431 protein-coding genes, 9 tRNA genes, 1 other RNA gene, 2 pseudogenes and 1 riboswitch (2 of these 444 cut by a window edge) are annotated in these 448,993 nt (G+C 68.0%); of the genes and pseudogenes, 294 read left to right on the top strand and 149 right to left on the bottom strand.

The features are described 5' to 3' along the window. The 8 genes from ACZ0AA_RS09365 to ACZ0AA_RS09330 form a co-directional block, all read right to left on the bottom strand. Window positions 1–440 carry the beginning of an ABC transporter ATP-binding protein gene (locus tag ACZ0AA_RS09365; protein WP_463512744.1) on the bottom strand. 1,336 nt of this gene lie to the left of the window's left edge, so only the first 440 of its 1,776 coding nucleotides appear in the window; its start codon is at window positions 438–440; its stop codon lies off the left edge, out of view. Continuing rightward, on the bottom strand, window positions 433–2,082 hold the full coding sequence (locus ACZ0AA_RS09360) for an ABC transporter transmembrane domain-containing protein (RefSeq protein ID WP_463512743.1): 1,650 nt from the start codon (window positions 2,080–2,082) through the stop codon (window positions 433–435). The genes ACZ0AA_RS09365 and ACZ0AA_RS09360 overlap by 8 nt, the downstream gene beginning before the upstream one ends. After that, entirely contained in the window at window positions 2,079–2,867 is a 789-nt protein-coding gene (locus ACZ0AA_RS09355) for an ABC transporter ATP-binding protein (protein ID WP_463512742.1), read from the bottom strand. Before ACZ0AA_RS09355 ends, ACZ0AA_RS09360 begins: the two co-directional genes overlap by 4 nt. An 11-nt stretch (window positions 2,868–2,878) precedes the next feature. Next, window positions 2,879–3,976 (bottom strand): FecCD family ABC transporter permease, encoded by a 1,098-nt coding sequence (locus tag ACZ0AA_RS09350; RefSeq protein ID WP_463512741.1) that lies wholly within the window; start codon window positions 3,974–3,976, stop codon window positions 2,879–2,881. Next, window positions 3,973–5,046, bottom strand: a complete 1,074-nt coding sequence (locus ACZ0AA_RS09345; protein ID WP_463512740.1) for a FecCD family ABC transporter permease — start codon at window positions 5,044–5,046, stop codon at window positions 3,973–3,975. The genes ACZ0AA_RS09350 and ACZ0AA_RS09345 overlap by 4 nt, the downstream gene beginning before the upstream one ends. Window positions 5,047–5,054: 8 nt before the next feature. Then, the gene (locus ACZ0AA_RS09340) at window positions 5,055–6,116 is read right to left on the bottom strand and encodes an ABC transporter substrate-binding protein (protein WP_463512739.1); all 1,062 of its coding nucleotides are present in this window, start codon (window positions 6,114–6,116) and stop codon (window positions 5,055–5,057) included. Window positions 6,117–6,281: 165 nt separating this feature from the next. After that, window positions 6,282–7,124 (bottom strand): helix-turn-helix transcriptional regulator, encoded by an 843-nt coding sequence (locus ACZ0AA_RS09335; RefSeq protein ID WP_463512738.1) that lies wholly within the window; start codon window positions 7,122–7,124, stop codon window positions 6,282–6,284. 22 nt (window positions 7,125–7,146) lie between these two features. Then, the gene (locus ACZ0AA_RS09330) at window positions 7,147–7,764 is read right to left on the bottom strand and encodes a TetR/AcrR family transcriptional regulator (RefSeq protein ID WP_463512737.1); all 618 of its coding nucleotides are present in this window, start codon (window positions 7,762–7,764) and stop codon (window positions 7,147–7,149) included. A 70-nt stretch (window positions 7,765–7,834) separates the two neighbouring features. On the opposite strand from ACZ0AA_RS09330, the gene ACZ0AA_RS09325 reads away from it, so the two are divergent. Together ACZ0AA_RS09325 and arfB are read left to right on the top strand one after the other, a co-directional pair. Further along, window positions 7,835–9,133, top strand: coding sequence for an MFS transporter (locus ACZ0AA_RS09325; protein ID WP_400866219.1), 1,299 nt, complete (start codon window positions 7,835–7,837; stop codon window positions 9,131–9,133). A gap of 47 nt (window positions 9,134–9,180) precedes the next feature. Continuing rightward, window positions 9,181–9,621, top strand: a complete 441-nt coding sequence (gene arfB, locus ACZ0AA_RS09320; RefSeq protein WP_400866216.1) for an alternative ribosome rescue aminoacyl-tRNA hydrolase ArfB — start codon at window positions 9,181–9,183, stop codon at window positions 9,619–9,621. Window positions 9,622–9,630: 9 nt separating this feature from the next. Here the strand turns inward: arfB and ACZ0AA_RS09315 are convergent, their stop codons facing one another. Then, on the bottom strand, window positions 9,631–11,706 hold the full coding sequence (locus ACZ0AA_RS09315) for a bifunctional lysylphosphatidylglycerol flippase/synthetase MprF (RefSeq protein WP_463512736.1): 2,076 nt from the start codon (window positions 11,704–11,706) through the stop codon (window positions 9,631–9,633). 176 nt (window positions 11,707–11,882) lie between these two features. Between ACZ0AA_RS09315 and ACZ0AA_RS09310 the strand changes: the two genes are divergently transcribed. Then, window positions 11,883–12,950: a PQQ-dependent sugar dehydrogenase gene (locus ACZ0AA_RS09310; RefSeq protein WP_463512735.1), complete on the top strand. Its 1,068-nt coding sequence runs from the start codon at window positions 11,883–11,885 to the stop codon at window positions 12,948–12,950. Between the two features lie 13 nt (window positions 12,951–12,963). Here the strand turns inward: ACZ0AA_RS09310 and ACZ0AA_RS09305 are convergent, their stop codons facing one another. Beyond that, window positions 12,964–13,944, bottom strand: coding sequence for an oxidoreductase (locus ACZ0AA_RS09305; protein ID WP_463512734.1), 981 nt, complete (start codon window positions 13,942–13,944; stop codon window positions 12,964–12,966). A gap of 49 nt (window positions 13,945–13,993) precedes the next feature. Here ACZ0AA_RS09305 and ACZ0AA_RS09300 point away from each other — a divergent pair, with 49 nt between their 5' ends. Next, window positions 13,994–14,395 carry a MerR family transcriptional regulator gene (locus ACZ0AA_RS09300; RefSeq protein ID WP_463512733.1) on the top strand — a complete coding sequence of 134 codons (402 nt, stop codon included), beginning with the start codon at window positions 13,994–13,996 and terminating at the stop codon, window positions 14,393–14,395. Between the two features lies 1 nt (window position 14,396). Here the strand turns inward: ACZ0AA_RS09300 and ACZ0AA_RS09295 are convergent, their stop codons facing one another. Both ACZ0AA_RS09295 and ACZ0AA_RS09290 read right to left on the bottom strand, forming a co-directional pair. Next, a complete protein-coding gene (locus tag ACZ0AA_RS09295; protein ID WP_463512732.1) occupies window positions 14,397–15,050 on the bottom strand; it encodes a DsbA family protein in 654 nt (217 codons plus the stop codon). Between the two features lie 84 nt (window positions 15,051–15,134). Continuing rightward, on the bottom strand, window positions 15,135–15,548 hold the full coding sequence (locus ACZ0AA_RS09290) for a hypothetical protein (RefSeq protein ID WP_463512731.1): 414 nt from the start codon (window positions 15,546–15,548) through the stop codon (window positions 15,135–15,137). A 100-nt stretch (window positions 15,549–15,648) separates the two neighbouring features. Here ACZ0AA_RS09290 and ACZ0AA_RS09285 point away from each other — a divergent pair, with 100 nt between their 5' ends. The 3 genes from ACZ0AA_RS09285 to ACZ0AA_RS09275 are packed head-to-tail and all read left to right on the top strand — an operon-like array spanning window position 15,649 to window position 18,564. After that, complete coding sequence (locus ACZ0AA_RS09285) at window positions 15,649–16,017, top strand: PLD nuclease N-terminal domain-containing protein (protein WP_463512730.1); 369 nt, start codon at window positions 15,649–15,651, stop codon at window positions 16,015–16,017. After that, window positions 16,014–17,678: a 2-succinyl-5-enolpyruvyl-6-hydroxy-3-cyclohexene-1-carboxylic-acid synthase gene (gene menD / locus ACZ0AA_RS09280; RefSeq protein WP_463512729.1), complete on the top strand. Its 1,665-nt coding sequence runs from the start codon at window positions 16,014–16,016 to the stop codon at window positions 17,676–17,678. The genes ACZ0AA_RS09285 and menD overlap by 4 nt, the downstream gene beginning before the upstream one ends. Window positions 17,679–17,721: 43 nt before the next feature. Further along, window positions 17,722–18,564: a polyphosphate kinase 2 family protein gene (locus tag ACZ0AA_RS09275; RefSeq protein ID WP_463512728.1), complete on the top strand. Its 843-nt coding sequence runs from the start codon at window positions 17,722–17,724 to the stop codon at window positions 18,562–18,564. Between the two features lie 18 nt (window positions 18,565–18,582). Here ACZ0AA_RS09275 and ACZ0AA_RS09270 read toward each other — a convergent pair whose 3' ends face one another. Further along, window positions 18,583–19,860 (bottom strand): isochorismate synthase, encoded by a 1,278-nt coding sequence (locus ACZ0AA_RS09270; protein WP_463512727.1) that lies wholly within the window; start codon window positions 19,858–19,860, stop codon window positions 18,583–18,585. 61 nt (window positions 19,861–19,921) lie between these two features. On the opposite strand from ACZ0AA_RS09270, the gene ACZ0AA_RS09265 reads away from it, so the two are divergent. The 6 genes from ACZ0AA_RS09265 (at window position 19,922) to ACZ0AA_RS09240 (ending at window position 25,882) form a co-directional block, all read left to right on the top strand. Further along, window positions 19,922–20,485: a hypothetical protein gene (locus ACZ0AA_RS09265; RefSeq protein WP_463512726.1), complete on the top strand. Its 564-nt coding sequence runs from the start codon at window positions 19,922–19,924 to the stop codon at window positions 20,483–20,485. Then, window positions 20,482–21,201 (top strand): class I SAM-dependent methyltransferase, encoded by a 720-nt coding sequence (locus ACZ0AA_RS09260; protein ID WP_400866182.1) that lies wholly within the window; start codon window positions 20,482–20,484, stop codon window positions 21,199–21,201. Before ACZ0AA_RS09265 ends, ACZ0AA_RS09260 begins: the two co-directional genes overlap by 4 nt. Window positions 21,202–21,246: 45 nt before the next feature. Next, window positions 21,247–22,308, top strand: coding sequence for a polyprenyl synthetase family protein (locus ACZ0AA_RS09255; RefSeq protein WP_400866180.1), 1,062 nt, complete (start codon window positions 21,247–21,249; stop codon window positions 22,306–22,308). Between the two features lie 58 nt (window positions 22,309–22,366). Continuing rightward, complete coding sequence (locus ACZ0AA_RS09250) at window positions 22,367–23,740, top strand: FAD-dependent oxidoreductase (protein WP_463512725.1); 1,374 nt, start codon at window positions 22,367–22,369, stop codon at window positions 23,738–23,740. 62 nt (window positions 23,741–23,802) lie between these two features. After that, a complete protein-coding gene (locus ACZ0AA_RS09245; RefSeq protein WP_463512724.1) occupies window positions 23,803–24,846 on the top strand; it encodes a hypothetical protein in 1,044 nt (347 codons plus the stop codon). A 28-nt stretch (window positions 24,847–24,874) separates the two neighbouring features. Further along, on the top strand, window positions 24,875–25,882 hold the full coding sequence (locus ACZ0AA_RS09240) for an alpha/beta hydrolase (protein WP_463512723.1): 1,008 nt from the start codon (window positions 24,875–24,877) through the stop codon (window positions 25,880–25,882). A gap of 19 nt (window positions 25,883–25,901) precedes the next feature. Here the strand turns inward: ACZ0AA_RS09240 and ACZ0AA_RS09235 are convergent, their stop codons facing one another. Continuing rightward, window positions 25,902–26,537, bottom strand: coding sequence for a GntR family transcriptional regulator (locus tag ACZ0AA_RS09235; RefSeq protein WP_400866171.1), 636 nt, complete (start codon window positions 26,535–26,537; stop codon window positions 25,902–25,904). A 435-nt stretch (window positions 26,538–26,972) separates the two neighbouring features. Beyond that, the gene (locus ACZ0AA_RS09230) at window positions 26,973–27,461 is read right to left on the bottom strand and encodes a YajQ family cyclic di-GMP-binding protein (RefSeq protein ID WP_042538692.1); all 489 of its coding nucleotides are present in this window, start codon (window positions 27,459–27,461) and stop codon (window positions 26,973–26,975) included. Window positions 27,462–27,649: 188 nt separating this feature from the next. Between ACZ0AA_RS09230 and ACZ0AA_RS09225 the strand changes: the two genes are divergently transcribed. From ACZ0AA_RS09225 to ACZ0AA_RS09155, 15 genes are all read left to right on the top strand, one after another. After that, window positions 27,650–28,858 carry a sugar ABC transporter substrate-binding protein gene (locus tag ACZ0AA_RS09225; protein ID WP_463512722.1) on the top strand — a complete coding sequence of 403 codons (1,209 nt, stop codon included), beginning with the start codon at window positions 27,650–27,652 and terminating at the stop codon, window positions 28,856–28,858. Between the two features lie 67 nt (window positions 28,859–28,925). Beyond that, window positions 28,926–30,530: an ABC transporter permease subunit gene (locus ACZ0AA_RS09220; protein ID WP_400866116.1), complete on the top strand. Its 1,605-nt coding sequence runs from the start codon at window positions 28,926–28,928 to the stop codon at window positions 30,528–30,530. Between the two features lies 1 nt (window position 30,531). After that, on the top strand, window positions 30,532–31,455 hold the full coding sequence (locus tag ACZ0AA_RS09215; RefSeq protein ID WP_400866113.1) for a sugar ABC transporter permease: 924 nt from the start codon (window positions 30,532–30,534) through the stop codon (window positions 31,453–31,455). 73 nt (window positions 31,456–31,528) lie between these two features. Continuing rightward, a complete protein-coding gene (locus tag ACZ0AA_RS09210; RefSeq protein WP_400866110.1) occupies window positions 31,529–31,681 on the top strand; it encodes a hypothetical protein in 153 nt (50 codons plus the stop codon). Window positions 31,682–31,813: 132 nt separating this feature from the next. Then, on the top strand, window positions 31,814–32,824 hold the full coding sequence (locus tag ACZ0AA_RS09205; RefSeq protein ID WP_400866107.1) for an MFS transporter: 1,011 nt from the start codon (window positions 31,814–31,816) through the stop codon (window positions 32,822–32,824). A 68-nt stretch (window positions 32,825–32,892) separates the two neighbouring features. Continuing rightward, complete coding sequence (locus ACZ0AA_RS09200; RefSeq protein ID WP_463512721.1) at window positions 32,893–33,324, top strand: hypothetical protein; 432 nt, start codon at window positions 32,893–32,895, stop codon at window positions 33,322–33,324. Between the two features lie 60 nt (window positions 33,325–33,384). Beyond that, window positions 33,385–34,032, top strand: a complete 648-nt coding sequence (locus ACZ0AA_RS09195) for a spermidine/putrescine ABC transporter substrate-binding protein (RefSeq protein WP_400866103.1) — start codon at window positions 33,385–33,387, stop codon at window positions 34,030–34,032. Window positions 34,033–34,172: 140 nt separating this feature from the next. Continuing rightward, window positions 34,173–34,649 carry a DUF2975 domain-containing protein gene (locus ACZ0AA_RS09190; RefSeq protein ID WP_400866101.1) on the top strand — a complete coding sequence of 159 codons (477 nt, stop codon included), beginning with the start codon at window positions 34,173–34,175 and terminating at the stop codon, window positions 34,647–34,649. Beyond that, window positions 34,649–34,867 (top strand): helix-turn-helix domain-containing protein, encoded by a 219-nt coding sequence (locus ACZ0AA_RS09185; RefSeq protein ID WP_140037917.1) that lies wholly within the window; start codon window positions 34,649–34,651, stop codon window positions 34,865–34,867. Before ACZ0AA_RS09190 ends, ACZ0AA_RS09185 begins: the two co-directional genes overlap by 1 nt. Next, entirely contained in the window at window positions 34,867–38,589 is a 3,723-nt protein-coding gene (locus ACZ0AA_RS09180; RefSeq protein WP_463512720.1) for an SCO7613 C-terminal domain-containing membrane protein, read from the top strand. Before ACZ0AA_RS09185 ends, ACZ0AA_RS09180 begins: the two co-directional genes overlap by 1 nt. A 221-nt stretch (window positions 38,590–38,810) precedes the next feature. Further along, complete coding sequence (gene rpsL / locus ACZ0AA_RS09175; RefSeq protein ID WP_042538704.1) at window positions 38,811–39,179, top strand: 30S ribosomal protein S12; 369 nt, start codon at window positions 38,811–38,813, stop codon at window positions 39,177–39,179. A gap of 5 nt (window positions 39,180–39,184) precedes the next feature. Further along, window positions 39,185–39,655, top strand: coding sequence for a 30S ribosomal protein S7 (gene rpsG, locus ACZ0AA_RS09170; protein WP_042538706.1), 471 nt, complete (start codon window positions 39,185–39,187; stop codon window positions 39,653–39,655). An 84-nt stretch (window positions 39,656–39,739) separates the two neighbouring features. After that, on the top strand, window positions 39,740–41,857 hold the full coding sequence (fusA, locus tag ACZ0AA_RS09165; RefSeq protein ID WP_463512719.1) for an elongation factor G: 2,118 nt from the start codon (window positions 39,740–39,742) through the stop codon (window positions 41,855–41,857). A 148-nt stretch (window positions 41,858–42,005) separates the two neighbouring features. Beyond that, window positions 42,006–43,196 carry an elongation factor Tu gene (tuf, locus tag ACZ0AA_RS09160; RefSeq protein ID WP_116635678.1) on the top strand — a complete coding sequence of 397 codons (1,191 nt, stop codon included), beginning with the start codon at window positions 42,006–42,008 and terminating at the stop codon, window positions 43,194–43,196. Between the two features lie 190 nt (window positions 43,197–43,386). After that, entirely contained in the window at window positions 43,387–44,040 is a 654-nt protein-coding gene (locus ACZ0AA_RS09155; protein WP_463512718.1) for a VanZ family protein, read from the top strand. A 138-nt stretch (window positions 44,041–44,178) separates the two neighbouring features. Here the strand turns inward: ACZ0AA_RS09155 and ACZ0AA_RS09150 are convergent, their stop codons facing one another. Next, window positions 44,179–45,240, bottom strand: a complete 1,062-nt coding sequence (locus ACZ0AA_RS09150) for a glycosyltransferase family 61 protein (RefSeq protein ID WP_463512717.1) — start codon at window positions 45,238–45,240, stop codon at window positions 44,179–44,181. A 34-nt stretch (window positions 45,241–45,274) separates the two neighbouring features. Then, complete coding sequence (locus ACZ0AA_RS09145) at window positions 45,275–47,416, bottom strand: hypothetical protein (RefSeq protein ID WP_463512716.1); 2,142 nt, start codon at window positions 47,414–47,416, stop codon at window positions 45,275–45,277. A gap of 228 nt (window positions 47,417–47,644) precedes the next feature. Between ACZ0AA_RS09145 and ACZ0AA_RS09140 the strand changes: the two genes are divergently transcribed. Continuing rightward, on the top strand, window positions 47,645–51,745 hold the full coding sequence (locus ACZ0AA_RS09140; protein WP_463512715.1) for a glycosyltransferase: 4,101 nt from the start codon (window positions 47,645–47,647) through the stop codon (window positions 51,743–51,745). Window positions 51,746–51,828: 83 nt separating this feature from the next. Here the strand turns inward: ACZ0AA_RS09140 and ACZ0AA_RS09135 are convergent, their stop codons facing one another. The 5 genes from ACZ0AA_RS09135 to ACZ0AA_RS09115 all read right to left on the bottom strand — a co-directional run bounded on the left by ACZ0AA_RS09135 (window position 51,829) and on the right by ACZ0AA_RS09115 (window position 62,126). Continuing rightward, a complete protein-coding gene (locus ACZ0AA_RS09135) occupies window positions 51,829–52,947 on the bottom strand; it encodes a polysaccharide pyruvyl transferase family protein (RefSeq protein ID WP_463512714.1) in 1,119 nt (372 codons plus the stop codon). A 273-nt stretch (window positions 52,948–53,220) separates the two neighbouring features. Continuing rightward, window positions 53,221–56,286, bottom strand: coding sequence for a glycosyltransferase (locus ACZ0AA_RS09130; RefSeq protein WP_463512713.1), 3,066 nt, complete (start codon window positions 56,284–56,286; stop codon window positions 53,221–53,223). A gap of 57 nt (window positions 56,287–56,343) precedes the next feature. Further along, window positions 56,344–58,722 carry a glycosyltransferase gene (locus tag ACZ0AA_RS09125; protein WP_463512712.1) on the bottom strand — a complete coding sequence of 793 codons (2,379 nt, stop codon included), beginning with the start codon at window positions 58,720–58,722 and terminating at the stop codon, window positions 56,344–56,346. Between the two features lie 11 nt (window positions 58,723–58,733). Next, window positions 58,734–61,070, bottom strand: a complete 2,337-nt coding sequence (locus ACZ0AA_RS09120; RefSeq protein WP_463512711.1) for a glycosyltransferase family 4 protein — start codon at window positions 61,068–61,070, stop codon at window positions 58,734–58,736. Window positions 61,071–61,085: 15 nt separating this feature from the next. Next, entirely contained in the window at window positions 61,086–62,126 is a 1,041-nt protein-coding gene (locus ACZ0AA_RS09115) for a hypothetical protein (protein WP_463512710.1), read from the bottom strand. A 24-nt stretch (window positions 62,127–62,150) separates the two neighbouring features. Here ACZ0AA_RS09115 and ACZ0AA_RS09110 point away from each other — a divergent pair, with 24 nt between their 5' ends. Continuing rightward, on the top strand, window positions 62,151–63,200 hold the full coding sequence (locus ACZ0AA_RS09110; protein ID WP_463512709.1) for a hypothetical protein: 1,050 nt from the start codon (window positions 62,151–62,153) through the stop codon (window positions 63,198–63,200). A 16-nt stretch (window positions 63,201–63,216) separates the two neighbouring features. On the opposite strand, the gene ACZ0AA_RS09105 is transcribed toward ACZ0AA_RS09110, so the two are convergent. Beyond that, on the bottom strand, window positions 63,217–65,550 hold the full coding sequence (locus ACZ0AA_RS09105; protein WP_463512708.1) for a glycosyltransferase: 2,334 nt from the start codon (window positions 65,548–65,550) through the stop codon (window positions 63,217–63,219). A 40-nt stretch (window positions 65,551–65,590) separates the two neighbouring features. Here ACZ0AA_RS09105 and ACZ0AA_RS09100 point away from each other — a divergent pair, with 40 nt between their 5' ends. The 5 genes from ACZ0AA_RS09100 (at window position 65,591) to ACZ0AA_RS09080 (ending at window position 71,654) form a co-directional block, all read left to right on the top strand. Beyond that, window positions 65,591–66,757, top strand: a complete 1,167-nt coding sequence (locus ACZ0AA_RS09100; RefSeq protein ID WP_463512707.1) for a nucleotide sugar dehydrogenase — start codon at window positions 65,591–65,593, stop codon at window positions 66,755–66,757. Window positions 66,758–66,861: 104 nt separating this feature from the next. Next, window positions 66,862–67,713: an ABC transporter permease gene (locus ACZ0AA_RS09095; protein ID WP_053097495.1), complete on the top strand. Its 852-nt coding sequence runs from the start codon at window positions 66,862–66,864 to the stop codon at window positions 67,711–67,713. Then, window positions 67,706–69,382 (top strand): ABC transporter ATP-binding protein, encoded by a 1,677-nt coding sequence (locus ACZ0AA_RS09090; protein ID WP_463512706.1) that lies wholly within the window; start codon window positions 67,706–67,708, stop codon window positions 69,380–69,382. Before ACZ0AA_RS09095 ends, ACZ0AA_RS09090 begins: the two co-directional genes overlap by 8 nt. After that, window positions 69,379–70,551, top strand: coding sequence for a hypothetical protein (locus tag ACZ0AA_RS09085; RefSeq protein WP_463512705.1), 1,173 nt, complete (start codon window positions 69,379–69,381; stop codon window positions 70,549–70,551). The genes ACZ0AA_RS09090 and ACZ0AA_RS09085 overlap by 4 nt, the downstream gene beginning before the upstream one ends. Next, the gene (locus tag ACZ0AA_RS09080; RefSeq protein WP_463512704.1) at window positions 70,548–71,654 is read left to right on the top strand and encodes a glycosyltransferase family protein; all 1,107 of its coding nucleotides are present in this window, start codon (window positions 70,548–70,550) and stop codon (window positions 71,652–71,654) included. Before ACZ0AA_RS09085 ends, ACZ0AA_RS09080 begins: the two co-directional genes overlap by 4 nt. On the opposite strand, the gene ACZ0AA_RS09075 is transcribed toward ACZ0AA_RS09080, so the two are convergent. Both ACZ0AA_RS09075 and ACZ0AA_RS09070 read right to left on the bottom strand, forming a co-directional pair. Beyond that, window positions 71,655–72,620, bottom strand: a complete 966-nt coding sequence (locus ACZ0AA_RS09075) for a glycosyltransferase family 4 protein (protein WP_463512703.1) — start codon at window positions 72,618–72,620, stop codon at window positions 71,655–71,657. It abuts the gene before it with no gap. After that, complete coding sequence (locus tag ACZ0AA_RS09070) at window positions 72,617–73,783, bottom strand: glycosyltransferase (protein ID WP_295102461.1); 1,167 nt, start codon at window positions 73,781–73,783, stop codon at window positions 72,617–72,619. Before ACZ0AA_RS09070 ends, ACZ0AA_RS09075 begins: the two co-directional genes overlap by 4 nt. A gap of 127 nt (window positions 73,784–73,910) precedes the next feature. On the opposite strand from ACZ0AA_RS09070, the gene ACZ0AA_RS09065 reads away from it, so the two are divergent. From ACZ0AA_RS09065 to rplQ, 36 genes are all read left to right on the top strand, one after another. Then, window positions 73,911–75,983: a glycoside hydrolase 5 family protein gene (locus ACZ0AA_RS09065; protein WP_400866046.1), complete on the top strand. Its 2,073-nt coding sequence runs from the start codon at window positions 73,911–73,913 to the stop codon at window positions 75,981–75,983. Between the two features lie 73 nt (window positions 75,984–76,056). Further along, window positions 76,057–77,796, top strand: a complete 1,740-nt coding sequence (locus ACZ0AA_RS09060; RefSeq protein WP_463512702.1) for a DUF4012 domain-containing protein — start codon at window positions 76,057–76,059, stop codon at window positions 77,794–77,796. Window positions 77,797–77,865: 69 nt separating this feature from the next. After that, entirely contained in the window at window positions 77,866–79,377 is a 1,512-nt protein-coding gene (locus ACZ0AA_RS09055; protein WP_463512701.1) for a sugar transferase, read from the top strand. Between the two features lie 78 nt (window positions 79,378–79,455). Then, window positions 79,456–79,962: a hypothetical protein gene (locus ACZ0AA_RS09050; protein WP_463512700.1), complete on the top strand. Its 507-nt coding sequence runs from the start codon at window positions 79,456–79,458 to the stop codon at window positions 79,960–79,962. A gap of 68 nt (window positions 79,963–80,030) precedes the next feature. After that, complete coding sequence (locus ACZ0AA_RS09045) at window positions 80,031–80,981, top strand: M23 family metallopeptidase (RefSeq protein WP_400341766.1); 951 nt, start codon at window positions 80,031–80,033, stop codon at window positions 80,979–80,981. A 155-nt stretch (window positions 80,982–81,136) separates the two neighbouring features. Then, the gene (locus ACZ0AA_RS09040) at window positions 81,137–81,349 is read left to right on the top strand and encodes a hypothetical protein (protein ID WP_053099214.1); all 213 of its coding nucleotides are present in this window, start codon (window positions 81,137–81,139) and stop codon (window positions 81,347–81,349) included. Between the two features lie 861 nt (window positions 81,350–82,210). Further along, window positions 82,211–82,519: a 30S ribosomal protein S10 gene (gene rpsJ, locus ACZ0AA_RS09035; protein WP_017201594.1), complete on the top strand. Its 309-nt coding sequence runs from the start codon at window positions 82,211–82,213 to the stop codon at window positions 82,517–82,519. An 8-nt stretch (window positions 82,520–82,527) separates the two neighbouring features. Further along, complete coding sequence (rplC, locus tag ACZ0AA_RS09030; RefSeq protein ID WP_056312872.1) at window positions 82,528–83,187, top strand: 50S ribosomal protein L3; 660 nt, start codon at window positions 82,528–82,530, stop codon at window positions 83,185–83,187. A gap of 2 nt (window positions 83,188–83,189) precedes the next feature. Further along, the gene (gene rplD, locus ACZ0AA_RS09025; RefSeq protein WP_140037894.1) at window positions 83,190–83,852 is read left to right on the top strand and encodes a 50S ribosomal protein L4; all 663 of its coding nucleotides are present in this window, start codon (window positions 83,190–83,192) and stop codon (window positions 83,850–83,852) included. Next, entirely contained in the window at window positions 83,849–84,172 is a 324-nt protein-coding gene (gene rplW, locus ACZ0AA_RS09020; RefSeq protein ID WP_042538754.1) for a 50S ribosomal protein L23, read from the top strand. Before rplD ends, rplW begins: the two co-directional genes overlap by 4 nt. A 20-nt stretch (window positions 84,173–84,192) precedes the next feature. Further along, window positions 84,193–85,032 carry a 50S ribosomal protein L2 gene (gene rplB / locus ACZ0AA_RS09015; protein WP_042538755.1) on the top strand — a complete coding sequence of 280 codons (840 nt, stop codon included), beginning with the start codon at window positions 84,193–84,195 and terminating at the stop codon, window positions 85,030–85,032. 12 nt (window positions 85,033–85,044) lie between these two features. Further along, on the top strand, window positions 85,045–85,326 hold the full coding sequence (gene rpsS, locus ACZ0AA_RS09010; RefSeq protein WP_017829205.1) for a 30S ribosomal protein S19: 282 nt from the start codon (window positions 85,045–85,047) through the stop codon (window positions 85,324–85,326). Window positions 85,327–85,351: 25 nt separating this feature from the next. After that, complete coding sequence (gene rplV / locus ACZ0AA_RS09005; protein ID WP_042538756.1) at window positions 85,352–85,750, top strand: 50S ribosomal protein L22; 399 nt, start codon at window positions 85,352–85,354, stop codon at window positions 85,748–85,750. Beyond that, window positions 85,750–86,505 (top strand): 30S ribosomal protein S3, encoded by a 756-nt coding sequence (gene rpsC, locus ACZ0AA_RS09000; protein ID WP_042538759.1) that lies wholly within the window; start codon window positions 85,750–85,752, stop codon window positions 86,503–86,505. The genes rplV and rpsC overlap by 1 nt, the downstream gene beginning before the upstream one ends. Continuing rightward, entirely contained in the window at window positions 86,505–86,924 is a 420-nt protein-coding gene (rplP, locus tag ACZ0AA_RS08995) for a 50S ribosomal protein L16 (RefSeq protein ID WP_042538761.1), read from the top strand. Before rpsC ends, rplP begins: the two co-directional genes overlap by 1 nt. Further along, entirely contained in the window at window positions 86,924–87,241 is a 318-nt protein-coding gene (gene rpmC, locus ACZ0AA_RS08990; protein WP_017829202.1) for a 50S ribosomal protein L29, read from the top strand. Before rplP ends, rpmC begins: the two co-directional genes overlap by 1 nt. Then, a complete protein-coding gene (gene rpsQ / locus ACZ0AA_RS08985; RefSeq protein ID WP_045264643.1) occupies window positions 87,241–87,558 on the top strand; it encodes a 30S ribosomal protein S17 in 318 nt (105 codons plus the stop codon). Before rpmC ends, rpsQ begins: the two co-directional genes overlap by 1 nt. Then, the gene (gene rplN / locus ACZ0AA_RS08980) at window positions 87,555–87,923 is read left to right on the top strand and encodes a 50S ribosomal protein L14 (protein WP_042538766.1); all 369 of its coding nucleotides are present in this window, start codon (window positions 87,555–87,557) and stop codon (window positions 87,921–87,923) included. The genes rpsQ and rplN overlap by 4 nt, the downstream gene beginning before the upstream one ends. Window positions 87,924–87,926: 3 nt before the next feature. Next, window positions 87,927–88,286, top strand: coding sequence for a 50S ribosomal protein L24 (gene rplX, locus ACZ0AA_RS08975; RefSeq protein ID WP_140037892.1), 360 nt, complete (start codon window positions 87,927–87,929; stop codon window positions 88,284–88,286). Further along, a complete protein-coding gene (rplE, locus tag ACZ0AA_RS08970) occupies window positions 88,286–88,876 on the top strand; it encodes a 50S ribosomal protein L5 (protein ID WP_042538772.1) in 591 nt (196 codons plus the stop codon). The genes rplX and rplE overlap by 1 nt, the downstream gene beginning before the upstream one ends. 120 nt (window positions 88,877–88,996) lie before the next feature. Further along, window positions 88,997–89,395 carry a 30S ribosomal protein S8 gene (gene rpsH / locus ACZ0AA_RS08965; RefSeq protein WP_140037891.1) on the top strand — a complete coding sequence of 133 codons (399 nt, stop codon included), beginning with the start codon at window positions 88,997–88,999 and terminating at the stop codon, window positions 89,393–89,395. Between the two features lie 6 nt (window positions 89,396–89,401). Then, window positions 89,402–89,938 carry a 50S ribosomal protein L6 gene (gene rplF, locus ACZ0AA_RS08960; protein ID WP_042538776.1) on the top strand — a complete coding sequence of 179 codons (537 nt, stop codon included), beginning with the start codon at window positions 89,402–89,404 and terminating at the stop codon, window positions 89,936–89,938. A gap of 2 nt (window positions 89,939–89,940) precedes the next feature. Next, window positions 89,941–90,300: a 50S ribosomal protein L18 gene (gene rplR, locus ACZ0AA_RS08955; RefSeq protein WP_042538778.1), complete on the top strand. Its 360-nt coding sequence runs from the start codon at window positions 89,941–89,943 to the stop codon at window positions 90,298–90,300. Continuing rightward, window positions 90,297–90,992, top strand: a complete 696-nt coding sequence (gene rpsE / locus ACZ0AA_RS08950) for a 30S ribosomal protein S5 (RefSeq protein WP_072591671.1) — start codon at window positions 90,297–90,299, stop codon at window positions 90,990–90,992. The genes rplR and rpsE overlap by 4 nt, the downstream gene beginning before the upstream one ends. Then, window positions 90,992–91,177 (top strand): 50S ribosomal protein L30, encoded by a 186-nt coding sequence (gene rpmD / locus ACZ0AA_RS08945; RefSeq protein ID WP_042538783.1) that lies wholly within the window; start codon window positions 90,992–90,994, stop codon window positions 91,175–91,177. Before rpsE ends, rpmD begins: the two co-directional genes overlap by 1 nt. Next, window positions 91,177–91,803 carry a 50S ribosomal protein L15 gene (gene rplO, locus ACZ0AA_RS08940; protein WP_311259485.1) on the top strand — a complete coding sequence of 209 codons (627 nt, stop codon included), beginning with the start codon at window positions 91,177–91,179 and terminating at the stop codon, window positions 91,801–91,803. The genes rpmD and rplO overlap by 1 nt, the downstream gene beginning before the upstream one ends. A gap of 101 nt (window positions 91,804–91,904) precedes the next feature. Next, entirely contained in the window at window positions 91,905–93,227 is a 1,323-nt protein-coding gene (secY, locus tag ACZ0AA_RS08935; RefSeq protein WP_042538786.1) for a preprotein translocase subunit SecY, read from the top strand. Next, entirely contained in the window at window positions 93,224–93,820 is a 597-nt protein-coding gene (locus tag ACZ0AA_RS08930) for an adenylate kinase (protein WP_400866026.1), read from the top strand. Before secY ends, ACZ0AA_RS08930 begins: the two co-directional genes overlap by 4 nt. A 10-nt stretch (window positions 93,821–93,830) precedes the next feature. Further along, window positions 93,831–94,679: a type I methionyl aminopeptidase gene (map, locus tag ACZ0AA_RS08925; protein ID WP_463512699.1), complete on the top strand. Its 849-nt coding sequence runs from the start codon at window positions 93,831–93,833 to the stop codon at window positions 94,677–94,679. A 157-nt stretch (window positions 94,680–94,836) separates the two neighbouring features. Continuing rightward, a complete protein-coding gene (locus tag ACZ0AA_RS08920; protein ID WP_400866020.1) occupies window positions 94,837–95,496 on the top strand; it encodes a DsbA family protein in 660 nt (219 codons plus the stop codon). 181 nt (window positions 95,497–95,677) lie between these two features. Next, entirely contained in the window at window positions 95,678–95,899 is a 222-nt protein-coding gene (gene infA, locus ACZ0AA_RS08915) for a translation initiation factor IF-1 (RefSeq protein WP_017201569.1), read from the top strand. A 64-nt stretch (window positions 95,900–95,963) separates the two neighbouring features. Then, window positions 95,964–96,080 carry a 50S ribosomal protein L36 gene (gene rpmJ / locus ACZ0AA_RS08910; protein ID WP_033106073.1) on the top strand — a complete coding sequence of 39 codons (117 nt, stop codon included), beginning with the start codon at window positions 95,964–95,966 and terminating at the stop codon, window positions 96,078–96,080. A 155-nt stretch (window positions 96,081–96,235) separates the two neighbouring features. Next, window positions 96,236–96,610: a 30S ribosomal protein S13 gene (gene rpsM, locus ACZ0AA_RS08905; protein WP_042538794.1), complete on the top strand. Its 375-nt coding sequence runs from the start codon at window positions 96,236–96,238 to the stop codon at window positions 96,608–96,610. 32 nt (window positions 96,611–96,642) lie between these two features. Then, entirely contained in the window at window positions 96,643–97,041 is a 399-nt protein-coding gene (rpsK, locus tag ACZ0AA_RS08900) for a 30S ribosomal protein S11 (protein WP_042538796.1), read from the top strand. 135 nt (window positions 97,042–97,176) lie between these two features. Then, window positions 97,177–98,166 (top strand): DNA-directed RNA polymerase subunit alpha, encoded by a 990-nt coding sequence (locus ACZ0AA_RS08895; protein ID WP_042538798.1) that lies wholly within the window; start codon window positions 97,177–97,179, stop codon window positions 98,164–98,166. A 63-nt stretch (window positions 98,167–98,229) separates the two neighbouring features. Then, the gene (gene rplQ / locus ACZ0AA_RS08890) at window positions 98,230–98,760 is read left to right on the top strand and encodes a 50S ribosomal protein L17 (RefSeq protein ID WP_400866015.1); all 531 of its coding nucleotides are present in this window, start codon (window positions 98,230–98,232) and stop codon (window positions 98,758–98,760) included. A gap of 68 nt (window positions 98,761–98,828) precedes the next feature. Here rplQ and ACZ0AA_RS08885 read toward each other — a convergent pair whose 3' ends face one another. Both ACZ0AA_RS08885 and ACZ0AA_RS08880 read right to left on the bottom strand, forming a co-directional pair. Beyond that, window positions 98,829–100,400, bottom strand: coding sequence for an AMP-binding protein (locus tag ACZ0AA_RS08885; RefSeq protein ID WP_400866012.1), 1,572 nt, complete (start codon window positions 100,398–100,400; stop codon window positions 98,829–98,831). Window positions 100,401–100,512: 112 nt separating this feature from the next. Next, complete coding sequence (locus ACZ0AA_RS08880) at window positions 100,513–101,733, bottom strand: hypothetical protein (protein WP_400866009.1); 1,221 nt, start codon at window positions 101,731–101,733, stop codon at window positions 100,513–100,515. A 162-nt stretch (window positions 101,734–101,895) separates the two neighbouring features. Here ACZ0AA_RS08880 and ACZ0AA_RS08875 point away from each other — a divergent pair, with 162 nt between their 5' ends. From ACZ0AA_RS08875 to ACZ0AA_RS08815, 13 genes are all read left to right on the top strand, one after another. Beyond that, complete coding sequence (locus ACZ0AA_RS08875) at window positions 101,896–102,912, top strand: Bug family tripartite tricarboxylate transporter substrate binding protein (RefSeq protein ID WP_400866006.1); 1,017 nt, start codon at window positions 101,896–101,898, stop codon at window positions 102,910–102,912. 1 nt (window position 102,913) lies between these two features. Beyond that, on the top strand, window positions 102,914–103,471 hold the full coding sequence (locus ACZ0AA_RS08870) for a tripartite tricarboxylate transporter TctB family protein (protein ID WP_400866003.1): 558 nt from the start codon (window positions 102,914–102,916) through the stop codon (window positions 103,469–103,471). Beyond that, entirely contained in the window at window positions 103,471–105,018 is a 1,548-nt protein-coding gene (locus tag ACZ0AA_RS08865) for a tripartite tricarboxylate transporter permease (RefSeq protein WP_400866000.1), read from the top strand. The genes ACZ0AA_RS08870 and ACZ0AA_RS08865 overlap by 1 nt, the downstream gene beginning before the upstream one ends. 39 nt (window positions 105,019–105,057) lie before the next feature. After that, the gene (locus ACZ0AA_RS08860) at window positions 105,058–105,858 is read left to right on the top strand and encodes a sulfite exporter TauE/SafE family protein (RefSeq protein ID WP_400865997.1); all 801 of its coding nucleotides are present in this window, start codon (window positions 105,058–105,060) and stop codon (window positions 105,856–105,858) included. A gap of 80 nt (window positions 105,859–105,938) precedes the next feature. Beyond that, complete coding sequence (locus ACZ0AA_RS08855; RefSeq protein ID WP_400865994.1) at window positions 105,939–106,235, top strand: hypothetical protein; 297 nt, start codon at window positions 105,939–105,941, stop codon at window positions 106,233–106,235. Further along, a complete protein-coding gene (locus ACZ0AA_RS08850; protein ID WP_463512698.1) occupies window positions 106,228–107,820 on the top strand; it encodes a sensor histidine kinase in 1,593 nt (530 codons plus the stop codon). The genes ACZ0AA_RS08855 and ACZ0AA_RS08850 overlap by 8 nt, the downstream gene beginning before the upstream one ends. A gap of 1 nt (window position 107,821) precedes the next feature. Continuing rightward, window positions 107,822–108,481, top strand: coding sequence for a response regulator transcription factor (locus ACZ0AA_RS08845; RefSeq protein ID WP_400865988.1), 660 nt, complete (start codon window positions 107,822–107,824; stop codon window positions 108,479–108,481). After that, window positions 108,478–110,082 (top strand): SLC13 family permease, encoded by a 1,605-nt coding sequence (locus ACZ0AA_RS08840; RefSeq protein WP_400865985.1) that lies wholly within the window; start codon window positions 108,478–108,480, stop codon window positions 110,080–110,082. The genes ACZ0AA_RS08845 and ACZ0AA_RS08840 overlap by 4 nt, the downstream gene beginning before the upstream one ends. Before the next feature lie 111 nt (window positions 110,083–110,193). Next, the gene (locus ACZ0AA_RS08835) at window positions 110,194–111,396 is read left to right on the top strand and encodes a glycerate kinase family protein (RefSeq protein WP_400865982.1); all 1,203 of its coding nucleotides are present in this window, start codon (window positions 110,194–110,196) and stop codon (window positions 111,394–111,396) included. A 38-nt stretch (window positions 111,397–111,434) separates the two neighbouring features. Beyond that, window positions 111,435–111,890, top strand: coding sequence for an FAS1-like dehydratase domain-containing protein (locus ACZ0AA_RS08830; RefSeq protein WP_311259493.1), 456 nt, complete (start codon window positions 111,435–111,437; stop codon window positions 111,888–111,890). Then, a complete protein-coding gene (locus tag ACZ0AA_RS08825) occupies window positions 111,890–112,288 on the top strand; it encodes a MaoC/PaaZ C-terminal domain-containing protein (RefSeq protein ID WP_400865978.1) in 399 nt (132 codons plus the stop codon). The genes ACZ0AA_RS08830 and ACZ0AA_RS08825 overlap by 1 nt, the downstream gene beginning before the upstream one ends. Beyond that, complete coding sequence (locus tag ACZ0AA_RS08820) at window positions 112,288–113,433, top strand: UDP-N-acetylmuramate dehydrogenase (protein WP_400865975.1); 1,146 nt, start codon at window positions 112,288–112,290, stop codon at window positions 113,431–113,433. Before ACZ0AA_RS08825 ends, ACZ0AA_RS08820 begins: the two co-directional genes overlap by 1 nt. A 67-nt stretch (window positions 113,434–113,500) precedes the next feature. After that, window positions 113,501–113,902: a VOC family protein gene (locus ACZ0AA_RS08815; RefSeq protein ID WP_400865971.1), complete on the top strand. Its 402-nt coding sequence runs from the start codon at window positions 113,501–113,503 to the stop codon at window positions 113,900–113,902. Between the two features lie 101 nt (window positions 113,903–114,003). On the opposite strand, the gene ACZ0AA_RS08810 is transcribed toward ACZ0AA_RS08815, so the two are convergent. Together ACZ0AA_RS08810 and ACZ0AA_RS08805 are read right to left on the bottom strand one after the other, a co-directional pair. Beyond that, window positions 114,004–115,203, bottom strand: coding sequence for a pyridoxal phosphate-dependent aminotransferase (locus tag ACZ0AA_RS08810; RefSeq protein ID WP_400865968.1), 1,200 nt, complete (start codon window positions 115,201–115,203; stop codon window positions 114,004–114,006). Between the two features lie 56 nt (window positions 115,204–115,259). After that, a complete protein-coding gene (locus ACZ0AA_RS08805; protein WP_400865965.1) occupies window positions 115,260–116,678 on the bottom strand; it encodes an amino acid permease in 1,419 nt (472 codons plus the stop codon). A 176-nt stretch (window positions 116,679–116,854) separates the two neighbouring features. Here ACZ0AA_RS08805 and ACZ0AA_RS08800 point away from each other — a divergent pair, with 176 nt between their 5' ends. The 8 genes from ACZ0AA_RS08800 to ACZ0AA_RS08765 all read left to right on the top strand — a co-directional run bounded on the left by ACZ0AA_RS08800 (window position 116,855) and on the right by ACZ0AA_RS08765 (window position 124,969). Beyond that, window positions 116,855–117,313, top strand: coding sequence for an Lrp/AsnC family transcriptional regulator (locus ACZ0AA_RS08800; protein WP_400865962.1), 459 nt, complete (start codon window positions 116,855–116,857; stop codon window positions 117,311–117,313). Window positions 117,314–117,359: 46 nt separating this feature from the next. Next, window positions 117,360–118,187, top strand: a complete 828-nt coding sequence (locus ACZ0AA_RS08795; protein WP_400865959.1) for a PaaX family transcriptional regulator — start codon at window positions 117,360–117,362, stop codon at window positions 118,185–118,187. 78 nt (window positions 118,188–118,265) lie between these two features. Further along, a complete protein-coding gene (locus tag ACZ0AA_RS08790) occupies window positions 118,266–118,706 on the top strand; it encodes a cupin domain-containing protein (protein WP_400865956.1) in 441 nt (146 codons plus the stop codon). After that, window positions 118,703–119,569, top strand: a complete 867-nt coding sequence (locus ACZ0AA_RS08785; protein WP_400865953.1) for an acyl-CoA thioesterase — start codon at window positions 118,703–118,705, stop codon at window positions 119,567–119,569. The genes ACZ0AA_RS08790 and ACZ0AA_RS08785 overlap by 4 nt, the downstream gene beginning before the upstream one ends. Before the next feature lie 34 nt (window positions 119,570–119,603). Next, entirely contained in the window at window positions 119,604–121,265 is a 1,662-nt protein-coding gene (locus tag ACZ0AA_RS08780; protein WP_463512697.1) for an AMP-binding protein, read from the top strand. 1 nt (window position 121,266) lies between these two features. Next, window positions 121,267–123,657: a bifunctional salicylyl-CoA 5-hydroxylase/oxidoreductase gene (locus tag ACZ0AA_RS08775; RefSeq protein WP_400865947.1), complete on the top strand. Its 2,391-nt coding sequence runs from the start codon at window positions 121,267–121,269 to the stop codon at window positions 123,655–123,657. 68 nt (window positions 123,658–123,725) lie between these two features. Continuing rightward, window positions 123,726–124,133: a RidA family protein gene (locus ACZ0AA_RS08770; RefSeq protein WP_400865945.1), complete on the top strand. Its 408-nt coding sequence runs from the start codon at window positions 123,726–123,728 to the stop codon at window positions 124,131–124,133. Then, complete coding sequence (locus tag ACZ0AA_RS08765) at window positions 124,133–124,969, top strand: fumarylacetoacetate hydrolase family protein (protein WP_400865942.1); 837 nt, start codon at window positions 124,133–124,135, stop codon at window positions 124,967–124,969. Before ACZ0AA_RS08770 ends, ACZ0AA_RS08765 begins: the two co-directional genes overlap by 1 nt. 73 nt (window positions 124,970–125,042) lie before the next feature. On the opposite strand, the gene ald is transcribed toward ACZ0AA_RS08765, so the two are convergent. Then, complete coding sequence (ald, locus tag ACZ0AA_RS08760) at window positions 125,043–126,137, bottom strand: alanine dehydrogenase (protein WP_400865939.1); 1,095 nt, start codon at window positions 126,135–126,137, stop codon at window positions 125,043–125,045. A gap of 115 nt (window positions 126,138–126,252) precedes the next feature. Between ald and ACZ0AA_RS08755 the strand changes: the two genes are divergently transcribed. Further along, window positions 126,253–126,762, top strand: coding sequence for an Lrp/AsnC family transcriptional regulator (locus tag ACZ0AA_RS08755; protein ID WP_400865936.1), 510 nt, complete (start codon window positions 126,253–126,255; stop codon window positions 126,760–126,762). Between the two features lie 145 nt (window positions 126,763–126,907). Continuing rightward, window positions 126,908–127,978 carry a helix-turn-helix domain-containing protein gene (locus ACZ0AA_RS08750; RefSeq protein ID WP_463512696.1) on the top strand — a complete coding sequence of 357 codons (1,071 nt, stop codon included), beginning with the start codon at window positions 126,908–126,910 and terminating at the stop codon, window positions 127,976–127,978. Window positions 127,979–128,504: 526 nt separating this feature from the next. Here the strand turns inward: ACZ0AA_RS08750 and ACZ0AA_RS08745 are convergent. The 3 genes from ACZ0AA_RS08745 to aceA all read right to left on the bottom strand — a co-directional run bounded on the left by ACZ0AA_RS08745 (window position 128,505) and on the right by aceA (window position 132,085). Next, complete coding sequence (locus ACZ0AA_RS08745) at window positions 128,505–128,939, bottom strand: hypothetical protein (RefSeq protein ID WP_463512695.1); 435 nt, start codon at window positions 128,937–128,939, stop codon at window positions 128,505–128,507. 127 nt (window positions 128,940–129,066) lie between these two features. Beyond that, on the bottom strand, window positions 129,067–130,737 hold the full coding sequence (aceB, locus tag ACZ0AA_RS08740) for a malate synthase A (protein WP_463512694.1): 1,671 nt from the start codon (window positions 130,735–130,737) through the stop codon (window positions 129,067–129,069). 22 nt (window positions 130,738–130,759) lie between these two features. Further along, complete coding sequence (gene aceA, locus ACZ0AA_RS08735; RefSeq protein ID WP_463512693.1) at window positions 130,760–132,085, bottom strand: isocitrate lyase; 1,326 nt, start codon at window positions 132,083–132,085, stop codon at window positions 130,760–130,762. 136 nt (window positions 132,086–132,221) lie between these two features. Between aceA and ACZ0AA_RS08730 the strand changes: the two genes are divergently transcribed. Continuing rightward, a complete protein-coding gene (locus ACZ0AA_RS08730; protein WP_463512692.1) occupies window positions 132,222–133,673 on the top strand; it encodes a helix-turn-helix domain-containing protein in 1,452 nt (483 codons plus the stop codon). Between the two features lie 6 nt (window positions 133,674–133,679). Here the strand turns inward: ACZ0AA_RS08730 and ACZ0AA_RS08725 are convergent, their stop codons facing one another. Both ACZ0AA_RS08725 and ACZ0AA_RS08720 read right to left on the bottom strand, forming a co-directional pair. After that, window positions 133,680–135,002, bottom strand: a complete 1,323-nt coding sequence (locus tag ACZ0AA_RS08725) for an MFS transporter (RefSeq protein ID WP_463512691.1) — start codon at window positions 135,000–135,002, stop codon at window positions 133,680–133,682. A gap of 111 nt (window positions 135,003–135,113) precedes the next feature. Next, complete coding sequence (locus ACZ0AA_RS08720) at window positions 135,114–135,764, bottom strand: amino acid deaminase (protein ID WP_463512690.1); 651 nt, start codon at window positions 135,762–135,764, stop codon at window positions 135,114–135,116. Between the two features lie 135 nt (window positions 135,765–135,899). On the opposite strand from ACZ0AA_RS08720, the gene ACZ0AA_RS08715 reads away from it, so the two are divergent. From ACZ0AA_RS08715 to ACZ0AA_RS08690, 6 genes are read left to right on the top strand one after another with little or no spacing between them, the layout of a single operon-like run. Beyond that, window positions 135,900–136,544 carry an HAD family hydrolase gene (locus ACZ0AA_RS08715; RefSeq protein WP_463512689.1) on the top strand — a complete coding sequence of 215 codons (645 nt, stop codon included), beginning with the start codon at window positions 135,900–135,902 and terminating at the stop codon, window positions 136,542–136,544. Window positions 136,545–136,591: 47 nt separating this feature from the next. Then, on the top strand, window positions 136,592–137,581 hold the full coding sequence (phnD, locus tag ACZ0AA_RS08710) for a phosphate/phosphite/phosphonate ABC transporter substrate-binding protein (RefSeq protein ID WP_400865909.1): 990 nt from the start codon (window positions 136,592–136,594) through the stop codon (window positions 137,579–137,581). A 22-nt stretch (window positions 137,582–137,603) separates the two neighbouring features. Then, window positions 137,604–138,407, top strand: a complete 804-nt coding sequence (phnC, locus tag ACZ0AA_RS08705; protein ID WP_463512688.1) for a phosphonate ABC transporter ATP-binding protein — start codon at window positions 137,604–137,606, stop codon at window positions 138,405–138,407. Beyond that, complete coding sequence (gene phnE, locus ACZ0AA_RS08700; RefSeq protein ID WP_463512687.1) at window positions 138,404–139,213, top strand: phosphonate ABC transporter, permease protein PhnE; 810 nt, start codon at window positions 138,404–138,406, stop codon at window positions 139,211–139,213. The genes phnC and phnE (ACZ0AA_RS08700) overlap by 4 nt, the downstream gene beginning before the upstream one ends. Then, complete coding sequence (gene phnE / locus ACZ0AA_RS08695; protein ID WP_463512686.1) at window positions 139,210–140,043, top strand: phosphonate ABC transporter, permease protein PhnE; 834 nt, start codon at window positions 139,210–139,212, stop codon at window positions 140,041–140,043. The genes phnE (ACZ0AA_RS08700) and phnE (ACZ0AA_RS08695) overlap by 4 nt, the downstream gene beginning before the upstream one ends. Continuing rightward, the gene (locus tag ACZ0AA_RS08690) at window positions 140,030–140,920 is read left to right on the top strand and encodes a MurR/RpiR family transcriptional regulator (RefSeq protein ID WP_463512685.1); all 891 of its coding nucleotides are present in this window, start codon (window positions 140,030–140,032) and stop codon (window positions 140,918–140,920) included. Before phnE (ACZ0AA_RS08695) ends, ACZ0AA_RS08690 begins: the two co-directional genes overlap by 14 nt. On the opposite strand, the gene ACZ0AA_RS08685 is transcribed toward ACZ0AA_RS08690, so the two are convergent. Next, a complete protein-coding gene (locus ACZ0AA_RS08685) occupies window positions 140,917–142,443 on the bottom strand; it encodes a PucR family transcriptional regulator (protein ID WP_463512684.1) in 1,527 nt (508 codons plus the stop codon). The two genes, ACZ0AA_RS08690 and ACZ0AA_RS08685, sit on opposite strands and share 4 nt — an antisense overlap. Window positions 142,444–142,564: 121 nt before the next feature. Between ACZ0AA_RS08685 and gabT the strand changes: the two genes are divergently transcribed. From gabT to poxB, 7 genes are all read left to right on the top strand, one after another. Further along, window positions 142,565–143,932 (top strand): 4-aminobutyrate--2-oxoglutarate transaminase, encoded by a 1,368-nt coding sequence (gene gabT, locus ACZ0AA_RS08680; protein WP_463512683.1) that lies wholly within the window; start codon window positions 142,565–142,567, stop codon window positions 143,930–143,932. Between the two features lie 110 nt (window positions 143,933–144,042). Further along, window positions 144,043–145,425: a flavin monoamine oxidase family protein gene (locus tag ACZ0AA_RS08675; RefSeq protein ID WP_463512682.1), complete on the top strand. Its 1,383-nt coding sequence runs from the start codon at window positions 144,043–144,045 to the stop codon at window positions 145,423–145,425. Next, entirely contained in the window at window positions 145,425–146,309 is an 885-nt protein-coding gene (locus ACZ0AA_RS08670; RefSeq protein ID WP_400865886.1) for a universal stress protein, read from the top strand. Before ACZ0AA_RS08675 ends, ACZ0AA_RS08670 begins: the two co-directional genes overlap by 1 nt. Next, window positions 146,309–147,853 carry an APC family permease gene (locus tag ACZ0AA_RS08665; RefSeq protein WP_400865883.1) on the top strand — a complete coding sequence of 515 codons (1,545 nt, stop codon included), beginning with the start codon at window positions 146,309–146,311 and terminating at the stop codon, window positions 147,851–147,853. Before ACZ0AA_RS08670 ends, ACZ0AA_RS08665 begins: the two co-directional genes overlap by 1 nt. 44 nt (window positions 147,854–147,897) lie before the next feature. After that, window positions 147,898–149,364 (top strand): NAD-dependent succinate-semialdehyde dehydrogenase, encoded by a 1,467-nt coding sequence (locus ACZ0AA_RS08660; protein WP_463512681.1) that lies wholly within the window; start codon window positions 147,898–147,900, stop codon window positions 149,362–149,364. Window positions 149,365–149,438: 74 nt separating this feature from the next. Then, window positions 149,439–150,803, top strand: coding sequence for an NAD-dependent succinate-semialdehyde dehydrogenase (locus tag ACZ0AA_RS08655; RefSeq protein ID WP_463512680.1), 1,365 nt, complete (start codon window positions 149,439–149,441; stop codon window positions 150,801–150,803). 277 nt (window positions 150,804–151,080) lie between these two features. Continuing rightward, window positions 151,081–152,805, top strand: coding sequence for a ubiquinone-dependent pyruvate dehydrogenase (gene poxB, locus ACZ0AA_RS08650; protein ID WP_463512679.1), 1,725 nt, complete (start codon window positions 151,081–151,083; stop codon window positions 152,803–152,805). 162 nt (window positions 152,806–152,967) lie between these two features. On the opposite strand, the gene ACZ0AA_RS08645 is transcribed toward poxB, so the two are convergent. Continuing rightward, window positions 152,968–155,766: a tetratricopeptide repeat protein gene (locus ACZ0AA_RS08645; protein WP_400865871.1), complete on the bottom strand. Its 2,799-nt coding sequence runs from the start codon at window positions 155,764–155,766 to the stop codon at window positions 152,968–152,970. Between the two features lie 37 nt (window positions 155,767–155,803). After that, window positions 155,804–157,627, bottom strand: a complete 1,824-nt coding sequence (locus tag ACZ0AA_RS08640) for an HSP90 family protein (protein WP_463512678.1) — start codon at window positions 157,625–157,627, stop codon at window positions 155,804–155,806. Window positions 157,628–157,819: 192 nt separating this feature from the next. Between ACZ0AA_RS08640 and ACZ0AA_RS08635 the strand changes: the two genes are divergently transcribed. The 8 genes from ACZ0AA_RS08635 to ACZ0AA_RS08600 all read left to right on the top strand — a co-directional run bounded on the left by ACZ0AA_RS08635 (window position 157,820) and on the right by ACZ0AA_RS08600 (window position 163,077). After that, window positions 157,820–157,892, top strand: a tRNA-Trp gene (locus ACZ0AA_RS08635). Window positions 157,893–157,931: 39 nt separating this feature from the next. Continuing rightward, complete coding sequence (gene secE, locus ACZ0AA_RS08630; RefSeq protein WP_042539545.1) at window positions 157,932–158,204, top strand: preprotein translocase subunit SecE; 273 nt, start codon at window positions 157,932–157,934, stop codon at window positions 158,202–158,204. Between the two features lie 41 nt (window positions 158,205–158,245). Beyond that, window positions 158,246–159,298 (top strand): transcription termination/antitermination protein NusG, encoded by a 1,053-nt coding sequence (nusG, locus tag ACZ0AA_RS08625; RefSeq protein ID WP_400865864.1) that lies wholly within the window; start codon window positions 158,246–158,248, stop codon window positions 159,296–159,298. A gap of 190 nt (window positions 159,299–159,488) precedes the next feature. Continuing rightward, window positions 159,489–159,920, top strand: coding sequence for a 50S ribosomal protein L11 (rplK, locus tag ACZ0AA_RS08620; RefSeq protein ID WP_053097443.1), 432 nt, complete (start codon window positions 159,489–159,491; stop codon window positions 159,918–159,920). A gap of 11 nt (window positions 159,921–159,931) precedes the next feature. Next, window positions 159,932–160,621, top strand: a complete 690-nt coding sequence (gene rplA / locus ACZ0AA_RS08615; RefSeq protein ID WP_400865858.1) for a 50S ribosomal protein L1 — start codon at window positions 159,932–159,934, stop codon at window positions 160,619–160,621. A 163-nt stretch (window positions 160,622–160,784) separates the two neighbouring features. After that, window positions 160,785–161,597 carry a transporter substrate-binding domain-containing protein gene (locus tag ACZ0AA_RS08610; protein WP_463512677.1) on the top strand — a complete coding sequence of 271 codons (813 nt, stop codon included), beginning with the start codon at window positions 160,785–160,787 and terminating at the stop codon, window positions 161,595–161,597. Window positions 161,598–161,600: 3 nt separating this feature from the next. After that, window positions 161,601–162,266, top strand: coding sequence for an amino acid ABC transporter permease (locus tag ACZ0AA_RS08605; protein WP_400865852.1), 666 nt, complete (start codon window positions 161,601–161,603; stop codon window positions 162,264–162,266). Beyond that, a complete protein-coding gene (locus tag ACZ0AA_RS08600; protein ID WP_400865849.1) occupies window positions 162,253–163,077 on the top strand; it encodes an amino acid ABC transporter ATP-binding protein in 825 nt (274 codons plus the stop codon). Before ACZ0AA_RS08605 ends, ACZ0AA_RS08600 begins: the two co-directional genes overlap by 14 nt. A 30-nt stretch (window positions 163,078–163,107) precedes the next feature. Here the strand turns inward: ACZ0AA_RS08600 and lysE are convergent, their stop codons facing one another. Next, window positions 163,108–163,767 carry an L-lysine exporter gene (gene lysE, locus ACZ0AA_RS08595; RefSeq protein ID WP_463512676.1) on the bottom strand — a complete coding sequence of 220 codons (660 nt, stop codon included), beginning with the start codon at window positions 163,765–163,767 and terminating at the stop codon, window positions 163,108–163,110. Window positions 163,768–163,838: 71 nt separating this feature from the next. On the opposite strand from lysE, the gene ACZ0AA_RS08590 reads away from it, so the two are divergent. The 6 genes from ACZ0AA_RS08590 (at window position 163,839) to ACZ0AA_RS08565 (ending at window position 167,994) form a co-directional block, all read left to right on the top strand. Continuing rightward, on the top strand, window positions 163,839–164,714 hold the full coding sequence (locus ACZ0AA_RS08590; protein ID WP_463512675.1) for a LysR family transcriptional regulator ArgP: 876 nt from the start codon (window positions 163,839–163,841) through the stop codon (window positions 164,712–164,714). 223 nt (window positions 164,715–164,937) lie between these two features. Beyond that, complete coding sequence (locus ACZ0AA_RS08585) at window positions 164,938–165,561, top strand: SipW-dependent-type signal peptide-containing protein (protein WP_463512674.1); 624 nt, start codon at window positions 164,938–164,940, stop codon at window positions 165,559–165,561. A 2-nt stretch (window positions 165,562–165,563) separates the two neighbouring features. After that, on the top strand, window positions 165,564–166,181 hold the full coding sequence (locus tag ACZ0AA_RS08580) for a SipW-dependent-type signal peptide-containing protein (protein ID WP_463512673.1): 618 nt from the start codon (window positions 165,564–165,566) through the stop codon (window positions 166,179–166,181). Between the two features lie 39 nt (window positions 166,182–166,220). Then, window positions 166,221–166,850: a signal peptidase I gene (locus ACZ0AA_RS08575; RefSeq protein WP_400865834.1), complete on the top strand. Its 630-nt coding sequence runs from the start codon at window positions 166,221–166,223 to the stop codon at window positions 166,848–166,850. Beyond that, complete coding sequence (locus ACZ0AA_RS08570; RefSeq protein ID WP_463512672.1) at window positions 166,847–167,488, top strand: LAETG motif-containing sortase-dependent surface protein; 642 nt, start codon at window positions 166,847–166,849, stop codon at window positions 167,486–167,488. The genes ACZ0AA_RS08575 and ACZ0AA_RS08570 overlap by 4 nt, the downstream gene beginning before the upstream one ends. Next, complete coding sequence (locus ACZ0AA_RS08565) at window positions 167,485–167,994, top strand: hypothetical protein (protein ID WP_463512671.1); 510 nt, start codon at window positions 167,485–167,487, stop codon at window positions 167,992–167,994. The genes ACZ0AA_RS08570 and ACZ0AA_RS08565 overlap by 4 nt, the downstream gene beginning before the upstream one ends. 21 nt (window positions 167,995–168,015) lie before the next feature. Here ACZ0AA_RS08565 and ACZ0AA_RS08560 read toward each other — a convergent pair whose 3' ends face one another. After that, the gene (locus tag ACZ0AA_RS08560) at window positions 168,016–168,708 is read right to left on the bottom strand and encodes a YqaJ viral recombinase family protein (RefSeq protein ID WP_400865825.1); all 693 of its coding nucleotides are present in this window, start codon (window positions 168,706–168,708) and stop codon (window positions 168,016–168,018) included. Window positions 168,709–168,796: 88 nt separating this feature from the next. Next, window positions 168,797–170,161, bottom strand: coding sequence for a glucose-6-phosphate dehydrogenase (locus ACZ0AA_RS08555; protein ID WP_463512670.1), 1,365 nt, complete (start codon window positions 170,159–170,161; stop codon window positions 168,797–168,799). Between the two features lie 50 nt (window positions 170,162–170,211). Here ACZ0AA_RS08555 and ACZ0AA_RS08550 point away from each other — a divergent pair, with 50 nt between their 5' ends. From ACZ0AA_RS08550 to rplL, 3 genes are all read left to right on the top strand, one after another. Further along, entirely contained in the window at window positions 170,212–172,005 is a 1,794-nt protein-coding gene (locus tag ACZ0AA_RS08550) for a glycoside hydrolase family 15 protein (RefSeq protein WP_463512669.1), read from the top strand. Between the two features lie 232 nt (window positions 172,006–172,237). Next, window positions 172,238–172,726: a 50S ribosomal protein L10 gene (rplJ, locus tag ACZ0AA_RS08545; RefSeq protein WP_053097428.1), complete on the top strand. Its 489-nt coding sequence runs from the start codon at window positions 172,238–172,240 to the stop codon at window positions 172,724–172,726. A 48-nt stretch (window positions 172,727–172,774) separates the two neighbouring features. Next, entirely contained in the window at window positions 172,775–173,152 is a 378-nt protein-coding gene (gene rplL, locus ACZ0AA_RS08540; protein WP_042539579.1) for a 50S ribosomal protein L7/L12, read from the top strand. 109 nt (window positions 173,153–173,261) lie between these two features. On the opposite strand, the gene ACZ0AA_RS08535 is transcribed toward rplL, so the two are convergent. Then, window positions 173,262–174,266, bottom strand: coding sequence for a LacI family DNA-binding transcriptional regulator (locus ACZ0AA_RS08535; RefSeq protein WP_400865816.1), 1,005 nt, complete (start codon window positions 174,264–174,266; stop codon window positions 173,262–173,264). 279 nt (window positions 174,267–174,545) lie between these two features. Between ACZ0AA_RS08535 and ACZ0AA_RS08530 the strand changes: the two genes are divergently transcribed. From ACZ0AA_RS08530 to ACZ0AA_RS08495, 8 genes are all read left to right on the top strand, one after another. Further along, window positions 174,546–175,862, top strand: coding sequence for an ABC transporter substrate-binding protein (locus tag ACZ0AA_RS08530; protein WP_463512668.1), 1,317 nt, complete (start codon window positions 174,546–174,548; stop codon window positions 175,860–175,862). A gap of 101 nt (window positions 175,863–175,963) precedes the next feature. Next, complete coding sequence (locus ACZ0AA_RS08525; protein WP_463512667.1) at window positions 175,964–177,103, top strand: carbohydrate ABC transporter permease; 1,140 nt, start codon at window positions 175,964–175,966, stop codon at window positions 177,101–177,103. Then, window positions 177,100–178,059 carry a carbohydrate ABC transporter permease gene (locus ACZ0AA_RS08520; protein ID WP_400865808.1) on the top strand — a complete coding sequence of 320 codons (960 nt, stop codon included), beginning with the start codon at window positions 177,100–177,102 and terminating at the stop codon, window positions 178,057–178,059. Before ACZ0AA_RS08525 ends, ACZ0AA_RS08520 begins: the two co-directional genes overlap by 4 nt. Before the next feature lie 88 nt (window positions 178,060–178,147). Further along, the gene (locus ACZ0AA_RS08515; protein ID WP_463512666.1) at window positions 178,148–179,524 is read left to right on the top strand and encodes a cystathionine beta-synthase; all 1,377 of its coding nucleotides are present in this window, start codon (window positions 178,148–178,150) and stop codon (window positions 179,522–179,524) included. A gap of 55 nt (window positions 179,525–179,579) precedes the next feature. Then, window positions 179,580–180,731, top strand: coding sequence for a cystathionine gamma-synthase (locus tag ACZ0AA_RS08510; RefSeq protein WP_400865802.1), 1,152 nt, complete (start codon window positions 179,580–179,582; stop codon window positions 180,729–180,731). 248 nt (window positions 180,732–180,979) lie between these two features. Then, on the top strand, window positions 180,980–182,344 hold the full coding sequence (locus tag ACZ0AA_RS08505) for a multidrug effflux MFS transporter (protein ID WP_400865798.1): 1,365 nt from the start codon (window positions 180,980–180,982) through the stop codon (window positions 182,342–182,344). Window positions 182,345–182,374: 30 nt separating this feature from the next. Next, window positions 182,375–183,010 carry a phosphatase PAP2 family protein gene (locus ACZ0AA_RS08500; RefSeq protein ID WP_400865795.1) on the top strand — a complete coding sequence of 212 codons (636 nt, stop codon included), beginning with the start codon at window positions 182,375–182,377 and terminating at the stop codon, window positions 183,008–183,010. A 29-nt stretch (window positions 183,011–183,039) separates the two neighbouring features. Continuing rightward, complete coding sequence (locus ACZ0AA_RS08495; RefSeq protein WP_400865792.1) at window positions 183,040–183,639, top strand: GNAT family N-acetyltransferase; 600 nt, start codon at window positions 183,040–183,042, stop codon at window positions 183,637–183,639. A gap of 241 nt (window positions 183,640–183,880) precedes the next feature. Here ACZ0AA_RS08495 and ACZ0AA_RS08490 read toward each other — a convergent pair. Further along, window positions 183,881–183,968 (bottom strand) — tRNA-Ser (locus ACZ0AA_RS08490). Between the two features lie 224 nt (window positions 183,969–184,192). Between ACZ0AA_RS08490 and ACZ0AA_RS08485 the strand changes: the two genes are divergently transcribed. From ACZ0AA_RS08485 to trhO, 13 genes are all read left to right on the top strand, one after another. Further along, window positions 184,193–185,071 (top strand): hypothetical protein, encoded by an 879-nt coding sequence (locus ACZ0AA_RS08485; protein WP_400865788.1) that lies wholly within the window; start codon window positions 184,193–184,195, stop codon window positions 185,069–185,071. Window positions 185,072–185,396: 325 nt separating this feature from the next. Further along, the gene (mpaB, locus tag ACZ0AA_RS08480; protein ID WP_400866998.1) at window positions 185,397–186,449 is read left to right on the top strand and encodes a daptide biosynthesis RiPP recognition protein; all 1,053 of its coding nucleotides are present in this window, start codon (window positions 185,397–185,399) and stop codon (window positions 186,447–186,449) included. After that, entirely contained in the window at window positions 186,446–187,711 is a 1,266-nt protein-coding gene (mpaD, locus tag ACZ0AA_RS08475; protein WP_400865785.1) for a daptide-type RiPP biosynthesis aminotransferase, read from the top strand. Before mpaB ends, mpaD begins: the two co-directional genes overlap by 4 nt. Further along, entirely contained in the window at window positions 187,701–188,846 is a 1,146-nt protein-coding gene (gene mpaC / locus ACZ0AA_RS08470; protein ID WP_400865782.1) for a daptide-type RiPP biosynthesis dehydogenase, read from the top strand. Before mpaD ends, mpaC begins: the two co-directional genes overlap by 11 nt. Before the next feature lies 1 nt (window position 188,847). Beyond that, complete coding sequence (gene mpaA1, locus ACZ0AA_RS08465; protein WP_400865779.1) at window positions 188,848–188,979, top strand: MpaA1 family daptide-type RiPP; 132 nt, start codon at window positions 188,848–188,850, stop codon at window positions 188,977–188,979. Window positions 188,980–189,031: 52 nt separating this feature from the next. Then, window positions 189,032–189,145 carry an MpaA2 family daptide-type RiPP gene (gene mpaA2 / locus ACZ0AA_RS08460; protein WP_463512665.1) on the top strand — a complete coding sequence of 38 codons (114 nt, stop codon included), beginning with the start codon at window positions 189,032–189,034 and terminating at the stop codon, window positions 189,143–189,145. Window positions 189,146–189,180: 35 nt separating this feature from the next. Beyond that, complete coding sequence (gene mpaA3, locus ACZ0AA_RS08455) at window positions 189,181–189,300, top strand: MpaA3 family daptide-type RiPP (RefSeq protein WP_400865773.1); 120 nt, start codon at window positions 189,181–189,183, stop codon at window positions 189,298–189,300. A 63-nt stretch (window positions 189,301–189,363) separates the two neighbouring features. Next, on the top strand, window positions 189,364–190,191 hold the full coding sequence (gene mpaM, locus ACZ0AA_RS08450) for a daptide-type RiPP biosynthesis methyltransferase (RefSeq protein WP_400865770.1): 828 nt from the start codon (window positions 189,364–189,366) through the stop codon (window positions 190,189–190,191). Next, window positions 190,178–191,866: a daptide biosynthesis intramembrane metalloprotease gene (gene mpaP / locus ACZ0AA_RS08445; protein WP_463512664.1), complete on the top strand. Its 1,689-nt coding sequence runs from the start codon at window positions 190,178–190,180 to the stop codon at window positions 191,864–191,866. Before mpaM ends, mpaP begins: the two co-directional genes overlap by 14 nt. Before the next feature lie 2 nt (window positions 191,867–191,868). Continuing rightward, window positions 191,869–192,585: an ATP-binding cassette domain-containing protein gene (locus ACZ0AA_RS08440; protein ID WP_400865764.1), complete on the top strand. Its 717-nt coding sequence runs from the start codon at window positions 191,869–191,871 to the stop codon at window positions 192,583–192,585. After that, on the top strand, window positions 192,582–193,310 hold the full coding sequence (locus ACZ0AA_RS08435) for an ABC transporter permease (RefSeq protein WP_463512663.1): 729 nt from the start codon (window positions 192,582–192,584) through the stop codon (window positions 193,308–193,310). Before ACZ0AA_RS08440 ends, ACZ0AA_RS08435 begins: the two co-directional genes overlap by 4 nt. Then, window positions 193,307–194,041, top strand: coding sequence for a hypothetical protein (locus ACZ0AA_RS08430; RefSeq protein ID WP_463512662.1), 735 nt, complete (start codon window positions 193,307–193,309; stop codon window positions 194,039–194,041). The genes ACZ0AA_RS08435 and ACZ0AA_RS08430 overlap by 4 nt, the downstream gene beginning before the upstream one ends. Before the next feature lie 58 nt (window positions 194,042–194,099). Next, window positions 194,100–194,990, top strand: a complete 891-nt coding sequence (trhO, locus tag ACZ0AA_RS08425; RefSeq protein WP_463512661.1) for an oxygen-dependent tRNA uridine(34) hydroxylase TrhO — start codon at window positions 194,100–194,102, stop codon at window positions 194,988–194,990. Window positions 194,991–195,035: 45 nt separating this feature from the next. Here the strand turns inward: trhO and ACZ0AA_RS08420 are convergent, their stop codons facing one another. From ACZ0AA_RS08420 to ACZ0AA_RS08405, 4 genes are all read right to left on the bottom strand, one after another. Next, on the bottom strand, window positions 195,036–197,291 hold the full coding sequence (locus tag ACZ0AA_RS08420) for a transglutaminase TgpA family protein (RefSeq protein ID WP_463512660.1): 2,256 nt from the start codon (window positions 197,289–197,291) through the stop codon (window positions 195,036–195,038). Beyond that, window positions 197,278–198,489, bottom strand: a complete 1,212-nt coding sequence (locus ACZ0AA_RS08415) for a DUF58 domain-containing protein (protein ID WP_463512659.1) — start codon at window positions 198,487–198,489, stop codon at window positions 197,278–197,280. The genes ACZ0AA_RS08420 and ACZ0AA_RS08415 overlap by 14 nt, the downstream gene beginning before the upstream one ends. Window positions 198,490–198,502: 13 nt before the next feature. Further along, window positions 198,503–199,492 (bottom strand): AAA family ATPase, encoded by a 990-nt coding sequence (locus ACZ0AA_RS08410; protein ID WP_463512658.1) that lies wholly within the window; start codon window positions 199,490–199,492, stop codon window positions 198,503–198,505. Window positions 199,493–199,579: 87 nt separating this feature from the next. Then, complete coding sequence (locus ACZ0AA_RS08405) at window positions 199,580–202,489, bottom strand: hypothetical protein (RefSeq protein WP_463512657.1); 2,910 nt, start codon at window positions 202,487–202,489, stop codon at window positions 199,580–199,582. 50 nt (window positions 202,490–202,539) lie between these two features. On the opposite strand from ACZ0AA_RS08405, the gene ffs reads away from it, so the two are divergent. The 17 genes from ffs (at window position 202,540) to ACZ0AA_RS08320 (ending at window position 223,146) form a co-directional block, all read left to right on the top strand. Beyond that, an RNA gene (ffs, locus tag ACZ0AA_RS08400) (signal recognition particle sRNA small type) lies at window positions 202,540–202,636 on the top strand. 43 nt (window positions 202,637–202,679) lie between these two features. Next, window positions 202,680–203,297, top strand: a complete 618-nt coding sequence (locus ACZ0AA_RS08395; protein WP_463512656.1) for a rhomboid family intramembrane serine protease — start codon at window positions 202,680–202,682, stop codon at window positions 203,295–203,297. 163 nt (window positions 203,298–203,460) lie between these two features. Next, on the top strand, window positions 203,461–204,036 hold the full coding sequence (locus tag ACZ0AA_RS08390; protein WP_463512655.1) for a hypothetical protein: 576 nt from the start codon (window positions 203,461–203,463) through the stop codon (window positions 204,034–204,036). A gap of 61 nt (window positions 204,037–204,097) precedes the next feature. Further along, complete coding sequence (pta, locus tag ACZ0AA_RS08385; protein WP_463512654.1) at window positions 204,098–206,221, top strand: phosphate acetyltransferase; 2,124 nt, start codon at window positions 204,098–204,100, stop codon at window positions 206,219–206,221. Continuing rightward, on the top strand, window positions 206,218–207,438 hold the full coding sequence (locus ACZ0AA_RS08380) for an acetate/propionate family kinase (RefSeq protein ID WP_463512653.1): 1,221 nt from the start codon (window positions 206,218–206,220) through the stop codon (window positions 207,436–207,438). The genes pta and ACZ0AA_RS08380 overlap by 4 nt, the downstream gene beginning before the upstream one ends. Window positions 207,439–207,540: 102 nt before the next feature. Next, the gene (locus ACZ0AA_RS08375; RefSeq protein ID WP_463512652.1) at window positions 207,541–208,344 is read left to right on the top strand and encodes an HAD family hydrolase; all 804 of its coding nucleotides are present in this window, start codon (window positions 207,541–207,543) and stop codon (window positions 208,342–208,344) included. After that, complete coding sequence (locus tag ACZ0AA_RS08370; RefSeq protein WP_463512651.1) at window positions 208,341–210,845, top strand: glycoside hydrolase family 65 protein; 2,505 nt, start codon at window positions 208,341–208,343, stop codon at window positions 210,843–210,845. Before ACZ0AA_RS08375 ends, ACZ0AA_RS08370 begins: the two co-directional genes overlap by 4 nt. Window positions 210,846–210,847: 2 nt before the next feature. Continuing rightward, window positions 210,848–211,927, top strand: coding sequence for a DUF2207 family protein (locus tag ACZ0AA_RS08365; RefSeq protein WP_463512650.1), 1,080 nt, complete (start codon window positions 210,848–210,850; stop codon window positions 211,925–211,927). 104 nt (window positions 211,928–212,031) lie between these two features. Then, on the top strand, window positions 212,032–214,461 hold the full coding sequence (locus ACZ0AA_RS08360; protein ID WP_463512649.1) for a DNA polymerase III subunit gamma and tau: 2,430 nt from the start codon (window positions 212,032–212,034) through the stop codon (window positions 214,459–214,461). Continuing rightward, on the top strand, window positions 214,461–215,054 hold the full coding sequence (recR, locus tag ACZ0AA_RS08355; RefSeq protein ID WP_400865717.1) for a recombination mediator RecR: 594 nt from the start codon (window positions 214,461–214,463) through the stop codon (window positions 215,052–215,054). Before ACZ0AA_RS08360 ends, recR begins: the two co-directional genes overlap by 1 nt. Further along, complete coding sequence (locus ACZ0AA_RS08350) at window positions 215,051–215,989, top strand: DMT family transporter (RefSeq protein WP_400865714.1); 939 nt, start codon at window positions 215,051–215,053, stop codon at window positions 215,987–215,989. Before recR ends, ACZ0AA_RS08350 begins: the two co-directional genes overlap by 4 nt. A gap of 205 nt (window positions 215,990–216,194) precedes the next feature. After that, the gene (locus ACZ0AA_RS08345; RefSeq protein WP_400865711.1) at window positions 216,195–217,478 is read left to right on the top strand and encodes an aspartate kinase; all 1,284 of its coding nucleotides are present in this window, start codon (window positions 216,195–216,197) and stop codon (window positions 217,476–217,478) included. 249 nt (window positions 217,479–217,727) lie between these two features. Beyond that, window positions 217,728–218,798 (top strand): aspartate-semialdehyde dehydrogenase, encoded by a 1,071-nt coding sequence (locus ACZ0AA_RS08340; RefSeq protein ID WP_400865708.1) that lies wholly within the window; start codon window positions 217,728–217,730, stop codon window positions 218,796–218,798. 83 nt (window positions 218,799–218,881) lie between these two features. Next, window positions 218,882–220,354, top strand: a complete 1,473-nt coding sequence (locus tag ACZ0AA_RS08335; protein ID WP_400865705.1) for a malate:quinone oxidoreductase — start codon at window positions 218,882–218,884, stop codon at window positions 220,352–220,354. Window positions 220,355–220,361: 7 nt separating this feature from the next. Next, window positions 220,362–221,015 carry a thymidine kinase gene (locus tag ACZ0AA_RS08330; protein WP_463512648.1) on the top strand — a complete coding sequence of 218 codons (654 nt, stop codon included), beginning with the start codon at window positions 220,362–220,364 and terminating at the stop codon, window positions 221,013–221,015. A gap of 138 nt (window positions 221,016–221,153) precedes the next feature. Beyond that, complete coding sequence (locus tag ACZ0AA_RS08325) at window positions 221,154–221,876, top strand: FadR/GntR family transcriptional regulator (protein WP_400865700.1); 723 nt, start codon at window positions 221,154–221,156, stop codon at window positions 221,874–221,876. 10 nt (window positions 221,877–221,886) lie between these two features. Next, window positions 221,887–223,146, top strand: a complete 1,260-nt coding sequence (locus ACZ0AA_RS08320) for an alpha-hydroxy acid oxidase (protein ID WP_463512647.1) — start codon at window positions 221,887–221,889, stop codon at window positions 223,144–223,146. A gap of 12 nt (window positions 223,147–223,158) precedes the next feature. Here the strand turns inward: ACZ0AA_RS08320 and ACZ0AA_RS08315 are convergent, their stop codons facing one another. From ACZ0AA_RS08315 to ACZ0AA_RS08290, 6 genes are all read right to left on the bottom strand, one after another. Beyond that, on the bottom strand, window positions 223,159–224,004 hold the full coding sequence (locus ACZ0AA_RS08315; RefSeq protein ID WP_463512646.1) for a DUF1295 domain-containing protein: 846 nt from the start codon (window positions 224,002–224,004) through the stop codon (window positions 223,159–223,161). A gap of 52 nt (window positions 224,005–224,056) precedes the next feature. Beyond that, window positions 224,057–224,812 (bottom strand): HAD-IIB family hydrolase, encoded by a 756-nt coding sequence (locus ACZ0AA_RS08310; RefSeq protein WP_463512645.1) that lies wholly within the window; start codon window positions 224,810–224,812, stop codon window positions 224,057–224,059. Next, window positions 224,809–225,285 (bottom strand): VanZ family protein, encoded by a 477-nt coding sequence (locus ACZ0AA_RS08305; RefSeq protein ID WP_400865689.1) that lies wholly within the window; start codon window positions 225,283–225,285, stop codon window positions 224,809–224,811. Before ACZ0AA_RS08305 ends, ACZ0AA_RS08310 begins: the two co-directional genes overlap by 4 nt. 69 nt (window positions 225,286–225,354) lie before the next feature. Next, a tRNA-Pro gene (locus ACZ0AA_RS08300) sits at window positions 225,355–225,428 on the bottom strand. Window positions 225,429–225,481: 53 nt separating this feature from the next. Next, a complete protein-coding gene (locus ACZ0AA_RS08295) occupies window positions 225,482–226,417 on the bottom strand; it encodes a metallophosphoesterase (RefSeq protein ID WP_463512644.1) in 936 nt (311 codons plus the stop codon). Further along, window positions 226,414–229,002 carry a transglycosylase domain-containing protein gene (locus ACZ0AA_RS08290; RefSeq protein ID WP_463512643.1) on the bottom strand — a complete coding sequence of 863 codons (2,589 nt, stop codon included), beginning with the start codon at window positions 229,000–229,002 and terminating at the stop codon, window positions 226,414–226,416. Before ACZ0AA_RS08290 ends, ACZ0AA_RS08295 begins: the two co-directional genes overlap by 4 nt. Window positions 229,003–229,080: 78 nt before the next feature. Between ACZ0AA_RS08290 and ACZ0AA_RS08285 the strand changes: the two genes are divergently transcribed. Both ACZ0AA_RS08285 and ACZ0AA_RS08280 read left to right on the top strand, forming a co-directional pair. Further along, complete coding sequence (locus tag ACZ0AA_RS08285) at window positions 229,081–229,305, top strand: DUF4177 domain-containing protein (RefSeq protein ID WP_463512642.1); 225 nt, start codon at window positions 229,081–229,083, stop codon at window positions 229,303–229,305. Beyond that, complete coding sequence (locus tag ACZ0AA_RS08280; RefSeq protein ID WP_463512641.1) at window positions 229,302–229,760, top strand: RidA family protein; 459 nt, start codon at window positions 229,302–229,304, stop codon at window positions 229,758–229,760. Before ACZ0AA_RS08285 ends, ACZ0AA_RS08280 begins: the two co-directional genes overlap by 4 nt. Before the next feature lie 55 nt (window positions 229,761–229,815). Here ACZ0AA_RS08280 and acs read toward each other — a convergent pair whose 3' ends face one another. Then, window positions 229,816–231,783 carry an acetate--CoA ligase gene (gene acs, locus ACZ0AA_RS08275; protein ID WP_463512640.1) on the bottom strand — a complete coding sequence of 656 codons (1,968 nt, stop codon included), beginning with the start codon at window positions 231,781–231,783 and terminating at the stop codon, window positions 229,816–229,818. 412 nt (window positions 231,784–232,195) lie between these two features. Here acs and ACZ0AA_RS08270 point away from each other — a divergent pair, with 412 nt between their 5' ends. From ACZ0AA_RS08270 to ACZ0AA_RS08215, 12 genes are all read left to right on the top strand, one after another. Continuing rightward, window positions 232,196–233,209 carry a TadA family conjugal transfer-associated ATPase gene (locus ACZ0AA_RS08270; protein ID WP_463512639.1) on the top strand — a complete coding sequence of 338 codons (1,014 nt, stop codon included), beginning with the start codon at window positions 232,196–232,198 and terminating at the stop codon, window positions 233,207–233,209. Beyond that, window positions 233,209–234,099, top strand: coding sequence for a type II secretion system F family protein (locus ACZ0AA_RS08265; protein WP_463512638.1), 891 nt, complete (start codon window positions 233,209–233,211; stop codon window positions 234,097–234,099). The genes ACZ0AA_RS08270 and ACZ0AA_RS08265 overlap by 1 nt, the downstream gene beginning before the upstream one ends. A 51-nt stretch (window positions 234,100–234,150) precedes the next feature. Further along, on the top strand, window positions 234,151–234,348 hold the full coding sequence (locus tag ACZ0AA_RS08260; protein WP_463512637.1) for a DUF4244 domain-containing protein: 198 nt from the start codon (window positions 234,151–234,153) through the stop codon (window positions 234,346–234,348). Between the two features lie 32 nt (window positions 234,349–234,380). Continuing rightward, a complete protein-coding gene (locus ACZ0AA_RS08255) occupies window positions 234,381–234,692 on the top strand; it encodes a TadE family type IV pilus minor pilin (RefSeq protein WP_400865563.1) in 312 nt (103 codons plus the stop codon). A gap of 28 nt (window positions 234,693–234,720) precedes the next feature. Further along, window positions 234,721–235,050 carry a helicase gene (locus tag ACZ0AA_RS08250; protein WP_400865560.1) on the top strand — a complete coding sequence of 110 codons (330 nt, stop codon included), beginning with the start codon at window positions 234,721–234,723 and terminating at the stop codon, window positions 235,048–235,050. Window positions 235,051–235,148: 98 nt separating this feature from the next. Next, window positions 235,149–237,992: a type I DNA topoisomerase gene (gene topA / locus ACZ0AA_RS08245; RefSeq protein WP_400865557.1), complete on the top strand. Its 2,844-nt coding sequence runs from the start codon at window positions 235,149–235,151 to the stop codon at window positions 237,990–237,992. Continuing rightward, window positions 237,989–238,618 (top strand): dTMP kinase, encoded by a 630-nt coding sequence (tmk, locus tag ACZ0AA_RS08240; RefSeq protein ID WP_463512636.1) that lies wholly within the window; start codon window positions 237,989–237,991, stop codon window positions 238,616–238,618. Before topA ends, tmk begins: the two co-directional genes overlap by 4 nt. Before the next feature lie 216 nt (window positions 238,619–238,834). Then, window positions 238,835–239,992 carry a DNA polymerase III subunit delta' gene (locus ACZ0AA_RS08235; RefSeq protein ID WP_400865552.1) on the top strand — a complete coding sequence of 386 codons (1,158 nt, stop codon included), beginning with the start codon at window positions 238,835–238,837 and terminating at the stop codon, window positions 239,990–239,992. Then, window positions 239,989–241,545 (top strand): alpha/beta hydrolase, encoded by a 1,557-nt coding sequence (locus tag ACZ0AA_RS08230; protein WP_463512635.1) that lies wholly within the window; start codon window positions 239,989–239,991, stop codon window positions 241,543–241,545. Before ACZ0AA_RS08235 ends, ACZ0AA_RS08230 begins: the two co-directional genes overlap by 4 nt. Before the next feature lie 51 nt (window positions 241,546–241,596). Then, a tRNA-Thr gene (locus tag ACZ0AA_RS08225) sits at window positions 241,597–241,672 on the top strand. A gap of 85 nt (window positions 241,673–241,757) precedes the next feature. After that, window positions 241,758–242,339, top strand: coding sequence for an isochorismatase family protein (locus ACZ0AA_RS08220; protein ID WP_463512634.1), 582 nt, complete (start codon window positions 241,758–241,760; stop codon window positions 242,337–242,339). After that, window positions 242,336–242,863 (top strand): DUF1697 domain-containing protein, encoded by a 528-nt coding sequence (locus ACZ0AA_RS08215; protein ID WP_463512633.1) that lies wholly within the window; start codon window positions 242,336–242,338, stop codon window positions 242,861–242,863. The genes ACZ0AA_RS08220 and ACZ0AA_RS08215 overlap by 4 nt, the downstream gene beginning before the upstream one ends. Window positions 242,864–242,876: 13 nt before the next feature. Here the strand turns inward: ACZ0AA_RS08215 and ACZ0AA_RS08210 are convergent, their stop codons facing one another. Next, entirely contained in the window at window positions 242,877–243,068 is a 192-nt protein-coding gene (locus ACZ0AA_RS08210) for a hypothetical protein (protein ID WP_463512632.1), read from the bottom strand. Between the two features lie 25 nt (window positions 243,069–243,093). On the opposite strand from ACZ0AA_RS08210, the gene ACZ0AA_RS08205 reads away from it, so the two are divergent. After that, window positions 243,094–243,615 carry a CGNR zinc finger domain-containing protein gene (locus ACZ0AA_RS08205; protein WP_463512631.1) on the top strand — a complete coding sequence of 174 codons (522 nt, stop codon included), beginning with the start codon at window positions 243,094–243,096 and terminating at the stop codon, window positions 243,613–243,615. Window positions 243,616–243,638: 23 nt separating this feature from the next. On the opposite strand, the gene ACZ0AA_RS08200 is transcribed toward ACZ0AA_RS08205, so the two are convergent. From ACZ0AA_RS08200 to ACZ0AA_RS08190, 3 genes are all read right to left on the bottom strand, one after another. Then, window positions 243,639–244,187: a type 1 glutamine amidotransferase domain-containing protein gene (locus tag ACZ0AA_RS08200; RefSeq protein ID WP_463512630.1), complete on the bottom strand. Its 549-nt coding sequence runs from the start codon at window positions 244,185–244,187 to the stop codon at window positions 243,639–243,641. A gap of 110 nt (window positions 244,188–244,297) precedes the next feature. Next, window positions 244,298–244,370, bottom strand: a tRNA-Lys gene (locus ACZ0AA_RS08195). Between the two features lie 129 nt (window positions 244,371–244,499). Then, window positions 244,500–245,162, bottom strand: coding sequence for a fasciclin domain-containing protein (locus ACZ0AA_RS08190; protein WP_463512629.1), 663 nt, complete (start codon window positions 245,160–245,162; stop codon window positions 244,500–244,502). Between the two features lie 223 nt (window positions 245,163–245,385). Here ACZ0AA_RS08190 and sigK point away from each other — a divergent pair, with 223 nt between their 5' ends. The 4 genes from sigK to ACZ0AA_RS08170 all read left to right on the top strand — a co-directional run bounded on the left by sigK (window position 245,386) and on the right by ACZ0AA_RS08170 (window position 248,511). Next, window positions 245,386–245,985, top strand: coding sequence for an ECF RNA polymerase sigma factor SigK (gene sigK, locus ACZ0AA_RS08185; RefSeq protein ID WP_400865532.1), 600 nt, complete (start codon window positions 245,386–245,388; stop codon window positions 245,983–245,985). Next, a complete protein-coding gene (locus ACZ0AA_RS08180; protein WP_400865529.1) occupies window positions 245,982–246,785 on the top strand; it encodes an anti-sigma factor in 804 nt (267 codons plus the stop codon). Before sigK ends, ACZ0AA_RS08180 begins: the two co-directional genes overlap by 4 nt. A gap of 28 nt (window positions 246,786–246,813) precedes the next feature. Next, a complete protein-coding gene (locus ACZ0AA_RS08175) occupies window positions 246,814–247,443 on the top strand; it encodes a DNA-directed RNA polymerase subunit beta (RefSeq protein WP_463512628.1) in 630 nt (209 codons plus the stop codon). Window positions 247,444–247,626: 183 nt separating this feature from the next. Continuing rightward, the gene (locus tag ACZ0AA_RS08170) at window positions 247,627–248,511 is read left to right on the top strand and encodes an aminodeoxychorismate lyase (protein WP_463512627.1); all 885 of its coding nucleotides are present in this window, start codon (window positions 247,627–247,629) and stop codon (window positions 248,509–248,511) included. Between the two features lie 110 nt (window positions 248,512–248,621). On the opposite strand, the gene ACZ0AA_RS08165 is transcribed toward ACZ0AA_RS08170, so the two are convergent. After that, window positions 248,622–248,918, bottom strand: coding sequence for an endonuclease domain-containing protein (locus tag ACZ0AA_RS08165; RefSeq protein ID WP_463513835.1), 297 nt, complete (start codon window positions 248,916–248,918; stop codon window positions 248,622–248,624). Window positions 248,919–249,194: 276 nt separating this feature from the next. Here ACZ0AA_RS08165 and ACZ0AA_RS08160 point away from each other — a divergent pair, with 276 nt between their 5' ends. After that, window positions 249,195–249,350 (top strand): hypothetical protein, encoded by a 156-nt coding sequence (locus ACZ0AA_RS08160; protein ID WP_463513862.1) that lies wholly within the window; start codon window positions 249,195–249,197, stop codon window positions 249,348–249,350. Window positions 249,351–249,362: 12 nt separating this feature from the next. Here the strand turns inward: ACZ0AA_RS08160 and ACZ0AA_RS08155 are convergent. The 8 genes and pseudogenes from ACZ0AA_RS08155 to ACZ0AA_RS08120 all read right to left on the bottom strand — a co-directional run. Continuing rightward, a pseudogene (locus tag ACZ0AA_RS08155) lies at window positions 249,363–249,416 on the bottom strand (hypothetical protein); the annotation flags it as partial. Between the two features lie 264 nt (window positions 249,417–249,680). After that, window positions 249,681–250,460, bottom strand: coding sequence for a phosphate ABC transporter ATP-binding protein PstB (gene pstB, locus ACZ0AA_RS08150; RefSeq protein WP_400865521.1), 780 nt, complete (start codon window positions 250,458–250,460; stop codon window positions 249,681–249,683). Between the two features lie 34 nt (window positions 250,461–250,494). Continuing rightward, window positions 250,495–251,604, bottom strand: a complete 1,110-nt coding sequence (gene pstA / locus ACZ0AA_RS08145; RefSeq protein ID WP_400865519.1) for a phosphate ABC transporter permease PstA — start codon at window positions 251,602–251,604, stop codon at window positions 250,495–250,497. Between the two features lies 1 nt (window position 251,605). Next, entirely contained in the window at window positions 251,606–252,574 is a 969-nt protein-coding gene (gene pstC / locus ACZ0AA_RS08140) for a phosphate ABC transporter permease subunit PstC (RefSeq protein ID WP_400865517.1), read from the bottom strand. Between the two features lie 129 nt (window positions 252,575–252,703). After that, the gene (pstS, locus tag ACZ0AA_RS08135; RefSeq protein WP_400865514.1) at window positions 252,704–253,807 is read right to left on the bottom strand and encodes a phosphate ABC transporter substrate-binding protein PstS; all 1,104 of its coding nucleotides are present in this window, start codon (window positions 253,805–253,807) and stop codon (window positions 252,704–252,706) included. Window positions 253,808–253,988: 181 nt separating this feature from the next. Then, on the bottom strand, window positions 253,989–254,966 hold the full coding sequence (locus tag ACZ0AA_RS08130) for an NUDIX hydrolase (RefSeq protein ID WP_463512626.1): 978 nt from the start codon (window positions 254,964–254,966) through the stop codon (window positions 253,989–253,991). Further along, entirely contained in the window at window positions 254,963–257,128 is a 2,166-nt protein-coding gene (locus ACZ0AA_RS08125; RefSeq protein WP_463512625.1) for an RNA degradosome polyphosphate kinase, read from the bottom strand. Before ACZ0AA_RS08125 ends, ACZ0AA_RS08130 begins: the two co-directional genes overlap by 4 nt. 54 nt (window positions 257,129–257,182) lie before the next feature. Beyond that, window positions 257,183–257,866, bottom strand: coding sequence for a winged helix-turn-helix transcriptional regulator (locus ACZ0AA_RS08120; protein ID WP_042539745.1), 684 nt, complete (start codon window positions 257,864–257,866; stop codon window positions 257,183–257,185). A 72-nt stretch (window positions 257,867–257,938) separates the two neighbouring features. On the opposite strand from ACZ0AA_RS08120, the gene ACZ0AA_RS08115 reads away from it, so the two are divergent. The 3 genes from ACZ0AA_RS08115 (at window position 257,939) to ygfZ (ending at window position 260,116) form a co-directional block, all read left to right on the top strand. After that, window positions 257,939–258,226, top strand: coding sequence for a hypothetical protein (locus ACZ0AA_RS08115; RefSeq protein ID WP_463512624.1), 288 nt, complete (start codon window positions 257,939–257,941; stop codon window positions 258,224–258,226). A gap of 164 nt (window positions 258,227–258,390) precedes the next feature. Then, window positions 258,391–258,993, top strand: coding sequence for a nitrobindin family protein (locus ACZ0AA_RS08110; protein WP_463512623.1), 603 nt, complete (start codon window positions 258,391–258,393; stop codon window positions 258,991–258,993). A gap of 1 nt (window position 258,994) precedes the next feature. Further along, on the top strand, window positions 258,995–260,116 hold the full coding sequence (ygfZ, locus tag ACZ0AA_RS08105) for a CAF17-like 4Fe-4S cluster assembly/insertion protein YgfZ (RefSeq protein WP_463512622.1): 1,122 nt from the start codon (window positions 258,995–258,997) through the stop codon (window positions 260,114–260,116). Between the two features lie 24 nt (window positions 260,117–260,140). Here the strand turns inward: ygfZ and ACZ0AA_RS08100 are convergent, their stop codons facing one another. Beyond that, window positions 260,141–260,965 (bottom strand): class I SAM-dependent methyltransferase, encoded by an 825-nt coding sequence (locus ACZ0AA_RS08100; RefSeq protein WP_463512621.1) that lies wholly within the window; start codon window positions 260,963–260,965, stop codon window positions 260,141–260,143. 60 nt (window positions 260,966–261,025) lie between these two features. Between ACZ0AA_RS08100 and ACZ0AA_RS08095 the strand changes: the two genes are divergently transcribed. After that, window positions 261,026–261,775, top strand: a complete 750-nt coding sequence (locus ACZ0AA_RS08095; protein ID WP_400865498.1) for a phosphoglyceromutase — start codon at window positions 261,026–261,028, stop codon at window positions 261,773–261,775. Between the two features lie 63 nt (window positions 261,776–261,838). On the opposite strand, the gene phoU is transcribed toward ACZ0AA_RS08095, so the two are convergent. Continuing rightward, entirely contained in the window at window positions 261,839–262,537 is a 699-nt protein-coding gene (phoU, locus tag ACZ0AA_RS08090; RefSeq protein WP_042539758.1) for a phosphate signaling complex protein PhoU, read from the bottom strand. 221 nt (window positions 262,538–262,758) lie between these two features. Here phoU and ACZ0AA_RS08085 point away from each other — a divergent pair, with 221 nt between their 5' ends. Together ACZ0AA_RS08085 and ACZ0AA_RS08080 are read left to right on the top strand one after the other, a co-directional pair. Continuing rightward, complete coding sequence (locus tag ACZ0AA_RS08085) at window positions 262,759–263,973, top strand: sensor histidine kinase (protein ID WP_400865494.1); 1,215 nt, start codon at window positions 262,759–262,761, stop codon at window positions 263,971–263,973. After that, window positions 263,970–264,653 (top strand): response regulator, encoded by a 684-nt coding sequence (locus ACZ0AA_RS08080; protein ID WP_400865491.1) that lies wholly within the window; start codon window positions 263,970–263,972, stop codon window positions 264,651–264,653. The genes ACZ0AA_RS08085 and ACZ0AA_RS08080 overlap by 4 nt, the downstream gene beginning before the upstream one ends. A gap of 86 nt (window positions 264,654–264,739) precedes the next feature. On the opposite strand, the gene ACZ0AA_RS08075 is transcribed toward ACZ0AA_RS08080, so the two are convergent. Then, complete coding sequence (locus ACZ0AA_RS08075) at window positions 264,740–265,291, bottom strand: DNA modification methylase (protein ID WP_400865488.1); 552 nt, start codon at window positions 265,289–265,291, stop codon at window positions 264,740–264,742. 135 nt (window positions 265,292–265,426) lie between these two features. On the opposite strand from ACZ0AA_RS08075, the gene ACZ0AA_RS08070 reads away from it, so the two are divergent. The 6 genes from ACZ0AA_RS08070 to ACZ0AA_RS08045 all read left to right on the top strand — a co-directional run bounded on the left by ACZ0AA_RS08070 (window position 265,427) and on the right by ACZ0AA_RS08045 (window position 270,986). Then, window positions 265,427–265,909 carry a CarD family transcriptional regulator gene (locus tag ACZ0AA_RS08070; protein WP_042539766.1) on the top strand — a complete coding sequence of 161 codons (483 nt, stop codon included), beginning with the start codon at window positions 265,427–265,429 and terminating at the stop codon, window positions 265,907–265,909. Window positions 265,910–265,982: 73 nt separating this feature from the next. Further along, window positions 265,983–267,182 (top strand): 2-C-methyl-D-erythritol 4-phosphate cytidylyltransferase, encoded by a 1,200-nt coding sequence (gene ispD, locus ACZ0AA_RS08065; RefSeq protein WP_463513834.1) that lies wholly within the window; start codon window positions 265,983–265,985, stop codon window positions 267,180–267,182. A gap of 82 nt (window positions 267,183–267,264) precedes the next feature. Further along, complete coding sequence (locus tag ACZ0AA_RS08060; RefSeq protein WP_463512620.1) at window positions 267,265–267,855, top strand: short chain dehydrogenase; 591 nt, start codon at window positions 267,265–267,267, stop codon at window positions 267,853–267,855. A 74-nt stretch (window positions 267,856–267,929) separates the two neighbouring features. After that, window positions 267,930–269,333, top strand: a complete 1,404-nt coding sequence (gene cysS, locus ACZ0AA_RS08055) for a cysteine--tRNA ligase (RefSeq protein ID WP_463512619.1) — start codon at window positions 267,930–267,932, stop codon at window positions 269,331–269,333. After that, window positions 269,326–270,333, top strand: coding sequence for a 23S rRNA (guanosine(2251)-2'-O)-methyltransferase RlmB (gene rlmB, locus ACZ0AA_RS08050; protein ID WP_400865479.1), 1,008 nt, complete (start codon window positions 269,326–269,328; stop codon window positions 270,331–270,333). Before cysS ends, rlmB begins: the two co-directional genes overlap by 8 nt. An 11-nt stretch (window positions 270,334–270,344) precedes the next feature. Continuing rightward, entirely contained in the window at window positions 270,345–270,986 is a 642-nt protein-coding gene (locus tag ACZ0AA_RS08045; protein WP_463512618.1) for an NAD(P)-dependent oxidoreductase, read from the top strand. Window positions 270,987–270,988: 2 nt separating this feature from the next. On the opposite strand, the gene ACZ0AA_RS08040 is transcribed toward ACZ0AA_RS08045, so the two are convergent. After that, window positions 270,989–272,293, bottom strand: a complete 1,305-nt coding sequence (locus tag ACZ0AA_RS08040) for a DUF4032 domain-containing protein (protein WP_463512617.1) — start codon at window positions 272,291–272,293, stop codon at window positions 270,989–270,991. Between the two features lie 79 nt (window positions 272,294–272,372). Further along, window positions 272,373–273,476 carry an ABC transporter ATP-binding protein gene (locus ACZ0AA_RS08035; protein WP_311259627.1) on the bottom strand — a complete coding sequence of 368 codons (1,104 nt, stop codon included), beginning with the start codon at window positions 273,474–273,476 and terminating at the stop codon, window positions 272,373–272,375. A 229-nt stretch (window positions 273,477–273,705) separates the two neighbouring features. Here ACZ0AA_RS08035 and ACZ0AA_RS08030 point away from each other — a divergent pair, with 229 nt between their 5' ends. From ACZ0AA_RS08030 to ACZ0AA_RS08020, 3 genes are all read left to right on the top strand, one after another. Then, a complete protein-coding gene (locus ACZ0AA_RS08030) occupies window positions 273,706–274,686 on the top strand; it encodes a DsbA family protein (protein ID WP_463512616.1) in 981 nt (326 codons plus the stop codon). A 42-nt stretch (window positions 274,687–274,728) separates the two neighbouring features. Next, window positions 274,729–274,801 (top strand) — tRNA-Thr (locus tag ACZ0AA_RS08025). A 116-nt stretch (window positions 274,802–274,917) separates the two neighbouring features. Continuing rightward, complete coding sequence (locus ACZ0AA_RS08020) at window positions 274,918–275,871, top strand: aldo/keto reductase (protein ID WP_463512615.1); 954 nt, start codon at window positions 274,918–274,920, stop codon at window positions 275,869–275,871. Window positions 275,872–275,899: 28 nt separating this feature from the next. Here ACZ0AA_RS08020 and ACZ0AA_RS08015 read toward each other — a convergent pair whose 3' ends face one another. From ACZ0AA_RS08015 to ACZ0AA_RS07990, 6 genes are all read right to left on the bottom strand, one after another. Beyond that, window positions 275,900–276,595: a response regulator gene (locus ACZ0AA_RS08015; protein ID WP_400865468.1), complete on the bottom strand. Its 696-nt coding sequence runs from the start codon at window positions 276,593–276,595 to the stop codon at window positions 275,900–275,902. Next, the gene (locus tag ACZ0AA_RS08010) at window positions 276,592–277,857 is read right to left on the bottom strand and encodes a sensor histidine kinase (RefSeq protein WP_463512614.1); all 1,266 of its coding nucleotides are present in this window, start codon (window positions 277,855–277,857) and stop codon (window positions 276,592–276,594) included. Before ACZ0AA_RS08010 ends, ACZ0AA_RS08015 begins: the two co-directional genes overlap by 4 nt. 41 nt (window positions 277,858–277,898) lie before the next feature. After that, on the bottom strand, window positions 277,899–278,708 hold the full coding sequence (locus ACZ0AA_RS08005) for an ABC transporter permease (protein WP_400865463.1): 810 nt from the start codon (window positions 278,706–278,708) through the stop codon (window positions 277,899–277,901). Then, window positions 278,705–279,616 carry an ABC transporter ATP-binding protein gene (locus ACZ0AA_RS08000; protein ID WP_463512613.1) on the bottom strand — a complete coding sequence of 304 codons (912 nt, stop codon included), beginning with the start codon at window positions 279,614–279,616 and terminating at the stop codon, window positions 278,705–278,707. The genes ACZ0AA_RS08005 and ACZ0AA_RS08000 overlap by 4 nt, the downstream gene beginning before the upstream one ends. Window positions 279,617–279,719: 103 nt before the next feature. Beyond that, the gene (locus tag ACZ0AA_RS07995; RefSeq protein ID WP_463512612.1) at window positions 279,720–280,103 is read right to left on the bottom strand and encodes an MmcQ/YjbR family DNA-binding protein; all 384 of its coding nucleotides are present in this window, start codon (window positions 280,101–280,103) and stop codon (window positions 279,720–279,722) included. 2 nt (window positions 280,104–280,105) lie between these two features. Further along, the gene (locus ACZ0AA_RS07990; protein WP_463512611.1) at window positions 280,106–280,759 is read right to left on the bottom strand and encodes an SOS response-associated peptidase family protein; all 654 of its coding nucleotides are present in this window, start codon (window positions 280,757–280,759) and stop codon (window positions 280,106–280,108) included. A 75-nt stretch (window positions 280,760–280,834) separates the two neighbouring features. Here ACZ0AA_RS07990 and ACZ0AA_RS07985 point away from each other — a divergent pair, with 75 nt between their 5' ends. After that, window positions 280,835–281,776, top strand: a complete 942-nt coding sequence (locus ACZ0AA_RS07985) for a DMT family transporter (RefSeq protein WP_400865453.1) — start codon at window positions 280,835–280,837, stop codon at window positions 281,774–281,776. Window position 281,777: 1 nt separating this feature from the next. Here ACZ0AA_RS07985 and ACZ0AA_RS07980 read toward each other — a convergent pair whose 3' ends face one another. Both ACZ0AA_RS07980 and msrB read right to left on the bottom strand, forming a co-directional pair. After that, window positions 281,778–282,365, bottom strand: coding sequence for a nitroreductase family protein (locus ACZ0AA_RS07980; RefSeq protein WP_400865450.1), 588 nt, complete (start codon window positions 282,363–282,365; stop codon window positions 281,778–281,780). Next, on the bottom strand, window positions 282,362–282,766 hold the full coding sequence (gene msrB / locus ACZ0AA_RS07975; RefSeq protein WP_400865447.1) for a peptide-methionine (R)-S-oxide reductase MsrB: 405 nt from the start codon (window positions 282,764–282,766) through the stop codon (window positions 282,362–282,364). The genes ACZ0AA_RS07980 and msrB overlap by 4 nt, the downstream gene beginning before the upstream one ends. A gap of 68 nt (window positions 282,767–282,834) precedes the next feature. On the opposite strand from msrB, the gene ACZ0AA_RS07970 reads away from it, so the two are divergent. The 4 genes from ACZ0AA_RS07970 to groL all read left to right on the top strand — a co-directional run bounded on the left by ACZ0AA_RS07970 (window position 282,835) and on the right by groL (window position 286,483). Further along, a complete protein-coding gene (locus tag ACZ0AA_RS07970) occupies window positions 282,835–283,827 on the top strand; it encodes a DUF2332 family protein (protein WP_463512610.1) in 993 nt (330 codons plus the stop codon). Window positions 283,828–283,836: 9 nt separating this feature from the next. Continuing rightward, a complete protein-coding gene (locus ACZ0AA_RS07965) occupies window positions 283,837–284,094 on the top strand; it encodes a DUF3263 domain-containing protein (protein ID WP_400865443.1) in 258 nt (85 codons plus the stop codon). A gap of 68 nt (window positions 284,095–284,162) precedes the next feature. Further along, window positions 284,163–284,741 carry a LytR C-terminal domain-containing protein gene (locus ACZ0AA_RS07960; protein ID WP_400865440.1) on the top strand — a complete coding sequence of 193 codons (579 nt, stop codon included), beginning with the start codon at window positions 284,163–284,165 and terminating at the stop codon, window positions 284,739–284,741. A 122-nt stretch (window positions 284,742–284,863) separates the two neighbouring features. Then, window positions 284,864–286,483, top strand: coding sequence for a chaperonin GroEL (gene groL / locus ACZ0AA_RS07955; protein WP_042539806.1), 1,620 nt, complete (start codon window positions 284,864–284,866; stop codon window positions 286,481–286,483). Between the two features lie 74 nt (window positions 286,484–286,557). Here the strand turns inward: groL and ACZ0AA_RS07950 are convergent, their stop codons facing one another. From ACZ0AA_RS07950 to ACZ0AA_RS07925, 6 genes are all read right to left on the bottom strand, one after another. After that, window positions 286,558–286,845, bottom strand: coding sequence for a WXG100 family type VII secretion target (locus ACZ0AA_RS07950; protein WP_400865437.1), 288 nt, complete (start codon window positions 286,843–286,845; stop codon window positions 286,558–286,560). A gap of 151 nt (window positions 286,846–286,996) precedes the next feature. After that, window positions 286,997–288,694, bottom strand: a complete 1,698-nt coding sequence (locus ACZ0AA_RS07945; RefSeq protein WP_463512609.1) for a sensor histidine kinase — start codon at window positions 288,692–288,694, stop codon at window positions 286,997–286,999. Between the two features lie 56 nt (window positions 288,695–288,750). Continuing rightward, entirely contained in the window at window positions 288,751–289,437 is a 687-nt protein-coding gene (locus tag ACZ0AA_RS07940) for a response regulator transcription factor (RefSeq protein WP_042539813.1), read from the bottom strand. A gap of 100 nt (window positions 289,438–289,537) precedes the next feature. After that, window positions 289,538–291,178 carry a DNA repair helicase XPB gene (locus ACZ0AA_RS07935; RefSeq protein WP_400865431.1) on the bottom strand — a complete coding sequence of 547 codons (1,641 nt, stop codon included), beginning with the start codon at window positions 291,176–291,178 and terminating at the stop codon, window positions 289,538–289,540. Between the two features lie 11 nt (window positions 291,179–291,189). Further along, window positions 291,190–292,905 (bottom strand): helicase-associated domain-containing protein, encoded by a 1,716-nt coding sequence (locus ACZ0AA_RS07930; protein WP_400865428.1) that lies wholly within the window; start codon window positions 292,903–292,905, stop codon window positions 291,190–291,192. A 10-nt stretch (window positions 292,906–292,915) separates the two neighbouring features. After that, entirely contained in the window at window positions 292,916–293,191 is a 276-nt protein-coding gene (locus tag ACZ0AA_RS07925; protein ID WP_400865425.1) for a multidrug ABC transporter ATPase, read from the bottom strand. 139 nt (window positions 293,192–293,330) lie between these two features. Here ACZ0AA_RS07925 and ACZ0AA_RS07920 point away from each other — a divergent pair, with 139 nt between their 5' ends. Further along, window positions 293,331–293,711: a cold-shock protein gene (locus tag ACZ0AA_RS07920; protein WP_400865422.1), complete on the top strand. Its 381-nt coding sequence runs from the start codon at window positions 293,331–293,333 to the stop codon at window positions 293,709–293,711. Continuing rightward, a complete protein-coding gene (locus ACZ0AA_RS07915; protein WP_463512608.1) occupies window positions 293,695–294,402 on the top strand; it encodes a DUF3027 domain-containing protein in 708 nt (235 codons plus the stop codon). Before ACZ0AA_RS07920 ends, ACZ0AA_RS07915 begins: the two co-directional genes overlap by 17 nt. A gap of 70 nt (window positions 294,403–294,472) precedes the next feature. Here ACZ0AA_RS07915 and serC read toward each other — a convergent pair whose 3' ends face one another. After that, window positions 294,473–295,585, bottom strand: coding sequence for a phosphoserine transaminase (gene serC / locus ACZ0AA_RS07910; protein ID WP_400865416.1), 1,113 nt, complete (start codon window positions 295,583–295,585; stop codon window positions 294,473–294,475). A gap of 99 nt (window positions 295,586–295,684) precedes the next feature. Here serC and ACZ0AA_RS07905 point away from each other — a divergent pair, with 99 nt between their 5' ends. From ACZ0AA_RS07905 to ACZ0AA_RS07890, 4 genes are all read left to right on the top strand, one after another. Beyond that, window positions 295,685–296,386, top strand: a complete 702-nt coding sequence (locus ACZ0AA_RS07905) for a metal-dependent transcriptional regulator (RefSeq protein WP_290159458.1) — start codon at window positions 295,685–295,687, stop codon at window positions 296,384–296,386. A 289-nt stretch (window positions 296,387–296,675) separates the two neighbouring features. Next, window positions 296,676–297,470 carry a M23 family metallopeptidase gene (locus ACZ0AA_RS07900; protein ID WP_463512607.1) on the top strand — a complete coding sequence of 265 codons (795 nt, stop codon included), beginning with the start codon at window positions 296,676–296,678 and terminating at the stop codon, window positions 297,468–297,470. A gap of 330 nt (window positions 297,471–297,800) precedes the next feature. Then, the gene (locus tag ACZ0AA_RS07895) at window positions 297,801–298,298 is read left to right on the top strand and encodes an HNH endonuclease (protein ID WP_400865410.1); all 498 of its coding nucleotides are present in this window, start codon (window positions 297,801–297,803) and stop codon (window positions 298,296–298,298) included. 41 nt (window positions 298,299–298,339) lie between these two features. Continuing rightward, a tRNA-Arg gene (locus ACZ0AA_RS07890) sits at window positions 298,340–298,413 on the top strand. On the opposite strand, the gene ACZ0AA_RS07885 is transcribed toward ACZ0AA_RS07890, so the two are convergent. After that, window positions 298,375–300,087, bottom strand: coding sequence for a 2-isopropylmalate synthase (locus tag ACZ0AA_RS07885; RefSeq protein WP_463513833.1), 1,713 nt, complete (start codon window positions 300,085–300,087; stop codon window positions 298,375–298,377). The two genes, ACZ0AA_RS07890 and ACZ0AA_RS07885, sit on opposite strands and share 39 nt — an antisense overlap. 256 nt (window positions 300,088–300,343) lie before the next feature. Here ACZ0AA_RS07885 and ACZ0AA_RS07880 point away from each other — a divergent pair, with 256 nt between their 5' ends. Then, on the top strand, window positions 300,344–301,012 hold the full coding sequence (locus ACZ0AA_RS07880) for a FadR/GntR family transcriptional regulator (RefSeq protein ID WP_463512606.1): 669 nt from the start codon (window positions 300,344–300,346) through the stop codon (window positions 301,010–301,012). A 16-nt stretch (window positions 301,013–301,028) separates the two neighbouring features. On the opposite strand, the gene ACZ0AA_RS07875 is transcribed toward ACZ0AA_RS07880, so the two are convergent. Genes ACZ0AA_RS07875 through idi form a run of 8 tightly spaced genes read right to left on the bottom strand, consistent with a single transcriptional unit; the run spans window position 301,029 to window position 308,990 of the window. Further along, window positions 301,029–303,215 carry an MMPL family transporter gene (locus ACZ0AA_RS07875; protein ID WP_400865405.1) on the bottom strand — a complete coding sequence of 729 codons (2,187 nt, stop codon included), beginning with the start codon at window positions 303,213–303,215 and terminating at the stop codon, window positions 301,029–301,031. Window positions 303,216–303,263: 48 nt separating this feature from the next. After that, a complete protein-coding gene (locus tag ACZ0AA_RS07870) occupies window positions 303,264–304,151 on the bottom strand; it encodes a prenyltransferase (RefSeq protein WP_463512605.1) in 888 nt (295 codons plus the stop codon). Continuing rightward, entirely contained in the window at window positions 304,148–304,492 is a 345-nt protein-coding gene (locus tag ACZ0AA_RS07865) for a lycopene cyclase domain-containing protein (protein ID WP_463512604.1), read from the bottom strand. Before ACZ0AA_RS07865 ends, ACZ0AA_RS07870 begins: the two co-directional genes overlap by 4 nt. Continuing rightward, the gene (locus tag ACZ0AA_RS07860; protein ID WP_463512603.1) at window positions 304,489–304,830 is read right to left on the bottom strand and encodes a lycopene cyclase domain-containing protein; all 342 of its coding nucleotides are present in this window, start codon (window positions 304,828–304,830) and stop codon (window positions 304,489–304,491) included. Before ACZ0AA_RS07860 ends, ACZ0AA_RS07865 begins: the two co-directional genes overlap by 4 nt. Next, a complete protein-coding gene (crtI, locus tag ACZ0AA_RS07855) occupies window positions 304,830–306,431 on the bottom strand; it encodes a phytoene desaturase family protein (RefSeq protein ID WP_463512602.1) in 1,602 nt (533 codons plus the stop codon). The genes ACZ0AA_RS07860 and crtI overlap by 1 nt, the downstream gene beginning before the upstream one ends. Then, window positions 306,428–307,333: a phytoene/squalene synthase family protein gene (locus ACZ0AA_RS07850; RefSeq protein WP_463512601.1), complete on the bottom strand. Its 906-nt coding sequence runs from the start codon at window positions 307,331–307,333 to the stop codon at window positions 306,428–306,430. Before ACZ0AA_RS07850 ends, crtI begins: the two co-directional genes overlap by 4 nt. Then, window positions 307,330–308,421 carry a polyprenyl synthetase family protein gene (locus tag ACZ0AA_RS07845; RefSeq protein ID WP_400865390.1) on the bottom strand — a complete coding sequence of 364 codons (1,092 nt, stop codon included), beginning with the start codon at window positions 308,419–308,421 and terminating at the stop codon, window positions 307,330–307,332. The genes ACZ0AA_RS07850 and ACZ0AA_RS07845 overlap by 4 nt, the downstream gene beginning before the upstream one ends. 2 nt (window positions 308,422–308,423) lie before the next feature. After that, on the bottom strand, window positions 308,424–308,990 hold the full coding sequence (gene idi / locus ACZ0AA_RS07840; protein WP_463512600.1) for an isopentenyl-diphosphate Delta-isomerase: 567 nt from the start codon (window positions 308,988–308,990) through the stop codon (window positions 308,424–308,426). Window positions 308,991–309,021: 31 nt separating this feature from the next. Here idi and ACZ0AA_RS07835 point away from each other — a divergent pair, with 31 nt between their 5' ends. Further along, the gene (locus ACZ0AA_RS07835) at window positions 309,022–309,666 is read left to right on the top strand and encodes a MarR family winged helix-turn-helix transcriptional regulator (RefSeq protein WP_400865384.1); all 645 of its coding nucleotides are present in this window, start codon (window positions 309,022–309,024) and stop codon (window positions 309,664–309,666) included. 1 nt (window position 309,667) lies between these two features. Here ACZ0AA_RS07835 and ACZ0AA_RS07830 read toward each other — a convergent pair whose 3' ends face one another. The 3 genes from ACZ0AA_RS07830 to ACZ0AA_RS07820 form a co-directional block, all read right to left on the bottom strand. Beyond that, entirely contained in the window at window positions 309,668–310,012 is a 345-nt protein-coding gene (locus ACZ0AA_RS07830) for a histone-like nucleoid-structuring protein Lsr2 (RefSeq protein WP_463512599.1), read from the bottom strand. 38 nt (window positions 310,013–310,050) lie between these two features. After that, complete coding sequence (locus ACZ0AA_RS07825; RefSeq protein WP_400865379.1) at window positions 310,051–310,377, bottom strand: DMT family transporter; 327 nt, start codon at window positions 310,375–310,377, stop codon at window positions 310,051–310,053. Window positions 310,378–310,387: 10 nt separating this feature from the next. Then, a riboswitch (guanidine-III (ykkC-III) riboswitch) is annotated at window positions 310,388–310,455 on the bottom strand. Between the two features lie 72 nt (window positions 310,456–310,527). Then, a complete protein-coding gene (locus ACZ0AA_RS07820; RefSeq protein ID WP_463512598.1) occupies window positions 310,528–311,385 on the bottom strand; it encodes a LuxR C-terminal-related transcriptional regulator in 858 nt (285 codons plus the stop codon). A gap of 109 nt (window positions 311,386–311,494) precedes the next feature. Here ACZ0AA_RS07820 and ACZ0AA_RS07815 point away from each other — a divergent pair, with 109 nt between their 5' ends. Further along, the gene (locus ACZ0AA_RS07815) at window positions 311,495–311,842 is read left to right on the top strand and encodes a DUF485 domain-containing protein (protein WP_400865373.1); all 348 of its coding nucleotides are present in this window, start codon (window positions 311,495–311,497) and stop codon (window positions 311,840–311,842) included. Next, entirely contained in the window at window positions 311,839–313,476 is a 1,638-nt protein-coding gene (locus ACZ0AA_RS07810) for a solute symporter family protein (RefSeq protein WP_400865371.1), read from the top strand. The genes ACZ0AA_RS07815 and ACZ0AA_RS07810 overlap by 4 nt, the downstream gene beginning before the upstream one ends. A 62-nt stretch (window positions 313,477–313,538) precedes the next feature. On the opposite strand, the gene ACZ0AA_RS07805 is transcribed toward ACZ0AA_RS07810, so the two are convergent. Continuing rightward, window positions 313,539–314,054 (bottom strand): methylated-DNA--[protein]-cysteine S-methyltransferase, encoded by a 516-nt coding sequence (locus tag ACZ0AA_RS07805; RefSeq protein ID WP_463512597.1) that lies wholly within the window; start codon window positions 314,052–314,054, stop codon window positions 313,539–313,541. Window positions 314,055–314,243: 189 nt separating this feature from the next. Here ACZ0AA_RS07805 and ACZ0AA_RS07800 point away from each other — a divergent pair, with 189 nt between their 5' ends. Continuing rightward, window positions 314,244–317,963, top strand: a complete 3,720-nt coding sequence (locus tag ACZ0AA_RS07800; protein ID WP_463512596.1) for an AAA family ATPase — start codon at window positions 314,244–314,246, stop codon at window positions 317,961–317,963. Beyond that, window positions 317,956–318,150: a hypothetical protein gene (locus ACZ0AA_RS07795; protein WP_463512595.1), complete on the top strand. Its 195-nt coding sequence runs from the start codon at window positions 317,956–317,958 to the stop codon at window positions 318,148–318,150. Before ACZ0AA_RS07800 ends, ACZ0AA_RS07795 begins: the two co-directional genes overlap by 8 nt. Window positions 318,151–318,236: 86 nt before the next feature. On the opposite strand, the gene mscL is transcribed toward ACZ0AA_RS07795, so the two are convergent. The 3 genes from mscL to ACZ0AA_RS07780 are packed head-to-tail and all read right to left on the bottom strand — an operon-like array spanning window position 318,237 to window position 319,572. Continuing rightward, window positions 318,237–318,662 (bottom strand): large conductance mechanosensitive channel protein MscL, encoded by a 426-nt coding sequence (mscL, locus tag ACZ0AA_RS07790; protein WP_400865361.1) that lies wholly within the window; start codon window positions 318,660–318,662, stop codon window positions 318,237–318,239. Window positions 318,663–318,687: 25 nt separating this feature from the next. Beyond that, window positions 318,688–318,960, bottom strand: a complete 273-nt coding sequence (locus ACZ0AA_RS07785) for an FmdB family zinc ribbon protein (protein ID WP_400865358.1) — start codon at window positions 318,958–318,960, stop codon at window positions 318,688–318,690. Between the two features lie 15 nt (window positions 318,961–318,975). Beyond that, window positions 318,976–319,572: a 5-formyltetrahydrofolate cyclo-ligase gene (locus ACZ0AA_RS07780; protein WP_463512594.1), complete on the bottom strand. Its 597-nt coding sequence runs from the start codon at window positions 319,570–319,572 to the stop codon at window positions 318,976–318,978. Between the two features lie 40 nt (window positions 319,573–319,612). On the opposite strand from ACZ0AA_RS07780, the gene galU reads away from it, so the two are divergent. The 4 genes from galU to ACZ0AA_RS07760 all read left to right on the top strand — a co-directional run bounded on the left by galU (window position 319,613) and on the right by ACZ0AA_RS07760 (window position 322,217). Then, entirely contained in the window at window positions 319,613–320,500 is an 888-nt protein-coding gene (gene galU, locus ACZ0AA_RS07775; protein WP_042539866.1) for a UTP--glucose-1-phosphate uridylyltransferase GalU, read from the top strand. A 46-nt stretch (window positions 320,501–320,546) separates the two neighbouring features. Next, a complete protein-coding gene (locus ACZ0AA_RS07770; RefSeq protein ID WP_309694366.1) occupies window positions 320,547–321,158 on the top strand; it encodes a GNAT family N-acetyltransferase in 612 nt (203 codons plus the stop codon). Window positions 321,159–321,240: 82 nt separating this feature from the next. Further along, a complete protein-coding gene (locus tag ACZ0AA_RS07765; RefSeq protein ID WP_463512593.1) occupies window positions 321,241–322,095 on the top strand; it encodes a hypothetical protein in 855 nt (284 codons plus the stop codon). Between the two features lie 49 nt (window positions 322,096–322,144). Beyond that, window positions 322,145–322,217: transfer RNA gene (locus tag ACZ0AA_RS07760), tRNA-Ala, on the top strand. 49 nt (window positions 322,218–322,266) lie between these two features. Here the strand turns inward: ACZ0AA_RS07760 and ACZ0AA_RS07755 are convergent. Both ACZ0AA_RS07755 and pgi read right to left on the bottom strand, forming a co-directional pair. Next, window positions 322,267–322,680 (bottom strand): ribosomal maturation YjgA family protein, encoded by a 414-nt coding sequence (locus ACZ0AA_RS07755; RefSeq protein ID WP_463512592.1) that lies wholly within the window; start codon window positions 322,678–322,680, stop codon window positions 322,267–322,269. Between the two features lie 20 nt (window positions 322,681–322,700). After that, complete coding sequence (pgi, locus tag ACZ0AA_RS07750; RefSeq protein WP_463512591.1) at window positions 322,701–324,380, bottom strand: glucose-6-phosphate isomerase; 1,680 nt, start codon at window positions 324,378–324,380, stop codon at window positions 322,701–322,703. Window positions 324,381–324,452: 72 nt separating this feature from the next. Here pgi and ACZ0AA_RS07745 point away from each other — a divergent pair, with 72 nt between their 5' ends. Continuing rightward, entirely contained in the window at window positions 324,453–325,472 is a 1,020-nt protein-coding gene (locus ACZ0AA_RS07745; RefSeq protein WP_463512590.1) for a hypothetical protein, read from the top strand. Between the two features lie 50 nt (window positions 325,473–325,522). Beyond that, window positions 325,523–325,855, top strand: coding sequence for a DUF7882 family protein (locus ACZ0AA_RS07740; protein WP_400865339.1), 333 nt, complete (start codon window positions 325,523–325,525; stop codon window positions 325,853–325,855). Window position 325,856: 1 nt separating this feature from the next. Here ACZ0AA_RS07740 and ACZ0AA_RS07735 read toward each other — a convergent pair whose 3' ends face one another. Then, window positions 325,857–326,468: a flavodoxin family protein gene (locus tag ACZ0AA_RS07735; protein WP_463512589.1), complete on the bottom strand. Its 612-nt coding sequence runs from the start codon at window positions 326,466–326,468 to the stop codon at window positions 325,857–325,859. A gap of 106 nt (window positions 326,469–326,574) precedes the next feature. On the opposite strand from ACZ0AA_RS07735, the gene ACZ0AA_RS07730 reads away from it, so the two are divergent. Continuing rightward, window positions 326,575–326,778: a hypothetical protein gene (locus ACZ0AA_RS07730; protein ID WP_042537303.1), complete on the top strand. Its 204-nt coding sequence runs from the start codon at window positions 326,575–326,577 to the stop codon at window positions 326,776–326,778. Here the strand turns inward: ACZ0AA_RS07730 and ACZ0AA_RS07725 are convergent, their stop codons facing one another. From ACZ0AA_RS07725 to ACZ0AA_RS07715, 3 genes are read right to left on the bottom strand one after another with little or no spacing between them, the layout of a single operon-like run. Beyond that, complete coding sequence (locus tag ACZ0AA_RS07725) at window positions 326,779–327,381, bottom strand: GNAT family N-acetyltransferase (RefSeq protein WP_463512588.1); 603 nt, start codon at window positions 327,379–327,381, stop codon at window positions 326,779–326,781. A gap of 35 nt (window positions 327,382–327,416) precedes the next feature. After that, complete coding sequence (locus tag ACZ0AA_RS07720; RefSeq protein WP_463512587.1) at window positions 327,417–327,857, bottom strand: ImmA/IrrE family metallo-endopeptidase; 441 nt, start codon at window positions 327,855–327,857, stop codon at window positions 327,417–327,419. A gap of 22 nt (window positions 327,858–327,879) precedes the next feature. Continuing rightward, window positions 327,880–328,257 (bottom strand): helix-turn-helix domain-containing protein, encoded by a 378-nt coding sequence (locus tag ACZ0AA_RS07715; RefSeq protein ID WP_400865331.1) that lies wholly within the window; start codon window positions 328,255–328,257, stop codon window positions 327,880–327,882. Between the two features lie 94 nt (window positions 328,258–328,351). Here ACZ0AA_RS07715 and ACZ0AA_RS07710 point away from each other — a divergent pair, with 94 nt between their 5' ends. The 3 genes from ACZ0AA_RS07710 to ACZ0AA_RS07700 are packed head-to-tail and all read left to right on the top strand — an operon-like array spanning window position 328,352 to window position 329,943. Further along, window positions 328,352–328,570: a hypothetical protein gene (locus tag ACZ0AA_RS07710; RefSeq protein WP_463512586.1), complete on the top strand. Its 219-nt coding sequence runs from the start codon at window positions 328,352–328,354 to the stop codon at window positions 328,568–328,570. Window positions 328,571–328,579: 9 nt separating this feature from the next. After that, window positions 328,580–329,509 carry an aldo/keto reductase gene (locus ACZ0AA_RS07705; RefSeq protein ID WP_400865327.1) on the top strand — a complete coding sequence of 310 codons (930 nt, stop codon included), beginning with the start codon at window positions 328,580–328,582 and terminating at the stop codon, window positions 329,507–329,509. 38 nt (window positions 329,510–329,547) lie between these two features. Next, window positions 329,548–329,943 (top strand): PLD nuclease N-terminal domain-containing protein, encoded by a 396-nt coding sequence (locus ACZ0AA_RS07700; protein WP_463512585.1) that lies wholly within the window; start codon window positions 329,548–329,550, stop codon window positions 329,941–329,943. On the opposite strand, the gene ACZ0AA_RS07695 is transcribed toward ACZ0AA_RS07700, so the two are convergent. Genes ACZ0AA_RS07695 through ACZ0AA_RS07685 form a run of 3 tightly spaced genes read right to left on the bottom strand, consistent with a single transcriptional unit; the run spans window position 329,940 to window position 332,173 of the window. Beyond that, window positions 329,940–330,926, bottom strand: coding sequence for an epimerase (locus tag ACZ0AA_RS07695; protein ID WP_463512584.1), 987 nt, complete (start codon window positions 330,924–330,926; stop codon window positions 329,940–329,942). The genes ACZ0AA_RS07700 and ACZ0AA_RS07695 overlap by 4 nt on opposite strands. Continuing rightward, the gene (locus ACZ0AA_RS07690; protein WP_463512583.1) at window positions 330,923–331,552 is read right to left on the bottom strand and encodes a DUF4166 domain-containing protein; all 630 of its coding nucleotides are present in this window, start codon (window positions 331,550–331,552) and stop codon (window positions 330,923–330,925) included. The genes ACZ0AA_RS07695 and ACZ0AA_RS07690 overlap by 4 nt, the downstream gene beginning before the upstream one ends. A gap of 9 nt (window positions 331,553–331,561) precedes the next feature. Beyond that, on the bottom strand, window positions 331,562–332,173 hold the full coding sequence (locus tag ACZ0AA_RS07685) for a TetR/AcrR family transcriptional regulator (protein ID WP_463512582.1): 612 nt from the start codon (window positions 332,171–332,173) through the stop codon (window positions 331,562–331,564). A gap of 109 nt (window positions 332,174–332,282) precedes the next feature. Between ACZ0AA_RS07685 and ACZ0AA_RS07680 the strand changes: the two genes are divergently transcribed. Continuing rightward, a complete protein-coding gene (locus tag ACZ0AA_RS07680; RefSeq protein WP_463512581.1) occupies window positions 332,283–333,089 on the top strand; it encodes a sugar phosphate isomerase/epimerase family protein in 807 nt (268 codons plus the stop codon). Further along, window positions 333,089–334,228: a Gfo/Idh/MocA family protein gene (locus ACZ0AA_RS07675; RefSeq protein WP_463512580.1), complete on the top strand. Its 1,140-nt coding sequence runs from the start codon at window positions 333,089–333,091 to the stop codon at window positions 334,226–334,228. The genes ACZ0AA_RS07680 and ACZ0AA_RS07675 overlap by 1 nt, the downstream gene beginning before the upstream one ends. A 29-nt stretch (window positions 334,229–334,257) precedes the next feature. Here the strand turns inward: ACZ0AA_RS07675 and ACZ0AA_RS07670 are convergent, their stop codons facing one another. Continuing rightward, entirely contained in the window at window positions 334,258–335,454 is a 1,197-nt protein-coding gene (locus tag ACZ0AA_RS07670; RefSeq protein ID WP_400865312.1) for an ROK family transcriptional regulator, read from the bottom strand. Window positions 335,455–335,567: 113 nt separating this feature from the next. Here ACZ0AA_RS07670 and ACZ0AA_RS07665 point away from each other — a divergent pair, with 113 nt between their 5' ends. From ACZ0AA_RS07665 to ACZ0AA_RS07630, 8 genes are all read left to right on the top strand, one after another. Next, window positions 335,568–336,677: a Gfo/Idh/MocA family protein gene (locus ACZ0AA_RS07665; RefSeq protein WP_463512579.1), complete on the top strand. Its 1,110-nt coding sequence runs from the start codon at window positions 335,568–335,570 to the stop codon at window positions 336,675–336,677. Beyond that, entirely contained in the window at window positions 336,674–338,182 is a 1,509-nt protein-coding gene (locus ACZ0AA_RS07660; protein WP_463512578.1) for a sugar ABC transporter ATP-binding protein, read from the top strand. Before ACZ0AA_RS07665 ends, ACZ0AA_RS07660 begins: the two co-directional genes overlap by 4 nt. Beyond that, on the top strand, window positions 338,179–339,261 hold the full coding sequence (locus ACZ0AA_RS07655; RefSeq protein ID WP_463512577.1) for an ABC transporter permease: 1,083 nt from the start codon (window positions 338,179–338,181) through the stop codon (window positions 339,259–339,261). Before ACZ0AA_RS07660 ends, ACZ0AA_RS07655 begins: the two co-directional genes overlap by 4 nt. Then, a complete protein-coding gene (locus tag ACZ0AA_RS07650; protein WP_463512576.1) occupies window positions 339,258–340,298 on the top strand; it encodes an ABC transporter permease in 1,041 nt (346 codons plus the stop codon). Before ACZ0AA_RS07655 ends, ACZ0AA_RS07650 begins: the two co-directional genes overlap by 4 nt. 2 nt (window positions 340,299–340,300) lie before the next feature. Then, on the top strand, window positions 340,301–341,509 hold the full coding sequence (locus ACZ0AA_RS07645; RefSeq protein WP_463512575.1) for a substrate-binding domain-containing protein: 1,209 nt from the start codon (window positions 340,301–340,303) through the stop codon (window positions 341,507–341,509). An 82-nt stretch (window positions 341,510–341,591) separates the two neighbouring features. Next, window positions 341,592–342,443, top strand: a complete 852-nt coding sequence (locus tag ACZ0AA_RS07640; RefSeq protein WP_463512574.1) for a sugar phosphate isomerase/epimerase family protein — start codon at window positions 341,592–341,594, stop codon at window positions 342,441–342,443. Window positions 342,444–342,470: 27 nt separating this feature from the next. Beyond that, window positions 342,471–343,496 carry a sugar phosphate isomerase/epimerase family protein gene (locus ACZ0AA_RS07635; RefSeq protein WP_463512573.1) on the top strand — a complete coding sequence of 342 codons (1,026 nt, stop codon included), beginning with the start codon at window positions 342,471–342,473 and terminating at the stop codon, window positions 343,494–343,496. Continuing rightward, window positions 343,493–343,786, top strand: a complete 294-nt coding sequence (locus ACZ0AA_RS07630) for a Dabb family protein (RefSeq protein WP_463512572.1) — start codon at window positions 343,493–343,495, stop codon at window positions 343,784–343,786. Before ACZ0AA_RS07635 ends, ACZ0AA_RS07630 begins: the two co-directional genes overlap by 4 nt. 37 nt (window positions 343,787–343,823) lie before the next feature. Here ACZ0AA_RS07630 and ACZ0AA_RS07625 read toward each other — a convergent pair whose 3' ends face one another. The 5 genes from ACZ0AA_RS07625 to ACZ0AA_RS07605 are packed head-to-tail and all read right to left on the bottom strand — an operon-like array spanning window position 343,824 to window position 348,927. Continuing rightward, window positions 343,824–344,831, bottom strand: coding sequence for an NYN domain-containing protein (locus ACZ0AA_RS07625; RefSeq protein WP_463512571.1), 1,008 nt, complete (start codon window positions 344,829–344,831; stop codon window positions 343,824–343,826). Then, the gene (locus ACZ0AA_RS07620) at window positions 344,824–345,819 is read right to left on the bottom strand and encodes a Gfo/Idh/MocA family protein (RefSeq protein ID WP_463512570.1); all 996 of its coding nucleotides are present in this window, start codon (window positions 345,817–345,819) and stop codon (window positions 344,824–344,826) included. The genes ACZ0AA_RS07625 and ACZ0AA_RS07620 overlap by 8 nt, the downstream gene beginning before the upstream one ends. 38 nt (window positions 345,820–345,857) lie before the next feature. Next, a complete protein-coding gene (locus ACZ0AA_RS07615; RefSeq protein WP_400865286.1) occupies window positions 345,858–346,913 on the bottom strand; it encodes an LLM class flavin-dependent oxidoreductase in 1,056 nt (351 codons plus the stop codon). Between the two features lie 32 nt (window positions 346,914–346,945). Continuing rightward, the gene (locus ACZ0AA_RS07610; protein ID WP_400865283.1) at window positions 346,946–348,238 is read right to left on the bottom strand and encodes an O-acetylhomoserine aminocarboxypropyltransferase/cysteine synthase family protein; all 1,293 of its coding nucleotides are present in this window, start codon (window positions 348,236–348,238) and stop codon (window positions 346,946–346,948) included. Next, window positions 348,235–348,927, bottom strand: coding sequence for an alpha/beta hydrolase (locus ACZ0AA_RS07605; protein WP_400865280.1), 693 nt, complete (start codon window positions 348,925–348,927; stop codon window positions 348,235–348,237). Before ACZ0AA_RS07605 ends, ACZ0AA_RS07610 begins: the two co-directional genes overlap by 4 nt. Before the next feature lie 119 nt (window positions 348,928–349,046). Here ACZ0AA_RS07605 and ACZ0AA_RS07600 point away from each other — a divergent pair, with 119 nt between their 5' ends. The 5 genes from ACZ0AA_RS07600 to ACZ0AA_RS07580 are packed head-to-tail and all read left to right on the top strand — an operon-like array spanning window position 349,047 to window position 355,313. After that, window positions 349,047–350,567: an ABC transporter substrate-binding protein gene (locus ACZ0AA_RS07600; RefSeq protein WP_400865277.1), complete on the top strand. Its 1,521-nt coding sequence runs from the start codon at window positions 349,047–349,049 to the stop codon at window positions 350,565–350,567. 7 nt (window positions 350,568–350,574) lie between these two features. Next, window positions 350,575–351,597, top strand: a complete 1,023-nt coding sequence (locus tag ACZ0AA_RS07595) for an ABC transporter permease (protein WP_463512569.1) — start codon at window positions 350,575–350,577, stop codon at window positions 351,595–351,597. Continuing rightward, on the top strand, window positions 351,594–352,469 hold the full coding sequence (locus ACZ0AA_RS07590) for an ABC transporter permease (RefSeq protein WP_400865272.1): 876 nt from the start codon (window positions 351,594–351,596) through the stop codon (window positions 352,467–352,469). The genes ACZ0AA_RS07595 and ACZ0AA_RS07590 overlap by 4 nt, the downstream gene beginning before the upstream one ends. After that, entirely contained in the window at window positions 352,462–353,367 is a 906-nt protein-coding gene (locus tag ACZ0AA_RS07585) for an ATP-binding cassette domain-containing protein (RefSeq protein WP_463512568.1), read from the top strand. The genes ACZ0AA_RS07590 and ACZ0AA_RS07585 overlap by 8 nt, the downstream gene beginning before the upstream one ends. After that, the gene (locus tag ACZ0AA_RS07580) at window positions 353,364–355,313 is read left to right on the top strand and encodes an LLM class flavin-dependent oxidoreductase (protein ID WP_463512567.1); all 1,950 of its coding nucleotides are present in this window, start codon (window positions 353,364–353,366) and stop codon (window positions 355,311–355,313) included. Before ACZ0AA_RS07585 ends, ACZ0AA_RS07580 begins: the two co-directional genes overlap by 4 nt. Window positions 355,314–355,326: 13 nt before the next feature. Here ACZ0AA_RS07580 and ACZ0AA_RS07575 read toward each other — a convergent pair whose 3' ends face one another. After that, window positions 355,327–356,271: a quinone oxidoreductase family protein gene (locus ACZ0AA_RS07575; RefSeq protein ID WP_400865264.1), complete on the bottom strand. Its 945-nt coding sequence runs from the start codon at window positions 356,269–356,271 to the stop codon at window positions 355,327–355,329. A 9-nt stretch (window positions 356,272–356,280) separates the two neighbouring features. Next, window positions 356,281–360,159 (bottom strand): ATP-dependent RNA helicase HrpA, encoded by a 3,879-nt coding sequence (hrpA, locus tag ACZ0AA_RS07570; RefSeq protein ID WP_400865262.1) that lies wholly within the window; start codon window positions 360,157–360,159, stop codon window positions 356,281–356,283. 25 nt (window positions 360,160–360,184) lie between these two features. Here hrpA and ACZ0AA_RS07565 point away from each other — a divergent pair, with 25 nt between their 5' ends. The 7 genes from ACZ0AA_RS07565 to ACZ0AA_RS07535 all read left to right on the top strand — a co-directional run bounded on the left by ACZ0AA_RS07565 (window position 360,185) and on the right by ACZ0AA_RS07535 (window position 367,832). Continuing rightward, a complete protein-coding gene (locus tag ACZ0AA_RS07565; RefSeq protein WP_400865260.1) occupies window positions 360,185–361,372 on the top strand; it encodes a heparan-alpha-glucosaminide N-acetyltransferase domain-containing protein in 1,188 nt (395 codons plus the stop codon). Further along, window positions 361,369–362,205 carry an aldo/keto reductase gene (locus ACZ0AA_RS07560; RefSeq protein ID WP_400865257.1) on the top strand — a complete coding sequence of 279 codons (837 nt, stop codon included), beginning with the start codon at window positions 361,369–361,371 and terminating at the stop codon, window positions 362,203–362,205. Before ACZ0AA_RS07565 ends, ACZ0AA_RS07560 begins: the two co-directional genes overlap by 4 nt. Before the next feature lie 76 nt (window positions 362,206–362,281). Further along, window positions 362,282–362,851, top strand: coding sequence for an FMN reductase (msuE, locus tag ACZ0AA_RS07555; protein WP_400865254.1), 570 nt, complete (start codon window positions 362,282–362,284; stop codon window positions 362,849–362,851). A 37-nt stretch (window positions 362,852–362,888) separates the two neighbouring features. Continuing rightward, entirely contained in the window at window positions 362,889–364,688 is a 1,800-nt protein-coding gene (locus ACZ0AA_RS07550) for a thioredoxin domain-containing protein (RefSeq protein WP_400865251.1), read from the top strand. Between the two features lie 182 nt (window positions 364,689–364,870). Further along, window positions 364,871–365,944, top strand: coding sequence for a histidinol-phosphate transaminase (hisC, locus tag ACZ0AA_RS07545; RefSeq protein ID WP_400865249.1), 1,074 nt, complete (start codon window positions 364,871–364,873; stop codon window positions 365,942–365,944). Continuing rightward, window positions 365,941–367,350 (top strand): amino acid permease, encoded by a 1,410-nt coding sequence (locus ACZ0AA_RS07540; protein ID WP_400865247.1) that lies wholly within the window; start codon window positions 365,941–365,943, stop codon window positions 367,348–367,350. The genes hisC and ACZ0AA_RS07540 overlap by 4 nt, the downstream gene beginning before the upstream one ends. A 2-nt stretch (window positions 367,351–367,352) precedes the next feature. Continuing rightward, window positions 367,353–367,832 carry an Lrp/AsnC family transcriptional regulator gene (locus ACZ0AA_RS07535; RefSeq protein WP_400865245.1) on the top strand — a complete coding sequence of 160 codons (480 nt, stop codon included), beginning with the start codon at window positions 367,353–367,355 and terminating at the stop codon, window positions 367,830–367,832. A gap of 3 nt (window positions 367,833–367,835) precedes the next feature. On the opposite strand, the gene ACZ0AA_RS07530 is transcribed toward ACZ0AA_RS07535, so the two are convergent. Continuing rightward, window positions 367,836–369,389 (bottom strand): dolichyl-phosphate-mannose--protein mannosyltransferase, encoded by a 1,554-nt coding sequence (locus tag ACZ0AA_RS07530; protein ID WP_400865242.1) that lies wholly within the window; start codon window positions 369,387–369,389, stop codon window positions 367,836–367,838. Window positions 369,390–369,437: 48 nt separating this feature from the next. On the opposite strand from ACZ0AA_RS07530, the gene rsmI reads away from it, so the two are divergent. Both rsmI and ACZ0AA_RS07520 read left to right on the top strand, forming a co-directional pair. Beyond that, the gene (gene rsmI, locus ACZ0AA_RS07525) at window positions 369,438–370,256 is read left to right on the top strand and encodes a 16S rRNA (cytidine(1402)-2'-O)-methyltransferase (protein ID WP_400865239.1); all 819 of its coding nucleotides are present in this window, start codon (window positions 369,438–369,440) and stop codon (window positions 370,254–370,256) included. Continuing rightward, complete coding sequence (locus ACZ0AA_RS07520) at window positions 370,256–370,870, top strand: class I SAM-dependent methyltransferase (RefSeq protein WP_400865236.1); 615 nt, start codon at window positions 370,256–370,258, stop codon at window positions 370,868–370,870. Before rsmI ends, ACZ0AA_RS07520 begins: the two co-directional genes overlap by 1 nt. A gap of 6 nt (window positions 370,871–370,876) precedes the next feature. On the opposite strand, the gene ACZ0AA_RS07515 is transcribed toward ACZ0AA_RS07520, so the two are convergent. Continuing rightward, complete coding sequence (locus ACZ0AA_RS07515; protein ID WP_463512566.1) at window positions 370,877–371,329, bottom strand: nuclear transport factor 2 family protein; 453 nt, start codon at window positions 371,327–371,329, stop codon at window positions 370,877–370,879. A 32-nt stretch (window positions 371,330–371,361) separates the two neighbouring features. Between ACZ0AA_RS07515 and ACZ0AA_RS07510 the strand changes: the two genes are divergently transcribed. From ACZ0AA_RS07510 to ACZ0AA_RS07465, 10 genes are all read left to right on the top strand, one after another. After that, window positions 371,362–372,003, top strand: a complete 642-nt coding sequence (locus ACZ0AA_RS07510) for a TetR/AcrR family transcriptional regulator (protein ID WP_463512565.1) — start codon at window positions 371,362–371,364, stop codon at window positions 372,001–372,003. After that, a complete protein-coding gene (locus ACZ0AA_RS07505) occupies window positions 372,000–373,106 on the top strand; it encodes a LacI family DNA-binding transcriptional regulator (protein ID WP_400865227.1) in 1,107 nt (368 codons plus the stop codon). Before ACZ0AA_RS07510 ends, ACZ0AA_RS07505 begins: the two co-directional genes overlap by 4 nt. Before the next feature lie 178 nt (window positions 373,107–373,284). After that, the gene (locus tag ACZ0AA_RS07500; protein ID WP_463512564.1) at window positions 373,285–374,955 is read left to right on the top strand and encodes an ABC transporter substrate-binding protein; all 1,671 of its coding nucleotides are present in this window, start codon (window positions 373,285–373,287) and stop codon (window positions 374,953–374,955) included. After that, window positions 374,952–375,932 carry an ABC transporter permease gene (locus ACZ0AA_RS07495; RefSeq protein ID WP_053097107.1) on the top strand — a complete coding sequence of 327 codons (981 nt, stop codon included), beginning with the start codon at window positions 374,952–374,954 and terminating at the stop codon, window positions 375,930–375,932. The genes ACZ0AA_RS07500 and ACZ0AA_RS07495 overlap by 4 nt, the downstream gene beginning before the upstream one ends. Further along, window positions 375,929–376,843, top strand: a complete 915-nt coding sequence (locus tag ACZ0AA_RS07490) for an ABC transporter permease (RefSeq protein ID WP_463512563.1) — start codon at window positions 375,929–375,931, stop codon at window positions 376,841–376,843. Before ACZ0AA_RS07495 ends, ACZ0AA_RS07490 begins: the two co-directional genes overlap by 4 nt. Then, a complete protein-coding gene (locus ACZ0AA_RS07485; RefSeq protein ID WP_463512562.1) occupies window positions 376,840–378,564 on the top strand; it encodes an ABC transporter ATP-binding protein in 1,725 nt (574 codons plus the stop codon). Before ACZ0AA_RS07490 ends, ACZ0AA_RS07485 begins: the two co-directional genes overlap by 4 nt. A 12-nt stretch (window positions 378,565–378,576) precedes the next feature. Continuing rightward, complete coding sequence (locus tag ACZ0AA_RS07480; RefSeq protein WP_400865214.1) at window positions 378,577–379,746, top strand: glycoside hydrolase family 1 protein; 1,170 nt, start codon at window positions 378,577–378,579, stop codon at window positions 379,744–379,746. Between the two features lie 43 nt (window positions 379,747–379,789). Then, entirely contained in the window at window positions 379,790–381,331 is a 1,542-nt protein-coding gene (locus ACZ0AA_RS07475) for a molybdopterin-dependent oxidoreductase (RefSeq protein WP_463512561.1), read from the top strand. A gap of 38 nt (window positions 381,332–381,369) precedes the next feature. Beyond that, window positions 381,370–382,947 carry a methionine--tRNA ligase gene (metG, locus tag ACZ0AA_RS07470; protein ID WP_463512560.1) on the top strand — a complete coding sequence of 526 codons (1,578 nt, stop codon included), beginning with the start codon at window positions 381,370–381,372 and terminating at the stop codon, window positions 382,945–382,947. Between the two features lie 2 nt (window positions 382,948–382,949). Beyond that, window positions 382,950–383,819, top strand: a complete 870-nt coding sequence (locus tag ACZ0AA_RS07465; protein ID WP_463512559.1) for a TatD family hydrolase — start codon at window positions 382,950–382,952, stop codon at window positions 383,817–383,819. On the opposite strand, the pseudogene ACZ0AA_RS07460 reads toward ACZ0AA_RS07465, so the two are convergent. Continuing rightward, window positions 383,801–385,092: pseudogene (locus ACZ0AA_RS07460) on the bottom strand (MFS transporter). The gene ACZ0AA_RS07465 and the pseudogene ACZ0AA_RS07460 sit on opposite strands and share 19 nt — an antisense overlap. 73 nt (window positions 385,093–385,165) lie before the next feature. Between ACZ0AA_RS07460 and rsmA the strand changes: the two are divergent. The 7 genes from rsmA to ACZ0AA_RS07425 all read left to right on the top strand — a co-directional run bounded on the left by rsmA (window position 385,166) and on the right by ACZ0AA_RS07425 (window position 393,385). After that, a complete protein-coding gene (rsmA, locus tag ACZ0AA_RS07455; protein ID WP_400865199.1) occupies window positions 385,166–386,035 on the top strand; it encodes a 16S rRNA (adenine(1518)-N(6)/adenine(1519)-N(6))-dimethyltransferase RsmA in 870 nt (289 codons plus the stop codon). A 9-nt stretch (window positions 386,036–386,044) separates the two neighbouring features. After that, window positions 386,045–387,112 (top strand): L-glyceraldehyde 3-phosphate reductase, encoded by a 1,068-nt coding sequence (mgrA, locus tag ACZ0AA_RS07450; protein WP_400865196.1) that lies wholly within the window; start codon window positions 386,045–386,047, stop codon window positions 387,110–387,112. A 13-nt stretch (window positions 387,113–387,125) separates the two neighbouring features. Beyond that, on the top strand, window positions 387,126–388,058 hold the full coding sequence (locus ACZ0AA_RS07445) for a 4-(cytidine 5'-diphospho)-2-C-methyl-D-erythritol kinase (protein WP_463512558.1): 933 nt from the start codon (window positions 387,126–387,128) through the stop codon (window positions 388,056–388,058). A 100-nt stretch (window positions 388,059–388,158) separates the two neighbouring features. Then, window positions 388,159–389,172 (top strand): LacI family DNA-binding transcriptional regulator, encoded by a 1,014-nt coding sequence (locus ACZ0AA_RS07440; protein ID WP_400865190.1) that lies wholly within the window; start codon window positions 388,159–388,161, stop codon window positions 389,170–389,172. A gap of 155 nt (window positions 389,173–389,327) precedes the next feature. Continuing rightward, complete coding sequence (gene mmsA / locus ACZ0AA_RS07435) at window positions 389,328–390,848, top strand: multiple monosaccharide ABC transporter ATP-binding protein (protein WP_400866981.1); 1,521 nt, start codon at window positions 389,328–389,330, stop codon at window positions 390,846–390,848. Then, window positions 390,845–392,203 carry a multiple monosaccharide ABC transporter permease gene (gene mmsB / locus ACZ0AA_RS07430; RefSeq protein WP_400865187.1) on the top strand — a complete coding sequence of 453 codons (1,359 nt, stop codon included), beginning with the start codon at window positions 390,845–390,847 and terminating at the stop codon, window positions 392,201–392,203. The genes mmsA and mmsB overlap by 4 nt, the downstream gene beginning before the upstream one ends. Window positions 392,204–392,263: 60 nt before the next feature. Beyond that, window positions 392,264–393,385 (top strand): substrate-binding domain-containing protein, encoded by a 1,122-nt coding sequence (locus ACZ0AA_RS07425; protein ID WP_463512557.1) that lies wholly within the window; start codon window positions 392,264–392,266, stop codon window positions 393,383–393,385. A 154-nt stretch (window positions 393,386–393,539) separates the two neighbouring features. Here the strand turns inward: ACZ0AA_RS07425 and ACZ0AA_RS07420 are convergent, their stop codons facing one another. The 4 genes from ACZ0AA_RS07420 to ACZ0AA_RS07405 form a co-directional block, all read right to left on the bottom strand. Further along, complete coding sequence (locus ACZ0AA_RS07420; RefSeq protein WP_463512556.1) at window positions 393,540–394,370, bottom strand: polyamine aminopropyltransferase; 831 nt, start codon at window positions 394,368–394,370, stop codon at window positions 393,540–393,542. Window positions 394,371–394,721: 351 nt separating this feature from the next. Beyond that, a complete protein-coding gene (locus ACZ0AA_RS07415) occupies window positions 394,722–395,492 on the bottom strand; it encodes a hypothetical protein (RefSeq protein WP_463512555.1) in 771 nt (256 codons plus the stop codon). A 68-nt stretch (window positions 395,493–395,560) separates the two neighbouring features. Then, entirely contained in the window at window positions 395,561–396,058 is a 498-nt protein-coding gene (locus ACZ0AA_RS07410; RefSeq protein WP_463512554.1) for a hypothetical protein, read from the bottom strand. A 174-nt stretch (window positions 396,059–396,232) separates the two neighbouring features. Continuing rightward, window positions 396,233–397,567: an HNH endonuclease signature motif containing protein gene (locus tag ACZ0AA_RS07405; RefSeq protein WP_463512553.1), complete on the bottom strand. Its 1,335-nt coding sequence runs from the start codon at window positions 397,565–397,567 to the stop codon at window positions 396,233–396,235. Between the two features lie 102 nt (window positions 397,568–397,669). Between ACZ0AA_RS07405 and ACZ0AA_RS07400 the strand changes: the two genes are divergently transcribed. The 7 genes from ACZ0AA_RS07400 to ACZ0AA_RS07370 all read left to right on the top strand — a co-directional run bounded on the left by ACZ0AA_RS07400 (window position 397,670) and on the right by ACZ0AA_RS07370 (window position 405,814). Continuing rightward, the gene (locus ACZ0AA_RS07400; RefSeq protein WP_463512552.1) at window positions 397,670–398,407 is read left to right on the top strand and encodes an alpha/beta fold hydrolase; all 738 of its coding nucleotides are present in this window, start codon (window positions 397,670–397,672) and stop codon (window positions 398,405–398,407) included. 9 nt (window positions 398,408–398,416) lie between these two features. Beyond that, the gene (locus ACZ0AA_RS07395) at window positions 398,417–399,223 is read left to right on the top strand and encodes a hypothetical protein (protein WP_463512551.1); all 807 of its coding nucleotides are present in this window, start codon (window positions 398,417–398,419) and stop codon (window positions 399,221–399,223) included. A 39-nt stretch (window positions 399,224–399,262) separates the two neighbouring features. Then, complete coding sequence (locus ACZ0AA_RS07390) at window positions 399,263–401,074, top strand: ABC-F family ATP-binding cassette domain-containing protein (protein ID WP_463512550.1); 1,812 nt, start codon at window positions 399,263–399,265, stop codon at window positions 401,072–401,074. Window positions 401,075–401,197: 123 nt separating this feature from the next. Then, window positions 401,198–403,000, top strand: a complete 1,803-nt coding sequence (locus ACZ0AA_RS07385; protein ID WP_463512549.1) for a Na+/H+ antiporter — start codon at window positions 401,198–401,200, stop codon at window positions 402,998–403,000. 91 nt (window positions 403,001–403,091) lie between these two features. After that, window positions 403,092–404,012 (top strand): MetQ/NlpA family ABC transporter substrate-binding protein, encoded by a 921-nt coding sequence (locus tag ACZ0AA_RS07380; protein ID WP_463512548.1) that lies wholly within the window; start codon window positions 403,092–403,094, stop codon window positions 404,010–404,012. 99 nt (window positions 404,013–404,111) lie between these two features. Further along, window positions 404,112–405,155: a methionine ABC transporter ATP-binding protein gene (locus tag ACZ0AA_RS07375; RefSeq protein ID WP_463512547.1), complete on the top strand. Its 1,044-nt coding sequence runs from the start codon at window positions 404,112–404,114 to the stop codon at window positions 405,153–405,155. Then, the gene (locus tag ACZ0AA_RS07370; protein ID WP_400865151.1) at window positions 405,155–405,814 is read left to right on the top strand and encodes a methionine ABC transporter permease; all 660 of its coding nucleotides are present in this window, start codon (window positions 405,155–405,157) and stop codon (window positions 405,812–405,814) included. The genes ACZ0AA_RS07375 and ACZ0AA_RS07370 overlap by 1 nt, the downstream gene beginning before the upstream one ends. On the opposite strand, the gene ACZ0AA_RS07365 is transcribed toward ACZ0AA_RS07370, so the two are convergent. Genes ACZ0AA_RS07365 through ACZ0AA_RS07355 form a run of 3 tightly spaced genes read right to left on the bottom strand, consistent with a single transcriptional unit; the run spans window position 405,801 to window position 407,743 of the window. After that, window positions 405,801–406,724: a pseudouridine synthase gene (locus ACZ0AA_RS07365; protein WP_400866978.1), complete on the bottom strand. Its 924-nt coding sequence runs from the start codon at window positions 406,722–406,724 to the stop codon at window positions 405,801–405,803. The genes ACZ0AA_RS07370 and ACZ0AA_RS07365 overlap by 14 nt on opposite strands. Window positions 406,725–406,740: 16 nt before the next feature. Further along, the gene (locus ACZ0AA_RS07360; protein ID WP_042537429.1) at window positions 406,741–407,235 is read right to left on the bottom strand and encodes a MarR family winged helix-turn-helix transcriptional regulator; all 495 of its coding nucleotides are present in this window, start codon (window positions 407,233–407,235) and stop codon (window positions 406,741–406,743) included. Window positions 407,236–407,242: 7 nt separating this feature from the next. Further along, window positions 407,243–407,743 carry a GNAT family N-acetyltransferase gene (locus ACZ0AA_RS07355; protein WP_463512546.1) on the bottom strand — a complete coding sequence of 167 codons (501 nt, stop codon included), beginning with the start codon at window positions 407,741–407,743 and terminating at the stop codon, window positions 407,243–407,245. 81 nt (window positions 407,744–407,824) lie between these two features. Between ACZ0AA_RS07355 and ACZ0AA_RS07350 the strand changes: the two genes are divergently transcribed. The 6 genes from ACZ0AA_RS07350 to ACZ0AA_RS07325 all read left to right on the top strand — a co-directional run bounded on the left by ACZ0AA_RS07350 (window position 407,825) and on the right by ACZ0AA_RS07325 (window position 413,403). Further along, window positions 407,825–407,896, top strand: a tRNA-Gln gene (locus ACZ0AA_RS07350). Window position 407,897: 1 nt separating this feature from the next. Then, window positions 407,898–409,328 (top strand): bifunctional UDP-N-acetylglucosamine diphosphorylase/glucosamine-1-phosphate N-acetyltransferase GlmU, encoded by a 1,431-nt coding sequence (gene glmU / locus ACZ0AA_RS07345; protein WP_463512545.1) that lies wholly within the window; start codon window positions 407,898–407,900, stop codon window positions 409,326–409,328. Between the two features lie 8 nt (window positions 409,329–409,336). Beyond that, complete coding sequence (locus ACZ0AA_RS07340; RefSeq protein ID WP_400865140.1) at window positions 409,337–410,371, top strand: ribose-phosphate diphosphokinase; 1,035 nt, start codon at window positions 409,337–409,339, stop codon at window positions 410,369–410,371. Window positions 410,372–410,456: 85 nt separating this feature from the next. After that, the gene (locus ACZ0AA_RS07335) at window positions 410,457–410,927 is read left to right on the top strand and encodes an FMN-binding protein (protein ID WP_400865137.1); all 471 of its coding nucleotides are present in this window, start codon (window positions 410,457–410,459) and stop codon (window positions 410,925–410,927) included. A gap of 16 nt (window positions 410,928–410,943) precedes the next feature. After that, window positions 410,944–411,801, top strand: a complete 858-nt coding sequence (locus ACZ0AA_RS07330) for an FAD:protein FMN transferase (RefSeq protein ID WP_463512544.1) — start codon at window positions 410,944–410,946, stop codon at window positions 411,799–411,801. Between the two features lie 27 nt (window positions 411,802–411,828). After that, window positions 411,829–413,403 (top strand): FAD-dependent oxidoreductase, encoded by a 1,575-nt coding sequence (locus ACZ0AA_RS07325; RefSeq protein WP_463512543.1) that lies wholly within the window; start codon window positions 411,829–411,831, stop codon window positions 413,401–413,403. A 229-nt stretch (window positions 413,404–413,632) separates the two neighbouring features. Here the strand turns inward: ACZ0AA_RS07325 and ACZ0AA_RS07320 are convergent, their stop codons facing one another. The 3 genes from ACZ0AA_RS07320 to ACZ0AA_RS07310 all read right to left on the bottom strand — a co-directional run bounded on the left by ACZ0AA_RS07320 (window position 413,633) and on the right by ACZ0AA_RS07310 (window position 417,083). Continuing rightward, the gene (locus tag ACZ0AA_RS07320) at window positions 413,633–414,466 is read right to left on the bottom strand and encodes an endonuclease domain-containing protein (RefSeq protein ID WP_463512542.1); all 834 of its coding nucleotides are present in this window, start codon (window positions 414,464–414,466) and stop codon (window positions 413,633–413,635) included. A gap of 377 nt (window positions 414,467–414,843) precedes the next feature. After that, a complete protein-coding gene (locus tag ACZ0AA_RS07315; RefSeq protein WP_463512541.1) occupies window positions 414,844–416,328 on the bottom strand; it encodes a sensor histidine kinase in 1,485 nt (494 codons plus the stop codon). A 26-nt stretch (window positions 416,329–416,354) separates the two neighbouring features. After that, on the bottom strand, window positions 416,355–417,083 hold the full coding sequence (locus ACZ0AA_RS07310; RefSeq protein WP_042540306.1) for a response regulator transcription factor: 729 nt from the start codon (window positions 417,081–417,083) through the stop codon (window positions 416,355–416,357). 164 nt (window positions 417,084–417,247) lie between these two features. Here ACZ0AA_RS07310 and ACZ0AA_RS07305 point away from each other — a divergent pair, with 164 nt between their 5' ends. Both ACZ0AA_RS07305 and ACZ0AA_RS07300 read left to right on the top strand, forming a co-directional pair. Further along, window positions 417,248–418,711, top strand: a complete 1,464-nt coding sequence (locus ACZ0AA_RS07305) for an ABC transporter permease (RefSeq protein ID WP_463512540.1) — start codon at window positions 417,248–417,250, stop codon at window positions 418,709–418,711. A 39-nt stretch (window positions 418,712–418,750) separates the two neighbouring features. Further along, on the top strand, window positions 418,751–419,476 hold the full coding sequence (locus ACZ0AA_RS07300) for an ABC transporter ATP-binding protein (protein ID WP_463512539.1): 726 nt from the start codon (window positions 418,751–418,753) through the stop codon (window positions 419,474–419,476). A 58-nt stretch (window positions 419,477–419,534) separates the two neighbouring features. Here the strand turns inward: ACZ0AA_RS07300 and gndA are convergent, their stop codons facing one another. Both gndA and ACZ0AA_RS07290 read right to left on the bottom strand, forming a co-directional pair. Then, window positions 419,535–420,983: an NADP-dependent phosphogluconate dehydrogenase gene (gndA, locus tag ACZ0AA_RS07295; RefSeq protein ID WP_400865116.1), complete on the bottom strand. Its 1,449-nt coding sequence runs from the start codon at window positions 420,981–420,983 to the stop codon at window positions 419,535–419,537. 97 nt (window positions 420,984–421,080) lie between these two features. Next, a complete protein-coding gene (locus tag ACZ0AA_RS07290; protein WP_256381367.1) occupies window positions 421,081–421,206 on the bottom strand; it encodes a hypothetical protein in 126 nt (41 codons plus the stop codon). Window positions 421,207–421,427: 221 nt separating this feature from the next. On the opposite strand from ACZ0AA_RS07290, the gene ACZ0AA_RS07285 reads away from it, so the two are divergent. Together ACZ0AA_RS07285 and pth are read left to right on the top strand one after the other, a co-directional pair. Continuing rightward, a complete protein-coding gene (locus ACZ0AA_RS07285; RefSeq protein WP_400865112.1) occupies window positions 421,428–422,036 on the top strand; it encodes a 50S ribosomal protein L25/general stress protein Ctc in 609 nt (202 codons plus the stop codon). Window positions 422,037–422,157: 121 nt separating this feature from the next. After that, a complete protein-coding gene (pth, locus tag ACZ0AA_RS07280; RefSeq protein WP_400865109.1) occupies window positions 422,158–422,739 on the top strand; it encodes an aminoacyl-tRNA hydrolase in 582 nt (193 codons plus the stop codon). Window positions 422,740–422,771: 32 nt separating this feature from the next. Here the strand turns inward: pth and ACZ0AA_RS07275 are convergent, their stop codons facing one another. Further along, window positions 422,772–423,668: a hypothetical protein gene (locus tag ACZ0AA_RS07275; protein WP_463512538.1), complete on the bottom strand. Its 897-nt coding sequence runs from the start codon at window positions 423,666–423,668 to the stop codon at window positions 422,772–422,774. A 24-nt stretch (window positions 423,669–423,692) separates the two neighbouring features. After that, window positions 423,693–424,697, bottom strand: a complete 1,005-nt coding sequence (gene trpS / locus ACZ0AA_RS07270; RefSeq protein ID WP_400865103.1) for a tryptophan--tRNA ligase — start codon at window positions 424,695–424,697, stop codon at window positions 423,693–423,695. A gap of 57 nt (window positions 424,698–424,754) precedes the next feature. On the opposite strand from trpS, the gene ACZ0AA_RS07265 reads away from it, so the two are divergent. Beyond that, window positions 424,755–425,078 (top strand): hypothetical protein, encoded by a 324-nt coding sequence (locus tag ACZ0AA_RS07265; protein WP_463512537.1) that lies wholly within the window; start codon window positions 424,755–424,757, stop codon window positions 425,076–425,078. 51 nt (window positions 425,079–425,129) lie between these two features. Here the strand turns inward: ACZ0AA_RS07265 and ACZ0AA_RS07260 are convergent, their stop codons facing one another. The 6 genes from ACZ0AA_RS07260 to sdhC form a co-directional block, all read right to left on the bottom strand. Beyond that, window positions 425,130–425,972, bottom strand: a complete 843-nt coding sequence (locus tag ACZ0AA_RS07260; RefSeq protein ID WP_463512536.1) for an exodeoxyribonuclease III — start codon at window positions 425,970–425,972, stop codon at window positions 425,130–425,132. 10 nt (window positions 425,973–425,982) lie between these two features. Then, complete coding sequence (locus ACZ0AA_RS07255; RefSeq protein WP_463512535.1) at window positions 425,983–427,188, bottom strand: YihY/virulence factor BrkB family protein; 1,206 nt, start codon at window positions 427,186–427,188, stop codon at window positions 425,983–425,985. Window positions 427,189–427,264: 76 nt separating this feature from the next. Continuing rightward, entirely contained in the window at window positions 427,265–428,032 is a 768-nt protein-coding gene (locus tag ACZ0AA_RS07250; protein ID WP_400865091.1) for a succinate dehydrogenase iron-sulfur subunit, read from the bottom strand. A 2-nt stretch (window positions 428,033–428,034) separates the two neighbouring features. After that, window positions 428,035–429,861: a succinate dehydrogenase flavoprotein subunit gene (sdhA, locus tag ACZ0AA_RS07245; protein WP_400865088.1), complete on the bottom strand. Its 1,827-nt coding sequence runs from the start codon at window positions 429,859–429,861 to the stop codon at window positions 428,035–428,037. A gap of 19 nt (window positions 429,862–429,880) precedes the next feature. After that, window positions 429,881–430,324 (bottom strand): succinate dehydrogenase hydrophobic membrane anchor subunit, encoded by a 444-nt coding sequence (locus tag ACZ0AA_RS07240; RefSeq protein WP_400865084.1) that lies wholly within the window; start codon window positions 430,322–430,324, stop codon window positions 429,881–429,883. Continuing rightward, on the bottom strand, window positions 430,324–430,758 hold the full coding sequence (gene sdhC / locus ACZ0AA_RS07235) for a succinate dehydrogenase, cytochrome b556 subunit (RefSeq protein WP_072591539.1): 435 nt from the start codon (window positions 430,756–430,758) through the stop codon (window positions 430,324–430,326). The genes ACZ0AA_RS07240 and sdhC overlap by 1 nt, the downstream gene beginning before the upstream one ends. Before the next feature lie 179 nt (window positions 430,759–430,937). On the opposite strand from sdhC, the gene ACZ0AA_RS07230 reads away from it, so the two are divergent. The 10 genes from ACZ0AA_RS07230 to ACZ0AA_RS07185 all read left to right on the top strand — a co-directional run bounded on the left by ACZ0AA_RS07230 (window position 430,938) and on the right by ACZ0AA_RS07185 (window position 442,446). Beyond that, window positions 430,938–432,053, top strand: coding sequence for a mannose-1-phosphate guanylyltransferase (locus ACZ0AA_RS07230; RefSeq protein ID WP_400865081.1), 1,116 nt, complete (start codon window positions 430,938–430,940; stop codon window positions 432,051–432,053). 147 nt (window positions 432,054–432,200) lie between these two features. Next, on the top strand, window positions 432,201–433,313 hold the full coding sequence (locus ACZ0AA_RS07225) for a BMP family lipoprotein (protein ID WP_056373402.1): 1,113 nt from the start codon (window positions 432,201–432,203) through the stop codon (window positions 433,311–433,313). A 161-nt stretch (window positions 433,314–433,474) separates the two neighbouring features. After that, entirely contained in the window at window positions 433,475–434,989 is a 1,515-nt protein-coding gene (locus ACZ0AA_RS07220) for an ABC transporter ATP-binding protein (RefSeq protein ID WP_400865076.1), read from the top strand. Further along, entirely contained in the window at window positions 434,986–436,305 is a 1,320-nt protein-coding gene (locus ACZ0AA_RS07215) for an ABC transporter permease (protein ID WP_463512534.1), read from the top strand. The genes ACZ0AA_RS07220 and ACZ0AA_RS07215 overlap by 4 nt, the downstream gene beginning before the upstream one ends. Further along, window positions 436,302–437,588, top strand: coding sequence for an ABC transporter permease (locus tag ACZ0AA_RS07210; RefSeq protein WP_400865070.1), 1,287 nt, complete (start codon window positions 436,302–436,304; stop codon window positions 437,586–437,588). The genes ACZ0AA_RS07215 and ACZ0AA_RS07210 overlap by 4 nt, the downstream gene beginning before the upstream one ends. A gap of 7 nt (window positions 437,589–437,595) precedes the next feature. After that, on the top strand, window positions 437,596–437,994 hold the full coding sequence (locus tag ACZ0AA_RS07205; RefSeq protein WP_042536471.1) for a cytidine deaminase: 399 nt from the start codon (window positions 437,596–437,598) through the stop codon (window positions 437,992–437,994). Continuing rightward, a complete protein-coding gene (locus ACZ0AA_RS07200) occupies window positions 437,991–439,283 on the top strand; it encodes a thymidine phosphorylase (RefSeq protein WP_463512533.1) in 1,293 nt (430 codons plus the stop codon). Before ACZ0AA_RS07205 ends, ACZ0AA_RS07200 begins: the two co-directional genes overlap by 4 nt. 52 nt (window positions 439,284–439,335) lie before the next feature. Next, window positions 439,336–440,451, top strand: coding sequence for an adenosine deaminase (locus tag ACZ0AA_RS07195; protein ID WP_463512532.1), 1,116 nt, complete (start codon window positions 439,336–439,338; stop codon window positions 440,449–440,451). A 3-nt stretch (window positions 440,452–440,454) separates the two neighbouring features. Beyond that, a complete protein-coding gene (locus ACZ0AA_RS07190; protein ID WP_463512531.1) occupies window positions 440,455–441,558 on the top strand; it encodes a polysaccharide deacetylase family protein in 1,104 nt (367 codons plus the stop codon). A gap of 30 nt (window positions 441,559–441,588) precedes the next feature. Then, window positions 441,589–442,446: a carbohydrate kinase family protein gene (locus ACZ0AA_RS07185; RefSeq protein ID WP_463512530.1), complete on the top strand. Its 858-nt coding sequence runs from the start codon at window positions 441,589–441,591 to the stop codon at window positions 442,444–442,446. Window positions 442,447–442,481: 35 nt separating this feature from the next. Here the strand turns inward: ACZ0AA_RS07185 and ACZ0AA_RS07180 are convergent, their stop codons facing one another. The 6 genes from ACZ0AA_RS07180 to ptsP form a co-directional block, all read right to left on the bottom strand. Then, window positions 442,482–443,231 carry an alpha/beta hydrolase gene (locus ACZ0AA_RS07180; RefSeq protein WP_400865054.1) on the bottom strand — a complete coding sequence of 250 codons (750 nt, stop codon included), beginning with the start codon at window positions 443,229–443,231 and terminating at the stop codon, window positions 442,482–442,484. A gap of 48 nt (window positions 443,232–443,279) precedes the next feature. Beyond that, window positions 443,280–444,584: a flavin-containing monooxygenase gene (locus tag ACZ0AA_RS07175; protein ID WP_400865051.1), complete on the bottom strand. Its 1,305-nt coding sequence runs from the start codon at window positions 444,582–444,584 to the stop codon at window positions 443,280–443,282. A gap of 85 nt (window positions 444,585–444,669) precedes the next feature. Further along, window positions 444,670–445,827 (bottom strand): mannitol-1-phosphate 5-dehydrogenase, encoded by a 1,158-nt coding sequence (locus ACZ0AA_RS07170; RefSeq protein WP_463512529.1) that lies wholly within the window; start codon window positions 445,825–445,827, stop codon window positions 444,670–444,672. After that, complete coding sequence (locus ACZ0AA_RS07165) at window positions 445,827–446,258, bottom strand: PTS sugar transporter subunit IIA (RefSeq protein WP_463512528.1); 432 nt, start codon at window positions 446,256–446,258, stop codon at window positions 445,827–445,829. The genes ACZ0AA_RS07170 and ACZ0AA_RS07165 overlap by 1 nt, the downstream gene beginning before the upstream one ends. Window positions 446,259–446,325: 67 nt before the next feature. Beyond that, complete coding sequence (locus ACZ0AA_RS07160) at window positions 446,326–447,960, bottom strand: PTS mannitol transporter subunit IICB (protein WP_463512527.1); 1,635 nt, start codon at window positions 447,958–447,960, stop codon at window positions 446,326–446,328. Further along, window positions 447,957–448,993: the 3' portion of a phosphoenolpyruvate--protein phosphotransferase gene (ptsP, locus tag ACZ0AA_RS07155; protein ID WP_463512526.1), read on the bottom strand. 649 nt of this gene lie beyond the right edge of the window; only the last 1,037 of its 1,686 coding nucleotides appear in the window; the start codon falls outside the window, past its right edge; its stop codon occupies window positions 447,957–447,959. Before ptsP ends, ACZ0AA_RS07160 begins: the two co-directional genes overlap by 4 nt.

The following is a 448,993-nucleotide window of genomic DNA, read 5'->3' as shown; positions in this document are numbered from 1 at the left end:
ACGTTGCCCCCGGCCTCGGCCACCGCGTCGACGTCGCCGGTCACCCGGGAGAGCAGATCGGACGTCTCGCCGTCGTCGACCGTGCTCACGGGCAGGCGCATCGCCGAGGCGAACACGTCTTCGCGGAGCTCGGCCAGCATGTCCTGAACCAGCCCCGAGAGCACCCGTGCGGCCCACAGCATCACCAGCGCCGCACCGATGGCGCCGACGCCGGCGCCGCCGATCCAGCCTGCGATCACGGCGAGACCCGCATCGGTCGATACGGCGTCGACGATGCGACCGAGGCATGCGGGGAGTGCGATCCCCAGAGCGGATGCGATGAGGAACAGCGCAGCCGTGCCCACCGCCCGTCCGCGGTGGCGCCGCAGCAGCATCCCGATGACGATCCGCACGCGAGCGCCGGTCGCGATCGGCAGGAGGGGACTCGTGGTGTCAGTCATCGCGGGCATCCGATCTGTCGGCCGAGAGGTCCACGACCCGATCGCAGGCGGAGAGCAGCGCCGGAGAGGTGCTGATCACGATCGTCGTACGGTCGAGCCTGCGGAGAGCGTGGGCGATCTGCGCCTCGGTGATGGCGTCGACGGCCGAAGTGGGTTCGTCGAGCACGAGCACCTCGGCGTCGGTGTGCAGCGCGCGTGCGAGTCCGATGCGCTGCCGCTGACCGCCCGAGAGGCGTCTGCCGGCCTCGCCGACCTGGGCGTCCCAGCCGCCGACCTCGGTGACGGTGTCGTGCAGTGCGGCGGCCGTGATCAGCTCTGCTCGCGGACCACCGGCGGCGCCGTGACCGCGCACGGCCTCGCGCATGGTGCCGCTCACGATCGTGTGGCGGTGGGGCAGGGCGACGACGCGTCGGCGGTAGTCAGCAGCATCCAGATCGCTCAGGTCCTGCAGAGCGCCCTCTTCGGCGATCTTGATCCGGCCACGATCGGGCGGCGTCCGCATGCCCAGGAGACGTGAGAGCGCGCGGGCCTCGTCGCTGTCTGACGGACGGATGCCGAGCAGTTCACCGCGGCGCACTTCGATGTGCGCCGTGCCCTCGGGGCCGGGACGGAACGTGAGAACGACGCCCTCGGGAGCTCGGTGGGTGCGGTCGAGCGGCGCGGTCGTGCCGGGGGCGTCGAGCAGGTCGTCGGTGTCGATCATCTCTGCAAGCCGCTTGGCTGAGGCGAGCTTGTGGATCCAGTTCGAGGGGAACGACCCGGCGTACGCGAGTGATCCGCTGAGGAACTGTGCGAGGCCGAGCACGGTCACGAGATCGCCGATGCTGATCTGACCCTCGGCGGCGAACCACGCCGACAGGCCGGCGAGCGCCGTCGTCGCGAGCGCGGCGAGCACCGAGCTCACCGCCTCGTACCCGGCGAGCGATCGCCCGGCGGTCGTCGCCGCGATGCGGCTCGCATCGCTCGCCGCGACGTAGCGCCGCACCGCCTCTTCGCGCGCGCCGATGCCGACGAGCACCCGGAATCCCGACATGAAGTCGGCGGCGACGGCGCCCGCCTCCGTCGCGGCGTGCTGCTCCGCGGCGCCTCGGCGTTCGAGCGGTCGCGAGACGATCCGCATCGTGACCATCATGGCGACGGTCGAGGCGAACACGACGAGCGTCGCGATCGGCGAGATCACGAGCATGGCGAACGCTGCACCCGCGATCGCCGCGATCGTGGCGCACTGCTGGGCGATCGACCATGCGACGCCCGCGACGCGATAGGTGTCGGAGGTCACGAAGGTCAGCGCTTCGCCGGGGGTCATCGCCCGACGAGAGAGGCGAGGGCGCAGCATCCGCGACAGGGCGAGGTGCCGCAGTGCCTGCTCGCCGTAGCCGTACACGCCGACCATCAGTCGGGAGGCACCCTGGTAGCTCGCGCTCAGCACGAGGAAGATGCCCACGAGCACACCGAGCCACAACGCGAGTGCCGCCGGGTCCGACGGCAGCACCGCGCGGTCGATCGTGGCGCCGATGATCACCGGGATCGCCGCCTCGGTGAGCGAATGCACGATGAGCAGCGTCGTCGCCGCGGTCAGGGTGAACCCCCGACCCTGCGAGGCGAGCGCGATCGCGAAGAGCCGGCGGGGCGTGGTCGTCATCGCGTCCGCCTGCCGAGCGGCAGCACCAGCGGCGTTCCCGAGACCGGGTCGGTGATCACCCTGCAGGGCAGGTCGTACACGGCCTCGACGAGCTCGGCCGTGATGATCTCGCGCGGGTCGCCCTGCGCCACGATCTCCCCGTCTCGCATCGCCACGAGATGGGTCGCATAGCGCGCGGCATGATTGAGGTCGTGCAGCACCGCGACCAGGGTCGTGCCGCTGCGGTGCAGGTCGGCGAACAGCTCCATGAGGTCGATCTGGTGGGCGATGTCGAGGAACGTCGTCGGCTCGTCGAGCAGCAGGTGCTGGGTCTGCTGGGCGAGAGCCATCGCGACCCAGACCCGCTGGCGCTGACCACCGGAGAGCTCGTCGACGAGGCGCCGAGACAGGTCGGTGACACCGGTGGCGGCCATCGCCTCGGACACTGCTCGCTCGTCGGCGCTGCTCCAGGTGCGCATCGCGCTCTGATGCGGAAAGCGGCCGCGGCCCACGAGGTCGGCGACCGTGATGCCGTCGGGCGCGATCGAGGACTGCGGGAGCAGCCCGAGCTTCTTCGCGGCATCCTTCGGTTTCAGGGAGCGCAGCTCGGCGCCGTCGAGCAGCACGGTGCCGGTGCTCGGGCGCAGCAGACGGGCGAAGCCGCGCAGCAGAGTCGACTTGCCGCACGCATTGGGCCCGATGATGATCGTGAACGAGTCATCCGGAACCTCCAACGACAGCCCCGAGACGATCGGGGTGTCTCCGTAGCTCAACGTGATGTCGCGGGCCAATAGCGAGGTGGTCATCGGTGTTCCTTTCAGGCGCGGCGCGCGTACTGGGCGGCGAGCAGCCAGGCGAGATAGATTCCGCCGACAGAGACGGTCACGACTCCCACAGGCACGGCGACGAGCTGAGCGACAGTGTCCGACACGACGACGAGCGCTGCACCCGTGAGCATCACGGGCACGGTGCCCATCGGCGTGTTCGATCGGGTGAGCCGCTGCGAGATCTGCGGGGCGGCGAGGGCGATGAACGAGATCGGACCGGCGGCGGCGGTGACGAGGGCGACCAGCGCCACCCCGAACACCATCGCGGTGATCCTCGTGCGTCCGGGGCTGACGCCGAGCGCGGTCGCCGCGTCATCCCCCATCTCGAGCACCGGCAGGGTGCGGTTCAGGGGCAGCGAGGCGAGGGTCACGACTGCGAAGACAATCGCGGCGGGAATCAGCTGGTCGAACCCGAGGGAGGCGAGTGAGCCCGCACCCCAGGTCGCCGCCATCATCGCCTTCTCGACGCTGACCGAGATCAGGATCCACGAGGTGAGCGAACCGAGTCCTGCCGAGACGCCGATGCCCACGATGATCAGTCGGAACGACGACAGCGTGTTCTTGTGTGCGAGCACGTACACGAGCAGGGCGGTGAACAGGCCGCCGATGAGAGCGCCGACCGCTTTGAACATGTAGGTGTTCAGCTCGAGCACGACCATCATCAGGGTCACGCCGAACTGGGCGCCGACGCCGAAGCCGATGATGTCGGGGGAGCCGAGCGGGTTGCGGGTGAGGGACTGGAAGATGCCGCCGGCGAGAGCGAGCGCCGCCCCGCACAGCACAGCGAACAGCACCCGCGGCAGCCGCCATTCGAAGACCACCTGGCGGATGTCGGGATCGGATGCCGGGTCGAAGATCGCGCGGAGGACCGAGGGGAAGTCGACCTCGTAGGCGCCGATCGTCATCGAGGCGAGACCGGCGGCGATGATGACGATGACGAGCACCGCGCTGACCACGACCGAGCGCACCGGGAGGAGTGCGGCGATGCGGGCGGTCTCGATGCGGAACAGGCGTCGACCATGGTCGACGGGAATGAAGTCGGGCGCCTGCTGGTCGTGAGAGGGCCGCTGGCGCTGGTCGATGGTCACAGTCCGCTCACCCGCTTGCGACGAACGAGGATGATCAGGATCGGTGCCCCGAGGAGCGCTGTGACGATGCCGACACGCAGTTCGCCGCTGGGCAGCACGATGCGGCCGAGGATGTCGGCGGCCAGCAGGAAGGCGGGGCCGATGATCATCGAGTACGTGAGGACCCAGCGCTGATCGGGCCCGGTGAACCAGCGCACGACGTGCGGGATCATGAGGCCGACGAAGGCGATGGGGCCGGCGGCGGCGACGCTCGTGCCGGCGAGGACGGTGACCGCGATGATGACGAGCACACGCGTGACGCGCACGCGTGCGCCGAGGGACTGCGCCAGGTCGTCGCCCAGGGCCAGGGCGTTCAGCGAGCGAGCGCACAGCAGTCCGATGATGAGGCCGATCGCGATGAGTGGTGCGGCCCAGGTGAGCTGGTCGAGGGTGCGCCCGCCGATGGATCCGACTCCCCAGAAGCGCATGACCTGCAGGGTGCCGAGGTCGCGCAGCACGATGGCCGTCGTGAACCCGGTGAACGCGGCGCCGAGCGCGACCCCCGCGAGAGTGAGCTTCATCGGTGTGGCGCCCGCGCGTCCGAACGAACCCAGTGCGTAGACGAGCATCGTCAGCACGAACGCGCCGAGCAGAGCGAAGGGAACGTAGGCGCCGGGGGCGGTGAGACCGAGGATGCCGACGGCGAAGGTGACGGCGAACGACGCGCCCGCGTTCACTCCGAGGATGCCGGGGTCGGCCAGGGGGTTGCGGGTGAAGGCCTGGATCAGACCGCCGCAGACGGCGAGAGCGGCGCCGACGACGATGCCGAGCAGGGTGCGGGGCACGCGCAGCTCCATGACCATCAGGTGCAGCGGGTTGTCGTCGTCGTAGGCGAAGAGGGCGTGCAGAACCGTCACCGGGTCGATCGCACGGTTGCCGATCGCGAGCGAGGCGATGGTGGCGGCGGCCAGCACGAGCGTCGCCGCGACCAGACCCGCCACCAGCGCCCCGTTGCGACGCGGGGAGTCGTCTGCCCGACTCCCCGCGTCTGTGTTCGAGACGTCCGTGCCGTCTTCCGTCGCCAGGGACATCTCTCGGATCACTCGCCTGCGATCGTCGGCTCGCCCTGAAGCGCGGCTGCGAGGTCGTCGACGTACTTCGGCAGGATGTACTTCAGCGAGAGCACGGTCGGTGCGCTGATCGCGGATGCTTCGGCGTCGTCGGCGTAGATCACGTAGGAGCCCGCCTCGATCGGCTCCCAGCGGGAGACGACCTTGTTCTCGACGGTGTACTCGCCCTCGTCGACGCTGCCGCCCCACGCGGCGAACAGGTCGGCCTGCACGTCGTAGAGCTTCTCGAGGCTGACGCCGGTGTACCAGTTGTCGCCCTCGGCGCTGGCGAGGAAGCTGTCCATGGCCGAGGTCGAGGTGAAGCCGAGAGCCTCGGTGATGCGCACGCGCGGGTCGTACTCGAGGTAGACGCCGAGGTCGGTTCCGCCCTCGTTCAGGGTCAGGCCCCACACGAATGTCTTGTCGTCGAACTCGGGGTGCTCGTCGGCGAGCGTGGTGATCATGTCCTCGGTCTCGGAGATCAGCTCCTCAGCCTTCTCGTCCTCCGACATGGCCTTGCCGATCGTGCGGGTCATGTCCTCCCACGTGCTCGGGTCCCAGGCGCGCTCGATGTAGGGCACGGTGGGGGCGATCTCTGTCAGGCGCTCGTACTCGACGTCGGTCACGCCCGAGTAGAGGCTCAGGATCAGGTCGGGCTTGAGGGCCTTGATCGCCTCGTAGTTGGGGCCGTCCTCCGTGAAGGGGATGATCTCGGGCGTCTCGCCGTACTCCTCGGTGACGAAGTCCTCGAACCAGGGCTGGTAGCCGCTCTCGTCCGCTCCCCAGACCTCTTCCATGCCGATCGGGTTGGTGCCGAGGGCGGCGACGATGTCGGGGGTCATCCAGCCGAGGGTGACGATGCGCTGTGGCTTCTCGGGGATGACGGTCTCGCCGTGGGCGTGCTCGATGACCACGCCGTCGGCCGATACGGCGGCGGTCTCGTCGGTGTCGGCTGAGGCCGAGCACCCCGCGAGGGCGAGCGTGGCGGCGATGGCGGCTGCGACGAGGGCGGCACCTCGGCGGGTCTTCGGGCGCGCAGAAGCGTGCGTCATGATTCTCCTTCAGAGAAAGGGGGAGGGGTATGCCGCGTCCGCGCGGCGAGAAGTTAGGTAAGCATGCCCTAACACTTCGATGCTAGAACGCAGATCGAGCCGCGAGTGTCGACAGGCAGACGACTTGTGTCGTAGAAACGACAGCCGGTGGTCATCCCGGGAGCGTCATCGCCAATACAGCTGGTGGGCGGGGTCTGCCTGCACGCGTGCCACGTGCTGCCGCGGAGTCAGTCCGAACCTCTCTTTGAATGCTGCAGAGAACGCGCTCGTCGTGGAGTACCCGCACCGGTGCGCGACTGCTCCGATGGGGGTGTTGTCGACGATGAGGCGGGCGGCCAGCGTCATCCGCACGCCCGTGCGCCACCGGCCGAACGTCATGCCGACATCGTTCTGGAAGATCCTCAGCACGGTGCGCTCGTGAAGTCCGTGAGCGAGGACCAGGTCGCGCGCGCTCCGCGGGTCGCCCGGGTCTGCGAGCACCGCCTGCACGAGCGGTCGCACGCGCTCGTCGGCCGGCATCGGCACCTCGCCCCAGCCGTCGGCTGCGCCGGTGGACGGCTGCTGGAGCATCTCGATGAGCACCGATTGGATGCGCACGCGCAGGTCGGTGGGCATGTCGTTGATGCCGAGGTGCAGCAGCATCTCCTGCACGGCTCGCGGCACCAGCACCTGCGTGACCTCGTCGATCGGAGCGATCAGCGAGGTGTCCGAGACGTAGGTGTAGCAGCCGGTCGAGTCGCGCTCGTGCCGCGCGGTGTGGGGAGTGTGTGCCGGGATCCAGATTCCCTGCCCCGGCGCGAGGCGCCACAGGGCATCCCGCAGTTGCACCCAGACGGTGCCTCGGTAACACCACGCGAGCATCGCGTCCGGATGGCTGTGCGGAGGCGAGAGCGGGCGGGTTCCGGTGTCTTCGCCGGTGACGACGCCGGTTCCCATCACGTACGGCGCGCGGATCGTCGATGGATGCTCCGTGCTCGCATCCCAGTCGTCGGGTCGGTAGGAGTTCACGTGGTGCTCCGAGCCGCGGGGGTTATCGACCGCTGCTCTCGGCGATCCGCGCCTCGACCGGGGCCCATCCGTTCTCGAGCACGCTGAACCCCGCGTCGAGGATCCCGAGCTGGTCCTCGTTCTCGTTGACGAGCAGCTGCATCTGCAGGACGAAACGCGAGTACACGCGGATTTCCGCCGTCGGCTCGGGGAGCTCGAGCTCTTCGGCGATCGCATCCGCCAGAGCGTCCTCGTGCCGCAGCCACATCTTCGCGGCGTACTCGCTCAGCGCCGGCGTCTCGTTGAGGAACGTCAGGAAGATCCGCGTGACGTCGTTGCCGTGCTCGTCGATGTTGGCGCCGACCTCCGTGGTGTAGAAGTCGTGGATCGCCCGATTGATCGTGACGCCCTCAGCGCGGTCGCGTACGGCGGAGACGAGGCGATCGCGCTGCTCGTCATCCTCGTCGAACACGAGCGCCTCCTTCTGGGGGAAGTGCGCGAACACGGTGGTGGGAGAGACATCGGCCGCATCAGCGACCTCGCGGATGCTGACGTTGTCGAAGCCGCGCTCGAGAAACATCATCGTCGCCACGTCGGAGATGTTCTTGCGTGTCGCCGCCTTCTTGCGTTCACGGCGGCCGAGCGGCTCAGAATTCGTCATGCCTCCACGATATCGCGAACTCGGTTCAGAACTGGCTTGACAACAAAACTGGTATTGATACAGTTTCGGAGTGACTTCACTAACGAACCCGCCCGCGCGCAGCGAAAAGCGCGCCTGGATCATGCTCATCGTGCTGACGATGCTCACCGTCATCGGCATGACCGTCGTCCTCCCCGTCCTGCCCTTCGTCGTGCTGCAGTATGTGTCGCACGAAGGCGATCTCGCGATCTGGGTCGGCGTACTCGAAGCGATCAACGGCCTGTGCGCCTTCCTGGTCGCCCCCTTCCTCGGTCGTCTCTCCGACCGCTTCGGCCGCCGGCCCGTCATCATCGGCGCTGCGTTCGGTGCGGCGTTCGCGATGACCCTGTTCGGCATCGGCGGAGCGATCTGGGTGCTCGTCCTCGCCCGTGTCATCCAAGGCCTCACCGCCGGCGACATCCCCGCACTCTTCGCCTATCTCGCCGACATCACCCCTCCTGAGAAACGCGCGCAGCGGTTCGGACTGCTCGGCGCCCTGTCGGGTATTGGCATGATGATCGGCCCGGCGATCGGCGGCCTCCTCGCCGCCGTGAGCCTGCAGCTCCCGGTCTTCCTCACCGCGGCAGTCGGGCTCGTCATCGCGATCCTCAGCATCTTCCTGCTCCCCGAGAGCCTCAAGCCCGAGAACCGCATCGAGCGCATCTCGATCCGCGAGATCCAGCCGTTCGGCGTCTTCAAGGAGGCCTTCGGGCGCAAGGAGCTGCGGGGCCTCATGATCGGATTCGGCCTCCTCGCGCTTCCGTTCGGCTTCTTCGTCAACAACTTCAGCGTGCTGGCGCTCGATTCGATCAGCTGGGGGCCGACCCAGATCGGTCTCCTCACGGCGGGTGTCGGCATCATCGACATCCTCATCCAGGGCGTGCTGCTCGGCATCCTGCTGCCTCGCATCGGCGAGCGCGGTGTGATCATCAGCGGCATCGTGGCGCAGACGATCGGACTCGCCGGTCTCGCGGTCGTGGCCTCGGTCTTCGCCCAGCCGTGGGTGTTCATCGTCGGTGCGCTGATGCTCGCCGCAGGCCAGGGAGCGTCGACGGCCGCGTTGGACGGTGCCATGTCGAACGCGGTCGGTGACGACGAGCAAGGCTGGCTCGGAGGAGCGACCCAGTCGCTCAATGCCGCGATGAACACCGCCGCACCGCTGATCGCCGGTGCGCTGTACGTCACCGTCAGCCACGCGGCGCCGTATTGGCTGGGGGTCGCGCTGATGGTCGTCGCCGCGATCGTGGTCGCCCGCGCGCACATCGCGAACACCGCGAAGACGGATGCCGTGCCGCATTCCGAGGGCACCGCGAACGGCATCCCCCTCGAGGCGGCCGACGCACTCGGCTGACGCAGTCGACTGACGCGCGCACCCCGCGCCGGGGGGATGATGGATGCATGCCCACCCCTCATCGCCCCGGTCTGCGGGTCTCGGCGGGTCTCACGATCCCCGAGGCCGAGCTGTCATGGCGCTTCTCGCGCTCGTCAGGGCCGGGCGGTCAGGGTGTGAACACCGCGGATTCCCGAGTCGAGCTGGTCTGGGATGCCGGCGCGAGCGCGTCGCTCACTCCGCATCAGCGTGAGCGTCTCCTCGACCGGCTGAGCGGTCGGCTGGTGAACGGAGTGCTGACGATCGCCGCCTCCGAGCACCGCGCCCAGCTGCGCAACCGCGACGCCGCACGCGAACGACTCGTGGCCCTGGTCTCCGACGCTCTGCGCCCGCCGGCTCCCCAGCGGCGGGCGACCAAGCCGAGCCGCGGCTCGAAAGAGCGACGGCTGACCGCGAAGAAGCAGCGCACCGACGTCAAGAGGCTGCGCAAGCCGCCCCGCGACGGCTGACGAAAGGAATCAGTCCTTGCTGCCTCGGACCAGTTCGAGACCGGCACCCGCGAACTGCCGCAGAGTCGCATCCGGCAGGAATGCCCGGGTGAGAGCCGTGCCGATCGCTGCGAGGTCGGCCTCGTCGCGGAACAGCAGGTACATCGTCTCGTAGCGCGGGTGGAACTTCTGCTTGAACCGGTGCAGGGATCCGAAGCCGTAGACGGGCTCGAGCGCCTCGGCGAGTCGATCGCTCAGCGCGGCGATCATCCCGGCGTCCGGCGGGTAGTCGTGGGCGAGGGGAGCGCCCGAGAGCGACATGATCTCCGCACCCTCCTCCGAGAACTGCCGCGCGGATGATCCGATCAGATACTCCATCACCGGGGCGAAGCCGCCCTCCCGCCGCCGCATCAGGTCGAGCGTCCAGCCGCGAACCGTGCCGCCTTCCGCATAGACCGGCAGCCACGACAGGAACCCGTCGACGTCGCCGTTCGGGGCGATCGCCAGGGCGAGTCGCACCTCCCGATCCTCCGCCTCGTCGAGCGTGCCGAGCGTGAACCGCATCTCGGGAAGATCCTTGTCGCCGACCCACGCCTCCGAGATCGCCCGCAGCTGCTGTCGCACGCCCCACGACTCGTCGGCCAGACGGGTCAGTCGGAAGGTCATGTCCTCCCTCCCCGCCCGATTGAGCGAGCTGCGCACCGAGTTCCACCGCTTGCCGGTGAACTCCAGACCGGGCAGATCGACGATCGTGTCGTCAGCGACCACGATGCTGCGCCAGGTGGGCGGCACGGCCTGGCGGGTGGCGTCGTCGGCGCTGAAGAAGCACGGCACGAGTCCTGCGTTCTCGGCGGTGCGGATGAAATCCGCCACGGCCTCCGCACGAGACGCCGACGGTCCGATCGGGTCGGCCAGTGCGAGCGCGACTCCGCTCCGCCGCTGATACGCCACGATCCCCGCGGCGCTGCGCGCGTAGCTGTTGCCCTCCCAGGTCGTCATCCACGACAGCGTGCCCCCGCCGTGGGCGCGCAGCTCGGTCTTCACATCGTCGACGGTCGGGGCGGGCTGGATGCCGAGGAGCGACTTGCGCTTGGCCCGGAACGCCCGACGCACGGCGACCAGGTAGACGAGCAGGATCAGCCAGAGGAAGCCGTTGGCGAGGTCGAGCTCTGTCTCGCCGTCCCAACGGAAATCGACCTGGGCCTGCGAGAACACCGTGATCAGGATGAGCACGAGCGCCGCCGTCAGGACGTTGAAGAGTCCGAGCAGGATCACGAGCACCCACGACCAGCGGCGGCCGCGCAGCAGCCCGTTCACGAGCACGACGATCACCACGAGATCGAAAGCGAGGCCGAGGAATCCGCCCGATGCGGGTTCCGTCGGACCGAACGGGCCATCGGTCGCCACCAGAGTCGTGATGATCTCGACCGCGCCCAGCACGAGCAGTGCGATCACCGCGATGAGGCGCTGCTCGCGCACCGTGGTCCGCTGCACGCGCAGAGTGCGGTCGGCGAACAGGATCAGCAGCACCGCGAGCAGGTGCTCGAGATCCGCGACCGCACCCCAGAACAGCATCGCGATGAACACGAACCCGAGCAGTATGAGCCAGCCGCGCACCCGCCATGGCGGGCGGAACAGCCCGACGGCGGCGGCGATGCAGGCCATGGTGCCGCCTGAGGCTCCGACATCGAGTGCCTGGGCCTGAGCCTCGGCCCACGCCCACGGCAGCTGCGAGGCGAAGGCCAGCACCAGCGCGGTCGCGAACATCGCGAAGAGCTGGCCCACCCAGTAGTAGGCGAGGGCGACTCGGGATCCCCGACGGAACTCGAGGTAGGCCATGCCCCAGAAACCCGAGATCGTGAAGAGGTAGACCCAGGGGGCGTTGACGAAGAAGGTACCGGTGAGGGGCGTCCACCACTTGCCGTCGAGGAAGTTCGGCAGCCCGTAGGCCACGGTCGCGAAGAGCGGGGTGTCTTCGAACGGACGCCACAGTCCCTGCCAGACCACTCCGACGACGACTATCACCGCGATCATCGTGAGCGTCGCGGGGATTCGCCGGACGACGGCGAGAACAGGATGCGATGTGGGGGTTCGCGCCTCGGTCATGCGCTCAGCGTAGCGAGGGAGTCGCTCCTTCCGGAGCGAAACGTTCCTGTCGCAGTTCGTGCCGTCTGCTGACCTTCCGGTCGCACTTCCTGCCGTCCGCGCGCGGTTCCGGCGGCATGGAGTGCGACCCGAGGGCGACGGTGGCGGTTCGACCGGACATCACTTTGAATGGAGTCATGCCCGCGCATCGATCCAACCGTTCTTCGAGTGCACGACGGCGCGCATCGATGGTGCTGGCCGCGGCATCCGTCGCTCTGCTCGCGGCCTGCACGTCGCAGCCGACCTCGATGCCGGTGTCGGGCGCGCACTCCGTCGTCGAGGATCTCGACGCCCCGTGGTCCATCGCCTTCCACGACGACGTGGCCCTGGTGAGCGAACGTGACAGCGCGCGCGTACTCGAGGTCGTCGATGACGGCGAGGTGCACGAGGTCGGGGTGATCGACGGCGTCTCACCCGGTGGCGAGGGTGGCCTGCTCGGTCTCGCGGTGCACGACGGGGAGCTGTTCACGTACTTCACCGCGCAGGGGGAGAACCGCGTCGAGCGGCGGACGATCGCCGGGGATGCCGGTGCGCTGTCGCTCGGCCCCGCGACCACCGTGCTCGACGGCATTCCGGCCGCAGGCAATCACAACGGCGGGCGCATCGCATTCGGCCCGGACGGGATGCTGTACGTCACGACGGGCGACGCAGGCGACCGCGACAGTGCTCAGGACCTCGAGGCGCTGTCGGGCAAGATCCTGCGCCTCACGCCCGACGGCGGTGTGCCGGCCGACAATCCGTTCGACGAATCGCCCGTCTACAGCTACGGGCACCGCAACCCGCAGGGCATCGCCTGGGATGCCGCGGGCACGATGTACGCGAGCGAGTTCGGGCAGGACACGTGGGACGAGCTCAACGTGATCGAGGCTGGCGGCAATTACGGCTGGCCCGAGGTCGAAGGGATCGCCGACGACGCCGGCTACATCGACCCGGTGCAGCAGTGGCGGCCCGACCAGGCGAGCCCGAGCGGGATCGCCGTCACGGCATCCGCCATCCTGATCGCGAACCTGCGGGGCGAGCGTCTGCGATCAGTGCCACTCGACGACCTGTCGTCCAGCACCGAGCGGTTCACGGGCGAGCTCGGCCGCCTGCGCGATGTCGTGGTCGGGCCGGGTGAAGAGGTCTGGGTTCTCACGAACGACACCGACGGTCGCGGCACCCCCTCCGACGGCGACGACCGCATCCTGCGTCTCGACGGCGATTGACCTCAGGCACCGCTCAGGCGAAGGCGTCCACGCCCGTCCTGCTCACCGAGAGGGCCCACAGCCGCTCGGCTGCCTCGGGATCGATCGCCCATTCCTTCACCCCGCCGGTGGTCATGTCACTGTGATCGGCGGCCACGATCCCCTTGATCGAGCAGTCCTCGCAGTACGCGCCGCTGCGTTCGACCAGCTCCGTGGCCGTCGCGGCCCAGAGGCCGGTGGACGCGCCTTCAGCCGGCGTCTTGAAACGCGGGTTCGGGGTGCCGTCCTCGTCGATCCAGCCGCGGGAGAGCAGCTCCTCGCGGGGAACGTGCCGCTGCAGCTCGGTCATGATCCCGCCGGGGTGCACCGAGAAGGCGAGGATGCCGCGCTCGGCGCCACGTCGTGCCAGGCCCACCGCGAACAGCGCGTTCGCCGTCTTCGACTGCCCGTACGCGACCCACGGGTCATAGGGCGTCGTCTCGAAGTCGATGTCGTCGAATCGCACGGGGGAGCGGAAGTGACCTCCGGATGAGTACGAGACGACGCGCGCGCGGTCCGACAAGAGGTCGGCCACCCCGCCGACCAGCGCGAAATGACCCAGGTGGTTGGTGCCGAACTGCGACTCGAAGCCCTGCGCCGTGTGACCGAACGGGGTGGCCATGATGCCGGCGACGTTCAGCACGAGGTCGATCGGCTGACCGTCGCGGCGCACGGACTGCGTGAAGGCCGCCACGGACTCGAGGTCGCTGAGATCGGCGCCCCGCACCTCCGCCTCCGCGATCCCGTCGAGCGCCTTCTGCGCCGCGTCCACACGCCGTGCAGGAACGATCACGCGCACACCGGCATCCGCGAGCGCGCGCACCGTCTCGAGTCCGAGTCCGGAGTACCCGCCGGTGACGATCGCGGTCCGGCCGGCGAGGTCCGTGTCGGCGATCACCTCGGCCGCGGTCGAGCGGTAGCCGAACTCCGACGAGAGCGGCTGCTGGCGGGCGATCATGTCGAGAGGAGCTGTCATGGTTCGACCGTACGATCTAGAGTGCACTCGAAGTCAAGGAGGAGTCCTCGTGGTTGATGTGGTCGACACGACGCGCACGTTCAGCATCGGCGAGCTCGCGCGCCTGGCGGGCGTGAGCGTGCACACCCTGCGCTGGTACGAAGCCGAGGGACTGTTCCCACGCGACGTTCCGCGCACCTCCGGCGGACGGCGGGTGTACGCCCACGATTCGCTCGCGTGGCTCGCCCTGCTGGGGCGGCTCCGCGAGTCCGGGGCGCCGATCGCGCTCCTGCGCGAGTATGCCGCCCTCGTGCGCGCCGGCAGCGGCAATGAGGCCGAGCGACTCGCCCTGCTGCGTGCCCACGAGCGCTCCCTCGATGCGCAGATCGAATCGCTGATCGCCTGTCGACAGGTGATCCACGACAAGGCCAGGGGCTATCAGGAGGCGCTCGTCGCACGAGGGCTCCTCTGACTCAGCCGTTCAGGGCCTTCTCGATCGCCGTCTCGAGGTCGTCCCACGTCTCCAGCACCACGGGCTCGCCGTCGATGAAGAAGCTGGGCGTGCTGCGCACTCCGAGCTGCTCGCCGTCGCTCTTGTCGGCCTGCACGCGTTCGAGCGTCTCCGGGTCGGCGACTGCGGCGTCGTAGGCGGCCATGTCGAGTCCGAGCTCGACGGCGAGCGCCCGGAACACCTCCGGGGTCTCCGCCGACTGCTCGCCCCACTGGGCCTGCGTCTCGAACAGCCGGTGGTACATGTCCTCGAACCGGTCCTGCTCCGCCGCCGCCTCTGCCGCGAGAGCGGCCTGTGTCGAATTGATGTGCCCCGGCAACGGGAAGTAGCGGACCACATAGGTGATCTCGCCGGAATACTGCTCACGCAGGTCTTCGACGATCGGATAGAACGCGCCGCACGCCTCGCACTCGAAGTCGAGGAACTCGACGACAGTGACGGCATCGGCCCCTCCGTCGTCGAGCACGTGCGAGTCGGTGCGGACGGTCTGCCGCTTCTCGCCTTCGGGCGGCGCGGGGTCGGCGGCTCGCTGCGACATGGCATAGACGATGCCGACGATCGCGAGGACGATCGCTGCGGCGATGGTGATCAGGGCCACCTTGACAGGGGTCTTCATAGGGTTCTCCAACGGTTCGGATCAGGCAGGGTGAGTGAGCCGCGACGAGCGCGGCCGGGGTCGCCGGCGAACGGCGTGCCTGATTCAGGTGCGGGAGAGCGAGAGCTGAGTGAGCGTCAGCGCGGGCACGTGGCGTCGCGGGCCTGCGCGGCTGGGCGCAGAGGCGCGCACCGCGACTGCGCGGCTGACCGAGGCCACGCCCCTGGCTGACCTCGACGAGAGCAGCACCAGCACGACGCAGCAGAGCGCCGCGATGACGACGACCGCGGCATCCGGCGGCGCGGTCTCGACCGCGCTCGTGTCATCGTGGTGTCCCGAGACCGACGAGACGCTCGCACCCGGCGCAAGGCACAGTGCGGTGTGCGCATCCGCCTTGCCGTGCGACGTCGACCACGCGCCGATCACGAGCAGCAGGGCGAGGCCGAGAGCCAGACCGACCCGGAGGATCAGCATCCGCTCGACGCCCTGGTGTCGCGGTCGCGTCGACGGGGCATGCATGGTGCGCGCAGTCTAACAATCCGGCATCGGTGCGAGCCGATCGAGCCCGTCCTCGGGCCCCGGCCGAGCCGCCGCTCCCCGACGCGCCTACACTGAAGGGGTGGCGAGACTGTTGATCGTGGGCGGCTTCCTGGCCGCCATCTTCTGGGTGTACAGCATCGTCGACTGCGCAGTGCAGCCGCCGACGCGGCACCGGGGCGTGCCCAAAGCCGCCTGGATCGCCATCGTCGTCTTCATCCCGGTCATCGGCGGGATCCTCTGGTTCACGCTCGGCCGTCGCCGCGCGAACGACAACGGCGGAGCGATCACGATCCTCGCGCCCGACGATGACCCGCAGTTCCTCCGCAGCATCAGCAAGAGCGAGCAGGATGCCCGCATCCGCCGCCTCGAAGAGGAGCTCGCCCGTCTCGAGGACGAGACCGACGACGGCACCGCAACGGACGGCACGGCACCGGACACTCGCCCGTGACCGCATCGCCGGCGACGGATGCCGCGGCATCCCTGATCGCCGACCTCATCGGTCACGGCGTGCGCGATCTCGTGCTCTCGCCGGGTTCTCGGTCTCAGGCGCTCGCGCTCGCCGCAGTGCACGCCGCGAACCAGGGGCACCTGCGCCTGCACGTGCGCATCGACGAGCGCGTCGCGGGGTTCACGGCGCTGGGCCTCTCTCGTGAGACCGGCGTCCCCGCAGCGGTCGTCTGCACCTCGGGAACCGCCGCCGCCAACCTCCTTCCCGCGGCGATGGAGGCCTTCCATTCCGGAGTGCCGCTCCTGCTGCTGACCGCGGATCGCCCGCCCGAGCTCCGGGGAATCGGAGCCAACCAGGCGACGATCCAACCGGGCATGTTCGCCTCGTGGGCGCGCGAGCAGATCGACGCACCTGTTCCGGGCGACGGCGACTGGTCAGGGCTCGCGAAGCGAGCGATCGCCGCCGCGATGGGAGCGGATGCCGCGCACGGCCTCCCCGGGGTCTCCGGCCCCGTGCACCTCAATCTGCCGTCGCGAGAGCCGCTGTCAGGCGATGTGCCGGCCGTCGACATCGCACCGGGCGAGGTTCCGCGGCCGGTCGCCGGAGACGTGCTCGTGCTCGAGCGCGGGCCGCGCACCGTCGTCATCGCGGGCGCCGATGCCGGCCCGGATGCAGAAGAGGTCGCGCACGCCGGGTCCTGGCCGCTGATCGCCGAGATCGTCAGCGGTGCGCGCTTCGGACGCCAGGTCGTGCACGGCTATCGGGCTCTGTTGAGCGACGACGGGCTGGGGGGCCGCATCGAGCGAGCCGTCGTGCTCGGGCATCCGACTCTCAGCCGCGAGGTGGCGCGTCTGCTGTCGAGTGCCGACGTCGAGGTGATCGCCGTCCGCCGCGGGGGAGAGGACCTCGACCTCAACGGGCGCACCAGGCCCGCGGCATCCGTCGCGGTCGCCGCCGGCCCCGCCGACCGCGAGTGGCTCGGAGCCTGGCTCACGGCATCCACCGCCCACGCCGTCGACCTCAGCGAGCGCGCTCCCGATCAGGACGGGCTCACCTCCGCCGATCCCTCCGCGCGACGTGATGCGGTGAAGGCCGAGCTGGCAGCCGTGCGCCGCCCGCTCGATCGCGAGCTCCTCGCCGACGCCGTCTGGCGGGCGACCTGGCCGCACGATCGGCTCGTCTTCGGGTCCTCGCGCCTCGTGAGAGTGGCCGACGCGGTGCTCGGCGGCAAGAAGGTCCCCGTGCACGCCAACCGCGGACTCGCGGGGATCGACGGCACGATCGCGACCGCCACCGGCATCGCGCTCGCGAGTCAGGCCGCAGGAGCGCCGGGGGTCACGCGTGTGCTGCTCGGCGACCTGGCCTTCCTGCACGACGTCGGAGCGCTGCTTCTGCCGCCGGACGAGCACGAACCCCGTATCCAGGTCATCGTCGGCAACGACGGCGGCGGCACGATCTTCGACGGCCTCGAGGTCGCGGGAACGGCGGCTCGCGCCGATCTCGACAGGGCGTTCTACACCCCGCACACGGTGCGTCTCGAGCAGCTGGCGCTCGCCTACGGGTGGGAGTATCAGCGGGTCACGACCCGCACCGCGCTCGATCAGGTGCTCACCGCTCCGGCGGGCGGTCGTCAGCTGATCGAAGTGCCGCTCGCGCGCTGATCTCGTTCGCCGCAGCGGGCGTCCGCAGTGGCAGGATGATCGCATGACAGCGCACGAGTGGGCCAAGACCCTCCAGGCCGGCGACGGATTCCGTCTCGCCGACGTCGATCCGCAGAGCACTCCCGGGTACAGCGGCGGGAAGGCCGACGGCAAGCGCGATCTCGCGGCCGGTCTCGACGAGCTCAATCAGCTGCAGGAGCGGCTGTTCGCGGAGAGTCGAGTCGGCGTCGCGAAGGACTCGGTGCTGCTGATCCTGCAGGCCATGGATTCTGCGGGCAAGGGAGGCATCGTGCGGCACGTCGTCGGCGGAGTCGACCCGCAGGGTGTCGCGCTCACCGCGTTCAAGGCGCCGACCGACGAGGAGCTCGAGCACGACTTCCTGTGGCGTGTCGCCAAGCGGCTGCCGGAGCCCGGATTCATCGGCGTCTTCGACCGCTCGCACTATGAGGATGTGCTCATCGGCAGGGTGCGCTCGCTGGCTCCGGCCGATGAGATCGAACGCCGCTACGACGCGATCAACGAGTTCGAGGCCGAGGTCGCGGCGTCCGGCACCCGCATCATCAAGGTGATGCTGCACATCTCACCCGACGAGCAGAAGTCGAGACTGATGGAGCGGCTCGAGCGGGCCGACAAGCACTGGAAGTACAACCCGGGCGATGTCGACGAGCGTCTGCTCTGGGACGACTACATGGCGGCCTATCAGACGGTGTTCGACCGCACCTCGACTGCGGACGCCCCGTGGCATGTGATCCCGGCCGACCACAAGTGGTTCGCCCGCCTCGCCGTGCAGGAGCTGCTGCTCGACGCGCTGCAGCAGATCGATCCGCAGTGGCCGGCGGCCGACTTCGACGTGGAGGCCGAGAAGAAGCGCCTGGCCGCGAGCTGAGCGGCTGAGGGGTGTCGCTCAGGCGAGCGCGTCGACCAGCGGACGGAACTTGACGCGGGTCTCCAGCAGCTCCGACTCGGGGTCTGAGCCCGCGACGATCCCCGCGCCCGCGTAGGCGGTGACGGTGATGTCGGCCTCGGCGGGGGAGAACTGCGCGCACCGCAGCGCGATGGCCCATTCGCCGTTGCCGGCCGCGTCGACCCATCCGACCGGACCGGCATAGCGTCCTCGGTCGAAAGGCTCGAGCTCGCGGATGGCCGCGATCGCGGCGGACGTCGGAGTGCCTGCGACTGCGGCCGTCGGATGCAGTGCGCCGACGAGATCGAGCGACGACCCGCCGTCGGCGAGCTCGCCCTCGACGTCGGTCGCCAGGTGGAAGAGGTTCGGCAGCTTGAGCAGGAACGGCTGCTCGCTCGCCGCCAGCACGCGGGTGTGCGGGCGCAGCGAAGCGAGCACGCTCTGCGCCGCGTACTCGTGCTCGTCGAGGTCCTTCGTGCTCGAGGCCAGATGGGCGGATGCCGCGGTGTCGGCATCCGCGTCGGCTCCGCGTCCGATGGTCCCGGCCAGCACGCGGGCCGTGACGGTGCGCTGCTGCACGGTGACGAGCGTCTCGGGGCTCGCGCCGATGAGCCCGTCGACCGCGAAGGCCCAGGTGTCGGGGTACCCGGTCGACAGTGCGCGCACGAGACGGCGCAGGTCGGATCCGGCGGGAACGCTGCCGGTGAGGTCGCGAGCGAGCACGACCTTGCTGAGCTCGCCGTTCGCGATGCGGCCCAGTGCTTGACGAACGGAGTCTTGATATCCCTGCGGGCTCTGCGCCCCGGGGCCCACGGTGCCCGCCCAATGCGGGCCGTAGGCGATGGTCGACGCCTCGGGCTGCGCTTCGAGAGCGGAGTGCGCCGTCGATGCCGATGTCGACGTCGAGCGGATGCGGGTGAGCCACGTGCGCCCGTGGTGTCGGCCGACCACGAGTGCCGGCACCACGAGGATGCTGTCGGCGGCGGAGTCCTCGTCGAAGGTCAGCGCTCCGAAGGCGACGAGCCCCGAGCCGGGCAGTCCGAGGTCGTCGTCGATCTCGGCATCCTGCGCCAGGTCTCGCCAGGCGGCGGCGATGGCGGCCGAACGCATGGACGCCGCGCCTGCGGGGATGCGGATCGTCTCGACGACGCCGTCGCCCACGGCGACGATGCCGTCACCGCGACGCAGCCACGCGAGGGGACGCGCCGGGTCGGCGTAGGCCAGGAGATCCTCGACCGGATCGATCTCTCGGGTCTCCACGACCAGCCTGCTGCTCACCCCTCCAGCCTAGTTCGTCGCTCGTCGACGGAATGTGTGCGGCCCCGCTTACGCTGAGTGCATGAGCGACGCCCGCCCCGCACCCGGCACAGAGATGATCTTCCAGTGGCGCAAATGGGATGGCTCTCCGCATTGGCGGCACGAGTGCGTCTATCTCGGCGCCGACGAGTGGGGCGACTGGCTGGGCCAGCCGGTCGGCTGGCCCAGCGCTCGACCGGGTGCTGCCTACATCGCAGAGACCCCCAACGTCACCCTGGTGCCACGTCGGCCCGACTTCGCGCTGACGGTGAACCGCGATCACCCCAAGGGCATGCGGGTCTACATCGACATCGGCTGGGATGTGCGCTGGTCCGATGACCCGCTGCTGGCGGTCGGCATCGACATGGATCTCGACGTCGTACGGGTCGAAGGACCGCGTGGCATCTGGGTCGACGACCGCGACGAGTGGGCCGACCACAGTGTGAGATACGGATACCCCGCCGAGATCATCATCCGGCTCGAGGCACTCGCACTCGACCTCGAGCAGCGCGTGCGCGATCAGACCGCTCCGTTCGACGATGAGACAGCAGATCTCTGGCTCGATCGCCTCGACGCGCTGCACCTCGCGCCTAGACTGGGCACGTGACCTCGAACGAAGCAAACCGCGCCGATCTCGGCAAGGACCCCGCCCGCGTCAGCGGCATGTTCGACCAGGTCGCCGCGGGCTACGACCGCACGAACACGGCGATGACGGTCGGCAACGACGCGCTCTGGCGCGCAGCCACGACCAGGGCCGTCGCCCCGAAGCCGGGGGAGAAGATCCTCGACCTCGGTGCAGGCACCGCGTCGTCGTCGGCGTCCCTCGCCCGCAGCGGAGCGCAGGTCGTCGCTGCCGACTTCTCGCCGGGAATGCTCGCAGAGGGCAAGCGTCGCCACGGCAGCATCCGCAATCTCTCGTTCGTGCAGGCGGACGCCACCGACCTCCCCTTCGAAGACGGCGAGTTCGACGCGGTCACCATGTCCTACGCCCTGCGCAACGTCAACGATCCCCAGAAGGCGCTGCGTGAGCTGCTCCGGGTGACGAAGCCGGGCGGTCGCCTGGTGATCAACGAATTCTCGACCCCGCCGGGCACTCTGTTCCGCGCCGGCTACCGCTTCTACAACTCGCAGGTGCTGCCGCGGGTGGCTCGCATCGCCGGAACCAACGGCGACGCCTACGACTACCTGAACGAGTCGATCCGCGACTGGCCCGACCAGAAGAAGCTCGCCGCGTGGATCCGCGAGGCCGGGTGGACCGAGGTCGAGTACCGCAACCTCTCGTTCGGGATCGTCGCGCTGCACCGGGCGTTCAAGGCCGCGTGAGTACGACGCGCGAACCCCCACGGCTGACGACGGTAGGCTGAGACCGTGACTTCGAGCCGCGTAGCCCCGGGTTCGCGACTGGCGAGCCGTCTCGGTTTCAGCGACCGTGTCTTCATCGGCACCGCAGGTCGACGCATCGCTCAGGCGATCGAAGACGGCCTCGAGCGCGTCGAGACCGGTCTCGCCGACGACGTGCGCGTCGCCGACCCGCTGGCCGATGCCGCGAGCCGCTATCTCTACGAGGCGGGGGGCAAGCGCATCCGCCCCGTGCTCACCCTGCTGGCGGCCCAGCTCGGCGACGGCAACACCGAACAGGTGATCGACGTCGCGAAGGCGTTGGAGATCACCCACCTCGGCTCGCTCTACCACGACGACGTCATGGACGGTGCCGACCGCCGCCGTGGGGTCCCTGCAGCGCACGCGGTGTGGGGCAACAACATCGCCATCCTCACCGGCGACATCCTCTTCTCGCGCGCCAGCCAGCTGATGTCCCGACTGGGAGAGCGCGCCATCCGCCTGCAGGCCGATACGTTCGAGCGGCTCGTCCTCGGCCAGATGCACGAGACGCTCGGTGCGCAGCCCGGCGACGACCCCATCGAGTTCTACCTCCAGGTGCTCGCCGACAAGACCGGTTCCCTGATCGCCGCGGCGACGCAGGGCGGTGTGATCTTCTCGAACGCGCCCTCTCAGTACGAAGAGCCGCTGCGGGTGTACGGCGAGAAGATCGGCGTCGCCTTCCAACTGCTCGACGACGTGATCGACCTGTCGGCCAAGCCGGAGGACACGGGCAAGGTGCCGGGCACCGACCTGCGCGCCGGTGTTCCGACGATGCCGTACCTGCTGCTGAAGGCCGAGTCCGACGACGCCTCGATCGACCTCGCGGCCCGCATCGACGACGGAGTGACGCGCATCGCCGAAGGCGAGGATCCCGCGATCCTCGACGGGCCGCTCACCGAGCTCCGCGACCACGTCGGAACCCAGAAGACCCTCGCGCTCGCGCATTCCTGGACTCAGGATGCGATCGACGCGCTGACCGCGCTTCCGCGCGGCACCGTGCGCGATGCGCTCACCCGTTTCGCAGAGACCCTCGTCGAACGCTCCAGCTGACCGCGTAGCGGCCCTCGGCCGCGTGCGTCGGGCGTGACGGCATACGAAAGGACCCCTTATGACCAAGCTCAGACTGGCCATCGTCGGAGCGGGCCCCGCCGGCATATACGCCGCCGACATCCTGCTGAAGGCCGAGCGCAAGTTCGACGTCTCCATCGATCTCTTCGAGCAGCTTCCGGCTCCCTACGGCCTGGTCCGCTATGGCGTCGCCCCCGACCACCCCCGCATCAAGGGCATCATCAACGCGCTCCGCGACGTGCTCGATCGCGGTGACATCCGTCTCTTCGGCAACGTCCGCTTCGGTGAGGACATCACCCTCGACGATCTGAAGAAGCACTACAACGCGGTGATCTTCGCCACCGGCGCGATCCGCGACACCACCCTCGACATCCCCGGCATCGACGCGGTCGGCGCCTACGGCGCGGCCGACTACGTGAGCTGGTTCGACGGGCACCCCGACGTGCCGCGGGAGTGGCCGCTCGATGCAGCGTCCGTCGGTGTGCTGGGCAACGGCAACGTCGCTCTCGACGTCGCCCGCATGCTGGCCAAGCACGCAGAGGATCTGATGGTGACCGAGGTTCCCGAGAACGTCTACGAGGGGCTCAAGGAGAGCGCGGTCACCGACGTCCACGTCTTCGGCCGTCGCGGCCCGGCGCAGGTCAAGTTCACCCCGCTCGAGCTGCGCGAGCTCGGCGAGCTGCGCGACGTCGACATGGTCGTGTACGACGAGGACTTCGACTACGACGAGGCGTCGAAGGACGCTGTGGCCAGCAACAAGCAGGTCATGGTCATCGACCGCATCCTGCAGTCGTGGCGCAAGCGCGACTCGGTCAACAACGCCGGGGGCACCGCATCGCGTCGTCTGCACCTGCACTTCTGGGCCCGCCCGGTCGAGGTCCGCAAGGACGACGCCGGCCGTGTCGCAGCTCTCGTCTACGAGCGCACGAAGCCCGACGGACAGGGTGGCGCAGTGGGCACGGGGGAGATGCGCGAGGTTCCGCTGCAGGCGCTCTACCGTGCGATCGGATACTTCGGCTCGCCGCTCCCTGGCGTGCCGTTCGACAAGAAGCACGGCGTGATCCCCAACCGCGAGGGCCAGGTGCTCGCCAAGGATTCGAACCAGCAGATGACCGGTATCTACGCGACCGGCTGGATCAAGCGCGGACCGGTCGGCCTCATCGGCCACACGAAGTCGGATGCCATGGAGACCGTGCGGCACATCATCAACGACCAGGGCTCGTGGTGGCACCCGGAAGACCCTTCCGAAGAGGCGATTCCGGCGCTGCTGCAGGAGCGCGGCGTCAAGTGGACCGACCTCGAAGGCTGGCACCGACTCGACGAGCACGAGGTCGCCCTCGGTGCGCCGCAGGAGCGTGCCCGCGTCAAGGTCGTGCCGCGCGACGAGATGGTGCGCGTCTCTCGCGGAGAGTGACCGACGCCGGATCGTTGTCGACGCGTCATGTGTCGAAGGGGCGGCATCCCTAGGCTGAACGGATGCGACTGCGCTCTCTCATCGTCCTCGGCACCGCCGCCGTGCTGCTGCTCTCCGGGTGCACGGGCGAGCCGACACCCGAGGTGAAGCCGTCGGCGTCGCCGTCTGAGTCGTCGTCTCAGACGCCGACGCCCACTCCGGAGCCCATCGTCGCGCCGGAGACGGCGTTCGCCGTGTCATGCGACGATGTCGCCGAGACGATGGCGGAGCTCGTAGGCGAGCCGTCGACGCCGGTCGAGCCGGTGCTCTCCGTGGTGTCTGCGATGGGCTGGCTCCCCGGTCCGGCGCAGCACATGTTCCAGCGAGCCGGCGGAATCGCCTGCTCTGCCGGCGACGCGGAGCGCAGTTGGGAGGTCACGATCGTGCCCGACGCGCAGGCTGTGATCGCAGGTGCGACCGAGCGCCAGGGCTACTGGGGCGAGACGGCGAGTTGTGAGGGCGGACGCTGCGCGTTCGAGCTGCCTGACGGAGACGTGCTGCTGTCGGCCACCGTCGTCGACCCCGATCTCGCCGCTGACGACAGCGCGCCGATCGAAGAGGCGCTGCGGGGGGTCGCCGCGGCGGCGGCGGCGAGCGCGCGCGAGGTCGAGTACGTCGACAGCGACATCGTGGGTGCTCCGTGCGAGCGCTTCGTCACGCCCGAGCAGGTGAACGCGGCCTTCGGAGTGTCAGACGCGTCCCTCTTCACGGATTTCGGCGGCTGGGGGATCCCTGCTGAGGTGTATGAGGTCGTCAACGGCTCCCGCATCTGCTATTTCAAGTCGGCCGGAAGCGAATACGAAGGATCGAGCTATCTGATGCTCACGACGCTTCCCGCCGGAGCATGGGCGTTCGAGACGCTCGATGGCGACCCCGTCGAGGTCGAGGGAGCCGATGATGCCAGGGCGTCCACGGGCGAGCACGGAGAGGGCATCCTCGACGTGCGGGTCGGAATCGACTGGATTCGGTTCATGACCTATGACAACGGATCCGGCGCCGCCGACCCGGCTCCCGTGGCGGAGACTGTCGTGCGCAACCTCACGGTCGGACACACCGCTCCCGAGTAGCCCGCACCCCGTCGGCTAGCCTGGCGGCATGCCTGAGTGGATACCGGACGTTCTCGGCGACGAGTTCGAGCAGCTCACGCTCGAACTCGGTGAGGACGACGAGGGCCCCCTGGTCGCGACGCTCGTGAGAGCCCTGCCCCGGGAGCAGCCCTGGTGGGATCGGGTGAGCGGGCGCAGGCGTCCGCTCGACGATGTCGATGTGCTCTACGTGCACGGGTGGTCAGACTACTTCTTCCAGAAGCGGCTCGCTCGCTTCTGGACCGCACGCGGTGCGCGCTTCTTCGCCCTCGATCTGCGCAAATACGGACGCAGCCTGCGCGACGGTCAGACGCCGGGCTACATCACGGATCTCGTCGCGTACGACGAGGACATCTCCGCCGCGCTGCACGCGATGGGCCGCGGTCCCGAGGGCACTGCGTCCACGCGCCGTCTGGTGCTTCTCGGGCACTCCACGGGAGGCCTCATCCTGAGTCTGTGGGCGTCGCGGCACCCCGAGACGGCGGAGGCGGTGATCCTGAACAGTCCGTGGCTGGAGTTCCAGGTCGCCTCAGCCCGACCGCTGATCGCCCCCGTCGCAGAGCTGCAGGCACGGTGGGCTCCCCGGGAGGTCGCGCCGCAGGTCGATCTCGGGTTCTACACCCGCGCCCAGCATGAGGTCGCCGACCCAGACGATCCCGTCGAGGTGAACCCGATCTGGCGCCCCGCGCAGACGATGGCCGTGCACGCAGGATGGTTCCACGCGATCCTCACGGGGCACGCCCGGGTGTCTGCGGGGCTGGCGATCGACGCAGCCGTCTGCGTGCTGCTGTCTGCGCGCTCTGTGACGCCCACGCGATGGTCCGAGGACCTCACCCGAGCAGACTCGGTCCTGGTCGTCGACGACATCGCGCGGGCGGCGCTGAAGCTCGGTCCGTCCGTCACCGTCGAGCGCATCGACGGCGCCCTGCACGACGTCTTCCTCTCTCGTCATGAGGCGAGAGAGGAAGCGTATCGTCGCCTCGACCGGTGGGTCAGAGGTTGGACGGCCGTGCGCTGACGTCGATCAGACGCAGAGGTCAGACGTAGTGCATCAGGCGTGCCTGGCGCTCGGCGTCGTCGGCATCGCCGCGAAGCACCGCGTCATGGAAGTCCCGATAGACCTGGAGCATGCGCTCCCGATCGTTCTCGGGAACGCTCCAGCCGCGGAGGTTGCGGAACAGCGCCATGCTCGCGTCGTTGATCAGCACCTGATGTTGTGCGTTCCGACTGCGCGTGCTGAGAAACGAGAACACCGCCCACCGCGTGTTGGAGATGTGCACGTCGTCATCGAGCGCCGTGTACATCTCTTCCACGAGTGCGGCGAGAGTCTCGCGTTCCTCCTGGCTCATCCGCGCGACGCCCATTCGTGCCGCCATCCCTGCCTGATACCCCGCGAACTCGAGCGTCTGCTCGACGGTCTCCGCGGTGACCGCGGTGACCTCGGTGTATCTGCTCGGGTACATCGTCACGAGCCCCAGACGCTCGAGGCGCTGTAACGCCTCTCGCACCGGAGTCCGCGACACATGCAGCTCTTCAGCGACATCGACATCGCGAATGCGATATCCCGGCTCCAGCACACCGTCCACGATCTGCGCGCCGATGTGCTGAAAAACCTCCTCCGCTAAGAGCTGCTTGCTTTCTCGAATACTCGTCATCGAGCTGTTGTTGTTCATGGACTGCCCCCAGTTGCTTTCCAGATCCGGGCTCCCCATGATGTGCCCGGACGGCCACTACATCACGAAGTGGATCGCGATGCCAATAATCCACAGACGAGTTTTCGGACGAGCACGTCGGTGCTCGCCCTCGGCGCGTCGTCGCAGGATTGAGTACGGGTGATTTCTGTGGCCGGCGGGTGTTGGGACACCCGCCGGCCACAGACGATGGCGTGCACGGAGCTGAACTGCGCCCAGTCCCCACAAGGCGGGAACCGCGATCCGCGAAGCGCGGAACCGTGGTTCGGCAGCGCGTCATGCATCGCCGCATCGTCTGTCGCATTCGGGACGCGACTGCATCCAGTCTCGGGCACCCAGGCCCATATATCGGAATGGGATCTGGGTACAGAAAGGGGGACGGACGCCTCGGCATCCGTCCCCCTGAGATCCGAGAGGTCAGCGGTAGTTGATGAACTGCAGGTCGAGATCGAGGTCCGAGCCCTTGAGGAGGGAGATCACGGACTGCAGGTCGTCGCGGCTCTTGGACTGCACGCGCAGCTCGTCGCCCTGGATCTGACTCTTGACTCCCTTGGGGCCCTCATCGCGGATGATCTTGTTGATCTTCTTCGCGTTCTCCGACGAGATGCCGTCCTTGAGCGTCGAGACGATGCGGAACTCCTTGCCGCTTGCGAAGGGGTCGCCCGACTCGAGGCTCTTGAGCGAGATGCCTCGCTTGATGAGCTTGGACTGGAAGACGTCGAGAACGGCCTTCGCGCGCTCCTCGGTGCCGGCGATGATCAGGATCTGCTCACCGCTCCATGCGATGGAGGAGCCGGTGCCCTTGAAGTCGTAGCGCTGCTCGATCTCCTTGCGCGCCTGGTTCAGAGCGTTCTCGGCCTCCTGGTGATCCACTTTCGAGACGATGTCAAAGGAACTGTCAGCCATGAGGAAAGTGTATCGATACCGCCGTTTTCATGCTTGCTTGGAAGCGCTTCCACCACACCTCACCCTACATTCCGCGATCACAGCTTGATATCGAAGGCAAGTTGCATTGCGATTCCCGTTGATCTCGTTGCATACTGTAAGCGCTTGCAGTCCTGCAGGCCACCAGCACTTCAGAGAGGCACACACCAATGAAGGTGAACAAGAGGGGCATCGTCGCCGCCGGCGTCATCGCGATCGTTTCGACTCTTACGCTTGCCGGTTGCTCGACCGCGACCGATGGCGGCGACTCGGCCGAGGGCGAGAGCAGCGGAACGCTGACCGTCTGGGTCGACGCCGAGCGCGTGGACGCGCTCCAGAGCGCCGCTGACTCCTATGAGGAGAAGACCGGAGTCAAGGTCGAACTCGTGGGCAAGTCCGTCGACGACATGAAGGACGACTTCATCCAGCAGGTGCCGACCGGCAAGGGCCCCGACGTCGTCATGGGCGCGCACGACTGGCTTGGCGAGCTGTCGAGCAACGGCGTCGTCGCACCGCTCGAGCTCGGCGACTCGTCGGCCGACTACCTGCCTGTCGCACTCCAGGCCGCGACCTACGACGGCACCGTCTACATGCTTCCCTACGCGGTCGAGAACATCGCCGTGCTGCGCAACGCCGACCTGGTCCCCGCTGCGGCGACGAGCTTCGACGACATGGTCTCGAAGGGCACCTTCGTCGTCGAACAGGGCACCGAGGGCAACCCGTACCACCTGTACCCCTTCCAGACGGCGTTCGGTGCTCCGGTCTTCGGCACCGACGACTCGGGCAGCTACGACTCGACCGACCTGCAGCTCGGCAGCGAGGGCGGCTTCGCCTTCGCCGACTGGCTCGCCGCTCAGGGCGCAGCGGGCACGCTGAACACCGACATCGACGGCGAGATCGCCAAGCAGCAGTTCCTCGACGGCACCGCGGCCTTCTGGCTGACCGGCCCGTGGAACGTCGGAGCCGCGACCGAGGCGGGCATCAACGTCGCGATCGACCCGATCCCGAGCCCCACGGGCGAGACCGCGTCGCCGTTCGCCGGCGTCAAGGGCTTCTTCGTGAGCTCCGAGTCGAAGAACAAGGTCGCCGCGAACGACTTCCTCGTGAACTACATCGGCACCGAAGAGGTGCAGCTCGAGCTGTTCAAGGCGGGCAACGTCCTCCCCGCGCTGACGGCCGCTGCCGACTCCGCAGCCTCCGACCCGATCATCGCCGGCTTCCAGGCCGTCGGTGCGGACGCCGTCCCGATGCCCGCGATCCCCGCGATGGGCTCGGTCTGGGAGTTCTGGGGTGTGGCCGAGGCCGCGATCATCAACGGCTCCGACCCGACGACGACGTGGCAGAAGCTCGTCGACGACGTGACCGCAGCAATCAAGTAAAGACACCCAGCACCATCCCTGCCGGGGCGGACCTCGTCCGCCCCGGCAGCTCGACGACGGGGACGAGATGACAGAACTCGCTGAGCCCACGGCTCCACTGAACAAGCGCCAGCGCCAGGCGGCGAAGATCGCCGAAGCCGCGTCAGGCCCCATCGGCTGGATGCTGCTGAAGATCCTGCTGCTGGCGATCGTCGACGCCATCGCGCTGTACGCGGCGTTCGTCCTCTTCGGCCAGCAGGAGTGGCTGGTGCTCGGCCTGGTCGTGGCCGTCACCGTCCTGGTCAACTACATCTACTTCTCGCGCAAGCGAATTCCCGCGAAGTACCTGACCCCCGGGATCATCTTCCTGATCATCTTCCAGGTGTTCACGCTGCTCTACACGGGGTACATCGGCTTCACCAACTACGGCACCGGGCACAACGGCACCAAGGATCAGGCGATCTCGTCGCTCCTCGCGTCCGCGCAGGAGCGCGTCGAGGACTCGGCGACCTATCCGGTCACGGTCGTCGAGCAGTTCGGCACCTACGGCCTGCTCGTGACCGACCCCGAGTCGGGTGACGCGCTGCTCGGCACCGCTGAGCAGCCCCTGCAAGAGGTCGACGCCGAGTTCGAAGGCGATCAGGCCGTGGCCGTCGAGGGCTGGACCACGCTCCCGCTCGCCAAGGTGTTCACCCTGTCGGAGGAGCTCGAGAAGCTCTCGGTGCCGTTCAGTGAAGACCCCAACGACGGCAGCCTCCGCGCTCCCGACGGACAGAAGGGCTACCTCTACGTCTCGACGCTCGAGTACGACGCCGAGGCCGACACCATCACCGACACGACGTCGGGCGCGGTGTACTCCGACACCGGACAGGGGTCGTTCATCGCCGAGGACGGCGCCGAGCTGCTGCCCGGCTGGCAGACCACAGTCGGGTTCGACAACTTCGTCCGAGCGGTGACCGATGAGAACATCCGCGGTCCGCTCATCTCGGTGACCATCTGGACCTTCGTGTTCGCCCTGCTCTCCGTCGCGACCACGTTCTTCCTCGGACTGCTGCTCGCGCTGGTCTTCAACAACACGCGGATGCGGTTCCGCAACGGCTACCGGATCATCCTGATCCTTCCCTACGCGTTCCCGGCGTTCCTGTCGGCCCTCGTCTGGGCGGGCATGATGAACGAGAGCTTCGGATTCATCAACCAGGTGATCTTCGGGGGAGCGGACATCCCCTGGCTCACCGACCCGAACCTCGCGAAGGTGTCGGTGCTCCTGGTCAACCTGTGGCTGGGCTTCCCCTACATGTTCCTCGTCTGCATGGGGGCCCTTCAGGGCATCCCGGAGGACGTCAACGAGGCGGCGGTGATGGACGGCGCGAACCCGTGGCAGGTCTTCCGCCGCATCAAGCTGCCGCTGCTGCTGGTGACGGTCGCGCCGCTGCTGATCTCGTCCTTCGCGTTCAACTTCAACAACTTCAACCTGATCTACATGCTGACCAAGGGCGGACCGCGGTTCGAAGACGTCAGCATCCCCGTCGGGCACACCGACATCTTGATCTCGATGGTCTACAAGGTGGCGTTCACAGGTCAGTCCCGCGACTACGGCCTCGCCTCCGCGTTCACGATCCTGATCTTCATCGTGGTCGCGACGATCTCGATCATCAGCTTCCGCAAGACCAAGGCCCTCGAGGAGCTGAACTGACATGAGCACCACGGATACCGGCACCGCCCGCCCCGTCGCCGTCGCGCAGGACCTCGCGCCTCGTCGCCGCAGCTTCGGCGCGTGGTTCGCAGACACCGGATGGCGCCATGTGGTCGCCATCGTCGTGAGCGCCTTCGCGCTCTTCCCGCTGCTGTACGTCGTCTCGGCGTCGCTCAACCCGAAAGGCACGCTGACCGGCTCGAACCAGCTGTTCTCCGCGTTCGGCTTCGACAGCTACGTGCGCATCCTCAGCGATCCGCAGAACCCCTATGGGCTGTGGTTCCTGAACACGCTGGTCATCGCGGTGGTCACCGGTGCGGTCACCGTCTTCATCGGCGCCCTGGCGGCATATGCCTTCTCGCGCATGCGTTTCGCGGGTCGTCGCATCGGCCTCGTCACGATCGTGGTCGTGCAGATGTTCCCGCAGCTGCTCGCCGTGGTGGCGATCTTCCTGCTGATGTCGACGCTGGGGGACTGGTTCCCCGCCATCGGCCTGAACACGCACACGGGTCTGATCCTCGTGTACCTGGGCGGCGCGCTGGGCGTGAACACCTACCTGATGTACGGGTTCTTCAACACCCTCCCGATGGAGCTCGACGAGGCCGCCCGCATCGACGGGGCCGGTCACGCCCGCATCTTCTTCACGATGATCCTGCCTCTGGTCGCGCCGATCCTCGCGGTGGTCGCGCTGCTGTCGTTCATCGGCACGGTCAACGAATACGTGATCGCGAGCGTCATGCTCGTCGACGTCGACCAGCAGACCCTGGTCGTCGGGCTGACGAAGCTCGTCGCGAACCCGCGCTACGCCGACTGGTCGGCGTTCTCGGCCGGCGCCGTGATGGCTGCGATCCCGGTGATGATCCTCTTCCTGTTCCTGCAGCGGTACATCGTCGGCGGGCTGACGGCCGGCGCGACGAAGGGCTGATCGTCCGTCATGGTCGCATCGTTCCCGGCGTTGCGATCACCGGCGATCCGCCGGCGGGTCGTAGCGTGATGGCATGACGCGTGTCGGAGGGCGGAACGTGGTGATCAGCTGGATCGCCGCAGTGCTGTGCATCGGCGTGGTGGGGGCTCTGATCTGGTTCTCGATGCCGATAGTGCCGGTCGTGGCCTCGTTCGTCGGCGACACCCTCCGCTCCACCCTTCCGTAGCGGTGCCGTCGGGCCCCGTCCGGCGGCCGAGGCGCGCGATCACGGGCTCGGCGACACGTCGGCACGCCTCCGCCGAGGCGCGGGCGGGCGGCGGTAATCTCGCAGAGCACACATCCGATGAGAGGCGCACCCATGAGTGACCCCGAGGTTCCCCAGCCCGAGCGGCCGAAAGACGTCAACGACGTCGTCGACAGCGCGAACGCTGGACTCGACGACGCCGCCGCAGCGAGTGCAGGCGTGCACGGCACGCCCGCGGACCCCACGCACGAGACGTCGGCTCCGGCACCGACCCAGCCCGTCGTCGACCCCGATGTCGCAGCCTTCGAGGCTGCCGAGAACGACCACCCCGGCACCTTCTCCACGCCGGAGCTCAACGACCCGAAGTACCTCGACGACGCAGACGACACGACGAAGTCGTGGAACACGGATGTCGACGCAACCGCCGCGTACACGCCGCCTGCGGCGCACGAGCAGTCGGCACTGGCCGGAGCCGCCTACGCGTCGGCCGACCACACCGAGACCCGGATCGTCCCCTCGGAGCCCGCAGCCGCCGAGCCGGTCGTCGTGCCGGTCCAGCAGCAGCCGATCTTCGTCCAGGCTCCTGAGCCGCCCCGCGAACGCGGCAACCGCGGCACCGCAGGCGCGATCGGTCTGCTGGCGACCATCGCCTTCGCGATCCTCTACCTGGGCGCGACGCTCGGCCTCCGCGCCGTCGCAGGCGACATCACCGGCGAGAACATCGGCGAAGCCGCCCTCGCTCCTCTGACGACCTGGGGCTTCTGGGTTCCTGTGGTGGTGTTCTTCCTCGGATTCTGGCTGCTGGGTGCGTTCATCAACCGCGGGCGCTGGGGACTCTGGGTGGTCTTCGGCATCATCGTCGGTCTCATCGCCTATGGCGGCCACATCCTCGGCGCTCTCTTCGAGGCGCCCTTCTGGCTGCTCACTGCTCGGGAGGGCAGCGAGCTCATCGGCGCGCAGCTCTTCCACCCGCTCGCCATCGCGGCATTCGTGTTCGCCCGTGAGCTGACCATCTGGTTCGGCGCGTGGGTCGCCCGCAGCGGGGCGCGCAAGACCGAGCTCAACGCCGAAGCGCAGCGCGAGTACGAGCGCACGCTCGAGGCCGGCCCGACGCTGGCGAGGTAGTCACGAACATGTCATCACCGAACCCCCGTGGACCCGAGTCCCCGGGGGTTTCGGTCATTCTGGCGCTGGTGCTCGCCACGATCAGCTTCTTCGCCCTCGCCGTGTTCGGTCTCGGCGCGGTGAGCATCGCGACCGACAGCGACATCATCGCGGTGCCTGGCCTCGGTCCGCTGCCCGGTGCGATCGCGATGCTGGGGGCGGTGGTGGCGTTCGCACTGTCGCTCTGGTCTTCGCTGCGGCGGACGCGACCGTCGTTCGTATCGGCACCGGGGGTCGCACTGGCCGCAGCGCTCGCGCACCTCGTCGTCGTGTGGATCGGCGTCGCCGCCGCCAGTGGCGACCTCGTCGTAGCGACGGCCGTCGCGGGCGACCTGGTCCGCGGGGGTGCGAGCGCAGTTCTCCTCGCCGCCGCCGCGATCGCGGCCTGGGGTGGCATCGCCTTGCGCCGCACGCGCGCACAGCATCCGCAGTGGCCCTGGGAGCACGACGAGGACGAGTGACGCCCCGCCGTGATGCGGGAAATCTCCGCGTCCGCCGCGCCCGCGCCGTACGCTCTATGTGTGGAGCGCTCATTGGAGACGCAGGTCGACCAGGCCGTAGAAGCCTGGTTGCGCTGGGTGCCGCGCTGGGAGCCGGCGACCCATCGCGGTCGGGTCGCGCCCTGTCGACGTTGCCTAGGGTCTCCGATCCTGTCTGCGGCGGGTATCGGCGCGAACACGCCGCACGGTGTGCAGCACGGCCTGTCCACGCGGATCAAGACGATCGTCGATCACGCGGTGGCCGAGTACACCGCCAGGAACCTGCCGATGCTGCAGCGCGAGCTCGACCAGCAGGCGGCGCGCAATCGGGCGCGCAGCTACCGTCCGGCTGACGGCCTTGATCCCGAGTTCGACGGGCTGCCGCTCGACCCGGAGCCGGTTCCGGGCGCACCGTTCCTCTTCACGATCGCCGGGATGGCCGACGAGGCCGTGGCGGATCTGCCGCCGCTGCCCCCGTTGAGCGACGAGGCGAAGGTCGCTCTGCGGCAAGAGGTCGCCCTCGCCGACGAGTACGCGAACATGGTGGGCCGTGAGATCTGCGGCATCCTGCTGCGTCATCGCCTCTACATCCAGGCGGCGATCTCGCAGCACGTCGAGCCCCAGATCGAGGCGCTGCTGGCCGAACTCACCGACTCTCTCGACTCGCCGTTCGACGCAGATCAGTCGTAGCGCCCGCATGCGCCGCGCCCCCGTGCGTCAGGGGCGCTGCCTGCGGATCCGCTGAGAGCCGTGCTTGTCGCTGGCGCTGTCGCGCGTCCGCTGGGTATCGTTTTTCGATAGATACCCATTGGCGATCGATAGGGCAACCCATGCATCCTCGTGTCACTCGCGTTCTCAAGGCGCTGATCATCGTTCTTCTCGCACTCCTGCTGGCGAGCCAGACCCTGGTCATCCCCGAGGTGGCCCGGATCACGGCCCAGCGCAATCCGGACGTCGCGTGGCTCGAGGTCCCCGGCGTCATCGGTGCCGTGCTCTTCCTCGCCCTGATCCAGGTGACGCTCGTATGCATCTGGTTCCTGCTCTCGCTGGTGCAGGACGATCGCATCTTCCGTGTCGAGGCGTTCCGCTACGTCGACATCATCCTCGGTGCTCTCATCGCGGCCGGAGCCGTCATCCTCGCGTCATATCTGGTCATCGTCGCCAGCCGTGCCGTGTCGCTGTCGCTGACACTGCTCGCGGTGCTGGGCATCGTGGTGAGTGCGGCGCTCGCGCTGCTGGTCGTCGTGCTGCGAGGTCTGCTCCGCAAGGCTCTCGAACTCGAGCAGGACATGTCGGAGGTCGTCTGATGCCGATCGTCATCGACCTCGACGTCCAGCTCGCGATCAAGAAGATGAGCGTGCAGGACTTCGCCGATGCGATCGGCATCACCCCGGCCAACGTCGCCGTGCTCAAGAACGGTCGAGCCAAGGCCGTGCGCTTCACGACCCTCGAGGCGATCTGCCGCGTGCTCGAATGCCAGCCCGGGGACATTCTGCGCTGGGTTCCCGATTCCGAGGAGCAGTGATGACCACCATGTCGGCCCCGGGCGCAGAGGCGCCGTCGATCACCTGGGGTGAAGCGGTCGCCCGGCATCTGCTCGACGGGGGGACCTGTCCGGTGTGCCAGTGGACGCTGGACGGCGGATGCTGTGCGCGATGCGGTTCCGACCTTCGTGGCCCGATCGGCATCGAGATCTGGAAGGCGTCGCTCGCGGCTGCCGTCGCGATCCGCGCTCGGGACGAGACCCTCCGTCGCGTCCCTGTCGTTCAGACGGCCATCGCCACGACGCGGGTGACCGTCCCCATGGCAGAGGCGCCGACTCCCGCGACGGCCAAGGCGGCCGGGCCGCCACCGCCCCCGCCTGGCAGAGACGCGCGGAGCGCAGAGGCATCCCCGCAGAGCAGCGCGACTCTGCAGTCCGTCCTGGCGACGGCCGGGGCCGGGCTGTTCGCCGTCGCAGCGATCGTCTTCACCTATTTCAACCCCGATCTCGCGGATCGCGCTCTGCGCAGCGTGATCGTGGGGTTGATCACTCTGCTGTTCCTCGGCGGTGCCTGGCTGCTGTCCCGCCGCGGCCTGCGCTTCTCCGCCGAAGCGGTCGGCGGCCTCGGCCTCGTGTTCGCCGGCCTCGACGTGCACGCGGTCGCCCAACTCGCCGCGCCGGAGATCGACCCCTGGGGCACCGCGTCGGTCGCCACTGCCGTCGCCGCGCTCGCGGTGCTCGGAGTCGGCAGGCGCTTCGGCATCCGGATCTGGCAGTGGACCGCGGTGGTGGCGCTGTCGGTCGCGCCGGCGATGCTCGGCGCCGCCGGCGGCACCCCGCTCTCGGGCGCCGTCGGCGCGATCGGCGTCGCGTTCGCGGGTGCCGCGATCGTCGAGTGGATCAGGCTGCCGCTGGTCGAGCGCACCACTCTCGTCGCCGTGCAGCTGCTCGCCGTCGCCAGCGCACTCCTCCTGCTGGTGAGCCTCGACGGCGATATGACGACGACGCTGTTCACCGCGAGCGGACTGCTCCTCCTCATCGCAGCACACGCCGTGATCGCCGCAAGACGCATGCTCCGACCGCTGTGGGCGTACGCCGCGGGAGCGACTGGGTCCACGGCGCTGGTGCTCGCCGTCTGGGGAGTCCCCGGCATCCGCGAGCTCGACATGACGTGGCACTTCGCCATCGTCCCGGCGGTGGCATCCGTCGCGCTGGTGCTGGTCGGGGTGCTGGCGCCGCTGCCATCTCGCGTGCCACGCGCGTACACCGTCGCGGGGGCCTTGACCGTGTTCGCCGTGCCGTCAGCCGTGCTGCTGATGCTCGCCGGAATCACCGGCGCGACGACCGTGATCGCCTTCCTCCGACAGGGCCCGGTGCTGACCGGCGGGGGCGTCGCGGGGTGGGGAGGCCCGATCGGGCTCGTCGCGGTCAGCGGTGGTCTGGCCGCTTACAGTGCGCTCGCCCGCGGACGCGACGGCGTGCGGTTCTTCGCCGCGACCGCGTCGCGACTCGCGGTCGCCTTCGCCGTCGTCGCGGTGCTCGTGCTCGGCTGCGGCGGTCTGCTCGTGCTGCCGGCGTCCGTCGCCGTGCTGATCGGGATGGTCCTGGCGATCTCGGCGATGCTGCGGTGGATGCCTCACCGGATTGCAGGCAGGGGCATCCGTCCGATCCTGCTCCTCGCCGCTCATCTCGCTCTCGCCGCGGCGGCGATGGTGGCCTGGCGTGAGCCGTCGATCGTCCCGCCGGCCGGGGTGGCGACCCTCCTCGCTGTGGCCGCGCTCGCAGCCGTGCGTCCTGCCCGGTGGCGATTCCTCTACGTCGGCGCCGGCTTCGCCTACGGTCTGGTCCTGGTGGCGACGGCGCTCGCAGAGAGCGGCGTCGACGGCATCGCCCAGCTGTGCCTCACTGCGTCGTCCGGCCTGCTGGTCGCCATAGCGGCCACCCATCTCACGGCGATCGGCGCTCGCTCATGGCAGGCGATCCTCGTCGTCTCGGCGGTGCCGTTCGGAATCGGAGTGCTTCAAGTCCTGATCGAGCGCAGCGGCTGGACCGCGCTCTCGACCGGGCTCATGTCCGTGCTGGCGATGACGTTGCTGCTCACCCGGCGACCGGGGCTCACACTGCTGGTCCGCTCGATGGCGGCCGCGATGCTCGTGCCGACGCTCGCCGTGGTCGTCGTCTGCCTCGGTGCGCAGCTCCTGGCATCGAGCGGATCTCCGATCGTCCTGCCGATCGTGGCTGTCATCGTCGCGCTCGCCCTCGCATCCTCCTCGCTCGTGAGTGATCTGCTCGTCGCCAGAGGCCATCCCGCGCGCACGGTGAGCGCCGCTCGCGCCGCCATCGAGGCCTCGGCGCTGCTCACCGGAGCGATCGCGACGGCGCTGTCTCTCGAACGCGAGGCAGCCGGCCTCGGTACGGCTCTCGTGGTGCTGCTGATCATCGGTCTCGGAGCGGTCGCCGCCGCACTCTTCGCCGCTCGTCGCTATGCGTGGCTGGTCGCCGGGGCCGCATTCACGGGCGCCCTCTGGTGCACCTGGGGCATCGCCGGCGTCGACGTGCTCGAGGCCTACCTCCTGCCGCCCACTCTCGGGGCCGCTCTCGTCGGTCTGCTCCTCACGCTTCGCGGTCGCCGGTCGACGGCGCTGTTCTCCGCAGGGGTCCTCACCGCCGTCGCCCCGCTGCTCGCGGCCGTCGCGTTCGCCGGATCGTCTGCCGATCAGCCTGCTGTCGCGTGGCGGGTCGGCGGGCTTCTCGCCGCGTCGTGGGCACTGCTGGTCTCCGAGATGCTTCTGGGCAGGGTTCGGGCAGGGTCCCGCCTGCACCGACTGGGCGCTCTGCGCGTTCCGATCCTCGCGGCCGCGGCACTCGCGGCGATCGTCGGGCCGCTGCAGGGCGTCCGCCTCGGTCTGGGCTGGGATCTGGCCTCGGTCCACGGGCTGGCCCTCTTCCTGTGCTGCTTCGGGGTGAGCGCCGCCGGAGCCTCGGCTCTGCTGCTCGCCGGCCGCGGGATCAGACGTGCATCGGCCGAGAACTCGGTGCTGCGCACCACGAGGTGGCTCGGCGCACCCGCTGCATTCGCCCTCGCGGTCGGCACCTGGTTCGCGATCGAGCGCGACTGGTTCTCGATCTGGCCGATGTGGATGCTGATGCTCGGCTACCTCGTGGCGACCGTCGTCATCGCACACCGCGTGAGCCGACGCGAGACCACGGCCCCGCCGGTGTGGTTCCTCTTCGCCATCGCATTCGTGACCGCCGTCGTGGCGTGGAGTCCTCGGGATCTGCGCGTCGAATGGTTCTCCCTGCCACTGGGGGCGTTCCTCCTGCTCGCCGGAGCACTCGCCCTGCGACGGCAGCCGTCGGAGTTCGGCGGCGCGCGCCCCACGCTCGACAGCTGGCCGGGCCGCTGGACCGGGTCCTGGGCGCTGCTCGCGCCAGGCATCGTCACGATGATGATCGCGTCGATCGTCTCGACCTTCACCGACCCCCTGACCTGGCGAGCGATCCTCGTGATGGTGCTCGCCCTGATCGCGATCCTCGTGGGCTCTCGCGAACGGCTCGCCGCGCCGTTCCTCCTCGGCCTCGTCGTGCTGCCGGTCGAGAACGTGTTCGTGTTCTCGGTGCAGATCGGGCGGGGAGTGGAGTCGATGCCCTGGTGGATCACTCTCGCGGTGATGGGTGCCGTGCTGCTGATCATCGCGGTCACCGCCGAACGTCGAACGGGGGAGGGGAGCGGCGTGGCCGCGCGCGTCCGGGATCTGCGGTGAGCGCGGCAGGACCGCGGCCGCCATTTGACCACCAGGTTACGTGGCATTACACTTGATCAGGTGTGTGCACGTCTCGACGTGCACGCTGGGCGTCGGCACCATGCCGGTCCGCCCCCACGGCATACCCACCACCACAAAAGGCACGTCGATTCCGGCGTGCCGGTGGGTCACTGATGTGAAACCCATCACGCTGTCACCGTGCAGCATTATGAGGAGAGAACGTGCCAACCATTCAGCAGTTGGTTCGCAAGGGTCGCTCGCCCAAGGTCACCAAGACCAAGGCGCCCGCACTCAAGTCGAACCCGCAGCAGGCCGGGGTCTGCACCCGCGTCTACACCACCACCCCGAAGAAGCCGAACTCGGCGATGCGCAAGGTCGCTCGTGTGAAGCTCCGCAACGGCACCGAGGTGACCGCCTACATCCCGGGTGAGGGTCACAACCTCCAGGAGCACTCCCTGGTGCTCGTCCGCGGTGGTCGTGTCAAGGACCTCCCCGGTGTTCGCTACAAGATCGTCCGTGGCGCCCTGGACACCCAGGCCGTCAAGAACCGTAAGCAGGCTCGCAGCCTCTACGGCGCAAAGAAGGGCTGAGTCCAATGCCTCGTAAGGGTCCCGCCCCCAAGCGTCCCGTCGTCAACGACCCGGTATACGGCGCTCCGATCGTCAGCCAGCTGGTCAACAAGATCCTGGTCGACGGCAAGAAGTCGCTCGCCGAGTCGATCGTCTACAACGCCCTCAAGGGCGTCGAGGCGAAGAACGGTCAGGATGCCGTCGCCACTCTGAAGAAGGCGCTCGACAACGTGCGCCCGACTCTCGAGGTCAAGAGCCGCCGCGTCGGTGGCTCGACCTACCAGGTTCCGGTCGAGGTCAAGCCGCACCGCGCGAACACCCTCGCGCTGCGCTGGCTCGTCAGCTACGCCAAGGGTCGTCGTGAGAAGACGATGACCGAGCGTCTCCAGAACGAGATCCTCGACGCGTCGAACGGTCTCGGCGCAGCGGTCAAGCGCCGCGAGGACACGCACAAGATGGCCGAGTCGAACCGCGCGTTCGCTCACTACCGCTGGTAAACAGCTTCGCCTGCCCCCGGCCACACGCCGGGGGCAGGCACCCCCTCTTCGCAGCAAGACTGCCAAAAAGATAAGGACACTCCTGTGGCACAAGACGTGCTCACCGACCTGAGCAAGGTTCGGAACATCGGCATCATGGCTCACATCGATGCCGGCAAGACCACCACCACCGAGCGCATCCTGTTCTACACGGGCGTCAACCACAAGCTCGGCGAGACCCACGACGGTGCCTCGACCACCGACTGGATGGAGCAGGAGAAGGAGCGCGGCATCACGATCACGTCTGCCGCCGTGACCTGCTACTGGAACAAGAACCAGATCAACATCATCGACACCCCCGGTCACGTGGACTTCACGGTCGAGGTGGAGCGCTCGCTCCGCGTCCTCGACGGTGCCGTCGCAGTGTTCGACGGCAAGGAGGGCGTCGAGCCCCAGTCCGAGACCGTGTGGCGTCAGGCCGACAAGTACAACGTCCCCCGCATCTGCTTCGTCAACAAGATGGACAAGCTCGGGGCGGACTTCTACTTCACCGTCGACACCATCATCAACCGCCTCGGCGCCAAGCCGCTGGTCATCCAGCTGCCCATCGGTGCAGAGAACGACTTCGTCGGCGTCATCGACCTCGTCGAGATGCGTGCCCTCGTCTGGGCCGGCGACTCGAAGGGTGACGTCACCATGGGCGCCTCCTACGAGGTCCAGGAGATCCCGGCCGACCTCAAGGACAAGGCGGACGAGTACCGTCAGCAGCTCCTCGAGACCGTCGCCGAGACCGACGACGCTCTGCTCGAGAAGTTCTTCGGTGGCGAAGAGCTGACCGTCGCCGAGATCAAGGGCGCGATCCGCAAGCTCACCGTGGCTTCCGAGATCTACCCGGTCCTGTGTGGCTCGGCGTTCAAGAACCGTGGCGTGCAGCCGATGCTGGATGCCGTCGTCGACTACCTCCCGAACCCGCTCGACGTGGGCTCGATCGAGGCGCACGACCCCAAGGACTACGACACGATCATCGAGCGTCACCCCGACGCGAAGGACCCGTTCGCGGCTCTCGCGTTCAAGGTCGCGGTGCACCCGTTCTTCGGTCGTCTGACCTACGTGCGCGTCTACTCGGGCCAGCTCGACTCCGGCGCCGCGGTCATCAACTCGACCAAGGGCAAGAAGGAGCGCATCGGGAAGATCTTCCAGATGCACGCCAACAAGGAGATCCCTGTTCCCTCGGTCACCGCGGGCAACATCTACGCCGTCATCGGTCTGAAGGACACCACCACCGGTGACACCCTCACCGACCCGGCAGCGCCCGTCGTGCTCGAGTCGATGACGTTCCCCGAGCCCGTCATCGAGGTCGCGATCGAGCCGAAGACCAAGGCCGACCAGGAGAAGCTGGGTGTCGCCATCCAGAAGCTCGCTGAAGAGGACCCGACCTTCCGCACGGAGCTCAACCCCGAGACCGGTCAGACGACCATCAAGGGCATGGGCGAGCTGCACCTCGACATCCTCGTCGACCGCATGAAGCGCGAGTTCAACGTCGAGGCCAACGTCGGCAAGCCGCAGGTGGCGTACCGCGAGACGATCCGCAAGGGCGTCGAGAAGTACGACTACACGCACAAGAAGCAGACCGGTGGATCGGGTCAGTTCGCGAAGATCCAGTTCAACATCGAGCCGCTCGACCTCGACGACGACAAGACGTACGAATTCGTCAACTCGGTCACGGGTGGTCGCATCCCGCGTGAGTACATCGGCTCGATCGATGCCGGCTTCCAGGACGCGATGAACGTCGGCGTGCTCGCCGGCTACCCGATCGTCGGCGTCAAGGCGACGATCGTCGATGGTGCGGCCCACGACGTCGACTCCTCGGAGATGGCGTTCAAGATCGCAGGATCGATGGGTATGAAGGAAGCTCTTCGTCGGGCGAGCCCGGCGCTCCTCGAGCCGCTGATGGCGGTCGAGGTGCGTACTCCTGAGGAGTACATGGGCGACGTCATCGGCGACCTGAACTCGCGTCGTGGCCAGATCCAGTCGATGGAAGACGCCGCAGGCGTCAAGGTCGTCCGTGCACACGTCCCGCTGTCCGAGATGTTCGGCTACATCGGCGACCTGCGCTCGAAGACCTCGGGCCGCGCGGTCTACTCGATGGAGTTCAACAGCTACGCTGAGGTTCCCCGCGCTGTGGCCGACGAGATCGTCCAGAAGCACCAGGGCGGCGAGTAACACTTTCCTGGGAGCCGGGTTCAGGCTCGGCTCCCAGGTCACCTACAACTTCACATTCCCTCTCTACTAAACTGAGATTCACACCCGTAGAGAACCGGTCGCAAACCAGTGCCCGGCACCCTCTACATGACGTCCTGAGGAGGACCCAGTGGCTAAGGCCAAGTTCGAGCGGACCAAGCCGCACGTCAACATCGGAACCATCGGTCACGTTGACCACGGCAAGACCACGCTCTCCGCAGCGATCTCGAAGGTGCTTGCTGACAAGTTCCCGTCTGACACCAACGTGCAGCGCGACTTCGCTTCCATCGACTCGGCGCCGGAAGAGCGCCAGCGTGGAATCACCATCAACATCTCGCACATCGAGTACGAGACCCCGAAGCGCCACTACGCGCACGTTGACGCCCCCGGCCACGCCGACTACGTCAAGAACATGATCACCGGTGCTGCTCAGATGGACGGCGCGATCCTCGTGGTCGCCGCCACCGACGGCCCGATGGCTCAGACGCGTGAGCACGTGCTGCTCGCCAAGCAGGTCGGCGTGCCGTACCTGCTCGTCGCGCTGAACAAGTCCGACATGGTCGACGACGAGGAGATCCTGGAGCTCGTCGAGCTCGAGGTCTCCGAGCTGCTCGCCTCGCAGGGCTTCGCCGAGGACGCTCCTGTCGTCCGCGTCTCCGCTCTGAAGGCCCTCGAGGGTGACGAGAAGTGGACCCAGTCCATCCTCGACCTCATGGAGGCCGTCGACGAGCACGTTCCGGACCCGGTGCGCGACAAGGACAAGCCGTTCCTGATGCCCGTCGAGGACGTCTTCACGATCACCGGTCGTGGAACCGTCGTCACCGGCCGCGCCGAGCGTGGCACGCTGGCCATCAACTCCGAGGTCGAGATCGTCGGACTCCGTCCGACCGTCAAGACCACGGTCACGGGTATCGAGATGTTCCACAAGCAGCTCGACGAGGCATGGGCCGGCGAGAACTGTGGTCTCCTGCTCCGTGGCACGAAGCGTGAGGACGTCGAGCGCGGTCAGGTCATCGTCAAGCCGGGTTCGGTCACGCCGCACACCGACTTCGCCGGTACCGCGTACATCCTGTCGAAGGATGAGGGTGGGCGTCACAACCCGTTCTACACGAACTACCGCCCGCAGTTCTACTTCCGCACCACCGACGTCACCGGCGTCATCACGCTGCCCGAGGGCACCGAGATGGTCATGCCCGGCGACACCACTGACGTGACGGTCGAGCTGATCCAGCCGATCGCCATGGAAGAGGGCCTCGGCTTCGCCATCCGTGAGGGTGGACGCACCGTCGGCGCCGGTACGGTCACGAAGATCATCAAGTAAGCATCTGCTTTCTCGCACAGGGGTCGGACCTTCGGGTCCGGCCCCTTTGTCGTACCCGGGCGGTCCGTCCGCGCGCGTGGCGTTCTCGGCTACTTCGCGGCGAGACACGATTCCTGATGGATAGCATGGCCGGAGCGTGCCTGCGGGCATCGCCGTCGCCCGGCCTCGGGCAGGAGAGAGGAACGCGACCATGACCCAGATCCAGGTGGGACCCCCGCCGCCGCGGAGCCATGCGCGGCTGTGGATCTCGACGCTGCTGCTGATCGTGTACTCCGCGTTCGTGCTGCTGGTCACGATGTGGCCGCAGCCTGAGCAGCTCGAGTTCGACAGCATCGCCGGCCGTGTGCTCCGCGCACTGCACAACCTCGGCGTGCCCGAGCGGTTCGACTACAACGAACTGGAGTTCGTGGCGAACATCGGCATGTTCGTGCCGCTCGGTTTCCTGCTGGGCCTGGCACTCGCACGCAAGGCGTGGTGGGTCGCGATCTTCCTCCTCCCGGCCTTCTCGGGTGCGATCGAGTTCACGCAGGGCATCGCCCTCGACGAGCGCGTCTCGACCGATCTCGACGTGCTCGCCAACACGGTCGGCGGATACCTGGGTCTGCTGCTCGCGATGATCCTGAGGGCGATGATCCACGCCAGGGATCGCACGATGATCGAACGCGAGCTGTGGGAGCGTCGCGCCGCCGCGGCCGAACTGCAACGGCAGAATGCCGCGCGTGCGGCGGCTCGTTCGTCGCAGCCCGCCTACGTCCGGGCGGAGGAGCCCGACCCGGTGACCCGTGTGCTGGACGCGGACTTCTGGGAGACGGGGGACGCGCCCACGGTGCGGATCCCGGTCTAGGTTCCCGAAGAGGCTGCCGCATGGCTCGTCGATCGGTGGAGAATGAGATGCACGCGCCCTCGGCTGGGCAGAATAACGACGGCGATCTTCAGCGCGGGCGCTGGGACTCCGTGAACCCACTCCCAGCTGGGGATTCGCTCATGACATCAGACGATCCAGCAGTCCACTACTGACGCGGATATCCACTTCTCCCTCCGCGCCGGCGACATAAGGGATCTTGGCAGTGGGCTGCCTTTTCACTGAGGAAATTGCCTTCTGCGTAGCAACCAAGGACGAACCTGTTCGGGCGTCGCCGACCTCAATAACGCGCGCGCCAGGCCGCGCAAAGACACTCAGATGCAGAGCCGATCCTGACGGTCCTGCAAGAACTGAGGCGGATCTGGCCAATCGGACCTGCTCTGTCGCCGACAGCGTCTCCGGGAAGACGACGAGAAAGCCTGCGCTCTCGAACAGTGCATCAACCTCTTCGGCGTTGCGGAATTCGCGACCCGTCACGACTCCGCGCGATGCTTGATCGCGCTGAAACCTTGTGCGACTGAGGTAAACGGGGCGGTCGTGCGACACGGGAGCGCCGATCGTCGCGCGCTCCGCGACGAGGTCCCACACCGTCTGCGCGATCGGATCGATCGCTACCTGATAGTGGTACGCCCGAGTAGGGACTGTCAGCTGTTCAACGGTCGCGGGGCGATCATCGATCACCTCCACTTGGCCACTCGCGCTCAGCAAGCCCGCAAGTTCAAACTGCCAATCGTGGGTTTGGAGCGAGTTGAAGCGATGGGCACAGATGCCATCAAAGTTCGCGTCGGCATTGGCCAGCGGCCAGAGAGTAGGCAAGGTTTCAACGAGAAAATGACCGAACCCATGCATCCAGCTCCCAGCGTAGAGCCAGTGCCCTGCGATGGCATGGGCCTGAGCCTCGCGCTTCTCCCGTGGCGAGAGCACGGGAGGGTTCACGGATAGCACCATGTCGGCGTTCATCCCACCCTTGCGTTGGGACATATGAACGATTCGACCCCGTTCATCGTAGACAGCGCCTCTGACAAAACTCCGTCTTGGATTTGGCGCATCCCAATATACTGAACCGCTCTCGGCCCGAGAGAGGACGGCTTCCGTTACTACCTGCGACGTGAGCTGGCCGTCCGCCATACGCGGGAAGGGATAGACCTTCCACATTTCGTCGATTGAGTCATCAGTGTTCATGAGATCCTCACCTCGTGATCGATCAGACGCTTGATCACACAGCGTGGGAATCGCGCTTGCGCAAAGAATCCAATTCGCGCCGTACGGCGCGCAGCTCAGTTTCGAGTTTGCGTCTCTCGTTCGCGACCTGTCGCAGCTCGAGATGGAGATCGTAGACGTCCGTGTCCCTCGCAAAAGCTGCGTCGTTACCGGACGCGGCATCGATGACGAGGTCGGGCGCGTCCGCTACGGGAATGCCGTCGAGCGCCTCGGAAGCGGTGAGATCGACAGGTGTCCCTTTCTGACGCCCGTCGAACAGCACGGCTGTGCCCGACTTCGCGCGCAAGACCGTTCGCGCTTCGAGCGTCTCCGTTCCCGCCTCGGCGTTGAACTTGAGCGGGAGCTCATAGCCGTGCGCGTAGCACAGAGATGTCAGGAGTGAGTAGAGCCGGGTCATCTTGATCGACGGGATGTCCGCGCGAGCGTCCGTGATGGCGGACCTCGCCTTCTCCTTGTCGAAGTAGTCCCAGAGCGGGCTCGATCCGCATTCGTCGATGATCTGAAGGAAGCGCCGCTGCAAGGGGGACTTGAAGAACAGAGCAGATTGCCAGCCGGACGCCGACACGAGCTGGCGGGTGTTCCGCACGGGAGGCACGTGGACGGCGCTGCACCCCGCATTCAGTTCCAATCCGCCGTGCCAACCGTGCTCGGCGAACGGCAGGTCGACCAGATCGAAACGACTCCGCTTCACGATCTCGTAATGGATGCGCTCGTCGTTTCGCCATTCCGGCGGAGCCAGGAAAGAGAGATCGATCAGGTCCGGGTCATAGAGAGGATGCACGGGGTGGCTCGCCCACAATGCTCCTTGGGAGAACTGTGCGCTCTCCCATGACTGCATGCCCTCGATGCGGAAGACGCCTCCGAGCTGGGCCACGCTGGCACCGCTGTCGACGTAATAGCGTGCGCGCTCAACGAGTTGTTCCTTGAGGTCTGCGGCAGCGTCCGCCCTCAGGAGATCATTCGGATCGACGTTGGCTCCCGCGAACATCCTCTGAGCGAAATCTTCGGGAGATGCATACGGAGTGCTGAACCACTTGTCCCGATACACCTCACCCACGTGGCCCTGGAGCAGTACCGCGGGCGAGATGCCCGCGCTCCCTCCGCCATCCCAGATCGGCAGCATTCCGTCGTAGCGGAAGACCGCGCCGAGCCGCTGCCTGAATATGTCTCCCGAGGAGAAGCTCGCCGGCTTGGGAATGTTGTTGGTGAACTCAGCGCCGATCGCCTCGGCGACGCTACGGCCCACGACGACATCGGGGTGATCCGGGACACCGTTGGAGAACGCCGCCAGAGTGCCCGGGAGCGGCCCGGTCATGGTCGCCAAGGCCGCGATGGCGCGAGAATCACGGCCACCGGTGAGCGCCAGGTTCACCCTCGCTCCCGTGTCGAACACAGCTCGAAGCGAGCCTGCCATCTCGCCGACCACCCGGTCCAATACCGCTTCGGGATCTCTCGCGAGTTCCGCGCGCATCTCGCCGCCGTCTTGACGGTTGAGATAAGAGAGAGGACGCTCATGGACCAGAACGCCGCTGTCCTTGATTCCGAGCCAGCCACCCTGGGGCACGCGACGAATGCCGCTGACCAGGGTGTCCTCTCCCAAGGGCCAGAATGCGATCGCCTGCCAGGCGAGGCTTCGGTAGTCGAAGTCCAAGTGCGGCATCAGGGCCTGAATCAAACGCGGTCGCGTGGTGACGATGCATGTCCCGTCCCCGGCCTCGTGGTAGAAGAGCGGGACCATCGACAGGGGGTCACTCACGAAGGTCGCGTCACCTCCACCGAAGTGACAGATGCCGTAGTCGCCGACGAGGCGTTCGCGCAGAGTCGGCGAGCCTCCGCCCGTGATCTCGCGGGCGATCGCCTCGGCGGTCAGGAGATGGGCATCGTCCCGGCCACGCCTGATCGCATGGCCCTTGAGCAGGGTCACCGCGCCGTCTAGATCCGTGTGCCTCTGATCGCTCGCGCGATAGAGGTGCGTGGAGCGTGAGAAGTGCATGGCTGCCATGCGTCGGTTCGCTGAGACCAGGAGCTCCGCGCCTTCCGAGCGGTATCCGAGCGCCGCGATCAAGGAAGAGGACCGGTTGTTGAGGATCTGTGCAGCCTGGCCAGTCCGGTCACTGATGAACACATAGTCGCTCATTGTCCAGCCACTCCCAATCCTCTTCGCGCAGGCGCGTCTGCCTTCAGTAGCGTACATGCGCGCGTTCGCGCTGAACTTCTCGGTCTGAGCTGCCAGATGAGACGGCGTGGCGACGGGGCGTGCGTGGACCGAGGCCGCGCGGGGCGTTGCGATATCCTGGCATCGGCTCGTGATCCGCAAAGACAGGTTCTTTCTGCGCGCCGTACTAGGAGGGGTGGGGCTGCCAACATGACAGCACTGGTCGGAGTGATCGACGGGTTCAATGGACGGGGTGTGTTCGGGTGGGCTCGTCGCGACGACGATGACTCGACTCTTCACATCGATATCGAGCTCGACGGCGTGCTCGTCGCGACGAACGTCCCCGCCGACAGGTTCCGGAAGGATCTCGTCTCCGCCGGTGACGCTCACGGCAGGCACGGTTACGTATGGGAACTCCCCGCCTCCGCGACGTTCGGGGAGCGTGTGAAGGTCGCAGTCTTGGCGAACGGATCGGGCGAACTGATCGCAGAGCGAGAGTTCGCAGCGCCTTTCAGCGGCACGCCCTGGCGCGGTGCCATCCGCGAGCCCAAGAACCGGGCGCTGAACGGTTGGGTGAAGCTGAACGGCAAGAACGACCCTGTCGTCGCTGACATCTATCTCGACGAACATCGCGTCGTCGCAGGTCACAGGTGCGACCTCGCAGTTCCGGAACTCGCCACGGGAGCGGGAACAGGATCGTGGGGATTCAGTGTTCCCACCGGCAAGTTCCGCCCCTCGGCGGATTCCGTCGTGGTGTCGCTCCGTGATCCCGCAGACGGGTCGATCATGCTCGAGAGAGAGGTGAGCACTGCCGCCCTCAAAGACTCGTACCGTGGCCGCCTCGAAGTCACCGACGCCGCTGACGTGCGCGGATGGGCCATCAATGAGAACTGGCCGGACGACGTCTTCGATGTCGAAGTGCTTCTCGACGGCCATCCATATCTGACGGTCAAGAACTCGCTGCCGCGAAATGACTTGCGCAAAGCTGGCCTCGCCAACGGCCAGGGCGGAGTGAGATTCATCAATCCGCTGCACCGATGGATCTCCGACGGTGCTGAGCACGCACTCTCGCTGCGGTTCCCCGACCAGACGACGAGCAGCGAGTATCGCTTCAGCGCACGCCCGCGCCAGTCGCAGGGGGGAAGCGTCCGCTTCGAAGAGCCCTCGCGCCGTGGCGTGACCATCATCGTCCCGATCTACAACGCGCCGGACGATGTGGCGATATGCATAGAGCGTCTCCTGGCTCACACCCCTGAATCCGCACGCATCCTGCTGATCGACGACTGCTCACCCGATGCACGGGTGAGGGAAGTGCTTGCTCGCCACCGCGGCGAGACGAGGCTCAGGATCCTCGCAAACGAGACGAACATGGGGTTCACGAGGACCGTGAACCGAGGGATCGTCGAAGCAGGGGACGACGACGTCGTGCTCCTGAACTCGGACGCCCGGGTGACGCCCGGATGGCTCGACGGCATGCTCGCGGCCGCCGCCAACTCGCCTCGGACCGCGACAGTGACCGCCATGTCCGACCGGGCCGGCGCGTTCTCGGCCCCGCGAATCGGGAACGATAATCCGCTGCCTGCCGGCGTCGACGAGATCGAGTATGCGCGTGCGTTCCGCCGGGAATCGGTGCGGGTGTATCCGAGGGTCCCCACCGGCAACGGCTTCTGCATGTGGATCAGCCGACTCTGCATCGAGGAGATCGGGCCGCTCGATTCAGAGGCTTTTCCGCGTGGTTATGGCGAAGAGAACGACTTCTGCATGCGCGCGGGCCGCGCCGGTTGGATCCACGTCATCGATGACAGCACCTATGTCTTCCACGATCGATCGAAGAGCTTCGGCGATACCAAGACCGAACTGCTCGCCGCAGGCCGGGCCGTCGTAGACGCTCGATACCCCGAATACAAGCACGCGATCCGCGTTTTCCGAGAGAGCCCGGAGATCGCGATCGCGCGAAATCGTGCGCACGTCGCGCTGACCGTGGCGTCCAGGAGCGCTGTCGCGCTTCCTCGTGTTCTCTACGTCATCTCGACGACGACGGGTGGGACGCCCCAGACGAATGCGGACCTCATGAACGCGCTCGACGACGCCGTGGAGCCTTGGGTGTTGCGCTGCGATTCGCGGGAGATGACTCTGAGCCGGGTCGTCGACGGCGAGCTTCACGAAGTGTACCGACACGAACTGCATCACGAGCTCGAGCCGATCGGTCACATCTCGCCCGAGTACGACAGCGTGGTCGGGTCGTGGCTCAGACAGTGCGATTTCGACATCGTCCACATCAGGCATCTGCTGTGGCACTCGCTGTCGCTGCCGGGCATCGCGAGCCAGCTCGGGATGAAGGTCGTCGTCTCCTTCCACGACTACTACGCCTTGTCTCCCAACCTGAAGTTGATCGACGATCGGGGCACCTACCTGGGTGACGAGTACGTCGGGTCAGGTTCGGTGTACCGCGACTCCGGCTGGCCGGTGCAGCAATACCCGACACCGACAGGCGAATGGCTGCAATGGTGGCAGGACCGTTTCTGGCGGGCGATCCGGATGTGCGACGCATTCGTCACCACGTCGGACAGCGCCCGCGACCTGATCCTCTACCACTTTCCCGAGATGGATCCCGAGCGGTTCAGTGTCATCGAACACGGTCGGGACTTCGAAGTCCTCCGCTTCGTCGCCGCTCGGCCGGTATATGGCGAGCCCATCAGAATTCTGGTGCCAGGGGGGATCAACGCGGCGAAGGGCGCGGAGATACTGCGATCGATGGCGGACGCCGATGCCCAGGGGCAGATCGAGTGGCACATTCTCGGACCGATAAAAGAGAAGTTCGAATCCAAGGGGTCACGCGTCGTCTACCACGGCGCCTACAAGCGTGAGAACTTCGGCAAACTCGTCGAGAAGATCGCGCCCCACGCGGGAGCGGTGCTCTCGATCTGGGACGAAACCTACTGTCATACCGTCACGGAGATGTGGAGCGTCGGCATCCCCGTCTTCGTTCTCGACTTCCCCAACGTCGCGCAGCGCGTGAGACGCTTCAATGCCGGCTGGGTTCTCGACGGCCTGGACGCCCCCTCCCTGCTCACGCAGATGACGGAGGCGCTCTACGATCGTGAGGCACGCGTGGCGGCTCTGCGCGGTGTCCACGATTGGCAGAACGGTTGGGGCATCGCGTGGACGACGAAGCAGATGGCACTGCGGTACCTCGACGTCTACCGCCGGATCCTCGCCGGATCGGAAGGCGATTCGTCTGACACGCTCCGAGTCGGCGTCCTTTCCCGTTCTTCCCGCGACCTCACGCGAGCCCCCGCGTCGACCTATATCCGACTGTGGGAACGCACGCGGAACTCTGTGGCCCGCGATGTGGACTTCGTGCGGGTCACACCGGACGGCGCGATCGCATCCGTGCGGCAGGGCTTGATCGATGGACTGATCGTGCAGCGCGACGCGGTACCCGCCGCAGCCGTCACTGACCTGATCGCGGCACTCAGCGCGGCCGGTGCGGCGCTCGTGATCGAGGAGGACGGCGATCTGATGCCGGCCGACTCCGAAAGCGACGCGCGCCTGAAGGATGTCGCGGATGCACCTGCATCGACGACGCTGCTGCGCGGCGCGACGGCCTTCTCTGTGTCGACCGAGGCGCGCCGTGACCGATTGGCGGATCTGGATGTTCCGGTTGACGTCTTCCCTGCCGCGCTGAGTGATCGGCTGTGGAGCGTGCCGGTCAGTCCGCGGGTACGAGACGGGAAGGTCCGCGCGCTGTACCTCGGAGACCGGACGCACCGCGCGGATCTCGACGTGGTGCTCCCGGCGCTCGATGCGTTCGCGGCCACCCGCCCCGACTTCGAACTCGTGTTGATCGGGATCACCGCTGAAGATGAGCTGGAAGAGCTGCGAGACGGCCGGCCCTGGCTGCAGGGCTTCGAGGCGCCGGAGAGCGTTCGGCAGTTCCCGCAGTCCGTCGAATGGCTGCATGAGTGCGCCGAACGAGTCGACTTCGCGATCGCACCGCTGGCGGGCACGGAGCTCGACGCGTCCCGGTCTGACCTCCAGCTCCTCGAACATCTCGCCCTGGGGATGCGTACTGTCGCCAGCGCCGTGGGCCCGTACCGGGAGACCTCGATCCCCGGGGTGACAGCCGTCGCGAACTCGGTCGACACCTGGGTCGATGCGCTCCGTCGCACGACCACCGAGATCGAGGCGGAAGGATCGCGTATCGAGGGCCGCGCCTGGCTGGTCGAGAACGGCATGCTCGCGGGTCAGCAGCCCCGGTTCGATCGGTTCCTGAGATCAGCGGTGGATACCGCGAGAACCCCGCACTAGGACGCAATGATCGCGGTGTGATTCCGTCGGCCCCGCTGCGCGGGGCCGACGGCGAGCGTGTCCGCCTCCTGGCCGACGCGCTGCTAGTGGGCAGCGACCGTCCGGGCAGCGCCCTGCAGCGCCCCTCGAAGCTCAGCCCAGTGATCGTCGATTCTCCGGAGGGCCGGCTCGATATCGACGGGGGTCAGTGCGGTCTGCCGGCCGCCGGCGCTGAGGACCTTCAGGGCTTCGTCCCAGCTCGAGACCAGGCGTTCCTCGGCGTCGAGGTGCGCAAGCAGCCCGCGGAACTTGTGCTGGGCGGCGTGGCTGGCGACGATGAGTCCGGGGACTCCGAACGACGCGGCAGTGATGAACCCGTGCATGGATGAGCCGATGTACGCGCACGAGCGAGAGATCACGTGGGCGATGTCCTCTACGGCCTTCGGCGCTCCGAACACGACCGGGTCAGAGTGCATCTGTGCAGCCACCGTCTCGGCGAAATCGTCGTCGCCGTGACAAGGACCGATGGCGATGAGGACGATCGTCGCTTGGAGCGTCGCGGAAAGCTCATCGAGACGTCGGGCGAGCGACGCGACGTCGCCGCCCTTGTAGCGGGCATTGATGTGCACTGCTGCGAACCGGGAGTCCAACGTCTCCGTCAGCCGGGTCGGCACGTCCAGGTTCGCAGGCGCGCTCGTGGTGAACATGTCGCTGAGTTCCAGTGCGGAATCGGGGACCACGGTGGCTCCCGGGACGCCGATAGACCGCAGTACCTCTTGGCTGTAGGTGTCGCGGACGGAGAGGTAATCGGCTCGGGAGGCGAAGCGACGCATCAGAGGTGCGGCCGTCCTGCCCGGCACCTTGGGAACTCCCGGGGCGTTCACCACCAGAGGGATCCGCTGTCTCGTTGCGAGTTGCGTGGCACCGAGCCACAATCGCGGGTACGCCACGCTTTTCACACTCTTGTAGGTGGCGAGGTTGGTCCCGTTGTCATGGATGATGTTCCCGCCACCGACAACGACGGCGTCGAATTCGGTTCCTGCTCGCTGCACGTCGGCCAGAGAACGGCTGACGGGAACATCCCGATAGATCCGTATCCCGCCTACCGGCGATATATGAACGATCTCATCTGAGATGTCTGCGAGTCGCCATTCCAGAAGACGGGGGAACAGGAGATCGCCGTAGTTGGCGACGTCGAATGTGCCGAAGTGAGCAATTCGCACTAGGTCTCCCAGTCTTCGTGCACGATGCGGGTATTCAGGTCAGAGCAGGCCGAGGCGCCGGAGCCGCTCGTCGAAGCGGGCGGGTTCTCGACGGGCGCGGAACCTTCGGGTGGTCTTCTGACCGGCGACGCTGTCACGAACTATACAAGCGAATCGAGAGAGAAGGCGAGTAGTCGTGGACTCGCCTCGCCGGGGTGTCGGGAGGCGCGCCGGCATCCGATGATCGATCCCATTTGATACCGGGGCTGTGGAGGCGTGGCACGTGCTCTCCCGTCAGCTACGCCGCGACAGCGCCGCGTCGAGAAGCGTACGGGCCCGCGAATCGAAGGAGTGATCCGCGCGGATTCTCGAGGCGATCTCGGCCATCTGCTCGGCCGACGGCATCCAGCTACGATCGGTGACGAGCTCGCGCATACGCTCCACCGAGTCCGCGATGACCACGGCGCCTTCGAAGATCTCCAGGCCGTCGATCGCGTCGCTGATGAGCGGTGTTCCGCAGGCCAGGGCATCGAACGTGCGGTTGTTGATGAAGCCCCACTCCGCCATGTCGGCGAAGTGGTCGTTGAGAACGATGTTCGCCGACCTGTAGGCGTGCGGCAGACGATCGGCGTCAAGGTAGCCGTCGCGCACATAGCGCTCGGGCGCGAACTTGTGCCAGCCGGGGCCCCAGAGGCCGACCGGAGCTTCGGCCTGCACGGCCATTCCCACGATGGCGCGTCCGAATTCGTGCCCGTGACTTCCTCCGACGAAGATCAGATCATCGGGCTCACTGACCGGGTCCAGGTCGGGCCGGAAGCGTTCAGGCGACGTCGCCTGCAGAAGCGGCTCGATGGTTCGACCGGAGCGTGCCGACATCCAAGCGGCCCACTTCTCCGAGGCGGCGTACACGAGGTCGTATCCGCGAACCTCGTCGACAGTCACCAGCTCCGGTCGGCTGATCACCCAGAGGATGTTGACAGCCCCGGGCTGCGGAGGGATCGCATGGCGTCCTCGCAGTGTCAGCACGACGTCGTCGAGGTACGAGGTCGACCGGGTCCAGGCCTCATGCCGATCCGTGACCACCTGCTGCCCCTGAGACCTGAGAGCGCGTGCGAGATCGGACGCGAACGGGATGTCACCCCAGTGATCGCCGCCCCGCGTGCACGGAACGCCGGTCTTGATGGCCCAGCGCAACTGCGTGGGTGAGGTCGCGGATGCGGTCTCCAGACGACGCGACTCTCTCAGCAGCACTGGATTGGCCGACGGCTGCCCGGGGCTGAAGGTGGGCGCGAAGCCGGCGACCGTCATACCCAGAGCGCCGTAGCGGTCTCGGTCGTCGGGTGCGCTCTGTCCGTGCCAACGCTCGAGATAGGTGCGGCGATTCTGCACATGTCGGCGTTCGCGATAGGCACTGGTGCCCGGCTGATGAACGACGATCGCCTGCGGTTCGCATTCGAATCGAGCCGTGGGCATCTCGCGCTTCGCGCGACGGCAGAAGTCCACATCTTCGAGGCCGTTCGCATACATCGGGTCGAACCCTGAGAGCTCGGCGAAGGTCGCGGCGTCGAAAAGACTGGCGCTGGCGCTGATGGCGGTCAGGTCATCAGTCCGTACGACTGCGGCGTCGTCGATAGTGAGATTCGCGAGCAGCCCGCTCGGCAGGGGCAGCTGGTCGTAGAAGGCATAGCCGGCGTGCTGCACTGTGTAGTCCCTGTTCAACAGGAGGGCTTGAACACCCGCTGCCCCGCGCTCCCGCCGCCTCGTTGACAGGGCCTCGAGCCAACCGTCTCGGGCATCCGCATCAGGGTCGAGGAACGCGACCTGAGCGCCCGTGGTGAGGGAGAATCCGTAGTTGGCCGCGAGGGCGAAGTTGTTGTTCGCCGGGAGGCGGACGTACCGGACTCGCGGTTCGCTCATATAGCGGAGCGTCAGGTGCCGACCGACCGCAGCACGTGAGCCGTTGTCGATGATGACGACCTCGAGATCGTCATCGAAGGAGTGCAGGAGACGGTCGATGGAGCGAGCGGCGTGCCCTGTCGTTCCAGCGACGACAGTCACGAGGCTCGTGCGATCTGCGACGCGGTCCTCGACGGACCGGCGCGTGGCCTCCCAGTCGATGAGGTTGCGCTCAGTGACGACCCACTGCCAGTGCTGTGACTCATTCTGAGTGATGCGCCCGTCGGCACTCTTGTTGTCGTATTCGCAGCCGACGAACGGGAGGTATTCGAGTCGTCCCAGCTTCGCCAGTCGAAGGACGAGGTCGTAATCCACCCAGCGGCGCAGCGTGACGTCGAAGACGCCGGTCTCCTGCAGGGCCTGCGCCCGAACCACCAGCACGTTCAAGTCGATGGAATTTGCGAGCTGAAGGTCGATGAGCTGTGCATCGCCGCCGCGATAGGCCACATCGTCGTCGCCGTGCAATCGCAGTCCCGCATGGGACGCGACGACGTCGGGAGCCGCGTCGAGGGCAGCCAACGACAGCTCGAGGAATCTGCGGGTCCAACTGTTGTCACTGTCGAGGAACGCGATGAACTCGCCCCGCGCCTGCTCCAGCCCGGTGTTGCGGCTGGCGCCGACGCCCGCGTGGGGACCTGCGAGAAGGCGCACCCGAGGGTCGGTGCGCACGTACTCTGCGACGACGTCACGCGTGGTGTCGGTCGACCCGTCATCGACGACGATCAATTCGAACTGGTCATGGGTCTGCGCGAGCACGGATTCGATCGCCACCCCCACGAGATCGGCTCGATTCAGAACCGGCATGATCACGGAGACGAGCGCGCGCGAGGGAGCGTTCGCCGAAGTGACGCCCGTGATCCACTGCTGAGTCTCTTTGTGATCCCATGTCTTGCGACGAGGCGGCAGCGCGGCGGCCATCTGGTCCCGGTGGGTCTCTGCGAACTCGATGGCCGCCCTGCGCGCCTCGCCGAAGGTCGGGACGGCGCCCGCGAACCCCTCGGGGACAGGGAGAACCTGGTCGGGGCGGAGACGGGAGAGCAGGTCCAGGGGATCTTCGTCTGTGAGGCGAGGATCGAACAACGGTCCCCAGGCGTGTGTCCGCGCGTGGGGGCTGCGCAGGTAGCTGAGCAACGTCGCCACGCCGTCTCGCGCGCGGGTCGCATTGCGGACGCTCGAGGGGAAGAACTCGATCTCGATCAGCGGGTGCGGAGAAAGCCCCGATCCGATGCCGTGAGCGAGATAGTGCTGCATCGCCTGTCGGGGTGTCTGCCCCTTCAGCTGGACGATCTCGGAGTAGTAGGAATGGTCGAATATCCCGCTCCTGAGCAAGGCGCCCGTGGCGTACACACGGCGTGCCTCGATGTACTGAGCCCGCGCCGTCTTCTTCAATCCTGCTACCGACACTCGCGATTCCCCCTGATATATGGCGTTTTGTCTGATGCTATTCGATGTCGACCGCGCTCAGGCGGAGGTGATCGCACGCCGCACACGCTCGGCGGCCGGTCTCAGCCACGGCGCGCGCGCGAGCACAGCCCGCGCCGCCGGGATCATCTTGCGCGAGAGGCGTCGTGCGAGCGTGCGCCGGCTGCTCGTCGTGGAGTCCTCGCCGCCACTGCGCACATTCGTGCTGCGCGAAGGAGAGCGCGTTGCCGCATGCTGCTCGGCGAACATGATGGACAGGTCCACGATCTGCCGGACATCGGCGAGAGTCGGTTCGGGCGACAGCTCGGACGGCAGCGTGCCGGAGACGAGTCCGCGATACCAGGACGCAAAGTCGTGGGACAGTTCGCGCTCGGCCGCGACCAGCGATGCGTCCGACATGCGTGCGTAGCGGGTCGGATCAGCCACGATCTCGGCGACACGTCGGGCAAGCGCCTCGGCATCCCCCCACCTCGTCGTCGCGACGCCGCCGTTCTCGCGGGTCACGGCCAACCACGGCAGGTCGTACATCGCGACAGGGAGACCTCGCGACTGTGCCTCGGGGATGGTGAGCGGGTAGCCCTCGATGATGCTGGTGTTCACAAAGAGATCGGCGGAGTCGATCGCCGCGAGGAGCGCGTCGCCACGAAGCGGTCCTACGGCCGTGACTCGGTTGCCCAGTCCTCGTTCCTTGGCCGTTCTGTTCAGCTGCGCGGCAGTCATGTCTCGCCAGTCGGGACCGATGATCCGAAGGCGGAAGTCGACACCCATGCGATCGAGATGCTCGGCCATGTCGATCAGTTCGCTCACCCGTTTGGTGCGTTCCTGCAGTCGCCCCCACCAGACGAGTTCGGCCCGACGGCCCGCAGGTGTGCGCCTAGGCGCGGCGACGATGCCCGCGGCGAGCAGGTTCGAGGACGGCGGATTGGGCAGGTAGGACACGCGCGGCATCCCCCGCAGCTTCCAGAATGCGACGTCGAGCGGCGAGAGCACGACGAGATGCGAGAGCAAGGGAAAGTAGCGCGGGGCGGATTCGAGCCGTGCGAGACCGAGCAGCAGCGATCGACCGGCGAAGTTGTGCGACCAGCCGATGGTGCCGACGCCCTCTGCGCGCGCCGCGAGGGCGAAGGCCTGCCATGACGTCGAGTACTGCCACTGGTGATCGATCACGAGATCCACTTCGTGGAGCGCGCATACCTCGGCCCATTGCGCGAGCGCGCCGCCGAGAGTGTCAGTCGACACCTCGGCGAACCCCACCCCTGCCGGAAGGTTGGAGAGGTCGCTCCCCGGCTCACGCGCGACGACCGTGACCCGGAACCCGGACTCCTGCAGCACTCGCGCCTGAGAGATCACGACGCCCGAGATCCCGCCGGTGCGCAGATGGTTCGTTGCGAGCATGATGCTGCGCACCGGCCGAGCTGCGAGGTCGATCGCGTCACCGTGCGCGGCGAGCGTGTCCATCGCCTGGGGCCAGTGCAGCGCGGTGGACTGCACGATGTCGCTGGCGGAGGCCCGCGTGTACAGGTCGGCGAACATCGCACTCCGCAGATCCGAGCGCGTGTGCTCCGCGAGATAGCGCGTGGTGTAGCCGATGATGGCGCGTCGGACGGACGCGTAGCTCGTGAGGACGAGATCGGAGTCCGTGCTGGTGCTGGCGATCTGTCGAACCGCCGGCTCTATCGAATCGATGGATCGGATGGCGCCCGCGTAGAACGATGCTGTGCGGAGATCGCGCACCTTCTGACCGCTCCCACCGCGCCCGAAGTGATAGCGGTACAGACGGTCCGGGATCGACTCGAGGCGCGTGGCCAGCGCTGCGGCGAGGAAGGTGATCGGCAGGTCGTTGACCCTCGGCAGCACGAGATCTGCGGGCATGAGCGCGTAGGCATCGACGAGCAGGCGGGTACGGAACAGGTACCGCCACAGCTGCCCCTGGGCGGGACGATCGAGTGGGAACAGGTTGCGGAGCACATCGCTTCCGGCGAGCGACGAGTGCTTCGGCTGCAGGCGCGACTCAAACCGCCCGCCGGTGCGCCCGTCGAGCTGCACGACCTCGACGCCGAACTGCACGAGGTCCGCGCCGGTCGCCGTCGCCTTCTCGACCGCTGCCTCGGCTGCGGTGCCGGCGAGTTCGTCGTCGCCGTCGAGGAACAGCAGGTGGTCCGCCTTCGCCGCGAGGATCCCGGTGCGACGTGCGTGGTACGCCGACGCGTTCTTCTCGTGACGGATCAGCCGAACACGAGGGTCTCTCGCGATGTAGCGTTCGACGATCGCGGCGGTGTCATCTGTCGACGCGTCATCGACGACGATGATCTCGATGGCTGCAAGAGTCTGTCGAACGCAACTGTCGAGTGCGCCGGCGATCACGTCCGCGTCGTTGAAGACGGGGACGACGATGGAGACGAGGGGAGTCGCGGTCATGTGATCTCTCGTTATCGGCGCCGCAGTATGCGTGTGGCCTTTGTCGCCGCCGGTCGCAGCCAGGGGGCCGCATCGATGACGCGACGGCCGATCGGGGTCAGTGCGCGTTCGATGCGGATTCCGACAGCCGGCCGCGATGAAGCGGGGAGCGCGGGTGCCCTCGTCGTGGACCGGGCCGGTGCGGGACGCGGGGGCGGCGTGCTTCGCTCGGCGAAGAAGACGAGCAGCTCGAGCACCTTGCGTCCGTCCTCGAGCGTCGGCTCGGGGGAGAGCTCCGGCGCGAGCTCGCCGCGCAGCAGCTGCTGGTAGAGCTGGGAGAAATCATGCGAGGTCGCCCCGACAGCAGCTGCCACAGAGGCGCGGGACATCGACTCGTACCGCACCGGATCCACGGCGAGGTCGGCGATCGCCCCTGCGAGAGCCTCGGGATCCTGCTGGGGGGTGGAGATGACTCCGTCGTTGCCCTGGATGAGCGAGAGCCACGGCAGGTCGTACATCGCGATCGGAAGACCGCGCGACTGCGCCTCAGGCAGCGTCAGAGGGTATCCCTCGATGATGCTCGTGTTGACGAAGACATCAGACGAGTCGATCACTTCGAGCAGATCGGCACCGTGCCGGGGGCCGATGGGTTCGACACGCTCCGCGACGCCGCGGGCCTCGGCGAGAGCCAGCAGACGATCGGCACTCATATCGGCCCAATCAGGACCGACGATCCGCAGGCGGAAGTCGACTCCGAGCCGCTGCAATGCCGCGGCGACCTCGACGAGCTGCGTGACCTTCTTGGTGTGCTCCTCGAGTCGGCCCCACCAGACGAGCTCCAGTCGCCGGTCGAGCGGCGCCGGCTTCGGGCCGCGAACTTCGCCGGCGGCGAGGAGGAACGGCGACGGTGGGTTCGGGAGGTAGCTGACATGACGGATGCCCCGCAGCTTCCAGAACGCCACATCCAGCGGCGAGAGCACCACCAGATGTGCGAGAGCCCGGAGGTGGGTGTGCAACAGCGTCTGCAGGTCGTTTCCGTTGTAGGTGGGTCGCCCGGCGAAGTTGTGCATCCACCCGACGGTCGCCGACCCCGCGGTGCGGGCAGCCAGTGCGAACGACGGCCAATCTCGGGAGTACAGGATGCGGTGGTCGACCACCACATCGACGTCGAAGCGGCGGCAGAGCTGCGCCCACTGCATCACGCGCTGACGTCGGCTGGTGCCGGTCAGCTGCACGAGCGTCGCGCCCTCGGGCACGAGCGACTCGGCGCTTCCCACGCGGTGTGTGACGATCGTCACCCGATATCCGGCTCCGATCAGGATCCGCGCCTGCGCGAGCAGCACACCGGAGACTCCGCCCGTGGTCAGGACGTTGGTCGTCAACAGCACGCTGTGCACCGGAGCGCGCCCGAGTTCGAGGCGTTCCCCCTGAGCGACGAGCGCGGGGATGGCGTCGGGAGCGAACGTCACGGCGGCCGAGATGAGGTCGAGGTCGGTGACGCAGGCACGCAGTGCCTCGTACCCGTGGGCGCGCATCTCCGGCGGCAGCGTGGTGAAGGCGTCAAGCGCTTCCCCGATGGCAGTGAGGTAGCCCGCGGTGTGGCCGTCGAGCAGCGGCTCGGGGTCGGAGCTGTGACGGGCCTGCTCCCGGATGATCGCCTCGATGGCCTGGAACGACGCGATGCGATGCAGCGCTCGATCGAGGCGGTGCTCCGGCTCGGTCTCGACGTTGCGACGGGACGGCCGGTGCAGATACTCGACCGTGCTGACCGCTGCGTACGATGTGGCCGATGCATAGGCGAGCAGCACGGTCGCGCGTTCATCGAGCGGGTGATCAGGGGTGGTCGCGGCGTATGCCTGTCTGAGCAGCCTCGTCTCGAACAGGTGACGTGAGATGTCCAGTTCCGCCACTGTGTCTCGCGGAACGAGGCTGCGCAGGATGTCGACTCCGTGGAGGGGGCCGGCCGCAACGGTGCGCTTCACACGGTCGCGGGCGCCCTTCGTCGCCGGGAGGGGGAACCCGACGAGCTGCGCACGCGACTCCACGGCGCGGCGATGAAGGCGCATCGCCGTGCCACGCTGCACTGCGTCTCCAGGTTCGAGCACGAGCACATACGGTGCGTGCGCAGCCTCGATGCCGGCCCGACGCAGCTGCGCGTGAGCGGAATCCGAAGGCTCGGTGATGATGACCACGCGTTCGTCGGAGGAGTGGGTCATCGCGCCGGAGCCGGCACCGCCAGCGCGGACGCACACGACCTCGATCCGGGTGAGTGACTGCGCGAGACAGGAGCGGATGCTGCGGTCGACGGCGTCTGAGTCTGCGTCCGCAGCGATGATGAAGGAGACGAGGGGAGTCGAGGGCGTCGTCATGGGATCGGGTGCGGGTCAGCGCGCTGCCGCCGCGGCGCGATACACGGCGCGATACTGCGCGCTGATCAGGTTGGGTGCCCGCGATTCGAGGTTGGGTCGGCCGGTGGGGGGATCCGCTCGGAACGAAGCGAGCGTCTTCTCGAGCTCGTCGGCCGTCAACGGGCCGCTGTGACGCCGCACCCAGGAGGGGCCGACCTCTTCGGCCAGCGACCGCGTCTGCTCGGTGTCTTCGACGAGCACCGGCCGGTCCAGGGACAGGGCGAGCATGAGGATGCTCTGGGACTCGTAGGCCTCGACTGCTCCGACGATCACGATCTCGGCCTGACTCACCTCGGAGACGCAACTGGCATCGGAGAGGAGTTCGTCACGGAGTGACATCGACTCGGGGTGGTCCGCGAGGGTTCGCATGTACGCTGCCTCGTGTTCGACTGGCACCTTGCCTGCGACGCGCAGCGTCCACGCGGGAAGGTCTGCGAGGCCGAACACTGTGAGAGCGGCTCGGCATGTCGGATGCAGTGTGGTGACCGCCGTGATCAGCACGCGCCCTGGCACGGACTCCTGCCGAGGAAAGCCGAGGAACCGGTCCCGCATGTGGCTGTGGGCGACGACCTGCGCCGATCGGCCATCCGCCGCAGTCGTGGGGTGCAGAGCGAGCACCGCAGCCGCGGCGCCGTCCACGATGACTTCTGCTCGAGAGTCGGGGCCGTTCGCCTCCTCGCTGCAGAGTGTGCGCACGAGTGCGATGCGTCGGCGCCGCAGAAGCCGGACGAAGCGCTTCGCACGCCTCGTGCGGTCGCGAGCACTGCGGTCTCCGAGGACGCTCGAGATGTCGGTGAGATGGATCACATCCGCCCCACGCGCGCGAAACGGGTCGGTGCGGAACTCCAGCACGACATCCTTCGGCGCCCGCCCCTCCGAGTCGTCGCCGATGAGCTGGTCGACGTAGTCGACCCGATATCGCGGGGGACGCGAGGTGACGAGCACCGTCGGAACGGAAGCCTCGGTCGCGCCCTGTTCAGTCGCTGCCCCGGTCCTGGGAACGGGCACGGAGAACACAGAGCCACCATATAGTGGGGTGCAGTGATTGTGAAACCGACTCAGCATGTCTTCGCCCATCTCAGCGGGCAGGACGACAACCTCGGCGACTCTGCCCTGCGGCTGGCGTATCTCGCCGCACTGCGAGGCCCGGGGCGGCATGTGCACCTGCACCTCGGGGAAGCGACGAGCGACTTCATGGCGGGGTTCGCACCTGCGCCCGATCTCACCATCTACAGCGCGAGAGCGCAGTGGTCAGCTGCCGAAGCCGCGACGGCTCGCCCGGTGCTGGCGTTCAACGCCGGTGAGATCAATCCGCGTACCGGCCACTTTCCCGTTCCGACACGTGCGGCCGAGTGTGCGCGCGCTCTCGACGCGGGCGGGACGGTGATCTTCGCCGGCCTCGGCATCAAGAACGTCGACAAGCTGCAGGGTGTCGCCTTCGACCCGGTCATGCGCGAGGCCCCGGTGATGTCGTGGCGGGACCGGGGGTCTCGCGACGGCGCCGGCTTCGGTGACTTCGCGCCGGATTGGGCGTACTCGGAGGGTGCGGCCGTCGACGAGTGGGAGCCGGCAGCCCGGCGGCCGCTCATCGCGGTGACGATGCGCTTCGACCGGGCGTGGCCGGGGGAGGAGTGGCTCGCATCCGTCCGCGCGTTCGCAGCTGCGACGCAGACCCGAATCGTCACCGTGGCGCAGGTGGCGCGTGACGCGCCACGAGCCGTTCACCTCGCGCGCGCTCTCGGCGGCGAGTACGTGATGCCCTCGAGCATGCGGCACGACGTGCTCGACGAATACGTGCGCGCCGTGTACCGGCAGTCGCTCGCCGTCATCAGCGACCGGGCACACGGCCTCATCATCGGCGCGACTGAAGGCGCTCATCCGATCGGCTCGGGAAGCGACCCGAACAAGATCTCCCGCCTGCTGACGGCGGTGGGGCTCGGCGACCTCGTAGGTCGGTACGACCAGTTCGACGACTTCGCCCGTCGATTCGAGACTCACCTTCCGACGCTCGCACCCGCGGTGGACGCCGCTCGCGTCGATATCGCGGGCCTGACCGCGCGCATCCACGCGGCGATGGATGCTGTGGCGTAACGCCGGACAACACAGGTCAGCGCGCGCCGAGCCATCTCTTCGCGCGGTGCGCGAGCGGCTGCAGGCCGGGCACCCGTCGCAGCGTCGCGCGCCCGAGCGGTGCTGCCGACTGCCAGAGGCGCGTGCCCCACGCCGATGAACCTGCGGATGCGACGGTGCGGCCCTCGGCGCGCTGGGCGAAGAACACCAGCAGACCGAGCAGTTGCCTGGCATCGTCGAGCGTCGGCTGCGGTGAGAACCTCGGCGGGAGCGCACCGGTGACCACCTCGCGGTACAGCTGTGCGAAGTCGTGCTCACGCGACCGTGACGCAGCGTCCGACGAGGCGAGCGACAGCTGCACATAGCGCTCCGGATCCTCGAACGTCTCCGCGAGTCGGGAGGCGAGCCCGCGCCTATCGCCCTGCGGCACGGCGACGACGCCCCGGTTCTCCTGCACGAGCGTGAGCCAGGGCAGCTCGTACATGAACACCGGCAGGCCTCGAGCCTGTGCCTCGGCGATCGTGAGCTGGTACCCCTCGATGATGCTCGTCGAGATGAAGGCATCCGCCGAGTCGATCGCGGCGACCAGGGCAGCCCCTCGCAGCGGCCCGACGGCCGCGACCGCGTCGCCGACTCCTCGCCGCCGTGCGAGCGCGTTGAGCTTCTTCGCGGTGACGTCGTCCCAGTCGGGGCCGATGATGGTGAGCTCGAACGGCACACCCAGAGCACGCAGCTGGACGCCCACCTCGACGAGTTCGCGCACCTGCTTGGTCCGCTGCTCGAGCCGCCCCCACCACACCAGTCTCAGCCGGTCGGACGGAGCGGGCTTCGCGCTCCTGCGTTCTGCCGACTCGAGCATCAGCGGCGACGGCGGATTGGGCAGGTAGGCCACGTGCTCGATGCCGCGCAGCCGGAAGTAGGCGACGTCGAGCGGCGACAGCGTCACGAGCTGGGCGAGCGTCGGGCTGCACCGCTCGATGAGTGTCAGCCGGTCGTTCCCGTCGTACACCGGCCGTGCGACGAAGTTGTGCAGCCAGCCGATGGTCGCAGCACCTTCGGCGCGGGCGACGAGCGCGAACTCCGGCCACGTGTCCATGTAGAGCACCTGGTGGTCGATGATGACGTCGACCTCGTGCGCTCGGCAGATCTCGGCCCACTGCGCGAGCTGGGCTGGCAGCGTGCGGGAGGCCAGTTCGATGAACGGGATGCCGGTGGGCAGCGCGCTCGCGTCGCTCCCGCCGTTGCGCGCCACGACGGTCACGCGGTATCCCGCTTCGTGCAGGTAGCGCGCCTGCGAGGTGAGCACCGCCGAGACGCCGCCGGTGCGTATGGTCGACGTGACGAGCAGGATGCTGCGTGCGGGCCGCTCTGGCAGACCCTGCCACGTCGTGTGGAACTTCAGCGCCGTGAGCGTGCCGGGGTAGAACCGCGCGGCGGCGTGCACGATGTCCTGACCGGCGGCGACGGTGTGCAGGTGCGCGAGGGCGCTGTCGAGTACCGCATCGTCGCTGTGCTCGACGAGCTGGAAGCACACGTATCCGATGATCGACAGCCGCACCGACTCGTAGGTGTCGCGGACGAGGCCAGGGTCGGCATGAGACGCGGAGAGGGTCTCGACGGCCGGTCCGATCGCATCGACCGAGTCGATCGCCCCGGTGTAGAACCGCGCCCGTTCGACGGAGTCGACGCGGTGCCCGCTGCCGCCGCGTCCGAAGTGATAGCGGTAGAGCTTGTCGGGAACAGCGGTGTAGCTCGTCGCGAGCGCCGCCGCGAGGAAGAGCAGCGGAAGATCGTTGACGCGAGCCAGCGCGAGGTCTTCCGGGACCAGGGAGTAGGCCTCGCGCAGAATGCGCGTGCGGAAGAGGAATCGCCAGAGCTGGCCCTGAGCCGGCTTGCCGACCGGGAAGAGCCCGCTCAGCACGGCGTGGCCGGTCAACGGACGCTGCGGAGGCTGCAGCCGCACCTCGTAGGGACTGCCGGTGCGGCCGTCCCGCTCGACCACGGTGACGCCGAAACCGACGATGTCGGCATCCGTCGCCTCGGCCTGCGCGACCGCGATCGCCGCGGCATCCGGCGTCAGCTCGTCGTCGCCGTCGAGGAACAGCACACGATCGGCGCTCGCCGCGAGGACGCCGGTGCGGCGCGCCTGGAACGCCGAGAGATTGCGTTCATGGCGCACGACCCGCACGCGCGGGTCGCGTCGCCGGAATCGCTCGAGCACGGCGGCGGTGCCGTCGGTCGACGCGTCGTCGACGCAGACGATCTCGATGTCGACGAGGCTCTGCGCGAGCGCGCTCTCGAGAGCCGTCGCGACAGTCGCGTCGTCACCCGAGACCGGCATGACGATGGTGAGCTGAGGGCGCGGTGTCATCGCGCACGAGTCTATCCGTGGGCCGGGATAGCCTGAGGGCATGAAGATCGCCATCGCAGGGACCGGATATGTCGGCCTGTCCAACGCCGTCATCCTCGCCCAGCACCATGAGGTGTTCGCCGTCGACATCGACCCTGCGAAGGTCGAGATGCTCAGCCGCAGAGTCTCGCCCATCGCCGATGTCGAGCTCGAGGACTACCTCGCCACGCACGAGCTCGACCTCACGGCGACGGTCGATGCCGACTCCGCCTACCGGGATGCCGAGTTCGTCGTCGTCGCGACGCCGACGAACTACGACGAGGTCACCAACTACTTCGACACCTCGTCGGTCGAGAACGTCATCGACACCGTGCTCGCGGTGAATCCCGACGCCGCGATCGTGATCAAGTCGACCGTGCCGGTCGGGTTCACCGCGCGTATGAAGGCGGAGCATCCGCAGTCGAAGATCGTGTTCTCCCCGGAGTTCCTGCGAGAGGGGCGCGCGCTGCACGACAACCTCTATCCCTCGCGCATCGTCGTCGGCGACCGAGGCCCCGTCGGGGAGCGCTTCGCCGCCCTTCTGCTCGAGGGCGCGATCGCCACCGACGTGCCGGTGCTGCTCACCGGGTCGACCGAGGCCGAGGCGATCAAGCTCTTCGCCAACACCTACCTGGCGTTGCGAGTCGCGTACTTCAACGAGCTCGACACCTACGCGGTCGTGCACGGGCTCGACACGAAGCAGATCATCGAGGGTGTCGGGCTCGACCCGCGCATCGGGTCGCACTACAACAACCCCTCGTTCGGCTACGGCGGATACTGCCTGCCGAAAGACACCAAGCAGCTGCTGGCAAACTACTCCGAGGTCCCGCAGAATCTCATCGCGGCGATCGTCGACGCCAACAGCACCCGCAAGGACTTCGTCGCCACGGACATCCTCGCGCGAGAGCCGCGGACCGTCGGTGTCTACCGCCTCGTCATGAAGTCGGGGTCCGACAACTTCCGCGCGTCGTCGATCCAGGGCATCATGAAGCGCATCAAGGCCAAGGGCGTCGAAGTGGTCGTGTACGAGCCGTCGCTCGACGAAGACGAGTTCTTCCACTCGGAGGTCGTGCGCGACCTCGACGAGTTCAAGTCCAGGGCCGATGTCATCATCGCCAATCGCTCGACCGATGCGCTCGACGACGTCGCCCATAAGATCTACACGCGCGACATCTACGGCCGCGACTGAACCGGCGCTCAGACGACGGATAGTCGCTGGGGTAGCATGTTCCGATATGCCGCCCTGGCTCTTGGACGTCTCGCGTCAGGGTGGAGAGAGGTAGAGGAATCCGAATGGGAGCGATCGCTGCGCCCGCGGTTGCCGGTCTGACCGAGGTGGGAACCCGCCCTCGGCTCGGCGGCTATCTGGCAGAGTCATGGCGACTTCGCGCGTTCGCAGTGCGGCTGGCAGGCAGCCGCCTGATCTCGGGTCTGTTGCCGAATCGCCTCGGTGTGCTCTGGATCGTCCTCAAACCGCTCTCGCTCGCGATCACGTACGGCGTGATCTTCCACTTCATCCTCTCGGGCGCCGCCCGGCCCGAGAACTTCGTCCAGTTCCTCATCGTCGGCGTCTTCGTCTTCGAGTTCTTCACCGGCTGCTTCGGCAACGGCTCGAAGGCGATCACCAGCAACAGCAAGCTCGTGCAGAGCTTCGGCTTCCCGCGCGTCCTGCTCCCGCTCTCGGTGATCGTCGAGCAGGCGATGCGGATGATTCCCGTCGTTCTGCTCCTCGGAATCCTTCTGCTCATCCTGGGCGAGCCGATCTCCTGGTCGTGGTTGCTCATCGTCCCGGTCCTCGCGGTCATGGGCGTGTTCAACTTCGGGGTGGCTCTCATCGTCGCTCGGATCTCTGTGCGCACGAGAGATGTGCAGCAGCTGATCCCGATCGTGACCCGTGTGCTGTTCTACGCCAGCGGCATCTTCTTCGACGTCGACGGAGCGCTCGCCGACTATCCGACGCTGCTGACCATCGTGCACCTCAACCCCATCTACGAGTTCATCGCCATCGCACGTGACGTGCTGCTCGATGGGTACACGGCTCCGTTGCTCGTATGGGTCGCTGCTCCGATCTGGGCACTGGTGGTGCTCGTCGGCGGCATCATCTACTTCTGGCAAGCCGAACCGAAGTATGGCCTCAGTGACTGATCTTCTTCTCCCCGGCCAGAAGCCGGCCATCGACGATCACGCGCCCCGAGCGATGATCGTGGCCGACGATGTGCACATCAACTATCGCGTCTACGCATCGGGCAAGCGGATGACCACCCGCGAATCGATGTTCAGCCTGCGCTCGCTCAGAGGGGGACGAGACCTTCAGACCGTCCCCGCGCTGCGAGGCGTGAGCTTCACGGCCTCTGAGGGCGAGTCGATCGGCGTCGTCGGACACAACGGCTCTGGCAAGTCGACGCTCTTCCGGGCGATGACCGGGCTGATTCCGCCTTCGGACGGGCGCATCTTCGCCCGAGAGCGTCCTGTGCTCCTCGGTGTGAACGCGGCTCTCGTACCCGAGCTCTCGGGTGAGAACAACATCCGCCTCGGGCTGTTGGCGATGGGCTTCACACCTGAGGAAGCTGCCGAGCACGTCGACGAGATCGCCGACTTCGCCGAGCTCAACGACTTCATCTACCACCCCATGCGCACGTACTCCTCCGGCATGGCGGCACGGTTGCGATTCGCGATCGCATCGGCGAAAGCGCACTCGATCCTCCTCATCGACGAGGCCCTCGCGGTGGGAGACCGGCGATTCCGGACCAAGAGCGAGAAGCGCATCAACGAGCTGCGTGCCAGCGCCGGTCTCGTGATGATCGTCAGCCACTCCACGAGCTCGCTGAAGGAGACCTGCGAGCGGGTGCTGTGGGTGCATAAGGGCGAGCTCATCGCCGACGGCCCCACCGACGACGTCATCGCCGAATACATCGACTGGACGAAGAACCCGGGGTCCAGCGCCGTGGGTGCGGCCTCCGCGCCCAGGCCCTCGACGAAGAACGCCCCCGTGGCCGTCGGTTTCGATGCCAGTGACGTTGATGACCCGCAGGGTGCTCGGTCGACGAGCGGCGCGCCCGTGGCGGCCGCGATCTCGTCCGATGCCGGAGAGCCGCGCGCTCTCGCCCGGCGCGACAGGCACCGTCGGGCCGAAAGGCGCACGAGGAAGCGCAGCGCACTGCTGATGGTGCTCTCCGGCGTCGCCGTGCTGCTGGCGGTCGCCGCCGGCGCGATCATCGGCACGCTCAGCAGCGTCGCGGCACCGGCCGGAGCCGAACCGTCCACGCGACCGACGCCTCAGCAGTCCACTCCTGCGGCGGACCCCGTGATCAAGAGCTTCACCGCGAATACGGCAACCGTCGAATGTGCCTCCGAGGAGGCCGAAGACGCACAGGTGCTGCTGAGCTGGCAGATCGATGACGCGAAGAGTGTCGCGATCGCAGTGGCCGAGACGCAGGTCGATGCGCTCGAGCTCCCGCTCGCTGCAGCCTTGCCGGCGAATCTCACCGACCGAGCCGTTCCCTTCTCCTGCGCGACCGAGGCCGTCGTCTACACGGTGACCGCCGAGAACGAGGATGGCGTGAGAGTAAGCGCCCCCGTAACGGTCACGCGCGTGCTCCCGGTCGAGACCGAAGAACCCGACTACGAGGAGCCCCGGCCCAACCCGCGGCCCTCGCAGCCGAGCGAACCCGAGCCGGTCGCCCCGCCCGCCCCTGAGGTGCCTGTCGAGCCTGAGCCGACCACGCCGCCCACGGAGCCGACGCCCGAGCCCACGACGCCGCCGATCACCGAGCCTCCCGTCTTCGACCCGGGAACCGGCACTACCATCCCGTGAGCGTGCGGGGCGGCCGCACCGCATCCGAGAACAGCTCCCCTCGGGGAAGCGAGGAGATGTACCTCATGCGCCGCCGGGATTCACGATCGTCCAAGGCGTCCCGAGCGACCCGAACCTTCGTGTCGCTGACGGGCCCCGCCGGCAACATCGGTGACGCGCTGATCCGCCGCGAGACCCTCGAGTGGTCGATGGGCACGAGCGACGAGCTGGTCGCATACATGGGGGATGCGCCCGATGTGTGGCTGAGGCAACTGGGCCTGCCTGCTGAGGCCATCGTGCTTCGGAACAAGAAATCCGTGCCGCGCTGGCTCCGGCTGCTGCTTCTCGCCCCTCGTCGCCCCGTGCTGGTGTTCGAAGCCGGTGAGATCCCGCTCGACCGAGGCAACGGTCTGCGAGAGCTGGTCTTCCTCGTCGAGACCCTCGTCGTCCGTCTCAAGGGAGGGATCGTCGTCCGTCCGCCGCGCGGTATCCGAGCGCCGTCGCAGCCCGCTCTCGCCATCCACCGACTGGCAGCCCGCCTCTCGCAGGTGACGCTGTGGCGCGACGAGGCGACGCTGGCGACCGCGCGATGCGGCAGGCTCGCACCGGACATCGGATTCTCCGCCGGCTCGCGCCGCGGACTCCCGTGGGGCGAGCGCCCCGAGCTGCTGGTGAGTCTGCGCGGCGCGCGTCCTCTGCCGGATGCAGACTGGCTCACTGCGGTGCGTGAGGCCGCTGTGCGCGCCGGCCTCTCCATCCGTACCGTCGTCCAGGTGCGGGAGGACGAGAGCCGAGCGCGAGAGCTCGCACAGCTGCTCGGTGGTGAGTTCGAGGCCTGGGGCGACACCGATCCGCTGGCTCAGGAGGAGCGCCTCCGGCAACGCTACGACGCGGCGCAGGTCGTCATCAGCGACCGCATGCATGTGCTCGTGCTCGCCGCTCTGAGCGGGGCGGTTCCGCTCGAACTGGTTCCCGGCCCCACGATGAAGATCACGGAAGCCTTCGCCGCCATCGGACTGCACGGCGTCTCCGTCGACTCGTCTGCGAGCGATCCGACTCGTATGCTCGCTGCGCTTCTGCCGACGCCGGAGCGCGCATCGGAGGTCTCCGAACGCGTGCGTCACGCGGCGGCGACTCTCGAGGGCATCCAGCACGAGATCCGTGACGCCGTGCGCAGGGCGCGAGCATGACCGATGCCACCGGGCGAGCCGGCGCCTCGCCCGCGCGCATCCTGTTCCTCTCGCACAGCCATCCGTTCGGCGCCTTCCGGGTCGGCAGTCACCACTACGCCCGTGTGCTCTCCCAGCGTGGAGCGGACGTCGTGCATCTGAGCACTCCGATCTCCCTCGTGCATCGGCTGACCGGACGAGTGGACAGACAGCAGCTGGCACGCGTGCCGCGTCGCGCTCGGCGAGACGACGACGGGGTCCTCCAGGTCGTCCCGCGCACGATCCTGCCGGCGCCGGTCGGAGCCCCCAGTGTGGCTCGGATGCTGCAGCGTGAGGGCATCTCCGCAGGATTCGACGCCGTGCTCATCGATCAGCCACTGCTCTGGGACCGCTCCGTGCGATCGCTCTCGGAACGCGTGATCTATCGACCCACCGATCTGTACCCCGGTGGGCTGAAGAACGCGCTGCAGCGGCGCATACTCGCCGAGGTCGACGGTGTCGTCGCCACCTCCGACGAGGTCCTGCGAGGGCTCGGAGCGCTGCACGTCCCCTCGCTCGTGCTGGGCAACGGGGCTGAGGTCGCGCGCTTCGCACAGTCAGCTGCCGAGGCTCGTCCCCGTCCGGCGCGGTGCGTCTACGTCGGGGCGCTCGACGATCGCTTCGATTGGGAGCGCGTCGAGGCCTGGGCCCGAGCGCTGCCAGAGGTCGAGTTCGTCGTCGCCGGCCCCGACGGCCGACCGCCGCGGCCCGTGCCGTCGAACGTCGACGTCGTCGGCCCCGTCCCCTACGCCGACGTTCCGGCGTTGCTGCACACGGCGCGCGTCGGCCTCCTGCCGTTGTCCGACAGTCCCCTCAACGCCGGTCGAAGCCCGATGAAGCTCTACGAGTATCTCGCGGCAGGTCTCGCCGTCGTGGCGCGTGAGACGCCCGGCATCCGCGCCTCACCCGATCTCGGCATCGAGGTGTACACCGACGTCAGCGACGCGGAGGCCGCGCTGGAGCGCGCCCTGGGGCACCCGTCACCGAATCGTGCCGGTGGACAGGCCGCGTCCTCCGCCTCGTGGGAGCACAAGACCGATTCGCTGGAGGAGTTTCTCCGGTCGGTCCGGCGACGCAGAGCGTAGTCAGTCGAGCAGTCTGGTGATCGTGTCCGAGATGATCGCCGCGGTGCGGTTCCAGTCATAGCCGTCGGGCGGAACGACCCGTCGCTCGGTGGCCACCGCCTCGGTCAGCGCGCTCGCCCACTCCTGCGCATCGTCAGGGGAGGTCACCGCGTGACCGCGATCTTCGACGATCTCCGCGACCGATTCGCACCCGGCCCAGTACACGACGGGCGTTCCGCAGCGAATCGACTCCAATGCGGGAAGACCGAACCCTTCCAGGGTCGAGGGCATCACCGTGGCCGCGGCGCCCCGGTACAGGTCCGCCAGCTTCTCGTCGTCGACGCCACTCACCCAGCGCACTCGGGTGTCGACGCGCCGGTGCGCCGCCCTGGCGTCGAGGTCGGCGATCTCGCGCTCGGGCACGACGGCGACCAGGCGAACGTCGCGCGCCGAGGCCAGAGCGTCGAGCACGACGTCGAGGTTCTTGTGGGCACGGCCGTTGCCGACGAACAGGACGTAGGGGTCGGACTGCTCCGACGTGCCTGCGCGCGGGTGGAACGCATCCGAGCATCCGTTGCCCGCGTTCACGATCTCGACGTCGTCGTCGTCCACCCATGAACGGAGCGCTCGAGCCGATGTCTCGGAGACCGTCAGCACGACGCCGGCTCTGCGCACGACGTTCCTGACCGGACCGGAGTAGTAGGCGGCGAACTTCCACCGTCCGAGCCCCGGGCTGCTCAATTGGATGAGATCGTGCAGTGTGAGCAGCTGCTTTCGAGCGCGCAGGAGCGCGCCATAGCCGGGCGAGTAGACGAGGGCGTCGGGAGCGGTGGCGGCACCCACCGAGCGGAACGCATCGACCGCGGAGAACGGGGTGCCAGCGAGGTGCAGGGGCTTCCAGGGCAGGCTCAGCCGGGGGAGGACCTCTGCGGCGTATCGGCCGATGCCGTGTGCGCCGCGGTATCGGTCGTCCACGAGAACGGTCATGCGCTCCTCGCTTCCGACGAGTGTGCGCCGTCGACCGACTCCGCCACCCATTCCCTGATGCGATCCGCGAACACCGCTTCGGAGAACTTCATCGCCTGCGCGCGGCACGCGTCGGGTGAGACACCGGCGGCCACCTCGACGGCTCGGCGCAGCTCGTCGCGCGTCCAGCTCTCGACGAAGGCGCCGGTGGTGCCTTCGACGATGGTCTCGGTCGTGCCGCCCACGGGTGCGGCGATCACCGGTCGACCTGCAGCCATGGCCTCGACCGGGACGATGCCGAAATCCTCGACCGCAGGGAAGACGAGCGCGATGCAGCGCTGCAGCAGCGCGCGGTAGAGCTCCGCTCCCGGCGACCTCACGAAGAAGACCCGACCCGGCGCGCGCTCCTCGGCGAACGAGCGCAGACGATCCTCATCCGGTCCCGCACCCGCGAGCACGACCGGCATGTCGGCGGCGATGCCGGCCTCGATCACGAGATCCAGTCGCTTGTAGGGGATGAACCGCGAGAAGCCGAGGAGGAAGGTCTCGGGCAACTGCGCGAGCGCGTCCTGATCCCGTTCGTCCGGTTGCGGTGCGCGGAGGAAGCCGGTCACATCGACGGGAGGGTGGATCACCGTGCTCTCGCGATGCCATGCCTCGGCGATGCGCTTCTGCACGAACACGCTGTTCGCGGCGATCGCGACGGGCTCCTGGGCCCTCCGGCGATCCAGCCCCTTCAGCAGCGTCGCAGCGGCCCTCGCGGCGAACGTGTTGCCGCGCACATCGAGCTCGGGGTTCCAGATGTAGCGTGCCGGGGTGTGTGCGTATACGAGCTTCGGAGCGCTGCGCCCGGCACCCGCGAATCTCGCGTGGTGCGCGAAGAGGTGCGAGCTCGTGAGGATCCACTCCGCATCGACGCGGGGGAGAGTCCGCCAAGCGAGCGGCATCAGCCCGACCGCCGCGGCCTTGCGTCCGCGCAGCGGTGTGCGAGCCAGCCAGGTCTCGCCGTCGACGACGAAGCGGCCCTCGCTGTCGTTCCACAGGCAATAGCGCGCGGCGTCGGGGAACACCTCGCTCAGAGCCTCGAAGACGTTCTCGGAGCCGCCTCTCGGAGCGAGCCATTCGTGCACCAGCACACCGCTCACAGCGTCGACCTCGCACCAGAGGGCACGCGGGCGCGCCATGTCGGTGGAGCCTCTGCACGCATGCGTCGAGTCTAGGGAAGTTCTCGGAGCGCGAGCCGCCGCGGGCTGTCAGCTTCGTCTCGACTTCGACCCGATATGTTGTAAACCGAACATTCGGGGGAAGAGCATGATGGCGCTGCGCGCGACGAAGAAGACGATCATCATCGCGAGCGCGGTCACCGTGCTCCTTGTCGGAGGAGGTGCCGCTGCTGCGATGGTCATCTCCGGGCAGCAGGCGCAGCCTCGGGCCGACGCCTCTCCTGAGGCTTCTCCCGAGCCGGTCGTGACCGAGTCGCCGGCCGTGGTTCCGGTGACGAATGTGGCACGCGCATCGGTCGACGGATGGACACTCGCAGACCGCAGAGTGGTCGGCACGGTTCTGCCCGAAGTCGGCGACGCCGCCCAGGGCGCTGTGTCTCTGCGGGTGGATGCCCCGGCTGATGATGCGGACATCGTCGCCGCGACCGCTCCCGTCGCACTCGCGCCGGACACGGAATACACGCTCACCGCCTCGGTGCGGGTGCTCGCCGAGGAGAAGACCGAGACCGGTGTTCGCCTGACCGCGGGAGGCCAGACCTTCACGCTTCCCGAGCTGGATGCGGAATGGGAGACGATCGAGTTCCCGTTCACCTCGACGGCCGATCAGCCCGCCGCATCGACGTTGGATGTCGTGCTCTCCGGTGCCGTGCGCGGGTTCGGGATCGACGACGTGTCGATCACCGCGGCCGGCACCGACAACCTCGTGCCCAACGGCTCCTTCGAAGCCGTGCAGACTCCGGCGGGCATCGTCAACGACTCACTCGTCATGACGGATGAATCCGCGGTGCTCGCCGTCTCCCTCGCTGAGGGGCCCGTGCAGTGGAGCGCCACATCGACGGCCGGCGGTGAGCCGATCACCGGCGAGTTCGGATCCGCAGGCCCTCTCTCGGCCCTGCCGTTGACCGGCGTGACTCAGGGGCACTACACCGTCGCCGTCAACGACTCCTCCGGGCGGCAGATCCAGACGGACGTCGCAGTGATCGACACCGACGGCTTCTCCGTGAGCCAGGACGGGCGCTTCGGCGTGGGAGCGCACGTCGAGAAGGAGGCCTTCATCGGCACCGGATCTCTGGCGGCCGCGATCGGCTTCGCCGAGGTGCGCAACGACATCTCGTGGGAGCGGAACGAGAAGGTCGCCGGCCAGTACGTGTGGGACGAGAACTATGTGCGCGAGTTCGAGCGCATGCACGCGAACGACGTGAAGCTGCTGGGCCTCGTCGTGTACGGCAACAGGCTCTACGGTGCCAGGAAGGCGCCGGGCAACGAGGCGGCGATCCAGGCATACGGCGCCTATGCGAAGGCCGTCGCCGACCGGTTCGATCTCGTCGGTCTCGAAGTCCTGAACGAGTTCAACCATCGCGAGAACGACACGGCCTGCGGGCCGGCGCCCGCCTGCTACGTGCCGATCGCGCAGGCCGTCCGCGACCACGTCAGCACGGCGTATCCGGACCTCCCCATAGTCACGGGCTCCACCGCCCTCTACGACAGCGAGTGGTTCACCGGGTTCTGGCAGGCCGGCGGCATGGCCGTGACCGACGCGGCGAGCTACCACCCCTACGAGTCGTGGATCAATCGCGACGCCGATCTGATCGCCGGCACGGTGCAGCAGTCCTACGCCGACATGCAGGAGTTCGCGGGGGAGACGCGGCCTGTGTGGGTCACCGAGATGGGATTCCCCACGCATTACGACGGGGTCTCCGTGCTCGAGCAGGGGCAGATGATGGTGCGCAACCAGGCCCTTGCCTTTGCAAACGGCGTGGAGAAGTACTTCTGGTACGACCTCGTCAACGACGCTGCCGACCCCGCCGCGGGGGAGTCGAACTTCGGACTCTACGAGAACTCGCCGCGAGCGGACGTCGTCGCTCTGGCTCCGAAGCCCGGGGCCTTCGCTCAGGCGCTGATGATCACACAGCTGCGCGACAAGGCCTTCGCCTCGGATGAATCCGACGACACGACCACGGTGGAGGTGTTCGGGTCGGAAGGCGACGAGACGCGCATCGCGTGGGCGAAGCAGGGCGAGGTGCAGCGCACCTTCGCCTCCGATGTCCCGCTGACGGTCACCGACATGTCCGGGCAGACGCAGTCGATCGTCCCCGAGGGCGGCGAGGTCACTCTGACCCTCGGCGCGTCTCCGATCTTCATCTCATCGGTAGCGGAGTGAGCGCCGCGAAGACGGTCTCAGGTGTCGCCAGTACAATTCACCAGATCACTCCAGCACGAAAGGCAAGTCGACCATGAGCGCAGGTAGTCAGGATGCGCAGAGCATCGACGAGCAGAAGTCGGGCCGTCAGCGTCGACGACGTCGTGTCTGGGTGATTCTCGCTCTCGTCGTCATAGCGTTCCTCCTCGCGGTGTGCTGGGTCGGGCTCCGCGCCATCACCGTGAAGGACGGGCTGATCCAGAGCCAAGAGCTCATCGGTCAGATCCAGGACGGAGGCGCCGAGGTCGACGAGGTCCTCCCCGAGCTGTCCGAGAGCGCTGCGAGCGCCGGTGCCGCGGCATCCGATCCGGTGTGGTGGGTCATGGAGTGGGTCCCCGTCGTGGGCGACAACCTCAAGGGCGTGCGCCTCGCGGCACAGTCGCTCGACGCGCTCGTCAACGGTGTCGCACTGCCCGTGATGGGCGATGAGGATTCGACGGGATCGATCACGGAGCGGCTGCTCGAGGCCACCGACGATCAGGCGACGCACATCACCGAGCTCGCGGACGGGCTGGAGTCCGTCTCGCAGTCTCCCTTCCTCGTGTCGGTCGTGCGCGAGGGCGTCGACCAGGTCGACGAGGTGATGTCGGCGGCCGCCCCCATGATCGGAGTGCTCCCGACGCTGCTCGGAGGCGAAGGCGCGCGCAACTATCTGCTCGTCTTCCAGAACAACGCCGAGACACTCGCCCTCGGAGGCAGTGCTGCCGCGCAGACCCTCGTGCGGGTCGAGAACGGCACGATCTCGATCGGGGCGCAGGGCGACAGCGGCAACTACCAGAACGGCGTCGCGGTCGACGTCGACGTCCCGCCGAGCGCCATCCAGCTGTACACGAGCTACCTCGTCGACCACATCAACACGAGCATGAGTCGCCCCGACTTCCCCACCGCGGCGAAGATCATGCGCGCCTGGTGGCAGCGAGACATCGCTGACGACGAGATCGCCGGGGTGGTCTCGATCGATCCGATGGCGCTGTCGCGCATCCTCAAGGCCACTGGTCCGATCGAGCTCGCGTCGGGCGAGGTCCTCTCCGAAGAGAACGCGGTCTCGCTGCTGCTGAGCGAGGTCTACGGACGCTGGGATTCCTACAAGGAACCCGAACTCGTCGATGGATTCTTCGCCGACACCGCCGCGGCAGTGTTCGACCAGATCGCCTCCGGGGACTTCGATCTGAAGGACATGATGTGGGCGATCACGGAGAGCGCGTCGCAGGGCAGCGTGCTCGCCTGGAGTGATGACGCTCAGGTCGCCGCCGCGATCGAAGGCGAAAGGATCAGCGGCGTTCTTCCGACGGACAACTCCGATGCGACGACGGTCGGCATCTATTTCAACAACAGCAACGGCTCGAAGATCGACTACTTCACGGAGACCGCGACGACGGCCACGGCGATCTGCGAGGCGGGCAACACGACGTTCACAGCCACGGGTTCGCTCACGCTGCCGCTGACCCAACGTCAGGCCGAGGCGCTGCCCCGTTATGTGCAGAGCATGACCTTCGGCGCCCGGTTCCGTGACTGGATCTTCATCTACGGTCCTCCGGGAACGACGCTGAGCGACGCCACCTTCAACGGCGACGAGGTGTCGGTCATGCACCGCGACATCGATGACCTCGGCCGACCGGTCGTCGCGTTCGAGGCGTGGTTCGACCCAGGGGACTCGATCGACGTGACGGCGACGTTCGTCGGATCAGACGGCGATTACGGACCGCTCGCGGTGCAGACGAACCCGATGGTGCGGGGAGAGAAGCCCGTCGTCACCGACGACTGCGCCGGCTGAGGTCTATCCCCGGCTCGGCGGCAGCCCGATATACTTGCACGCGTTCTGACGTCAGCGCAGTCAAGGGGGGTGAGTGTCGTCGTCGTTCAACTCGAGCACGGTGGCTCCAGCGCCGCGCGTGAGCCGAGGAACACCGCCCCGGTGCAGATGAAGAAAGCCCGGCGAGTCGCATGGACTCGGCTCTACGCGAGTCGTCTCTTCTACAACGACGTCGTCGTCGTCCTGCTCGCACTCATCATCGCGGCGATCATCGTGCTTCCGGGGCTGCTGACCGGTGTCTCCTGGCCCGGCGGGCCCCGAGTGTCGTATCTCCTGGTGCTCGCGCTGATCGGCATCCTGTGGTTGATAGCTCTCGACGTGACGGATTCCCGCGACCGTCACACGGTGGGGCACGGGGCTGATGAGTACCGCCGCATCGTCAACGCGTCGGTCGCCGTGTTCGCGGTCACCGTCGCCATCGCGTTCTTCCTCGGCATGGAGCTCTCGCGCGCGCTCGTCGCGGTCGTCTTCCCCCTCGGACTCGTGCTGCTCCTCCTGTCGCGGTGGATGTGCAGGCAGTGGCTGCGTGGGCGGCAGAAGACGGGGCGGTATCTGCACAGGGCGGTGGTGATCGGCGAGCCGTCGAAGGTCGCCCTCGTGGGGCGCGAGATCCGGCGTGCCAAGAGCAGCGGGTACGAGATCCTCGGAGTGATCACCGAGACCACCTCCGCTGCGGACATCTCGGGCTTCGAGGTGCTCGGCGACATCGCGAACGTCGAGAGAGTGCTCGACGAGGTGCGCTTCGATGCGCTGATCATCGTCGGGTCCGATGATCTCGACCCACTGACGATGCGCCGCCTGGGGTATTCGGTGTCCGACCGCGACATCCAGCTCATCATGGCCCCGGTGCTCACGGACATCGCCGGACCTCGCATGCATGCGACGCCCGTCGCCGGTCTGCCTCTCGTGCACGTCGACTTCCCGCGGATGGAAGGTGCCAAGCGCTTCCTCAAGCGGGCCTTCGACATCGTCGGCTCCTCGCTGCTGCTCGTCCTCATGTCGCCGGTCTTCCTGATCGCCGCCATCGCGATCCGTATCGACGGACCCGGGGGCATCTTCTTCCGTCAGGAACGGATCGGCCGCGGAGGGCGCACCTTCGGCATGCTGAAGTTCCGATCGATGGTGGCGGATGCCGACGACCAGCTGGCGACCCTCCTCGATCTGCAGGGCGATGCAGGAACGCCGCTGTTCAAGATCAACGACGATCCGCGCATCACCAGAGTCGGACGCTTCTTCCGCAGGCACTCCATCGACGAGCTGCCTCAGCTGGTCAACGTGTTCCTCGGGCACATGAGCCTGGTGGGTCCACGGCCTCAGCGCGCCACGGAAGTCGCGCTGTACGACGACTTCGCGCATCGCCGCCTGCTGGTGAAGCCCGGCATGAGCGGGTTGTGGCAGGTGAGTGGACGCTCTTCGCTGTCGTGGGAGGAGACCATCCGCCTCGACCTGTACTACGTCGAGAACTGGTCGCTCATGCAGGACCTCATCATCCTGTTCCGCACCGTCCGCACGGTGGTCGCCCCCGGTGTCACGGCGCACTGAGCGATAGTCGCGAAGATTCCCCGCGACTGTCCGCGTCGCATCCACGGCTGAGGCCAGGCGCTGGGTACATTCAAAATCATGAGATCCCCCCTTGCTCGGTGTGTCGCCGCGAGTGCTCTGGTCGTCTTCCTCGTCGGTGGTGCCTCGGGTTGCGCTGCGCTGCCGAGCGCGTCGAGCCCGGTGCCGACCTCGACGGCCTCGACTCCCGATCCCAGCCCGTCGGCCGCAGACCCCACTCCCGACCCCTCGGTCAGCCCGGAGCCCACGGAGACTCCGTCCGACGGCTTCGGTGGTTTCGAGAGTGGAGAGCTGGCGCAGATCTGCATCGACGCGACGCTCTCGGCATTCCCCGCCGACGTCGCCTTCACCATCGAAGACACCCGCATCGAGAAGCGGTCGGTCACTCCAGAATGGCTCGTGCTGGTTCCGGCGCAGGCCTCCGGGCTCGAGGCGCAGGCCCAGTGCACGATCGGAGGCTCGCCCTCCGCGCCTGAGCTCGGCATGTCGTCGGCATCACTCGAGCCACTCCCGGAGGAGCAGATCGAGAACCTGATCCGCGGCGAGAACGAAGGCGGCGACCGCTAGTGTGCGACGCGGGGGACGCTGAGCCCTCGGCCAGCCGCTCACCACAGCCGCTCCTCTCTCGGCGCGCGATGCTGATCGCCGCCGGCGGGGTCGTCGGGGCTTCCGCCGTGGGGTGGGACCTGTTCTCGCCGGGTCTCAGCGCGACCGCGGCGGGGACCTACCTTCGGCCGTGTGGAGACGTCCGCATCTCGAGCTCCTGGCAAGGGCACAAGAACCGGAATCCGCCCTCGGGCGAGCCGGGCACCGATTATGCGGTGATCACCGGCACGCAGATCCGGGCGGCCGCGAACGGAGTGATCGTCGATCGGAAGGATTCGACGACGACCGCGACCGGACGCTACCTCGCGCTTCGGGCCGACGACGGCAACTACATCCGTTATCTGCACCTGCAGTCGAGCACGGTTCCCCTGGGTGCACGTGTCGCTCGCGGACAGGTGATCGCCTACTCGGGCGCGTCCGGTTTCGGCAGCGATGCCGGTTACGGCCCCCATGTCCACGTCTCCCTCTGGATCGGCGGCACGCCGCTCCAGCTGGGATTCACCAACTCGGTCGACTTCGAGAACTACGTCGAAACCGGTCCCTACCAGCCCCCAGCGGAGGATCCTGTGCCCACCCATAAGTCATCGACACTGTCGTGGAACGCTGTCTTGCCGGAGGGGGCGTGGGCTCGCATACCGGTTGCCCCCGGTGCCTTCTGGCTGGCTGAGAGCAGCGCGACCATCAAGGAGACGGGCGAGCTCTCGCTCTATCTCACGGCGACCGGGGTCACCAAGGGATTCCAGGTCCGCGTCGTGGCACAGACCCTCAATGGCAGCGGAGGGGTTGTGAGCACATCCCCGCAACCGATGCTCGAGGTCCCGGCGACTAAGGCAACCGCAGCGAACTCTCCGACATACGGCCTTTACACGCTGCCGTACTTCCTGTCGGGTCCGCTGCGCCTGTATGCCGATATCCGTGCTCTCAATCCGGGTATCAGGGTGCAGCAGGTCGTGTTCAAGAAGAACTACTGGCAGTCGTAGCCGCACATCCTCCGCTCGAGTGTCGGTGTCGCAGCAGCGGGGGTCGTGTTCGGAGGACGTTCCCGTCCGAACGTCTTCCGCCCGCGACCGGTTGCGTGCAGAATGAACGTGCGTCGGGGATCCGCCGCATCAGAACGGATACAAGGGGGCCCGCAATGGGTATCGATGAGACTGTCAACAAGGGCAAAGATCTGTACGAGCAGAACAAGGACAAGATCGCCGAGGCAGTGAAGAGCGAGCAGGCCGAGGACATCAGCGACAAGGTGCTCGACGGTGTCGCCGACTTCGCCAAGAAGATCGCGCCCGGGGCCGCCGACAAGATCGACGAGATCCGCGACAGCGCCGACAAGGCCGTCGGCAACGAGTAGGACTCTCGCCTGACACCGAGAGCGGCGGCTCCTCCATCGGAGGAGTCGCCGCTCTTCTGCATCCGGCACCAAGTATTCCGCCCCGCGGTATCGCGTTTCACCGCAGCGTCCCCTTAGAATGGATGACGATCGCCTGGGGAACTTGCGATCAGGGATGTCGAAGGGGTTCGACGTCCTGAATTCACGCGGTTCGCCGCGTCAAACTGGGGATAACGATTTTGGGGATCATCGTGCGACGCGCGCACTCTGTGCGCTCAGACGTCATCCCGCCCGCGCGGCGGTCTCTTCGCCGCGCCCTCGGTCGAGGATCCCGGCGTCCCTTCACGCCGGAATCCTCGCGTTCGGTGTGCCCCCTCGCACTGAACGCCCTCCCCAAGCGGGGCGAGGCATGGGGATGCCTCGCCCCGCTCTCACCCTCTCTCTGACGGTCGATCGGGGCGTCGCGACGGCGTCGATCGGACCGCTGACGGATGCGTTCAGGGGATGCACAGCGAATGCGACACGCCCGGGTTTGCGCAAGTGAAATCGGCCGTGGCAGAATAGACAGGTTCGACATTCCGGCGCGCTCAGCGTGGCTGGATCACCATCACGACAGTGCATAGGCGGCGCAGGCGCGCAGGGACCTAGGCCGCGGGTGGCAGAACGATCCCGACATCTTCATCACGAGGGCTTCGCCGTGCGCGGCGGAGGTCGGACACCCGCTCGATGCGAAGCGTGCGGGATGACAGCAGAACAGTGGTGCAGCAGATCGACTCGCGAGAGCCGTCTGAGTGCCGAGGCGCGAACAGCGCCGACGTGCGTCCAATGCCCCTGGGTCACCCGGCCCAGGTCGGTAAGACGCTTAAAGAGAGAGAGCAGACAATGGCGGGACAGAAGATCCGCATTCGCCTGAAGTCGTATGACCACGAGGTCATCGACACGTCCGCACGCAAGATCGTCGACACAGTGACCCGCGCGGGCGCAACGGTCGTCGGCCCCGTGCCCCTGCCGACCGAGAAGAACGTCGTGTGCGTCATCCGGTCGCCCCACAAGTACAAGGACAGCCGCGAGCACTTCGAGATGCGCACCCACAAGCGTCTGATCGACATCGTCGACCCGACGCCCAAGGCTGTCGACTCGCTGATGCGTCTCGACCTGCCTGCCGATGTCAACATCGAGATCAAGCTCTGAGGTCGGACATGGTTGACATCAACTCCAAGATTTCCAAGGGCATGCTGGGCACCAAGCTCGGTATGACCCAGGTCTGGAACGAGAGCGGCAAGCTCGTTCCCGTCACCGTCATCGAGCTCGCCTCGAACGTGGTCACGCAGATCCGTACCCCCGAGAAGGACGGCTACAACGCCGTTCAGATCGCCTACGGCCAGATCGACCCGCGCAAGGTGAACAAGCCCCTGACCGCTCACTTCGAGGCCGCTGGCGTCACGCCGCGTCGTCACGTCACCGAGATCCGCACCGCGGATGCCGGCGACTACTCGCTGGGCCAGGAGCTCACGGTCGACGGCACCTTCGAAGCCGGCCAGCTCGTCGACGTCGTCGGCACGAGCAAGGGCAAGGGCTTCGCCGGTGTCATGAAGCGTCACAACTTCAAGGGCGTCTCGGCTTCGCACGGTTCGCACCGCAACCACCGCAAGCCCGGCTCCATCGGCGCATCGTCGACCCCGAGCCGCGTCTTCAAGGGCATGCGCATGGCCGGCCGTATGGGTGGCGAGCGCGTGACCGTCCTCAACCTCACGGTGCACGCCGTCGACATCGAGAAGGGTCTGCTGCTCGTCAAGGGCGCCGTCCCCGGTGCTCGTGGCCGTATCGTCTACGTCCGCAACGCAGTGAAGGGTGCCTGATCATGGCTGACTCCACTCTCGCGCTTGACGTCCTCAACGCAGACGGCAAGAAGGCTGGCTCGATCGAGCTTCCCGCCGCGCTGTTCGACGCCAAGACGAACATCCCGCTCATCCACCAGGTCGTCGTCGCGCAGCTCGCGGCGGCTCGCCAGGGAACCCACTCGACCAAGCGTCGCGGTGAGGTCTCGGGTGCAGGCCGCAAGCCCTTCAAGCAGAAGGGCACGGGTAACGCCCGTCAGGGCTCGATCCGCGCGCCGCACATGACCGGCGGTGGAATCGTGCACGGCCCCAAGCCGCGCGACTACTCGCAGCGCACCCCCAAGAAGATGATCGCCGCCGCCCTCCTGGGCGCGCTCAGCGACCGCTTCCGCGGTGACCGCATCCACGCCATCGAGTCCTTCGGGATCAACGGCACGCCTTCGACCAAGACCGCGGTGAACTTCCTCACCAACGTCGTCTCGTCGAAGAACGTGCTCGTCGTCATCGAGCGCAACGACGATGTGACGCTGAAGAGCATCCGCAACCTGTCGAACCTGCACGTGCTGACGTTCGACCAGCTCAACGCCTACGACGTGCTCGTCTCCGACGACATCGTCTTCACCCAGGCCGCGCTCGAGGGCTTCATCGCCTCCAAGTCCGGCGCCAACCAGGAGGTCTCCGCATGAGCGAGCAGGCAGCTGTTCTCCAGACGGCCCTGAACAAGGACCCGCGCGACATCATCCTGAAGCCGGTCGTGTCCGAGAAGAGCTACGGTCTCATCGATGAAGGCAAGTACACCTTCCTCGTCGACCCGCGCGCTTCGAAGACCGAGATCAAGCTCGCCATCGAGAAGATCTTCGGCGTCAAGGTCGCTGGGGTCAACACCCTCAACCGCGTCGGCAAGGCTCGTCGCACCCGCTTCGGCGCAGGCAAGCGCAAGGACACCAAGCGTGCCATCGTGACCCTGAAGTCGGGCACCATCGACATCTTCACGGCAATCGGCTGATCCGGGGGATAAGGACAATAATGGCTATTCGCAAGTACAAGCCCACGACCCCGGGCCGTCGCGGCTCGTCGGTGGCTGACTTCGCCGAGATCACCCGATCGACGCCGGAGAAGTCGCTGCTGCGCCCGCTCTCGAAGACCGGTGGTCGCAACAACCAGGGCCGCATCACGACCCGCCACATCGGTGGTGGCCACAAGCGCCAGTACCGTGTCATCGACTTCCGTCGCAATGACAAGGACGGCGTCGACGCCCGTGTCGCTCACATCGAGTACGACCCCAACCGCACGGCGCGCATCGCGCTGCTGCACTACTTCGACGGTGAGAAGCGCTACATCCTCGCCCCGGCGAAGCTGAAGCAGGGCGACGTCATCGAGTCGGGTGCTGGTGCCGACATCAAGCCGGGCAACAACCTCCCGCTGAAGAACATCCCGACGGGTACCGTCATCCACGCGATCGAGCTCCGTCCCGGTGGCGGCGCGAAGATGGCACGTTCGGCCGGTGCATCCGTCCGTCTCGTCGCCAAGGATGGCAACTTCGCCCAGCTGCGTCTGCCCTCGGGCGAGATCCGCAACGTCGACTCGCGCTGCCGCGCGACCATCGGCGAGGTCGGCAACGCCGAGCAGTCGAACATCAACTGGGGCAAGGCCGGCCGCATGCGCTGGAAGGGCGTCCGCCCGACCGTCCGTGGTGTCGCGATGAACCCGGTCGACCACCCGCACGGTGGTGGTGAGGGCAAGACGTCCGGTGGACGTCACCCCGTCTCCCCGTGGGGCCAGGCTGAGGGTCGTACCCGTCACGCCAACAAGGAAAGCGACAAGTACATCGTGCGTCGTCGTAACGCCGGCAAGAAGCGTAAGTAGGAGTAAGAGAAGATGCCTCGCAGTCTTAAGAAGGGCCCCTTCGTCGACGATCACCTGCTTCGCAAGGTGGTCGTGCAGAACGAAGCCGGCACCAAGAACGTCATCAAGACCTGGTCTCGCCGGTCCATGATCATCCCGGCCATGCTGGGTCACACGATCGCGGTCCACGACGGTCGCAAGCACATTCCTGTGTTTGTCTCCGAGACCATGGTCGGTCACAAACTGGGCGAGTTCGCGCCCACCCGCACCTTCCGCGGCCACGAGAAGGACGACAAGAAGGGCCGCCGCCGCTGACGCGGTGGCGATAGAGGAGAGAGAAATGGTGGAGTCCATCGCACGCGTGCGACACATCCGCGTGACCCCTCAGAAGGCTCGTCGTGTCGTCGCGCTCATCAAGGGCAAGCAGGCCCAGGAGGCTCTGGCGATCCTGAAGTTCGCACAGCAGAGCGCCAGTGAGCCGATCTACAAGCTTGTCGCGTCGGCCATGGCCAACGCGCAGGTCAAGGCGGATCGTGACGGCGAGTACCTCGACGAGCAGGACCTGTACGTGGCTAACGCCTACGTAGACGAGGGCACGACGCTCAAGCGTTTCCGCCCCCGTGCACAGGGTCGCGCTTTCCAGATCAAGAAGCGCACGAGCCACATCACGGTCGTGCTCTCGACGCCTGAGGCGGCTCCGGCCGCTGCAAGCGACAGCAACAAGAAGGCGAGCAAGTAATGGGACAGAAAGTAAACCCGTACGGCTTCCGCCTCGGCATCACCACGGACCACGTGTCGCGTTGGTTCTCGGACTCGACGAAGCCCGGTCAGCGTTACGCCGACTACGTCGCCGAGGACATCAAGATCCGCAACCTGCTGAAGACGCAGCTCGACCGCGCCGGTGTCTCGAACATCGAGATCGAGCGCACCCGTGACCGCGTCCGCGTCGACATCCACACCGCCCGTCCGGGCATCGTGATCGGTCGTCGTGGCGCCGAGGCCGAGCGCATCCGCGGCGACCTCGAGAAGCTCTCGGGCAAGCAGATCCAGCTGAACATCCTCGAGGTCAAGAACCCCGAGGCTGACGCTCAGCTCGTCGCACAGGGCATCGCCGAGCAGCTCTCTGCTCGCGTGGCGTTCCGTCGTGCGATGCGCAAGGGTCTCCAGGGCGCGCAGCGCGCTGGCGCCAAGGGCATCCGCATCCAGGTCTCCGGCCGCCTCGGCGGCGCCGAGATGAGCCGCTCGGAGTTCTACCGCGAGGGTCGTGTGCCGCTGCACACGCTGCGCGCGAACATCGACTACGGCTTCTACGAGGCGAAGACCACCTTCGGCCGCATCGGCGTGAAGGTCTGGATCTACAAGGGTGACCTGACCAACAAGGAGCTTGCTCGCGAGCAGGCCAACGCACCGAAGTCCCGTCGTGACGACCGTGGCGGCGACCGTCGCCGCGCGCCGCGCAACGAGGCCCCTGTCGCAGAAGGAGCGTCTGCCTGATGCTTATTCCCCGCAAGGTCAAGTTCCGTAAGCAGCACCACCCCGGTCGCAGCGGCCAGGCGACTGGTGGCACGAAGGTCTCCTTCGGCGACTACGGGATCCAGGCTCTTACGCCTGCCTACGTGACGAACCGTCAGATCGAGTCCGCTCGTATCGCGGTCACGCGTCACATCAAGCGTGGCGGCAAGGTGTGGATCAACATCTACCCTGACCGTCCCCTCACGAAGAAGCCTGCCGAGACCCGCATGGGTTCCGGTAAGGGTTCCCCCGAGTGGTGGGTCGCCAACGTCAAGCCGGGTCGCGTCCTCTTCGAGGTCTCAGGCGTGAGCGAGGAACTCGCTCGCGAGGCACTGACCCGTGCCATTCACAAGCTGCCTCTCAAGGCACGCATCATCAAGCGCGAGGAGGGCGACGCGTAATGGCGATCGGCACCAAGGAGCTCGCTCCGGCAGAGCTCGACACGTTCGAAGACCAGCGCCTCGTTGAGGAGCTGCGTAAGGCCAAGGAGGAGCTGTTCAACCTCCGTTTCCAGTCGGCCACCGGCCAGCTGGAGAGCCACGGCCGCATCCGCGCCGTCAAGCGCGACATCGCGCGCCTGTACACCGTGATCCGCGAACGTGAGCTGGGCATCCGCGCGACGCCCGCTCCCGTCGAGGCTCCGGCCAAGAAGGCGACCAAGTCGAAGGCGAAGAAGGCGGACTCCGCTGACGACGCCGTGAAGGAAGAGGCTGAGTGATGGCCACCAAGAAGGAAGCTGCCGTCGAGGCTGAGCACGCAGCACACGATGTTCGCGATGCGGATGCCCGTGGGTACCGCAAGTCGCGTCGTGGCTACGTCGTCAGCGACAAGATGGACAAGACCATCGTGGTCGAGGTCGAGGACCGCGTGAAGCACCCGCTTTACGGCAAGGTCATCCGCCGCACCTCGAAGGTCAAGGCGCACGATGAGGCGAACTCCGCCGGCATCGGCGACCTCGTCCTGATCAACGAGACCCGCCCGCTCAGCGCCACGAAGCGCTGGCGTCTGGTTGAGATTCTGGAGAAGGCCAAGTGATCCAGCAGGAATCCCGCCTCAAGGTCGCCGACAACACCGGCGCGAAGGAACTGCTCACCATCCGTGTGCTCGGCGGCTCGCGCCGTCGTTACGCCGGTCTGGGTGACACCATCATCGCGACCGTCAAGGACGCGATCCCGGGCGGAAACGTCAAGAAGGGCGATGTGGTCAAGGCCGTCATCGTCCGTACGGTCAAGTCCACGCGTCGTCCCGACGGCTCGTACATCAAGTTCGACGAGAACGCCGCCGTGATCCTGAAGAACGACGGGGAGCCCCGCGGCACCCGTATCTTCGGACCGGTCGGTCGCGAGCTTCGTGACAAGAAGTTCATGAAGATCGTCTCGCTGGCGCCGGAGGTTATTTAAGTCATGGCGAAGATCAAGAAGGGTGACCTGGTTCAGGTCATCACCGGAGCGACGCAGGAGCGTGGCGGAGATCGCGGCAAGCAGGGCAAGGTCCTCGAGATCCTGGCCGAGAAGAACCGCATCATCGTCGAAGGCGTGAACTACGTCACCAAGCACACGCGCGTCGGTCAGACGCAGCGTGGCACCAAGACGGGCGGCCTCGAGACTGTCGAGGCCTCCATCCACATCTCGAACGTCGCACTCGTCGACCCCTCGACCAAGAAGCCGACCAAGGTCGGCCACCGGGTCGAGGAGCAGACCAAGGACGGCGTCAAGCGCACCGTTCGTGTGCGGTACGCGAAGAAGTCAGGTAAGGACCTCTGATGGCAACCACCGACGCTGCGGTGGCTGGCAAGATCCAGCCCCGCCTGAAGGCGAAGTACAAGGCCGAGATCCAGCAGAAGCTGCAGGATGAGTTCGGCTACACCAACGTGATGCAGATCCCTGGTCTGGTCAAGGTCGTCGTGAACACCGGTGTCGGTGAAGCGGCCCGCGACAGCAAGGTGATCGACGGCGCGATCGACGATCTCACCAAGATCACCGGTCAGAAGCCGCTCGTCACGAAGGCTCGCAAGTCGATCGCGCAGTTCAAGCTGCGCGAGGGCCAGGCCATCGGCGCACACGTCACCCTCCGTGGCGACCGTGCGTGGGAGTTCCTGGACCGTCTCGTCTCGCTCGCTCTGCCCCGCATCCGCGACTTCCGCGGCCTGTCGGGCAAGCAGTTCGACGGGAACGGCAACTACACCTTCGGTCTCCAGGAGCAGAGCGTGTTCCACGAGATCGATCAGGACAAGATCGACCGGGTCCGCGGTTTCGACATCACTGTCGTCACGACCGCGAAGACGGACGATGAAGGTCGCGCACTTCTGCGTCACCTCGGCTTCCCCTTCCGTACGGAAGACGCCAAGGCGTAAGCGGTTTCGGGCGGGGCGCACAGCGCCCCGCCCGATCCCGTACAATTGAAGATTGCGTGTCATCGCAGGCCGTCTGTCGTGTAACGGCAGCCGGAACCTCATGAACAAAGGAAAACAACAATGACAATGACAGACCCGGTCGCAGATCTGCTGACCCGTCTGCGCAACGCGAACTCGGCGCATCACGATTCCGTGACCCTGCCGTCGAGCAAGCTCAAGACGCACATCGCAGAGATCCTCCAGCAGGAGGGCTACATCGCCGGATGGGAGACGTCTGACGCTCGCGTCGGCACGAACCTCACCCTGCAGCTCAAGTACGGTCCCAACCGTGAGCGTTCGATCGCGGGCATCAAGCGCGTGTCGAAGCCCGGCCTCCGCGTGTACGCGAAGTCCACCGAGCTGCCCAGGGTCCTCGGCGGACTCGGCGTGGCCATCCTGTCCACCTCCTCCGGTCTTCTCACCGACCGTCAGGCAGAGCAGAAGGGCGTGGGCGGAGAAGTTCTCGCCTACGTGTGGTAATCGAAAATGTCGCGTATTGGACGACTTCCCATCGACGTTCCCGCGGGCGTGACCATCTCGGTCGACGGCCGTGAGGTCGCGGTGAAGGGCCCCAAGGGTGAGCTCACCCTGACGGTCGCCAAGCCCATCGAGGTCGCGGTCGAGGAGAACCAGGTTCTCGTCACCCGCCCCGACGACGAGCGCGAGTCCCGGTCGCTTCACGGCCTGACCCGCACGCTCATCAACAACAACATCATCGGCGTGACCCAGGGCTACACCAAGGGTCTCGAGGTCGTCGGAACCGGTTACCGCGTGGCGCAGAAGGGCAGCTCGGTCGAGTTCGCCCTCGGCTTCTCGCACCCGGTCCTCATCGACCCGCCCGCCGGTATCACGCTCACGGTCGAGGGCACCAACAAGCTCACGGTCAGTGGTATCGACAAGCAGGCTGTCGGCGAGGCAGCTGCGAACATCCGCAAGATCCGCAAGCCCGAGCCGTACAAGGGCAAGGGTGTGCGTTACGCCGGCGAGATCGTGCGTCGCAAGGCCGGAAAGAGTGGTAAGTAACCATGGCTCTCAAGTCAAAGTCTGACGCCCGCGCGCGTCGTCATGCCCGCCTTCGCAAGAAGGTCGTCGGCACCGAGTCGCGTCCGCGTCTCGTCGTCAACCGTTCGGCTCGCCACGTCTTCGTGCAGCTTGTCGACGACAGCAAGGGTCACACCGTGGCGTCGGCATCGACGCTCGAGACCGACCTGCGTTCGCTCGAGGGTGACAAGACCGCCAAGGCCCGCAAGGTCGGCGAGCTTCTCGCCGAGCGTGCGAAGTCTGCCGGCGTTTCCGAGGCAGTGTTCGACCGTGGCGGCAACCGCTACGCCGGTCGTGTCGCCGCCATCGCCGACGGCGCCCGCGAAGGGGGTCTGGCACTGTGAGTGACAACAAGGAGAACGAAGTGACCGAAGCGGCAGCTGCCACTTCCGAGACTGCCACCGGCACCACGCAGGCAGAGCCGTCTCAGCGCGACAACCGCCGCGGCGGCCGTAGCGACCGCAACCAGGGTGGCCGTGACCGCAACTCCCGCGACCGTGGGGACAACCAGTTCCTCGAGCGCGTGGTCACCATCAACCGCGTCTCGAAGGTCGTGAAGGGTGGTCGTCGCTTCAGCTTCACCGCTCTCGTGGTCGTCGGTGACGGCAACGGTCTGGTGGGCGTCGGCTACGGCAAGGCCCGCGAGGTCCCTCTGGCGATCTCGAAGGGTGTCGAAGAGGCGAAGCGCAACTTCTTCCGCGTTCCGCGCGTCGGCAGCACCATCCCGCACCCCGTGCAGGGTGAGGCCGCAGCAGGCGTCGTCCTGCTCCGTCCGGCCGCTGCCGGTACCGGTGTCATCGCCGGTGGTCCGGTTCGCGCCGTGCTCGAGTGCGCCGGCATCCACGACGTGCTGTCGAAGTCGCTCGGCTCGTCGAACACGATCAACATCGTGCACGCCACGGTGACGGCCCTGAAGATGCTCGAGGAGCCCCGTGCGGTCGCCGCACGTCGTGGCCTCGAGTTCGACCAGGTCGCACCCGCGCGTCTCGTCCGTGCGGAGGCTGACGCCATCGCCGCACAGAAGGTAGGTGCCTGATGGCTGCGCGCCTGAAGGTCACGCAGGTCAAATCCAAGGTGAGCGAGAAGCAGAACCAGCGTGACACGCTGCGCAGCCTCGGTCTGAAGCGCATCGGTGACAGCACCGTTCGCCCCGACGACGCGCAGACGCGCGGTTACGTCAAGACCGTCGCCCACCTCGTCAAGGTTGAGGAGATCGACTAATGGCTGAGAAGAACGAAGCCGTCGAGGCCGAGAAGGCCCCGAAGAAGGCTGCCGCTCCCAAGGCCGCAGCCGACAAGAAGCCCGCCGCCAAGAAGGCTCCTGCGAAGGCGTCTTCGGCCAAGGCCGACGCCGTCAAGAAGCCCGCTGCGAAGAAGGCTGCGCCGAAGAAGGATGCTCCGGCATCCCGTCCCGGCGTGCTGAAGGTGCACCACCTGCGTCCGGTCCCCGGATCCAACACCGCGAAGACCCGTGTCGGTCGCGGTGAGGGTTCCAAGGGTAAGACCGCGGGTCGCGGCACCAAGGGCACGAGGGCTCGCAACACCGTTCGCGTCGGGTTCGAGGGTGGGCAGATGCCTCTGCACATGCGCACCCCGAAGCTGCGCGGGTTCAAGAACCCGTTCCGCGTCGAGTACCAGGTCGTGAACCTGGAGAAGCTCGCGGAGCTGTACCCCAAGGGTGGCGATGTCACCATCGGCGACCTGGTCGCCAAGGGTGCCGTTCGCAAGAACGAGAAGGTCAAGGTTCTCGGAAACGGCGACATCGCCGTGAAGCTCACCGTAGCGGTCGACAAGGTCTCGGGTTCTGCCGAGCAGAAGATCGTGGCGGCCGGCGGATCCGTCAAGTAACCACTTCATGAGAGGGGTCGGAGATTCTCCGGCCCCTCTTATGGGTTAGCCTGTTCTTTCAGCCGTCCTTCAGGGATCGGCAACCTTTCAGGAGGACGTCCTTGTTTAGCGCCATCGCGCGGATCTTCCGCACGCCCGACCTGCGTCGGAAGATCGGTTTCACCCTCGCCATCGTCGCCATCTACCGGCTCGGCTCGAATGTGCCTGCTCCGTTCGTGAATTTCCCGAACGTCGAGGAGTGCCTCGCGCTGAACTCCGGGACAGAGGGACTCCTCGGGCTCGTCAACCTGTTCTCGGGTGGCGCGCTCCTCCAGCTTTCGATCTTCGCGCTCGGTGTCATGCCATACATCACCGCGACGATCATCACGCAGCTCCTCCGTGTGGTCATCCCGCACTTCGAGGCCCTGCACAAGGAAGGCCAGGCCGGCCAGGCCCGTCTGACCCAGTACACGCGCTACCTGACGATCGCGCTGGCGCTGCTGCAGTCGACCACGCTCGTCACGGTGGCCCGCAGCGGTCAGCTCTTCGGCACGACCGACATCGCCGCGTGCCAGAACCTCCTCACCAACGACGTGTGGTGGGCGCAGCTGCTCATGATCATGACGATGACCGCGGGCACCGGCCTGATCATGTGGTTCGCAGAGCTCGTCACCGAGCGCGGCATCGGCAACGGCATGTCGCTCCTCATCTTCACCTCGATCGCCGCCACCTTCCCCGGCGCCATGTGGCTCATCTGGGAGAGCAAGGGCTTCGAGGTCTTCCTCCTGGTGCTCCTCGTCGGAATCATCGTGATGGCGCTCGTCGTCTTCGTAGAGCAGTCGCAGCGGCGCATCCCTGTGCAGTATGCGAAGCGCATGGTCGGTCGCCGCACCTATGGCGGCACGAACACCTATATCCCGATCAAGGTCAACATGGCGGGCGTGATCCCCGTGATCTTCGCCTCGTCGCTGCTGTACATCCCTGCGCTCATCGCGCAGTTCAACACCCCGCAGGACGGCTCGGAGCCGGCCGCATGGGTCACCTGGATCAGCGCGAACTTCACGACCGGCAACAGCCCCATCTACATGGCGGTGTACTTCCTGCTGATCATCGGCTTCACGTACTTCTACGTCGCGATCACCTTCAACCCGGTCGAGGTCGCAGACAACATGAAGAAGTACGGCGGGTTCATCCCCGGCATCCGTGCCGGTCGTCCCACCGCCGAGTACCTCGACTACGTGCTCACCCGCATCACGCTGCCAGGGTCGATCTACCTCGGCCTCATCGCGCTGATCCCGCTGATTGCTCTCGCCACCGTCGGCGCCAACCAGAACTTCCCGTTCGGAGGCGCGTCGATCCTCATCATCGTGGGTGTCGGTCTCGAGACGGTCAAGCAGATCGACGCGCAACTGCAGCAGCGTCACTACGAAGGGCTCCTCCGATGACTCGATCAGCTCGTCTCCTCATCGTCGGTCCGCAGGGCTCCGGCAAGGGCACCCAGGGTGTCCGCATCGCCGAGTCGTACGGCATCCCGGTCGTCTCGACCGGGGACATCTTCCGCGCGAACATCAAAGAGGGCACGCCGCTCGGCCAGCAGGTCACGGCCGTCCTCGACAAGGGCGACCTCGTTCCCGACGAACTGACCAGCGAGATCGTGCGCGATCGTCTGTCGCAGGACGACGCGGCGAACGGCTTCCTCCTCGACGGCTACCCGCGCAACGCCGCTCAGGTGAAGCACCTCGACGCGTTCCTCGCCGGACGTGGCGAATCGCTGGACGCCGTCATCCTTCTCGACGTTCCGCGCGAGGAGAGCATCGAGCGTCTGAAGCTCCGTGCGGCCGAGCAGGGCCGTTCTGATGACACCGACGAGGCCATCGCGCACCGCCTGGACATCTACGAGCACGAGACGGCCCCGATCCTCGAGGTCTACGGCCCCCGTGGCATCGTCGATCGCATCGACGGCGTCGGCTCGCTCGACGAGATCACCGAGCGCGTCTTCGCGGCTCTCGTGGCTCGCGGCCTGCGCCTCGCGGCCTGAACATCGCACGATGTTCCGCAAGTCGATCTACAAGAACCCCGCTCAGCTGCGGGCGATGGTCGAGCCCGGCCTCATCACGGCCGCGGCGCTGGACGCCGTCCGGCCGCTGATCCGCCCCGGTGTCACGACCCTCGAGCTCGACGCCGAGGCGAATCGCGTGATCCTGGCGCGCGGCGCGGAATCGAACTTCCAGCTCGTTCGCGGCTACCGCCACACCACGTGCATCTCGGTCAACGAAGAGGTCGTGCACGGCATCCCCGGTGAGCGGATCCTGCAGGCAGGCGACATCGTGTCGATCGACTGCGGTGCGCAGTTCCAGGGATGGAACGGTGACAGCGCGATCACCGTTGTCGTCCCCGACGACACGCGCCCCGAGCTCGTCGCGCAGCGGCAGGAGCTCTCGCGCGTGACAGAGGGCTCGATGTGGGCCGGTATCGCCGCAATGGCGTCCGCTTCCCATCTCGGTGACATCGGCGCCGCCATCCAGGGTTACATCGAGGCTCAGGGCCCGTCAGCGGTCTCGGGCGAGACCTACGGAATCCTTCGCGAGTACGTGGGCCACGGCATCGGTCGCAAGATGCACGAGGCGCCGAGCGTCTTCAACTACCGCACCCCCGATCCCGGCGCAGAGGTCAAGCCCGGTCTCGTGCTGGCGATCGAGCCGATGGTGACCGCCGGAAGCGATGAGACCTTCGTCGAGGACGACGACTGGACCGTCTCGACGGTCGACGGCACCGACGGCTCGCACTGGGAGCACAGCGTCGCCGTGCACTCTGACGGCATCTGGGTTCTCACCGCACCCGACGGGGGAGCAGCGGGCCTCGCGCCATTCGGCGTGACGCCTGTGCCGATCGCCTGATCTCAGCGCGCAGCCAACTGCACAGGATCTGCGATCCTGCGCGCGATCACAACGCGCACATAGGTTTCTCCGGGCACAATGGGTGTATGGGTGCGCATGCACCCGAAGACTTCAGGCCGGGCCCGCCGCGGGCGGGCCTCGACAGAAACGGAAAGCAATGGCAGCCGCGAAGAGCAACACCAACTGGTTCGTTATCGGCGTCTCGGCGGCAGTGGTGGTCGTGCTCGCCGTGCTCGCCTTCGTCGTCGTGTTCCTGAACAACCAGGCCACCGCGCCGGGCACGGCACCGCAGAGCTCCATCGTCAACGAGGAGACGGGCGCCATCTCATTCGGAACGGGTGAGGACGAGATCGACACCTACGTCGACTTCATGTGCCCCGTGTGCGGTCAGTTCGAGGACGCCTACGGCGAGCAGCTGCAGGCCGCCGCGGCTGACAACCAGATCACCCTGAACATCCACCCGGTGTCGATCCTCAACCGTCTCTCCACGACAGGGGAGTTCTCGTCGCTGTCGGCGGGCTCGATGTACTGCGTCGCGTCGGAGGCCCCCGACTCGACCCTCGACTACTTCAACCTGCTCTTCGCGAACCAGCCGGAGGAGAACTCCGCCGGGCTCAGCGCCGACGAGCTGAGTGCTCTCGCCGAGCAGGCCGGTGCCGGAGCTGCCGCAGACTGCATCGCGGACGGGACGTACAACAAGTTCGCGGAGTCGCAGACGAAGGCCCACGAGATCTCGGGAACGCCGACCGTGGAGATCAACGGCACCCGCATCGAGAACAGCGAGATCCAGACGGAGTTCGCCAAGATCTTCGGCTGATCTCCTCCATTCGCCTCACGAGAGTTCCGGCATCCTGCTCAGGTTGCCGGAACTCCCGTTGTCGGATAACATAGATCCTTGGTGCCTTGCGCCTTGATTCGGCGTGTCTGAATCGGCAGAAAGCACCGCAATCCAATCACCCACCGCAGATCGACCGGTCTGCAGAAGCGTCAGCGAGGCTATGGCTAAGAAAGACGGTGTCATCGAGATCGAGGGCGTGATCTCCGAGGCTCTGCCCAACGCGATGTTCCGCGTTGAGCTCTCCAACGGACACAAGGTCCTTGCAACGATCTCAGGCAAGATGCGGCAGAACTACATCCGCATCATCCCCGAAGACCGCGTGGTCGTGGAGCTCAGCCCCTACGACCTCACCCGTGGACGAATCGTCTACCGCTACCGCTGATCGGTCGAGAAGTAACACCCCAGGCACTCTGCCTGCCCGGTGAAGACAGCGAATAGGAAACATCATGAAGGTCAACCCCAGCGTCAAGCCCATGTGCGATCACTGCAAGGTGATCCGCCGTCACGGCCGCGTCATGGTCATCTGCAAGAGCAACCCGCGCCACAAGCAGCGCCAGGGCTGAGCGCCCGTCGGCGCTGCCGGCGGACTCTTCGGATCTGACTCACAACTCAATACACACAACGGCAGGATCAGATCCCACGCGAGTGGGGGACACCTCGGGGCGGAGGCCCGAGCACCGATCCTGCTCCACACCTCCACAACACCCAGGAGAACCGCATGGCACGTCTTGCCGGCGTTGACATCCCGCGCGATAAGCGCGTGGTGATCGCCCTTACCTACATCTACGGCGTCGGCCGTACCCGCTCGGTCGAGATCCTCAAGGCTACGGAGATCGACGAGAGCATCCGCGTGAAGGACCTCAGCGATGACCAGCTGATCGCCCTCCGCGACTACATCGAAGGCACCTACAAGGTGGAGGGTGACCTGCGCCGCGAGGTCGCCGCAGACATCCGCCGCAAGGTCGAGATCGGCTCCTACGAGGGCGTCCGCCACCGTCGTGGCCTCCCGGTCCGTGGTCAGCGCACCAAGACCAACGCCCGTACCCGCAAGGGCCCGAAGCGCACCGTCGCAGGCAAGAAGAAGGCCCGCTAAGCGCGGCCCCCAGGGACTAGGAGAACACTTTCATGGCTGCACCCAAGGCCGCCGCGCGCAAGCCGCGCCGCAAGGAAAAGAAGAACATCGCGCTGGGCCATGCCCACATCAAGTCGACGTTCAACAACACCATCGTTTCGATCACCGACCCGTCCGGCGCTGTCATCAGCTGGGCATCGTCGGGTGGTGTGGGCTTCAAGGGCTCGCGCAAGTCGACCCCCTACGCCGCTGGTCTGGCCGCCGAGTCGGCTGCCCGTCAGGCGCAGGAGCACGGCGTCAAGAAGGTCGACGTCTTCGTCAAGGGACCGGGCTCTGGTCGCGAGACCGCGATCCGTTCGCTGACGGCCGCCGGCCTCGAGGTCGGCTCGATCCAGGACGTCACCCCGCAGGCGCACAACGGCTGCCGCCCGCCGAAGCGCCGCCGCGTCTGATCCGGCTTGTTGAGCCGCTCGGTCCTTCGGGGCCGAGCGGCTCGACGCCCGCCAGCGCGGGCATCGACTTCCAAAACTCAAAACCTCACCCCACCACATGTCATATAGCGGGCATGTGATCGAAAGGAACACAGAGTGCTTATTGCACAGCGTCCCACACTGACCGAGGAAAAGATCGTCGAGAACCGTAGCCGGTTCATCATCGAGCCTCTGGAGCCCGGCTTCGGATACACGATCGGCAATGCGCTTCGCCGCAGCCTGCTGTCGTCGATCCCCGGCGCCGCGGTCACCAGCGTTCGCATCGACGGCGTGCTGCACGAGTTCAGCACCATCCCCGGCGTGAAGGAGGATGTCACCGAGATCATCCTCAACATCAAGCAGCTCGTGGTCTCGTCGGAGCGCGACGAGCCCATCACGGCTTACCTGCGCAAGACCGGTTCGGGCGAAGTGACCGCCGCTGACATCTCGGCTCCGGCCGGTGTCGAGGTCCAGAACCCCGAGCTCGTCATCGCGACGCTCAACGAGACCGCGAAGTTCGAGCTCGAGCTCACGATCGAGCGTGGCCGCGGCTACGTCTCGGCGACGCAGAACCGCAACGAGTACGCCGAGGCCGGTCAGATCCCGATCGACTCGATCTACTCGCCGGTGCTCAAGGTCAGCTACCGCGTCGACGCCACCCGTGCGGGTGAGCGCACCGACTTCGACAAGCTCGTCCTCGACGTCGAGACCAAGTCCGCCATCAGCCCCCGCGACGCCGTCGCTTCGGCTGCGAAGACGCTCACCGAGCTGTTCGGTCTCGCTCGCGAGCTGAACGTCGAGGCTGAGGGCATCGAGATCGGCCCGGCACCGGTGGAGGCAGTGAACTCCAGCGAGCTGTCGATGCCGATCGAGGACCTCGACCTTTCGGTCCGCTCGTACAACTGCCTGAAGCGTGAGGGCATCAACACTGTTTCCGAGCTCGTCGCCCTGTCGGAGACGCAGCTCATGAACATCCGCAATTTCGGCCAGAAGTCGGTCGACGAGGTGCGCGACAAGCTCATCTCGCTCGGTCTGTCGCTCAAGGATTCGGTGCCCGGTTTCGACGGCGCCCACTTCTACGGCGGCAGCGAAGACGAGTCCTTCTGACCCACCCGGATTGTCATCTGGCAGAGGCCAGCTGACCCGACCTTTCCTGACCAGGAGTGAGATATGCCCAAGCCCACTAAGGGTCCCCGCCTCGGAGGCGGCCCCGCACACGAGCGTCTGCTGCTTGCCAACCTCGCGGCGCAGCTCTTCATCCACAAGTCGATCAAGACGACCGAGACCAAGGCCAAGCGCCTGCGTCCGCTCGCGGAGCGTCTCATCACGCTCGGCAAGCGCGGCGACCTGCACTCGCGTCGTCGTGCGATGACCGTGCTGCGTTCCAACAAGGACGCCGGACACGTGCTCTTCACCGAGATCGCTCCGCTGGTCGCAGACCGTGAGGGTGGCTACACCCGCATCACGAAGGTCGGCAACCGCAAGGGTGACAACGCCCCCATGGCCGTGATCGAGCTCGTTCTCGAGCCCGTCACCCCCAAGGCGAAGTCCACCAAGAAGGCTGCCAAGGCTGAGAAGCCCGCCGAGGTCGTCGAGGAGGCTCCGGCAGAAGAGACCACCGACGCCGGTGCCGAGTCGCAGGCCGAGGGAGAGGCAGCCGAGGCTGCCGCCGAGGACGCCGTCGAGAACAAGTCCGAGTAAGCAGCTCGCTCGTTCGAAGAAGCCCGCCGCCCCGAAAGGGACGGCGGGCTTCTTCATTTCGGAGAGGCTCAGCGTGTGCGCAGATCCTTGCGCAGGATCTTTCCGGATGCCGACTTCGGGATGGCGTCGATGAACTCGACCTGCCGCACCTTCTCGTGAGGGGCGACATGCGCCGCCACGTGGGCCATCACGGCATCCGCATCGAGCTCCGCTCCCTGCTGCACCACGACGAACGCCTTCGGGACCTCTTGCCCGTCGGCGTCGGGCGCGCCGATGACCGCCGCATCGGCGATGGACGGGTGCTCGAGCAGCACCGCCTCGAGGACGGCCGGCGCCACCTGGTAGCCCTTGTACTTGATGAGCTCCTTGAGCCTGTCGACGATGCGGAAGATGCCGTCGTGCGTCACGGTCGCGACGTCGCCGGTGTGCAGCCAGCCGTCGGTGTCGAGCATCTCGGCCGTGGCATCCGGCCTGTTGAGGTAGCCGGCCATGACCTGGGGGCCGCGGATGAGCAGCTCACCCGGAGCGCTGACGCCCTCGGTCGGCGCATCGACGTCGCTGCCGTCCTCCGCGACGAGCCGCGCCTCGGTGCCGGCGAGCAGCAGGCCGACCGAGGAGCGGTCGATGTCCGGGCGGTCGTAGGGGATCGCATGGGTGACCGGGCTCGTCTCCGTCATGCCGTACCCCTGGCACACCGTGCATCCGAGGCGGGTCGCCACCGCTGATGCCAGCGTCCCGTCGAGCGGAGCGGCCCCTGAGAAGATGACCTTGATCGCCGAGGTGTCGTACTGGTCGACGAGCGGATGCTTCGCGAGCGCGACGGCGATGGGCGGTGCGATGAAGACCCAGCTGGTGCGGTGCTCCTGGACGACGCGGAGGAAGTCCGTGAGATCGAACCTGGGCATGGTGACGAGAGCCGCACGCTGGCGCAGCGCGAAGTTCAGCAGCACTGTCATGCCGTAGATGTGGAAGAACGGCAGGACGGCGAGCACGCGGTCGTCGTCGCCGAGCGAGATCGTGGAGCGGCACTGGCTGACGTTGGCTATCAGGTTGCGGTGCGTGAGCATGACGCCCTTGGGCCTGCCGGTCGTGCCCGAGGAATAGGGGAGCACGGCGAGATGCGTCGCCGGGTCGAAGCTCACCTCGGGGGCGGTACGGCCCTCGCCGAGCAGGGCGGGCAGCGACGGATGCCCGTCTGCGCCGTCGAGGACGATCACGTGGTCGTCGTCGAGTCCGACGGCCGCGGCCGCCGCCTTCGCCCCGGCGAGCAGCGGTGAGACGGTGATGAGCCACGTCGCCTCGGCATCCGTCAGCTGATTCGCGATCTCCTCGGGCGTGTAGAGGGAGTTGATCGTGGTCGCCGTCGCCCCCGCGCGAAGGATGCCGTGGAAGACCGTCGCGAACGCGGGGATGTTGGGGCACAGCACGCCCACCTTCGTCCCGACGCCCACTCCGCGTGCAGCGAGTGCGCCGGCGAACAGGTCGATCTGTGCGATCAGCTGGCGATAGGTCGTCGTCGCACCGCTGACGCCGTCGACGATCGCAATCGCGTCGAGGCGGTCCTCCTCGACGTCGCCGAACAGGAAGTCGTGGATCGAGACCTCAGGGATCTCGACATCGGGATAGGAACTGCGCACCATGAGATCTCCTTCGATCCGGGTCATCGACGACGTCGTCTGATGCGATCCAGTGTCGCACAGGAGGAGACCCGGTCCCAGGGGCTTTCGCAGCCGATGAGCACGCAGGCAGCGGTCATGACGGTCCGGTGGCCCGATACCGCGTGCCGGGCCGACCCTTCGTCGAGTAGTCGAGGGTGCGGATCGCGCGCCCTGTGCTCGCGAGGTGTTCGAGGTAGCGCCTGGCGCTGACACGCGAGATGGTCAGATCGTCGCCGATCTCGGTGGCGGAGGCATCGGGGCGAGCTGCGAGGGCCGATGAGATCCGATCGAGGGTCTCGGGGCTCAGCCCCTTGGGGAGCCCGAATCGCTGACGGAAGGCGATGATCGCGTCTGCTGCCTCGACTCGCTGCACCACGTCGTGCAGCTCGGTGTGATCGCGCAGCAGCAGAGTGGCCTCGACATCGGCGCCGTCGACGCGGCTTCCGGTGCTGCGAGCCACCAGGACGTGCGATCCGACGATCACAGGTCGCCCCTCGTTCTCGCCGATCCTGAGCACGTCGAGCAGCTCGTCGTCGAGGACGTCGGCCACGGCGGCGTCATCGAGCTCGCTCGAGTCCTTCTCGAGCAGGCGTGCGGCGGCGTCGTTCGCGAGGGTGATCCGACCGGCGCCGTTGACCGTGATGACGCCCTCGCTGAGCCGATGCAGGGTCGTCTCCTGGTTCTTCACCAGGGCGGCGATCTGATGGGGCTCCAGCCGATAGATGCGTCGTCTGATCACCGAGGTGACCCACGCCGAGCCGAAGACGCCGAGCACGGCGGCCGCGAGCATCGCCGAGATCAGCCAGGTGAGATTGGCGGTGAACTCCTCGTTGAGCTCCGACTCGAGGATGCCGACGGATGCCGTGCCGATGACCACGCCGCCGTCCTCGCGGATCGGCACCTTGACGCGCCAGGACGTGCCCAGCGTGCCGGTCTGGGTGCCCACGTAGATCTCACCGGCGAGCGGCACGGACGGATCCGTCGACACCCTCTCTCCGATGCGGTCGGGATTCGGATGGGAGTAGCGGATGCCGTCGGCATTCGCGACCACCACGTACGCGAGATCCGAGGCCTCGCGGATCACTTCGGCGATCGGCTGGATCGCTGCGGCGGGTTCGAGGTCGTCGAAGGCCTCGAGCACGGGAGGAAGCGCCGCGATCGACTGGGCGACGGCCTGCATCCGATCCTTGTAGGCCTCCCGGAGCGCCTGCTCCTGCAGGGCACCGGCGACGATCCCGGTCGCGAGGGTCACCAAGAACACGATCAGCGCCTGCAGAGCCAGGAGCTGCACCCGGAGCGTCATCCTTGAGGCCACTCGACCATTGTCCTCGCTGCGCGCGTGCGCCGCGACGCGGGGCGACGGGCGATCGCGACCAATACTTTCGGAACGCGACCAATGGTTTCCGAAGCTTGAGCGGCGGCATCCGTCCTCCCAGGGTGGACGAACAGCAACACGAACGCTCAAGGAGGAGCGCACATGAAGAAGTCACGTATCGGCACGGCGGTGGCAGTGGCAGCGGCAACCGCACTCGCACTGACCTCGTGCTCGGGCAGCACCGAACCCGCTGGCGACGACGCTGCGGATGAGGCCGTCACGATCAGCGACGTGAACATCGTCGTCCCCGCAGATCCGGGTGGGGGATGGGACCAGACCGGACGCGCGCTCTCGCAGCTCCTCACGGAGGAGAAGATCGTGGGCTCCGCGCCGGTCACCAACGTCGGCGGCGCCGGCGGCACCGTCGGGCTCGCCCAGCTTGCGAACGAGCAGAACCCGGCCACCCTGATGGTGATGGGCCTCGTGATGGTCGGCGCGGTCGAGACCAACGCCTCGGCCGTCCGCATCGAGGACACGACCGCCATCGCCCGACTGACAGACGAACCGCTGGTCGTGGTCGTCCCGGCGGACTCGGAGTACGACACGCTCGAGGATCTCGTGGAGGACGTCGTCGACAAGGGGCAGGAGGTGACCATCACCGGCGGCTCCGCCGGCGGCGCGGACCACATCCTGGCCGGGCTCATGCTCGAGGAGGCCGGGCTCGACGGCGCCGAGATCGCCGAGAAGCTCAACTACACCCCGAACTCGGGTGGCGGTGAGGCGACCTCTCTGATCCTGGGCGGCAAGGTGGACGCCGGCATCTCGGGCGTCGGCGAGTTCTTGCAGCACATCGACGCGGGCACGATGAAGGCTCTCGCGGTGTCATCGGATGAATCGGTCGAGCAGCTCCCCGAGGTCCCCACGATCACGGATTCCGGTTATGACGTCGTCCTGACGAACTGGCGCGGGGTGATCGCACCCGGAGAGATCGACGATGCGAACCGCGAGGAGCTGACGCGGATCGTCACGGAGCTGCACGATTCGGAGGCCTGGACGGCCGAGCTCGAGACGCGAGGGTGGGCTGATGCGTTCCTCACGGGCGAGGAGTTCGACGAGTTCCTCGACGAGAACATCGAAGAGGTCACCGCGACCCTGCAGAACATCGGTCTGGTCGGCTGACATGATCACCGGGTCCTCCGGGCCCGACGGTGTGCGGATCGGCGAACGCCGATCCGCACGCATCGTCGGCCCCGTGCCAGTGGGTGAACTCGTCTTCGCCCTGCTGATGGTCGCGCTGGGCGTCTTCGCCCTGATCGGCGTCTTCTCCATCCATGTTCCGGTCGGCGCGCAGGTCGGTCCGACCGTGTTCCCGATCTTCGTCGCGATTCTGCTCCTGGGATCCGCGGTAGCCGTGCTCATCGGCATCCTGCGCGGGCAGAGGGGAGTCCCTGAAGACGGGGAGGACGTCGATCAGTCGCTCCCCACCGACTGGGTCACTCTCGTGAAGATCGCCGCATTCCTCGTGGCGCACCTCTTCCTGATCGCACCTCTCGGCTGGGCACCGGCCGCAGCGATCCTGTTCGGCGGTGTCGCCTGGTCGCTCGGCGCGAAGCGCTGGTGGGTGGCTCTCAGCGTCGGGATCGCCCTCGCTCTCGTGGTTCAGGTCGTGTTCGGCGGTCTGCTCGGACTGTCTCTGCCCTGGGGGCCTGCTCTGGCCTGGCTCGGGAGGATGTTCTGATGGACAGCTGGTCTCTGCTCCTCGAGGGGTTCGCGACTGCGCTGCAGCCGCAGTACCTCGTCTTCGCGTTCATCGGCGTGCTCATCGGCACTGCGGTGGGCGTGCTCCCGGGAATCGGCCCCGCCATGACGGTGGCGCTGCTGCTGCCGCTCACCTACACGCTCGAGCCGGCTGCCGCTCTGATCACCTTCGCGGGGATCTACTACGGCGGGATGTACGGCGGCTCGACCACGAGCATCCTGTTGAACACCCCGGGGGAGTCGGCTTCGATCGTCACCGCGATCGAAGGCAACAAGATGGCCAAGATGGGCCGTGGCGCGGCAGCGCTCGCGACCGCCGCCCTCGGGTCGTTCGTCGCCGGCACTCTCGCGACCATCGGCCTCACCCTCCTGGCTCCCGTGCTCGCGCAGTTCGCCGTCAACCTCGGTCCGGCCGACTACGTCGCACTCATCGTCGTCGCCTTCATCACCGTCGGAGCGCTCATGGGCTCGTCGGTTCCTCGCGGCCTCCTCTCGCTCGGGGTGGGGCTGTTCCTGGGTCTCGTCGGAACCGACCGGCTCTCCGGGCAGCAGCGGTACACGCTCGGGCTGCTGCCACTCGCCGACGGCATCGACATCGTGCTGGTGGCGGTCGGACTGTTCGCCGTCGGAGAGACGCTGTACATCGCCGCGCGGCTGCGGCACGGGGCGATCGACGTGATCCCGGTGACGCGCGGATGGCGCAACTGGATGAAGAAGGACGACTGGCGTCGTTCGTGGAAGCCCTGGCTGCGCGGCACTGCGATCGGCTTCCCCATCGGAACGATCCCCGCGGGCGGCGCCGACGTGGCGACCTTCCTCTCGTATGCGACCGAGCGCAAGCTCTCGAAGCACAAGTCCGAGTTCGGACGCGGGGCGATCGAGGGCGTCGCCGGACCGGAGTCCGCGAACAACGCGGCCGCCGCCGGAGTGCTCGTTCCGCTGCTGACGCTCGGACTGCCGACCACAGCGACCGCCGCGATCATCCTCACGGCCTTCCAGTCGTACGGGCTGCAGCCGGGACCGATGCTGTTCACGAGCCAGTCGAACCTGGTGTGGGCGCTGGTGGCGAGCCTCTACATCGGCAACGTCATCCTGCTCGTGCTGAATCTTCCGCTCGTGGGCATGTGGGTGAAGCTCCTGCAGATCCCGCGGCCGTACCTCTACGCGGGGATCCTCGTGTTCGCGGCGTTCGGCGCCTATGCGCTGAACTACTCGGTGGTCGACATCCTCATCCTGACGATCATCGGGGTGCTCGGGTTCTTCATGAGACGGTACGGGTTCCCGGTCGCTCCGCTCGTGGTCGGCATGATCCTCGGACCGATGGGTGAGGCGCAGCTGAGGCGCGCCCTCCAGCTCAGCCAGGGAGACCTGACGACGCTCGTCGCGCAGCCGTTCGCGGCGACCGCCTACGCGCTGCTGGCACTCCTGATCGTCGGCGGCCTGTGGCTGCGTCGTCGTCAGCGCCGCTACGAGCAGGCGCTGACCGAATCGATCTCGGTGCCGATCAAGGCCGACTCCGAGGTCTGAGGGAAGAACGGAGGGGGAGCCTGAGAGTAGGCTGATCCGGTGAGTGATGCAGAGACCCTGAGCAGAGGGCCTCGCGCCTACACGGCATTCGTCGGCATCGGCCTGATCGCAGGACTCCTCTCCGGCCTCTTCGGCGTCGGCGGCGGCACGGTGATCGTTCCGCTGCTCGTGCTCTTCCTGCACTTCAACCAGCGGCTCGGCGCCGGCACATCGCTCGCGGCGATCGTGCCGACCGCGACGGTCGGCGTCGTCTCCTACGCGATCAACGGGTCGGTCGCCTGGATCCCCGCGCTGATCCTCGCAGCGGGCTCCGTGGTCGGCGCGCAGATCGGCACTCGGATGCTGCCGAAGATCTCGCAGACGGTGCTGCGCTGGTTCTTCGTCGGCTTCCTCGTGGTCGTCATCGTGAGCCTGTTCCTGGTCGTCCCCTCGCGCGACGCGGAGTTCGAGCTGCAGCTGCTCAACGGACTCGCTCTCCTGGTCGTGGGCGTCGCCACGGGCATCCTCGCAGGGCTCATCGGGGTGGGCGGCGGAGTGATCGTCGTGCCGATCCTGATGCTCGCATTCGGCACGAGCGACCTCGTGGCCAAGGGCACATCGCTGCTCATGATGATCCCGACCGCGATCTCAGGCACGATCGGCAACCTGCGCAACCACAACGTCGATCTCCTCGCAGCGGCGATCGTCGGAGTGTCCGCCTGCACGACCACCGCGCTCGGCGCATGGCTGGCCACGCTGATCGACCCGCAGGTGGGGAACATGCTGTTCGCGGCATACCTCGTGGTCATCGCGGTGCAGATGGCGATGAAGGCGATCAAGGGGCGCAAGAAGAAGGACTGACGGTTGCCGTGCGCCCGCAGATGAAGCGATCTTCATCTGCGGCTCATCGTGGCATCATCATCGACCGGCATCATGGTGGCATGACCGACCTACGACGCCTCCTGATACCGGGTGCCTTGATCGCCGTGCCGGTGATCTTCGCGGCAGGCAGCATCGCCCTCGCGCAGATGCCCCCGGCGCCGCAGATCCCCACGAAGCCCGTCGTGGTGCAGCTGGCGCCCACTGCCGAGCCGAGCGTCCCTGCCGCACCGCAGCCGACGACACCCGTCGTCCCTGACCCGGCACCCGCCCCTGCCCCCGTGCCGGAGCCCGCTCCGGCACCCGCTCCGCAGGTCGGCGATGACGATGACGATGACGGCGGCGACGATGATGACTGACGCGCCCACCCTGCCGATCGACATCGTCGCCCAGCCGGAGCCGCAGCCGGCCCGACCGGACGAGACCTCCTCCCACGTGTCTCGCGGCGGTGCGCCTCTGCGCACGCTGCGTCCGCGCACGCTGCCGGCACGGTGGCGGATCACGCTGTGGATCGTCCTCAGCACCCTGATCACGCTCATCGCAGTAGGGGTCATGGGGCGGAGCATCTTCCTCGCGAGCGTCGAGCAGGCAGCCAACTCCGAGATCGAGCAGGAGGCCGCCGAATTCTCGCGTTTCGCCGAGGACACGGCGGCCGGGGCCCATTCCTCTGCCGAGGCGATGCTCACGGAGTACCTGGCCCGCCAGTCGGCGCACGAGGACGAGGTGGTGATCGCGGCCGTCGACGGACAGGTGATCGCGATCGCGAACGGCCGTGCGGATGCCGCGGATGCCGCGGACGCCACCGACGCCCCGGAGGCCATCGACCTGTCAACGGTCGCAGGTGGCGAGATGCTCGTGAGTCGTCTGCTCAACACGGAGGCATCCTCGGGCGCGCTGGAGTCGTCCGACACGGGACCCCTTCGGTGGGGGCGGCTGGACTTCACGGCCGGCGAGCAGCAGGGAGCAGTCCTGATCCTTCAGTACACGCAGGATTCTCGCGCGCAGGTCGATGACGCCTTCGTGACGATCGCCTGGGTGGCGTTGATCGGTGTGCTGCTCAGCTCCGGCGTCGCATGGCTCGTGGCCGGTCAGATCCTGGCTCCGGTCCGTGAGGTGTATCGGGTGGCGCGAGACATCGGAGAGCACGATCTCACTGCCCGCGTGCCGGTGGACGGCACCGACGACATCGCTGCGGTGGCGACGACCTTCAACCAGATGCTCGACCGGCTCGAGTCGGTGCACGCCACGCAGCAGCGCTTCGTCGATGACGCGGGGCACGAGCTGCGCACACCGATCACGATCGTCCGCGGCCAGCTCGAGCTGCTCAGCGAGGACCCCGAGGAGCGTGCGGAGACGCTGCGGCTGGTGAGCGGAGAGCTCGATCGGATGAGCCGGATCGTCACCGACCTTCTCGTGCTGGCTCGGGCCGAGCAGCACGACTTCGTGCGGGTGGCGCAGTGCGAGGTCTCGATGCTGACTCTCGACATCGAGGCGAAGGCCCAGGCTCTGGGCGATCGTCGCTGGCAGCTCATGGAGATCGCGGAAGGCTCTGCGGAGCTCGATCCGCAGCGGATCACGCAGGCGGTGCTGCAGTTGACCGCGAACGCGGTGCAGGTGACCTCCGACGGGGACCGGATCGAGCTCGGCTCCCGGTTCGACGGCGAGGGTGCGGAGCGGCGCCTGCGCCTGTGGGTGCGCGACAGCGGTCCCGGTGTCGCGGCAGTCGACGCGGAGCGCATCTTCGAGCGATTCGCCAGAGGAGACACCACCGGTGTTCGCCGCGGCTCGGGTCTCGGACTCGCGATCGTGCGGGCGATCGCCGACGGCCACGGCGGCTCAGCCTGGGTCGACAGCGTGCTGGGAGAAGGGGCGATGTTCGGCATCGACGTACCCGCGCCCGTGACGGCCGGCGTTGCGGACCCGTCGGATGAGAGGAAGCACTGACATGCGGAACATCCTGATCGCCGAGGACGACCCTCACATCACCTCGTTCGTACGCCGAGGACTCCGTGCCGCGGGATACGACACCGCGGAAGCCGCGGACGGCCACACCGCGCTTCTGATGGCGCGCAGCGGCACGTTCGACCTCGTGCTGCTCGACATCGGCCTCGGCGGCATGGACGGGTTCGACGTGCTCGCCAATCTTCGGGGTGAAGGGGTCACGACGCCGGTGATCATTCTCACGGCACGGGATTCCGTCATCGACACCGTGCGCGGACTCGAGAGCGGCGCGAACGACTACGTGACGAAGCCGTTCCAGTTCGCCGAGCTCGCCGCCCGGGTGCGGTTGCGCATCGGCGATGGCGAGGGGCGTGCGACGGGCCCTGTGCTCGCGCACGGCGACGTCCGCGTCGACGTGCGAGCGCGCAGCGTCACGGTCGCCGGGGCGATGCGCGAGCTCACCTCCCGCGAGTTCTCGCTGCTCGAGGTATTCCTGCAGAACGCGGGGCAGGTGCTGTCGCGCGACCAGCTGATCGGGCACGTATGGGGCATGGACTTCGACCCCGCCTCGAACGTGGTCGACGTCTACGTCCGCGCCCTGCGCAGCAAGATCGGCTCGGAGCGCATCGAGACGGTTCGCGGGGCGGGGTACCGATTCCGATGAGCACTCCCGCCGACGGCATCCCCCCGATCGCCGAGCACGCACGCTTCGCCACCGTGCCCCCGCACCGCACAGGCGTGCTTCCGCCCGCGCACCGGAGCGCGTCCCCCTTCTCCGCCGGACGTGCGACCCGCCCACGGGCGGCAACGGTCGGACGCCGGCTCGTGCTGCGTCTCGTGGTCGCGGCCGCGATCGTCGTGGCAGGCATCGTGATGGCACTCGCTTCGGCTGCCCCCGCATCTTCAGGCGGCCCGACCCTGCCGATCGCGGTGACCATCACGGTCTTCCTGCTCGCCGTGTGGGCCTGGGCGGCCACCCCTCTCGACGACACGCTCGTCGCGTTCCTCGCCGCGGTCGCGCTCATCGTCACCGGCATCCTCCCGGCGAGCACGTTCTTCGCGTCACTCGGAGACGAGACGATCTGGCTGCTGATCGGGGCGTTCGTGATCGCCGCAGGAGTATCGTCTTCGGGGCTCGCCCTGCGCGGTGCCGCGCACCTGCTCCGCTTCGCCCGCGGGCCCCGCAGCCTCTTCCACCTGACGACCGTGGCGCTCACGCTCACCGCATTCGCCGTGCCCGCGACCTCGGGGCGCGCCGCGCTCGCCGTTCCGGTGTTCACCGCGGTATCCGATGTCCTGCCCGGCCGTGAACGCGTCGTCAGGGCGCTTGCGCTGCTGATGCCGACGGTGGTGCTGCTGTCCGCCGTCGGCTCCCTGCTCGGTGCCGGAGCGCACATCATCACCGACCAGCTGCTTCGCGCCGCGGGCGAGCCGGGGTTCACCTTTCTCGGGTGGCTGTGGCTCGGCCTCCCGCTCGCCATCGTGTCGTCGCACCTCGCGTGCGAGATCATCCTGTGGCGCTTCACCCGCCGCACCGACCGAGCCGGCACGCCGTTGCGTCTGAGCCCCGCCGACCTGGCCCGTTCCGCCTCGACCGCTGTGACCGGTCCCCTCAGCGCGGTCGAGCGCAGGGCGGCGATCCTGCTCGGAGCGGTCGTAACCCTCTGGGCGACCGAGCCGTTGCACCAGCTCTCCCCGGCCCTCGTCGCGCTGCTCGGTGCGGTCGCGGCCGTCTCCCCGGGGATCGGCTGCACGACCTTCCCGGCCGCCGTCAAGCGCGTGCCCTGGTCGCTGCTCCTCTTCCTCGCGGCGACCCTCGCGCTGGCGTCCGCGCTCACCGGCACCGGCGCCGCGACCTGGCTGAGCACCACCGCACTCGCCCCGATGAGCGGCCTCGGCTCCGCGAGCGCGGTGGTGTTCGTGCTCGTCGTGATCGCTGTGTCGACCGCCGCGCACCTGCTGATCCCGTCACGGTCGGCGAGGTCGGCCGCGATCATCCCGGTCGTGATCTCCGTGGCCCCCGCGCTGGGCGTCGATCCGATGGCGGCGGCGTTCGCGTCGACTGCCGCAGCGGGCTTCTGCCACACTCTCCCCAGCTCGGCCAAACCGGTCGCGATGTTCGCCGATCCCGAGGTCGTGCCGCACAGCTTCACCCCGCGCGACCTGCGACGTCTCTCGGTGATCCTCGCACCGGCGATGTTCGTGCTCGTCGCCGTCTTCGCACTGTGGATCTGGCCGTCGATGGGTCTGCCGCTGCTGCGCTGACCCTCGCCGCACTCCCCAGCCATCCCCCCTTCCGCGTGCACCGCCGGTGCACCGGTGATCGTCGTGCCCACACGGGCAGAACTCGCCCCGAGGGGCGCAGAAGGAGAAGACATGTCCATTCACATTCCGCAGCGCATCCTGATCGCACCGAGCGGCTTCAAGGAGAGTCTGAGCGCCGAGGCGGTCGCACAGGCGATCGCATCCGGTGTGCGCCGGGTCATACCCGGTGTGCAGGTCGACGAGTTCCCGGTGCCCGACGGCGGAGAGGGAACGGCCGCGGCGCTCGCCGCGGCCACCGGCGGCGACCTCGTGCCGCGCGTCGTGACGGGGCCGGTCGGCTCACCGGTGCACGCGCACTGGGCCCGGCTCGGCGGCCACGCGGCGGGAACCGCCGTCGTCGAGATGGCTTCCGCGGCGGGGCTGCGGCTGGTGCCGCGCGACCGTCGAGACCCTGGCGAGACCACGACCCGCGGGGTCGGCGAGCTGATCGCCGCCGCCCTCGACGACGGTGCCGAGCGGATCATCGTCGGCTGTGGCGACTCCGGAACGAGCGACGGAGGCGCGGGGGCGCTCGAGGCCCTGGGTGCGCGGATCCTCCGTTCCGACGGCGCAACGATCCTGGCCGGAGGGCGGCACCTCGGTGAGGCGGTCGAGCTGGATCTCTCCGGGCTGCACCCGCGCATCGGCGAGGTCGAGATCGTCCTCGCCTGCAACATCCACAACGTGCTGTGCGGGCCGCGCGGCGTTGCGCGAGTCTTCGGGCCGCAGAAGGGCGCGACCCCCGCACAGGTCGAGCACCTCGCGGCGGCGCTCGACACCTGGGCGGGACTGCTCGAGGAGCAGAGCCCGTTCGGTGCCGGGATGGACGTCCGCACGGGCGGTGGCACCGGCGCGTCCGGCGGTCTGGGCGCAGGGCTCGCGGCCGTGCTCGGAGCTCGTCTCGCACCGCGCTTCGAGGTGCTGCTCGACAGCGGCCTGCTGCCGAACGCGGTCGACGAGCTGATGGCGGTCGCCGATCTCGTCATCACCGCAGAAGGTGCCATCGACTTCCAGACGCCGCGAGGAAAGGTGCCGGCGGAGATCGCGATGCGTGCCCGTGTCGCCGGAGTGCCGGTCCTCGGAATCGCCGGCTCTCTGGGGGAGGGGGCGCCCTCCGTGCACGACATCGGCATCGATGCGATCGCGTCGATCATCACCGTGCCCATGCCGCTGGCGCAGGCAGTGGAGCAGGGCGAGGCGCTGCTGCGCGATGCAGCCGAGCGGAGCATGCGGATGGTGCTTCTCGGGTCGGCCATGTCGGCGAGAGGCGCCTGAACGCCGACCGCAGTGCCACCCCTCGGTAGGATCGAGGGGTGGCAGTGAACCAAGATCTGGTCGGCCGGGAGTTCCCGCCGACGTCCCCCTACCTCGTCGGCCGCGAGAAGGTGCGCGAGTTCGCGCGCGCGGTCTTCGCCGACGCCCCGCAGCACACCGATGTCGAGGCTGCGCGTGCGGCCGGTTTCGCCGATGTCGTGGCGCCGCCGACCTTCGCGATGGTCATCCAAGACCTCACGCTGCAGCAGCTGCTGGCCGAACCCGACTCGGGCATCGTGCTGGCGCGCACGATCCACGCCGAGCAGAAGTTCGCCTACTCCCGCCCGATCGTGGCGGGGGACGAGCTCACCGGCCGGTTGCGCGTGACCGCGATCCGCATGATGGGCGGCAACGCCATGATCACCAGCGCGGCCGAGATCACGGATGCCGCCGGCGAGCACGTCGTCACCGCCACCAGCGTGCTGCTGGTCGGCGCCGAAGAAGGAGCAGAGTGATGCCGTTCGCTGTCGGAGACGTCGTCGCAGAGCGCACGGTGCACATCACCCGCGAGTCGCTGGTGCGATACGCCGGAGCGTCCGGTGACTTCAACCCGATCCACTACCGTGACGACGTCGCCGCCGAGGTGGGCCTGCCGGGCGTCCTCGCACACGGAATGCTCACGATGGGCATCGCATCGTCGGTGGTGGTCGCAGCTCTCGAACCGGGCACGCGCATCCTCGACTACGGCGTGCGGTTCACCAAGCCCGTCGTGGTCGACCCCGCTGACGGAGCCGACCTGCACGTCGTCGCCACCGTCGGCGCCGCCGACGAGGAATCGACTCGCATCGATCTCAAGGTCACCTTCGGCGAGACGACTGTCCTCGTCAAGGCGCAGCTGCGCGTCGCCGCCTGATGGGCGACGACGTGGTGCACGAGGTCGAGCCGCTCAGGCTCGCGAATCTCACGACCCTCCGAACGGGTGGTGCGCCCGAGCGGATGCTCGAGGCGTCGACGACCGACGAATTGATCGGTGCGCTCACCGACGTGTGGTCACGCGGTGACGAGTGGTTCGTCCTCGGTGGCGGCTCCAACCTGTTCATCGGGGACGACTCGTTCGAGGGAACCGTCATCCGCATCCTCACCCGCGGAATCGAAGAGCTTCCGTCGCCGCATGCCGGACGCATCCGGCTTCGCGCGCAGGCCGGGCACGGCTGGGACGATCTCGTCGCCTACGCCGTCGAGCGCGGGTATGCCGGACTCGAGGCGATGAGCGGCATCCCGGGCACCGTCGGCGCCTCGCCGGTGCAGAACATCGGCGCATACGGTCAGGAGATCCAGGAGACCCTGGTCGAGGTCGAGCTGATCGACGAGGCGACGGGCGAGGTGTCGGTCGTCCCGGCATCAGAGCTCGGTCTCGGGTTCCGCACCTCGGTGCTCAAGCATCACTACGGCAGCGTGCCGCAGCGCCGCGCCGTCATCCTGTCGGTCACCGTCGATCTTCTCGTCGCCGAAGAGCGCGTCGTGCGCGGTGAGCAGCTGCGCAGGGCGCTGGGCCTCGATTCGGACGCCCCTGTGCCGCTCAGCTGGGTGCGCGAGAGGATCCTCGCGACGCGTGCCTCGAAGGGGATGCTGCTCGACGAGAACGACCCTGACACGCACGGCGTCGGCTCGTTCTTCCAGAATGCGATCGTGCCCGAGGTCGTCGCCCGTGCCCTGCCGCCCGAGTGCCCGCGGTGGCCCGTGACCCCCGACCTCGATACCGTCACCGTGATTCCGCTCGCCTCCTACGACGGGTATGTGCCTGCCGCGAAGCCGGAGGCGCCCGATGTGAAGGTGAGCGCCGCCTGGCTGATCGAGCAGGCCGGAATCCGCAAGGGGTTCAAGCTGCCGAGGTCGCGTGCATCGGTCTCGACCAAGCACGCCCTCGCCCTCACCAACCGTGGCGGCGCGACGGCAGCCGAGGTGTCGGAGCTCGCCCGCTTCATCCAGAGCCGTGTGCACGCCGAGTTCGGTCTCGTGCTGCAGCCGGAGCCCGTGCTGCTCGGCGTCGAACTCTGACATCGCCGGGCTCCGCCGAGCATCACGCCCGACTGACAACGTGGCCCGTTCGCCGTACACTCGCGGCATGAGCGGACTGATCCCCTACCTGCTGTTCCCGGGCAACGCGGCCGAGGCATTGGAGCACTACCGTTCCGTCTTCGGGGGGACGCTCGAGCTCCTCGACTACGCCGGAGCAGGACGCCATGACGGGCCGGCGGATGCGATCGCGCACGGACAGCTCAGTGGGCCGGTCGAGCTGGCGGGAGCAGACGCCGGCGCCGATGACGATGCGGTGCAGATGAGTGGGATGTTCCTCTCCCTGCTCGGCACCGCGGATGCGACGACGCTGACGAGCTGGTTCGATCAGCTGGTCGCGGACGGACGTGTGATCGATGCCCTGCAGAAGCGCCCGTGGGGGGACTATGACGGAACGGTCATCGATCGCTACGGCATCCGCTGGCTGATCGGATTCCACGACGAGGCGTGACGCCGGCCGGGCATGCTCACGCCCCCCTGCGCGACGACGCCCCACCCCGTTGCCGTCTGACCGATCGGGTGGACGGCGGGGTGAGGCGTCGGCGATGAAGGTCAGGCGAACAGGCGCTGCAGCCGCTGGACGCCCTCGAGGAGCTGGTCGTCGCCGAGCGCGTACGACATGCGGATGTAGCCCGAAGGGCCGAAGGCCTCGCCGGGAACCACTGCGACCTCCGCCTTCTCGAGGATGAAGTCCGCGAGTTCGAGCGAGGTGGTCGGTGTGACTCCGCCCCAGGTGCGACCGAGCAGGCCTTGCACGTCGGGGTAGACGTAGAAGGCGCCGAGCGGGTTGGGCACGACGAGCCCGTCGATCTTCGACAGCTCCGACACGATCAGTCGGCGACGACGGTCGAACGCCTCGCGGAACTGCTCGGCCTCGGTCTGCGGGCCGTTGAGGGCGGCGATGGCGGCCCGCTGCGCGATGTTGTTCACGTTGCTCGACAGGTGCGACTGGAGGTTGGCGGCGACCTTGATGGCATCCACCGGTCCGACCATCCAGCCCACACGCCAGCCGGTCATCGCATAGGTCTTCGCGACGCCGTTGACCAGGATGGTCTGGCCGGCCACCTCGGGGACGGCCTCGACGATCGAGGTCGCCTTGATGCCCTCGTAGGTGAGGTTCTGATAGATCTCGTCGGAGATCACCCAGATGCCGTGCTCGAGCGCCCATTCGCCGATGGCCTCGGTCTCCTCGGCCGTGTACACGGAGCCTGTGGGGTTCGAGGGCGAGACGAACACGAGCGCGGTCGTGCGCTCGGTGCGGGCGGCCTCGAGCTGTTCGACCGTGACCTTGTAATCCTGGTCGGCGCCGGCGAACACCTCGACCGGGGTGCCGTCGGCGAGGCGGATCGCCTCGGGGTACGTGGTCCAGTACGGGGCGGGGAGCAGCACCTCGTCGCCCGGGTTGACCACGGCCTGGAACGCCTGGTACACCGACTGCTTGCCGCCGTTGGTGACGATCACCTGGCTCGGCGAGACCTCGAGTCCCGAGTCCCGCAGCGTCTTCGCCGCGATCGCCTCACGCAGCGCCGGGAGTCCGGGAGCCGGGGTGTATCGGTAGCTCGCCGGGTCGGCGAGCGCCTCGGCCGCTGCGTCCACGATGAACTGCGGAGTCGCGAAGTCGGGCTCGCCCGCGGCATACGAGATGACGGGCTTGCCTTCGGCCTTGAGGGCCTTCGCCTTCGCGTCGACCTTGAGGGTCGCGGATTCGGCGATGGCTGAGAGCTTGCGAGAGAGAGGAGCGCGTTCGGTCACGACTACGAGCGTACCCGGGTGGGGCGCGTCGATGACGGGTCGGATGCCATCAAGATTCACGGTTCTTTCGGGCTGGTCGCAGGTTCTGCAGACGCCCCGGTTGCCGCGGTGGTGCGCCGCCGTCGCTGCACGAGGAAGAACGCGACGATCGCGACAGCGAGACACGGGACGCCGAACGGCAGGGTGGCGCGGAACTCCTCGGTCAGTGCGGTCGAGATCGCGATCGCGAGCATGAGGACGGCGCCGACGACCGCCCCGGGGCGGGCGCCCCAGACGGAGTACTTCGGCTTCTCGCCGCGAGCGGCGAGAGCACGGCGGAAGGCCACGTGCGTCACGAAGATCATGAACCAGGTGAAGAGGGCTCCGAACATCGAGATGGCGAACATCATCGTGAACGCGTCTGCCGGGTTGAGCACGTAGATCACGGTGGCGACGGCGATGCCGCCGGTCGAGAGGAGGAGCGCGTTCAACGGTGCCCCGTTCTTGGCGACCGTGCCGAACATCCGGGGGGCTTCGCCGGCGCGTGACAGCGAGAACATCATCCGGGTCGAGATGTACAGCTGGCTGTTCATGGCCGACAGTGCGGCGATGATCACCACGAAGTTCAGCACGGAGTCGGCGAAGGGTATGCCGATGACCTGCATGACCGTCACGAACGGGCTCGATCCGGAAAGGATCTCGGAGACCGGTGCGATGGAGACGATCAGGGAGAGCGTGAGGATGTAGAAGATCAGCAGGCGGAACGCCGTGACCTTGAAAGCCTTCTTGACCGCCTTCTCGGGTTCGGCGGCCTCGCCGGCCGCGACGGCGATCATCTCGATGCTGAGGTAGCTGAAGATCGAGACGATCACGGCGAACCACATGCCGCTCAGGCCGTTCGGCATGAAGCCGCCTTCGGCACCCCAGTTGTGCACGCCGCGCCGCTGGTCGCCCGAGAAGAAGACCAGCCAGCCCGCGACCAAGATGAATGCGAGGATCGCGAACACCTTGATCGCGGAGAACCAGTACTCGAGCGTGCCGAAGCTCTTGACGTTCATCGCATTCACGAGGATCAGCGCACCGCCGAACAGCACCACCCAGATCCACGGGGGGATGCCGGGGAACCAGAGCTGCATGTACTCGCCCACCGCCGTCACCTCGGTGCCGACCGCGAGCACGATGCACCCCCAGTACATGTATCTGACCAGAAACCCGGCCAGCGGTCCGATGTAGTGCTCGGCGTAGGCGCCGAAGGAGCCGGAGGTCGGGTGCTGCACTGTCATCTCGGCGAGGCCGCCCATGAGCAGCAGCGCGATCATGCCACCGATCAGGTAGCTCAGGATCACACTGGGCCCGGCGAAGCCGATCGCGAATCTGCTCCCCAGGAACAGGCCGGTGCCGATCGCCCCGCCGAGTGCGATCATTCCCAGCTGCCGTGCGGTGAGCGACTTCTGCAGACCGATCTCTCGGGTCTGGATGTCGGAGAATTCAGCCATGGTCGTCCTTCAGCGTCGTTGCATGCGGATCAGGATGCGCGGTGGAGGCGATGTTCGGCCAGAGCGCGTCGAGAGTATTGCAAGGATTCGATCTCGATGGCACAGTCGTGAAGATGATTCGAGATGAGTTGAGATTCTCGAACAGGATTCGACTACAGCGGCAAAGGCAGGAAACGATGACTCTCGCGCTCACTGACGCCGACCGGAGGATCCTTCGGGAGCTCGCGCAGGATGGACGACTGTCGAACAAGGAGCTCGCGGCCCGAGCCGGGATCGCTCCGTCGACCTGTCACGGGCGGGTGCGCATGCTGGAGGAGGCGGGAGTGATCCGCGGCTACCGCGCGGACGTCGATCCGCAGGCCGCGGGGGCAGCGATCAGCGCGCTGATCTCGGTGGCCGTGCTCAACCATGCGCGGAGCCAGGTCACCGAGATCGTACCCGTCATGCGGGCGATCCCCGGGGTGCAGCAGGTGTTCCTTCTCGGCGGCGAGCGCGACATCGTGATCCACGTGGCGATGGCCGACGTGCCGGCCCTGCGCGAGTTCATCAGGGTGCACATCGGCTCGCATCCCGATCTCGGCCAATCGCAGACGCAGCTCATCTTCGAGCATGCGATCGGCGCGGTGCCGGCGTGATCAGCCTCGGCTCGGAGGTGCCCGGTGCCCGGTACGCTGAGGTCACATGACGGCGGACGAGGATGCGGTGGACACAGACGACCTGATTCCCGAGGCCGTCGTCCGGCCGCAGCATCTCATCGTGACGGTGTTCGGGCGCTATGTCCGTGCTCACGGAGGCGAGATCCGCATCGCGGCGCTGATCGAGATGATGTCGGCGCTGGGCGTCGAGGCGGGTGTCGTGCGCTCATCCGTCTCGCGGTTGAAACAGCGCGGCATCCTCGTGAGCGAAGGCGGAGGCGCCTACCGACTTTCGTCATCGCTGGAGGATGTGTTCGCGGCCGGCGACCGTCGCATCTTCGAGTCGCGTCGCGCGGAGTCGGGTGATCGGTGGCTGCTCGCCTCGTTCAGCGTGCCCGAGAGCGAGCGTCCGCTGCGGCATCAACTGCGCAAGCTCCTGCAGCGGCTGGGTTTCGGACAGGTGACCGGTGGTCTCTGGATCGCGCCTGGGCTGATCGCGGAGGAAGCCGAGACCGCGCTCGCCGGCTCGGGCCTGGACGGCTTCGTCGAACTGTTCCTCGGTTCACGTCTCTCGAGAGATCCGCTCGAGGGGGCAGTGCGCGAGTGGTGGGATCTCGAGGCGATGGAGCCGCTGTATCGCGGGTTCATCGAGACGTTCAGCGGCCTGAGCGGGGAGACCGACGAGCGACTCGCCTTCGCGGGGCACGTCCGGGCGATCACCCAGTGGCGACGCCTCGTGTACCTCGACCCCGGGTTGCCGCTGAGTCTCCTTCCGGAGGGGTGGGTGGGTGTCGAGGCGGCGAGTGTCTTCGACGAGCTGCATGCCGCCCTCGAGCCTGCCGCCGAGCGCTTCGTCAGCTCCGTGATGGACTGACGCTTCATATCGCTGTCGCACTTGCGTGACGGTCGTCACATATGTGACACTTCTTCGACACGGAGCGAAGGAGCTTGCATGACCGAGCAGGAACTGCACTGGGAGCGCATCCCTCAGGTGACCCGCAGCGGCGAAGAAGACACGCAGACGATGTCGTCGGGCGGCTGCATCCGGGTCTCCGGTGTCGGGCCCCAGCACACCGAGGCCACGAAGATCTGGTTCGGTCAGGTGTCGAACGACCCGGGGTACCGATCGCTGCCGCACCATCACGGCGAAGCCGAGACTGGCGGATACGTCCTGCGTGGTCGGGCGCGCATCTACTTCGGCGAGGGATACCGTGAGCACCTCGACATGGCGGCGGGCGACTGGGTCTTCGTGCCGCCGTTCATGCCGCACGTCGAAGCCAACATGTCGGTGACCGACGAGCTGGTGTGGCTCACGACGCGCACACCCGACAACATCGTCGTGAATCTCGACGACGTCGATGATTCGACGCTCGACGGCTTCCGTCGCTTATGAGCACGTCAGACGCCTTCCACCGGGCGATCGGCCTGATCGAGGTCGAGACCGCTCACGCCGAGCGGGCATTCGAGGCCCAGCCGCAGCCGGTGCCCTGGCCCAAGGCCTACGGCGGAGACATGGTTGCACAGAGCGTCGCGGCGGCTCTCCGCACGGTCGACGGGGACCGGTCTCTTCAGTCGGTGCACAGCACGTTCATCCGCGGTGTCGACGTCACGGAGCCGGTGCACTACGAAGTCGAGATCATCCGCGACGGCCGAGGGTTCTCGACGCGGCATGTGCGCGGGCACCAGCACGGCCGGCTCGCCTTCATGGGAACCATGTCGTTTCACGTCCCCGAGGCGTTTCCGGAGCACGGCCCTCTCATGCCGGATGCGCCGATGCCGGAGCTGCTGCGCTCTTCCGCCGAGGTGCTCTCCGGTCTTTCGGGCGGCGACGTCGAGTACTGGTCTCACGGACGCAGTTTCGATATGCGTCACGTTCCCGGTGCCGTGTATGTCGAGGTGGAGGGCGAGCGCACCGCACACCAGGCGGTCTGGGTGCGCGCGTTCGATCGGCTCGATGACGACCCGCGCACGCACCAGCTGGCGATCGCCTATGTCTGCGACTACACGATCCTCGAACCCGTGCTGCGCGTGCTCGGTCTGCCGTGGCGCGCTGAGGGACTGGTGACAGCGAGCCTCGATCACGCGATGTGGTTCCACGCTGCTGCTCGCGCCGACGAATGGCTGCTCTATGCGCAGGAGAGCGCAGCGATCTCCGACGGCCGCGGCCTCGGGCTCGGACGCTTCTTCACCCGCGATGGACGGCTCGTCGCCACCGTCGCGCAGGAGGGGATGATCCGCCCGGGTCGTCCGCTCTGACTCCTACACAACCTCGCCCCCGAAGGGACCAGCAATGACGCTTTCCCCCACTGCGCACGTCGACACGTTCACACGTGACGCGCTGCCGCCGACCGACCTGTGGCCGACCCTGGAGTTCACCATCCCGGACGTCCGGTACCCCGAACGGCTGAACGCCGCAGTCGAGCTCCTCGACCGCACGATCGACCGTTTCGGGCCCGATCGGGCGGCGATCCTGCTCGCAGACAGATCGTCGTGGAGCTATGGCGAACTCCGACGGCGGGCCGATCAGTTCGCTCAGGTCCTCGTCGAAGACCACGGCCTCGTGCCCGGCAACCGGGTGCTGCTGCGCATGCTCAACGGCCCGTGGACGGTCGCATGCTGGCTCGGGGCGCTCAAGGCAGGAATGGTCGTCGTCACGACCATGGTGGCGTGGCGTGCCCGAGAGCTGCGCCCGATTGCGGAGCGCGTACGACCGGGTGTCGCGGTGGTCGACCATCGCGGCCTGGGCGATGCCGAGACGGCGTTCGCAGGCCTGGGCGAGAGACCCGCCGTGATCGTGGCCGGCGGAGATCCGGACTCGTTGGTGATCGCATGCGATGCGAAGCCCGGGGGCTTCGTCGCCGTCGACACGGCGGCCGACGACGTCGCGCTCCTCGGCGCGACCAGCGGCACAACCGGTGTGCCGAAGATCACCATGCACTTCCACCGTGACATCCTCGCGAACGCCGACACGTTCGGCCGACATGTGCTGCACCTCGCATCCGACGATGTGAGCGCCAGCACGGCGCCGCTGGCGTTCACCTTCGGGCTCGGCGGGAACGTGGTGTTCCCCCTGCGGACCGGCGGTGCGATGGTGCTGGTCGAGCGGGCGACTCCTGTCGAGTTGGCGAAGCTCATCGAGCCGCTCGGCATCACCGTGCTCTACACCGCACCCACGGGTTACCGCAGCATCATCAAAGAAGGGCTGGCCGGCGAGCTGAAGCGGCTGCGCATCGGCATCGCCGCGGGAGAGCACCTCACGATCTCCACCTTCGACGCGGTCGAGGCCGCCAGCGGACTCCGACTGATCAATGGCATCGGAGCGACCGAGATGCTGCACGTGTTCATCTCGGCATCCGGAGACGACATCCGGCCAGGCGCGACGGGCCGGGTCGTTCCCGGCTACCGTGCGGCCATCCTCGACGAGGACGGCCGAGAGCTCGGAGCGGGCGAGCCGGGTCGACTCGGGGTGATCGGGCCCACCGGATGCCGCTACCTCGACGACGAGCGTCAGAGCGTCTATGTGCACGACGGGTGGAACATCACGGGCGACACGTTCGTGCGGGACGAAGACGGATACTTCACCTTCCAGGCACGAAACGACTCGATGATCGTGACCGCCGGGTACAACGTCGGGGCACCGGAGGTCGAGGAGGTCATCCTCGGCCACGAGGATGTGCTCGAATGCGCGGTCGTCGGCTGCGAGGATCCCGAACGGGGGATGATCGTCGCCGCGTTCGTCGTGCCCCGTGAGGGGGTCGCCGGGTCGGACGCGCTCACGGCGAGCATTCTCGATCACGTCAAGGCCCGTCTTGCGGTGTACAAGTGCCCCCGACGCGTCGACTACCTCACCGCGCTTCCCCGTAATCCCAGCGGCAAGGTGCAGCACTTCATCCTTCGCGAACGGGCGGCCGCTTCGGCCGACGTCGCCGTCACAGAAACCCGAGGAGCCTGACATGCGCGCAGCCGTCATCGGCGGAGGCCCCGCGGGGCTCTACTTCGCCGCTCTCATGAAGCAGCTCGATCCCACCCACGAGATCACGGTCTGGGAGCGCAACGCCCCAGACGACACGTTCGGATTCGGGGTGGTGTTCAGCGATGAGACCCTCGGTGGGATCGAGAACGCCGACCCGGTGATCGCACAGCGGATGAGCGAGCAGTTCGCGCGCTGGACCGACATCGACGTCGTATTCGGAGGCGAGACCCACACCATCGGCGGCCAGGGGTTCGCTGCGATGGGGCGGAAAGAGCTGCTGCAGCTGCTGCAGCAGCGCTGCCTCGAGCTGGGGGTCACGATCCTCTTCCGCACTCCGGCGCCCGGCGCCGCGGAACTCATGGAGGAGTACGACCTCGTGCTCGGCGCCGACGGCATCAACTCCTTCGTGCGAGGACAGTTCGCGTCCGAGTTCGGTCCCGACCTCGATCGCCGTGTCTCGAAGTACATGTGGCTCGGCACCGATCGGGTGTTCGAGGCGTTCACATTCGCCGTGCTGAACACGCCACACGGTGCCATGCAGCTGCACGGATACCCGTACTCGGATGAACGAAGCACCTTCCTCATCGAGATGCACGAGGATGTGTGGCGAGCGGCGGGGCTCGACGCGACTGAGCACGAGGTCTTCCCTCCCGGCGTCAGCGACGAGCGTTCGGTCGCGAAGCTCCGCGAGCTCTTCGCCGAGGTGCTCGACGGCCACGAGGTGCTCACCAACAACTCGAAGTGGCTGAACTTCACGACGGTCCGCAATGAGCACTGGCACCACGAGAACCTGGTGATCCTCGGGGACGCGGCGCACACAGCGCACTTCTCGATCGGATCCGGCACGAAGCTCGCCATGGAGGACGCCCTCGCGCTCGCCGCATGCGTGCACGAGCATGCCTCACTCGACGCGGCGCTCGACGCCTACGAGACCGAGCGCCGCCCGGTCGTCGCGTCGACCCAGCGCGCAGCGCAGGCATCGCTCGAATGGTTCGAGCAGATCGGTCAGTACGCCGGTCAGGAGCCCCTGCAGTTCGCTTTCAACCTGCTGACGCGCAGTCGAAGGATCACACTCGAGAACCTGGCGATGCGCGATCCCGAGTTCGCCGCGGAGATCGTCCGCGGCGCACCGCTGCCCAGCCGCGTCGACGCAGAACCGGCGATGTTCCGGCCGCATCGCATCGGTCGACTCGAGCTGAAGAACCGCATCGTCGTGTCGCCGATGGACATGTACTCGTCGGTCGAGGGGGTTCCGGGGGACTTCCACCTCGTGCACCTCGGCTCAAAGGCGATGGGCGGGGCGGGACTCGTCATGACCGAGATGGTGTGCGTGTCGTCGGAGGGGCGGATCACACCGGGATGCGCGGGGCTCTACTCCGATGAGCAGAGCCGCGCGTGGCAGCACATCGTTCGATACGTGCACGGCAACTCTTCGGCGATGATCGGGGTGCAGATCGGTCACTCCGGCCGCAAGGGCTCCACCAGGCGCATGTGGGACGGGATCGACAAGCCCCTCGAGCAGGGCAACTGGGACCTGGTCGCACCGTCTGCGTTGCCCTATGGGGCGGAGAATCAGGTCCCGCAGGAGATCGATCGCGAGACCATGACGGCGATTCGCGAAGAGTTCGTCGCTGCGACCCGTCGCGCCGCCGCTGCGGGATTCGATCTCGCCGAGCTGCACGCCGCACACGGATACCTCATCTCCTCGTTCCTGTCGCCGGTCTCGAATCAGCGGGCCGACGAATACGGCGGTCCGCTCGAGAATCGGCTGAGATACCCGCTCGAGGTCTTCGATGCGATGCGCGCCGTGTGGCCGGAGGAGCTGCCCCTGACGGTTCGGCTGTCGGCCGAGGACTGGATCGACGGGGGGAACACGGTCGATGACGCCGTCGAGATCGCACGTGCCTTCATCGCCCACGGCGCTGCGGCGATCGACGTGTCCTCCGGGCAGATCGCGAGGCACGAGACGCCGCGGTACGGTCGCAGCTATCAGACACCCTTCGCCGACGCGATCCGCAACCGGGTTGCGGCGGCGGCGGGCGTCAGCGTGATCGCGGTCGGCGCCATCTCGAGCTACGACGACGTCAATTCGATCCTGCTCGCGGGCCGCGCCGACCTCGTCGCCCTCGGTCGAACCCATCTGTGGGATCCGCAGTGGACCCTGCATGCGGCTGCGGATCAGGGTTACCGCGGGGCGGGAGCGGAGTGGGTGGCGCAGTTCCGCGCCGGCTCGCGCAAGCCGCCGTCGTCGCGCACCGATGCGGTGCGACCCCGCCTCGCGCTCGTCAGAGATGCGAAGCGAGACGTCGCGGAGTCGAACCACCGTCGTTGGGTGCCGGCACCCACGTCGGTCGACGCTCTCTCGCGCTGACACAGCGTCGACCGACGCGCACATCGACAGACACATCGACAGACACACAGACACTAAGGAGACCGCACATGTCGCGGCAGATCATCAATCCCGAGTCGCTCGTGAAGCCGAGCGGATTCGCCCACGGCGTCCGGGCCGGAGAGTTCGTCTATCTCGGCGGCCAGACCGCGATGGACGCCGACGGGCACATCGTCGACGGAGGCATCGTGGAGCAGTTCGTCCAGGCGTTCTCCAACGTGCTCACCACACTCGCCGCGGCCGGAGGCGCACCGCGAGATCTGGTCGACGTCACCATCTACCTCACCGATGTCGACGACTATCAGCGCAACGGTCGCGAGATCGGGCGCCGTTGGCGGGAGCTGGCCGGCACAGAGTACCCGGCGATGGCGGGCATCGGGGTCACGCGGCTGTGGCAGCCCGAGGCGCTCATCGAGATCCAGGGCGTGGCACACCTGTCGGCATCGCAGGAGAGCTGATGAGACTCGCCACGGTGCGTCTGCCCGACGGCACGCGCGCCGCAGTCGGAGACGACGCCGGATGGGTGGTGCTCGACGAGGCCGATGCGCAGGACCTGATCAGCATGCCAGCCTGGCGGACGCGCGCAGAGGCAGCGCTGCGGCACCCGGCCAGAGTCGAGGTCCAGGCGCACGAGTTCGCGAACCCGGTGCCGCGCCCCTCGAAGGTGTTCTGCTGCGGATTGAACTACCGTGATCACATCGTCGAGACCGGGCGCCCTGTGCCCGAGTTCCCAACCCTGTTCGCCAAGTTCGCGGACACCTTGACGGGCGCTGAGGACGACATCGTCGTGCGCAACACCGACAAGCTCGACTGGGAGGCGGAGCTCGCCGTCGTCATCGGCGCCGAAGTGCATCGGGGCGACCGTGAGCAGGCCAGGGCCGCGATCCTCGGATATGCGGTGTCGAACGACATCTCGATGCGCGACTGGCAGCAGCGCACGCTGCAATGGCTGCAGGGCAAGGCGTTCGATGCGACGACGCCGGTGGGCCCGTGGGTGGTCACCGCGGACGAAGTGGACCCTCGCGACGGGCTGCGCATCACCTGCGCGGTGAACGGCGAGCTGGTGCAGGACGCGGACACATCCGAGCTCGTGTTCGATGCCGCCGACCTGGTCGCCTATGTGTCGCAGATCACGGTGCTGCGGCCGGGGGACATCGTGCTCACCGGCACGCCCGGAGGAGTCGCGCTGGGGATGCCGGAGCCGCGGTGGCTTCGCGACGGCGATGTGGTCACGACCGAGATCGAGGGGATCGGCGCGCTGCGCAACACCATCCGGTTCGACGACGAGCCGTAGCGGAGCGCAACCGACACACAGAGAAGGCCGGGGAGTCGATCCCCGGCCTTTTCTGCGCTGTATGCGGTGTCGGTCAGGCGGTCGGGATGCCGTGAGCCTTCGCCACGGCGTCCAGCGTGATGCGCCCCCCCTCGACGTTGAGGCCCTTCGCGAGCGCGGCGTCGTCTGCCGCCGCGCGCTCCCAGCCCTTGCCCGCGATGGCGGAGACGTAGGGGAGGGTGGCGTTGGTCAGCGCCCGTGTGGCCGTCTCCGGCACAGCGCCGGGCATGTTCGCGACGCAGTAGTAGATCGAGTCGTGCACGGCGAAGGTGGGGTCGTCGTGCGTCGTGGGACGCGAGCCCTCGAAGCATCCGCCCTGGTCGATCGCGATGTCGACGAGCACCGAGCCGGTCTTCATGCCGGCGACCATGTCGTCGGTGACGAGCTTCGGTGCTGCGGCACCGGGGATCAACACGGATCCGATCACCAGATCGGCCGTAGCGAGCTCCTCGGCGATGTCGTAGCGACTCGACGCGCGGGTCTGGAGAGCGCCGCCGTAGCGGTGCTCGAGCTCGCGAAGCCGTGGCAGGGAGATGTCGATCACGGTCACCTGGGATCCGAGTCCTAGCGCGTTCGCAGCCGCGTGCTCGCCGGCGACACCGCCGCCGATCACGACCGTCTTCGCTCGCGGTGCTCCGGCGATGCCGCCCATCAGCACGCCGCGTCCCCCCGCGGATCGCATGAGGGAGTATGAACCCATCGTCACCGAAAGGCGACCTGCGATCTCGCTCATGGGCACCAGGAGAGGCAGGCTGCGGTCGGGCAGCTGCACCGTCTCATAGGCGACGGCGGTGGTTCCCGCGTCGACGAGCGCAGTCGTCAGCGCCCGGTCTGCGGCGAGGTGCAGATACGTGAAGAGGGTGAGGTCGGATCGCAGGAAGCCGTACTCCTGAGCGATCGGCTCCTTCACCTTGATGAGAAGCTCTGCCTCGCCCCACGTCTCCTCGGCCGTCTCGACGATCTCGGCGCCGGCGATCCGGTAGGCCTCATCGGAGATGCCCGAACCGACGCCGGCTCCGGACTGCACGAGCACGCGGTGGCCCTCGTGGACCAGACGGTCGGCGCCCGCGGGGGTGAGCGCGGTGCGGTTCTCGTTGTTCTTGACCTCGGTCGGCACGCCGATCTTCATTGATCCTCCAAATGACGGTTGCGTGAGTGCATCTCAGAATCGCAGAAACGTCGATCATTCGACAGAAAGACTGAACAACATTCGTCCATCGAGTGAATCCTGCATAATCGTTCGCATGGAGACGTCACCCGAAGCCCCTCAGTCGAACACCCTTCGGGCGCCGGCCCTCGATGCGATCGATGCGAGGATCGTACAGCTGCTGAGCGCCGACGGGCGGATGACGAACGCCGAGCTCGCAGGCCATCTCGGAGTGGCACCCTCGACGGCACACGCGCGCCTGCGCGCGCTCGTCGATCGGGGAGTCATCAGCGGCTTCCACGCGAGCGTCGACGAGCGGAAGCTGGGTGCGGGCCTGCAAGCCGTCATCGGTGTGACCCTGCGCCCGAGCGGGCGCCGGGAGAGCATCGTCGAGTTCGCCGATCGGGTGCGGGCGCTGCCGCAGGTGATCCAGGTCTTCTTCCTCGGCGGAGACGACGACTTCCTGCTGCACATCGCCGTCGCGGACTCCTCCGAGATGCGGGAGTTCGTGCTCGAGCACCTGTCGGCGCAGAGCAGCGTGGCGTCGACGAGGACCAGCATCGTGTTCGACTACCACCGCAATTCGGTCGCCGCGTCGTTCCGCTGACGCGCGTGACGGCTGGTGGCGCGCCGCTGTCGAGGCCGCTCGCAACGTATATTGCATGGCTCCTGGCGCGAACCTAGGGTGAGGGCGGGGACGGAGCAGCCGATGCGCACGCGGCGGGCTTCCGCTGGGGGTTGCGATGGGGCGAATGATCGACGACGCGGAGTTGGCCGGCTGGCTCGCCCGGCTCTCGGGCGGACTGTGGTCGTCATCGATCGGAGGCGCCGAGGCGTTCGCATTTCCCTCGTGGTTCTCCGAGCAGATCATTCGCCTCGACGGTCGAATCGGCATGCTGCAGCTGTCGAACTTCGGCGCGATGAAGGCCGACGATCCGGATGCGTTCGAGGCGGCGCTGCTTCGCAGATCCATCGGCTCGACCATGCTCTACAGCACCCTCGAGACGGCGCACACCGTGAGCTACGAGCGAGCGATCGCCGAGGGTGAGGACATCATCATCGTCGGGATGGTGCAGCAAGGCAGGCAGCGCCTGAACACCGCGGCGGGGGTACAGGCCATGGGCATCGGCCGCGTCGGCTTCATGTCGAGCCTGGGCCCATCGGCCGTCGAGCAGTTCGGGGTCACCAACTCGACCGGGGTCGTCGTTCCCGTGGCCGCCCTCCCCGGCTATCGGCACGTCCTCGCTCGAGGGGCCGACATGTTCCCGGACACCCCCCTCACCCGGGCAGCGGGAGCCTCACTCGCGCGGATGCTGTTCGAGTGGGCGCAGGATCCGGATCAGGGTCAGGGGGCGCTCGCCGGCACCGAGGCGGCGCTGATCGCGCTCGTGCGAGGGCTCTTCCGACAGTTCCCCGGCGACGGCGAGACCAGCCGGACGAGTGAATTCCGCGCGGAAGCGGGGCGCATCATCGAGCGGCGGCATCGTGATCCGGCATTCGGCATCGCAGAGCTCGCCGCCGAACTGCACGTCAGCCGTCGCCAGCTCTTCCGCATGTATGAAGGCGCCGACGAGAGCCCGGCGAACCGCTTGCTGCGTCGGCGTCTCGTGACGGCGCGTGAAGAGCTGCTGTCGACACCCCCGCAGGACCTTGCGGCGGTCGCAGCTCGATCCGGTTTCGCCGACGCGTCCGCACTTCGGGCCCAGTTCTCCCGACACGTGGGGCACAGTCCCAGTGCCTTCCGCCTCGCCGCTCGTACGCAGCCGCCGCGTCTCGCCGAGGCGATGCTGCTCAGCGACGAGCAGTCCGCCCCGACCGTCTGACAGAGGTCGGCCCATCGGGCCGACCCGGTCGGGGCTGTCCGTCGTGGACCGACGCACGCGCCCGCGTGGGGCTGCCGTGTGCTGTCCGGCTGCTTCGGCGACCCCCGCCAGAAGAAGCCGGCCCAGGGGTCGACCCGCGTGGGGCTGGCGTGTGCGGCCCGGGTGGTTCGCCGACCCCGCCAGAAAGTGACACATGATCGCGAATCCGGTGCCAACTCGGGTTCTGCGTGCCGGGCCGAGCGCACGGGGTGACGCAACGTCCTGCGGCGGTTCCGGATCGTCGGAGCCGCTCCTAACCTGAACCTGCCCGTGTCCCCAGGCGGGCCATGACGGCAGATCGCGACGGAGCTCCGCTCCTGGCGCATCGGCCGTCACGGCTTCCGGACGCGGCGGGATCGCCCGTCCGGAAGTTCGGGGGACAGGCGCGAAAGCGTCGGGCATGACGGACCACCTGCGCGAGGGCGCGGGTGGACGTGCGGGTGCTTCGGTCAGGGGAGACCGGGGCACCCGCGAATCCCCCTCGGTGTCACGCGCCGAACGAGGAAGGCAGCGCGCAGTAGTCGGCGAAACGACGTGTCGGCGCCGCTGGATCGGTGAGATCGACGATCGCACTGGCGACCGAATGAGGCGCCTCGTCGCCGGCGAGCTGCCAGACGGTGAAGTTCCACAGTCCCCTCGCGGTCGCGCTCAGCAGCACGGCCGGGCCGGAGACCACCAGAACCGTCGCCGTCTCTGAGCCGGCGCGGAACGGCGCGACCGCATCAGCGCGCAACGTCGATTCGGCGCCATCGTCGCTGTGCCAGCGCTCGACCCGCTGCCCCGACGCCCTCAACGCCGAGGCGAGGTCATCGGCCCCGCGACGGGAGCGCTCGGCATCCGCTCCGGCGACGGCGACCAGGCGGCTTCCTCGGGGATAGAGATGCAGGAACTCGGAGGAGATGTCTGACCACACGTCGCTCATGTTCTCAGGCTACGCCCGACTGTCGCGGCGGGCTCCGACAGTCAGCGCATCGAACGCGACGGAGCCCCTCGGACGCCGATCGACGGCTTCCGAGGGGCCCTGCTCCGAAGGCCGAAGGCCGAAGGCCTCAGGCCTCCTCGACGAGGAAGCGGCTGTAGGCGCCGAGCGTCAGGAAGGCCGGGAACTCCTCCTGAAGTGCGACGTCGCGGAAGACCTCCGCCGCATCGTCGAAACGGTCACCGGCAGATCGTGTCGCCTGAGCGAGCACATCGCGGATCAGGCCCTCGATGTACTCGGCCGTGATCGGCGTGCCGTCCTCGGTGGTGCGGTCCTGATGGATCCACTGCCACACCTGCGAACGGCTGATCTCCGCGGTGGCGGCATCCTCCATCAGGTTGTCGATCGCGACCGCGCCGAGCCCTCGCAGCCACGCCTCGAGGTAGCGGATCGCCACGGAGACGTTGTCGCGCACGCCCTGAGCCGTGATCGGGCGTCCGATGTGCACATCGAGCAGCTGTGCCGCGGTCACTGCGACCTCGGGCCGCTGACGACCGACCTGGTTCGGTCGCTCGCCGAGCACGGCGTCGAACTCCGCCTGCGCCGTGGGGATCAGATCGGGGTGCGCCACCCAGGTGCCGTCGAAGCCGTCGCCGGCTTCGCGCTTCTTGTCGGCCGAGACCTTCTCGAACGCCCGTGCGGTGACCTCGGGGTCGCGACGGTTCGGGATGAACGCGCTCATGCCGCCGATCGCGTACGCGCCCCGCTTGTGGCAGGTCTGCACGAGCAGCTCGGTGTAGGCCCGCATGAACGGCACTGTCATCGTGACCTCGCTGCGATCGGGGAGCACGAAGCGGGCGCCGCGACCGCGGTAGTTCTTGATGATCGAGAAGATGTAGTCCCAGCGTCCGGCGTTGAGGCCCGCGCAGTGGTTGCGCAGCTCGTAGAGGATCTCGTCCATCTCGAACGCCGCAGGCAGCGTCTCGATGAGCACCGTGGCGCGGATCGTGCCGTGCGGGATTCCGATGTACTCCTCGCTGAACGAGAACACGTCGTCCCACAGCTTCGCCTCTTCGCTCGACTCGATCTTCGCGATGTAGAAGTAGGGCCCGCGGCCGTTCGCGATGAGCTCCTTCGCGTTGTGCAGGAAGTACAGGCCGAAGTCCACGAGCGAGCCGGATGCCGCGGTGCGGCGCCCCGCCCGATCGGTGAACTGCAGGTGCTTCTCCGGCAGATGCCATCCGCGGGGGCGCATCACGATCGTGGGAGTGCGCTCCGCGGTGACGCGGTATTCCTTGCCCGGCCCCGATTCGGTCGACGGGCCGGTGAAGGAGAGCTCGCCGCGGATCGCGTCGCGGAGGGACAGCTGACCCTCGATGACGTTCTTCCACGTGGGGCTGGTCGCATCCTCCTGGTCGGCGAGCCAGACGCGAGCGCCCGAGTTCAGGGCATTGATCGTCATCTTCGGGTCGGTCGGACCGGTGATCTCGACGCGACGGTCCTCGAGACCGGGGCCTGCGCCGGCGACGCGCCACTCGGCATCCTGACGGATGTGCGCGGTGTCGTCGCGGAATCGGGGGTCGTGGCCGTTGCCGATCTCGAACCGCCGGCGCATCCGGTCGGCCAGTCGATCGTGTCGGCGGGAGGCGAAGCGGTGGTGCAGCTCGGTGAGGAACGCGATCGCCTCGGGGGTGAGGATCTCGTCGTAGCGGTCGCGCAGGGGGCCGGTGACGGTGATCGCCGGTCCCTGCTGCGTGGTCTGGATCGGAGCGGTGGTCGGGGGGGCGGTGGGAGTGGTCATGATCTGAGTCCTTGGGAATGGCTTAGTGGAACTGCGCGGCTTCGGTGGAGCCGGCGAGGGCGAGGGTCGCGCTGTCGGGGTTGAGCGCAGTGGAGATGACGTCGAAGTAGCCGGTGCCCGCCTCGCGCTGGTGCTTGGTGGCGGTGTAGCCGTTCGCCTCGGCGGCGAACTCGGCCTCCTGCAGCTCGACGTACGCGCTCATGGCGCGCTCGGCGTAGCCGCGGGCGAGGTCAAACATCGAGTGGTTCAGGGCGTGGAAGCCGGCGAGCGTGATGAACTGGAACTTGTAGCCCAGGTCAGCCAGCTCCTGCTGGAACGTCGCGATCTCGGCGTCCGACAGGTGGCGCTTCCAGTTGAAGCTCGGCGAGCAGTTGTACGCGAGCAGCTTGCCCGGGAACTCGGCATGGATCGCCGCGGCGAACTCTCGGGCCAGCTCGATGTCGGGCTCACCTGTCTCGACCCACAGCAGATCGGCGTACGGCGCGAACGCGAGGCCGCGGCTGATGACCGAGTCGATGCCGGGGCGGATGCGGTAGAAGCCCTCGGCCGTGCGCTCGCCGGTGGTGAACTGCTGGTCGCGCTCGTCGACATCGCTGGTGAGCAGGTCGGCTGCGAGAGCATCCGTCCTGGCGATGATCACCGTCGGGACGCCGGCCACGTCGGCGGCGAGACGTGCGGCGTTCAGGGTGCGGATGTGCTGCTGCGTGGGCACCAGCACCTTGCCGCCGAGATGGCCGCACTTCTTCTCGCTCGCGAGCTGGTCCTCCCAGTGGATCGCCGCGGCGCCCGCCTGGATCAGCGACTGCGCGAGCTCGTAGGCGTTGAGCGGGCCGCCGAACCCGGCCTCGGCATCGGCCACGATCGGCGCGAGCCAGTCCTGGGTGACATCGCCCTCGGCGTGCTCGAGCTGGTCCTGACGGATCAGCGCGTTGTTGATGCGACGCACGACCGCCGGCACCGAGTTCGCCGGGTAGAGCGACTGGTCGGGGTAGGTCTGGCCGGCGAGGTTGCCGTCGGCCGCGACCTGCCAGCCCGAGAGGTAGATCGCCTTGAGGCCCGCACGCACCTGCTGCACGGCCTGGCCGCCGGTGTAGGCGCCGAGCGCCCGCACGTAGTCCTCGGTGTGCAGCAGGTTCCAGAGGTTCTCCGCTCCGCGATGGGCGAGGGTGGAGTCCTCGCGGACCGACCCGCGGATGCGGATGACGTCGTCGGCCGAGTACGTGCGCTCGACGCCGTCCCAACGGGGATCGGTCTCCCAGATCTCCCGGAGCTCGGCGGCCGTCTGAACCTGGTCGCCGGCACGCAGACCTGCGGGGCGGGGTGTGTGGTTCTGAGCGGTGTTCGTCATGGTGTCTCCTCCGTTGGATGCCCGGACCGTGAAGCCGGGTGGCGTGTTTCCACTGTGGGTGAAGAAGCCGCGCCCAACCGGACGATCTGCGTGTGAAGATCGACCGAAATTCTGTTTCTGTGACAGAATCGGCCGCATGAACACCTCAGCGGTCGAAGAAGACGCCGACGCCCTCACGATCGGGCGACGCATCCGTCAGCTGCGCACCGCGCGGGGGATGACCCTCGACGACCTCGCAGCGGCCGTGGATCGGGCCCCGAGCCAGATGTCGATGATCGAGACGGGCAAGCGCGAACCAAAACTCACCCAGCTGCAGGCGATCGCGAGGGCACTCGGTGTCACGATCGATGCGCTGCTCGAAGGCGAGCCGCTCGACGAGCGCAGCGCGATCGAGATCGCACTCGAGCGAGCCATGAAGGGGCAGACGTTCCAGGCGCTCGGGATCGAGCCGTTCCGCATCGCGAAGAGCATGCCCACGGATGCGCTGAAGGCGCTGCTCGCCCTGCACGGTGAGATCGACCGGCTCAGGGACGAGCGGGCAGCGACGCCTGAGGAGGCCAGGCGTGCGAACGTCGAGCTGCGTCACCTGATGCGACGGCAGGACAATCATTTCGCCGACCTCGAGACGAAGGCGGCGGAGATCCTCGCGGCGGTCGGACACCCGGGCGGCCCTCTCACACAGCGCACCGCATCCGAGATCGCCGCCTACCTCGGCTTCAGCCTGCACTACGCACCCGATCTGCCGCAGACCACGCGCAGCGTCGCCGACCTCGCGAACGGGCGGCTCTACCTGTCGAGCAGCGTGCCGGCCAAGGGCGATGCGCGAACGGCCGTGCTGCAGGCGCTGTCCAGCCGCATCCTCGGTCATGCCGAACCGCGCAGCTATGCGGAGTTCCTGCGCCAGCGCGTCGAGACGAATTACCTCACCGGGGCGCTGCTCGTGCCCGAGGCGCACGTCGTTCCCGCGCTGAAGGACGCGAAAGCACGCAGGGCGATCTCGATAGAGGACCTGCGCGACGCCTACTCCGTCTCGTACGAGACGGCGGCGCATCGGTTCACGAACCTCGCGACGCGCCACCTCGACATCCCCGTGCACTTCCTCAAAGTGCACGAGTCGGGCACCATCACGAAGGCCTACGAGAACGACGACGTGAACTTCCCGACCGATCGGCTCGGATCGATCGAGGGGCAGATGTGCTGTCGGCGATGGACGAGTCGTGTCGTGTTCGACGAGGACGACCGGTTCAACCCGTACTACCAGTACACCGACACGGGCAACGGCACCTACTGGTGCACGGCCCGCGTCGAGGCGTCGAGCGAGGGGCTGCACTCGGTCAGCGTGGGCGTGCGCTTCGATGACACGAAATGGTTCGTGGGTCGTGACACCCCGCACCGGGGGGTCTCGAAGCACTCGGTCGAAGTGTGCTGCCGCAGGGCGCCGGCCGACCTCGAGGGACGCTGGCGTGAGAACTCCTGGCCGAACGTCAGGACTCCTCGCACGCTGCTCGCCACGCTCCCGACCGGAGCCTTCCCCGGGGTCGACACGACCGACGTCTACGAGTTCCTCGAGGCGCACGCGCCCCGCTGAAGCCGGTCAGCCGATGGAGGCCGGCTTCTTCGGCACCAGGGACACGGCCACAGCCGCCACGATCGCCACGAGGGCGAAGGCGACGAAGTTCCATTCGACGCCGATCGCGAGGGATGCCAGCCAGCCGCCCATGATCGGCCCGAGGATCGCGCCGATGCGGGCGAAGCTCAACGCCCAACCCGCCGCCGTCGCCCGGACCGATGCGGGGTAGTAGTCGGTGATGTAGGCCGTGAGCACGAGGGACGTGGAGATCGACCCGATGCCCGAGAGGGCGACGAGCACGAGGTTCACGAACATCCCGTTGGGGAACATGAGCAACAGGCAGGCGACTCCGCCCAGCGCATAGAAGATGACGAGCACCGGCTTCGCCCCGAAGCGATCGGCGAGATAGCCGAGCCCCAGGCCGCCGACCGCGGAGGCGAGACTGAAAACCAGCAGGAAGGTCAGGGCGGGGCCGAGGTCGTAGCCGGAGGCACGCATGATCGACGGCAGCCAGGAGTTCAGCCCGTAGACGAGTAGCAGGCCGGCGAAGAGCGAGATCCAGAGGAATGCGGTCGAGCGGAGGTAGCGCCGGGAGAAGAGCTGGTGCAGGATGCTGTGCCACGGCCGGCGCTCGCCTTCCGGTAGAGAGGGGCGGTCGGTCGGGATGTAGGGCTGGATGCCGAGGCGTCGTGCGAGGTCGACTGCGTGACCGTGGCGACCGCGGTTCTCCAGGGACTCGAGCGACTCCGGTAGGACCTTCGCGATGACGGGGATGAGCAGGATCGGGAACGCGCCGACCGCGATCACCCAGCGCCACCCGAGGTGCGGGAGCAGCAGGATGGCGACCAGTGCCGATACGACGATGCCCAGCGAATAGCCGGAATACATGATCCCGTAGTTCAAAGCGCGCCGCCGAGGCGCGGAGAACTCGATCGTCAGCGCTGCGGCTACCGGGATTATGCCGCCCATGCCGAGCCCGCCCAGGAAGCGGAAGAGTCCGAAGATCTCGGGGGTGGGGGCGAGAGCCGCGCCGAGCTGCATCAGTGTGAAGATCGACATCGACACCAGCAGCATCCGCTTGCGGCCGACGCGATCGCTCAGTGTGCCGATGAAGAGCGCGCCGATCAGCATTCCGACGAGAGCCCAGGATGCGAGCCCTCCGAGCTCGACAGGGGAGAGTGTCCACGCGGCGTCTTCGGCAAGGGCCGGCAGTACTGCGCCGATCACTCCGATGTCGTAGCCGTCGGCGAGGATCGCCATCCAGCAGCTGAACAGGACGATCCCGGTGACGGATCGAGGCACCGGCCAGGCGGCCTCGCTATTCGTCTTGGTGGAGGTGGTGGACATCATCGTCTCCTTCGCAGTGACGCGACAGTGCGCCGAGCGTATGCGGCCATTCGACCGCGATTGCAAAACTATGACGATCGTCACAAGAATGCAATACGCAATGCGCGGGCGTCAGATCGCGTTCCATCTGAGGCCGGGTCTGGTGCGGAACTCGATGAGCGGCGGCGACGTGTCGGCGACCGGAAAGAGAGTGATCAGCAGAGGCGTGCCTCCGAGCGGTGCTGCGGCATAGGCGAGTGCGGCGGGGCCGTTCGATGCGCTGAACGCCACGCGCGTGTCACGTCCGGCCACGTTTCTTTGCGCGCCGGCGCGCGGCGCTCGCAGGATGGCGGCGGCCGCGGTCGTCGCGCGGGCGAGCAGGGTCGAGCCGGTCACCCAGGGGAGGAAGGCTCCTGGGTGCAGCTCGCACGCGCGAGCGAGTTCATCTTCCAGCCATCGGTCGCGCTTGAGCCCGTAGGGGGTCGCTTCGAGGGACAGCAGGTACCCGTAGCAGTGCAGCAGCCCGGCGTTGCCGACGGGCCAGGTGGCCTCGAGCCCGGCGCGGCGATGCAGCTCGTCGAACAGTGCCCGGGGAATGACCGCGGTGTCGGTGTTCTCGTCGATCGCCCTCGAATACCCCCAGGCGTCGAATCGCCGCGCGGTCCTGTCCTCGTCGATGGCTCCAGCGAGCCACGGGACAGCGTCGAGGGCATCACGTGAGGCAGCCGGTGAGTCATCGAGGGCGAGGGCGGCGGCGCGCGTGAGCAGGTCGAGTTCGGACACGGCGCTCACGATACGCGATGGCGGTGGACGGAATGTTCACACGGTGTTTACGCAAAGTGGTCGTTCTGTCCACAATCGTTCCTAAGAATGGACGGAGCGTCCGCAGGGTCAGAATGCGGAGGCGGAAAGACAACCGTGAACTCCATTCTCCTCCTCGACTTCGACGGCACGATCGCGCTCGGCGACGGTCCCGTTCTCGCCTACGCCACGCAGGTGGCGACAGCACTCGGTGACGACGGCGGCTTCGTCGAGTCGATCCGCAGCGCGCTCGCCGCATCCGATGACGGAGCGCTCGACGGCTACGACGCCGTGCGGCGGGCCGCCACGCCGCGAGGAGCCGACTCGCGACTCCTCAGCGCCGCCTACCGCGCCAGCCGTGAGCAGCTCGCCACGCCCGCCGCGCCGATCACCGCGCCCGCCGGGCTCGCCGACTTCCTGACCGAGGCGGCTGCGGATGCCGAACGGATTCTCGTCACCAACGCTCCGGCCACCCGGATCGACGCCGCGCTCGATGCCCTGGGGCTCGCGGGGCTCTTCGATCGCATCGTCACCGGAGCCGGCAAGCCTGCCGGACTCGAGGCCCTTCTCGCGACGCTTCCCGACGACTCCCGGGTGCTGAGCATCGGCGACATCTGGCACAACGACCTCGCCCCCGCTCACGCGCGTGGCCACGCGACCGCGCTGATCGGCGGATTCGCAGACCCCGACGCGACCCCCACCTACCGCGCTGCCGACTTCGCGACGCTGATCCCTCAGCTCACGGCGTGGCTGCGTTCCTGAACCCGCACCTCTCCACCCTCCCTCACCCCACCCATCGAAGGATGACAATGCGTACCTCCCCCTTCCGCCGGACCGCCGCCGGGCTCGTCGCCGCAGGCGCCCTGCTCGCCGTCGTGCTCACCGGCTGCTCGACCGACACGGCCGCACCCGACGGGTCCGCCGCTCCTGCGGCCGACCCTGAGTCGCTCGTGCTCGCGCTCGTCCCCTCGCAGGACCAGGACGGCCTCGTCGACACCGCGGCCCCGCTGACGGACTACCTCACCGAGGAGCTCGGCATCGAGGTCACCGGCGTGGTCTCGAAGGACTACCAGGCCGCGGTCGAGGCGATGGGGGCCGGTCAGGCGCAGATCGGATTCCTGCCGTCGCTGCAGCTGTGGCAGGCCAACGACATGTACGACGCGTCGGTCGTGCTGCAGACCGAGCGCAACGGCAACATCACCTACCCCGCGCAGTTCATGACGAACAACCCCGACAAGTACTGCGACGACGAGCCGGTCGAGCGCGACGGGATGCTGTTCTGCAACGGCGCGGACGCCATGGCGGGTCCGGCCGGCCTCGACAGCATCGAGAAGGTCAAGGGTGCGAAGGTCGCGCTGCTCGGGCCGGGATCGCCCGCCGGCTACATCTACCCGGTCCTCGCGCTGCAGGAGGCGGGTCTCGACACGGATGCCGACATCCAGCAGATCCCGGTCACCGCGAACGACGCCTCGGTGCTGGCGGTCTACAACGGCGACGCCGAGGTCGGCTTCAGCTTCTGGGACGCCCGCACCATCGTGCAGAAGGACACCCCCGACGTGGGCCAGAAGGTCGTGGTCTTCGCCCTGACCGAGGAGATCCCGAACGACGGTGTCGCCCTGTCGTCCGACCTCTCGCCCGAGCTCCAGGACCGCATCTCCACCGCGCTCGAGGACTTCTCGAACACCGAGGAGGGCTCCGAGATCCTCACGAGCATCTACTCGATCACGAAGCTCGCACCCGCCGACCCCGACTCGCTCGACGTCGTCGCTCGCGCCGCCCAGGCCCTGGGGCTCCAGTAAATTGTCCGATCAGATCCAGCACGTGGACGCCGCAGCTCAGGTTGCGGCGTCCACGCCGTGGTCCATCCGTCTCGATGACGTCACGGTGCGATACCCCAACGGGACGATCGGCCTCGACCGGGTCTCCCTCGACATCGACGCCGGAGAGATGGTCGCCGTCGTCGGACTCTCCGGCTCGGGCAAGTCCACGCTCATCCGCACGATCAACGGCCTCGTCCCCGTGACGGGCGGAACGCTCGATGTCGGCGAGCACCGCGTCAGCGGTGCCTCCCCACGCACCCTGCGGCGCCTGCGCGGCGACATCGGAATGGTGTTCCAGGGGTTCAACCTCGCCGGCCGCGCGAGCGTCCTGCAGAACGTGCTCGTCGGACGCCTCGCTCATACGCCGCTGTGGCGAACGCTGCTCGGGGCCTACCCCGAGGCCGACAGGCAGCTCGCCTATCAGGCGCTCGACCGGGTCGGCATCCTGGCGAAGCTCCACTCGCGCGCATCCGATCTCTCGGGTGGACAGCAGCAGCGCGTGGCCATCGCACGGGCTCTCGCGCAGGAGCCCCGCATCGTCCTGGCCGACGAGCCGGTCGCCAGCCTCGACCCGCCGACCGCGCATGGCGTCATGAACGACCTCCGCCGGATCAACCGCGACCTCGGCATCACCGTGCTGGTCAACCTGCACCTCCTCGACCTCGCTCGTGAATACGGAGCGCGGATGATCGGCATGCGTGCGGGGAAGATCGTCTACGACGGTCCGGCGTCGAGTGCGACGGATGCCGATTTCGAGAGCATCTACGGTCGGTCCCTCACCGCGGACGATCGGCTCGACACATGACCGAGACGGCACCGGCACCGCTCGAGATACCCGGGCGGCCACGCGGCGCGTGGCGCGGCCCCGTGATCCTGCTGGCGGTCGTCGCCGTCACCGTCGTCATGTGCCTGCCCGGCATCGGCATAGGTGTCGACCTCTCGGCGATCGCGCGCAACTGGCAGAACGGCGCCGACAAGATCATCAAGCTGCTGATGCCCGACTGGAGCTTCTTCCCGCGCACGCTGCCGCCGCTCATCGAGACGCTGCAGATGGCCGTCATCGCGACCGCGATCGGCGCGGTGATCTCGCTGCCGCTGAGCTTCTGGGCGGCTCGCGCCACCAACCCGAACGCTCCGGCGCGCATCATCGTGCGGGGCATCCTGAACATCATCCGCAGCGTCCCCGACCTGCTCTACGCGGCGATCCTCGTCGCGATGGTCGGTGTCGGCGCGCTCCCCGGCATCCTCGCGCTGCTGCTTTTCAACGTCGGAATCATCGTCAAGCTCGTCTCGGAGGCGATCGACACCAACGACAGGGGTCCGCTCGAGGCGGGCCGCGCGGTCGGGGCCACCCAGACGAAGATCAACCGCACGCTCGCGCTCCCGGACGCCTGGCCGGCGTTCGCGAACCAGACCCTCTACGTCTTCGAGCTCAATGTCCGCGCCTCCACTGTGCTCGGTCTGGTCGGAGCCGGCGGAATGGGTCTGCTCATCGACGCCGTGCGCACCTTCTACCGCTACGACCAGCTCTCGCTCATCATCCTGGAGATCCTCATCGTCGTCATCGTGATCGACCTCGTCTCCGACGCCATCCGACGGAGACTCGTATGACCGCGGCGCTCGCCTCGGCGACCACCCTCACCGTGATCCCCGACAAGCCGCGTCGACCCTGGCTCATCGCCTCGTGGATCATCGTCACGGGCATCGTCGTGCTCGCCTTCTGGTCGATCGACATCAACTGGGCGCGTCTCGCCGATCTGCCGTCGGAGATCGTCCGCTACACGGTCCTGATGTTCGGCAGCCCGAACTGGGAGAAGCTGCCCGAGGCCCTCTGGCAGACGTGGCGCAGCATCGAGATGGCGTGGGTCGGCACGATCCTCGGCATCCTGCTCGCGACCCCGCTCAGCCTCCTCGCGGCTCGCGGATTCGGCCCCGCCTGGCTACGGGCGCTGCTGCGCGGGCTGTTCTCCCTCATCCGTGCCGTTCCGGAGATCATCATCGCGATCGTGATCCTGTCGGTCACCGGACTCACCCCGTTCACCGGCGCGCTCGCGCTGGCGATCAACGGCGTCGGCACGCTGGGCAAGTGGGGATACGAAGCGGTCGAGGCCGTGCCGCGAGGGCCGATCGAGGCCGCGCGTGCGGCCGGCGGCGGAACCCTGCAGGTGCTGCGCTGGGGCGTCTGGCCCCAAGCCGAGCCGGCGTTCTGGTCGTTCTGGCTGTATCGCTTCGAGATCAACGTGCGCTCGTCGGCCGTGCTCGGCTTGATCGGCGTCGGCGGAATCGGTGACATGCTCACCTCGTATACCCAGTACCGTGAGTGGTCGACGGTGGGTGTCCTGCTCATCGTGGTCGTCGCTGTGACGATGCTGATCGATGCCGTCTCCGGTGCGATCCGCCGCCGGATCATGGAGGGAGCCCGCACCCGTGTTCTCGCCTAGCGCCCCGCCCACCGCACGCATCGCCGCAGTGCTCAACACCCTGCAGCCCGCCGAGCGAAGAGTGGCCGAACTGATCGTCGAGTCGGCGGAAGCGGTGGTCGAATGGACGGCCCAGGAACTCGCCGACCGGGCCGGCGTCGGCCGTGCCACGGTCGTGCGCGCGTGTCAGAGCTTCGGCTACCGCGGATACCCCCAGCTGCGCGTGGCGCTCGCCGCAGAGCTCGGCAGCGGGCCGACGGAGGCGGGCACCGATCACGGGCCCGGCGCGCTCGGGCGGATGCGGGGCGAGATCGATCGCGTCGCGGCATCGCTTCCGGCGCTCGCCAGCCTGCTCGACGCGCAGACCGTGACCGAGGCGGTGCGGCTCGCAGCATCCGCTCGTCGTCTGCTCGTGCTCGCGAACGGCCTGTCCTCGCCCATCGCGAGCGACCTGGCGATGCGGCTGACCGCGTCGGGTCGCGCGGCGGAGTTCATCGCGGATGCCATCGCGCAGCAGATCGCGGCACGCCATCTCACGCCGGACGACGTGTGCCTCATCGTGAGCGCGTCCGGCGCGAACGAGGCGAGCCTGCGTGTCGCGACCGCGGCGGCCAGGGGCGGTGCGACGGTCATCGCCCTGACATCGTTCGCGTCATCGGCGCTCACGGAGGCCGCCACGCTGTCGCTCGTGATCGCCCCGACCGGGGTGAGCTTCCGGGACGAGCTCGAGCACACCTCGCGCGTCGCTTACCTCGTGTTCGCCGAGGTGTTCGCCGCGGCCGTCATGACGGAACGGGGCGCGGATGCCGTGCAGGCGCGGGCGCATGCTCTGGAGGTCGTCTCCGACAACCTCGGCGAGGGCGAGGGTGAGGACGCAGGCGAGCAGCAGCCCCGCTAGTCGCGTGCAGTCTGCAGCAACGTCCACAGCTCGGCGCGTGCCGGGAACGACGACAGATCGCTGCCGAGCAGGGCGCCGGCCTGAGTGATCCGTGACCGCAGGGTGTGACGGTGCACGCCGAGGGCAGCGGCCGCCGGCTCGGCCTTCGCGTCGTGCTCGAGCCAGGTGCGCAGCGAGCGTTCGAGGTCGCCGCCTGATCGTGCGTCGTGGTCACGAAGGGGAGCGAGCCGCGACTCGGCGACCAGACGCGCCTCGTCGGTCGCGAGCGCGCTGAGGATGCTGGATCCTGCGGCGTCGGCGAAGTGGAAGACCCCTGTGCCGGACTGCTGGCGCAGCGCTGCGAGCGCCTGCGCGTGTGCACGCGAGAACGCGTCGTAAGACTCTGAGCCCGAGGCGCCGATGCGGATGCCGAAACGTGCGGCGGCCTCGTCGAGCAGCGCGTCGTCGGTCATCGACAGGCAGAGCACGACGCCCTCCGGCGACTCGGCGAGGAAGCTGGCGGTGCCGTGCTCGGAGCGGCGGCGGTCCCACCAATCGGCGAACGGTCCGGTGGGTGCGTCTGCGGCGATCGCGACCACGACGGGCGCCGACGGCATGCCTCCGAGCACCTTCCGGGCGAGGGAGGGGTCGTCGTCGAGCAGAGAGCTCAGCAGCTGCGAGTTCAGCCGACGCTTGCTGCGCGCGAGCTGGTCGCTCTGCTCGAGCGCGAGCCCGGCCATCGCGATCACCGACGTCACGACCGCGCGGGCCTCGGCGTCGAGAGCATCGACGGCCAAGGCGATCACACCCCGCAGGTGCCCGCCGCGGCCGACCGTGAAGAGCGTGAACGTCTGATCGTCGATCGTGAGCGACTGCCCGGCTTCGAGCCCACGGGTGAGGATCTCGGTGGCGCGTTCGCCGAGTCCGGTCAGGCGGCTCGCCGACACGGCCGATCGGGGGTGCGACAGCTGGAGGGCGCCGGCTGCGTCGTACATGCCGACCCAGACGTCGAGGCGTCGGCCGAGTTCGGCGACGGTCGCGTCGAGTCCCTGTGGGCGGAGCGCTGCCAGAGCGAGCGCGCGCTGGGTGTCGAGCGCCCACGATCTGCGGGCGTACGCCTGCGCCGCGATGGCCTCCGAGTGCGCGCGGGCGACCGCGATGAACGGCGTGCGGTAGGGCACCTCGAAGAGGGGGATCCCGCGGCGGGCGCACTCGAGGATCAGCTCCTCGGGGATTCCCGCACGGTGCACGTCCGTGCCGAATCCGAGGCCGAGCACCCCGCGATCCGCGAGCCTCCCCACGTACACCTCGAATCCGGTCCCGGTGTCGAACCGGGTGCCCGCGTCGAACTGGGTGCCCGTGGTCAGCAGCACGAGGTCCTCGGCGAGGAACGGCGTCGGGTCGGCGAGGTCGGAGCTGTGCACCCAGCGCAGGGGGCGATCGAGGGCACCGGCCGGAAGCGCGTCCTCGGCCGAGACCAGGCCGAGTCCGAGGTCACGGCGTCGGAACAGGGCGCGCAGCGTGGGCTGCTCGGTGTCGTCCATGCCAACGCTCCTCTTCCGAGTTCGCCCTCGACCATGGATTATACGATCGGGCGATGATCTCTTCGAGATTGTACAGTCAGGCGAATGCGGCGATGCCGGAACCGGTCGTACGCTCACGAACATGGCTCTCCTCGACACCGCAGCTGTTGCAGTCCCCCTCGGCGGACCCGACCTCCCTCAGGAGCGTCGCCTCGTCACCGACCTTCCCGGCCCCCGCTCGGCCGAGATCCTCGCACGCAAGGCGGATGCCGTCGCCGCAGGCGTCGGGCACACGGTTCCCGTCGCGGCCGTCGCGGCCGGCGGGGGAGTGGTCGTCGACGCCGACGGCAACTCCCTCATCGACCTGGGATCCGGCATCGCCGTGACCACGGTCGGCAACGCGCACCCGAAGGTCGCGGCCGCCGTCGCCGCGCAGGCGGCGCAGTTCACCCACACCTGCTTCATGATCTCGCCGTACGAGTCGTACATCGAGGTGGCCGAGGCGCTGAACCGTCTGACACCCGGTGACTTCGCCAAGAAGAGCGCCCTGTTCAACTCGGGCGCCGAGGCCGTCGAGAACGCGATCAAGATCGCCCGCAGGCACACCGGCCGCCAGGCGGTCGTCGCCTTCGACCACGGCTACCACGGCCGCACCAACCTGACGATGGCGCTGACCGCCAAGTCGATGCCCTACAAGAGCGGGTTCGGCCCGTTCGCCCCCGAGGTCTACCGCGCGCCGATGTCGTACCCGTTCCGGGACGGGCTCGAGGGCGGCGAGGCCGCGGCCCGCGTGATCCTGCAGCTCGAGAAGCAGATCGGTGCAGACAACCTCGCCGCCGTGATCATCGAGCCCATCCAGGGTGAGGGCGGCTTCATCGTCCCGGCCGACGGCTTCCTTCCGGCGATCGCCGACTGGTGCCGCGCCAACGGCGTCGTCTTCATCGCCGACGAGGTGCAGACGGGCTTCGCCCGCACCGGCCACATGTTCGCGAGCGAGATCTTCGGCATCGAGCCCGACCTCATCACGACCGCCAAGGGCATCGCCGGCGGCCTGCCTCTCGCCGCCGTCACCGGGCGCGCCGAGATCATGGACGCCTCCCACGCGGGCGGACTCGGCGGCACCTACGGCGGCAACCCGATCGCCTGCGCCGCGGCACTCGCCGCGATCGACGTCTTCGAGAACGACGGAGTGATCGAGCGGGCCCGTGAGATCGGCGAGATCCTCACGGCGCGCCTTGGAGCGATGCAGGAGAAGGATGCGCGCATCGGCGACATCCGCGGCCACGGCGCGATGATCGCGGCCGAGTTCGTCGATCCCGAGACCAACGCGCCGGATGCCGCGCTCACCGCCGCCGTCGCCAAGGCCTGCGTCGCCCAGGGCGTCATCGTCCTCACCTGCGGCACCTACGGCAACGTCATCCGCTTCCTCCCTCCGCTCTCGATCGGCGACGACCTCCTGAACGAGGGTCTCGACGTCGTCGCGGCAGCGCTCGCGGCGAACGCGGCCTGACAGACCAGCGGACGCGGCTCGCCGCGACCGCCACCACACGTCCGGCCGCGACGAGGATCGGGGGATTTCGAGTCGCGGCCGGCACAACATTTCCAATGAAGGAGAAGCAGATGGCTGAGATCACTCGCGACGTGCTGATCGTCGGAGCCGGAGCCGCAGGGCTCACGGCCGCGAACGACCTGCGCAAGGCCGGCCTGTCGGTCGCCGTCCTCGAAGCACGCGACCGCGTCGGCGGCCGCCTGTGGACCGATGTCATCGACGGCGCCATGCTCGAGATCGGCGGCCAGTGGGTCTCGCCCGATCAGGATGCGCTGAAGGACACGATCGAGGAGCTCGGGCTCGAGACCTACAGCCGGTATCGCGAGGGCGACAGCGTGTATGTGGGCCCGGACGGGCAGACGCACCGCTTCACGGGCGAGATGTTCCCGGTGTCGGCCGAGACCGAGGCGGTCATCGCCGAGATCACCGAGCGCCTCGACGCGATGGTCGCCGAGATCGATCCCGATCGTCCGTGGGAGCACGCGAACGCCGCGGAGTGGGACTCGGTCACGTGGGACGCCTGGCTGCGGGCGCAGACCGACGATGACGAAGCCGTGCGCAACCTCGCCTTCGCCACCGGATCCGCGATGCTCACGAAGCCCACGCATTCGTTCTCGCTGCTGCAGTCGCTGCTGATGGCGGCATCCGCCGGTTCGTATTCGAACCTCGTCGACGCCGACTTCATCCTCGACAAGCGCGTCGTCGGCGGCCTGCAGAAGGTGCCGCTGCTGCTCGCCGAGCGCCTGGGCGACGACGTCCTCCTGAACCAGCCGGTGCGCTCGCTCGAGTGGGGCGTCGACGGCGTGACCGCCACGACCGATGACACCACGGTGCGCGCCCGCTTCGCGATCCTCGCGCATGCTCCCGTCCTCTACAGCCGGATCGCGTTCGTGCCGCCGCTGCCGCGTCGACAGCACCAGATGCACCAGCACATCTCGATGGGCTTCGTGATCAAGGTGCACGCCGTCTACGACCGCCCGTTCTGGCGCGAGCACGGCCTCAGCGGCACCGCATTCAGCCCGTATGAACTCGCGCACGAGGCGTACGACAACACGAACCACGGCGACGAGCGCGGCACGCTGGTCGGCTTCGTCAGCGATCAGAACGCCGACGACCTGTTCACGCTCTCGGCCGAGGAGCGCAAGGAGCGCATCCTCGAGTCGCTCTCGCACTACTACGGCGACGAGGCGAAGAGCCCGGTCGTCTACTACGAGAGCGACTGGGGCACGGAGGAGTGGACCCGCGGCGCGTACGCGGCGAGCTTCGACATGGGCGGACTGCACCGCTACGGCGCCGACCTGCGCTCAGCCGTCGGACCGATCCACTTCGCGTGCAGCGACCTGGCCGGAGCCGGATACCAGCACGTCGACGGCGCGATCCGCATGGGGCACCTCGTCGCCTCGAACATCGTCGAAGCCACCCGCGCCGCAGGCGACACCGCCGAGGTCGGCTGATGACCGGTGCGGTCGTCGTCGGCTACACGGCGACGGATGCGGGCGCGGATGCCGCTGCGCTCGGTGCGCGGCTCGCGCGCAGCCTCGGCGCGGTTCTGCATCTCGTGATCGTGCTGCCCTCCGAGGGCACCCGCAACGCGGCCGTCCCGCCCGAGCGGGCCTATGAGGACCACATCCGGCGACAGGCCAAGGAGTGGCTCGAGGACGCCGTCGTCCGGCTGCCGCAGGAGCTCACCCGCACGGGCCACGTGCGCTTCGGCGAGTCCTTCGCCGAGGGGCTCATCGCCGCGGGTGAGGAGTTCGATGCCCGCCTGATCGTCATCGGAACAGCCGGCGGCAGCATCTTCGGCCGCCACCGTCTCGGCAGCGTGGCCTCCGAGCTGCTGCACTCGTCGACCATCCCCGTCGCGCTCGCCCCGGCGGGCACCGCGGAGGAGGACGACCACGTGCTCCCACGGGTCACGGCGGCGATCGGCAACCGCGCCGGGGCGGAGAATCTCCTCGACGAGGCCGCGGCGATCGCGACCGAGTCGCGGGTCGGTCTGCGCCTCGTCTCGCTCGTGCCGTTCGACGTGCCGCCCGGTCTCGACACCGGCGCGATCCGCCTTGTCGGCGACGAGCACGCGAACGACGTGCTCGAAGTGGCCAAGGGGCTGCTGCCCGAAGAGCTGAAGGCCGAGGTCGAACAGGCCCCCGGCGACACGGTCGAGGACGCCGTCGCGAATCTCTCGTGGCTGCCCGGCGAGGTCGTCCTCGTGGGCTCCAGCCGCCTGGCGCAGCCGCGCCGCCTGTTCCTGGGCTCGACCGCAGCGAAGATGCTGCACGAACTGCCCGTGCCCATGATCGTCGTCCCGCGCACCCGCGCCGAAGCAGGAGTCCGCTGATGAGCAGCTCGAACCGGGCGACGGAGCCCGCATCCGGTGTGACGACCGGCATCTCGCAGAAGGGTCTGCGCGCGGGGGCCGTCGGCGTCCTCGGAGCCGTGGTCATCGGCGTCTCCACGATCGCCCCGGCCTACACGCTCACCGCATCGCTCGGTCCGACGGTCGCCGTCGTCGGCACCCAGGTGCCGGCGATCATGCTCGTCGGGTTCATCCCGATGCTGCTGACCGCGTTCGGCTACCGCGAGCTCAACCGCATGATGCCCGACTCCGGCACCTCGTTCACCTGGGGCGTGCGCGCCTTCGGCCCGTGGATCGGCTGGATGACGGGGTGGGGCCTCATCGCCGCGACGGTCATCGTGCTGTCGAACCTCGCCGGCATCGCGGTCGAGTTCCTGTTCCTCCTGATCGCACAGCTCAGCGGAAACCCGGGGATCGCCGATCTGGCGTTCAACCCGATCATCAACGTCGTCGTCTGCCTGCTCTTCATGCTCGGTGCGACCCTCGTGTCGTATCGCGACATGCAGACGACGCAGAAGTTCCAGTACGTCCTCGTCGGCTTCCAGGTGCTCGTGCTCGTGGTCTTCGCGACCGTCGCGATCGTGAAGGCCGTCAACGGAGACGCTCCCGAGCCGACCGCATTCTCGTGGTCGTGGTTCAACCCGTTCGAGGTGCCGTCGTTCAGTGCCTTCGCCGCGGGCCTCTCGCTGTCGATCTTCATCTTCTGGGGCTGGGACGTGGTCCTGACCATGAACGAGGAGACGAAGGATCCCGAGAAGACGCCGGGCCGCGCAGCGATGGTCACCGTCGTGGTCGTCGTCGCCCTGTACCTCCTGCTCGCCATCGGCCTCATCATGTTCGCGGGCGTCGGCTCGGGCGACTACGGGCTGGCGAACGAGGACATCTCGGCGAACGTGTTCTTCGCGCTGTCCGACCCGATCCTGGGCCCGCTCGCATTCCTCGTCTCGCTCGCAGTGCTCTCGAGCTCGGCGGCATCGCTGCAGTCCACCGCTGTCGGTCCTGCCCGCACGCTGCTCGCGATGGGACACTACGGCGCCCTGCCGAAGAAGTTCGCACGGGTCAGCCCGCGCTTCTTCACCCCCGGCTACTCGACGATCGTCTCGGCCGTGGTCGCATCCGTCTTCTACGCCGTGATGCGACTGGTGAGCGAGAACGTGCTCACCGACACGATCCTGTCGCTCGGCATGATGATCTGCTTCTACTACGGTCTCACCGCGTTCGCGTGCGTCTGGTACTTCCGCAAGCAGTGGTTCGACTCGGCCAGGAGCTTCTTCTTCACGTTCCTGTTCCCGCTGGTCGGCGGTGCGATCCTCGCGGTGCTGTTCGTGACGACGCTCATCGACTCGATGGACCCCGCCTACGGCAGCGGTTCGAGCATCGGCGGGGTCGGCCTCGTGTTCGTCCTCGGTGTCGGCATCATCGGCATCGGGATCGTCATCATGATCTGGCAGTCGATCAAACGACCGGCGTTCTTCCGCGGTGAGACGCTCAGCATGGATGCTCCCGCGAGCGTCCGCAGACGCTGACCGGTTCCACGGCCCGTTCCTTCCTCCCCACAGAAAGAGATTCCATGAGCACTCAGACTGAGCAGGCGCTGCTCGACAGCATCCCCACCGGCCTCTTCATCGGGGGAGAGTGGATCGACGGCGAGACCGGCGGCACCTTCGACGTCCAGGACCCGGCGACGGGCGCGGTCATCCGCACTATCGCGGATGCGACGCCCGCCGACGGCATCCGCGCCCTGGACGCCGCAGTCGCTGCGCAGGATTCCTGGGCGGCGACCGCGCCCCGCACCCGCAGCGAGATCCTGCGCCGAGCATTCGATCTCGTGCAGGAGCACAAGGAGGACCTGGCGCTGCTGATGACGCTCGAGATGGGCAAGCCGCTCGCCGAGGCCCGCGGGGAGGTCGCCTACGGTGGCGAGTTCCTGCGGTGGTTCAGCGAGGAGGCGGTGCGCATCAGCGGTCGCTACGGCATCAACCCCGAGGGCACCGGCCACATGGTCGTCTCGCAGCGGCCCGTCGGGCCGTCGTTCTTCGTGACGCCGTGGAACTTCCCGTTCGCGATGGCGACGCGCAAGATCGCCCCCGCCCTCGCGGCCGGCTGCACCGTGGTCATCAAGCCCCCGGCACTCACACCGCTGACGACGATGTTCTTCACCTCGCTGCTCGAGAAGGCCGGCCTCCCGGCCGGTGTCGTCAACGTGGTGCAGACGTCGAAGTCGTCGGCGCTGTCGGCCCCGATCATCGCCGACCCTCGTCTGCGCAAGCTGTCGTTCACCGGATCGACCGAGGTGGGCCGCAAGCTCATCGCTCAGGCCGCCGAAGGCGTGCTGCGCGTGTCGATGGAGCTCGGCGGCAACGCCCCGTTCGTCGTCTTCGACGATGCCGACCTCGACAAGGCGGTCGACGGCGCCCTTGCCGCGAAGTTCCGCAACATCGGCCAGGCCTGCACCGCCGCCAACCGCTTCATCGTGCACAAGGATGTCGCCGACGAGTTCGCCCGCAAGGTCACCGACCGCGTCAAGGCGATGAAGATCGGCCGCGGCACCGAAGACGGCGTTGCCATCGGACCGCTCATCGACGAGGGTGCGGTCGCCAAGGCCGGAGAGCTCGTCGACGACGCTGTCGAGCGCGGCGCGACGCTGCTCGCCGGCGGCAAGGCGCTCGAGGGCACCGGCACCTTCTACGAGCCCACCGTGCTCACCGACGTGGTCGCAGGCTCGGCGATCCTCCGCGAGGAGATCTTCGGCCCGGTGCTCGCGATCGCGACCTTCGAGACCGAGGACGACGCCGTGCGTCTCGCGAACGACACCGAGTACGGTCTCGTCTCCTACGTGTTCACCGAGAACCTGCAGCGCGGCCAGCGGATGATCGACAGGCTCGAGACGGGCATGATGGGTCTCAACGTGGGTGTGGTGTCGAACGCGGCGGCACCCTTCGGCGGCGTCAAGCAGTCCGGCGTCGGCCGCGAGGGCGGTCTCGAGGGCATCCACGAGTACCTGTCCACCAAGTACACGCTGATCCCGATCTCCTGATCCCTCCGGTCGTCGGGTGGGCGAAGCTCCGCTCCTCGCTCGACGACCGGACACCGAACGAGAGGAAGAAGAACATGACCGACTACGCCGTCATCAACCCCGCCACCGGAGAGACGCTGGCGTCCTTCGACACGTTCACGGATGCCCAGATCGAGGAGGCGATCGCCGCCGCCGACGAGGCACACCGCACCTGGTCGCGTTCCTCGACCGTGGCTGAGCGCGCAGCATTGCTGCGCCGTGCAGCCGAGCTGCACCGCGAGCGTCGCGAGCAGCTCGCGGACGTGTTCGTGCGCGAGATGGGCAAGCCCCGCGAAGCGGCCCTCGGGGAGGTCGACTTCGCCGCCGACATCGCCGAGTACTACGCCGACCAGGCAGAGGCGATCATGGCCGACCAGCCGATCGCCATCCTCGGAGAAGGATCGGCGATCGTGCGCCGCTCCTCGCTCGGACCGCTCGTGGGCATCATGCCGTGGAACTTCCCGGCGTATCAGATCGTGCGTTTCGCGGCTCCGAACCTGATCGTCGGCAACACGATCCTCCTCAAGCCCGCACCCCAGTGCCCCGAGTCGTCGACCGCGATCGAGGCGATCTACCACGACGCCGGGTTCCCGAAGGGCGCGTACCAGAACGTGCTCGCGACGAACGACCAGATCGCGGACATGATCGCCGACCCCCGTGTGCAGGGAGTCTCGCTCACGGGCTCGGAGCGTGCGGGCGCCGCAGTGGCCGAGATCGCCGGGCGCAACCTCAAGAAGGTCGCCCTCGAGCTGGGCGGATCCGACCCGTTCATCGTGCTCTCAACCGACGACCTCGACGCCACGGTGCAGGCCGGCGTCGACGCCCGTCTCGACAACAACGGACAGGCGTGCAACGGCGCGAAGCGATTCATCATCGTCGATGGCCTCTACGACGAATTCGTCGAGAAGTTCACGGCGGCGATGGCATCGGTGACGGCGACCGACCCGACGCTCGACGACACCGTGCTCGGCCCGGTCTCGTCCGAGACGGCGGCGGAGAATCTGCAGAAGCAGATCGACCAGGCCGTCGAACAGGGTGCGACGCTGCTGACCGGAGGCACCCGTGACGGGGCGTTCTTCGCGCCGACCGTGCTGGCCGACGTGACTCCCGAGATGAACGTCTACCGCGAGGAGCTCTTCGGCCCCGCCGCCGTCGTCTACCGGGTCGCCGACGAGGACGCCGCCGTCGCCCTCGCGAACGACACCACCTTCGGCCTCGGCTCGTACGTCTTCACGACGGATGCCGAGCAGGCCGAGCGGGTCGCCGACAACATCGAGGCGGGCATGGTCTACGTCAACCTCGTGCTCGCCGACAGCCCCGAGCTGCCCTTCGGCGGCATCAAGCGCAGCGGCACCTCGCGCGAGCTCGGCCACCTCGCCGCCGACGAGTTCGTCAACAAGAAGCTCATCCGCATCGGCTGAGCGACTGCGACAAGAAGGGGCGGATGCTGCGGCATCCGTCCCTTTCTCGTGCCAGGCCCTTTCTTGTCGTGCCGCCCCCTCCTGCTGTGCCGCCCCCTCTTGCTGTGCCCGAGTCCTGTGACCGTCTGCAGGACTGCGGCACGTCTGCAGGACCGTAAGCCGGTTCCCGACCCCGCAGACGTGCCAGAGTCCTGCAGCCGGACGTGGGTACCGAACGTCGAGTCGAGGTCCGACGGATGCCGGAGCCCGCACAGGAACCCGGGCGTAGGTTGGAAGCATGGCAACCGTCGCAGCGAACATCGTCAAGACCCTCCGCGCCAACGGGATCGACCGTGTCTACGGCCTTCCGGGTGACTCCCTCAACGGGTTCACCGACGCCCTCCGAAAGGACGGCGGCATCCGATGGGTGCATGTGCGGCACGAGGAGTCCGCGGCCTTCGCGGCGGCGGCGGATGCGGCGCTCACGGGAGATCTCGCGGTGGTCGCCGGTTCGTGCGGCCCCGGCAACCTCCACCTGATCAACGGCCTCTACGACGCCAACCGCTCGCGGGTGCCGGTGCTGGCGATCGCGGCCCACATCCCGACCACCGAGATCGGCACCGGATACTTCCAGGAGACCCACCCGCAGGAGCTGTTCCGCGAGTGCAGCGTCTACGTCGAGTACGTCGCGGACCCCAAGCAGATGCCGCGCCTGCTCGAGATCGCGATGCGCGCGGCGATCGAGCAGCGCGGTGTCGCCGTGCTCGTCATCCCCGGTGATGTCGCGCTGGCCGAGATCTCCGACGACCGTGCCGTCGTCATCGAGCGCGCCCGCCCGGTGATCGTGCCGAGCGGTGACGAGCTCGAGCGCGCCGCGACGCTGCTCAACGCGTCGAAGAAGACCACGATCCTCGCGGGTGCGGGCGTCGAAGGCTCGCATGACGAGGTCATCGCCCTGGCCGACAGGCTCGGTGCGCCGATCGTGCACGCCCTCCGCGGCAAGGAGTTCATCGAGTACGACAACCCGTTCGACGTCGGAATGACCGGACTGCTCGGCTTCGCCTCCGGATACCGGGCCATGGAGGCGGCCGACACGCTGCTGGTGCTGGGCAGCGACTTCCCGTACGAGCAGTTCTACCCCGAGCACGCCACGACCATCCAGGTCGACATCCGCGGTTCGCAGCTGGGCAAGCGGCATCCGCTCGATCTCGGTCTCGTCGGCGACGTCGGAGCGACCGCCGCGGCGCTCCTGCCTCGACTCGCGGCGAAGAGCGACCGCGACCACCTCGACGACTCGACCGCGCACTACCGCAAGACCAGGGCGAAGCTCGACGACCTCGCGACGCCGACGAAGGCCGGTCGTCCGATCCACCCGCAGTACCTCGCGCGGCTGCTCGACGAGCAGGCGGCGGATGACGCGGTGTTCACCGCCGACGTCGGCTCGCCGACCGTGTGGGCTGCCCGGTATCTGTCGATGACCGAGAACCGCCGCCTGATCGGCTCGTTCACGCACGGCTCGATGGCCAACGCGCTGCTTCACGGCATCGGCGCACAGGTCTCGCATCCCGATCGCCAGGTGATCGCACTCGCCGGTGATGGGGGGCTCGCCATGATGCTGGGGGAGCTGCTGACCCTCACGCAGAACAGGCTGCCGGTGAAGACGATCGTCGTGAACAACTCGTCACTGAACTTCGTCGAACTCGAGATGAAGGCCGCCGGCTTCGTGAACTACGGCACGTCGCTCGACAACCCGAGCTTCGCGGCGATCGCGGAGGCCATGGGAATCTTCGCGCGCCGCGTCGAGAACAGCGAGGATCTGCCGGATGCCGTCCGCGAGGTGCTCGCCCACGACGGCCCCGCGCTGCTCGACGTCGTCACGGAGCGCCAGGAGCTGTCGATGCCGCCGGCGATCGAGGCCGCGCAGGTCAAGGGCTTCGCGCTGTACGCGATCCGCACGGTGATGTCGGGGAAGGGAGACGAGCTGCTCGACCTCGCACGGGCCAACTGGCGCCAGTTCCTCTGAGCAGCGGGCTCCGGGAGACGACGCATCCTGGGGAGGAGAACACCTCCTGGGGAGGATGAATCTGCCCGATTTCTCCTCCCGACGGGGAGATCTCCTCCCGACGAGGCGCTGCCTCGAACCCGAACCCGAACCCGAACCCGACCCCCCAGCTCCGACACGCGCCTAGCTGTCGATGAGCGCGCGCACCTCGGCCGCCTCGACCTGGCGACCGAGCGCCTCGAGCAGATTGCCGAGTTCGAGCGCCGACACCTGACGCAACGGGGCGTGGTCCACGGCGTGCTCGAGCGCGCTGCGGTAGATCGGCACGGCGTCGGCGGCGCGGTCGTCGGCGGCGAGCAGGCGCGCGGCGAACAGCTCCGAGCCACCAGCCGAGCCCGCATCCCCGATCGCGGCGAATCCATCGGCCGCCGTGAGCGCCGCGGCCACGGCCTCGTCGATGCGGCCGAACTGAGCGAGCACCCGACCTCGCGAATCGGTGACGTCGGCGAGCAGCCATCCCGCCTCATGCTCCTGAGCCAGAGCAGCGACCTCGTCGAACAGAGCGAAGGCACGGGCGTCCTGCTTCGCGCCATAGGCCTGGCCGAGGTTGTGCAGCACGTCGGCGAGGGCGCCGACAGCCTCGGGCGCCTTGCGTGCGATCTCGGACGCTGATTCGAGCGATTCGATCGCTTCGTCGTGCTCGTCGAATCGGGCGAGGATCTTCGCGCGCTCGGTCAACGACATGGCCTGATCCGCGTGCTCCTCCGCCTCGCCGAAGAGATCCGCCGCATAACCGAACGCGCCGACCGCCTGGCCGAACTCGCCGGCCGAGCCGAGGGCTCGCGCGAGCAGCGACGCCGTCATCGCTCGAGAAGCTGCAGGCACCTCGGCCTGCTCCTCCCGCTCGAGGACCTGACCGAACAGCTCGGCGGCCACCTCGGCGTCACCCGCGGCGAGCATCGCCCGTGCGAGGCGGAAGTCCGCCCCGGCCTGGTCGCCGCCCTCCTGCGCGACGAGACGCGAGGTGACCCGGTACCGAGCGACGGCCTTCTCCGGGTCGCCCGCATCCTCCCAGAGCGCCCCGGCGAGCAGATGCGCCGTAGCCAGAGCCGTGGTCGCGCCGAGCCCGGCGAGCAGCCGAGACGCCTCATCGGCATCCGCCGCGCCTTCCGCGTAGTCTTCGCTGCCACCGCGTACTCTGGCGCGGGTCTGCAGTGCCTGCGCGCGGTGACCTGCGCTGAGGTCGTCCTGGGCCAGGAAGCGATCGAGCAGAGCGGACGCCGCCTCGATGTCGCCCTTCTGCAGCACGGCCGCGATGGCGACCAGCGTGGTCGTGTTCGAGAGCCGCACGTCGTCTGCGTCGGCGAACGCCCGAGCGGCGATCTCCGCCATGTCGAGCGCCGCATCGGCTTCGTCGGCCCGCATGTGCAGCGAGGCCCGGCTGATCGCGAGATCGCCGAGAGACCAGGCCGGGAGCGACGCGGCGTTCGCGAGTTCATCCTCGAGCGCGGCGGCGGCGTCGGCGGTGTTCAGGCCGAAGGTCGCGAGCCCCAGGCGCTGCTCGAGGTCGGCCTGCGCGTCGAGCCCGGCGGCGCGCAGGGCGTCGATCCGCGCCGGCAGCAGCTCGGCCGCCTCCTCGCTGCGGTCGAGGGCGATGAGGATGCCGAGGCGCATCGACATGAGCTGAGCGATCTTCGAGGGGTCCTCGACTCCCAGAGCATGCGGCAGAGCCTGCAGCGTCTCGTGCTCCGCCCCGAACTGGGCGAGGTTCATCACCCGCTCGAACCAGGCGTCCGGATCGCTCGGCGTGGCCGAGTCCGTGGCCGTGACGAACGCATCCGACCTGATCGGCACGTCGTAGCGCTCGTCAGCGAGAGCCCGCAGGCGGGCGAGGCTTCGCGCGTGGCCCTCGGTGCCGTCGCGGCGATCGAACTCGGACCCGATGCGCTCGGCGGCGGCCCAGGAGACGGCGGCGAGTTCGGCCGCGCCCCACGTTCCGTCGTGCTCGCCGAAGAAGTCGGTGAGCGCGGGGGAGTCGGCTCCGCGCACCGGAGCGTCGCCGTGGCCCGCTGCGGTGACGCGGTCGAGGGCGAAGGCGAAGGCGGCCAGTGCTGCGAAGTGCGCGTCGACGTTGAGTCCGTCGTGCGCGAGCCACGGGATGTGTCGCTCGACCTGGGCGAGCGCCCTGGCCTCGTTGCCGGTGAGGGCGGCGAACACGATGTTGTTGGCGACGATCCGCAGGTTGTCCGGGTTGTCCTTCGCGAGGCGATAGCTGCGCAGGTGCGCGCTCTTCGCCTCGTCCAGGCGCCCGGCGCGCAGGTACGGCACGAGCACGCGCGACAGAGCGTGCTCCGGCTCCTCGCCGCACGAGAATCCACCCTCGAGCATCTCCTCGACGAGCCGGATGGCCTCGGCATCTCGATCGGTCTCCGCGAAGAACCCGGCGAACTGGCTGCGCCCGCACGCGTCGCAGTGGCTGTGGTCGTCGCGAGGCGTGGCCTCCAGCTGCACGCGCAGCGCCTCGGCGTCGTCGATGCGTCCGGAGTCCCAGGCGTCTTCGAATCGGGCCGTGAGCACCCCGCTCATGCCGAGCCCGGCCGTGCGGTAGTGGGTTTCCATGTCATCGAGCACCGCCGCGATCTGCTCGACCGAGAAGGCGGGGGACGAGCGCAGAGACGATGCCATCCACTTGAACTGCCACATCAGATCGGCGCCGCCGTATTCGAGGTCGGCGGGGAACCGCTGCGGGTCGGCGTCGTGCCGGGCGAGACACCACGCGAAGGAGTTCAGCATCACGTCGGTGGCGCCGTTCATGTTCGCGGATGCGGTCTGACGCATCCGCGCTTCGTATTCGAGCCTCTCATCACCGAGTTCGACGGCGAGTGAGACGGCATCCGCCACCAGCGCCTGCTCGGCCGGGCCCCACGGAGTGCGGTCGATCTCCTCGATCAGCTGCGTGAAGCGCTTCTTCGGACGTGTCATGGGGATCCTTCGAACGGAGCGGGTGTGCAGAGCGTGGTCAGACTGCGTCGCCGAAGGGGATCGAGTCCTCTTCGATGCCGGCCGACAGTGAGACGAGGTCGGAGAGCGCCGTCGTCATGAGCGCACGATCCGAGTCGGAGAGCGGATGGTGACCGGCCAGCAGAGCCTGGATGTAGAGCAGCTGCACGGTGCGGGCGAACACCGCGTCGTCCTGCACGCGCACGAGCGCTCGCACGACGCGGTTCGACCAGTTCAGGCACAGGCGCGCGCTCAGATCGTCGTCGCGGGAGGCGGAGACGGTCGCGTCGATGCGGTCGAGCACGCCACCCCACAGCGACCCGGTGATGCCCTTGGTGCGTCCGCGGTCGATCCGGCGCAGCACCTCCGGATCGGCGACGTAGAGCGCTGCGAGCTCAGGCTGGTCGATCGAGCGCACGGTGACGGAGCATCCGGATGCCGTCAGCACCCCGCCCGCTCGTTCCTCCAGCGCCATCGCGGCATCGCGGTCGTCGAGGGGCGGAGGGTCGAGGCGGTCGAGCTCACCCGCGACGTCGACGAGCTCGATCGTGACGTGAGGGTAGAGCTCTGGAAGCATCCGCACGAGGTCCGCGTCATACAGGTAGCCGCCGTTGACCAGCACCTCGGAGCCGGGCGAGATGCCGGCGACCTGGCGGAACTCGTCGACCGACTGCGCGAAGCGCACGTGCGGGTACCGTTCGACGAGATCGCCGATGCGCATCGTGCCGTGCGTGGTCTCGAGGGTCAGCCAGCGCGTGATGAACGTCGCCAGCTCCTCGTCGTGACGCACGAGCGACTTCAGGCCCACCTCGTGGATCGCCACGAACTGGGCCAGTCTGTGCGGCTCGCGCAGTCCCAGTTCGAGCACCCAGCGACGGATGCCGGCACCCAGCTGTTCGCGGACACGCTCGAGCGCCGCATCGTCGACGAGAGACTCGCGGCTGGCCGTCGGAGCGAGGCCGGTCGAATCGACGACCGCCCGCACGAAGAACGCCCACTCGGGCAGCACGTCGTCGACGCGTTCGCCCAACAGCATCCGCCCGAGGTACATGCGGGTGGCCTGGCGGGCGCCGGGCGGGGGAGCGTAGGGCAGCACATAGGCGAGCCCTCGGGTGCCCGTGGCGGATTCGCTGAGCTCGATCGCGTCGAGCGGGGTGGCGCCGAGCAGATCGCGTCCGTACTGGAGCGCACCCTCGATGTCGTCGACGGCATCGAGGAAGGGCGCCCGCCGCGTGATGTCGATGTCGCCGTTCGAGGACTCGAGCGTCACCCGTACGGGCAGGAATTCGGCGAAGGCCGTCGCCAGCTCGCGCACGGCGGCAGGGCGCAGCAGCTCGTCGGCGTCGAAGCGCGGCTTCAGGTGCACACTCGTGCCGATGGGAAGGTCGTCATCGATCTCGACGACGCGGAAGGTGCCGTCGGCGCTGCCCGTCCACTCGACGGCAGAACCGCCCCGGGCGCTGCGCGAGCGGATCACGATCGAATCGGCGACCATGAAGCAGCTGAGCAGGCCGATTCCGAACTGACCCAGGTAGTCGCTGCGGGGAAGGTCGAAGATGTCGCGTTTCGAGCTGCGTCCGACGGTGGCGAGGAGATCGCCCACCTCCGCCGCGTTCAGACCGACCCCGTCATCCCGCAGCACGAACTCGCCGGAGCCGTCGGTCAGCGCGGTGATGCGGATGCGTCCGCCCCCGCCGTCGACCTCGCGGCGTGCCGTGATGGCGTCGCGTGCGTTCTGCAGCAGCTCTCGCAGGTACACGCGCGGACTGGAATAGATATGGCGGCTCAGAAGGTCGACGACACCGCGCAGGTCCACCTGGAACTGCTGCACGTCAGCGCTCACTGCGCCCCCTCCCGTTTCTTCCGCTCGCCGAGCCTAACAACAACGGCGAGAGCGGGCCCGGTTCGGCACCGACCGGCGGATGCCGTATGCTTGACCAGCAGTTGTTGTCTGCATTCTTTCGCCGTGCCCCGGTCCTTCCGGTCCGGTAGCGGTGGCAGGATGGAGATGACACCCCGAGACCTCCCGGTCTCTAGGGCGGTAGCTCAATTGGCAGAGCAGCGGTCTCCAAAACCGCAGGTTGCAGGTTCGATTCCTGTCCGCCCTGCGCGTCAGCACACGCTGACACACGAAAGGTACATTCAGGATGGATCAGGACGAACCGCGCGGCGAGGTCGTCGCGGCCGGCGCCACCCGCGAGAAGAAGCGTGGCATCGCGGGCTTCTTCGCAGGGATCGCCCTGTTCTTCCGTCAGGTCATCGCCGAGCTGCGCAAGGTCGTCACGCCGACCCGCAAGGAACTGGTCAAGTTCACCGCAGTGGTGCTCGTCTTCGTTCTCATCGTCATGGGCATCGTCTACGGACTGGACACCCTGTTCGCCTGGGTGACGCACATCGTCTTCGGGGTCCCGGGCGCCTGACGCCCTCGCGGCCCTGGCCGCAGTGATTGGAAAGAAACAACGTGTCTGAACGATATTCCGACGACGCCGACTGGGCGACGGCTGCTGAGCAGTCCAGCGAAGAGGACGAGGCCCAGGAGGGCAACGTGCTCGCTGCGGAAGAGCAGTCGGTCACCTCGGCCGAACATGTCGCCCTTCACATCGAGGACGTCGACGGAGACGACGACGCCGTCGCGCAGGACGACGACACCGACATCGACATCAACGACCCGGAGGCGGACGCGATCGTGAACGACGCTCTCAACCTGGACGAAGCGGCTGAGACGGAAGCTGCCGCTGAGGTCCTCAACGAATCCGTGGCGGAAGAGACCGCCGAGCTCGAGGCCGCTGAGGCCGAAGAGGTCACCCCGTACGACGGACCCGACATCAACGGCGACGATGACGCCGCGACCGAGTCCGACGACGAGTCCGAAGAGGACGACGACGCCGAGGAAGACCCGTACGAGGCCTTCCGCCTCGACCTGCGGATGCTTCCGGGCAAGTGGTACGTCATCCACTCGTACGCCGGATTCGAGCGCAAGGTCAAGGCCAACATCGAGCAGCGCAAGTCGACGCTCGAGGTCGAGGACGAGATCTACCAGATCGAGGTCCCGATGGAAGACGTGGTCGAGATCAAGAACGGCCAGCGCAAGATGGTCACCCGCGTGCGCATCCCGGGCTACGTGCTCGTGCGCATGGAGCTCACGGAAGACACCTGGTCGGTCGTCCGCCACACCCCCGGCGTCACCGGCTTCGTGGGCAACGCCCACAACCCGACGCCGCTGCGCTTCGAAGAGGCCTTCAACATGCTGAAGTCGCTCGTCGAGGTCAAGGACGTCCCGACCGCCAAGAACATCGCGTCGAAGGGCGGCCTCGCCGTCGCTCGTCCGCTTCCGGCCGAGGTCGACTTCGAGGTCGGCGAGACCATCACGATCAAGGAGGGCTCGTTCGCGGGTCTTCCCGGTTCGATCAGCGAGATCAAGCCGGAGAGCGGCAAGCTCACCGTGCTCGTGTCGCTCTTCGAGCGCGAGACCCCGGTCGAGCTGTCGTTCGACCAGGTCACCAAGATGGTCTGACACACGCTTTCACGAGAACGGCCGTCCCGTCCGGGGCGGCCGTTCTCGCGTTAGGGACATGGTCTCGCATCAGGTAGACTTGTGTGGTTTGCGTGTCGCTTCGGCGTGCGCGCAGACGACCGCAGCCCGGAGATGCCGGGTTCGCGGGAGAGCAGATGCATCCGCATCCGTTCGATGAAAGGAAGAGGATATGGCACCGAAGAAGAAGGTGACCGGCCTGATCAAGCTTCAGATCAACGCCGGTGCAGCCAACCCGGCGCCGCCGATCGGCCCCGCGCTCGGTCAGCATGGCGTCAACATCATGGAGTTCTGCAAGGCGTACAACGCCGCGACCGAGTCGCAGCGCGGCAACGTCATCCCCGTCGAGATCACCGTCTACGAGGACCGCAGCTTCACGTTCATCCTGAAGACCCCGCCGGCCGCGGAGCTCATCAAGAAGGCCGCCGGCGTGCCCAAGGGCTCGTCGACGCCTCACACGGTCAAGGTCGCGAAGATCACCAAGGACCAGGTCCGTCAGATCGCCGAGACCAAGCAGGCCGACCTGAACGCGAACGACATCGAGGCTGCCTCGAAGATCATCGCCGGCACCGCCCGTTCCATGGGCATCACGGTCGAGGGCTGAGGAGAATAATCATGGCTACGAAGTCCAAGGCTTACAAGGCTGCCGCCGAGAAGATCGAGGCAGACCGTTTCTACACTCCCACCGAGGCAGTCGCCCTCGCCAAGGAGACCGGCTCGTCGAAGTTCGACTCGACCGTCGAGGTCGCGCTGAAGCTCGCCGTCGACCCCCGCAAGGCAGACCAGATGGTGCGCGGCACCGTCATCCTGCCCCACGGCACCGGTAAGACCGCCCGCGTCATCGTCTTCGCCACCGGCCCCGCGGCCGAGGCAGCGATCGCCGCAGGTGCAGATGAGGTCGGCGGCGCCGAGCTCATCGAGAAGGTCGCCGCAGGCTGGACCGCGTTCGACGCGGCCGTCTCGACCCCGGAGCTCATGGGCCAGGTCGGTCGTCTCGGAAAGGTCCTGGGTCCGCGTGGACTCATGCCGAACCCGAAGACCGGCACCGTGACCCCCAACACGGCCAAGGCCGTCGAGGAGATCAAGGGCGGAAAGATCGAGTTCCGCGTCGACAAGCACGCCAACGTGCACTTCGTCGTCGGCAAGTCGTCGTTCTCCGCTGAGCAGCTCGACGAGAACATCGGCGCAGCGCTCGAGGAGATCGTCCGCCTCAAGCCGTCGAGCTCGAAGGGCCGTTACATCCAGAAGGGCGCCGTGTCGACCACGTTCGGCCCCGGCATCCCGCTGGACGTCAACTCCATCTGAGTGTGATTCCTGAAAGGCCCCCGCATCGTGCGGGGGCCTTTCTGCATCCCCTCGGGGCGACATCCGACGTCATCCGATGTGGGATGCTGAACCGAAGCCCCGTACTGTAAACGAGTCCGCGCCACAGCACTCGCGCCTCACCGCACCCCAGGAGGGTACTCACATGTCCCGTCGCATCATCGCCGTCACCGCACTGGTCGTCGCCGCAGCAGCGCTCACCGCCTGCAGCGGCAGCACCGCCCCCGCCGAGAGCAGCTCCAGCGAAGGCGGCGCCGACTTCGGTCTCGTCAAGGACGGCACCCTCACCGTCGCCACGGAGGGCACGTACCGTCCGTTCAGCTTCCACGGTGACGGCGGCACGGGTGACCTGACCGGCTTCGACGTCGAGATCATCCAGGCGGTCGCCGACAAGCTCGACCTCGAGGTCGAGTTCCAGGAGACGCAGTGGGATGCGATCTTCGCGGGCCTCGATGCGGGCCGTTTCGACGTGATCGCGAACCAGGTCAGCATCAACGAGGAGCGCCAGGAGAAGTACCTGTTCAGCACTCCGTACACCGTCTCGCCCGGCGTGATCGTGGTCGCGGAGGACGACGACTCGATCTCGTCGTTCGACGACCTCGAGGGCAAGACCACCGCGCAGTCCCTCACGAGCAACTGGTATGAGCTGGCCACCGAGTCGGGCGCCACGGTCGAAGGCGTCGAGGGCTGGGCGCAGGCCGTCGAGCTGCTGCGACAGGGTCGCGTCGATGCGACCGTCAACGACAAGCTGACCTTCCTCGACTACGAGACGACGAACAGCCCGTCGGGGCTGAAGATCGCCGCCGAGACCGATGAGGCCGGTGAGCAGGCGTTCGTGTTCACCAAGGACAAGACCGACCTGGTCGAGGCGATCGACGGCGCACTCGAAGAGCTGCGTGCCGACGGCACACTGGCCGAGATCAGCGACAAGTACTTCGGCGAAGACGTGACCCAGTAGCCCATGGAGAACCCCTGGCAGCTGTTCTTCGACTCGCTCGGCCCGATCGCCCTCGCGGGGGTGACGGTGACGGTTCCGCTCGCGCTGATCTCGTTCGCGCTGGGTCTCGTGCTCGCCATCGGCGCGGCACTCATGCGGATCTCGGTCAATCCTCTGTTGTCGGGCATCGCCAGGTTCTACATCTCGGTCATCCGGGGCACGCCGATGATCGTGCAGTTGTTCGTGATCTTCTACGGGCTCGGGTCGATCGGGCTCAAGCTGGATCCGTGGACCAGCGCGATCATCGCGCTGTCCCTGAACGTCGGCGGCTACGGAGCCGAAGTGGTGCGCGCAGCCATCCTCTCCGTTCCGAAGGGGCAGTGGGAGGCGGCATACACGGTAGGCATGAATCGCACGCGCACTCTCACGCGCGTGATCCTGCCGCAGGCTGCGCGGGTCTCGGTGCCTCCGCTGTCGAACACGTTCATCTCGCTGGTGAAGGACACCTCGCTCGCCTCGCTGATCCTCGTGACCGAGCTCTTCAAGGTGGCGCAGCAGATCGCAGCGGCGACCCTGGAGTTCATGGTCGTCTATCTGGCTGCCGCGCTGGTCTACTGGGTGATCTGCCTGGTGCTCTCGTTCGGCCAGAGCGCACTCGAGAGGAGACTCGATCGCAATGTCGCTCACTGATCCGACCCACCCGGCGCACACGTCCACGGCCGACGCGCTGCTCACCGCCCGCGGACTGCACAAGCGCTTCGGTGACAACGAGGTGCTTCGCGGCATCGATCTGACGCTGCATCGCGGAGAGGTCGTCGTGCTGATCGGTCCGAGCGGATCCGGTAAGACGACGGTGCTCCGCGCGCTCAACGGCCTCGAGACGCCGGATGCCGGCACGATCGTCGTCGCAGGCGGACCCGACATCGACTTCGCCCCGTCGGATCCGGTGTCGAAGCGCACGCGGGCGCAGAAGCGTCTCGCGCTGCGCGACCGCTCGGCGATGGTCTTCCAGCATCACAACCTCTTCCCCCACCTCTCGGTGCTCGAGAACGTGATCGAGGGCCCGTGGCGGGTGCAGGGGCGGCCGAAGGCCGAGGTGGTCGCCGAGGCGCAGGTGCTGCTCGCGAGGGTCGGACTCGCCGACAAGGAGAATGCTCGCCCGCACGAGCTGTCCGGCGGGCAGCAGCAGCGGGTCGGCATCGTTCGCGCTCTCGCCCTGCGCCCCGACCTGCTGCTCTTCGACGAGCCGACGAGCGCACTCGATCCCGAACTCGTCGGAGAGGTGCTCTTGGTGATCAAAGAGCTCGCCGACGAGGGGTGGAGCATGGTCGTCGTCACGCACGAGCTGAGTTTCGCGCGCGAGGCGGCAGACCATGTGCTGTTCATGGATTCGGGCGTGGTCATCGAAGAGGGGGCACCGGCCGACATCTTCGGCGCGCCGCAGCACGAACGCACGAAGAGGTTCCTCACCCGCATCCTGCGGCCGCTCGACGGCGACTGACGGGCATCCGCCCACTTCTGCGACGCAGGGTCAGCCGCCGAGCACCGGCAGCACCAGGCTGACAGCCAGGGTGATCATGACGACGGCGATCAGCGCGTCGAGGATGCGCCACGCTCGTTCCGTGCGCAGCCAGCGGCCGAGATAGCGGGCGCCGAACCCCAGCGCGGTGAACCACAGGATGCTGGCAGCGATCGCTCCGGCGGCGAACAGCCAGCGCTCGTCGCCGTGCGTCGCGGCGATCGACCCGAGCATCAGGACCGTGTCGAGGTAGACGTGCGGGTTCAACCAGGTCAGGGCGAGAACCGTCGCGATCACGGGAGCGAGCGCGGTGCGGGTCGCAGTCGTGGTTCCGCCGCCCGACCCGGGCGCCGAGCCCTCCGCACCGGTCCGGTCGACTCGCAGCTCCTCGCCGCCCCTCCAGGCGCGGCGAGCGGCGAGGATGCCATAGGCCAGAAGGAACAGGGCCCCCGCCCAGCGCGCGACGACCACGAGCCACGGGGCTGCGGAGATGACGAAGCCGAGTCCCGCGACGCCGGCGGCGATGAGCAGGGCGTCCGACACGGCGCAGATGATGACGACGGGCAGGACGTGCTCTCTGCGGATGCCCTGACGGAGGACGAACACGTTCTGCGCGCCGATGGCGACGATCAGGGAGAGGCCGAGTCCGAGACCCGAGAAGACGGAGAGCATGAGTCCACGGTACGGATACCACAGACATGAGCACCACCGATGATTCCTTGTGCGGCATTAGCATGACTAATGTGAAGATCGATCCGGAGCTTGCCGCCACTGTCGCCGCCGTGGCCGACGAAGGAACCCTCGACGCAGCGTCGCGGGTGTTGCGTGTGACTCCTTCCGCCGTGAGCCAGCGGCTCAAGACGCTCGAGGAGCAACTCGGACGGGTCCTCGTCGTGCGCACCAAGCCTGCCCGTCTCACTGAGGCGGGCGAGGCTGTCGTGCGGCTCGCACGACAGCTGGCACTGCTCGAGCACGATGCCCTCGCAGAACTCGGCCTCGAGGGCGACGAGGCGCCCCGCACCCGCATACCGCTCGCCGTGAACGCGGACTCGATGGCCACGTGGTTCCTGCCTCCGCTCGCACGGCTCTCGGCAGCCCACGACCTCGACTTCGACCTGCACCGCGACGACCAGAACTTCACGGCCCGGCTGCTCGAGTCCGGCACGGTGATGGCGGCGGTCACGAGTGAGGCGACACCTGTCGCCGGGTGCTCCGTCGCGCCGCTCGGTGTGCTGGAGTATCACGCGATGGCAGAACCGGCGTTCGCTGATCGCTGGTTCTCCTCCGGTGTCACCAGGGAGGCGCTGGGCGCCGCGCCCTTCGTCGACTTCGACAGGCGAGACACGCTTCAGCACGAATGGCTCGAGCGGATGGGTGTCGCGCACCACGGTGCTCCTCGGCACTACGTGCCCGCGTCGCACGACTACGCGCTCGCCGTGCGGCTGGGCCTCGGATGGGGGATGCTGCCGCTCCTGCAGAAGGAGCGCGAGCTCGTGCCGCTCGGCGGGCCGCCGCTGCGAGTCAGGCTTTACTGGCAGCAGTGGAACCTGCGCTCCGCGTTGCTCGACACCATCGCGGCCGAAGTCTCCGTCGAGGCGAAGCGCGTTCTCGCGACCTGACCCTCAGTTCTGGACGAACTGCAACCATCCGATCGGTCGCAGAAACCGATAGACGTTTCTGCGCAATTCACGAGCCGGAATGCGCAATCGTGACCCCAAAGGCCTTGAACGGGCGCAGAAAGTGGACGAAGCTGTCGGGAACGACACGAGTACCGGATGCAGGCCGCGAAGGGCGGCCATCCCCAGCCATCTGCGTCTCGTGAAATTCCTGAGGGGGAATGTCATGGTTGAGAAGGATACGCAGCGCAAGGTCCTGGCAGTGCTGGCCGGCGGGCTGGTGCTCGGAGTCGGGATCGGGGTGACGCTCGCAGCCTGGAACGATTCGGAGTTCGCGACCGGAACCTTCACCGCAGGGTCGTTCAACCTGGAGGGCTCGACGACGAGCGCCACTGCCGGCTACGCCGACCACAACGTCGACGACGAGGATGCTCCGGCATCGCTCATCTTCCAGCTGCCGGCCGTCGCGTCGTCGATGTCACCGGGTGACGTGGTCTACGCGCCTTTCTGGGTGCGTCTCGACAGCACGACGACCAACGGAGCCACGCTGGTCCCCTCGGGGATCACTGCGGGCACCGGTGGGAACGAGGCCAATCTCGCGTACACGGTCACGGCCATCGCCGACGAGGACACGTGCGGGGCCGCGGCGACCGGGACGGTCGTCGCGACAGGAGCGACGCTCAGCGCCCAGACGGGTGCGACGTCGGTCGATCTCGCTGAGGGCGCACCGGCAGGCACTGCGGGAACACCGGTCCAGTTGTGCTTCGCGGTGACCGCCGGCGCCGGACTGACCCAGGGTGCCGCCGCGACCGCGACATGGGAGTTCACGGCCACCTCGACTGCGGACTGATCATGGCCGAGACCCGCAGAGGCATGCGGGAGGGGAAGCGACTGCTCTCCCGTCGGATACGTGCCGTGCTCGCGGGCGGTCTGGTGTTCGGCGTCGGTGCGACGATGACCCTCGCCGCCTGGAACGATTCCGAGTACGGCAACGCGACCTTCACCGCAGGACGGTTCGACATCGTGGGTGCGACCGACGGAGCGACGTTCTCGAGCCACCCTGTCGGCACCCCGGCAGCCTTGTCGTTCAGTGCACCGTTCTCGGCGATGGCGCCAGGCAACACGGCCTACGCCCTGTTCAGCGTGCGCACCGCGAACCCATCCGTGGCGGGAGCGCTGCAGCTCAGCGTGACCTCGACGGCAGGAACCGGGCTCGGCACATATCTGCGATACGGAGTACGGGCGATCACGGGGACGACATGCAACGGCACGACCTACATGGCGGGCACCGCGGTCGTTCCCGACAACTCCGTGATGTCGATCGGCGGAACCGGCACCCAGGCGGTCGCGGCCAACGGTGGGACGACCGTCAACTACTGCTTCGCGGTGACGCTGCCGGCGGCGACCGACAACGGGGCCCAGGGCCTGACGGCGATTCAGACGTGGCAGGTCGTCGGGACTTCGAGCTGACGCACGCGTCGAAACACCGATGACGTCCGAGGAGGATTGATGAATGCACCGACGAGGCGGAGCCTGCGGGAGCATGCGGCGAGCATCGATGCGTCGCCCTCCGTCCTCGCAGCGTCGTCGGCCGTCCCGTCGCGGCCGACTCGACGCACTCTCGGCCGCCTGTTCGCCGATGTCCTGCTCTGGCTCGCGGCCCTCGCCGGGCTCGCCTGCATCGTGCTGGTGGTCATCGCGTTCACGGCGAACATCACTCTCATCATGTTCCGCACCGGATCCATGGCGCCCACCATCCCGGCAGGCTCGGTCGCGGTCGTCCAGAGCGTCGCGGCATCGGACGTGCGGGTCGGTGACGTCGTCACCGTCGATCGCGACGGTGATCTGCCGGTCACCCACCGCATCACCTCGGTCGCCCCCGGTGCGAACGAGGGCGAGCGCGTGATCACGATGCGAGGAGACGCGAACGCCGCGGATGATCCCTACCCGTACACCGTGCAGACGGTTCGAGTCGTGCTGTTCTCGATCCCGGGGATCGCCGCCGTGATCGTCGCGATGGGCAGCCCCTCTGTGCTCGGCGGGCTCACGCTCGGCGCGACGGCCCTGGTCGTCTGGGCATTCTGGCCGCGCTCGAAGGGTCCCCGTGCACGGCACGAGACTGCGGAGCCCGACCGATGAATCGGCGGACGGCATGCGCGGCGGGCGCTTCGGCGGTGGTCCTCGGACTGCTCGCGGCAGGCCCGGCGTGGGCTGCGCCGTCGACGCAGGTCGTGCAGGGCGAGGTCCTGCGGCTGGTCTCGGTCGCCGACTGGGACGTCGCATCGAGCCTGCGGCCGGGGCAGCCGGTGCAGTGGGACGTCACGGTGAGCGCGGAGGCGCCCGATCCGGGGACCGTCGCCGTGGGGATCAGCGCGAGCGGCGGTGCGCAGCTCGTGATCGATGTGCTCCGCTGCCCACAGGAATGGGACGGCGGCGGATGCCCCTCGGGGTCGACCACACTCGAGTCCGGCTGGTCGATACCGCGAGACGGCATCGAGGTGCCGCTCGTCGAGATGGCGGATACGGAGGTCGCGCACCTCAGACTCATCATCGCGCTCGCCGGTGAGTCCTCCGGCAGCACGCAGGTGCGCGTGCATGCGCGTGGCGCGGGAGAGTCGGCGGCGATCGGGCCGGGAGACGGCGATCTCGCGACGACGGGTATGACACCGTTCACTCCCTGGATCACGGGCGGCGCTCTGGCCCTCGTCGCCGCGGGCGCTGCGCTCAGCACGACTCTCCGGCGTCGAGCCTCCGGACGGAACGGCGGTGAGACATGACCGACAGGAGACGGCATCGCACCCTGGCCGGATTCGCCGGCGTGGCGCTGCTGATCGGTGTGGGGTTGGCTCCGACCGCCCAGACGACGGATGCCGCGTTCACCGACCCCGACTACGCGCGAACCACCATCACCGCGTTCCGTGTCCCGGCGCCCACGATCATCGCCTGCGGGGTCACCAACAACGGGCTCGGAATCTTCCAGAGCGTCAGGCTCGACTGGACATCGCCCTACCCCGTGACCGGGACCAGACTCACCCTCACCCAGGGTGCGACGACAGCAGTGGTGCCCGCTTCGAACATCACCACGAGCGGACCGGCCGGTGGTCTCTACACGCACTCGGCGGTGCTCACACAGGCCCTGTTGACCAGCCTCATCTCCAACCTGCTCGGCAGCACGACGACGTTGACGGCCACGAACCTTCTGGCCGGAACGACGTGGGTGTCGGCGGGAGCATCGCGTCAGCTGTCCATCGCGTTGCTCGGACTCAACGCGTCCTGCACGTGAGAGCGGACGAGGAGTGCAGGTTCAGTCGGCGAGAGCGAGCGCACGGAAGGCGTCGCGCTCGCGGAGGTGCTCACGGCGGCTGGCGGCGGCCGCAGCCGCGGCATCCGCTATGCGCGTCGGCACCTGCATGCCGGTGGTCCGCCGGTACAGCTCGTCGATGAGGTCGGTGGCGAGGCCGACGAGCTTCGCGATCTCGCGGTCGTCGCGGTCGATCCAGACGCAGCGGGGCTCGTCATGGATGGGGGAGAAGTCGACGTGCTCCTCCCAGACGAACAGGGTGCGCTCGGCGCCGAGCACGTGCTGCTGCCACCAGATCTGGCGGAGGTAGGTGCGGGGGATGCCGCGGAACGCCTTGTTGGTGGTCTTGATCTCCGCGAGCTTCACGCGGCCGTCTGCATCGACGGCGATGCCGTCCGGCGTGGCGAGGTGACGGTGTTCGACCTCTGCACGGAACAGGGCGGAGGAAGGCAGGATGCCGTGCGTCGCCGCCACCCAGGCGGCGATCTCGGGCTCGCGGCGGCGCCCGTGATCGGTGTACGCGTTCCCTCCGAAGCGGGGGCCACCGCCGAGCTTCGAATCGGCCGCGCGCGCGATGGACCTCTCGCTGGTGAGTCCGGCGACGTCCGTGGCGGTGATCCCGCGCGACCGTGCTCTCATCCAGGCCACGCGGTCGCGGGAGTCCGCGACGATGCGAGCTTGGAGTTCCGGGGTCACCTATCGAGGGTAACCCCGGTCGCCGACTCTCCCGCCCGCACACGCCGCCCCGAAGCATCCCTCGGGGGCTCGCGATGGCGGTGGCGGGTCAGCCGTGCGTCGGCCACCCCTCGGGCCCGGAGGAACCGGCGACGTAGTCGTCGAGCGGCACATCGCCCCGTCGCCACGCCTCGAGGATCGGGGCCACGATGCGCCAGGACTGTTCGGCGGCGTCTCCGCGCACCGCCAGCATCGGATCGCCGTCGAGCACGCCGGACAGGACCTCGGCGTACGCCTTGAGTGCGCCTTCGCCGAGCTCGGCCGACAATGTCGCCCGTTCCAGCTCGAACGGGTCGTCGGATGCGTTGAGGTTGAGCTCGAGCGACATCAGGTCCGGCCCCAACGAGAACCGCAGGACTGCGCCGTCCGATGTGCCGGTGAGTCCGCGCGGCAGGTGCCGGACGGGTCGGAAGCGTACGACGATCTCCCTGGCAGGCGTGCCGAGGGCCTTGCCGGAGCGGAGCCGGAACGGGATTCCCGCCCAGCGGGAGTTGCGCACCTCGAACGTCGCCTCGGCGAGCGTCTCGGTCTGACGTGCCGCGTCGACTCCCGGCTCGTCGACGTACGACGGCTTCGCCGTGCCGTCGATCTCTCCCGCCGTGTAGCGGGCTCGACGCGACGACGCGCCGGGGTCATCGCCCCACACTGCGGTCGCGCGCAGCACCGCGCCCGTCGCCGCGCGGAAATCGATCTCGTCGAGGGTGGCAGGTTCTTCCATCGCGAGGACGGCGAGCACCTGGAGGAGATGGCTCTGGATCATGTCGACGAGTGCGCCGGCCTTGTCGTAATAGCCCGCGCGGCCCTCCAGTGCCAAGGACTCGTCGTAGACGATGTCGACCGACTCGATGCTCTCGGCAGACCAGAGCGGCTCGAGGATGCGGTTCGCGAACCGCGCTCCCAGCAGATTCAGGGTGGTCGAGCGGCCCAGGAAGTGGTCGACGCGGAACACCCGGCTCTCCGGCACGAGCGCGGTCAGCGTGCGGTTCAGCTCTCGGGCGCTCTCCTCGTCGGTGCCGAACGGCTTCTCCATGACGAGCATCGCGCCCGCGGGCAGCATGTCGGGAGTGAGGGTCGCGATGCATGCTGCGGCGACCGATGGAGGTACAGCGAAGTAGACGGCGACCTGACCGGTGAGCCCGCCCAGCAGCGAGCGGAGGTCATCGGCGCGGGTGATGTCGGTGCGCACATACGTGACTTCCACGCGGACTGCCTCGTCCTCGGCGCCCATGGAAGCGAAGGCCGTCCGGACGACGGTCTGCAGCTCGGCATCCGTCCATTCCTCGCGGTCGGCACCGATGATCCGCACTGCGCGCGCGGGCTCCCTCGCCAGCAACTGTCCCAGGGCGGGAAGGAGCAGCCGCGAGGTGAGGTCGCCACCTGCTCCGAGGATCACCAGCGTCGTCGCATCGGTCATGTTCTCACCGTAACGGCTCTCACCGAGCACGAACATGCCAGACTCGGTCGATGCCTGCTCCGATCGAGGACTACGCCCTTCTCAGTGACTGCCGCACCGGCGCGCTCGTGTCGAAAGAGGGCAGCATCGACTGGCTCTGCCTCCCGCGCTTCGATGCACCGTCGCTGTTCGGTGCGCTGCTGGGAGAGGAGAGCAACGGATGCTGGAGCCTGCGACCGCTCGATGCGACGGCGACCTCGAGCCGTCACTATGTGTCGGACACGTTCATCCTCGTCACGCGATGGGAGACCGCCGACGGCGTCGCAGAGGTGCAGGAGTTCATGCCGCTGCACACGTCACGCAGCGATGTCGTGCGCCGGATCGTCGGCATCGAGGGTCGCGTCGAGTTCGTGACCGAGCTGCGGCTGCACTTCGACTACTCCCGCAGGCTCCCCTGGGTGCGGCAGGTGGGCACGAGCGACGAGCCGGTGCTGAGAGCGACGGCCGGACCCGAGGCGGTGACCGTGCGAGGAGTGCGGCTCGTCGCGGAGGACCACCGGCACCGGGCGACCTTCACCGTGTCGGCGGAGGAGGTCCGCGACCTGACGCTCAGCTGGTTCCCCTCGCACGAGCATGCGCCGTCGGCGCTCGATGTCGACGATGCGATCGCCGGGACGCGATCGTGGTGGCAGGGATGGGCGAGCGGGATCCAGCACGACGGAGAGCATCGCGCGGAGGTCGTGCGCTCGCTGCTGGTGCTGCGAGCGCTCACGAACAGAGACACCGGGGGCATCGTGGCGGCGGCCACGACCTCTCTTCCCGAGCAGTTCGGCGGATCCCGGAACTGGGACTACCGCTTCGTCTGGCTGCGCGACGCCGCGCTGACCCTCGAGGCCCTCATCGCCCACGGGTTCCTCTCCGAGGCGCACCATTGGCGGCGATGGCTGCTCCGTGCCGTCGCGGGCGAGCCGGCGGAGGTGCAGATCATGTACGGGATCGCGGGGGAGCGTGATCTCATCGAGCGTGAACTCACGAGTCTTCCCGGCTACGGCGGCGCCGCGCCGGTGCGAATCGGCAACGGCGCGGTCGACCAGTACCAGGGCGACGTGATCGGCGAGGTTCTGGTCGCTCTGGAATCGGCACGGATCGCCGGCCTCGAGGAGGGCGACTTCTCGTGGCCTCTGCAGCGCGCGCTCATCGAACAGGTGATCGCCTCGATGGATCGTCCCGACAACGGCATCTGGGAGATCCGGGGCGAGCCGCAGTGGTTCACGCATTCGCGAGTCATGATGTGGGCTGCGCTCGACCGGGGCGTCCGCGCCGTTCAGGAGCAGGGCCTCCCGGGCGATGCCGCTCGATGGGCGGTCGTTCGCGACGCGCTGCGGCGCGAGATCGACGAGCGCGGAGTGGACGCCGAGCACGGGCACTTCATCCAGCACTACGGGTCGACCGAGGTCGACGCCTCGCTGCTCGTTCTTCCGCAGGTCGGCTACTGCGCCCCCGATGATCCTCGGATGCTGCGCACCGTGGACCAGATCGAGCGCACGCTGCTCACGGGCGGGTTCCTTCGGCGCTACCGCACGGAGTCCGGCGTCGACGGGCTCGAAGGAGCAGAGCATCCCTTCATCGCGTGCAGCTTCTGGCTGGTCGAGCAGTACGCGACGAGCGGCCGGATCGATGAGGCCCGCGACCTGATGTCGCGGCTGATCGCGATGTCGAACGATCTGGGCCTGCTGTCGGAGGAGTACGACGTCGCGAATGCGCGCCAGGCGGGCAACACCCCGCAGGCGCTCTCGCACCTCAGTCTCATCCGCGCCGCCGACGCGCTCGCCGGCCATGGAGGACGCGCAGCCCACCGGCGGTGACCCGCCGGATTTGAGCGGCAGGAGGCGGTGGGGTACAGTAAGAGCAACCGAAGACCGCTGGTCATCGTCGTGCGTGTGAACGCGAGGCGATCGAAGCTCTGCTCAGCAGGGGCCCGCGCAGGACACGAACTTTCACAGCTCCGTGCGCTTGCGCCGGAGCTTTTCTGTTGCATGCGGTCAGGAGTTGGTGCCTCACCGCCGTGAGGCGCCTCGTACACACCAAGGAGTGACCATGGCGCAGAAGGACGCATCGGTCGCCGAGCTCACGAAGTCATTCGAGAACTCGACTGCCGTTCTGCTGACCGAGTACCGCGGTCTGACGGTTGCCCAGCTCAAGGAGCTGCGCAACAGCATCCGTCAGGACGCTGAGTACGCCGTGGTGAAGAACACGCTGACCAAGATCGCCGCCAACAAGGCTGGCATCACCGCGCTGGACGACGACCTCAAGGGTCCGTCGGCCGTCGCGTTCGTGCACGGTGACTTCGTCGCCACTGCCAAGGCTCTTCGTGACTTCGCCAAGGCCAACCCGCTTCTCGTGATCAAGTCGGGCATCTTCGAGGGCAACGCCCTCTCCGCCGACGAGGTCAACAAGTACGCCGCGCTCGAGAGCCGTGAGGTTCTGCTGGCGAAGGCTGCGGGCATGATGAAGGCCACGATGGGCAAGGCTGCCGCCACCATCGATGCTCTTCGCGAAAAGCTGGAGACCGCTGAGGCCGCGTGAGCGACCTGCGATCTCGTTCAACAAACCCATCTATCTAGGAGATACATCATGGCTAAGCTCACCACTGAGGAGCTGCTCGAGCAGTTCGCAGGCCTGACCCTCGTCGAGCTCAACGACTTCGTCAAGGCGTTCGAGGAGAAGTTCGAGGTCACCGCTGCTGCCCCCGTCGCCGTTGCAGGCGCAGGCGGCGGCGCTGCTGAAGAGGTTGAGGAGAAGGACTCCTTCGACGTCATCCTCGAGGCTGCCGGCGACAAGAAGATCCAGGTCATCAAGACCGTCCGCGAGCTCACCTCGCTCGGTCTCGGCGAGGCCAAGGCTGTCGTCGACGGCGCTCCCAAGGCCGTGCTCGAGGGCGCGAACAAGGAAGCCGCCGAGAAGGCCAAGGCTGCTCTCGAAGAGGCAGGCGCCACGGTTACCCTCAAGTAATCCGTTCCAGGTCGCGGCGCGTGTGCCTCGCCCTGGATGCGTCTGAACGCTTCATGAAAGCCCCGGGTTCGCCCGGGGCTTTCGTGCGTCCAGGCCGATGGGCTGAGGCTCAGCGACGCCCGGCGGTGGAGCTGCGCACGACGAGCGAGGATGCCGTGACGGTGCGCTGTAGCGGAGCATCCGGTCTGTCGATCTGCTGCTGCAGCAGTCGCACGGCCTCGTGCCCCTGTTCTCGCGGCGACTGCCTGATCGTCGTGAGCGCGAACATCTCGGCGTGCACGTGGTCGTCGACTCCGACGATGCTGAGTTCAGTGGGGACGGCGATTCCCAGGCGTCGGGCCCCGATCATCGCTCCGATCGCCGTTTCGTCGCAGACGCCCACGATCGCGGTCGGACGCCCTCGGCGGTCGCCGAGCAGCTCGACGGCGGCGGCGTACCCGCCCGGCATGGTCGGCGGGGAATCGGCGATCCGCGCGACCGCCTCGAGTCCGGCGGCGGCCAGGGCTTCCAGATAGCCCTCGACGCGCTGGGCGTCGCCGTAGCTGAGCTCGTCGGGGTCTGCCGACCCTCCGACGAAGGCGATGTCGGTGTGACCGAGCTCGATGAGATGCTCGGTGGCGATGCGAGCGGCGGCGACGTCATCGATCGAGACCGCACTGGACCCCTCACTGTACGGACCGACGCTGACGAGCGGCCGTTCCGAACGATGCAGGCGCTCGAGCTCCTGGGCGCTGGGTTGGATGCCGACGGCGATGATCCCGTCGAACCGCCGACCGGGCAGAACCGTGTCGAACAGGCGCTCTCGGGTCTCGGTGCCTTCTCGCACCCCGTAGAGCGCCAGCTCGTAGTCGAGACCGAACAGCGATTCCTGGATGCCGGCCAGCAGCTCGGAGAAGAACCAGCGGTCGACCGGCGGCATGATGACGCCGACGGTCTGGGTGCGCCCCGTGGCGAGGCTGGTCGCCGAGGAATGCGCGACGTAGGCCAACTCGGTCGCCGCCGTCGTGACCCTGTCGCGCGTGCCCTCTGAGACGTAGCCGCGGCCGCTGAGTGCCCGGCTCGCAGTCGCCTTCGACACGCCGGCGCGCGCCGCGACGTCGGCGATCGTGCTCATCGGTCCTCCTCGACCATGCCCTCGGCGCGTCGTCTCCCCCCACGCGCCGATGACAGCGTACCCGGTGCGGAGAGGGAAAGGAACCGGTTCCAGGCGGAAAGCGAGGGAGCGCTCCCATCGCTCCGGAGAGAACCGTCGAAAAGGTTGCGAGCTTGTGATCCTGGCGTGTTGTGTCGCGCTGCCGGACCCCGGTAGGTTGTCCTGGAATCGGTTCCCGATTCCGTGTCCAGGGGCGGCGCGGAACGAGGGGAGCCGCAAAACTCGAAGAGGAGAATTCACATGGGTCTGTCACAGCGTTCCCGGCGTTACGCGCCAATCGCTCTGCTGGGAGTCGCGGGTATCGCGCTCGCCGGTTGTGGTGCTCCCGGCGGCACGGACGGCGGGGGAGAAGGCGGCGGCGGCGACAACACCGTCACGATCTACGGCACGATCGTCGAGGGAGAGGCCGACCTTCTCGCGGAGTCCTGGGCGGACTTCGAGAAGGAGAACGACATCGAGATCAAGTACGAGGGCAGCCAGGACTTCGAGACGCAGCTCGGCACCCGCGCTCAGGGCGGCAACCCGCCCGACATCGCGATCTTCCCGCAGCCGGGTCTGTTCGCGGACTACGCGGCACGCGACTTCCTGAAGCCGGCCCCCGACGCGGTCGAGGCGAACGCCAAAGAGTACTGGACGCAGGGCTGGGTCGACTTCGGCACGTACGAAGACGAGTTCTACGGCGCACCGCTGATGGCGAGCGTCAAGGGCTGGGTCTGGTACTCGCCGAAGAAGTTCGCCGAGTGGGGCGTCGAAGAGCCCACCAGCTGGGACGAGCTGCTCACGCTGACGCAGAAGATCCAGGAGACGAGCGGCAAGGCTCCCTGGTGCGCCGGCTTCGAGTCGGGCGTCGCGACCGGCTGGCCCGGAACGGACTGGATCGAGGACCTCGTGCTCCGCAACGCCGGAGCCGATGTCTACGACCAGTGGGTGAAGAACGAGGTCCCGTTCACCGACCCGCAGATCAAGGAGGCGTTCGACGCCACGGGTGAGCTCCTGCTCAACCCGGCATACGTCAACGCCGGCTTCGGCGACGTGCGCTCGATCAACTCGACGGCATTCGGAGATGTGGCACCGGCGGTCGCCAGCGGCGAGTGCGCGCTGACCCACCAGGCATCCTTCCTCTCGGGCTTCTTCCCCGAGGGCACCGACATCTCCGAGGACGGCGACGTCTGGGCCTTCCTGCTCCCGAGCCAGAGCGAGGACGAGACCTTCATCACCGGCGGTGGCGAGATCGTGGGAGCGTTCAGCGACGACGAGGCGACCCAGAAGGTGCTGGAGTACCTGTCGAGCCCCGAGTGGGCTGACAAGCGTCTGGCCCTCGGCGGCGTGACCTCTGCCAACAAGGGCGTCGACATCGAGGCCGTGGAGAACCCGATCCTCCAGGAGTCGATCAAGCTCCTGCAGGACGACTCGGTCACGTTCCGCTTCGACGGATCCGACCAGATGCCCGGCGCTGTCGGCTCCGGAACCTTCTGGAAGGGCATGGTCGCCTGGATCAACGGGACCTCTACCGACGAGGTCCTGACCCAGATCGAGACCGGCTGGCCTTCCAGCTGATCGGATGAGGTGGGCCGCCCTCGGGCGGCCCACCTTCTCCCTCTCGGTCCGAGCGTCTTCGCCCGGACCGCTGATCAGCTCCGTCTCATGAAGGGGAATCCATGAACGCGACTGTGTTCTTCCAATGGATCGGGACTCTGCCCCCGATCGCCCAGGCTCTCGCCGTCGTCATCGCCTTCGCGGTGGTCGTCGTCGTCATCCTGCTTCTCGTCGACATCGCGCCTCGCAAGGGCGCGCTCTACACCGGCATCCGCCTCGCGATGTGCCTGCTCATCCCGTTCGCGGTGATGTGGTTCTTCAACTCCTATTACTGGGCGATGGGAGTCGCGGTCGCCGTCGGCGCACTGTTCTTCTTCCTCGACTACCGGTCGCGTGACGGAGCCGGGTACCTTATCCAGCTCGTCGCATTCATGGCTCCCGCCATGCTGCTGCTGCTCGCGGGTCTGATCCTGCCGTCGATCCAGACGGTGTACGCATCGTTCTGGAACTCCACCGGCAGTGACTTCGTCGGATTCTCGAACTACCTGTGGATCTTCACGCAGTCGGACGGCGTCACCTCGGTCGTGAACACGATCGTCTGGGTGCTGCTGGTTCCGACGCTCTCGACGATCGTCGGTCTGGCCTACGCGGTGTTCATCGACAAGACCCGCGGCGAGAAGATCTACAAGCTGCTTGTCTTCATGCCGATGGCGATCTCATTCGTCGGCGCGAGCATCATCTGGCGCTTCGTGTACTCCTACCGTGGCCCCGAGTTCGAGCAGATCGGTCTGCTCAACCAGATCCTGGTCTGGTTCGGCGGAGAGCCGCAGCAGTTCCTGCTGAACGGCCCGTGGAACAACCTGGCGCTCATCGTCGTGCTGATCTGGGTGCAGACCGGTTTCGCGATGGTCGTGCTCTCGGCATCCATCAAGGGTGTTCCCACGGAACTCCTCGAAGCGGCCGAGCTCGATGGCGCGAACGCCTGGGAGCGTTTCCGTTCGGTCACGATCCCCTCGATCCGACCGGCTCTGATCGTCGTTCTGACCACGATCTCGATCGCCTCGCTGAAGGTGTTCGACATCGTGCGCACGATGACCGGCGGCAACTACGGCACGTCGGTGCTCGCGAACGAGATGTACACGCAGTTCTCCAAGTTCGAGGCGGGACGCAGTGCTGCGCTCTCCGTCATCCTGTTCATCCTGGTGCTCCCGATCGTGATCTACAACGCGCGCCAGATCAAGAAGCAGCGGGAGATCCGATGACCGACACCGTGAACTCAGACACCGGGCAGAGCACGAGGGCGATCACGACCGCCGGACGCTTCGAAGCCTCGGCCGGCCGTGCGCGAAAGCGGCTCAGTCGCCCGTGGGCGACGGTCGCCTCGATCGTCATCGCAGTCCTGTGGACCATCCCGACGCTCGGACTCTTCATCTCGTCGTTCCGCGAGCGGGATGCGATCGAGACCACGGGGTGGTGGACGTTCTTCACCAACCCGCAGTTCACCCTCGACAACTACGTGGCCGTGCTGCAGTCCGGCACCACGCAGCTGACGATCCTGGAGTCCTTCTTCAACTCGATCGTGATCACGATCCCGGCCACCCTCATCCCGCTGATGATCGCGGCGATGGCGGCATACGCCTTCTCGTGGATCGACTTCAAGGGACGCAACGCGCTGTTCATCTTCGTGTTCGCACTGCAGATCGTGCCGATCCAGATGGCGCTCGTCCCGCTGCTGTCGTCGTTCTCGCGGGGTATCAACCTGTTCGGCGTGCAGGTGACGCAGGGACTCGATGCCTCGGGCGGCTACGCGCAGGTGTGGATCGCCCACACCATGTTCGCGCTGCCGCTGGCCATCTACCTGCTGCACAACTTCATGTCGGAGATCCCCGGCGAGATCATCGAGGCCGCGCGCGTCGATGGCGCATCGCGTGGTCAGATCTTCTTCCGGATCGTGCTGCCGCTGACGATGCCGGCGATCGCCTCGGTCGCGATCTTCCAGTTCCTGTGGGTCTGGAACGACCTGCTCGTGGCCCTGGTGTTCGCCGACGGCGCTGCGTCTCCGATCACGAAGGTTCTCGCCGAGATCACCGGTCGAGGCGAAGGATGGTACCTGCTCACCGCAGGTGCGTTCGTGTCGATCATCGTTCCGCTGATCGTCTTCTTCTCGCTCCAGCGGTACTTCGTGCGAGGGCTCCTGGCGGGTTCCACGAAGGGCTGATCGCTTCTTCGGCACATCTGATGACATGATGCCGCGATCGGGTGCAACACAGACCCGGTCGCGGCATCGTCGCACGTACGCTGTGAACATGAAGTACGCAGACTCCATCGTCGACCTCATCGGCGACACGCCCCTCGTGAAGCTCCAGCACGTCACCGAGGGCGTGGAGTGCACGGTGCTCGTGAAGCTCGAGTACCTCAACCCCGGCGGGTCGGCGAAGGATCGCATAGCCGCGCGGATCATCGACGCGGCCGAGGCCTCGGGCGACCTGCAGCCGGGTGGGACCATCGTCGAGCCCACGAGCGGCAACACCGGTGTCGGCCTCGCTCTGGTCGCCCAGCAGCGCGGATACAAGTGCGTCTTCGTGCTTCCCGACAAGGTCGGCGAGGACAAGATCGACGTGCTCCGCGCCTACGGCGCCGAGGTGGTCGTCACTCCGACCTCGGTCGCGGCGGACAGCCCCGAGTCGTACTACAGCGTCAGCGATCGGCTCGCCCGCGAGATCCCCGGAGCGTTCAAGCCCAACCAGTACGAGAACCCGAACGGCCCTCGCAGCCACTACGAGACCACAGGTCCCGAGATCTGGCGCGACACCGACGGGCTGATCACCCACTTCGTCGCCGGTGTCGGCACGGGCGGCACCATCACGGGCACCGGCCGCTATCTGCGCGAGGTGTCGGAAGACCGCGTCCGCATCGTCGGGATCGACCCGGAGGGCAGCGTCTACAGCGGTGGCACCGGACGCCCGTATCTGGTCGAGGGGGTCGGCGAGGACATCTGGCCCGGAGCCTACGACCCGACGATTCCGCATGAGATCGTCGCGGTCGGCGACGCCGAGTCCTTCGCGATGACCCGGCGGCTCGCACGTGAAGAGGGAATCCTCGTCGGAGGCTCCAGCGGCATGGCCGTGGTCGGCGCCCTGCGGGTCGCGCGCGAACTGCCGGCGGATGCCGTGATGGTGGTGCTGCTGCCGGACGGCGGACGCGGCTACCTCAGCAAGATCTTCAACGACGGCTGGATGCGCTCCTACGGCTTCAGCGAGGTCGAGGAGGGCGAGACGGTGGCCGACGTGCTGGCCGCCCGCACCGACCGCCTGGGGGAGGGGATCCCCGATCTCGTGCACGCGCACCCGACCGACACGGTGCTCGAGGCGATCGGCATGATGACCGAGTACGACGTCTCGCAGCTGGTGGTGCTGAGCGCGGAGCCTCCGGTGATGATGGGCGAGGTGGTCGGCACGGTCGACGAGAAGGGCCTGCTCGACCTGCTGTTCCGCGGAGACGCCAAGGCGGCAGACGCCGTGGGAGAGCACGTCGGGGAGAGGCTGCCGCTCATCGGCATCCATGCTCCTCTCGCGCAGGCCAGAGCCGCTCTCGCCGACGCCGACGCGCTGCTCGTGACGCTCGACGGCAAGCCGCACACGGTGCTCACGCGACAGGACCTGCTGTCGTACCTCTCGCGCTGACGCTCGGCGTAACAGGGGCGGCCGCCCTCCCCGGCGCGGACGTAGGCTGAGGGGCATGTCCGAGCATGCTTTCGCCACCCGAGCCATCCACGCAGGTCAGGCGCCTGACCCGACCACAGGGTCGATCATCCCGCCGATCTATCAGGCATCCACCCATGTGCAGGACGGCATCGGCGGGTTCCGCGACGGCTACGAGTACAACCGCGCGGGCAACCCGACGCGCTCGTCGCTCGAGACGCAGCTCGCGGCGCTCGAGGGCGGGGCGAACGCCCTGTCGTTCGCGTCCGGGCTCTCGGCAGAGGACGCGCTGCTGCGCGGCATCCTGAAGCCGGGCGACCATATCGTGCTCGGCAACGACGTCTACGGCGGCACGTACCGCCTGCTCACCAAGGTGCTCGCCCCGTGGGGCATCGAGACGACCACGGTCGAGCTGTCGGACGTCGACGAGCTGCGCGCGGCGATCCGCCCGGAGACGAAGATCGTCTGGGTCGAGACGCCCAGCAATCCGCTGCTGAAGATCGTCGACATCGCGCTCGTCGCCGAGATCGCGCACGCCGCCGGTGCCATCGCGGTCGTCGACAACACCTTCGCCTCGCCGGCGCTGCAGCAGCCGCTCTCGCTCGGTGCGGACCTCGTCGTGCATTCCACCACCAAGTACCTCGGCGGGCACTCCGACGTCCTCGGCGGTGCGGTGGTCTTCGGCGACGATCGCTTCTACGAGCAGATCAAGTTCCAGCAGTTCGCGGTCGGCGCGGTCTCGGCCCCGCTCGACGCCTGGCTCACGACTCGCGGCATCAAGACGCTCGCGGTGCGTGTGCGTCAGCACTCCGAGAACGCGCAGGCCATCGCCGAATGGGCCACGTCGCGCCCGGAGTTCGCGACCGTGTACTACCCGGGGCTCGTCTCGCACCCCGGGCACGAGGTCGCCGCACGCCAGATGAGCGGCTTCGGGGGGATGCTGTCACTCGGCCTTGCAGCGGGTGCGGATGCCGCGAAGGCGTTCGCCGAGTCGACCGAGCTCTTCCAGCTCGCCGAGTCGCTCGGCGGCGTCGAGTCGCTGATCGGCTATCCGCCGGACATGACCCACGCCTCGGTGCGGGGCACCGCGCTCGCCGTGCCCGAGAACGTCGTGCGCCTGTCGGTGGGCATCGAGGGTGTCGATGACCTCATCGCCGACCTCGAACAGGGGCTCGCGCGCCTCGGCTGAGTGCTCGACCGACGTCCGCGGCGAGAGACCGCACGGATGCATGCTCAGAAGACGGATGGATGCCGAGACCGCGTGTTTCGGCATCCATCCGTCTTCTCGGCATGCAGGTGTGTTCGTCGCGGACTGCGTCGGTGTCCGGCGGGGCTGTAGCATGGAGACTTCGCCCAGATCGAATCGATTCGACCTCGCTCGCCGATCCGACTGCCTCAGCGACTCGCCTGATCCCCTCGAACTCCGGAAGGACCGTCGTGCCCGACGCTCCACGCACTGACTCCATCTCGACGACACCCGCCCCCGAGCGGACGGCCACCGGCAGCATCCGCATCCCGTCGGCGACGGGCGCGATCCGCACCCTCGGGTCGAACCCCGCCACGGCGCCGATCATGCTGCACCCCGGCGACTCGATCTCGAACGGCCGCCGCGCGCTGTACATCGTGCTGCTCGGGGCCCTCACCGCCCTCGGACCGTTCACGATCGACCTGTACCTGCCGGCTTTCCCCGTGCTGGAGCAGGACTTCGAGACGACGGCGGCGGCGATCCAGCTGACCCTGACCGGCACGATGATCGGATTCGCGCTGGGGCAGCTCGTGGTGGGGCCGCTCAGCGACAAGGTGGGTCGACGCATTCCGCTGATCGTCGTCACCGCACTGCATGTGCTGGCCAGTGTCGCCGCAGCCTACGCCCCGACCCTTCCCCTGCTCAGCGGTGCTCGTGTGCTCATGGGCGTGGGAGCCGCGGCCGGTGGCGTCGTCGCGATGGCCATCGTGCGCGACCTGTTCGGCGGTCGACGGCTGGTCGTCATGCTGTCGAGGCTCGCGCTGGTCTCCGGAGTCGCACCGGTGATCGCCCCGCTGATCGGCTCGTGGCTGCTCACGCTCATGCCATGGCGCGGCATCTTCGTCGTGCTCGCCCTCTACGGCGTGCTGATGCTCGTCTCGACCGTGGTGTTCATCCCCGAGACGCTCCCGATCGCGCGCCGCCAGGAGAAGGGCGGTGCCACCGTCATGCAGCGCTATCGGTCGGTGTTCTCCGACCGTGTGTTCATCGGCGTGCTGATCATCGGCGGCATGACGTTCTCAGGCCTGTTCTCCTACCTGTCGGCGTCGCCCTTCCTGTTCCAGCAGACCCACGGGCTGGACGCGCAGCAGTACGGCCTGCTCTTCGCCGTCAACTCCCTCGGCGTCGTGGCCGGCGTCCAGACGGCTTCGCGACTCGCCGCACGATTCGGCCCCCAGTGGGTCATGGCGTACTCCACGGCGGTGCTGCTGCTCGCCGGCGTCGCGATCATCGTGACCGACCAGCTCGGCCTCGGGCTCTGGGGCACGGTCATCCCGCTGTTCTTCTTCATGACGGCCTGCGGCTTCACCTTCCCGAACGTGCAGGTGCTCGCCCTCGACCGCCACGGCAAGGCCGCGGGCACAGCGGCCTCCGTCATCGGCGCCACGAACTTCGGTGTCGCAGGACTCATCTCGCCGGTCGTGGGATGGATCTCTCACGGCACCGGAATCACCGCCACGAGCATGGCATCGGTCATGGTCGGGTGCGCGGCGATCGGCATCCTTTCGCTGTGGCTGATCGTGCGTCCCCGGACTGTCGGCATGCTCGCTCCCTGATATTCAGCTCCCGACCGGCAGAATGGTTCGATGAGATCACGAACGCTGCTGTGGTGGGGAATAGGGATGCTCGTCGCGGCGACGCTCCTCGGGGCGGCGATCGTGTTCGGGTACACCGAGCCGCCGGGGTTCGACACCTGGTGGAATGACACGGTCAGCGCATCGCGCTCGGACTGGATGCTGTCGTTCGCGCTGCTGCTCGATCACATCGGCGGGGGCTGGGTCGCGATCCTCCTCGTGCCGCTGCTCGTGATCGTCGGTCTGCTGATCGCGCGGCGATGGCAGGCGGCCGTGTTCGCCGCGGTGGCTTTCCTCGTGAGCGCCGGAGCGGTGCAGCTGCTCAAGCACCTGTTCGGCCGTGCACGCCCGGAGGACATGATCGTGGCGAGCGATTTCGGTTCATTCCCGTCGGGGCATGCGGCCAACGCGGCGACGATCGCGATGGTGCTGTGGCTCGTGTTCCCCCGGGTATGGACGGCGATTCTCGGAGTGGCCTGGGTCGTCGCAATGGCGATCTCGCGCACTCTGCTCTCGGTGCATTGGGCCACCGACACGCTCGGAGGGGCGCTGGTCGGGGCAGGCGTGGTGCTCGTGCTCGGGGCGTGGCTGCTGCCGTGGGTGACAACGTCTCGGCGAGACGATCCGGCGGTCACCTCGGTAGGCTGACAGCTCACCCCACTCATCGAGGAGCAGCTGTGTCGCGCATCCGTCCGTATCGACCGTCCGATCGTGATGCCCTCTACGAGATCTGCGTCCGGACAGCGGATGCCGGTGCAGACGCGACCGGGCTGTTCTCCGATGACTCGCTCTGGGGAGACCTGTTCGCGGTGCCGTATGTCGAACGGCATCCCGATCTCGCATGGGTCGTCGAGACCGATGACGAGCGCGTGATCGGCTACATCGTGGCGACCGACGACACCGACGCCTTCGCGACCTGGTTCCGAGACGAATGGTGGCCGACGCTGCAGGATCGGTATCCGCAGGCCGCCGAGCCGACGAGCCGCGAAGAGCGGATGATCGAGCACGGCTATGCGCAGGCTCCGGGGCGCAATGCCAACGCCGCAGAGTACCCGGCGCACCTGCACATCGACCTGCTGCCCGAGACGCAAGGTCAGGGGCTCGGACGTGCGCTCATCGAGACGCTGTTCGACGAGCTCACCCGCCGCGGAGTTCGCGGGTTGCACCTCGGCATGGACCCGAACAACACGGGAGCAGCCGCGTTCTACGAGCGTCTCGGTATGACGCCCCTGCCTGCAGAGCCGGGCGGGCAGAGCTTCGGCGTGAAGTTCGCCTGAGTCGCAGACCGTCCGTTGTGCTCCGTCGTGCTCCGTCGGGCTCCGTCGGGCGGAGTTCACCGTGAGGGGAGGACGGATGCCGTCCGCACCTCCGCCCTACCGGGAGAACTCCGCCTGACGGGGTGCGGATGCCGGTGACGGCGGGACTCCGATCCTCGCTTCGCTCGGTTCTCCCCGAATCCCCAGTGCTCGATAAAAAGCATGAAGGGCCCCCGCTGGCGCGGAGACCCTTCATGCTTTTTGGCGGTGACGGCGGGATTCGAACCCGCGGTTGCTTGCACAACACACGCTTTCCAAGCGTGCTCCTTCGGCCGCTCGGACACGTCACCAGGAACAACCTGAACAGTCTATCCGATCGCACGGGCGACCTAGACCAGGCATCTCCGACGCTCCCCATCGGCGCCCACCGAGCGGGATGCCGTTGCACCGATATGCGATGCGTCCTTGCCTTGCGCTCGCACCGACGTACTTCTTAGCCTCGGGAGCAGACGCAAAGTCGTCATACGAATGCACTCCTGCGTCGATCGGACGCTCTCGTCCCAGAAGGATCTTGATGACGACTGTCGAAACCACAGCCACGACCAGCACGGCCTTGCGTGTGGCACTGCGCACTGCTCACTCCCGTTCGCTCGCTGATCTCGGGCTCAACGCGATCGGCCGCGCCCGATTCGGATGGCGTGATCGGTCGATCGGCTCGGTGGTCGAACGCGCGGGTGGGCGGTACTGGCTGCGCGTCGTCTGGTCTGCGAGAGGCCGGGCGCGTGGCGCCTGGTGGACCGGCAATCAGGACGCCTCGCAGATCGACGGAGTGGCGAAGCCGCGTCTGCTCGACGCGCGGGCCTGGGAGGAAGGGCCGCTCGTCTACCGCGCCGAACTGATGACCCTGCTGCCTGGGCGGGTCTGCGCGCCGGACGCCGTGCTCACCGGCACGCCCGGTCTCGACGAATCGTGGTGGGGAGAGCTGGAAAGCAGCCTCGACACCCTGTCGGCCGCGAGAACGGATCGGATGGTGCTCGACCCCGAGATCATCCGACGGCGGATCAGCGTCTTCTTCGGGATCGAGATGGACGTCGACCGAGACGACTGGGTGGCCAGCCACGGCGACCTGCACTGGAACAACATCCACCGAGATCCGTTCGCGATCGCCGACTGGGAGGCGTGGGGGCTCGCCCCCCGCGGATACGATGCCGCGTTCCTGCTCGGACACTCCTTGGCCGTGCCTCACGTCGCCGAGCAGATAGCCCGACGCTTCCGGCGAGACCTGGAATCAGAGGGTGGCATCGTGTCGCAGCTGTACGTGATGACGAAGCTGCTGACCCGCGCCGACGCAGGCGAGCACGAGCATCTGGTGCCAGCGCTCCACCGCCATGTGGGGCGCCTTCTCGGCACCAGGGTTCCGCTCGTTCGCGCGTCGCGCACTGTCACCGCCTGAGTGTCGCCGGCGACTGCCGGCGTCGAGAAGTCGTCGACGAGGTGCCGAATCTCGCAGATTCGAAAGCGATCGGAATGACGATATCGGCTCGAAAAGAATATATTGCAGCACATTCGACACATATATAGCCTCATATGAGTACGCACATTCACTCGAACGCAATTCGATATCTCTGGGGAGAAATGCACACCAGCTCGACGCAGGCATCGCGTGAAAGTCAGCGCCTCCGGAAAGCGACTGCTTTCACGCCGAATGCGAGCGCGGCATATCTTCGCGCATTCGCGGCGCCGGGTGTCTGCACCGCGGGTCGGTGGGTCGGCGCATGATGCCCGACAGCGGCGCGATCGCCGAACCGGAGCTCGTCGGAGCCCGGGCGCTCCGTGAATGGATCACCGGCGAGCAGGAGGAATACTCGCGCGTGTTCTTCGTCGAGAACGGTGCGTCGGTCGAGAGCGTCGTCGCCGCCGCCGGCGAAGGCGACCTGGTCCTTCTGCACGCGCAGAGCGGAGCCTATGACGGGCCAGCCCACGCCGTTCGCTACACCGGCGCTCTGCGCGAGATCGGAGACGAGCTGTTCTTCGGCGAGCGAGGCGTCGAGCTCCAGGACTATGTCGCTGCGGCGTTCGTTCAGATCGTCCGTCCGACTGCGGTGGGATTCTTCGACCGGAACAGCTGGCAGGCGTTTCTCGACGACGCGGAACTCGCTCGTCGTACGGGTGTCTTTCCTTCGGCATTGATCGATGCGCGGGTGCTCCTCGCGAACCGCACCGCTCTGGGAGCACCGGATGAACTCGCGGCTCCGACCGCGATCAGGGTGGGCTCGGACGGCCGGGTCAGCGTCGGTGTGTGGGGCGAGGTGATCGGCCACGTCGTCGAGCTGAAGACGGTGATCGAGTCCCCTCTGCCCCGTGCCGCGGTGTGGGGAGAATCGGAACTGAGACAGGCCGCCGCCGCGGACCTGACCAGCCGCGGATGGATCGGTCGCTACGTGAACGCGACGGATCTCATCAAGATGCTCGGCTTGGAGAACGGCATCGCGAAGATCTCAGGATTCGGCTGGTGGCTCATCGACGATGACCGCGCGGACGCCGAACCGCTGGCGTCGGATCCCTTCCTGCTCGAGACCCCGGACGGCTTCGTGCTCGCCGACACCACCACGTTGCGACGCCAGCTGCTGTCGCCGCTGACGGCGAAGGTCGTCGCCGCCACACAGACCTCGAGCACGCTGGAGGTGGCGGTGGATCGCTTGGCTCTCGAATGCGGCTTGTCTGCGTCTGATGCGAGCGCCCTGTGTCGGGAAGCTGCCGCGGTGCTCGACATCCACTTCGGCACAACAGCTGACGGGGCGCGCCGGATGGCGTCGGGAAGCGCTCGATGAACGTTCCGCATGCGTTATGGACGTCGATGCTGCCCGCAGACGCCACGTTCACGCGCGACGAGGTCGCCGTCGGCGCCGCCGGAAATCGCATCGAATTCGCGGACGGATCGACACGCCTCAGTGCGACGAGCGGACTCTGGAACGTCCCTCTCGGTTTCGGAAACAAGGCGGTCGCTGATGCTGTGAGCAGAGCGACGCATGATGCGTCGTATCTGACTCTGTTCCGGGCGCCGCATCGGTACGCTGAGGCCGCGGCCGAAGCGCTCATCGAACTCGCCCACCCGATCCGGTACAGCCGGGTCATCTTCTGCACGTCGGGAGGGGCAGCGAACGACTCGGCGATGAAGCTCGCGAGACAGTACTGGGCACAACAGGGAGCCGGATCCCGCTCGCTGGTCGTGGGTCTCAACGGCAGCTATCACGGCACGATGTACGGCAGCCACGCGCTCAGCGGCGACGACCTCCTTCAATCGGTCTACTCCGTCGACCGCAGGTCGGTGCGTCATGTGTCTCACAGCGATGACGGGGAGGAACTGGAGACGCTGCTGAAGCGCGAAGGCTCCAGAGTCGCGTCGGTGGTTGTGGAGCCCGTCCTGGGCAGCGGCGCGCATGCGCTGTCCGATGGGTTCATATCGCGACTCCTCGAGCTGCGCGAGGAGTACGGATTCCTGATCGTCGCCGACGAGGTCGCGACGGGCTTCGGACGCACCGGAACGATGTTCGCCACGGACGAATGGGGTGCGCCACCAGACATCCTCGTTCTGTCGAAAGCGTTGACGAACGGCGCAGCGGGCGCTGCCGTGCTGCTCGTGGGGGCACGCGTCGCGTCAGAGTTCGCACGTGGGGGCTGGACGTTCGTCCACGGGGAGACCCAGGCGGGGACGCCGGCCTGCGCGGCGGCCGTCGTCGCGGTGATCGAAGAGTTGCACCGCATCGACGTGGAATCGACGACGCGAGCGTTGGCGACCGACTTGTGGCGTCTCGCGAGTCGGCTGAAGTCCGATGGCGTGGTCGCCGAGGTGACGGGGCGAGGCTGTTTCGTGGGGCTCGCCCTTCGAAACCTGGACGCGAGTCGGCTCTCCGGGGCTGAGGTTCTCCGAGTGGTGGCCGCCATCGCAGAGAACGGCGTGCTGGTGCAGCCCGGCCCCAGTGCGATCCAGCTGATTCCGGCGTATGGGTTCGACGCGAGTGAGCTTCTCGAGATGGATTCTGCTGTGCGCGCTGGCGTGGCGCAGGTGCGGGAGCGTCAGCATGAGATCTGACTTCGCTGCACGGGTTCCCACGCTCTGGCACGGCCGCGGCATCGCGCGGCAGACGATCGCGCGGCTCGCTGCCGATCGAGAGCCCCTCGTGATCGCGGATTCGTCGCTCGCCGCATCGATGCTCGCCGGCCGCTCGGCCAGAACCATAGAGGTGGACGCTCGCTCGGTCGACGTCGCGGCTCTCGTCGGCATCGCGGAGGAGATCGCTCGACGGCCCCCGAGCGTGATCGTCGCGGTAGGCGGCGGAACTGTTCTCGACGCCACCAAGATCGCATCGCTTGCGCTCGCTCCGGGGCGGTTGTTCGACTTCGCCATCGAACGTGCATCGAAGTCGGCGCTGACCTTCTTGCCCGATGCGCCACCACCCGTGGAGATCGTCGCGGTGCCGACGACGCTCGGCACCTCATCGGAGACGAACAGCGTCGGCATCCTCAAGAACGAAACCGGCTATCGGCTCATCGTCGGCCGCGCGTTGAGACCCCGGCACGCCATCATCGATCCCGGCAACCTGGTGACCCTCACGCCGGCATCCGTCAGAGAGGGAGCACTCGAGGCCTTCCTCCGGCTCGCAGGCGCGGCGACGAGCCCGCGGCGAAGCTCGAGGGGGAGACGCGACGCCGTCGCTCTCGGGGGTGCACTTCTCGAGACGGCCTCCGGCGACGCAGCCGCTGCCGCCGTGCGCCTGCGTCTCGCTCGCCTCAGCGCGGCGACGCAGCGCAGTGCGGCGCTGAGGGGGCAGGATCCCTACAGCGCCCGCCACTGGTATGTGGCCAACGAAGTGGCCTTCGCGCTGGACGTCCGCAAGATGGTGGCCACAGTGGCGGTCATCGCTGCGGTCTGGCGCCGAGTGTGCTCGGGGGACCAACGATGGGGCGATCGCGAGAGCCTCGAAGAGTTCTGGATGAGCGTGGCCGGCGGCGTCGCACTGCCGCTCGACCCGCCGACCGGCATCGCTGCCCTCATCGAGCGCTGGGGGATCCCACGTCCGTCGCGGCCGACGGCTCAGAACCTGCGCCGTATTGCCGGTGCCACGGAAACAGCGTGGGGAAACCGCTACCCGATGCTCGCGGGTCTTTTCGCAGAGGACTTCTGCGATGTGCTCCGCGACTCCTACTGGAACGAAGGAGGTGAATGACATGAACGAAAGTGTGGAACGAATCCAGTTCCAAGAACTGGAGGGGATGGATGCCCCCAGTTGGGAGAGCTTCTATCAGGGCGCGATCAGCGCCCTGGTGCTCATAGGAATCGGCGCTGCTGCTGCGACGTGACCTCGTCGAGCAGACACAGATGAATCGGAGAGAGGTAAGCATGCACGCAACAATGCCGACCCTTGAGTTCACCGAACTCGAGGCAATGGAAGCGCCGGATGACGCCCTTGATTGGACCCGCGGATTCGCCGTCGGCGTGATCATCGGAATTCTCGCGCTGACATAGGAGCACCTTCGCAAGGCGTACCTAGGAGGTATGAAATGCAGACACAGTCGCTCGAGTTCCTGGAGCTCGAACACATCGATGCACCACTCGAATGGTGGGAGCACGCGAGCTACATCATCGCCATCATCGGCGGTGCGGCCGCGATCGCGACCTGACCGAAGGGGTGCGGGCCTGACACGCCCGCACCCCACTGATCCCCGCTGAGAGGTGATGCGTGAATGTCCAGTTCTCTAACTGAGGCCGTGGTGGCGAGACTCGCCGTGGTCGGAGCACTGCCGAAGGAGCAGGATCTGTACGCGGGTGCGGGCACCGATTTCTACGACAGGCTGGTCGGGTCCGACCGCGCGGAGATCAGAGAAGTGCTGGCGCTCGCGAGAGGCACCGTGGGGCCGATCCTCGATGTGGCGGCAGGGAGCGGGCGGTTGACCATCCCTTTGGTGCGATCGGGCAAGCGGGTGACGGCGATAGATCTCTCCGACGACATGCTCTCCCGCCTCCGTCGAGCGCTGCCCGACCACACGATGCTGGAGTGCATCGTCGCGGACGTGCGGGACTTCTCACTGCGGCAGCAGTTCGGTCTTGTGATCATGGGCGCGACGTCGATCACGCTGCTCGACGGTGTCGGCAGGTCCCAGCTCTACGCGAACGTGCGACGTCACCTCGCTCCGCACGGTGTGTTCGCCCTGACCGTGGCCGGAGGAGCCTCAGCGGAGAGCCTCTCGGTGTCGAGAGATCGAGAGATCGCTGTCCCAGGACCGGGCGGAGACGAGACCTATCTGTTCTCGCAGCAAGTGGAAGAGGGCGGCGCGGCACGTGTGGTCAACTGGGTTCGTGTCGCCGACCTGGCAGAGGGCGGCGACGTGACAGTTCTCACGAGCCGTCTGCGAGTTCTCGACCACGAGGTCCTCTCGAGAGAGCTCATCAACGCGGGGTTCACCGCTCCCGCCGTCTCGCCTGTTCGGACGCTCGGCGGTGAGGACATCGTTCTTCTCACCACGACGTCTGCGGCAGACCCGGAAGCGATGGATGACGATGCTTCGCGGTAGTTTCCCTCGACGCCGAGCGACTCGGTCTGCGGAAGACGCGCTCGCTGCTGACGCGTGCCCTGTCCTCTCGTCCGGCGTCGACTTCGAACAGGTGGCCGAGGACGGGACGTGGATCGCGATGCTCCACGGTGTGCCGTCATCGAGAGTGTCTCTGGCGGTCGTCGATCTGCTGCGCGCGATGAACGGCGAAACCGCACTTCATGATCTGCACCGGCGCTTCGCTGCGTCCGAGCCATTGGAGCAGTTTCTGATGCTGGCCCAGCGCTTCCGCGCCTGTGGACTGCTCGAGGGCGACGAGAAGCTCCCTCCCGGTCGAGTGGTCTATCGGCCCCCTTTCACTCTTCAGCTCGCGACGCTGCGCGCACCTGCGATCTTCGGTCGTCTGGACCGACTGACCGTTCCTCTCCCGCACCGAGCGGTTCTCGTGTCGGTGGCGGTTCTGGTCTGCCTCGGCGTTCTCGCCGCATCCGTTCAGGCGGATGAGCTGCGGGAAGCCCTCACCACGCCGGTGCCGCTCTCGGCCCTCGTGTCTCTCGTGGCAGCGCTTTCGCTCATGACCCTGCTGCACGAGAGCGCCCATGGCCTCGCGCTGACCAGATTCGGCGGCAGCCCCCGCCGAGCGGGCTTCATGCTCTTCTACCTCAGCCCCGCATTCTTCGTGGACGTGACAGACGGGTGGCGGCTCCCGGAACGCCGGCACCGCGTCGCGATCGCGCTGGCGGGCCCTGCGGTGCACGCTGTCATCGGCGCGATCGCGCTCCTCGCAGCGCTCCTGCTTCCGCATCCCGTGGTGCACCAGACGATGTTGCTCCTCGCCGTCTCCTGCGGGGCCATCGTTCTCATCAATCTGATCCCCTTCGTGCGGTTCGACGGGTACATCGCGCTCATGAGCGCTCTGGATGAGCCGAACCTCAGGGGTCGTACGATCCGCGACGGCTCGGAGTTCCTGGCCCGTCTGCTGTTCGGCGGTCAACGGTCGGCCAAGAGCCTGAACACGTGGTGGAGCGTGCCGTTCGGTCTCGCGAGCCTCCTCACCCCGGTAGTGCTGGTGGTGTTCGCCGTCACCCGCGTGGCTCGAGCGCTCGCCGGGGGCGGACCGGTGCTCGGTGTGCTCATCGTCGCTCTGGAAGGCGCCGTGGTCCTGACCGGCGCCGTGCTGCTCATCACAGCTCTGCGCCGCGTGCATCGTTCCGGAGTCGCGCGGCTCCGATTCTGGTCGGTCGTCGCCGCTCTGGTCGCAAGCATCGTGATCGCCGGTGCTGTGATTCCCGTGCCCGCGACAACCACCTTCGGTTTCGCCGTGCACGGCGAGCGCGTGATCCTCCTGCACGCCGGCGAGACCGCCGAGGCGGACGTGCCCGAGGGGGCGTCGGTGGCTCTGATGAGCAACGGCATCCTCGTGAATGAGCAGGTCGCCGACGGCGCGGTCAGGCGGCAGCGTCCCGAGCCGACGACGGTGCCGCTCGACGCGCTGTTCCCGATCACCGCCGACGGTGTGACGGTCCCGGCGGTGATCGTCGCCGTGGTGGATGTGTCAGAGCGGAGCGGGCCCCTCCCTTCGACGGGGCAGGCGCGAGTCGAAAACGGCGTGAGAAGTCTGTGGCAGACGCTCTGGGTGACCGGCGTGGCAATGCCACTGTCGTCGGTCCACAGCGGAGAAGTGGGAAAGGAATGAAGATGAACGACCACGCAATCGAGGTTCGAGGACTCACGAAGAGGTACGGGGACAGGGTCGCAGTGGAAGGGCTGTCGTTCGCGGTGCCGCACGGGTCGATCGTCGGCCTCCTGGGTCCCAACGGGGCGGGCAAGTCGACGACTCTGCGAACCATCGTCGGGCTGCTGAAGCCGACGAGCGGTGACAGCCTCATCGACGGGCTGTCGTTCTCCGCGCTCGACAACCCGGCCTCTCACGTCGGTGTCCACATGGACGGATTCGGCTTCGAGGGTGGCATCACCGCCAGGCGGCACCTGGAGATCTGCCGGCTCGCGGCAGGGGCGCCTCGTGGTCGGGTCGACGAGGTGCTCGAGGAGGTCGGCCTCGAGACAGATGCCCGTCGCCGGGTGAAGACCTTCTCGACGGGGATGGCCCAACGACTCGGGCTGGCCGCTGCTCTCATCGGCTCGCCGCGGACGCTCATCCTCGACGAGCCGGCCAATGGGCTGGACCCCGACGGCATCCGCTGGCTTCGCAGGTTCCTGCGGGGCTTCTCGGAACGCGGCGGCACCGTCCTGATCGCCAGTCACCAGCTCGCCGAGCTGGAACAGGTCGTCGATGAGGTGGTCGTCATCAAACGGCGTGCTCTCTTCGCCGGAAGGTTGGGCGACCTCGTCTCGAGCGAAGCCGACTCGCTCGAGAGCAAGTACTTCGATCTCGTCGAAGGGGCATCCGCATGAGGCAGACAATCCGCAGCGAAGCCCTGCGAGCAGTGAGCGGGTCGTCCATCCTGGCGGTCTACCTGGTCGCGGTCCTCATGCCCGTCTTCGTGCTGGTCTCGGACGGTTCACGGTTCGACCTCGCCGGCCTCGATTCTGCCGCGGCTACGTCCCTTCTTCTGGAGCCGCTGGCCTGGTCCGCCATCTCAGCGGCGTTCGTCGGGGCCTATGGTGTCACCCGCGAGTGCTACTACGGCTCGATGGACAGGACGCTCACGGGGGTCGGCTTCCCGCGCGCCTTCGCCGCCAAACTCGTCGCCGGCGCCCTCGTCGCGGTCGCGTTGTCGGTGTGCATCTTCGTGATCTGGACGGTCGGAGTCTCCGTCTTCCTCGCTCAGGAAGGTCTGACGCTCGCGCTCGCCGGAGGGACGTGGCGCATCTACGCCGGCGCACTGCTCGGCGTGGTTCTCGGTGCGTTCATCGGTGGAGCAATCGGCTGGATCACCAGAAACTACTACGTGACCGCAGCGATCGTTCTTGTCCTTCCGATGGCCGTGGAGTTCGCGCTGTTGCGCACGGCACCGGAGCTGGCGAGATTCTCGCCGGGTTTGGCGCTGGCCGCTCTGGGTGTTCCCCGATACCAGGACAAGCTGCTCGAGTTCGCGCCCGCCCTGTGCATCGCGCTCGCGTGGGCCGTCGCGCTGGTCGCCGTCGCATGGGGCATGGGACGGAAGAGGGCCGCGTGATCGGCCGAGCGTTCCGTGCTCAAGCCCGCAGCTTCGCCGGCGATGCCGTGCTGTTCTGGGTGGCGGTGGCGGGATTCGTGTTGTCGCTTTCCGTGGCGACGAACATCCCGCCGGAGATGGCGGATGCACCCGCCGACGTCCGAGCCGCTTTCGCCGCACCGTACCGGGCGGTGCTCGCGACCTATGGAGCGGTTCTCGCGGCAGCCTACGGTTCCTTCCGATACACCGTCGACCGGCGAGACGGTGTCATCGCTCAGCGTCTGATGCTGCAGCCTCGATGGGCGACTCTTCTCGTGAGGGTGCCCGCCTCCGCTCTAGGGGGAGCGATCGTCGCCCTCGCCGGCGCCGTCGGCGGACACGTGGCGCTGACCGTCGCAATGGGCGGTCTCCCTCTGGAATGGTCATCGGTCGGACCCACCGTGGGGCTCGGCGCGGTGACGGGGCTGTGGGGGCTGGGCGTGGGAGTTGTCGTGCAGGCTCATCTCGTCGCCCTCTTCATCGCCCCGATGTCGATGAGCCTGGCAGTTCTCGTGGCGATCTTCTGGAGATCCGGAGCCGTCTACCTCCCTCTCCTCACGATGCTCGAAGCCTTGCGGTTCGACGTCTCCGCCCTGGGAATCCCGCCGCACGAGAGCATCGACTCCACGACGGCGGTGCTCATGACGGCTGCCTGGGTGCTCGGAGCCCTCCTCGCCGCGGGGCTGTCGTTCATGAACCGCGATGTGAAGTAGCAGCCTCGAGTCACCACCGCGAGGGCGCGCAGTCAGGTGGCCGACGTAAAATCGCTGAGTGGCAACACCCAAGATCGTTCTCTTCTACGTGTTCACCCCGCTCGCCGATCCGGACGCGATCCGGGTGTGGCAGCGCGACCTCGGCGAAGCGCTCGGGCTGCGTGGCCGGCTCCTGATCTCGAAGGACGGAGTCAACGGCACCCTCGGCGGCGACCTGCCGGCGCTCAAGAAGTGGGCGCGCTCGTTCCGGTCCTACGCCCCTTTCTCGCACGCCGACATCAAGTGGAGTGAGGGCACCGGAGTCGACGCCGACGGTCGCAGCGTCGACTTTCCGAAGCTCAGCGTCAAAGTGCGCGACGAGATCGTGTCGTTCGGAGCGCCGGATGAGCTGCGCGTCGACGAGCAGGGCGTCGTCGGAGGCGGCACCCGGCTGACCCCCGAGGAATTGCACGAGCTGATGGGGGAACGGGGTGACGACGTCGTCTTCTTCGACGGCCGCAACGCGCTCGAAGCGCAGATCGGCCGGTTCCGGGGAGCCGTCGTTCCCGACACCGAGACCACGCGCGACTTCGTGCAGCTGCTCGACTCCGGGGCATACGACGACCTCAAGGGCAAGCCGGTCGTCACCTACTGCACGGGCGGCATCCGCTGCGAGGTGCTCTCGAGCCTGATGACCGCGCGCGGGTTCGGCGAGGTCTACCAACTCGAGGGCGGCATCGTCCGCTACGGCGAGCAGTACGGCGACGACGGCCTCTGGGAGGGCTCTCTCTACGTGTTCGACAAGCGCGGGTCCGTCGAGTTCTCGGATCATGCAGCGGTCATCGGCCAGTGCGCGGGGTGCGGCACGGCGACCAAGCGCACGGCGAACTGCCCCGACCTCGCGTGCCGCACTCAGTTCGTGGTCTGCGAATCCTGCGACTCCGTGCGCTGCGCCCTGCACGCGGCCTGATCGCGTCGGCGCGAACTCTCGGGCAGCCCGTGGCGCAGGTGGAGCTCAGGTGAGCAGTGGCACGTCGGTGCGTCGGCTCGCGAAGAGCGATCGCGGAAGCAGGAACGCGTGCAGCCTCGTCCACCCGTCGACGCTGCGGCGGAGCTGCGCCGTCACCTCGACGAGCGCGACGTCGAGATCTCGCACGGCACCGGCCGAGGGGCGAGCGTAACTGGCCTGCTCGACCGCGGCGACGAGCACCCGCATCGCCTCGGCATCCGCCCGGCTGTCTCTGACCAGATCGTCGCCGCGCATGCGGGGTGATTCGGCATCCGACAGGGGCACGCGGAGATCCTGCATCGTCGCGCGCAGCTCGGTCCAGGCCGCCCCGGCGTCACCGCGCCTCGCGCGCCCGCGTCGGACGATGCGCAACGCGAGACGGGCGAACGCGGGCAGCAGCACCACCATCAGCACGCCGAGCGTCGTCAGCACGACGGGAGTGGGGTCCAAGCGCCGAAGCTCGCCGGTCGCGCCCGCGTTGTCGCCCGCGTCTTCACGCTCGAGCTCCGGTCCTGAGCTCTGCTCGGTGCTCGGGGCAGCGGTCGGAGCCGGGGTGGCTGAGCCGCCCGCACCGCCGCCGGCGGTCGCCGCAGCGCTGAATGCCGTCGGAACCCCCAGAGACGCCGTCGGCTCGAAGGGCACCCAGCCCACGCCGGGGAAGAGGACCTCGGGCCACGAGTGCAGCTGGTCGCTGGAGACGGAGTACACCGCTTCATCGCCGCGCGTGGTCTCGGTCAGGGCGCCGGGAAGATAGCCGACGACGATGCGCACCTCCATGTCGAGGCTCTCCGCCATGAGAGCGAACGCTCCGGCGAAGTGGATGCAGTAGCCGGACCTCACATCGAGGAACCGCGCCACCGCATCCGCGCCTGTGCCGTCGAAACCCTCATCGACAGGGGTCTCCAGCGAGTAGGCGAACTGACTCCGGAACCACGATTGCAGTGCGATGAGCCGGTCGTAGTCGTTCGTGGCGTCAGCGGTGACCTCGGCGGCCGTGTCGCCGATGATCTCAGGCAGCTCGACGGGCTGCGTATCGGGGTCGACGATGGGCGAAGCGGCGGGGACCGCGCGGATCTGCTCGAGAGTCGGCGACACCTCCAGCGATCGCACCGTGTAGTCGTTGCCGACGGCTTCGGCGCTGCGAGACGCGAGCGTGCGGTTCTCGGGACTCACCCTCCAGGTCGAGGGAAGCCCCTGCACGCTCGTTGCCGGGTAAGGAACCGGGAGCCACGAACTCGACATCCGGATCACCCGGATGGAGGTGTTCTGGTCGGTGGTCTCGATGTCGTCGGCCCATTCGGCCGGGCCGAAACCTTCGCTCTGCGCCTGCAGGCCGCCGCGATCCGGCTCCCACACGTTGCCGTCGAACGCCGACAGCGTCGTGAGTCGCAGATAGGGCGCGGTGTCCGCCGTCGTCGCCACCGTGAGCACCTCGACCGGGTTCGGCTGCCGCAGGTCGTCACCGAGCCGCAGCGACGCATCGACGGTGACGCCGGTACCCGTGCCTGTGAGGCTCGCCGACACGGGGAGGATCGGTGCGACGATCACGGTCGCCGCCAGCGCCGCGACTCCGACGCCCGCGGCGACCGCCACCGAGGTGCGCCGCGGCGACTCGGGGTTCTGCGCCGCCGTGAATCGGAGCAGGACGAGGATCAGGATGCCGAGCATCACGAACCATACGACGTTGACTCCGCCGAGGGTGACGATCATCGGCACGGATCCCACGACTGCCGTGAGGAGGCTGGCCAGAATGGCTCCGCGCTGTGCGACCAGCTGGTCGAGCAGGACGGCGACGACGCCGAAGCCGATGCCCATCACGGCTTCGAGTCCGGGGGAGGCCGCGATCGGTGCCGCGCCGAACGTGATCTCCTCCCACGCGGAGGCTGCGAGCGCCTGGAAGGTGAAGAAGGTCGCATCGGTGGGGATCACGCCGAACACCGCGGTGTCGCCCGCGACGAGCAGGACCACGGTGCCCATCACCGCCAGGATCTGGACGACGATGGTGACGAGGTCGCGTGCCCAGGCCGCACGACCGCGCATCAGCGTGCGCGACGACATGCCCGCGAGCGCGGTGACGACGATCACCGCGAGGACGGCGAACGACCAGGGGCCGGGTTCGATCACCGAGGTGAAGGGCCACATCGCGACGAGACCGGCTGCGGCGGCGAGCACCGACGGCACGACCGTGCCGGCGGGAAGCTCGTGCTCGCGGTGCCACGACAGGCCGGGTCCGCGTTCGGCCCGTCGCTCAGCTCGCGACATCGGTCGCTCCCCGCTGCTCCGTCGGGCCGCCCACGCGGTCGGGGAGCACGTCTTCCCACGCCTCCGCGACGTCGTCGCCCAGTCGTGCGAAGCGCCACCCGTGCTGCTCGGCTGCCGCTGCGGCACCGCGATGCGGCGCCGTCGCGAACAGCATCGGGGCCGCGGCACCGGAGGGCCGCAGCAGGGCGGCGTCCTCTTCGTCGATCTCGCCGGTGATGTAGACGAGCGGCCCGGGAGGAGTGCCGCCCACCAGGGTCATGATGTCGCGGGCATCGCCGCGGGGTCCGACCAGCGCGAGGGCGACGAGCAGACCGTCGCGGTCGTCCTCGTGGCCGCGCAGAGTGCCCAGCAGCGTGCCGCTGCTGTCGATCACGTCGACGCCGTATCCCTCCTGCACGAGGTGCACGGCGACGGAGGCGCACATCGACACAGCGGTCTCGAACGCGTGATCCTCGTCGTCGCCGGGGCGTTCCCACCGCGCGGCGCTGCGGTCGAGGATCACGAGAGCGTCGGGGCTGGACTCCTCTTCTTCCTGCCGCACCATCAGCTGACCGCGGTGCGCGGTCGCCCGCCAATGGATGCGACGCATCGAGTCGCCGGGGATGTAACGTCGCGGCGACAGGTTGTCGCTGCCCTGCCCGAGGCGGCTCGACGAGGTGTGCGCGGTGCCGCCGGCCGCGCCGACCTTGACGGTCAGCGGCGCGAGGGTGAACACCTCGGGCACGACTGTCACGGAGCGGGTCTCGCCGAACGCCTGCTCGCGTTGGGCGAGGCCGAACGGATCGACCGTTCGGAGCACCAGGGGGCCGATCGGCCAGACGCCGCGCCGCACACCGGTGATCAGGTAGCTCAGCTGGCCGGTCTCCGAGGGGTACTCGCCGGCCGAATCGCCGGTGACCGCAGGTGGGAGCACATCGCGCCAGAGTCCTCGAGGAACCCGCAGGGCACGCAGGGTGAAGCGCAGCGTGACGCGAGAGGTCTCCGACACCGTCAGCAGGTCGGTCGAGACCTGCCGCGTGACCGACCCGGCACGGCGGGGCAGCCGCACGGCGAGCACCGAGAAAGTCGTCAGTGCGAGGAGGAGGACGCCGATGTAGAGGAGGATCGGCGCGCCGATCATGTTGGCCGCTATCAGGCAGCCGAGACCGGAGAGGAGCGCACCCGTGCCCCGGAGGGTGAGGGATCGACGGCGAGGCATGGGGAGCGAAGGATCAGGAGCGCGCAGTCACGGGCACCCGCACGCGCTCGACGATCTGTCGGAGGGCCGCCTCGACGGGCTGGGCTCCGGCGCGATGCGCCCCGCGGGCAGGAAGAAGACGGTGTGCGAGAACGGGGATGATCAGCGCAGTCACGTCGTCGGGGATCACGAAGTCGCGACCGTCGAGCGCCGCCCACACCTTCGCGGCGCGGATCAGCTGCAGGGTCGCCCTCGGACTCGCGCCGAGGTGCAGGTTGGGGTCTGCGCGGGTCGCCTGGGCCAGAGCGACCGTGTATTCCTCGAGCGCCGGGGCGACATGCACAGAACGGGCCCAGGCGATCAACCCGGAGATCGACGCGGCGTTCGCGACGGCTCGCACTGCGGCGAGCGGATTCACCGTGTCGCGCTGACGCAGCATCAGGGCCTCCGCGGCCGCATCCGGATAGCCCATCGAGATGCGCATCATGAAGCGGTCGCGCTGCGCTTCGGGCAACGCGTAGGTGCCCTCCATCTCGAGAGGATTCTGGGTCGCCACGACGAGGAAGGGGTCGGGCAGCATATGCGTCGATCCATCGACCGTCACCTGCCCCTCTTCCATGGCCTCGAGCAGCGCCGACTGCGTCTTGGGGGACGAGCGGTTGATCTCGTCGGCGATGACGATGTGCGCGAACACCGCGCCGCGCTTGAACTCGAACTCACGATCGACGGGGTTGTAGACGCTCACGCCCGTCACATCTCCCGGGAGCAGATCGGGGGTGAACTGGATGCGCCGGACCGTGGCGTCCACGCTCGCTGCCAGGGCGCGCGCCAGCACTGTCTTGCCCACTCCGGGCACATCCTCGATCAGCAGATGCCCCTCGGCGAGGAGGCACACCAGCGCGCTCCGCACGGCATCCGGCTTTCCGTCGATCACCCGTCCGACAGACTCGACGATCGCCGACGTCTGCGCGGCGAACTGCTCGGCGTTGACGACGGACGGGGTCAGGGGCGGGTTCTCTGGCATGCGTTCCCTCTCACGTGGGCGCTGCGGTGCGCGTGATCTGATCGTAACCCGGCTGTCTACGGATGGGGTGGGAACCGACGTCGGGCATCAGCCCCAGACGCGAGCCCGGGGTTCCGCCGGGTCCACGCGGCTGTCGGCGCTGCGCGCGACGCGCAGCAGGGCGAGTCCCTGCACCCCGCTCAGCTCGTGCAGTGAGCACGTGCCGATCAGGGCCTGCCAATGGTCGCGGAAGCGCTCGGCGTCTCCGCGCCGCCGGGCGATCAGTCGAGGCACCGCGAGAAGCGTGCGTCCGGGGGAGAGGTGGTCGGCGAGGCGTTCGAGCACCGGGACCCGCGGCAGCCCGGCCGCGTCGATGCGCAGCAGGAATCGGGGTGTGCGCACCGGTGCGAAGAGCTCCTCGACGGCATCGGCGATCACGCGTGCGTCGGTGGAGGAGCCGCCGAGCTCGAGGCGGATACGGGTGGGATCGGCGTCGTCCGGCCGCGCGGTGATCGTCGACTCGTCGATCCGCCCGACGCGTCCTGCTTCTTCCAGCGTGCGGGCGACGGCGACCGCCGCGGCCCGGTAGATCTCCGCCGGCCTCGAGCGATCGCGCAGAGAGCGGAAGAGCATGCGCACAGCGGATGCTGCCGCGGCGACAGCACCCCCGATCAGTGCGAGCGCGACTCCGAGGGCAGGAGCGAAGGAGACCCCGGAGAACGCGAGCACGGTGACGAGGGCGCCTGTCGTCGCGGTGCCGGCGAGGAAGCCGCCGACCGCTCCTGCGCTCGCCGTCTGTGCGGCACGAAGCAGTGGGGCTCGAGCGGTGCGGCGGATCGCCACCGTCTCCCGCTCGTGGGCGCGGTACGGCTCGCCGATCCGCCATTCCTCCCTCGTCCGACTCCGAGAGGGCCACCGCGCGCGCACGAGGGCGTCGACATCCGCGATCGACGTCGACGGGTCCTTGCCGAGCACACGCGTCCAGGCCTCGACGGCGGGTGCGGTGAGTGCATGGCCCAGTCCGCTGACGATACGGCCGTCGCGCTCTGCGCTCAGCCCCCACAGATGCGAATGCCGACGACGGAGTCGCAGGGACTCGGACACGTCGTCGAGGTCGACATGCGAGGGGATCAGGCAGAGGACCGACCAGTTGTGTGCGACCTTCTCGGGCCACGCCGGATCGAGCCTCAGGGTGCGCCCCCGCAGCTGCTGGGTGCCCGACGACGTGGCCACGGTCGTGAGATCGACGAGGGTGTTCACCGACGGGCAGTCCCAGCCTTCGCCGAGAAGCCCCCGGGTGCCGACGAGCAGGCGCACATCCCCTAGGCGGATCAGCTCGGACACGGCCCCGACCACTCGTCCGCTTCCGGCGGCGCGCACCTGAAGGTCGCGCACGGGGCCGACGCCCTCCGCGATGCCGATCCGCTCGCCGAGCAGATCGCCGAGCGCGACCGCGATGTCGGCCGCATCGTCCGCTCGGACGCGCAGGTGCTGCGAGGTGAGCAGCACGGGGCGCAGTCGGGAGGTGACGGCATCGACGGCGAGGAGGCCGAACGTGCGGAGCGCCCCGGCGGGTGTGTCACCGGCCAGACCGCGGTTGTTTCCATGCTCGACGAAATCGGTCACGACGACCGCCCGGATCCGATCGCCGTCGGCACCTTCAAGTTCTCGGCGGAGGATCTCGACCGCCGCATGGTCCTTGGCGGCGGAGAACGCCAGAGTGGTCTCGATCGGGTTCCGACCGCGTCGGATACCCCGGTCGGTCAGCGCGTACCCGAAGTCCGCGAGCGAGCGCCGCACGTACTCCCACTGGCGCACGGCAGCGGGATCCGAGAGCAGCCGCGTCTGGGCGAACCGTGACAGGACCGTCAGCAGGTCGTCGGTCGTGCACCGGTCGAGCAGGGCCGGCGGGATCGAGGTGATCAGCGGATGCTGCGGCGAGACCTCGCGCAGCACGAGAGCGCACGATCGAGTGAGGGCGAAGTCCGTCGCGAAGGCCCGGTCGAGGCGTGCGAGGGGAGTCTCGGCGACAGAGCCGTCCTGCGGGTCTGCGGGTTGGAGGTGCTGTTCGAGGTACGACAGCGCGTCGGGGGTCGACAGCACCTGCGTGATCAGGTCGTGCAGCAGCGATTCGTGCCGTCGGATGAACGCGGCCTCTGCGGGCAGGGGCTCGGTGAACATCACGTGATCGCGATACGGAGCCAGATGGCCTTCCTTGACCACGGCGGGAGTCGGCACCTCGTAGTCGACCTCGCCGAGCAGGTGGCTGTAGTTCTCGAACTCGGTCTCGTCGTCGGGCGACGGCAGGGTCGCGGTGAGGCCGATCAGCGTCGGCTCCGCGCCGCTCTCTCGGATGCGGGCGACCAGATAGGCCACCACGATCGCCCAGTGGTCGAGAAGGTGATGGCATTCGTCGAGCACGACCGTGCGCACCCCCGCCTCGACGAGTCGATCGATGAGGGCGACGGCGTTCGGGTGGAGCACGCGCGCGAGCTCCGACGGGCGCTGACGGGTGAAGCGCGAACGCAGTCGGCCCGCACGACTGCGGATGCCGGAGCGGTGACGGGCGGGGTTGTCGACCGCCAGCTCGGCGAGCCACGTCGCGGCATCCGCCTCGGTGCGGCCGCTCGCGACGAGTTCCTCCGTCCAGATCGCCCGGGCGAGGTCGTCGAAGGGCGAGCCGTCTCCCGTCACGCTGAGCAGCTGATAGGTGAGCACCGTCAGGTCCCCGAGACGCTCGGGATCATCCGAGACGGCCTCCGCGTGCGGCGCCAGCTCCGAGGCGGTGCGCACCCACTGATGGCGGATGGTCACCGTCGGCGACAGCACGAGAGTGCGATGGCCTTCGCGGGCGGCGAGCAGCAAGCCCAGCAGCGTCTTCCCGGAGCCCGGCGGAGCGACGATGTGCAGCGGGGCCGCTCCTCCCGGAGGGATCCGGTCGAGGACCTCGGCCTGGTAGGTGCGCAGCGTGCCCGGAAAGTGCCACGTCGACAGAGGAGGGGCGGCGACGGGATCCATGACCTGCCCAGTCTGTCAAAGAGCAGGGGCAGACATCGGCTAGACTTATCGACGGCTCTCCGCGTGGCGGCATCCAGGCCAATTCCCCCAGGGCGGAAACGCAGCAAGGGTAACCGGGCTCTGCTGGGTGCGCGGAGAGTCACTTTCTTTTTGTCAGCGTCCTCCGGGTCAGTCCTGACAGGATCGTGACGTGACAAGGCCAGACGTGATCAGCACCGCCGATTCCCCGCGCTCCGGTGCTCTCGGCCGTTTCGCGGCGCCTCTCGTGCTGGTCACCCTGATGTGGGTCGTGCAGATCGTCGATGCGATCCTTCCCGGATCCTTCACGGGCTTCGGGCTCCGCTCGTGGGATCTCTCGGGCCTCGGGGGCATCGTGCTCGGTCCTCTCCTGCATGCGGATTGGGCCCATCTGATCGGCAACACCGTGCCGCTCCTCGTGCTCGGCTGCCTGGTCGCGGTCGACGGCGCGCGTCGGTTCTGGACCGTCACCGCGTTCGCCGCGGTGATCGGCGGCCTCGGCACATGGCTCGTGAACGCGCCAGGGGCATTGACCGTCGGAGCGTCCGGGCTCGTCTTCGGGTACTTCGGATACACGGTGATGCGGGTCTTCGCGCCTGGTCGGGTGACGCACCGAGTGCTCTATGCGATCGTCGCTCTCCTCGTGATCGGCCTCTACGGCGGCTCCATGCTGGCCGGCGTCGTCGGCGTGCGCGAGGGCATCTCGTGGCAGGCGCACCTGTTCGGCGCGATCGGCGGCGGTCTCGCCGCGTTCGTCGGCAGAGGCAGCACCAAGACCAGGGGCGCATGAGCACGACCAGGAGCACCCGCGCTTCCGCGAGCCGCAAGGAGCCCGCAGGCAGGAAGCCGGCAGGGAAGAAGCCCGCAAAAAAGAAGCCGACCGGAAAAGGCAGCCGAGCCGTCAGCGGTCCCGCACGCGGCGCGCTTCGCCCCGTCGACGAGCGCAGCGGCGGATGCAGCGCGTGAAGCTGCTGCGTCGCATCGCGCTGTCCGCAGCAGCAGTGATCGTCGTCGCGCTCGCCGCGGTGCTGATTCCGCTCGGGCTCGCTCACGAGAAGCCGCCGGCGATCTGCATCACCGACCCGACCACGTTCCCCGACTCGGGGGTCGAGGGCTGGCGGGGGGAGCAGCTCGAGAACGCCGCGACCATCATGCAGACGGCCACCGCGCTCGGCTTCGGTCGCGACGGCCAGATTCTCGGCGTCATGACGGCGATGGGCGAGAGCAGCCTGAACAACATCGACTACGGGGACTGGGAGACGAGCGGATTCACCAACCCGGACGGCACCCGGACGACGAGCATCGGGCTCTTCCAGCAGCAGCACTGGTGGGGCTCGGCCGAGCAGCGCATGGACCCGGCGACCGCCGCGACGCTGTTCTACGAGCGTCTCGCGAGAGTGCAGGACTGGCAGTCGATGGACCCGTCGCTCGCGATCCACAGGGTGCAGATCAACCTCGACCCCACCTACTACACGCGCTACGCACCGGATGCCACGGCCGTGGTCGATGCGCTCTCCCGACCCTGCTGAGCGCATTTCGCACGGCTGTCAACCCAGCGAGATCATGGGGTCGTGCACCTAGGGTGGGACTGTGGCGCAGAGCATCTACATCACCTCGGCCGAAGGCCATACCGGTAAGTCGACCATCGCACTCGGCGTGCTCGATGCGCTCATGCGCGTCACGCCCAGGGTCGGCGTCTTCCGGCCGATAGCGCGGTCGGTCACCGAGCGCGACGACGTGCTCGAACTGCTGCTCGCGCACGACGGCGTGCACCTCGACTACGAGGACTGCATCGGCGTGACCTACGACGACGTGCGCGACGATCCCGACCGGGCGCTGTCTACGATCGTCGCCCGGTTCAAGGCCGTCGAGGCCCAGTGCGACGCCGTGGTCATCATCGGCAGCGATTACACCGATGTCGCCAGCCCGGCAGAGCTGGGGTACAACGCTCGGATCGCCGCCAATCTGGCAGCACCGGTGCTCCTCGTGCTGAGCGGTCGCGACCAGCAGCGTCAGGCCGAGCAGCTGGGCACCACCACCGCCCGCACTCCCGCGGCAGTCGGGCAGATCGGGGCGCTCGCGCTCTCCGAACTCGACGTCGAGCGCGCCGAGCTGTTCGCGGTGATCGTGAACCGGGCCGACCCCGAGCACCTCGCCGACATCGAGGAGGCGGTCGCAGCGGTTCGTCCGCAGAAGAACACACCGGTATGGGCGATCCCGGAGGACCGCACCCTGGTGGCACCGTCGATCGACGGCATCCTCGCCGCCGTCGACGGCCGACTCATCAAGGGCGACCCCGACCGTCTCGCCCGCGAGGCACTGACCATCGTCGTCGCGGGCATGTCGATGGTGAATGTGCTTCCCCGGCTCACGGAAGAGTCGGTCGTGGTGATCCCCGCCGACCGCACCGAGGTGCTGCTGGCGACGCTGCTCGCCGATGCGTCCGGCACGTTCCCCCGTGTCGCCGGCATCATCCTGAACGGCCCGTTCCCGCTTCCCGAGCCGATCGTGCAGCTGCTCGACGGCTTCACCTCGACGGTGCCGATCATCGCGACGGACCTGGGCACCTACGACACCGCGGTGCGCGTGATGGGAGCGCGGGGTCGCATCTCGCCCGAGTCCCGTGGTCGCTACGACCGTGCGCTGGGGCTGTTCCAGACACATGTCGACATCGCCGAGCTCACCACCCAGCTGGGTCTCGCCGAGTCGCGCGTCGTGACGCCGCTGATGTTCGAATACGGACTCATCGAGCGCGCGCGCTCCGACCGTCGACGCATCGTGCTGCCCGAGGGCGATGACGATCGCATCCTCCGCGCGGCCGCCACGCTGCTGGCGCGCGAGGTCGCAGACCTCACGATCCTCGGCGACGAGTCGGCGATCCGGTCCCGAGCGGTCGAGCTGGGAGTCGACATCACGGCCGCGCAGGTCATCAGCCCGACCGATCCCGAGATGGTCGAGCGCTTCGCGGCGGAGTATGCGCGACTGCGGGCACACAAGGGCACCACGCTGGCGCAGGCGGCCGACACCGTCACCGACGTCTCGTACTTCGGAACGATGATGGTGCACCTCGGCCTCGCCGACGGCATGGTCTCGGGTGCCGCGCACACGACGGCGCACACCATCCGCCCGTCCTTCGAGATCATCAAGACCAAGCCGGGCGTGAATGTCGTCTCGAGCGTGTTCCTCATGGCGCTCGCCGATCGAGTGCTCGTCTACGGCGACTGCGCGGTGATCCCGGATCCGACGAGCGAGCAGCTGGCCGACATCGCGATCTCCTCGGCGGCGACCGCGCAGCAGTTCGGCATCGAACCCCGCATCGCGATGCTCTCGTACTCGACGGGAGAGTCGGGATCCGGCGCCGACGTCGACAAGGTCCGAGCAGCGACTGCCCTCGTGCACGAGCGCGCACCGGAGCTGCTCGTCGAGGGACCCATCCAGTACGACGCCGCCGCTGACGCCGCGGTGGCCAAGGCGAAGCTGCCCGACTCCGCGGTGGCCGGCCGGGCCACCGTCTTCGTGTTCCCGGATCTCAACACCGGCAACAACACCTACAAGGCCGTGCAGCGCTCGGCGGGTGCGGTCGCGATCGGTCCGGTGCTGCAGGGACTCAACAAGCCGATCAACGACCTGTCACGCGGCGCGCTGGTCGACGACATCGTCAACACCGTGGCGATCACGGCCATCCAGGCGCAGTCCGAAGGAGCGACCGCATGAGCGCCATCCTCGTCATCAACAGCGGATCCTCGTCGCTCAAATACAGCCTGATCGACATCGAGAACGAGAACGAGCTCGCCGCGGGGCTCATCGAACGGATCGGGCAGGAACTCAGCGCGATCCGGCACACGGTCCGTCCTGACACCACCGCGGATGCCGTCGTGACGATGCTCGATGCCTCCTACGACTCCGAGCGCCCCGTCGCCGACCACGGCGCCGCCTTCACGGTGATGCTCGAGCAGTTCGCCGAGCACGGCCCGCTTCTCGACGAGCATCCTCCCGTCGCCGTCGGCCACCGCGTGGTGCACGGAGGCGCACGGTTCTATGCGCCGACCCTCGTCACTCAGAACGTCGAGGAGCAGATCGAGGAGCTCGCGGTCCTCGCCCCGCTGCACAACCCCGCGAACCTGGCCGGGATCGTCGCGGCGAAGGCGGTGTTCTCGGGCGTCCCGCACGTGGCGGTGTTCGACACGGCATTCCATCAGACCCTGCCTCCGGCCGCCTACACCTACGCGATCGACGCCGAGCTCGCCGCCGAGCACCGGGTGCGCCGGTACGGATTCCACGGCACGAGCCATCAGTTCGTGAGCGAGTCGGCGGCCGCGTTCCTCGGACGCGACCTCGGCACGCTGCGGCAGCTCGTCTTCCACCTCGGCAACGGTGCATCGGTGACCGCGATCGAGGGTGGCCGGTCGGTCGAGACCTCGATGGGACTGACGCCGCTGGAAGGGCTCGTGATGGGAACCCGTTCGGGTGACCTCGACCCGGCGGCGCTGGTGCATCTGTCGCGGAGGGCCGGATACTCGATCGACGATCTCGACGCGCTCCTGAACACGCGCAGCGGTCTGAAGGGACTCGCCGGGCGCAGCGACATGCGCGACATCCTGGCAGGCAGAGACGCCGGAGATGCGGCGGCGACGCTGGCGTTCGACGTCTACATCCACAGGCTGCGCGCCTACGCGGGGTCATACATCGCGCAGCTCGGCGGGGTCGACGTGATCTCCTTCACCGCAGGGGTCGGCGAGAACGCCGTGGCGGTGCGCGCAGAGGCGATGGCCACGCTCGGCTTCGCCGGGGTCGAGATCGATCACGGGCGCAATGTCGAGCGGCAGCGCGGCATCCGACGCATCTCCACCGACGCCTCGCGAGTCGCGGTGCTCGTCGTGCCGACGAACGAAGAGCTCGAGATCGCCAGACAGACCTCCCGTCTGCTCTGATCGACACACCTCGGGGGTTACCGCCCGGTGCCGAGCCGCACTACGCTTGCACAGTGGCACGGAGAGGTGCCGGAACCCCTCGTCCTTCTCCTGGAGGCTCCTGTGCCCGAAGCCCTGCCCGATCCGCTCCGCGCCGAAGGCGTCCTGTTCGACCTCGACGGGGTGCTGACGCCGACCGCCGAGGTGCACATGCGCGCCTGGAAGGTCGTGTTCGACGACGTGTTCGAACGCTGGGGCATCACGCCTCCGTATTCGGATGCCGACTACTTCGACTATGTCGACGGCAAGAAGCGCTATGACGGCGTGGCGAGCCTGCTGCGCAGCCGCAACGTCGAGATCCCGTGGGGAGCGGTCGATGACCCGCCCGAGGCCGAGACCATCTGCGGCATCGGCAATCGCAAGAACGCCGCTTTCGCCGAGTCGCTGCGGGGCGAGGGCATCGCCCCGTTCCCCGGCTCGCTCGCGCTCGTCGAGAAGCTGTCCGCCGCCGGCATCCCGATCGGTGTCGTCTCGAGTTCCAAGAACGCGGAGGAGGTGCTCGCCGCGGCCGGCCTCCGCTCGTTCTTCCGCGTCGTGGTCGACGGCGTCGTCGCAGAACGCGACGACCTCGCCTCCAAGCCCGCCGCCGACATGTTCGCCGCCGGTGCCGTGGCGCTGGGCGTCGATCCCGCCCGCAGCATCGCGGTCGAGGATGCCACCTCGGGCGCGGCCTCCGCCGCCGCCGCAGGGTTCGCGGTCGTCGTCGGCGTCGATCGAGGCACCGGAGCGGATGCGCTGCGCGCTGCCGGTGCGACCGTCGTCGTCAGCGACCTCGACGTGTTCGTTCACGCCGCTGACGAGGTCACTAACACCGATTCAGACTCCGCCGACCAGGACACCCGCTCAGACGACGAGGAGACCGCATGATCGACCGCGACCGCTTCCCCGTGGACCCCTGGCGACTCATCGAGACGCGATACTCCGAAGACGGAGTGGCCGAGACGCTCTTCGCCGTCGGCAACGGCTACCTCGGACTCCGGGGCAACCACATCGAGGGCCGAGGCGCCCACGAGCACGGCACCTTCATCAACGGTCTGCACGAGACGTGGCCGATCAGGCACGCCGAGCAGGCGTACGGCTTCGCCGAGGTCGGGCAGACGATCGTCAACGCCCCGGATGCCAAGGTCATGCGGGTGTACGTCGACGACGAGCCGATCTCGTTCGACGAGGCCGACGTGCGCGAGTACCGACGCACCCTCGACATGCGCACCGGCGTGCTCGAGCGCACCGTGGTGTGGGAGACGCCGTCGGGCAAGCGCGTGCGGATGCGCGACGAGCGGATCGTCAGCTTCGAGGAGCGCCACCTCGCAGTGCTCCGTCTCGAGGTCGTCGTGGAGAACGCCGACGCCCCGGTCACCGTCAGCTGCCAGATGATCAACCGCCAGGACGGCGCCGGCGTGTACGCCGGCACCCCCAACCAGGCGAAGGGCGGATTCGATCCGCGCAAGGCGGAGAAGATCGCCGAGCGCGTGCTCGAGCCGGGGGAGTACTGGCAGGACGGATTGCGCTCCGCGCTGTCGTACAGCGTCGCCGATTCCGGCATGACGGTCGCCGTCGTCGCCGACCACATCATCGAGACCGAGAACGACTACACGTCGCGCACGCTGATCGAGGCCGACATCTCGAAGAACGTGTTCCGAGTGCAGGCGAAGGCCGGGGTGCCCATCACGGTCACCAAGCTCGTCAGCTACCACACCTCCCGAGGCGTGCCGGCCCGCGAGCTGGTCGACCGGTGCCGTCGGTCCCTCGACCGTGTCGCGTTCGAGGGCGTCCAGGCGCAGTTCGACCGACAGGCCGAATGGCTCGCCGCGTTCTGGGGCCGCAGCGACGTGCAGATCGGCGGGCACGACGACATCCAGCAGGCGACCCGCTGGTGCCTGCTGCAGCTCGCTCAGGCCTCGGCGCGCGCCGACGGCACGGGAGTGCCCGCGAAGGGCGTCTCGGGGTCCGGGTACAGCGGCCATTACTTCTGGGACACCGAGATCTATGTGCTCCCGTTCCTCACGTACACGTCGCCGCAGTGGGCGCGCAACGCGCTTCGCGCGCGAGCTCTCATGCTCCCGGCGGCTCGTCGCCGGGCCGCGCAGCTCAATGAAGCGGGCGCACTGTTCCCCTGGCGCACGATCAACGGTGAAGAGGCGTCGGCCTATTACGCGGCCGGCACCGCTCAGTACCACATCAACGCCGACGTCAGCTTCGCGCTCGGCAAGTACGTGCGGGCGACCGGTGACGACGACTTCCTGCGACGTGAGGGAATCGACATCGCCATCGAGACGGCTCGCCTGTGGGCCACGCTCGGCTTCTGGCGCACCTCGCGGCTCGTCGCCGACACGAGGGACGACGACGGCGTCGAGACCTTCCACATCCACGGCGTGACCGGGCCAGACGAGTACACGACCGTCGTCAACGACAACCTGTACACGAACGTCATGGCGCGCTACAACCTCCGCTACGCGGCGAGGGTCGTGCGGGAGGCGCAGGAGGCCAACGGCGAGGAGTTCGCCAGGGTCGTCGAGCGCACCGGCCTCGCCGAGGGCGAAGCCGAGGGATGGGAGCGCGCCGCCGACGCGATGTTCATCCCGTTCAGCGAGAGCCTGGGCATCCATCCGCAGGATTCGCTGTTCCTCGAGCGCGAGGTCTGGGATCTGGCCCACACGCCGAAGGAGCAGCGGCCGCTGCTGCTGCACTTCCACCCGCTCGTCATCTACCGGTTCCAGGTGCTCAAGCAGGCGGATGTCGTGCTCGCGCTGTTCCTGCAGGGAAACCACTTCACGCCGGAGGAGAAGAAGGCGGACTTCGACTACTACGACCCGCTGACGACAGGCGACTCGACGCTGTCGGCCGTGGTGCAGTCGATCCTCGCCGCCGAGGTCGGGTACCAGGATCTGGCTCTGCAGTACTTCCGGCAGTCGCTGTTCGTCGACCTGCACGACCTGCACCACAACGCTGCCGACGGCGTGCACGTCGCGTCCGCCGGCGGCGTGTGGACGGCTCTGGTGTGCGGCTTCGGCGGCATGCGCGACTACGCCGGCGAGCTCAGCTTCGATCCTCGGCTGCCCGCCGACTGGCCGTCGCTGTCGTACCCGCTGCAGTGGCAGGGGTCTGAGCTGCAGATCACACTCACGACGGGCGAGCTGCGTGTCCGCGTGCTCACCGGAGACCCGGTGGCGTTCACTGTGCGCGATGCCGCATACATCGCCACGGCCGAGCAGGAGGTCGTCGTGCCGCTCGCCGAACAGGGACCGCTGATCCCGGGGCGCCCGTCGCTGCGGCAGTTCGCGGACGCTCTTCGCGAAGACGGCACGCGCCTGTCGGCATCCGTTCCCGTGATCACGACCGCGATCCCCATCATCGAAACGATCGACTGAGTGTGCTGATCACCGCAGCGCTGTTCGGGCTCGCGCCCGCGCTGCTCCTTCTCGCGCTCGCCGTCGTGGAGCGGGCGCGATCGGTGCAGCGTGTCGCCTCCCCCGGGGCACGGTTCGCCCCGGCTGAGGGCGCGACCGTGCTGTACGACGCCCTGCTGCTGAACGCGGATCGAAAGGCGGTCGCCGCCGCGCTGATCGACCTGGCCGTGCGTCGCAAGGTGCGGCTGCTGGTCGATGCCGACGCGGCGAGGCAGGGCGGGTCGCGCAAGCGAGCGCCGATCGGCTTGGAGATCGTCGAGGGAGCGACGTTCACCCCCGAGGAGCTCAGCGTCCTCGAGGCGCTCTTCGGCCCGGATCACACGCCGGGGCGCGTGCGGCGATTCAGCTCGGATGCTCGGGCGCTGCACCGCCGAGTGCACGGCGTCATCGATGAGGCCGAGAAGCGGCTCGCGTCGGCGGGCCTCATCGGTCGAGGGCGACGCGGATGGGCCACGTTCCTGATCCGCGTCGCCGCGGTGCTGGTGATCGGCGTCTGTCTCCTCCTGCTGGTCGCCGCCTGGTCGGTGAGCGAACCGGGCGCTGCGCTCTATGTGGTGCTGGTCGCCGGCCTGGTCGTCGCGATCGCCGCCATCGTGGTCGCACCGAGGCCCTGGCGCCGATTCCATTCGGCCGCGCAGCCGATGCGCGCCCACCTCGCCGGCATGCGCGAGTACATCGCCCTCGCCGAGGCGGAGCCGCTGCGGTTCTCGCAATCCACCGAGGGAGCGGATCTGAGGGCGGACGTATCGCCTGAGGCGTCGAACGCACGACTGCAGAGATTCCTGCTGAACGAACGGCTGCTGCCCTACGCCGTGCTCTTCGGTCTCGAGCGATCATGGACAGCTGTCCTGCAGACCGAGTCGCGCGAGCTGCGCGTCGCCGAGGGGATCGACGGCGCCATGGAGGTGGCGGGGGCCGTGATCGAGGTGATCGAGCTGGTGGGCGGCGTCGTGCATCTCGTGACCGCGGTCGGCGAGCTCGTCGATGCGACCGGTGGGGTCGTCGAGGTCGTGGGCGGCGTCTTCGAGGCCGTGTCGTCGTGATTTCTCCGCACCCCTCGACGGTCAGGACGGCGCGTCGGGGATCACCCGCCCGATCGACGGCGCCCGTCTGCCGGAACGTCCGTGGCACGCCGTAGGCTGTTCTGGTGACCACAGCCCTCTACCGCCGCTACCGCCCCGAGTCGTTCGGCGAGATGATCGGGCAGTCCCAGGTGACCGAACCCCTGATGACAGCTCTCCGAGGCGACCGTGTCGGCCACGCGTATCTGTTCTCCGGGCCCCGCGGGTGCGGAAAGACGACGTCTGCCCGCATCCTCGCCCGCTGCCTCAACTGCGCGGAGGGTCCGACCGACGTGCCCTGCGGCACGTGCCCGAGCTGCGTCGAGCTGTCGCGCGCCGGCGGCGGTTCGCTCGACGTCGTCGAGATCGATGCAGCCAGTCACAACGGCGTGGACGACGCCCGAGACCTGCGCGAGCGGGCGACGTTCGCCCCCAGCCGCGATCGCTACAAGATCTTCATCCTCGACGAGGCGCACATGGTGACGCCGCAGGGGTTCAACGCCCTCCTCAAACTCGTCGAAGAGCCGCCCGAGCACGTCAAGTTCATCTTCGCGACGACCGAGCCCGAGAAGGTGCTCGGCACGATCCGCTCGCGCACGCATCACTACCCGTTCCGTCTGGTCCCGCCGGCCGCGATGCTCGAGTACGTCGAGAAGCTCTGCGTCGAGGAGGGCGTGGTCGCCGAGCGCGGCGTCCTGCCGCTCGTCGTCCGTGCCGGAGGCGGGTCGCCGCGTGACACCCTCTCGCTTCTCGACCAGCTGATCGCCGGTTCGGATTCTCCCGCAGGATCGGAGACCGTGACCGTCGCGTACGAGCGTGCGGTCGCGCTGCTCGGCTACACGCACGCGGCGCTGCTCGATGAGATCGTCGATGCGCTCGCCGCCGCCGACGCCGCTTCGGCGTTCCCCGCCATCGACCGGGTCGTGCAGACCGGCCAGGATCCGCGCCGGTTCGTCGACGACCTGCTCGAACGCCTGCGCGACCTCATCGTGATCGCTGCCGTCGGAGCCGGGGCGTCCTCCGTGCTCCGCGGCATCGCGGCCGACGAGCTCGCTCGCATGCGCACTCAGGCAGAGTCCTTCGGTTCCGCTCGGCTGTCGCGCACAGCCGACATCGTGAGCGCCGCTCTCGACGACATGTCGGGCGCGACGTCTCCCCGACTGCACCTCGAGCTGATGGTCGCTCGAGTGCTCGCAGCGGGAGCGGACGCTGTCGCCCCATCGGCGCAGGTCGGGTCCGCAGCGCCCGCTCGCGCGACGGGTCCTGCGTCGGCTGCGCCTCAGCCCTCTGGCGCTCCGCCCGCTGCGGCCACTCAACCCGCTGCGGCTGTTCCGGCCGCCGCTGCCACCCAAGCCGCTGCCACCCAGCCCGCTGCGGCAGCTGCGCCCGTCGCCGCGGCCGAGAACGTCGACGCCGAGACGGCTCATGCCGGGTCGGTCGAGGTCGAAGCCCCCGCGGCGTCGGTTGCCGCGCCCGAGGCACCCGACGATGCGACGTCGAGCACGCCGCCCACCGCGCCGGCCTCCGACGGCGCCGCGCCCTCGGGTCCGGTCGCGTTCGAGCAGATCACGGCGGCTTGGCCGGCCGTGCTCAAGCGGCTCGAGAGCGTCAGCCGCACGTCCTGGCTGCTGGCCACCGCCGTGCAGCCGCTCGCGTTCGTCACCGAGACGGAGGTGCTGACCCTCGGGTTCGCCAGCCAGCACGACGTGGCGAAGTTCAAGGGGACGACGCCGGGCTCCGGTCCGTCCGATCATCTTCGCGGAGCGATCGAGCAGGAACTCGGCGTGCGGGTCAAGTATCTGCCTGCCCCGATGCCCGCGGGCGGCGCGCCTCGCCAGCCCTCGTCGCCCTCTGCGGTGCGCCCGTCAGACGACGCGCCCGCATCGGAGCCTGCGTCAGCGGGTTCACAGCGCGCTCAGTCATCAGGTGCTCAGACGTCGCGCGCTGAGACGCCGACTCCTCGGACCACGCCTCCTCAGACGGGTGGCGCCCCCGCGGCACCGGTGACGGAGTGGGCGGTGGCATCGATTCCGGCATCCGAGGTCGCGGCGCCCGCCCCGGTGACTGTCGCGGTGCCGGCCCCGGTGTCGATCGCGGTGCCGGCCGCAGTGACGAGCCTGCCGACGACGGCCCCTGCCGACGCGCCGATGCAGATGTCCTCGACTCCGAGAGACGATCGGCCCGACGGGGGAGACGAGCCGCCTCCTCCTCTCGACGACGAGCCGCCGTATTTCGACGACGAGCCGCCCTACGACCCGTCCTACGAGCCTGCACCGACGTCGCAGGCCGCACCGACGGCCGCTCGCGCACAGGCAGCCCCCTCCGCTTCCGCGCGGTCGACGCCCGTGCAGGCAGCCCCGGCGCGCAAGGTGGCTTCTGCCGCAGCAGCCCCGGTCATCACCGAGCGCGCCCCCGCAGGGGGAGTCCAGCGCTATGGCGAGGCCGTGATCCGCCAGGTGCTCGGCGCGACGTTCGTTCGCGAAGAGCCCTACGAGCCCCCGACGAGGTTCTCCTGATGTATGACGGAATCGTTCAGGAGCTGATCGACGAGTTCGGCCGGCTTCCCGGAATCGGCCCCAAGTCCGCGCAGCGCATCGCATTCCACATCCTGCAGACACCGACGTTCGACGTCGCACGGCTCGCCGAGCTGCTCGTCGAGGTTCGGGTGCGGGTGCGCTTCTGCGAGATCTGCGGCAACGTGTCAGAGCAGGAGCGCTGCGCGATCTGCCGCGACCCCAGACGCAATCCTGCTCTCATCTGCGTCGTCGAAGACGCGAAGGACGTCGCCGCGATCGAACGCACCCGGGAGTTCCGTGGTCTCTACCATGTGCTCGGCGGGGCGATCAGCCCGATCGCCGGCATCGGTCCAGACGACCTGCGCATCGCGCAGCTGATGACCCGTCTCGCCGACGCCACGGTGCAGGAGGTCATCCTCGCGACGAACCCCAACCTCGAGGGCGAGGCGACGGCCAGCTATCTCAGCCGTCTGCTCACCACCATGCAGATCACCGTGTCCCGCCTCGCCTCCGGCCTTCCGGTCGGCGGCGACCTCGAATACGCCGACGAGGTCACCCTCGGGCGCGCGTTCGAGGGCCGACGAGTGCTGTGAACACACAGGGCGGCTTCACGCGACGCGGCTGGCTGCTCTTCGGGGCCATGGCGCTGCTGTGGGGCGTGCCCTACCTGTTCATCAGCATCGCGGTCGAGTCGCTCTCACCACCGGCCATCGTCGCGGGGCGCACCCTCATCGCGGCTCTCCTGCTCCTGCCGTTCGCACTCCGAGGCGGCGCGCTGAGAGCGGCGTGGAAGCACTGGCCCTGGGTCCTCGCCTTCGGGCTCGTCGAGATGGCCGGCCCGTTCGTGCTGCTGGGCCACGCCGAGATGACCCTGCCCTCAGGCATGACCGGCCTGCTCGTCGCCACCGTGCCGCTGTTCGCCGCCCTCATAGCCCTGGGCGGAGGAGACCGGAGCGTCCTGCGTCCGACGCGCGGGATCGGACTTCTCATAGGCTTCATCGGTGTCGCGATCGTCGTCGCCGGCCCAGGACTCTTCGGAGGCGAGGTCAGTCTGCTCGCCGCCGGCGAGGTGCTGCTGGTCGCCATCCTCTATGCGATCGCCCCCTTCATCGTCGCTCGCAAGCTGAACGATGTCCCGTCGCTCGGCACCATCACGCTGTCGCTGCTCATGATCGGCGTGATCTATCTGCCCATCGGCCTGCTCACACAGCACCAGATGCCGACACTTCCCTCGATCTTCGCGCTTCTGGCGCTGGCCGTCATCTGCACCGCCGTCGCGTTCCTGGCGTTCTTCGCGCTCATCCGCGAGGTCGGCCCGGTGCGCGCGCCGCTGTTCACCTACGTCAACCCGGTCGTGGCGATCATCCTCGGCGCGCTCGTGCTCGCCGAGCCCCTGACGCCAGGGCTGCTCATCGGGTTCCCTCTCATCATCGCCGGGTGCTGGTTCGCCGCCACCGGCGGGCGCCTGCGCCCACCGGCATCGACTGCCTCCGACCTGGTCCCCGCACCGCTCCCGCCTGCTCCCTGACACCCCCTTCCCGGCCGAGCACGACTTCGGATGCCGTGGGCGCCGCGCCCCGGAGTGGCACCGGTGACCGGCGCGTCCGTCACCGGGTCCGAGTCGTCCCGCCCGGAGGCGACCTCCCCGGGAGAGCGTCACATGCGAAGAAGCGCATATGCGCCGCTCGTAGAATGAGGGTGGGCGGATCCGCCCGACATCCCAGGGAGTGAACGTGGCCCTCATCGTGCAGAAGTACGGCGGCTCTTCCGTCGCCGACGCAGAGAGCATCAAGCGCGTCGCCAAGCGCATCGTCGACACGCGTCGCGCAGGGCACGACGTCGTCGTCGCCGTGAGCGCGATGGGCGACACGACCGACGAGCTGCTCGACCTCGCCAACGAGGTCGCGCCGATCCCCGCTCCACGCGAGCTCGACATGCTCCTCTCCAGCGGTGAGCGCATCTCGATGGCGCTGCTCGCCATGGCGATCCACTCGATGGGGTTCGAGGCGCGTTCGTTCACCGGCAGCCAGGCCGGAATGATCACCGACTCTCAGCACGGAGCGGCGCGCATCGTCGACGTCACGCCCGTGCGTCTGCGCGAGGCCCTCGACGAGGGTGCGATCGTCATCGTCGCCGGGTTCCAGGGTTTCAACCGCGACACCCGCGACATCACCACGCTCGGTCGTGGCGGCTCCGACACGACGGCCGTCGCGTTGGCTGCGGCGCTCGATGCCGATGTCTGCGAGATCTACAGCGACGTCGACGGCATCTTCACGGCTGATCCCCGCGTCATCCCGAAGGCGCAGAAGCTCGACCACATCGGCAGCGAGGAGATGCTCGAGCTCGCCGCCAACGGCGCCAAGGTGCTCTACATCCGCGCCGTCGAGTACGCACGCCGTCACGGCGTCCTGATCCACGCCCGTTCGACGTTCTCGTCGTCCGAAGGCACATACGTTCTGGGCGAGGGCATGAAGAACCCTCGCGAAGCCGAGGGAGCAGAAGCCATGGAAGAACCGATCGTCGCCGGTGTCGCCACCGATTTCGGCCAGGCCAAGATCACTGTCGCCGGTGTGCCCGACGTTCCGGGCAAGGCCGCGGAGATCTTCAAGATCGTCGCCAGGTCCGGCGCGAACGTCGACATGATCGTGCAGAACGTGTCGGCCACCGGTCGCACCGACATCTCCTTCACGGTTCCCAAGGCCGACTCCGCTGCGGCGCTCAAGGCACTCGCGGGAGAGCAGACCGAGGTCGGCTTCCAGAACCTCGTGCACGACGACCAGATCGGCAAGCTCTCGGTCGTGGGCGCCGGAATGCGCACGCACTCCGGGGTCTCGGCGGTGCTGTTCGAGGCGCTGTCGGCCGGCGGCATCAACATCGAGATGATCTCGACGTCCGAGATCCGCATCTCGGTCGTGCTCCGCGACACCGACCTCGCTGAGGCCGCCCGCACCGTGCACACCGCGTATGGACTCGACGGCGACGCCGAGGCGACAGTGCACGCCGGCACCGGCCGCTGACCTCGACACGAACGGCTGGGGTCTCCCCGCCCGGCTGAGGATCTCACCGGATCCTGACCGCCGGGCGGGAATCCTCCAGCCAGACGGACGGCCTCCCCTCGATCGGGTCGGCGTCGACGCCCGGTCCTCGAGCATCGGCCGACACGATAGACTCACCGAAACCCTGACATCGGCGCCAGGCGCGGCATCCGCACCCCGACGTCGCGCCCGAAGCCTCGCATGCAGCACTGCACGACGCCAAGGAACATCATGACCCGCATCTCCGACTCAGGACTCTCCGTCGCCATCGTTGGCGCCACCGGCCAGGTGGGCACCGTGATGCGCGAGATTCTCATCGAGCGATCCTTCCCGATCCGCGAGCTGCGCCTGTTCTCGTCTTCGCGCTCCGCAGGCACGGCGATCGAGTTCGGCGGGGCGACGGTCATCGTCGAGGACGTCGAGACCGCGGATGCCGGGGGCATCGACATCGCCCTCTTCTCGGCCGGCGCGACCGCCAGCCGCGCCTACGCTCCTCGTTTCGCCGAGGCCGGTGCCGTCGTGGTCGACAACTCCAGTGCGTGGCGCAACGACCCCGAGGTGCCGCTCGTCGTCAGCGAGGTCAACCCGCATGCGATCGATGACCGCCCGCGCGGCATCATCGCGAACCCGAACTGCACGACGATGGCCGCGATGCCGGCGCTGAAGGCGCTGGATGCCGAAGCGGGCCTCGAGCGCCTCATCGTCTCGACCTACCAGGCCGTCTCGGGTTCCGGCCTCGCCGGAGCGCAGGAACTGCTCGGCCAGGTCGAAGGCGTGCTCGCCCAGGGAGACACGCTGCGTCTCGTTCACGACGGGTCATCGATCGACTTCCCCGAGCCCGAGAAGTACGTCGCCCCGATCGCCTTCGATGTCATCCCGTTCGCGGGCAACCTCGTCGACGACGGCCAGAACGAGACCGACGAAGAGAAGAAGCTGCGCAACGAGAGCCGCAAGATCCTCGAGCTTCCCGATCTGCGCGTCGCGGGCACCTGCGTGCGTGTGCCGGTCTTCACGGGGCACTCACTCTCGATCAACGTCGAGTTCGCCAGGGACATCACTCCTGAGCGCGCCGCCGAGGTGCTCTCCGCGGCGCCGGGCGTCGTGCTCGACGAGGTGCCCACCCCGCTGCAGGCCGCGGGCAAGGACCCGAGTTTCGTCGGCCGCATCCGCGCCGACCAGTCCGCCCCCGAGAACAAGGGCCTCGTGCTGTTCATCAGCAACGACAACCTGCGCAAGGGAGCGGCGCTCAACGCCGTGCAGATCGCCGAGATCCTCGCCGAGCGCCTGGTCGCCATAGCCTGACGGCATCCCCGCCATGCGGATCCGGTCTGACGAGACCGGCCCCGTTGGTCAGTCGTGCTGTGCCCGCGAACTAGACTGTCCTGGTGACCGAAACCGTCGATGTCGTCTTGATCGGTGGTGGCATCATGAGCGCCACCCTGGGTACCCTGCTGCACGAATTGCAGCCGGATTGGAAGATCGTCGCCTTCGAGCGACTCTCCGATGTGGCTCAGGAGTCGTCGAACCCCTGGAACAATGCGGGCACCGGGCACGCTGCGCTCTGCGAGCTGAACTACATGCCGCAGCAGAAGGGCGCCCCGCTCGACCCGGCGAAGGCCGTCTCGATCAACGAGCAGTTCCAGCAGAGCCGCCAGTTCTGGTCGTCGCTGGTCGACAGGGGAGTGCTCGATGCTCCGTCGACCTTCATCAACGCGACCCCGCACATGACGTTCGTCCGCGGTGAGAAGGACGTCAAGTACCTCAAGGACCGCTACGAGGTGCTGAAGAAGCAGCCCCTGTTCGACGGCATCGAGTACAGCGAGGACTCGCGCGTCATCAACAAGTGGGCGCCGCTGCTCATGCAGCAGCGACGCAAGGGAGAGCCGTTCGCCGCCACCCGTGTGCCGGCGGGCACCGACGTCGACTTCGGTGCGCTCACGCATCAGCTCTTCGACCACCTCACCGCGTCGGGCGTCGAGCTGCGCACCAACCACGAGGTCAAGAGCCTGAAGAAGCAGAAGGACGGCACCTGGCTCATCACCTACCGCACGACCATCGGGCGCACCCCGAACCAGGTCAAGGCGCGCTTCGTGTTCGTGGGCGCCGGCGGCTGGGCGCTGAAGCTGCTGCAGCGCTCTGGCATCCCCGAGATCAAGGGCTACGGCGTCTTCCCGATCGGCGGCCAGTTCCTCAAGACCTCGAACCCGAAGATCGTCTCGCAGCACAAGGCCAAGGTGTACTCGCAGGCCTCTGTGGGCGCTCCGCCCATGTCCGTGCCGCACCTCGACACGCGTGTGGTCGACGGCGAGGCCTCGCTGATGTTCGGCCCGTTCGCGACGTTCAGCCCCAAGTTCCTCAAGAACGGCTCGATGCTCGACATCGTGTCGCAGGTGCGCACGCACAACCTGTGGCCGATGCTGCGCGTCGCCTTCGCGAACCCCGACCTCATCACGTACCTCGTCGGCGAACTGCTGAAGAACCACGCCAAGAAGGTCGACAGCCTGCGCACGTTCATGCCGACCGCGAAGGACGAGGACTGGACCCTCATTGATGCAGGTCAGCGCGCCCAGGTCATGAAGAAGGATCCCAAGAAGGGCGGCATCCTGCAGTTCGGCACCGAGGTGGTGTCTGCGGCCGACGGCTCGATCGCCGGTCTGCTCGGGGCGTCGCCCGGTGCCTCCACGGCCGTGCCGATCATGCTCGATCTGCTCAAGAAGTGCTTCCCCGACGAGTACCCAGGGTGGGAGTCCGAGCTGCGTGAGCTCATCCCCACGTTCGGCGAGCAGCTGAACAAGGACCCCGAGCTGGCGGCGAAGTCCACCGCGGCGACGGCGGCCGTACTCGGCATCAACGAGTAGCGCGCCGGTGGCGAAGCTCTATTTCCGCTACGGGGCGATGAACTCGGGCAAGTCCACCTCGCTGCTCCAGGCCGCGTACAACTACGAGGAGCGCGGTCAGCATGTGCTGCTCGCGAAGCCGGCGATCGACACCAAAGGGGCGTCTGAGATCGCGAGCCGTCTCGGGGTCACCCGAGAGGTCGATTTCCTCATCGCCCCGGATGCCGACGCTCGTGTGCTGTTCGGAGAGCAGCGAGAGGCCGTGCGCAGCGCGGCTGCGGGGGAGCACATCGCCGGCGGAGCGCTCGACGTCGCGTGCCTTCTGATCGATGAGGCGCAGTTCCTGACCGCTGAGCAGGTCGACGACCTCTTCCGCATCGCGATCGAAGACGGCATCCCCGTGATCGCCTACGGGATCCGCAACGACTTCCTCACACATGCGTTCCCCGGTTCCGCACGGCTGCTCGCCATCGCGCATTCGCTCGAAGAGCTGAAGACCATCTGCCGGTGCGGACGAAAGGCCGTCTTCAACGGCCGGGTGATCGGCGGGCGCTTCGTCTTCGACGGCGATCAGGTGGCCATCGACGAGGGCGCAGACGGATCGGCGGCACCCGAGATCACCACGTACGAGTCGCTGTGCGGTGCGTGCTACCTCGAAGAATCCGGCGGTCGCCTGGGCTGAGAGCCCCGCATCCTGCTTTCGCCTTCGGGCGGTGTCTCGGCGTGCACGGATTGCGTGGTCTGACCACACGCGCTACTGTGGTCAGACCACACGCGGCGCGCCGATGACGCAGCCGAACGCGAACGACGAGGAGAGCGGATGCCGGAGCAGCCTGCGCGCGCTTGGCGCCTCGTGCTCGAGCACGTCGAGCGAGACCTTCTCGACGGTCGGATCGGCCCTGGCGACCGCCTCGCCTCCGAACGGGATCTCGCCGCAGACCTCGGCGTCGGCCGCTCCAGCGTCCGCGAGGCTCTGCGCGTGCTCGAGGTGATGGGTCTGATCCGCACATCAGCCGGCTCAGGGCCCCAGTCGGGAGCGATCGTGATCGCCACGCCGACCGGCGGCATGTCGACGTTGCTGCGTCTCCAGGTGGCGGCCCAGGGGTTCCCGCTCGCGGACGTGGTGCAGACGCGACTGCTGCTCGAAGATGCCGTAGCCGCAGCGCTGGCCGGTCAGGTCGCCCCCGATCTCTCTGCGGCGCACCGAGTGCTCGAGGCGATGGACGCCGACTCTCTCACGCCCGCCGAGTTTCTCGCCCTCGACGCTCAGCTGCACCTCGCACTCGCGGAGTCGAGCGGCAACACCGTCGTCGCAGCGATCATGGCAGGGCTGCGCACAGCGATCGAGTCGTATGTGCAGCAGGGTGCGGCCGCGATCGACGACTGGGATGCGATGGCAGACCTGCTCCGCGCAGAGCACCGAGCAATCGTCGAGGCCATCGCCGCAGGCGACGCCGCGACGGCCCAGGCGCTCGTCCGAGCGCACATCACCGGCTATTACACCGCGGCGGGGCTGACCCGCAGCGCCCGACCCACCGACTGAGAGGAATGACATGGTCCAGCGCCAGGTCCCCAACCCCGCAGAGCTTCTCGATCTGATGAAGTTCAAGAAGCCCGAGTTCAACGGCAAGAAGCGTCGTCTCGATTCGGCGCTCACGATCGACGACCTGCGCACGATCGCGAAGCGCCGCACGCCGAAGGCCGCCTTCGACTACACCGACGGCGCGGCCGAGGGCGAGGTGTCGCTCACGCGTGCCCGGCAGGCGTTCCAGGATGTGGAGTTCCACCCCGGCATCCTCCGACCGGCCCCTTCGGTCGACACCTCGGTCGACATCCTCGGCGGCCCGTCGGCGCTGCCGTTCGGCATCGCCCCGACCGGGTTCACCCGCCTCATGCAGACCGAGGGCGAGGTCGCCGGTGCGGGCGCCGCCGCCGCCGCCGGCATCCCGTTCACGCTGTCGACCCTCGGCACGACGTCGATCGAGGGCGTGACGGCCGCCAACCCGCAGGGGCGCAACTGGTTCCAGCTCTACGTCATGCGCGATCGCGAGATCTCCTACGAGCTCACCCGACGTGCGGCGGCAGCGGGCTTCGACACCCTGCAGTTCACGGTCGACACACCGGTGGCGGGCGCGCGCCTGCGAGACAAACGCAACGGCTTCAGCATCCCGCCGCAGCTCACTCTCGGCACCATCATCAACGCGATCCCTCGTCCGTGGTGGTGGTACGACTTCCTCACGACGCCCAAGCTCGAGTTCGCGTCGCTGAGCACCACCGGAGGCACCGTCGGCGAGCTGCTCGACGCCGCCATGGACCCGACGATCAGCTATGACGATCTCGCCGTGATCCGCGACATCTGGCCCGGGAAGATCGTGATCAAGGGAGTGCAGAACGTCGAGGACTCGCTGCGGCTGCGCGACGCCGGCGTCGACGGCATCGTGCTGTCCAACCACGGTGGGCGTCAGCTCGACCGCGCGCCAATCCCGTTCCACCTTCTCCCCGAGGTCCGCAGGGCCGTGGGCGACGACTTCACGGTCATGGTCGACACCGGGATCATGAACGGGGCGGACATCGTGGCGGCCGTGGCGCTCGGCGCGGACTTCACCCTCATCGGCCGCGCCTACCTCTACGGCCTCATGGCGGGTGGACGTGCTGGCGTCGACCGCACGATCGAGATCCTTCGCACCGAGATCGAGCGCACCATGCGGCTCCTCGGTGTCGCCTCGCTCGCCGAGCTCGAACCGTCGCACGTCACCCAGCTCACGCGCCTCGTGCCGGTCTCCCGCCCCGCGACGGAGGCAGTGGTCCTCTGACGCGGCCTTCGGTCACGCCGCGGGCGCTGCGACAGGCCGCGCCCGCGGCGGCCAGGGGATGAGCATCGACGTCCTACGGCGGTACTCGGCGTAGGCAGGGTACTTCTGTGCGGTGATCGACTCGGTGAAGATCGTCGACCCGACGAACAGGATGCTGAGCAGGATCGGTCCGATGATCGTCCAGTTGATCGCGCCGCCGAGCAACCCGGCTCCCGACGCCACGGCGGCGCTCGCCCCGATCGCGTAGAGGACCCACCACTGGCTCTGCTCGAAGAAGAAGTTGGGGTGTCGGCTGTAGCGGAACAGCCCCTCCGTGGCGAAGCCCGGAGGCAACGAGCCGCCGGCCTGCTTCTTTCGCCGGTGGAACTCCCACTGCTCGCGGTCGGCGAGCGTCTCCCCGACGAGCAGCACGAGGAAGAGGGCGGCGAAGACGAGGTCCCACGCGTTCAGCGGGGCGGGGTTCTGCAGTGCGATCTCGGCGGGGAGGGTGATCAGCACGAGCAGCGTCATCTGGTACCCGACGATGAACAGCAGATTGAAGAGCTGGAACTGCCAGGGCTTCATCCGGCCTCGAAGGATCGCCCACCGGTAGTCCTCCATGCCGGTGTATCCGCCTTTGCGAGCGAAGTTGAAGGTCAGCCGCACACCCCATGCGGTCACGAGAGATGCCATGAGCACCAGGCGGCCGGCATCCCCGCCGCTCGCGATCATCGATCCGGCGAAGATCCAGAGGTACACGACGGGCACGATCGACCATGCGCGGTCGACCCAGGAGGTATCGCGGGTCGCGAGCGAGAGCAGCCAGCATGCCGCGCTCGCGACGGCCGCGGTCAGGACGACGATCAGCAGCGGTTCCATACCGACATGCTAGAACTCCGCCGCGTCGGGGCGCGGAGGCCGCAGCCGAGCGTCAGAGAGTCAGGAGGAGTGCGTCGAGCTTGTCGGCGGTGTCTTCCCAACCCTCCACGGCCACGGAGGGCACACCGATCGCGAGGACGGGGTAGTCATTGCCGCCCTCATCGAGCCGGTCGCCGTAGAAGAGCATGGAGGTGAGCGGGATGCTCGTGTGCTCGGCGAGCTGCTTCATCCCGAAGGCCTTGTCGATGCCGGCCAGGGTGATGTCGATCGAGGTCGAGCCTCCGGATCGCACCTCGAGGTCGGGCAGTCGCACGGCCACGGCGTCTCGCAGAGCCTCGCGCTTCGCACCGGACGGGTCCCAGTCGTGCTTCGCGTCTCGTGGGGCCTTCTGCCCGAGCGCCGAGAAGGTGATCTGAGATCCGCGGTCCTCGAGGATCTCGCCCCAGGGCTGCGCCTCCCAGAGCCCCAGGCGCTCCGCCTCTTCGCGCAGGGCGGCGAAGGCATCCGACTTCTGCTCCGCGCTGAGGTCGTGCGCGTAGAGCGGCGAGAAGTCGGTGCCGTCGTGCCGCAGGTACCGGGTGCCGCAGGTCGGGAGCAGGTGCAGTCGCGCGGCCGACTCGTCGTCGATGCTTCCGAGCCGGGCGATCACCTGTGCGCGGAACTGGGTCTCGTTGCCACCCGAGATGATCGCGACATCGACCTTCTGCAGCAGCGCGAGCAGCAGCGCGGCCATGCGAGCATCGATGGGCTCCTTCGACGGGGCGAGGGTGTCGTCGAGATCGAAGGCGACGAGTGCAGGCGAGGTCATGATGCCTCCAGGGTAGACGGGCGTTGCTGAGAGAAGCGCGGTGCGAAGAGCAGCGTGCCCGCGATCGCGAGGGCGACTCCGATCAGTGCGCCGCCGGAGTTCGCGACCACGTCGGTGAGAGTGGCTGCCCGATGGGGCAGCACGAGGCGCTGGACCACCTCGATCGAGAGTGACAGAGCCGGTCCGAGCACGATCGCCAGCGGCCACATGCGGCGCGGCACGAGGAGGAACGCGAGGATGCCGATGGGCACGAACACGAGCACGTTGGCGATGACCTCCAGGCGGGTGAAGTCGAGAGACTCCCACCCCAGGCGGTGCGCCGCCGACAGCACGAGGTCGAGCAGGTTCGGCAGCGACCGCTCGACGCGCTCCGGCGTGAGTGTGAGCAGCGCCAGGCCGACGAAGAACGGGATGCCGAGAGCGAGTGCGATACCGCGGGTGAGTCGGCGCGGGGGAGGGAGTAGGCGGCTCACAGGGTGCCTTTCACCTCGGGGCGGATACAGAGAAGGCCGCCCGTGAGGACGGCCTTCCGGTGTTACTTGTCGGGGTGACAGGATTTGAACCTGCGACCTCTTCGTCCCGAACGAAGCGCGCTACCAAGCTGCGCCACACCCCGTTTTGCAACCCTCCGAGTCTACAGCGAAATGCTCTCAGCACCGAATCGAGGAGTCAGCCGCGCGCCGTCAGCGTGAGCAGCGTCGCCTCGGGACGGCACGCGAAGCGCACCGGTGCGTATATCGAGTGTCCACACCCGGCGCTGACGTTGAGGGGGACCGTACGGTCTCCCTGAGTCCACGTGCTGAGGCCCTTCGCCTGCTTCAGAGGGATGTCGCAGTTCGCGACGAGAGCGCCGAAGCCTGGCAGACAGACCTGACCGCCGTGCGTATGGCCTCCGAAGACCGCATCGGCGCCGAGGTCGACGAAGCCGTTCAGCACACGCTGATACGGGGCGTGGGTGACGCCGAGCACGGTCGTGTCGGCGTTCCGTGCTCCGAGGGCCTCGATGGCGCCTGGCAGATCTTCGAGGCGATCCCAGTCGCAGTGCGCGTCGCTCACCCCGAAGAGGTCGAGCGGGTTGCCGGCGACCGTGAGTCGCGCGGCGGCGTTGTTCAGGCTCGTCCATCCGAGTTCGTCGGTGAAGTAGGCGTCCATCGCGTCCGTGTCGAGGAAGTTCAGCTCTCGGGGTCGCTGCGACGGGCCGGCGAAGTACCGGATCGGATTGCGCGGCGACGGGCCGATCACGTCGTTCGAGCCGTGCACGAAGACACCCGGGATTCCTGCAAGAGGCTCGAAGGCTCGGCGGATGCCCGCGAGGCCGTCCCGATGCCCGAGGTTGTCGCCCGTGTTGATGATGAGATCGGGTTTCAGCTGCGCGAGCGATGCGAGCCAGTCCTGTTTGCGGTGCTGCCACGGAGCCATGTGCGCGTCCGAGATGTGCAGCACGCGCAGCGGGGCTGAGCCGGGCGCGAGAGCGGATGCCGTCGCCTCCCGCACGGTGAACAGGTAGCGCTCGATGCCGATGCCCCAGACGGCGGCCGCAGCACCAGCGGCCCCCACCGCGCCGAGCGCGATGAGGGCCGGATGCGCCGCATGGCGAGACGTCACTTGCAGGTGACCTTGATGGACGTGCTCTTGGTGGTCGCCGTGTTCGCTGCCGGGTCGGTCGACGTCACTGTGGCGTTCTGCCCGTTGCACGATCCGTCGAAGGCGATCGACGAGAACCCTGCACCGAACAGGGCACTCTGCGCTTCGGACTTCGACTGCCCGGTGATGTCCGGCACGGTCGCCCCCTGGCCGTTGCTCGGAGAGATCGTGATGGTCGCACCGCTCGGGGCCTGCCCGGACGGATCCTGAGCCATGACGATGTCACCGGCGGGGCCGTCGACGGCCGGGCCGACGGCCGCGGTGAAGCCTGCTGCGTCGATGAGGGAGCTTGCCTCTCCGACCGACTTGCCCACGACATCGGGAACGTCCGTCAGCACCTGGCGGACCAGTTTGTCGTCGGGCCGGGGGAAGTCGCCAGCGGGGTACGCGGCGTTCGCGGCTCCCTGGATGGCCCGGGCGAGACCATAGCGGATGTCGCCCAGTCGAGTCCCCTCGCCGTTGCGGAAGTCGTTCAGCGGCACGCGGCCGTCGATGTTTCCCACCCACACAGCGGTCGTGACCCTGGTGCTCGATTCGACGAGCATCGTGTGTTCCTTCTCGGCGGTACCGGTCTTGCCGATGAGCTGGGTGCCATCGCTCGGGTTCGCCCGTGTTCCCGTGCCGTTGCCCTCCATCACGCCGCGCAGTGCGAATGCGGCGGTGGCGGCCACCTCGGGGGTGAGCTGCTGCGAGCAGTTCTGCGCGGGAGGCGTGATCTCCTCGCCGTTCTCACCGACGACCCGGTCGATCACCCGCGGCTCGCAGTAGACGCCGCCGTTGGCGACTGTGGCGTAGGCACCGGCCATCTGCAGCGGGGCCACGCTCTTCGAGCCGAGAACTGTGGGGAACGGATCGTTCGGGGCGGTGTTCGCGACGGTGCCGCCGACCGTGATGTCATCGCCGTTGCCGTAGTGGACGCCGAGTCTCTTGGCGACCTCGTTGATGTCGCAGAGGTCGAGCTGCTGGGCCATGGCGAGGAAACCGGTGTTCAGCGACTGCGCGGTGAACTGCCGCACACTGCCCACCGAACCGCCGGAGTTGCCGAAGTTGTTGATCTTGGCGCTGTTCGTCACGCGGTCCCCGCACTTCGTGAAGGGACTGAATGTCTTGAGGCGGCCGTCGAGCACCTGGTTGACCGAGTGGCCAGACTCCAGCCAGCTCAGAAGCGTGAACAGCTTGTACGTCGATCCGGTCTCGAACCCGTAGGTCGAGCCGCCGTGAGCCTTGTCGGCGGCGAAGACCTGCGAGGTCTCACCGGCGGCCAGGTTGGCTTCGGTCGTCTCGTTGAAGACGGTGTTCTGCGCCATGGCGAGGATGCGGCCGGTGGACGCCTCGACCGACACCCCGGCGCCGCCGACGAGGATCCCGGGCATCGCCTGCGGAACCTGCGACCTCACCGCGTCGATCGCGGTCTGCTGCACTCGCAGGTCGAGCGAGGTGTAGATCTCCATGCCGCCGCGGCGGAGGTTCGAGCGACGTTCCTCTTCGGTGGCGCCGAAGGCCTCGTCGTTCTCGATGACGGCCTTCACGTACTGGCAGAAGTAGGCGTTGTCGCCTGCGGCGCCGCAACCCTGCTGGGGCTCGCTCAGCACAGGAGTGATCGGCGTGGCCACGGCCTCATCATGCGCAGCCTGCGTGATCTTGGCGTCGAGCAGCATGCGGTCGAGGACGTAGTCCCTGCGGTCCTTCGTGTCCTTGTAGCCGTCGGCGTCTCCGTTGTGCGCCACTCCGGCGTCATCGGTCCAGATCCCGCCCGGGCGGTCGATGCGGAACCTGTTGGGCTCCTGGACCATGCCGGCGATCGTGGCTGCCTGAGCGAGGCTGAGGTTCGCCGCGGTGGTCGAGAAGTAGCGGTTCGCCGCGGCCTCGATGCCGTAGATGGTGCCACCGAAGTTGGCGATGTTGAGGTAGCCGAGAAGGATCTCGTTCTTCGAGTACTCCTTCTCGATCTTCAACGCGTAGCGCATCTCCTGCAGCTTGCGCTCGACGCCCTCGCCGCCCTTCGCGACTGCCGCATCGAGGAAGCACTGTTCGATCTGCTTCGAGTAGTCCTCGGCCCCAGGATCGACGTCCTGTTCGCATTCCTGCACCTGGACGTTCTTCACGTACTGCTGGGTGATCGTGGAGGCGCCTCGATCGGTCGTGCCGGCGACGTTCCCGACTGCGGCCTTGATCGTCGCGCCGAGGTTGATTCCGCCGTGAGTGTAGAAGTTCTTGTCCTCGCTCGAGAGGATCGCGTCGTACATCACGGGCGCGACCTGGTCGTAGGCGACCGGGATGCGCTTCTGCTCGTAGAACGACGCCATTGCGACGGGGTTGCCGTCGAGACCTGTCACGTAGATCGTCGACTGCTGCATCGGAGCGCCGACCTGGAGGTTCTCGGGGAGGTCCTCGAAGATGGTGAGGGCCTGCGACCCGGCGATACCGGTCATGGCGAGCACCGGGGTGACGCTGGCCGCGACGAGGAGACCGGCGACGGTGCTCAGCCCGACGAGTCCGAGGACTCCGCCGAGCGCACCTTTCACCGTGCGATTCTTTTGAGGCATACGCTAGATCGTAGGGGAGTTCCCTGAATACCGCCTTTGACGCAGCCGCCATCGCGGATGCCGCCAGACAGGAGAGCCATGACCACCTGGGAGTACCTCACCACCCCGCTGCTGATCCACAACACCGCCGCGATCCTCAACAACTGGGGTAAGCAGGGCTGGGAGCTCGTGCAGGTCATCCAGGGACCTGAAGGCGGTCTCGTGGCCTACTTCAAGCGTCCGGTGTCGGCGGATGCCGCGGGCAACGCCGGCCTCGCGGCCGCAGCCGAGGCGTCGCGCCACTTCGAAGGGGGAGCGGCATGAGCGTCTCCCAGCGTCTGACCGAGCTCGGCATCGAGCTTCCTGCGGTGGCGGCGCCCGTCGCCGCTTACGTTCCGGCTGTCGTCCACGCCGGGCTCGTCTACACCTCCGGTCAGCTGCCGTTCACCGGAGGCGCACTGCCCGCGACGGGCAAGGTCGGCGCCGACGTCGCCCCTGAGGACGCGAACGACTACGCCCGCACCTGCGCTCTGAACGCCCTCGCAGCGGCCGCGGATGCCGCCGGCGGAGTGGACAGGATCGCAGGAGTGCTGCGACTCGGTGGCTTCGTGGCATCCACCCCTGATTTCACCGGCCAGCCCGGCGTCATCAACGGAGCCAGCGTCGTGCTCGGCGAGATCTTCGGAGACGCCGGTCGCCATGCGCGCGCGGCGGTCGGAGTGCCGGTGCTTCCGCTCGACAGCCCCGTCGAGGTCGAGGTCACCTTCATCCTCGCGTGATCCTCGCGTGACGAACGCCCCCTCCCGGATCGGGAGGGGGCGTTCGTCATGCGGGCTACTTGACCTGAGCCGAGATGATGCTCATCACGGCGGTGTCTGCCAGCGTCGTGGTGTCGCCGACCTCGCGGCCTTCGGCCACGTCGCGCAGAAGGCGTCGCATGATCTTGCCCGAGCGGGTCTTCGGCAGCTCGCCGACGATGTACACGTCGCGGGGGCGTGCGATCGCACCGATCTGCTCGCCGACCCAGAGTCGCAGCTGCTGAGCGAGCCCGGCAGGGTCGTGGGCCGAGAGGTAGCTCTCCTTGATGATCACGAACGCGACGACCGCCTGACCGGTGGTCTCGTCGGCGGCCCCGACGACGGCGGCCTCCGCCGTCGCCTCGTGAGCGACGAGCGAGGACTCGATCTCGGCGGTCGAGAGGCGGTGGCCCGAGACGTTCATCACATCGTCCACTCGTCCGAGCAGCCAGAGGTCGCCGTCGTCGTCGAGGCGCGCGCCGTCGCCGGCGAAGTAGTACCCCTGCTTCTCGAACTTGTCCCAGTACGTCTCCTTGAAGCGCTCGGGGTCGCCCCAGATGCCGCGCAGCATGCTCGGCCACGGCTCGGTGACCACCAGGAGGCCTCCGTTGCCGTGGCCCACCTCGGCGCCGGTCTCGTCGACGACGTCGATCGAGATGCCCGGCAGAGGCACCTGAGCTGAACCCGGCTTGGTCGCGGTCACGCCGGGCAATGCCGAGACCATGATCGCGCCCGTCTCGGTCTGCCACCAGGTGTCGACGATAGGGGTCTTGCCCGCACCGATCACGTCTCGATACCAGATCCAGGCCTCGGGGTTGATGGGTTCGCCGACCGAGCCGAGCAGTCGCAGCGAAGACAGGTCGAACTTCGCGGGCACGCTGCGGCCGATCTTCATGAACGAGCGGATCGCGGTCGGCGCCGTGTAGAAGATCGAGACCTTGTACTTCTCGATGATCTCCCACCAGCGGCCCGGATGCGGGGCGTCGGGGGTGCCCTCGTAGATCACCTGGGTCGCACCGTTCGCGAGCGGTCCGTAGGTGACGTAGCTGTGCCCGGTGATCCATCCGATGTCGGCCGTGCACCAGTAGACGTCGGTCTCGGGGTGCAGGTCGAACACGTACTTGTGCGAGTATGCGGCCTGGGTGAGGTATCCGCCCGAGGTGTGCAGGATGCCCTTGGGCTTTCCCGTCGTTCCCGAGGTGTAGAGGATGAAGAGCGGGTTCTCCGCAGGGAAGGCCTCGGCCGCGTGCTCGGGCGATGCGGCCGGAACCACCTCATGCCACCAGAGGTCGCGGCCATCCTGCCAGTCGACGTCGTTCTCGCCGCGCCTGACGACGAGCACGTGCTCGACGGTCTGCTGCTCGCCCTCGCCGCGGTCCGCGAGCGCCTGGTCGACAGCCGGCTTCAGCGCCGAGACGCGGCCCTTGCGGTATCCGCCGTCAGCGGTGATGACGAGCTTGGCGCCCGCATCGTCTATGCGGGAGCGCAGACTGTCGGCACTGAAACCCCCGAACACGACCGAGTGGATGGCCCCCACGCGGGCGACGGCGAGCATCGACGCGACCGCCTCGGGGATCATCGGCAGGTAAATCGCGACGCGGTCGCCGTGACCGACGCCGAGGCCCTCGAGCACATTGGCGACGCGCTTGACCTCGTCGGTGAGCTCGGCGTAGGTGATGGTGCGCGAGTCGCCCGGTTCGCCTTCCCAGTGCAGGGCGACGCGATCACCGTTCCCCGCTTCGACATGGCGGTCGAGGCAGTTGTAGGCCACGTTCAGCTCGCCGTCGTCGAACCACTTCGCGAACGGCGGCGTCGACCAGTCCAGCACGCGGGTGAACGGCTTGTGCCATTCGAGCAGCTCGGTGGCCTGCGTGGCCCAGAAGGCCTCGCGGTCGGCCGCCGCACTCTCGTACAACTCGGGGGAGGAGACCGACTGGGCGACGAACTCCTCGGACGGCGGGAACTGGCGGGTCTCATCGAGAAGATGATCGATCTGGCTGCTCATCGGCAGGCGCTCCTTTGCGGCATGGCAGGTCGTGCGGGCATGAACGCGTCTCGACGCGATCAGGTCAGGGCGAATCTAGTCTCGGCCACAGACATCGCATACTGCCGAAAGTAGGTAGTCGCGCGGGTTTTGTCAGGACGGTCGCCTTGCGTACACTCGACGTCAGCCGAATTATCATTCTGGCCTTGGCGTGCCCGATTCCCCCATGAGGGACGCCGTGGGCGGCATCTCATTCCCCCCGTGAGGTGCCGCCCTCTCTTTTTCGGGAGCGCTCCCACCGTGGATCCGATCCTCGTCCCCGTCTGCGCGACCTCCTCTGCACGCGTGACCTCCCGATGCGGTTGCCCACAGGCCTCGTCGGAGTCTCCTCATGCGGAGGACGTGCGTCGCGTGCAGAGCCTAGCTTCGGGTGATGCCCGATCCTTTCGTCATCCAGCCGCGCGGCACCTCGCTGCTCGCCCACGGCGCTCGCCCAGAAGGTCGCGCGCCGCTGCAGGTCGACCCCGTCTTCGGTCCGCTCGCCGAGCACTGTGCCGACGAGGAGGTCACCGACATCTTCGTCAACGGCGCCGCCGGGCTGTTCGTCGACCGAGGGCGGGGCACCGAACCCGTGCGAGGGTGGAGCGCATCCGAGCGAGAGGTCCGCGATCTCGCGGTCGCGCTCGTCGGACTCGGCGGCCGACATCTCGACGACCAGGCGCCGTGCGTCGACGTGAGGCTTGATTCCGGAATCCGAGTGCATGCCATACTCGCGCCGATCTCGACGTCGGGGACGGCCCTCTCGATCCGGGTGCCCAGAGTGCGCGCCGCCGACCTCGATGCGCTGGCGGCGCTCGGCGCCTTCGACGCCAGGCAGCACAGCTGGCTCCTCGGTCTCGTGGCTGATCGGGCCAACATCCTCATCACCGGCGGCACCGGCACAGGCAAGACGACTCTGTTGTCGGCGCTGCTGTCTGCTGCGCCGACCACCGAGCGCATCGTCTCGATCGAGGACGTCGCCGAACTGCGCCCGCAGCACCCGCACCATGTCGCTCTCGAGGCGCGGCAGTCGAACCTCGAAGGCGCCGGCGGCATCAATCTCGCGCGATTGGTCCGCGAGTCGCTGCGCATGCGCCCCGACCGTCTCGTGGTCGGCGAATGCCGAGGCGAAGAAGTGAGAGAACTGCTGACGGCGCTGAACACCGGACACGACGGAGGCGCAGGAACTCTCCATGCGAGTGGGCTGAGCGATGTGCCTGCCCGACTCGAAGCACTCGGAGCGCTGGCATCGATGGACGCCACCGCGCTCGCACGCCAGGCGGTGAGCGCGTTCACGATCGTCCTGCATCTCGACAGGGCGCCAGGTGGGCAGCGACGCATCGCGCAGGCGGGGGTGCTTGCGCTGGTCGGAGACCGGCTGGGCATCGAGGAAGTGACACCGTGGTGATGCGGTGGCGACGAGGCGCCGTCGACTCGGGAGCAGACGCGGCGACCTCCGTGCAGACTCTCGCAGTGCTGCTGCAGGCTGGAGCCGTGCCGTTGGTCGCCTGGCGTCACCTCGCCTCGATCGGCGACGCGCACGCGGCATCGGTCGCGGATCGAGTGGACGGTGGCGTCCCTCTCCTCGCCGCGATCGAGGCCGAGGGCGGGCCCTGGCAGGATCTCGCTGCCGCGTGGGAGGTGGCCACCACTGTCGGGGCGCCACTGGCCGAGGTGCTGCGCATGATCGCCGAGACCCTTCGAGACGCTGCATCCGCGGCCGACGATGTGCGAATCGCCCTGGCCGAACCGGCTGGCACCGCGCGGCTGCTGCTGTGGATGCCGTTCGCCGGTCTGCTGCTCGGCTTCGCCCTCGGCTTCGACACGCTCGGCGTCATCTTCGGGACGCCTGCCGGCGCCGCCTGCGTCGTGGCCGGGCTCCTGCTCGTCCTCGCTGCGCGGGGCTGGACGAACCGACTGCTTCGGGGCGCCCGGCCAGAGCCGGGCACGCCAGGGATGCAGGCGGAGCTCCTGGCGGTCGCCCTCTCCGGGGGCGCGTCCATAGATCGCGCGCTGCGCCTCGTCGCGGAGAGCCCGGCATCCCGTCGCGGAGACGACGCCCGCATCCGTGCGGTGCTCGAGCTGTCCCACGCCGCGGGAGTGCCGGCCGGGGAGCTGCTTCGCGCTTCCGCAGGCCAGGAACGACACGCGTCCCGTGTCGACGGACGGATGCGCGCGGCGAAGCTCTCGACCAAGCTGCTGATTCCGCTCGGCGTATGCACGCTGCCGGCCTTTCTCCTGCTGGGAGTCGCTCCGCTGCTCCTGAGCGTGCTCCTCTCGACCCCGCTGCCGCTGTGACGGCCGCCGACCACGGATGCACACGCATCCGTACACAGAAAGAAGGAACCCATGAACACCCTCCCTCCACTCACCCGGCGCCGTTCAGCGACGCTGTTCGGAGACGACAACGGCGCGGCCACCGCCGAGTACGCCATCACGACGATGGCCGCCGTGGCGTTCGCCGGGCTGCTCGTCGTCATCATGAGGTCTGATGAAGTGCGCGGCATCCTCACCGACCTCGTGCGCCGGGCTCTCACGGTCTCGTGACGAGCGCCGAACGCGACGGCGAGCGGGGGTCCGTGGCAGCCGAGCTCGCCCTCGCGCTGCCCGCCGTGGTCCTCACGCTTCTGCTCGGGGCCGGTGCGCTGGGCGCGGCCTCTCGTCAGGTCGCACTCCAGGACGCGTCGGCTGACGCTGCTCGCCTCCTCGGCCGAGGCGAGGATGCGGGCAGGGCATCGCATGCGGTGACGACCGCGGTCCCCGGTGCCGGAATGTCGAGCAGCTCGTCGGGAGACCTCGTCTGTGTGCACGCGCACTCCGACGTCGCGATCGGCGGCTTCATCCGGATCCCGTTGCAGGCGTCGAGTTGCGCGCTCGCCGGAGGGCTCTGATGTCGGTTCCCGCAGGGGAGGGTGGCTGATGGCGGGCTCGGCTCTCGCAGCCGGTGTCCTGTCGGTCGCGGCGGCGCTCTCGTTGGGGCTCGCCGCAGTCGGGGGAGCAGCGGTGACGGCGCAGCGGGCGGCCGGAGCCGCCGACGCCGCGGCCCTCGCCGCGGCCGACGCAGCCAGCGGTTCGATCGTGACGGCCGACGACCCGTGCGCGCTCGCTGCGCGGGTCGCGGCGGCCTCCGGTGCGACTCTCACCGATTGTGCCGTCGAGGGCTTCGTGGCGACCGTGCAGGTGAACGCGGCGTACGCTGGACTCGCTGCCGTCTCCCGAGCCCGTGCTGGGCCACCCGAGGGATCCTGACGGCGGCACGAGGCACTTTCCGGCGAAAATGCAGGCGACCACCGTGACCAACCCATCACGGCGGTGTGTATGGTGTGCTTCGAAGAAAGGACGCTCCCTTGGCTGAAGGCAAGAAGCTCGTCATCGTCGAGTCCCCGACGAAGATGCGGTCGATTCAGGGATATCTCGGCGATGGCTATGAGGTGCTCAGCTCCGTCGGGCATATCCGCGACCTCGCAGACAAGAAGGACATCCCCGCCGCCGACAAGCAGGCGTATGGCAAGTATTCGATCGACGTCGACAACGACTTCGACCCGTACTACGTCGTCTCCGATCGCAAGACGAAGACCGTCGCCGAGCTCAAGCGCGCGCTCAAGACCGCCGACGAGCTCCTGCTCGCCACTGATGAGGACCGCGAAGGCGAGGCCATCGCCTGGCACCTGCTCGAGACTCTGAAGCCGAAGGTCCCTGTCAAGCGCATGGTCTTCCACGAGATCACGAAGGACGCGATCCAGGCGGCGATCGGAAACACCCGTGAGCTCGACACCGACCTCGTCGACGCGCAGGAGACCCGCCGCATCCTCGACCGGCTGTACGGCTGGGACGTCTCGCCCGTGCTCTGGTACAAGGTCAAGACCGGGCTGTCCGCCGGACGCGTGCAGTCCGCCGCCACCCGCATGATCGTCGAGCGCGAACGCGAGCGCATGGCGTTCGTCTCCGCCGAGTACTGGGACGTCGAGGCGCTCGCTTCGTCGTCGTCCGGCTTCAAGGTGCGCCTGGTCCGCGTCGACGGCGGCCAGCTCGCCCGAGGCACCGACTTCGACGACAACGGAAAACTCAAGAAGGCCGTCGTCATCCTCGACGAGAAGCAGGCCGCAGAGCTCGCACTCGCCGTCGACGCCACCGGCGCGGGATCCGTCACCAAGGTCGAGGCGAAGCCCGGCACCCGCAGCCCCTACGCGCCGTTCACCACCTCCACCATGCAGCAGGAGGCGGGCCGCAAGCTCTCGATGAGCGCCAAGCAGGCGATGAGCGTCGCGCAGCGGCTGTACGAAAAGGGCTACATCACCTATATGCGAACCGACTCGGTCGCGCTGAGCACTCAGGCCGTGCAAGCCGCTCGCAGCCAGGCCGTCGCGCTCTACGGCGACACCGCGGTGCCGCTCAAGCCGCGTGCCTACAAGTCGAAGAGCAAGAACGCGCAGGAGGCGCACGAGGCGATCCGCCCCTCGGGAGAGACCTTCCGCACCCCGAAATCCGTCTCCTCGGAACTCGACCGCGAGGAGCACCGTCTCTACGACCTGATCTGGAAGCGCACCGTGGCCAGTCAGATGGCCGATGCGAAGTACGAGACCACGACCGTCACCATCGCTGTCGACGCCGCAGGGCGCAACGCCGAGTTCACCGCCTCCGGCACCGTGTACACCTTCAAGGGGTTCCTCGAGGCATACGAGGAGGGGCGCGACGAGAAGCGCAACGACAAGGACGCCGACGAGAACCAGTCGCTGCCGATCGTCGCGGTCGGTGACGAGCTGCGCATGTCGGAGTCCGAGGCCAAGGGCCACCGTACGACGCCGAAGCCCCGCTTCACAGAAGCCTCGCTCGTCAAGGCACTCGAGGAGCACGGCATCGGCCGACCGTCGACGTTCGCCAGCATCATCGGCACGGTGATCGACCGAGGCTACGCGACCAAGCGCGGCCAGGCGCTCGTTCCCACGTGGCTCGCCTTCAGTGTCGTGCGTCTCCTCGAGGAGCACTTCGCCGATCTCATCGACTACGACTTCACGGCCGCGCTCGAAGACGACCTCGACGCGATCGCGCGGGGCGAGCAGAAGCGCGTCGAGTGGCTCCGTTCCTTCTATTACGGCTCTGATTCGCATGTCGGCCTTCGCCAGACCGTCGACAACCTCGGCGAGATCGATGCGCGGGCGCTCAACTCCACGCCCATCACCGACAACGCGACGCTCCGGTTCGGCAAGTACGGCCCGTACCTCGAGGTCGCGAATCCCGATGCACCGGATGAGAAACCGCGCATCGTGAACGTGCCAGAAGATCTGGCGCCGGACGAGCTGACCGCTGCCAAGGCGCAGGAGCTCATCGACGCGCCGGTCGCCGGCGACCGGGTGCTGGGAACCAACCCGGACAACGGCAAGATCGTCGTCGTCAAGGACGGACGCTTCGGGCCCTACGTGCAGGAGAACGACCCGGTGTCCGAGGACGCCGCCGTCGATGAGGCGACCGGCGAGGTCGTCGAGGCTCCCAAGCCCAAGCGGGGAGCCAAGAAGGCTGCCGCGCCCAAGCAGCGCACCGCCTCGCTGTTCCGTTCGATGTCGGTCGACACGATCGACCTCGATACCGCTCTGCAGCTGCTCAGCCTGCCGCGCGTCGTCGGAGCCGACCCGGAGAGCGGCGAGGAGATCACCGCACAGAACGGCCGGTTCGGTCCGTACCTGAAGAAGGGGGCGGACTCCCGCTCGCTCGAGAGCGAGTCCGAGATCTTCGACGTGACTCTCGAGAAGGCGTTGGAGATCTACGCGCAGCCGAAGTACGGAGCGGGATCCCGCCGTGCGTCGAGTGCGCTCGCCGAGTTCGAGGCAGACCCGGTCAGCAACAAGCCGATCCGCATCCGCGACGGGCGCTTCGGTGCATATGTCACCGACGGCGAGACGAACGTGACGATCCCTCGCGGCCAGAAGGTCGAAGACATCACCTTCGAGATCGCCGTGCAGATGCTCGCCGACAAGCGCGCCAAGGGTCCGGCTCCCAAGCGTGGCGCAGCCGCGAAGAAGCCCGCAGCCAAGAAGCCCGCAGCCAAGAAGCCCGCGGCCAAGAAGACTGCGGCGAAGAAGGCCCCGGCCAAGGCGACTGCGACGGATGCCGAGAAGGCCGCCGCGCGGTCTGCAGCAGCCAAGAAGGCCGCGGCGACACGTGCCGCGAACGCCGCGAAGAAGGCCGGTTCGTGACATCAGGCCCGGGAATCTGGATCACCCTCGAGGGGGGAGACGGATCGGGGAAGACCACCCAGTCCAACCTCCTCGCCCAGTGGATGACGGATGAAGGAAGAACAGTCGTACGCACCCGCGAGCCGGGCGGATCCGAGGTCGGTCAGCTGATCCGCGACATCGTGCTTCACCACCGCGGGGACATCGCACCGCGCGCAGAGGCATTGCTGTACGCCGCCGACCGCGCGCACCACGTCGCGACGGTGGTGCGGCCCGCTCTCGCCCGCGGCGAGGTCGTGCTGCAGGACCGCTATCTCGACTCCTCCGTCGCCTACCAGGGCGCAGGGCGGGTGCTCGACGGGAACGAGATCCGCAACCTGTCACTGTGGGCCGCCGAGGGAGCGCTGCCGGATCTCACCGTGCTGCTCGACCTCGACCCCGAGTCGGCGCGCGTGCGACTCGACTCCGCTGACAAACCCTTCGACCGTCTCGAGGCCGAGAAGACCGAGTTCCACGCGCGGGTCCGCGATGCGTACCTCGCCCTGGCGCGGTCGGAGCCGCAGCGGTTCCTGGTTCTCGATGCCGCAGCGACCCCCGAGACCATCGCCGAGCAGATCCGTGAGCGGGTCGCCCCACTGATCGGCTGAGCCGCTCGCGCAGCTCATCGCAGGCATCCGGCGCTCCGGCATCCGGCACCCGGCACCCGGCACCCGGCGCCCTGGCATCCGGCACCCGCACCCAGGCGCCCCGGCATCCGCCGGCCCTCAGCCATCGCGTTCCTCCGGCGCCCGCCGAGCTGCTGCAGACCGCGGCGCCCCAGGACGGTTGCCGCTCACGTCGGTGCTCCCGATTAGGCTGAGGGCATGCCCCAGACTGTCGCCGCCCCTTTTCCGTGGGCCGATGTGTGGGGGCAGGATGCCGCGGTCGAGACGCTGCGCAACGCCGCCTCCGATCCTTCCGCGCTGTCGCACGCCTGGCTCATCACCGGTCCGCCCGGTTCGGGGCGCTCAACGCTCGCGCACGCCTTCGCCGCCGCGCTCGTAGCCGATCACCCCGATGATGAGGCGGCGATGCGTCAGGTCCTCGCGGGAACGCATCCTGATGTGACGGCATTGCGCACGGACAAGGTGATCATCACGATCGCGGAGGCCCGTGCGCTCGTCGAGCGCTCGTACTTCGCGCCGTCGGCCGGACGCTATCGAGTGATCGTGGTCGAGGACGCCGACCGGATGGTCGAGCGCACCTCGAACGTGCTGCTCAAGGCGCTCGAAGAGCCGCCGGAGCAGACTGTCTGGATACTCTGCGCCCCGAGCGAAGCAGACCTGCTGCCGACGATCCGCTCGCGGGTGCGCTCGTTGCGGCTGCGCGAGCCCGACGTCGCAGACGTGGCACGTCTGATCACCCTCCGCACCGGGGTCGATGAGGGCATCGCCGAGCAGGCCGCACGTCATGCGCAACGGCACATCGGAATGGCCCAGCGCCTCGCCACCGACGAGGCGGCTCGTCGCCGCCGCGACGAGACCCTGCGCTCGGTGCTGGGGGTTCGCGGTGTCAGCGACGCCGTCGAGGTCGCCGGCCGCATCATCCAGGCCGCGACCGATGACGCCAAGGCGCTCACGGCCGAGCGGGACGCGGCCGAACGCGCATCCCTGCTCCGGATGGTCGGCATCGCCGAGGGGCAAGCCGTCCCGCCAGCCCTCCGCACGCAGATCTCCGCCCTGGAGGACGACCAGAAGAAGCGCGCGACCCGAAGCCTGCGCGACGGGATCGACAGAGTGCTCACCGATCTGCAGTCGCTGTTCCGCGACGTCGTCATGCTGCAGTTCGGCCGAGAAGACGAGCTGATCAATCGCGAGCTCCGTGAAGATCTGGCCGCGCTGGCGGCGGCGTGGCCGCAGACCCGTACTCTTGTCGTACTCGACCATCTTGCCGACACACGCCAGTCGCTGGAGCGCAACGTCGCACCGCTGCTCGCCCTCGAGAGCTTGCTCGTGACTGTCACGAGCGGGAGGACACCGTGAACAATCGACCGACTTCCCGCATCCGACGCGCCGTCGCTGTGATCGCCGGCCTCGCCGCAGCCTCGGTCGCACTCTCCGGGTGTCTGTACTCCATGATCCCCGAGCAGGCCGAGCCGAAGCCGTCCACGACGAACGCGCCGGACACCGAAGGCGTGGCAGACGACCTGCTTCCGTTCTACGGGCAGACGCTCACCTGGAGCGAGTGCGGCACGGGCTTCGACTGCACCGAGGTGACCGCTCCACTGGACTGGGAGAACCCCGACGCCGGCGAGATCACCCTCTCCGTCGTGCGCCACCAGGCGACGGGAACAGCTCGGGGCTCGCTGCTGACGAACCCGGGTGGTCCCGGAGCCAGCGGTGTCGAGCTCATCCGCGACAGTCTCGACTTCGCGGTCGGCGCCGATCTGATCGAGAACTACGACGTGATCGGATTCGACCCTCGCGGCGTCGGAGAGTCGACCGCGGTGACGTGCTTCGATGCGGCCGGCATGGACGACTACCTCTACACGATCCCCGCAGGGAAGAGGGGGAGCGCGGAATGGGAGGCCGAGCTGCTGGAGGCGCACAAGGAGTTCGCCGATGCCTGCGAGGCGAACAGCGGCGGAATCCTGCCCTACATCACCACGATCAACGCCGCACGCGACATGGATCTGATCCGCGCGGTTCTCGGAGACGAGCAGCTGAACTACCTCGGCTATTCGTACGGCACATTCCTCGGCGCGACCTACGCCGACCTGTACCCCGAGAAGGCGGGGCGCCTCGTTCTCGACGGTGCGATCGACCCGGCAGTCTCGGGTCTCGATGTCGGCGCGACCCAGGCGCTCGGGTTCGAATCGGCCCTCCGTGCGTACATGCAGGACTGCCTCGACTCCGGCGAGTGCCCGTTCAACGGCACGGTCGATGAGGCGATGGCCGACCTCGGGGCGCTTCTCGCGAGCGTCGACGCCGCCCCGCTCGAGAACGGCGACGGACGCATGCTCGGCGCGGACTCGCTGATGACGGGCATCATCGCGGCCCTGTACTCGGCAGACAGCTGGCAGTACCTTACGCAGGCGCTCGACGAGGCTCTGCAGGGCGACCCGACCACGGCATTCTTCCTCGCCGACTTCTACAACGGGCGCGAGAACGGCAGCTACCTCGACAACTCGAGCGAAGCCTTCCGCGCCTACAACTGCATGGACTATCCGGTCGAGGACGACCCTGCGGCCGAGGCGGCGACCGAGAAGAAGATCGCTGACGGAGCGCCGACCATCGCCGCGTACTGGAACGGCCCCGACTCCTGCTCGGTGTGGCCCTACCCGCCGACCGGCACGCGCGGCGAGATCAACGCCGAGGGTGCAGGCCCGATCCTCGTAGTCGGCACCACGAACGACCCTGCGACCCCGTACGAGTGGTCGGAGTCGCTCGCGGAGCAGCTCGAAGAGGGCGTCCTGATCACCCGCGTGGGCGAAGGTCACACCGGATACAACAAGGGCAACACGTGCGTCGACAGCGCCGTCGAGGCGTTCCTCCTCGACGATGTCGTGCCCGAGAGTGACGTCCGCTGCGGGTGATCCCGGCTCGATTCGCGGTGTGGCTCCGGAACGGGTAATATCGTTGATCGCGCCGCTTTAGCTCAGTCGGCAGAGCATTTCACTCGTAATGAAAAGGTCGTCAGTTCGATTCTGACAAGCGGCTCCACCAGGCCCCGTGATGTGAACAACATCCCGGGGCCTTCTGGTTTCCTGCCTTGGGGTGACCGGTGGGGGCGGCGTACGCTCAGATCATGAGCAGAGCGCTTCTGATCGTCGATGTGCAGAACGACTTCACCGAGGGCGGTGCGTTGGCCGTCGTCGGAGGGGATGCCGTGGCCTCCGCCGTCTCCGCCTTCCTCGCCGCACACGCGGCAGACTACGACGTCATCGTCGCATCGCGCGATTGGCATGACGCCGAGGGCGACAACGGTGGGCACTTCGGTGAGACGCCGGACTTCGTCGACACGTGGCCTGTGCACTGCGTCGCGGGCACACCCGGAGCCGAGTACGACCCGCTGCTGGTGACCGATGCCGTCACGCACCACGTGCACAAGGGGCAGGGACGCCCCGCGTATTCGATGTTCGAGGGTGCCACCGAATCGAGTGAGACCGTCGGCGCGATCCTCACGGCAGCGGGCGTTCTGACGGCCGATGTGGTCGGCATCGCCACTGACCACTGCGTGCGTGCCTCTGCGCTCGATGCGGTCGCGCACGGAGTGCGGGTGCGGGTCTTCACCGACCTGATCGCAGGCGTCGCGCACGAGCCGAGTGCGGCGGCTCTCGCAGTACTCGCTCATGCGGGTGCCGAGCTCGTCGAGAGCGATGCTGCGTGACCCGCAGCGTCCTGCTGCTGCGAGCGGTCAACGTCTCGGGGCGCAATCGAGTGCCGATGGCTCAGCTGCGCGAGGCGCTCGCTCCGGTTCTCGGCGAGGTGTCGACGTACATCGCGAGCGGGAACATCCTGTGCGAGCATCCGGACGATCCGGCGTGGGCGTGCGCTCGGGTCCGCGCGGTGATCGCCGGCGAGTTCGACGTCGACACCCCGGTGATCCTGCGGACGCACGATGCGCTCGTACGAGCCCTGGATGCGCACCCGTTCGGCGGCTCGTCGGAGAAGCTGCTGCACGCGATGTTCCTCGAGGCGCCGGCCGCGTCCGGGGCCGTCGAGGCGCTGCAGGAGAGGCTCGTACCGGGTGAGCGGATCGCGCTCGTCGGCGACGAGCTGTGGATCGACTACGCCGAGGGCGGTGTGCACAGCACCAGACTCACCAAGGGCGTCCTCGACCGCGCGCTCGGCGCCGTGGGCACGGCGCGCAACCTCCGCACCATCCGGAAGCTCGCCGAGTTGACGGCCTGAACGGCTTCACGGTTCACGTCTCGCGGCTGATCGCGGCGGGAGGCGTCAGCGGGTGTGCCTGCAGGTCGACGCGATGAGTGCCGCAACCGGCGCAGCGGACGTACACGACGATGCCCTCACTGGTCGGATGCCGTGAGCTGGCGACCCAGGCGTGCTCGTGCGCGGCGGTCTGGCGGGGGATCGGCAGGGTGTGCAACGTGGTCATGCATCCAGCGTGATGTAATGGCCTTATGCATCTCAACCCTTACGGTGAGTATGCGGTTCTCCTTGCCGCATCCCTCGCCGATGACTTCCCCGTCGATCGTGCGCGCATCGAGGAGCGCACCCTCGAGAGGGGGATGACGATGACATTCCCGCCAGCCCCCGACGACCACGAAAGAGTCCGCGAGGTCGTCGACGACTGGTTGGAGATCGTCGACGCGGCGGATCCGGAGGCTCGGGCGGAGATCCTCAACGCCCAGATGGCTCACGCGGCCGCCTACCCGCGCCTCACGAACCACGACGGCGAGGGGTGGCATCTCCACTACCGTGACGACGTGAGATCGCTGCCCTACGTGCTGCGGGCCGTCTTCGCCGTCGGTACATCGCTGCACCTCGTCACCCGCGGGATGGATCGGCTGGGTCGCTGCGAGGCCTCGCCCTGCACGAACGTGGTCGTCGACGTGACCCGCAACGGACGACAGCGGTTCTGCTCCGTGCGCTGTGCGAACAGAGCGGCGGTCCGGCGTCACAGGGCGCGCGCTGGCTCCTGACACCGGACCGCCGGATGCTCAGATCACGCGGTCTGCTCGGCGTGCTTCCCCTCGGCGACCTCTTCGATCAGCTTCGCGTTGAAGGCGGGGAGGTCGTCGGGCGTGCGGCTCGAGACGAGCCCTGCGTCGACCACCACTTCCTCGTCGACCCAGGTCGCTCCGGCGTTGCGGAGGTCGGTCGCGAGGCTCGGGTAGCTGGTCAGCGTTCGTCCGTCGACCACGCCGGCTTCGATCAGGATCCAGGCGCCGTGGCAGATGACCGCGACGGGCTTGTGCTGCTCGAAGAATGAGCGAGCGAGGTCGATCGATGCCTTGTCGAGCCGCAGATGGTCGGCGTTCACGACGCCACCCGGAAGCACGAGAGCGTCGAACTCGTCGGCCTTCGCCGTCTCGGAGGTGAGGTCGACGTGCTGCACGTGACCGTTCTTTCCGGTGATCTGCTGTCCCTCCGGTGCGATGAGCGTGGCGCTCGCGCCCTCGCCCTGCACCGCTTCCCACGGACTGGTCAGCTCGCTGTCCTCGAATCCGTCTGTCGCCAGGAATGCCACTCGGCTGTCGGTGAGAGTCGCCATGATGCGTCCTTTCGTGGGGGTGAATGTCCCGGATGGGGACGCCACGACTCTCTCGCAGGGTGCAGATGCGGTGAAGGGGGTGGCCGGATCCGGCCTGTGGTGATAAGCGGTGGGCCCCGTGGGGCTCGAACCCACGACCCGCGGATTAAAAGTCCGATGCTCTGCCAACTGAGCTAGAGGCCCGCCCCTCCAGTCTAGGGCGCAAAGAAGGAGCCGCTGACGACGTGTCGTCAGCGGCTCCTTCTCCGTCCCACCGACCTCCCCCGAGAGGTGAGACGGCTTACCGAGTGTCCGTCTCGGCGTTCCCGGGCCTTACTCGGCCGGGGGCATCAGAACCGTGTCGATGAGGTACACGGTCGCGTTGGCGGTCTGGACTCCACCGCAGATCACGGTGGCGTCGTTGACCATCAGGTCGTCTCCGCTGCCGGTGACCTCGAGGTCAGCACCCTGGACCGTGGCGTGCGTGCCGGCGATCTCGTCAGGCGTGATCTGGCCGGGGACGACGTGGTAGGTCAGGATCGAGCTCAGCGTGGCGCTGTCGGTCTTGAGTGCCTCGATGGTGGCCGGGTCGATCTTCGCGAATGCGTCGTCGACCGGAGCGAAGACGGTGAACTCGTCGCCGTTCAGCGTGTCGACGAGGTTGACGTCGGGGTTGAGCTGGCCGCTGACTGCTGCGACGAGCGTGGTGAGCAGCGGGTTGTTGGATGCTGCGGTGGCGACCGGGTCAAGAGCCATGCCCTCGACCGAACCGGCACCATCCGGCACTGCCTCTGCGTATGCGGCGCAACCGGCACCGACCAGGTTCGCGGCCGGGTCCATCGTCTCGGTCTCGGGAGCCATCGTCTCGGACGACTCGGGAGCTGTCGACTCTGCCGGCTCTTCGGTGGTGCCGCCCATGGAACATGCGGAGAGCAGGAATGCGCTCGCAAGGCCGAGGGTGATCGCTGCGGTGACCTTCTTCTTGGTGCTGAACATCTCAAGCTCCTTCAGAACAATGCCACGGCCTCTCCGTGGCGTTGACAGTCGTTCGGAGCCCCGCCGGGATCGGATGGGAGAAACCTCAAAGTTTTTTTCGCAGGCCCGAGTTCAATCCGTTTCGGGTCTCTGTGACGAACAGCTTTCGACGAAGAGCACTTAAGAGGACTCGTTTAGGTCACTTTCGGGTGGCGGCTGCACGGGAAAGCGAGGTGGATGCGGCATGCTGTTAGAGATGGTCATCGACGGAATGGACGTACCGGAAGACGGTGCGGCTCGGGATGCTGTCGCTGACCTGCTCGTTCGCATCGGCGACGGCGATCAGCGCGCGTTCGCAGAGCTCTACGACACTCTTTCCTCCCGCGTCTTCGGCCTCATCCTCAGAGTCCTCGTGAATCGCTCACAGAGCGAAGAGGTGCTCCAGGAGGTCTTCTTGGAGATCTGGCAATCCGCTACGAAGTTCGCTCCGAACAAGGGCCAGGGAAGAACCTGGGTGATGACGATCGCGCACCGCCGTGCGGTCGACCGGGTTCGGGCGTCCCAGTCCAGCGCGGACCGTGACGTACGAGCCGGGTTCAGGGACATCGGAGTCGCGCACGACAGTGTCGCGGAGACGGTGGAGCTGGGCATCGAGAGCGAGAAGGTGGTTCACGCACTCTCGGGCCTTCCTGAGGTGCAGCGAGAAGCTCTCGTTCTGGCCTATTACGGCGGTTACAGTCAAAACGAAGTGGCAGCGCTCGTAGGGGCACCACTGGGGACGATCAAGACACGGATGCGAGATGGACTCTCGCGTTTGCGGACAGCTATGGGGGTGACAGCATGAACGAAAAGGACTTCGCAGATCTGGCGGCAGGAGCAGCGCTCGACGCGCTGTCGCCCGACGACCAGCAGCGGTACCACGCCGCACTCGCAGCGCACCCGGAATGGCAGCGCATCGTGGATGCAGACACCGACAGTGCAGGGTTCCTCGCCGACGGTGTCACGCAGGTCGCCCCGTCGGCGGACATCCGTGCCGCCCTGCTCGCCCGAATCGCCGTCACGCCGCAGAACGGCGACGCCGTTCTCTCGGACTCGGTTCCCGGCGGTCCGACGGAAGAGTCGTCGGACGCTGAGGCGCCGGCCTCGTCGTCGACTGCGCTCGGCGACGAGACCCCCAAGGCTCCGGCACACCGGCTCCGCTTCCTCTTCGCACTCGCGGCATGCCTCGCATTGCTCGTGGGAGTAGGAGCAGGTGCCGTCGCGATCAACACCTACATCAATCGACCGGCGAGTGTCGTCGCTCTCGAGGACATCCAGTCGGCCGGCGACGCGCAGCAGGCCAGCGTGTCGCTCGAGAGCGGTGGCACTGCCACCGCGCACTGGTCGGCATCGCTCGGCAAGTCCGTGCTCGTGACCGACGGCATCCCTTCGCTCGCCGAGGGCGAGACCTACGAGCTCTGGTACGTCCGGGGCGACACTCCGGTATCGGCCGGCGTGTTCGCGGCCGACGGCGGCGAAGCGACAGCGGTGCTCGCCGGCGAGATGCATGCGGGTGACGTGATCGCGGTCACGGTGGAGCAGGACGGAGGCTCGCCCTCGGGGCTGCCGACATCCGATCCCGTCGTCGTGATCCCGACAGCCTGAACCATCGGATCGCGCGTACCCTGGACTGATGCCTGAGCAGTTCTCCCGTCCGGTGCGCCGGCCCACCAGCGCCTTCGACAACATCGTGGGCAGCCACGATCCCGCCGAGGAGACGCGCGTCGCGCATGCGACAGCGTCCGCTCTGCTGACCCGTGTGCGCGCCGATGAGAGCGGTGTGAGCGCGGATCGGCTGGTCGCCTTCACCGACGAGCACGGCATCGACGAGATCGCCGAGCTCTGGTCGAAGGCGCCGTCTCGCACGCTGCCCGGCGCGCTCTGGCGGTTGTACATCCTGCAGCTGGCGATTCACGGCGACCCTCAGACCGCGGCCCTGCTGTACGAGCGGGGCAGGATGGAGCTCGCATCCGTCGATGCCGTGATCGCCGGAGCGCCGGTGCCGGCGAATCCCGACGAGCTCGTCGCTCTGATCGACACGATCCTCCGCGGCGCGTTCCGTGGTGACTTCGCGGTCGCGCTCGACCGGGCTGCGGCGTTCTGCCGGGTCCAGGCCTCCGGAGCCACCCATACGGCGGACGACTACGAGCCGACCGAACCGTCGCGCGCCAGCGAGCTCACCACCCGCGCCCTGCGACTGAGCAGCTATGCGCAGGACCTGTCGGCCTCGGCCGTCCTGTGGCGTTCGGGAGCGCTGGCCTGAGGCGACGGAGCGGCGGCCTTCGGGTCAGTCGGTGCCTGGGCATGAGAAGACCGGGCCGCAAAAACGCCTCTCGGCGGAAGGCCGCTCGCAGCGGCAAAAATTGGAGCCCGGGGTTATGCGGCCCGGCCACTCCAGTGTAACAAGATCACGCTGAAGCTATTCCCGTGGCTCTAGGCTCGGATCATGACACGGCGCTTTGCTCTGATGATCGATCCTGCGGCGGCTGACATCGACCGCTCCGACTTCGCAGACACGTTCACCCTCGTCGATGCCGCAGCTCCCGCGCTGAGCGTGGGGGAGCTGAGCACCCAACGAGGCGACGGGGTGTTCGAGTCGATCGGCGTGATCGACGGGCATGCGCAGGAGGTCGTTCCGCACCTCGAGAGGCTCGCGCACTCGGCGCAGCTGTGCGACCTGCCCCTCCCCAACCAGGCGCAGTGGCATCAGGCCATAGAGCGCGCCGCCGCTCACTGCGAGCAGGGCGAGTACGTCATCAAGCTCATCCTCAGCCGTGGGGTCGAACACGGCCCCACGCCGACCGCCTGGGTGACGGCTGCCCCGGCATCCGACTTCACAGCGGTGCGCGAGCAGGGAATCCGTGTGGTCACCCTCGACCGCGGCTACGACCTCGACGTGGCCGAGAAGGCACCGTGGCTGCTGCTCGGGGCGAAGACGCTCTCATATGCGGTGAACATGGCGGCGCTTCGCGAAGCGCACCGACGCGGAGCGGATGACGCGATCTTCCTGTCGCGCGACGGCTTCGTGCTCGAGGCGCCGACAGCCTCACTGATCCTGCGATTCGGCGAGCGTTTCGTGACACCGGCGCCGAACGGCGGCATCCTGCACGGCACGACGCAGCTCAGCGTCTACGAGCACCTCACCGCACGGGGGCTCCTCGCGGAGTACGCCCAGGTGCCGGCATCCGACCTGCCGCAGGCCGATGCTGCCTGGCTCGTCTCGAGCGTCCGCCTCGCCGCCCCGATCACCGCCGTCGACGGCGTCGAGCTGCCCGTCGACCATGCGCTCACGGCCGAGCTCAACGAGTACCTCCTCTCGCCCCGCGACTGAGGCGCGCCTTCGTCCCCTGCGCATCTGGAAAACACCGACGGTCCGTTTCATCAGCGGCGCGTCCCTCCAACGGCACACTGCATAAGGCAGATCGGTCTGGGATTCCCCACTCATTGCCGAGTATCCCGACGGAGTGCACCCTCGATCGCGGCTGCCACCGCCTGCCAGTCGTGCACGATCATCGCGTAGGTGAAACGCAAGGTCTGGTAGCCGAGCGCTGCAGCAGCAGCGTCGCGGTGGAGGTCCTTCGCCCGCAGTCCGTCGCCCTCGTGATTGGCACGCCCGTCCGCTTCGACGATCAGGCGCTCTCCGACGACGAAGTCGACCTCGCCGACGCCTGTGATCCACACCTGCGTCCTCGCATCGATACCGAGTCTGTGCAGGCGGAGACGGATCAGCGACTCCAAGCCGCTATCCGCGTCAGACCTCGCGAAACCCACCAGCCAGCGCATCTGGACCGGAAGATGGTGCCACAGCCACGCAGTGTCTCGTGGTCCGATGAGTGTCTTACGCAGAGCTGATTCCAGTGCCGCGAAGAACGTGTCCTCCGCCGCGCACTGTGCGATTTGGAGCAGAACGTTCTTGACGGGAGGCAGCAAGCCGACAGCGACCTTTCCCTCATCCCAGTGGATCCTGCAGTCCTCACAGCAGACACGGGATGTTCCGGCCGTCCCCATCCAGACATGACGCTCTGGCGGTATCTCGAGCACCCACAGGTCATGCAGGACGCCGGCGGCGCAGCATCCGATGGTGCCACCGTGTTCAGCCGCGTGGACGAGATCGTACGACTCGTCGGGAAGTGCGTACACCCCTCGGCGTGGACGCAGAACTTCGCCTGAACGCAGGGCCCTGGTGAGCTCGGCCTCTGTCACGCCGTGGCGTTTCAGCTCTGCTGTTCTGGCCATACGACCGAGCGTGCGCAGCGTGGCATCCGCTCGTGTGAAAGACATCCGAGAATGATCGACGCTTCGATCATCGGTGGACTCGCGAGAGACTGGGCATCGCCGAGATCTGTGCGCAACCCGACTGAGACGCGCGAAGTGCAGCCGTAGTCAGGAACCGGAAAACCCAGACCATCGGTGCCTGGCGCCGCGCGTCGAGTGATCGACACGCGGCGAGACGCCAGATGATCTGGGTTTTCCAGATAAGGAGAGGGAGTAACCGGATGCTTATCCGAAGCGCCCCGAGACGTAGTCCTCGGTGGCCTGCACCGACGGGGTGGTGAACATGGTGCGGGTGTCGTCGTACTCGATGAGCTTGCCGGGCTTGCCGGTGCCGGCGATGTTGAAGAACGCGGTCCGGTCGGACACGCGGCTCGCCTGCTGCATGTTGTGCGTCACGATGACGACGGTGTACTCCGACTTGATCTCGGCGATGAGCTCCTCGATCGCGAAGGTCGAGATGGGGTCGAGCGCCGAGCAGGGCTCGTCCATGAGGATCACGTCGGGGGAGACGGCGATGGCGCGCGCGATGCACAGACGCTGCTGCTGGCCGCCCGAGAGGCCGGAGCCGGGACGGTCGAGGCGGTCCTTGACCTCGTTCCAGAGGTTGGCGCCGCGCAGCGACTTCTCGACGAGACCGTCCTGATCGCTCTTCGACATGCGCGTGTTGTTGAGCTTCACGCCCGCGAGCACGTTCTCCTTGATCGACATGGTGGGGAACGGGTTCGGGCGCTGGAACACCATTCCGACCTGACGACGAACCAGCACGGGGTCGACGCCGGCACCGTAGAGGTTCTTGCCGTCGATCAGCACCTCGCCCTCGACGCGGGCGCCGGGGATGACCTCGTGCATGCGGTTGAGGGTGCGCAGGAACGTGGACTTGCCGCAGCCTGACGGGCCGATGAAGGCCGTGACGGTGTTGGGCTTGATGTCGATGCTGACGCCTTCGACGGCGAGGAAGTCGCTGTAGTAGACGTTGAGGTCGTTGACTTCGATGCTCTTGGACACGTGTGATCCTTCTTCTTCAGTCGGGAAAGACGGCTCAGCGGCCGTTGATCTTGGGGGCGAACACCTTGGCGATGATCCTGGCCAGCAGGTTCAGCACCATCACGATGACGATCAGGGTCAGGGCTGCGGCCCAGGCCCGCTCGAGGTAGGCATCGACGGGGATGCCGGGGTACTTGGCCTGCATGTACGAGAACACCGGTAGCGTCGCCATCTGCCCGCTGAACATGTTCAGGTTCATGCCCTGCACGATGCCGACGGTGAGCAGCAGCGGTGCGGTCTCGCCGATCACGCGCGAGATGGCGAGCATGATGCTGGTCAGGATGCCGGCGATGGCGGTCGGCAGGACGACCTTGATGATGGTCAGCCACTTCGGGACGCCGAGTGCGTAGGCGGCCTCGCGGAGCTCGTTCGGAACGATGCGCAGCAGCTCCTCGGAACCGCGGACGACGACCGGGATCATCAGCACCGAGAGCGCCAGCGAACCCATGATCCCCATCCGGGTGCCCGGTCCGACGATGAGTGCGAACACGGAGTAGATGAAGAGACCGGCGACGATCGACGGGATTCCGGTCATGACATCGACGAGGAAGGTGATGCCGCGGGCGAGCCTGCGTCCCTCTCCGTATTCGACGAGGTAGATCGAGGTCATCAGGCCGATGGGCACCGAGATGATCGTCGCACCGAGCGTGATGAGCAGCGTGCCGTAGATGGCATGGATCGCGCCGCCGCCCTCGCCCACGATGTTGCGCATCGAGAAGCTGAAGAACTCCCCGTCGAAGCGCATGAGGCCGTTGATCACCACGGTGTAGAGCAGCGAGATGAGGGGGAGGAGCGCGACCACGAAGGCGCCGGAGACCAGTGCGGTCATGAGGCGGTCGATCGCGTGACGGCGGCTCTCGACCACTGTGGAGATCACGAAGATGAGCACCATGTAGAACACGAGGCCGACCACGAGCGTCAGCGCGATGTTGAAGTCGGCTGGGTCGCCGCCGACGTTCATGAACGCGAAGATCGTCGCGGAGATGACGAACGCGACCAGCAGGAGCGCCCACGGTGCCCACTTGGGCAGGTGGCCCGCCGAGGTGGTGTGCACCGGAGCGACGACGGACGAGGGAGACGGCGAGGGGGTGAGGGTGGCGGTCATGTCAGTTGGCTCCCGAGAACTCGGCGCGGCGCGAGACGATCCAGCGGGCCACGAAGTTGACCGCGAAGGTGACGATGAAGAGGATCAGACCCGCCGCGATGAGCGTGTTGACGCCCTCGTCGTGGGCTTCGGGGAACCGCAGCGCGATGATCGCGGGGATCGTCGTGGGGTTCTCCGGGTTGATCAGGTTGAACGTGACGATCCCGAGAGGGGAGAGCACGAGTGTCACTGCCATGGTCTCGCCGAGCGCACGGCCCAGGCCGAGCATGGCGCCCGACACCATTCCGCTGCGTGCGAAGGGGAGCACAGCCATCCTGACCATCTCCCAGCGGGTCGCGCCGAGCGCGAGTGCCGCCTCCTCGTGCAGCTTCGGCGTCTGCAGGAAGACCTCGCGGCAGATCGCGGTCATGATCGGCAGGATCATCACGGCGAGCACGAGGGATGCGGTGAGGATCGTCTTTCCCGTGCCGGAGGGGGTGCCGCCGAAGAGCGGGATCCAGCCGAGGTTCGTGTTGAGCCACTTGTAGAACGGCACGAGCATCGGAGCGAAGGTCAGCGCGCCCCACAGGCCGAAGACCACCGAGGGCACGGCCGCCAGCAGGTCGATGATGTATCCGAGGAAGCCGGCCAGACGACGCGGGGCGTAGTGCGAGATGAAGAGTGCGATGCCGATCGCGATCGGGGCGGCGATCACGAGAGCGATGAAGCTCGACCACAGCGTTCCGAAGACGAAGGGCCAGACCCAGGACAGGAACGACTGTCCCTCGAGGATGTGGTTGTTCGAGGTGTCGGACGACAGAGCGGGGATCGCCTGCACGATCAGGAAGACCGCGACCGCGGCGAGCGTGACGAGGATGATGATTCCCGCCGCCAGCGCGGTGCCGGAGAAGATGAGGTCACCCCGTCGGCGTGGGGTGGTGCGAGTCCCGGGGGAACGGGTGGTATCGGGACCCGTTGAGGTTGTGGTCATCGGAGCGACTCCAGGCTCTGAGGGACGTTCGGGGTTTTCATGCGGGTGCCCCCGCGGTGTCGGTCGAGTCCTACGACCGACACCACGGGGGCGTCGGGACCGGAGCTCAGCAGTGCGCTGAGCCTTCGGTCACTCCGTGACGATCGCGTCGATCGCCGTGTTGATCTGGTCGCGCAGGGTGTCCGAGATCGGGGCGCTGCCCGCGGCCTCTGCTGCAGCGTCCTGGCCCTCGGCCGATGCGACGTACTGGAAGTACGCCTTCACCAGGCCTGCGGTCTCGGCGTCGTCGTACTCGACGCAGCCGATGAGGTACGAGACGAGTGCGATCGGGTACGAGCCGGCGGGTGCTGCGGCCGGGTCGACGGCGTACGCGAGGTCGTGGTCGGAGCGGCCCTCTTCGAGCGGCGATGCCTCGACGAGCGCAGCTGCGGCCTCGGCGGAGTACGCGACGTACTCGCCCTCGACCTCGACGGCGACCTGGCCCAGGTCACCGGTGCGCGATGCGTCCGCGAAACCGATGTAGCCCACGCCGTTGGTGATCGCGTCGACGACACCCGAGGTGCCATCGCCGGCCTCGCCGGTCTGGAGCGGCCACTCGTCGGCCGCCTCGTAGGTCCACACGTCCGGAGCGACGGCGCTGAGGTACTTGGTGAACGTCTCCTGCGTGCCCGACGCGTCTGCGCGGTGCACGGGGACGATCGCCTGGTCGGGCAGCTCGACGCCCTCGTTCTGCGAGGCGATGGCGGCGTCGTTCCAGTTGGTGATGGCGCCCGAGAAGATCTTGGCGATGGTCTCGCCATCGAGGTTCAGCTCGTCGATGCCCTCGAGGTTGAAGGCGACGGCGACCGGCGAGATGTAGACGGGGATCTCGACGATCTCATCGGAGGCGCAGGAGCCGAAGCCGCCGGCGGCGAGCTCGTCCGCGTCGAACGCGCGGTCGGAGCCGATGAAGTTCGACGAGCCGGCGATGAAGTTCTCGCGGCCGGTGCCCGAACCCGTGGCGGTGTAGTTCACCGTGGTGTCGGGGTTCGCGGTCTGGAAGGCGGCGACCCAGGACTGCTGGGCGGCTTCCTGCGAGGAGGCGCCGGTGGCCTCGATGGTGCCGCTGAGAGTGGATTCGCTCGGGGCGTCGGTGGAGCCGCCGGTTCCGCCTTCGTTCGCGGCACAGCCGGCGAGGGCGAGAGCGGCCACGGCGCCGACGGCGCCGATACGTGCGATTCGGGAGATCTTCACTGTGGATCCTTCGATCTTTGATGTGGTGGGGCCCGGTGCAGGGCACACAGTGACGCTATGTGCGGCGGTTAACGAGACTCTCCCGCGCAGGTGAACGGGAGGTGAACGGCACGCGTCTCTCTGGGGCAAGCACAAGGCCGCATCCGTTGCCGGATGCGGCCTGCGCTGCTGTTCGGAGCGCCTAGATCTTGGGGATGTGGGTCTCGATCGCGATGATCCCGGACCCCGGATTGGATGCCGAGACGTGCACGACGGAGAACGCGGCGGGTTCGAGGTCGGCGGCGCTGTTGACGTACGAACCGCGGATGGTTCCGGTGGCGAGCGCGATCTCGGTCAGGATTCCCGGCAGCACGGGGCCGTGGCTGCAGATGACCGCCGGCTTGCCCGATCGCACCCGGCGGCCGATCACCGAGCGCAGGTCGTCGTGTCCGTCCTCCCAGGCGTCTTGGCTGATCTTCTCGGTCGTCACGATCTTTCGATCGAGCACCCTGCCGAGCGGTGCGACCGTCTGCACACAGCGCACCGCGTCGCTCGTGACGATCTTGCGCACGCCGAAGGCGCGCAGGGGGCCGACGATCGACTTCGCCTGCTCGAGTCCGCGTTCGGTCAACGGGCGCTCGGCATCGGCACCGTCCCAGTCCGACCGCGACCGGGCCTTCGCATGGCGCAGAGCGATGAGGGGGAAGGTACGCAGGGCGCCGTCGTCGACGAGCTTCGTGAAGAAGTCGAGGATCTCCAGATCGACCGGATAGCTCAACCGGGAACGCGCCTTCTTGAGACTCGCCCATTCCACGGCCGCGACCTCCTTGTTCGGCACGAAGGTCGAGGCGCGGATGGCGTCGGCGGTCGCCTCCGCAGCCCAGTAGTGCACGACCTTCTGCTTGCTGGACGGCAGGTGGTAGCGGCTCACGCCGACGGGTACGCCGAGTGAGACGCGGATGCCGGTCTCTTCGTGCACCTCGCGCACGGCGGTCTCGGCGAGCATCTCGCCGGGGTCGACCTTGCCCTTCGGCAGGGTGATGTCACGATACTTGGTGCGGTGGATCAGCAGGATCCGCAGCTTGCCGTCGATCACGCGCCAGACCACGGCACCGGCCGCGTACACGGCCTTGTCCGTCCACTTCGAACGGCCCGCCTGGGCCGGGGACTGCGAGCTCATCGCACTGCCCGAGCGCGACGGCGCCGCTGGATCAACCCCATGGTCTTGTCCTGCAGGTCGATGAGGGGCTTGCCCTCGGCATCCTCCGAATGCCGCGTCCAGACGCCGTCGGCGCCGAGATGCCACGAGGTGGTGCCGGGGTCCATGGCGAGGTCGAAGAAGTCCAGCAGGTCCTTCATGTGCCCGGGGTCGGTGACGCGCACCAGAGCCTCGACCCGGCGGTCGAGGTTGCGGTGCATCATGTCGGCGCTGCCGATGTACACCTGGGCATCGCCGTCGTTGTGGAACGCGAAGATGCGCGAGTGCTCGAGGTACCGGCCCAGGATGCTGCGCACGGTGATGTTGTCGCTGATCCCTTCGAGATCGGTGCGCAGACTGCAGATTCCGCGAACCCATACATCGACCTTCACGCCGGCCGCGCTGGCGCGGTACAGGGCGTCGATGACCTCTTCGTCGACCATCGAGTTCACCTTGATGCGGATGCCTGCCGGCTTGCCGTTCTCGGCGTTGCGGCGCTCGTGGTCGATCTGGCGGACGAGACCCTTGCGCAGGTGGAGCGGTGCGACGAGAAGGCGCTTGAACTTCTTCTCGATCGCGTATCCGCTCAGCTCGTTGAACAGGCGGGTGAGGTCCTTGCCGACCTGGGCATCGGTGGTGAACAGCCCGAAGTCCTCATAGATGCGGCTGGTCTTCGGGTTGTAGTTGCCCGTGCCGATGTGCGAGTAGTGCCGCAGCACACCGTCTTCCTCTCGGATGACGAGTGCGAGCTTGCAGTGCGTCTTGAGCCCGACGAGGCCGTAGACGACGTGCACGCCCGCCTTCTCGAGCTTGCGGGCCCAGACGATGTTGTTGGCCTCGTCGAAGCGGGCCTTGACCTCGACCAGCGCCAGCACCTGCTTGCCGGACTCGGCGGCGTTGATCAGCGCCTCGACGATCGGGCTGTCACCCGAGGTGCGATAGAGCGTCTGCTTGATCGCGAGCACGTGCGGGTCGCGCGCCGCCTGCTCGAGGAAGGACACGACGCTGGTGGTGAACGACTCGTACGGGTGGTGGACGAGCACGTCCGACTTGCGGATCGCCTTGAAGATGTCAGCCCGCGTGTTGCTTCCCGTGGGCTGGAAGGCGACAGCGGTGGTCGGAAGATGCGGCGGGTAGCGCAGATCGGGGCGATCGATGCGCGACAGGTCGAACAGGCCGCGCAGATCGAGCGGCCCGGGGAGCCGGTAGATCTCCTGATCGGTGATCTCCAGCTCGCGCACGAGGAGGTCCATCGTGACCTCGTCCATGTCGTCGGTGATCTCGAGGCGGATCGGCGGGCCGAAGCGACGTCGGAGCAGCTCGGCCTCGAGAGCCTGGATGAGGTTCTCGCTCTCGTCCTCCTCGATCTCCACATCCTCGTTGCGGGTGAGGCGGAAGGCATGGTGGTCGAGGACCTCCATGCCGGGGAAGAGGTCGCCGAGGTGGTTCGCGATGAGCTCCTCGAGGGTGAGGAAGCGCTTGATCTCACCGGAGCCCGGCACCTCGACGAAGCGGGGCAGCATGGGCGGCACCTTGAGACGCGCGAACTCCTGGCGCCCGGTGCGGGCGTTGCGGATGCGGATGGCGAGGTTCAGCGACAACCCCGAGATGTACGGGAAAGGATGCGCGGGGTCGACCGCGAGAGGCATCAGCACGGGGAACACCTGTGCTCCGAAGTACTCGGAGAGCTTGGAGCGCTCCTCGTCGGTCAGCTCGGACCACTCGGTGATCTCGATGCCGGACTCGGCCAGAGCCGGACGGACGAGGGATCTCCAGGCGTCGGCGTGGCGCAGCTGCAGCGCATGCGCCTCGCGAGCGATGTCGGCGAGAGCGTCGGCGGGGGAGCGGCCGATGTTGGTGGGCACCGCGAGACCGGTCACGATGCGGCGCTTGAGGCCGGCGACGCGCACCATGAAGAACTCGTCGAGGTTGCTCGCGAAGATGGCGAGGAAGTTCGCGCGCTCGAGTTCGGGGAGCGAGGGATCCTCCGCGAGCTCGAGCACACGCTGGTTGAAGGCGAGCCAGCTCAGCTCACGATCGTGGTAGCGGTGGTCGGGGAGGAGTGCGTCCGGAGACTCGATGGCATCGAAGTCGTCATCTTCAGCGTCACCGAGACCTGCGTCGGCGAGTGCGGGATCGATCATGGGGTACATCTAAGCACCGAGAGGTGACGTGCGCGTGAACTGACGTCGCACGCGTCACCGCGATGCGGCCACCGTCTCCTCGTCGTAGACGTTGAATCGGTAGCCGACGTTCCGCACGGTGCCGATGATCTGCTCCTGGTCGCCCAGCTTCGCTCGCAGGCGCCGCACGTGCACGTCGACGGTTCTGGTGCCGCCGAAGTAGTCGTAGCCCCACACCTCGCTGAGCAGCTGCTCGCGGGTGAACACCCGCGAGGGGTGCGTGGCGAGGAAGTGCAGCAGCTGGAACTCCTTGTACGTGAGGTCCAGCGGGCGCCCTCTGAGCTTCGCCGAATACGACTGCTCGTCGATCGTGACACCGGAGGCCTGCACGCGCGTCGGCTCCGCGACCTCGTCGCGGCGGGCGAGGGCGAGCCGCACGCGCGCGTCGGTCTCGGCCGGTCCGGCGGTGGCGAGGAGCACGTCGTCGATGCCCCAGTCCCCGGACAGCGCGCTCATGCCGCCCTCGGTGACGACGAGCAGCAGCGGCGCATCCTGACCGGTGGCGCGCAGCAGACGACAGAGGGACTTCGCACCGACGAGGTCGAGACGCCCGTCGACGATCACGATGTCGTATTCGGGGGCGCTCACGAGTTGGGCGGGCTCGGCGGGGATCTGGCGCACACGATGGCTGAGCAGCTCGAGTGCGGGCAGGACCTGCTCCGAGACCGGAGCATTGGTCAACACCAGGACCTGGGCCACACGCACTCCTTCCGGACGGCGGGGTACGCCGTGCCGCAATGATACCGGGCGCCGATGGGTCACAATGGAGTCATGACGGATCCAGCGCTCGCACCGCGTAATGCTTTCGTCGGCGTGCTCATCGTCTGGGCGGTCGCGTTCGTCGCCTCCATCGGCGTGGGCATCTTCGTCGCCGAGGAGTGGCGAGTGCCGTGGCTCCTCGTGGTCTTCGGCGGGATAGTGCTCCTGTCCTTCGCCGTGCAGCTGCAGTACGGGCGCACGCAGGGCTTCATCTTCCGGGTCGGCGCGAGCACGATCGGCGCGCTGCTGCTGATGGGCGTCATCTCGGTCGGCTTCGGTCTCGCCGCCCTCGTCACCTGATCCACGAACGAGACACTCCGCCTGCTGGAGGGTAAAGTGGTCACCATGGACCTCATGGCGCTCGAACTCTTCTTCATCGGCCTCCTGGGCCTGGCGAGCCTCGCGATCGCCTTCGTCTCGGTCGTCGTGCTGCGGAATCTCTTCCGCGGCCAGCGCTGAGCATCGTGCTCGAGCTGCCCACAGACCTCCCGGCCGACCTCGTGCCGCTCTCGTGGCTGGTCGGCGTGTGGGAGGGCACCGGCGTCATCGACTATCCGGTCGGCGACGACCGCCTGCAGGGCGAGTTCACCCATCGGGTGAGCTTCAGCCATGACGGCGGACCATTCCTGAACTACTCCGCGACGGCGATCCTGGCGGGCGAAGACGGCGCCGCCTCGACCCATCTCGTCGCCGAGACCGGCTTCTGGCGTCTCTCCCGTCCGGCCTCCGATGCCGACGCCGGCCCTGCACTGCTGCCGCCGCGAGCTGAGCCGGTCGTGCGGGGTGTCGACGACGTCGAGGCCCTCCGCGCTCCGTCCGGAGGCTTCCCGATCGAGGTGTCGATCGCCCACGCCGACGGGATGCTCGAGCTGTACCTGGGCGAGATCAACGGTCCACGTATCGACATCGCCTCCGACGCCATCGTGCGCGGGGCGGGGGCCAAGGAGTACGGCGCGGCCACGCGGATTTACGGGCTGGTCGACAACCACCTCCTCTGGGCATGGGACATCGCAGCCCTCGGCACGACGATGCGGTCCCACGCCTCCGCCCGACTCGCGAAGGTCTGACATGACCGGATTCACCGACATCCCCGGCGCTGTGATCGGCGAGCACGGGATCGCCCACTTCGGTGACGCCTTCCGCGAGCAGCGTCGCCTCGCGGACGGAGCAGCTCTGGTTCCGCTCGACGACAGGACGGTCATCGAGGTCGCGGGTCCGGAACGGCTGGCGTGGCTCGATTCGATCACCTCCCAGTCGGTCGGGCGACTCGCTCCCGGTGAGAGCACGGAACTGCTGGTGCTCGACCCTCAGGGTCGCGTGGAACATGCGGCAGGGGTCGTCGACGACGGCTCGTCGACCTGGATGATCGCGGACGCCGGCGACGCGGAGGCCCTCGCGACCTGGCTGACGCGCATGAAGTTCCGCACTCAGGCGACTGTGGCGGTGCGCCCCGATCTCGCGTTGCTCGGCTTCGTCGACGGCGGTGCTGCGGCTGAGCGCGCGACCGCTGCGGCATCCGCCGCCTCCGGTGCTCCGCTGATCTGGGTCGACCCGTGGCAGCGCGTGAGCGCGGGTGGCCATCAGTACGCCGAGGTCGCCGATCACCCCGGTGCGGACCTCGCCTGGAGGGTGGCGATCGCCACGGCCGAGGCCGCCGATGCGCTCGCCGCGAGCGTGTCGTCTGAAGAGGTGGCAGGTCTCCTCGCAGCCGAGGCGCTGCGCGTCGCAGCCTGGCGTCCGCGGTGGTCGGCCGAGGTCGACGAGCGCTCGCTGCCGCACGAGTCCGACTGGATCCGCTCGGCGGTGCACCTGAACAAGGGGTGCTACCGGGGCCAGGAGACAGTGGCCAAGGTGCACAACCTCGGACACCCGCCCCGCAGACTCGCGGCGCTGCACCTCGACGGAAGCGAGGCGGTGCTGCCCGCAGTGGGCGATGCGGTCTTCGCCGGCGACGACGAGGTCGGGCACATCACCTCCGTCGCCCGACACCACGAAGACGGTCCGATCGCGCTCGCGATCCTGTCTCGTCGTGCGCCGGTGGGCGATCTCGTCGTCAGAGCGGAGGGTGCGGACATCGCCGCGACCCAGCAGGTCATCGTGCCGGCGGATGCGGGTGCCATGGCCGACATCCCGCGCCTCACCCGGCTGTCCCGTCGGCCCACCGCCCCGGATCCCCGTCAGGCGGGTTGAACCCGGTACGCCCCGCGGGGTGTGTCAGGGGAGCGGAGCCACGGCGTCCCAGGGGAGCGTGAGCTCGCCCAGTCGCCACCGGGCCTTGCCGCCCAGCACCGGCCACCCCTGATCGCGGAGCGCGACGACCGCAGCCAGGAACCGCTGCGTCGCTCCGAAGGTCGACAGCGGTGCCGCCCGGTCCCATTCGCGATCGAGTTCGACGAGCAGCGAATGTATCCGCTCGCCGGGCACGTTGCGGTGGATCAGCGCCTTCGGCAACCGCTCCGCGACGATGCTCGGATGCTCCAGGTCGGCGAGTCGGAGCGAGATCGTGAAGCGCAGAGGCGATCCTGTCGGGCCCACGTCGACCCAACTCGACACTCGGCCGATCTCGTCGCAGGTGCCCTCGACGAGCAGTCCGTCGGGAGACAGCCGGGTGGACATGGTGCGCCACGCGCTCGCGACGTCTCCCTCGTCGTACTGCCGCAGCACGTTCATCGCCCGGATCACCGCCGGCCGCCGCCCTGCCGTCAAAGGAACCTCGAACCCTCCGCGGGCGAACGACACCCGGAGGCCGGGGGAGAAGGGGGTGCGTGCGGCCTGCACCTCGGCGAGCTGGCGGTTCGCGGTGGCCACCCTCTCCGGATCGATCTCCAGACCACGCACCTCCGCGTCCGCGCGCACACGCTGCAGGCGGGTCGCGAGCTCGAACGCCGTCACGCCGCTGGCCCCGTAACCGAGGTCGATCACCAGCGGATCGTCGGCTCGGCGGAAGGCGGGGCTCGCTGCGATCCATCGATCGTTGCGGCGCAGTCGATTCGTCCCGGTGGTGCCGCGGGTCGGCCGACCGAGAGGAGATGACGCCATGCGTCAATCCTCGCAGGGCATGGGCGTGGACGCGTCGAGCTGCGCCGATAAACTGACGTCATGACTTCGAAGCGCACCCTGATCCTGCTCCGTCACGGCCGGAGCGAGTGGAACGAACTGAACCTCTTCACCGGCTGGGTGGACGTCCGCCTCAACGAGCAGGGCAAGAAGGAGGCCCAGCGCGGCGGCGAGCTGCTGGCAGAGGCCGGCATCCTCCCCGACGTGCTGCACACCTCGCTGCTCAGCCGCGCCATCCAGACCGCGAACATCGCGCTCGACGCCGCCGACCGTCTGTGGATCCCGGTGACCCGCTCGTGGCGCCTCAATGAGCGTCACTACGGCGCGCTGCAGGGCAAGGACAAGGCGCAGACCCTCGAGGAGTTCGGCCCCGAGCAGTTCCAGCTGTGGCGTCGCTCGTTCGACGTGCCGCCGCCCGTGCTCGACGACGAGAGCGAGTTCAGCCAGGTCGGTGACGTGCGTTACGCCGACATCGACGGCGAGGTGCCGCGCACAGAGTCGCTCAAGCTCGTCATCGACCGCCTGCTGCCGTACTGGGATGACGCGATCGTGCCCGACCTCGAGGCAGGCAAGACGGTTCTCGTCACCGCTCACGGCAACTCGCTGCGCGGTCTCGTGAAGCACCTCGAGGGCATCAGCGACGACGACATCGCCGAACTCAACATCCCGACCGGCATCCCGCTGGTCTACGAGCTCGACGAGAACAACGTGCCGACCGGTCCGGGCAAGTACCTCGACCCCGAGGCTGCCGCCGCCGGTGCCGCCGCTGTGGCTGCGCAGGGCAAGAAGTAGAAGAAGACGACGAAGGGGGCGGATGCTGTCAGCATCCGCCCCCTTCGTGTATCGCGTGGCGACTCAGGCGTGACCGAACTCGCGCTGCTGCTCGGCCGCGAGGGGGATGTCCTCTTCTTCGACTCGCCAGTCACCGGTCGCGAGGTACACGACCTTCTTGGCTACGGCGACCGCGTGGTCGGCGAACCGCTCGTGATAGCGGCTCGCGAGCGTGGCGTCGACCGTGGCGGTCGCTTCGCCCTTCCAGTTGTCGCTGAGCACCTTCTCGAACACGCTGGCGTGCAGCTCGTCGATGTCGTCGTCGGTGTTGCGGATCGTGTCGGCCAGGCGCAGGTCCTGGGTGCGCAGCAGCTCGGAGAGCGTGCGCGAGATCTCGACGTCGAGCTCGCCCATCTTGGTGAAGGTGCCCTTGAGGCCCTTCGGGATCGCGCGCTCCGGGAAACGGAGGCGGGCGAGCTGGGCGATGTGCTCGGACATGTCGCCCATGCGCTCGAGCGAGGCGCTGACGCGCAGCGCGATCACCACGATGCGCAGGTCGCGGGCGACGGGCTGCTGGCGGGCGAGGATCTCGATGGCCTGCTCGTCGAGCTTGACGGCGAGCTCGTCGATCTTCGCGTCGTCGGCGATGACCTCTTCGGCGAGCTCGACGTCGCTGGTGGCGAACGCACGGGTGGCCTTGTCGATCGAGACCGTGACGAGGTCGGCGATCTCCACGAGACGGGACTGCAGGTCCTCGAGGGACTGGTGGAAGACTTCGCGCATGGGGGCGCAACCTTTCATTCGGGTCTCGACTGTGGTGACAGCGCGAGACGGCTGGGTCGTCCGCGCGGGAGGAGAGGTCCGCGCTCCCGCACAGGCCCGAAAGCGATTGTCTGCTTCGAAGGTTAACGAACGGTGCCCAGCACGTGAATAGTACTTCTCCTCTTCGCGCCAGCGCAGGAGAACCCGCCGATCCGGCGGTGAACGCACTCTACGCTGGGGTTATGACCTTGCCGCAGATCGCGCTGCTCGCGTTGGCCGTCGGCCTCGTGATCGGCGTCGGACTCTCGCTCCTCGTGGCTTGGGCGTACCGGGCCAGGGCCAGGGTCGCCGACGAGACGTCACTGGCCGTTCCGGCCGGCGTCACAGCGGTGCTGGGCAGCATGGACGACGCGGCGTGCGTGGTCGATTCCTCCGGACTCGTGCTGGCCGTCTCCAAGGCGGCCACGCGATTCGGCATCGAGGTGGGAGCACCGCTCGAGAACCCCGAGCTGCGTCAGCTCGTGCGGGGAGGGCGGAATGAGGGCAGCTCGGCGACCGAGTCCCTGCGCATCACTCGCGGCGGGCTCAGCCTCGACCCGCGGCTGGTGTCGGCTCGCGCGAGCGCGATCAGCCCCCGCATGACGCTGCTGATCATCCGTGACGTCACCGAACAGGAGCGTCTCGACCAGATGCGCCGCGATTTCGTCGCCAACACCAGCCACGAGCTCAAGACTCCCGTCGGGGCGGTCACCCTGCTGGCAGAGGCCATCGAGTCCGCGGCGGACGACCCCGCGCAGGTGCGCCACTTCGCCACTCGGATCTCCGCCGAGGCAGCCCGTCTCGGGCAGCTGACCGGGCGCATCATGAGTCTGTCGAGGCTCCAGACCGACGATGCGCTGTCGGACGTGCGGCCCGTGTCGATCGACGAGGTGCTGGCGACCGCCCTCGAGGCGCACGTCGTGCAGGCCGACTCGGCGGGCGTCGAGCTCGCTCGCGGAGGCGACAGGGGAGTCTGGGTGCGCGGTGACTCGCAGATCCTGATCGAGGCATTCGGCAACCTCATCGCCAACGCGATCGTGTACTCCCCGAAGGGATCGCGAGTCGGCATCGGAGTGAAGGCCGACGACGGGGTCGTCGAGGTCGCGGTGTCCGACCAGGGCATCGGCATCGCGGAGGCGGACCGAGAGCGCATCTTCGAACGCTTCTACCGCGCAGACGAGGCGAGGTCGCGGCGCACCGGCGGAACCGGACTCGGACTCTCGATCGTCAAGCACGCCACGCAGCGCCACGGCGGCGAGGTGCGCCTCTGGTCGCGACCAGGACGAGGATCCACCTTCACCATCAGGCTTCCTACGATCGATGCTCCCCCGAGCATCGACAGGGACAAGAAGAACAAGAAGCGCGAGCGCAAGGCGGCCAAGGCCGCGGCTCGCGTCCGAAACGGAGAGAACGCATGACCCGCATCCTTCTCGTCGAAGACGAGCCCGACCTCGCCGACCCGCTCGCCTATCTGCTGCGCCGAGAGGGGTTCGAGGTCGAGATCGCCGAGGACGGACCCGGCGCGCTGACCGCCTTCCGAGAGCGCGGCGCCGACGTCGTGCTGCTCGACCTGATGCTGCCGGGGATGCCAGGCACCGAGGTGTGCCGGCAGATCCGCTCGACCTCCGCCGTGCCGATCATCATGGTCACGGCGAAGGACTCGGAGGTGGACATCGTCGTCGGGCTCGAGCTCGGCGCCGACGACTACGTCACCAAGCCGTATTCGTCGCGGGAGCTGCTGGCCCGGATGCGGGCGGTGCTGCGCCGTGTGGTCCAGGCCGACAGCGAGCTCGATGAGCGCGTGCTCGACGGCGGTCGCGTCTCACTCGACATCGACCGCCACACGGTCTCGGTCGCGGGCCAGCAGATCAACATGCCGCTGAAGGAGTTCGAGCTGCTCGAGGTGCTCATGCGCAACTCGGGTCGAGTGCTCACGCGCGGCCAGCTCATCGACCGGGTGTGGGGCAGCGACTACTTCGGCGACACCAAGACGCTCGACGTGCACATCAAGCGGATCCGCTCCCGGATCGAGGAGAACCCCGGGGAGCCGGTCATGCTCGTCACCGTCCGTGGCCTCGGGTACCGCTTCGAAGGCTGAACGCGAACGCGGCGCGCGCCGCCGCCGCACGGAAGAGGCCGTCACCCCCGGGGGTGACGGCCTCTTTCTTCAGCGTGTGCGCCGGATCACTCCTGCGGAGCGGGGGCGGCCGTGTCGGACGGAACCGGCTCAGGCGTCGGGGTGGACTTCCCGGGCTCTGGCTCGGACTCGGCGGCGGGCACCAGGTCGGCGTAGTAGGGCAGCGAGCCGTCGAGCACGGGGACCTCGGTCTTGGTTCCGGCGCCGTCACCCGACTGGAAGTGGATCTCGATCGTCGCACCGGGAAGCGTGTCGAGGTCGTCGATGCGCAGCGGCTCCTCGTCGGCGCCGAAGCTGACGGTCTTGCCCGCGGGCACTGAAACGGTGAACGGGTCGAGCCCGTCGATCGTCATCGTGAGGGTCGCCTTCTCCGTGGTCGGGTTCACGACGGCGGCGACGAAGTTGCCGACCGAGCCGTCTTCGTTCGCGACGATGAACGCATTGCGCACGTCGATCGGGCCGTCCGAGTCCGAGACGTTGACGCCGTCCGAGGCCGAGTACTGGACCTCCGTCGACTGCGGCGTAATGAACGTGCAGCCGGTCGCGCCGAGAAGAACGAGGGCGCTGATGGCGGCAGACGCAACAAGGCGCGATTTCACGGGTCCTCCTGAGGTCCGACGGGATATCCGCATCCATTCTATGCGCATGCGGGGTGCCGCCTGAGGACGTGGAGGCGCGAACCTTAGCGCATTCTCCCTGTGGTATCCTTGAGGTTGCCGAAAGGACAAGTTTTTATGCTTTTTGAGGTTGGCGAAACTGTCGTCTATCCGCACCATGGCGCTGCGACCATCATCGAGGTCAAGGAGCGCATCATCAAGGGTGAGGCGAAGAAATACCTGAAGCTCAACGTCACCCAGGGGGACCTCATCATCGAGGTGCCCGCTGAGAACGTCGATCTCGTCGGGGTCCGCGATGTCATCGGACGAGAGGGCCTCGACGCTGTGTTCGAGGTGCTTCGTGCGCCGTTCACCGAAGAGCCGACCAACTGGTCGCGTCGTTACAAGGCGAACCTCGAGAAGCTCGCCTCCGGCGATGTCATCAAGGTGAGCGAGGTCGTGCGCGACCTGTGGCGTCGGGACCAGGACCGCGGGCTGTCCGCAGGTGAGAAGCGGATGCTGGCCAAGGCGCGTCAGATCCTCATCTCCGAGCTCGCGCTCGCTGAGAAGACCGACGAGGACAAGGCGAGCGCACTGCTCGACGAGGTTCTCGCGTCCTGAGTGGATCGAGAGAAGGCGGGTGCTTCGGCATCCGCCTTTTTTCGTGGGCGCCGGTAACGTGAACCTGGTGAGCATGCTTCCCGTCCCTGACACCGCGATCATCGTCGTCGCCGCCGGTTCCGGCACCAGATTGGACGCCGGCGCGCCCAAGGCGTTCGTCGGCATCGACACGCATTCGATCCTCCGCCACGCGCTGGACGGCGTGTTCGCCGCATCCCCCGCCCAGGTCATCGTCGTCGCCCCTGTCGGATTCGAGGGTGACGCCGAGACCGAGCTGCGCGCGGCCGCCGGCGACCGAGCCGATCTCTGCAGGGTCGTGACGGGCGGGGACACGCGCCAGGAGTCGGTCGCCGCCGGCCTCGCGGCGCTCTGGGGCGATGTCACGAGAGTGCTCGTGCACGACGCGGCACGCGCGCTGACGCCCCCGGAGATCATCGATGCGGTGGCGCAGGCCGTCGACGGCGAGAGCGGGGTGATCCCGACGCTGCCGGTCGTCGACACGCTCAAGCGGGTCGACGGGGATGCGGTCATCGCGCCGGTGGATCGCTCCGAGCTCGCCGCGGCGCAGACGCCTCAGGGGTTCCCGCGTGCTCTGCTCGAGGCCGCATACGACGCGGCTGCGGCCTCGGCCATCGAGTACACCGACGATGCGGCGCTGTTCGCGGCCGCCGGGCATCTCGTTCGACAGATCTCCGGCTCCCCTCGAGGATTCAAGATCACCACACCCGCAGACCTCGAGCGCGCCCGCCATCTGCTGACCGCCGTGCCCGCGCCGGTCGCCGTGCCGGAACCGACGTGGTCCGGCCCCAGGGTGGGACTCGGCACGGACGTGCACGCGTTCGGCGGCGACGGCAACCTGTGGTTGGCCGGCATCGAGTGGCCCGGCGAGCGAGCCCTCTCCGGTCATTCCGACGGTGACGCCGTGGCCCACGCGATGGTCGACGCTCTGCTGGGAGCCGCGGGGCTCGGCGACATCGGCGAGCACTTCGGCACCGCGCACCCCGAGTACGCCGGCGCCCATGCAGACGTCTTCCTCGCCCGCACCCGCGAGATTCTGGCCGAGGCGGGCTATGCGATCGGCAACGTGTCGGTGCAGTTCCAGGGCAATCGACCGCGCTTCAGCGGTCGCCGCGCAGAGGCTGAGCGGGTGCTGTCAGCGGCGCTCGGCGGCGCGCCGGTCTCGGTCACGGCCACCACCACCGACGGCTTGGGTTTCCCCGGTCGGGGCGAGGGCATCGCGGTGACGGCGGTCGCCATGGTCCATCCGGGCTGACCCGATACCGGGGAATGCGTCGGCATCCGCCGTCGTTGTCGGACATCGTCGTGCGGTTTTCGCATGCGGAGAAGGAGACGTCATGAGAATCCTCGTCATCGGAGCCGGCGGACAGGTCGGACGAACCGCCGTCGACGCGCTGGACGGTCATGAGATCGTCGCCGCGTCGCGCAGCAGCGAGCCCTCGGTGGACATCACGGACCCGGCCTCGATCGAGCGCCTGTTCGCGGCTGTCGGCCAGGTCGACGCGGTGGTCGTCGCCGTGGGGGAGGTTCCCTTCCGGCCGCTCGACGAGCTGACGCGGGACGACTACGAGTCCGCTTTCCGAGGCAAGGTGCTGTCGCAGCTCGACGTGGTGCGCATCGGCACCCCCTTCGTGCGCGACGGCGGTTCGATCACCCTGACCTCCGGCATCCTCGCGCGTGAGCCCATCGCGACCGGCGCGGCCGCGTCGTTCGCGAACGGCGCTGTCGAGTCCTTCGTGCTCGCGGCGGCCACCGCGCTGCCGCGCGGCATCCGCATCAACGCCGTGAGCCCGTCGGTGCTCGAGGATGCGCCGTCGTATCACTCGTCGTTCCCCGGCTTCGTTCCCGTGTCGTCGCATCGCGTCGGACAGGCATACGCGAAGAGCGTGCGGGGAGTGCAGACCGGGCGCGTGTTCCCCGTCGACTGACAGTCGGCGAGGCGGGTCGTGGGGCACGGGGTCACACCCAGTCAACGTGATCGGCCGCCCGGTAAGCTTGTGCGGTGACTCTCCGCCTCTACGACACCCGCGCACAGCAGCTGCGCGACTTCGTGCCTCTCGATCCCGAGAACGTCACGATGTACGTCTGCGGACCCACCGTGCAGTCCGGCCCCCACATCGGGCACGTCCGCGCAGCTCTGAGCTTCGATCTGCTGCGCCGCTGGCTGACGCACCGGTATGGCCGGGTCACCTTCGTGCGCAACGTCACGGACATCGACGACAAGGTGCTCGCGAACGCGACCGACGTCGAGCCCTGGTGGGCTCTGGCCTACCGCATGGAGCAGGAGTTCACCGCGGCGTATGCCGGGATCGGCATCCTCACGCCGACGTACGAGCCCCGCGCGACCGCATCGGTTCCGCAGATGCAGGAGCTCATCACCACGCTCATCGAGCGCGGACACGCATACCCCGCGCCCGACGGCTCGGGCGACGTCTACTTCGACGTGCGCTCGTGGGCCGACTACGGATCGCTGACGAACCAGTCGGTCGACGCGATGGAGGCGGCGGAGGATGCCGACCCTCGTGGCAAGCGCAACCCGCAGGACTTCGCGCTCTGGAAGGGCTCCAAGCCCGATGAGCAGGCGGATGCCACCTGGCAGTCGCCCTGGGGAGCGGGTCGCCCCGGCTGGCACATCGAGTGCTCGGCGATGTCGAAGCGCTACCTCGGCCCCGAGTTCGACATCCACGGCGGAGGCCTCGACCTGCGCTTCCCCCACCACGAGAACGAGCTCGCCCAGTCGACCGCGGCTGGTGACGGCTTCGCGCGGTACTGGGTGCACAACGGTCTCGTGACAGTCGGCGGACAGAAGATGTCCAAGTCGCTCGGCAACTTCACTCTCGCGTCCGAAGTGCTCGCAGAGCACGATCCGCAGGTGGTGCGCTACGCGCTCGCCGCGGCGCACTACCGGTCGAGCCTCGACCTCTCGGAGTCGTCGTGGGCGGAGGCGGAGGCGGCGCTCGGGCGCATCCGCACATTCGTCGAGCGCGCCGAGCGCATGCTTCCGAAGACGTTCGGCTGGGCCGAACGCCCACCGCTGCCCGACGCGTTCGTCGCGGCGATGGATGACGACCTCGGCATCCCGCAGGCTCTCGGAGTCGTGCACGAGACCGTGCGCGCCGGCAACGCGGCGCTCGACGCCGGTGACCTCGACGAGGCCGCGGTCGCGAGGCACGAGGTGCTCGCCATGCTCGACGTGCTCGGGATCGACCGCGTCGGTGCGGCATCGGGTGGCGGTGCGCAGGCATCCGCGCTCGACGCCCTGGTGCAGACGATGATCACCCAGCGGGCGCAGGCGCGCGCTGACAAAGACTGGGCGGCGGCCGATCGCATCCGTGATGCGATCGCCGCCGCAGGAATCACGCTGGAGGACTCTCCGGCCGGAACTCATTGGAGTATCGATGGCTAAGCCACAGCGCCCCGGCGCAAGCAACGGCAAGAAGAAGGGCCCCACCAAGGGCACCGGCGGACTCGGACGCAAGTCGCTCGAGGGCCGCGGGCCGACCCCGAAGGCGGAGGACCGAGCCTGGCACCCCGCGGGCAAGCGCAAGGCGGCAGCCGAGCGCTACGCGGCCTCAGGCGGGAAGGGCAAGCCGGGGCAGCGTCAGAGCGCCGGCGGCAACCCGAACCGCTCTGCGCGCGCCAAGGACAACACCACCGAGGTCGAGGTCGTCACCGGCCGCAACTCGGTGCTCGAGGCGCTTCGGGCGAAGATCCCCGCGTCGGCGTTCTACATCGCGCAGCGCGTCGAGATGGACGACCGCGTGAAGGAGATGCTGTCGCTCGCGACCAACCGCGGCATCCCGGTGCTCGAGGTCACGCGTCAGGAGCTCGACCGCATGGCCGGGTACGACGGCGTGCACCAGGGCGTCGCCGTCAAGGTGCCGCCGTACGAGTACGCACACCCGCAGGATCTTCTCGAGGCCGTCATCGATCGTGGCGAGGTGCCGCTGTTCGTGGCTCTCGACGGCATCACCGACCCGCGCAACCTCGGTGCGATCATCCGCTCGACCGGCGCCTTCGGCGGCCACGGCATCATCCTGCCGCAGCGCCGCTCGGCCGGTGTGAACTCGGCGGCCTGGAAGACCAGCGCCGGTGCCGCCGCTCGCGTTCCCGTCGCGCTCGCGACGAACCTCACCACGCAGCTCAAGGAATTCAAGAAGCAGGGCGTCTTCGTGCTCGGCCTCGACGGTGGCGGCGACGTGCTGCTGCCCGAGCTGGAGTTGGCCGACCGCCCGGTCGTGATCGTCACCGGCTCCGAGGGCAAGGGGCTGTCGCGCCTCGTCGCCGAGACCTGCGACCAGATCGTCTCCATCCCGATCTCGGCCGTGACCGAGTCGCTCAACGCCGGCATCGCGACCTCGGTCGCGCTGTACCAGGTCTCGACCACCCGCAACGCGAAGAAGTAGGGGAGCAGCACATGGCTCGCATCGTCGTCCTCGGAGGAACAGGCTACGCCGGCCGCCACATCGTCTCAGAGGCGGTGAACCGCGGGCATGAGGTGATCGCGATCTCGCGCAGCACTCCTGCGGATGCGGTCGAGGGCGCCTCGTACGTGCAGGGATCCGCGCTCGAGATCTCGTCGCTCGCGAGCGCGTTCGACGGTGCGGATGCCGTGGTCTCGGCCCTCTCGCCGCGTGGGGACATGACCGACCGCGTGCTCGACGCGCTGACGAACGTCATCACGGAGCTCGCAGACACCAGCACTCGCCTGGGCGTCGTAGGCGGCGCAGGCGGGAGTCTGGTGGCGCCGGAGGGGCCGCGGCTCTTCGACCTGGACTTCCCCGAGGAGTACAAGCACGAGGCGCAGGTCGGCATCGACTCGCTCGCCCTGCTCGAGAGCACCGACGAGACGCTCGACTGGTTCTTCATCCACCCGGCCGAGGTCTTCGGACCCTGGGCCGAGGGGGAGCGGACGGGCCACTACCGTGACGGCGGCGACGTGCTCGTGCGGGATGCCGACGGAAAGTCCTTCATCTCGGGGGCCGACTTCGCTGTCGCCGTGATCGACGAGATCGAGCGCCCGGCGCACCGCCGCGGCCGCTTCACCGTCGGCTACTGACGTCAGACGAGGTCGCGCCAATCGACCTCGTCGTCGTCGTCGGTGATCGGATTCGAGCCGGTCACCACGGGCAGGCTCATTGTCTCGGTGGGCGGGCCCATGATGGTGGCCTCGTCGCGACGATGCCGCAGCACTTCGTTGATGTAGCTCGTCAGCACCTCGGCGAGGGGAACAGAGCGTCCCTGGGCCTGTGACAGGTACCACCGGTGCTCGAGCACCTGGTGGAATACCTCGGCGGGTTCGAGCTTCGCACGCAGTTCCCACGGAATCGCGCGCACCACGGGCTCGAACACCCGGGTCAGCCATTCGTGGGCGTACATCTCTTCATCGGCCCACTGTTTGGTCGAGCGCGCACGGAACTCGTCGAGGTCGTTGAGCAGGCGTCGCGCCTGATTCTCTTCGACATCGAGGCCGGTCAGACGGATCAGGCGACGCTGGTGGTGCCCGGCATCCACGACCTTGGGCTGGATCTCGACGACGGTGCCGTCAGAGGTCGTCGACATCGACATCTCATCGATGTCGAAGCCGAGAGCGTTCAGGCGCTCGACGCGCTCGGTGATGCGCCAGGTCTCGGAGACGTCGAAGGACTCCTGCGCCGTCAGCTCGGCCCACAGCGAGCGGTACGACGAGACGATCCCGTCGGCGATGGCGACCGCGTCGACGCCGTGCTCCAGCCGTCCGCCCGCGGCGAGGTCCATGATCTCGCCGGCGATGTTGGTGCGGGCGAGATCGAGGTCGTAGGCGCGCTGACCGTCGGTCAGGCCCTCCTCATGGAGTTCGCCCGTCTCGGCGTCGACCAGGTAGGCGGCGAAGGCACCGGCGTCTCGACGGAAGAGCGTGTTCGAGAGCGAGACGTCTCCCCAGTAGAAGCCGACGTTGTGCAGACGCACCAGGAGCACCGCGAGCGCATCGACCAGCCGATTCGCGGTGTCGGGTCGCAGCACCCGTGTGAAGAGCGCGCGGTAGGGCATGGAGAACCGCAGGTGCGACGTGACGAGGGCGGCAGCGAGTGGCTCGCCGGCGGCATCCGAGCGTCCGGCGATCACGGCGACCCGGTCGACGCAGGGCACGTCGAGTCTGGCGAGGTTGCCGAGCATCTCGTACTCGCGCTTCGCCATCTCGTCGGTGGTCTCTTTGACGGCGACGACCTGGCCCGACAGATCGGCGAACCGCACCAGGTGGCGCGAGAGGCCTTTCGGAAGCGAGACGATCAGCTCGGACGGCCACTTGGCGAGCGGTGTCGACCAGGGGAGTGCGAGCAGCCCGGGGTCGATCGAGCTCGCGGTGATCCGCAGCGCATCCTGCATGTCTCTCCAGTCGGTGGGGCGGAAAAGAAGACGCGGCGCGGGCGACCGAAGTCAGCCCGCGCCGCGTCTGTCGATCCGATCAGGCGGAGACGATCGGCTTGTCGTTCAGGCGGACACCCGACTCGATGTCGAACGCGTGCACGTGGCCTGCGTTCGCAGCGAGGGTGACGGTCTCACCCGCGTTGGGGTGGCTGCGACCGTCGACACGGGCGACCAGGTCGGCGCGCTTGCCGTTGATCTCGGTGTGACCGTAGAGGTAGCCGTCGGCGCCGAGCTCCTCGACGAGGTCGACGACGACCGAGAGGCCCTTGCCGTCGGCGGGGCCGACGGTGATGTCCTCGGGGCGCACGCCCACGGTGACCTGCGAGCCGTTGGCACGGCCGACCGTGTCGCGGTCGAGCGGGACGACCTCGGTGCCGAACCGCACGCCGCCCTCAGCCAGGTCTGCGCTGAACAGGTTCATGGCGGGCGAGCCGATGAAGCCTGCGACGAACACGTTCTCGGGCTTCTCGTACAGGTCGCGCGGCGTTCCGACCTGCTGGAGCAGGCCGTCCTTGAGCACGGCGATGCGGTCGCCCATGGTGAGCGCCTCGGTCTGGTCGTGCGTGACGTAGACCGTGGTGACGCCGAGACGACGCTGCAGCGACGCGATCTGCGTACGCGTCTGGACGCGGAGCTTGGCGTCGAGGTTCGACAGCGGCTCGTCCATGAGGAAGACCTGGGGCTGACGGACGATCGCGCGGCCCATGGCGACACGCTGACGCTGACCGCCCGAGAGCGCCTTCGGCTTGCGGGTCAGGTACTCCTCGAGGTCGAGGAGCTTCGCGGCCTCGAGCACGCGGGTCGCGCGCTCTTCCTTGCCGATGCCGGCGATCTTGAGCGCGAAGCCCATGTTCTCGGCGACCGTCATGTGCGGGTACAGCGCGTAGTTCTGGAACACCATCGCGATGTCGCGGTCCTTCGGCGGCACGTCGGTGACGTCGCGGTCACCGATCAGGATGCGGCCGGCGTTGACCTCTTCGAGGCCGGCGAGCATGCGGAGCGACGTGGACTTTCCGCAGCCGGACGGGCCGACGAGGACGAGGAATTCGCCGTCGGCGACCTCGAGGTTGAGCTTGTCGACAGCCGGGCGGGTTCCGCCCGGGTAGAGGCGGGTGGCCTCGTCGAAAGTCACAGATGCCATTGTGTTTCTCCTTCACCGGCAGGTACGTGCCGGACGATCCGTAGTGATAGAGCGGCGGAGCTATCCACCGTGACCCCTCATCGGGTCGGAATCAGTATGGCAGAACCCGGTCCATCTGGGTATTTCTCAGCCTGGCTGGTTAACATCGATCTCGGCCGCCTTTCGCGGCGTTCGCCGCCCGAGTGGCGTCCGGGGCCACCCTGCCCCCCTGAGACTGTCTAGAGGAACGATGTCGAGCGACGAGACGCCGAACGTCCCCAGCCCTCGCAATACGCGTGAGGCTGTGCGGGAGAAGGCCCAGAAGGTGCACGCCCAGCAGTCGAGGGCGCGTGTGATGCGACGGATCATCCTCGGCGCCGTCGCCGTGGTCGCCGTGGGCGCCATCGGCACCGCCATCACCCTCGCCGTCTCGGCGCAGGTGTCGAAGCCTCAGCTCACTCCCGGCGGCATGAACGACGACGGCATCCTCGTCTCGGACATCAGCGCGTCCGCGATGGCGGACGAGACGGTCGCACCCCCGACCCCGTCGGAGACCGAAGCGGGCGGAGCGGCGACGCCGACTCCCGAGCCGACGACGTCGAGCACGGTCGACATCCACATCTACGTCGACTACCTGTCGCCGGATGCCGGCGAGTTCGAGCGTGCGAACGCACGTCAGCTCGTCAACTGGATCTCCGAAGGGGCGGCGACCGTCACGTACCACCCGGTCGCGCTGCTCACCGCGAGCTCGAACGGCACCAAGTACTCGCTGCGCTCGGCGGCGGCTGCGGCCTGCGTCGCGACGCACTCGCCCGCGCAGTTCTACGCGTTCAACCACGACCTGCTCGACGACCAGCCTGAGGTGAACACCGACGGCTTCTCGGATGCGCAGCTGGCCGACATCGCCGGTGCGGTCGGCTCGGACAACGTGAAGAGCGTCCGGTCGTGCATCGAGGACCAGGACTACGTCACCTGGGCGAAGGAAGCCACGTCGCGTGCTCTCGAGGGTCCGCTCGTCGGGTCCGATGACCTCGTGCTCACCGCTGCCCCCATGATCGTCGTGAACGGCGAGGCCTACGTCGGTGCGCTCGACGACCCGAGCGAGTTCTCGCAGTTCGTGCTCACCGTCGCCAGCGACGCCTACTACGCCACGGAGACCCCGAGCCCCAGCCCGACCCCGACTCCCACCGAGACCACGGAGCCTGCTCCCTCGGAGACTCCCGCCGCGTAGTTCGTCGGCCCCCGCCGACCATCGCTAAGCTGGGAGGCATCCGCCGACTTGGCGCAATTGGTAGCGCACCGTACTTGTAATACGGGGGTTGCAGGTTCAAGTCCTGTAGTCGGCACACACGAATGGAGGCCCGCGTCCCCACTGGAAACAGGGGAGCGCGGGCCTTCGTCATGTTCACGCAGATGACGTCACACGGGAAATAGTGCGAGCGGGTCGCGGGTTGTCCCGAGTATGACTCGTATCGGAAACAGTGATCTTGACGTCTTCCCCCTCTCGCTCGGCGGCAATGTGTTCGGCTGGACGGCCGACCGCGACGCATCGTTCGCGGTGCTCGACGCGTTCGTCGAAGGCGGCGGCGACTTCATCGACACGGCAGACGGCTACAGCGCGTGGGTGCCCGGCAACTCGGGCGGCGAGAGCGAGACGATCATCGGCGAGTGGCTCGCGTCTCGCAGACCGGAGAGTGTCGTCGTCGCGACCAAGGTGAGCCAGCATCCGGACTTCAAGGGTCTCTCGGCGACCAACGTGCGCAAGGCCGCCGAGGCCTCTCTCGCGCGCTTGGGCGTCGACACGATCGACCTCTACTACGCGCACTTCGACGACGAGACCGTTCCGCTGGAGGAGACGGTCGCGGCCTTCGGCGAACTCGTCTCGGACGGACTCGTGCGCCACGTCGCGGTCTCGAACTACACGGCGGAGCGCATCCGCGAATGGATCGAGATCGCGGGCCGCACGGGCGTCGCCCTGCCCGTCGCCGTGCAGCCCCACTACAACCTCGTGCACCGCAATGACGTCGAGGAGACGATCATTCCCGTCGCCGAGGAGTTCGGCCTCAGCCTCGTGCCCTATTACTCGCTGGCCAGCGGCTTCCTCACCGGCAAGTACCGTTCGGTGGACACCGAGGGGCAGACGTCTCCGCGTGCCTCCGGTGCGGCGAAGTACGCCACCGAGGCCGGGCTGCGGATCATCGACTCCCTCGAGGAGATCGGTGACGCGCACGGTGCCTCGATCCCTGCGACCTCGTTGGCGTGGCTGCGCGCCCAGCCGACGGTCGCCGCCCCCATCGCGAGCGCCCGCACGGTCGAGCAGGTTCCCGATCTCCTCGCCGGCGCGCGTCTCGAGCTGACGCCCGACGAGGTCGACGCGCTGAACCGCGTCTCGGAATGGACCCCGGCGAAGGCCTGATACCGCTCGCTCTGCCCTCCGCCCCGACCTAGGGGCCGGAGGGCGGAGCGTCGTCGTCGACGAGACCGAGTCGATGCGCCAGGATCACCAGGTGTATGCGGTCGCGGGATCCGAGCTTCGAGAGGATCCTGCCCACGTGCGTCTTGACGGTGGATTCGCTGACGAACAGCGCCTGGGCGATCTCTGCGTTGGTGAGCCCGCGGGCGATCTCGACGAACACGTCGCGTTCGCGGTCGGTGAGCTCAGCCGTGACGTCATCGATCGCCGGGGGCTGCGGTGCGTGCGTCGCGCCGAGCGTCGGCGTCACATGCTCCAACAGCATCCGAGTGATCCGGGGCGAGAGCGCGGCATCGCCCCTGTGGATGGCGCGGATCGCCGCGATCATCTCGTGACGCTGAGCGTCCTTCAGCAGGAACCCGCTCGCTCCGGCGCGGATCGCACCGAAGGCGTATTCGTCGAGATCGAACGTCGTCAGCACCAGGACTCGGGTGTGCGGGTGCTCGCGCACGATGGCCTCGGTCGCGGCGATCCCGTCGAGCCCCGGCATCCGGATGTCCATCAGCACGAGGTCGGGGCGCAGCTCGGCCGCCTGGGCGATCGCGTCGTGCCCGTCTGCGGCTTCGCCGACCACGACCATATCGGCCTCGGCATCGAGCACCATCCGGAAACCGACGCGGATGAGGGCCTGGTCGTCGACGAGGAGGAGTCTGATCGGGTCGGTCATGGTCGTTCCTTCGTTTCGCGGTCCGATGGATCGGATGCTGTGACCGGAAGCTCGGCGCGGAGCGTCCACCGCCCGCCGTCGACGGGTGCGGAGGCGATGGTTCCCCCCGAGTGCGCTGCGCGCTCGGCGAGACCGCGCAAGCCGAAACCCGATGTGCCGACGGGGCCGGTGACGCCGTCGTTCACGATCTCGATGTCCACCGCATCCGTGGTCTGCACGATCCGGACGTCGATCGACGTCGCAGCCGGTGCATGCCTCATGGCGTTCGTGACGCCCTCTTGAACGATGCGCCCGACCGCGTGCGCGAGGGTGGGGGAGAGCGGAGCGCCCCCGGTGATCGAGAGAGACACCGGAAACCCGGCCCGCTGCGCCTGTGCGACGGTCTCCTGAGGGGGCGTCGGCTCGAGGGGAGCGAGAGGAAGCGGTGAATCGTCGGCTCTGAGGACGCCCAGCATCGCGCGCATCTCCGTGAGTGCGCTGCGCGCCGTCTCCGCGGCGGAGGACGCCGCTGATCGAGCCTGCTCCGGGTTCGGCGTCGCGGCCGCGCCCTCGGACAGCGCGACGATCACGGTGAGCGAGTGCGAGACGATGTCGTGCATCTCGCGCGCGATACGGGCGCGCTCGCCGGCTGCGGCGAGCTGCGCCTGCTGATCCCGTTCGACGAGCAGCTGACGTGAGCGGTCGATCACGGCGGCGAGGTAGCGCTTGCGCCCGCCGACGTTCACACCGATGAGAGTGCCGATCAGCCCGAGGACCAGCGACATGATCACGGCGTTCGCCGCGATCTGCAGAGTGATGACCCCCGCGAGCATCAGCAGGCCGCCGAGCGCGGCGAGCGAGGCGAGGGCGATGCCGAATGCGGTCCACGCGGCTCGCGACGAACGGTAGACCGCGAGGGAGTAGCAGGTGACCAGCAGCAGCGGCGAGCCGATCGGCTGCAGCGCGAAGAGGAACCCGGCCTCGAGTGCGAAAGTGGCGACGAACGGCACGAGCGGACGTCGGCGCCGCCACATCAGCGTCGCGCAGGCGGCGACGACGGACGCGGGTACCAGGATGGCCATCCCGATGGCGAGTGGCATCGGAAGGTCACGGGTGATGACCCCGGCCGGGACGAGCGAGAGGAGAAGACACACCAGGGCGATCAGGACGTCGGCGACCACCGGATGACGCGCCCAGAAACGACGAAGGACGCCCGGTGGACGCGGCAGCCGCAGCCCCTCGTCCTCGCGGACTGAGGTGCTGCGGCTGCGCGTGGGGGTCACCGGGCGACTCTACGCGTGTTGTTCGTCATGCGATCTCGAGATCACGCATCGCGCGTGCGGAGCACGGCCCAGGCGGCGAGCATGCCCGCTGCGACCCAACCGCCCAGCGTGAGATATGCGACCGGACCCTCGAGAGCAGCGCCCTCGGGGAGGATCGCGCTCTGCGCCGCGGCGACCGGGAGATAGCCCGCGGCGTCCATGACCCAGGCCCATGCCTCACCGGCGACCGCGAAGAAGCTCGCCACGATCGGCAGCACGAAAAGCAGGCCGACGGTCGCGGCGATCGCTCCCGCTCCCGAGCGCAGGATGAACCCGAACGCCACCCCGATCAGGGCGAACACGGCCATCGCGAGAGAGGAGACCACGATGGGCAGGATCGACGCTGAGGGGTCGCTCCAGTCGATGCTCTGATCGCGCGAGGCGACGACCGCGGAGACGGCCACGGCGGCTGCAGCGAAGATGACCAGCGAGGACACGAACATGAACAGACCGACCACGACCGCCTTGGCACCCAGCACGGATCCGCGCTTCGGGTTGGCCGCGAGCGTCGAACGGATCATTCCGGTCGAGTACTCGCCCGTCACCGAGATCGCGCCGAGGATGCCGGCGAGCAGCATCGTGAACTGGATCGGCATGACGACGGCCTGAATGGGTTCGAAACCCGGCAGGTCGATCGCCTGGGCGATGAGCACTGCGATGCCGATGGTGAGGATCGCAGCGATGCCGATCGACCACCAGGTCGAGCGCAGCGTCGAGAGCTTGATCCACTCGCCGCGTACGGCGCGGACGAACGTGAGCCGCCGACCGGTGTCGACGTGCTGGCGCGTGAGGGCGGGAGCCTGGACGGTCATGAGATCTCCTTCGTCCGGTACTCGACCGAGTCGCCGGTGAGCGCGAGGTAGGCGTCTTCGAGCGATCCGGTGGTCGGGGTGAGTTCGTGCAGGGGGATGCCGCGATCGGCGGCGAGATCGCCGATGCGCGAGGCGGGCAGCCCGACGATGTCGAGCAGGTCAGGAGCAGAGCTCACGATCTCGACCGAGGGGCCGCCCACCGCTGCGGCCAGATCAGCCGCGCGGGGAGTGCGGACGCGCACGGTGTTCGTGGTCCAGGCGCGCACGAGCTCCTCGAGTGGAGCGTCTGCGAGCACCTGCCCTCGGCCCATCACGATGACGTGATCGGCGGTCTGCGCCATCTCGCTCATCAGATGGCTGGAGAGCAGCACCGTACGTCCCTCGGACGCCGCGTGACGGACGAACTGGCGCACCCAGCGCACGCCCTCCGGGTCGAGCCCGTTGACCGGCTCATCGAGGATCAGAGTGTGCGGGTCTCCGAGCAGGGCGGAGGCGATTCCGAGCCGCTGCCCCATGCCGAGCGAGAACTTGCCCGCGCGCTTGCGGGCCACGGGGGCGATGCCTGCGAGATCGATGACCTCGTCGACGCGGGATGCGGGGATGCCGTGGGTCGCCGCCATCGCACGCAGGTGATTGCGTGCGGTGCGTCCGGTGTGCACCGCCTTGGCATCGAGAAGCACTCCCACCTCCGTGAGCGGGGCACGGAGTTTGCGGTATTCCCGTCCTGCGACGGTCGCGGTGCCCGAGGTCGGCCGGTCGAGGCCGACGATCATGCGCATCGTGGTGGACTTGCCCGCGCCGTTCGGTCCGAGGAACCCCGTGACCGTGCCCGGCTGCACCGTGAACGACACGTCCTGGACGGCTGTCTTGTCTCCGAATCTCTTCGTGAGGCCTTCTGCTGTGATCATGTCTACGACGCTATCGAGCGTCGGCTCGCCGCCGCGTCCTCCCTGGGTACCGTTCCTCGGGCACCAGGCATCATCCTCTCGGCGGATGGCGTGGACCGGACGCTCAGTCGGCGGGGCGCCCGAACAGCTCCGGGTCGACCGGCCGCTGCGCGCGGGGGAGCTTCTCGACCACCAGCCGGTACGACTCGGTGACGAGTTCGGTCACGAGGTCGTCTTCGAGCGACGGCCCCGGCATCAGGGTGATCCAGTGCTTCTTGTTCATGTGGTAGCCGGGCACGATGTCGGCGAACGTCTCTCGCAACGCGACGGAGTCGTCGGGGTGCGACTTGAGTGTCACGCGTCCTGTGCCATCGAGGGGGATCAGCAGGAACACGCGCCCTCGCACCTTGTAGACGTCCCACTCGGGGCCGAACGGATTGTCTCGCTCCGCTCCGGGGAGCTCTTCGGCGCGCGCGGTGGCTGCGGCGCCCAACTGTCTCGAATCCATCCTCAGAACAGCCGATCCGCGCCCTTGTCGTCCGCGCGGGGCGCGGCCTGAACGCGCTCATCGAACGCGGCTGCCGCGAGCAGAGCCTCGTCGAGGATCTCCTTCGTGGGCTCCGCTGTCAGCCAGTCCTCGCTCAGCTCGGCGGGGATCAGCAGCGGCATCCGATCGTGGATGCCTGCGAGATGAGGGGGAGCCGGGCGCATCACGATCGAGTAGCAGGTGAAGGACTCGCCGTCGGCCGTGCGCCCTCGCTGGGTGACGGCCGCCATGCCGAAGAGCGCACCGTCGTCGACGACGAACTCGTGCCAGACGCGCTCGGGCTTCTTCATCTCGTACCAGCTCGTCGCGGGCACGAGAGCGCGGGTCTTCAGCCCGCCTGGGCGCTCCTGCAGGCGCTCGGAGCGGGTGTTGATCGACGGGAACTTCGAGGGCTCTCCGCCGATCAGGAACCCCCACCAGCCGGACTCGAGCACGGGCTCGGCCTCGGGCTGCACCACGATCGGGTTAAGGTTGCGCAGATTCTTGCCCGTGGGGCGGACGGTCTCGCGCGCGTTCTGCTCGGCCCAGCCCCTAAGCCCGTCGAGCACTGCCTCGTCGGCGGCGGCCAGGAGCTCGGTGTCGGTGAACCGGGGGTCAAGTCCATAACTCGCGCACATGCCGTCAGGGTACGCCCGGCCACTGACATCGTGCACCGGAGGGGATGGCGAACCGGGCTCGGCTAGGGTCGTCAGGTGACCCAGGCCCGTCGACTGTCCCCGCCCCTCGCACTCGGCGGAGCAGTGGCGATCGGCGTCATGACGGCCATCCAGGCGCGCATCAACGGCGTGCTGGGGGTCGAGGTCGACAACGGCATCGTGGCCGGCCTCATCTCCTTCTCGGTGGGCCTCGCCGCCCTCGCTGCGGTGATCGTCTGCATCCCCTCAGCGCGGCGAGGTGTCGGACGCCTGCTCGGCGGCATCCGTGATCGGACGATCCCGTTCTGGATGCTGCTCGGCGGTGCCTGCGGCGCGCTCACCGTCTCGACTCAGGGAATCACCGCCGGGGTGCTCGGTGTCTCGCTGTTCACGGTCGGAGTCGTCGCAGGGCAGACGCTGCACGGGCTCGTACTCGACAGAATCGGGTTCGGTCCTGCCGGAGTCGTCGCGATCACGCCGGGGCGTGTGCTGGGCGGAGCGCTCGCTCTCTCCGCGGTGGGCATCTCGCTGAGCGGAGACGTGCTGGCCGCTGCGCCGCTCTGGATGCTGCTGCTGCCTTTCGCCGCGGGCGTAGGCATCGCCTGGCAGGCCGCGACCAACGGTCGTCTGGCGCAGCGCGTGCGCTCGCCGCTGGCCGCGACGTTCATGAGCTTCATCGCCGGAACCGTCGCCCTGCTCGTCGCTGCAGGCGTCAGCGTCGCGGTGCGCGGTGTGCCGGACGCGCCGCCGACCGCGCCTTGGCTGTACCTCGGCGGCGTGCTCGGCGCCGCGTACATCCTGCTCGGCGCTTTCATCGTCGCGCACACCGGGGTGCTGCTCATGGGGCTCGGGTCGGTGCTGGGTCAGCTCGCGACCTCGGTGATCATCGACCTGATCTGGCCCGCCGCCGCGGGCCCCGCGCCCTGGCAGATCGTCGGGATGGTCATCGTCGCCGTGGCATCCGTCGCCGTCGCGGTGCCTCGTCGGCGGCGTCGCTGACCTACTTCTTCTGCTTCTGCTTCTTCTTCGCTTTCGGCTCCGGCTCCGGCTGGGGCTTCGGCATCCGTGTCACGAGGCTGCGGGCATCGACGGGCTTGCGGCGACCGGGCCTGCGGCCTGCGGGCTTGCCGCCCACGTACAGCCAGCCGAGCAGCTCCTCGTTCTTTCCGAGGCCGTGGGCTTTCGCGACGGCCTTCGAGCGCGTGTAGTGGCCGGTGCGCCACAGCACGCCGAAGCCGGCCTCGTCGAGCAGCAGACTGAGCATGTGCGCGACGCCCGACGCGACGGCCTCCTGCTCCCAGCGCGGGACCTTCTCGCTCTTGCGGTAGCTGGCGACCACCGCGATGAGCAGCGGAGCGCGAAGCGGCTTCGACGACGGGGACCTGTCGCCCTCGGCCTTCGCGATCGCTGCGCCCAGCAACTCTCGGTCGGATCCGCGCAGCTCGATCAGTCGCCACGGGCGCAGCGAAGAGTGGTCGGCGACGCGACCGGCGGCCGCGACGAGTTTCAGCAGCTCGTCACGCGACGGCGCCTCGTCGGTGACCTTCGAAGAGGACTGCCGTGCGCGAACGGCCTCGAGGGCGCTCACGACTCTTCGGGCGTGAAGTTCAGGGCGATGGAGTTCATGCAGTAGCGGTCACCGGTCGGGGTGCCGAAGCCGTCGGGGAAGACGTGGCCCAGGTGCGAGCCGCAGTTCGCGCAGCGCACCTCGGTGCGCACCATTCCCAGGGTCGTGTCCTCGATGAGCTGCACCGCGTCGGGCCGGATCGACTCGTAGAAGCTCGGCCACCCGCATCCGGAGTCGAATTTCGTGCCGCTCTTGAACAGCTCGGCACCACAGGCGCCGCAGGTGTAGAGGCCGGCACGGCCCTCGTCGAGCAGCTCGCCCGTCCAGGCGCGCTCGGTCGCAGCTTCGCGAAGCACGGCGTACTGCTCCTCGCCGAGCTCGTCGCGCCATTCTTCTTCGGTCTTGTCCACGCTGTACGACATTGGTCCTCCTGGGGTCTGCTCCATTCTCTCGCGTTCAGAGGTGCTCGGCGTCGCGAGACAATGGATGCATGACGGATGCCGTGCGACTGCGCTATCGGCGCTTCGCCGACGACGAGGCGCCGGGGCGCAGCGACCTGTACGCCGAGTGGGCGTCCGGTGTGGCGGAAGACCCCGAGATGCAGCGGGTGCTTGCTCGGATTCCGGAGAATCGCAGGCAGCCCCCGCTCGTGTTCGCCGTGACGCGGATGCTGGGCGTGGGACTCGCTCGCTACGACGTGTGGCGTGCGTTCGTGCTCTCCCGGGCCGACGAGATCGTGAGGGAATGCGGCGATCGGCGGCTGCAGACCAATGAGCCGCTCCGACTCGCCCCGCTGCTGCCGGTGCTGTCCGAGATCGACGGACCCATCGCCCTGCTCGAGGTGGGAGCCTCCGCCGGTCTGTGTCTCTACCCGGACCGCTACTCCTATCGCTTCGTCGGAACCGACGGCGCGGTGCGCGCGTCACTCGATCCGACGGACGGGCCGAGTCCCGTCGTGCTGCAGAGCAGAGTCGACGGACCGCTCCCCGCGATGAGGATGCCGAACGTCGTCTGGCGCGCCGGCATCGATCTCGTGCCGCTCGACGCGCGAGACGACCGCGACCGACGTTGGCTGCAGGGACTCGTCTGGCCGGGGGAGGAGGGGCGCGAGCAGCGGGTGAGAGCGGCGCTCGACGTCGTGGCATCCGATCCGCCCCGACTCGTACCAGGCGACGCCCTCGAGAGGATCGACGCACTCGCCGCCGAAGCGCCGCGGGACGCCACCCTCGTGATCACGACGCCCGGCGTGCTCGTGCACATCCCTCGGGAGAGCCGCACGGCGCTCATCGAGCGCATCAGAGGTCTCGACGCGCGCTGGGTGACCATCGATCCTCCGTCGCTGCTGGACGTATGGCAGCCGCCTGTGGCCGCCGAGGCGTGGCCCGGCTTCGTCGTCGCGCTCGACGGCGACGTGCGAGCGGCTGCCGACCCGCTCGGCAGATGGTGGGAGTGGCGCACCGGAGTCGGCGCTGCCGCGCCCTAATCTGGTCACATGCTGGGAGATCTGAGCGAGCGGGATCGCGCCATCCTCGCGCTCGAAACCGCATGGCCGCGGCACGGTGGTGCGAAAGAAGAGGTCATCCGTGCCCAACTGGGCATGAGTGCGGCCCGCTACTACCAGCTGCTCGGTCGCCTGATCGAGTCCGAGGCGGCGCTGGAATACGACCCGATGCTCGTGAGACGGCTGCGTCGCCTCCGTGACGCGCGGTCCTTCCAGCGTGCCGCACGCACGCCCGGCTTCGTGGGCTGAGGACCGTCGCGTTCCGCATCGGCGCCTCTCGATGCGGATACACGGGTCGGTGCCATTAGCATCGAGGAGTGTCAAAGCTCAGCCGAGATCGATTCGACGACGTCCCCCGATCGTCCGGACGCGTCGGAGCGCATCGCGCCGAAGCCCCGGGGATGAACGGCTGGGTGGTCCTTCTCTGGTCGTTCGTGGCCGCGCTCGTGCTCATCATCGGGGGCATCTTCGGCTCGCTCGTGGTGATGGGGCGCATCAGCCTCTTCCCGGAGGCCGTGCCCACAGCGAGCCCGGCGCCCGTCGAGACCGGGGTCGTCGACGTCACCTATTCGGTGATGATCCTCAACGCCTCGCCGGACGAGGGCTTGGACGAGCAGATGCGGGACCTGCTCATCAACAACGGCTGGGCCGCCGATGTCGTGTTCGCGAGCGACAGCGCGAGCCAGGACTTCTCGACGACGACCGTCTATTACGTCGCCGAAGAGGATGAGCTCGCCGCCCTCGGCCTCGCGAACCTGATCGGCGGCGCCGAGGTCGAGCAGAGCGACTTCTACTCGGATCTGAACGACACGGGAGCGAAGCAGCTCACGGTCGTCATCGGACTCGATCGGGCGACGACCGCGCCTGAGACGCCCGCAGACACCCCTGCCCCGTAGACCGCCGCGCGGTCCGTCCGCGCAGCTTGCACTCGATGGGGTCGAGTGCCAGAATGGCGTTAGCACTCTCTCACTCTGAGTGCTAAACCCAACGTCTACGTCCAGGAGGGACGAAAAAACTCATGGCAAAGATCATTGCTTTCGATGAGGAGGCCCGACGCGGCCTCGAGCGCGGCCTCAACATCCTCGCCGACGCTGTCAAGGTGACCCTCGGCCCGCGCGGCCGCAACGTCGTGCTGGAGAAGAAGTGGGGCGCCCCCACGATCACGAACGACGGTGTCTCCATCGCCAAGGAGATCGAGCTCGACGACCCGTACGAGAAGATCGGCGCGGAGCTCGTCAAGGAGGTCGCCAAGAAGACCGACGACGTCGCAGGTGACGGAACCACCACCGCCACGGTGCTCGCTCAGGCTCTGGTCCGCGAAGGCCTGCGCAACGTCGCAGCCGGCGCCGACCCGATCTCGCTCAAGCGCGGCATCGAGAAGGCCGTCGCGGCCATCACCGAAGAGCTCCTCGCCAGCGCGAAGGAGATCGACTCCAAGGAGCAGATCGCCGCGACCGCTTCGATCTCCGCTGCTGACCCCGCCATCGGCGAGCTCATCGCCGAGGCGATCGACAAGGTCGGCAAGGAAGGCGTCGTCACCGTCGAGGAGTCGCAGACCTTCGGCACCGAGCTCGAGCTCACCGAGGGCATGCGCTTCGACAAGGGCTACCTGAACCCGTACTTCGTGACGGACCCGGAGCGCCAGGAGGCCGTCTTCGAAGACGCGTACATCCTCATCGCGAACCAGAAGATCTCGAACATCAAGGACCTTCTGCCCATCGTCGACAAGGTGATCCAGGACGGCAAGGAGCTCGTCATCATCGCCGAGGACGTCGAGGGCGAGGCTCTCGCCACTCTCGTGCTCAACAAGCTCAAGGGCATCTTCAAGTCGGTCGCCGTCAAGGCTCCCGGCTTCGGCGACCGTCGCAAGGCGCAGCTGCAGGACATCGCGATCCTCACCGGTGGTCAGGTCATCACCGAAGAGGTCGGCCTGAAGCTCGAGAACGCCACGCTCGACCTGCTGGGTCGTGCTCGCAAGGTCATCGTCACCAAGGACGAGACCACGATCGTCGAGGGTGCCGGTGAGGCAGACCAGATCGAGGGTCGCGTCACGCAGATCCGTCGCGAGATCGAGAACACGGACAGCGACTACGACCGCGAGAAGCTGCAGGAGCGCCTCGCCAAGCTCGCCGGTGGCGTCGCCGTCATCAAGGCGGGAGCTGCAACCGAGGTCGAGCTCAAGGAGCGCAAGCACCGCATCGAGGATGCTGTTCGCAACGCGAAGGCAGCCGTCGAAGAGGGCATCGTCCCCGGTGGTGGCGTCGCCCTGATCCAGTCGGGCACCAAGGCTCTCGACGCTCTCTCGCTCACGGGCGACGAGGCGACCGGTGCGAACATCGTTCGCGTCGCGATCGAGGCTCCGCTCAAGCAGATCGCTCTCAACGCCGGTCTCGAGCCGGGTGTCGTCGCGAACAAGGTCTCCGAGCTTCCCTCGGGCCAGGGCCTCAACGCGGCAACGGGTGAGTACGTCGACATGTTCGCCGCAGGCATCATCGACCCGGCGAAGGTGACCCGCTCGGCTCTGCAGAACGCAGCGTCGATCGCGGCTCTCTTCCTCACCACCGAGGTCGTCGTGGCTGACAAGCCCGAGAAGGCTGCTGCCCCGATGGGCGACCCGTCGGGTGGCATGGACTTCTGATCCACCTGCACTGACAGAAACGCCCCGACCTAGGTCGGGGCGTTTCTGCGTTCACGGGTGATCCGACCCGAGGATCAACGGAACAGACTCGCCGAGTACTGATCAGCGTCCGCATACTGCGTAGCCGCGCTGCCCAGTGAGTGCCCGATCGACTCGAGAACCTGCTCGACGTGCAGCTGTGCCCCACGCCACTCCTCGGCACATGACTGGAATGCGGCTGACGCGGTGCCGACCCACGATGACTGCAGCTGGGTGAGCTGAGACATGAGCGTCGCGGACTCGGTCTGCAGACGCTCCATAGTGGCCAGCGCGGCGCCTTGGGCGGCACCTACGGCTTCGGTGTCGACGGTGATGACGGACATGGGAACTCCTCTCGATTGGTGCTCTGACCATAGGGGAGAGGAGTTCACCGGATGAGGGTGAGTGGGGACGCCCCGACGCCCGCTGTGGAGAACCTGCGCCGGCATGCCGCCGTGCAGGAGCGCCGTGCCGGAGTGTTGGGAGGAGGAGTGGTCAGAGGTCCAGTCGCTCGAGCGGCTGGGTGTCCTCGAGGAGGTGAGCGGGTGTCGCGCGCGAGGGGGCGAGGGGCAGTGTGACGGTGAAGGTCGCTCCGCCCCCCGGCGTCTCAGACACCGCCACGCTTCCGTGCAGCGCCTTCACGATCGATGAGACGATCGCGAGCCCGAGCCCCGACCCGCCGGTCTCGCGTGCCCGCGAGGTGTCGGCACGCCAGAAGCGCTCGAAGATCTGCTCGCGGATCTGGGGCGGGATTCCCTCCCCGTGGTCGACGATCGCGATGCTCGCCGTTCCCCGCACGCGATCCGCGTCGACGACGATCTCGATCGGGCTCTCCTCGGGTGAGAAGCGTCGCGCGTTGCCCAACAGGTTGGTGACCACCTGACGCACCTTGTTCTCTTCGCCGAGCACGATCGGAGGGGTGCGAACGGGGATGTCCGCGGCTTCGGTGAAATCGATCGCGGGCACGTCTGTCGCGGAGCTGCGCGAGCGTCGCCGCAGACGCGCGAGCGTCCCGCGTGAGAGTCCACGCGGAGCGGGAGTCTCGGGCGGGGCGGGGATGACAGGCGTCGACCGGGTGGTGACGTCGATCAGCGGGGCTTCGACCGTCCGGTCGACGACGGTGACGGTGCGTGCCGGAGCCGCGGCCCGCAGGTCGAGGGCGGCGTCGCGCGCGATGGGCCTGAGATCGAGCGCCTCGATCTCAGGTTCACGCTCTTCATCGAGACGCGCGAGTGCGAGAAGGTCTTCGACGAGCACACCCATGCGGATCGCCTCCTTCTCGATGCGCTCCATGGCGCGGGCGGTGTCTTCCTCGCCCTTGATCGCCCCCATCCGGTAGAGCTCGGCGTACCCGCGCACGCTCACCAGGGGCGTGCGCAGTTCGTGGCTGGCGTCGCCGATGAAGCGCCGCATGTGCTGCACGGTGCGGTCCCGCTGCGCGAGCGAGCCGTCGACCCGATCGAGCATCGTGTTGATCGCGCTGTTCAGGCGTCCGACCTCGGTGGTCGGCTCGAGATCGGTGAGACGCTGCGTGAAGTCTCCTGCGGCGATCGACATGGCCGTGGACTCGACCTGCCCGAGGCGTCTGAACGTCAGCGTCACGAGCCCGCGGGTGAGCAGAGCAGCCAGGAAGATGGTGACGAAGGCGACGGTGATGTAGATGCCGAAGTACTGACTGATGATTCGGTCTGCGTATTCGAGCGGCATCGCGACGATCTGGATCCGCAGCGATCCGTCACCTTCGCCGGGCACTCGCGCCACGGCCGCACGGAAGCTCGATCCCTCGGTGCCTTCCATCGTGAACGGAGTGTCCTCGTTCGCCTGCACGTCGAGAGGCGAGTAAGTGGCGGGGAAGAGCGGCTTCCCGTTCGCGGAGTTCCCGGTGGTCGTCTGCAGCACGCCCTCGGCGTCGTAGATGGCGACGAAGAAGTCCCTGGGCGAGTCCGTCGGCGTGTAGACGGCCTGGCCGTCTTCGACGGTCACGTCGAAATAGCGATCCGCGAGATCAGCCGACACCAGCGCAGGCAGCTGCTGGTCGATGTTGACGATCAGCGAGTTGCGCAGGATGGGGACGGTGCCGAGACCGGCGGCCAGCAGCCCCAGTGCAAGCACGGCGACGGTCACACCGGTGACCTTCGCGCGAAGGCTGATGGACCGCCACCAGCGGGTGATCGCGTCAGGCTTGTGCGCCATGCGGACCTCCCTGGAGACGGATGCTGTGCGGCGTCAGCGTGCGGCGGTGAGCCGGACTACTTGCCGACCTTGAGCATGTATCCGAAACCGCGCTTCGTCTGGATCACCGATTCCTCGGTGTGCGGGTCGATCTTGCGACGGAGGTACGAGATGTAGCTCTCGACGATGCCGGCATCCCCGTTGAAGTCGTACTCCCACACGTGGTCGAGGATCTGCGCCTTCGACAGCACCCGATTGGGGTTGAGCATCAGATAGCGCAGCAGCTTGAACTCGGTCGGGCTGAGCTCGATCGACTCCTTGCCCACGTGCACGTCGTGGGTGTCCTGATCCATCGACAGCTCGCCGGCGCGGATGATCGACTCCTCATCGGCCTGCATGGTGCGGCGCAGGATCGCCTGCGCGCGGGCGACGATCTCATCGAGGCTGAACGGCTTGGTGACGTAATCGTCGCCGCCGGCGTTGAGTCCCTCGATCTTGTCGTCGGTGCCGTCCTTCGCGGTCAGGAACAGGATCGGCGCGGTGAAGCCGGCGCCGCGAAGACGCTTGGTCACGCTGAAGCCGTTCATGTCCGGAAGCATGACGTCGAGGATGATGAGGTCCGGCTCCTCCTCGAGCACCGCCGAGATGGTGGCGGCGCCATTGGCCACCGTCTTCACCTGGAACCCGGCGAAGCTGAGACCCGTTGAGAGCAGGTCGCGGATGTTGGGTTCGTCGTCGACGACCAGGATGCGCGCATCAGTCATGTCCCCATTATGGTGACTTCGGCCATGCGGATGCTGATTATCCGTCGGAGCGGCGCTTTCGCCCTCCGCGTAGCGGGGCTGCGTGGAGGGTCGGAGGCGGTCAGGCCGCGATCGCGTCGGCGTCCATGATCGTGTAGCTGTATCCCTGTTCGGCGAGGAACCGCTGACGATTCTGCGCGTAATCCTGGTCGATCGTGTCGCGCGCGACCAGCGTGTAGAAGCTCGCGGTACGACCGGACTGCTTGGGGCGCAGCAGCCTGCCGAGGCGCTGGGCCTCCTCCTGTCGGGAGCCGAACGAGCCGGACACCTGGATGGCGACGGATGCCTCGGGGAGATCGATCGAGAAGTTCGCGACCTTCGACACCACGAGCAGCGAGATCTCTCCCTCGCGGAACGCGCGGTAGAGCTCTTCGCGCTCGTCGATCGGCGTGGCGCCCGTGATCTGCGGCGCGTTCAACGACTGCGAGAGGGAGTCGAGCTGGTCGAGGTACTGGCCGATCACGAGGATCCGCTCGTCCTTGTGCTTCTCGATGAGCTCTCGGACAGCCGCGATCTTCGCGGGTGCGGATGCGGCGAGGCGGTAGCGCTCATCGTCTGTCGCGGCGGCGTACTCGAGCCGATCGTCCGGCGGCAGGTCGACCCGCACCTCGTAGCAGACGGCGGGGGAGATGAACCCCTGAGCCTCGATCTGCTTCCACGGAGCGTCGAAGCGCTTGGGGCCGATCAGGCTGAACACGTCGCCCTCCCGGCCGTCTTCGCGGACGAGCGTGGCGGTGAGGCCGATCCGGCGTCGAGCTTGGAGGTCGGCGGTCAGCTTGAAGACGGGCGCGGGGAGCAGATGCACCTCGTCGTAGACGATGAGGCCCCAGTCGAGGGCGTCCAGCAGAGCGAGGTGGGCGTACTCGCCCTTCCGCTTCGCCGTGAGGATCTGGTAGGTCGCGATGGTGACCGGCTTGACCTCCTTGGCCTGACCGGAGTACTCGCCGATCTCCTCGGGAGTGAGGCTCGTGCGCTTGAGCAGCTCGTCGCGCCACTGTCGGGCCGAGACCGTGTTGGTCACCAGGATCAGGGTGGTCGTCTTGGTCGCGGCCATGGCGGCGGCGCCGACGATCGTCTTTCCCGCGCCGCACGGCAGCACCACGACGCCGGAGCCGTCCTTCGAGAATGCGTCGACCGCATCCTGCTGGTACGGGCGGATCTGCCAGCCGTCCTCGGCGAGCTCGATCTCGTGGGGAGTTCCGGGGGTGTACCCGGCGAGGTCCTCGGCCGGCCAGCCGATCTTCAGCAGCTCCTGCTTGATCTGGCCCCGCGCCCATGCGTCGACCACGAAGGTGTCCGGAGCCGGGTGTCCGATCAGCAGCGGCTGGATGCGCTTGTTGTTCGCGACCTGGGCGAGCACGGCGGGGTCGGTCGACCGCAGGATCAGCGTTCCCTCGTCGTCACGCTCGATCACGAGGCGGCCGTATCGGTTCACGGTCTCGCGCAGGTCGACGGCGACCGAGGGAGGCACGGGGAAGCGCGACCAGCGGTCGAGCGTCTCGAGCATGTCCTCGGCGGTGTGCCCGGCGGCCCGCGCGTTCCACAGTCCGAGCCGCGTGATCCGGTAGGTATGGATGTGCTCAGGAGCGCGCTCGAGCTCGGCGAAGATCGCCAGTTCGTGGCGGGCGCTCTCAGCGTCGGAGTGGGCGACTTCAAGCAGCACTGTGCGATCGCTCTGGACGATCAGGGGTCCATCAGACATAGCTGTCCAGTTTACTGGGGTATCACGACGGCGGCGCGGATGCTCGACACCGGAAGCGTGCGTTCGACATCTGCCGCGCGATCCCGACCGCGGAGGCGCCCTCCGCCGAGCCCGGTGGCCTCGAGGATCAGCTCTCTCGTGGAGCCGTCCGGCATGCCGACGCTCACGCGGAGCACCGCCTTCGCCCGCACGGCGGCCTCGAGCTCGCGGTCGAGCCAGGCGGCATCCGCATCCGGCCCCTGATGCGAACGCATCGCGGAGATGAGTGACGAATAGTCGGGCGAGGGGTCGGGTGTCGCGTCGGCGATCGGATTCCGCTCACCGGCGATCGGGCGTCCGTCATCGTCGACGAGCGTCGCGGGGTACCGAGCGTCTGTCAGCGCCCAGTACACGGTGTCACGCCCCACGCGTGTCGTCAGAGAGGCGACGTGTTTCGTGAGGGCGAGCGGGCGCAGTCCCTGGTCGACGGCCATCGCCTCGATCAGATGCTGGTCGCTGCTCTCGATGCGCGTCCGCCCGGTCTCGGGGTCGGTCGACACCCGGACCAGTCCGTGCCGCTGCGCGGTCTGAGTGACGAGGTAGCGGAGCGGCTGAGGGATGCCGGTGAGCGAGAGCGCTTCGAGGAACTCGAGGATCGACTGTTCGGTCTCACCGGCGACGAGCGCGTGGGCGACCGATTCGGGGGTGAAGCGATAGGTGGAGGCCTGCGCCGCCGACTCTCTCGCGGCGATCGTGCGCAGCCGCACGTCGAGCCCGGGGGCGAGCGGGCCGGGCGAGATGGCGCTCAGATCATTCTGGAGGAAGATGCGATCGACCTCGTTCGGAAGCAGCGCGATGAGGGCGGCGGCGTCGACGGCCCCGCCTCGGCGGATCGATGCCGCCCATGCGGTTTCGCTGCCGCCGTCGGCGATCAGCCCGAGCAGGCGGGCGCGCTCGAGCAATGCGGCGCTGCGATCGGCCCAGGAAGGGTCCCACGGGTGCGCTTGCGCCCAGGTCGTCATGGGAAGCCACCCGCCGTCCGACGCGCGCACCCCGCGGGGCAGGGCGTCGCGGAATCCCTCCACGAGCGCGCTCCACCGATCGGCCACAGAGGATCGCAGCCACTCCTCGGTCCGCGGCGTGGTGCGCAGCCTGCGAGCGTCGGGTGCGACGAGGCCCGAGTCGATCGCGCTGGCGATCAGAGCGTCGATCGACTCGGCGGAGACGCCCGATTCGCTGAGCTGCCGCTTCTCTCCCGCACTGACGTTGCCGCCGGCGAGCAGCGTGAAGGGCTTCTCCCGCGCGAGGAGCAGCAGATCGGCGAGCGCGGAGACCGTGGTGAAGGCCCGTTCGGCCGCATGAGCGGTCTCGGAATCGGTCGCGGGCGTCGGCGCCGAGACGCTGAGCGGAGTCGGCTCGGGGCGATCTGCGATGGCGGAGACGACCGGCGGGAAGGGCGTGCCGTCGGGGCGCAGCAGGGCGAGGCCCTCGAGCGTCCCGCGATGCCCGGAAGCGGCCGGGGCTGTGGTCGGGGCGGTCGCGGCCGCGAGAAGCGCAGCGGCCTCGCCATGCGTCAGCGTGGGCAGGACCCGCGCGATCGACGCCGGATCGAGGAGAGCCTCGGCGGCGTCGAAGAAATCCTGCCAGCTGGCATCGGTGCGCACGCGTCGTGCCGAGAACAGGGAGGTGAGCTGCTCGTCGCTCGCCGCAGAGAGCCATTCGGCCAGCGGTCGGGCGTGCGTGCTCATGCCGGATACCTCAGGGCCGCGATGCCGCGCGCCCCTTGCGGATGAAGCTCATGGCGAGGAGCACGATGATCATGACGAACGCGGCCGGAAGCCCCCAGTACGGGATCGCCGCGATGAACGGCCAGGCTCCGGCGCCGAAGTCCTCCTGCTGCATGCCGACTGCGGTGCCGATGATGATGGCGAAGAAGCAGATGATGGACGCCGCGGCGAGTCCGAGTGCCGTGAACGCCAGGATGCGATCGATGCGGCGAACGGGAACCTCAGGTTCGGGACTCTTGGTGCTCATCCGTCTCAGCCTAGTCGTTGCGGGGTCCGACGGTTCCGCATCGTGACCTACGGATTCCCCGCCCCGCGACCGGTAGGCTGGGGGTGGCCGCACACGTGCGTCCGATCCAGCTCCACACCGACTCAGCGAGGTTTCTCCCATGCCCACCGGCAAGGTCAGGTTCTACGACGAAGACAAGGGTTTCGGCTTCATCGCCAGCGATGACGGCCAAGACGTCTTCCTGCACGCTTCTGCCATGCCCGCGGGCGCGGCCGTCAAGGCGGGCGCACGTGTGGAGTTCGGTGTCGCCGACGGCAAGCGCGGCCTCCAGGCGCTGTCCGTCCGGGTGCTCGAAGCCCCGCCGAGTCTCGCGAAGGCGAAGCGCAAGCCCGCAGATGACATGGCGATCATCGTCGAGGACCTCGTGAAGCTCCTCGACGGGATGGGCGGCGATCTGCGACGCGGCCGGTATCCCTCGTCGGCTCAAGGCCGCAAGATCGCGGCAGTTCTGCGCAAGGTAGCCGATGACCTCGAAGCCTGAGGTGGACCAGCGTCTGATCGACGCTCACGATCTCGCGCTCGCCGCGCTGCACGAGATCACCCCGCCGTCGACCGTCGGACCCGCCGCCGATTACATCCCGGAGGAGGGTGGCTCGGTGTCTCTGCGCTTCGAGAACCGACTTCCCGGCTATCCAGGCTGGTTCTGGACCGTCACGGTCGCGCGCGTCGACGATGCGGAGCCGACGGTGCTCGAGCTCGAGCTGCTGCCGGGCGACGGAGCTCTGCTCGCGCCCGAATGGGTGCCGTGGGCCGAGCGCCTGGCCGAGTATCGCGCGCACCAGGTGGAACTCGCGGAGCAGGCAGCCGCGGCCGCTGCGGACGGTGCGGATGCGGCCACGATCGACGCCGAGTCCGACGAAGATGTCGATGACATCGACGACGAAGACATCGACGACGATGACGATGACGACGACGACCTCGATGACGACGAGCTCGCCGCCGAGCCGCGCGTGCTGCATGCGGGCGATCTCGATGGAGTCGACATCGACGAACTCGATGACTCCGCTGCCGACGACGACGAGGATGACGACTCGGACGACGAGGACGACGAGGACGACGACGACGACTCGGACGACGAGGACGACGACGACTCGGACGACGAGGACGACGACGACGACTCGGACGACGACGACGACGACGACTCGGACGAGGACTCCGACGACGAGGAGTGACCGTCCTCGGGGACGGATCAGAAAAGGGGCCGCGTGTGAACGCGGCCCCTTTTCTCGTCGATGCCCGGCGTCAGGCGCCCTGCTGCTCGAGCACGTAGTCCAGAGCGCGAGTGAGCTGGCGGACGTCGTCCGGTTCGATCGACACGAAGGTCGCGACCCGCAGCTGATTGCGGCCGAGCTTGCGGTAGGGCTCGGTGTCGACGATGCCGTTGGCTCGGAGGGTCTTCGCGACGGCCGCCGCGTCGACGCCGGCGTCGAAGTCGATGGTCACGACGACGGGTGAGCGGTGAGCCGCATCCGTGACGAACGGTGTCGCCACGCGGGACGCCGATGCCCAGTCGTACAGGATCCCAGAGGATTCCGCAGTGCGGGCGCCGGCCCACGACAGGCCGCCGTTCGACAGGATCCAGCTCAGCTGGCTGTCGAGCAGGTGCAGGGTGGTCAGCGCCGGCGTGTTCAGAGTCTGGTTGAGTCGCGAATTGTCGACGGCGTTCTTCAGGCTGAGGAACTCCGGGATGTATCGATCGGAGGCCGCGATGCGCTCGATGCGGTCGACCGCGGCGGGGGACACGGCGGCGAACCAGAGGCCTCCATCCGAGCCGAGGTTCTTCTGAGGCGCGAAGTAGTAGACGTCCGCCTGGGCGGAGTCGAAGTCGATGCCGCCGGCAGCGCTGGTCGCATCGATGACGGTCAGAGCGCCGTCGGCCGTCACGCGTTCGATGGGGGCAGCGACACCTGTGGACGTCTCGTTGTGGGGCCAGGCGTAGACGTCGACCCCCTCGACGACCTCTGCGGCCGAGCGCGAACCCGGCTCGGACTTGCGCACATCGGGCGCCTCGAGCCACGGAGCTGCTGCAGCGGCGGCGAACTTGCCGCCGAACTCGCCGAATACGAGGTTCTGACTACGGCGCTCGATCAGGCCGAAGGCCGCGGCATCCCAGAACGCCGTCGAACCGCCGTTGCCGACGATGATCTCGTATCCCTCGGGAAGGCGGAACAGTGCAGCCAGCTGCTCGCGGACGCTGCCGACCAGGTTCTTGACCGGCGCCTGACGGTGCGAGGTGCCGAGCAGGGTCGGCGCCGCGGCGAGCAGCGCATCGAGCTGCTCGGTGCGCACCTTCGAGGGACCGCAGCCGAAGCGGCCGTCAGCGGGCAGGAGGTCACGGGGAATCTCGATCGCCATGCGTCGATTCTACGGCGTGAGCCACGGGCGCCCTCACCTCATGACGCCCTGATGTCCGTGCGGGAATGTAGGCTTGCCTAAGAAGACCCGGAGGCCCACATGACGGACTTGATCGACACCACGGAGATGTACCTCCGCACCATCCTCGAACTCGAGGAGGAGAACATCGTGCCGCTGCGTGCGCGAATCTCGGAGCGTCTCGGCCACTCGGGGCCGACGGTCTCCCAGACGGTGGGACGCATGGAGCGCGACGGTCTCGTCGTCGTGTCCGAGGACCGCACCCTCGAACTGACGGATGCTGGTCGCCGCAAGGCTGTCAACGTCATGCGCAAGCACCGGCTGGCCGAGCGGCTGCTGTCGGACGTGATCGGTCTCGACTGGGCGTATGTGCATGAAGAGGCCTGCCGCTGGGAGCACGTCATGAGCGAGCAGGTCGAGCGTCGACTCGTCGAGCTGCTGGGGCACCCGACCGAGTCTCCGTACGGCAACCCGATCCCCGGGCTCGACCAGCTGGGAGACACCCCGGCGCGCACCTTCGACGAGGGTGTCATCGGGCTGGTGCAGAAGCTGAACGCCGCAGGCGCTCCCATCGACGGCACCGTGCGCCGTCTCGCCGAGCCCGCTCAGGTCGACCCCGAACTGCTCGAGCAGCTTCGCGACGCGGGTGTCGTTCCGGGCGCGAAGGGCGACTATCGCTTCAACGAGGGGTACGTCCTCATCCAGATGGAGGGCAAGGAAGACGGCCTGGAACTCCCGGTCGAGCTCGCCTCGCATATCTTCCTGGTCGGCGAACCCGCCTGATCCTCGAGGCCGATCGCCCCGAGATCCGCGTGATTCCGCCTCTCCGAGGATTGCCAGGTTCGTGGGGTGACAGGATCGTTATCTTCCGGTAACCTCGGACAAGTCGTCGAAGAAGCCCGCTGATGACACCCGAGAGGACTCGCCTTCCAGGCTCGTCGACCTCTCGGTCAGACCGCACAACGTACCCGAGATACATTCGTGCCACGAGAGCAGAGTGCCGACGAGCCAGCGCTACCCGAGCGCGCAGGCGCTGGAGGATCAAGTTTTGGCCAAAGACATCGAATCGCCCGTGAAGACAACTGAAGATCGAACAGTCGCCCGCAGCTCACGCAGCAGGGTCGACGCCCGCAAGGTCGTCAAGCCCTTGCGTTCGATCGCCATCTTCGGGGCCGTCGGTGCTCTCGTCGCCGCTGTCGCTCTTCCCGCCTATGCCGCGACGAAGCCGGCCGAGGAGGCGACGACGCTCCAGCAGATGGCTGCCGTCGATGCCCAGTCCCTGGTCGTCGCCTCGGACGCCACAGCCGCCCCGCTCAGCCGCGGCACGTTCACCGCGACGACTCCGGGCGAGATCGAGAAGAAGAAGGCGGAAGAGGCCGCTGCGGCTCGCGCGGCCGCCGCCGCCGCCTCGATCGCCTCGACGTCGGGCACCAAGATCGACACCGGTCGCTACGCTCTGGTGTCGCCCGGCTCCGGCGAGGTGCGGTATCCGCTTCCGCAGGGGTCCTACAACGTCAGCCGCACGGTCGGCGGTGCCCACCAGGGCGCCGACATGCTGGCGCCGGCTGGAACCCCGATCTATGCAGCCGCCGCGGGCGTGGTGCGTGCCTCGGCAGAGAGCATCGGCGGATACGGCGTCGCAGTCATGCTCGACAGCGTCGTCGGCGGTCAGCGTGTGCAGACCACGTACGGCCACATGATCTACGGCTCGCGCCAGGTCCAGGCCGGCCAGACCGTCGCCGCAGGCCAGCTGATCGGCTTCGTCGGCAGCACCGGGCGTTCGACGGCCAACCACCTGCACTTCGAGGTCTGGGTCAACGGCGGGCTCATGGAGCCGATCGCCTGGCTCGGGGCCAACGCGGGCTGATCGCGCGCCACCTTCCTCGCATCCTCGCGGACACGCCTCCGCGAGTTCACCCGCAGTTTCGCCTTCGGGTCCTCCCGATGGGTTAGCCTGAACCCGTTGTCGCACAGGCGGGAGAAGCTGATGGAGCGAATATCGAGCATCCGAACCATGGATGCCCTCGGTCGTCACGTCCTTCGGCATCGTCCGCAGGGACACCACGGCGTTGCCGTGCGTATGAGGCGCTGTCTGTAGACAGCGCCTTTTTTCATCCCTGCGAACGCCTCCGCTCCGTGCGGCTTCGTGTGAGTCGAGAGTGCCGGGAAGCCGTCCCGGCGGATCGAGAGGATGACGATGCGCACACTTGTACTGAACGCAGGATACGAACCGCTCGCGATCGTGTCGTTCAAGAGAGCTCTGGTCCTGGTCATGAATGACAAGGCGACGGTCATCGAACGTGTCGAGGACGACCCCGTCTGGGGCAGTCACGGCGTCTACGACCGCCCTGCCGTCATCGTCCTCTCGCGTTACGTGCGCATTCCCTCCAGCAGGCGGGTGCCGGTGACCAGGCGCGGAGTCCTGCGCCGCGACAATCACCGGTGCGGCTACTGCGGCAAGGCGGCGTCGACCATCGACCACGTGATGCCGCGCTCGCGGGGTGGAGCCGACTCGTGGGAGAACCTGGTCGCCTGCTGTCTGCGCTGCAACAACACCAAGAGCGACCGCACTCCGCAGGAGATGCGCTGGGAGCTGCGCTTCGCGCCGCGCCCTCCTCACGGCACCGCGTGGACCGTGCGGGGCACTGAACGGAGCGACCCGAGATGGGAGCCGTACCTCGCGCTGGCGGCGTGAGCGGATGGCGGGGGCGAGGGTGCCTCTAGAATGGAATCCTCGCCCCCGTAGCTCAGCAGGATAGAGCAGCCCTCTCCTAAAGGGCAGGTCGCTGGTTCGAATCCAGTCGAGGGCACACCTCAGTCAGGCTGCTCGATGCCGCGCGCATGACCGCCTCGAAGCTCGCCTCGAGCACCGAGTCTGCTCGCCCCGCCGTCCACGTCGTGCCGCGGGAATTGCGGTACTCGAGCAGAGTGAGAGCATCCGCGCTGCTCCCTTCGCCGATGCTCGTCTGATGGAGCGCGAGGATCTCGAGAGTGATCCCTGCGTCTGCGAGTGCAGAGACCAGTCCGGCGACCGGGCCTTCGTCGGTCGTCGTGTGCACGTGCCGGTCGTCGCCTTCCCTCAGGGTGATCGTCAGCCGCGAACCATCCATCCGATAGTGATCGAGTGCGAGTCGCTCCTCCACCGGCGGCGAGAGGTACGTGCGCTCGAAAAGCGCCCAGAGGTCCGCGGGGGACACCTCGTCTCCGACTGCATCGGCGTGCGACTGCACCGTGCGGGCGAAATCGATCTGCAGGCGTCGCGGGAGCTCCACTCCGAACTCGGTCTCGAGCAGGTAGGCGATGCCGCCCTTCCCTGATTGGGAGTTCACTCTGATGACGGCGTCGTAGCTCCGGCCGAGGTCTACGGGATCGATCGGCAGATAGGGGACGAGCCACTTCTCGTCCCGGGGAGAGGCACCCGCTTCCTCGGCGCGGGTGCGGTGCTCCGCGAGCCCTTTGCGGATCGCATCCTGGTGTGTGCCGCTGAAGGCGGTGTGCACGAGATCGCCGACGTAGGGGTGACGGGGGTGCACCTCGATGCCGTTGCAGTACTCGACGGTGCGACGGATCTCGTCGATGTCTGAGAAGTCGATCATCGGATCGATGCCCTGCGCGTGCAGGTTGAGCGCGAGAGTCGCGATGTCGACGTTGCCGGTGCGCTCGCCGTTGCCGAACACGCATCCCTCGACGCGCTGCGCACCCGCGAGCACGGCGAGCTCGGCGCAGGCGACACCGGTGCCGCGGTCGTTGTGCGGATGGACCGACAGGATCACGCCGTCTCGCCGGGCCAGATTCCGGTGCATGTACTCGATCTGGTCGGCGTACACATTCGGCGTCGCGACCTCGACGGTCGCGGGTAGGTTGAGGATGACGGGACGCTCCGGGGTGGCATCCCAGAGTGCGGTCATGGCATCGCAGACGTCGAGCACGTAGTCCGGTTCGGTCAGGTTGAAGACCTCGGGCGAGAACTGGAACCGGATGTCAGGACGATCTCCCGTCAGTTCGAGCACGTCCTTCCCTGCGCTCAGGATCAGGTCTCTGAGTTCCGCGCGGCTGCGTCCGAGCACGACATCGCGCCACGTGGGAGCGGTCGCCGTGTACACGTGGATGACGACGGGATTTCGCACTCCACGCACCGAGTCGATGGTCCGCTCGATCAGGTCTCGGCGGGCCGCCGTGAAGACGACGATCGTGACATCCTCCGGGGCGAGATCCGACGAGGCCAGCAGCCTGACGAAGTCGTAGTCGGTCTGCGACGCCGACGGGTACCCGACCTCGATCTCCTTGTAGCCCATCGCGACCAGCAGTTCGAAGAATCGACGTTTGCGCTGCGGGTCCATCGGCTCAGCGAGCGCCTGATTGCCGTCTCTCAGATCGACGGGAACCCACAGCGGGGCAGCGGTCAGCACTCGCGACGGCCACGCGCGGTCCGTGAGCGGGACAGTGACGCGGTCGAACACGGAGGCGTAGCGATGCGAGGGCATCTGAGATGCCCGCTGACGATTCCACGACGGCGATGCCTCGGGAACCGGGCCGACGGGTGTGGCGATGGTGGGGAATGACGTGGACACGAGTGCTCCTGTGGGCGGCGTCGAGAGGAGGGGACCGGCGGCGCTGACTGCCCCACGACGGGCAGCCGGTCGGCTACGTCCCGTCGTGGCGGAGAAGGAGGAGGAGATCGCGGGTCACGGCTTCACCGTAGCAACTCCTCAGACAAGTTGACAAGTTAGGATGATCTGCATGGCGCAGATCCACCGCACTCCGCTCGCCGATCAGGCGGCCGACATCCTGTTGGAGCGCATCGGCTCCGGTGAGTGGCAGCTGGGACACAAACTCCCTGGGGAGACGACGCTGGCCACTCAGCTCGGGGTCGGACGATCGACGGTCCGTGAGGCCATCCGCCAGCTGGCCGGTCGCGGCGTGCTCGCGACTCGTCAGGGGTCAGGGGTTTTCGTCACCGCACTCGAAGCGCCGGAGGACTGGGATGCGGTGCTCCGCCGTGCTGACATCATCGCGGTCATCGAAGCGCGCACGGCGATCGAGACAGAGGCGTCCGTTCTGGCCGCCGAGCGCCGAACGGCATCGGATCTGCGGCTCATCCGGCGAGCTCTCGACGGACGGAGAGCACACCCGCCCGGGGTGGAGGCCCACGTCGATGCGGACACCGCGTTCCACCGCACCATCGTCGCGGCCGCCCACAATCCGATCCTCCTGGAGCTGTTCGACGGATTCACGCCGCGGCTGCGTCAGGCGATGGTCGAGATGCTCCGGCTGCGCGTGGATGACGGCGGCCAGGACGATGACGACCGCCACGCACGACTCGCAGACGCGATCGCGGCGCGGGATTCAGTCGCGGCGGCTTTCGAGAGCCGCAGTCACCTCGCTGACCTCGCGCGCGCTCTCTCCTGAGCCAGAGCCGGCGCGATCAGTCACGACCGCTCCGCCACAGCTTCGACGGCCACCAGATCACCCGACCCAGGTCGTAGGCGAGAGCAGGCACGAGCAGCGAGCGCACCACGAACGTGTCGAGCAGCACGCCGAACGCGACGATGAACGCGAGCTGTGCCAGGAACAGGATCGGGATCACCGACAGGGCGGCGAAGGTCGCAGCGAGCACGAGACCGGCGGAGGTGATCACGCCTCCGGTGATCGAGAGCCCGCGAAGGACTCCCTCGCGCGTGCCGTGCTCGAGGGACTCCTCACGCACTCTCGTCATCAGGAAGATGTTGTAGTCGATGCCGAGCGCGACCAGGAAGACGAACCCGTACAGCGGTACGGCGGGGTCTGCGCCGGGGAAGTCGAACACGCCGTTGAACATCAGCGCAGAGACGCCCATGGCCGTGCCGAACGACAGCACGGTGGTGATGATCAGAAGCACCGGTGCGAGGATCGACCGCAGCAGCAGCATGAGGATGAGCATGATCACCACGAGGACGACCGGGATGATCAGGTTGCGATCGTGGATCGAGGCATCGTTGGTGTCGATGGCGGTCGCGGTCACTCCTCCCACCAGCGCATCGATCTCGTTCAGCTCGCCGCGCAGATCCCGCACGGTGGCGGCAGCCGCATCCGAGTCGGCCGCGTCGGTCAGGGTGCCCTGGAGCAGGACCTCGCCGTCGACGACCGTGGGCTCGGGGACGGGGGTTCCCGGCGGGCCGACAGCGACGAGTCCGTCTTCGGTGACCGTCGCCGTCCCGCTCGGAGAATCGGCAGCCGTCACCGAGACGCCGTCGACGCCGTCGTCGGCGAGCAGCACGTCGGCGGCATCCTGGAGCCTGTCCTCTGCGACGACCACATACACGGGGCTGCCGGAACCGCCGGGGAAGTGCTCGCCGAGCGCAACCTGTCCGTCGCGTGCTTCGGAGGCGCCGAGCACGAGGTCGGACTGCGGCACGCCTGCGGCGTTGAGCTGCAGCACACCGGAGGCGCCGGCGAGCAGCACGAGGGTGGTGACGATCCAGATGACGCGCGGACGCTTGGTGATCAGGTGCGCGAGTCGAGCCCAGACCCCCGTCTTGCGCATGCCGTGCTCTTCGGCGACGACCTCGGGCTCGAACTTCGGGCGCCGTGGCCAGAACACCGCGCGGCCGAAGAGCAGCAGCAGCGCGGGAAGAAGCGTGAGCGCCGCGAGCATCGCGAACACGATTCCGATCGCGGCCACGGGCCCGAGCGTGCTGTTGGACTTGAGGTCGCTGAGCAGCAGGCACAGAAGACCGGCGATGACGGTGCCGCCCGAGGCGACGATCGGCTCGAACGACCCCTTCCACGCCGCGAGAACGGCTGTTCCCTTGTCGTGAGCGACGCGGAGTTCTTCACGGAACCGAGCCACGAACAGGAGGGCGTAGTCGGTGGCCGCTCCGATGACCAGGATGAACAGGATGCCCTGGGTCTGGCCGCTGAGCAGCAGCACCTCGAACTTGGCCAGCCACCAGACGACGAGCAGTGCCACGCAGAGCGCGAACAGGCTCGTCGAGAGCACGACGATGGGCAGCAGGAACGAGCGGTAGACGAGCACCAGGATGACGAGCACCGCGAGAAGGGCGACGCCCAGCAGCAGCCCGTCGATGCCGGCGAACCCGGCCACGAGATCGGCACTGAACCCTGCGGGCCCGGTGATGTAGACCGTGACGCCGTCGGGCGCGGCGTCCCGCAGCTGTGCGCCGAGTGCATCGATCGCATCGGCGAGCTCCGCGTCACCCTCGATGGGGATGAACGCCTGCACGGCCTTGCCGTCCTCCGAGGTCAGAGCGGGGGAGACGTCCTCGCTCACTCCCTCGACGGATGGCGCGTCGGCCACGGCATCCGAGATGGTCTGGATGTCCGACTCCGACAGCTCGTCATCGGCGACGAAGACGGCGATCGCCGGGATGGCGTCGCTGTCGTTGAACTCACCGAGCAGCTTCTGCACCTGAGTCGCATCAGCCGATTCGGGCAGGTAGCTCGTCTGATCGTTCGACGAGACCTCGTCGACCTTGCCGAACAGCGGACCGCCGAGACCCGCCCCGACCAGCCACACCAGGATGAGGGCGACGGGGATCAGGACGCGCGCCCAGGAGTGTCGCCGGGTGCGCACTCGGGTGGGTGGGACGGGCGCGTGCTCAGGGCTGGACATCAGGTTCCTCTCGGAAGGTGCAGGGGTGGGGATCAGCGGTGGTGGGCGTCAGGAGACCCAGGCGAGGATGAGGATCATCGTCGCGAGGAACCCGGCGAAGTAGTTCAGGAAGATGAAACGCCGCCAGGCGCGATTGGTGCCGGCGGAGGTCTCGTCGGTGACGTTCCACCAGGGTGCGGCGTTCACGATGTACGGCAGCGCGAGCGCGGCGCCCAGCGGACCGGGCCATGTCGTGAACAGCATCGCGATGCCGGCGAGCGCCCAGAGCGCGATCGACAGTCGCACGGTCGCACGGGCTCCGATCACGGTCGCGATCGAGCCGATGCCCCCTTCGCGGTCGGGCGCGATGTCCTGCACAGCCCCGAAGGCGTGTGCGGCCATGCCCCACAGGAAGAATGCGACGAGGACGATGACCGCCGTGGGCGAGAGAGCGGCTTCGGCCAGAGCGAGCCCCACGATCGCAGGGGTCACGAAATGCAGGCTCGAGGTCGTCGAATCGAGGAACGGACGCTCCTTGAACCGGAGCTTCGGCGCGGAATAGGCGATCACGGCGAAGACGCTGACCGCCAGCCAGAACCACGACGTGGGGTTTCCGACGAGGACGAGGAAGACCAGGAACGGGACGTTCGTCACGACCGCCGCCCACAACGTGGCCCGGTGGATGCGGGGGGAGAGCAGCGCTCCCTCGATCCCGCCCTTGCGCGGGTTGGCGAGGTCGGACGCGTAGTCGAACACGTCGTTGATGCCGTACATCGCCAGGTTGTAGGGCACGAGGAAGTACAGGGTTCCGATGATCAGCGTGAGGTCGATCTCGCGCGTGCTGAGGAGGTATGCGGCTGCGAAGGGGAAGGCCGTGTTGATCCAGCTGATCGGACGGGAGGACAGGACGATCTGTGCGGCGTCGCGACCAACGGATCCGCGGGTCGAGGACGTCACGAGGGATCCGCCTCGGTGGCTCGGATGCCGGCGCGACGGCGTCGACGGGTCCGCATCGCCGCCCACAGAGTCGGCAGCAGCACCGCCCCGGCGAGCGGATAGGCGAAGTCCTCGAGAGGCGCGAGTCCGATGTGCACGCCGAGCAGATGGTCGGCCGAGTAGTGGAACAGGCCCGTCGCGATCATCACCGTGTCGAACACGGCAGTGAGGAGGAAGAGCACGACGACGGTCAGAGCCATCGCGCCGAGGTGGGCGCGATACCGCCCGGAGGCCACGGAGAGGGCGATGGCCCCCAACACAGCGGCGCCGACGAACCACGTGGAGAGCTCGATGTAGGTCACTGTCCGACCTCGCTCGGGCGCCGGCTCCGTCTAGTCAGGATCCGCACGGCACCGGTGTAGACGACCATCGTACATACGACGAGGAAGAGCAGGAAGACCGGCTCCTCGATCGGGAGCTCGGGTGCGAGCACGATCCCTGACGCGATGGCGGCCTCACCACGGAAGAAGATCCCTCCGGCGATGCCCGCGACGTCCCAGACGAGGAAGAACGCGAGCCCGACGGCCGTGACGACGGTCGCCGCGACGGCGTCGCGCCAGAAGAAGAGTCGGAATCGCCGGTCGAGCAGCAGCATGCATCCGAGAGTGGCGAGCAGGAGCACGGGATAGATGAAGCCCATCACGCTGCTCCGCCCGTGGACGCCGCGGCGGTCGAGACGTCGAGCGGTCCGCCCGAGTGGTCGCCACGGATCCGTTTCAGAACGATCTCGGCGCTGATCAGGCACATCGGCACGCCGACCCCCGGTGCGGTCGTGGCGCCCGCGTAGTACAGTCCGGACACCTGGCGCGACTCGTTCTGAGCCCGGAACATCGCGCTCTGGGAGAGGATGTGCGCGGGCCCCAGCATCCCGCCGCGCCACGAGTTGTAGTCCTCGAGGAAGTCCGCGGGGCCCTTCGTCTCACGCACCACGATGCGCTCGCGCAGGTCATCGATGCCGGCCCAGGTCGCGATCTGGTCGATCGCGGCATCGGCAGCGCGCTCGATCGCCGCGGATCCGCCGCCGTCGGAGCCCCCGGCGCCCAACGCCGTGTCGGCGGGGATCGGCACCAGCACGAAGAGGTTCTCGTGGCCTTCGGGGGCGACGGTGCTGTCCGTGGCGCTCGGACGACAGACATACGTCGAGGCGGGGGAGGGGATCTCGGGATGGTCGCCGAAGATGGCGTCGAAGTTGGCATCCCAGTCTTCGGTGAAGAACAAGGAGTGGTGCGGCAGCTCGGGAAGCGAGCCGCGGATGCCGAGCATCACGAGCACGGCGCCCGGTCCGCTCGTGCGCCGCTGCCACCAGGAATCGGGGTAGGTGCGAAGGTGCGGGGGGAGCAGCGCCGTCTCGGTGTGGTGCAGGTCGGCGCCGGAGACGACGATGTCGGCGTCTGCCCTGTGCGGAATCCCGTCGGAGTCGCGCCACTCGACGCCCGTCGCGGTCGCCGCACCCGCCCGGATGCCGGTGCTGATCGCCGTGACATCGGCATCCAGAACGATCCTGGCGCCCGCGGCCTCGGCCAGCGCCGCGATGCGCTCGACCACTCGCCAGAACCCGCCCTGCGGATAGCTGACGCCCTCGTCGAGGTCGAGAGCGCTCATGAGGTGGTACATGGCCGGCGCGGTGCGGGGGTCGGTGCCGAGGAACACCGCAGGGTATCCGAGCAGCTGACGGATCACCGGATCGCGGAAGCGCCGAGAGGCGAAGGACTGCAGGCGTGTGCCGAGAAGCGTGAAGAGACGAGGAAGGGCTCGCAGCACCTCGGGTGTCATCAGCGTGCGCAGTCGCGTGAACGGGTTGTAGAGGAAGTAGCGTTCGGCCATCACGCGCGCATCGTGCGCCGAGTCGAGGTACGCGTCCAGCGCCTGCGCCGATCCGGGCTCGCGCGACTCGAACAGACGAGATACGGCCGCGCGCCCGGCGGGCACCGTTACGGCGGGCGAAAGGTGCCCGTCCTCTCCCGGCGGCTGGAAGACGCGGTATCCGGGATCGAGGAGTGTCAGGTCGAGCTGATCCTGCGTCGAGGTGCCCATCATCTCGAAGAAGTGGTCGAACACCTCGGGCATGAGATACCACGACGGCCCGGAGTCGAACCGGAAACCGTCGCGCTCGATGGTGCCCGCGCGACCGCCGACTCGGCTGTTCTTCTCGTAGACGGTCACTTCGTGGCCGTCGCGGGCGAGCAGCCCTGCGACAGCGAGACCCGCGACTCCTGCGCCTATCACCGCGACCCGACTCATCGGCTCCGCTCCATCGTCGTCACGAGCACAGATCGCGCGGCCAGCAGCGCCTTGATCGGGTCGGGCACGCGCACCCGACGCTGATAGAGGTCGGAAGCCGGAGTCTTCGAGACGCGCCTCGTCAGGGCCGCGAACAGCGCGTGGGCGCTGCGCACGGCAGCGCGAGCGTCCTTGGGGAGCAGGGGGATCGAGCGTGCCGCATCGTCGAGCTGCGCCGTGATCGTGCGGACCCAGGCGTCCCGGTCGGCGTCGGTGAGTCGGCCGTCGTCGCCGAGGTAGCCACGCTGCAGGCGCTCGGTGTCATCCGCGAGGTCTCTCAGGAAGTTGACGTTCTGGAAAGCGGCGCCGAGCTGTCGCGCGCCGTGGGTCAGGGTCTCGAGCTCGCCGGTCGTGCGTGTGTCGTCTCGCAGGAACACCCGCAGGCACATCAGCCCGACCACCTCGGCCGAGCCGTACACGTAGCGCTCGTGCGCCGCCGTGTCGTAGGCGGTGAAGTCGGCATCGGTCGCGATGTCGGCGGCCATCGAGTCGAAGAACGGCTGAGTGAGGTCCACGCCGATCCCGCACTCTCTCGCCGTGCGCGCGAAGGCGTGCAGCACGAGGTCGGTGCTGTAGCCGACGCTCATGGCCCGGTGCGTCTCGGCCACGTATGACGCGAGTGCGTCGGTCTGCGCGGATTCGTCCAGTCCTGCCTGCGCGGCGACCCCGTCGACGATCTCGTCGGCGATGCGCACCATGGCGTAGATGTTGCGCACGTGCTGGCGATGTCTCGCGCCGAGCAGTCGCGTCGCCAGCCCGAACGACGTGGAGTAGGTGCGGATGACCTCGGTGGATGCCGTGTCGGCGGCGCGGTTGAATCGCCCCAGACTCGCACCCGCCGCATCATGAGGGGTCGGGGTCATGCCTGGCGTCCTTCGAGGCGAGAAGCGGAGACGAGGATGGACCGCGCGGCATCCGAGCTGATCTCGCCGGCGAGTTCCGCCTCGGACAGCAGTGCATAGACCGCGTCGAGTTGATCTCCGATGAGTCCGACGACGAATCGCTCGGCTCCGCATTCGCGCAGAAGATCACGCATTCCCGTGGCATCCTGCAGGCTGAGGTCTGCGGCACCGAATCGCGGCTCGATGCGCTCCCAGGCGCTCGTCGAGCGGGCGAAGGCGATGATCGCCGTCTCCTTGCCCTCCCGCAGATCAGAGAAGGCGTCCTTGCCGTGTGCGCGGTGGTCGCCGAAGACGCAGAGCAGGTCGTCCTGCAGCTGGTACGCGAGGCCGAGGTGGCGGCCGACGGACTGCAGCGTCGCTTCGGCAGAAGCGGACGAATCGGCGAGGAGCGCCGCGGCTCTCAACGGCAGCGAGAACGAATAGGTCGCCGTCTTGTAGACGCTCATGGTGAGGACGGTGTCGACATCCGATGCGATGATCCCGTGGCTGAGTGCGACGTCGGTGTGCTCGCCCGCCACCGTCTCGAGGATGGTCTGCTCGACGAGATCGAGCAGACGCCCCCGTGAGTGCGCCGGCACATCGGCCCGAGCGAAGCCCATGATCGCGGCCGAGAGCAGCAGGTCGCCCATCAGGATCGCGCTGGATCTGGCCCAGTGCAGCGAGCCCTCTTCGGAGGCGCCGGGTGCGCCCGACGCGAGCTGGCCGATCAGATTCGGTCGTTTGCGGCGGATCAGGTCTCCGTCGATGACGTCGTCGTGAAGCAGGAAGGCGTAGTGCAGGAGCTCGATGTGCGCCGCGATGTCCACGGCGGCGATCGTGGCGCTGTCGTCGGCGGACGGAACGAGCGCCCGGTGGATGTCGAGCAGCAGCTTCGGGCGCACGAACTTTCCGCCGAGGGCGTGGTCTGCGGTCGCGCGCCAGAGCGCCGCGAACTCGGTTCCGTACGCTTCGGCGTTCTCGCAGTGCAGTGCGAAGCGCTGGCGGAGCACTTCTTCGACTCGAGTGCTCAGGTCTTCTCGCGGCGCAGCCTGCGTCACGGTGACGGTCATGGTCACACCACCCCGAGGTCGCGGAGCTGGGGGAGCTGCTCGACGAGCCACGGGCTGAAGGCGAAGGGAGCGCCGAGGACGGAATCAGCGAACTCCGCCGGGTCGACCCATGCCCACTCGGCGACCTCATCGGGGTCGGGGGAGAGGGGGCCGTCGGCGACCGCCACGTGGACGGGACAGATCTCGTTCTCGACTATCCCGCTCGCGTCGACGGCGCGGTAGCGGTACTCCGGCAGCACCAGGGAGACGTCTGTCAGGCGGAGTCCGAGTTCTTCCTCAGCCCTACGGTGCACGGCATCGGTCATGTCCTCGCCGGGTCGCGGGTGACCACAGAAGCTGTTCGTCCAGACCCCGGGCCAGGTGCGCTTCGCGAGTGCTCGTCGCGTCACGAGCAGCCGACCGTCGCGGTCGAAGACGTGGCAGGAGAAGGCCAGATGAAGCGGTGTATCTGTGGTATGCACCGAGTCTTTCGCACTGGTGCCGATCGCTACTCCGTCCGGCGAGAGGAGGGTGACCTCATCCAACGGGGAACCTCCTCGATTTTCGCTAGCTAAGCTAATAATCAACATAACATGAAACAATCGTGTGTAGCATGATGTCATGCACGACGGACCCGACGCCACCCCCCGCGGAAGCGGCGCGTCCGATGTGCTCTCCCGGCAAGACAGGGTCTCGCCCGACGGCCTCGCGCATACGGCGATCTATGACGTCGAGTCGGCGGATCCACGGAGCGCGCTGATCGACCGGTCGGGGGTCGCCCCCGAGGACCTGCGCCAGATCGCACTCGTCATGGGGGCGCTCGGCGAGCTCAGGGACGCGGAGCAGAAGCTCTCACTCGCCTCGCGGCGCTACATGCGCCTGAACGAGACGGACATGCGCGCACTGCACTATCTGATCGTCTGCGCGAACCGCGGCGCGACGGCGACCCCCGGGGGCATCGCCACGCATCTGGGGATATCGACGGCGTCGACGACGAAGCTGCTCGATCGCCTCGAGAAGGGCGGGCACATCAGACGCGCACCGCATCCGACCGACCGGCGTGCGCTTGCGATCACCATCACGCCGGAGACGCGACAGGCGGCGATGGAGACGGTGGGTCGTCAGCAGGCCAAGCGCTTCTACTCGGCAGCGCGGCTCACGGCGGACGAGCGTGACGTGGTGATCCGATTCCTGTCGGACATGGCCCAGGAGATCACGCTCCGGGATGAGCCGTGGGCCCAGCCCGGAGTCGCGACCTCCGAGTGATTCAGTGCGCGGCGTTGTACGCCTCGACGACCGGGGCAGGAATGCGACCCCGCTCCGAGAGCGTGTAGCCGTTGTCGTTCGCCCATGCCCTGATCGCGGCGACCTCGGGGTTACGACCGGCGCGCTTGCGGGGCGCGGCCGATCGCGCCGACACGGCGGAGCCGGCCCGACGCCCTGCCGCGATGTAGGGCTCGAATGCCGCGTGCAATTCTTCTGCGTGCGCGGAATTCAGATCGATTTCGTAGGAGGTTCCGTTCAGCGAGAAATGCACGGTCTCGCCTTCGCCGACGTCCAGGACGCTTCCGTCGATGTCGTCGACCAACTGGTGCACAATTCTTCTTGCCATGGAAATGACAATACTCCGGATAAACGAGATCCGGAATATTACTCGTGACCGGGGTCGATCAATTTCAGGCCGACGATGCATCCGACGAGTCCGAGAAGAAGCAGGATCCGTGCCCAGGAGACCTCGCTGTCACCCGTCGCCATAGCCCAGATGACGGTGAGGGTCACGCCGATTCCGACCCACACTGCATACGCAGTGCCGGTCGCGATATCGCGCATCGCGAATGCGAGTCCGATCATCGAGAGGGCCAGACCGCCCACGAAGATGATGCTCGGCCACAGCTTGGTGAGTCCCTCGGATTTGCCCAGGGCAGTCGCCCACACGGCCTCGAGAACTCCGGAGATGATCAGCACTATCCACGACATGGCGGTCCTTTCGGACCAGTCTTTTCGCTCACCGGGTACTGGTCTGCCTCGTCCGGGGCCGGGGTTCACCGACCAGTATCCACGATAGCCGTCCGCGCTGGGCAGGGCCTGTGCAGCTCTGCTGCTGCGGAGACCGCACGTGCGGTCGGCTCAGGGGAGCAGTCCGACGCGACGCGCCTTGGCCACAGCGGCGTGACGGGTGGAGGCATCGAGCTTCGACATCGCGGTGCCGAGATACGCCTTGACCGTTCCTTCGCGCAGGCCGAGCTGGCCGGCGATCTCGGCGTTGGTCGCTCCCAGAGCCGCGCAGGCGAGCACATCGGTCTCCCGACGGGAGAGATGGACGGTCGGGATCGGTCCGGTCCCCGTCGGAGCCGCATCCTCCGCGAGCATCACGAGACGCTGCTCCACCTGGGCGATCCGTGCGCGCAGTTCGGCGTCGTCGACGGACGCCGCGATGCTGCGAAGCTCCGCGAAGCTCTCGCGCAGTTCTTCGCGATGACGAGGCGCGACGGATCCGGATGCCGGTGCGACCGCGCGCAGTCGTCGCTCCACCTCGTCGCGAACGCGCAGCTCCTCGGCCACCGACTGGGCGACCTGCATCGCAGGTGCGGTCGTCACGCCCCCGACGGGGGTCCTGTCCCACGCGCCTGCGTAGAGGACGCCGCGCGGGCGACCGCCCACGACGATGGGCAGGGCGAGCAGCGTCCGGAGTCCCTCGCCGAGCACGAACACGTCGTAGTCGTGGGTGATCTGCTGCGACGATCCGTAGTCGCTGGTCATGCGAGGCCGCAGCTCCATCATCGCCCGCCCGCCGAGACCGCGCTCGGGTCGCACACGCAATCCGTCGAGACTGCGAGTGCGGTTTCCGACGATGCTGGTGACGCTGACGACGCCCTCGTCGATGAGTCCTCCGAAGGCGACCGGGAACCGGGTGCGCTGAGCGAGCTCGCGCACTGCTCTGGCGACGAGGTCGGTCTCTGATTCCAACTCGGTCGATGTGCTCACGACTACCTACTTTCGGGGGTGACGGCGCTGTTCCCCGTTTCGTAGCGTCGACCCTATCATTCGCCTGGGAAGCCGGAGCGAGCCGCAGCACATGAGGCAAGGAGGCCCCATGACAGACCATCCGACGGCTGATTCGCCGGGAGCGATCGACTACATCGCTGTCGAGCAATCACCACGATTCCGCGAGTTGAAGAAGACGCAGCGATCGTTCATCTTCCCGCTCGCGGCGTTCTTCCTCATCTGGTACTTCGTCTACGTCCTACTCGCCGCATTCGCGACCGACTTCATGTCGCAGCGGGTGTGGGGCGATATCACCATCGGTCTGCTCATGGGTCTCGGACAATTCGTCACCACCTTCGCGATCACGATGGGATACGTCGCATTCGCCAATCGGCGGCTCGATCCGATCGCCACCGAGATCCGAGAAGAACTCGAGAAGGCGCAGGGAGAAGCATGAACATCATTCACGCCGCCACCCAGCCGGTCACGGCCGAGAGCAATCCCGTCCTGAACATCTCGATCTTCCTGGCTTTCGTCGCGGTGACGCTTTTCATCGTGATCCGCGCGAGCAAGAACAATAAGACGGCGGCCGATTACTATGCTGCCGGCCGCTCGTTCACAGGGCCGCAGAACGGCTTCGCGATCGCCGGCGACTATCTGTCGGCCGCGTCGTTCCTCGGAATCTGCGGAGCGATCGCGATCAACGGCTACGACGGATTCCTGTACTCGATCGGATTCCTCGTCGCCTGGCTCGTCGCCCTGCTTCTCGTCGCGGAGCTCATGCGCAATACCGGCAAGTTCACGATGGCCGACGTGCTGTCCTTCCGTCTGAAGCAGCGTCCGGTGCGCATGGCGGCCGCGATCACGACCCTCGCGGTGTGCTTCTTCTACCTGCTCGCGCAGATGGCGGGCGCGGGCGGCCTGGTCTCGCTTCTGCTCGGAATCGACGGGCGACTGGGGCAGTCGATCGTGATCGCCGTGGTCGGTCTGCTGATGATCGTCTACGTCCTCATCGGAGGCATGAAGGGGACGACCTGGGTGCAGATCGTCAAGGCGTTCCTGCTCATCGGCGGTGCCATCGCGATGACGATCTGGGTGCTGGCGATCAACGGATTCAGCCTCAACACGCTGCTCGAGGCGGCGGTGGAGAACTCCGACAAGGGAGACGCCATCCTCGGACCGGGTCTGCAGTACGGTGCGAACCCCTGGGACTTCGTGTCCCTGGGCATGGCGCTCGTGCTCGGAACCGCCGGCCTCCCGCACGTGCTCATGCGGTTCTACACCGTGCCCACGGCCAAAGAGGCTCGACGTTCGGTGGTGTGGGCCATCTGGCTCATCGGCGGCTTCTATCTGCTGACGCTGGTGCTCGGGTACGGAGCGGGCGCGCTCGTCGGAGCGGACGTGATCGCGGCGGCACCCGGCGGGCCGAACTCGGCCGCGCCGCTGCTCGCGCTGTATCTGGGCGGACCGGTCCTGCTCGGCTTCATCTCAGCGGTCGCGTTCGCGACCATCCTCGCCGTGGTCGCCGGGCTCACGATCACGGCAGCCGCCTCGTTCGCACACGACATCTACGCGAACGTGATCCAGAAGGGCAGGAAGGATTCCGCGGGCAACCCGGTCGAGCCCGACCCCGACGGCGAGGTGCGTGTCGCCCGGCGAACGGTGGTCGTGATCGGCATCCTCGCCATCGTCGGCGGCATCGGCGCGCAGGGGCAGAACATCGCCTTCCTCGTGGCGCTCGCCTTCGCGGTCGCCGCTTCGGCGAACCTGCCGACGATCCTCTACTCGCTCTTCTGGAGACGATTCAACACCCGGGGCGCGGTCTGGAGCATGTACGGCGGTCTCGCGGCGGCGATCATCCTCATCGTCCTGTCGCCGGTGTTCTCCGGTTCTCCGACCTCGATGATCCCCGGGATCGACATCGTCCTGTGGCCGATGAACAATCCGGGCATCGTGTCGATCCCGCTCGGCTTCTTCCTCGGCTGGCTCGGCACCGTCACGAGCCGCACCAAGGAGTCGCCACTCCTGGCCGCCGAGATGGAGGTGCGCTCGCTGACCGGCTTCGGGGCGGAGAAAGCCGTGGATCACTGATCCGGCTGTGAGCTGAACGTGGACCCCGGCGGCCTACTCGTCGGGGTCCACGTCGTGTGCGGTCAGCGGTGCGACTCGAGATCGAGAAGGAACCTCTTGCGCTCGGGATGCGCGCCGTACTGCCCCGCCGTTCCGTCCGATCGCACCACGCGGTGAACGGGGACGACGATGGAGAAGGGGGTGAGTCGGCACGCGGTGCCGACGGCGCGCGCGGCGCCGGGGCGACCTGCCAATGCCGCGATCTCGCCGTAGCTCATCGTCTCTCCCCACTCGATCGTGCTGATCGTCTGCAGAGCGGTGCGGGCGAAGCCGTCGGCGAGGCGCCAGTCGAACGTCAGATGATCCGCGAAGCGCACAGGAGAGCCGTCGAAGTACGCATCGAGGAGCTCGGTGACCTCGTCGGCCGCCCCGGGGTCGGGCTCGGGGACGGCCTGAAGCTGGTGGGACACGTTCTCGAGCACCCAGGGGACCGAGGGATCGTCCGATTCCGAGAGGTCGAATCGGACGAGACCCTCGTCGGAGAACACGGCGAGGGCGTCTCCGAACGGGGTCGGTGCGAAGTCGTAGCGGAAGGTCATGCCTCCATACTGACCGCAGCGACCGCAGGCGGGCATCGTCGGGGGCGCGACCGGGGGAGACCTCGCCGACTCGCACCCGGCGTGCAGAAGCGGTCTGCACACGCTCGGGCCCGTCATCGATGGGCGGAAATACGGTGAAACCCGCCCGGGATACCGGCTGCAGGGCGAGGCGCGCTTAGTGTGTGAGGTGTGTGGCGACGTGAAGGCAAGGCTGCGGATGACGCGGCGACCGATGCCGCAGTGACCCTCGGTGAATTGCACGAGCCGGTCTCCGGCATCGGCATCGCGCACGCCGCCGAGGCGGAGCGCACCCGTCTCCGTGCGGAAGCCGCGGACCTCGGCGGCTCATCACCGCTCGTCAACTTCCGCGACACGGTCGAGTCCGGCATCGACATCTCGAAGGCCCACCCCGGCAGCCTTCCCCAGTTCATCACCGGCAAGTCCACCTTGCTGTCGAACCTCTATCGCGACGAGGTCGGTCTGAGGACCGCGAGGCTTGCCGCCGAGCGGATCACCGCGAAGAACACCGAACTGCGCACCGTCCGCGGCATCGAGGCCGTGCACCTCGCGGTCGGCGTCGCGGGATGGCGTATCGGCGGCGCGGAGTTCGCGGCACCCGTGCTCCTTCGACCGCTGGCGATCCGTCGCCACCACTCCGACTTCGAGCTCAAACTGCAGGGGGCGTTCGAGGTGAACCCGGAGCTCGTGCGGATCGCGCGCGAGCACTTCGGCATCACGATCGACGCCGCCGCGCTCGCGGCCCTCGCGTACGACGGCGGCATCTTCAAACCCCAGCCGGTGATCGACAGCCTGCGCGCCACGACGCGGTCGATCGACACGTTCACCGTGCTGCCGAGGCTCGTGGTCTCGACCTTCGCCGACGTCGGCGGCGCGATGTCCCGCGATGCGGGCAGCCTCGACCATGCCGTGCTCAATGCCCTCGCCGGACACGTCGGCGACCGCGAGCAGGTCTCCGCTCGCAGACCCGAGCCTCACCACACCGGACCGGACGACCGGGCGCCTGCATCCGACAATCTCCTGCTCGATGCGGATGCCGAGCAAGAGGCCCTTCTCGCCAAGATCGCGGCCGGCCACTCGCTCACCGTCGCGACCCTCCCCGGCACCGGCGGCACCCAGACCGTGATCAACGCGCTCGGCGAACTCGTGCGCGCCGGGAAGCGCGTGCTGGTCGTCTCGGCGCGGCGCTCGACCCTCGACGGCGTGCGGCACCGCCTCGCGGGCATCGGTCTCGACAGTCTCGCCGTGTCGCCCGCCAGTGTGCGCCGCGACCTCGTGCGTGCCATCGGCCGCAACGAGAAGGCGACCGCTCCGAAGGTCAGCGACGTCGATGACGCGCTGGTTCGTCTGCGCGCCGTGCTGCGGGACTACCGGCAGGCGCTCACTGCTCCGGTCGCCGGGACGAACTCCTCGGTGCTCGACGCCACGCGCCACCTCACGAGACTCGCCTCGCTGCCCACTCCGCCGTCGACCACCGCCCGGCTCAGCGCCGAGACCCTCCGGCGTCTCGCCGACGATCGCTCATCGGCGGCCGCCGCGCTCGCGCACGCCGCGCGCCTGGGCGAGTTCCGCTTCGGCCCGGATGACTCGCCCTGGTACGGCGTGACCTTCTCGAGCACGGAGGCTGCGAAGTCCGCACATCAGCTGGCGGCCCGCCTGCACTCCGAGAGCGTGCCTGCCCTGCTCGAGCGGGGCTACGCGCTCATCGCCCAGACGCACATGCGTCCGTTCTCGACCATCGACGAGCTCGGTGAGTACCTGCGGCTCCTGCAGGGGATCCGTGATTCCCTCGACCGGTTCAGCCCCACCGTGTTCGAGCGCCCGCTGGGCGAGCTGATCCAGGCTCACGGTTCTCGTCGCGATGCCCCGGCGATGTCGGGAGCCAACCGTCGCCGCCTGCGTCGACTCGCCAAGGAGTACGTGCGCCCGGGCGTGCACGTCACCGAGATGCACGAGTCGCTGCTGCGCATCCAGGCGCAGCGCACCCAGTGGCAGCGCTTCGTGGACGCCGGCGTCGCGCCCGAGGTTCCGCTCGGCCTCCCCGACGTCTACGCCTCCTGGCAGCGCGTCACCGCCGAGCTCGCAGAGCTGGACGTCGCGCTCGGACGCAGGGAGCCTCTCGCGACGCTCCCTGTGGCCCGTCTCGTGCGCACTCTCGCCGGACTCGCAGCCAAATCCGATGTCTTCGACAACCTCGTGGAGCGCGCGCAGCTGCGCGATCGGCTGGCCGAACTCGGTCTCGAGCCGCTGCTCGCCGAGCTGTCCGTTCGCCACGTCGCCGAGTCGCGCGTGGGAGACGAGCTGGAGTTCGCCTGGTGGCAGACCCTGCTCGAGCGTGCCCTGCAGGAGGACCGCGCGCTTCTCGGTGCGAACACCGCCGTGGTCGATCGGCTCGAGCGGGACTTCCGTCTCGTCGACGAGGCGCACGCCGCGATGGCAGGACCGCTGCTCGCATGGCAGCTCGCCAATCAATGGAAGATCGCGATAGTCGACGAGCCCCAGGAATCCCAGAACCTGAGGCGCGCGCTGAAGCAGTCGGCGACGACGACGGCCGAGATCGTGAGCTCCGCGCCCACTCTCGTCGACGTGCTCGCGCCGGTCTGGATCTCGTCGCCCTACCTCGTGCCGCAGATCCCCGACTCGGTCGAGTTCGACACCGTCCTCCTCGTCGACGCGGCCGCGATCAACCTCGCTGAGGCCGCCCCGGCGATCCGACGCGCCCGTCAGGTCGTGGCGTTCGGCGACCCGGTCACACAGCTGCCGACCGCGTTCCATGTCGCCGTCGACCCCGGCTCCGACTGGGAGCACGAGCTTCCCTTCGACTCCGTCTCGGTGTTCGAGCGGCTCTCCGAGCTGCTTCCGGTGATGACCCTCACGCGCAGTTACCGCGCCGGCGGCGAGGACCTCGCCGAGCTCATCAATGACGCGTTTTACGGCGGCGAGATCGTGTCCCTGCCGTGGGCAGGCTCATACCTCGGTCGCGGCAGCCTCACGGTGGACTATGTCGAAGGCGGCACGGGAGCGCCCGACCCGGTGTCGGGGGCGGTGGAGAGCCCCGAGGCCGAAGTCGCGCGTGTCGTCACGCTGGTCGTCGAGCATGCCGTGCATCGTCCCGACGAGTCGTTGATGGTCGTCACGGCGAGCAGGCGTCACGCAGAGCGCGTGCGCGCGGCGGTCACCTCCGCCTTCGCCGGACGATCGGACGTCGCCGACTTCGTCGGCCGCGACACCGCGGAGCCCTTCGCAGTGCTCACGCTGGAAGAGTCTGTCGCCGAGAGTCGTGACCGCGTGATCTTCTCACTCGGCTACGGCCTCACCAAGCACGGGCGAGTGCTGAGCGACTTCGGCGACCTCTCGACGCCGGACGGCGAGCGGCTGCTCACGGTGGGCATGACACGCGCGCGGCGATCGATGGTCATCGTGTCATCGATCCGGCCCTCCTCGTTCGACGACGGACGCCTGGAGTTCGGCGCCGCCACGCTGATGTCGATCCTGGGTGGCCTCGCCACACGCGCACGGGACGCCCGTCTCGAAGACCTCGCCGATCCGCTGACGCTCGCGCTCGCGCGTGAGCTGCGCCGCCTCGGTGCCGCCGTCGACGTCGACTACCGCGGCCTGCTGCCGCTCGTCGCCCAGCACAACGGCAAGGCGGTCGTGATCGAGTCCGACCCGGAGTCGCGCGGGGAGTCGCTGCGCGAGACGCTCCGACTGCGCCCGCACGTGCTGCGCCGGCTCGGCTGGCACTACGTGCGCGTGCATGCGTTCGATCTCTACAGCGACCCGGTCACCGTGGCCGCTCGAATCGCCGGAGTCCTGGGCATCTCGGCATCCGCGGCTCGCGCCGACAACGACACGCAGCCGATCGATCTCACCGATCCGCAGAATGACTGACGAACTCGACCCTGACGAGCCCCGGCAGAAGGTCGTTCGGGTCGCCGGATCGAGGCGAGCCCGGCTGACTCCTGTTGCCGGCACCGACGCGGATCCGGAGCGGGTCGCGAAGGAGCCGAGTCGCCCGAAGGGGCCGAAAGGTCCGAACGACGATCGGATGATGCAGGACGTGCCCCCGCACTACTGAGCACCTGTCCTCGGGATTCTCCGGGGGATACGACGAAGCGCACGGCCCGATCAGGACCGTGCGCTTCGTCGTAGGACGACTGCGCGTCAGCTGCGCGTGCTGTTCCGAGCGAGCAGGTCGCGGATCTCGACGAGGAGCTCGGCCTCGGTGGCCGCGGCCGGCTCCTCCTCCGGCTGCTCGGCCGGCGTGCCCTTGCGGGCTTCGACGTGCGCCTTGAACGTGTTCATCGGCAGGACGAAGACGAAGTACACCACCAGGGCGACCGACAGGAAGCTGATGACCGCCGAGATCAGGTCGCCGATCGGGAACGTGACCGTGTCGCCGTAGATGCTCTGCAGCTGCGGCCCGAAGTTGCCGGTCGCGTCGGCCTTGAAGAACAGGGAGACGAGCGGGGTGATGATGCTGTTGACCACGGCGGTGACGATCGCCGTGAACGCGGTGCCGATGACCACGGCGACGGCCAGGTCGATGACGTTGCCGCGGAGGATGAAGTCCTTGAAGCCTTTGAGCATGAATGCCTCCGAAGAGTCGATGTTGTCAGGAAGAGGTGCTGGTCGACGCGGGCGCCGGAGTGGTGCTCTTCGCCGGCTCCGACTTCGATGATGCCGGTGCGGACGCGGATGCGCCGGACCCCGCGCGCGAGTCGTTGCGGTAGAAACCCGATCCGTTGAAGGTCACGCCGATCGATCCGTACTGCTTGCGCAGCTCGCCGCCGCACTCGGGGCAGACGGTGAGAGCGTCGTCGGAGAAGCTCTGCACGGCGTCGAAGGCGTGGCCGCACGAACGGCAGGCATAGGCATAGGTGGGCATGGCGATCCTCGCGGGTCAGCGTCGCGTGGGCGACAGGTGGAGGGTCTGCGTGGGAGTCACGGCGCCGGTGACCGGCTGGTCGTGAACCTCCCTCGGCAGGAAGTCGAGTACCTCGGAATCATAGATGACTGCGTAGACGGGAGGGCACTTCTCCATCGATCCGATGGTCTTGTCGAAGTACCCGCGCCCCCAGCCCATGCGCATCCCTGTGCGGTCGACCGCGGCGGCGGGGATGATCATCAGGTCGACGTCGTTCACGGCGATCGGACCGAGCACCTCGCCTGTCGGCTCGGGCAGACCGAACAGACCCTCGGCGACGTCGTCGTCATCGGTCGCCACCGCCCAGTCGAGCAGGCCGTCTGCGCGGGTCACAGGAAGCAGGACACGGATGCCGCGGCGCACGGCCGCCGTGACGAACTCCCTCGTGCCCGGTTCGGTCGTGGTCGAGAGGAAGCACGAGATCGACCGGGCGCCGAGCGACTCGACGAGCTCGTCGAGTCGCTGCGTGAGGGCCGAGGCCGCGGTCTCCCGCTGCGCGTCGCTCAGCAGCTGGCGGCGTTCGCGGAGCTCGGCGCGAAGCGCGCGCTTCTCGTGCTCGACGTCGTGGGGCATGCCTCCGAGTCTACGGCGGCAGGCCCGCTAGGCTGTGTGGATGGGTATACGGAAGATGAAGGCTGTCATTCCCGCCGCAGGACTGGGAACACGGTTCCTGCCGGCGACGAAGGCGATGCCGAAGGAGATGCTGCCGGTCGTCGACAAGCCGGCCATCCAGTACGTCGTCGAAGAAGCCGCCTCCGCAGGGATCGACGACATCCTCGTCATCATCGGTCGCAACAAGAACGCGATCTCCAACCACTTCGACTCGGTTCCCGAGCTCGAGGTGAAGCTGATGGAGAAGGGCGACACCGGACGCCTGGCCAGGGTTATCCACTCGAGTGATCTCGCTGACATCCACTTCGTCCGTCAGGGCGAGCCGAAGGGCCTCGGTCATGCGGTGCTGCGTGCGCGCACGCACGTCGGTGACAGCTCCTTCGCGGTTCTCCTCGGCGACGACCTCATCGACGAGCGCGACCAGCTGCTGACCGAGATGATCGCAGAGCACGAGCGCTCCGGCGCCGCGGTGATCGCCCTCATGGAGGTCGACCCTGCGAACATCCACATGTACGGCGCCGCGGCCGTAGAGGACATCGAAGGATCGGACGCCGTGCGCGTGACCGATCTCGTCGAGAAGCCGGCCGCGGAAGACGCTCCGTCGAACCTCGCGATCATCGGTCGCTATGTTCTTCCCGCGTCGATCTTCGAGGTGCTCGAGCACACCGAACCCGGCAAGGGTGGAGAGATCCAGCTGACCGACGCACTGCAGGTGCTGGCGACCAGGCCCGAGGGCCCCGGCGTGGTCGGCGTGATCTTCCGCGGACGCCGGTACGACACCGGTGACCGCGTCGACTACATCAAGGCGATCGTGCAGCTGGCCTCCGACCGGGACGACCTCGGCCCCGAGCTGCGACCGTGGCTCAAGGAGTTCGCGGAACGCCTCTAGGCGTCATCGCGGGGTCGTGGGCGCTCGGATGGATCAGGCTACGGGGATGCGTCATGGTCCGATCGAGCTGCGTCTCGTGCGCTCTCGGGACGCGAGGGCTCTGCAGCACGAGCTGTTGAGCAATCGCTCCTGGTTGCAGCCGTGGGAGGCCACCGTCCCGTACGGCTCGGTCTCGTTCGACATGCGCCTCAGCATCCGTCGTCTGCTCCAGCAGTACCGAGACGGCGCGGGTTACCCGTTCGTCATGGAGTACGACGGCGAGATCGCCGGGCAGCTCAACGTCTGGGGAGTCGCCAGAGGGTCGCTGTGCTCGGCGACGATCGGCTACTGGGTGAGCGAGCGGTTCGCGGGCAAGGGCATCACGCCGACGGCCGTCGCGCTCGCGACGGATGCGTGCTTCACCGAGTACGCACTGCATCGGATGGAGATCTGCATCCGGCCCGAGAACGTCGCGAGCCTGAGGGTCGTGCAGAAGCTCGGGTTCCGCTACGAGGGTCTGCGTCGCCGATACATCCACATCGATGGCGACTGGCGCGATCATTACGCGTTCGCCCTCACACGCGAGGATGTGCCGCAGGGCGTGCTGGCTCGGTGGCTGAACGGCGAGGTGCCTCCCGACGCCGCGACGATCCCTCCGTCCGACCGTTTCGCGCTCTGACACGCCGCTGAGTTCAGAACTCGTCGCGACACACGCTGCCACTGAGCGTCGTGACCACCGATGTTCCCGTACCGTTGTCGACATGGACGGGCCAGTGCTGAGCGGGGGAGTGATAGTCCTCGTCGCTGTGCTCCTGTGGATGCTCTATCTGCTGCCGTCGTGGCGCGGACGCTTCCAGTACGACGCCGCTGAGCGCAACGCCGTCCGGCTGAATCAGGCACTTCGGGTGCTCGCCGAGACCAGCGAGACGCCCGGGGAGGTGCGCCTCGAGCTCAACGCCCGCACCGCTCTCGCGCAGCAGAAGCTCGCGAAGCGCCTGCAGTCCGAGAAGGAAGCCGCCGAGCTCATGCTTCTGCGTGAAGAGCTCGCGGCCACGAGGGCAGACCCTGTCATCCGGCAGGCTCGCGCTCGTCGCCGCGTGCGCATCGTCGCCACCTCGACTCTTCTTCTCGGTCTCGTTCTCGCCGGGCTGGGCGTATGGCAGCTGATCGCGCTTCAGGCGCAGGCGCTGCTGTGGGTCGGCGGAGCCATGATCATCGTGGCCGGCTATGCCCTGCAGCGCATGTCGTCGGTCGCCGCGCGTGCTGCCCGACGTTCCGTTCGCGTCGCCGAGCAGCCCGTGCAGAGGGTGACACCCGAGCTGCACGACCAGGGTCGAGCGACGTGGACTCCCCGTCCGCTGCCCGAGCCGCTGGTGACGGTCGCGGGCTCTCGTGCGCAGGTCGCACGAGCAGAGCTCGATGCCCAGGAGGAGCGGCGAACCGCGGCTCGCCTCGCCGAGTTGCGTGAGCGGGCCGAGCGCCTTGCTCCGGCGACACCTGTGCAGATCCCGGCCGCTCCGGCGGCAGCTTCTCCGTTCGCGAAGATGGGTTATGTCGACGACGCCGAGATCGAGGCGCATGTCCGCGACCTCCTCGCGAAGCGCGCAGCTGGCTGATCAGCGCGGCACGAGCGGGTCTTCGAGCGTGATAGCGTAGAAGACGTCAGGGCCTATGGCGCAGTTGGTAGCGCGCCTCGTTCGCATCGAGGAGGTCAGGGGTTCGAATCCCCTTAGGTCCACCGACAGCAAGACCCCCGGAGCACCGCTCCGGGGGTCTTTCGCTGTCTCTCAGGCGCGAGCCCGGCGGCGACGCTCCAGGACGAAGTCGCACATAGTCGCGGCACACGCACCCACCGCATACGCGGCGAGGTCGCGCACGTCGAAGCCGACTCCGAGGACGAGTCTCACCGGCCAGAAACTCTGCGCCCACAGCCCTGGCAGGCCGGTGAGCTGGAAGCACTCGATCAACGTGCACAGGGCCAGGGCCGTCGCTCCGGCGATCCAGAAGGCGGCGCGCGGGAACACGATGGCGACGACGAGGTAGATCATCACCGCGTAGAGGGCATCGCCGGTCGCGTCGGCGATCGGACCGCGACCGGCGAGATGCGTGACGAGACCCGCCACGATCACCAGCCCGGCGACGATGAGCAGAACCCGGCGACGCGCACGGATGTGCGGGTCGCCGGGCGAGGTCGACGCCATCGCGTCTCGCTGGCCTTCGCTTACTTCCGGTTCTCGCGGTAGTAGGCGAGCAGCGCCTTCGTCGATGCATCCTGCGCGTCGATCGCCGACTCGTCGCCGCCGATCGCCGGTGCGATCTGCATCGCGAGCTGCTTGCCGAGCTCGACGCCCCACTGGTCGAACGAGTTGATGCCCCAGATCGTGCCCTGGGTGAACGTGATGTGCTCGTAGAGGGCGATGAGCTGACCGAGGACCCGCGGCGTCAGAGCGGGCGCGAAGATCGACGTGGTCGGGCGGTTGCCGGGGAAGGTGCGCGCGGCCACGAGCGCTCCCGTGGTTCCCTCGGCCTCGACTTCTTCGGCGGTCTTTCCGAAGGCCAGGGCCTTGGTCTGCGCGAGGAAGTTCGCCAGGAACAGCTCGTGCACGTCCTGACCGCCGTCGGTCAGCGGGTACGCCGGGTTGACGAAGGCGATGAAGTCCGCCGGGATCAGCCGCGTGCCCTGATGGATGAGCTGGTAGAACGCGTGCTGGCCGTTGGTGCCCGGCTCGCCCCAGAACACCTCGCCCGTGTCGGTGGTCACGGGCGTGCCGTCCCACCGCACGGATTTGCCGTTGGACTCCATCGTCAGCTGCTGCAGGTAGGCCGGGAATCGGCTCAGCTGCTGCGCGTAGGGGAGCACCGCGTGCGACTGGGCGCCGTGGAAGTTGACGTACCAGACGTTGAGCAGACCCATCAGCACGGGGACGTTGCGCTCGAGCGGGGTGGTGCGCACATGCTCGTCGACGGAGTGGAAGCCGGCCAGCAGCTCGCGGAACGCGTCAGGACCGAGAGCGATCGCGAGCGACAGACCGATCGCGGAGTCGACCGAGTAGCGACCGCCCACCCAATCCCAGAACCCGAACGCATTGGCCGGATCGATGCCGAACGCGGCGACCTTGTCGAGCGCGGTCGACACCGCCACGAAATGGTGCGCCACGGCGTCGGTGCGGGCGTCGTCGTCGTCGGAGATGGCACCGGAGGCCTGGAGGCCGGCCCACAGCCAATCGCGCGCCAGGCGGGCGTTCGTGAGCGTCTCGAGGGTCGTGAAGGTCTTCGACGCGACGATGAAGAGCGTCGTCTCGGGATCGAGGTCCGAGGTCTTCTGAGCGAGGTCGTTCGGGTCGATGTTCGACACGAACCGCGCCTCGATGCCGGCATCCGCGTAGGGCTTGAGCGCCTCGTAGACCATGACCGGTCCGAGGTCGGAGCCGCCGATGCCGATGTTGACGACGTGGGTGACGCGCTTGCCGGTGACGCCGAGCCACTCGCCGGATCGGACCCGGGTGGCGAAAGCGCTGAGCGCGTCGAGCACGGCCTGCACATCGGCATCCACGTCCTGCCCGTCGACGACGAGAGCGGGGGAGGTTCCGGCCGGCCGGCGCAGTGCCGTGTGCAGCACCGCTCGGTCTTCGGAGGTGTTGAGGTGATCGCCGGCGAGCATCGCGGCGTATCGCTCGGCGACACCCGTCTGCTCGGCGAGGCGGAGAAGCGCGGCCAGCACCTCGTCGGTGACGAGGTTCTTCGACAGATCGACATGGAGGTCCGCGAGTGGGAACGAGAGACGTTCTGCGCGGTCGGCGTCGGCGGCGAACCAGCCCCGCAGATCGGCGGTGATCGACTCGCGCAGCGCGGCGAGCTCGGACCAGGCGGGAGTGTGCGTCGGATCAACAGGAGCGGTCATGGATCCACGGTACTGCTGCGCGCGACTCGTTGCTCCCGTGATGACGTCGGGTCTCGTCCTAGGATTGCTGCGATGACCGACACAGCGCCCGAGACGACCTCGGAGAGGCGGCTCAGGCAGGAGATCGGTCGCAGGTTCGTGCGCGCTCCTTTCGCCTGGGGACTGCTGCTCCTGATCGCCGCGATGGTGTGGACGATCGTGGGTGACGACCTCGGCTTCTTCCCGTTCCTGCTGGTGCTGCTCGGCGGCTGGAGTGTGTCGTTCTCCTTCGTCAACGCGACGATGGAGATGCGGCCGGCGCGCACCGGTGTCGCGGTGCATCTCGCTGTCGCCGTGTGCCTGACTGCCGTGATGATCGTCGTCATCGAGTCGGATGACGCCCTGCTGGTGGGCCTCCCCGAACCGGTGCGCGCGGTCGTCATCGTGCTGCAGATCGCCGCGGGCCCCGCGGCCGGATGGATCTGGCTGGGTCTCCTGTCTCGCGTCACGGCTCTCATCGGGCGTCGTGATGCGAAGAGACGACCACCTCCCGCCGCACCCGAGTGGGAGCGCGACGAGGGCGGCGACGGCTCGGGCGTGGAGTTCTCCGCCCTCGACCTGCGTATGCGCACACTGACGCTCGCCATCGTCGGAGTGGTCCTGGTCGTCGGCGTCGCAGGGACACTGCTGCTCATCTCCTTCGACGATGCCGTGATGCGCGTCGGCGCCCGTCTCACGATCATCCTGGCGGGTGTCGTCGTCGGGCTCCCGGTCTATCTGGTGCTCAGGGCTGTGCTGCGTCGTCGGACGCTGTCGTGCAGCGTCGTGTTCGGCAACGATGAGCTGCGCATCCGCGCCGGGTCCGCGACGCACCGCATCCCCTTTCGCCAGCTGCAGCACCTCGTCTGGCGAACCCGCTCGGATTACGCCCGCCTCGAGGTGCGGGGCGCGGGGATCGACCTCTCACTGATCACCGGGCTCGCCGAGGCGCCGCCCGGCCGCACCAGTGAGCTGCCTTCGCTGCCGCGTCGGGTCTTCCGTCGGCTCGAACTCGCGGGGTTGAGCGTCGAGCGCTCGCGCCGCGATGAGGTCGTGACGTTCCGCCGTGTCTGATCGCGCATGCGTGTACACGATGAGGCGCACGCCGGGGTACGGTTTCTTTCATGGGAAGACTGCGGTATGACGGCACATCGGAGCCGATCCTCATCGATGACGAGACGCTCGCTCATCTGAAGGTCATCGTCGGCACGAAGCTGCGCCGCCAGGAGAGCTTCATGATGACCTGGCTTCCGCCCGAGGGCGGCGATCCGGGCCGCGTCACGGTGTGGATCCACCCGGCGATCCCGCTGCAGTTCCTCTTCAGCTCGCCTGAACCGCAGGTCATCCAGAAGCAGCGCGTCGAGGAGATCATGCACGCCCTCAATGCGACAGGGGAGCTCGTGATCGACGACTACGTGCAGGCGAAGATCGCCGACGGGAGCAAGGCGGCGTCCTGAGCTACCCGGCCGGGTAGCCCTGTGTCTTGAGGGCGCCGGCCAGGTGAGCCGCGTTGCGCGCGGCGGTCGCCGTCGCCTGCGCGACCTTCTCCGGCGTCTCGTCGAGATCCTTGTAGTCGACGGTGTGCATCGCCTCCCCGTTCCAGTAGACCGAGGCCTGCGCAGGCACGGAGTACCCGACGTCGTTCAGGGACTGGAACAGGATCGCGGCGATGTGGTGCGCGCCGTCCTCGTTGCCGACGATGCCGGCGATGGCGACCTTGTCGAAGAGGATCGGTCGTCCCGCGTCGTCCGTCTCGCTCAGCTCCGCGTCGAGGCGCTCGAGAACCCGCTGCGCGACGCTCGAGTGCTGTCCCATCCAGGTGGGCGTGAGGAGCACGAGGATGTCGGCGTCGAGCACCTTCTTCCGCAGAGTGGGCCATTCGTCGTCGCCACCCATATCGGCCTCGACTCCGGGGCTGATGACGTGATCGACCGCGCGCGCGAGCTCGCCGGTGACCCCGTGCTCGGCGAGCGCCGCGAGGATCTGCGACCCCAGGAGGTCGGTGCTCGACTCCGCGGGGGAGGGCTTGAGCGTGCAGGAGATGGCGAGGGCAGTCAGTTGTGTGCTCATGCCCTGCACGAAACCACCGTCGGCCACGGAGGCCCAGGGGGTTCCGTCGCCGGCGCGTCTGCGCTACGCGGTATCCTGGGTGACGGCCGCTACGACAGGAGATCCCGTGATCCTCAGCTTCATCTTCTTCATGATCCTCTTCCTCGGAGGCATCTGGCTCATGGGGCTCGCGCAGTCGCTCGAGGACTTCCAGGCGATCGTCTTCGTCGGCGGACTTCTCATCACCAGCCTGTCGCTCGCGTTCATGATGCGTGCGGGCGGTTCGGCCACTCGTCGCAAGGACAACTGGTCGGGCAACGCCACCGAGTAGTCAGCCCCGTCTGGCGAGCCTCGCCTCGAGGTTGGCCTGCACCGCGGGCCATTCCGGTTCGATGATCGAGAACTCCACGCTGTCGCGCAGCGCACCGTTGCGGTAGCGGCTCATCGCCCGCATGACGCCGTCCTGCTTCGCTCCCAGGCGTTCGATCGCGGCGCGGGACTGGAAGTTCACCCACTGAGTGGTCAGGCCCACGCGGAAGACGCCGAGCTGTTCGAACGCGTGCCTGAGCAGGAGCAGTTTCGACTCGGCGTTGGTGCCGGTACCGTGCGCCGACGGGCGGTTCCAGGTGTAGCCGATGTGCAGTCGGGGCACGTCGGCCTCGAGGTCGTAGTACGAGGTGAGACCGAGCACGCGCCCCGAGGCGTCGAACGCCGTGAAGGGGATCATCCCGCCGCTCTCGATCAGACCGAGGCGACGATCGATCTCGGCGGCGAGGCCGTCGGGGGACGGCACCGAGGTGTACCACGCCTGCTTCCACAGCTCGCCTTCGCTCAGAGCATCGAGGAGGCCGTCGTGATGCGAGGCATCCAGGGGACGAAGCTCGACGAGGCGTCCGGTGAGTGTGATCGGGGCCGGGGTGGTGCGGAAGGTCATGCAGACATTCAACCAGCGCAGTGCCCGTCGTCGGATCATGCGATCAGGGTGCGATGCTCCCATTGGCCTCGGCCCATCTTCGCGCCGACGTACGTGGCGTCGCCGACGCGGCGGAGCAGCCGCTGGTAGGCGATCACGATCTCGATGGTCACTCCCAGCTCGAACGCGAGGCTCGCCGGGTGGGTGCCTCGCGCCTTCTCGGCCTCGGCGTAGGCATCGGCACTGATCAGCAGGCGCGCAGCCCATTCGTCGGCGCGACGCTCCTGACGCGCGCGGACCGACGGATCTTCGGCGGGGGTGTGGCCGAGCACGGCGTGCGCCAGCTCGTGCGCGATCACGCTGCAGGTGGCTCTCCGACTGAGGCCGGGGGTGACGCGGATGGTCGCGGTCTGCGGTTCGTAGCCGCCGTGGCAGCGGCCGCGGCGTTCGATCAGGTGCAGCCCGTTCTCTTCGAGCAGGCGGAGGAGGGTGTCCATGGTCCTCCTCGTCGCAGGGTCGTCAGTCGTAGAGATCGTCGGTGTCGTCGGCGTGGGCGAGCGGCGACTCGAACGCGACTTCGGATCGATCTTCGCGTCGACCACGGACATCGGTGCGCGGGTGCAGCGGGGTGATCGTGGCGCCGCCACGCTCGGCCTCGGAGCGAAGCCGCTCCTCTGCGCGGGTGATCACGGTGTGGGGCTCGATGTCGAGGGAGGCGCTGATCGCGTACACGATGGGCACCGGGATGGAGCGCTTGCCTGTGACGTAGTTGTCGAGTGCGCTCCTGGCGATGCCGATCTCCCGTGCCATCGCGGCGATACTGCTGCCGGCGGCGCCGATCTCGGCGCGGAGCTGGCGGCCGACCGCCGCGTTGAACTGCTCGCCCGGTGTCTTCACGTGAGTCACGATAGCACCGGCCCGAAGCCAGGATGCCGTCATACTGGTGCGAGCGAAGCTTGTTCCGCCACGGGTGCGGCGATACTGTCTATGAATGACGACAGATGTACGACGTGTGGTGGCGACTGCGGTCGAAGAAGAACTGCTGCGCGCCGATCGCAACACGCAGTGGCTATCCCAGCAGACGGGGATCACGGGCCGCGCGCTGCGGAAGAAGATGTCGGGACAGGCCGACTTCACCGTCGCAGACCTGGCTCACATCGCGCAGGCGCTCGACATCCCCGTCGCCCGGCTCACCCCCAGCCCGCACTAGCGTGGGGGTATGAAGACCATCCCATTCGGATCCGCCACAGCCCCCGCCGTCGTCGCCGGAATGATGCGCATCGACGACAAGGATGACGCTCAGATCCGCGAGCTCTACGACACGGCTCGCGGCGCGGGCATCGACTTCTTCGATCACGCCGACATCTACGGCGGCAGTATGCACTTCTGCGAGGGGCGCTTCGCTGAGGCGCTGGGGCTGAACGCCGCCGAGCGCGACGAGATCGTGCTGCAGACCAAATGCGGCATCAACCCCGCCGAAGGCACGTTCGACTTCTCGTACGAGCACATCGTCCGCCAGGTCGAGGGGTCCCTCGCGGCGCTGCGCACCGACCATATCGACGTGCTGCTGCTGCACCGTCCGGATGCGCTGGTCGAACCCGAAGAGGTTGCCAGGGCGTTCGACGAGCTCGAGGCTGCAGGCAAGGTCCGTGCGTTCGGCGTCTCGAACCACACCCCCCGGCAGATCGACCTGCTGCGCACCGCTGTGACTCAGCCCCTGATCGCGAACCAGCTGCAGCTCTCGATCACGCACGCGCCGATCCTCGCGCAGCCCGTCGCCGCGAACATGGCCGGCGAAGACCAGAGCATCGTCCGCGACGGCGGGGGCATCGTCGAGTACTGCCGCATCAACGGCATCACGATCCAGGCGTGGTCGCCGTTCCAGGGTGGCTTTTTCACCGGTGTCTTCCTCGGCAACCCCGAGTACGCGGAGCTCAACGGCGTGATCGATCGGCTGGCGGCGTCCTACGGAGTCGCGCCGATCGCGATCGCGACCGCGTGGATCACGCGTCACCCCGCGAAGATGCAGGTCGTGCTCGGAACCACGACTCCGCAGCGGGTGCAGGATGCCGCCGCAGGTGCCGACATCGAACTCACCAGGGCCGAGTGGTACGAGCTCTTCCGCGCGGCCGGGCACCTGCTGCCGTAGCCGCGGCGGGGGAGCACGTCGTCGTCTACCCTGAACACATGCCGTTCCTGTTCTCGCTCCTCGTCATCGCGCTGATGGTCGGCGCGATGGTCGACATCATCAGGAGAGACGACGCCCAGGTGAGGTTCCTGCCGAAGATGGCATGGGTCGTCATCGTGATCCTGCTGCCGCTGATCGGCAGTCTGCTGTGGTTCGCGATCGGCAGGGAGTACTCCGAGTCGGGTCTTCGGATCCCTCGCATGCGTCCGGCCGCGCGGCCGACGGCGCACCGGCCCGAGCCGCGTCCGGCACCGACCGTCGACACCCGCAGCACCGAGCAGCAGATCGCCGACCTCGATCGAGAGATCGAGGAATGGCGGCTGCGTCAGGAGATCGAGAAGCGCAGACGCGAGAGCGGCGACTCGTCGAGCGGCACTGCGGACGCGCCTCGTTAGTCGACGCGCTCGAGGTCGAACGACTCCTGCAATGCGTCTTCGAGGTTCGGATACGCGAACTCGAAGCCGGCGACCGTGAGCTTCTCAGGGATCACCCAACGGCTCTTGAGGATCAGCTCGGTCTCTGTGCGGATGCCGATGGCGCCGAGCTCGAGCATCCATCGAGGCATCGGCGGGCCGATGCGCACGCCGAGCACCCGCCGCACGGTCGCCATGAAATCGGCGTTGTCCGTCGGATTCGGGGAGGCGGCGTTCACGGGCCCGTCGAGCGACGGCGTCGCCTCGAGGAAGTCGATGATGCGGGCGACGTCCTCGACGTGCACCCAGCTGAACCGCTGCCGACCGCGGCGTGCCCCGGGTCGGTGACCGGTGCCGGCGGCCCGGCGCGCACGACTGATCGGCCATCGGCCGTCGTGCTGCGCCCCGCCGAGGCCGAGGCGGGCCAGGTTCTTGAGCGGGCCGAGCACGCCGCCGTGCCCCAGCACGATCGCGCTGCGCAGTGCCACCCGTCGTGTGTGGGGAAGATCGTCTGCGAACAGGGCGCGCTCCCACGCCTTCGCGACCTCGACGGAGAATCCCGTGCCGATCTCGCCCGACGACTCGGTCATCGGCCGCTCTTCGGCGTGGCGGTAGATCGTCGCCGTCGAGGAGTTGATCCACAGCGGGGGAGGACTGGCGGCCCTCGCGATGGCGGAGCTCAGCGACGACGTGGTGTCGAGGCGCGAACGGAAGATCGCCGCGCGGTTCTCGGGGGTGTAACGGCAGTTCACGCTCTTGCCCGCCAGGCCGATCACGAGGGAGGCGCCGTCGACGGCCCGATCGATCGCCGCCTGGTCGCCCCAGGCGATGTCGGCGCCTGACCGCGAGATCGTGATGACCTCCCGCCCGGCGGACCGCAGGCGTGGGATCAGGTACTGCCCCATGAACCCGGTCGAGCCGCCGATCACGACGGGTCCTGCGGAGAGGGGCGTCAGTTCGGTCATGGGGTCTCGCTCTCGATCGCGTACTCGAAGAAGCCGGTGTACTCATAGACACGACCGAGCAGGGGAGCGTCGATGGTCATGTTCACGTGGTGCCGCTCGCGCTGATCGTCCCATCGCTCGATGAGGGCGATGCGCGGACGAAGGAAACGCGGTGCCGCGATGCGCAGCCGTCCGAACCGCATGCCGACGCGGCGGATGGTCAGGACGACGGCACCGTCGCGCACGTCGATGTCGAACGTCGTGACGACGGTGCGGCGCGGGCCGATCTCGTTGCGCAGAATGCGATTCGCGCCGAGCGAGACGACGTCGGGCATGACCCACGTGCGCCCCGGAAGATCGAAATGCCTCACGGCCAGGGCCTCGCCGGCGACCGTGCGGTTCTCGATGCGGAACGGCACGTCGTGCTCCCACCCGGCGAACGCGACTCCGAGCGACTCCGCGATGCGGAACACGGGCCACAGCCATCGATGACGGGACCCAGCGGTTGTGAACACCCCGGTGCCCACCCCGACATGGCCTTCGGGGATGGTGCGGAAGTACCAGGCCGTCTTCGGGTGGAGTTCCGAGATGCGCTCGCCGAGTGCGCGCTCGTAGGGCGACCGACGGTCCGTGCCTGGTGCTGTCACATCTTCACCCTAGCGAGAGGCGGGGCGCAGCAGCCGGTCGAGCAGGGCCAGCGCCTCGTGCTGCGGCGCGGCGTCGTCGAGCAGCCACTGCGTCTGCAGGCCGTCGGAGGCGGCGACGACGAGTGCGGCCACTGCGTCGGCATCCACATCGTCGCGCATGCGTCCGTTGCCCTGCTGTCGCCGCACCACGTCGGCCATCTCGGCGCGCAGTCGGGAGAAGCGCGTCGTCGCGAACTCGCGTGCCGCCGGGTGCCCCTCCTCCAGGGCGGCCGACACCAGGGTGGAGTACAGCTGCACGAGCCCGGGGACCTCGCGGTTCGCGCGCGCAGATTCGATCATGTGCTCGACCGGGGTCGCGTCGACCGGCAGGGTGTCAGGATGCTGGCGTTCCGGTGCGTTGCTCTCCTGGTAGACCGCGACGAGCAGCTCTTCGAGAGACCCGAAGTAGTGGCTGAGGGCCGCGTGGGTGACTCCGACGGCGCTCGCGATGGAACGCAGGCTCGTGCGGTCGGCGCCTCGCGCGGCGAAGACCTCGATGGCGCGATCGAGGATCTCCTGACGCCGGGCGATGCCCTTGGCATACGCGCCCCGCTGGCGCGGCCGATCCTGATCTTCGCTCATGGGCCGAGTCTACAGAATGAAAACTTCCGGGCGGAGGTATTTGGTGATAGCGTGCTCGGACAGACGGGTGCATCCAGCCCGCACGTCACCGACGACCGAAGGAGAACCCGTGGCGATTCAGACTTCCATCCAGCTGTTCACGATCAAGGATCAGCTCGAGACCGACCTCGAAGGCTCGCTGAAGGAGGTCGCCGCCAGAGGATTCACGGCAGTGGAACCGTACGACTTCGTGCGCCGGGCCCAGCCCCTCGCAGACGCACTGGCCGGCGCGGGCCTCACCGCTCCCTCCGGGCACGCGTTCCTCGCCTCGCAGTCGTTCGTGAACCCCGACGGCAGCGGCACGACACTTCCGGTGCCGTCGCCCGCCGAGGTCTTCGCCGCGGCCAAGGTGCTCGGCATGGGAACGGTCATCGACCCGTACACCGAGCCCGCGCGCTGGGAGACGGTCGAGCAGATCGAAGAGACCGCGCGTCTTCTCAACGAGGCGGCCGCCGTGGGCGCCACCGTCGATGTGCGCGTCGGATACCACAACCATGCACACGAACTCGAAGCCGTCTTCGACGGAGTCACCGGACTCGAGGTGCTCGCGGGCCTGCTCGACGACCGCGTCGTGCTCGAGGTCGACCTGTACTGGGTCGCCCGTGGCGGTGTCGACCCCGTCGCGCTCCTGCAGCGTCTGGGTGAACGGGTCATCGCGGTGCACGCCAAGGACGGCACGCTCGACCCCGCGCTGCTGAGCGCCTACCCGCCGGCCGATCAGGTCGCGGCCGGAGAGGGCGCGGTCCCGCTGGTCGAGGCGATCGCCGCGGCTCCTGCGCTCGAGCTCGCGATCGTGGAGTTCGACCACTTCGAGGGAGACCTCTGGGACGCGATCGAGCGCAGCCGCGTCTACCTCGACGAGAAGGTGGCCGGCTGATGGCGATCGGCAACGGACCAGTAGGCGTCGGCATCATCGGCGCGGGCAACATCAGCGACCAGTACCTGTCGAACCTGACGACCTTCCCCGATGTGCGGTTGATCGCGATCGGCGACCTCCTCGAGGAGCGCGCGAAGGCGCAGGCCGAGAAGTACGGGGTGCCCCGCGCGGGAGGCGTCGATCTGGTGCTGAACGACCCCGAGATCGACATCGTCGTGAACCTCACGATCCCTGCCGTGCATGTCGAGGTGTCCGAGGCGATCATCGCTGCAGGCAAGCATGTGTGGACCGAGAAGCCGATCGGCGTCAGCCGCGACGAGTCGCTGCGCCTGTTGAAGAAGGCGGATGCGGCGGGGCTGCGTATCGGCGTGGCCCCCGACACGGTGCTCGGGCCGGGCGTGCAGACGGCGAAGCGCGCGATCGCACGTGGCGACATCGGTCGGCCGCTGTTCGCCCAGACGACGTTCCAGTGGCAGGGGCCGGAGATCTTCCACCCCAACCCGGCCTTCCTGTACGCCAAGGGCGGCGGCCCGCTGCTGGACATGGGGCCGTACTACGTGTCGGCGCTCGTGCATGTGTTCGGTCCGGTGGCCGCCGTCGCAGCCCTCGGCCTTCAGGGCACACCGACCCGCACGGTGCAGGTCGGCGAGCTCGCGGGCCAGGAGTTCCCGGTCGAGATCCCGTCGACGTTGAGCGTGCTGATGGACTTCGAGCAGGGCGGACAGGCGCAGAGCCTGTACAGCACCGATTCGCCGCTGCTGCGCACCGGCGTCGTCGAGATCACCGGGACCGAGGGGACGATCGTGATCCCCGATCCCAACACCTTCGGGGGCGAGATCACGATCACCCGCCCACTGACACGGGCTTTCGTGCCGCCGGAGCCGATGCAGCAGGGTATCGACGACGTCGTGCAGGAGGGCGTGCTCTCGGGACGCGGTGTGGGTCTGCTCGACATGGCCCGCTCCATCGCCGCCGGCCGCCCGCATGTCGCGACCGGCGAGTTCGGCTACCACGTGCTCGACACGCTGCTGTCGATCGAAGAGGCGGCCGAATCGCGCGCCTTCGTGAAGGTCGACAGCACTCTGGGCGAGGTCGGCTCGATCGATGCCGACTTCGACCCGTTCGAGGCGACTCTCTGAGATCCGTCACCGTGGCGGCGAAGGCGCGGTCAGCGTGCCTTCGTCGCCACGTAGCGGTCGACGTTCGCGGGTGAGAGCACCTCGCGGGCGACCATGATCGCGGCTCCGAGCACAGCGGCCCTGTCGCCCGCCTGCGACTGCACGATCGCGAGATGCTGGGTCGCCAGGGGGATGGATCGGCGGTAGACGACCTCGCGTACCCCGGCGAGCAGATGCTCGCCGGCCCGGGCGATGCTTCCGCCGAGCACGATGATCGACGGATTGAGCAGGTTGACCACGGTCGCCAGCACCTCGCCCACATCGCGCCCCGCCTGCCGTGTGGCTTCGATGGCCGCAGCGTCGCCGGAGCGAACGAGGTCGATCACATCCGCCGGGCTGTGCGCCTCGTGCCCCGCGTCGCGCAGCGCCGTCGCCAGCGCCGACCCGCTCGCGAGCGCCTCGAGGTCGCGCTCGTCGCCGGGCTCTCTCGAAGACCCGGCCCCGCTCGGCACCTGGACGTGGCCCATGTCGCCGGCTGAGCCCTGCGCCCCTCGCTGCAGCTGCCCTCCGGCGATGATGCCCGCTCCGATGCCGGTCGACACCTTGACGAAGATCAGGTCGTCGACATGCGGCCACATCGTCGCGTGCTCCCCGAGAGCGAGGATGTTCACATCGTTGTCGACGAGCACCGGCACGTCGAAGGTGCGCTGCACATAGCCAGGGATGTCGAAGCGGTCCCAGCCCGGCATGATGGGCGGGTTCGTCGGGCGTCCGGTCGAGTGCTCGACAGGCCCTGGAACGCCGATCCCGATGCCGAGCAGTGGGATGTCGCCGGCTGCCGACGTCTCGAGCAGTGCTGCGCCGTCGGCGAGGATCACGTCGAGAAGGTCGTCCGGTCCGTCGGCGATGTCGATCGTGCGTGTGCGCGAATCGAGGATCACGCCGGCCAGATCTGCGACGGCGATCGTCGCATGGGTGGCGCCGAGGTCCACTGCGAGCACGACGCCGGCGCGGGAGTTGAAGGCCAGTCGCGCCGGTGGGCGGCCGCCGGTCGAGACGGCCTCGCCCGCGGGCCGGAGGAGATCGGCGGCGAGCAGGGCATCGACCCGCAGTGCCACGGTCGAACGGGCGAGGCCGGTGATGGCTGCGAGCTCGGCCTTGGTGCGAGCGGTGCCGTCGCGGAGGATCTGGAAGATCTCGCCTGCGCCGGGGTTCGCTGCCGCGGCGGTGCGGAGTGCGTCGACCATTGCGTCAGTAAACCACAGACTTGCAACACTGCTCGATCAACTTCCGATTCGTTACAAAGAACTTTTGACAAAGCTCTAGCAAAAGTCGGAGAGCGTGTGTCAGACTCACCGGCATGACAACGGATGTCACTGACACCGGTCTCGGAACGATCCGAGCCGGCATCCTCGGCGGAGGATTCATGGCCCGCGTGCATCGCACCGCGGCCAGAGACGCCGGCGGTGAGCTCCGTGCCGTCGCCACCCGCTCCGCCTCGGGTGGACGCCAGGCCGCAGACCGGCTCGGCGCCTCGAGAGCAGAGACCGATGCCGCCGCGCTGCTGGTCGCCGACGACATCGACGTCGTGCACATCTGCACCCCCAACGCCACCCACTTCGAGCTGGCGCTCCGAGCGCTCGAGGCCGGCAAGCACGTCATCTGCGAGAAGCCCCTGGCCACGAACGCCGCAGATGCCCGCAGGCTCGCCGACACCGCGGCCTCGCGGGGGCGGGTCGGCGCTGTTCCCTTCGTCTACCGCTACCACCCGATGGTGCGCGAGGCGCGCGCTCGCGTCGCGCGGGGGGACATCGGAGAGCTCCTCACGCTCGACTGCGCGTATCTGCAGGACTGGATGCTGCTTCCCACCGACGACGACTGGCGGGTGCGGTCGGCATCCGGCGGGTCGTCGCGGGCGTTCGCCGACATCGGCTCGCATCTGTGCGATCTCATCGAATTCGTGATCGGCCAGCGGATCCACTCGCTGAGCGCACGCACCCGCCGGGTCTTCGCCGAGCGTGCCGGCCAGGCGGTGGACACCGAGGACATCGTCGCGATCCTCGTCGAGACGGAGTCAGGCGCCCTCGGCACGCTGCTCGTCTCGCAGATGGCGGCCGGGCGCAAGAACGCACTGACGCTCGAGCTGCACGGAACCAGGCAGACCCTGCGTTTCGAGCAGGAGCGTCCGGAGGAGCTGTGGATCGGCATGCGGGAGGAGTCCCGGATGCTGCTGCGCGATCCCGCGACGGCCGCGGCCGACTCGGCACGCCTGCAGCGGGTTCCTTCGGGACACGCCATGGGATATCAGGACGCGTTCAACGGCTTCATCGCCGACGTGTATGCGGCGATCGGCGGCGAGGCTCCCGCGGGGCTGCCGACATTCGAGGACGGATTCCGCTCGGCACTGCTCACCGAGGCGGTCCTCGCCTCGGCGGCCGCCGACGGACGATGGACGGAGGTGGCGGCATGACCGCGACGATCACCCGGCCGGTGCTGGAGGTGTCGGGCATCCGCAAGTCGTTCTTCGGCGTCGAGGTGCTGAAGGGCATAGATTTCGATGTGCGTCCGGGCGAGGTGCACGGCCTCGTCGGCGAGAACGGCGCCGGCAAGTCGACGCTCATGAAGATCATCGCCGGAGTGCAGCCTGCCGACGAAGGCACGGTGCGGTACCGCGGCGACGAGGTGCGATACGCCCATCCTCGACAGGCGATGGACGACGGCATCGTGACGGTCTTCCAGGAGTTCACCCTGCTGCCGGAGCGCACGGTCGCGCAGAACGTCTACCTCGGACGCGAGCCCCGCCGCGGCGGATTCGTGGACCAGAAGGCGATGATCCGCCGCACGGGGGAGCTGCTCACCGATCTCGGTGTCTCGTTCATCGACCCCCAGACGAGGGTCGGCTCGCTGACGGTCGCAGAGCAGCAGATCGTCGAGATCGTCAAGGCGCTGTCGTTCGAGGCGCAGGTCATCTCGATGGACGAGCCGACCGCCGCGCTCAGCGACCGCGAGGTCGAGCTGCTCTACGCCATCATCCGTCGGCTCACCTCTCGCGGGGTCGCGGTCATCTACGTCTCGCACCGGCTCAAGGAGATCTTCGACCTCTGCGACCGCATCACGATCCTCAAGGACGGTGCGCTCGTGTCGACCGATGAGACCGGCGCGCTGACGACCGATGAGCTCGTGCGCCGCATGGTCGGACGCTCGATCCAGTCGTACTATCCGGATGCTGTCGAGGGCACGGTCGTCGGCGCTCCGCGTCTCGAGCTCGACGGCTGCGGCAACGCCTTCGTCGACGGGGTGTCGCTCACTCTGCGCGCCGGGGAGATCGTCGGTCTCGCCGGGCTCCAGGGATCCGGGCGCACCGAGCTGGTCGAGGGCGTGTTCGGCATCGACACGTTCGTGCGAGGCTCGATGCGGGTCGACGGCTCGCCGACGCGCATCTCGAGCGCCAGGGCGGCTGTCCGCGCAGGATTCGCCCTCATCTCGGAGGACCGCAAGGCCCAAGGGCTCGCGCTGGGCCAGTCGGTGCTCGACAACGCCCTGCTGGTGATCCGCAGCGTCTTCGCCGTTCGGACCTCCTCCTCCAGGCGGGAGGTGCCCGGAGTGCTCAGCTCGCTGGAGATCAGCTCGCGCGGACTCGATCAGGAGACGCGATTCCTCTCGGGCGGAAACCAGCAGAAGGTCGTGCTCGCCAAGTGGCTGCTCACCCAGCCGCAGATCGTGCTGTTCGATGAGCCGACCCGCGGCATCGACGTCGGTGCGAAGTACGCCGTGTATCAGCTCATGCGCGAGCTGGCGGCTCAGGGCAAAGCGGTGCTGATGGTGTCGAGCGAACTGCCGGAGGTGATCGGCATGAGCGATCGGATCCTCGTGATGCACGACGGCGAACTCGTCGCAGAGCTGCCCGCAGGTTCGGCCGAACATGAGATCCTCGGCGCGGCCACGGGCGCCACCATCGACGGAGGTGCACGATGAAGCGGCTCCGGATCGACTCCACGGTCATCGTGCTCGGCATCCTGATCCTGACGCTCATCGTCGGCGCCATTCTCGTCGGCACGGTGGGGCGCAACTTCTTCAGCCCGGGCAACATCCGCGACATCCTCACCGGCATGAGCGTCCTGGGACTCGTCGCGATCGGCCAGACCCTGGTGGTGCTCGGCGCCTCGCTCGACCTGTCGGTCACCTACGTGGTGAGTCTCTCGAGCCTCCTGGCCGCGACGATCATGAACGGGAACCCCGCGAACGTGCCGGCGGCCGTCGCCGTCACCCTGCTCGTCTGCGCCGGCATCGGTCTGGTCAACGGCCTCATCGTCACCGTGCTGAAGGTCAACGGCTTCATCGCCACCCTCGGCGTGGGACTCATCCTCCAGGGGATCCTGAACACCAACTTCGAGGGCTCGGCGGGCAACGTGCCCTGGGAGTTCCAGCTCATCGGCGCCACCGGCGTCGGACCCGTCCCCGTCTCGACCATCATCATGATCGCGCTCGCCGTCGTGGTCTGGGTGCTGCTGAACCGCACCCGTACCGGAGCACACCTGTACGCGGTCGGCGGCGACCCCGAGATCGCGCGCCTGTCGGGTGTGCGAACCAAGCCGCCGCTGATCGCCGCGCACGTGCTGTGCTCGGTGTTCGCGGGGCTCGCGGGTCTGCTGCTCGCCAGCCGTCTCGGTGTCGGCAGCCCCACCGTCGGGCAGCAGGGCGGCTACGCGCTGCTGTCGATCGCGGCGGTCGTGCTCGGCGGCACGCTGCTGCTGGGCGGCCGCGGGTCGATCTGGGGCGCGATCGGGGGTGTGGCGATCCTCGCGGTCGTCGACAACGTCATGAGCGTCATGCAGGTCAACCCGTTCCTGAAGGACGTCGTCCGCGGAGTCGTGATCGTCGCCGCGGTCGCCGTCTACAGCCGGCGCTCGATCGTCAGTCGCCGTCCGCGCTTCGGTGCAGGCGGCACGAGAACCGGGGGAGACGACGCGGCTAAGGCGGCCGAGTCCGAGATGGCTGCCGCTGCATCGGAACTCGCCGATACCAGCCCCACGCCGGAAGGAGGACGCGCATGAACGCGCTGCGCACACTCGTGAGCCCCCGGGGCGCGGTGTTCCTGCTGCTCGTGATCCTGCTCGTGGCCGTGATGATCCTGAACCCGAGCTTCGCGGAGCCCGGTCAGTTCATGAGGTTCATCCAGCGCGTCGCCCCCATCGCCATCGTCGCGATCGGGCAGTACTTCGTCATCATCGCGGGCGAGTTCGACCTGTCGCAGGGGTCGCTGATCACGGCGCAGGTGATCATCGCCGGCAACCTCGTCGGTCAGGACGACTCGCGCACGGTCCCCGTGCTGCTGCTCATGATCGTCTTCGGAGTGGTGGTCGGTCTCGTCAACGGCGTCATCACGACGCTGCTCAAGGTGCCCTCCTTCATCGTCACTCTCGGCATGATGCTGGCCCTCCTCGGTGGGGTCATGTGGTGGACCGGGGGAGCGGCGACCGGCAACCCGGCCGACAGCTTCCGCGAGATCGGGCGAGGCGGCATCCGCGACGTGCCGCTGCTCGAGTTCATCCCGTGGGCCGTGTTCATCCTGATCGGCTGGCTCGCGCTCGGCATCTGGATCACGAAGCGTCCGCTCGGCAAGCTGCTCATCGCCGTGGGCGACAACGCCACCGCGGTCGACTTCGCGGGCGCACGCAGCGCCTGGGTCACCACGCGCGCGTTCGTGATCTCGTCGCTCTCGGCGACGCTATCGGCCGTGCTCCTCGTGGGATACGCCGGGGTGCACCCCTCTGTCGGCCGTGGATACGAGTTCGTCGCGATCACCGCCGTCGTCCTCGGCGGGGTCGTCCTCGGCGGCGGTCGGGGGTGGATCGTCGCGGCGGCGGCCGGTGCCTTCGCCCTGGAGGCCCTCTTCATGCTGCTGAACATCGCGGGCGTACCGTCGACGCTGCGCGACGCCGTGCAGGGCGTCATCATCATCGCCGCCGTCGCGTACTCCGCCGTCGCCTTCCGTGCTCGGCGCAAGCGCGGCCCACAGACTTCTCCGGCCCTCGAGACCGCAGAACCCGTAACAACCAGCACCATCCACACAGAAACCAGAGGAGATTAGCAATGCGACGATCAATGAAGATCGCCACCGCAGGGGTGGCTCTCTTCGGCCTCATCGCGCTCGCCGGGTGTACCACTGACCCGTCCGTGGCGCCGGCGGAGTCGGAGAACCCGGAGGAATCGGCGGAGACCACGGAGTGGTTCGACCAGGAGCTCTTCGACAAGCAGATGGAGGAGCGGGGTGTCGAGCCCCAGGGCCCGGCGGACGAACCGTACCTCCAGCACATCAACGCGGAGATGGTCGACACGTCGGAGTTCGCCAGCGAAGGCGCCAAGAAGGCCTGCTTCGCGAACGCCTCGATCTCGAACCCGTGGCGCCAGACCGGCTGGATCACGATGAACGAGCAGCTCAAGTCGCTGCAGGAGGCCGGTGCGATCAGCGAGATGGAGACCCGCGATGCGCAGGACTCCGATGACACGCAGATCGCCGACATCGACTACTTCATCGCCGAGGGCGGCTGCGACGTCTTCCTCATCTCGCCGAACAGCACCGCGGCGATGACCCCGGCCGTCGAGCGCGCGTGCGAGACCGGCAAGCCGGTGATCGTGTTCGACCGTGGCGTGGACACCGACTGCCCCGTCACGTTCATCCACCCGATCGGCGGATTCGCGTGGGGCATCGACACCGCCGAGTTCCTCATCGACAACCTCGAAGAGGGCGACAAGGTCGTGGCGCTGCGCATCCTCCCCGGCGTCGACGTGCTCGAGCACCGGTGGGCCGCGGCAGAGAAGCTCTTCGACGAGGCGGGTATCGAGGCCGTGGACTACTTCACAGGCGCCGATCCGGCGGAGATCAAGAGCATCATCAGCGACGAGCTCGCCAAGGGCGATGTGCAGGGCATCTGGATGGATGCCGGTGACGGCGCCGTCGCCGCGATCGAGGCCTTCGAGGACGCAGGTGCCGAGTACCCGGTGATGACCGGTGAAGACGAGATGAGCTTCCTCCGCAAGTGGAAGGACACCGGTCTCACCGGGCTCGCACCCGTCTACTCGAACTTCCAGTGGCGCACGCCGCTGCTCGCCGCGCAGATGATCTTCGCCGGTGAAGAGGTGCCGAAGGAGTGGGTGCTGCCGCAGAAGCCGATCACCGAGGGTGAGCTCGACGACTACCTCGCCGCCAACGAGGGCATGCCGGACGGGCACTACGCGAAGTTCGGCGGGGAGAACCTGCCCGGCTACCCGACGGTGTGGCAGGAACGCCAGATCCCGTAACCACGAGTGATGCTCCCGCCCTTCCCTCCGCACCCCGCGGATGGGAGGGTGGGAGCACTCGCGTCATCCCCGAAGGAGCAGGATGCCTCGCACCATCGCCGTCAACACCTGGGTGTGGACGTCTCCGCTCACCGATGCCACTCTCGGGCCGCTCGCGCGGAAGGCCGCCGGCATGGGCTATCAGGCGCTCGAACTGCCTCTCGAGAGCATCGGGGACTGGGATCCGGCGCGGGCCCGCGACGTGCTCGACGATCTCGGCCTCGGCGCGATCGTCGTCGGCGCCATGGGGCCGGGGCGCTCGCTCATCGCTCGGGCCGGCGATGTCGAGGCTACCCAGGGCTACCTGCGATCCTGCATCGGGGCGGCCGCGATACTGGGCTCGGCGGTGGTCGCGGGCCCCTTCTACGCGCCCACCGGCGCGACCTGGCGGATGACGCCGGACGAGCGCTCTCAGGTGGTGCGCGAGCTGCGCGTGAACCTCGAACCGCTGGCGTCGGACGCTGCGGATGCCGGGGTCACCCTCGCTGTCGAGCCGCTCAACCGCTACGAGACCAGCGTGCTGAACACCGTGGAGCAGAGTCTCGACGCACTCGCACCGCTGCTCGGGGCGGGGGTCGGGCTCGCGCTCGACACCTACCACCTGAACATCGAGGAGAAGAAGCCGGCGGAGGCGATCCGCGCGGCGGGATCGGCGATCGCCCACGTGCAGGTGTGCGGCAGCGATCGGGGCGCGGTCGGCGACGACCACACCGATTGGCCGGAGATCCTCCGTGCCCTCGACGATGCGGGATATCGCGGACCGCTCGGGCTCGAGAGCTTCACGGGTGAGAACGCGACGATCGCCGTCGCAGCGTCCGTGTGGCGACCACTCGCGGCGAGTCAGGACGAGCTCGCCGCACGCAGCATCCAGGCACTGAGAGTGCTCGGCGCCTGAGCCGTCACGCGATACGAAGGAGTGTCCATGACCACGCACCCGGTCACGCTGTTCACCGGCCAGTGGGCCGATCTGCCGTTCGAGGAGGTCGCCCGCCTCGCGGCCGAGTGGGGGTACGACGGTCTTGAAGTCGCCGCCTCCGGCGATCACCTCGACCTGCGGCGGGCCGACGAGGACGACGAGTACGTCGCCTCCCGCCTCGAGATCCTCGACCGACACGGACTGCAGATCTTCGCGATCTCGAATCATCTCGCGGGCCAGGCGGTGTGCGACGCGCCCATCGACTTCCGTCACCAGGCGATCCTCCGCGACTACGTGTGGGGCGACGGGGAAGCCGAGGGTGTGCGCGTCCGAGCGGCAGATGACATGACACGGGCGGCTCGAGTGGCCCGCAAGCTCGGCGTCGATACCGTCGTGGGCTTCACCGGCTCGTCGATCTGGCCGTACCTGGCGATGTTCCCGCCTGTCCCGGCATCCGTCATCGAGGCCGGCTTCGAGGACTTCGCCACCCGCTGGAATCCGATCCTCGATGTGTTCGACGCCGAGGGCGTCCGCTTCGCGCACGAGGTGCACCCGGGTGAGATCGCCTACGACTACTGGTCGTCGGTGCGGGCGTTGGACGCGATCGACCACCGCGAGGCGTTCGGGTTCAACTGGGACCCGTCGCACATGATGTGGCAGAACATCGACCCGGTCGGGTTCATCGTCGACTTCGCCGACCGGATCTACCACGTCGACTGCAAGGACACCCGGATGCGGCCGCACAACGGGCGGGCCGGCGTGCTCGGCTCGCACCTGCCCTGGGGAGATCCGCGGCGCGGGTGGGACTTCGTCTCGACCGGTCACGGCGACGTGCCCTGGGAAGACGCGTTCCGGGCGCTCGACGCGATCGGCTACGAGGGCCCGATCTCGATCGAGTGGGAGGACGCGGGAATGGACCGCCTGCACGGGGCGCCGCAGGCGCTCGCCTACGTGCGGTCGCTGCTGTGGCCGGTGCCCACCGCATCCTTCGATGCCGCCTTCAGCAACCAGACGACCGGAGACAACGCATGACCATCCAGCACACCGTCGTCTTCCGCCTCGTGCACGAGGCGGGCAGCCCCGAGGAACGAGAGTTCCTCGCCACCGGCAGAGCGGTGCTCACGTCGATCCCGGGCGTCGAGGAGTTCACGATCCGTCGCCAGGTGAGCCCGAAGAGCGATCTGGAGCACCAGTTCTCGATGGTGTTCCGCGATCGAGCGGCCTACCGCGCCTATGACGCGCACCCGGCGCACACGGCGTTCGTGTCGGAGCGCTGGGTGCCCGAGGTCGCCGCCTTCCAGGAATACGACTTCGAGGAGTGAGCGGCGGACGCGTGAGCGGCCCGTCGCGTGACGCGGGTCAGGCCGAGTCGCGCAGCTTCACCAGACGCTCGTGCCCGGTCTCCTCGAGCTCCGCGATGCTCTCGCGCGACTTGAGGAAGTCCGAGAACGATCGGTAGCCGAGGGCCTTCTCGCTGAACGACGGGTCCATGCGACGCATGTGCGTCTTGACCGCCGAGCTGTGCAGCCACTCGTCGGCGTCGGCCTTGTCGTGCCCGAGGCGCAGTGCGCGGTGCAGCAGCTCGGTCGCCTCGCCCTGCTCTGTGCCCTCGCCGTGGTCGTCGACCTTGGCGGGAGTCGTGGTCGCAGCGGTGGCGGCGGCCGCCTGGGCCTTGGCCTTGGCCGTCTTGGCCGGCTGCCTCGTCCTCGTCTTCGCGGCGGGCTCTGCGGCCGGCTCGACGGGGGGTTCGACGGCGGGCTCCGGCACCGTGACGACGGTCGCCGGAGCGGTCTTGCTCGGACGAACGACACCGGGCAGCGAGTCGTAGGCCTCGAACTCGTCGCACGCGGCGGCCAGCGACTTCGCCGTGGAGCCCGCGACGCCGACGCCGATGACGTAACGGCCCAGGCGCTTGCAGCGCTGCGCGAGCGGGACGTAGTCGCTGTCTCCGGCGACGATCACCACGTGGGTGAGGTCGGGAAGGCGGAACATGTCTTCGACGGCGTCGACGGCGAGGCGGATGTCAGCGCCGTTCTTCGCATAGGCGGCCGCCGGGAAGAGCTGCACGAGATCGACGGCGCGGGCGACGAGCTGCGAGCGGTACACGGCGTTCACCGGCGAGGACCAGTCGGCGTACGCACGCGTGAGCACGAGCGTGCCGAACGACGCCGCATAATCGATGATCGCGCCGACCTCGATCATGGCGCGGGAGAGTCGCTCCGTGACCTCGGGATCGGTCGGATTCTCGGTGATGCGCTGACGGTCCTTGCCGTAGGCGTTGCGACCGTGCACGCGGTCGTACCAGGAGATGACGATGTTGTCGAAGTCGAGGTAGACGGCGACGCGGGCGTCGTTGGCCTCAGCCATGGTTGACTCCTTCGCGCGGGTAGCGCACCCCGATCTGGGCGCGGATGTCATCGAGCGTGCCCATGATCGCGACGCTCTCTGCGATCGGCAGGATGTCTCCCTCGAGCACGCCGTCGGCGACGAGGCGCTCGGCCGCATGGGCCTGATACTGCATGCCGCGGCCGGCGACCTCCGACACGTACTCCTCGACGACAGTGCCGTCCGGCAGCACGACACGGAACGTGGTCGGGGTGTACCAGACACGATCGATGTCGATGCGCGCCGTGGTGCCGATGATGCTCGCGGCGTTCGGGCCCGCGGCTCGCGACGACGAGAGAGTGGTGGAGATCGCGCCGCCCTCGTGGGTCATGACGGTCGCCACCTCGGCATCCGCTCCGGTCTCGATGAGCCGGGCCACAGCGTGGATGCCGGTCGGCGCACCCAGGACGTCCCACACGAACGAGATCGGATAGATCCCCAGGTCGAGCAGCGCACCGCCGCCGAGCTCGAGGGCGTTCAGGCGGTGCTCGGGGTCGTCGGGAAGGAGCTGGGTGTGGTCTGCGCTGACGGCGCGGATCTCGCCGAGCGTGCCGTCGGAGATGATCTCGCGGATGCGCACCATGTGCGGCAGATACCGCGTCCACATGGCCTCCATCGCCAGCAGCCCGCGCTCTGCGGCGAGGTGCTGCAGGTCTTCGGCCTCGCCTCGGTTGAGGGTGAAGGCCTTCTCGACCAGCACGTGCTTGCCGGCCTCGAGCGCGAGGCGCGCATTCTCGTGATGCAGGGGGTGCGGAGTGGAGACGTAGATGATGTCGACGTCGGGATCGGCGACGAGCGCCTCGTAGGAGGAGTGCGCGCGGGGGATGTCGAAACGGGCGGCGAACGCGTCGGCCGACTCCTGCGAGCGTGATCCGACCGCCACGAGATCGAGCCCTGCCGTGCGCAGATCGGATGCGAACGCGCCGGCGATGCCGCCGGTCGCGAGGATTCCCCAACGAAGACCAGTCATGGTCTCAGCGTAGAGGGTGAGGCCGACAGTCGGGACGATCAGGTCAGCGCCGCGAGAGTCCGCTGCGGGACGAGCGGGAAGACCTGATCGGCGATCCGGTCGAGTTCCTCGTCGAGAGGCGATGCCTGGACGAGGAGGAGGGTGATGCCGGCATCCGCGTACTCGTGGATGCGCTCGGCGACCTGTTCGGCCGTGCCGACCAGGTTCGGTCGCAGACCGCGAGTGCCGACCGAGTACTCCCGACGCGTCAGCTCGAGCGACAGCTTCGAGTTGCGCTGGAACTCCTCGAACGACGCGTATCCGGGCGAGTCGGGATCGACGGTCGTGATGCGGTCGAGTTCACGCTGAGCCTCGGCCTCGGTGTCTCGGACGATCACGTAGGCGGGCATGCCGAACTCCGAGACGGGTCGGCCGTGCAGCCTCTCGGAGCGGTCGTTCATGTCGCTCACGTTCGCTCGCACCTCGTCGAGGGTGCCGCCGTGCATGACGTAGGCGTCGGCGAAACCGGCGATCGACTCGCGGCCGGCCTCGCTCTCGCCTCCGGCGAAGATCACCGGATGGCTCGACGGCTTCGGCTCGACGATCGTCCCGTCGAGGGCGTAGTGCGACCCGGCGAACGTGAAGGGCGTCTGCTCCCACAGGCCGTTGAGCACCGTGACGAACTCCTCTGCCTGCACGTAGCGCTCGTCATGGGTCGTGAACTGCCCGCCGAACTGTCGGGCCTCCTCCGCCCACCAGGCGGCGACGACGTTGAGGGCGATGCGCCCGGGAGCGACCTGGTCGAGCGTCGAGACGGTCTTCGCGAGCACCGCCGGCAGGTGGAACCCGGGGCGCACGGCGGTCATGACGCGCAGTCGCTCGGTGACGGCGAGGATGGCCGCCGACAGCGACCAGGCCTCGAGGCTCGGCGCGTCGATGCCCTTGCGGTCGTTGAGGTAGAGCTCCGGTACCAGCGTCGTGTGGAATCCGAGCCGGTCGGCCTTCACCGACACCTCGCGGATGTACTCCCACGTCGCCGCCATGCGGCCCTCGTCGGTGACGTTGCGCAGGAATCCGCCGTAGACGGGCGTCCAGTAGCCGAGGTCGATTGCCATGGTTCTCCTTGAGAGGGTCGGATCGAACGCGCTCAGGCGAGCGCGAGCGCGTGGTCGAGGTCTGCGATCAGATCGCTCGGATCCTCGAGCCCGGCCGACAGGCGGATCGTCGTGAACGAGATGCCGGCCGCGCTGCGCTGATCGGCCGTGAGATGGGAGTGCGTCATCGACGCCGGATGGTTGACGAGGCTGCGGGCGTCGCCGATGTTCGCGACGAGTCTGATCACCTGCAGCGAGTCGATCACCCTCGCCACGCTGGCCTGAGTCTCGGAGCCCTCCGGCACGGCGAGATCGAAGGAGAAGACCGACGGCCCGCCGCGCGGCAGATAGCGCTGGGCGAGGGGATGCCAGGGGTTGGCCTCGAGGCCGGGGTGGTGCACGGCCGTGACCGCCGGATGCTGCCGCAGGTGCCGTGCGATCGCGAGCGCGGTGGCGCTCTGACGCGAGACGCGCAGATCGAGCGTCTCGATGCCCTGCAGGATCTGCCACGCGTTGAACGGCGACAACGAGGGCCCGAGGTCGTGGACGTACTTCGACTTCACGAGGGCCGCGAACGCCTGCCCTGACCCGAAGCGATCCCAGAGCGCGAAGTCGCCGACCCGCGTGTAGGGCTCGGTGAACTGCGGCCAGCGTGCCGGCTCGCGGCCGAAGTCGAACGTGCCCTGATCGACGACGACGCCGCCGAGCGAGGTGCCGTGGCCGCTGAGGAACTTGGTCGCTGAGTGCACCACGAAGTCCGCGCCGTGCTCACCCGGACGCACCAGGTACGGCGTGCCGACGGTGTTGTCGATCACGAGCGGCACCCCGGCCTCGTGGGCGATGTCGGCGACGGCGCGGATGTCGAGCACCTGCGCGATGGGGTTCGCGATGGACTCGGCGAACAGCACCCGGGTCTCCGGCCGGATCGCCGCGCGCCATGCGTCTGAGTCGTCCTGATCGACGAACGTCACCGGGATGCCGAAGTCGTCGAACGTCTCCTGCAGCAGGTCCACGGTTCCGCCGTAGAGCTGTGTGGCGGCGACGATGTGCCCGCCGCGACCGACGAGCGCGAGCAGCGTCACCGCGACCGCCGCCTGCCCGGAGGCGACCGCCACGGCCGCGACGCCGCCCTCGAGGGCGGCGACGCGCTCCTCCAGGATCTGCTGGGTGGGGCTCGCGTTGCGGCTGTAGAGGTTGCCGGCCGCTCGCAGGGCGAAGAGGTCGGCGGCATCGGCCAGCGACGCGAACTCGTAGGCTGCGGTCTGGTAGATCGGCGGGACGGCGCTGTTCTGCGGGGTTCCCGGCACGTAGCCGGCTTGGATCTGTCTGGTCGCGAACTCGGTCATGCGGTCGCCAGAGTCCCTATCGTGTGCGTACGGACGATCGGGGCGTGGGCGTCTCCGCCGCGCAGACGCTCGAGCCACTGCACGAGCGATGCGGCCACGCTGCGGTGCGACTGGTCGTTGAGCGCATCGTGCAGTCCGTCGACGGTCTCGACGATCTCGAGATCCGGAACGGTGCGCAGCGCGGCGATCACCTGCGGCAACGGCGAGACGCTGTCGGCGCCGCCGTGGATCGCGATCACCGGGACCTCGATGGCCGCGAGATCGGCGGGTGCCGGAAGAGGCTCGACGGCGGCGAGGGACTCGGACGATGCCTCGGCGGCGAGCACTCCGAGGTGCAGCGGGCAGGCCGTGCGATCCTCGACGGGCGGTAGCGGCAGCTCCGCGTCCACCAGTGTTCCGGCGACGACGGCGGCGTCGAGCGAGGCGCCCTGTGCGACCAGGCGCAGGACGGCGGACGCTGCAGCATCCGTTCCGACGAGCACCCGCGGGGTGTCACCCGCCGCAGAAAGCCAGTCGCTCGCCGACTCGGCGTCCTCTTCGAAGACGGCGACGACGTAGCCGTCGGAGCTCAGGCGACGGCCGAAACGCTCGTAGACGGCTGCGCGCTCGCCGCGTCCGGTGACGACGGCGAGGGTGCCGCGGACGCGGGCGGGTGGCGCCCAGAGCGCGGGGGAGGAGGTCGTGGTCATGATCCCATCCTGTGTCGGCCGCACCTGGGCGCAGCCGATATTTCGCAGTGTTGCGGTCCGTGACCCTCCGCTTCGCAGGGGATTGTGGGCCTCCACGCCGCACTCCTACGTTCGCTGTCATGACCCCCCGATCTCGCCTGCCCTTCTTCGCCGCCTCAGCAGCCGCGACACTCGCACTCGCCGGCTGCGCCGGCGCAGCAGCCGCTCCCTCCGACTCGTCCGAGGCGACGTCGCTGACCTGGGGCTGGGCGCTGCCCACCAGCTGGGACCCGGTGACGTCGACCGCCGGGTGGGACACACATGCCCTCGCGCTGGTCTACGACGGCCTCACGCAGCTCGACACCGAAGGCGAGGTCGTCCCCGGGCTCGCCGAGAGCTGGGAGTACAACGCCGACGGCACCGCGATCACGTTCCATCTGCGCGAGGGGGCCGAGTTCACCGACGGCACGCCGGTGACCGCCGACGCGGTGAAGCAGAGCATCGAGCGCGGACGCGATCAGGAGAACTCCACGCTCGCGGGTCAGCTGCGGATCGTCGTCGGCGTCGACGTCGACGACGAGCGGACGGTCACCGTGCATCTCGATCAGGCCGACTACCAGGTGCCGTATCTGTTCGCCGGCAAGACCGGATTCATCGTGAACCCGGCAGCATTCGACGACGTCACGACCCTCGCGACCCAGCCCGAGGGCTCCGGTCCGTTCGCTCTCACCGAGTACGTGCCCAACGCCCACGCCGACCTCGAGAAGAACGAGGACTACTGGAACGCGGACCACATCTTCATCGACGACTTCTCGATCGTCCCCGTCACCGACCCCGCGACGGTCGTCGCCGGTGTGAGCTCGGGGCAGTGGGATGTCGCGCAGGTCCCGCCGGCCCAGGTCGACGGCGCCGAGGCGGCGAACCTGGAGGTCGAGACGATCAGGGCCCTCACCGTGCGGGCTCTCGACGTCAACAGCACCGTCGCACCGTTCGACGACCAGCGCGTGCTCCAGGCCATCAGCCATGCCACAGACAGGCAGGCGCTCGTCGATGCCGCCTACTTCGGGCAGGGCACCCCCAACTGGCAGCCGTTCCCCGAGGGATACGTCGCGCACAGCCCCGAGCTCGACGACCTGTACCCGCACGATGTGGATGCCGCGAAAGAGCTTCTCGCCGACGCCGGTCACCCTGACGGGCTGGAGATCACCCTGTCTCTGACCGAAGACGACACGGCGCTCGCCGAGGTGCTGCAGGCGCAGTGGGCCGAGGCGGGCATCGACGTGACGCTGAACGTCCTCCCCGCAGCCGCCGTCGCCCAGAACTACGTGCAGCGCACCCTGCCCTTCGTGCTCGACAGCTATTCGGGCCGTCAGTCGCCGCTGCAGGGACTCGAGGTGCTCTACGGCACCGAGGGGCTGATGAACCTGGGTCGTCAGACGCCCCCCGAGCTCACCGAGGCAATCGATGCCGCGCGTGCGACCCCCACGGATGCCGACGACTACGCCGAGAAGATCCAGAACGCCGTCGAGATCGGCGTGGAGCTGCAGCCGAACACGTTCCTCTTCAGCTGGCCGCGGATCCTCGTGCACCCCGAGAAGGTGACCGGCATCCAGCACTGGCTCGACGTGCAGCGCTGGGAAGACGTGAAGGTCGAGGGCTGAGCCGACCATGTCGACAGCGACCGCCGAGAAGCTCGCACCCCCCGAGCGCGATGACGGGGCCGCAGCGCCGAGCGCCTGGCCGGCGCTGCGGGTGATCCTCGCGACCCTCGTCACGGCGGTCACCGTCTTCCTCCTCGCCACCTTCGCGACCTTCGCACTCGGGGCTGCGAGCGGTTCCGATCCCGCAGCCGTGGCCCTCGGCGAGGTCGCCACGCAGGCCGACGTCGACCGACTGAATCACCAGTTCGGACTCGACCGTCCGTTCCTCGTGAGATACGTCGACTGGATCTCGGGCGCCGTCACAGGCGATCTCGGCACCTCGTGGTTCACGACCATCCCGGTCGCCGACAGCATCGCTCAGGCCTTTCCGGTGAGCCTGTCGATCGCGGCGGGGGCGACCCTGTTCGCCCTCGTCTTCGGGTTCGCCGGCGGTGTGCTCGCCGCGGTGACCCGCGGAGGAGCGATCGATCGGGTGGTGACCGGCTTCAGCACGATCGCCGCCACGGTTCCCGCCTTCGTCGCGGCGATCGCGCTGATCCTGCTCTTCTCCTACGCGATCCCGATCTTCCCGGTCGCCGGGTACACCCCGCCGGAGAAGGATGTGGGAGCGTGGCTGGTCTGCCTCGTGCTGCCGTCGATCGCGCTCAGCCTGGATGCCGGAGCCGACATCGCCAGGCAGCTGCGCACCTCGCTCGTCGGCACCCTCGGGGAGAACTTCATCATCGGGGCGAGGGTGCACGGGCTCGGCCCCGCGCGCATCGTGTTCCGTCACGCGCTGCCCATCGCCTCGGGGCCGGCCCTCTCCACTCTCGGCGTGCACGCACCGCGCCTGGTCGGCGGGGCGGTCATCACCGAGGTGATCTTCGGGATGCCAGGACTCGGGCAGCTCGCCAACCGCGCCGCCCTGCAGGGGGACGTGCCTGTCGTGCAGGGCGTGCTCCTGGTGACCATCGCGATGATCGTGATCGTCGGGGCCGTCCTGAACATCGTGATCTCCCGCACGGGCGGAACCGAGAGGAGTGCCGCATGAGCGTCATCGCATCGCCGGTCGTCGTCAGGTTGTGGCGCACCGGCTGGAGCGTCAGGATCGCACTCCTCGTGCTGGTCGGCGTGGCGCTGCTCGCCGTGGCCGGGCCCGCCCTCGCACCGCAGGATCCGCTCGCGCAGAACGCGTCGGCGGCACTGCAGGAGCCGAGCCTGGGGCACCTGCTCGGCACGGACTACGTCGGCAGGGATGTGCTCTCACGGCTGTTCGCCGGGGCGCCTGCGTCTCTGCTCAGCGCCATCGCCGCCGCGCTCATCGGTCTCGTGCTCGGAGCGGTGCCCGGAGCCCTGAGCGCGTTCGTGCCGAAGTTCGCCGAGTGGTTCTCGCTGCGCATCGTCGATGCGCTCCTCGCGCTGCCGTTCATCCTGTTCGCGATCGTGTTCGCGGCGCTGCTGGGCAACGGGCTCGTCCAGGCCACGCTCGCGATCGGCATCCTGGTCGCCCCCGGTTTCTTCCGCATCGCGCGCGCCGCCACCCTGCGGGTGCGCGATTCCCAGTACATCGACGCGGCCGGGTACCTGGGTGCCTCGGCGTGGTGGATCCTGCGGCGGCATGTGTGGCGGCAGGTCGCGCCCAACCTGGTCGTGGCGTCGGTCTCGGCGCTGGGCGGCGCGCTTCTCGCCGTCGCCTCGCTCACCTTCCTCGGCATCGGGGTGCAGCCGCCGGCACCGACCTGGGGAGGGATGCTGTCGAGCGACCTCGGATACCTCGGTCAGCGGCCGTGGGGGCCGCTCGCCCCGGCGCTCGCGATCATCGTCACGGTCGGCGCTCTCAACGTGGTCGCCGACGCGGCGCGGGACGTGCTCGGATCTCCGGCGGTCACGCCGGCGAAGCGGAAGGCGGTCGCCCATGTCTGACACCCGGTCGATCATCGAGGCACGCGGCACGGTGCAGCGCACCGCGGCCGTGGTGCACGGGACGCCCCTGCATCCCTCCTTCGACGAGGCCTCCCTCGCGCGTCCGGCCACGGCCGCAGTCACGGATCTCGTGATCACCGCCTCGGACGGCACGGAACTCGTGCACGGTGTCACGGCATCGGTTCGTCCGGGTGAGGCGCTGGGCATCGTCGGCGAGTCGGGAAGCGGCAAGACCCTCACGTGCCGCGCCCTGCTCGGCATCCTGCCCGCGGGCCTCGAGGTCACCGGCGGAACGGTGCACGTCGACGGGGTCGATCTCACCGGTGCGGATGAACGCGCATGGCGGCGGGTGCGCGGCACGCACATCGGTGCGGTCTTCCAGGATCCGGCCTCGTATCTGAACCCCGCGATCCCCGTCGGCGCCCAGCTCGAGGAGACCCTGAGGGTCACTGCCTCGCTGGGGCGTCGTCAGGCCAGGGAACGAGCGCGCGAGTTGCTCGACGACCTCGGCATCCGCCGCGTCGACCTGGTGCTGCGTCAGCGCGTCGCACAGCTGTCGGGTGGGATGCTGCAGCGGGTCCTCATCGCGATGGCGCTCGCCGCCGACCCCGCGGTGCTGATCGCGGACGAGGCGACGACGGCACTCGACGTCACGGTGCAGGCGGAGCTGCTCGAGCTCCTCAGCCGCCTGCGCAGGGAGCGCGACCTCGCGCTCATCCTGGTCTCTCATGATCTCGCCGTCGTGGCCCAGGTGTGCGAGCGCGTGCAGGTCTTCCGCGACGGGCACGTCGTCGAGGCCGGCGCGACATCGCGGGTTCTGCGAGCCCCGGCCCACGCCTACACGCGGGAGCTGCTCAGCGCGCACGCCGCGTACGGACTCGAGAGGTTCCTCGCATGACCGTTCCCATCCTCGAACTCGAAGACCTCACGGTCGACTACGGACGCGTGCGTGTGCTCGATCGCATCTCGCTCACCGTGCGGCCAGGCGAGGTCGTCGGCGTGGTCGGTGAATCCGGCTCGGGCAAGACGACGCTCGCCAAGGCCGTGCTGCGTGCGGTCGACCCCTCTGCGGGGTCGCGCCTCGTCGTGGACGGTCGCGACGTCACGCGTCTCCGTGGCGGCGCGTTGCGGGCCTGGCGGCGCGGCGGTGCCGTGCAGTACGTGTTCCAGGATCCGCTGCGGTCCCTGGATCCCGGTGTCCGCGTCGCCGACTCGATCGTCGAGGGGCTTCGCATCGCGGGCGTCCCCGCAGCCGATGCCGCACGCCGCCGCGCGGCTGCCCTCGCCGCGGTCGGTCTCGACGAGGAGCTCATCGCGCGCCTGCCCGCGGGCCTCTCCGGCGGGCAGCGCCAGCGTGCGGCGATCGCCCGCGCACTGGTCGTCGAGCCGCGGCTGCTGCTGCTCGACGAGCCGGTCAGCGCACTCGATGCGGCGAGCCGCGACCGGGTCGTTCAGGCGCTCATCGCGCTGCGCGACGCGCGCGGATCCGAGCTCGCGATGCTGGTGATCTCGCACGACATCGGATCGCTCGCCGCGATGAGCGACCGGCTGATCGTGCTCGACCACGGACGCATCGTCGAAGACGGACCCACGCGTCGTGTGATCTCCCGTCCCGAGCATCCGTACACCCGGCTGCTCATCGACTCCGTCCCCCTCATCCACGCGCCTCGGGCGAACCGCCCGTCGCCCGCCCCCCGTCAGGAGCTGAAGCACATGCCCATCGAACTGCTCGGAATGATCGCCACGACCGCCGGATCGGAGTCGAAGGCCGTCGACGGACCCGCCGTCGACGCAGCCTACGTGCGGGAGTTCTCCCGAGCCCACGAGGAGGCGGGGTTCGACCGCGTCCTGATCGGGTACAGCGCCAGCTCTCCGGACGGGTTCGCGGTCGCCTCGGCGGCGCTGCACTCGACCGGGAGGCTGAAGGTGCTCATCGCGCACCGGCCCGGATTCGTCGCCCCGACGGTCGTCGCCCGCAAGCTCGCCACCCTCGATCACCTCACGGGTGGGGGAAGGGTCGCGATCCACCACATCAGCGGAGGCAGCGAGGCCGATCAGCGCAGGGACGGCGACTTCAGCGACAAGTCCGACCGCTACCGGCGCACGGGCGAGTTCATCGACGTGCTCCGACGGACGCTCGCATCCGACGAGCCGTTCGACTATCACGGCGACTTCTATCGGGTCGAGGGCGCGTTCTCGGCGGTGAAGCCTGCGACGGACGCGGGGATCCCGGTGTTCTTCGGCGGGCTCTCGGAAGGCGCTGTCGAGGTGGGCGCCCGCGGCGCCGATGTCTACATGCTCTTCGGCGAACCTCTCGCAGACGTCGCCGAGCACATCCGCACGATCCGCGCTGCGGCGGCGAAGGAGGGGCGAACGGTCGAGTTCAGCCTCTCGACGAGACCGATCATCGGAGCCACCGAGGCCGAGGCCTGGGAGAAGGCGGAGCGCATCTATGCCGAGACAGAGGCCGTGATCGCGAGCCACGCCTCGGGCAACCCGCTCACGTTCGCGCGTCCGGCGCAGCACGAGCCGGTTCCGGTGTCCGCCGACCGTCTGCAGCAGGCCGCTCGGCGTGGCGACGTGCACGACGAGCGGCTGTGGCTCGGCATCACCAGGCTCACCGGCCCGGCCGGCAACTCCACGGCACCGGTCGGCACGCCCGAGCAGGTGGCCGAGGCGCTGCTGAAGTACTACGACCTGGGGGTGACGCGCTTCCTCATCCGCGGATTCGATCCGCTCGGCGACGTGCGCGACTGGGGTGCTGAGCTCGTGCCGGCGCTCCGGGAGGGGGCCCGGCTCCGCGATGAGGCGAGCGCGGCGCAGAGCGAGGAGCGGGTCGCCTGAGCGGCAGGACTCGCTACGGGATCAGGACGATCTTGCCCGAGGCGGCGCCGGACTCCATGAGCTCATGAGCCTGCGCCGCTTCGGCGAGCGGCAGCTCGGGGCCGAGCTCGATGACGAAGTCTCCGCTGGCGAGCAGCTCGACGGTCGCGCCCAGCGCCTCGGCCCGCCAGGCGAGCTCCTGCTCGGTGAGCGGCGTGGGGGAGCCGCCGGAGAAGGCGCGGATGCCGAAGGATGCGGCATCCGGTCCGCGCACGATCGTCGCGACGCGGTCGCGGTCGGTGACGAGCTCGAGCGAGACCTCGATGGCCTCATCGGTGCCTGCGCAGTCGAGAGCCACGGTCACGCCGTCCGGCGCAGCCTCGCGCACGCGCTCGAGCAGTCCGTCACCGTAGGCCACCGGCGTGGCGCCGAGTTCGCGCAGCTGATCGTGTCGCGCGGGGCTGGCGGTGGCGATCACGGTGGCGCCCCAGGCGACGGCGAACTGCACGGCTGCCTGCCCGACCGAGCCGGAGCCGCCGTGCACCAGCAGCACATCGCCGTCTGCGACGCCGAGCGAGCGGAGCGCCTGGTAGGCGGTGCCGGCGGGGATGCCGATGCCGGCGCCCTCGGCTGAGGTGACCGCATCGGGCAGAGCCACGAGCTTCTCGACGGGCACGGCGAGCAGGCTCGAGTAGGTGCCGACGGTGTCGCGGATCGCCACGCGGTCGCCCACGGCGAATCCGTCGACGTCGTCGCCGAGCGACTCGATCACCCCGGCGCCGTCGAAGCCGACGGCGCGCGGTTCGGTGATCGGCGGCGAGGGCCGTTTCGCGCTGCGCAGCTTGGCGTCGATCGGGTTCGCCCCTGCCGCCTCGATGCGCACCACCGCTTCGCCGCTGAGTGCGATCGGATCGGGGATCTCGATCAGGTGCAGCACATCAGGGGAACCGAACTCTGTGTAGACGATCGCGCGAGCCATGCCCTCAGGCTACCCCCGCGATGCCAGCACCTTCATGATGCGCTGCGGCGAGACGGGCTGGGCCGTGCCGAGCCGCTGCGCGAACACGCTCACGCGATACTCCTCGAGCAGCCAGCGCGTCTCGACGATCGCAGGGGGAGCGCCGGGTGCGACCGGGATCGTCCCTCCGGCATCCTCGAACGCCTTCGCCATGCGCTCGAACTCGCTCATGCGGGTGCGGTCCTTGCCAGGCTCGTTCGCCAGGGTCTTCAGACGATCGAGCATGCCTTCGAGGTACCGGGGGAAGTGCGCGAGGCGCTCCACGCCGCTCGCCGCGACGAACCCCGGGTGCAGGAGTCCGGAGAGCTGCGTCCGGATGTCGTTGAGCGGCCCGAGCAGAGCGAGCGAGTTCTGCGACCGGATGCCGCGCTCGACGTCGCGGGTCTTCGTCAGGATGCGGGCGACGAGGGAGACGCAGGCGAAGAGCTCGTCGACGAGGGATGCCGAGACGGCGTCGCGCACGCGCTCGAACTCGACCTGGGTGCGCACGATGCCGCCAGGGGCCGCCCTGTCGATGAGGTTCTGCACCACGGCAGCACGGCAGTCCTCGATGAGGGCCGCCGCCGACTGATACGGCGACGCGGCGAGTGCGAGCTTCTCCTGGCTGGTGAGGTGCTGCTGCACGTACGACGAGGGTGAGGGCACGCCGAGCAGCACGAGTCGCAGCACGCCGGCGCGAGTGGCCGTGACCGCGGCCTCCGCTGTCGATTCCACGCGCACCGAGACGGTCTTGCCCTGGTCGACGATCGCCGGATAGCCGCGGACGACACCGCCGGCGACGCGCGTGTCGAGCACCTCTGGCAGTTCGCCGAAGGTCCACGTCGTGAGGCCGTCCTTCTCGATCGAGGTGGCGGCGGCCGCGGGGCGGGGGCCCTTCGCGGGCCCCGGCTGACGCGGTGGCGCCGCGATCGACCGGGCGACGCTGCTGCGGGCGCGGTCGGCGAGCTCCGCCTGCAGCGTGCTCAGGTCTCGGTTCGATCCGACCACGCGTCCGCGTTCGTCGACGGCGCGGAAGTTCATGCGCAGGTGCGCCGGCACCCGGTCGTCCTCGAACTCCGTCGCAGAGACGAGCTGATTGGCGAGGGGCTGGATGAGGCGGGCGAGGGCCTCCTTGAGCGTGCGATTCGGGAGACCGCCGTGCGACTCGGGGCCGTCTCCGGCCAGTTCTGACCCGAACTTGTCTGCCCAGTCGGCCGCAGGCACCACGTGCCTCCTGATGGCTTTGGGCAGTGCGCGGAGCAGACCGGTGACGAGCTCGGCGCGGAGGCCGGGCACCTGCCAGTCGAAGCCCCTGTCCTCGATCTGCGCGAGCAGGGGGAGCGGGATCACGACGCTGACGCCGTCATCGGCGGCTCCCGGCTCGAAGCGGTAGGCGAGTCCGAGCACCTGGTCGCCCTGCGTCCACCTCGTGGGGAACTCGCTCTGATCGGCCCTGCTGTCGTCGTCGAGCAGGTCGGCCTCGCGCATCACGAGCAGCTTCGGTGTGGCGGCCAGCGTCTCGCGCCACCACTTCTCGAACGAGCGCACGTCGAAGACGTCTGCCGGGATCCGCTCGTCGTAGAAGCGGAAGACGGCCTCGTCGCCGGCGAGGATGTCGCGGCGGCGCTCGCGCTCCTCGAGCTTCTCGAGGCGCTTGCGCAGCTCGGCGTTGCTGCGCCAGAACGCGCTGACCCGCTTGTCGATGCGCGTCGGGTCCCATTCGCCCTCGACCAGGGCGTGCCGCACGAACATCTCGCGCGAGGCGGCGCGGTCGATGCGCGCGAACTGCACGCGGCGGCGGGGGATGATCTCGACCCCGAACAGCGTCACCTTCTCGTAGGCGACCGCGGCACCCGCATCCTTCGACCAGTGCGGCTCGGTGACCTGGCGCTTCGCGAGATCACCGGCGAGTGCTTCGGCCCACGCCGGATCGATCGCGGCGACGGTGCGTGCGTAGGTGCGCGAGGTCTCGACGATCTCGGCGGCCATGACCGCCTGCGGGGCCTTCTTGCGCAGCGCCGAGCCGGGGAAGATCGAGAAGCGGATGCCGCGGGCACCTCGGTACTCCGCCATCCTCTTCTTCTTGGGATCCAGGCCCTTGCCCGTGTTGCGCTCGTCGAGGATGCCGATCTGCGACAGCAGACCCGCGAGCAGGGCGCGATGGATCGCCTCCGGATCCGCGCTGCCGGAGCGTCCTGAGTCCTTCTCCTTCACGAGCGACCGCAGCTGGCGGTGCACGTCGAACCATTCGCGCACCCGGACGTAGTTCAGGTGCTCGGAGCGGCAGAGGCGACGGAACGCGCTCGAGCCGAGCTCGCGCTGCTGCTCCCTGAGGTGGTTCCAGAGGTTGAGGATCGAGAGGAAGTCGCTCGTCGGGTCGGCGAACCGCGCGTGCATGCGGTCTGCCTCGTCCCGCACGCTCTGCGGCGCCTCCTGCGACGGCCGCTCGCGCACGTCCTGGATCGACATGCCGGCGACGATCGCGAGCACGTCGCGCGTCACGTCGGCCCCGCCGGGGCGCCCCGCCTCGATGAGCATGCGGGCGAAGCGGGGGTCGATCGGGATGCGCGAGATGTCGCGTCCGATGCGGGTGAGGCGTGGGGTGTCTCCGCTTCCGGTCACGGCGCCGAGCTCGGTGAGCAGATCGACCGCGGCCTTCACGCCGCGGGAGTCCGGAGGGGTGAGGAACGGGAAGGCGGTGATGTCGCCGAAGCCGAGCGACAGCATCTGCAGGATGACCGAGGCGAGCGACGTGCGCAGGATCTCGGGTTCGGTGAACTCGGCTCGACTGTCGAAGTCCTCTTCGCTGTACAGACGGATCGCGATGCCGTCGCTCGTGCGGCCCGCGCGGCCGGAACGCTGATTCGCGGAGGCCTGCGAGATCGCCTCGATCGGCAGTCGCTGCACCTTCGAGCGGTTGCTGTACCGCGAGATGCGGGCGGTGCCGGTGTCGATCACGTAGCGGATGCCGGGAACGGTGAGGCTGGTCTCGGCGACGTTCGTGGCGAGCACGACGCGACGGCGCACCCCGGCGACGCGGCTCTTCTCGAACACCCGGTGCTGCTCGGCCGCCGACAAGCGCCCATACAGCGGCAGCACCTCGGTGGGGGAGCGGTCTTTCGAATAGGCGCCTCGCACGGCATCCGCCGCGTCTCTGATCTCGGCCTCGCCCGGCAGGAACACGAGGACGTCGCCGGGCTCCTCCCGGTCGAGCTCGCGCAACGCCGCGACGATCGCGGTCACCTCGTCGGATTCCTCGGTCTCCTCCGTCTGAGCCCGGTAGCGGATCTCGACGGGGAAGGTGCGCCCCGACACCTCGATGACCGGCGCGGGCTCGCCCTGAGCGGTGGCGAAATGCCGGGCGAAGCTCTCCGGGTCGATCGTGGCCGAAGTGATGATCACCTTGAGGTCGGGGCGCTCCGGCAGGATCCGCACGAGGTAGCCGAGCAGGAAGTCGACGTTGAGCGAGCGTTCGTGGGCCTCGTCGATGATGATCGTGTCGTAGCGGCGGAGCAGACGATCGCGGTGGATCTCGTTCAGCAGGATGCCGTCGGTCATCAGCGCGATGCGCGTCTCGTCCGACACCTTGTCGGTGAAGCGCACCTTGTAGCCGACGAGGGTACCGAGCTCGACCTGCAGCTCTTCGGCGACCCGCTCGGCGATCGTGCGGGCGGCGAGCCGTCGGGGCTGCGTGTGCGCGATGCGCTCGCGCCCGAGGTCGAGGCAGATCTTCGGCAGCTGGGTCGTCTTGCCCGAGCCCGTGGCACCGGCGACGATGACGACCTGGTTGTCGCGGATGGCGTCGGCGATCTCGTCTCGCGCAGCGCTGACCGGCAGCTCGGGAGGATAGAAGATCACAGGGGAAGGCATAGAACTCCCATCGTACGATTCATCCGTGAGCACTGTGTCGAAGCCCCTTCCCGCAACGCGGTGGTTCCGTGAGTTCGGGCGGGCTCCGCGCATCCTCGGACTCGACATCGCCCGAGGCCTCGCGATCCTCGGCATGGCGGGCGCGCACATCGGCGAGACCGAGGCGTTCGATCCGTTCGACCTGTCGACGTGGACCGACCTCGTGCACGGGCGCTCGTCGATCCTGTTCGCCGTGCTCGCCGGCGTCTCGATCGCCCTGATGACCGGGCGCAGCGCGCTGCCCGAGCCCGAGCGGATGCCGAGCATCCGCCTGCAGCTCGTCGGTCGCGGAGCGGTGATCTTCCTGATCGGTCTGGCCCTGGAGATGCTGAACACGCCGATCGCGGTGATCCTCACCCTCTACGGGCTCCTCTACGTGGCTGTCATCCCGTTCCTCCGGTGGCAGCCGTGGAAGCTGCTGATCGCCGCCGGCATCCTGGCGCTCGCGGCGCCGGCCGTGCTCGCACTGCTCGCCGCGCTCACGCTGTACCCCACCGGAGCGGGCATCAGCCTCGTGCTCTACGGCTCGTATCCGATCACGGCGTGGCTCGCGTTCGTCTTCGCCGGCATGGCTCTCGGGCGCCTGCACGTCGAGAAGCTCGAGACCGCGGCCATCACGTTCGGCGTCGGCGTCGCGCTCATGGTCGTCGGATACGGCCTCGGCCTCGTCGGGGGAGTCGCCGGCATCAGGTCCTCCTCGTGGATGACAGAAGGAGAGGGGGCGTCGGGATGGAGCACCTACCCGGACGCTCTGGCGGCGGCGGACCCCGGAGGCGCCGTCATCCGTGCGATCTTCGCCGTCGATCCGCACTCGGGCGGGACGGCGGAGATTCTGGGCTCCGGCGGGTTCGCCCTCTCCGTCATCGCGCTGTGCGTGCTGCTCAGCGGTCCGTTGCGCGCGGTGCTCCTTCCGCTGGGGGCGTTGGGGTCGATGCCGCTGTCGGCCTACAGCGTGCACGTCGTGTCGGTCGCGCTGATCGCAGGACCGGGTGGCTTCTTCTCGAGCAATGCACTCTGGGCCGCGACGGCCATCGCGCTGCTCCTCGTCACGACGCTGTGGTCGATCCTGTTCGGGCGAGGGCCGCTCGAACGACTCGTCGGCTGGGCTGCGACGAGGATGGCCGCGGTTCCCCCTGGGCCGCCTGTCATCACAGGTCGTAGGGTGGGATCATGACGATTCCTGCACTCGAACTGAACGACGGCCACTCCATCCCGCAGCTCGGCTACGGGGTGTTCAAGGTTCCGGCCGACGAGACCGAGCGCGCCGTGAGCGAGGCGCTCGAGATCGGCTACCGCCACATCGACACGGCTGCCATCTACGGCAACGAAGAGGGTGTGGGCGCGGCCATCGCCGCATCCGGCATCGCCCGCGACGAGCTGTTCATCACTACGAAGCTCTGGAACGACCGCCACCACGGCGAGGAGCCGCGCGCGGCGATCGGCGAGAGCCTCGACAAGCTCGGTCTCGACGCGGTCGACCTCTACCTCGTGCACTGGCCCACTCCGGCCAAGGACGACTACGTGCACGCCTTCGCCAAGCTCATCGAGCTGCGCGAGGCCGGCCTCACCCGCAGCATCGGCGTCTCGAACTTCCTCGTGCCGCACCTCGAGCGTGTCGTGGCGGAGACCGGCGTGACGCCTGCGGTCAACCAGATCGAGCTGCATCCGGCCTACCAGCAGCGCGACGTGGTCGATTGGGCGACCGAGCACGGCATCCGCATCGAGTCGTGGGGGCCGCTCGGCCAGGGCAAGTACGACCTGTTCGGCACGCCGGCGATCGCCGAGGCTGCAGCGGCGCACGATGTCACCCCCGCTCAGGCGGTGCTGCGCTGGCATCTGCAGCGTGGATTCATCGTCTTCCCGAAGTCGGTGCGGGCAGAGCGACTGCGCGAGAACCTCGACGTGTTCGGCTTCGAGCTGACAGATGCCGAGATCGCGAAGATCGACGCGCTCGACCCGCTCGACGGCTCAGGCCGCGTCGGCTCGCACCCCGACGACGTCAACTGAGGCGCCCCGTTTCGACAGATGACGCCCCGTGTCGCTTCCCGCGACACGGGGCGTCGTCGTGAGTAGCGTCAACGGCATGACAGCTCCCTACCGCGTCGTCGCCGTCTCCGGTTCTCTGCACGAGCCCAGCAAGACCACGGCCCTCGTCCGTGCGATCGCCGGGGCGATCGCCGAGCGCGCCGAGGTCGAGATCGAGGTCATCGAGCTCACCGACATCGGCCCGTCGCTCGCCGGGGCGCTGCGTCGCGACCATCTTCCGGCGAACGTCGAGGAGAAGCTCCTGGCCATCGAGGCGGCAGACCTGCTGATCGTCGGCAGCCCCGTCTACCGCGCGTCCTTCACCGGCCTGTTCAAGCATCTGTTCGACTTCGTCGGCCAGTACGAGCTCGTCGGCAAGCCGGTGCTGCTCGCGGCGACCGGCGGGGGCGAGCGCCACGCTCTGATCATCGAGCACCAGCTGCGGCCGCTGTTCGCCTTCTTCCAGGCGCTGACGCTGCCGCTCGGCGTCTACGCCAGCGACACCGACTTCGACGGCTATGTGATCGCGTCCGACGTCCTGCACGCACGCATCGCCCTCGCCGCCGACCGCGCGCTGCCGCTCGTGGGCTACGCCGCATCGCGGCCGGCGGAGCTGCTCGTCTCCTGACCGTCTCGTCGTGCGCTGATCGGCGTAGCGTGGGCGTATGACGAACCGGCTCGCCGACACGCTCAGCCCTTATCTCCGCGCGCACGCGGACAACCCCGTCGACTGGTATCCCTGGGGGCCGGAGGCCTTCGCCGAGGCGCAGCGCCGTGACGTGCCGCTGCTGATCTCGATCGGCTATTCGACGTGTCACTGGTGCCACGTGATGGCGAGGGAGTCGTTCGCCGACCCCGACACGGCGGCGTCGATCAACCGCGACTTCGTGGCGATCAAGGTCGACCGCGAGGAGCATCCGGATATCGATGGCGCCTACATGGCCGCAGCCTCGGCGTTCACGCAGAATCTCGGCTGGCCGCTCACGGTCTTCACGACGCCGCGGGGCCGCACGTTCTACGCCGGCACCTACTGGCCGCCGGAGGCACGACAGCCGATGCCCGCCTTCCGCGATGTGCTCGCCGCCGTGAACGAGGCGTGGACCGTGCGCCGTGCGCAGGCCGAGGAATCGGCGGATGCCGTGACCGATGCACTCGCCAGGGCAGCGGCATCCGTCCCCTCCGATCTGCCGGACGCGGTGGCGCTCGCAGGGGCGGCCGAGACGATCGCCGCGCGCGAGGATCGCCAGTTCGGCGGGTTCGGCGGCGCTCCGAAGTTCCCCGTCGCGACGACGCTGAGTCTGCTGCAGACGCCGCTCGTGCGTCGAGAGGCTCCGGATGCCGCGGCCTCCGCCGACCGCGCCCTCGCGGCGATGTCGGCGTCGGCCCTGCGCGACGAGGACGGCGGATTCTTCCGCTACGCGACGCAGCGCGACTGGACCGTGCCGCACTACGAGCGGATGCTGACGGACAACGCCCAGCTGCTCGCCATCGCGCTCGACGCGGGGGACGAGCCGACCGCCCGCGGTGTCGCGGACTTCCTCGTGAGCACTCTGCGACGAGCGAGCGGAGGGTTCGGCGCCGCCCAGGACTCGGAGTCGATGATCGACGGACGACGCGATGAGGGCGGGTACTACCGGCGCCCCGTCGCGGATCGGGCGGGACTCGAGCCCCCGGCCGTCGACGGCAAGGTCATCACGGGCTGGAACGGTCTGGCCATCGCAGCCCTCGCCCGAGCAGGGGCCGTGCTCGCGGAGAGCTCGTGGGTGCAGGCCGCGGTCGACGCCGCCGAACTCGTGCTGCGGGTCAACCGGGATTCGACGGGAGCGCTCGTGCGCGCGTCGCTCGACGGCGTCGCGTCGGGTGCGGTGGCGACGGCCGCCGATGTCGCGCTGCTCGCCGACGGCCTGTTCGCGCTGGCCGTGGTCACCGGCGAGGCGGCGTGGGCCGCCGAGGCACGTGAGTTGCTCGACACGGCGATCGAGGGGCTCGATGGCGATCCTCTGCTCGCGGCGCACGGCATCGCCGCGTCGCCCGACCAGACCGACGGAGATTTGCCGTCGGATGCCGCAGCCGTGGCCGCTGCGGCGCTCACCGCGTGGCGGCTCGGCGCGGGGGACCGGTATCGGGAGGCGGCGGCCGAACGCGTGCGCGAGCACGCCGGTCAGGCCGTGTCGCAGCCGTTCGCACACGGCAGCCTGCTGCGCGTGGCGGCGGGACTCGTTGATGCCTCGAGGCAGATCGTCGTCGTCACCGAGACGCCGGACGGTGCGCTCGCGTCTGCAGCGCGCACGGCAGACGCCGACGTGATCGCGATCGTGGCCCCCGCACAGGCGAGGGTGTTCGCGGATGCCGGCTTCGAACTGTTCGAGGGCAAGGCCGACGCGAGGGAGCAGGCGTTCGACTGCCGGTCGTTCGTGTGTCGGCTCCCGGTGAGCGACCCCACCGACCTTCCCCTCGCGCGGTGAGAACCCCGTGCCCGCGGGCGGCTGTGCAGTCTGCTCAGCGGTTCCGCGATTCCACCCCGCCGGCTGCGCGCGTTGCGCACCGGATGCTGCACCGATTGCCCACCCGTCGATCCTCGGTCTAGTGTTGCGCGACAGCAGGCGCCGCTCGGCCGCCACCGCATCTCAGCAAGGACGCTCAGACGATGACTCTTCCCACCCGTGCCGGCCTCGACGCCGTGCCCGCCTACCGCCAGGGGCGCTCCGCGCCGGCCGGTGCCTCGAAGCTCTCCTCCAACGAGTCGCCGCACCCGCCGCTCCCGTCCGTCGTCGACGCGGTGCAGCAGCGCCTCTCCACGATCCACCGCTATCCCGACATGAGCGCCGCCGCTCTGCGCGAGCGCCTGGCGGAGCGCTACGGGGTCGATCCGGCCGTCGTCACCGTGGGCGCCGGCTCCGTCGAACTCGCCTCCCAGCTCATCCATGCCGTCGCCGGTGAGGGCGACGAGGTCATGTTCGCGTGGCGGTCGTTCGAGGCCTACCCGTCACTCGTGCGCATCGCCGGCGCGACTCCCATCCCGGTGCCGCTGAACGCCGAGCATGCCCACGACCTCGATGCCATGCTCACCGCGATCACTCCGCGCACGAGGCTGATCTTCGTGTGCAACCCGAACAACCCGACCGGAACGGTCGTAGATGCCGCAGACCTCGAGGCGTTCGTGGCCGCTGTGCCGCGCGATGTGCTGGTCGTGATCGATGAGGCCTACGTGCACTTCGACCGCACCGGGTCGTACGGGGCGGGCGTCGAGCTGTTCCATCGGCATCCGCACGTCGCGGTGCTGCACACCTTCTCGAAGGCGTACGGGCTCGCCGGTCTGCGCATCGGCTACGCGCTCTCGCCGCTCGCGGTGGCCGACAGCCAGCGCAAGGTCGCCGTGCCGTTCGGCGTGACCGACCTCGCCCAGGCCGCCGCACTCGCATCCCTCGACGCGGAAGACGAGCTCGCGGTGCGCATCGACGAGGTCGTCGCGCACCGCGATCGCCTGCAGGCGCTGCTCGTCGACGCCGGATGGCCCGCCGTCGCCTCGCAGGCGAACTTCGTCTGGGTCCCCGCAGGCGACCGCACGGACGAGCTCGAGTCCCTGTTGAACGAGGGTGGTGTGATCACACGGGTCTTCGCCGGTGAGGGGATCCGCATCTCATCGGGTTCAATGGAGGACATAGACCGGGTGCAGTCAGCGCTCCAGGCTGAGACCGCACTGCAGGAGGCGCGCGCATGACCGAGGTTCCGACCACGACGACCACGACGAAAGGTCTGCACCCGGGGCTGACTCGTCGGCAGATCTCGATGATGGGACTCGGCGGCGCGATCGGCGCCGGGCTGTTCGTCGGTTCAGGTCAGGCGATCAGCATCGCAGGTCCCGCTGTGCTGATCTCCTACCTCGTCGCGGGCGGCATCGTGGTGCTGATCATGGCGATGCTCGCAGAGATGGTCGCCGCCCGGCCGAGCTCCGGTGCCTTCAGCTCGTATGCGCAGAAGGCCATGGGACGCAGTGCCGGAAGCGCCGTCGGCTGGCTCTACTGGATCCAGCTCGTCGTGGTGATCGCGGCGGAGGCGACCGGCGCCGGAGGGATCATCTCCGCCTGGATCCCCGGCATCCCGGCCTGGGTGTGGGTGCTCGTCTTCGTCGTGGCCCTGACTGCGGTCAACCTGTTCGGGGTGCGCAACTACGGCACATTCGAGTTCTGGTTCGCCGCGATCAAGGTCGCCGCGATCATCGTGTTCCTCGTCGTGGGCGTGTGCGCCATCGTCGGCTTCATCCCCGGTGTTCCCGCGACAGGCATCGGAAACCTGGTCGACAACGGCGGCTTCGCACCGAACGGGCTGACCGGCATCGCCGCCGCGCTGCTGATCGTGGTCTTCGCGTTCGGCGGCACCGAGGTCGTCGCGATCGCGGCCGCCGAGTCCGACGACCCCGCGCGCAACATCCGCCGCATCGTGCGCGAGGTGCTCGTGCGCATCCTGATCTTCTACGTCGGCTCGATCTTCGTGATCGTGTCGGTGCTGCCGTGGAACGACCCGGCCGTCAAGGACGGCCCCTTCTCTGCCGTGCTCGACACGCTGCAGCTGCCCGGCGTCGGGCTCGTGATGGATCTCATCGTGGTGATCGCACTGCTCTCGGCGATGAACGCGAACATCTACGGCGCATCGCGCATGGCCTACTCGCTCGGCGAGCGCGGTCTCGCTCCGCTTGCTGCGACCCGCACCACGTCGAAGGGCGTGCCGGTGGTCGCTGTGCTCGCCTCCGTCGCGTTCGGCTTCGTCACCGTGGGACTGAACTGGGCGTTCCCCGATGTGGTGCTCCCCGCGCTCCTCAACGTCGTCGGATCCACGCTGTTGATCATCTGGACGGCGACCGCCGTGTCGCAGATCATCCTTCGCCGCCGTGCCGATCGGGCGGGGGAGGACATGCCGATGCGCATGTGGGGCTTCCCCTGGTTGTCCTGGCTGTGCCTGGCGCTCCTCGCCGGTGTCATCGCGCTCACGATGATCGACGGCGCCGCTCGCGTGCAGCTGCTGCTCACCATCGGCCTGACCGTGGTGCTCCTGATCGTCGCGCGACTCACGCGGAATGCCTCGCGCCCGGGTGTCACCAGCGAGCGCGACCGCGTGGTCGTGGACTGACCGTGCACATCGATCGCCTCGACGCCGAGCTGATCCGGATGCTCACCGAGTCTCCGCAGCTGCCGATCCTCGAGTGTGCGAGACGTCTGGGAGTGGCGAGGGGAACGGCCACGAGCCGGCTGGCGCGACTGCACGAGGGCGGAGTGATCGAGGCGATCGTGCCGCGTGTCGACCCTGCCGGCTTCGGCTACGGCGTCGTCGCGTTCTGCCTCGTCGAGATCGATCAGAAGGTCGGCCATGACGACGTCGCCACGGCCCTCGCCGATGCGGTGCCCGAGATCGTCGACATGCACACGGTCACCGGAGCGAGCGACATGCAGCTGCGGCTCGTCGCCCGTGACGCGACCCAGCTGCAGGAGGTGCTCGATCGGGTCGCTCTGGTGCCGGGGGTCGCTCGCACGGCTTCCTCGATCGCGATGCGGACGCACCTCTCCGGGCGGGTGCTGCCTCTGGTCGAGCATGTCGCCGGCGACGCCGGCTGAGGATCAGATCCAGCCGGGCAGCCAGTTGTGCAGCAGCCAGAAGTCGTAGGGCACGCTCATGCCTGTCCACACCGGGTAGTAGAACGCGGAGACGAGCAGCACGATGACGAGGAAGACCATCACCGTGCGCTCTCCCGACTGGCGGCGATGCAGCGGGTCCTCCCGTCGGCCCCCGATCTGACGGAGAGCGACCGCGAGCGCGATCACGAGGAACGGCGCCATGGCCACGGTGTAGAACTGGAAGATCGTGCGCTCGGGGAACAGCAGCCAGGGCACGTAAGTCGCAGCGAGTCCGACCAGCGGGAACGTGAACGCGGGGCCGACCGGCGTGCGGTCGATCCATCCGCGCACGAGCCGGTAGATCAGATAAAGCGCCGCGGCGACGCCGACATACCAGATGAGTGGATTGGGGATCGTCGAGATCACCGCGATGCAGTGGTCGACGCCGCAGGGCGCAGGATCAGTCCCCACCCAGACCGCTGTGGGCCGAAGCAGCAGCGGCCACTCCCAGGCGGGACTCGCGTAGGGGTGGCCCTTGCTGAGACCGACGTGGAAGTTCAGGATCGCCTCGTGGTAGTTCCACAGCGCGATCAGCGGATTGGGATCGCTCTGACGGGCATAGCCGCCGGCCGTGACGAGCCACCCCGTCCAGCTGACGAGGTACGTGGCGAGCGCCGGCAGCACCAGCAACACGAAGGACACCGGACCCTGGCGGAACGCGGCGGCGGTCGGCCACAGCACGATGCCGGCGCGGCGTCTCGCCAGAGCATCCGTCACCACGACGTAGAGCCCGAAGGCGGCGAGCGCGTACAGCCCGGACCATTTGACGGCGCATGCGGCGCCGAGGGCGACACCCGCGGCGATCAGCCAGGGGCGTCGCCAGAGCACGGGCCCCCACATCGGTTCGGGGGAGTCGGGGTCGGTGCGTTCGAGCAGGGGTATCGACCGTTCGCGGTCGACCAGGATGAACAGTGCACCGAGCATCACGAAGAACGTGAGCGGACCGTCCAGCAGCGCGGTGCGGCTCATCACGATGCTGAGGCCGTCGATCGCGAGCAGGCTGCCGGCGACGGTGGCCACCACGAGCGAGCCGGTCAGTCTGCGGGCCACCAGGTAGACGAGCAGCACTGTGGCCGTGCCTAGGACAGCCGTCGCGATGCGCCAGCCCACCGTGTTGTCCGGGCCTCCGACAGCCATCCCCAGGGCGATCAGCCATTTGCCGAGGGGCGGATGCACGATGAACGATCCGGCGTCCGACAGCGGCAGCTCCTGCAGTGTGATGAACGCCTCGTTGGCGTCCTTGCCCCAGGTGCCCTCGTATCCGAGGGTCCAGAGCGACCAGGCGTCCTTGACGTAGTAGGTCTCGTCGAAGGCGAGCTGGTGCGGGTGGCCGAGGTTGACCAGGCGCAGCACCGCGGCCAGGGCGGTCACGACGAGCGGCGCGAACCAGCGCATCGTGCGCCCCCAGTCCGGATCCCGCAGGACGCGGTCGCGCAGTCGCTCGTAGCGTGTCAGACGCTCCTCGGGTGGAGGAAGCAGGGGCAGGGGCGCGGTCACCGCACCAGCCTAGACACTCCGCCGATGGGCCCCGCCTAAGCTGGACGGGTGATCATCCTCGCCGCAACACCGATCGGAAACCTCGGTGATGTCTCGCGTCGCCTCGTCGAAGTGCTGGAGAACGCCGAGGTCGTCGTCGCGGAGGACACCCGCACCACCGGACGGCTGCTGCAGGCGTTGCAGATCACGAACCGGCCGCGGCTGATCGCGCTGCACGACCACAACGAGAAGCAGAAGGCGGCAGAGCTCGCGACCCTCGCCATCGAGACCGACGTCGTCGTCGTGAGCGATGCGGGGATGCCGGCCATCAGCGACCCCGGCTACGCGCTCGTCGCCGAAGCCGTCGCGCAGGGTGTGACCGTGACGGCGATCCCCGGGCCGAGCGCGGTGCTGATGGCGCTCTCGATCTCGGGGCTGCCGACCGATCGTTTCACGTTCGAGGGGTTCCTGCCGCGCAAGCCGGGGGAGCGGCGGTCGACCCTGCGGGCGCTCGCCGTCGAGCCCCGCACGATGGTGTTCTTCGAGTCGCCCGCCCGGCTGGCGTCGGCGCTCGCCGACATGGGCGTCGCGTTCGGTGCCGACCGTCGCATCGCCGTGTGCCGCGAGCTGACCAAGTTCTACGAGGAGGTGCGCCGCGGCACCTCCGCCGAGCTCGTCGAGTGGGCGACGGCGGGCGTCAAGGGCGAGATCGTCGTCGTGGTCGAGGGCGCCCCTCACCGGGAATCCTCTGCAGAAGACGCTCTCGCGCAGGTGCAACACCTCGTGGCATCGGGTGTGCGCCTGAAAGAGGCATGCGCCGAGGTCGCCGCGGCCACAGGCCTCTCGTCGCGCGACCTGTATCAGGCAGCGCTGGCCGCTCGCAGCTGATGGGCGCGGATGCCGGCATCGCGGCCGCCTATGACGCCAGGGCCGCGGAGTACGTCGAGCTGGCCGGCGCGATCGGGCAGATGGACGCGCGGGATAGGGCGTCCATCGCAGCCTGGCGCGACGCGGCCCCGGGACAGCTGCTCGATGCCGGCTGCGGGCCCGGGCACTGGACCGAGTTCCTCGGCAGGGGCGGGCGCGAGGTGCGGGGAGTCGACCTGTCGGCCGAGTTCATCGCGACCGCGCGGATGCAGCACCCCGGTATCCCGTTCGAGGTCGGCTCGTTCCGCGATCTGCCGTTCGACAGCGGGTCGTTCGGCGGCATCCTCGCCTGGTACTCGCTGATCCACACACCTCCGGAGGCCGTGCCCGAGATCTTCGCAGAGTTCTCCCGTGCGCTCGCATCGGGCGGCAGCATCCTGATCGGGTTCTTCGACGGAGAGCCGCGCGAGCCGTTCGCGCACGCCGTCGCCCCGGCGTACTTCTGGTCGGCCGACGCGCTCGCCGCACTCCTCGCCGACGCGGGCTTCGAGGTCGTGTCGATGGAGACCCGCGGGCGGGAGCCGGGCGAGATCAGCACCCGCCCTCACGGCGAGATCTCGGCGATCCGTCGATAGCGGGCCTCAGTCCTCGATGGGCTCGGCGAGGGCCTCGTCGACTCCCGAGGCCGCGACGACGGCGAGCGCGTGCTGCAGGACCTGCAGGTCTTCGACCGTCTCCACGTCCGTCACTCGGCCCCATCGCAACGTGAGGAACTGGAACACTGTGTTCTCGTAGCGGGTGCCGTCGGGCAGATCTCCCGATACTCGAGCCCGGGTCGCCACCCTCGTCCGCCAGGGCGGTCCGTTGACGAGGACGTCCAGCAAGGTGAACTGAGCTCCGGGCAGCAGCCGCAGCGTCCGTTCCCACCACCGATTCATGGCGTCCGCGGTCGTGCGCCGGCCACCGAGCGCATGCTCGCCATGAAACACATAGGTGAACTCGTCGGCGAGTCCGTCGACCATGGCGTGGTAATCGCCGTGATTGATCTTCGCGAAGACACCACGCACCGTGGCGCGCACGATCATCGTGTACATCACGACCCCCTAACGTTACGATGAGTCACATAATGACATCGAGCGGTAGGCCGCGTAAAGGGGAGATCGATCGCGCGATCCTCGACGCGTTCGCGGTGCTCGTCGAGGAGCGTGGCTACGCACGCGTCTCGGTGGACGATGTCGTGCGCCGCGCGGGATCCAACAAGCCCGCGTTCTACCGACGATTTCGAGACCTGGCGTCGGTCGTTCCGCGACTCCTCGAGGATCGGCATGGGCTCGATTCCGACATCGACACGGGGTCGCTGGTGGGCGACCTCTGCGAGATCCAACGTCGTCAGGTTCGTCTCTTCTCCGATCGTGCCATCGCTCGAGGTCTCGTCGGCTGGGCCGCGCACGTCGAGGGGCGTCCGGAGCAGGCCGTGCCGTTCGTCGACGCCTATCTCGCCCCGCGTCGTGCGTTCACGCACGTCGTCCTGGCGCGGGCCGTCACCCGCGGCGAGATCTCGGATGACTCGGATCCTGACTGGATAGCCGACCTGCTCACCGGCCCGCTGCTGATGCGGATCACTCTCCCGGGGCTGCCGCCTGTCACCGAGGCGCTCGGAGTTCAGACCGTGCATGCGGCGCTCGATGCGGTGCGCTTTCGCGGCGATCGTTCTGCTCTCGCGGCGGGTACCCTGGTGCACACGCGACCGGAGGAGGACCAAGCGTGAGCAAGAAGGCGACCGTCTACGACGTCGCAGAGCGCGCCGGGGTCTCGATCGCCACTGTGTCACGCGTGCTGCGGCAGCCGGATGCCGTGCGCCCCGCCACGCGCGAGCGCGTGCTCGACACCGTCTCGGAGCTCGGGTACGTGCCCAGCGGCAGTGCGCGCGGCCTGGCCGAAAGGCGCACCGGGGTGATGGGCCTCTACTTCCCGGGTTTCGACGCGTCGGAGGACGCGCCGGTGCTCGATGTGCTCGCCGAGGAACAGGCCGACGCGCCGCCGTTCACGGTCGAGCAGGCGCCTGCGGACGCCGATGCGCCGCATCCGACCATGCTGTTCCTCGACGAGGTGCTGCGTGGTGCCGAGCTCGAGGCGTGGAAGCAGGGCTTCGTGCTCATGATCGGCGTAGGCAGGGACGATCCCACCCGTGAGACCGTGCGCGACATCGCCGGCCGGGTCGACGGGCTGATGGTGCTGGCGCAGAGCGTGCCGGATGACGTGCTCGCCCGGCTCGCTCAGCGGATCCCTGTGGTCGTGCTCTCGGGCCCCGCGCGGGGCGACAGCTATGACCACGTGACGGTCAGCAACGCCGAGGCGATGACCGAGCTCACGCGTCTCGTGCTCGCACAGGCCGACCCCGGGGGCATCGCCTTCCTCGGCGGTCCGGAGGACTCGCCCGACGGCGCGCAGCGCTGGGAGGGCTTCGCGACCGCGGTCGCCGAGGCGGGGCTCGCGATCGACGACGTGACGGTTCTCCGCGGCGACTTCACCCGCGCGTCGGGTCACGCCGCGGGGGAGCGGCTCATCGCCCACGGGGTGCCGTCTGTGCTGGTCGCGGCGAACGATCAGATGGCTCTCGGTGCGATCGACGCGTTCCACTCCGCAGGCATCCGCGTGCCGGACGACGTAAGGGTCACCGGCTTCGACGGGCTCGAGGCGGCCGCGCTCTCGCGCCCCGCGCTCACGACCGTCCGCCAGCCGATGATCGACCTCGGGCGCGCCGCCGTGCAGCTGCTCGCGCGCCGTCTCGAGCAGCCGGATGCCGATCCGATGACCGTGCGCCTGCCCCTGCAGATCCTCGTCCGCGAGAGCTCGCAGCGCCCCGAGTAGCCACGAGTTTGGCACCGCTCCCATCCCTGTCTCCGAGGGCTATGGGAGCAGCTGAAACCCTTGTCAAGGGGTTGCAATCGCAAAATGTATGCGCTTACAATCGCTCATGCGGCGTATGCCGTGGGGCGCCCCGACCCCCGGGACCCCCTTCATGACACAGACGACATGAGGTGGCAGTGTGGCGAAGACGCACATGCTCCGGCGCTGGCGGAGAGCCGCGATCGTGGGACTGGCGGCAGCAGCCGTCGTGCTCAGCGGTTGCAGCATCCAGATCAGTTCGCAGCCCGATCCATCGATCGGCGACGACACGATGCTCATCAATGCGGACAAGGGGAACCCGTTCTTCACGCGGAACTTCAACCCGTATCTCACCAACACGCGCACCGCGTCGAGGTGGATCTATGAGCCTCTGATCCTGGTGAACCCGCTCGACGGAACCCAGAACCCCTGGCTGGCGAGCGAATGGTCGCAGCCCGACGCCCGCACGATCGTGATGACGATCCGCGATGACGTCGAGTGGAGCGACGGCGAGAAGCTGACGCCCGAGGACGTGGCGTTCACTTTCCAGCTGCTCAAGGACAACCCCTCACTCGACATCAAGGGCGCCTGGCAGCACCTCGACACCGTCGAGGTCGACGGAGACAACGTCATCATGCACCTGCAGACCGATGACGCGCCGTCGCTGCCGATCCTCGGCCAGACCATGATCGTGCCCGAGCACCTCTGGTCGGATGTGAAGGATCCGGGCACGTATCGCAACGAGAACCCGGTCGGCACCGGCCCGTTCGTGCTCGGCAACTACAACGACCAGCAGTACTCGGTGGACAAGAACCCCGACTACTGGCAGGCCGACAAGATCGAGATCGAGCACATCGTCCTGCCGTCCACGAACTCGCAGCTCGACACCGTCACGCGCGGCTACGACTGGGCGTACTCGTTCATCTCCGATGTCGAGGGCACGTGGGGCGCGGCAAGCGAGCACAACGCCTGGTGGTTCCCGCCTGGTGGCGTGATCGGGCTGATGCCGAACCTCGAGGTCGCACCGTTCGACGACGTCAACGTGCGCCGAGGCATCGCCCTCTCGCTCGATCGCGAGGAGATCGCCGAGACCGCATCCGAGGGGTACATGGAGCCCGCAGGGCAGACCGGGCTCGTCCTTCCCAACCAGGAGGAGTTCCTCGACCCGAGCATCCCCGACGGGGGCATGATCACGCAGGACACGGATGCCGCACTCGCGGCGTTCGCCGAAGCGGGATACACCCTCGACGGCGACCGCCTCGTCGGCGCCGACGGAAAGCAGCTCGAGTTCGCGCTGACCACGGCCAACGGCTTCTCCGACTGGACCCGCGCCGCGCAGACGGTGCAGAGCCAGCTGGCGAAGGTCGGCGTCAAGGTGACGCTCAAGCTTCCTCAGCCTGCCGGCTACCAGAGCGCCATCAGCAACGGCGACTTCGAGATGGCCATCGGCGGCATGGGCAACGGCGACGTCTACCAGGCTTACAACAACCTGCTCTCGAGCGAGTTCTATGTGCCGTCCGGGTCCGGCGAACCCACCGCCAACAACTTCGAACGGTACCGCTCGGACGAAGCCGACGCGCTGCTCAAGGAGTACCGCGAGACCGTCGACCCCGCGCGCCAGACCGAGATCGTGCAGGAGCTGCAGGCCATCGTCTACGAGGAGATGCCGGTCATCGGCCTCTACTACGGCGGCATCTGGGGCCTGTTCAACGACTCCAAGTTCACCGGATGGCCCACAGAGGACGACCCGTACATGATCCCGCAGAACTACGACTCGGCACCTCTGGGCATCTTCACCCGGCTCGAGCGTGTGAAGGAGGATGACCGATGAAGTACGTCCTCCAGAAGATCGGCCTGTTCGTGCTCACGCTGTGGGCCGCCATCACGCTGAACTTCTTCCTTCCGCGCCTCATGCCCGGCTCGCCGGCCGACGCCGCGATCGCGAAGCTGTCGCAGAACGGTCCGGTGTCGGATGCGACGCGGGCAGCGATCGAGGCCCAGCTCGGCGTGCCGACCGGGTCGATCTGGGACCAGTACGTCGCCTACCTCGGCCAGGTGGCACGACTCGACTTCGGCGTCTCGTACACGTTCTATCCGCAGACCGTGTCGAGCATGGTCTCGACCGCGCTCCCGTACACGATCGGCCTGGTCGGAATCGTCACGATCCTCGCATTCGTGATCGGCACCCTGATCGGCACCGCCGCCGCCTGGCGCCGTGGCACGTGGTTGGACTCGCTGCCGACGCTGACCGGGTCGTTCCTCAGCACCTTCCCGTACTTCTGGACGGCGCTGCTGCTGCTGTTCTTCTTCGGGTACGTGCTGCACTGGTTCCCGACGACCGGCGCCTATTCGGCGACCACCACACCGGGCTTCACCTGGGACTTCTTCATCGATCTCGTGCAGCATGCGATCCTCCCGGCGGTGACGATCCTGTTGACGTCGCTCGGCGGATGGATCATCGGCATGCGCAACGCGATGATCAACACCCTCGGTGACGACTACGTGACCTTCGCAGAGGCGAACGGCCTGCATGGTCGTACCATCGCCCTCCGCTACGCCGCACGAAACGCGATCCTGCCGAACCTCACCGGCTTCGGGCTCACGCTCGGCGGCGTCGTCGGCGGATCGATCCTCGTGGAGCAGGTGTTCGGCTATCCCGGCATCGGATATCTGCTCTTCAACGCCGTCATCGGGCAGGACTACCCGCTCATGCAGGCGCTCTTCCTGATGATCACCGTGAGCGTGCTCGTCGCCAACTTCCTCGTCGACATCCTGTACGGCGTGCTGGATCCAAGGACCCGCCGATGACCTCCACCATGAATGTCAAGGTTCCCTCCGACCGGATCGCGGCTCCCAGCCCGTGGCGCTCGTTCGCCCGGATGGTGGGCACCCTCTGGTCCAACGGCAAGGCCCGGCTGGGCCTCATCATCCTCGGTCTGTTCGTCGTGGTCGCGGTGTTCGCGCCGCTGCTCGCGCCGTACGGCCCCAAGGAGAACACGTTCGAGCGCAACGCCGACGCGTCGGCCGCGCACTGGCTCGGCACCACCGCCGCCGGCGAAGACGTCCTGAGCCAGCTGATCTACGGTTCGCAGATCAGCCTGCTGGTGGGCATGGCAGCCGGCATCCTCTCGACGATCGTCGCCGTGCTGATCGGACTCAGCTGGGGCTACATGCGCGGGTTCCTGGGTGAGGTGGTCGGCTTCATCGTCAACCTCTTCCTCGTGATCCCCGGGCTGCCGCTCATGATCGTCATCGCCGCCTACCTGCAGAACGGCGGCATCCTGATGATCATCGCGGTGATCGTCGTCACCGGATGGGCCTGGGGTGCGCGAGTGCTGCGCAGCCAGACCCAGTCGCTCCGGGGCAACGACTTCGTCACGTCGGCGCAGTTCTCGGGCGACAGCCGGGCGCGCATCGTGTTCCGCGAAATCCTGCCGAACATGACCTCGATCATCGCGGGCACGCTCTTCGGGGCGGCGACCGCGGCGATCCTCGCAGAGGCGGGCCTCGAGTTCCTCGGCCTCGGCGACTCCAGCATCGTCAGCTGGGGCACCATGCTCTACTGGGCGCAGAACTCCAACTCGCTGCTCACCGGGCAGTGGCTGCTGCTGTTCGCCCCCGGTCTCTGCATCGCCCTGCTCGCTCTGAGCCTGACACTGATCAACTTCGGCGTGGACGGCATCTCCAATCCGCGCCTGCGAGAGGGGAAGGGCCGATGAGCGCCATGCAAGCGAACACTCCCACGGACGACGTGCTGCTGGATGTCCAGGGGCTGTCCGTCGAGTACGCCTCTCCGGGCACGACGCCGGTCACGGCGGTCGAGGACGTCTCGTTCACGCTGCGTCGTGGCGAGTTCGTCGGGCTCGTCGGCGAGTCGGGCTCGGGCAAGTCGACGCTCGGCTTCGCCCTGACACGGCTGCAGAAGCCCCCGGCCCGCATCAGCGGCGGGCGCATCCTGTTCGACGGCCGCGACATCCGCGAACTCGACGCCGAGGAGCTGCGGCGTCAGCGTCAGGGCGGGTTCGCGATGGTGCTGCAGTCGGGTATGAACGCGCTGAACCCTGTGCGCACGATCGGCAACCACTTCCGGGACATCTTCGCGGCTCACGGGCACGTCGCCAAGGAGAGCCGCGATGCCAGGGCGCGGGAGCTGGTCGGCAAGGTCGGCCTCGACCCCGTGGTGCTCTCCCGCTACCCGGGTGAGCTCTCCGGCGGTATGCGCCAGCGCGCCTCGATCGCGCTCGCGCTGTCGCTCGAGCCGCAGCTGATGGTCTTCGACGAGCCGACCACGGCTCTCGACGTGCTCGTGCAGCACGCCGTCATGGACACGATCAAGGATCTGCAGCGCTCCGAGCACTTCACCGCGATCCTCATCAGCCACGACCTGGGCATCGTGCTCGAAGCGACCGACCGCGTGATGGTCATGCACGAGGGGCGGATCGTCGAAGACGCGCCGAGCCTCGACATCCTGCACCGTCCGAAGGACGAGTACACGCGGATGCTGCTGAGCCACTACGCCGACCCCCGAGCCGAGTCGATCTCGATCCCCGGATTCGTCGACCTCGGCACCCGGCGACGCGAGGGGCATTCGCGCACCGACCTGACCGAGACCCTGCCCACGGTGTCGCAGCGCGACACCCGCCGGGCGGACGCCGCGATCGTGGTGGAGGGCGTGTCGAAGCGCTACCCGGCGCCGCGGCGCGGTGAGAAGCCGGTCGTGGCGGTCGACGACGTGTCGTTCCGGCTCGAACCCGGCGAGGCTCTGGCTCTCGTCGGCGCCTCGGGATCGGGCAAGTCGACGATCGCGAAGCTCATCACCGGAGTAGAGAAGCCGACCGAGGGCACCGTCCGCTTCGGCGATGTCGACGTCGTGACGCTGAGACGAAAGGGACTCCGCGATCTGCGCAAGGACGTGCAGATGGTGTTCCAGGACCCGTATGCCGCGCTGAATCCGCTGCACACGGTCGAGTACGCGCTGAGTCGGCCGATCCGCAACTACACGCCGCTCCGAGGGCAGGAGGCGCGAGCCCGAGTGCTCGAGCTCCTCGAGACGGTGGGACTCACGCCGGTCGAGCAGTTCGCGGCAAAGCTGCCTCATCAGCTGTCGGGCGGTCAGCGTCAGCGTGTGGTCATCGCCCGGGCGCTCGCGAGCGACCCGCAGGTGCTGATCGCCGACGAGCCGGTGTCGATGCTCGACGTGTCGCTGCGTGCCGGAGTGCTCGCGCTGCTCGAAGACCTGCGCGAGAGGTGGGGCATCAGCATGCTCTACATCACACACGACCTGCTCAGCGCGCGCCTGGTCACCGAGAACATCCTCGTGCTCAACGGCGGTCGTGTCGTCGAACGCGGCGAGACCTCTCAGGTCCTCCAGCACCCCGAGGACCCGTACACGGTGCAGCTGCTCGACGCCGTGCCCAATCCATCCCGAATCTCGAAATAGAGAGGAGCACTCGTGCTCACATTCCCTGACGGCTTTCTCTGGGGCGCTGCGACCGCAGCCCATCAGGTGGAGGGGAACAACACGACCAGCAACTGGTGGGCCATGGAGCACGCTCCTGGTTCGTCGATGGTGGAGCCCTCGGGCGACGCCGCCGACCACTTCCACCGGTACCCGGAGGACATGCGTCTGCTGGCGGATGCCGGTCTGAACTCGTACCGCTTCTCTGTGGAGTGGGCCCGCATCGAGCCCGAGCGCGGGTTCGTCTCGCGGGCGATGCTCGACCACTACCGTCGCATGATCGACACGGCACGCGAGAACGGACTCGACCCCACGGTCACACTGATGCACTTCACCGTGCCGCAGTGGTTCCAGAAGGACGGCTTCTGGCGTGCGGACGACGCGGTCGACCTGTTCTCCCGCTACGTGGAGACGGTTCTTCCGATCCTCGAGGGAGTGAAGTACGTCTGCACGATCAACGAGCCGAACATCGCGGCGATGCTCGCCGGGGGAGAGGATGCGGCCAACCTCGTCGCCTTCGGTCTGCCGAACCCCGACCTCGCGGTCGCCGACACGTTGCTCGACGCGCACCACCGCGCCTCCGAGATCCTGCACTCCGTCTCGGGGGTGCAGGCCGGTTGGACCATCGCGACGCAGGCGTTCCACTCCACCGGTGAGCCCGGTGCCGACGAGATGCTCGCCGAATACGGCGACCCTCGCGACCACTGGTACCTCGACCAGTCGGCCGGCGACGACTTCGTCGGCGTGCAGGCCTACACCCGCACGTTCATCGGACCCGAGGGCCCTCGGCCCGTGGCGGACGATGTCGAGACGACGCTCACCGGCTGGGAGTTCTTCCCCGAGGCTCTCGAGATGGGCGTGCGCAGCGCCTGGGAGCGCAGCGGCGGAGTGCCGGTGCTCGTGACCGAGAACGGCATCGCGACGGCCGACGACACCCGTCGCATCGCCTACACGCAGGGCGCTCTCGAAGGGCTGCACCGGGCGATCTCCGACGGCATCGAGGTGAAGGCGTACCAGCACTGGAGCGCGCTCGACAACTACGAGTGGGCCAGCGGATTCCGCCCGACCTTCGGGCTGATCGGCTTCGACCACGAGACGTTCGAGCGCTCCCCGAAGCCCTCGCTCGCCTGGCTCGGCGAGGTCGCACGTCGCAACGGGCTCTGAGCCGGACGACCCCGGGGCACTGCCCCGGGGTTACCCTCGGATCATGAGCCATGCAGCCCGTACGACGCGCGGCGACACGCTCCGATCGGCGGCCGCAGGCCTGAGCGCGGCGGTCGTCGCGGTCGGCCTGGCGGAGCTCGTCGCAGCGGTCGTCGAGCCGAGCGCGAGCCCGTTCGCGGTGATCGGCAGCGGCCTGATCGATCTCGCCCCCAGCTGGGCGAAGGATGCGGCCATCGCGCTGTTCGGCACGGGCGACAAGATCGCGCTGCTCACCGGGATCGCGATCGTGCTCGTGGCGGTGGCCGCTGTCGCCGGCATCCTGGAGTCCCGCCGAGCGGGTGTGGGGTCCGCGATCCTCGCAGCGCTCGGCGTGCTCGCCCTCGTCGCCGCCATGATCCGCCCGGGCGCGGGGCCGTTCGCCTGGCTCCCCGGTCTCGTCGCCGGCGTGACCGCGGTCGTCGCCCTGCGGCTGCTCATGCGCAGGGTGCATCCGATTCCCTATCTTCGCGCCGAGCATGAGGAACGCCGTCAGTTCCTGCTCTGGACGGTCGGCGTCGCCGCCACGGGCATCGTGGCGCTCGCCATCGGCAACGCGGCCCGCGGCGTGACCCGATCGATCGAGACGGTGCGCGGTGCGCTGCGACTGCCGAAGGCGGTCAGCCCCGCGCCGGCGGTGGTGGCGGGCGCCGAACTCGACATTCCCGGTCTCGCCTCCGTCGTCACCTCGAACGACGAGTTCTACCGCATCGACACGGCGCTGATCGTTCCACGGATCGATCCCGCCGACTGGACGCTGCGCATCCACGGGATGGTCGACCGAGAGACCGTGATCACGTGGGACGAACTGCTCGCCCTGCCGATGCAGGAGTCGCATGTGACGCTCGCGTGCGTGTCGAACGAGGTGGGCGGAGACCTGATCGGCAACGCCCTCTGGCTCGGGCATCCGGTCCGCGAGCTGCTGGCCCGAGCGGGCGTCGACCCGGACGCCGACATGGTGCTGTCCCGGTCGTCCGACGGGTTCACGGCGTCGACACCGATCGAGGCGCTCACCGACGACCGCGACGCACTGCTCGCCGTCGGCATGAACGGCGATCCGCTGCCGATAGAGCATGGATTCCCGGTGCGCATGGTGGTGCCGGGGCTCTACGGCTATGTCTCTGCGACCAAGTGGGTGACCGAGCTGGAGGTCACCCGGTTCGATCGGGCATCCGCGTACTGGACCGACCGCGGGTGGTCGGAGCGAGGGCCGGTGAAGCTGCAGTCGCGCATCGACGTGCCGAGTCGCGGGACTCGGATCGAGTCGGGTGACGTCGTCATCGCCGGCATGGCGTGGCAGCAGCACGTGGGTGTCGAGGGCGTCGAGGTGCGCATCGACGAGGGCGAATGGCGTCCGGCCGAGCTCGCCAGCGCCATCTCGGACGACACCTGGGTGCAGTGGCGTCTCGACTGGTCGGCCGAGAGCGGTGCGCACACGATCGAGTGCCGGGCGATCAGCGCGGACGGCGAGACGCAGACGTCCGATCCGGCGGACGTCGTGCCCGACGGCGCCCAGGGGTGGCACCGCATCGAGGTGTCGGTCGCCTGAGCGTAACGACGCCCCGCATCCCACCTAGAATTGTCCCCATGCCCGCAGGCGAATCGTTCTACATCACCACGCCCATCTACTACCCCTCCGATGTGCCTCACATCGGTCACGGGTACACCTCGGTGGCGGTCGACGCGCTCGCGCGCTGGCACCGTCAGGGCGGCGATGACACGTGGATGCTCACGGGCACCGACGAGCACGGCCAGAAGATGCTCCGTGCGGCGGCGGCGAACAACGTCACCCCGCAGGAGTGGGTCGACAAGCTCGTCACAGAGGCCTGGTTCCCGTTGCTCGAGACGCTCGACGTGGCGAACGACGACTTCATCCGCACCACGCAGGAGCGCCACGAGACCAACGTGCAGACGTTCTTCCAGCGACTCTACGATCGCGGCTATATCTACGCGGGCGAGTACGAGGCGCTCTACTGCGTGGGCTGTGAGGAGTTCAAGCCCGAGTCCGAGATCGTCGACGGCACCGGGCCCTTCGAGGGCCTGAAGGTCTGCGCGATCCACTCGAAGCCGCTCGAGCTGCTGCAGGAGAAGAACTACTTCTTCAAGCTCAGCGAGTTCCAGGACCGCCTGCTCGAGCTCTACAAGACCCAGCCCGACTTCGTGCGCCCGGATTCGGCGCGCAACGAGGTCGTCTCGTTCGTCAGCCAGGGCCTCAAGGACCTCTCGATCTCGCGGTCGACGTTCGACTGGGGCATCCCGCTGCCGTGGGACGAGTCGCACGTCATCTACGTGTGGGTCGATGCCCTGCTCAACTACGCCACGGCCGTGGGCTACGGCTCCGACCAGGAGAACTTCGACCGCCGCTGGCCCGCCTATCACGTGGTCGGAAAAGATATCCTGCGCTTCCACGCCGTGATCTGGCCCGCCCTGCTCATGGCCGCAGGGCTCGATGTGCCCAAGGGCGTGTTCGCGCACGGCTGGCTGCTGGTCGGCGGCGAGAAGATGTCGAAGTCGAAGCTCACCGGCATCGCGCCGACCGAGATCACCGACGTCTTCGGCTCCGACGCGTACCGCTATTACTTCCTCTCTGCGATCGCCTTCGGCCAGGACGGCTCGTTCTCGTGGGAGGACCTCTCGGCCCGCTACCAGGCCGAGCTCGCGAACGGCTTCGGCAACCTCGCCTCACGCACCACGGCGATGATCGAGAAGTACTTCGAGGGTGTCGTGCCGCCGCCCGCCGAGTACACCGAGAAGGATCTCGAGATCCAGAAGATCGTCGCGGATGCGGCCTCGAACGCGGATGCCGCGATCGAGCAGTTCCGCATCGACGAGGCCATCTCGTCGATCTGGACGATCGTCGATGCCCTCAACGGGTACATTACCGAGAACGAACCGTGGGCGCTCGCCCGCGAAGAGGCTCAGCGCGGTCGCCTGGGCACGGTGCTCTACACGTGCGCCGAGGGTCTGCGCGCCCTCGCGGTGCTGCTCTCACCGGTGATGCCTCAGTCGACCGAGAAGCTCTGGGTCGCCCTGGGCGCCGCCGAGAGCCTCGGCCGTCTGCAGGATCAGGCGATCCGTGAGGCCGGAGCCTGGGGCGTGCTGCGCCCCGGCACCAGCGTCAACGGCCTCACCCCGCTGTTCCCGCGGGTGGAGTCCGCCGGCTGAGCATGACGTACGTGCAGCAGCGAGACGGCGAGGGGCGTAAGAACCTGCGATATCCGGCGGCCCCCGAGCCTCTCGCCGTGCCCGTCTACGACAACCACGCGCACCTCGAGATCCTCGACGGCGATGAGCCGCTCTCGTTGACCGAGCAGCTCGACCGCGCCCAGGCTGTGGGCATCGCCGGTGTGGTGCAGGCGTCGGGCGACATCGAGTCCTCTCGGTGGGCGGTCGAGGCTGCCGAGTCAGACCCCCGGGTGCTCGCGGCTGTCGCGATCCACCCGAACGACGCCCCTGCCTACGCCGAGGAGGGGTGCCTCGATGAGGCCATCGCGGTGATCGACGAGCTCGCCGCGCACCCGCGCACCCGGGCGATCGGCGAGACGGGTCTCGACTTCTTCCGCACCGAACCGGAGCGCCGAGCACCGCAGTTCGAGTCTTTCGAGGCGCACATCGCGCTCGCCAAGAAGCACGGCATCGCGATGCAGATCCACGACCGTGATGCGCACGACGCGGTGCTCGAGACGCTGACCCGGGTGGGAGCGCCCGAGAGAACGGTGTTCCACTGCTTCTCGGGCGACGATGTGATGGCGAGGATCTGCGCGGATGCCGGATACCACCTGTCCTTCGCGGGCAACGTCACATTCAAGAACGCGCAGAACCTGCGGGATGCCCTGAAGGTGACGCCGCTCGATCGCATCCTGGTCGAGACCGACGCGCCGTTCCTCACACCGACGCCGCTGCGCGGTCGGCCGAACGCCCCCTACCTCGTGCCGATCACGGTGCGGTTCATGGCCGCCGAACTCGGCATCGAGGTCGGCGAGCTGTCTGCGCAGATCGCCGCGAACACCCTGCGGGTCTACGGCTCGTTCGACTGAGGCTCGTTCGACTGGGTCTCGATCGCCTGCGTGTCCGAGACGGGCTTCGCCGACACGATCTGCGAGATCGGCTTCCACACGAACAGCAGTGTGAGCGCGGCGCCGACGAAGGCGAACCACCACGGAGCCGTGAGACCCCAGAACTGGGCGATCACGCCGCCCAGCGCCTGCCCGATGACCATGCCGCCGAACACGCCGACCATGTTGACCGAGGCGACCCGGCCCTGCAGCTCTGGCGGCACGAGGCGCTGACGGACGGTCGTCGAGATCGTGCCCCAGATGAACGCGTAGGCGCCGAAGACGAACATGATCACGAGCGCGACCCACCCGGTGCTGGTGAGCGCGAACGCGAGGTGCATCAGCACTTCGAGCGACAGCACGACACGCATGAGCGTGGCGAACGATACATGCCGTTCGAGCCACCCGAAGCACAGCGTGGCCAGGATGCCGCCGGCGGCGGATGCCGTGGTCAGTGCTCCGTAGCCGACGGCGCCCATGTTCAGGTGCTCGGTGGCGTAGAGCACGAGCACGCCCCACGGGGCCGCCCAGGTGACGTTGAAGACGAGGATGATCAGCACCAGCATCCGCACCGGCGGGTTCTGCCAGAGCCAGCGGAGTCCCTCGCCGATGTCGGTGTGCACGTGCGACTTCACGCCGTCTCCCGTTGACCGGGGCGGCACAGGCGTGCGGGCCATGCGGGAGATCAGCACGACCGCGAGGAGCACGCACAGTATCTCGAGCAGGAACGGCCACGCCGTGCCCGCGGCGAAGAGGAACGCGCCGAGCGGCGGCCCCGCGAACTGGTTCGCCACGAGGTAGCCGGCCTGCAGTCGGGCGTTGCCGATGCCGAGATCGGCCGGTTTCACGAGCATCGGCAGCAGCGTGCTGCCCGCCGTGTCGACGAAGACCTCTGCCGTGCCGTAGAGGAAGGCGACGGCGAGCACGATCCAGATGTTCGCCGTGCCGGTGAGCAGGAACGCGCAGAGGCCGGCGAGCACGACGGCCCGTGCCGCGTTGGCGAACATCACCAGGCGTCGGCGGTCGAACCGGTCGGCGATGGCGCCCGCGTGCAGCCCGAACAGCAGCCACGGGAGGAACTGCATGATGGCACCTGCGGCGACGAGGATCGGCGACGACGTCATCGAGGCGATGAGCAGGGGGCAGCCGCCAGAGCGACGCCGTCTCCGACGTTGCTCGTCCACGATGAGGCGAGCAGCCAGCGGAAGTCCCTGCCCATGCGACGGGGCGCTATCAGTTCACCGAGGGAGGGCATCACAGAAGACTACTGGCCGGTTCGGACACCGGCGGCGGCGTCGAAGGAAGGGGTGGTGGGGGACAATGGAGCAATGACAGTCACCCTGCTCGGCGCCACCGAGATCCGCCGGCTCGCCGCCGAGCTCGATGTCACCCCGACCAAGAAGCTCGGACAGAACTTCGTCGTCGACGCGAACACCGTGCGCAAGATCGTGCACGCCGCCCGCGTGCAGCCGGGGGAGCGGGTCGTCGAGGTCGGGCCGGGGCTCGGTTCTCTCACCCTCGCGATCCTCGAGACCGGGGCATCGGTCACCGCCGTCGAGATCGACCACCGGCTCGCAGCCCGACTCGCTCAGACCGCGGTCGAGCACGGCGTTCCCGCCGAGAGGCTCACGGTCGTCGATGCCGATGCCCTGCGCATCACCGAGCTGCCCGGCGAGCCGACCGTGCTGGTAGCGAACCTCCCCTACAACGTCTCCGTCCCGGTGCTGCTGCATTTCCTCGAGAACTTCTCGTACCTGAAGCGCGGGGTCGTGATGGTGCAGGCCGAGGTCGCCGAGCGCATCGCGGCCAAGCCGGGATCGAAGATCTACGGCACCCCGAGCGTCAAGGCGGCCTGGTACGGCGAATGGAGGCTCTCGGGCACCGTGTCCCGTCAGGTCTTCTGGCCGGTGCCCAACGTCGACAGCCTCCTCGTCGGCTTCGACCGGTCGGAGGGCGAGCGCGGCACGGAGGACGAACGCCGACTCACCTTCAAGATCGTGGATGCCGCCTTCAACCAGCGACGCAAGATGCTGCGTCAGGCGCTGTCCGACCTCTTCGGCAGCTCCGCCGCGGCATCCGAGATCCTGATCGCGGCAGGAGTCGCGCCGACTGCTCGTGGCGAGGACCTCACGGTCGACGACTATCACAGTATTGCGCGGCACGTCGCTCAGATCGAAGACGCCGCCATCACCGGCTAACCTGGCACGGTGACCGAGTCTCCCCGCTTCCGTCCGAACGTCCCTGAGCTGCACCGGCCGTACGCCGCCGATGAGAGCCGCTACCAGCAGTTCGAGTATCGCCAGGTCGGCACCTCAGGGCTCTACCTGCCGCCGATCTCGCTCGGCCTGTGGTGGAACTTCGGCGACAACATCCCGCTCGACAACCAGCGTGCGCTGCTGCGTCACGCATTCGACCGCGGCATCACGCACTTCGACCTCGCGAACAACTACGGTCCGCCCTACGGCTCGGCCGAGAAGAACTTCGGCCGCATCTTCGCCGAGGACTTCCGCCCCTACCGCGACGAGCTGATCATCTCGTCGAAGGCGGGATGGGACATGTGGCCGGGGCCCTACGGCGATCTCGGCAGCCGCAAGTACATCCTCGCGAGCGCCGAGCAGTCGCTGACCCGCATGGGCCTCGACCACGTCGACATCTTCTACTCGCACCGTGCAGACCCCGTGACGCCGGTCGCCGAGACCATCGGTGCGCTCGACACGCTCGTACGTCAGGGCAAGGCGCTCTATGTGGGCATCTCGTCGTACAGCGCCGAGCGCACGGCCGAGGCCGTCGCCGTCGCGACCGAGCTCGGCACCCCGCTCGTCATCCACCAGCCGGCGTACTCGATCCTCAACCGCTGGGTCGAGGACGGTCTCACCGAGACCCTCGAGCAGTCCGGTGTCGGCGCGATCGCCTTCACGCCGCTCGCGCAGGGTCTGCTCACCGACAAATACCTCGGTGACGGCACCGCACCGCGGGCGCAGAAGCGCGGGTCGCTGCCGGATGCTCCACTGCCGGATGCCGCCGTGCAGACGCTCCGATCGCTGAACGCCATCGCCGAACAGCGCGGACAGTCTCTGGCTCAGATGGCGATCCAGTGGACGCTGCGCAACCCGGTGGTCGCCTCGGCGCTGGTCGGCGCGTCGCGCCCCGAGCAGCTCGACGAGAACATCGCCGCCGTCAACGGCCCGGCGTTCACGGCTGACGAGCTCAGCCGCATCGACGAGGCGGCCGGGGCCATCGACGTCGACCTGTGGGCGTCGTCCACGGAGCTGTGACGGGAGCACCCGGATGAGCTTCGCCGCCCCCGCCGACTCCGTGCATGTACGCGCGCCGGGCAAGATCAACGTCTACCTCGGAGTGGGCGGCCGTCACGACGACGGGTACCACGCGCTGGCGACTGTGTTCCAGGCGGTGTCGCTGTACGAGGACGTGATCGCCCGGCATGCCGACGACTTCTCGATCACGGTATCGGGGGGCGAAGACCCCGACACGGTGCCGCTGGACGATCGCAACCTCGCGATGCGGGCGGCGAAGCTGCTGGCGACCGCCGCGGAATACGGCGGCGGGGTGGCGCTCGAGATCCGCAAGAGCGTGCCGGTCGCCGGGGGCATGGGAGGCGGATCGGCGGATGCCGCTGCCGCCCTCGTGGCCTGCGATGCGCTGTGGGGCACCGGGTTCTCGACGGCGCGCCTGCACGAGCTCGCGGCACGCCTCGGTGCCGATGTGCCGTTCGCCCTGCACGGGGGAACCGCCGTCGGCACAGGCCGTGGAGATCAGCTGAACCCGGCACTGGCGAGGGGACGCTTCGACTGGGTGCTCGTCCCGAGCGACGAGGGGCTGTCCACGCCTGTCGTCTATGCGCGGCTCGACGCTCTGCGCGATGCCGAGGGCGCGCTCGCCGACGATCCGCCTCTGTCCCTCGAGGTTCCGGCGCCGGTGCTGCAGGCGCTGCGCTCGGGGGATCCGGATCTGCTGTCCGAGAGCATCTACAACGACCTGCAGGAGGCCGCTCTGCATGAGCGGCCAGAGCTCGAGACCACGATCCTGCGCGGCATCCATGCCGGAGCCCTGCAGGGGATCGTGTCCGGTTCAGGGCCCACGGTCGCACTCCTCTGCGCGAGCCCTGAGGGTGCGCAGGAGGTCCAGGCGCTGCTGCGCGAGCACGGGCTCGAGTCGCTGCACGTGCACGGCCCGGTGCCCGGCGCCCGCATCCTCGCCTGACCCGCTCCGTCCGCCCTCTCGCGTCGACGACGTGCGTTCGGCGTGCCTGGCGTACATAATGAAGTGACGATGTGACCGTGCACATACAAGGAGGTCTGTGATGTCGACTGCCTCCGAGCGTGCCCGGATGCCGAGCATCCGCGATGTCGCTCGACTCGCGGGGGTGTCGCACCAGACCGTCTCGAGGGTGCTGAACGACCACCCGAGCATCCGTCCTGAGACGAAGGCCAAGGTCCTCGACGCCATCGCGGTGCTCGACTATCGCCCCAATCTCGCCGCGCGGGCGCTGGTGACCAGCAAGTCGAACATGCTGGGCATCCTCTCGGCCACGGTGGGGGAGTTCGGGCCGACGTCCTCGATCGTCGGCATCGAGGATGCCGCTCGCGAGGAGGGGTATTCGGTCTCGACGCTGAACCTCTCGGCCACGACGCCCGAGGCGATCGGCAACGCCCTGCGGCAGCTGGCGCGCGAGCAGGTCGACGGCATCGTGGTCCTGGCGCCGCAGGTCCGGGCGTTCCATGTGCTCAAGGGCATGGCTGTCGAGATGCCGTTCGTATCGCTGCAGACCGCCTCCGGGTCCGATGGGGTGACCCTGTCGGCCGATCAGGTCGCCGGTGCGCGCACCGCCACCGAGCATCTGATCGCACTGGGGCACAGCGACATCATCCACATCGCGGGGCCGCAGGACTGGATCGAGGCCGAGTCGCGTATGCGCGGGTACCTGGATGCGCTGCGCGAGGCCGACCTTCCGACCTTCCCGCCGATCCGCGGCGACTGGACGGCGGACTTCGGCTACTTCGCGGGCCAGGAGCTGTCGCGGCGACGCGATTTCACAGCCGTGTTCGTCGCGAACGACCAGATGGCGATCGGTCTGATGCACGGCTTCCGGGATGCCGGCGTCCGCGTGCCGGAGGACGTGAGCGTCGTCGGCTTCGACGACATCCCGGTGGCCGCGCACGTCGCGCCGACTCTGAGCACCGTGCACCAGGACTTCCCCGAGCTCGGGCGCCGGGCGGTGCGGCTCCTGCTCGCGCAGATCCGGGGTGAGCAGGTGCCGCAGTTCGGGCCGCTCCAGACCACCCTGCGCACGAGGGAATCGTCCGCACCTCGATAGAGCCACAATTTCGCTCGTGGTCTTGACAGCGTCTCAGCGAGCGTAGACTATGTAATCCAATGTGAACGGTCACATCGAAGGTGACCGCCCGTCGCGAGGAAGATCTTGTGAGCACCACAGCAACGTTGCCGGTCGTGTCAGGCCCCATCCTGGAGATGCGCAGCATCACCAAGGAGTTCCCGGGTGTCAAGGCGCTGTCTGACGTATCCATCACCGTCCGCGCAGGAGAGATCCATGCGATCTGCGGGGAGAACGGCGCCGGGAAGTCGACCCTGATGAAGGTCCTCTCCGGCGTGTACCCCTATGGCTCGTACGAGGGGGACATCCTCCTCTACGGCCAGGAGCAGCGCTACCGAGACATCGCGGCCAGCGAGCAGGCGGGCATCGCGATCATCCACCAGGAACTCGCGCTGATCCCCGAGCTCTCGATCACCGAGAACATCTTCCTCGGCAACGAGATCCGCCGCTTCGGCGCGATCGACTGGCGCGCACAGCGTCAGCGCACGGTCGAGCTGCTGGCCCGCGTCGGGCTCCGCGAAGACCCCGACGTCGCCATCAAGACGCTCGGTGTCGGCAAGCAGCAGCTGATCGAGATCGCGAAGGCCCTCAACAAGGACGTCAAGCTCCTCATCCTCGACGAGCCCACCGCCGCCCTCAACGAGAACGACTCGCAGCACCTCCTCGACCTGATCCTGGGCCTCAAGGCCAAGGGCATCGCGTCGATCATGATCAGCCACAAGCTCAACGAGATCGAGCAGATCGCCGACGAGATCACGATCATCCGTGACGGCCGCACGGTCGAGACGCTCGACATCTCGCGCGGCGAGATCAACGAGGATCGCATCATCCGCGGGATGGTCGGCCGCTCGCTCGAGAGCCGCTACCCCGACCGCACCCCCGAGATCGGCGAGGTGTTCTTCGAGGTCAAGGACTGGTGGGTGCAGCACCCGACGGTCTCCGAGCGCATGGTCGTCAAGGGTTCGAACCTCGATGTCCGCCGCGGCGAGGTCGTCGGCATCGCCGGACTCATGGGCGCGGGGCGCACCGAGTTCATGATGAGCATCTTCGGCCGCTCGTACGGCAACTTCCTGGGTGGACAGATCGTCAAGGACGGCCGGGAGATCTCGATCCCCGACGTCTCCTCCGCCATCAAGCACGGGCTCGCGTACGTCAGCGAGGACCGCAAGGTGCTGGGGCTCAACCTGCTCGACACCATCAAGCGGTCGGTCGTGGCGGCCAAGCTGTCGAAGATCTCGAAGCGCGGCGTCGTCGACGAGCGCGAGGAGTACTCGGTCGCCGAGCGCTACCGCAAGGCGCTGCGCATCAAGACGCCGAGCGTCGAAGAGGGCGTCGGCAAGCTCTCGGGAGGAAACCAGCAGAAGGTCGTGCTGGCGCGGTGGATGTTCACCGACCCCGACCTGCTGATCCTCGACGAGCCCACCCGCGGCATCGATGTCGGAGCGAAGTACGAGATCTACGCGATCATCAACGAGCTCGCCTCCCAGGGCAAGGGCGTCATCGTCATCTCCAGCGAGCTGCCCGAGCTGCTCGGCATCTCCGACCGCATCTACACAGTCTTCGAAGGTCGGGTCACCGACTGCATCCCGGCCGACCAGGCGACACCCGAGGCCCTCATGCGCAGCATGACCTCCGCGACTCAGAAAGCATCAGCATGACCACCGACCTCACGACAACGAAGCGTGGCTTCCACTTCGGCGACATCCGCAAGATGTTCGGAAGCAACGGCACCTCGTCACTGCGCCAGTTCGGCATCCTCGGCAGCCTCATCGTCATCATCGTCCTCTTCGAGGTGCTGACGCTGCTGCGCAACGGACCGAACGGCGCGACGCTGACGTCGGGCAACCTGATCAACGTCATCAACCAGTACTCGTTCATCCTGATCCTCGCGATCGGCATGGTGATGGTCATCATCATGGGACACATCGACCTGTCCGTCGGCTCGGTGGCGGCCTTCACCGGCATCATCGTCGCGAAGTCGATGGCTGACTGGAACCTCCCTTGGCCGCTGGCGATCCTGCTCGGCCTCGGAGTCGGGGCCCTCGTGGGTGCCTGGCAGGGGTTCTGGGTCGCGTACGTCGGCGTGCCGGCCTTCATCGTGACGCTCGCCGGCATGCTCTTCTTCCGCGGGGCGCAGCAGTGGATCGGCGACGCTCAGACGATTCCGGTGCCCAAGGGCTTCCAGGTGATCGGCACCGGCTATCTGCCTGAGGTCGGACTTCCGCTCGACTTCAACGTGCCGACGATGCTCCTCGCCCTGGTCGCCGTGGCGTGGCTGGTCTTCTGGGAGATCCGCACCCGTCGCCAGCAGCACAAGATGGGCTCCGACAGCGCGCCTCTGTGGGTCAGCGTGGTGAAGGTCGTCCTGCTCTCGGTCGTCGTGCTCGCCGCAGCGTGGATGTTCGCGACCGGTCGCCCCGGCACGAGCTTCCCGGTTCCGGGTCTGATCCTGCTCGCCCTCGTCATCATCTACTCGTTCATCACCCGCAACACGGTGTTCGGGCGTCACATCTACGCCGTGGGTGGCAACCGCCAGGCCGCACGCCTCTCCGGTGTGAAGGACCGCTGGGTCGACTTCTTCGTCATGATGAACATGTCGATGATGGCCGCACTCGCCGGCATGATCTTCGTCGCCCGCTCGCAGGCCTCCGGCCCCAACGACGGCACCGGCTGGGAGCTCGACGCCATCGCCTCGGTGTTCATCGGTGGCGCCGCCGTCGCCGGTGGCATCGGCACCGTGATCGGGTCGATCATCGGTGGTCTGGTCATGGCCTTCCTCAACAACGGTCTGGCGCTGCTCGGCCAGGGTGCCGATGTCGTCTCGATGATCAAGGGCCTCGTGCTCCTGCTCGCCGTCGGCATCGACGTCTGGAACAAGCAGCAGGGCCGCCCGTCGCTCATCGGTCTGCTGACGCGCCGCTCCGCTCTCAGGAGCGACCCGGAGGCGAACTCGACCTTCGAACCCAACAGGACTTACCAAGCCCCTCCCGTCGACAAGACAAGGGCCGAGTAAGCGGAATCTCCGCGCAGTGCTCGCACGCAGAATCCGTCACATCACACAGAAAGAGATCACATGAAGAAGATCATCGTCACAGCGACAGCGCTCGTCGCGACGGCTGCCTTCGCACTCACGGGCTGCTCCGGTGAGCGCGGCGGCGGAACCGACACGGGATCCGGCGAAGAGGCCGAAGCAGGCTTCGCCGCCGATTCTCCGATCGGTGTCGCGCTTCCCGACAAGACCAGTGAGAACTGGGTCCTCGCGGGCCAGCTCTTCACCGACGGCCTCGAAGAGGCCGGCTTCAAGGCCGACGTGCAGTACGCTCCGGCGAGCAACACGGTCGCCGAGCAGCAGAACCAGATTCAGGCCATGGTCACCAACGGTGCCAAGGTCATCATCATCGGCGCGAAGGATGGCAAGCAGCTCGCCACCCAGGTGCAGGCCGCCAAGGATGCAGGCGCATACGTGATCGCGTATGACCGTCTGATCGAGAACACCGAGGCAGTCGACTACTACGTCGCGTTCGACAACTTCAAGGTCGGCCAGCTGCAGGGCCAGGCTCTGCTCGACGGTCTCGCCGAGCGCGCAGGCCACGAGGCTCCGTACAACGTCGAGCTCTTCTCGGGCTCGCCGGATGACGCCAACTCGAAGGTCTTCTTCGACGGCGCCATGGACGTGCTCCAGCCGGAAATCGACAACGGCAACCTCGTCGTCGTCTCCGGTCAGACCGAGATCGCGCAGACCGCGACCGAGGGATGGCTGCCGGAGAACGCACAGAACCGCATGGACACGCTGCTGACCTCGTCGTACAGCGGTGACACCGTCGTCGACGGTGTGCTGTCGCCGAATGACACTCTTGCTCGCGCCATCATCACTTCGGTGCAGCAGGCCGGCAAGCCGGTTCCGGTCGTCACGGGTCAGGACTCCGAGGTCGAGTCGGTGAAGTCGATCATGGAGGGCATCCAGTACTCCACGATCAACAAGGACACCGCGCTGCTCGTCGAGCAGTCGATCAAGATGGTCGGCCAGCTGCAGAAGGGCGAGGACGTCGACGTCAACGACGAGGAGTCGTACGACAACGGCGCCAAGGTCGTTCCGGCATACCTGCTCGACCCGATCATCGTCACGAAGGAGAACGCCGCTGAGGCGTACGCCAACGTGCCGAGCCTCCTCGAGATCGTGAAGTCGTACCAGTAAGCGATTAGCCCTTGCCGAGGGCGAACGAGGAGCCGTCCGGGTCATATGACCCGGACGGCTTCTTTGTCATGTCGGGTCGACTTTTCACACCGCGCGCGGGCGAGCCGCTGGTGGGAAGCGGACGTCCTGTCGGAGGACGTCCGCACACGGTGCGCTAGCCCCAGATGGGGTCGTCGGGATCGGGAGAGTCTGTGCCGTCGGCATCTGTCATGATGCGCGCTTCAGCGATCCACGACGTCAGAGGGCCATCGCGGAGGAGATGAGGTCGCGGTGTGTCGAGCAAAGCGGAGGCGGTCACCTTGTCCAGCGGCTCATCGCTCGCGAAAATGACGACGTTGCCGAGTTGCCCTTCCGCATCTTCCGGCTCTGCGTCGAGCACGACAGCGACGTGATCGAACACGGTGCTCAGGGTCGCGGCCTGTCGTCGTGAGTATTCGAACGGATGCCCGTCGAGCAGGTTCACGGCGACCACGCCCGCTGCTGCGGAGCGCGCGGCGACCCGGCGGTAGAACTCCTGGCTGGCCACACGATGCCGGATGACGGCGGCATCCCAGAGATCGACGACGGTGAAGCACGCCTCCACCCAATCGGTGTCGATTGCGGTGGGATCACCCGCTGCGTCGTCGAGTCCGGGGGACGGAGATGACTGCCCCGGCGATGGCTTCTCATTCGGAAGCGCCGCGTCCGCGACCGTCCGAGCGTCGCCGAAGATGACTCGTATGTCGGAGCCGGGAGGCAGTGGCAGCGCGGCGATGACGGCGGCGTACAGTGCGGGTTCGAACTCCACCACCAGCTGAGGTGATCCGGCGCGTGTCGCCTGGACGTAGCGTGCCAGCGTGAGTGCTCCGGCCCCCAGGTGCACGGTGAACAGCGGCGCATCAGGCTCGGCGGCGGCATCCATTGCACGGGCGATGTGTTGGGTGTAGCTGTACTCGAGGGAGGTGGGTTCGGTGATCGAGACGACGGACTGCGCGATTCCATCCACGCTGAGCTCGAAGCGACCGGGTCGCCTTCTCGACTGCACCAGCTTTGCCTTGCGGTTGGCTAGTGAGAGCGAAAACACCCGGCGACTCCATGGCACCTGTCTAGTTTAAGCCGGAGGGGATCGGTCGGAGGCTACCTCTCGAGGAGCAGGGCGCCGTAGGCGAATTCGCTCTCGAAAGGCGAGGAACGTCTAGCTTCACGCGACTACCCAGGAGGCGTTCGCCAATGTGTCGAGCCTTCTCGAGATCGTGAAGTCGTACCAGTAAGCGATTTCGCTCTCACAGCAGACGAGCCGTTCGGACCTTCGGGTCCGGGCGGCTCGTTCGCTTTCCCCCTGCGTCTATCGGGATGGTCAGCACCCGATGCCGTCGGGGTCTTCCTCGCACGTGTGAGCGACGAGGGCGGTGCGGGCCTCGAGGATGCGGATCTCCTGAGTGGGGCCGTCGGTCGTGAGTCGTCCCGCGACCGGCATCCAGCTGCCGCCGACGTAGATCTGGGCGCTGTACCGGATGTCGACGTCGGCGAGATAGGTACCGGGCTCGCGGTATACGTGGCTCGTCGGGGTCGGGGTGAACTGGGCCTGGCCGAGCGTCTCCCAAGTCTGCCCCGGCGTGGTCAGCGTCGCCGAGCTGCCATCTCCGTAGGTGTAGTCGTAGGCCGCCGGGGTGAATCGCACGCGCAGCGGAATGCCGAACAGCTCACCGCTCTGCTCCTGCACCGAGGCGGCACCGAGGAAGTTGGTCGGCATGCCCGCGATCCCGACGTCGCCCGGTTCGGCGGTTGCGAGAACGGATGCCGGCGCGAAGCGCACCAGGTCGGAGATGGTGATCGTCGGGGTGCCCGGTGCCGACGGATTGGCAGCCGGGGACGCGGGCTGGTTCGCGCGGCGTGCGCAGCGCGTCGTACCCGAGTCGTCCATGCACGCCGCGAGGTCGATCGCCTCATCGCTCGGCCCCGTCCGCGTGCCGGGACCGGCTTGGTCGCCTGGGCCGCCGTTGCTGCGGGGTGGGTCCGTGCCGGGATCAATGCTCGGCTGTTGCTGAGTGCCTGAGATCTCAAGGGAGTTGCCGTTGTTGGCCCCGCAGATGCCCACGCGTGACGCCGCTATCGTACAGGTGTTCATACCGGCTTCTCCCGTCGCCGCTGGGGCCATCACCAGAATTAGTCCGACGCAAGTTGCTGCCGCCTTGGTCAACATGTCTGACCATCAACCGTAGATTCGTTGGAGATGCGCAGCGCGTCCCCCGCCTCGAGGAAGGCAACCCGCTGAGCGATCTTCTCGCCTCTTTCAAGCGGCGTCACATCCACACCTGATTTGTCGATCAGTGAGACATTCGATACGTCGATGCAAACAATGCCGGTGATCTTCGAGTGGGCACCGCCGAGGTTCGCCGACTTCCCAGAGAATGCCTCGATGACCGCGGCGCCGGAGACGCGCAGCTCGTTAGTTGACAGAAGGTTCTGAGTGTCTATGTCACCTTCAAGTGCTAGTCCCGTCAGATACTCCTGAGGATCGGCGCCGTCAATCCCGTTTGATCGCGCATTCACCGCATCGTTGTACGCCCGGTACACCTCTTCCGCAGCCGCGAAAGCCTCTTCCTCGCTGGAGAAGGCATTCGTCGGCGTGGGAACCGGTTCGGGCTCAGGCGCGCACCCGAGCACCTGGCCGAGCGCGAGCGCGACGATCATGACCGCCGCACCCCTTCCGCGCCTCGTCGTCACTGTCTGATCCCCGAAACCGTTGCCGCTGTCGCTTCAGTGGAGGGCGTTGACGAGTGTCGAGAACGAGGAGAGGTCACCGCGCAACCGTAATGAATCCGAGCTCAGCGCCGTCGTGGTTATCCACAGCGCGACCACCGTCGGTCAGAAAGGCGCGCGCACGGCATCCGACTCGGTGAAGGTCACCGTGTTCGGTGCAGGAGGGGTGTCGATGTAGGTGCGGCCGGTAGGGCTCGTCCATTCCATGACTCCGCCCGGCTTCTGCTTGACGTGCCAGGGGGAGTGGTGTTTCAGAACGTGATGTCGGCGACAGAAGAATGCGAGGTTCGTGTCGCAGGTCGCGCCACCCGTCGAGGCTGCGTGATTGTGGTCTAGATCGCATTTGCGCGCCGCGATCCCACAGGCGGGGAATCGACATCGTTGGTCACGCGCCCGCAGATGCCTGCGCAGGTGGCGGCTCGGTCGATAGCGGTCGACCGCGAGCACTCGACCGCTGATCGGATGCGTCAGCACCCGATCCCACCCCTTCGTCTGACCGGCCATGGTGCGTGCGGTGTCGACATCGATCGGGGTCCGCCCGTCGAGCTCGGCGGGTGGCGCCGTATCGGCATCCGACGCCTCGTCCGCATCGTCATCCATCAGCGTCGTCACCGGCACGGTGATCTCGATGCGGGCACTGATCGCTCCGAGCAGTCCGTCTTCGCTGTCGTGACCTGTCGGCTGTCCGCTGAGCACGAGGTCGGCGAGCAGATCGGCGCGGATCTCATCGATTGTCCGATCATCCGGCTCGAACTCGCTGCCGTCGCGAGCCGCCTGGCGCTTCGCGCGACGGTTCTCGTCGCGCAGTGCATGCGCCATCTGCGAGAGGCGGTCGAACATGCCGTGGACGAGCGCGGCAGGCGCGTGCGTGTGCAGCGCAGCCATCCCGTCTTCGCCGTCCGTCATCCACACCCTCCGCTGAGACCTGGCCCGACGATGTCTCTCGGACACCGTCGTGGGTGCGAATCGCTCCGCCACGCGGCGCGCGAGGGCGCGCAGACGGTTGGGCGACTCCGCCTCGGCAATCGGGAGGATGACCGCGGAGTACTTCTCACGATCGCTGGGCGACTCGATGCCCGATCCCGCGTCGACGATCACCCGGGAATGGGCCGGGCTGATCCGCCCCGCCCCCTGCGCGGCCCACACTGCCGGGAACTGATCGACCAGCAGCTCTGCGGCCGCCATCCGCCGCTCGATCGTGCGATCGCTGACGCGCTGAACAGCGCCGATCTCGGCAGCCACAGTGCGGAGAGAGTGGTCTCCGCGATCGGGATGATCGCCCTGCTTGGCGATGTCGATCGCCAATCGTCCGGCGATGGCCAGCAGCCCGTCGCGTGCGGCGCTCATGCTGCTCAGCGTCGCCTCCGCGACCTGCAGCGCGTCGACGAGATCGGCGAGTGTCGCCATCTGTGCGTCCGTCGCGTCGAGCAGTGCTGTCATGTCATAAGTAGATCAGAGACCACCGACATTCGAAGATAGATACGAGACATTCCGATCGGGACATGATTACGAAGAGGTAACGAACAGTGCCACACTGGCGGGATGCTTCTCCACGCGATCGACACCGGAACAGGCCCACGCACTGTGCTCCTGCTGCACGGAATGATGGGGTCTTCCCAGAGCTGGTGGCGCCTGATCCCGCCGCTCGCAGCCAACGGCCACCGCGTGATCGCTCTCGATCTGCCCGGTCACGGCCTGTCGGAACGCGACCCGCAGCTCACGATCGAGCAGGCGGCGGCGTCTGTGGTCGAGACGGCTCAGCACCTCGCCCCCGGGCGCCCGCTCGCAGCCGTCGGCCATTCCTATGGGGCGACCGTACTCGCCGCGGCCGCCGAGATGCTGCAGCCTGACCTGTCCGTCTATGTCGACGCAGCGCTCTCCCTGACCGGAGGTCACGACCGCGCAGCACTCACCGCGCAGTATGAGCGCGACCGCAGAACGCGCCTGTCTCCGGAAGAGCTGCTCGCCTCCCGCCCCTTCTACTCCGCGAAGGATGCCGAGGTCGAGGCTCGCGCCGCTGCACTCTTCGACCCGGCGACGACCGCATCCATCTCCTGCGATACGGATCACTCCTGGCTCCCCGACGCCGGCTCAATCGTCGTGCGCGCAGACCCGAGCGCGTGGGTCAGCGACGACGACGCCCGCAGGCTCATGGCGAACGGCGCCGACGTGCGCAGCATCCCCGGGGCCGCGCACACCATCTGGTACAGCCATTTCGACGAGTTCACCGCAGCCCTCCCCGAACTCTTAGGCTCACCCGCGCCAGAAAAGCTGTCGTAACCTCGGATCATGACGACCGCGACGCCACCCTCGAGCGCGGTCCTCGCGGAGTTCGGAGTGCCCGCCCCGCACCACGAGGGACTCCGGAACCTCCCGGGTGGACGCGGTCTGACCTGGCGTGCGGCCGACACGGTGCTGCGTCCGTCGGCCGGAGACGGTGAGACCCTGTGGAAGGCGAACGTCCTCGCGCACCTGCCGCACTCCTCGGCATTCCGCACGCCGCGCCCGATCCCGTCGGCATCCGGAGCATGGACGATCGACAGGTGGGAGGCCTGGCAATGGCTGCCCGGCCGCACGGATGAGACCCGCGTGACCGACGTGCTCACCGCCGGCGCCGCATTCCATCGTGCTGTCGCCGACCTCGACCGTCCGGACTTCCTCGATGCCGCGCAAGACCCCTGGGCGCGGTCAGACAGGATCGCCTGGGAAGAGGAATCTCTCCCGCCGGGCGACACGCTTCAGCGCCTCGCCACCGCTTTCCAGCCCGTCACCTCCCCGGCGCAGATGATCCACGGCGATCTTCTGGGCAACGTGATGTTCGAACCGGGGCAGCCCCCCGCGATCATCGACTGGGCACCGTACTGGCGTCCGGTCGGATTCGCCGACGCGATCGTGTTGGCCGACGCCGCGTGCTGGCATGGCTTCGCACCGTCGGAGATGCTCAGGCTTGCAGAGGAGAGAGCAGACGGCCGCCAGCACATCATCCGCGCCCTCGTGTTCCGCATCGCGACCTTCCAGCTCTTGGGCGCCTGGGATGCCGGTATGGAGGCGAGACACGCTCCGGTCGTCGACGCCGTCCTCGACACCGTCAGCTGACCGAGCCACCCAGCGTGCCCGACTACCCTGGGGAATGACATGGCACATCTTCTCGGGGCAGAAGCCCTTCACCTCGAATATCCGACGAGAGTCGTCTTCGACTCCGTGACCCTCGGCATCGAAGAGGGGGACCGCATCGGCATCGTCGGCCGCAACGGCGACGGCAAGTCGAGCCTGCTCGGCATGCTTGCGGGAATCAAGGAGCCGAACTCCGGACGCGTGACGGTGCGCGGAGGCACGACGATCGGCGTGCTCGATCAGGCCGACACACTCAGCGACGACCTGACCATCAGCGCCGCGGTCGTCGGCGACACGCCTGAATACGAATGGGCCGGCGACCCCCGCATCCGTGACGTGATCGAGGGACTGCTGAAGGATCTCCCCTGGGATGCCGAGATCGGCTCCCTCAGCGGTGGCCAGCGCCGACGCGTCTCGCTCGCCAAGCTGCTCACGGGCGACTGGGATGTCATCGCCCTCGACGAGCCCACCAACCATCTCGATGTCGAAGCCATCACCTGGCTCGCCGGGCACCTCAAGAAGCGGTGGAGCCCGAACTCCGGAGCGCTCATGGTCGTGACTCACGACCGGTGGTTCCTCGACGAGATCTGCACCGAGACCTGGGAGGTGCACGACCGCATCGTCGAGCCCTTCGAGGGCGGATATGCCGCCTACATCCTGCAGCGCGTCGAACGCGACCGGATGTCGGCCGCGACCGAGGCCAAGCGCCAGAACCTCGCCAAGAAGGAACTCGCCTGGCTTCGCCGAGGAGCTCCCGCGCGCACGGCGAAGCCGAAGTTCCGCATCGACGCGGCCAATGAGCTCATCGCCGACGTGCCCGAGATCCGCGACAAGATCTCGCTGCAGTCGCTCGCCGTATCGCGTCTGGGCAAGGACGTCGTCGACCTTCTCGACGTGGGAGTGACCTACCCGACCGTCGACGGCGGCACGCGAGAGGTGCTGCGGGATGTCGAGTGGCGCATCGCGCCGGGGGAGCGCACCGGCATCCTGGGTGTCAACGGCGCCGGCAAGTCGACGCTGCTCGGCCTCATCTCGGGCACCGTCGAGCCGACCGTGGGTCGCGTGAAGCGCGGCTCGACCGTGAAGGTCAAGACGCTCACGCAGCGCCTCGACGAACTCGAGGATGTGCGGCGCGAGCCGGTGCGTGTCGTGATCTCGCGGCTGCGCACCTCCTACACGATGGGCTCGGGCTCGAAGGCGCAGGAGCTCACACCGGGGCAGCTGCTCGAGCGGCTCGGCTTCGACTCCGCCCAGCTCTCCACCCCGGTGAAGGATCTCTCCGGTGGCCAGCAGCGGCGACTGCAGCTGCTGCTCGTGCTCCTCGACCAGCCCAACGTGCTGATCCTCGACGAGCCGACCAACGACCTCGACACCGACATGCTCGCGGCCATCGAGGACCTGCTCGACTCGTGGTCGGGAACCCTGCTCGTCGTCAGCCACGACCGGTACTTCCTCGAGCGCGTGACCGACCAGCAGTTCGCGATCCTCGACGGCCACCTGCGGCATCTGCCCGGAGGCGTCGACGAGTATCTGCGGCTCCGTCAGCTGCAGACCTCGGCGCCCGGCAAGTCGCAGACGGCGGTCAACACCGACAAGAAGACCTCCAACCTCGACGGCGCCGCCCTGCGCTCGGCGCAGAAAGAGGTCTCGTCGCTCGAGCGCCGCATCCAGAAGCTTACCCAGCAGGTCGACAAGGCGAAGACCGCTCTGGCTGAACACGACCAGTCGGACTTCGCGGGCCTCGGCGACAAGATGAAGGCGATCAGCGATCAGCAGGCCGAGATCGAGGAACTCGAACTGCGCTGGTTCGAACTCACCGAAGAACTCGACTGACACGAGGTCTCGCCATTCGGCCGTAGCGGGAATACGGTGGCAGTGCGATGCGCTGTGCTCTGGGCGGGGTTCGATGCCAGCCGGGATCGCACAGCTTGATCCTGCGGTACCCGGGAGGTTCGGATGGAAGGACTCGAGGTCACCGTCCTGATCGGACTCACGATCCTCGTGGGCACGTTGCTGGCGCCGCGCGTGCGGCTCGCATTGCCGCTCGTGCTCGTGATCCTCGGTCTGTTGCTGGGCTTCGTGCCGCAGCTGCGCGAGATCCAGCTGCCGCCCGAGACCGTGCTGCTGCTGTTCCTGCCGGTGATGCTGTTCTGGGAGAGCCTGACCACGTCGCTGCGCTCGATCAGACGTGACTTCCGCTACATCCTGCCCATGAGCACGCTGCTCGTCGTGGCATCCGCCTTCGCCGTCGCCGGCGTCGGGCTGCTGTTCGGCATGCCGTGGGAGACCGCGCTCATCCTCGGCGCGGCCGTCGCCCCGCCGGACGCCACGGCCGTCGCCGCCCTCGGACGCCTGCTGCCGCGCCGCATGTTCATGAAGCTCAAGGCGGAGAGCCTGACGAACGACGGCACTGCCCTGGTGCTCTACGCCATCGCGATCTCGCTCGCACTCGGCGGCAACGTGACGCCGCTGTCGGTGACGATGTCAGTGCTCACCTCGTACATCGGAGGCATCGCCGCCGGTGTGGTCATCGCCGCGCTCGGCTATCTGCTGCTCCGGCGCACCTCGTCGACGACTGTGATCAACGTGACCCTGCTGCTGATCCCGTTCTCTGCCTTCCTGCTGGCCGAGATAGTGCACGCCTCCGGCGTCCTCGCCGTCGTGGTCGCCGGGCTCATCGTCGCCTACGTGTCTCCTCGGGTGACGACCGCCTCGTCGCGTCGTCAGGTCGCTGCAGCGTGGCCCTTCGGGGTCTTCCTGCTCAACGGCGCGCTCTTCGTCCTCATCGGTCTCGAGGTGCAGTTCGTCGCGCATGAGATCTCGGCGGCGGCGATCGGCCGCCTCGTGCTGATCACGCTCGCCGTGTGGGTGACGCTGCTGGTCGTGCGCTATCTCTTCCAGGTGATGAACGCGCCGTTCCAGCGACGCAACGCCGCGCGCCCTTCTCGTGGTGCGAGGGCCCGATCGATGGCGGTGTCGACGGTCGCCGGCATGAGAGGCGCGGTGTCGCTCGCCATCGCGCTGTCCGTGCCTGCGGCCAGCACCACCGAGGGTGAGATCGCGGGGCGTGACGAGATCGTCTTCGTCACCGCCGGGGTGATCCTGCTGAGCCTGCTGGTGCAGGGGCCGCTGCTCCCGGCCGTCGTCCGCTGGGCGCGCTTCCCCGTCGACCATGCCGAAGACGAGGAGTACGAGCTGGCAGAGCGCACGATCTCGGGAGCGGCCCTCGCGGCCCTCGACGATCTCGCGGTGGAGCACGGCGTCGGGCAGGAGATCCGCGACAAGGTGCGCGCCGAGGGCTATCAGATGCTCGAGTTCTCGAACGCCCGCGCGCTGGCCCGCGAGCAGGCCATCGTCGATGCCGAGGCGCAGGCGCTCGACGTCATGCTGGGCGAGCCCGATCCGCTCGGCGGCGGCGACCAGCAGATGGACGCCGGATCGGATGCCGACGGAGCCGATTCCACGCAGGTGGCACTGCGCATGCCGGATGCCGTCGCCGACGCCGGAGACGGCGCAAAAGGCGAGATCAGGACGTTGCAGATGCTCGCCACCTCGGCCGACGTCGATGTCATGCAGCGCTCGCCGCTCCTGAGGCACGAGGAGCACACGAGGCTGAAGCTCGCTCTCCTCGACCGCAAGCGCGAGGTGCTGCTCGGGCTGCGGAGAGACGGCACCGTCGACGACCTCGTGGTGCGTCGCATCTCGGCTCGGCTCGACCTCGAGCAGGTGCGGCTGCAGGGCATCGAGGAGTACGACTGAATGCTGTGACGCTCTGTGACGCTCGATTGTCGCGCAGTACGTCGCCCTGTCTAACGTATTCGAGTCCCCCAAGAGAGGAACCCGAACACTCGTGTCCATCACAGCATCCCGTCGGACCACATCCGTCATCGCCGCGCTCGCCGCGGTCCCGCTCTTCGTCGCACTCGCAGGCTGCGCGACGGCATCCTCCGACGCAGGCGCAGGCGGCGGTGACTCCGAGAACGAGACCGTCAAGATCGGCGTCGTCGGCAAGGGAGACGCCCAGTGGGCGCCGTTCGTCGAGGCCGCCGCTGAAGAGGGCATCACGGTCGAGCTCGTCGACTTCGGCTCCTACGAGCAGCCGAACCCCGCTCTGACCGAGGGCGAGATCGACCTCAACCAGTTCCAGCACATCGTGTACCTCGCCGAGTACAACAGCGCCTCGGGCTCTGACCTGACGCCGGTCGGATCCACCGCGATCTACCCTCTGGGTCTGTACTCGCAGAAGTACGACGATGTCGACGACATCCCCGAGGGCGAGACCGTCGCCGTTCCGGATGACGCGTCGAACCAGGCACGTGCTCTGCTGGTGCTGCAGTCGGCCGGTCTCATCGAACTCAAGAGCGGCGGAACGATCTTCTCGGATCTCGCCGACGTCGACACCGAGAAGTCCAAGGTCAAGGTCACTGCCCTCGAGGCCGCCCTGATCCCCACGTCGCTGCCTGACGTCGCCGCGGCGATCATCAACAACGACTTCGTGGAAGACGCAGGACTCACCTTCGACGACGCCATCGCGAAGGACGACCCCGAGGACCCGAACGCGCTGCCGTACGTGAACATCTTCGCGGCGCGCGCCGAAGACGCAGACAACGAGACCTACCTCAAGCTGGTGGAGATCTTCCAGACGAACGAGGACGTGCAGGCCGGTCTGCTCGAGTCGTCCGGTGACGCGGCCCTGCCGCTCCAGACCCCGGTCGAGGACCTCGTCGCCTCGCTGAAGAAGGTCCAGGAGGACACCGAGGCCAAGAAGTAGGACGACCGGGTGCGTGACACCCCCGTCCGATGAGGGAGAATCGGGTGGCGCTTCGTGCGTCACCCGATTCTTCGTTCCCGAAGCAGACCGGAGCACCACATGCCGATCGTCACCCTGACGAACGTCTCGAAGACCTACCCCTCCCGCACCCGCGAAGACGCCGAGGTCGTGGCCGTCGACGACGTCACCCTCTCGATCGAGAAGGGCGACGTCTTCGGCATCATCGGATACTCCGGTGCGGGCAAGTCGACCCTCGTGCGCCTGATCAACGCGCTCGAACCCGCGACGAGCGGCACCATCACGGTGGACGATGTCGACATCACGGCGCTCAAGGAGAGCGAGCTGCGCAAGGTGCGCGGCGGGATCGGCATGATCTTCCAGCAGTTCAACCTCTTCGCCTCGCGGAGCGTAAAGGCGAACATCGCCTACCCCCTCAAGCTCGCCGGCTGGTCGAAGGCCGACATCGAGACACGTGTCACGGAACTGCTCAGCTTCGTCGGCCTGGCAGACAAGGCCAAGGCCTACCCCGAGCAGCTGTCCGGCGGCCAGAAGCAGCGCGTCGGCATCGCCCGCGCGCTGGCGACCGGCCCGGCGATCCTGCTCGCGGATGAGGCCACCAGCGCCCTCGACCCGCAGACCACGCACGAGGTGCTCGATCTGCTCAAGCGGGTCAACCGGGAGCAGGGCGTCACGATCGTCGTCATCACGCATGAGATGGATGTCATCCAGACCATCGCCACGAAGGTCGCGGTGATGGAGAACGGTCGTGTGATCGAGCAGGGCGATGTCTTCGACGTCTTCTCCGCCCCACAGAACCCCGCGTCGCAGCGTTTCGTCGGCACCGTCGTGAAGGGCGTGCCCTCGCCGTCGGAGCGGGCCGTGCTGCGCGATCGGCATCAGGGGCGTCTCGTCACGTTCTCGTTCCGCGACGGCGATTCGTCGCAGGCGCAGGTGTTCCTCGATCTCGCGAGTGCCGGTCTCGACTTCGAACTCGTATACGGCGGCATCAACGACATCCGTGGTCGCGCCTTCGGCCACCTCACGCTCGCGATCCGAGGTGACGACGCCGTGATCGACCGCACTCTCGCCGACATCGCCCAGCGCGTCGAAGTCACTGAGATCGCCGGAGAGGAGGCACGCTGATGGATCGTCTGAACGAACTGTGGCCGGAATTCTGGGCGGCCGCGCTCGAGACCCTCTACATGACGTCGTTCGCACTCGTGCTCGGTGGGATCCTCGGTCTCGCGATCGGTGTGATCCTCTATGTCACCCGGCCCGGCGGGCTCGCTCAGAACAGAGCCGTCTCGGTCGTCGCGAACCTCGCGGTGAACTTCTTCCGGCCGATTCCGTTCGTGATCTTCATGGCTGTCGCCCAGCCGTTCGCACGCGCAGTGGTGGGCACCGGAATCGGAACCACTGCAGGCGCGTTCATCATCGGCCTCGCTGCGGCCTTCGCGATCGGCCGCATCGTCGAGCAGCACCTGGTGTCGGTCTCGCCCGGAGTCATCGAGGCGGCTCGAGCGATGGGCGCCGGACCATGGCGCATCCTCTTCACGGTGGCGATCCCCGAATCTCTCGGCCCGCTCATCCTCGGATACACGTTCATCGTCGTCGCCCTCATCGACATGACGGCCATGGCCGGACTCATCGGCGGTGGCGGCCTCGGTGCTTTCGCGCAGATCTACGGATTCCGCCAGTTCGAACCGCTCGTCATGTGGGCGGCGATCGTGCTGATCGTGGTGTTCGTGCACCTCGTGCAGATGCTCGGAACGCGGCTCGCGCGCAAGATCATGCGCCGCTGACAGGCGCTTCCTGCAGCGTGCGCGTCGTGGTGAAGACCCGCGGCGCGCCGCTCAGCGGATCGACGAAGTGCAGCTCGCGCGCGAGCAGCTGCATGGGGTGATCGAAGTCGTCGGGCCGCTCGCCGCGCAGCTCCGGGTAGAACGGATCGTTCAGGATGCCGAGGCCGAGAGCTGCGAGGTGCACCCGCAGCTGATGCATCTTGCCGCTGTGCGGTCGCAGCAGCGTGTGCACGACGCGTTCGTCGGCATCGAGGACCTCGATCTGCGTCTCGGCGTTCGGCTCGCGTTCGTCGTCGACCTGGACCTTCAGCTCGTTGCGGAGCTTCACGATGTGGTTGCGATAGACGAGGGGGAATCGCGACGCATCCCAGTCGGCAGGACGAGCGGACACCGCTTCGTAGACCTTCTGCACCTGCCGGTTCTCGAACAGCAGCTGGTAAGGACCCCTGGTCTGCGGGCGTGCCGAGAACATCAGCACGCCGGCGGTCGCTCGATCCAGGCGGTGGATCGGCGCGAGCTCGTCGTTGTCGAGCAGGTTGCGCAGCCGGATCAGTGCCGAGTTCTGCAGGAACTTGCCGCCCGGGATCGTCGGCAGGAAGTGCGGCTTGTCGATGACCACCAGGTCGTCGTCCTGATGAATGACCTCGATCTCGACGGGCAGGCGAGTCTCGACGGGCGGATCGCGGTAGTACCAGATGAACTCGTGGACTCCCAGAGGGGTGTCCCGAGCCAGCGGGCTGCCGTCACGTGCCACGATCTCGCCGCGGTCGAAACGGGCGAGCAGGCCTTCGGGATCGAGGTGGAAGAAGCGCTCGATCATGTAGGCACCCACCGTCGGCCAGTCCCCGCTCATCGGGACGTGCAGACGCGTCGCACCGACGCCGTCGCGCACCGGAAGAGGGGAGAGCATGGCCATGTTCAGATCCTCACGCGTCGAAGCTGAGGCTCAGCTTGCGCAGCAGCGCGGCCAGGCGATCGCGGTCACCACGGGAGAGCGCCCGCAGGAGGTCGTCCTCGACGTCGACCAGACGGGTGATCGCGGCATCCACCCTGATGCGCCCGTCGTCCGTGAGGGTGACCAGCACGCTGCGACCGTCGGCCGGGTCGCCCTCCCGACGCACGAAACGCCGACCGACCAGCCGGTCGATGCGATTGGTCATCGTGCCGCTCGACACCAGCGTCTGCTGCAGCAGCTGCTTGGGGGAGAGCTGGAAGGGCGCGCCCGCGCGGCGCAGAGCCGACAGCACATCCCACTCCCAGGCCTCCAGATCGCTGCGCCGGAACACATCCCTGCGGGCCCGGTCGAGCAGCCTGGTCAGTCGATCCATCCGCGACAGCACCTCGAGGGGTGAGAAGTCGAGATCGGGTCGCTGGGTGTTCCAGGCACCGACGATCCGGTCGACCTCATCCGCCTCAGTCATCCGTCCATTATCGCGTGCGAGGCACCGGAGGCCCGACCTCCTCGAGCTCGACGCTCATGAATGTGCTGTGCGGGTCGAGCGCATAGTCGCCGAACGGCCCGCACTCCCGGAATCCGGCGCGAGCATAGAGTGCGTGTGCCGGTCTGAAGAAGTCGGCACTCCCGGTCTCGAGCGACACCCGGCGCACCCCGCGCTCACGAGCATCGGCCAGCAGAGCCTCCACCATGAGGGAGCCCAGCCCCCGGCCACGGCGGGCGGGGTCGGTGCGCATCGACTTCAGCTCCTCATGGTCATCGTCGTCCGTCATCGCGGCCAGCGCCCCGGTGGCCACGAGAACACCGCCGTCGCGCGCAGTGAACAGGCGCACTCCGGGAACGAGGAGCCCGGCCAGTGGCAGAGCGTGCTGACTCTCCACCGGCGCGGTGCCCGCCATGTCGGCGTGGTGGGCCAGGAGGAACTCGGCGAGGTCGGGTGTGGCCGTCATCACCCTGTCGATCACGATGCTCATCACCGCAGGATGCCAGAGTCGTGTTTCACGCCGATGTCGGCGTGGCAGAATGAGCGGGCGGCTTCCTCATGGAGCCCGCGGTCCGCCGTGGTGTAATGGCAGCACGACAGCCTTTGGAGCTGTTAGGTCTAGGTTCGAGTCCTGGCGGCGGAGCATGACTGGGAACAAGCTCGCGATCATCATCCTCGCCGCAGGCCAGGGAACCCGCATGCGTTCGCGCCTGCCCAAGGTGCTGCATCCGATCGGCGGGCGCCCACTCGTCGGCCACGTCCTGACGACGGCGGGTCGCCTCGAGGCCGACCACGTCGAGGTCGTCGTCCGGCACGAGCGCGACCAGGTGGTCGCCGCACTCGAGAAGGACTACCCCGGCGCTGTCTTCATCGACCAGGACGATGTTCCGGGCACCGGACGCGCGGTGCAGGTCGCGGTCGATGCACTGCCCGCGGACTTCGACGGAGACGTGCTCGTGCTCTCGGGCGACTGCCCTCTGGCGGATGCCGACACGCTGCGTTCGTTCCTCGATGCGCACCGCGCCGCCGAGGCGGAGGCGACCCTGATGACCGCGGTGGTCGAGGACCCGACCGGCTACGGCCGCGTCATCCGCGATGCAGACGGCGGCGTCGACCGCGTGGTCGAGCAGAAGGACGCGACGGCAGACGAAGCTTCCGTCAGCGAGATCAACGCGGGAATGTACGTCTTCCGGGTGGGCACCCTGCGCAAGTACCTCCCGTCTGTGGGCGTCGACAACGCGCAGGGCGAGATGTATCTGACCGACGTGCCGGGGCTGCTGCGTCGCGACGGCAGTCGTGTCGCGGCATCCGTCGTATCCGACGTCACCGTCACCTATGGCGTCAACGACCGTGCTCAGCTCGCCGAGGTCGGGCGCCTGCTCAACCGGCGTATCGTGCGGCGCTGGCAGCTCGAGGGCGTCACGGTGATCGACCCGGCGACGACCTGGATCGACGACGACGCCACCCTGGCACCCGACGTCACGATCCTCCCGAACACGCACATCCTGCGAGCCACGACGATCGCCGAAGGGGCGATCATCGGCCCGGACACCACCCTCGTCGACTGCGAGGTGGGCGAGGATGCGGTCGTCCGCCGCACCGACGCCACGCTCGCCGTGATCGGCGCTGAGGCGACGGTCGGACCCTTCTCGTTCCTCCGCCCCGGCACGGTGCTCGGCGCCAGAGGCAAGATCGGCGCCTACGTCGAGACGAAGAACGCCGAGATCGGCGAGGGCAGCAAGGTCCCGCACCTGTCGTACGTCGGCGACGCGACCATCGGCCGCGGCGTCAACCTCGGCGCCAGCACGATCACCGCGAACTACGACGACGTGAACAAGCACCGCACCGTGGTCGAGGACGAGGTGCACACCGGCTCGCACACGACCCTCGTCGCGCCCGTTAGGCTGGGAGCCGGCGCCAAGACAGGTGCCGGCGCCGTCGTCCGCAAGGACGTCCCCGCCGGTTCCCTTGCCATGAGCGTCGCCCCTCAGCGCAACATCGAGGGTTGGGTCGAGAAGAACAGGGCAGGCACGGGCGCGGCAGACGCCGCAGCCCGAACCCGAGTGGCGGAGTAGGCAGAACGATGGCGCGCAAGAAGAAGACGGTCGATCTGGACCGGGACAACGGCATCGCTCCGGGTCTCGTGGCCAAGACCAAGAAGCGACTCGTGGTCGCCGGTGGTCGATCGCACCCCGCGCTGACCGCGGCGGTGGCCGAATCGCTCGGAACGGAGGTCGTGCCCACCGAGCACCGCACCTTCGCATCCGGTGAGATCTACGCCCGGTTCGAGGTCTCGATCCGAGGCTGCGACCTGTTCCTGATCCAGACCTTCGGCGAGCCGGTCAACGAGTGGCTCATGGAGACGCTCATCATGATCGACGCCGCGAAGCGCGCCTCGGCCAAGCGCATCACCGTCGTCGCCCCGTACTATCCGTATTCGCGCCAGGACAAGAAGGGTCGCGGCCGTGAGCCGATCAGCGCCCGCCTCGTCGCAGACCTGCTGAAGACGGCCGGCGCCGACCGTGTCATGAGCGTCGACCTGCACGCCGCGCAGATCCAGGGATTCTTCGACGGTCCCGTCGACCACCTCTTCGCCAAGCCCGTGCTGATGGACTACTTCAAGAGCACGTTGAGCGCCGAGGATCGCAAGATCCTCACCGTCGTCTCGCCCGACATGGGCCGCGTCCGCGTCGCCGACACCTGGTCGGACAGCCTGGGCGCGCCGCTCGCCATCATCCACAAGCGCCGTGACCCGAAGGTCGCCAACCAGGTCTCGGTGCACGAGATCGTCGGTACGGTCGAGGGGCGCACCTGCCTCCTCGTCGACGACATGATCGACACCGGCGGCACGATCGTCAAGGCGGCGCAGGCACTGAAGGCGAGTGGCGCACACCGCGTGATCGTCGCCGCGACGCACGCGATCTTCAGCGACCCGGCATCCGAGCGCCTGCAGGACGCATCGATCGACGAGGTCGTGATCACCGACACCATCCCGCTGACCGAGTCGCGCCAGTGGGACAAGCTCACGATCCTTCCGATCGCTCCGCTGCTCGCACGCGCGATCCATGAGGTCTTCGAAGACGGATCTGTCACGAGCATGTTCGGCGGGGACGCCTAGGCGACTCATATATCGGACACAGCCCGCGCATAGACGCTGTCCCTACGGTCGACACAACACACCCATCAAGGCCGGGAGGACCATCATGATCCGCACGACTGTACCGACTTCTGTTCGCAAGGGCGCAGCCCTGGCCGGTGTCGCAGGACTCCTCGTCCTCGCGGGATGCTCCGGCACGGCTGACGCCGAAGACCAGTCCACCGACACCGGAACCGACACGAGCACCGAATCGACCGATTCCGGCGCGGCGGCCGGCGGGGAGTACACCGACGGCACCTACACCGCAGACGGTTCGTACCAGACGCCCGAGACCGTCGAGACGATCAGTGTGACCCTCACCGTCGCGGACGGCCTGGTCACGGATGTCGAGGTGACCGGCGATCCGCAGGCCCGCGAGAGCGAGCAGTACCAGGGCGAGTTCATCGGCGGCATCGCCGATGAGGTCGTGGGCAAGTCGCTCGACGACATCGAGGTCAGCCGCGTGGCGGGCTCGTCGCTCACCAGCGGCGGATTCAACGAGGCCGTCGAGTCGATCAAGGAGCAGGCCGCCGCCTGAGGCGCCTGATCACGTCATGGCGATCTGGCGTTTCGACGCGATCGGCACACTCTGGGAGATCGAGACGTCGCACGAGCTCGGCGCGGAAGACCGCGACAGTGTCGGCGCCGAGATCGAGCGGTTCGACCGGGAGTGGTCGAGGTTCCGCGAGGACTCGTCGGTGACCCGTGTCGGCCGAGACGGCGGCACGATCTCGTCGCCGGATGCGGGAGCGATGCTCGATGCCTATCGTGACCTGTCGACCGCGACCGCAGGCGCGGTGAACCCCCTCGTGGCCGAGAGCCTGGATGCCCTCGGCTACGACGCGTCGTATTCGCTCGTCGCGGGCTCGCCGATCGCCGCCCCGGGGGACTGGGCTGAGCGCGTGCGCTGGTCCGCGGGGGAGGCCACGGCATCCGCTCCCGTTCTCCTCGACGTCGGGGCACTCGGCAAAGGACGTCTGGTCGATCTCGTGGCCGCAGTCCTCGCGGACGTGCCCGGTGATCTCGTGGTCGATGCCGGAGGCGACATGAGGGTCCGCGGAGACGCGGTGCGTGTCGGACTCGAGCATCCGTATGATGCCACGAAGGCGATCGGCGTGATCGAGCTGCAGAACGCCGCGCTCTGCGCCTCGGCGGTCAACCGCCGGGCGTGGGGAGACGGCCTGCACCACGTGCTCGACGCCCGCACCGGGGTGCCGGTCCGCACGTGGGCAGCCACGTGGGCGATCGCCCCTGATGCGATGCGAGCGGATGCCGTGGCGACCGCCCTGTTCTTCGAGGGCGGGCCCGAACTCGCCGCATCGTGGGGCGTCGAGTGGGTGCGGATGACGACCGACGGACGTGCAGAGCGTTCGCCCGGCTGCCCCGCGCAGCTGTTCACCACCCGCCGATGAGGCGCCGAAGTAGGGAAGAGTAGACCTGTGATCACCTCCATCACCGCGCTGCGGCAGCGGGTCCTCGCGTTGCTCGGCGGCATATCCATGTACCGCCTGGTGCTGTTCGCGCTGCTGCTGCTGGCGCTCATCGCCGTGGTGCTGTCGGCGCTCGGCGTGATCGTCTCGCCGACTCCGGTCGAGATCCTCGCGACCTTCGTCGTGCTGGCGGTGGTCATCTCACTGGTGGATGCGGCAGCCCAGCGCATCCTGCGTCTGCCGTGGCGCATCGAGTCGTCGCTGGTCACGGCACTGATCCTGCTCTTCGTGCTCCGTCCCGGCATCGAGCCGACCGCCCTCCTCGGGCTCGCCATCGCGGGAGCCGTCGCGAGCCTGTCGAAGTACCTGATCGCGTGGCGCGGTCGGCACATCCTCAACCCTGCGGCCTTCGGCGCAGCCGTCGTCTCGATCCTGGGATCATTCGGAGCGTTCGAATGGCTCGGGACCTCGTCGTCGTGGTGGGTGGGCACACCGTCGCTGTTCGTCCCCGTGCTGATCCTCGGACTGGCCGTCCTCTGGCGCACGGAGAAAGTGCGCATCGTCGTCGTCTTCCTCCTCGTGGCGATCGCGGTGTCGATCCTGCGACAGGCCGTGCAGGCTCAGGAGTTCGCGATCGCCTTCGATCCCGGAGCAGCCCTCTCGTTCGCGATCCTGCAGTCGCCGTTCCTGTTCCTCGGAGCGTTCATGCTCTCCGAGCCGCTGACTCTGCCGCCGCGCCGGTGGCAGCAGTACTCCGTCGCCGTTCTCGTCGGAGCGCTCGCCGGTTGGCCGATCGCGATCGGCGGCCTCTTCACCCTCGGCCAGGAGCGTGCGCTGCTCATCGGCAACCTGCTCGCGTTCGCCTTCGCGCTGCGAGGGTCTGTGCGGCTCGTGCTCGAGAAGCGCCAGTTCATCACCCCGACCGCTCAGGAGCTGACGTTCCGTGCGAAGGGAAAGGTGAGGTTCCTGCCTGGGCAGTACCTCGAGCTGGACGTGCCGCACGCCCGCCCGGACGCCCGCGGAACCCGCCGCGAGTTCAGCATCGTCTCGGCCCCGGCAGACCTCCCGACGCTCCGCATCGCCTACAAGGACGGCGATCAGAAGCATCCCTCGAGCTACAAGCGAGCACTGGCGGCAGCGGAACCGGGTTCTGCGCTCGCCGTCACGGGCACCTGGGGCGACTTCCTTCTTCCGCGTTCTGAGACCCCCGTCCTGATGGTGGCCGCCGGAATCGGCGTCACGCCGTTCGTGTCGCAGCTGCGGCAGCTCCAGCTGACGGGGCAGCGGCGTGACGTCGTGCTCGTCTACGTGGCATCCGACAGCTCGGAGCTCGCGTTCCGGGACGAGCTGGCCGCGACCGGCGCGCGCGTCATCGTGTTCACGCGCGACGAGCCGACCGATCTTCCTTCGCACTGGACCTGGGCGCAGGGTGCGCGCCTCGATGCGGCGGGACTCGAGCGGTATGTTCCCGACATCGGCGAGCGGCACTCGTACATCTCCGGTCCTCCACGGCTCATCGCCGACCTCGCTCCCGCACTGCAGAAGGCCCGCTCCCTCACGACCGACGCCTTCGCCGGGTACTGAGCCCGGGGTTCGTTCTGCGGCCAACCCGACGGCATCCCCTGTGGAGCGATGATCTTGATCATCGCCCCGGTTTCTCCCCGGCCCGTCTGCAGGATGCCTGCACGTTCTGCGCGACGCTCTTACTGGTTTCCTCCTGCACTCGTGCCGTGGTCCTGCATTCGGTACAGACCGGGTCGGGATGCCGATGGATAAAGGCTCTGTGGTCGGCGCGGTCCCTGCAGACGGCCCGTCAGACCCGCGCGCGAAGGCGATCAACGGCCGCGATGATCGCGGCTTTCACGATCGGCCAGTCGTGGACGATCAGTGCGTAGTCGAAACGCAGGGTTTCGTACCCCAGCGTGGATGCCGCCGCATCGCGAAGGAGGTCTCGATGGCGGTGCGATTCGCTGTCATGGTTCTCTGCCCCGTCAGCTTCGAGGATGAGCAGCTCATCGAGCACGAAGTCCACGCGCCCGACCGAGGGGATCTCGACCTGGCATGCCAGACGGATGCCGAGCATATGAAGCCGCATCCGCAGGAGGGACTCGAGGCCGCTGTCGGCATCCGTCCGAGCCAGATCGACGAGCCACCGTGCCTTCGCCGGCAGACGCGAGCGGATGCGCGCTCGACCCGCCGCTCCGATCCTGCGCAGCCTCAGGGCTGACTCGATGGAGACGAAGAACGACTCATCGCCTCGGCAGAGGTACACATGCACGAGCGCGTCTTCCAGGGGAGCGAGACCGAGCACTGTTAGTCCGTTGAAGTAGTGGCCGGTGCAGGCACACTCGACGTGGTGGTTTCGGCCGTGCGTTCCGAGCCAGACATGCGGACTCGCATCGTGGTCGAGCGTCCAGATGCCGTGCATGCGCAGAGCGCGAGAGCATGTGAGCGCGCCGCCATGCGCCGCCGCGGTGAGCAGATCGACGGGTGCAGAGGGTATTGCGAACACCCCGTTGCGGACGCGGGTGATCGTGCCGTCACGAACGGCTGCCGAGAGTATTCGTCTGCTGAGTCCGAAGTCGTGCAGAGCCGTGCCCCTGGCCACATCGCCGAGGTGGGAGAGGACGTGTGCGGCGGTCGACATCTGACCGATCCTGCCGGTTCTCAGACGACGGCATGACCGGAACTGAAGGTTGGGGAGAGTGCGTCACCGGTTCACGATTGGTGCAGGGGAGGTCGGCTCGACGTGCGAGGGACGTTCTTTCGCCGTGTGCACGACCCCGTCCCGTCTGCAGGACGGAAGCACGGATGCGGGACCGATCTCGTCCGTTCGTCCTGCAAACGTGTCTCGGTCCTGCAGACGGTACCGATGACTTCCACGCACCGGACCCGGCCAGAGCGGCACCCGTACCGTCTGCAGGACGGAAGCACGGATGCGGGACCGATCTCGTCCGTTCGTCCTGCAAACGTGTCTCGGTCCTGCAGACGGTACCTGCGGGTGGGAGGAGCGCCGGCCCGGGGTCAGTCGGCGGAGTCGGCGGATGCGGCGGATGCGGGGGTCAGCGGGAGTCGCACCGTGAACGTCGTGTCGCCGGGTTCGCTGGCGACCGTCAGGTGGCCGCCGTGGCCCTCGACGATGGCTTTCGCGATGGCCAGTCCCAGGCCGGTGCCGCCGGTCTGACGAGCGCGCGAGCTGTCGCCGCGCGCGAACCGGGCGAAGAGCTCGTCGCGCACGCCGGGGTCGATGCCGGGCCCGTCGTCGCGCACCCGCAGCACGGCGTCATCGCCCTCGCGACTCACGCGGAGGGTGATCGAAGTGCCGGCGGGTGTGTGCGTCCGCGCATTGGCGAGGAGGTTCGCGACGACCTGATGCATCCGCCCGGCGTCGCCGACGATGACGATCGGCTCGTCAGGAGCTTCGATGTTCCAGTGATGGTCGGCTGCGGTCGGGCGTGCATCGGAGAGTCCCTCCAGCGCGAGCTGCGTCAGATCGACGGTGCCGTAGACCAGCTCGCGCCCCTCGTCGAGGCGGGCGAGCAGCAGCAGATCCTCGACGAGGCGCGTCATGCGCAGCGACTGGGCCTGGATGCGCTCGAGTGAGGTCGTGGTGCTCTCGATGGCCGCCTCGCCGCCCTGCTGCTTCAGTGCGCGCAGCGACAGCTCGGAGTAGCCGCGGATCGACGACAGCGGAGTGCGCAGCTCATGGCTCGCGTCGGCGACGAAGCGCCGCATCCGCTCCTCGTTCTTCTGCCTCGACGCGAGGGAGGCGTTCACGTGATCGAGCAGGGTGTTCAGCGAGGCGCCGACCAGCCCGGTCTCGGTGCGCGGATCTGCCTCTGCGGCAGGAACGCGCTCCGTGATCTGCACCTCGCCACGATCGAGCGGCTGATTCGCGACGCGGGTGGCGGTGGCCGCGACGGCCCGCAGCGGTCTCAGACCGACGCGGATCGTGATGGCCGTTGTGAGCGCGAGGAGGATCAGGCCGCCGATCGTCGCGAGGGCGATCACGGTGAGCAGCGTCGTCAGCTGATTCTGGATCTCGGTGCGGGGGAGACCCGTCACGACGTTGACGCCGTTCGGGGCCTGCTGTACGACGACCAGATACGAACCGAAATCGTCCAGAGTCACCGTGCCGCTCGGGCGTCCGTCGAGCGCCGTGTTTATGCGTTCGAGATCGGCGCTGGTCAGTCTCTGGGAGACTCCGCTCAACTCCCCTTTCATGTCAGGGAAGACGACGCCGCTCGTGCCGCCTTCCGAGCTCGACACAGCGAGCAGGATCCCGGGCACACCCGGATTCTTCTCGGCGAGGATCGTATCGATGTCCGCGAACTGCTCCGGCACCTGGTTGACCCACTTGGTCACCTGAATCGAGTAGTTGCTCAGACGCGCCTCGAGTTGCCTCTCGAGAGTTCCGCCGACAAGAGCGCTGGTGATCACGGCGACGATCACGAGGATGAGCGACACGAACCCGATCACGGCTGTCATCAGCCGGGTCTGCAGGCTCATCGGTCGTCGCGCCATCCTCGTCTGGCTCACTGCGGCGCCTTGATCATGTAGCCGACGCCTCGCACCGTGTGCAGCAGCGGGGTGCGCCCTGCGTCGATCTTCTTCCGCAGGTACGAGATGTACAGCTCCACGACCGAGGACTTGCCGCCGAAGTCGTAGCTCCACACCCGATCGAGGATCTGCGCCTTCGACAGCACGCGCCGCTCGTTGCGCATGAGGTATCGGAGCAGCTCGAACTCGGTCGCGGTCAGCTCGATCTCGGTGCCGTCGCGGACGACCTCGTGGCTGTCCTCGTTGAGGGTGAGGTCGGCGACGCGGAGGATCGACTGACCGTCGTCGGCGGTGGCGTGTCCGGTGCGACGGATGATCGCGCGCAGCCGGGCGATCACCTCTTCGAGGCTGAACGGCTTCGTGACGTAGTCGTCGCCACCGGCGGTGAGACCGGCGACCCGGTCGCCCACGGCATCCTTCGCCGTCAGGAAAAGCACCGGCACGAGGCTGCCGGACTCGCGAAGGCGGCGCAGCACGGCCATGCCGTCGAGGTCGGGCATCATGATGTCGAGCACGAGAGCATCGGGCTCGAACTCACGCGCGACCTGCAGCGCTTCGAGGCCCGAGGATGCGGTGCGCACCTCCCAGCCCTCCATCCGCAGTGCCATCGCGAGCAGATCGGTGAGCATCTGCTCGTCGTCGACGGCGAGGATGCGCAGGGGAGAGCCGTCGGGGCGGCGCAGTTCGGGGAGATCGGAGCTCATGAGTACATTCTGCGAAATCACCTATGGGGTTTCTATGGAGACCGCTATGCGTCCGCTGTGAGATCAGCCACCCATAGTGTTCTCATCGCTCTTCCCTCGATCGCGCAGAAGTCCGCTCCCTAGCGTCATCATCGGCCCGCGAACGGCGCGGCGGAAGGAGACACATGTACGGGACATATCTGCGGCGCGAGTTGGCTGGCCGCAAGAGACAGGCGATGATCGTCGCGACCGGGCTCGCCGTCGCGATCGCCCTGGTCATCATCGTCAACGCCCTCACCGCCGGAGTCCGCGACGCGCAGGCCCAGGCGCTGGAGTCGGTCTATGGCGTCGGCACCGACCTCACGGTCACCGGTGCCGCGACGGAGCCCGGGCAGGGCGGCGGGCAGCGCTTCGACTTCGGATCGGAGGACGGCGCAACCGAGGGCGACACGACCACGCTGAGCCAGTCGACCCTGATGACGGACTTCATGCGCGGGACGCTCGAATCGTCCGTGCTCGACACGGTCACCTCGACCCAGGGCGTGACCGCAGCGTCCGCGGCGCTCAGCCTCACCAACTCGACCTTCTCGGGCGAGCTTCCGAGCGGCGGCTTCGGCGCGCAGGACGGGACCGCTGAAGGCACCGCGCCCGCTGAAGGCGACGCACCGCCCCAGGGCGGCGCGGGAGGCGGCTCGTTCGGGGTCGACTCGTTCACGGTGCTCGGCATCGATCCTGCCGTGACCTCAGTGGGTCCGCTCGCCTCCGTCGCGATCAGCGACGGGCGCGCTCTCGACAGCGATGACGCGGGTGCGCTCGTCGCCGTCGTCGACGCCACCTATGCGAGCACGAACGAGATCGCCGTCGGCGACACGATCGACGTCGCCGGTTCCGACGTCGAGATCGTCGGCATCGTGGCATCCACCTCCGACTCCGCCGACACCGCGGCGAACGTGTACCTGCCTCTCGACACCGCGCAGGAGCTCTCCGGCGCCGGCGACGTCATCTCGACCGTGTACGTCCAGGCGGAGTCCGCATCGTCGATCGACGCGGTGCAGGCGGCCCTCGCGGACGAGCTGCCCGAGGCGACGATCACGTCGCAGTCCGAGCTCGCCTCGACCGTCTCGGGCTCTCTGTCGAGCGCGACGTCGCTGATCACGAACCTCGGCACCTGGCTGTCGATCATCGTGCTCGCGGTCGCCGTGCTGCTCTCGGTGCTGCTGACGCTGTCGGGCGTCTCCCGCCGCACCCGCGAGTTCGGCACCCTCAAAGCGATCGGCTGGTCGAACGGGCGCGTCGTGCGCCAGGTCGCGGGCGAGTCCATGGTCCAGGGGCTGATCGGGGGCGCGGTGGGACTCGCGCTCGGGATCGCCGGAATCGTCGTCATCAACCTCGTGAAGCCGACGGTCGCCGCTGCTGCTGCGGGCAACGCGGAAGGCGGCCCCGGCGGCATGGGCGGAGGCCCCACCGGGGGAGGCGGCATGTTCCAGACCCAGCAGGCGGCCGACATCGTGCTGCAGGCTCCGTTCACCCCGTGGGTGCTGGTCGCCGCGGTCGGTCTCGCGGTGCTCGGCGGCCTCGTCGCCGGAGCGTTCGGGGGCTGGCGCGCTGCTCGTCTCAGCCCGGCTGAAGCCCTGCGATCCGTCGCCTGACGGCTCACCAACACACGTCACAGACAAGGAGACACGGACATGACAATCGCAGACATCGCCCCGGCCGCGAACGGCACGGATGCCACGGCACCGCTGTACCGCGCGAAGGACATCACGCGCACCTACTCACAGAAGGGGCGCACGGTGAAGGCGCTCACAGGTGTCGACCTCACCATCGACTCCGGCGAGTTCGTCACGATCCAGGGGCCGACCGGCGGGGGAAAGTCGACTCTGCTGCAGATTCTCGGCGCGCTCGACAAGCCCTCGTCCGGATCGTTGACGCTCGGTGACGTCGACCTGGCCTCGGCATCCGCTCGTGAGCTCAGCCGCATCCGCGCCGAGGAGATCGGCTTCGTCTTCCAAGGGTTCAACCTGATCCCCACGCTCACCGCCGCCGAGAACGTGAACATGGCTCTCGAGCCGACCGACCTGCGCCGCACCGAGCGGGCGACCCGCGTGGCGCAGGCACTCACCCACGTCGGTCTCGACGACCGCGGCGATCATCTGCCGACCGAGCTGTCGGGTGGCCAGCAGCAGCGCGTGGCGATCGCGCGGGCGATCGTGAAGCGGCCTCGCGTGCTGCTCGCGGACGAGCCGACAGGCAACCTCGATGAGAGCATGCGCGATGAGATCCTCGCGCTGCTAGAGGGGCTGTGCGCCGAAGGCATCACGGTGATCGTCGTCACGCACGACTCGGCGGTGGCTCGCAGGGCGACAAGACAGCTGCGGCTCGCGAAGGGGACGGTGCAGGACATCACCCGATGAGACATGACGAAGGCCCCGGCGATATTCGCCGGGGCCCTCGTCACGTCTCAGACAGCGCTCAGTGCGTGTCCTCTGCTTCGATCTCGGTGCGGTCGCCCGACCACTGCGTGTGGAACGTGCCCGGCTTGTCGATGCGCTTGTAGGTGTGCGCGCCGAAGAAGTCGCGCTGTCCCTGCACGAGTGCGGCCGGCAGGCGGTCGGCGCGGATGCCGTCGTAGTAAGACAGCGACGACGAGAACGCCGGAGCGGGGATGCCGGCCTGAGCCGCCGCGACCACGACGCGACGCCACGGCGCCTGTGCGCGTGTGATCGCCTCGGTGAAGTACGGAGCGGTCAGCAGCACGGGCAGGCCGGGCTCTGCGGCATACGCGTCGGCGATGCGGTTGAGGAACTGGGCGCGGATGATGCAGCCGCCTCGCCAGATCTTGCTGATCGCGCCGAGGTCGATGTTCCAGCCGTACTCGGCTGCACCGGCGCGGATCTCGTCGAAGCCCTGCGAGTAGGCGACGATCTTCGACGCATACAGCGCCAGACGGACATCCTCGATGAACGCGGCCTCGTCGGTGACGACGAACTCCTCGTCGGGGCCGGGGAGCGAGCCTGCGACCTCGCGCTGCTCGGGGTGCGACGACAGCGAGCGGGCGAACGTGGCCTCGGCGATGCCTGAGACGGGCACGCCGAGCGACAGCGCGGTCTGCACGGTCCAGGCACCGGTGCCCTTGGCGCCGGCCTGGTCGAGGATGACGTCGACGAGCGGCTTGCCGGTCTCGGCATCCACCTGACGCAGCACCTCTGCGGTGATCTCGATCAGGTACGACTCGAGCTCGCCCTTGTTCCACTCGGCGAAGATCTCGGCGATCTCGGCGGGGGACTTGCCCGTACCGCGACGGATGAGGTCGTAGGCCTCGGCGATCAGCTGCATGTCGGCGTACTCGATGCCGTTGTGCACCATCTTCACGAAGTGACCGGCACCGTCGTGGCCGACGTGCGTCACGCATGCCTCGCCCTCGGCGATCGCGGCGATCGACTTGAGGATCGGGCCGAGGGTGATCCAGGACTCGTCCGAACCGCCGGGCATGATCGAGGGGCCAGTGAGCGCACCCTCTTCGCCGCCCGAGATGCCGGCGCCGACGAAGTTGATGCCCGTCTCGCGAACGGCCTTCTCGCGGCGGATCGTGTCGGGGAAGTACGCGTTGCCACCGTCGACGATGATGTCGCCCGGCTCGAAGACCTCGACGAGCGAGTCGATCACGGCGTCGGTCGGGCCGCCGGCCTTGACCATGATGATCGCGGTGCGCGGCTTCTGCAGCGAGTCGGCGAACTCCTGGTACGTCTTGGCGGCGATGAAGCCGGCCTCAGGGTGGTCGGAGACGAGCGTCTCGGTCTTCTCGTAGCTGCGGTTGAAGATCGCCACCGTGTTGCCCTCGCGGCTGGCGAGGTTGCGGGCGAGGTTCGAACCCATGACGGCGAGTCCGACGACTCCGATGTTCGCTGATGCTTCGGGCACAGATGGCTCCTAGATCGAGAAGAAGGGGATGCTTCCAGATTATCGCGGCGCCCGGGGTGGTGCTCCCGTGTGACGGGTGGTGTCGGACGCGAGGAGGTCAGTCCTTGCGATAGCCGGAGCGTCCGAGGGAGAACAGGGCCGCGAAGGTGAAGCCGGCGGCGCACACGGTCATCGCACCGATGAGCCAGGCGATCGCGTGGGAGAAGAAGACGCCGTCGAGCATGAGGGAACTCCGTGTTCTGCAGAGAGGGATCGGTGTTCTCAGCCTACCGGCTCATCCGGTACCATGAGAGGAGTACCTCGGCGAGGGATGCTTCTGCGCGTGCGCTGGCATCCGTTATCGACGCGGCGAAGCAAGCCGGTGGCTTTCCTCACGTGTCAGCGTTCGAGAACAATTCCAAGACCACCGCGTAGCTGTCGCTGCGTGCCCCGAAGGAGAACCCCATGTCTGAAGACACCAAGGTCAAGGCCGAGCTCCGCGAGAGCTTCGGCAAGGGCTTCGCCCGTCGTCTGCGTGCCGCAGGCAAGATCCCCGCCGTCATCTACGGCCACGGCACCGACCCCGTGCACGTCGCGCTGCCGGGCCACCAGGTCTCGCTCATCATCCGCCGCGCGAACGCGCTGCTCGAGCTCGACATCGACGGCAAGGACCAGCTCGCCCTCGTCAAGGACGTCCAGCGCGACCCGGTGCACCAGATCATCGAGCACATCGATCTGCTCGTCGTCCGCAAGGGCGAGAAGGTCACGATCGACGTTCCCGTCATCGTGACCGGCGAGTCCGCTCCCGGCACGATCGTCAACCAGGACGCGAACACGATCTCGATCGAGGCCGAGGCCACGCACCTGCCGCAGAACGTCGAGGTCTCGGTCGAGGGTCTCGAGGAGGGCGCGCACATCACCGCCGCCGACGTCACGCTCCCCAAGGGCTCGACGCTGCTGACCGACCCCGAGGTGCTCGTCGTCGCGATCTCGATCCCGGCTGAGGAGTCGCTCGGTGAGGACGAGGCCGGAGCCGACGAGGCTTCCGCCGAGGAGGCTTCCGCCGCGGAGTGATCTCCGCAGGCGCAGCGCACAGCTGACTGCAACACAGAGGGGGCGCGAGCAGATCGCGCCCCCTCTGTCGTATTCTGACCCGGGCACCGTGAAGGGCCCGAATGCGAGAGGACGACCACACATGGCATCCACCTGGCTCGTGGTGGGGCTCGGCAACCCCGGCCCGCGATACGAGGCGACGCGCCACAACATCGGTCAGATGGTCGTCGACGAGCTCGCCTCTCGCCGCGGTGAGAGCTTTCGCGAGCACAAAGGCGGGGCACGTGTCGTCGAGACCTGGGTGCGACCGGGCGGTGACAAGCTCGTGCTCGCCAAGCCGAACACGTTCATGAACGTCTCGGGCACTCCGGTGGCCGCGCTCGCTCGCTTCTACTCGGTGCCGCCGGAGCAGGTCATCGTCGTCCACGACGAACTCGACATCCCCTTCGACACCGTCAAACTCAAGATCGGCGGAGGTCACGGCGGACACAACGGTGTGCGCGACATCGCCCGTGCTCTCACCACCGCGGAGTTCCCGCGGGTGCGTGTCGGCATCGGGCGCCCGGTGGGGCGGCAGGACCCCGCCGACTGGGTGCTCTCGCCGTTCGGCAAGGACGAACGCGCGAACCTGCCGATCCTCGTGTCGGACGGGGCTGACGCGGTCGAGCTGCTCGTCGAGGATGGCCTGCTCGCCGCGCAGCAGAAGCACCACGCGCCGCGCTGAACTCAGCGAGGTGCGGTTGTCGTGTTGCGACGTTACGGCACGAGGCTGGTCGCGGTTCCGGTCGACAGTGTCACCAGCAGCACGACCCAGAAGATGATCGGGCCGAGCACCGCGACGACGAGCGCTGCGATGCCGGCGCCGCGCGCCTGCTTCTTGCGGATCGCGATGATGCCGATGACGATGGCGGCGATGCCGAGGACGGTCCCCGTCCAGAACGAGATCTCCGCCCACAGCACCTGATCCCGCGCGGGCGAGAGGATCGACAGGAAGTCGGGATCGGTCGTGTCGAGACCGCCCGGAAGACGACGGCCGATCTCGAACCCCGCGACTCCGGCGACGATCGGCGTGACGACAGCGGCCACGATGGCGAGGATCAGTGCCAGGATGCCGAGCAGCCCTGACTTCTTCTCTGCGGTGACCGGCGCCTGGTATGCGCCCGCGGGCGCCGCGTAGCCGCCGACCGGAACCTGGTACGCGCCGGGAGGAGCCGCCTGATAAGCGGGCGCACCGGGCTGCTGGCCGGCGAGGTGCGGGTAGACGGGAGCTCCCGTCGGTGCCGGGTAAGCGGGGGCGGGCTGAGCTGCGGTGAACGTCTGGCCAGGGGCACCGGGAGCGGGGAAGGCCTGCTCGCTGGGGTCGGCGGGAGCCGCCGGAGGACCTCCCGGATAGGCGGGAGGAGCGCTCTGATATGCGGGAGGAGCCGGCTGGTACGCGGGAGGAGCCGGCTGATACGCGGGAGGAGCCGGCTGATACGCGGGAGGAGCGGGGGGCGTCGCGTACGAAGGCGGTGCCGGCGATGCGGGCTGTGATGCCGCTGGCGGCGCGGTGGACGGCTCGGGTGTCGCGAACTGCGGCTGCTCGTCGGCCGGCCGGGGCAGGGGAGGCACAGGCGGAACGGCACCGGACGGGGGCTGCTGCGGATCAGTCACGCCCCCATCCTATGGCTGTCGAGGTCAGACGCGACGAAGCAGTCCGACCCGCTCGTAGACCGCTCCGAGAGTGGCGTCGGCGACGGCATCCGCACGTGCGGCGTTCTGCGCGAGGATTCGATCGAGCTCGGCCGGGTCGTCGAGAAGCTCGAGTGCGCGGGCGCGCACGGGTTCGAATTCGTTCACGACGACCTCGGCGAGCCCCTTCTTGAAGTCACCGTAGCCGCGGCCCGCGTACTCGTCCTCGATCGCGGGAACCTGTCGTCCTGAGAGCGCGGCGTAGATGGTCAGCAGGTTCGAGACCCCGGGCTTGCTCTCGCGATCGAAGCGGACCGAGCCCTCGTTGTCGGTCACCGCGCGCATGATCTTCTTGGCCGACTTCGCCGGGTCGTCCAGCATCCACAGCACACCCGCGTCGCTCTCTGCCGACTTCGACATCTTCGACGTCGGGTTCTGCAGGTCGTAGATGCGCGCCGTGTCCTTCTGGATGACAGGCCGGGGAACGACGAACGTCTCGCCGAATCGCGAGTTGAAGCGCTCGGCGAGGTCACGGGTCAGCTCGACGTGCTGCTTCTGGTCATCGCCGACCGGCACGACGTCGGTCTGGTAGAGCAGGATGTCGGCCGCCATCAGCACCGGGTAGGTGAACAGGCCGACGCTCGTGGCGTCGGCGCCGTATCGCGCCGACTTGTCCTTGAACTGCGTCATGCGGCCGGCTTCACCGAATCCGGTGATCGTCGAGAGGATCCAGGCGAGCTCTGCATGCGCGCGGACGTGCGACTGCACGTACAGCGTCGACAGTGAGGGCTCGATGCCCGCGGCGATGTACTGAGCGGCGGTGCGACGGGTCTTCTCTCGCAGCTCTGCAGGATTCTGCGCGACAGTGAGCGCATGCAGGTCGACCACCGAGAAGTAGGCGTCGTAGGAGCTCTGCAGGTCGCGCCACTGCAGGAGAGCGCCGATGTAGTTGCCGATCTGCAGAGAGTCGGCGGAGGGCTGCATTCCTGAGTAGAGGCGAGGTTTCGTCACGGTATCAATCCTATGGGGGTGGTGGTGGTCCGCGAGCCGGCGGGGGAGACTCGCTCCATGACGACTGCTGCTGGCACCGAAGGGCAGCGTCGGGATGTTCTCTCCCGCATCATCGGGCTCGTGCTCACGGTGCTGTTCGGCGCACCGTTCGTCCTGCTCGCATGGATGGCGCTGAGCAGCCGGTTCGGATGGGCGAGCGGCGACCCGCACGGATACGGGATGATCTTCGGCACGTTCCTCGCGCTCATCACCGGCATCCTCGTTGCGATCGCGGTGCCGCTCATGTTCCCGAGCGCACGCAGGGGAACCGCCTATCTGTGGAGCATGATCGGCTACCTTGCGGTCGCGATCGGGCTGATCGTCGCTCTCGTCACGGCCTGATCGTCCCGAGACCGAGACCGAGACCGAGACCGAGACCGAGAGTGCGGGCGATCAGTACGTGTAGTCGACGACGACCGGAGCGTGGTCGCTCCAGCGCTGATCGTAGGCTGCCGCACGGGCGACGTGATACGCAGTGACCCGCTCGGCGAGAGAGGGAGTCGCGAGGTGGTAATCGATGCGCCACCCTGAATCGTTGTCGAATGCCTGACCGCGCATCGACCACCAGGTGTACGGGCCCTCGACCTCGCCGTGGAACACGCGTCCGACATCGACCCAGCCGAGACCGGTGCCGGTGGATCCGTCGGCGCCCTCGACCGTCTCGCCAGCTGCTCCGAGGAATCGGTCGAAGTAGGCGCGCTCGCGGGGGAGGAAACCGGCCTTCTTGCGGTTGCCGCGCCAGTTCTTGATGTCGAGTTCACGGTGCCCGACGTTCAGATCGCCGGTCACGAGTGCGAGCGCGTCGTCAGCCTCAGCGAGCGCGGCCAGGCGCGTGCCGAAGGCGTCGAGGAACTTCCACTTCTCCTCCTGCTTCGGGGTGTCGGCCTCGCCGCTGTGCACGTAAGCGCTGACGACGGTGAGAGGCCGGTCGCCGATGAGGAAGTCGGCCTCGATCCAGCGGCCCTTCGAATCGAAGTCGGCGTCTCCGAAATCGGTACGCGAGGCGAGGGCCGGGATGCGGCTCGCGATCGCCACACCTGCGCGGCCCTTGGCCGTCGCCTCGTCGTGCACGAACGTCCAGCCCGGAAGCGCGGCCTCGAGGTGCTCGTCCTGACCGCGGACCTCTTGCAGGGTCAGGATGTCGACGTCGGCGGCGTCGAGCCAGCCGCTCATGCCGTTGCGAGCCGCCGCTCGGATTCCGTTGACATTGACCGAGGCGATACGCAGATGAGGCATGCTCACCAGCCTAACGAGGACCGCCGACATCCTTGGACGGACGCTGCAGCTCCGCGAGGAGGCGCTGAGCGAGAGGCGTGCTCTCATCGACGGGCGGGGGAGCGGATGCCTCGAGGGACTCGAGTTCCTTCTCAGCCGCACGCAGGGCGCGTTCGGTCTGCCAGGTGCGGTACCACGGCGCGTCGTCGCGAGCGGCCCGGGCTTCGCGAACCCGGATCCGCGCCGCCTCCAGCAGCGTCTGATGCTCCGCCAGCCGTCGCTCCGCCTCCGTCTGGGAGAGCAGAGGGAGATCCCGGTCCTGGGCGCTGACTGCGATCCACGAGGACGCCACCAGCATCACCACGCCGTTGACCCGGAACCAGAGCAGCAGGCCGATGAAGATCGCGAACGTCGCGAGCAGGGGGTTGGACGGGGTGTAGCTCAGCAGGAACCCCGCCCCGAACTGCAGCACCGTCATGGCCCCGCCGCCAAGGAGCGCTCCGGGCCAGATCGTTCCCCAGTGCAGAGATGTGCCGGTGAGGAAGCGGACCATCGCCGCGAGCGCTGCTGACAGCACCGCGAAGGAGACCAGCACAGTGCCGATGCGGATGCTGGTCAGGCCGTCGAGGGAGGCTCCCCACCCGAGGAGACTGAGAATCCAGGCCAGCGCGACCGCGCTGGCGGAGCTGAGCAGCGAACCGGCGATCAGCGAGACGCCGAAGATGAGTGCGGCGAGCAGATCGCGCGCCTTCAGGATGATGTAGCTGCGGCGATCGGGCGGCAGGCCGAAGATGTCGCGCGTCGCGCGTCGCGAGAACGTCACCCACCCGATGGCGGTCCAGATCACCGTTCCGAGTGCGATCAGACCGGTGATGCTCAGGATCCCCGTCGTGCTGGCCGCGATCTCCCGCACCTGGGCCGGCGTGAACACCCCGCCCTGATCCTGGATCAGATTCGGGATGTAGCTGTTGATGATGTCGATCATGCCGTCGACCGCTTCGCTGCTGCCACCGAGCCAGAGACCGGCGATCGCGAAGGCGAGGTAGATCGCCGCGAAGATCGCGAAGAGCGCCTGATAGCTCACCCCTGCGGCGAGCAGGAATCCGTTGTGCTGCAGGAAGTGGCGCCAGACACGCACAGGGAACAGCCCCAGCGTGCGCTTCGTCAGCGCGGTCGCGCGCTCGACGGCCGCATCCAGGCGGCCGGCCTCTGACGCCGCGCGATCGGGATCTGACACGTCTTCACCTTATCCAAGCGACGAAAACGGGCGGGTCCCCGTGGGGAGCCCGCCCGTTCTCAGATCCGCGTCATCGTCAGGGACGACCGCGCAGCACTGCCTGCTTGACCTCGGCGATCGCCTTGGTGACCTCGATGCCGCGGGGGCATGCCTCGGAGCAGTTGAAGGTCGTGCGGCAGCGCCAGACGCCTTCCTTGTCGTTGAGGATGTCGAGACGGACCGCTGCGTTGTCGTCGCGGGAGTCGAAGATGAACCGGTGCGCGTTCACGATGGCTGCGGGTCCGAAGTACTGACCGTCGGTCCAGAAGACGGGGCACGACGAGGTGCACGCGGCGCAGAGGATGCACTTGGTGGTGTCGTCGAAGATCTCGCGATCGGCGATCGACTGGACCCGCTCCTTGCCCTTCTCCGGCACGGAGTTCGCGACGAGGAACGGCTGCACCTCGCGGTACGACGCGAAGAACGGCTCCATGTCGACGACGAGGTCCTTCTCGAGCGGCAGGCCCTTGATCGCCTCGACGTAGATCGGCTTCGAGATGTCGAGGTCCTTGATCAGCGTCTTGCACGCCAGGCGGTTGCGGCCGTTGATGCGCATCGCATCGGATCCGCAGATGCCGTGGGCGCACGAGCGGCGGAACGTGAGCGAGCCGTCGACCTCCCACTTGATCTTGTGCAGAGCGTCGAGGACGCGGTCGGTAGAGTACAGCTCCACGTCGTAGTCGACCCAGTGCGGCTCGGAGTCGATCTCGGGGTCGAATCGACGGATGTTGAACGTGACGATGAACGACTGGATGCCCGTCTCCTGCGTCGTGTCCGCGGGAGCTTCGGCGATGGCGCTCGACATGCTCAGTACTTCCTCTCCATCGGCGGGTAGTTCAACTCGCCCTGCTCGTTCTTCGTGAACACGACCGGCTTCCAGTCGAGCTTGATGTGGTCGCTCGGAGTGGAGGAGTGCGGATCGCCCGTCAGGTAGGCCATCGTGTGCTGCATGTACTTCTCGTCGTTGCGAGTGGGGAAGTCGTCGCGCATGTGGCCGCCACGGCTCTCCTCGCGGTTCTGCGCCGCGTAGACGACGACCTCGGCGATGTCGAGCAGGAACCCCAGCTCGACGGCCTCGAGCAGATCGGTGTTGAACCGCTTGCCCTTGTCGTCGACGTGCACGTTCATGTACCGGTCGCGCAGCTCCTTGATGACACCCAGCACGTGCTCGAGCGACTCGTGCGTGCGGAAGACCTGCGCGCCCTTGTCCATCTCGTCCTGGAGCGCCTTGCGGAGCACGGCGATGCGCTCGGTGCCCTGGTTGTTGCGCAGGCCCTCGAGCATGTCGGAGACGAACGCGGCGGGGTTCTCGGGCAGCGGCACGAACTCGGCGGTCTTGACGTACTCCACCGCGTTGCGCCCTGCGCGCTTGCCGAACACGTTGATGTCGAGCAGCGAGTTGGTGCCGAGACGGTTGGCGCCGTGCACCGAGACGCACGCGCACTCGCCGGCGGCGTAGAGACCCGGGACGACCGTGGTGTTGTCGGCGAGAACCTCTGCGTCGTTGTTCGTGGGGATGCCGCCCATCGCGTAGTGCGCCGTCGGCATGACCGGCACGGGCTCGACGACCGGGTCGACGCCCAGGTACGTGCGGGCGAACTCGGTGATGTCGGGCAGCTTGGTCTCGAGCACCTCAGCGCCCAGGTGGGTGCAGTCCAGCAGCACGTAGTCCTTGTGGGGGCCGGCGCCGCGGCCTTCGGCCACCTCCTGCACCATGCAGCGGGCGACGATGTCGCGAGGTGCGAGGTCCTTGATGGTCGGGGCGTAGCGCTCCATGAAGCGCTCGCCCGAGGCGTTGCGCAGGATCGCTCCCTCGCCGCGGGCGCCCTCGGTGAGGAGAATGCCGAGGCCGGCGAGGCCGGTGGGGTGGAACTGGAAGAACTCGAGGTCCTCGAGGGGGAGACCCTTGCGCCAGACGATGCCGACGCCGTCGCCCGTGAGGGTGTGCGCGTTCGACGTCGTCTTGAAGATCTTGCCGAAGCCGCCGGTCGCGAAGATCACGGCCTTGGCCTGGAAGACGTGCAGTTCGCCCGTCGAGAGGTCGTACGCGACGACGCCGGAGACCTGGGTCTTGCCGTCGGCATCCTTCACGGTGAGCAGGTCGAGCACGTAGAACTCGTTGAAGAAGTTGATGCCGAGCTTGACGCAGTTCTGGAAGAGCGTCTGCAGGATCATGTGGCCGGTGCGGTCGGCGGCGTAGCATGCGCGGCGCACCGGGGTCTTCCCGTGCTCGGCGGTGTGGCCGCCGAATCGACGCTGGTCGATCTTGCCCTCGGGCGTGCGGTTGAAGGGGAGACCCATGTTCTCGAGGTCGATGACCGCGTCGATCGCCTCTTTAGCGAGGATCTCCGCAGCATCCTGGTCGACCAGGTAGTCGCCGCCCTTGACGGTGTCGAAGGTGTGCCACTCCCAGCTGTCCTCTTCGACGTTCGCGAGCGCAGCCGCCATGCCGCCCTGCGCCGCGCCGGTGTGCGAGCGCGTGGGGTAGAGCTTGGAGATGACCGCGGTCTTCGCGCCGGAGCCTGCCTCGATGGCCGCCCGCATGCCGGCGCCGCCGGCGCCCACGATGACGATGTCGAACTGGTGGTAGTGCACGCCGTCGCGCACGACGGAATCCTGGGTCTCGGTAGTCACTTCTCGTATGCCTTCTCTTCTACTTGCCCAGCGTCTGGCACTGTTCCCACAGTGTGCTCGACTCGGTCACGCCGAGGCACGGGTCGAATGTGAAGACGACCAGGGTGCCGAGGATGATGAGCAGGGCCGCGGCCAGGCCGAGGGCCCAGATCAGCGCCTTGCGAGCGGTGTTGTTCGTCACATAGTCGTTGACGATCGTGCGCATGCCGTTGGCGCCGTGGATCAGCGCGAGCCAGAGCATGATGACGTCCCACCACTGCCAGAACGGCGTGGCGAACTTGCCGGCGATGAACGCGAAGTCCAGAGCGTGGATGCCCTCGCCGACCATCAGGTTGATGAACAGGTGGCCGAAGATGAGCACGACGAGCACGACGCCGGAGGCGCGCATGAAGAGCCAGCCCCACTTCTCGAGGTTGAATCCGCGCTGACGGCGGACAGGGGCTGCGACGGTCTGAGCGGTCATCAGTGTCCTCCTCCGAAGCCGGCGAACGCGAGCATCAGGTGCCGGGGCACGAAGCCTGCCATGATGATTCCCCACACCAGGAGTACGCCCCAGAACAGCTGACGCTGGTACTTGGCGCCCTTCGACCAGAAGTCGACGGCGATGATGCGGAGTCCGTTCATCGCGTGGAACACGATGCCCGCGACCAGCACGACCTCGCCGAGCGCCATGATCGGGTTCTTGTACGTGCCGATGACGGCGTTGTACGCCTCGGGGGAGACCCTGATGAGTGCAGTGTCGAGCACATGCACCAACAGGAAGAAGAAGATGGCGACTCCGGTGATGCGGTGAAGCACCCACGACCACATGCCTTCGCGACCCCTGTAGAGGGTGCCGCGGGGCGTCTTGGAAGTGGTTTCCGAAATCGACGGTGTCAAGCGAGCGCTTGTGGACACGGTCGTCCTCCCTGGATCGAAGTGACTCGGTCGCGTGCAGTGCGTCTTCCAAGCGTGAGCCTGCTGTCATCAGGCACGGCCGATCGGACACCATCCTATTCCCGTGAAGCGACCGCGGGCGACGAAGGGGAGCCTAAGTGTCTCGATGTCGAGACTTTTCGTGGCTATACCCTTGCAGGGTGAGTCAACCCATCGAGAACTTCTACGCCGTGATCCCCGCCGGCGGAATCGGCAGCCGACTCTGGCCTCTCTCCCGCGCGGACGCGCCGAAGTTCCTGCACGACCTCACGGGCTCGGGGCACTCCCTTCTCCGCGACACGTGGGACAGGCTGGAGCCGTTGGCCGGGGCCGGCCGCATCGCCGTGGTCACCGGACGGGCGCACCGAGCGGCTGTCGAGGCGGAGCTGCCCGGGATACCGGATCTGAATGTGTTCCTGGAGTCGGAGCCGCGGGAGTCCGCCGCGGCGATCGGGCTGGCGGCCGCGATCCTGCATCGCAGGGACCCCGATGTGATCATCGGCTCGTTCAGCGCCGACCACGTCATCCGCAGCACTCGGGTGTTCGAGTTCGCCGTCCGCGACGCCGTCGAGGTCGCGCGCGAGGGATACATCTGCACGATCGGCATCTCGCCGACCGAACCGGCGATCGGATTCGGCTACATCAAGACGGGTGCGGAGCTCGTCGTCGAGGGGGCGCGCGAGGCCGCCCTCGTCGAGAGCTTCGTCGAGAAGCCCGACCTCGAGACCGCGACGGCCTACTTCGCCGACCGTGGCTACCTCTGGAACGCCGGCATGTTCATCGCGAAGGCGAGCGTGCTGCTCGATGAGCTCGCCGCGAACGAGCCTGCCCTGCACGCCGGGCTGCTCGAACTCGCCGAGGCATGGGACGACCGTGAACGCCGCGGCCCCGCGGTGGATCGGATCTGGCCCGGGCTGAAGAAGATCGCGATCGACTACGCGGTGGCGGAGCCGGCTGCGCGTCGCGGACGCCTCGCGGTCGTGCCGGGCCACTTCGACTGGGACGACGTGGGGGACTTCGCCTCCCTCACCAAGCTCATCAACAACGGTCGGAAGAACGACCTCGCCGTCCTCGGGCCGAAAGCCCGCGTGCTGTCGGATGCGGCCAGCGGCATCCTCGTGAGTCAGACCTCGCGTGTGATCAGCCTGATCGGCGTGAAGGACATCGTGGTGGTCGACACTCCCGACGCCCTGCTCGTCACCACCATCGAGCATGCGCAGCGCGTGAAGGGCGTGGTCGAGTCCCTGAAGCTGACCGGTCGGAGTGACGTGCTCTGATGAGCAGGGGGTGTCGCTCATCGGCTGGCTTGGTTTCAGCTTTGTAACCATTCGCCAGCGCTTCGCCGTCGTGCATGCGCAAATGTCGAAACACTGGGTAACTTTGAGCGATCCGCGAGGGCCGCGGCACCGTTCAGGAGGCATGAGTTGACCATCTCCACCACCAAGAAGCTGCTCGGCGCGACCATCGCCGCTGGCGTCGTCTTCGCACTCGCCGGCTGCGGCCAGGCTCCTACCGAATCGGGCGGCACCGGCGGCGGCGAGGCTGACTCCGACTTCATCCCCTGCCTCGTCTCCGACGCCGGCGGCTGGAACGACAAGTCGTTCAACCAGTCTGCCAAGGAAGGCATGGACCGGGCCGCGGAGACTCTCGGCGTCAAGCCGATCGAGTTCGAGTCGGCCAACGACAACGACTACGCGCCGAACCTCGAGACCGCGGTCTCGGAGGGCTGCTCGCTCATCGTCGCAGTCGGCTTCAAGCTCTCGGCCGCGACCGTCGAGTCCGCTCTGGCCAACCCCGAGATCGACTACGCGATCATCGACGACTACGCCGACAACGACTTCGACGGCACGACCGACGCTCCCAACATCAAGCCCCTCGTGTTCGACACGGCTCAGGCCGCCTACCTCGGTGGCTACGCCGCCGCAGGCTGGTCCGCTGCGTCGGGCGTGAACAAGGTCGGCACCTTCGGCGGAATGCAGATCCCGTCGGTCGCCGTGTTCATGGACGGCTTCCAGCTCGGAGTCGAGAAGTACAACGAGGACAAGTCCGGCGCCGTCGAGGTCTTCGGCTGGGACGCCGCCACGCAGAAGGGCTCCTTCACCGGCGGCTTCGACGCGAACGACACCGCCAAGCAGACCGCCCAGGGCGTGCTCGACCAGGGCGTCGACGTGATCCTCCCGGTCGGTGGACCGATCTACCAGAGCGCTGCGGCTGCCATCGCCGACAGCGGCAAGGACACGCTGCTGGTCGGCGTCGACAGTGACCTCGCAGTGGCCGACGAGAGCGTGGCCGACGTCACCCTCTTCTCGATCATGAAGGCCATCGACGTGGCCGTCGAGGACGCGACCGTCGCCGCATCCGAGGGCGACTTCGACCCGGCTCCCTACATCGGCACGCTCGAGAACGAGGGCGTCAAGCTCTCGGGCTTCGGTGCCTTCGAGGGCGACCTGCCCGACGGCCTGCTCGACGAGATCTCCGCTCTGCAGGAGCAGATCATCTCGGGTGACATCACGGTGGAGTCGGAGAACTCCCCGTAAGCAGTTCACATCCATGGCGGGGCGAGTGGTGCAAGCGGCCACTCGCCCCGCGCCGTGGACGGACGATGACGACTGTTCGCGGCGCATCCGGGCGATCCCCGTGCGATGCGCCGAAGATTCTTCGGACTCTTCTGGATGACACTTCTGGATAAGGTGCAGATATGAAGCTCGAACTTCGCGGTATCACCAAGCGGTTCGGAACCCTGGTGGCCAACGACCACATCGACCTGGTCGTCGAGCCGGGGCAGATCCATGCGCTGCTCGGCGAGAACGGCGCAGGCAAATCGACTCTGATGAACGTCCTCTACGGTCTGTACCAGGCCGATGAGGGCGAGATCCTCCTGGACGACGTCGTCCAGCGGTTCCGCGGCCCCGGCGACGCGATGAACGCCGGCATCGGCATGGTGCATCAGCACTTCATGCTCGTCCCCGTGTTCACGGTGGCCGAGAACGTCATGCTCGGTCATGAGCAGACCAAGGGACTGGGCACCCTCGACATCACCAAGGCGCGTGAGCATGTCCGCGCCGTCGCCGCCCGCTTCGGCTTCGACATCGACCCTGACGCCATCGTCGGCGACCTCCCCGTCGGTGTGCAGCAGCGGGTCGAGATCATCAAGGCGCTTTCGCGCGACGCCAAGGTCCTGGTCTTCGATGAGCCCACCGCCGTGCTCACGCCGCAGGAGACGGACGAGCTGATGGGCATCATGCGTCAGCTCCGAGACGAGGGCACGGCGATCGTCTTCATCACCCACAAGCTGCGCGAGGTGCGCGAGGTCGCGGACACCATCACGATCGTCCGCCTCGGCCGGATCGTCGGCGAGGCATCGCCCACGGCGACCAACGCCGAGCTGGCCTCGCTGATGGTCGGCCGCGCGGTCGAGCTCACGGTGCACAAGGACCCGCCGCGCCTCGGCGAGGGCGGCCTCGAGGTCAAGGGACTTCGCGTGCTCACCTCCGCGGGAGCGATCGTCGTCGACGGCATCGACTTCTCCGTGCGCCCTGGCGAAGTGCTCGCCGTGGCCGGGGTGCAGGGCAACGGCCAGACCGAGCTGGTCGAGGCCATCGTCGGCCTCGCGGCCAGAGTCGAAGGATCGATCACCCTCGGGGGAACCGAACTGGTCGGAAAGAGCGTCCGAGCGATCCTCGACGCCGGCGTCGGCTTCGTTCCCGAGGACCGGACCGAGGATGGACTCGTCGCAGGCTTCTCGGTCGCGGAGAACCTGATCCTCGACCGCACGGGCGACGACGAGTTCAGCCGGGGTGGGACCATCCGCCGATCCGCGCTCGAGGACTTCGCCCGCGCACGGATCAGCGAGTACGACATCCGCACGCAGGGCCCGCACACCCCGGCAGGAACCCTCTCAGGAGGAAACCAGCAGAAGGTCGTGATCGCCCGTGAGATGAGCCGCGAGCTCAGGCTGCTCGTCGCCGCGCAGCCGACCCGAGGAGTCGACGTCGGCTCCATCGAGTTCATTCACAAAAGGATCATCGAGACGCGGGACGCCGGCATTCCGGTCGTCGTCGTCTCGACCGAGCTCGACGAGGTGGCGGCTCTCGCCGACCGCATCGCGGTCATGTACAGAGGCACGATCGTCGGGATCGTTCCCGGCGACACCCCGCGCGAGACGCTGGGACTGATGATGGCGGGCGCCGCCGAGGGAGAGGTGGCCGCATGAGCGGTACGACCCCACAGGGGAGCAGCTCGGCGGGTCAGGGATCCGCTGATCAGCTCTCGGTGAACACGACCACGACGATGCGCGATTCGGGCGCCGTTCCGCCGCCTCCGCGCGGCAACGTGATCCTGAAGGAGATGCTCCGCGGCAGCGCGGTCACGACGATCCTCGCGATCTTCCTCGCGCTGGTCGTCGGCGGCATCCTGATCGCCTTCACGAACGAGGATGTGCTCGAGGCATCCGGCTACTTCTTCCAGCGTCCGAGCGACACCTTCGCCGCGATCTGGAACGCGGTCTACAACGGCTACGAAGCGCTCTTCCGCGGAGCCATCTTCAACGCACGAGGCGCGGACTTCGCCGCGCAGATCCGCCCGTTGACCAACACGCTGGGCTTCGCGGCACCCCTGATCGCCGCCGGTCTCGGCGTCGCCCTCGCCTTCCGCGTCGGCCTGTTCAACATCGGTGCGCGCGGTCAGATGCTGATCGGCGTCGCCGCCGCCGGGCTCCTCACCTTCCAGCTCGACCTGCCGTTCTGGCTGCACATCCCGGTCACCTTGATCGCCGGAATCGCCGGCGGCGCACTGTGGGGAGCGATCGCCGGTCTGCTCAAGGCGCGCACGGGCGCTCACGAGGTCATCCTCACCATCATGCTCAACTACGTGGCGTACTACCTGCTGCTGTGGATGATCCGCACCCCCGGTCTGCTGCAGAAGCCGGGCACGAACCAGGCGCTCGGCTACGCCACCCCGGAGAGCGCGCAGTTCCCCGAGCTCCTCGGCCCGCAGTTCCCGCTGCTCGATCTCGGGTTCGTGATCGTCATCATCGCCACCCTGTTCGTCTGGTGGCTGATCGAGCGCTCCTCGCTCGGAATGCGGATGCGCGCGGTGGGCGAGAACCCGCATGCCGCACGTGCGGCCGGAATCAGCGTGCAGCGCGTCTACGTCTACGCCATGCTCCTCGCCGGCGGTCTCGCCGGACTCGCGGGCATGAACCAGGTGCAGGGAGCGGTCACCACAGGCATCACCGAGACGATCGACGCGGGCATCGGCTTCGACGCCATCACCGTCGCCCTGCTCGGACGGAGCCGCGCGTGGGGCACCTTCGCCGCAGGCATCCTGTTCGGCGCGCTCAAGGCCGGCTCGTTCTCGATGCAGGCGCAGGACATCCCGGTCGACATCGTGCTCGTCGTGCAGTCGCTCGTCGTGCTGTTCATCGCCGCGCCGCCGCTGCTGCGCACGGTGTTCTTCCTGCCGAAGACCGATGCGGAGAAGGCAGCCAAGGCGAGAGCCAAGGCCGCGAAGAAGGCGGTGACCGCATGACCTCCCTCGTCCAGAGTGAAGCCGCCGACGGAACCGTGCAGCTCGCCACCGTGCGCGAGCGGCACCTGAAGGCGCCGATCGTCCTCGCGGCGGCCACCGTGCTGCTGGCGCTCCTGTTCCTGCTCGTGCCCCGCAGCGGCACCAGCAAGTTCCGACTCAACGACCCGTCGTCGCCTATCGCACTGCCGGATGTGGCGCTGCCGACGGGGCCGACCAGCTGGGTCGTCATCGTGATCCTCGCGCTGCTGTCGGTGCTCGCGTTCCTGCGGGCATGGTCGTACCGCAAGCCCTCGATCTGGCTGGTGATCGCCTTCAGCGTGATCGCCGTCTTCGGGTTCCTCGTGTGGGCGGGCGCCGGAGGCCTCGTTCCCGTCAGCAGCCTGCTCTTCGGAGCCGTCTCTCTGTCGGTCCCGCTCGTGTTCGGTGCCCTCGGAGGGGTCATCGGCGAGCGTGCCGGTGTCGTCAACGTCGCGATCGAGGGCCAGCTGCTCCTCGGAGCGTTCGCTGCCGCGTTGCTCTCGAGCGTCACCGGCAGCCCGTTCGTCGGTTTGCTGGGCGCCATGCTCGGCGGCGTGCTCGTGGCCGCAGTGCTGGCCGCATTCGCGATCAAGTACCTCGTCGAGCAGGTCATCGTCGGTGTGGTGCTCAACGTCCTCGTCAGCGGTCTCACCGGGTTCCTCTACGGGGCGCTGCTGGCGCCGAACGAGACCGCCCTCAACACGCCGGTGCGCTTCAGCCGCATCGAGATCCCGCTGCTCAGCGACATCCCGATCATCGGGCCGGTGCTCTTCAACCAGACGTTCATCGTGTACCTCATGTTCATCACCGTCGCGATCGTCGCCTGGGGCCTGTACCGCACGAAGTGGGGGCTCCGCGTCCGTGCCGTGGGCGAGCACCCGCAGGCGGCGGACACGGTCGGCATCAAGGTGAACGCGACCCGGTTCTGGAACGTGCTCCTCGCGGGCGCGATCGCCGGCATCGGCGGTGCGTACTTCACGCTGGTCTCCGTGCCGCAGTTCGGAAAGGACATGACGGCGGGTCTCGGCTTCATCGCCCTCGCCGCCGTCATCTTCGGACGGTGGGACCCTATCCGCGCGACCCTCGCCGCCCTGCTGTTCGGCTTCGCGACGAACCTGCAGAACCTGCTGTCGATCCTCAAGACACCGATCCCCGGCGAGTTCATGCTGATGCTCCCGTATGTCGTGACGCTGCTCGCGGTCGCCGGTTTCGCCGGTCAGATCCGCGGCCCCGCAGCCAGCGGCAAGCCGTACATAAAGTCCTAGGAGAGACATGACCGACATCGACTGGGATGAGCTTCGCCAGGTCGCGACAGACGCCATGACCAAGGCCTACGCGCCGTACTCGCGATACCGGGTCGGCGCTGCCGCCCTCGTCGGCGACGGCCGCATCGTGGCCGGCTGCAACGTCGAGAACGCGTCGTACGGCGTGACGCTGTGCGCAGAATGCGCACTGGTGGGCGACCTGCACATGTCGGGCGGCGGCCAGCTCGTCGCCTTCGTGTGCGTGAACAACGACGGGCAGACGATCATGCCGTGCGGCCGCTGCCGCCAGCTGCTCTACGAACACGCGATGCCCGGGATGCTGCTGGAGACCGTCTCCGGCATCCGGACCATCGATGAAGTACTGCCGGACGCGTTCGGCCCCCGAGACCTGGAGGACGCCCGATGAGCGTTGAGCCCTTCGACGCCGTCGATGTGATCCGTGCCAAGCGTGACGGAGGCGCCGTGCCCGAGAAGGCGTTGCGCTGGATGGTCGACGCCTACACGCGTGGCTACGTGTCGGACGCGCAGATGGCCTCGTTCGCGATGGCGATCTTCCAGCGCGGCATGGAGCGGGATGAGATCCGCGTGCTCACCGACGCGATGATCGCGTCGGGGGAGCGGATGAGCTTCGCCACCCTCGGGAAGAAGACCGTCGACAAGCACTCGACCGGAGGGGTGGGCGACAAGATCACCCTGCCGCTCGCACCGCTCGTCGCCGTGTTCGGCGTCGCGGTGCCGCAGCTCTCCGGACGTGGACTCGGCCATACCGGTGGCACGCTCGACAAGCTCGAGTCGATCCCCGGTTGGCGCGCTGCGCTCAGCAACGACGAGATCTTCGCGCAGATGCAGGGCGAGGTGGGCGCGGTGATCTGCGCCGCGGGCTCCGGCCTCGCTCCTGCCGACAAGAAGCTCTATGCGCTGCGCGATGTCACCGGCACGGTCGAGGCGATTCCGCTGATCGCCTCGAGCATCATGTCTAAGAAGATCGCCGAGGGCACGGACGCGTTGGTGCTCGACGTGAAGTTCGGCTCGGGTGCGTTCATGCAGGACATCGACCGGGCACGCGAACTCGCGCGCACGATGGTGGCCCTCGGCACCGACTCCGGTGTCGCCACGACCGCACTGCTGACGGACATGAACGTGCCTCTCGGACTCGCCATCGGCAACGCCAACGAGGTGCGCGAATCGGTCGAGGTCCTCGCAGGCGGAGGCCCCGCCGACGTCCGTGAGCTGACGATCGCTCTGGCCCGCGAGATGCTCGCACTCGCGGGACGGCCGGATGCCGATGTCGAGGCCGCTCTCGACGACGGTCGCGCGATGGACGGCTGGAAGGCCATGATCCGCGCGCAGGACGGCGACCCGGATGCGCCGCTGCCGACGGCCCGAGAGACGCACGTGGTCACCGCTCCCGCCGACGGCGTGGTGTCTCAGATGGACGCGCTGCCGTTCGGCATCGCGGCGTGGCGTCTCGGTGCAGGACGCGCGCGGGCGGAGGACCCCGTGGTCTTCGAGGCCGGCATCGATCTGCACGCCAAGCCCGGCGAGCGCGTGGTGGCCGGCCAGCCGCTGTTCACCCTCTCCGCCGCCGATGAGGCCCGGTTCCCCCGAGCCCTCGAGGCCCTCGAGGGTGCATGGGCGATCGGCGACGAGGCTCCCGCCGCAGGCCCGATCGTTCGCGAGCGCATCACGGCGTGATCCTCCGACCGCTAGCCTGAACACAGCGAATCCGCGACCGAGAGGAATCCCCATGTCGATCGACGCGAACGGCGATGTCACCATCCAAGGGGCGTCTCTGCGCAGCCTGCCCAAGGTGTCGCTGCACGACCACCTCGACGGCGCGCTGCGCCCATCGACGATCATCGAGCTGGCGGATGCGATCGGCTTCGAGGTTCCGGAGTCGAACCCGGCCGCTCTCGGCAGATGGATCGCGAAGAAGGCCGACTCCGGATCTCTGGTCGAGTACCTCAAGACCTTCGATCTGACGACGGCCGTCATGCAGACGACGGAGGGCCTGACTCGCGTCGCACGCGAGTTCGTGCAGGACCTCGCGCACGACGGAGTGATCTATGGCGAGGTTCGGTGGGCGCCCGAACAGCACCTCACCCGCGGTCTCTCGCTCGAGCAGGCAGTCGAGGCCGTGCAGCAGGGCATCGAGGAGGGCGAGGACGCCGCAGATCGCGACGGCCACAGCATCCGCGTCGGCCAGCTGATCACCGCCATGCGTCACACCGATCGCTCGCGTGAGATCGCAGAGCTCGCAGTCGGGTTCCGCGGTCGCGGGGCCGTCGGCTTCGACATCGCCGGCCCCGAGGACGGCTTCCCCGCGTCGAACCATCGCGCCGCCTTCGACTACCTCGCGGAGAACTTCTTCCCCGTCACGGTGCACGCCGGAGAGGCGGCCGGCCCGGCGTCGATCCGCTCGGCGCTCATCGACGGGAGAGCCCTGCGACTCGGCCACGGGGTGCGCATCGCCGAGGACCTGCAGGTGATCGCCCAGGAGGGCGACGAGGTGCAGGTGCAGTTCGGCGACCTGGCGCGCTGGGTGCGCGACCGCGAGATCCCTCTCGAACTGTCGCCGTCGTCGAACCTCCAGACCGGAGCGATCGCGGCGTGGGGCGACTCTCTCGCCGATCACCCCTTCGACCTGCTCTACCAGCTCGGCTTCGCGGTCACGGTGAACGTCGACAACCGCACGATGAGCGCGACCTCCCTCACCCGTGAGCTGTCGCTCCTCGTCGAGACGTTCGAGTACGACCTCGATGACCTCGAGACCTTCCAGTTCAACGCCGCGGCCGGAGCCTTCCTGCCCGTCGAGGAGCGCGAGGAGCTCGTGGAGATGATCGCCGACGGATTCGACATCTAGATCATGGCTTCCGGGGGGAAGCGACGCCGCGTCGGCGTCGCAGTGATCATCAGCGCCGTCATCGTGCTCGCGGCCGGCGCGGCATCGGCTTACGCCTGGTCGACGCGTGCGCCGGCGGAGAGCACTCCGCGCGCCGGCGCCGCACTCATCGAGCGCCCGCTCACGCCCGTTCAGCAGCTCCTCGCGGATGCCGACGACCCGCTCGCGTGCGCGGTGACCTTCTTCGGCGACGGAGCCCCGACCGAGCCCATGCTGCAGCGGCAGGACGGGCTCTACGCGGCGCTCCCGATCCCGGCGCAGGACGGTCGGGTCTTCGCGGGGTGGTACACGACCGAGGCGGATGCCGCTGCGTACACCGTCGCCGCGCGTGTGAACGGCGCCGATCCTGTCGCCTGCGTCGACCAGCAGACCGATCTGTTCGCCGGGTGGACGACCGCCGAGGCGAACGCCGCCGCCGACGTGCAGGTGCCGATCCTCATGTACCACCAGTTCACGGCCAACCCGGACGGCGAGTCGGGGTGGCTTCGCGGCAACTACGCGTACATCGGTGACTTCGACGCGCAGATGACTCACATCGCGACGACCGGCTTCTATCTTCCGACCTGGGACGAACTGAGCGCGTTCATCGACGGACGGCTCTCGCTGCCCGCCCGCTCGGTGATCATCACCGACGACGATGCCGACCAGACCTGGTTCGACCTGGCGGTGCCGGTGATCGAGCGGAACAAGCTCCTCTCGACGTCGTTCATGATCACGGCCTATCGGCAGGACCCTCCGCCGTCGGTCTACGTCCTGCGCCGGTCGCACACCCACGACATGCATCAGGCGGGAGAGAACGGCAAGGGCCGGATGACGAACTGGACGGCCGACGAGATCGCTGCGGATCTGAACGTCTCAGGGGATGTGCTCGGGGTGCGTGAGGTGATCGCGTATCCGTTCGGACACTACAACGACACTGCCAAGCAGGGCGTCGCGCAGGCCGGCTTCGAGATGGCACGCACCATCGAACCGGGGTATGTCGAGATCGGGACGGACAAGCTCGCGCTCCCGGTCGTGCGAATCGACTACGGAATGGGACTGGACTCGCTGATCAAGCGGATCGGCTGATCAGGCGGTCGCACCGGGCAGGATGGAGCCATGACCGCATCCGTCTTCATCGTGGGGCCCGCCTCCTGGAACTCGATCGTCGTGCTGGACCGCCTGCCGGAGCCCGTGCCCCACATGCAGTTCGCCGAGGACTCCTGGGAGACGATCGGCGGCACGAGTGCGGGTAAGGCGCTCAGCCTCACCGCGCTCGGGCGTCAGACGCTGATGTATGCGCTGGCCGCTGGGGACGAGCCGGGGGAGCGCGTGCGCGATGCCCTCGACAGGGCAGGCGTGCGCACTCTGTGGGGTGACGGCGACGCCACGGAGCGTCACCTGAATCTCATGACCCGTGGCGGCGAGCGGGTGTCGCTCTATCTCGCCTCGCCCGGGGCGACGGATGGCGCCGACGACGATGCTCTGGTCGCTGCGATGAGAGGGGCCGATGTGATCGTGCTCGACCTCGCGGCGGAACCGCTGCGGCTTCTCCCGGCGGCCAGGGCCACCGGACGCCCGATCTGGGTCGACGTGCACGACTACGACGGCGAGGCCGACTTCCACCGGCCGTTCCTCGACGCTGCCGACGCCGTGTTCTGCAACGCCGACCGCCTCGCCGATCCGGTGGCCTTCCTCCGGTCGCGCATCTCGGCGGGATCGTCGCTCGCGGTGTGCACGCTCGGCGCGGAGGGCGCAGTGGCGATCGACGCCGACGGCGTGGAGCACCGCGTGGCGGCGGTGCCCGTCGACGTCGTCGATACGAACGGCGCCGGCGATGCCTTCCTCGCGGGCGTGCTCGACGCCCGACTCTCCGGCGCCGACGTGCGGTCGGCGCTCACCGCGGGCGCGCGGACGGCTGCAGGGGTGCTCGGCACGCGCCACCTGCATCCGCTGCTCGATGCCGTCATCGGCTGAGACCGGAGGCGCTGAGGCGCTGAGCGAAGAGCGGGTCAGCTCCGGGGGAGCTCAGCCATGAACGGATTCAGGATCCCGGCGACCTCGTCGTGCATCTCGTCGTCGGTGATCGTCGGAGTCCCATCGCCTGCCTGGGGGCCGTAGTCGCCGAACGATGCGTGGGAAGCGCCTTCGATCTCGATCATCTCGGCGTCGGCCGGGAGCTGGTCGCGGGCGGCGTCGATCTTCTCGGGCGTCGAGAGCCCGTCCTCGCTGCCCGAGATGCTCAGCACGGCGAGGTCGGTGTCTGAGACATCGTTCGAACAGTACGATCCGAACAGCACGAGCGCCTCCGCGTCTGCGGCGAGCTGGCACGCGCGCACGCCACCGAGGGAGTGGCCGCCGACCGCCCACTCGTCGATCCCAGGGGCCGCCGATGTGAAGGAGTCCAGGCCGCGCAGGTCGAAGAAGGCCAGGTTCAGCCAGGGGCGGGTGATGACGACGGTCACGCCCTCCTCGGCGAGGCTCTGCAGGATCGCGGCGTACGCCCACGGGTCCACCTTCGCCCCGGGGATGAACACGAGACCCGTCTCGGACTCGCCGTCTGCGGGCGTGAGCACGATTCCCTGCTCGGCGTCTTCGACGTGGATCGCGGGGTTCTCCCTGACGCTCGCCAGCGGCGCCTTCTCGGCGGGCATCACGCCGATCTGGCTCCAGGCGACGATGCCGCCGATTCCGAGCACGAGGACGGCGACGAGTCCCCAGACGATCACTTTCAGGACACGACGGCCACGCTTCTTCTGCACGGGTTCAACGCTAGAGCCTGCGCATGTGAAGGACCTCTGACCCGAGGATCAGGACCGCTGCACCGTCGGGGTCTCCAGCGCATGCTTCTCGCGACGGACGGCGCTGCGGTAGGCGTCCTTGTTGACGTAGTACGCCATGCGGTCGAGCCCGAGGTAGCGATAACCACCCGTGAGGTCGGGCCACGGCTCCGAGGTCACCCGGTCGCGGAACCGCGCGGCTCGTGCCGGCGCGTGCTCGGCGGCGTCGAGATAGGTCGCCAGCAGGTCCGCCTGCTCGTATCGCCCCTGCCAGCCGATGCCGGATGCCTCGATCATGCCCATCACATAGAGGCCGTTGAACGACGCGGGGAAGATGTTCAGGAACAGTCGGGGGGCCGCGCCGCGCCAGTGCAGGTGCGCGCGGTCGACGAACGGATAGTCGAGCGTGTACCCGGTCGCGAGGAGCACGAGGTCGTAGTCGTCCGACGTGCCGTCGCGGAATCGCACGGTCGAGCCGTCGAACCGGTCGATGTCGGAACGGATGCGCAGGTCGCCCTGGCCGAGATGATCGAGGACCATGGTGTTGACGATCGGGTGAGACTCGTAGATGCGGTAGCCGGGCTTCGGGAAGCCGAAGCGCACCGGGTCGCCGGTGAAAGCCCGCAGCACGCGACTGTCGACGGCCTGCTTGAGGCGGGCGGGCAGCGGCCGCCCCTGGTTGAGCGTGTCGCTCGGCTTGCCGAAGAGGTACCGCGGCACGAAGTAGTACCCGCGGCGGACACTCATGTCGACGGATGCGGCGTGGTGCACGGCGTCGACCGCGATGTCGCAGCCCGAGTTGCCCGCGCCGATCAGGAGCACGCGCCTGCCTGCGAGCTGATCGGGGGACTTGTAGGTGCTCGTGTGCATCAGCTCGCCGGCGAAGGTGCCCGCGAAGGTGGGGATGTTCGGCTCGGCCAGGGTGCCGTTCGCGATCACGACGCCGGTGTACCACCTGGTCTGCTCGCCCTCGGGGCCGTCGCTGGTGAGGTCCCAGCCGCCGTCCCGCGGTTCGAGGCGCGTGACCCTCGTCGCGAACCGGAAGTGGTCGGTGAGACCGAAGTGGTCGGCGTAATCGCGGAAGTACTGCCGAAGCACCCGGTGGCCCGGATAGTCCACCGTCGATCGCATGGGGAATTCGGTGAACTCGGTGGTGGTGCGAGACGAGATCAGGTGCGCCGACTCATACATCGTGCTGCGCGGGTTGTCGATGTCCCAGAGCCCGCCGACCCCTGCAGAGGCCTCGTATCCGTCGACGCCGATTCCGCGTCTCGTGAGCGCGCGGGCGGCAGCCAGTCCTGACGGCCCCGCGCCGATGACGGCGTATCTGCTCATTCTGCTCCCGCACCTCGCTGTGCACGCACCCGCGCCCTCCGCCGATCGTATCGGCAGAGGGCGCGGGCGATGCGTGCTGCGGCGCTCAGGTGGCGTTCAGAGCCGTCTGACGTGAGATCACGGCGTCGAGCACTGCAGGGAAGAGCGGATGCTCGGGATCCAGCCCCGTCGTGCGCACAGTGAAGGCGAGCGCATCCTCGGTGCGCAGGGCCTCCTGCATCTCGACCGCCTGCTCGTCGTCCGGCGCTTCGAACTCCAGCGCGGCGGTGACGGCGCCGACCAGGGCGATGGTCGGCAGCCCTCTCTCGGCTGCCATCGCCGCGGGTCCGATGAACCGTTCGTGTCGCGAGATCTTGCGCAACGGCTGACGCCCGACGCGCTGCACGGTGTCGACGAGCGCCGGGTTGCGGAACCGCTCGAGGATCGTGGCGCGGTATCCGGCGAGCTCGGCGGGGTCGAGTCCGTGCTCGGCGACGAGCACCGCGGAGGTCTCTTCGAGCGCGGCCGACACGCGAGCTGCGATGTCCGGGTCGGCCAGAGCATCCGAGATGCGCTCGATGCCGGCCCGAGCGCCGAAGTACGCGGTGGCCGCGTGCCCGGTGTTCACCGTGAAGAGCTTGCGCTCGATGTAGGGGGCGAGGTTCTCGACGAAGTGCGCTCCGGGGATGTTCGGCAGCGCGCCGCCGAAGGCCTCGGATTCGATCGCCCACTCGAAGTAGGGCTCGACGGTGACGTCGACGCCGCCGTCTGCGGGCTGCCCTGGGACGATGCGGTCGACCGCGGTGTTCGCGAAGACCGCTCGGGAGAGCAGCTCCTCCGCATCCACCCCGGCGGCCTTCTCGACCTCTGCGCGCAGGGTGTCTGTCGCGCCGATCGCGTTCTCGCAGGCCATGACCTGGAGGGGAGCGGCTCCGGCGGGTCGGCGGGCGAGGCCCGCGACGATAGTCGGAGCGACGAAACGAAGGACGGTGGGCCCGACCGCTGTGGTGACCACATCGGCGGTCGCGACCTCGTCGGCCACGGCATCCGGGTCGGTCTTGCTGTTGACCGCGCGGAACCCGGTCACCACGTGGTCGGTGCCGCCGGGGCCCGCCTCATGCACGGTGTACGAGTCGACGGCGTTGATCGCGTCGACCAGCACATCGGCGACGTCGGAGAACACGACCTCGTAGCCTCCCTCGTGCAGCAGCAGTCCGACGAAGCCTCGGCCGATGTTGCCGGCGCCGAAGTGGACGGCCTTCATCAGTCGTTCACCGCCGACAGCAGGGCGTACAGCTCGTCGGGCGTCTGGGCGGCGTTGAGCTTCGCGACGTCGTCCTCGTCGGAGAACAGGATCGCGATCTGCGAGAGGATCTCGAGGTGCTCGTCACCGCGACCGGCGATGCCGACGACGAACGTCGCAGGCTCGCCGTCCCAGTCGACGCCGCCGTCGTAGCGGACGACAGACAGGGCGGATCCGAGGATCGCGTCCTTCGCGTCGTTCGTGCCGTGCGGAATCGCCAGGCCGTTGCCCATGTAGGTCGACACGGTCTCTTCGCGCTGACGCATCGCGTCGACGTAGGCAGGAGTGACGGCACCGACGGACACGAGGATGTCGGTCGCCTCCTGCAGTGCCTCCTGCTGAGTGCTGCTTCCGGAGTGGATGCGGACCTGGTCGAGAGTGAGAACGCTCATGGTGATTCCTTCTTTCTGAGAATGTGGAGGCGGGGCGGATGCCGAAGCACCCGCCCCGCCCGGTCTGTCACGCGTCGGTGCCGCGCTGCTCGCGCACCATCTCGACGACCTCTTCGTACTTCGGAGAGTTCATGAAGTTGTCGACCGACACATGGACGGAGTCCGGCGACTGCGCCTTCGCGCGATCCGTCAGCTGCTGCTGCGTGATCACCAGGTCGGCGGTGCCGTCGAGGTTCGCGATGGCCTGGTTCGTGACGGTGACGCCCTCGACCCCCGCCTTCTTGAACTTGTTTCGCAGCACGCTCGCGCCCATGGCCGACGATCCCATGCCGGCGTCGCAGGCGAACACGATGTTCTCGATGCGGCGGTCGGTGGCGACGCCTGCGCCTGTACCGGCAGCTGCACCCGCAGCACCCGCACCCGAGGATGCGCGGAGCGCATCCATCGCGGCGGACGACTTGCCCTTGTTCGCCTCAGTCTGTGCGATCGCGTCACCGAAGCTGTCGCCCTCGGCTTCGAGGTCGCGCTTGCGGGAGGCGCGCAGGATGACGCCGGCGACGAGGAAGGTGACCACGGCGGCGATGACGACCGACAGGTAGACGACGAGCAGGTTCCCGACACCCGGGCCGACAGCGGCCGCGGTCACGGCGATGATGCTGCCGGGGGCTGCGGGGAACACCAGACCGCCACCGAGCACCATGTTGGTCGTGACGCCGGCCGCTCCACCCGCGATGAGGGCGAGGATCGTGGTCGGCTTGCTCAGTGCGTACGGGAAGTAGATCTCGTGGATGCCGCCGAAGAACTGGATGATCGCAGCTCCCGGCGCGGACGCCTTCGCCGCGCCGACGCCGAAGAACGAGAATGCGAGAAGCAGGCCGAGACCGGGGCCGGGGTTCGCCTCGATGAGGAACAGGATCGACTTGCCGGTCTCCGCGGCCTGCTCGATGCCGAGAGGGGTGAACACGCCGTGGTTGATGGCGTTGTTCAGGAACAGCACCTTCGCGGGCTCGACGATGATCGAGACCAGGGGCAGGAGGTTCAGTGCGACCAGCCAGTCGACCGCCCCGCCGAGGACGGCGCTGATGCCGAGCATCACAGGACCGAAGGCGAAGAAGCCGAAGATCGCCAGGAGCATGCCCAGGATGCCGGCCGAGAAGTTGTTCACCAGCATCTCGAAGCCGGGGCGGATCTTGCCGTCCCAGATTCGGTCCATCTGCTTGGTGATGTAGGCCGCGAGCGGTCCCATGATCATCGCGCCGAGGAACATCGGGATGTTCGTGCCGACGATGACACCCATCGTGGCGATCGTCGCGACGACGCCGCCGCGCTCGCCGTAGACCATGCGGCCCGCGGTGTTGGCGATGAGGAGCGGAAGAAGGTACGTGACCATGGGGCCGACGAGGCCCACGTACGCGAGGATGTTGCCGTCGGCGCCCTCGGCGACCGCGGTCATGGCGCCCTGCCAGCCGACGACGGCAGAGTCGCCGCCGCCGCCGATGGTCTCGGCGACACCGGCCCAGTGCCAGCCAAACGGGCTTTCCGACCCGAAGAAGCCCTTCGGGATGAACAGCATGGTGATGAATCCCCACGCGATGAACGCGGCGATATTGGGCATGATCATTCCGGACAGGAACGTGCCGAAGCGCTGCACGCCCGTTCGGAGGCCGCCTGCCTTCGTGGCGGCCGGTGACGTCGTCGTCATGATGTCGTCTCTTTCTGGTGAGGGGGAAGGGTTGCTGTGGCATCGGCCACGGCGAGGCGGGCTCCGGCGGCATCATCTGTCGCCAGGGCCAGTTCGGCGAGGTGTCGTGCCTCGTCGAGAGTTCGGGTGGAGAGCATGTGTCGCACATCGGCCAGGGCCGACGGTGCCATCGAGAGACTCGTCGCGCCGAGCCCCACGAGCACGACCGCGAGCATCGGATCTGCGGCAGCCTCGCCGCAGATCCCGACCGGCTTTCCGAGGCGGGCGCCGGCCGATCCGACCTCGCGCACGAGTCGGAGCACGGCGGGGTGCCACGGGTCCTGGAACGCGGCGACCGAACCGAGCATCCGGTCTGCGGCCATCGTGTACTGCGTGAGGTCGTTGGTGCCGATCGAGGCGAAGTCCGCGTGCGCGAGCACCCGGTCGGCGAGCAGGGCGCTCGCCGGAATCTCCACCATCACACCGGCCGTCTTCAGTCCGTATTCCCTGGCGAGGGAGGTGAAGTACCGGGTCTCCTCGATGGTCGCGACCATGGGTGCCATGACCCAGAGGTCGGCCTCGGTCGCGGCATCCGCCTCGGCAAGCGCGGTCAGCTGCTCTCGCAGGATGTCTTCGCTCGCGCGGAGAGCACGCAGCCCGCGGAGCCCGAGCGCGGGATTCTCCTCGTGCGCATCGTTGAGGAACGCCAGCGGCTTGTCGGCCCCGGCGTCCAGCATCCTCACGACGACCTTCTTGCCGGGGAAGGCCGCCAGCAGCTCGCGGTACGACTCGCGCTGCTGCTGCACCGTCGGCGCCTGCGCCGAGGAGAGGAACAGGAACTCGGTGCGGAACAGCCCGACGCCCTCGGCCCCGCGTTCGACGGCATCGGATGCGTCTGCAGGTTTCCCCAGGTTTGCCAGCAGCGGGATCGGCGTGCCGTCGGCGAGGGCGCCGGGGGTCAGTGGTGCGGCGTCCGCCGAGCGGCGGGCGGCGGCGCGCTGCTCGGCGCGCGTCTTCTCGTCGTCGGACGGATCGACGGTGACGATTCCGGCGG

Source organism: Microbacterium sp. AC035 (genome assembly GCF_979258485.1).
The sequence above is the reverse complement of the archived record's forward strand: the minus strand, read 5'-3'. Positions and strand labels throughout refer to the sequence as shown.

Bases quoted from the DNA above. Each gene is read 5' to 3' on its own strand.
- phnE (WP_463512687.1), top strand. From the start codon at position 138,404: ATGACCGAGACGGCACCGGCACCGCTCGAGATACCCGGGCGGCCACGC.
- ACZ0AA_RS08280 (WP_463512641.1), top strand. From the start codon at position 229,302: ATGAGCGTCTCCCAGCGTCTGACCGAGCTCGGCATCGAGCTTCCTGCG.
- ACZ0AA_RS09075 (WP_463512703.1), bottom strand. From the start codon at position 72,620: ATGACCGTTCTCGTGGACGACCGATACCGCGGCGCACACGGCATCGGC.
- ACZ0AA_RS08235 (WP_400865552.1), top strand. From the start codon at position 238,835: ATGCCCCAGACTGTCGCCGCCCCTTTTCCGTGGGCCGATGTGTGGGGG.
- glmU (WP_463512545.1), top strand. From the start codon at position 407,898: ATGACTGGGAACAAGCTCGCGATCATCATCCTCGCCGCAGGCCAGGGA.
- ACZ0AA_RS09240 (WP_463512723.1), top strand. From the start codon at position 24,875: ATGCCTGAGTGGATACCGGACGTTCTCGGCGACGAGTTCGAGCAGCTC.
- rpsC (WP_042538759.1), top strand. From the start codon at position 85,750: ATGGGACAGAAAGTAAACCCGTACGGCTTCCGCCTCGGCATCACCACG.
- ACZ0AA_RS07630 (WP_463512572.1), top strand. From the start codon at position 343,493: ATGACCATCCAGCACACCGTCGTCTTCCGCCTCGTGCACGAGGCGGGC.
- ACZ0AA_RS07300 (WP_463512539.1), top strand. From the start codon at position 418,751: ATGACAATCGCAGACATCGCCCCGGCCGCGAACGGCACGGATGCCACG.
- ACZ0AA_RS08200 (WP_463512630.1), bottom strand. From the start codon at position 244,187: ATGGCGACTCTCACCGACAGCCGAGTGGCATTCCTGGCGACAGACGGA.
- acs (WP_463512640.1), bottom strand. From the start codon at position 231,783: ATGAGCAGCCAGATCGATCATCTTCTCGATGAGACCCGCCAGTTCCCG.
- ACZ0AA_RS07640 (WP_463512574.1), top strand. From the start codon at position 341,592: ATGCCTCGCACCATCGCCGTCAACACCTGGGTGTGGACGTCTCCGCTC.
- ACZ0AA_RS07310 (WP_042540306.1), bottom strand. From the start codon at position 417,083: ATGAGCTCCGATCTCCCCGAACTGCGCCGCCCCGACGGCTCTCCCCTG.
- mpaC (WP_400865782.1), top strand. From the start codon at position 187,701: ATGAGATCTGACTTCGCTGCACGGGTTCCCACGCTCTGGCACGGCCGC.
- ACZ0AA_RS07605 (WP_400865280.1), bottom strand. From the start codon at position 348,927: ATGACCACGACCTCCTCCCCCGCGCTCTGGGCGCCACCCGCCCGCGTC.
- mpaA1 (WP_400865779.1), top strand. From the start codon at position 188,848: ATGAACGAAAGTGTGGAACGAATCCAGTTCCAAGAACTGGAGGGGATG.
- ACZ0AA_RS08790 (WP_400865956.1), top strand. From the start codon at position 118,266: ATGACCGAGCAGGAACTGCACTGGGAGCGCATCCCTCAGGTGACCCGC.
- hisC (WP_400865249.1), top strand. From the start codon at position 364,871: ATGACTCTTCCCACCCGTGCCGGCCTCGACGCCGTGCCCGCCTACCGC.
- ACZ0AA_RS07845 (WP_400865390.1), bottom strand. From the start codon at position 308,421: ATGACCGTCACCGTGACGCAGGCTGCGCCGCGAGAAGACCTGAGCACT.
- ACZ0AA_RS08115 (WP_463512624.1), top strand. From the start codon at position 257,939: ATGACGGATCCAGCGCTCGCACCGCGTAATGCTTTCGTCGGCGTGCTC.
- rpsS (WP_017829205.1), top strand. From the start codon at position 85,045: ATGCCTCGCAGTCTTAAGAAGGGCCCCTTCGTCGACGATCACCTGCTT.
- ACZ0AA_RS08035 (WP_311259627.1), bottom strand. From the start codon at position 273,476: ATGGCATCTGTGACTTTCGACGAGGCCACCCGCCTCTACCCGGGCGGA.
- ACZ0AA_RS07340 (WP_400865140.1), top strand. From the start codon at position 409,337: ATGGCGCGCAAGAAGAAGACGGTCGATCTGGACCGGGACAACGGCATC.
- ACZ0AA_RS08340 (WP_400865708.1), top strand. From the start codon at position 217,728: ATGACCCGCATCTCCGACTCAGGACTCTCCGTCGCCATCGTTGGCGCC.
- ACZ0AA_RS07810 (WP_400865371.1), top strand. From the start codon at position 311,839: ATGAACATCATTCACGCCGCCACCCAGCCGGTCACGGCCGAGAGCAAT.
- ACZ0AA_RS07620 (WP_463512570.1), bottom strand. From the start codon at position 345,819: ATGACTGGTCTTCGTTGGGGAATCCTCGCGACCGGCGGCATCGCCGGC.
- ACZ0AA_RS09330 (WP_463512737.1), bottom strand. From the start codon at position 7,764: ATGACGAATTCTGAGCCGCTCGGCCGCCGTGAACGCAAGAAGGCGGCG.
- ACZ0AA_RS07830 (WP_463512599.1), bottom strand. From the start codon at position 310,012: ATGGCAAGAAGAATTGTGCACCAGTTGGTCGACGACATCGACGGAAGC.
- ACZ0AA_RS07425 (WP_463512557.1), top strand. From the start codon at position 392,264: ATGAAGAAGATCATCGTCACAGCGACAGCGCTCGTCGCGACGGCTGCC.
- ACZ0AA_RS07590 (WP_400865272.1), top strand. From the start codon at position 351,594: ATGAGCGTCATCGCATCGCCGGTCGTCGTCAGGTTGTGGCGCACCGGC.
- ACZ0AA_RS09100 (WP_463512707.1), top strand. From the start codon at position 65,591: ATGAAGATCGCCATCGCAGGGACCGGATATGTCGGCCTGTCCAACGCC.
- ACZ0AA_RS08575 (WP_400865834.1), top strand. From the start codon at position 166,221: ATGAATGCACCGACGAGGCGGAGCCTGCGGGAGCATGCGGCGAGCATC.
- serC (WP_400865416.1), bottom strand. From the start codon at position 295,585: ATGGCGATCGAGATTCCCCGTGACCTCCTGCCCGCTGACGGCCGCTTC.
- ACZ0AA_RS08485 (WP_400865788.1), top strand. From the start codon at position 184,193: ATGACGACTGTCGAAACCACAGCCACGACCAGCACGGCCTTGCGTGTG.
- ACZ0AA_RS09105 (WP_463512708.1), bottom strand. From the start codon at position 65,550: ATGACACCGCGCCCTCAGCTCACCATCGTCATGCCGGTCTCGGGTGAC.
- ACZ0AA_RS08835 (WP_400865982.1), top strand. From the start codon at position 110,194: ATGTCCATTCACATTCCGCAGCGCATCCTGATCGCACCGAGCGGCTTC.
- rpsJ (WP_017201594.1), top strand. From the start codon at position 82,211: ATGGCGGGACAGAAGATCCGCATTCGCCTGAAGTCGTATGACCACGAG.
- ACZ0AA_RS07475 (WP_463512561.1), top strand. From the start codon at position 379,790: ATGAGCCATGCAGCCCGTACGACGCGCGGCGACACGCTCCGATCGGCG.
- galU (WP_042539866.1), top strand. From the start codon at position 319,613: ATGGGTATACGGAAGATGAAGGCTGTCATTCCCGCCGCAGGACTGGGA.
- pstC (WP_400865517.1), bottom strand. From the start codon at position 252,574: ATGACCACAACCTCAACGGGTCCCGATACCACCCGTTCCCCCGGGACT.
- ACZ0AA_RS08190 (WP_463512629.1), bottom strand. From the start codon at position 245,162: ATGTTCAGCACCAAGAAGAAGGTCACCGCAGCGATCACCCTCGGCCTT.
- ACZ0AA_RS08870 (WP_400866003.1), top strand. From the start codon at position 102,914: ATGATCACCGGGTCCTCCGGGCCCGACGGTGTGCGGATCGGCGAACGC.
- ACZ0AA_RS07445 (WP_463512558.1), top strand. From the start codon at position 387,126: ATGAGCTTCGCCGCCCCCGCCGACTCCGTGCATGTACGCGCGCCGGGC.
- ACZ0AA_RS08220 (WP_463512634.1), top strand. From the start codon at position 241,758: ATGAGCAGAGCGCTTCTGATCGTCGATGTGCAGAACGACTTCACCGAG.
- ACZ0AA_RS07905 (WP_290159458.1), top strand. From the start codon at position 295,685: ATGACGGACTTGATCGACACCACGGAGATGTACCTCCGCACCATCCTC.
- rplR (WP_042538778.1), top strand. From the start codon at position 89,941: ATGGCTCTCAAGTCAAAGTCTGACGCCCGCGCGCGTCGTCATGCCCGC.
- ACZ0AA_RS08130 (WP_463512626.1), bottom strand. From the start codon at position 254,966: ATGAGCTCGCAGTCCCCGGCCCAGGCGGGCCGTTCGAAGTGGACGGAC.
- rplK (WP_053097443.1), top strand. From the start codon at position 159,489: ATGGCACCGAAGAAGAAGGTGACCGGCCTGATCAAGCTTCAGATCAAC.
- aceB (WP_463512694.1), bottom strand. From the start codon at position 130,737: ATGACCACTCCCACCGCCCCCCCGACCACCGCTCCGATCCAGACCACG.
- ACZ0AA_RS07935 (WP_400865431.1), bottom strand. From the start codon at position 291,178: ATGTCTGATGGACCCCTGATCGTCCAGAGCGATCGCACAGTGCTGCTT.
- ACZ0AA_RS07970 (WP_463512610.1), top strand. From the start codon at position 282,835: ATGACGGATGCCGTGCGACTGCGCTATCGGCGCTTCGCCGACGACGAG.
- rpmJ (WP_033106073.1), top strand. From the start codon at position 95,964: ATGAAGGTCAACCCCAGCGTCAAGCCCATGTGCGATCACTGCAAGGTG.
- ACZ0AA_RS07195 (WP_463512532.1), top strand. From the start codon at position 439,336: ATGTCGATCGACGCGAACGGCGATGTCACCATCCAAGGGGCGTCTCTG.
- ACZ0AA_RS09050 (WP_463512700.1), top strand. From the start codon at position 79,456: ATGAGATCCCCCCTTGCTCGGTGTGTCGCCGCGAGTGCTCTGGTCGTC.
- ACZ0AA_RS07850 (WP_463512601.1), bottom strand. From the start codon at position 307,333: ATGACCCCGACCCCTCATGATGCGGCGGGTGCGAGTCTGGGGCGATTC.
- ACZ0AA_RS07290 (WP_256381367.1), bottom strand. From the start codon at position 421,206: ATGCTCGACGGCGTCTTCTTCTCCCACGCGATCGCCTGGCTCATCGGT.
- ACZ0AA_RS07875 (WP_400865405.1), bottom strand. From the start codon at position 303,215: ATGTCCAGCCCTGAGCACGCGCCCGTCCCACCCACCCGAGTGCGCACC.
- ACZ0AA_RS07215 (WP_463512534.1), top strand. From the start codon at position 434,986: ATGAGCGGTACGACCCCACAGGGGAGCAGCTCGGCGGGTCAGGGATCC.
- ACZ0AA_RS07220 (WP_400865076.1), top strand. From the start codon at position 433,475: ATGAAGCTCGAACTTCGCGGTATCACCAAGCGGTTCGGAACCCTGGTG.
- ACZ0AA_RS08370 (WP_463512651.1), top strand. From the start codon at position 208,341: ATGATCGACCGCGACCGCTTCCCCGTGGACCCCTGGCGACTCATCGAG.
- ACZ0AA_RS08270 (WP_463512639.1), top strand. From the start codon at position 232,196: ATGCCCGATCCTTTCGTCATCCAGCCGCGCGGCACCTCGCTGCTCGCC.
- ACZ0AA_RS09040 (WP_053099214.1), top strand. From the start codon at position 81,137: ATGGGTATCGATGAGACTGTCAACAAGGGCAAAGATCTGTACGAGCAG.
- ACZ0AA_RS07495 (WP_053097107.1), top strand. From the start codon at position 374,952: ATGAAGTACGTCCTCCAGAAGATCGGCCTGTTCGTGCTCACGCTGTGG.
- ACZ0AA_RS07625 (WP_463512571.1), bottom strand. From the start codon at position 344,831: ATGGCTGAGGCCAACGACGCCCGCGTCGCCGTCTACCTCGACTTCGAC.
- rpmC (WP_017829202.1), top strand. From the start codon at position 86,924: ATGGCGATCGGCACCAAGGAGCTCGCTCCGGCAGAGCTCGACACGTTC.
- ACZ0AA_RS07780 (WP_463512594.1), bottom strand. From the start codon at position 319,572: ATGCCCCACGACGTCGAGCACGAGAAGCGCGCGCTTCGCGCCGAGCTC.
- mpaM (WP_400865770.1), top strand. From the start codon at position 189,364: ATGTCCAGTTCTCTAACTGAGGCCGTGGTGGCGAGACTCGCCGTGGTC.
- ACZ0AA_RS08865 (WP_400866000.1), top strand. From the start codon at position 103,471: ATGGACAGCTGGTCTCTGCTCCTCGAGGGGTTCGCGACTGCGCTGCAG.
- ACZ0AA_RS09095 (WP_053097495.1), top strand. From the start codon at position 66,862: ATGGGAGCGATCGCTGCGCCCGCGGTTGCCGGTCTGACCGAGGTGGGA.
- ACZ0AA_RS07815 (WP_400865373.1), top strand. From the start codon at position 311,495: ATGACAGACCATCCGACGGCTGATTCGCCGGGAGCGATCGACTACATC.
- ACZ0AA_RS08160 (WP_463513862.1), top strand. From the start codon at position 249,195: ATGACGCTCTGGCGGTATCTCGAGCACCCACAGGTCATGCAGGACGCC.
- ACZ0AA_RS07285 (WP_400865112.1), top strand. From the start codon at position 421,428: ATGTCTGAAGACACCAAGGTCAAGGCCGAGCTCCGCGAGAGCTTCGGC.
- ACZ0AA_RS08930 (WP_400866026.1), top strand. From the start codon at position 93,224: ATGACTCGATCAGCTCGTCTCCTCATCGTCGGTCCGCAGGGCTCCGGC.
- phnD (WP_400865909.1), top strand. From the start codon at position 136,592: ATGCGTACCTCCCCCTTCCGCCGGACCGCCGCCGGGCTCGTCGCCGCA.
- ACZ0AA_RS07940 (WP_042539813.1), bottom strand. From the start codon at position 289,437: ATGACTGATGCGCGCATCCTGGTCGTCGACGACGAACCCAACATCCGC.
- ACZ0AA_RS09155 (WP_463512718.1), top strand. From the start codon at position 43,387: ATGACCCAGATCCAGGTGGGACCCCCGCCGCCGCGGAGCCATGCGCGG.
- ACZ0AA_RS07515 (WP_463512566.1), bottom strand. From the start codon at position 371,329: ATGTACACGATGATCGTGCGCGCCACGGTGCGTGGTGTCTTCGCGAAG.
- ACZ0AA_RS07710 (WP_463512586.1), top strand. From the start codon at position 328,352: ATGACGACAGATGTACGACGTGTGGTGGCGACTGCGGTCGAAGAAGAA.
- ACZ0AA_RS07670 (WP_400865312.1), bottom strand. From the start codon at position 335,454: ATGGTCGACGCACTCCGCACCGCCGCGGCAGCGAACCCCGGCGCAGGC.
- mpaD (WP_400865785.1), top strand. From the start codon at position 186,446: ATGAACGTTCCGCATGCGTTATGGACGTCGATGCTGCCCGCAGACGCC.
- ACZ0AA_RS08605 (WP_400865852.1), top strand. From the start codon at position 161,601: ATGGAGAACCCCTGGCAGCTGTTCTTCGACTCGCTCGGCCCGATCGCC.
- lysE (WP_463512676.1), bottom strand. From the start codon at position 163,767: ATGCTCTCCGTCTTCTCGGGTCTCGGACTCGGCCTCTCCCTGATCGTC.
- ACZ0AA_RS09140 (WP_463512715.1), top strand. From the start codon at position 47,645: ATGACAGCACTGGTCGGAGTGATCGACGGGTTCAATGGACGGGGTGTG.
- ACZ0AA_RS09290 (WP_463512731.1), bottom strand. From the start codon at position 15,548: ATGCATGCCCCGTCGACGCGACCGCGACACCAGGGCGTCGAGCGGATG.
- ACZ0AA_RS07175 (WP_400865051.1), bottom strand. From the start codon at position 444,584: ATGAGCAGATACGCCGTCATCGGCGCGGGGCCGTCAGGACTGGCTGCC.
- pth (WP_400865109.1), top strand. From the start codon at position 422,158: ATGGCATCCACCTGGCTCGTGGTGGGGCTCGGCAACCCCGGCCCGCGA.
- ACZ0AA_RS08765 (WP_400865942.1), top strand. From the start codon at position 124,133: ATGAGACTCGCCACGGTGCGTCTGCCCGACGGCACGCGCGCCGCAGTC.
- rplQ (WP_400866015.1), top strand. From the start codon at position 98,230: ATGCCCAAGCCCACTAAGGGTCCCCGCCTCGGAGGCGGCCCCGCACAC.
- ACZ0AA_RS09355 (WP_463512742.1), bottom strand. From the start codon at position 2,867: ATGACCACCTCGCTATTGGCCCGCGACATCACGTTGAGCTACGGAGAC.
- ACZ0AA_RS09070 (WP_295102461.1), bottom strand. From the start codon at position 73,783: ATGGCGCGCCCGCGTGCCCTCTGGTGCGAGGTCGACGCTGTGAGCGGT.
- ACZ0AA_RS09125 (WP_463512712.1), bottom strand. From the start codon at position 58,722: ATGACCGCGACTCCCCTCGTCTCCATCGTCGTCCCCGTCTTCAACGAC.
- ACZ0AA_RS08670 (WP_400865886.1), top strand. From the start codon at position 145,425: ATGACCGGTGCGGTCGTCGTCGGCTACACGGCGACGGATGCGGGCGCG.
- rplW (WP_042538754.1), top strand. From the start codon at position 83,849: ATGAGCGAGCAGGCAGCTGTTCTCCAGACGGCCCTGAACAAGGACCCG.
- ACZ0AA_RS08730 (WP_463512692.1), top strand. From the start codon at position 132,222: ATGAACACCTCAGCGGTCGAAGAAGACGCCGACGCCCTCACGATCGGG.
- rplF (WP_042538776.1), top strand. From the start codon at position 89,402: ATGTCGCGTATTGGACGACTTCCCATCGACGTTCCCGCGGGCGTGACC.
- ACZ0AA_RS08520 (WP_400865808.1), top strand. From the start codon at position 177,100: ATGACCGACACCGTGAACTCAGACACCGGGCAGAGCACGAGGGCGATC.
- ACZ0AA_RS07260 (WP_463512536.1), bottom strand. From the start codon at position 425,972: ATGCCTCATCTGCGTATCGCCTCGGTCAATGTCAACGGAATCCGAGCG.
- mpaP (WP_463512664.1), top strand. From the start codon at position 190,178: ATGCTTCGCGGTAGTTTCCCTCGACGCCGAGCGACTCGGTCTGCGGAA.
- gabT (WP_463512683.1), top strand. From the start codon at position 142,565: ATGGCTCTCCTCGACACCGCAGCTGTTGCAGTCCCCCTCGGCGGACCC.
- ACZ0AA_RS08600 (WP_400865849.1), top strand. From the start codon at position 162,253: ATGTCGCTCACTGATCCGACCCACCCGGCGCACACGTCCACGGCCGAC.
- rplX (WP_140037892.1), top strand. From the start codon at position 87,927: ATGGCGAAGATCAAGAAGGGTGACCTGGTTCAGGTCATCACCGGAGCG.
- ACZ0AA_RS09210 (WP_400866110.1), top strand. From the start codon at position 31,529: ATGACGCGTGTCGGAGGGCGGAACGTGGTGATCAGCTGGATCGCCGCA.
- ACZ0AA_RS08645 (WP_400865871.1), bottom strand. From the start codon at position 155,766: ATGACACGTCCGAAGAAGCGCTTCACGCAGCTGATCGAGGAGATCGAC.
- ACZ0AA_RS08550 (WP_463512669.1), top strand. From the start codon at position 170,212: ATGCCTGCTCCGATCGAGGACTACGCCCTTCTCAGTGACTGCCGCACC.
- ACZ0AA_RS07700 (WP_463512585.1), top strand. From the start codon at position 329,548: ATGCCGTTCCTGTTCTCGCTCCTCGTCATCGCGCTGATGGTCGGCGCG.
- ACZ0AA_RS08285 (WP_463512642.1), top strand. From the start codon at position 229,081: ATGACCACCTGGGAGTACCTCACCACCCCGCTGCTGATCCACAACACC.
- sigK (WP_400865532.1), top strand. From the start codon at position 245,386: ATGCTGTTAGAGATGGTCATCGACGGAATGGACGTACCGGAAGACGGT.
- ACZ0AA_RS09275 (WP_463512728.1), top strand. From the start codon at position 17,722: ATGACAGCGCACGAGTGGGCCAAGACCCTCCAGGCCGGCGACGGATTC.
- ACZ0AA_RS09340 (WP_463512739.1), bottom strand. From the start codon at position 6,116: ATGACGCACGCTTCTGCGCGCCCGAAGACCCGCCGAGGTGCCGCCCTC.
- hrpA (WP_400865262.1), bottom strand. From the start codon at position 360,159: ATGCCTTCCCCTGTGATCTTCTATCCTCCCGAGCTGCCGGTCAGCGCT.
- ACZ0AA_RS08290 (WP_463512643.1), bottom strand. From the start codon at position 229,002: ATGCCTCAAAAGAATCGCACGGTGAAAGGTGCGCTCGGCGGAGTCCTC.
- ACZ0AA_RS07335 (WP_400865137.1), top strand. From the start codon at position 410,457: ATGATCCGCACGACTGTACCGACTTCTGTTCGCAAGGGCGCAGCCCTG.
- ACZ0AA_RS07185 (WP_463512530.1), top strand. From the start codon at position 441,589: ATGACCGCATCCGTCTTCATCGTGGGGCCCGCCTCCTGGAACTCGATC.
- ACZ0AA_RS07170 (WP_463512529.1), bottom strand. From the start codon at position 445,827: ATGAAGGCCGTCCACTTCGGCGCCGGCAACATCGGCCGAGGCTTCGTC.
- phnE (WP_463512686.1), top strand. From the start codon at position 139,210: ATGACCGCGGCGCTCGCCTCGGCGACCACCCTCACCGTGATCCCCGAC.
- ACZ0AA_RS08095 (WP_400865498.1), top strand. From the start codon at position 261,026: ATGACTTCGAAGCGCACCCTGATCCTGCTCCGTCACGGCCGGAGCGAG.
- ACZ0AA_RS07490 (WP_463512563.1), top strand. From the start codon at position 375,929: ATGACCTCCACCATGAATGTCAAGGTTCCCTCCGACCGGATCGCGGCT.
- ACZ0AA_RS07415 (WP_463512555.1), bottom strand. From the start codon at position 395,492: ATGAACACCTGTACGATAGCGGCGTCACGCGTGGGCATCTGCGGGGCC.
- infA (WP_017201569.1), top strand. From the start codon at position 95,678: ATGGCTAAGAAAGACGGTGTCATCGAGATCGAGGGCGTGATCTCCGAG.
- ACZ0AA_RS08725 (WP_463512691.1), bottom strand. From the start codon at position 135,002: ATGTCCACCACCTCCACCAAGACGAATAGCGAGGCCGCCTGGCCGGTG.
- rplV (WP_042538756.1), top strand. From the start codon at position 85,352: ATGGTGGAGTCCATCGCACGCGTGCGACACATCCGCGTGACCCCTCAG.
- ACZ0AA_RS08315 (WP_463512646.1), bottom strand. From the start codon at position 224,004: ATGGAACCGCTGCTGATCGTCGTCCTGACCGCGGCCGTCGCGAGCGCG.
- ACZ0AA_RS08750 (WP_463512696.1), top strand. From the start codon at position 126,908: ATGATCGACGACGCGGAGTTGGCCGGCTGGCTCGCCCGGCTCTCGGGC.
- ACZ0AA_RS08525 (WP_463512667.1), top strand. From the start codon at position 175,964: ATGAACGCGACTGTGTTCTTCCAATGGATCGGGACTCTGCCCCCGATC.
- ACZ0AA_RS07330 (WP_463512544.1), top strand. From the start codon at position 410,944: ATGGCGATCTGGCGTTTCGACGCGATCGGCACACTCTGGGAGATCGAG.
- ACZ0AA_RS07320 (WP_463512542.1), bottom strand. From the start codon at position 414,466: ATGTCGACCGCCGCACACGTCCTCTCCCACCTCGGCGATGTGGCCAGG.
- ACZ0AA_RS07885 (WP_463513833.1), bottom strand. From the start codon at position 300,087: ATGCCCTCGCATCGCTACGCCTCCGTGTTCGACCGCGTCACTGTCCCG.
- ACZ0AA_RS07895 (WP_400865410.1), top strand. From the start codon at position 297,801: ATGCGCACACTTGTACTGAACGCAGGATACGAACCGCTCGCGATCGTG.
- ACZ0AA_RS07835 (WP_400865384.1), top strand. From the start codon at position 309,022: ATGCACGACGGACCCGACGCCACCCCCCGCGGAAGCGGCGCGTCCGAT.
- ACZ0AA_RS09310 (WP_463512735.1), top strand. From the start codon at position 11,883: ATGCCCGCGCATCGATCCAACCGTTCTTCGAGTGCACGACGGCGCGCA.
- ACZ0AA_RS08005 (WP_400865463.1), bottom strand. From the start codon at position 278,708: ATGACCGTCCAGGCTCCCGCCCTCACGCGCCAGCACGTCGACACCGGT.
- ACZ0AA_RS07600 (WP_400865277.1), top strand. From the start codon at position 349,047: ATGACCCCCCGATCTCGCCTGCCCTTCTTCGCCGCCTCAGCAGCCGCG.
- ACZ0AA_RS07930 (WP_400865428.1), bottom strand. From the start codon at position 292,905: ATGAGCACGCACGCCCGACCGCTGGCCGAATGGCTCTCTGCGGCGAGC.
- ACZ0AA_RS08440 (WP_400865764.1), top strand. From the start codon at position 191,869: ATGAACGACCACGCAATCGAGGTTCGAGGACTCACGAAGAGGTACGGG.
- ACZ0AA_RS07360 (WP_042537429.1), bottom strand. From the start codon at position 407,235: ATGACTGAGGCGGATGAGGTCGACCGGATCGTCGGTGCCTGGAACACC.
- ACZ0AA_RS09305 (WP_463512734.1), bottom strand. From the start codon at position 13,944: ATGACAGCTCCTCTCGACATGATCGCCCGCCAGCAGCCGCTCTCGTCG.
- ACZ0AA_RS07650 (WP_463512576.1), top strand. From the start codon at position 339,258: ATGAACGCGCTGCGCACACTCGTGAGCCCCCGGGGCGCGGTGTTCCTG.
- ACZ0AA_RS08060 (WP_463512620.1), top strand. From the start codon at position 267,265: ATGAGAATCCTCGTCATCGGAGCCGGCGGACAGGTCGGACGAACCGCC.
- ACZ0AA_RS08610 (WP_463512677.1), top strand. From the start codon at position 160,785: ATGTCCCGTCGCATCATCGCCGTCACCGCACTGGTCGTCGCCGCAGCA.
- ACZ0AA_RS08665 (WP_400865883.1), top strand. From the start codon at position 146,309: ATGAGCAGCTCGAACCGGGCGACGGAGCCCGCATCCGGTGTGACGACC.
- ACZ0AA_RS09315 (WP_463512736.1), bottom strand. From the start codon at position 11,706: ATGACCGAGGCGCGAACCCCCACATCGCATCCTGTTCTCGCCGTCGTC.
- ACZ0AA_RS08565 (WP_463512671.1), top strand. From the start codon at position 167,485: ATGACCGACAGGAGACGGCATCGCACCCTGGCCGGATTCGCCGGCGTG.
- ACZ0AA_RS07510 (WP_463512565.1), top strand. From the start codon at position 371,362: ATGACATCGAGCGGTAGGCCGCGTAAAGGGGAGATCGATCGCGCGATC.
- ACZ0AA_RS08920 (WP_400866020.1), top strand. From the start codon at position 94,837: ATGGCAGCCGCGAAGAGCAACACCAACTGGTTCGTTATCGGCGTCTCG.
- ACZ0AA_RS09295 (WP_463512732.1), bottom strand. From the start codon at position 15,050: ATGAAGACCCCTGTCAAGGTGGCCCTGATCACCATCGCCGCAGCGATC.
- ACZ0AA_RS08410 (WP_463512658.1), bottom strand. From the start codon at position 199,492: ATGCCAGAGAACCCGCCCCTGACCCCGTCCGTCGTCAACGCCGAGCAG.
- ACZ0AA_RS08020 (WP_463512615.1), top strand. From the start codon at position 274,918: ATGACTCGTATCGGAAACAGTGATCTTGACGTCTTCCCCCTCTCGCTC.
- ACZ0AA_RS07645 (WP_463512575.1), top strand. From the start codon at position 340,301: ATGCGACGATCAATGAAGATCGCCACCGCAGGGGTGGCTCTCTTCGGC.
- ACZ0AA_RS08660 (WP_463512681.1), top strand. From the start codon at position 147,898: ATGAGCACTCAGACTGAGCAGGCGCTGCTCGACAGCATCCCCACCGGC.
- ACZ0AA_RS08825 (WP_400865978.1), top strand. From the start codon at position 111,890: ATGCCGTTCGCTGTCGGAGACGTCGTCGCAGAGCGCACGGTGCACATC.
- crtI (WP_463512602.1), bottom strand. From the start codon at position 306,431: ATGAGTCGGGTCGCGGTGATAGGCGCAGGAGTCGCGGGTCTCGCTGTC.
- ACZ0AA_RS07615 (WP_400865286.1), bottom strand. From the start codon at position 346,913: ATGGCAATCGACCTCGGCTACTGGACGCCCGTCTACGGCGGATTCCTG.
- ACZ0AA_RS07705 (WP_400865327.1), top strand. From the start codon at position 328,580: ATGAAGACCATCCCATTCGGATCCGCCACAGCCCCCGCCGTCGTCGCC.
- ACZ0AA_RS07675 (WP_463512580.1), top strand. From the start codon at position 333,089: ATGGCGATCGGCAACGGACCAGTAGGCGTCGGCATCATCGGCGCGGGC.
- ACZ0AA_RS08785 (WP_400865953.1), top strand. From the start codon at position 118,703: ATGAGCACGTCAGACGCCTTCCACCGGGCGATCGGCCTGATCGAGGTC.
- ACZ0AA_RS07765 (WP_463512593.1), top strand. From the start codon at position 321,241: ATGGACGGGCCAGTGCTGAGCGGGGGAGTGATAGTCCTCGTCGCTGTG.
- ACZ0AA_RS07400 (WP_463512552.1), top strand. From the start codon at position 397,670: ATGCTTCTCCACGCGATCGACACCGGAACAGGCCCACGCACTGTGCTC.
- ACZ0AA_RS08685 (WP_463512684.1), bottom strand. From the start codon at position 142,443: ATGGACGACACCGAGCAGCCCACGCTGCGCGCCCTGTTCCGACGCCGT.
- phoU (WP_042539758.1), bottom strand. From the start codon at position 262,537: ATGCGCGAAGTCTTCCACCAGTCCCTCGAGGACCTGCAGTCCCGTCTC.
- pgi (WP_463512591.1), bottom strand. From the start codon at position 324,380: ATGACCGCTCCTGTTGATCCGACGCACACTCCCGCCTGGTCCGAGCTC.
- ACZ0AA_RS08085 (WP_400865494.1), top strand. From the start codon at position 262,759: ATGACCTTGCCGCAGATCGCGCTGCTCGCGTTGGCCGTCGGCCTCGTG.
- ACZ0AA_RS08555 (WP_463512670.1), bottom strand. From the start codon at position 170,161: ATGACCGATGCGACGACGCTGGTGATCCTCGGAGCAGGTGGCGACCTC.
- ACZ0AA_RS07965 (WP_400865443.1), top strand. From the start codon at position 283,837: ATGCTGGGAGATCTGAGCGAGCGGGATCGCGCCATCCTCGCGCTCGAA.
- ACZ0AA_RS08805 (WP_400865965.1), bottom strand. From the start codon at position 116,678: ATGGCTGAATTCTCCGACATCCAGACCCGAGAGATCGGTCTGCAGAAG.
- rplL (WP_042539579.1), top strand. From the start codon at position 172,775: ATGGCTAAGCTCACCACTGAGGAGCTGCTCGAGCAGTTCGCAGGCCTG.
- ACZ0AA_RS07200 (WP_463512533.1), top strand. From the start codon at position 437,991: ATGAGCGTTGAGCCCTTCGACGCCGTCGATGTGATCCGTGCCAAGCGT.
- ACZ0AA_RS08250 (WP_400865560.1), top strand. From the start codon at position 234,721: ATGGCGGGCTCGGCTCTCGCAGCCGGTGTCCTGTCGGTCGCGGCGGCG.
- ACZ0AA_RS07540 (WP_400865247.1), top strand. From the start codon at position 365,941: ATGACCGAGGTTCCGACCACGACGACCACGACGAAAGGTCTGCACCCG.
- rlmB (WP_400865479.1), top strand. From the start codon at position 269,326: ATGGCTAAGCCACAGCGCCCCGGCGCAAGCAACGGCAAGAAGAAGGGC.
- ACZ0AA_RS09185 (WP_140037917.1), top strand. From the start codon at position 34,649: ATGCCGATCGTCATCGACCTCGACGTCCAGCTCGCGATCAAGAAGATG.
- ACZ0AA_RS07160 (WP_463512527.1), bottom strand. From the start codon at position 447,960: ATGACGACGACGTCACCGGCCGCCACGAAGGCAGGCGGCCTCCGAACG.
- mpaB (WP_400866998.1), top strand. From the start codon at position 185,397: ATGCCCGACAGCGGCGCGATCGCCGAACCGGAGCTCGTCGGAGCCCGG.
- ACZ0AA_RS08885 (WP_400866012.1), bottom strand. From the start codon at position 100,400: ATGGTGCGCAGTTCCTATCCCGATGTCGAGATCCCTGAGGTCTCGATC.
- ACZ0AA_RS09065 (WP_400866046.1), top strand. From the start codon at position 73,911: ATGATGGCGCTGCGCGCGACGAAGAAGACGATCATCATCGCGAGCGCG.
- ACZ0AA_RS08800 (WP_400865962.1), top strand. From the start codon at position 116,855: ATGACTCTCGCGCTCACTGACGCCGACCGGAGGATCCTTCGGGAGCTC.
- ACZ0AA_RS09120 (WP_463512711.1), bottom strand. From the start codon at position 61,070: ATGACGACGCCCTCGACTCCCCTCGTCTCCTTCATCATCGCTGCGGAC.
- mpaA3 (WP_400865773.1), top strand. From the start codon at position 189,181: ATGCAGACACAGTCGCTCGAGTTCCTGGAGCTCGAACACATCGATGCA.
- ald (WP_400865939.1), bottom strand. From the start codon at position 126,137: ATGAAGATCGGCGTGCCGACCGAGGTCAAGAACAACGAGAACCGCACC.
- ACZ0AA_RS07205 (WP_042536471.1), top strand. From the start codon at position 437,596: ATGACCGACATCGACTGGGATGAGCTTCGCCAGGTCGCGACAGACGCC.
- ACZ0AA_RS07550 (WP_400865251.1), top strand. From the start codon at position 362,889: ATGACGAACCGGCTCGCCGACACGCTCAGCCCTTATCTCCGCGCGCAC.
- ACZ0AA_RS08265 (WP_463512638.1), top strand. From the start codon at position 233,209: ATGCGGTGGCGACGAGGCGCCGTCGACTCGGGAGCAGACGCGGCGACC.
- ACZ0AA_RS09220 (WP_400866116.1), top strand. From the start codon at position 28,926: ATGACAGAACTCGCTGAGCCCACGGCTCCACTGAACAAGCGCCAGCGC.
- ACZ0AA_RS08070 (WP_042539766.1), top strand. From the start codon at position 265,427: ATGCTTTTTGAGGTTGGCGAAACTGTCGTCTATCCGCACCATGGCGCT.
- ACZ0AA_RS08320 (WP_463512647.1), top strand. From the start codon at position 221,887: ATGGTCCAGCGCCAGGTCCCCAACCCCGCAGAGCTTCTCGATCTGATG.
- rplP (WP_042538761.1), top strand. From the start codon at position 86,505: ATGCTTATTCCCCGCAAGGTCAAGTTCCGTAAGCAGCACCACCCCGGT.
- ACZ0AA_RS07560 (WP_400865257.1), top strand. From the start codon at position 361,369: ATGACGATTCCTGCACTCGAACTGAACGACGGCCACTCCATCCCGCAG.
- ACZ0AA_RS08435 (WP_463512663.1), top strand. From the start codon at position 192,582: ATGAGGCAGACAATCCGCAGCGAAGCCCTGCGAGCAGTGAGCGGGTCG.
- ACZ0AA_RS08510 (WP_400865802.1), top strand. From the start codon at position 179,580: ATGTCCGAGCATGCTTTCGCCACCCGAGCCATCCACGCAGGTCAGGCG.
- rplE (WP_042538772.1), top strand. From the start codon at position 88,286: ATGGCAACCACCGACGCTGCGGTGGCTGGCAAGATCCAGCCCCGCCTG.
- ACZ0AA_RS08580 (WP_463512673.1), top strand. From the start codon at position 165,564: ATGGCCGAGACCCGCAGAGGCATGCGGGAGGGGAAGCGACTGCTCTCC.
- rplA (WP_400865858.1), top strand. From the start codon at position 159,932: ATGGCTACGAAGTCCAAGGCTTACAAGGCTGCCGCCGAGAAGATCGAG.
- ACZ0AA_RS08770 (WP_400865945.1), top strand. From the start codon at position 123,726: ATGTCGCGGCAGATCATCAATCCCGAGTCGCTCGTGAAGCCGAGCGGA.
- ACZ0AA_RS07610 (WP_400865283.1), bottom strand. From the start codon at position 348,238: ATGACCGAGTTCGCGACCAGACAGATCCAAGCCGGCTACGTGCCGGGA.
- ACZ0AA_RS07395 (WP_463512551.1), top strand. From the start codon at position 398,417: ATGACGACCGCGACGCCACCCTCGAGCGCGGTCCTCGCGGAGTTCGGA.
- ACZ0AA_RS07915 (WP_463512608.1), top strand. From the start codon at position 293,695: ATGACCTCGAAGCCTGAGGTGGACCAGCGTCTGATCGACGCTCACGAT.
- mmsB (WP_400865187.1), top strand. From the start codon at position 390,845: ATGACCACCGACCTCACGACAACGAAGCGTGGCTTCCACTTCGGCGAC.
- ACZ0AA_RS08180 (WP_400865529.1), top strand. From the start codon at position 245,982: ATGAACGAAAAGGACTTCGCAGATCTGGCGGCAGGAGCAGCGCTCGAC.
- ACZ0AA_RS08840 (WP_400865985.1), top strand. From the start codon at position 108,478: ATGAGCACTCCCGCCGACGGCATCCCCCCGATCGCCGAGCACGCACGC.
- ACZ0AA_RS07165 (WP_463512528.1), bottom strand. From the start codon at position 446,258: ATGAGCGTTCTCACTCTCGACCAGGTCCGCATCCACTCCGGAAGCAGC.
- ACZ0AA_RS08205 (WP_463512631.1), top strand. From the start codon at position 243,094: ATGCATCTCAACCCTTACGGTGAGTATGCGGTTCTCCTTGCCGCATCC.
- ACZ0AA_RS07655 (WP_463512577.1), top strand. From the start codon at position 338,179: ATGAAGCGGCTCCGGATCGACTCCACGGTCATCGTGCTCGGCATCCTG.
- ACZ0AA_RS08040 (WP_463512617.1), bottom strand. From the start codon at position 272,293: ATGCAGGATGCGCTGCGGATCACCGCGAGCTCGATCGACCCCGGGCTG.
- ACZ0AA_RS08415 (WP_463512659.1), bottom strand. From the start codon at position 198,489: ATGCCTCGCCGTCGATCCCTCACCCTCCGGGGCACGGGTGCGCTCCTC.
- ACZ0AA_RS08000 (WP_463512613.1), bottom strand. From the start codon at position 279,616: ATGATCACAGCAGAAGGCCTCACGAAGAGATTCGGAGACAAGACAGCC.
- ACZ0AA_RS07860 (WP_463512603.1), bottom strand. From the start codon at position 304,830: ATGGGCTTCATCTATCCCGTGCTCCTGCTCGCCACTCTCGGATGCATG.
- ACZ0AA_RS08535 (WP_400865816.1), bottom strand. From the start codon at position 174,266: ATGAGCACGATCGCCGACGTCGCGGCGCGCGCCGGCGTGTCGAAGGCG.
- ygfZ (WP_463512622.1), top strand. From the start codon at position 258,995: ATGACCGGATTCACCGACATCCCCGGCGCTGTGATCGGCGAGCACGGG.
- ACZ0AA_RS08655 (WP_463512680.1), top strand. From the start codon at position 149,439: ATGACCGACTACGCCGTCATCAACCCCGCCACCGGAGAGACGCTGGCG.
- ACZ0AA_RS09060 (WP_463512702.1), top strand. From the start codon at position 76,057: ATGAGCGCAGGTAGTCAGGATGCGCAGAGCATCGACGAGCAGAAGTCG.
- rpsM (WP_042538794.1), top strand. From the start codon at position 96,236: ATGGCACGTCTTGCCGGCGTTGACATCCCGCGCGATAAGCGCGTGGTG.
- ACZ0AA_RS07240 (WP_400865084.1), bottom strand. From the start codon at position 430,324: ATGACCGCTCAGACCGTCGCAGCCCCTGTCCGCCGTCAGCGCGGATTC.
- ACZ0AA_RS08795 (WP_400865959.1), top strand. From the start codon at position 117,360: ATGACGGCGGACGAGGATGCGGTGGACACAGACGACCTGATTCCCGAG.
- ACZ0AA_RS09205 (WP_400866107.1), top strand. From the start codon at position 31,814: ATGAGTGACCCCGAGGTTCCCCAGCCCGAGCGGCCGAAAGACGTCAAC.
- ACZ0AA_RS07755 (WP_463512592.1), bottom strand. From the start codon at position 322,680: ATGGCGTCGACCTCGCCCGGCGACCCGCACATCCGTGCGCGTCGCCGG.
- ACZ0AA_RS07375 (WP_463512547.1), top strand. From the start codon at position 404,112: ATGCCGATCGTCACCCTGACGAACGTCTCGAAGACCTACCCCTCCCGC.
- ACZ0AA_RS08080 (WP_400865491.1), top strand. From the start codon at position 263,970: ATGACCCGCATCCTTCTCGTCGAAGACGAGCCCGACCTCGCCGACCCG.
- ACZ0AA_RS08675 (WP_463512682.1), top strand. From the start codon at position 144,043: ATGGCTGAGATCACTCGCGACGTGCTGATCGTCGGAGCCGGAGCCGCA.
- idi (WP_463512600.1), bottom strand. From the start codon at position 308,990: ATGTTGATTATTAGCTTAGCTAGCGAAAATCGAGGAGGTTCCCCGTTG.
- rplJ (WP_053097428.1), top strand. From the start codon at position 172,238: ATGGCGCAGAAGGACGCATCGGTCGCCGAGCTCACGAAGTCATTCGAG.
- ACZ0AA_RS08820 (WP_400865975.1), top strand. From the start codon at position 112,288: ATGGGCGACGACGTGGTGCACGAGGTCGAGCCGCTCAGGCTCGCGAAT.
- ACZ0AA_RS08845 (WP_400865988.1), top strand. From the start codon at position 107,822: ATGCGGAACATCCTGATCGCCGAGGACGACCCTCACATCACCTCGTTC.
- ACZ0AA_RS09045 (WP_400341766.1), top strand. From the start codon at position 80,031: ATGCTGATCGCCGCCGGCGGGGTCGTCGGGGCTTCCGCCGTGGGGTGG.
- ACZ0AA_RS08875 (WP_400866006.1), top strand. From the start codon at position 101,896: ATGAAGAAGTCACGTATCGGCACGGCGGTGGCAGTGGCAGCGGCAACC.
- ACZ0AA_RS07465 (WP_463512559.1), top strand. From the start codon at position 382,950: ATGACGTACGTGCAGCAGCGAGACGGCGAGGGGCGTAAGAACCTGCGA.
- ACZ0AA_RS08420 (WP_463512660.1), bottom strand. From the start codon at position 197,291: ATGTCGCGAGCTGAGCGACGGGCCGAACGCGGACCCGGCCTGTCGTGG.
- ACZ0AA_RS07805 (WP_463512597.1), bottom strand. From the start codon at position 314,054: ATGACCTTCCGCTACGACTTCGCACCGACCCCGTTCGGAGACGCCCTC.
- ACZ0AA_RS07685 (WP_463512582.1), bottom strand. From the start codon at position 332,173: ATGAGCGAAGATCAGGATCGGCCGCGCCAGCGGGGCGCGTATGCCAAG.
- ACZ0AA_RS07920 (WP_400865422.1), top strand. From the start codon at position 293,331: ATGCCCACCGGCAAGGTCAGGTTCTACGACGAAGACAAGGGTTTCGGC.
- ACZ0AA_RS09360 (WP_463512743.1), bottom strand. From the start codon at position 2,082: ATGACGACCACGCCCCGCCGGCTCTTCGCGATCGCGCTCGCCTCGCAG.
- ACZ0AA_RS07315 (WP_463512541.1), bottom strand. From the start codon at position 416,328: ATGAGCCTGCAGACCCGGCTGATGACAGCCGTGATCGGGTTCGTGTCG.
- ACZ0AA_RS07390 (WP_463512550.1), top strand. From the start codon at position 399,263: ATGGCACATCTTCTCGGGGCAGAAGCCCTTCACCTCGAATATCCGACG.
- ACZ0AA_RS07305 (WP_463512540.1), top strand. From the start codon at position 417,248: ATGTACGGGACATATCTGCGGCGCGAGTTGGCTGGCCGCAAGAGACAG.
- mmsA (WP_400866981.1), top strand. From the start codon at position 389,328: ATGCGCAGCATCACCAAGGAGTTCCCGGGTGTCAAGGCGCTGTCTGAC.
- ACZ0AA_RS07990 (WP_463512611.1), bottom strand. From the start codon at position 280,759: ATGTGCGCGAGTTATGGACTTGACCCCCGGTTCACCGACACCGAGCTC.
- ACZ0AA_RS07825 (WP_400865379.1), bottom strand. From the start codon at position 310,377: ATGTCGTGGATAGTGCTGATCATCTCCGGAGTTCTCGAGGCCGTGTGG.
- ACZ0AA_RS07575 (WP_400865264.1), bottom strand. From the start codon at position 356,271: ATGGCTCGCGCGATCGTCTACACAGAGTTCGGTTCCCCTGATGTGCTG.
- ACZ0AA_RS08170 (WP_463512627.1), top strand. From the start codon at position 247,627: ATGACACGGCGCTTTGCTCTGATGATCGATCCTGCGGCGGCTGACATC.
- mscL (WP_400865361.1), bottom strand. From the start codon at position 318,662: ATGCTCAAAGGCTTCAAGGACTTCATCCTCCGCGGCAACGTCATCGAC.
- ACZ0AA_RS08515 (WP_463512666.1), top strand. From the start codon at position 178,148: ATGAAGTACGCAGACTCCATCGTCGACCTCATCGGCGACACGCCCCTC.
- rplB (WP_042538755.1), top strand. From the start codon at position 84,193: ATGGCTATTCGCAAGTACAAGCCCACGACCCCGGGCCGTCGCGGCTCG.
- ACZ0AA_RS07210 (WP_400865070.1), top strand. From the start codon at position 436,302: ATGACCTCCCTCGTCCAGAGTGAAGCCGCCGACGGAACCGTGCAGCTC.
- ACZ0AA_RS07365 (WP_400866978.1), bottom strand. From the start codon at position 406,724: ATGCTCTCCCCTCTTCCGGTGCGCGACGGCGTCGGTGCGACGCGTCTG.
- map (WP_463512699.1), top strand. From the start codon at position 93,831: ATGTTCCGCAAGTCGATCTACAAGAACCCCGCTCAGCTGCGGGCGATG.
- ACZ0AA_RS09245 (WP_463512724.1), top strand. From the start codon at position 23,803: ATGCGACTGCGCTCTCTCATCGTCCTCGGCACCGCCGCCGTGCTGCTG.
- ACZ0AA_RS07585 (WP_463512568.1), top strand. From the start codon at position 352,462: ATGTCTGACACCCGGTCGATCATCGAGGCACGCGGCACGGTGCAGCGC.
- groL (WP_042539806.1), top strand. From the start codon at position 284,864: ATGGCAAAGATCATTGCTTTCGATGAGGAGGCCCGACGCGGCCTCGAG.
- aceA (WP_463512693.1), bottom strand. From the start codon at position 132,085: ATGACGAACACCGCTCAGAACCACACACCCCGCCCCGCAGGTCTGCGT.
- ACZ0AA_RS07485 (WP_463512562.1), top strand. From the start codon at position 376,840: ATGAGCGCCATGCAAGCGAACACTCCCACGGACGACGTGCTGCTGGAT.
- ACZ0AA_RS08815 (WP_400865971.1), top strand. From the start codon at position 113,501: ATGAGCGGACTGATCCCCTACCTGCTGTTCCCGGGCAACGCGGCCGAG.
- ACZ0AA_RS08380 (WP_463512653.1), top strand. From the start codon at position 206,218: ATGAGCGCCATCCTCGTCATCAACAGCGGATCCTCGTCGCTCAAATAC.
- ACZ0AA_RS07770 (WP_309694366.1), top strand. From the start codon at position 320,547: ATGCGTCATGGTCCGATCGAGCTGCGTCTCGTGCGCTCTCGGGACGCG.
- ACZ0AA_RS09225 (WP_463512722.1), top strand. From the start codon at position 27,650: ATGAAGGTGAACAAGAGGGGCATCGTCGCCGCCGGCGTCATCGCGATC.
- rpmD (WP_042538783.1), top strand. From the start codon at position 90,992: ATGGCTGCGCGCCTGAAGGTCACGCAGGTCAAATCCAAGGTGAGCGAG.
- ACZ0AA_RS07635 (WP_463512573.1), top strand. From the start codon at position 342,471: ATGACCACGCACCCGGTCACGCTGTTCACCGGCCAGTGGGCCGATCTG.
- ACZ0AA_RS09235 (WP_400866171.1), bottom strand. From the start codon at position 26,537: ATGAACAACAACAGCTCGATGACGAGTATTCGAGAAAGCAAGCAGCTC.
- ACZ0AA_RS07385 (WP_463512549.1), top strand. From the start codon at position 401,198: ATGGAAGGACTCGAGGTCACCGTCCTGATCGGACTCACGATCCTCGTG.
- ACZ0AA_RS09250 (WP_463512725.1), top strand. From the start codon at position 22,367: ATGACCAAGCTCAGACTGGCCATCGTCGGAGCGGGCCCCGCCGGCATA.
- ACZ0AA_RS09180 (WP_463512720.1), top strand. From the start codon at position 34,867: ATGACCACCATGTCGGCCCCGGGCGCAGAGGCGCCGTCGATCACCTGG.
- msrB (WP_400865447.1), bottom strand. From the start codon at position 282,766: ATGTCGTACAGCGTGGACAAGACCGAAGAAGAATGGCGCGACGAGCTC.
- ACZ0AA_RS07190 (WP_463512531.1), top strand. From the start codon at position 440,455: ATGGCTTCCGGGGGGAAGCGACGCCGCGTCGGCGTCGCAGTGATCATC.
- ACZ0AA_RS09230 (WP_042538692.1), bottom strand. From the start codon at position 27,461: ATGGCTGACAGTTCCTTTGACATCGTCTCGAAAGTGGATCACCAGGAG.
- ACZ0AA_RS07660 (WP_463512578.1), top strand. From the start codon at position 336,674: ATGACCGCGACGATCACCCGGCCGGTGCTGGAGGTGTCGGGCATCCGC.
- ACZ0AA_RS08850 (WP_463512698.1), top strand. From the start codon at position 106,228: ATGACTGACGCGCCCACCCTGCCGATCGACATCGTCGCCCAGCCGGAG.
- ACZ0AA_RS07265 (WP_463512537.1), top strand. From the start codon at position 424,755: ATGACGACTGCTGCTGGCACCGAAGGGCAGCGTCGGGATGTTCTCTCC.
- ACZ0AA_RS08045 (WP_463512618.1), top strand. From the start codon at position 270,345: ATGGCTCGCATCGTCGTCCTCGGAGGAACAGGCTACGCCGGCCGCCAC.
- rplD (WP_140037894.1), top strand. From the start codon at position 83,190: ATGGCTGACTCCACTCTCGCGCTTGACGTCCTCAACGCAGACGGCAAG.
- ACZ0AA_RS07410 (WP_463512554.1), bottom strand. From the start codon at position 396,058: ATGATCGTCGCGCTCGCGCTCGGCCAGGTGCTCGGGTGCGCGCCTGAG.
- ACZ0AA_RS08755 (WP_400865936.1), top strand. From the start codon at position 126,253: ATGGAGACGTCACCCGAAGCCCCTCAGTCGAACACCCTTCGGGCGCCG.
- ACZ0AA_RS07945 (WP_463512609.1), bottom strand. From the start codon at position 288,694: ATGGCGCACAAGCCTGACGCGATCACCCGCTGGTGGCGGTCCATCAGC.
- ACZ0AA_RS08015 (WP_400865468.1), bottom strand. From the start codon at position 276,595: ATGACCGACCCGATCAGACTCCTCCTCGTCGACGACCAGGCCCTCATC.
- ACZ0AA_RS08100 (WP_463512621.1), bottom strand. From the start codon at position 260,965: ATGGCGTCATCTCCTCTCGGTCGGCCGACCCGCGGCACCACCGGGACG.
- ACZ0AA_RS07695 (WP_463512584.1), bottom strand. From the start codon at position 330,926: ATGACCGAACTGACGCCCCTCTCCGCAGGACCCGTCGTGATCGGCGGC.
- metG (WP_463512560.1), top strand. From the start codon at position 381,370: ATGCCCGCAGGCGAATCGTTCTACATCACCACGCCCATCTACTACCCC.
- ACZ0AA_RS09345 (WP_463512740.1), bottom strand. From the start codon at position 5,046: ATGTCCCTGGCGACGGAAGACGGCACGGACGTCTCGAACACAGACGCG.
- ACZ0AA_RS08585 (WP_463512674.1), top strand. From the start codon at position 164,938: ATGGTTGAGAAGGATACGCAGCGCAAGGTCCTGGCAGTGCTGGCCGGC.
- ACZ0AA_RS07735 (WP_463512589.1), bottom strand. From the start codon at position 326,468: ATGAGCACACAACTGACTGCCCTCGCCATCTCCTGCACGCTCAAGCCC.
- mpaA2 (WP_463512665.1), top strand. From the start codon at position 189,032: ATGCCGACCCTTGAGTTCACCGAACTCGAGGCAATGGAAGCGCCGGAT.
- ACZ0AA_RS08570 (WP_463512672.1), top strand. From the start codon at position 166,847: ATGAATCGGCGGACGGCATGCGCGGCGGGCGCTTCGGCGGTGGTCCTC.
- ACZ0AA_RS07580 (WP_463512567.1), top strand. From the start codon at position 353,364: ATGACCGTTCCCATCCTCGAACTCGAAGACCTCACGGTCGACTACGGA.
- rplC (WP_056312872.1), top strand. From the start codon at position 82,528: ATGGTTGACATCAACTCCAAGATTTCCAAGGGCATGCTGGGCACCAAG.
- arfB (WP_400866216.1), top strand. From the start codon at position 9,181: ATGCCCACCCCTCATCGCCCCGGTCTGCGGGTCTCGGCGGGTCTCACG.
- ispD (WP_463513834.1), top strand. From the start codon at position 265,983: ATGCTTCCCGTCCCTGACACCGCGATCATCGTCGTCGCCGCCGGTTCC.
- ACZ0AA_RS08260 (WP_463512637.1), top strand. From the start codon at position 234,151: ATGAACACCCTCCCTCCACTCACCCGGCGCCGTTCAGCGACGCTGTTC.
- ACZ0AA_RS07370 (WP_400865151.1), top strand. From the start codon at position 405,155: ATGGATCGTCTGAACGAACTGTGGCCGGAATTCTGGGCGGCCGCGCTC.
- rplO (WP_311259485.1), top strand. From the start codon at position 91,177: ATGGCTGAGAAGAACGAAGCCGTCGAGGCCGAGAAGGCCCCGAAGAAG.
- ACZ0AA_RS07520 (WP_400865236.1), top strand. From the start codon at position 370,256: ATGGGCGCGGATGCCGGCATCGCGGCCGCCTATGACGCCAGGGCCGCG.
- ACZ0AA_RS07725 (WP_463512588.1), bottom strand. From the start codon at position 327,381: ATGACCTTCCGCACCACCCCGGCCCCGATCACACTCACCGGACGCCTC.
- ACZ0AA_RS08855 (WP_400865994.1), top strand. From the start codon at position 105,939: ATGACCGACCTACGACGCCTCCTGATACCGGGTGCCTTGATCGCCGTG.
- ACZ0AA_RS09190 (WP_400866101.1), top strand. From the start codon at position 34,173: ATGCATCCTCGTGTCACTCGCGTTCTCAAGGCGCTGATCATCGTTCTT.
- ACZ0AA_RS08530 (WP_463512668.1), top strand. From the start codon at position 174,546: ATGGGTCTGTCACAGCGTTCCCGGCGTTACGCGCCAATCGCTCTGCTG.
- ACZ0AA_RS07250 (WP_400865091.1), bottom strand. From the start codon at position 428,032: ATGTCGAGCGCCATCGCCGAAGCTCCCGCGGACACGACGCAGGAGACG.
- ACZ0AA_RS07740 (WP_400865339.1), top strand. From the start codon at position 325,523: ATGGGAAGACTGCGGTATGACGGCACATCGGAGCCGATCCTCATCGAT.
- rpsQ (WP_045264643.1), top strand. From the start codon at position 87,241: ATGGCCACCAAGAAGGAAGCTGCCGTCGAGGCTGAGCACGCAGCACAC.
- ACZ0AA_RS08325 (WP_400865700.1), top strand. From the start codon at position 221,154: ATGCCGGAGCAGCCTGCGCGCGCTTGGCGCCTCGTGCTCGAGCACGTC.
- ACZ0AA_RS07745 (WP_463512590.1), top strand. From the start codon at position 324,453: ATGACCGACACAGCGCCCGAGACGACCTCGGAGAGGCGGCTCAGGCAG.
- ACZ0AA_RS07405 (WP_463512553.1), bottom strand. From the start codon at position 397,567: ATGACAGCACTGCTCGACGCGACGGACGCACAGATGGCGACACTCGCC.
- ACZ0AA_RS08210 (WP_463512632.1), bottom strand. From the start codon at position 243,068: ATGACCACGTTGCACACCCTGCCGATCCCCCGCCAGACCGCCGCGCAC.
- ACZ0AA_RS08175 (WP_463512628.1), top strand. From the start codon at position 246,814: ATGCCTGAGCAGTTCTCCCGTCCGGTGCGCCGGCCCACCAGCGCCTTC.
- recR (WP_400865717.1), top strand. From the start codon at position 214,461: ATGTATGACGGAATCGTTCAGGAGCTGATCGACGAGTTCGGCCGGCTT.
- rpsH (WP_140037891.1), top strand. From the start codon at position 88,997: ATGACAATGACAGACCCGGTCGCAGATCTGCTGACCCGTCTGCGCAAC.
- ACZ0AA_RS08775 (WP_400865947.1), top strand. From the start codon at position 121,267: ATGCGCGCAGCCGTCATCGGCGGAGGCCCCGCGGGGCTCTACTTCGCC.
- ACZ0AA_RS07595 (WP_463512569.1), top strand. From the start codon at position 350,575: ATGTCGACAGCGACCGCCGAGAAGCTCGCACCCCCCGAGCGCGATGAC.
- ACZ0AA_RS07950 (WP_400865437.1), bottom strand. From the start codon at position 286,845: ATGTCCGTCATCACCGTCGACACCGAAGCCGTAGGTGCCGCCCAAGGC.
- poxB (WP_463512679.1), top strand. From the start codon at position 151,081: ATGGCAACCGTCGCAGCGAACATCGTCAAGACCCTCCGCGCCAACGGG.
- ACZ0AA_RS09145 (WP_463512716.1), bottom strand. From the start codon at position 47,416: ATGAGCGACTATGTGTTCATCAGTGACCGGACTGGCCAGGCTGCACAG.
- ACZ0AA_RS07355 (WP_463512546.1), bottom strand. From the start codon at position 407,743: ATGAGCATCGTGATCGACAGGGTGATGACGGCCACACCCGACCTCGCC.
- msuE (WP_400865254.1), top strand. From the start codon at position 362,282: ATGACAGCTCCCTACCGCGTCGTCGCCGTCTCCGGTTCTCTGCACGAG.
- ACZ0AA_RS07665 (WP_463512579.1), top strand. From the start codon at position 335,568: ATGACAACGGATGTCACTGACACCGGTCTCGGAACGATCCGAGCCGGC.
- ACZ0AA_RS08030 (WP_463512616.1), top strand. From the start codon at position 273,706: ATGTCGAGCGACGAGACGCCGAACGTCCCCAGCCCTCGCAATACGCGT.
- ACZ0AA_RS08125 (WP_463512625.1), bottom strand. From the start codon at position 257,128: ATGATCGATCCCGCACTCGCCGACGCAGGTCTCGGTGACGCTGAAGAT.
- ACZ0AA_RS08405 (WP_463512657.1), bottom strand. From the start codon at position 202,489: ATGGATCCCGTCGCCGCCCCTCCTCTGTCGACGTGGCACTTTCCGGGC.
- ACZ0AA_RS08500 (WP_400865795.1), top strand. From the start codon at position 182,375: ATGAGATCACGAACGCTGCTGTGGTGGGGAATAGGGATGCTCGTCGCG.
- ACZ0AA_RS08780 (WP_463512697.1), top strand. From the start codon at position 119,604: ATGACGCTTTCCCCCACTGCGCACGTCGACACGTTCACACGTGACGCG.
- ACZ0AA_RS07720 (WP_463512587.1), bottom strand. From the start codon at position 327,857: ATGGACACCCTCCTCCGCCTGCTCGAAGAGAACGGGCTGCACCTGATC.
- ACZ0AA_RS07440 (WP_400865190.1), top strand. From the start codon at position 388,159: ATGTCGACTGCCTCCGAGCGTGCCCGGATGCCGAGCATCCGCGATGTC.
- ACZ0AA_RS08310 (WP_463512645.1), bottom strand. From the start codon at position 224,812: ATGACCTCGCCTGCACTCGTCGCCTTCGATCTCGACGACACCCTCGCC.
- ACZ0AA_RS09215 (WP_400866113.1), top strand. From the start codon at position 30,532: ATGAGCACCACGGATACCGGCACCGCCCGCCCCGTCGCCGTCGCGCAG.
- rpsG (WP_042538706.1), top strand. From the start codon at position 39,185: ATGCCTCGTAAGGGTCCCGCCCCCAAGCGTCCCGTCGTCAACGACCCG.
- rpsK (WP_042538796.1), top strand. From the start codon at position 96,643: ATGGCTGCACCCAAGGCCGCCGCGCGCAAGCCGCGCCGCAAGGAAAAG.
- pstA (WP_400865519.1), bottom strand. From the start codon at position 251,604: ATGACCGCCACCCTCACCCCCTCGCCGTCTCCCTCGTCCGTCGTCGCT.
- ACZ0AA_RS08390 (WP_463512655.1), top strand. From the start codon at position 203,461: ATGCAGCGCGTGAAGCTGCTGCGTCGCATCGCGCTGTCCGCAGCAGCA.
- rsmA (WP_400865199.1), top strand. From the start codon at position 385,166: ATGACAGTCACCCTGCTCGGCGCCACCGAGATCCGCCGGCTCGCCGCC.
- ACZ0AA_RS08745 (WP_463512695.1), bottom strand. From the start codon at position 128,939: ATGAGCGACGTGTGGTCAGACATCTCCTCCGAGTTCCTGCATCTCTAT.
- ACZ0AA_RS07995 (WP_463512612.1), bottom strand. From the start codon at position 280,103: ATGGATTCGAGACAGTTGGGCGCCGCAGCCACCGCGCGCGCCGAAGAG.
- secE (WP_042539545.1), top strand. From the start codon at position 157,932: ATGGATCAGGACGAACCGCGCGGCGAGGTCGTCGCGGCCGGCGCCACC.
- ACZ0AA_RS07795 (WP_463512595.1), top strand. From the start codon at position 317,956: ATGACTGACGAACTCGACCCTGACGAGCCCCGGCAGAAGGTCGTTCGG.
- ACZ0AA_RS09265 (WP_463512726.1), top strand. From the start codon at position 19,922: ATGAGCGACGCCCGCCCCGCACCCGGCACAGAGATGATCTTCCAGTGG.
- ACZ0AA_RS07785 (WP_400865358.1), bottom strand. From the start codon at position 318,960: ATGCCCACCTATGCCTATGCCTGCCGTTCGTGCGGCCACGCCTTCGAC.
- ACZ0AA_RS09080 (WP_463512704.1), top strand. From the start codon at position 70,548: ATGACCGATGCCACCGGGCGAGCCGGCGCCTCGCCCGCGCGCATCCTG.
- ACZ0AA_RS07925 (WP_400865425.1), bottom strand. From the start codon at position 293,191: ATGAGCACCAAGAGTCCCGAACCTGAGGTTCCCGTTCGCCGCATCGAT.
- ACZ0AA_RS07880 (WP_463512606.1), top strand. From the start codon at position 300,344: ATGGCGCAGATCCACCGCACTCCGCTCGCCGATCAGGCGGCCGACATC.
- ACZ0AA_RS09150 (WP_463512717.1), bottom strand. From the start codon at position 45,240: ATGAACACTGATGACTCAATCGACGAAATGTGGAAGGTCTATCCCTTC.